At 70.9% G+C, this 459,804-nt stretch carries 403 protein-coding genes, 6 tRNA genes, 1 pseudogene and 2 riboswitches (2 of these 412 only partly in view); of the genes and pseudogenes, 257 read left to right on the forward strand and 153 right to left on the reverse strand.

Translation table 11 applies throughout. From position 1 onward, the window contains the following. From DEJ49_RS24740 to DEJ49_RS24760, 5 genes are all read left to right on the forward strand, one after another. Positions 1-7,118, forward strand: the 3' portion of a protein-coding gene (locus tag DEJ49_RS24740; protein ID WP_411757250.1) for an HAD-IIIC family phosphatase. It extends 1,111 nt beyond the left edge of the window; the window shows 7,118 of its 8,229 coding nt (coding positions 1,112-8,229); its start codon lies off the left edge, out of view; it ends in the stop codon at positions 7,116-7,118. A 328-nt stretch (positions 7,119-7,446) separates the two neighbouring features. Beyond that, the gene (locus DEJ49_RS24745) at positions 7,447-9,795 is read left to right on the forward strand and encodes a thioester reductase domain-containing protein (protein WP_223832981.1); all 2,349 of its coding nucleotides are present in this window, start codon (positions 7,447-7,449) and stop codon (positions 9,793-9,795) included. Continuing rightward, the gene (locus tag DEJ49_RS24750) at positions 9,792-10,895 is read left to right on the forward strand and encodes an alpha/beta fold hydrolase (protein ID WP_150186161.1); all 1,104 of its coding nucleotides are present in this window, start codon (positions 9,792-9,794) and stop codon (positions 10,893-10,895) included. Before DEJ49_RS24745 ends, DEJ49_RS24750 begins: the two co-directional genes overlap by 4 nt. Then, positions 10,879-12,321, forward strand: a complete 1,443-nt coding sequence (locus DEJ49_RS24755; protein ID WP_150186162.1) for an MFS transporter — start codon at positions 10,879-10,881, stop codon at positions 12,319-12,321. Before DEJ49_RS24750 ends, DEJ49_RS24755 begins: the two co-directional genes overlap by 17 nt. Positions 12,322-12,341: 20 nt before the next feature. Further along, complete coding sequence (locus DEJ49_RS24760) at positions 12,342-13,274, forward strand: sigma-70 family RNA polymerase sigma factor (RefSeq protein WP_150186163.1); 933 nt, start codon at positions 12,342-12,344, stop codon at positions 13,272-13,274. Positions 13,275-13,277: 3 nt separating this feature from the next. On the opposite strand, the gene DEJ49_RS24765 is transcribed toward DEJ49_RS24760, so the two are convergent. Both DEJ49_RS24765 and DEJ49_RS24770 read right to left on the reverse strand, forming a co-directional pair. Further along, positions 13,278-15,320 (reverse strand): elongation factor G, encoded by a 2,043-nt coding sequence (locus DEJ49_RS24765; RefSeq protein WP_223832982.1) that lies wholly within the window; start codon positions 15,318-15,320, stop codon positions 13,278-13,280. Then, on the reverse strand, positions 15,259-16,389 hold the full coding sequence (locus DEJ49_RS24770) for a CPBP family intramembrane glutamic endopeptidase (RefSeq protein WP_150186165.1): 1,131 nt from the start codon (positions 16,387-16,389) through the stop codon (positions 15,259-15,261). Before DEJ49_RS24770 ends, DEJ49_RS24765 begins: the two co-directional genes overlap by 62 nt. Before the next feature lie 106 nt (positions 16,390-16,495). On the opposite strand from DEJ49_RS24770, the gene DEJ49_RS24775 reads away from it, so the two are divergent. After that, positions 16,496-18,517: a histidine kinase gene (locus DEJ49_RS24775; RefSeq protein WP_190329440.1), complete on the forward strand. Its 2,022-nt coding sequence runs from the start codon at positions 16,496-16,498 to the stop codon at positions 18,515-18,517. After that, positions 18,514-19,206: a response regulator gene (locus tag DEJ49_RS24780; protein WP_150186167.1), complete on the forward strand. Its 693-nt coding sequence runs from the start codon at positions 18,514-18,516 to the stop codon at positions 19,204-19,206. The genes DEJ49_RS24775 and DEJ49_RS24780 overlap by 4 nt, the downstream gene beginning before the upstream one ends. Positions 19,207-19,276: 70 nt before the next feature. Here the strand turns inward: DEJ49_RS24780 and sodN are convergent, their stop codons facing one another. Then, a complete protein-coding gene (gene sodN / locus DEJ49_RS24785) occupies positions 19,277-19,672 on the reverse strand; it encodes a superoxide dismutase, Ni (RefSeq protein ID WP_055564736.1) in 396 nt (131 codons plus the stop codon). Positions 19,673-19,816: 144 nt separating this feature from the next. Between sodN and sodX the strand changes: the two genes are divergently transcribed. Then, complete coding sequence (gene sodX, locus DEJ49_RS24790) at positions 19,817-20,251, forward strand: nickel-type superoxide dismutase maturation protease (RefSeq protein ID WP_190329642.1); 435 nt, start codon at positions 19,817-19,819, stop codon at positions 20,249-20,251. On the opposite strand, the gene DEJ49_RS24795 is transcribed toward sodX, so the two are convergent. Next, the gene (locus tag DEJ49_RS24795; RefSeq protein ID WP_150186168.1) at positions 20,134-20,784 is read right to left on the reverse strand and encodes a CGNR zinc finger domain-containing protein; all 651 of its coding nucleotides are present in this window, start codon (positions 20,782-20,784) and stop codon (positions 20,134-20,136) included. The genes sodX and DEJ49_RS24795 overlap by 118 nt on opposite strands. 91 nt (positions 20,785-20,875) lie before the next feature. On the opposite strand from DEJ49_RS24795, the gene DEJ49_RS24800 reads away from it, so the two are divergent. Continuing rightward, entirely contained in the window at positions 20,876-21,661 is a 786-nt protein-coding gene (locus DEJ49_RS24800; protein WP_150186169.1) for a class I SAM-dependent methyltransferase, read from the forward strand. Positions 21,662-21,786: 125 nt separating this feature from the next. Here the strand turns inward: DEJ49_RS24800 and DEJ49_RS24805 are convergent, their stop codons facing one another. From DEJ49_RS24805 to DEJ49_RS24815, 3 genes are read right to left on the reverse strand one after another with little or no spacing between them, the layout of a single operon-like run. Then, a complete protein-coding gene (locus tag DEJ49_RS24805) occupies positions 21,787-22,548 on the reverse strand; it encodes an amino acid ABC transporter ATP-binding protein (RefSeq protein WP_150172160.1) in 762 nt (253 codons plus the stop codon). Beyond that, positions 22,548-23,489 (reverse strand): amino acid ABC transporter permease, encoded by a 942-nt coding sequence (locus tag DEJ49_RS24810; RefSeq protein ID WP_150186170.1) that lies wholly within the window; start codon positions 23,487-23,489, stop codon positions 22,548-22,550. The genes DEJ49_RS24805 and DEJ49_RS24810 overlap by 1 nt, the downstream gene beginning before the upstream one ends. A 40-nt stretch (positions 23,490-23,529) precedes the next feature. After that, on the reverse strand, positions 23,530-24,486 hold the full coding sequence (locus DEJ49_RS24815; RefSeq protein WP_150186171.1) for an ABC transporter substrate-binding protein: 957 nt from the start codon (positions 24,484-24,486) through the stop codon (positions 23,530-23,532). Positions 24,487-24,959: 473 nt separating this feature from the next. Here DEJ49_RS24815 and DEJ49_RS24820 point away from each other — a divergent pair, with 473 nt between their 5' ends. Together DEJ49_RS24820 and DEJ49_RS24825 are read left to right on the forward strand one after the other, a co-directional pair. Beyond that, positions 24,960-26,174 carry an NADP-dependent malic enzyme gene (locus tag DEJ49_RS24820; RefSeq protein ID WP_150186172.1) on the forward strand — a complete coding sequence of 405 codons (1,215 nt, stop codon included), beginning with the start codon at positions 24,960-24,962 and terminating at the stop codon, positions 26,172-26,174. Positions 26,175-26,294: 120 nt separating this feature from the next. Further along, on the forward strand, positions 26,295-27,257 hold the full coding sequence (locus DEJ49_RS24825; protein WP_150186173.1) for a zinc-binding dehydrogenase: 963 nt from the start codon (positions 26,295-26,297) through the stop codon (positions 27,255-27,257). A 14-nt stretch (positions 27,258-27,271) separates the two neighbouring features. Here DEJ49_RS24825 and DEJ49_RS24830 read toward each other — a convergent pair whose 3' ends face one another. Both DEJ49_RS24830 and DEJ49_RS24835 read right to left on the reverse strand, forming a co-directional pair. Then, positions 27,272-28,336 (reverse strand): PadR family transcriptional regulator, encoded by a 1,065-nt coding sequence (locus tag DEJ49_RS24830; RefSeq protein ID WP_150186174.1) that lies wholly within the window; start codon positions 28,334-28,336, stop codon positions 27,272-27,274. Position 28,337: 1 nt separating this feature from the next. Further along, positions 28,338-29,216: a DUF4097 family beta strand repeat-containing protein gene (locus DEJ49_RS24835; RefSeq protein WP_150186175.1), complete on the reverse strand. Its 879-nt coding sequence runs from the start codon at positions 29,214-29,216 to the stop codon at positions 28,338-28,340. A 157-nt stretch (positions 29,217-29,373) separates the two neighbouring features. Between DEJ49_RS24835 and DEJ49_RS24840 the strand changes: the two genes are divergently transcribed. Continuing rightward, positions 29,374-30,183 (forward strand): hypothetical protein, encoded by an 810-nt coding sequence (locus DEJ49_RS24840; protein WP_150186176.1) that lies wholly within the window; start codon positions 29,374-29,376, stop codon positions 30,181-30,183. Between the two features lie 29 nt (positions 30,184-30,212). Here DEJ49_RS24840 and DEJ49_RS24845 read toward each other — a convergent pair whose 3' ends face one another. The 5 genes from DEJ49_RS24845 to DEJ49_RS24865 form a co-directional block, all read right to left on the reverse strand. Continuing rightward, complete coding sequence (locus DEJ49_RS24845; RefSeq protein ID WP_003961784.1) at positions 30,213-30,395, reverse strand: DUF6104 family protein; 183 nt, start codon at positions 30,393-30,395, stop codon at positions 30,213-30,215. A gap of 132 nt (positions 30,396-30,527) precedes the next feature. Continuing rightward, positions 30,528-34,352, reverse strand: coding sequence for a multifunctional oxoglutarate decarboxylase/oxoglutarate dehydrogenase thiamine pyrophosphate-binding subunit/dihydrolipoyllysine-residue succinyltransferase subunit (locus DEJ49_RS24850; RefSeq protein WP_150186177.1), 3,825 nt, complete (start codon positions 34,350-34,352; stop codon positions 30,528-30,530). Between the two features lie 275 nt (positions 34,353-34,627). Beyond that, complete coding sequence (locus tag DEJ49_RS24855; protein ID WP_150175870.1) at positions 34,628-35,707, reverse strand: sensor histidine kinase; 1,080 nt, start codon at positions 35,705-35,707, stop codon at positions 34,628-34,630. A gap of 19 nt (positions 35,708-35,726) precedes the next feature. Beyond that, positions 35,727-36,464: a response regulator transcription factor gene (locus tag DEJ49_RS24860; RefSeq protein WP_055568825.1), complete on the reverse strand. Its 738-nt coding sequence runs from the start codon at positions 36,462-36,464 to the stop codon at positions 35,727-35,729. A gap of 65 nt (positions 36,465-36,529) precedes the next feature. Further along, positions 36,530-37,207 (reverse strand): spermidine synthase, encoded by a 678-nt coding sequence (locus DEJ49_RS24865; protein WP_150186178.1) that lies wholly within the window; start codon positions 37,205-37,207, stop codon positions 36,530-36,532. A gap of 155 nt (positions 37,208-37,362) precedes the next feature. Here DEJ49_RS24865 and DEJ49_RS24870 point away from each other — a divergent pair, with 155 nt between their 5' ends. Both DEJ49_RS24870 and lon read left to right on the forward strand, forming a co-directional pair. Next, positions 37,363-38,238 carry a rhomboid-like protein gene (locus tag DEJ49_RS24870; protein ID WP_411757195.1) on the forward strand — a complete coding sequence of 292 codons (876 nt, stop codon included), beginning with the start codon at positions 37,363-37,365 and terminating at the stop codon, positions 38,236-38,238. A gap of 89 nt (positions 38,239-38,327) precedes the next feature. Further along, positions 38,328-40,742, forward strand: a complete 2,415-nt coding sequence (lon, locus tag DEJ49_RS24875; protein ID WP_150186180.1) for an endopeptidase La — start codon at positions 38,328-38,330, stop codon at positions 40,740-40,742. A 59-nt stretch (positions 40,743-40,801) separates the two neighbouring features. Here the strand turns inward: lon and DEJ49_RS24880 are convergent, their stop codons facing one another. Next, a complete protein-coding gene (locus tag DEJ49_RS24880; RefSeq protein ID WP_150186181.1) occupies positions 40,802-41,635 on the reverse strand; it encodes a lysozyme in 834 nt (277 codons plus the stop codon). 257 nt (positions 41,636-41,892) lie between these two features. Here DEJ49_RS24880 and DEJ49_RS24885 point away from each other — a divergent pair, with 257 nt between their 5' ends. Continuing rightward, positions 41,893-42,402, forward strand: coding sequence for a MarR family winged helix-turn-helix transcriptional regulator (locus DEJ49_RS24885; RefSeq protein ID WP_150186182.1), 510 nt, complete (start codon positions 41,893-41,895; stop codon positions 42,400-42,402). Positions 42,403-42,465: 63 nt separating this feature from the next. Here the strand turns inward: DEJ49_RS24885 and DEJ49_RS24890 are convergent, their stop codons facing one another. Next, a complete protein-coding gene (locus DEJ49_RS24890; RefSeq protein WP_190329441.1) occupies positions 42,466-43,311 on the reverse strand; it encodes a protein phosphatase 2C domain-containing protein in 846 nt (281 codons plus the stop codon). 356 nt (positions 43,312-43,667) lie between these two features. On the opposite strand from DEJ49_RS24890, the gene DEJ49_RS24895 reads away from it, so the two are divergent. From DEJ49_RS24895 to DEJ49_RS24915, 5 genes are read left to right on the forward strand one after another with little or no spacing between them, the layout of a single operon-like run. Next, positions 43,668-46,526, forward strand: coding sequence for a nitrate- and nitrite sensing domain-containing protein (locus tag DEJ49_RS24895; RefSeq protein WP_150186183.1), 2,859 nt, complete (start codon positions 43,668-43,670; stop codon positions 46,524-46,526). 8 nt (positions 46,527-46,534) lie between these two features. Further along, on the forward strand, positions 46,535-47,032 hold the full coding sequence (locus DEJ49_RS24900; protein WP_150186184.1) for a roadblock/LC7 domain-containing protein: 498 nt from the start codon (positions 46,535-46,537) through the stop codon (positions 47,030-47,032). Beyond that, positions 47,029-47,463, forward strand: coding sequence for a DUF742 domain-containing protein (locus DEJ49_RS24905; RefSeq protein WP_150186185.1), 435 nt, complete (start codon positions 47,029-47,031; stop codon positions 47,461-47,463). Before DEJ49_RS24900 ends, DEJ49_RS24905 begins: the two co-directional genes overlap by 4 nt. Next, positions 47,444-48,067, forward strand: coding sequence for a GTP-binding protein (locus DEJ49_RS24910; RefSeq protein WP_150186186.1), 624 nt, complete (start codon positions 47,444-47,446; stop codon positions 48,065-48,067). The genes DEJ49_RS24905 and DEJ49_RS24910 overlap by 20 nt, the downstream gene beginning before the upstream one ends. A gap of 13 nt (positions 48,068-48,080) precedes the next feature. Next, positions 48,081-49,319 carry a styrene monooxygenase/indole monooxygenase family protein gene (locus DEJ49_RS24915; protein ID WP_150186187.1) on the forward strand — a complete coding sequence of 413 codons (1,239 nt, stop codon included), beginning with the start codon at positions 48,081-48,083 and terminating at the stop codon, positions 49,317-49,319. Here DEJ49_RS24915 and DEJ49_RS24920 read toward each other — a convergent pair. From DEJ49_RS24920 to DEJ49_RS24935, 4 genes are all read right to left on the reverse strand, one after another. Then, the gene (locus tag DEJ49_RS24920) at positions 49,289-50,440 is read right to left on the reverse strand and encodes an NlpC/P60 family protein (RefSeq protein WP_411757196.1); all 1,152 of its coding nucleotides are present in this window, start codon (positions 50,438-50,440) and stop codon (positions 49,289-49,291) included. The genes DEJ49_RS24915 and DEJ49_RS24920 overlap by 31 nt on opposite strands. A 364-nt stretch (positions 50,441-50,804) precedes the next feature. Continuing rightward, positions 50,805-51,077 (reverse strand): hypothetical protein, encoded by a 273-nt coding sequence (locus tag DEJ49_RS24925; RefSeq protein WP_150186188.1) that lies wholly within the window; start codon positions 51,075-51,077, stop codon positions 50,805-50,807. A gap of 24 nt (positions 51,078-51,101) precedes the next feature. Then, the gene (locus DEJ49_RS24930; protein WP_150186189.1) at positions 51,102-51,830 is read right to left on the reverse strand and encodes a TetR/AcrR family transcriptional regulator; all 729 of its coding nucleotides are present in this window, start codon (positions 51,828-51,830) and stop codon (positions 51,102-51,104) included. Between the two features lie 47 nt (positions 51,831-51,877). Continuing rightward, complete coding sequence (locus tag DEJ49_RS24935; RefSeq protein WP_150186190.1) at positions 51,878-52,816, reverse strand: AurF N-oxygenase family protein; 939 nt, start codon at positions 52,814-52,816, stop codon at positions 51,878-51,880. Between the two features lie 125 nt (positions 52,817-52,941). Between DEJ49_RS24935 and DEJ49_RS24940 the strand changes: the two genes are divergently transcribed. After that, positions 52,942-54,048: a ferritin-like domain-containing protein gene (locus tag DEJ49_RS24940; protein WP_150186191.1), complete on the forward strand. Its 1,107-nt coding sequence runs from the start codon at positions 52,942-52,944 to the stop codon at positions 54,046-54,048. Between the two features lie 15 nt (positions 54,049-54,063). Here DEJ49_RS24940 and DEJ49_RS24945 read toward each other — a convergent pair whose 3' ends face one another. The 7 genes from DEJ49_RS24945 to DEJ49_RS24975 form a co-directional block, all read right to left on the reverse strand. Continuing rightward, on the reverse strand, positions 54,064-55,524 hold the full coding sequence (locus tag DEJ49_RS24945) for a peptidoglycan D,D-transpeptidase FtsI family protein (RefSeq protein WP_150186192.1): 1,461 nt from the start codon (positions 55,522-55,524) through the stop codon (positions 54,064-54,066). A gap of 1 nt (position 55,525) precedes the next feature. Further along, a complete protein-coding gene (locus tag DEJ49_RS24950; protein WP_150186193.1) occupies positions 55,526-56,890 on the reverse strand; it encodes an FtsW/RodA/SpoVE family cell cycle protein in 1,365 nt (454 codons plus the stop codon). A gap of 75 nt (positions 56,891-56,965) precedes the next feature. Further along, entirely contained in the window at positions 56,966-57,325 is a 360-nt protein-coding gene (locus DEJ49_RS24955; protein WP_150186194.1) for an SH3 domain-containing protein, read from the reverse strand. 94 nt (positions 57,326-57,419) lie between these two features. Beyond that, the gene (locus DEJ49_RS24960; protein ID WP_150186195.1) at positions 57,420-58,748 is read right to left on the reverse strand and encodes a sensor histidine kinase; all 1,329 of its coding nucleotides are present in this window, start codon (positions 58,746-58,748) and stop codon (positions 57,420-57,422) included. Beyond that, positions 58,748-59,491, reverse strand: a complete 744-nt coding sequence (locus DEJ49_RS24965; protein WP_150186196.1) for a hypothetical protein — start codon at positions 59,489-59,491, stop codon at positions 58,748-58,750. Before DEJ49_RS24965 ends, DEJ49_RS24960 begins: the two co-directional genes overlap by 1 nt. A 66-nt stretch (positions 59,492-59,557) precedes the next feature. Next, on the reverse strand, positions 59,558-60,217 hold the full coding sequence (locus tag DEJ49_RS24970; RefSeq protein WP_223832983.1) for a class F sortase: 660 nt from the start codon (positions 60,215-60,217) through the stop codon (positions 59,558-59,560). Between the two features lie 48 nt (positions 60,218-60,265). Next, positions 60,266-60,832, reverse strand: coding sequence for a hypothetical protein (locus tag DEJ49_RS24975; RefSeq protein ID WP_150186197.1), 567 nt, complete (start codon positions 60,830-60,832; stop codon positions 60,266-60,268). A 264-nt stretch (positions 60,833-61,096) separates the two neighbouring features. Between DEJ49_RS24975 and DEJ49_RS24980 the strand changes: the two genes are divergently transcribed. Next, positions 61,097-61,906, forward strand: coding sequence for a nuclease-related domain-containing protein (locus DEJ49_RS24980; RefSeq protein WP_150186198.1), 810 nt, complete (start codon positions 61,097-61,099; stop codon positions 61,904-61,906). Positions 61,907-61,919: 13 nt separating this feature from the next. Here the strand turns inward: DEJ49_RS24980 and DEJ49_RS24985 are convergent, their stop codons facing one another. Then, positions 61,920-62,354, reverse strand: coding sequence for a DUF4440 domain-containing protein (locus DEJ49_RS24985; RefSeq protein ID WP_150186199.1), 435 nt, complete (start codon positions 62,352-62,354; stop codon positions 61,920-61,922). 180 nt (positions 62,355-62,534) lie between these two features. Between DEJ49_RS24985 and DEJ49_RS24990 the strand changes: the two genes are divergently transcribed. Beyond that, entirely contained in the window at positions 62,535-63,296 is a 762-nt protein-coding gene (locus DEJ49_RS24990; RefSeq protein WP_150186200.1) for an alpha/beta hydrolase, read from the forward strand. A gap of 47 nt (positions 63,297-63,343) precedes the next feature. Here the strand turns inward: DEJ49_RS24990 and ligD are convergent, their stop codons facing one another. Continuing rightward, on the reverse strand, positions 63,344-64,234 hold the full coding sequence (ligD, locus tag DEJ49_RS24995) for a non-homologous end-joining DNA ligase (RefSeq protein WP_150186201.1): 891 nt from the start codon (positions 64,232-64,234) through the stop codon (positions 63,344-63,346). A 62-nt stretch (positions 64,235-64,296) separates the two neighbouring features. Between ligD and DEJ49_RS25000 the strand changes: the two genes are divergently transcribed. Further along, the gene (locus DEJ49_RS25000) at positions 64,297-65,364 is read left to right on the forward strand and encodes a Ku protein (RefSeq protein ID WP_150186202.1); all 1,068 of its coding nucleotides are present in this window, start codon (positions 64,297-64,299) and stop codon (positions 65,362-65,364) included. A 34-nt stretch (positions 65,365-65,398) separates the two neighbouring features. Here DEJ49_RS25000 and DEJ49_RS25005 read toward each other — a convergent pair whose 3' ends face one another. Then, entirely contained in the window at positions 65,399-66,238 is an 840-nt protein-coding gene (locus DEJ49_RS25005; RefSeq protein WP_190329695.1) for a thioesterase II family protein, read from the reverse strand. A 94-nt stretch (positions 66,239-66,332) separates the two neighbouring features. On the opposite strand from DEJ49_RS25005, the gene DEJ49_RS25010 reads away from it, so the two are divergent. From DEJ49_RS25010 to tatA, 3 genes are read left to right on the forward strand one after another with little or no spacing between them, the layout of a single operon-like run. Next, positions 66,333-66,731 (forward strand): ArsR/SmtB family transcription factor, encoded by a 399-nt coding sequence (locus DEJ49_RS25010; protein WP_223832984.1) that lies wholly within the window; start codon positions 66,333-66,335, stop codon positions 66,729-66,731. Next, positions 66,724-69,360 carry a magnesium-translocating P-type ATPase gene (gene mgtA, locus DEJ49_RS25015; RefSeq protein ID WP_411757197.1) on the forward strand — a complete coding sequence of 879 codons (2,637 nt, stop codon included), beginning with the start codon at positions 66,724-66,726 and terminating at the stop codon, positions 69,358-69,360. Before DEJ49_RS25010 ends, mgtA begins: the two co-directional genes overlap by 8 nt. After that, positions 69,357-69,587, forward strand: coding sequence for a Sec-independent protein translocase subunit TatA (gene tatA, locus DEJ49_RS25020; protein WP_150186206.1), 231 nt, complete (start codon positions 69,357-69,359; stop codon positions 69,585-69,587). Before mgtA ends, tatA begins: the two co-directional genes overlap by 4 nt. On the opposite strand, the gene DEJ49_RS25025 is transcribed toward tatA, so the two are convergent. Both DEJ49_RS25025 and DEJ49_RS25030 read right to left on the reverse strand, forming a co-directional pair. Beyond that, positions 69,582-70,238: a YceI family protein gene (locus DEJ49_RS25025; protein ID WP_150186207.1), complete on the reverse strand. Its 657-nt coding sequence runs from the start codon at positions 70,236-70,238 to the stop codon at positions 69,582-69,584. The genes tatA and DEJ49_RS25025 overlap by 6 nt on opposite strands. Before the next feature lie 426 nt (positions 70,239-70,664). After that, positions 70,665-71,705, reverse strand: coding sequence for a helix-turn-helix domain-containing protein (locus DEJ49_RS25030; RefSeq protein WP_150186208.1), 1,041 nt, complete (start codon positions 71,703-71,705; stop codon positions 70,665-70,667). 165 nt (positions 71,706-71,870) lie between these two features. Here DEJ49_RS25030 and DEJ49_RS25035 point away from each other — a divergent pair, with 165 nt between their 5' ends. Continuing rightward, entirely contained in the window at positions 71,871-72,365 is a 495-nt protein-coding gene (locus tag DEJ49_RS25035; protein ID WP_150186209.1) for an NUDIX hydrolase, read from the forward strand. Between the two features lie 9 nt (positions 72,366-72,374). Here DEJ49_RS25035 and DEJ49_RS25040 read toward each other — a convergent pair whose 3' ends face one another. From DEJ49_RS25040 to DEJ49_RS25050, 3 genes are all read right to left on the reverse strand, one after another. Continuing rightward, complete coding sequence (locus DEJ49_RS25040; RefSeq protein ID WP_223832985.1) at positions 72,375-73,220, reverse strand: SLATT domain-containing protein; 846 nt, start codon at positions 73,218-73,220, stop codon at positions 72,375-72,377. 346 nt (positions 73,221-73,566) lie between these two features. Further along, a complete protein-coding gene (locus DEJ49_RS25045) occupies positions 73,567-74,136 on the reverse strand; it encodes a GNAT family N-acetyltransferase (protein WP_150186210.1) in 570 nt (189 codons plus the stop codon). Further along, positions 74,133-74,906 carry a GntR family transcriptional regulator gene (locus DEJ49_RS25050; protein WP_150188454.1) on the reverse strand — a complete coding sequence of 258 codons (774 nt, stop codon included), beginning with the start codon at positions 74,904-74,906 and terminating at the stop codon, positions 74,133-74,135. Before DEJ49_RS25050 ends, DEJ49_RS25045 begins: the two co-directional genes overlap by 4 nt. A gap of 506 nt (positions 74,907-75,412) precedes the next feature. Here DEJ49_RS25050 and DEJ49_RS25055 point away from each other — a divergent pair. From DEJ49_RS25055 to DEJ49_RS25120, 14 genes are all read left to right on the forward strand, one after another. Then, positions 75,413-75,598, forward strand: a complete 186-nt coding sequence (locus DEJ49_RS25055; RefSeq protein WP_150186211.1) for a hypothetical protein — start codon at positions 75,413-75,415, stop codon at positions 75,596-75,598. A gap of 176 nt (positions 75,599-75,774) precedes the next feature. After that, positions 75,775-76,038, forward strand: coding sequence for a DUF6284 family protein (locus tag DEJ49_RS25060; RefSeq protein WP_150186212.1), 264 nt, complete (start codon positions 75,775-75,777; stop codon positions 76,036-76,038). Next, a complete protein-coding gene (locus DEJ49_RS25065; protein WP_150186213.1) occupies positions 76,035-76,928 on the forward strand; it encodes a DUF2637 domain-containing protein in 894 nt (297 codons plus the stop codon). Before DEJ49_RS25060 ends, DEJ49_RS25065 begins: the two co-directional genes overlap by 4 nt. Then, positions 76,925-77,749 carry a phosphoadenosine phosphosulfate reductase gene (locus DEJ49_RS25070; RefSeq protein WP_150186214.1) on the forward strand — a complete coding sequence of 275 codons (825 nt, stop codon included), beginning with the start codon at positions 76,925-76,927 and terminating at the stop codon, positions 77,747-77,749. The genes DEJ49_RS25065 and DEJ49_RS25070 overlap by 4 nt, the downstream gene beginning before the upstream one ends. A gap of 75 nt (positions 77,750-77,824) precedes the next feature. Beyond that, positions 77,825-78,151: a hypothetical protein gene (locus DEJ49_RS25075; RefSeq protein ID WP_150186215.1), complete on the forward strand. Its 327-nt coding sequence runs from the start codon at positions 77,825-77,827 to the stop codon at positions 78,149-78,151. A 2-nt stretch (positions 78,152-78,153) separates the two neighbouring features. Beyond that, positions 78,154-78,321 (forward strand): pRL2-8, encoded by a 168-nt coding sequence (locus DEJ49_RS25080; RefSeq protein ID WP_411757198.1) that lies wholly within the window; start codon positions 78,154-78,156, stop codon positions 78,319-78,321. 67 nt (positions 78,322-78,388) lie between these two features. After that, positions 78,389-80,527, forward strand: coding sequence for an FtsK/SpoIIIE domain-containing protein (locus DEJ49_RS25085; protein WP_150186216.1), 2,139 nt, complete (start codon positions 78,389-78,391; stop codon positions 80,525-80,527). Between the two features lie 202 nt (positions 80,528-80,729). After that, positions 80,730-81,164 (forward strand): hypothetical protein, encoded by a 435-nt coding sequence (locus DEJ49_RS25090; RefSeq protein ID WP_150186217.1) that lies wholly within the window; start codon positions 80,730-80,732, stop codon positions 81,162-81,164. 24 nt (positions 81,165-81,188) lie between these two features. Further along, on the forward strand, positions 81,189-81,596 hold the full coding sequence (locus DEJ49_RS25095) for a hypothetical protein (RefSeq protein WP_150186218.1): 408 nt from the start codon (positions 81,189-81,191) through the stop codon (positions 81,594-81,596). 85 nt (positions 81,597-81,681) lie between these two features. Beyond that, on the forward strand, positions 81,682-82,596 hold the full coding sequence (locus DEJ49_RS25100) for a bifunctional DNA primase/polymerase (RefSeq protein ID WP_150186219.1): 915 nt from the start codon (positions 81,682-81,684) through the stop codon (positions 82,594-82,596). Then, entirely contained in the window at positions 82,593-82,946 is a 354-nt protein-coding gene (locus tag DEJ49_RS36495) for a hypothetical protein (RefSeq protein ID WP_223832986.1), read from the forward strand. Before DEJ49_RS25100 ends, DEJ49_RS36495 begins: the two co-directional genes overlap by 4 nt. Next, positions 82,943-84,091: a DUF3631 domain-containing protein gene (locus DEJ49_RS25110; RefSeq protein ID WP_150186220.1), complete on the forward strand. Its 1,149-nt coding sequence runs from the start codon at positions 82,943-82,945 to the stop codon at positions 84,089-84,091. The genes DEJ49_RS36495 and DEJ49_RS25110 overlap by 4 nt, the downstream gene beginning before the upstream one ends. Before the next feature lie 196 nt (positions 84,092-84,287). Continuing rightward, entirely contained in the window at positions 84,288-84,482 is a 195-nt protein-coding gene (locus DEJ49_RS25115) for a helix-turn-helix transcriptional regulator (protein ID WP_150186221.1), read from the forward strand. Further along, positions 84,479-85,954, forward strand: coding sequence for a tyrosine-type recombinase/integrase (locus tag DEJ49_RS25120; protein ID WP_150186222.1), 1,476 nt, complete (start codon positions 84,479-84,481; stop codon positions 85,952-85,954). The genes DEJ49_RS25115 and DEJ49_RS25120 overlap by 4 nt, the downstream gene beginning before the upstream one ends. Before the next feature lie 133 nt (positions 85,955-86,087). Here the strand turns inward: DEJ49_RS25120 and DEJ49_RS25125 are convergent. Continuing rightward, positions 86,088-86,159 (reverse strand) — tRNA-Arg (locus DEJ49_RS25125). A 200-nt stretch (positions 86,160-86,359) separates the two neighbouring features. On the opposite strand from DEJ49_RS25125, the gene DEJ49_RS25130 reads away from it, so the two are divergent. The 25 genes from DEJ49_RS25130 (at position 86,360) to DEJ49_RS25255 (ending at position 112,694) form a co-directional block, all read left to right on the forward strand. Continuing rightward, on the forward strand, positions 86,360-86,899 hold the full coding sequence (locus DEJ49_RS25130) for a response regulator (RefSeq protein WP_223832987.1): 540 nt from the start codon (positions 86,360-86,362) through the stop codon (positions 86,897-86,899). Between the two features lie 343 nt (positions 86,900-87,242). After that, a complete protein-coding gene (nrtL, locus tag DEJ49_RS25140; protein WP_150186223.1) occupies positions 87,243-88,358 on the forward strand; it encodes an ArgS-related anticodon-binding protein NrtL in 1,116 nt (371 codons plus the stop codon). A gap of 151 nt (positions 88,359-88,509) precedes the next feature. Continuing rightward, positions 88,510-89,901, forward strand: a complete 1,392-nt coding sequence (gene lysA, locus DEJ49_RS25145; protein ID WP_150186224.1) for a diaminopimelate decarboxylase — start codon at positions 88,510-88,512, stop codon at positions 89,899-89,901. Positions 89,902-90,004: 103 nt separating this feature from the next. Continuing rightward, complete coding sequence (locus tag DEJ49_RS25150; RefSeq protein ID WP_190329442.1) at positions 90,005-91,297, forward strand: homoserine dehydrogenase; 1,293 nt, start codon at positions 90,005-90,007, stop codon at positions 91,295-91,297. A gap of 6 nt (positions 91,298-91,303) precedes the next feature. Continuing rightward, positions 91,304-92,362 carry a threonine synthase gene (gene thrC, locus DEJ49_RS25155; RefSeq protein ID WP_150186225.1) on the forward strand — a complete coding sequence of 353 codons (1,059 nt, stop codon included), beginning with the start codon at positions 91,304-91,306 and terminating at the stop codon, positions 92,360-92,362. Positions 92,363-92,644: 282 nt separating this feature from the next. After that, positions 92,645-93,562: a homoserine kinase gene (gene thrB / locus DEJ49_RS25160; RefSeq protein ID WP_150186226.1), complete on the forward strand. Its 918-nt coding sequence runs from the start codon at positions 92,645-92,647 to the stop codon at positions 93,560-93,562. Positions 93,563-93,955: 393 nt separating this feature from the next. Next, a complete protein-coding gene (gene rho, locus DEJ49_RS25165) occupies positions 93,956-96,037 on the forward strand; it encodes a transcription termination factor Rho (protein ID WP_150186227.1) in 2,082 nt (693 codons plus the stop codon). Positions 96,038-96,355: 318 nt separating this feature from the next. Further along, entirely contained in the window at positions 96,356-97,468 is a 1,113-nt protein-coding gene (locus DEJ49_RS25170; RefSeq protein WP_150186228.1) for an LCP family protein, read from the forward strand. Positions 97,469-97,610: 142 nt separating this feature from the next. Beyond that, positions 97,611-97,832, forward strand: a complete 222-nt coding sequence (rpmE, locus tag DEJ49_RS25175; RefSeq protein ID WP_150186229.1) for a 50S ribosomal protein L31 — start codon at positions 97,611-97,613, stop codon at positions 97,830-97,832. Positions 97,833-97,947: 115 nt separating this feature from the next. Then, positions 97,948-99,024 (forward strand): peptide chain release factor 1, encoded by a 1,077-nt coding sequence (prfA, locus tag DEJ49_RS25180; protein WP_150172249.1) that lies wholly within the window; start codon positions 97,948-97,950, stop codon positions 99,022-99,024. A 37-nt stretch (positions 99,025-99,061) separates the two neighbouring features. After that, entirely contained in the window at positions 99,062-99,907 is an 846-nt protein-coding gene (gene prmC / locus DEJ49_RS25185) for a peptide chain release factor N(5)-glutamine methyltransferase (protein WP_150186230.1), read from the forward strand. Positions 99,908-99,965: 58 nt separating this feature from the next. Then, positions 99,966-100,613, forward strand: a complete 648-nt coding sequence (locus DEJ49_RS25190; RefSeq protein ID WP_150172252.1) for an L-threonylcarbamoyladenylate synthase — start codon at positions 99,966-99,968, stop codon at positions 100,611-100,613. Next, positions 100,610-101,260, forward strand: a complete 651-nt coding sequence (locus tag DEJ49_RS25195; protein WP_150186231.1) for a protein-tyrosine-phosphatase — start codon at positions 100,610-100,612, stop codon at positions 101,258-101,260. The genes DEJ49_RS25190 and DEJ49_RS25195 overlap by 4 nt, the downstream gene beginning before the upstream one ends. Before the next feature lie 50 nt (positions 101,261-101,310). Then, positions 101,311-102,570, forward strand: coding sequence for a serine hydroxymethyltransferase (gene glyA, locus DEJ49_RS25200; protein WP_150186232.1), 1,260 nt, complete (start codon positions 101,311-101,313; stop codon positions 102,568-102,570). A gap of 130 nt (positions 102,571-102,700) precedes the next feature. After that, entirely contained in the window at positions 102,701-104,014 is a 1,314-nt protein-coding gene (locus DEJ49_RS25205) for an MraY family glycosyltransferase (RefSeq protein ID WP_150186233.1), read from the forward strand. Between the two features lie 260 nt (positions 104,015-104,274). Continuing rightward, positions 104,275-104,724, forward strand: coding sequence for a hypothetical protein (locus DEJ49_RS25210; RefSeq protein ID WP_150186234.1), 450 nt, complete (start codon positions 104,275-104,277; stop codon positions 104,722-104,724). Positions 104,725-105,000: 276 nt separating this feature from the next. Continuing rightward, positions 105,001-105,771, forward strand: coding sequence for a F0F1 ATP synthase subunit A (atpB, locus tag DEJ49_RS25215; protein ID WP_150188459.1), 771 nt, complete (start codon positions 105,001-105,003; stop codon positions 105,769-105,771). A gap of 73 nt (positions 105,772-105,844) precedes the next feature. Further along, positions 105,845-106,090, forward strand: coding sequence for an ATP synthase F0 subunit C (gene atpE / locus DEJ49_RS25220; protein ID WP_016643250.1), 246 nt, complete (start codon positions 105,845-105,847; stop codon positions 106,088-106,090). A gap of 41 nt (positions 106,091-106,131) precedes the next feature. Further along, complete coding sequence (locus DEJ49_RS25225) at positions 106,132-106,686, forward strand: F0F1 ATP synthase subunit B (protein ID WP_150186235.1); 555 nt, start codon at positions 106,132-106,134, stop codon at positions 106,684-106,686. Beyond that, positions 106,683-107,507: a F0F1 ATP synthase subunit delta gene (locus tag DEJ49_RS25230; RefSeq protein ID WP_150186236.1), complete on the forward strand. Its 825-nt coding sequence runs from the start codon at positions 106,683-106,685 to the stop codon at positions 107,505-107,507. The genes DEJ49_RS25225 and DEJ49_RS25230 overlap by 4 nt, the downstream gene beginning before the upstream one ends. A 112-nt stretch (positions 107,508-107,619) precedes the next feature. After that, entirely contained in the window at positions 107,620-109,209 is a 1,590-nt protein-coding gene (atpA, locus tag DEJ49_RS25235) for a F0F1 ATP synthase subunit alpha (RefSeq protein ID WP_150186237.1), read from the forward strand. A 21-nt stretch (positions 109,210-109,230) separates the two neighbouring features. Further along, entirely contained in the window at positions 109,231-110,151 is a 921-nt protein-coding gene (locus tag DEJ49_RS25240) for a F0F1 ATP synthase subunit gamma (RefSeq protein WP_150186238.1), read from the forward strand. Beyond that, the gene (atpD, locus tag DEJ49_RS25245; RefSeq protein ID WP_150186239.1) at positions 110,151-111,593 is read left to right on the forward strand and encodes a F0F1 ATP synthase subunit beta; all 1,443 of its coding nucleotides are present in this window, start codon (positions 110,151-110,153) and stop codon (positions 111,591-111,593) included. Before DEJ49_RS25240 ends, atpD begins: the two co-directional genes overlap by 1 nt. Before the next feature lie 132 nt (positions 111,594-111,725). After that, a complete protein-coding gene (locus DEJ49_RS25250; protein ID WP_150186240.1) occupies positions 111,726-112,100 on the forward strand; it encodes a F0F1 ATP synthase subunit epsilon in 375 nt (124 codons plus the stop codon). Positions 112,101-112,244: 144 nt separating this feature from the next. After that, positions 112,245-112,694 (forward strand): DUF2550 domain-containing protein, encoded by a 450-nt coding sequence (locus DEJ49_RS25255; RefSeq protein ID WP_150186241.1) that lies wholly within the window; start codon positions 112,245-112,247, stop codon positions 112,692-112,694. A gap of 83 nt (positions 112,695-112,777) precedes the next feature. Here the strand turns inward: DEJ49_RS25255 and DEJ49_RS25260 are convergent, their stop codons facing one another. The 3 genes from DEJ49_RS25260 to DEJ49_RS25270 all read right to left on the reverse strand — a co-directional run bounded on the left by DEJ49_RS25260 (position 112,778) and on the right by DEJ49_RS25270 (position 116,664). Beyond that, positions 112,778-114,592, reverse strand: coding sequence for a glycoside hydrolase family 18 chitinase (locus DEJ49_RS25260; RefSeq protein WP_223832988.1), 1,815 nt, complete (start codon positions 114,590-114,592; stop codon positions 112,778-112,780). Positions 114,593-114,826: 234 nt separating this feature from the next. Further along, positions 114,827-115,477: a response regulator gene (locus DEJ49_RS25265; RefSeq protein WP_150186243.1), complete on the reverse strand. Its 651-nt coding sequence runs from the start codon at positions 115,475-115,477 to the stop codon at positions 114,827-114,829. Then, positions 115,474-116,664, reverse strand: coding sequence for a sensor histidine kinase (locus DEJ49_RS25270; RefSeq protein ID WP_150186244.1), 1,191 nt, complete (start codon positions 116,662-116,664; stop codon positions 115,474-115,476). The genes DEJ49_RS25265 and DEJ49_RS25270 overlap by 4 nt, the downstream gene beginning before the upstream one ends. Positions 116,665-116,830: 166 nt before the next feature. Between DEJ49_RS25270 and DEJ49_RS25275 the strand changes: the two genes are divergently transcribed. Beyond that, a complete protein-coding gene (locus tag DEJ49_RS25275; protein ID WP_150186245.1) occupies positions 116,831-117,364 on the forward strand; it encodes a hypothetical protein in 534 nt (177 codons plus the stop codon). A gap of 16 nt (positions 117,365-117,380) precedes the next feature. Here the strand turns inward: DEJ49_RS25275 and DEJ49_RS25280 are convergent, their stop codons facing one another. The 3 genes from DEJ49_RS25280 to DEJ49_RS25290 are packed head-to-tail and all read right to left on the reverse strand — an operon-like array spanning position 117,381 to position 119,550. Next, the gene (locus DEJ49_RS25280) at positions 117,381-117,953 is read right to left on the reverse strand and encodes a cob(I)yrinic acid a,c-diamide adenosyltransferase (protein ID WP_150186246.1); all 573 of its coding nucleotides are present in this window, start codon (positions 117,951-117,953) and stop codon (positions 117,381-117,383) included. 34 nt (positions 117,954-117,987) lie between these two features. Next, on the reverse strand, positions 117,988-118,743 hold the full coding sequence (locus DEJ49_RS25285) for an ABC transporter permease (protein WP_150186247.1): 756 nt from the start codon (positions 118,741-118,743) through the stop codon (positions 117,988-117,990). Between the two features lie 24 nt (positions 118,744-118,767). Continuing rightward, positions 118,768-119,550, reverse strand: a complete 783-nt coding sequence (locus DEJ49_RS25290) for an ABC transporter ATP-binding protein (RefSeq protein WP_150186248.1) — start codon at positions 119,548-119,550, stop codon at positions 118,768-118,770. Between the two features lie 108 nt (positions 119,551-119,658). Between DEJ49_RS25290 and DEJ49_RS25295 the strand changes: the two genes are divergently transcribed. The 4 genes from DEJ49_RS25295 (at position 119,659) to DEJ49_RS25310 (ending at position 124,514) form a co-directional block, all read left to right on the forward strand. Beyond that, positions 119,659-120,300: a TetR/AcrR family transcriptional regulator gene (locus DEJ49_RS25295; protein WP_150186249.1), complete on the forward strand. Its 642-nt coding sequence runs from the start codon at positions 119,659-119,661 to the stop codon at positions 120,298-120,300. 147 nt (positions 120,301-120,447) lie between these two features. Further along, positions 120,448-121,296: a 3-hydroxyacyl-CoA dehydrogenase family protein gene (locus tag DEJ49_RS25300; protein WP_150186250.1), complete on the forward strand. Its 849-nt coding sequence runs from the start codon at positions 120,448-120,450 to the stop codon at positions 121,294-121,296. 196 nt (positions 121,297-121,492) lie between these two features. Beyond that, a complete protein-coding gene (locus tag DEJ49_RS25305) occupies positions 121,493-121,816 on the forward strand; it encodes an STAS domain-containing protein (RefSeq protein WP_150172293.1) in 324 nt (107 codons plus the stop codon). Between the two features lie 205 nt (positions 121,817-122,021). Beyond that, entirely contained in the window at positions 122,022-124,514 is a 2,493-nt protein-coding gene (locus DEJ49_RS25310; protein ID WP_190329444.1) for an ATP-binding protein, read from the forward strand. A gap of 9 nt (positions 124,515-124,523) precedes the next feature. Here the strand turns inward: DEJ49_RS25310 and nucS are convergent, their stop codons facing one another. Beyond that, positions 124,524-125,195, reverse strand: coding sequence for an endonuclease NucS (nucS, locus tag DEJ49_RS25315; protein ID WP_150172295.1), 672 nt, complete (start codon positions 125,193-125,195; stop codon positions 124,524-124,526). 254 nt (positions 125,196-125,449) lie between these two features. Here nucS and DEJ49_RS25320 point away from each other — a divergent pair, with 254 nt between their 5' ends. Then, positions 125,450-125,842 carry an SCO5389 family protein gene (locus DEJ49_RS25320; protein WP_150172297.1) on the forward strand — a complete coding sequence of 131 codons (393 nt, stop codon included), beginning with the start codon at positions 125,450-125,452 and terminating at the stop codon, positions 125,840-125,842. Positions 125,843-125,915: 73 nt separating this feature from the next. Here the strand turns inward: DEJ49_RS25320 and DEJ49_RS25325 are convergent, their stop codons facing one another. After that, complete coding sequence (locus tag DEJ49_RS25325; protein ID WP_150186252.1) at positions 125,916-126,950, reverse strand: LLM class flavin-dependent oxidoreductase; 1,035 nt, start codon at positions 126,948-126,950, stop codon at positions 125,916-125,918. A gap of 209 nt (positions 126,951-127,159) precedes the next feature. On the opposite strand from DEJ49_RS25325, the gene DEJ49_RS25330 reads away from it, so the two are divergent. Continuing rightward, positions 127,160-127,498, forward strand: a complete 339-nt coding sequence (locus DEJ49_RS25330) for an ATP/GTP-binding protein (protein ID WP_150186253.1) — start codon at positions 127,160-127,162, stop codon at positions 127,496-127,498. Positions 127,499-127,525: 27 nt separating this feature from the next. Here DEJ49_RS25330 and DEJ49_RS25335 read toward each other — a convergent pair whose 3' ends face one another. The 8 genes from DEJ49_RS25335 to mce form a co-directional block, all read right to left on the reverse strand. Next, the gene (locus DEJ49_RS25335; RefSeq protein ID WP_409238910.1) at positions 127,526-128,395 is read right to left on the reverse strand and encodes an ABC transporter permease; all 870 of its coding nucleotides are present in this window, start codon (positions 128,393-128,395) and stop codon (positions 127,526-127,528) included. An 83-nt stretch (positions 128,396-128,478) separates the two neighbouring features. After that, on the reverse strand, positions 128,479-129,693 hold the full coding sequence (locus DEJ49_RS25340; protein WP_150186254.1) for an ABC transporter ATP-binding protein: 1,215 nt from the start codon (positions 129,691-129,693) through the stop codon (positions 128,479-128,481). A 150-nt stretch (positions 129,694-129,843) separates the two neighbouring features. Further along, a complete protein-coding gene (locus DEJ49_RS25345) occupies positions 129,844-130,656 on the reverse strand; it encodes a hypothetical protein (RefSeq protein WP_223832990.1) in 813 nt (270 codons plus the stop codon). A gap of 25 nt (positions 130,657-130,681) precedes the next feature. Next, positions 130,682-131,452 (reverse strand): ABC transporter permease, encoded by a 771-nt coding sequence (locus DEJ49_RS25350; protein WP_150186255.1) that lies wholly within the window; start codon positions 131,450-131,452, stop codon positions 130,682-130,684. Positions 131,453-131,455: 3 nt separating this feature from the next. Then, positions 131,456-132,436 carry an ABC transporter ATP-binding protein gene (locus tag DEJ49_RS25355; RefSeq protein ID WP_150186256.1) on the reverse strand — a complete coding sequence of 327 codons (981 nt, stop codon included), beginning with the start codon at positions 132,434-132,436 and terminating at the stop codon, positions 131,456-131,458. Between the two features lie 75 nt (positions 132,437-132,511). Continuing rightward, positions 132,512-133,447, reverse strand: coding sequence for a hypothetical protein (locus DEJ49_RS25360; RefSeq protein WP_055700062.1), 936 nt, complete (start codon positions 133,445-133,447; stop codon positions 132,512-132,514). 182 nt (positions 133,448-133,629) lie between these two features. Next, positions 133,630-137,601: a polarized growth protein Scy gene (gene scy, locus DEJ49_RS25365; protein ID WP_150186257.1), complete on the reverse strand. Its 3,972-nt coding sequence runs from the start codon at positions 137,599-137,601 to the stop codon at positions 133,630-133,632. Positions 137,602-137,839: 238 nt separating this feature from the next. Beyond that, positions 137,840-138,280: a methylmalonyl-CoA epimerase gene (mce, locus tag DEJ49_RS25370; protein WP_150186258.1), complete on the reverse strand. Its 441-nt coding sequence runs from the start codon at positions 138,278-138,280 to the stop codon at positions 137,840-137,842. Positions 138,281-138,418: 138 nt separating this feature from the next. On the opposite strand from mce, the gene DEJ49_RS25375 reads away from it, so the two are divergent. Together DEJ49_RS25375 and meaB are read left to right on the forward strand one after the other, a co-directional pair. Next, on the forward strand, positions 138,419-139,621 hold the full coding sequence (locus DEJ49_RS25375; protein WP_150186259.1) for an acetyl-CoA C-acetyltransferase: 1,203 nt from the start codon (positions 138,419-138,421) through the stop codon (positions 139,619-139,621). A 57-nt stretch (positions 139,622-139,678) separates the two neighbouring features. Further along, complete coding sequence (gene meaB / locus DEJ49_RS25380) at positions 139,679-140,638, forward strand: methylmalonyl Co-A mutase-associated GTPase MeaB (RefSeq protein WP_150186260.1); 960 nt, start codon at positions 139,679-139,681, stop codon at positions 140,636-140,638. Positions 140,639-140,707: 69 nt separating this feature from the next. On the opposite strand, the gene DEJ49_RS25385 is transcribed toward meaB, so the two are convergent. Beyond that, positions 140,708-141,391: a PepSY domain-containing protein gene (locus DEJ49_RS25385; RefSeq protein WP_150186261.1), complete on the reverse strand. Its 684-nt coding sequence runs from the start codon at positions 141,389-141,391 to the stop codon at positions 140,708-140,710. A gap of 150 nt (positions 141,392-141,541) precedes the next feature. Here DEJ49_RS25385 and DEJ49_RS25390 point away from each other — a divergent pair, with 150 nt between their 5' ends. Both DEJ49_RS25390 and DEJ49_RS25395 read left to right on the forward strand, forming a co-directional pair. Next, the gene (locus DEJ49_RS25390; RefSeq protein ID WP_150172321.1) at positions 141,542-142,207 is read left to right on the forward strand and encodes a response regulator transcription factor; all 666 of its coding nucleotides are present in this window, start codon (positions 141,542-141,544) and stop codon (positions 142,205-142,207) included. Between the two features lie 5 nt (positions 142,208-142,212). After that, positions 142,213-143,661, forward strand: coding sequence for a sensor histidine kinase (locus DEJ49_RS25395; protein WP_150188462.1), 1,449 nt, complete (start codon positions 142,213-142,215; stop codon positions 143,659-143,661). A gap of 31 nt (positions 143,662-143,692) precedes the next feature. On the opposite strand, the gene DEJ49_RS25400 is transcribed toward DEJ49_RS25395, so the two are convergent. The 4 genes from DEJ49_RS25400 to DEJ49_RS25415 form a co-directional block, all read right to left on the reverse strand. Then, positions 143,693-144,169 carry a MarR family winged helix-turn-helix transcriptional regulator gene (locus tag DEJ49_RS25400; RefSeq protein ID WP_150172322.1) on the reverse strand — a complete coding sequence of 159 codons (477 nt, stop codon included), beginning with the start codon at positions 144,167-144,169 and terminating at the stop codon, positions 143,693-143,695. Between the two features lie 118 nt (positions 144,170-144,287). Next, complete coding sequence (locus tag DEJ49_RS25405; protein ID WP_150188463.1) at positions 144,288-145,043, reverse strand: AIM24 family protein; 756 nt, start codon at positions 145,041-145,043, stop codon at positions 144,288-144,290. 56 nt (positions 145,044-145,099) lie between these two features. Further along, positions 145,100-145,750, reverse strand: a complete 651-nt coding sequence (locus DEJ49_RS25410) for an AIM24 family protein (RefSeq protein WP_150186262.1) — start codon at positions 145,748-145,750, stop codon at positions 145,100-145,102. Position 145,751: 1 nt separating this feature from the next. After that, complete coding sequence (locus tag DEJ49_RS25415) at positions 145,752-146,390, reverse strand: AIM24 family protein (RefSeq protein ID WP_150186263.1); 639 nt, start codon at positions 146,388-146,390, stop codon at positions 145,752-145,754. A gap of 167 nt (positions 146,391-146,557) precedes the next feature. Between DEJ49_RS25415 and DEJ49_RS25420 the strand changes: the two genes are divergently transcribed. The 7 genes from DEJ49_RS25420 to DEJ49_RS25450 all read left to right on the forward strand — a co-directional run bounded on the left by DEJ49_RS25420 (position 146,558) and on the right by DEJ49_RS25450 (position 153,779). Continuing rightward, a complete protein-coding gene (locus DEJ49_RS25420) occupies positions 146,558-146,908 on the forward strand; it encodes a DUF3817 domain-containing protein (protein ID WP_150186264.1) in 351 nt (116 codons plus the stop codon). Further along, positions 146,905-147,198 carry an MTH1187 family thiamine-binding protein gene (locus DEJ49_RS25425; RefSeq protein ID WP_150186265.1) on the forward strand — a complete coding sequence of 98 codons (294 nt, stop codon included), beginning with the start codon at positions 146,905-146,907 and terminating at the stop codon, positions 147,196-147,198. The genes DEJ49_RS25420 and DEJ49_RS25425 overlap by 4 nt, the downstream gene beginning before the upstream one ends. A gap of 146 nt (positions 147,199-147,344) precedes the next feature. Further along, a complete protein-coding gene (locus tag DEJ49_RS25430; protein ID WP_150186266.1) occupies positions 147,345-148,082 on the forward strand; it encodes a hypothetical protein in 738 nt (245 codons plus the stop codon). A gap of 29 nt (positions 148,083-148,111) precedes the next feature. Continuing rightward, on the forward strand, positions 148,112-148,768 hold the full coding sequence (locus DEJ49_RS25435) for a DUF4166 domain-containing protein (protein ID WP_150188464.1): 657 nt from the start codon (positions 148,112-148,114) through the stop codon (positions 148,766-148,768). After that, the gene (locus DEJ49_RS25440; RefSeq protein ID WP_150186267.1) at positions 148,765-149,415 is read left to right on the forward strand and encodes a TetR/AcrR family transcriptional regulator; all 651 of its coding nucleotides are present in this window, start codon (positions 148,765-148,767) and stop codon (positions 149,413-149,415) included. The genes DEJ49_RS25435 and DEJ49_RS25440 overlap by 4 nt, the downstream gene beginning before the upstream one ends. 536 nt (positions 149,416-149,951) lie before the next feature. Next, a complete protein-coding gene (locus DEJ49_RS25445; protein WP_223832991.1) occupies positions 149,952-151,799 on the forward strand; it encodes a glycosyltransferase family 2 protein in 1,848 nt (615 codons plus the stop codon). A 12-nt stretch (positions 151,800-151,811) separates the two neighbouring features. Further along, positions 151,812-153,779 (forward strand): kelch motif-containing protein, encoded by a 1,968-nt coding sequence (locus DEJ49_RS25450; protein WP_150188466.1) that lies wholly within the window; start codon positions 151,812-151,814, stop codon positions 153,777-153,779. Positions 153,780-153,833: 54 nt separating this feature from the next. Here the strand turns inward: DEJ49_RS25450 and DEJ49_RS25455 are convergent, their stop codons facing one another. Next, positions 153,834-154,859, reverse strand: a complete 1,026-nt coding sequence (locus tag DEJ49_RS25455) for a glycoside hydrolase family 6 protein (RefSeq protein WP_150186268.1) — start codon at positions 154,857-154,859, stop codon at positions 153,834-153,836. A gap of 150 nt (positions 154,860-155,009) precedes the next feature. Here DEJ49_RS25455 and DEJ49_RS25460 point away from each other — a divergent pair, with 150 nt between their 5' ends. The 4 genes from DEJ49_RS25460 (at position 155,010) to DEJ49_RS25475 (ending at position 159,121) form a co-directional block, all read left to right on the forward strand. Continuing rightward, positions 155,010-155,519, forward strand: coding sequence for a MarR family winged helix-turn-helix transcriptional regulator (locus tag DEJ49_RS25460; protein ID WP_055564582.1), 510 nt, complete (start codon positions 155,010-155,012; stop codon positions 155,517-155,519). A gap of 93 nt (positions 155,520-155,612) precedes the next feature. Continuing rightward, entirely contained in the window at positions 155,613-155,945 is a 333-nt protein-coding gene (locus DEJ49_RS25465) for a DUF3817 domain-containing protein (protein ID WP_150186269.1), read from the forward strand. An 84-nt stretch (positions 155,946-156,029) separates the two neighbouring features. Continuing rightward, on the forward strand, positions 156,030-157,730 hold the full coding sequence (locus DEJ49_RS25470) for a methylmalonyl-CoA mutase (protein WP_150186270.1): 1,701 nt from the start codon (positions 156,030-156,032) through the stop codon (positions 157,728-157,730). Between the two features lie 296 nt (positions 157,731-158,026). Then, on the forward strand, positions 158,027-159,121 hold the full coding sequence (locus tag DEJ49_RS25475) for an alpha/beta hydrolase (RefSeq protein ID WP_317850466.1): 1,095 nt from the start codon (positions 158,027-158,029) through the stop codon (positions 159,119-159,121). Between the two features lie 15 nt (positions 159,122-159,136). On the opposite strand, the gene DEJ49_RS25480 is transcribed toward DEJ49_RS25475, so the two are convergent. After that, on the reverse strand, positions 159,137-160,537 hold the full coding sequence (locus tag DEJ49_RS25480; RefSeq protein ID WP_150186271.1) for a sensor histidine kinase: 1,401 nt from the start codon (positions 160,535-160,537) through the stop codon (positions 159,137-159,139). Beyond that, positions 160,534-161,274, reverse strand: coding sequence for a response regulator transcription factor (locus DEJ49_RS25485; RefSeq protein ID WP_150186272.1), 741 nt, complete (start codon positions 161,272-161,274; stop codon positions 160,534-160,536). The genes DEJ49_RS25480 and DEJ49_RS25485 overlap by 4 nt, the downstream gene beginning before the upstream one ends. A gap of 64 nt (positions 161,275-161,338) precedes the next feature. Here DEJ49_RS25485 and DEJ49_RS25490 point away from each other — a divergent pair, with 64 nt between their 5' ends. Beyond that, a complete protein-coding gene (locus DEJ49_RS25490) occupies positions 161,339-162,487 on the forward strand; it encodes a UDP-N-acetylglucosamine--N-acetylmuramyl-(pentapeptide) pyrophosphoryl-undecaprenol N-acetylglucosamine transferase (protein ID WP_150186273.1) in 1,149 nt (382 codons plus the stop codon). Continuing rightward, positions 162,484-163,479, forward strand: a complete 996-nt coding sequence (locus DEJ49_RS25495) for an SDR family NAD(P)-dependent oxidoreductase (protein WP_150186274.1) — start codon at positions 162,484-162,486, stop codon at positions 163,477-163,479. The genes DEJ49_RS25490 and DEJ49_RS25495 overlap by 4 nt, the downstream gene beginning before the upstream one ends. 107 nt (positions 163,480-163,586) lie before the next feature. Here the strand turns inward: DEJ49_RS25495 and DEJ49_RS25500 are convergent, their stop codons facing one another. Next, the gene (locus DEJ49_RS25500) at positions 163,587-164,228 is read right to left on the reverse strand and encodes a TetR/AcrR family transcriptional regulator (RefSeq protein ID WP_150186275.1); all 642 of its coding nucleotides are present in this window, start codon (positions 164,226-164,228) and stop codon (positions 163,587-163,589) included. Positions 164,229-164,520: 292 nt separating this feature from the next. Between DEJ49_RS25500 and DEJ49_RS25505 the strand changes: the two genes are divergently transcribed. The 4 genes from DEJ49_RS25505 (at position 164,521) to DEJ49_RS25525 (ending at position 168,861) form a co-directional block, all read left to right on the forward strand. Beyond that, positions 164,521-165,504, forward strand: a complete 984-nt coding sequence (locus tag DEJ49_RS25505; protein ID WP_150186276.1) for a tetratricopeptide repeat protein — start codon at positions 164,521-164,523, stop codon at positions 165,502-165,504. 643 nt (positions 165,505-166,147) lie between these two features. Next, a complete protein-coding gene (locus DEJ49_RS25515) occupies positions 166,148-166,780 on the forward strand; it encodes a DUF6230 family protein (protein WP_150186277.1) in 633 nt (210 codons plus the stop codon). Positions 166,781-166,931: 151 nt separating this feature from the next. Beyond that, the gene (locus DEJ49_RS25520; protein WP_150186278.1) at positions 166,932-167,501 is read left to right on the forward strand and encodes a DUF6114 domain-containing protein; all 570 of its coding nucleotides are present in this window, start codon (positions 166,932-166,934) and stop codon (positions 167,499-167,501) included. Continuing rightward, positions 167,491-168,861, forward strand: coding sequence for a hypothetical protein (locus DEJ49_RS25525; RefSeq protein WP_150186279.1), 1,371 nt, complete (start codon positions 167,491-167,493; stop codon positions 168,859-168,861). The genes DEJ49_RS25520 and DEJ49_RS25525 overlap by 11 nt, the downstream gene beginning before the upstream one ends. A gap of 85 nt (positions 168,862-168,946) precedes the next feature. Here the strand turns inward: DEJ49_RS25525 and pyk are convergent, their stop codons facing one another. The 3 genes from pyk to pta all read right to left on the reverse strand — a co-directional run bounded on the left by pyk (position 168,947) and on the right by pta (position 173,782). After that, a complete protein-coding gene (gene pyk, locus DEJ49_RS25530; protein WP_150186280.1) occupies positions 168,947-170,377 on the reverse strand; it encodes a pyruvate kinase in 1,431 nt (476 codons plus the stop codon). Between the two features lie 74 nt (positions 170,378-170,451). Then, on the reverse strand, positions 170,452-171,666 hold the full coding sequence (locus tag DEJ49_RS25535) for an acetate kinase (RefSeq protein ID WP_150186281.1): 1,215 nt from the start codon (positions 171,664-171,666) through the stop codon (positions 170,452-170,454). 34 nt (positions 171,667-171,700) lie between these two features. Beyond that, entirely contained in the window at positions 171,701-173,782 is a 2,082-nt protein-coding gene (gene pta, locus DEJ49_RS25540) for a phosphate acetyltransferase (RefSeq protein ID WP_150186282.1), read from the reverse strand. A 312-nt stretch (positions 173,783-174,094) separates the two neighbouring features. On the opposite strand from pta, the gene DEJ49_RS25545 reads away from it, so the two are divergent. Continuing rightward, a complete protein-coding gene (locus tag DEJ49_RS25545) occupies positions 174,095-175,120 on the forward strand; it encodes a 6-phosphofructokinase (RefSeq protein ID WP_150186283.1) in 1,026 nt (341 codons plus the stop codon). A gap of 40 nt (positions 175,121-175,160) precedes the next feature. On the opposite strand, the gene DEJ49_RS25550 is transcribed toward DEJ49_RS25545, so the two are convergent. From DEJ49_RS25550 to DEJ49_RS25600, 11 genes are all read right to left on the reverse strand, one after another. Beyond that, on the reverse strand, positions 175,161-175,790 hold the full coding sequence (locus DEJ49_RS25550) for an XRE family transcriptional regulator (protein ID WP_411757251.1): 630 nt from the start codon (positions 175,788-175,790) through the stop codon (positions 175,161-175,163). Positions 175,791-175,930: 140 nt separating this feature from the next. Beyond that, positions 175,931-176,344 carry a DUF5959 family protein gene (locus DEJ49_RS25555; RefSeq protein WP_150186285.1) on the reverse strand — a complete coding sequence of 138 codons (414 nt, stop codon included), beginning with the start codon at positions 176,342-176,344 and terminating at the stop codon, positions 175,931-175,933. Then, a complete protein-coding gene (locus DEJ49_RS25560) occupies positions 176,341-177,018 on the reverse strand; it encodes a hypothetical protein (protein ID WP_150186286.1) in 678 nt (225 codons plus the stop codon). Before DEJ49_RS25560 ends, DEJ49_RS25555 begins: the two co-directional genes overlap by 4 nt. Next, a complete protein-coding gene (locus tag DEJ49_RS25565; RefSeq protein WP_150186287.1) occupies positions 177,015-179,195 on the reverse strand; it encodes a bifunctional serine/threonine-protein kinase/ABC transporter substrate-binding protein in 2,181 nt (726 codons plus the stop codon). The genes DEJ49_RS25560 and DEJ49_RS25565 overlap by 4 nt, the downstream gene beginning before the upstream one ends. 30 nt (positions 179,196-179,225) lie before the next feature. Beyond that, positions 179,226-180,269: a hypothetical protein gene (locus DEJ49_RS25570; RefSeq protein ID WP_411757199.1), complete on the reverse strand. Its 1,044-nt coding sequence runs from the start codon at positions 180,267-180,269 to the stop codon at positions 179,226-179,228. Next, positions 180,257-180,919 (reverse strand): hypothetical protein, encoded by a 663-nt coding sequence (locus DEJ49_RS25575; RefSeq protein WP_223832992.1) that lies wholly within the window; start codon positions 180,917-180,919, stop codon positions 180,257-180,259. The genes DEJ49_RS25570 and DEJ49_RS25575 overlap by 13 nt, the downstream gene beginning before the upstream one ends. 187 nt (positions 180,920-181,106) lie before the next feature. Next, positions 181,107-181,985 (reverse strand): carbohydrate ABC transporter permease, encoded by an 879-nt coding sequence (locus tag DEJ49_RS25580; protein ID WP_150186288.1) that lies wholly within the window; start codon positions 181,983-181,985, stop codon positions 181,107-181,109. Continuing rightward, a complete protein-coding gene (locus DEJ49_RS25585) occupies positions 181,986-182,975 on the reverse strand; it encodes a carbohydrate ABC transporter permease (RefSeq protein ID WP_150186289.1) in 990 nt (329 codons plus the stop codon). A 116-nt stretch (positions 182,976-183,091) separates the two neighbouring features. Beyond that, on the reverse strand, positions 183,092-184,459 hold the full coding sequence (locus DEJ49_RS25590; RefSeq protein ID WP_190329445.1) for an extracellular solute-binding protein: 1,368 nt from the start codon (positions 184,457-184,459) through the stop codon (positions 183,092-183,094). A gap of 211 nt (positions 184,460-184,670) precedes the next feature. After that, the gene (locus tag DEJ49_RS25595; RefSeq protein WP_223832993.1) at positions 184,671-185,354 is read right to left on the reverse strand and encodes a response regulator; all 684 of its coding nucleotides are present in this window, start codon (positions 185,352-185,354) and stop codon (positions 184,671-184,673) included. Continuing rightward, entirely contained in the window at positions 185,351-186,997 is a 1,647-nt protein-coding gene (locus tag DEJ49_RS25600; protein ID WP_223832994.1) for a sensor histidine kinase, read from the reverse strand. The genes DEJ49_RS25595 and DEJ49_RS25600 overlap by 4 nt, the downstream gene beginning before the upstream one ends. Before the next feature lie 200 nt (positions 186,998-187,197). Here DEJ49_RS25600 and DEJ49_RS25605 point away from each other — a divergent pair, with 200 nt between their 5' ends. Further along, positions 187,198-188,613, forward strand: coding sequence for a cation:dicarboxylate symporter family transporter (locus tag DEJ49_RS25605; protein ID WP_150186291.1), 1,416 nt, complete (start codon positions 187,198-187,200; stop codon positions 188,611-188,613). 142 nt (positions 188,614-188,755) lie between these two features. Here the strand turns inward: DEJ49_RS25605 and DEJ49_RS25610 are convergent, their stop codons facing one another. Next, a complete protein-coding gene (locus DEJ49_RS25610) occupies positions 188,756-189,355 on the reverse strand; it encodes a TetR/AcrR family transcriptional regulator (RefSeq protein ID WP_150186292.1) in 600 nt (199 codons plus the stop codon). Between the two features lie 159 nt (positions 189,356-189,514). On the opposite strand from DEJ49_RS25610, the gene DEJ49_RS25615 reads away from it, so the two are divergent. Then, on the forward strand, positions 189,515-191,206 hold the full coding sequence (locus tag DEJ49_RS25615; protein ID WP_150186293.1) for an MFS transporter: 1,692 nt from the start codon (positions 189,515-189,517) through the stop codon (positions 191,204-191,206). A 79-nt stretch (positions 191,207-191,285) separates the two neighbouring features. On the opposite strand, the gene DEJ49_RS25620 is transcribed toward DEJ49_RS25615, so the two are convergent. The 3 genes from DEJ49_RS25620 to DEJ49_RS25635 all read right to left on the reverse strand — a co-directional run bounded on the left by DEJ49_RS25620 (position 191,286) and on the right by DEJ49_RS25635 (position 192,809). Further along, the gene (locus tag DEJ49_RS25620) at positions 191,286-191,525 is read right to left on the reverse strand and encodes a DUF397 domain-containing protein (RefSeq protein WP_150186294.1); all 240 of its coding nucleotides are present in this window, start codon (positions 191,523-191,525) and stop codon (positions 191,286-191,288) included. Positions 191,526-191,686: 161 nt separating this feature from the next. After that, positions 191,687-191,905 carry a DUF397 domain-containing protein gene (locus DEJ49_RS25630; RefSeq protein ID WP_223832996.1) on the reverse strand — a complete coding sequence of 73 codons (219 nt, stop codon included), beginning with the start codon at positions 191,903-191,905 and terminating at the stop codon, positions 191,687-191,689. A gap of 22 nt (positions 191,906-191,927) precedes the next feature. Continuing rightward, positions 191,928-192,809 (reverse strand): helix-turn-helix domain-containing protein, encoded by an 882-nt coding sequence (locus tag DEJ49_RS25635; RefSeq protein WP_150186296.1) that lies wholly within the window; start codon positions 192,807-192,809, stop codon positions 191,928-191,930. Between the two features lie 233 nt (positions 192,810-193,042). Between DEJ49_RS25635 and DEJ49_RS25640 the strand changes: the two genes are divergently transcribed. From DEJ49_RS25640 to DEJ49_RS25650, 3 genes are all read left to right on the forward strand, one after another. Next, on the forward strand, positions 193,043-193,471 hold the full coding sequence (locus tag DEJ49_RS25640) for an ATP-binding protein (RefSeq protein ID WP_150186297.1): 429 nt from the start codon (positions 193,043-193,045) through the stop codon (positions 193,469-193,471). 57 nt (positions 193,472-193,528) lie between these two features. After that, complete coding sequence (locus tag DEJ49_RS25645) at positions 193,529-195,946, forward strand: NACHT domain-containing protein (protein ID WP_150186298.1); 2,418 nt, start codon at positions 193,529-193,531, stop codon at positions 195,944-195,946. Between the two features lie 94 nt (positions 195,947-196,040). Beyond that, positions 196,041-196,634 (forward strand): dihydrofolate reductase family protein, encoded by a 594-nt coding sequence (locus tag DEJ49_RS25650; RefSeq protein WP_150186299.1) that lies wholly within the window; start codon positions 196,041-196,043, stop codon positions 196,632-196,634. Positions 196,635-196,661: 27 nt separating this feature from the next. On the opposite strand, the gene DEJ49_RS25655 is transcribed toward DEJ49_RS25650, so the two are convergent. After that, complete coding sequence (locus DEJ49_RS25655) at positions 196,662-197,492, reverse strand: alpha/beta fold hydrolase (protein ID WP_150186300.1); 831 nt, start codon at positions 197,490-197,492, stop codon at positions 196,662-196,664. A gap of 86 nt (positions 197,493-197,578) precedes the next feature. On the opposite strand from DEJ49_RS25655, the gene DEJ49_RS25660 reads away from it, so the two are divergent. From DEJ49_RS25660 to DEJ49_RS25680, 5 genes are all read left to right on the forward strand, one after another. Then, positions 197,579-198,574 carry a MerR family transcriptional regulator gene (locus DEJ49_RS25660; protein ID WP_223832997.1) on the forward strand — a complete coding sequence of 332 codons (996 nt, stop codon included), beginning with the start codon at positions 197,579-197,581 and terminating at the stop codon, positions 198,572-198,574. A 16-nt stretch (positions 198,575-198,590) separates the two neighbouring features. After that, positions 198,591-199,196 carry a DsbA family protein gene (locus DEJ49_RS25665; protein ID WP_150186301.1) on the forward strand — a complete coding sequence of 202 codons (606 nt, stop codon included), beginning with the start codon at positions 198,591-198,593 and terminating at the stop codon, positions 199,194-199,196. A 75-nt stretch (positions 199,197-199,271) separates the two neighbouring features. Next, on the forward strand, positions 199,272-199,664 hold the full coding sequence (locus tag DEJ49_RS25670; RefSeq protein WP_150186302.1) for a MerR family transcriptional regulator: 393 nt from the start codon (positions 199,272-199,274) through the stop codon (positions 199,662-199,664). A gap of 37 nt (positions 199,665-199,701) precedes the next feature. Next, the gene (locus tag DEJ49_RS25675; protein ID WP_317850467.1) at positions 199,702-200,034 is read left to right on the forward strand and encodes a thioredoxin family protein; all 333 of its coding nucleotides are present in this window, start codon (positions 199,702-199,704) and stop codon (positions 200,032-200,034) included. A gap of 151 nt (positions 200,035-200,185) precedes the next feature. Beyond that, positions 200,186-202,432 carry a HelD family protein gene (locus tag DEJ49_RS25680; RefSeq protein WP_150186303.1) on the forward strand — a complete coding sequence of 749 codons (2,247 nt, stop codon included), beginning with the start codon at positions 200,186-200,188 and terminating at the stop codon, positions 202,430-202,432. On the opposite strand, the gene glgB is transcribed toward DEJ49_RS25680, so the two are convergent. The 4 genes from glgB to DEJ49_RS25700 all read right to left on the reverse strand — a co-directional run bounded on the left by glgB (position 202,407) and on the right by DEJ49_RS25700 (position 210,245). Then, the gene (gene glgB, locus DEJ49_RS25685) at positions 202,407-204,797 is read right to left on the reverse strand and encodes a 1,4-alpha-glucan branching enzyme (protein ID WP_150188474.1); all 2,391 of its coding nucleotides are present in this window, start codon (positions 204,795-204,797) and stop codon (positions 202,407-202,409) included. The two genes, DEJ49_RS25680 and glgB, sit on opposite strands and share 26 nt — an antisense overlap. A gap of 71 nt (positions 204,798-204,868) precedes the next feature. Further along, entirely contained in the window at positions 204,869-206,308 is a 1,440-nt protein-coding gene (locus DEJ49_RS25690) for a maltokinase N-terminal cap-like domain-containing protein (RefSeq protein WP_150186304.1), read from the reverse strand. 140 nt (positions 206,309-206,448) lie between these two features. Beyond that, a complete protein-coding gene (gene treS, locus DEJ49_RS25695; protein ID WP_150186305.1) occupies positions 206,449-208,176 on the reverse strand; it encodes a maltose alpha-D-glucosyltransferase in 1,728 nt (575 codons plus the stop codon). Continuing rightward, positions 208,173-210,245 carry an alpha-1,4-glucan--maltose-1-phosphate maltosyltransferase gene (locus tag DEJ49_RS25700; RefSeq protein ID WP_150186306.1) on the reverse strand — a complete coding sequence of 691 codons (2,073 nt, stop codon included), beginning with the start codon at positions 210,243-210,245 and terminating at the stop codon, positions 208,173-208,175. The genes treS and DEJ49_RS25700 overlap by 4 nt, the downstream gene beginning before the upstream one ends. Before the next feature lie 350 nt (positions 210,246-210,595). Between DEJ49_RS25700 and DEJ49_RS25705 the strand changes: the two genes are divergently transcribed. The 7 genes from DEJ49_RS25705 (at position 210,596) to DEJ49_RS25735 (ending at position 221,649) form a co-directional block, all read left to right on the forward strand. Further along, on the forward strand, positions 210,596-211,051 hold the full coding sequence (locus DEJ49_RS25705; protein ID WP_150186307.1) for a nuclear transport factor 2 family protein: 456 nt from the start codon (positions 210,596-210,598) through the stop codon (positions 211,049-211,051). A gap of 52 nt (positions 211,052-211,103) precedes the next feature. After that, a complete protein-coding gene (locus tag DEJ49_RS25710) occupies positions 211,104-211,874 on the forward strand; it encodes a hypothetical protein (RefSeq protein WP_150186308.1) in 771 nt (256 codons plus the stop codon). Between the two features lie 72 nt (positions 211,875-211,946). Next, positions 211,947-213,227, forward strand: coding sequence for a carboxylesterase/lipase family protein (locus DEJ49_RS25715; RefSeq protein ID WP_150186309.1), 1,281 nt, complete (start codon positions 211,947-211,949; stop codon positions 213,225-213,227). A gap of 132 nt (positions 213,228-213,359) precedes the next feature. Continuing rightward, positions 213,360-215,990 (forward strand): alpha-glucan family phosphorylase, encoded by a 2,631-nt coding sequence (gene glgP, locus DEJ49_RS25720; protein WP_150186310.1) that lies wholly within the window; start codon positions 213,360-213,362, stop codon positions 215,988-215,990. A gap of 169 nt (positions 215,991-216,159) precedes the next feature. Further along, the gene (locus DEJ49_RS25725; protein WP_150186311.1) at positions 216,160-220,680 is read left to right on the forward strand and encodes a DUF6531 domain-containing protein; all 4,521 of its coding nucleotides are present in this window, start codon (positions 216,160-216,162) and stop codon (positions 220,678-220,680) included. Between the two features lie 7 nt (positions 220,681-220,687). After that, on the forward strand, positions 220,688-221,239 hold the full coding sequence (locus DEJ49_RS25730; RefSeq protein ID WP_150186312.1) for a barstar family protein: 552 nt from the start codon (positions 220,688-220,690) through the stop codon (positions 221,237-221,239). Between the two features lie 17 nt (positions 221,240-221,256). Then, entirely contained in the window at positions 221,257-221,649 is a 393-nt protein-coding gene (locus tag DEJ49_RS25735; RefSeq protein WP_150186313.1) for a hypothetical protein, read from the forward strand. Positions 221,650-221,711: 62 nt separating this feature from the next. On the opposite strand, the gene DEJ49_RS25740 is transcribed toward DEJ49_RS25735, so the two are convergent. The 5 genes from DEJ49_RS25740 to DEJ49_RS25760 form a co-directional block, all read right to left on the reverse strand. Beyond that, complete coding sequence (locus DEJ49_RS25740; protein ID WP_150186314.1) at positions 221,712-223,331, reverse strand: M4 family metallopeptidase; 1,620 nt, start codon at positions 223,329-223,331, stop codon at positions 221,712-221,714. 319 nt (positions 223,332-223,650) lie between these two features. Next, a complete protein-coding gene (locus tag DEJ49_RS25745) occupies positions 223,651-225,723 on the reverse strand; it encodes a M4 family metallopeptidase (protein ID WP_150186315.1) in 2,073 nt (690 codons plus the stop codon). A 484-nt stretch (positions 225,724-226,207) separates the two neighbouring features. Continuing rightward, positions 226,208-227,011 (reverse strand): PaaI family thioesterase, encoded by an 804-nt coding sequence (locus DEJ49_RS25750; protein ID WP_223832998.1) that lies wholly within the window; start codon positions 227,009-227,011, stop codon positions 226,208-226,210. Between the two features lie 4 nt (positions 227,012-227,015). After that, positions 227,016-228,905, reverse strand: a complete 1,890-nt coding sequence (locus DEJ49_RS25755; RefSeq protein WP_150186316.1) for an ABC transporter ATP-binding protein — start codon at positions 228,903-228,905, stop codon at positions 227,016-227,018. Continuing rightward, the gene (locus DEJ49_RS25760) at positions 228,902-230,797 is read right to left on the reverse strand and encodes an ABC transporter ATP-binding protein (RefSeq protein WP_150186317.1); all 1,896 of its coding nucleotides are present in this window, start codon (positions 230,795-230,797) and stop codon (positions 228,902-228,904) included. The genes DEJ49_RS25755 and DEJ49_RS25760 overlap by 4 nt, the downstream gene beginning before the upstream one ends. 299 nt (positions 230,798-231,096) lie before the next feature. Between DEJ49_RS25760 and DEJ49_RS25765 the strand changes: the two genes are divergently transcribed. The 5 genes from DEJ49_RS25765 (at position 231,097) to DEJ49_RS25785 (ending at position 236,226) form a co-directional block, all read left to right on the forward strand. Then, on the forward strand, positions 231,097-232,557 hold the full coding sequence (locus DEJ49_RS25765; protein ID WP_150186318.1) for a glycosyltransferase family 39 protein: 1,461 nt from the start codon (positions 231,097-231,099) through the stop codon (positions 232,555-232,557). Between the two features lie 82 nt (positions 232,558-232,639). Further along, a complete protein-coding gene (locus tag DEJ49_RS25770; RefSeq protein ID WP_190329447.1) occupies positions 232,640-233,542 on the forward strand; it encodes an ABC transporter ATP-binding protein in 903 nt (300 codons plus the stop codon). Continuing rightward, positions 233,539-234,315 (forward strand): ABC transporter permease, encoded by a 777-nt coding sequence (locus DEJ49_RS25775; protein WP_150186319.1) that lies wholly within the window; start codon positions 233,539-233,541, stop codon positions 234,313-234,315. Before DEJ49_RS25770 ends, DEJ49_RS25775 begins: the two co-directional genes overlap by 4 nt. A gap of 68 nt (positions 234,316-234,383) precedes the next feature. Then, positions 234,384-235,601: a sensor histidine kinase gene (locus DEJ49_RS25780; protein ID WP_150188477.1), complete on the forward strand. Its 1,218-nt coding sequence runs from the start codon at positions 234,384-234,386 to the stop codon at positions 235,599-235,601. Then, entirely contained in the window at positions 235,591-236,226 is a 636-nt protein-coding gene (locus DEJ49_RS25785) for a response regulator (RefSeq protein WP_150186320.1), read from the forward strand. The genes DEJ49_RS25780 and DEJ49_RS25785 overlap by 11 nt, the downstream gene beginning before the upstream one ends. Positions 236,227-236,243: 17 nt before the next feature. Here the strand turns inward: DEJ49_RS25785 and DEJ49_RS25790 are convergent, their stop codons facing one another. The 3 genes from DEJ49_RS25790 to glgX all read right to left on the reverse strand — a co-directional run bounded on the left by DEJ49_RS25790 (position 236,244) and on the right by glgX (position 241,100). Next, positions 236,244-237,635 (reverse strand): alpha-lytic protease prodomain-containing protein, encoded by a 1,392-nt coding sequence (locus DEJ49_RS25790; RefSeq protein ID WP_150186321.1) that lies wholly within the window; start codon positions 237,633-237,635, stop codon positions 236,244-236,246. 126 nt (positions 237,636-237,761) lie between these two features. Then, complete coding sequence (locus DEJ49_RS25795; protein WP_150186322.1) at positions 237,762-238,715, reverse strand: LysR family transcriptional regulator; 954 nt, start codon at positions 238,713-238,715, stop codon at positions 237,762-237,764. A gap of 90 nt (positions 238,716-238,805) precedes the next feature. After that, entirely contained in the window at positions 238,806-241,100 is a 2,295-nt protein-coding gene (gene glgX, locus DEJ49_RS25800) for a glycogen debranching protein GlgX (RefSeq protein ID WP_150186323.1), read from the reverse strand. A gap of 154 nt (positions 241,101-241,254) precedes the next feature. Here glgX and DEJ49_RS25805 point away from each other — a divergent pair, with 154 nt between their 5' ends. The 7 genes from DEJ49_RS25805 (at position 241,255) to DEJ49_RS25835 (ending at position 248,587) form a co-directional block, all read left to right on the forward strand. After that, complete coding sequence (locus DEJ49_RS25805) at positions 241,255-242,457, forward strand: Ig-like domain-containing protein (RefSeq protein ID WP_223832999.1); 1,203 nt, start codon at positions 241,255-241,257, stop codon at positions 242,455-242,457. 211 nt (positions 242,458-242,668) lie between these two features. Further along, the gene (locus DEJ49_RS25810; protein WP_150186324.1) at positions 242,669-243,907 is read left to right on the forward strand and encodes an Ig-like domain-containing protein; all 1,239 of its coding nucleotides are present in this window, start codon (positions 242,669-242,671) and stop codon (positions 243,905-243,907) included. A 101-nt stretch (positions 243,908-244,008) separates the two neighbouring features. Beyond that, positions 244,009-244,776 (forward strand): enoyl-CoA hydratase/isomerase family protein, encoded by a 768-nt coding sequence (locus DEJ49_RS25815; protein WP_150186325.1) that lies wholly within the window; start codon positions 244,009-244,011, stop codon positions 244,774-244,776. A 273-nt stretch (positions 244,777-245,049) separates the two neighbouring features. Beyond that, on the forward strand, positions 245,050-245,553 hold the full coding sequence (locus DEJ49_RS25820; RefSeq protein WP_150186326.1) for an ATP-binding protein: 504 nt from the start codon (positions 245,050-245,052) through the stop codon (positions 245,551-245,553). 393 nt (positions 245,554-245,946) lie between these two features. Next, positions 245,947-246,732, forward strand: a complete 786-nt coding sequence (locus DEJ49_RS25825) for a polysaccharide deacetylase family protein (protein WP_223833000.1) — start codon at positions 245,947-245,949, stop codon at positions 246,730-246,732. Between the two features lie 20 nt (positions 246,733-246,752). Further along, the gene (locus DEJ49_RS25830) at positions 246,753-247,946 is read left to right on the forward strand and encodes a YncE family protein (RefSeq protein ID WP_150188479.1); all 1,194 of its coding nucleotides are present in this window, start codon (positions 246,753-246,755) and stop codon (positions 247,944-247,946) included. Positions 247,947-248,035: 89 nt separating this feature from the next. After that, complete coding sequence (locus DEJ49_RS25835) at positions 248,036-248,587, forward strand: glycoside hydrolase family 25 protein (RefSeq protein WP_150186328.1); 552 nt, start codon at positions 248,036-248,038, stop codon at positions 248,585-248,587. A 25-nt stretch (positions 248,588-248,612) separates the two neighbouring features. Here DEJ49_RS25835 and DEJ49_RS25840 read toward each other — a convergent pair whose 3' ends face one another. Further along, positions 248,613-249,557, reverse strand: a complete 945-nt coding sequence (locus DEJ49_RS25840) for an NADPH-dependent F420 reductase (RefSeq protein ID WP_317850468.1) — start codon at positions 249,555-249,557, stop codon at positions 248,613-248,615. On the opposite strand from DEJ49_RS25840, the gene DEJ49_RS25845 reads away from it, so the two are divergent. Continuing rightward, positions 249,546-250,100 (forward strand): DUF1062 domain-containing protein, encoded by a 555-nt coding sequence (locus DEJ49_RS25845; RefSeq protein ID WP_150186329.1) that lies wholly within the window; start codon positions 249,546-249,548, stop codon positions 250,098-250,100. The genes DEJ49_RS25840 and DEJ49_RS25845 overlap by 12 nt on opposite strands. Positions 250,101-250,179: 79 nt before the next feature. On the opposite strand, the gene DEJ49_RS25850 is transcribed toward DEJ49_RS25845, so the two are convergent. Continuing rightward, positions 250,180-250,392: an EF-hand domain-containing protein gene (locus DEJ49_RS25850; RefSeq protein WP_150172461.1), complete on the reverse strand. Its 213-nt coding sequence runs from the start codon at positions 250,390-250,392 to the stop codon at positions 250,180-250,182. Between the two features lie 238 nt (positions 250,393-250,630). Here DEJ49_RS25850 and DEJ49_RS25855 point away from each other — a divergent pair, with 238 nt between their 5' ends. Beyond that, positions 250,631-253,612, forward strand: a complete 2,982-nt coding sequence (locus tag DEJ49_RS25855; protein WP_150188481.1) for a helix-turn-helix transcriptional regulator — start codon at positions 250,631-250,633, stop codon at positions 253,610-253,612. Here DEJ49_RS25855 and DEJ49_RS25860 read toward each other — a convergent pair. From DEJ49_RS25860 to DEJ49_RS25885, 6 genes are all read right to left on the reverse strand, one after another. After that, positions 253,556-255,736 (reverse strand): hypothetical protein, encoded by a 2,181-nt coding sequence (locus DEJ49_RS25860; protein ID WP_150186330.1) that lies wholly within the window; start codon positions 255,734-255,736, stop codon positions 253,556-253,558. The genes DEJ49_RS25855 and DEJ49_RS25860 overlap by 57 nt on opposite strands. Before the next feature lie 144 nt (positions 255,737-255,880). Next, the gene (locus DEJ49_RS25865; RefSeq protein ID WP_150186331.1) at positions 255,881-256,504 is read right to left on the reverse strand and encodes an SUKH-4 family immunity protein; all 624 of its coding nucleotides are present in this window, start codon (positions 256,502-256,504) and stop codon (positions 255,881-255,883) included. Between the two features lie 92 nt (positions 256,505-256,596). Beyond that, a complete protein-coding gene (locus DEJ49_RS25870; RefSeq protein ID WP_150186332.1) occupies positions 256,597-258,159 on the reverse strand; it encodes a glycoside hydrolase family 13 protein in 1,563 nt (520 codons plus the stop codon). 57 nt (positions 258,160-258,216) lie between these two features. Further along, positions 258,217-259,098, reverse strand: a complete 882-nt coding sequence (locus DEJ49_RS25875) for a carbohydrate ABC transporter permease (RefSeq protein ID WP_150186333.1) — start codon at positions 259,096-259,098, stop codon at positions 258,217-258,219. A gap of 3 nt (positions 259,099-259,101) precedes the next feature. Next, a complete protein-coding gene (locus tag DEJ49_RS25880) occupies positions 259,102-260,055 on the reverse strand; it encodes a carbohydrate ABC transporter permease (protein WP_150186334.1) in 954 nt (317 codons plus the stop codon). Continuing rightward, positions 260,055-261,440, reverse strand: a complete 1,386-nt coding sequence (locus tag DEJ49_RS25885; RefSeq protein WP_150186335.1) for an ABC transporter substrate-binding protein — start codon at positions 261,438-261,440, stop codon at positions 260,055-260,057. The genes DEJ49_RS25880 and DEJ49_RS25885 overlap by 1 nt, the downstream gene beginning before the upstream one ends. 259 nt (positions 261,441-261,699) lie before the next feature. Here DEJ49_RS25885 and DEJ49_RS25890 point away from each other — a divergent pair, with 259 nt between their 5' ends. Together DEJ49_RS25890 and DEJ49_RS25895 are read left to right on the forward strand one after the other, a co-directional pair. After that, a complete protein-coding gene (locus DEJ49_RS25890; protein WP_150186336.1) occupies positions 261,700-265,977 on the forward strand; it encodes a discoidin domain-containing protein in 4,278 nt (1,425 codons plus the stop codon). A 92-nt stretch (positions 265,978-266,069) separates the two neighbouring features. Continuing rightward, the gene (locus tag DEJ49_RS25895; RefSeq protein WP_150186337.1) at positions 266,070-267,083 is read left to right on the forward strand and encodes a LacI family DNA-binding transcriptional regulator; all 1,014 of its coding nucleotides are present in this window, start codon (positions 266,070-266,072) and stop codon (positions 267,081-267,083) included. Between the two features lie 16 nt (positions 267,084-267,099). On the opposite strand, the gene DEJ49_RS25900 is transcribed toward DEJ49_RS25895, so the two are convergent. The 4 genes from DEJ49_RS25900 to gcvT all read right to left on the reverse strand — a co-directional run bounded on the left by DEJ49_RS25900 (position 267,100) and on the right by gcvT (position 271,500). Continuing rightward, entirely contained in the window at positions 267,100-268,470 is a 1,371-nt protein-coding gene (locus tag DEJ49_RS25900; protein WP_150186338.1) for an L-serine ammonia-lyase, read from the reverse strand. 183 nt (positions 268,471-268,653) lie between these two features. Then, a complete protein-coding gene (gene glyA, locus DEJ49_RS25905; protein ID WP_150186339.1) occupies positions 268,654-269,916 on the reverse strand; it encodes a serine hydroxymethyltransferase in 1,263 nt (420 codons plus the stop codon). A gap of 23 nt (positions 269,917-269,939) precedes the next feature. Then, positions 269,940-270,317 (reverse strand): glycine cleavage system protein GcvH, encoded by a 378-nt coding sequence (gene gcvH, locus DEJ49_RS25910; protein WP_150186340.1) that lies wholly within the window; start codon positions 270,315-270,317, stop codon positions 269,940-269,942. Between the two features lie 58 nt (positions 270,318-270,375). Then, positions 270,376-271,500 (reverse strand): glycine cleavage system aminomethyltransferase GcvT, encoded by a 1,125-nt coding sequence (gene gcvT / locus DEJ49_RS25915; RefSeq protein WP_150186341.1) that lies wholly within the window; start codon positions 271,498-271,500, stop codon positions 270,376-270,378. Positions 271,501-271,648: 148 nt separating this feature from the next. Continuing rightward, positions 271,649-271,759, reverse strand: a riboswitch (glycine riboswitch). A 172-nt stretch (positions 271,760-271,931) separates the two neighbouring features. On the opposite strand from gcvT, the gene DEJ49_RS25920 reads away from it, so the two are divergent. From DEJ49_RS25920 to DEJ49_RS25970, 11 genes are all read left to right on the forward strand, one after another. After that, entirely contained in the window at positions 271,932-272,645 is a 714-nt protein-coding gene (locus DEJ49_RS25920) for an AAA family ATPase (RefSeq protein ID WP_190329648.1), read from the forward strand. A 60-nt stretch (positions 272,646-272,705) separates the two neighbouring features. Further along, positions 272,706-273,488: an enhanced serine sensitivity protein SseB gene (locus DEJ49_RS25925; RefSeq protein ID WP_150186342.1), complete on the forward strand. Its 783-nt coding sequence runs from the start codon at positions 272,706-272,708 to the stop codon at positions 273,486-273,488. 72 nt (positions 273,489-273,560) lie between these two features. Next, positions 273,561-274,337 carry an enhanced serine sensitivity protein SseB C-terminal domain-containing protein gene (locus tag DEJ49_RS25930; RefSeq protein ID WP_150186343.1) on the forward strand — a complete coding sequence of 259 codons (777 nt, stop codon included), beginning with the start codon at positions 273,561-273,563 and terminating at the stop codon, positions 274,335-274,337. A 319-nt stretch (positions 274,338-274,656) separates the two neighbouring features. Next, the gene (locus DEJ49_RS25935; protein ID WP_150186344.1) at positions 274,657-275,661 is read left to right on the forward strand and encodes an ABC transporter permease; all 1,005 of its coding nucleotides are present in this window, start codon (positions 274,657-274,659) and stop codon (positions 275,659-275,661) included. 101 nt (positions 275,662-275,762) lie between these two features. Beyond that, a complete protein-coding gene (locus DEJ49_RS25940) occupies positions 275,763-277,517 on the forward strand; it encodes an ABC transporter substrate-binding protein (RefSeq protein WP_150186345.1) in 1,755 nt (584 codons plus the stop codon). 135 nt (positions 277,518-277,652) lie between these two features. Beyond that, the gene (locus DEJ49_RS25945; protein ID WP_150186346.1) at positions 277,653-278,654 is read left to right on the forward strand and encodes an ABC transporter permease; all 1,002 of its coding nucleotides are present in this window, start codon (positions 277,653-277,655) and stop codon (positions 278,652-278,654) included. Then, positions 278,651-279,748: an ABC transporter ATP-binding protein gene (locus DEJ49_RS25950; protein ID WP_150186347.1), complete on the forward strand. Its 1,098-nt coding sequence runs from the start codon at positions 278,651-278,653 to the stop codon at positions 279,746-279,748. Before DEJ49_RS25945 ends, DEJ49_RS25950 begins: the two co-directional genes overlap by 4 nt. Before the next feature lie 23 nt (positions 279,749-279,771). Next, positions 279,772-280,977, forward strand: a complete 1,206-nt coding sequence (locus tag DEJ49_RS25955; RefSeq protein ID WP_150188483.1) for an ABC transporter ATP-binding protein — start codon at positions 279,772-279,774, stop codon at positions 280,975-280,977. Positions 280,978-281,104: 127 nt separating this feature from the next. After that, complete coding sequence (locus tag DEJ49_RS25960; RefSeq protein ID WP_150186348.1) at positions 281,105-282,505, forward strand: M1 family metallopeptidase; 1,401 nt, start codon at positions 281,105-281,107, stop codon at positions 282,503-282,505. Between the two features lie 9 nt (positions 282,506-282,514). Next, a complete protein-coding gene (locus DEJ49_RS25965; protein WP_150186349.1) occupies positions 282,515-283,189 on the forward strand; it encodes a trimeric intracellular cation channel family protein in 675 nt (224 codons plus the stop codon). 65 nt (positions 283,190-283,254) lie between these two features. Further along, positions 283,255-284,142, forward strand: a complete 888-nt coding sequence (locus tag DEJ49_RS25970; RefSeq protein WP_150186350.1) for a thioesterase family protein — start codon at positions 283,255-283,257, stop codon at positions 284,140-284,142. Positions 284,143-284,149: 7 nt separating this feature from the next. Here the strand turns inward: DEJ49_RS25970 and DEJ49_RS25975 are convergent, their stop codons facing one another. Both DEJ49_RS25975 and DEJ49_RS25980 read right to left on the reverse strand, forming a co-directional pair. Further along, a complete protein-coding gene (locus DEJ49_RS25975) occupies positions 284,150-285,007 on the reverse strand; it encodes an alpha/beta fold hydrolase (protein ID WP_150186351.1) in 858 nt (285 codons plus the stop codon). Positions 285,008-285,060: 53 nt separating this feature from the next. Next, positions 285,061-285,699, reverse strand: a complete 639-nt coding sequence (locus DEJ49_RS25980; RefSeq protein ID WP_150186352.1) for a TetR family transcriptional regulator — start codon at positions 285,697-285,699, stop codon at positions 285,061-285,063. Positions 285,700-285,818: 119 nt separating this feature from the next. Here DEJ49_RS25980 and DEJ49_RS36040 point away from each other — a divergent pair, with 119 nt between their 5' ends. The 3 genes from DEJ49_RS36040 (at position 285,819) to DEJ49_RS25990 (ending at position 287,616) form a co-directional block, all read left to right on the forward strand. Next, positions 285,819-285,971: a hypothetical protein gene (locus tag DEJ49_RS36040; protein ID WP_190329448.1), complete on the forward strand. Its 153-nt coding sequence runs from the start codon at positions 285,819-285,821 to the stop codon at positions 285,969-285,971. Positions 285,972-286,179: 208 nt separating this feature from the next. Then, positions 286,180-286,398 carry a DUF4190 domain-containing protein gene (locus DEJ49_RS37010; RefSeq protein WP_150175892.1) on the forward strand — a complete coding sequence of 73 codons (219 nt, stop codon included), beginning with the start codon at positions 286,180-286,182 and terminating at the stop codon, positions 286,396-286,398. A gap of 48 nt (positions 286,399-286,446) precedes the next feature. Further along, positions 286,447-287,616: a cysteine desulfurase family protein gene (locus DEJ49_RS25990; protein ID WP_150186353.1), complete on the forward strand. Its 1,170-nt coding sequence runs from the start codon at positions 286,447-286,449 to the stop codon at positions 287,614-287,616. Here DEJ49_RS25990 and DEJ49_RS25995 read toward each other — a convergent pair. Continuing rightward, positions 287,613-288,311 carry an N-acetylmuramoyl-L-alanine amidase gene (locus tag DEJ49_RS25995; RefSeq protein ID WP_150186354.1) on the reverse strand — a complete coding sequence of 233 codons (699 nt, stop codon included), beginning with the start codon at positions 288,309-288,311 and terminating at the stop codon, positions 287,613-287,615. The genes DEJ49_RS25990 and DEJ49_RS25995 overlap by 4 nt on opposite strands. A 61-nt stretch (positions 288,312-288,372) precedes the next feature. Between DEJ49_RS25995 and mnmA the strand changes: the two genes are divergently transcribed. Next, entirely contained in the window at positions 288,373-289,518 is a 1,146-nt protein-coding gene (mnmA, locus tag DEJ49_RS26000; protein WP_411757200.1) for a tRNA 2-thiouridine(34) synthase MnmA, read from the forward strand. Between the two features lie 15 nt (positions 289,519-289,533). Here the strand turns inward: mnmA and DEJ49_RS26005 are convergent, their stop codons facing one another. Further along, complete coding sequence (locus tag DEJ49_RS26005) at positions 289,534-290,469, reverse strand: NADP-dependent oxidoreductase (protein WP_150188485.1); 936 nt, start codon at positions 290,467-290,469, stop codon at positions 289,534-289,536. A gap of 117 nt (positions 290,470-290,586) precedes the next feature. Here DEJ49_RS26005 and DEJ49_RS26010 point away from each other — a divergent pair, with 117 nt between their 5' ends. After that, complete coding sequence (locus DEJ49_RS26010) at positions 290,587-291,582, forward strand: GlxA family transcriptional regulator (RefSeq protein WP_150186355.1); 996 nt, start codon at positions 290,587-290,589, stop codon at positions 291,580-291,582. Positions 291,583-291,588: 6 nt separating this feature from the next. Here DEJ49_RS26010 and DEJ49_RS26015 read toward each other — a convergent pair whose 3' ends face one another. Continuing rightward, complete coding sequence (locus DEJ49_RS26015; RefSeq protein ID WP_150186356.1) at positions 291,589-291,918, reverse strand: DUF427 domain-containing protein; 330 nt, start codon at positions 291,916-291,918, stop codon at positions 291,589-291,591. A 59-nt stretch (positions 291,919-291,977) separates the two neighbouring features. Here DEJ49_RS26015 and DEJ49_RS26020 point away from each other — a divergent pair, with 59 nt between their 5' ends. From DEJ49_RS26020 to gatB, 9 genes are all read left to right on the forward strand, one after another. Further along, positions 291,978-292,523 carry a TIGR00730 family Rossman fold protein gene (locus DEJ49_RS26020; protein WP_150172513.1) on the forward strand — a complete coding sequence of 182 codons (546 nt, stop codon included), beginning with the start codon at positions 291,978-291,980 and terminating at the stop codon, positions 292,521-292,523. Positions 292,524-292,530: 7 nt separating this feature from the next. After that, positions 292,531-293,229 (forward strand): SDR family oxidoreductase, encoded by a 699-nt coding sequence (locus DEJ49_RS26025; protein ID WP_150186357.1) that lies wholly within the window; start codon positions 292,531-292,533, stop codon positions 293,227-293,229. Continuing rightward, entirely contained in the window at positions 293,226-294,248 is a 1,023-nt protein-coding gene (locus DEJ49_RS26030; RefSeq protein ID WP_150186358.1) for a methionine synthase, read from the forward strand. Before DEJ49_RS26025 ends, DEJ49_RS26030 begins: the two co-directional genes overlap by 4 nt. A gap of 31 nt (positions 294,249-294,279) precedes the next feature. After that, entirely contained in the window at positions 294,280-296,463 is a 2,184-nt protein-coding gene (gene ligA / locus DEJ49_RS26035) for an NAD-dependent DNA ligase LigA (protein WP_150186359.1), read from the forward strand. 314 nt (positions 296,464-296,777) lie between these two features. Next, complete coding sequence (locus tag DEJ49_RS26040) at positions 296,778-299,105, forward strand: putative bifunctional diguanylate cyclase/phosphodiesterase (RefSeq protein WP_150186360.1); 2,328 nt, start codon at positions 296,778-296,780, stop codon at positions 299,103-299,105. Between the two features lie 381 nt (positions 299,106-299,486). After that, complete coding sequence (gatC, locus tag DEJ49_RS26045; protein WP_010984178.1) at positions 299,487-299,783, forward strand: Asp-tRNA(Asn)/Glu-tRNA(Gln) amidotransferase subunit GatC; 297 nt, start codon at positions 299,487-299,489, stop codon at positions 299,781-299,783. A gap of 5 nt (positions 299,784-299,788) precedes the next feature. Next, a complete protein-coding gene (gene gatA / locus DEJ49_RS26050; protein ID WP_150186361.1) occupies positions 299,789-301,282 on the forward strand; it encodes an Asp-tRNA(Asn)/Glu-tRNA(Gln) amidotransferase subunit GatA in 1,494 nt (497 codons plus the stop codon). Next, complete coding sequence (locus DEJ49_RS26055; protein ID WP_150172525.1) at positions 301,279-301,518, forward strand: hypothetical protein; 240 nt, start codon at positions 301,279-301,281, stop codon at positions 301,516-301,518. Before gatA ends, DEJ49_RS26055 begins: the two co-directional genes overlap by 4 nt. A gap of 16 nt (positions 301,519-301,534) precedes the next feature. Beyond that, positions 301,535-303,049, forward strand: coding sequence for an Asp-tRNA(Asn)/Glu-tRNA(Gln) amidotransferase subunit GatB (gene gatB / locus DEJ49_RS26060; protein WP_150186362.1), 1,515 nt, complete (start codon positions 301,535-301,537; stop codon positions 303,047-303,049). A 92-nt stretch (positions 303,050-303,141) separates the two neighbouring features. Here gatB and DEJ49_RS26065 read toward each other — a convergent pair whose 3' ends face one another. Further along, on the reverse strand, positions 303,142-304,359 hold the full coding sequence (locus tag DEJ49_RS26065; RefSeq protein WP_223833003.1) for an SMI1/KNR4 family protein: 1,218 nt from the start codon (positions 304,357-304,359) through the stop codon (positions 303,142-303,144). 229 nt (positions 304,360-304,588) lie between these two features. Here DEJ49_RS26065 and DEJ49_RS26070 point away from each other — a divergent pair, with 229 nt between their 5' ends. The 7 genes from DEJ49_RS26070 to DEJ49_RS26100 all read left to right on the forward strand — a co-directional run bounded on the left by DEJ49_RS26070 (position 304,589) and on the right by DEJ49_RS26100 (position 314,227). Continuing rightward, positions 304,589-306,691 (forward strand): phosphocholine-specific phospholipase C, encoded by a 2,103-nt coding sequence (locus DEJ49_RS26070; RefSeq protein ID WP_150186364.1) that lies wholly within the window; start codon positions 304,589-304,591, stop codon positions 306,689-306,691. Positions 306,692-306,905: 214 nt separating this feature from the next. Then, on the forward strand, positions 306,906-309,167 hold the full coding sequence (locus DEJ49_RS26075) for an MMPL family transporter (RefSeq protein ID WP_150186365.1): 2,262 nt from the start codon (positions 306,906-306,908) through the stop codon (positions 309,165-309,167). Beyond that, positions 309,136-309,720, forward strand: a complete 585-nt coding sequence (locus DEJ49_RS26080) for a GNAT family N-acetyltransferase (protein WP_150186366.1) — start codon at positions 309,136-309,138, stop codon at positions 309,718-309,720. Before DEJ49_RS26075 ends, DEJ49_RS26080 begins: the two co-directional genes overlap by 32 nt. A 35-nt stretch (positions 309,721-309,755) precedes the next feature. Continuing rightward, on the forward strand, positions 309,756-310,403 hold the full coding sequence (locus DEJ49_RS26085; RefSeq protein ID WP_150186367.1) for a hypothetical protein: 648 nt from the start codon (positions 309,756-309,758) through the stop codon (positions 310,401-310,403). A gap of 217 nt (positions 310,404-310,620) precedes the next feature. After that, the gene (locus tag DEJ49_RS26090) at positions 310,621-310,800 is read left to right on the forward strand and encodes a hypothetical protein (RefSeq protein WP_150186368.1); all 180 of its coding nucleotides are present in this window, start codon (positions 310,621-310,623) and stop codon (positions 310,798-310,800) included. A 67-nt stretch (positions 310,801-310,867) separates the two neighbouring features. Next, positions 310,868-313,948, forward strand: coding sequence for a helix-turn-helix transcriptional regulator (locus tag DEJ49_RS26095; protein ID WP_150188486.1), 3,081 nt, complete (start codon positions 310,868-310,870; stop codon positions 313,946-313,948). Positions 313,949-314,029: 81 nt separating this feature from the next. After that, positions 314,030-314,227: a DUF6191 domain-containing protein gene (locus tag DEJ49_RS26100; RefSeq protein WP_150186369.1), complete on the forward strand. Its 198-nt coding sequence runs from the start codon at positions 314,030-314,032 to the stop codon at positions 314,225-314,227. A 1-nt stretch (position 314,228) separates the two neighbouring features. Here DEJ49_RS26100 and DEJ49_RS26105 read toward each other — a convergent pair whose 3' ends face one another. Both DEJ49_RS26105 and DEJ49_RS26110 read right to left on the reverse strand, forming a co-directional pair. After that, on the reverse strand, positions 314,229-315,392 hold the full coding sequence (locus DEJ49_RS26105) for a PQQ-dependent sugar dehydrogenase (RefSeq protein WP_190329649.1): 1,164 nt from the start codon (positions 315,390-315,392) through the stop codon (positions 314,229-314,231). A gap of 90 nt (positions 315,393-315,482) precedes the next feature. Then, positions 315,483-316,517: an aldo/keto reductase gene (locus DEJ49_RS26110; RefSeq protein WP_150188487.1), complete on the reverse strand. Its 1,035-nt coding sequence runs from the start codon at positions 316,515-316,517 to the stop codon at positions 315,483-315,485. Positions 316,518-316,635: 118 nt separating this feature from the next. On the opposite strand from DEJ49_RS26110, the gene DEJ49_RS26115 reads away from it, so the two are divergent. From DEJ49_RS26115 to serA, 6 genes are all read left to right on the forward strand, one after another. After that, entirely contained in the window at positions 316,636-317,589 is a 954-nt protein-coding gene (locus DEJ49_RS26115) for a 2-hydroxyacid dehydrogenase (RefSeq protein WP_150186371.1), read from the forward strand. Between the two features lie 205 nt (positions 317,590-317,794). Continuing rightward, positions 317,795-321,010 carry a putative bifunctional diguanylate cyclase/phosphodiesterase gene (locus tag DEJ49_RS26125; protein ID WP_150186372.1) on the forward strand — a complete coding sequence of 1,072 codons (3,216 nt, stop codon included), beginning with the start codon at positions 317,795-317,797 and terminating at the stop codon, positions 321,008-321,010. Between the two features lie 234 nt (positions 321,011-321,244). Next, a complete protein-coding gene (locus DEJ49_RS26130) occupies positions 321,245-323,092 on the forward strand; it encodes an acetolactate synthase large subunit (protein ID WP_190329449.1) in 1,848 nt (615 codons plus the stop codon). A gap of 29 nt (positions 323,093-323,121) precedes the next feature. Continuing rightward, positions 323,122-323,649 carry an acetolactate synthase small subunit gene (gene ilvN / locus DEJ49_RS26135; protein ID WP_055568881.1) on the forward strand — a complete coding sequence of 176 codons (528 nt, stop codon included), beginning with the start codon at positions 323,122-323,124 and terminating at the stop codon, positions 323,647-323,649. Positions 323,650-323,742: 93 nt separating this feature from the next. Next, positions 323,743-324,744, forward strand: a complete 1,002-nt coding sequence (gene ilvC, locus DEJ49_RS26140; protein ID WP_150186374.1) for a ketol-acid reductoisomerase — start codon at positions 323,743-323,745, stop codon at positions 324,742-324,744. 224 nt (positions 324,745-324,968) lie between these two features. Beyond that, on the forward strand, positions 324,969-326,573 hold the full coding sequence (gene serA, locus DEJ49_RS26145) for a phosphoglycerate dehydrogenase (RefSeq protein ID WP_150186375.1): 1,605 nt from the start codon (positions 324,969-324,971) through the stop codon (positions 326,571-326,573). A 50-nt stretch (positions 326,574-326,623) separates the two neighbouring features. Here the strand turns inward: serA and DEJ49_RS26150 are convergent, their stop codons facing one another. Next, a complete protein-coding gene (locus DEJ49_RS26150; RefSeq protein ID WP_150186376.1) occupies positions 326,624-328,144 on the reverse strand; it encodes an MFS transporter in 1,521 nt (506 codons plus the stop codon). A gap of 85 nt (positions 328,145-328,229) precedes the next feature. Between DEJ49_RS26150 and DEJ49_RS26155 the strand changes: the two genes are divergently transcribed. Continuing rightward, entirely contained in the window at positions 328,230-328,814 is a 585-nt protein-coding gene (locus DEJ49_RS26155; protein WP_150186377.1) for a TetR/AcrR family transcriptional regulator, read from the forward strand. Positions 328,815-328,886: 72 nt separating this feature from the next. Here the strand turns inward: DEJ49_RS26155 and DEJ49_RS26160 are convergent, their stop codons facing one another. Both DEJ49_RS26160 and DEJ49_RS26165 read right to left on the reverse strand, forming a co-directional pair. Further along, positions 328,887-329,237, reverse strand: coding sequence for a hypothetical protein (locus tag DEJ49_RS26160; protein WP_150186378.1), 351 nt, complete (start codon positions 329,235-329,237; stop codon positions 328,887-328,889). Positions 329,238-329,332: 95 nt separating this feature from the next. Then, positions 329,333-330,490: a PucR family transcriptional regulator gene (locus tag DEJ49_RS26165; protein WP_223833004.1), complete on the reverse strand. Its 1,158-nt coding sequence runs from the start codon at positions 330,488-330,490 to the stop codon at positions 329,333-329,335. Between the two features lie 201 nt (positions 330,491-330,691). Here DEJ49_RS26165 and DEJ49_RS26170 point away from each other — a divergent pair, with 201 nt between their 5' ends. Then, complete coding sequence (locus tag DEJ49_RS26170; RefSeq protein ID WP_150186380.1) at positions 330,692-331,618, forward strand: proline dehydrogenase family protein; 927 nt, start codon at positions 330,692-330,694, stop codon at positions 331,616-331,618. Positions 331,619-331,675: 57 nt separating this feature from the next. Further along, positions 331,676-333,316, forward strand: a complete 1,641-nt coding sequence (gene pruA, locus DEJ49_RS26175) for an L-glutamate gamma-semialdehyde dehydrogenase (RefSeq protein WP_150186381.1) — start codon at positions 331,676-331,678, stop codon at positions 333,314-333,316. Positions 333,317-333,415: 99 nt separating this feature from the next. Here the strand turns inward: pruA and bla are convergent, their stop codons facing one another. Next, a complete protein-coding gene (gene bla / locus DEJ49_RS26180) occupies positions 333,416-334,321 on the reverse strand; it encodes a class A beta-lactamase (protein ID WP_150186382.1) in 906 nt (301 codons plus the stop codon). Then, the gene (locus DEJ49_RS26185) at positions 334,318-334,701 is read right to left on the reverse strand and encodes a MerR family transcriptional regulator (protein WP_150186383.1); all 384 of its coding nucleotides are present in this window, start codon (positions 334,699-334,701) and stop codon (positions 334,318-334,320) included. The genes bla and DEJ49_RS26185 overlap by 4 nt, the downstream gene beginning before the upstream one ends. 55 nt (positions 334,702-334,756) lie before the next feature. On the opposite strand from DEJ49_RS26185, the gene DEJ49_RS26190 reads away from it, so the two are divergent. Next, complete coding sequence (locus DEJ49_RS26190; RefSeq protein WP_150186384.1) at positions 334,757-335,875, forward strand: alkene reductase; 1,119 nt, start codon at positions 334,757-334,759, stop codon at positions 335,873-335,875. Here DEJ49_RS26190 and DEJ49_RS26195 read toward each other — a convergent pair. The 4 genes from DEJ49_RS26195 to DEJ49_RS26210 are packed head-to-tail and all read right to left on the reverse strand — an operon-like array spanning position 335,854 to position 339,282. Continuing rightward, on the reverse strand, positions 335,854-336,561 hold the full coding sequence (locus DEJ49_RS26195; RefSeq protein ID WP_150186385.1) for a nitroreductase family protein: 708 nt from the start codon (positions 336,559-336,561) through the stop codon (positions 335,854-335,856). The two genes, DEJ49_RS26190 and DEJ49_RS26195, sit on opposite strands and share 22 nt — an antisense overlap. A 56-nt stretch (positions 336,562-336,617) precedes the next feature. After that, positions 336,618-337,829: a lysophospholipid acyltransferase family protein gene (locus DEJ49_RS26200; protein ID WP_150186386.1), complete on the reverse strand. Its 1,212-nt coding sequence runs from the start codon at positions 337,827-337,829 to the stop codon at positions 336,618-336,620. After that, positions 337,826-338,701: a phosphatidate cytidylyltransferase gene (locus tag DEJ49_RS26205; protein ID WP_150186387.1), complete on the reverse strand. Its 876-nt coding sequence runs from the start codon at positions 338,699-338,701 to the stop codon at positions 337,826-337,828. The genes DEJ49_RS26200 and DEJ49_RS26205 overlap by 4 nt, the downstream gene beginning before the upstream one ends. Further along, positions 338,698-339,282, reverse strand: a complete 585-nt coding sequence (locus DEJ49_RS26210) for a CDP-alcohol phosphatidyltransferase family protein (protein WP_150186388.1) — start codon at positions 339,280-339,282, stop codon at positions 338,698-338,700. Before DEJ49_RS26210 ends, DEJ49_RS26205 begins: the two co-directional genes overlap by 4 nt. 76 nt (positions 339,283-339,358) lie before the next feature. Between DEJ49_RS26210 and DEJ49_RS26215 the strand changes: the two genes are divergently transcribed. Continuing rightward, positions 339,359-339,886, forward strand: coding sequence for a GNAT family N-acetyltransferase (locus DEJ49_RS26215; protein WP_223833005.1), 528 nt, complete (start codon positions 339,359-339,361; stop codon positions 339,884-339,886). On the opposite strand, the gene DEJ49_RS26220 is transcribed toward DEJ49_RS26215, so the two are convergent. Further along, positions 339,883-340,893, reverse strand: coding sequence for an NADP-dependent oxidoreductase (locus DEJ49_RS26220; RefSeq protein ID WP_150186390.1), 1,011 nt, complete (start codon positions 340,891-340,893; stop codon positions 339,883-339,885). The two genes, DEJ49_RS26215 and DEJ49_RS26220, sit on opposite strands and share 4 nt — an antisense overlap. 99 nt (positions 340,894-340,992) lie before the next feature. Here DEJ49_RS26220 and DEJ49_RS26225 point away from each other — a divergent pair, with 99 nt between their 5' ends. Both DEJ49_RS26225 and DEJ49_RS36780 read left to right on the forward strand, forming a co-directional pair. Continuing rightward, positions 340,993-341,901 carry a LysR family transcriptional regulator gene (locus DEJ49_RS26225; protein ID WP_150186391.1) on the forward strand — a complete coding sequence of 303 codons (909 nt, stop codon included), beginning with the start codon at positions 340,993-340,995 and terminating at the stop codon, positions 341,899-341,901. 209 nt (positions 341,902-342,110) lie between these two features. Then, complete coding sequence (locus DEJ49_RS36780) at positions 342,111-342,239, forward strand: hypothetical protein (RefSeq protein ID WP_263398816.1); 129 nt, start codon at positions 342,111-342,113, stop codon at positions 342,237-342,239. Between the two features lie 11 nt (positions 342,240-342,250). Here the strand turns inward: DEJ49_RS36780 and DEJ49_RS26230 are convergent, their stop codons facing one another. Further along, a complete protein-coding gene (locus DEJ49_RS26230; protein ID WP_150186392.1) occupies positions 342,251-343,843 on the reverse strand; it encodes a purple acid phosphatase family protein in 1,593 nt (530 codons plus the stop codon). A 128-nt stretch (positions 343,844-343,971) separates the two neighbouring features. Between DEJ49_RS26230 and DEJ49_RS26235 the strand changes: the two genes are divergently transcribed. Together DEJ49_RS26235 and DEJ49_RS26240 are read left to right on the forward strand one after the other, a co-directional pair. Next, a complete protein-coding gene (locus tag DEJ49_RS26235; RefSeq protein WP_150186393.1) occupies positions 343,972-345,021 on the forward strand; it encodes a 3-isopropylmalate dehydrogenase in 1,050 nt (349 codons plus the stop codon). Positions 345,022-345,267: 246 nt separating this feature from the next. Further along, positions 345,268-346,362: a branched-chain amino acid aminotransferase gene (locus tag DEJ49_RS26240; RefSeq protein WP_150186394.1), complete on the forward strand. Its 1,095-nt coding sequence runs from the start codon at positions 345,268-345,270 to the stop codon at positions 346,360-346,362. A gap of 216 nt (positions 346,363-346,578) precedes the next feature. Here the strand turns inward: DEJ49_RS26240 and DEJ49_RS26245 are convergent, their stop codons facing one another. Continuing rightward, the gene (locus tag DEJ49_RS26245; RefSeq protein ID WP_150186395.1) at positions 346,579-348,033 is read right to left on the reverse strand and encodes a cytosine permease; all 1,455 of its coding nucleotides are present in this window, start codon (positions 348,031-348,033) and stop codon (positions 346,579-346,581) included. A gap of 160 nt (positions 348,034-348,193) precedes the next feature. Between DEJ49_RS26245 and DEJ49_RS26250 the strand changes: the two genes are divergently transcribed. The 6 genes from DEJ49_RS26250 to DEJ49_RS26275 all read left to right on the forward strand — a co-directional run bounded on the left by DEJ49_RS26250 (position 348,194) and on the right by DEJ49_RS26275 (position 355,675). Then, positions 348,194-349,231 (forward strand): agmatine/peptidylarginine deiminase, encoded by a 1,038-nt coding sequence (locus DEJ49_RS26250; protein ID WP_150186396.1) that lies wholly within the window; start codon positions 348,194-348,196, stop codon positions 349,229-349,231. A gap of 14 nt (positions 349,232-349,245) precedes the next feature. Next, on the forward strand, positions 349,246-349,854 hold the full coding sequence (locus DEJ49_RS26255; RefSeq protein ID WP_150186397.1) for a TetR/AcrR family transcriptional regulator: 609 nt from the start codon (positions 349,246-349,248) through the stop codon (positions 349,852-349,854). Between the two features lie 114 nt (positions 349,855-349,968). Then, positions 349,969-351,231, forward strand: a complete 1,263-nt coding sequence (locus DEJ49_RS26260) for a TolB family protein (protein WP_150186398.1) — start codon at positions 349,969-349,971, stop codon at positions 351,229-351,231. 352 nt (positions 351,232-351,583) lie between these two features. Further along, the gene (cimA, locus tag DEJ49_RS26265; RefSeq protein WP_150186399.1) at positions 351,584-353,188 is read left to right on the forward strand and encodes a citramalate synthase; all 1,605 of its coding nucleotides are present in this window, start codon (positions 351,584-351,586) and stop codon (positions 353,186-353,188) included. 72 nt (positions 353,189-353,260) lie between these two features. Then, positions 353,261-354,664, forward strand: a complete 1,404-nt coding sequence (locus tag DEJ49_RS26270) for a hypothetical protein (protein ID WP_150186400.1) — start codon at positions 353,261-353,263, stop codon at positions 354,662-354,664. A 93-nt stretch (positions 354,665-354,757) separates the two neighbouring features. Continuing rightward, positions 354,758-355,675 (forward strand): alpha/beta fold hydrolase, encoded by a 918-nt coding sequence (locus DEJ49_RS26275; RefSeq protein ID WP_150186401.1) that lies wholly within the window; start codon positions 354,758-354,760, stop codon positions 355,673-355,675. 22 nt (positions 355,676-355,697) lie between these two features. Here DEJ49_RS26275 and DEJ49_RS26280 read toward each other — a convergent pair whose 3' ends face one another. Next, positions 355,698-356,315 carry a YceI family protein gene (locus tag DEJ49_RS26280; protein ID WP_150186402.1) on the reverse strand — a complete coding sequence of 206 codons (618 nt, stop codon included), beginning with the start codon at positions 356,313-356,315 and terminating at the stop codon, positions 355,698-355,700. Positions 356,316-356,627: 312 nt separating this feature from the next. Between DEJ49_RS26280 and DEJ49_RS26285 the strand changes: the two genes are divergently transcribed. From DEJ49_RS26285 to DEJ49_RS26315, 7 genes are all read left to right on the forward strand, one after another. After that, complete coding sequence (locus DEJ49_RS26285) at positions 356,628-357,191, forward strand: hypothetical protein (RefSeq protein ID WP_150186403.1); 564 nt, start codon at positions 356,628-356,630, stop codon at positions 357,189-357,191. 201 nt (positions 357,192-357,392) lie between these two features. After that, on the forward strand, positions 357,393-358,238 hold the full coding sequence (locus tag DEJ49_RS26290; protein ID WP_150186404.1) for a DUF4097 family beta strand repeat-containing protein: 846 nt from the start codon (positions 357,393-357,395) through the stop codon (positions 358,236-358,238). A gap of 1,333 nt (positions 358,239-359,571) precedes the next feature. Beyond that, positions 359,572-360,588, forward strand: coding sequence for an ATP-binding cassette domain-containing protein (locus DEJ49_RS26295; protein WP_150186405.1), 1,017 nt, complete (start codon positions 359,572-359,574; stop codon positions 360,586-360,588). Next, positions 360,585-361,433: an ABC transporter permease gene (locus DEJ49_RS26300; RefSeq protein ID WP_150186406.1), complete on the forward strand. Its 849-nt coding sequence runs from the start codon at positions 360,585-360,587 to the stop codon at positions 361,431-361,433. Before DEJ49_RS26295 ends, DEJ49_RS26300 begins: the two co-directional genes overlap by 4 nt. 166 nt (positions 361,434-361,599) lie before the next feature. After that, a complete protein-coding gene (locus DEJ49_RS26305) occupies positions 361,600-363,936 on the forward strand; it encodes a polysaccharide lyase 8 family protein (protein ID WP_190329450.1) in 2,337 nt (778 codons plus the stop codon). 184 nt (positions 363,937-364,120) lie between these two features. Continuing rightward, on the forward strand, positions 364,121-365,713 hold the full coding sequence (locus DEJ49_RS26310) for an acyl-CoA carboxylase subunit beta (protein WP_055564439.1): 1,593 nt from the start codon (positions 364,121-364,123) through the stop codon (positions 365,711-365,713). 21 nt (positions 365,714-365,734) lie between these two features. Next, a complete protein-coding gene (locus DEJ49_RS26315) occupies positions 365,735-365,929 on the forward strand; it encodes an acyl-CoA carboxylase subunit epsilon (RefSeq protein WP_150186408.1) in 195 nt (64 codons plus the stop codon). A gap of 122 nt (positions 365,930-366,051) precedes the next feature. Here the strand turns inward: DEJ49_RS26315 and DEJ49_RS26320 are convergent, their stop codons facing one another. Continuing rightward, entirely contained in the window at positions 366,052-366,936 is an 885-nt protein-coding gene (locus DEJ49_RS26320; protein ID WP_150186409.1) for a LysR family transcriptional regulator, read from the reverse strand. A gap of 115 nt (positions 366,937-367,051) precedes the next feature. On the opposite strand from DEJ49_RS26320, the gene DEJ49_RS26325 reads away from it, so the two are divergent. Then, positions 367,052-367,447 carry a tautomerase family protein gene (locus DEJ49_RS26325; RefSeq protein ID WP_150186410.1) on the forward strand — a complete coding sequence of 132 codons (396 nt, stop codon included), beginning with the start codon at positions 367,052-367,054 and terminating at the stop codon, positions 367,445-367,447. A gap of 86 nt (positions 367,448-367,533) precedes the next feature. Here the strand turns inward: DEJ49_RS26325 and DEJ49_RS26330 are convergent, their stop codons facing one another. The 8 genes from DEJ49_RS26330 to DEJ49_RS26365 all read right to left on the reverse strand — a co-directional run bounded on the left by DEJ49_RS26330 (position 367,534) and on the right by DEJ49_RS26365 (position 378,153). Continuing rightward, complete coding sequence (locus DEJ49_RS26330; RefSeq protein ID WP_030361923.1) at positions 367,534-368,118, reverse strand: GTP-binding protein; 585 nt, start codon at positions 368,116-368,118, stop codon at positions 367,534-367,536. Next, a complete protein-coding gene (locus DEJ49_RS26335; protein WP_150186411.1) occupies positions 368,099-368,689 on the reverse strand; it encodes a DUF742 domain-containing protein in 591 nt (196 codons plus the stop codon). Before DEJ49_RS26335 ends, DEJ49_RS26330 begins: the two co-directional genes overlap by 20 nt. A 94-nt stretch (positions 368,690-368,783) precedes the next feature. After that, positions 368,784-369,197: a roadblock/LC7 domain-containing protein gene (locus DEJ49_RS26340; RefSeq protein WP_055564496.1), complete on the reverse strand. Its 414-nt coding sequence runs from the start codon at positions 369,195-369,197 to the stop codon at positions 368,784-368,786. Positions 369,198-369,207: 10 nt separating this feature from the next. Then, entirely contained in the window at positions 369,208-372,318 is a 3,111-nt protein-coding gene (locus tag DEJ49_RS26345) for a nitrate- and nitrite sensing domain-containing protein (RefSeq protein ID WP_150186412.1), read from the reverse strand. Between the two features lie 339 nt (positions 372,319-372,657). After that, on the reverse strand, positions 372,658-373,248 hold the full coding sequence (locus tag DEJ49_RS26350) for a GTP-binding protein (protein WP_150186413.1): 591 nt from the start codon (positions 373,246-373,248) through the stop codon (positions 372,658-372,660). Further along, complete coding sequence (locus DEJ49_RS26355) at positions 373,229-373,630, reverse strand: DUF742 domain-containing protein (protein ID WP_150172620.1); 402 nt, start codon at positions 373,628-373,630, stop codon at positions 373,229-373,231. The genes DEJ49_RS26350 and DEJ49_RS26355 overlap by 20 nt, the downstream gene beginning before the upstream one ends. A gap of 140 nt (positions 373,631-373,770) precedes the next feature. Further along, positions 373,771-374,184, reverse strand: a complete 414-nt coding sequence (locus DEJ49_RS26360) for a roadblock/LC7 domain-containing protein (protein WP_030787430.1) — start codon at positions 374,182-374,184, stop codon at positions 373,771-373,773. Positions 374,185-374,193: 9 nt separating this feature from the next. After that, the gene (locus DEJ49_RS26365; RefSeq protein ID WP_150186414.1) at positions 374,194-378,153 is read right to left on the reverse strand and encodes a nitrate- and nitrite sensing domain-containing protein; all 3,960 of its coding nucleotides are present in this window, start codon (positions 378,151-378,153) and stop codon (positions 374,194-374,196) included. 575 nt (positions 378,154-378,728) lie between these two features. Here DEJ49_RS26365 and DEJ49_RS26370 point away from each other — a divergent pair. From DEJ49_RS26370 to DEJ49_RS26410, 9 genes are all read left to right on the forward strand, one after another. Then, positions 378,729-378,929: a hypothetical protein gene (locus DEJ49_RS26370; RefSeq protein WP_150186415.1), complete on the forward strand. Its 201-nt coding sequence runs from the start codon at positions 378,729-378,731 to the stop codon at positions 378,927-378,929. Positions 378,930-379,008: 79 nt separating this feature from the next. Further along, complete coding sequence (locus DEJ49_RS26375) at positions 379,009-379,797, forward strand: fumarylacetoacetate hydrolase family protein (protein WP_150186416.1); 789 nt, start codon at positions 379,009-379,011, stop codon at positions 379,795-379,797. Next, entirely contained in the window at positions 379,790-381,268 is a 1,479-nt protein-coding gene (gene gltX, locus DEJ49_RS26380; RefSeq protein ID WP_150186417.1) for a glutamate--tRNA ligase, read from the forward strand. Before DEJ49_RS26375 ends, gltX begins: the two co-directional genes overlap by 8 nt. 78 nt (positions 381,269-381,346) lie before the next feature. Then, entirely contained in the window at positions 381,347-382,075 is a 729-nt protein-coding gene (locus DEJ49_RS26385; RefSeq protein ID WP_150186418.1) for an HAD family hydrolase, read from the forward strand. A gap of 87 nt (positions 382,076-382,162) precedes the next feature. Further along, positions 382,163-382,234: transfer RNA gene (locus DEJ49_RS26390), tRNA-Gln, on the forward strand. Positions 382,235-382,275: 41 nt separating this feature from the next. After that, positions 382,276-382,348 (forward strand) — tRNA-Glu (locus DEJ49_RS26395). A 62-nt stretch (positions 382,349-382,410) separates the two neighbouring features. Further along, positions 382,411-382,483 (forward strand) — tRNA-Glu (locus tag DEJ49_RS26400). Between the two features lie 31 nt (positions 382,484-382,514). Beyond that, positions 382,515-382,586 (forward strand) — tRNA-Gln (locus tag DEJ49_RS26405). Between the two features lie 28 nt (positions 382,587-382,614). Then, positions 382,615-382,687 (forward strand) — tRNA-Glu (locus tag DEJ49_RS26410). Positions 382,688-382,729: 42 nt separating this feature from the next. Here DEJ49_RS26410 and DEJ49_RS26415 read toward each other — a convergent pair. Beyond that, the gene (locus tag DEJ49_RS26415; RefSeq protein WP_190329451.1) at positions 382,730-383,386 is read right to left on the reverse strand and encodes a MerR family transcriptional regulator; all 657 of its coding nucleotides are present in this window, start codon (positions 383,384-383,386) and stop codon (positions 382,730-382,732) included. A 107-nt stretch (positions 383,387-383,493) separates the two neighbouring features. On the opposite strand from DEJ49_RS26415, the gene DEJ49_RS26420 reads away from it, so the two are divergent. Next, entirely contained in the window at positions 383,494-383,979 is a 486-nt protein-coding gene (locus DEJ49_RS26420) for a DUF4188 domain-containing protein (RefSeq protein ID WP_190329452.1), read from the forward strand. Positions 383,980-384,095: 116 nt separating this feature from the next. Here DEJ49_RS26420 and ndgR read toward each other — a convergent pair whose 3' ends face one another. Next, a complete protein-coding gene (ndgR, locus tag DEJ49_RS26425) occupies positions 384,096-384,815 on the reverse strand; it encodes an IclR family transcriptional regulator NdgR (RefSeq protein ID WP_055564460.1) in 720 nt (239 codons plus the stop codon). Positions 384,816-384,995: 180 nt separating this feature from the next. Between ndgR and leuC the strand changes: the two genes are divergently transcribed. The 4 genes from leuC to DEJ49_RS26445 all read left to right on the forward strand — a co-directional run bounded on the left by leuC (position 384,996) and on the right by DEJ49_RS26445 (position 388,366). Next, positions 384,996-386,423 (forward strand): 3-isopropylmalate dehydratase large subunit, encoded by a 1,428-nt coding sequence (leuC, locus tag DEJ49_RS26430; protein ID WP_150186420.1) that lies wholly within the window; start codon positions 384,996-384,998, stop codon positions 386,421-386,423. 2 nt (positions 386,424-386,425) lie between these two features. Continuing rightward, on the forward strand, positions 386,426-387,019 hold the full coding sequence (gene leuD, locus DEJ49_RS26435) for a 3-isopropylmalate dehydratase small subunit (protein ID WP_150186421.1): 594 nt from the start codon (positions 386,426-386,428) through the stop codon (positions 387,017-387,019). A 247-nt stretch (positions 387,020-387,266) separates the two neighbouring features. Then, positions 387,267-387,503 carry a hypothetical protein gene (locus tag DEJ49_RS26440; protein ID WP_055564463.1) on the forward strand — a complete coding sequence of 79 codons (237 nt, stop codon included), beginning with the start codon at positions 387,267-387,269 and terminating at the stop codon, positions 387,501-387,503. Between the two features lie 161 nt (positions 387,504-387,664). Further along, a complete protein-coding gene (locus tag DEJ49_RS26445) occupies positions 387,665-388,366 on the forward strand; it encodes an HU family DNA-binding protein (protein ID WP_150186422.1) in 702 nt (233 codons plus the stop codon). A gap of 96 nt (positions 388,367-388,462) precedes the next feature. On the opposite strand, the gene DEJ49_RS36510 is transcribed toward DEJ49_RS26445, so the two are convergent. After that, positions 388,463-388,666: a hypothetical protein gene (locus tag DEJ49_RS36510; RefSeq protein WP_030787468.1), complete on the reverse strand. Its 204-nt coding sequence runs from the start codon at positions 388,664-388,666 to the stop codon at positions 388,463-388,465. Positions 388,667-388,680: 14 nt separating this feature from the next. Beyond that, positions 388,681-389,316, reverse strand: coding sequence for a 2-phospho-L-lactate guanylyltransferase (gene cofC, locus DEJ49_RS26450; RefSeq protein WP_223833006.1), 636 nt, complete (start codon positions 389,314-389,316; stop codon positions 388,681-388,683). A 155-nt stretch (positions 389,317-389,471) separates the two neighbouring features. Between cofC and DEJ49_RS26455 the strand changes: the two genes are divergently transcribed. From DEJ49_RS26455 to DEJ49_RS26465, 3 genes are all read left to right on the forward strand, one after another. Then, positions 389,472-390,251 (forward strand): lysophospholipid acyltransferase family protein, encoded by a 780-nt coding sequence (locus tag DEJ49_RS26455; RefSeq protein WP_150186423.1) that lies wholly within the window; start codon positions 389,472-389,474, stop codon positions 390,249-390,251. Positions 390,252-390,325: 74 nt separating this feature from the next. After that, positions 390,326-391,276, forward strand: a complete 951-nt coding sequence (locus DEJ49_RS26460) for an NAD(P)H-dependent glycerol-3-phosphate dehydrogenase (protein ID WP_411757252.1) — start codon at positions 390,326-390,328, stop codon at positions 391,274-391,276. A 45-nt stretch (positions 391,277-391,321) separates the two neighbouring features. Continuing rightward, positions 391,322-392,479: a D-alanine--D-alanine ligase family protein gene (locus tag DEJ49_RS26465; RefSeq protein ID WP_150186424.1), complete on the forward strand. Its 1,158-nt coding sequence runs from the start codon at positions 391,322-391,324 to the stop codon at positions 392,477-392,479. A gap of 27 nt (positions 392,480-392,506) precedes the next feature. Here the strand turns inward: DEJ49_RS26465 and DEJ49_RS26470 are convergent, their stop codons facing one another. Both DEJ49_RS26470 and DEJ49_RS26475 read right to left on the reverse strand, forming a co-directional pair. Continuing rightward, positions 392,507-392,974, reverse strand: a complete 468-nt coding sequence (locus DEJ49_RS26470) for a DUF3515 domain-containing protein (RefSeq protein WP_150188490.1) — start codon at positions 392,972-392,974, stop codon at positions 392,507-392,509. Between the two features lie 59 nt (positions 392,975-393,033). Continuing rightward, a complete protein-coding gene (locus DEJ49_RS26475; protein WP_016642988.1) occupies positions 393,034-393,267 on the reverse strand; it encodes an Lrp/AsnC family transcriptional regulator in 234 nt (77 codons plus the stop codon). 212 nt (positions 393,268-393,479) lie between these two features. Here DEJ49_RS26475 and DEJ49_RS26480 point away from each other — a divergent pair, with 212 nt between their 5' ends. Next, a complete protein-coding gene (locus DEJ49_RS26480) occupies positions 393,480-394,448 on the forward strand; it encodes a thiamine-phosphate kinase (RefSeq protein WP_150186425.1) in 969 nt (322 codons plus the stop codon). Next, positions 394,445-395,254: a bifunctional hydroxymethylpyrimidine kinase/phosphomethylpyrimidine kinase gene (gene thiD / locus DEJ49_RS26485; RefSeq protein WP_150186426.1), complete on the forward strand. Its 810-nt coding sequence runs from the start codon at positions 394,445-394,447 to the stop codon at positions 395,252-395,254. Before DEJ49_RS26480 ends, thiD begins: the two co-directional genes overlap by 4 nt. Before the next feature lie 79 nt (positions 395,255-395,333). On the opposite strand, the gene rpmB is transcribed toward thiD, so the two are convergent. Next, positions 395,334-395,519, reverse strand: coding sequence for a 50S ribosomal protein L28 (gene rpmB, locus DEJ49_RS26490; RefSeq protein WP_150186427.1), 186 nt, complete (start codon positions 395,517-395,519; stop codon positions 395,334-395,336). A 239-nt stretch (positions 395,520-395,758) separates the two neighbouring features. On the opposite strand from rpmB, the gene DEJ49_RS26495 reads away from it, so the two are divergent. The 9 genes from DEJ49_RS26495 to mutM all read left to right on the forward strand — a co-directional run bounded on the left by DEJ49_RS26495 (position 395,759) and on the right by mutM (position 404,868). Continuing rightward, on the forward strand, positions 395,759-397,441 hold the full coding sequence (locus DEJ49_RS26495; RefSeq protein ID WP_150186428.1) for a DAK2 domain-containing protein: 1,683 nt from the start codon (positions 395,759-395,761) through the stop codon (positions 397,439-397,441). Between the two features lie 74 nt (positions 397,442-397,515). Continuing rightward, complete coding sequence (recG, locus tag DEJ49_RS26500) at positions 397,516-399,726, forward strand: ATP-dependent DNA helicase RecG (RefSeq protein ID WP_150186429.1); 2,211 nt, start codon at positions 397,516-397,518, stop codon at positions 399,724-399,726. A gap of 53 nt (positions 399,727-399,779) precedes the next feature. Beyond that, positions 399,780-400,373, forward strand: a complete 594-nt coding sequence (gene rsmD / locus DEJ49_RS26505) for a 16S rRNA (guanine(966)-N(2))-methyltransferase RsmD (protein WP_150186430.1) — start codon at positions 399,780-399,782, stop codon at positions 400,371-400,373. A gap of 26 nt (positions 400,374-400,399) precedes the next feature. Next, positions 400,400-400,879 (forward strand): pantetheine-phosphate adenylyltransferase, encoded by a 480-nt coding sequence (coaD, locus tag DEJ49_RS26510; RefSeq protein ID WP_190329651.1) that lies wholly within the window; start codon positions 400,400-400,402, stop codon positions 400,877-400,879. A gap of 111 nt (positions 400,880-400,990) precedes the next feature. Continuing rightward, positions 400,991-402,097: a cell division initiation protein gene (locus tag DEJ49_RS26515; RefSeq protein ID WP_150186431.1), complete on the forward strand. Its 1,107-nt coding sequence runs from the start codon at positions 400,991-400,993 to the stop codon at positions 402,095-402,097. Between the two features lie 133 nt (positions 402,098-402,230). Further along, positions 402,231-402,914, forward strand: coding sequence for a YceD family protein (locus tag DEJ49_RS26520; protein ID WP_150186432.1), 684 nt, complete (start codon positions 402,231-402,233; stop codon positions 402,912-402,914). Positions 402,915-402,916: 2 nt separating this feature from the next. Further along, the gene (rpmF, locus tag DEJ49_RS26525; protein ID WP_026165248.1) at positions 402,917-403,090 is read left to right on the forward strand and encodes a 50S ribosomal protein L32; all 174 of its coding nucleotides are present in this window, start codon (positions 402,917-402,919) and stop codon (positions 403,088-403,090) included. A 7-nt stretch (positions 403,091-403,097) separates the two neighbouring features. Continuing rightward, the gene (gene rnc, locus DEJ49_RS26530; protein ID WP_190329453.1) at positions 403,098-403,916 is read left to right on the forward strand and encodes a ribonuclease III; all 819 of its coding nucleotides are present in this window, start codon (positions 403,098-403,100) and stop codon (positions 403,914-403,916) included. A gap of 91 nt (positions 403,917-404,007) precedes the next feature. Then, positions 404,008-404,868, forward strand: coding sequence for a bifunctional DNA-formamidopyrimidine glycosylase/DNA-(apurinic or apyrimidinic site) lyase (gene mutM / locus DEJ49_RS26535; protein ID WP_150186434.1), 861 nt, complete (start codon positions 404,008-404,010; stop codon positions 404,866-404,868). Here mutM and DEJ49_RS26540 read toward each other — a convergent pair. Both DEJ49_RS26540 and DEJ49_RS26545 read right to left on the reverse strand, forming a co-directional pair. Then, positions 404,841-405,239 carry a winged helix-turn-helix transcriptional regulator gene (locus DEJ49_RS26540; protein WP_150186435.1) on the reverse strand — a complete coding sequence of 133 codons (399 nt, stop codon included), beginning with the start codon at positions 405,237-405,239 and terminating at the stop codon, positions 404,841-404,843. The two genes, mutM and DEJ49_RS26540, sit on opposite strands and share 28 nt — an antisense overlap. A 76-nt stretch (positions 405,240-405,315) precedes the next feature. Further along, complete coding sequence (locus tag DEJ49_RS26545) at positions 405,316-406,203, reverse strand: CAP domain-containing protein (protein WP_150186436.1); 888 nt, start codon at positions 406,201-406,203, stop codon at positions 405,316-405,318. Positions 406,204-406,331: 128 nt separating this feature from the next. Between DEJ49_RS26545 and DEJ49_RS26550 the strand changes: the two genes are divergently transcribed. The 4 genes from DEJ49_RS26550 (at position 406,332) to DEJ49_RS26565 (ending at position 412,678) form a co-directional block, all read left to right on the forward strand. Then, complete coding sequence (locus tag DEJ49_RS26550) at positions 406,332-406,613, forward strand: acylphosphatase (RefSeq protein WP_150172673.1); 282 nt, start codon at positions 406,332-406,334, stop codon at positions 406,611-406,613. Positions 406,614-407,015: 402 nt separating this feature from the next. Continuing rightward, positions 407,016-407,219, forward strand: a complete 204-nt coding sequence (locus DEJ49_RS26555; RefSeq protein WP_055551056.1) for a hypothetical protein — start codon at positions 407,016-407,018, stop codon at positions 407,217-407,219. 246 nt (positions 407,220-407,465) lie between these two features. Next, positions 407,466-411,026, forward strand: a complete 3,561-nt coding sequence (gene smc, locus DEJ49_RS26560) for a chromosome segregation protein SMC (RefSeq protein WP_150186437.1) — start codon at positions 407,466-407,468, stop codon at positions 411,024-411,026. Between the two features lie 227 nt (positions 411,027-411,253). Continuing rightward, on the forward strand, positions 411,254-412,678 hold the full coding sequence (locus DEJ49_RS26565; RefSeq protein ID WP_150186438.1) for a sugar porter family MFS transporter: 1,425 nt from the start codon (positions 411,254-411,256) through the stop codon (positions 412,676-412,678). 52 nt (positions 412,679-412,730) lie between these two features. Here the strand turns inward: DEJ49_RS26565 and DEJ49_RS26570 are convergent, their stop codons facing one another. Then, the gene (locus DEJ49_RS26570; RefSeq protein WP_150186439.1) at positions 412,731-413,714 is read right to left on the reverse strand and encodes an LLM class flavin-dependent oxidoreductase; all 984 of its coding nucleotides are present in this window, start codon (positions 413,712-413,714) and stop codon (positions 412,731-412,733) included. Between the two features lie 115 nt (positions 413,715-413,829). Next, a complete protein-coding gene (locus tag DEJ49_RS26575) occupies positions 413,830-415,278 on the reverse strand; it encodes a purine-cytosine permease family protein (protein ID WP_150186440.1) in 1,449 nt (482 codons plus the stop codon). 198 nt (positions 415,279-415,476) lie between these two features. Here DEJ49_RS26575 and ftsY point away from each other — a divergent pair, with 198 nt between their 5' ends. Then, positions 415,477-416,697 carry a signal recognition particle-docking protein FtsY gene (ftsY, locus tag DEJ49_RS26580; RefSeq protein WP_150186441.1) on the forward strand — a complete coding sequence of 407 codons (1,221 nt, stop codon included), beginning with the start codon at positions 415,477-415,479 and terminating at the stop codon, positions 416,695-416,697. A 97-nt stretch (positions 416,698-416,794) separates the two neighbouring features. On the opposite strand, the gene DEJ49_RS26585 is transcribed toward ftsY, so the two are convergent. After that, complete coding sequence (locus DEJ49_RS26585; protein ID WP_150186442.1) at positions 416,795-417,457, reverse strand: bifunctional DNA primase/polymerase; 663 nt, start codon at positions 417,455-417,457, stop codon at positions 416,795-416,797. Between the two features lie 420 nt (positions 417,458-417,877). Here DEJ49_RS26585 and DEJ49_RS26590 point away from each other — a divergent pair, with 420 nt between their 5' ends. From DEJ49_RS26590 to ftsH, 6 genes are all read left to right on the forward strand, one after another. Beyond that, positions 417,878-419,350 (forward strand): hypothetical protein, encoded by a 1,473-nt coding sequence (locus DEJ49_RS26590; protein WP_150186443.1) that lies wholly within the window; start codon positions 417,878-417,880, stop codon positions 419,348-419,350. Positions 419,351-419,617: 267 nt separating this feature from the next. Further along, a complete protein-coding gene (locus DEJ49_RS26595) occupies positions 419,618-421,018 on the forward strand; it encodes an ammonium transporter (protein ID WP_150186444.1) in 1,401 nt (466 codons plus the stop codon). Beyond that, positions 421,015-421,353, forward strand: coding sequence for a P-II family nitrogen regulator (locus tag DEJ49_RS26600; protein ID WP_150172692.1), 339 nt, complete (start codon positions 421,015-421,017; stop codon positions 421,351-421,353). Before DEJ49_RS26595 ends, DEJ49_RS26600 begins: the two co-directional genes overlap by 4 nt. Positions 421,354-421,418: 65 nt before the next feature. Then, positions 421,419-423,989: a [protein-PII] uridylyltransferase gene (locus tag DEJ49_RS26605; protein WP_150186445.1), complete on the forward strand. Its 2,571-nt coding sequence runs from the start codon at positions 421,419-421,421 to the stop codon at positions 423,987-423,989. A gap of 295 nt (positions 423,990-424,284) precedes the next feature. Next, the gene (ffh, locus tag DEJ49_RS26610) at positions 424,285-425,838 is read left to right on the forward strand and encodes a signal recognition particle protein (RefSeq protein WP_150186446.1); all 1,554 of its coding nucleotides are present in this window, start codon (positions 424,285-424,287) and stop codon (positions 425,836-425,838) included. Between the two features lie 117 nt (positions 425,839-425,955). Further along, positions 425,956-427,890, forward strand: a complete 1,935-nt coding sequence (gene ftsH / locus DEJ49_RS26615; protein ID WP_150186447.1) for an ATP-dependent zinc metalloprotease FtsH — start codon at positions 425,956-425,958, stop codon at positions 427,888-427,890. Between the two features lie 80 nt (positions 427,891-427,970). On the opposite strand, the gene DEJ49_RS26620 is transcribed toward ftsH, so the two are convergent. Continuing rightward, on the reverse strand, positions 427,971-428,831 hold the full coding sequence (locus DEJ49_RS26620; RefSeq protein WP_150186448.1) for an SAM-dependent methyltransferase: 861 nt from the start codon (positions 428,829-428,831) through the stop codon (positions 427,971-427,973). 217 nt (positions 428,832-429,048) lie between these two features. Between DEJ49_RS26620 and proS the strand changes: the two genes are divergently transcribed. The 18 genes from proS (at position 429,049) to DEJ49_RS26710 (ending at position 443,782) form a co-directional block, all read left to right on the forward strand. Further along, positions 429,049-430,479 carry a proline--tRNA ligase gene (gene proS / locus DEJ49_RS26625; protein WP_150186449.1) on the forward strand — a complete coding sequence of 477 codons (1,431 nt, stop codon included), beginning with the start codon at positions 429,049-429,051 and terminating at the stop codon, positions 430,477-430,479. Between the two features lie 261 nt (positions 430,480-430,740). Next, positions 430,741-431,337 carry a hypothetical protein gene (locus DEJ49_RS26630; protein WP_150172704.1) on the forward strand — a complete coding sequence of 199 codons (597 nt, stop codon included), beginning with the start codon at positions 430,741-430,743 and terminating at the stop codon, positions 431,335-431,337. A 190-nt stretch (positions 431,338-431,527) separates the two neighbouring features. Next, positions 431,528-431,965, forward strand: coding sequence for a 30S ribosomal protein S16 (rpsP, locus tag DEJ49_RS26635; protein WP_150186450.1), 438 nt, complete (start codon positions 431,528-431,530; stop codon positions 431,963-431,965). A gap of 2 nt (positions 431,966-431,967) precedes the next feature. Further along, positions 431,968-432,207 carry an RNA-binding protein gene (locus DEJ49_RS26640; RefSeq protein WP_014176063.1) on the forward strand — a complete coding sequence of 80 codons (240 nt, stop codon included), beginning with the start codon at positions 431,968-431,970 and terminating at the stop codon, positions 432,205-432,207. 111 nt (positions 432,208-432,318) lie between these two features. After that, positions 432,319-432,861: a ribosome maturation factor RimM gene (gene rimM / locus DEJ49_RS26645; RefSeq protein ID WP_150186451.1), complete on the forward strand. Its 543-nt coding sequence runs from the start codon at positions 432,319-432,321 to the stop codon at positions 432,859-432,861. Continuing rightward, the gene (trmD, locus tag DEJ49_RS26650; protein WP_150186452.1) at positions 432,861-433,682 is read left to right on the forward strand and encodes a tRNA (guanosine(37)-N1)-methyltransferase TrmD; all 822 of its coding nucleotides are present in this window, start codon (positions 432,861-432,863) and stop codon (positions 433,680-433,682) included. The genes rimM and trmD overlap by 1 nt, the downstream gene beginning before the upstream one ends. Positions 433,683-433,813: 131 nt before the next feature. Beyond that, positions 433,814-434,164 (forward strand): 50S ribosomal protein L19, encoded by a 351-nt coding sequence (gene rplS, locus DEJ49_RS26655; protein ID WP_150172712.1) that lies wholly within the window; start codon positions 433,814-433,816, stop codon positions 434,162-434,164. Positions 434,165-434,209: 45 nt separating this feature from the next. Beyond that, complete coding sequence (gene lepB, locus DEJ49_RS26660; protein WP_150186453.1) at positions 434,210-434,932, forward strand: signal peptidase I; 723 nt, start codon at positions 434,210-434,212, stop codon at positions 434,930-434,932. Then, positions 434,925-436,007, forward strand: a complete 1,083-nt coding sequence (gene lepB, locus DEJ49_RS26665) for a signal peptidase I (protein ID WP_150186454.1) — start codon at positions 434,925-434,927, stop codon at positions 436,005-436,007. Before lepB (DEJ49_RS26660) ends, lepB (DEJ49_RS26665) begins: the two co-directional genes overlap by 8 nt. Then, entirely contained in the window at positions 435,892-436,866 is a 975-nt protein-coding gene (gene lepB / locus DEJ49_RS26670; protein WP_150186455.1) for a signal peptidase I, read from the forward strand. The genes lepB (DEJ49_RS26665) and lepB (DEJ49_RS26670) overlap by 116 nt, the downstream gene beginning before the upstream one ends. Before the next feature lie 80 nt (positions 436,867-436,946). Continuing rightward, positions 436,947-437,705: a signal peptidase I gene (gene lepB, locus DEJ49_RS26675; protein ID WP_150186456.1), complete on the forward strand. Its 759-nt coding sequence runs from the start codon at positions 436,947-436,949 to the stop codon at positions 437,703-437,705. Then, positions 437,695-438,183, forward strand: coding sequence for an NUDIX hydrolase (locus DEJ49_RS26680; RefSeq protein WP_223833008.1), 489 nt, complete (start codon positions 437,695-437,697; stop codon positions 438,181-438,183). The genes lepB (DEJ49_RS26675) and DEJ49_RS26680 overlap by 11 nt, the downstream gene beginning before the upstream one ends. 55 nt (positions 438,184-438,238) lie before the next feature. Then, a complete protein-coding gene (locus DEJ49_RS26685) occupies positions 438,239-438,547 on the forward strand; it encodes a DUF2469 domain-containing protein (RefSeq protein WP_005311352.1) in 309 nt (102 codons plus the stop codon). 108 nt (positions 438,548-438,655) lie between these two features. After that, positions 438,656-439,063, forward strand: a complete 408-nt coding sequence (locus tag DEJ49_RS26690; protein ID WP_150186458.1) for a YraN family protein — start codon at positions 438,656-438,658, stop codon at positions 439,061-439,063. Next, positions 439,063-440,682 carry a YifB family Mg chelatase-like AAA ATPase gene (locus DEJ49_RS26695; protein WP_150186459.1) on the forward strand — a complete coding sequence of 540 codons (1,620 nt, stop codon included), beginning with the start codon at positions 439,063-439,065 and terminating at the stop codon, positions 440,680-440,682. Before DEJ49_RS26690 ends, DEJ49_RS26695 begins: the two co-directional genes overlap by 1 nt. Before the next feature lie 89 nt (positions 440,683-440,771). Continuing rightward, a complete protein-coding gene (gene dprA, locus DEJ49_RS26700) occupies positions 440,772-441,905 on the forward strand; it encodes a DNA-processing protein DprA (protein ID WP_223833229.1) in 1,134 nt (377 codons plus the stop codon). Between the two features lie 370 nt (positions 441,906-442,275). After that, positions 442,276-443,118: an RNA polymerase sigma factor WhiG gene (gene whiG, locus DEJ49_RS26705; protein ID WP_150186460.1), complete on the forward strand. Its 843-nt coding sequence runs from the start codon at positions 442,276-442,278 to the stop codon at positions 443,116-443,118. Between the two features lie 106 nt (positions 443,119-443,224). Then, positions 443,225-443,782 (forward strand): TetR/AcrR family transcriptional regulator, encoded by a 558-nt coding sequence (locus DEJ49_RS26710; protein WP_150188492.1) that lies wholly within the window; start codon positions 443,225-443,227, stop codon positions 443,780-443,782. On the opposite strand, the gene DEJ49_RS26715 is transcribed toward DEJ49_RS26710, so the two are convergent. Continuing rightward, complete coding sequence (locus DEJ49_RS26715) at positions 443,736-444,371, reverse strand: M23 family metallopeptidase (protein ID WP_150186461.1); 636 nt, start codon at positions 444,369-444,371, stop codon at positions 443,736-443,738. The two genes, DEJ49_RS26710 and DEJ49_RS26715, sit on opposite strands and share 47 nt — an antisense overlap. A 314-nt stretch (positions 444,372-444,685) precedes the next feature. Here DEJ49_RS26715 and rpsB point away from each other — a divergent pair, with 314 nt between their 5' ends. From rpsB to DEJ49_RS26765, 10 genes are all read left to right on the forward strand, one after another. Further along, on the forward strand, positions 444,686-445,597 hold the full coding sequence (gene rpsB / locus DEJ49_RS26720; RefSeq protein WP_150186462.1) for a 30S ribosomal protein S2: 912 nt from the start codon (positions 444,686-444,688) through the stop codon (positions 445,595-445,597). Positions 445,598-445,698: 101 nt separating this feature from the next. Beyond that, positions 445,699-446,535 (forward strand): translation elongation factor Ts, encoded by an 837-nt coding sequence (gene tsf, locus DEJ49_RS26725; RefSeq protein WP_150186463.1) that lies wholly within the window; start codon positions 445,699-445,701, stop codon positions 446,533-446,535. Positions 446,536-446,721: 186 nt separating this feature from the next. Next, positions 446,722-447,483, forward strand: a complete 762-nt coding sequence (gene pyrH / locus DEJ49_RS26730) for a UMP kinase (RefSeq protein WP_150186464.1) — start codon at positions 446,722-446,724, stop codon at positions 447,481-447,483. Between the two features lie 156 nt (positions 447,484-447,639). After that, complete coding sequence (gene frr / locus DEJ49_RS26735; RefSeq protein WP_150186465.1) at positions 447,640-448,197, forward strand: ribosome recycling factor; 558 nt, start codon at positions 447,640-447,642, stop codon at positions 448,195-448,197. A gap of 37 nt (positions 448,198-448,234) precedes the next feature. Beyond that, positions 448,235-449,344: a phosphatidate cytidylyltransferase gene (locus tag DEJ49_RS26740; protein ID WP_150186466.1), complete on the forward strand. Its 1,110-nt coding sequence runs from the start codon at positions 448,235-448,237 to the stop codon at positions 449,342-449,344. A gap of 109 nt (positions 449,345-449,453) precedes the next feature. Further along, positions 449,454-450,560 (forward strand): 23S rRNA (adenine(2503)-C(2))-methyltransferase RlmN, encoded by a 1,107-nt coding sequence (gene rlmN / locus DEJ49_RS26745; protein ID WP_055567284.1) that lies wholly within the window; start codon positions 449,454-449,456, stop codon positions 450,558-450,560. Between the two features lie 58 nt (positions 450,561-450,618). Then, a riboswitch (TPP riboswitch) is annotated at positions 450,619-450,736 on the forward strand. Between the two features lie 77 nt (positions 450,737-450,813). Further along, positions 450,814-451,914, forward strand: coding sequence for a thiamine ABC transporter substrate binding subunit (locus DEJ49_RS26750; RefSeq protein ID WP_150186467.1), 1,101 nt, complete (start codon positions 450,814-450,816; stop codon positions 451,912-451,914). Continuing rightward, positions 451,890-453,590: an ABC transporter permease gene (locus tag DEJ49_RS26755; protein ID WP_150186468.1), complete on the forward strand. Its 1,701-nt coding sequence runs from the start codon at positions 451,890-451,892 to the stop codon at positions 453,588-453,590. Before DEJ49_RS26750 ends, DEJ49_RS26755 begins: the two co-directional genes overlap by 25 nt. Then, a complete protein-coding gene (locus tag DEJ49_RS26760; protein WP_150186469.1) occupies positions 453,590-454,618 on the forward strand; it encodes an ABC transporter ATP-binding protein in 1,029 nt (342 codons plus the stop codon). The genes DEJ49_RS26755 and DEJ49_RS26760 overlap by 1 nt, the downstream gene beginning before the upstream one ends. 54 nt (positions 454,619-454,672) lie before the next feature. Beyond that, positions 454,673-455,500, forward strand: coding sequence for a maleylpyruvate isomerase family mycothiol-dependent enzyme (locus DEJ49_RS26765; RefSeq protein ID WP_150186470.1), 828 nt, complete (start codon positions 454,673-454,675; stop codon positions 455,498-455,500). A 25-nt stretch (positions 455,501-455,525) separates the two neighbouring features. Here the strand turns inward: DEJ49_RS26765 and DEJ49_RS26770 are convergent, their stop codons facing one another. The 5 genes and pseudogenes from DEJ49_RS26770 to DEJ49_RS26790 all read right to left on the reverse strand — a co-directional run. Beyond that, the gene (locus DEJ49_RS26770) at positions 455,526-456,671 is read right to left on the reverse strand and encodes an LOG family protein (protein WP_150186471.1); all 1,146 of its coding nucleotides are present in this window, start codon (positions 456,669-456,671) and stop codon (positions 455,526-455,528) included. A gap of 70 nt (positions 456,672-456,741) precedes the next feature. Next, entirely contained in the window at positions 456,742-457,146 is a 405-nt protein-coding gene (locus DEJ49_RS26775) for a VOC family protein (RefSeq protein WP_150186472.1), read from the reverse strand. Between the two features lie 100 nt (positions 457,147-457,246). Beyond that, positions 457,247-458,512 (reverse strand): hypothetical protein, encoded by a 1,266-nt coding sequence (locus tag DEJ49_RS26780; protein ID WP_150186473.1) that lies wholly within the window; start codon positions 458,510-458,512, stop codon positions 457,247-457,249. A 173-nt stretch (positions 458,513-458,685) separates the two neighbouring features. Next, positions 458,686-459,396: pseudogene (locus tag DEJ49_RS26785) on the reverse strand (ABC transporter ATP-binding protein); the annotation flags it as partial. Positions 459,397-459,574: 178 nt separating this feature from the next. Next, positions 459,575-459,804, reverse strand: partial view of an aspartate aminotransferase family protein gene (locus DEJ49_RS26790; RefSeq protein WP_150186474.1) — the end only. Its footprint extends 1,150 nt past the window's final position; the window shows 230 of its 1,380 coding nt (coding positions 1,151-1,380); its start codon lies beyond the right edge, outside the window; it ends in the stop codon at positions 459,575-459,577.

The raw sequence follows: 459,804 nt of genomic DNA on the forward strand, positions 1-459,804 counted from the left end.
GCATCATGCCCAGCACGCTGCACGTCGACGAGCCCTCGCGCCACGTCGACTGGACCGAGGGCCAGGTCAGGCTCCTCACGGAGAACCGCCCGTGGCCCGAGGGCGACCGCCCGCGCCGGGCCGGTGTCTCGTCGTTCGGCTACAGCGGCACGAACGCCCACGTGATCGTGGAGGCCGCTCCAGCACCACAGTCCTCGCCGCGCGTCGCCGAGTTGGAGCCGTCGGACGACGGTTCCCTGGTGCTGCCGTGGGTGCTGTCGGCGAGGAGCGAGGCCGCGCTCGCCGAGCAGGCCGAGAGGCTGCTGGCCCGGCTCGACGAGGGCGGGCTGCCGGGGCTGCGGGACGTGGGCCACACGCTGGCGGAGGGGCGTGCGGTGCTGGAGCGCCGGGCGGTCGTGCTGGGCAGCGACATCGACGAACTCACCGCCGCCTTGACCGAGTTGGCGGCAGGACGTGCGGCCCCCGGTGTCGTATCCGGGCGTGCCGTGACGAACGCCTCCAGTGGTGCGGTGTTCGTGTTCCCGGGGCAGGGTTCGCAGTGGGTCGGGATGGCTCGGGAGCTGTTGGAGTTCTCGCCGGTGTTCGCGTCGCGGATGGCGGAGTGTGGTGCTGCGCTTGAGCCGTTTGTGGATGGCTGGTCGCTGCTTGATGTGGTGCGGGAGGGCGACGAGGAGGCGCTGCGTCGGGTTGATGTGGTGCAGCCGGTGTTGTTCGCGGTGATGGTGTCGCTGGCGGAGTTGTGGCGTTCGCTGGGGGTGCGGCCTGCTGCGGTGGTGGGGCATTCGCAGGGTGAGATTGCTGCGGCGTGCGTAGCCGGTGCGCTGTCGTTGGGTGATGCGGCGCGAGTCGTCGCGTTGCGGTCGCGGGCGATCGTGCGGCTGGCGGGTAGGGGCGGGATGGTGTCCGTTCTGGCGCCGGAGGCTCAGGTTGTGGGGCGGTTGAGTTCCGGGCTGCAGGTGGCTGTGGTGAACGGGCCTGAGCAGGTCGTGGTGTCGGGTTCGCCTGGCGAGCTGGATGCGTTCATGGCCGTGTGTGAGGCCGATGGGGTGCAGGTGCGGCGGATCGCCGTGGACTATGCCTCGCATTCGCCGCAGGTCGAGGAGCTGCGGGATGAGCTGCTGGATGTGCTCGCGGAGATCCAGCCGCAGGCCGGGCAGGTCCCGCTGTTCTCCACGGTCACCGGTGACGTGATCGACACGGCGGTGATGGATGCGGAGTACTGGTTCACGAATCTTCGGCAGACCGTCCGGTTCGACGCCGCGCTGAAGAACCTGATGGGCGCCGGGCATCGCGTCTTCGTCGAGTCCAGCCCGCATCCCGTGCTCCTCGGCGCCGTCGTGCAGTACGCCGATCACCTCCGTACGAAGGGTGTGACCGCCGTGGGCACGCTCCGGCGGAACGAGGACGAGAAGGCTCAGCTGCTCCGTGGTCTGGCCGAGGTGTTCGTCGCCGGTGCCGACGTGAACTGGTCGCTGTGGCTCGCGGGCGGCGAGCTCGTCGAGCTGCCGACGTACGCCTTCCAGCGCCGCCGGTACTGGCAGCCCGCCGCGGCCGCCTCCGCCGACGTCGGCTCCGCGGGCCTGGAAGCCGTACGGCACCCGCTGCTCGGCGCGTCCGTGCCTCTCGCCGACAGCGACGACGTCGTCCTCACCGGGCGCCTGTCCCGCGCCGCGCAGCCCTGGCTGGCGGACCACGCGGTCTTCGGCACGGTCATCCTGCCCGGCACCGCCTTCGTCGAGCTGGCCCTGCGCGCCGCCGACGAGGTGGGCTGCGACACGGTGCGGGACCTGACCCTCACCGCGCCGCTGCGCCTGCCCGAACAGGGCGAGGTCGACGTACAGGTGCAGATCGGCGGCGCGCACGGCACGGACGGTGCGGATGGCGCGGGGCGTCCCCTCGACGTCTACGCCCGGCCCCGCACGTCCGACGGTTCCGGGACGTGGACCCGCCACGCGTCCGCGCTCCTGACGACCGGTGGCACGGCGACGGACACTTCCGGCGACAACCCGCTGTACGGCGCCGCCTGGCCGCCCGCGGGCGCCGAACGCCTGGACGCCGCCGCGCACTACGACACGATGGCGGACGCGGGCCTGGAGTACGGGCCCGCGTTCCAGGGCCTCTCCGACGTGTGGCGGCTCGACGGCGAGATCCTCGCGCAGGTCGCCCTGCCCGGCCGGCAGGCGGAGGAGGCGCGGCGCTTCGGCGCCCACCCCGCCCTCCTCGACGCCGCGCTGCAGGCCGCCGCCGTCGACAGCCTCGACGGCGCCACGCCGCTGCCGTTCTCCTTCGGCTCGGTCACCCTGCACAGCCGGGGCGCGAACGAGGTGCGGGTACGCATCGTGCCCACCGGCGACGACACGTTCACGGTCGAGGCGGCCGACCCGTCCGGTACACCGGTCGCGCGCATCGACTCCCTCCTCGTACGCCCGGTGGCCGCAGGCGATCTCGCCGCTCCGGACAGCAGCACGCGGTCGCTGCTCTCCCTCGCCTGGACGCCGCACGCGGCGGGCGACGGCGGGACGGGTGCGGGGACGGACACCTCGGACGTCACGGTCCTCGACGTCGCCGCGGCCGTCGGTGACACCGGCACTGGCACCAACACCGACGCCGCCCGTGCGCGGGCCGTTCTCCAGGACACCCTGGTCCGGGTGCAGGAGTGGCTCGCTCAGGACCGGCCCGCGTCGGCCCGCCTGGTCGTGCTGACCCGGCACGCCGTGCTCACGGGGGCCGAGGCGCCAGGCGCCCCGCTCGACCTGGCCCAGGCCTCCGTATGGGGCCTCGCCAGGGCCGCCCGCGCGGAGAACCCAGGCCGCGTGATCCTCGTGGACACGGATACCGCTACCGGCGCTGACGGGCTCGACCAGGACGCTTTCACCGGTGTACTGCGTTCCGGCGCACCCGAACTTGCCCTGCGGGACGGCAAGTTGTACGTACCGTCCCTCCGCCCCGAAGACACGCAAGCCACCCAGACCACCCGAGCCACCCCCCGTACCTCTCCCGCCGCCGCTCTCGGCACCGGCACCGTCCTCATCACGGGCGGCACCAGCGGCCTCGGCGCGCAGGTCGCCCGGCACGCCGCCCGGCTCGGTGCCCGGCACCTTCTCCTGCTGTCGCGGCGCGGCCCCGAGAGCGAGGGCGTGGCGGCCCTGAGGGACGAACTCACCGCCTCCGGAGCCCGGGTCACCGTCGTCGCGTGTGACGCGGCCGACCGTGAGCAACTGGCCCGTGTCCTGCGCCAGTTGCCGCCGGAGTATCCGCTGACCGCCGTCGTCCACGCCGCGGGCATACTCCGTGACGCCGTCGTCGAGTCCATCGACGCGGACAGCCTGAACGCCGTGCTGCGGCCGAAGTCCGACGCCGTCTGGAACCTCCACACGCTGACCGAGGGCACCGAGCTCTCCGCCTTCGTCGTCTTCTCCTCCCTCGCCGGCGTCCTCGGCGGTGCGGGACAGGGCAGTTACGCCGCCGCCAACGCGTTCCTCGACGCGCTGATGCAGCAGCGCTGCCGTACCGGACTGCCCGGACTCTCCCTGGCCTGGGGCCTGTGGGCCGAGGCGACCGGCATGACCGGGCACCTCGGCGACGACGATCTGGAGCGGATCAACCGCGGCGGCATCGCCGCGCTCACCACCGAGCAGGGGCTCGCGCTCCTCGACGCGGCGCTCACCCGGGACGCGGACGACGCGCTGCTCCTGGCGGCCGCCCTCAACGAACCCGTCCTGCGCACCACCGAACCGGCGCTGCTGCCCCCGCTCCTCGCGGGCCTGTACCCACCGCGCCGCCGCCTCGCGGGATCCCGCGAGGGACGCCCGGCGGACGCCGGCGGGCGGCTCTCCCTCGACTCGCGGGACGCGGTCGTCGAACGGCTGCGGTACCGGTTCGCCGCGACGATGGGCTTCGGCACCGACGAGCTCGACGCCGGCGCGGCACTCGTCGGGCAGGGCCTCGACTCCGTGATGGCCATGCAGATCCGCAGCCTGATCGAGGCGGACTTCGGCCAGTCCCTGCCGATCGCCTCGCTGTTCAACGGAGCGAGTGTCGACTCGATCGCCGACCAGCTGATCGCGGGCGCGGGGGCCGTCGAGGCGGCGCCCGAGGGTGCGGCCGCCTCGGAGCACGCCGAGGGTGCCGAGATCGTCCACGACGTCGTACGCCACCCGGCCACCCGCGACGTCGTACGCCTCCTCCGCGCCGAACAGCACGGCACGCCCGGCGTCACCCACCACATCGGACTCGCCGTGCGCCTCACCGCGCCGACGACCCCGGAGCGGCTCGCCGAGGTCGTCGCCTCGCTCGCCGCCCGGCACGCCGCGCTGCGCACCGCGATCGTCCAGGACGCCGACGGCGTACAGCAGTTGGAGGTACGCCGCACGCTCGACGGCGACCTGGTGCGGTGGTCGGACGTCGCCGAGGACACCGACGTCGACGAGCGGCTGTGCGCGCTGATGGAGCCGCCGTTCGACCTGGCCGCGGCGCCGCTGTGGCGGTTCGAGCTGCTCGCGCGCCCGTCCGGCGAGCAGGTCCTCGTGTTCGGCGCGCACCACGCGGTCTCCGACCTGGCGTCGCTGATGCTCGTGGCGCACGGTCTGGGCGCCGGGCTCGCGGGGGCGCAGCCGCCCGCCGAGGTCACCAACCGCGACATCGACCTGCTGCTGCGCGCACAGAGTGCACAAAGTGCTCAGAGCGGGTCCGCCGCGCCCTCCGGGGCGCCGTCGGACGCGGGGGACTGGCGTGCGGACTTCGCGGGCGCGGGACGGCTCGACCTGGAGCTGGCCGCGCCGCGTCCCGCGCAGCGGTCGTACCGCTCGGCCATGCACCTCGCCGAGCTGCCGCGCGAGCTCCAGGAGCGGGTGGAGAGCCGGGCCAGGGGCCTCGGCATCACGCCCGCCGCGTTCTGGCTCGGCGCGCTGACCGCGCACCTCGCGCGGCTGCGCGACCGGGACCGGTTCGTCCTCGCCGTCCCCGTGGACACCCGCATGCACGTGGGGGCGCTCGACGCCGTCGGCTACTTCGGGCTGCCGATCCCGTACGCCGCCCAGGTCGACGCCGACGACACCGCCGAGGACGTCCTGCGGCGCACCGACGGCCGGCTCAGCCGGGTCCTGGAGCGCGGCGTCACGTTCTTCGACGCGATGTCGGCGCTCGTCCAGGAGGGCCTGTACCGCAAGGACGCGCCGCTCGTCGAGGTCTACTTCAACTACATGCCGCCGCAGGCCGGGGCGGCGGAGGGCCTTCACATCGTCCCCGCGGGCACCGGCTACTCCGACCTCGACCTGATGGTCACGGTCATGCCGGGCCTCGGGAAGGTCGGCCTGGAGTACAACACGGACGTACTCGACGACGCGTCGTGTGCGTCGCTCGCGGAGGACTTCCTGCGGCTCGCCGAGGAGTTCGCGGCGGACGCGACGACACCGGCGCGACGGGCGGCCGCGCCCGCGCCCACAGCGCCCCTCGCCACCCCCGACCCCACACCCCGACTCGCTGTGGCCGCGACCTTCGCCCTCGGCAACCTCCCGGCCATGCTGTCCTTCGCCGTACGGGAAGGCGGGGTCGAGGGAGGGCCGTTCGACGTGGTGGAGGCGCCGTACCACCAGGTCCTCGCGAGCCTGCACGATCCGGGCAGCGTGTTCGTGCAGGGGGCGACGGCCGCCGGGCTCGTCCTGCTGCGCCCCGGCGACCTCACCCGCTTCACGGACGAAGCGAGCGGACCCGAGCACGCCCTGCTCGACCAGCTCGCCGACGAGTACCCGGCCGCGCTGCGCTCCCTCGCCGAGCGCACCCGTAAGCCGCTCGTCGTCGCCTTCCTGCCCGAGAGCTTCCTGCCCGAGAGCGCGGACGACGGACGCCTGTGCGACTGGGAACGGCGGGTGACGGGGCGCCTCGCGGACGTCCCCGGCATCGCCGTCCTGCCCTCCGACACGTGGACCGGCGACGACTATCCGGTGGCGGACGTGTTCGACGCCCACACCGACGCGATGGCCCACCTGCCGTTCCAGGACGAGTTCCAGGCACTGGTGGCGCTGCGCCTCGCCGACGTCCTCCAGCAGGTGTGCCGGCGGGCGCCCAAGGTGATCGTCGTCGACGGCGACGAGACGCTGTGGAGCGGTGTCGCGGGCGAGGTCGGCCCGGAGAACGTCGACTTCACCGGGGCGCGTGCGCTGCTCGCGGCGCGGCTCCTCCAGTGGCGGGAGGCGGGCGTCCTGCTCGCCATGGTCTCCAACAACGACGAGGAGACCGTGCACCGCATCCTCGACCGGCCCGACAGTCCGCTGCGTCGCGAACACTTCGCGGCGATCTCCGCGGCCTGGGAACCCAAGTGGACCCGGATCACGCGGATCGCCGACGACCTCCGTCTCGGCCTCGACAGCTTCCTCTTCCTCGACGACAACCCGGTCGAGATCGCCGGTGTACGCGCCCAGTTGCCTGAGGTGCTCTGCCTCACGTGCCCGAGCGCGGACGAACTCGCGGAGTTCGTGGCGCGGTTGTGGCCGATGGTGCCGCGGGCGGCGACGGCGGAGGACTCGGCGCGGGCCGACTTCTACCGCCAGGAGCAGGTGCGCGACGAGGCGAGGGCCCAGCTCGGCTTCGCCGAGTTCCTGGCGAACCTCCGGCTCGAACTCGACATCGAGCCGGTGAACGAGGAGACCGCCGAGCGCACGGTGCAGCTCAGCAGGCGCACCAACCAGTTCAACCTGCGGCCCCGCCCGCTGGACGACGCGGAGCTGGCGCGGCTGCGGCAGAGCGGGGAGGTGTGGACGGCGACCGCGCGGGACCGCTTCGGCGCGTACGGGCAGATCGGCGTCCTCGCCGTCACCGTCGACGGCGACGCGCTCGAAGTCGTCGCCTGGATGATGAGCTGCCGCGTGCTCGGCCGGGGCGTCGAGGACCGGCTCCTGCAGTGGCTCGCGGACCGGGCCGAGGCACACGGCTGCACCGCGGTGCGGCTGATCGCCGAGAACACGCCCCGCAACATCCCCGCCCGACGCCTCGTGTCCCGCCTCGGCGGCGGCGACGTCGACGCGCCACGCCTGGAGGCGGCGGTGGGGCTCGCACACCTTCGGGAGTTCCGTTCCTGGGACCCCGCATCGGATCACGCAGCGGAGGACAGCAATGCCTGAGGCGGCCGGCGGCACGAGTCGCAACCGCAGTGTCAACCGGCGACCGGAAGAGGAGGCAATAGAACGAGGCGCCCCCGCGCGAACCGCGGCGGCAAACCTCCTGACCCACTTCCGCAAACCCAAGCCCACGTCCGCGGCGCCGCAGGGGGCTGCCGGGACGACGGGGTCCGCGGGCCCTGCGAGCCCGGCGGGTCCCACGCAGGCCGCGACACCCGCCGCTGTCTCCGCGCGGCAGTCCGCCGGGTCGACGCAGCCCGCGGCTTCTGCGGGGCTGGTGAGCCCGGCGGGGCCCGCGCGGGTCGCCCCCGGCGAGCAAACCGCACCCGCCGTGCAGGTCGCACCGGCCGCACCTGCCGACGGTCCCGCCGACGGCCGTCCCGCGCGGACCGTCGCGGATGTTGCCGCGGACATCGCGGCCCGCGCCGCCCGCTTCCTGCCCGGTGGCGTGCCCGACCCCGAGACGGACCTGTTCGACGCGGGGCTGTCCTCCGTCGACGCCGTCGAGCTCGTCGCGCTGATGGCGCGGGAGCTCGACGTACAGCTGACCCTGGACGACGTCTTCGCCGACGCCCGCCCGCGACGCCTGGCCCAACGCTGGGCCAAGGCCCTGGGCCTCCCCACGACGGCCTCGGCCGCGTCCACGACAGCCCCCGCGGCCCCCGTGGCCGTGCCCTCCGAAGCCGCCCCCGCGGCCCCGGTGGCAACGACCTCCGAAGCCGCCCCCGCGACCGTGACCCCCACGGCCGTCCCCACCCCCTCCATCGCCCCCGTCGTCATCCCCGCCCCGGCCGGCGACGCCGCCGTCCACGAGGATCTGGAGGTCATCCTCGAAGACCTCGCCCTCGCCGACCGGCTGCCGTTCAGTCGGCAGGCCGAACCCGTGGCGCCGCGGCGGATTCTGCTCACCGGGGCCACCGGGTATCTCGGGAGTCACCTGTTGCTCGATCTGTTGCGGCAGGGCGACGCGCATGTGGTGTGTCTCGTGCGCGGCGCCGACGACTCCGCCGCGGAGCGGCGGCTCGCCGACGCGCTCGCGAGTTTCGACCAGCCCTGGACCGCCGAGGTCCGCCGCCGCGTCACCGTGCTCGCCGCCGACCTCCGGCAGCCGTTCCTCGGGTTGGCGAAGGACGTGTGGGAGGGGCTTGCCCAAGAGCTCGATTCCATCGTCAACGTCGCCGCCGCCGTCGACTTCCTGCGCGGCTACCCCTCCCTGCGCCAGACCAACGTGCTGGGCCCGCTCGCCCTCGCCGAGCTGGCGATGACGGGTCGTCCCAAGCCGCTGCACCACATTTCCTCGGTCGCCGTCTTCAACGAGGTCGGCATCGAGAAGATGGGCGAGGACGACCCGGTCGCCCACATCGACCGGCTCTTCGCCGGGTACGACAAGTCGAAGTGGGCCGCGGAAGCCGTGCTGCGACGCGCCCGCGAGCACGGGCTCACCGTCACGTTCCTGCGGCCCGGCGCCATCGGCGGGCACACCCGCACCGGTGTGTACAACCCGCGTGACCTCAGCACCGGCCTGATCGGCGCGTTCTCCCGGTACCGGACCGTGCCCGCCTTCAAGTTCATGAACCTCGCGCCGGTCGACTGGATCAGCAAGGTGACCGCCGCCGTCGTCTTCGACCCCGCCGCGTGGGGCCAGAACTACAACGTCACCGGCCGCGCCGAGACCCTGCCCCAGCTGGTCAAGGACATGAAGCTGGCCGGGATGAACGTCCGTGTCGCCAACTGGCGCGAGTGGCGGGACGATCTCATCGCGCGGCATGCCGCCGACCCCGTGCCCGAGCTCGACTTCCTGATCCGCATCCTGCGCAGCCCCACCGCGATGAAGCTCTTCGAGGCGCTGATGTTCGGCCCGGAGGCGGGCTCGGAGCGCACCGACCGGTTCGTCGCGCGCAAGCGGCTGCCCGAGGCCGAACGGTACGGGTCACAGGCCCAGTTGAAGGCGTTCGAGCGGATGGCGAAGGACGGCGTCGCCCGGCTCCCCAGCCGCGAGGACCCGCCCTATCTGCAGTTCCGCGAGCGGACCAAGGGGCGGATCGGCCCTGTCGGAGCGGAGCGTGACGCCAAGTGCAGGATGGCGCTGACTCTTTCGATCGCCAGCATGTACCAGGTCGTACGCCACCGGAGGATCGACGTCCGCGGCGAGGTGTTCTGTGAGCGGCTGCACGCGGAGCCGCTGACCGTCGAGGCGGGCGAGATCTGGGTGCGCCCGGACGAGGGCGTGCCGCTGCGGCACGGGAGCGACCACCCGCTGCTGCGCTACCGGCTGGTCCTCGTGGACCGCGACGGCGGCCGCTGGTGGCTGGAGGGCTGGAAGACGGCCCGCGCGAGCCGCGACTTCTGGAAGCAGACCCGCACCATCGACGTCACCATCGGCCGCGAGAACGAACCCGCGAGCCTTGAAGGCGTCGTCAAGGTCCCCGGCAAGAGCTACGTGCCCGATCAGATCGACGGCATCGAGGTAGACCCGCGGCTCACGTCGCAGGAGCAGCGCCTCGCCAAGCTCGCCTGGCTCTCCTGGTTCTTCGTACAGGTCGGCATGGGCCTCGCCGAACCGTCCCTGCGCGCCGTCGCGGAACTCCTCGACCTGCGCAAGGACGCCATCGACCGCGACCAGGACAAGCTGCAACGCAAGATCAGGAAGCTGATGATCAAAAGGGAGCAGACCCGATGACGACGCTGAGGCCCCTCCACCACGCACTCGGCGCCCGCGTCGAGGACATCCCCTTCACCGCGTCCGACGGCACCCGGCTCGGTCTCACCCGCGTCGCCCCCGAGGACGGCTCCACCGACCGCCCGGTCGTCCTGATCCTGCACGGACTGACCGCGTCGGCCGACATGTTCACGCTCCCCGAGACCCGCAACCTCGTGGACGTCCTGCTCGACGCGGGCTACGAACCGTGGCTCCTGGACTGGCGGGGCAGCTGCCGGCTGCCGTACAACGAGGGCCGGGTCCGCTACACCTTCGACGACGTCGCGCTCTACGACATCCCGGAGGCGGTGGCGCTGATCAAGGAACGTATCGACGGGCGCGAACTCCTCGTCGTCGCGCACTGCATCGGCGCGATGTGCCTGTCGCTCAGCATGGCCGCGGGGCTCGTGCCGGGCCTGTCCGGCGTCGTCGCGCAGGGCGTGTTCCTCACCCCGAAGATGTCCTGGAAGACGCGTGCCCGCCTGCACTTCGGCGGCGAGCTGCTGCGCTCCCGCTTCGTCAACATCCCCACCGACTTCAAGAAGGTCGGCCTGTGGTCGAAGCACTCGCTGATCTTCGCGGAGGTGTCGCTCGGCGCCGAGTGCAAGGACCCCAACTGCCAGATCCTCCACAACGACTCGTGGGGCGTCGGCGGCTCGCTCTTCGAGCACGACAACCTCGACGAGGTCACCCACGACCGCCTCGCCGACCTGTACGGCACGGTGCCGATGTGGATCCTGCCGCACCTGCGCAGCATCGAACTGGCGCACACGATGATGCGGTACAACGACGGCGACGGCCGCTACGACGCGCTGCCGAAGAACGCCCTCGACGAGGCGGGCTCGTTCGACACCCCGCTGATGCTGCTCTCCGGCAGCGACAACCGCTTCTGGTACGACTCGAACGAGATCTGCCACGACGTGCTGAAGCGCCGCCACCCCGAGATGGACGTCCGGTACGTGGAGGTGCCCGGCTACGGCCACCTCGACGCGTTCATCGGCCGCAACGCCGCACTCGACGTGTTCGGCCACATCGTCGACTTCCTCGACGGGTGCCGGGTCTCCGATGACGTCCGCGCCTGACCGCCCTGCCGCCCCGGCGCCCGGCACGCGGCTGCTCATGCCCGTCATCCTGCTCGCCATCTTCACGGTCCCGCTGTCGGTCTCCGGCACCGCCGTGTCCCTGGGCGACATCGCCGACGACCTGGGCAGCTCGTCGGTGGGGGAGCAGTGGGTCCTCAACGGCTACAACCTGACGTTCGCCTGCTCGACCCTCGTCTGGGGATCGGTCGCCGACATCATCGGGCGCTGGCAGGCGCTGTTCTTCGGGCTGCTCACGTTCGGCGCGGGCTCCGCGCTCAGCCTCTTCGCCGGCGACTACTGGGTCCTCGACGGGGCCCGGCTGCTGGCCGGTGCGGGGGCCGGGGCGGTCTTCTCGGTGGGCACGGCCGTCGTGTCGTCCCACTTCGAGGGCGAACGGCGCACCCGCGCCTTCGCGCTCCTCGGGTCGGTCGCGGGCCTCTCCCTCGCGTTCGGCCCGTCCCTGTGCGGCCTGCTCACCCAGCTCTCCGGCTGGCGGCTCGTCTACGGCTTCCAGCTGGCCTGCCTGGTCGTCGCCTGCGCGGGCATGCCGCTGATCCGCCGCGCCGCCGCCCACGAGAAGCGGCACGCGGCCCGCATCGACTGGCCGGGAGCGGCGCTGTTCTGCACGGCGACCACCGTCACGCTCGGCGGCCTCGCCCTCGGCTCCGCGACGGGCTGGGCCTCGCCGCCCTTCCTGCTCTGCACGGCCCTCGGCATCGGCTGCTACGGCCTGTTCGCCTGGCGCGAGTCCACCGCGCCCAACCCGCTCCTGAGCCTGCGCACCCTGCGCAGCAGGCGCTTCTCCGGCATCACGCTGGTGGTCGCGGTGGCGTCGTTCACCTTCACCAACGCGGTCGCCTACCTCCCGGTCTTCTTCCAGGGCGCGTACGGCGCGTCGGCCGGTGCCAGCGGCGCGTACCTGATGTTCCTGACGCTGCCCGTCCTGGTCGCCCCGCTGATCGCCGCCCGCCTGACCGCGCGCGGCACACCGGCCCACACGATCTTCACGTGGAGCATCGGCCTGCTGGTCGTGGGTCTCGTCCTCGCGGGCGCGACCGCCGCTCCCGGACTCGTCTGGATGATGCTCCCGATGGTCGTCGTGGGCATCGGGTTCGGGCTGCAGGCGGGCCTCGTCGACGGCGAGGCGCTCGCGCACGTGCCGGCGGACGAGGCGGGCATGGGGGCGGGCTGGATCAACACGGTCAGGCTCGGCAGCGAGGCGATCGCGGTGTCGCTCTTCGGCTCGCTGTTCGCCAGCTTCGCGGGCGACGCCGACGACGCGTCGCGCGGCGGTTTCGCCGCCATCACGATCGGCTCCACGCTGTGCGCGGCGGTTCTGGGGATCGTCTCCGTCCTCCTCATGCGACGGCGCCCCGGTCCGGCGGCCCCGGCCGGGGAACCGAGGGCGGCGGACCACGTCGCCTGAGCCTCCTGTTCAATGACGGCATGATCGAGAACGGTTCGGCCCAAGTCGCCCTCGCGGCACGCTTCGAGGAGCACAGGCCCCGCCTGAACGCGGTCGCGTACCGCATGCTCGGCTCGCTGAGCGAGTCCGAGGACGCGGTGCAGGAGGCGTGGTTCCGGCTGAGCCGCACCGAGGCGGACCCCGGGGCGGAGGAGGTGCACAATCTGGGCGGCTGGCTGACCACCGTCGTCGGCCGCATCTGCCTCGACCTGCTGCGCACCCGGCAGTCCCGGCGCGAGGACTCCCTGGACGCGTCCGTGCAGGCGCACGGCGAGACCCACGTCCCGGACCCGGTCGTGTCCCGCGCCGACGTCGCCGACCCCGAACAGGAAGTGCTGCTCGCCGACTCGGTGGGCCTCGCGCTCCTCGTCGTACTGGAGACGCTGGCGCCCGCCGAGCGCCTCGCGTTCGTGCTGCACGACATGTTCGGCGTGCCCTTCGACGACATCGCGCCCATCGTGGAGCGCTCACCGGCCACGACCCGGCAGCTGGCCAGCCGGGCCCGCCGCCGCGTGCAGGGTTCCACGCCCGCGGCGGAGACCGACGTCGCCAAGCAGCGCGAGGTCGTGGAGGCGTGGATGGCCGCCACGCGCGCCGGTGACTTCGACGCGCTCCTCGAACTCCTCGACCCGGACGTCGTGCTGCGCGCCGACACGGGCGAACTGTCCTCCGGCCTCTCCAAGGTGGTGCGCGGCGCCGCGGCGGTGGCCGGGCAGGCCGCGATGTTCGCGTCGGTCGCCGCGGACCAGCACCTGGTGTTCATCAACGGCATGCCGGGCCTGGTCGCGCTCCCCGGCGGCGAGCCGGTCTCCCTCGGCGCCCTCACGGTGGTGGACGGCCGCATCGTGGAGATCAACATCATCGCGGACCGCGAGCGCCTCGAGTTCCTGACGCGCCCGCTGAGGGATGCCTGAGGGTCACCGGTCGGCGGTGGCAGCGGCGCCCTCCCGTCCGCTGCCGCCGGTCCGGCGCACCACGCGCAGCAGGTAGTCCTTGCGGTGGAGCGGGTCGTGGTCGGTCCGCTCACGCGTCGGCGTCGTGCCGCCGCGCACGGGCTCGTAGTGGTCGAAGGCGGACTCCAACTCGCCCTCGCCCCGGGTGAGTCCGGGCAGCAGCTGCTCCAGCGCGTGCACCCGCTGTGCGGGGATGTCCCCCTCCAGCCGGTACGACGCCCCGGCCCCGCCCGTCGTCTGCGTGTGCGGGACGGCGCGCAGCCGGGCGAGCGCGGGCAGGACCGCGCCGACCGTGTCGGCGGGCACGTCGAGCCGGAAGCGGTGCATCGGCTCGTGCACCTCCGTGCCCGCCGCCCGCAGCGCGTCCATCAGGACCAGCGGCGTCAGGTGCCGGAAGTCGCCCGCGGTGCTCGACATGCTTTTGTCGAACGTGCCGTGGGCGTGGCTCTGCCGCGGCCAGTAGCCCGCGTGCGTCATCGTGACCGTGCAGTCGGGGACGCGCCAGCCGTGCACGCCCTGGTGGAGCGTCTCCCTGACGGTCTCCTCGACGGCACGGAAGAACGCGTACGGCATCGACCCGAGCTCCACCCCGAGCCGGAACTCCACCCCCGCCCCGACCGGCGCGGGCTCCACCCGCAGCCCGACCGTGGCCAGGAACGGGTTGGGGCCGGTGTCGATGATCTCGTACGCCGCACCGGTGCCGACGACCCGCTCCACGCAGATCGTCGTGGTCTCCCGGAACGTCACGTCGAGCCCGTACTCCTCGGCGAGCGTCGCCTGGATGACCTCCTTCTGGACCTCTCCGTAGAGCGACACGGAGACCTCCTGGCGGACGTCGTCCTGCCGCAGGTCGATCAGCGGGTCCTGCTCGGCGAGCTGGCCGAGCGCGAGGTGCAGGGCGCCGCGGTCGGCGGCGCGCAGCGGGCTGACGACGGTCTCCAGGGTGGGCGGCGCGAAATGCCGCGCACCGGCTCGGACGCCCTCTCGCGGTACGCCGATGACGTCCCCGATCCGTACGCCCGCGAGCCCCCGCACCTTCGCGATCTGCCCCGCGCGCACCTCGTCGCGCGGTACGTCGGCGCCCTGCTCGAAGACGCTGACGCCGGTGACCTTGCCTTCCGGGAATCGGTCGCGGGTGCGGACGGTGCCCGAGAACATGCGCACGTAGGCGATCTTCTCCCCGGCGGCACCGCGCTCGACCTTGAAGACGCTGCCGGAGACGGGGGCGTCCGCGTCACCGCGCCGAGCGGGCAGCAACTCGCGGATGCCACGCATCAGTTCGGGCACCCCAACGCCGGTGACGGCCGACCCGAAGAACACGGGGTGCACAAGGGCGCGGTGGGTCTGCCGGGCGAGTTCGGCGCGGAGCCGGTCGTACGGGAGGGACGCCGGGTCGTCGACGTACGCGGCGAGGAGCGCGTCGTCGTGCTCGGCCAGCAGCTCGGTCAGCCGGGCGGTGAAAGCCTCGTCCCTGCCGGTGAACGGGACGAAGCGCGCGCCGCGCGCGCCGATGCCGGGGACGGACCCCATCGGGACGACGTCAGCGGTCAGACGCTCGGCGATGTGCCGCAGCACGCCCTCGTAGCGCGCGCCGCGCCGGTCGGTCTTGTTCACGAAGATCAGCGTGGGGATGCGGAGCCGCCGCAGCGTCCGCAGCAGGACGCGGGTCTGCGCCTGCACGCCCTCGACGGCGGAGACCACGAGTACCGCCCCGTCGAGCACGCTGAGCACGCGCTCCACCTCGGCGATGAAGTCCGGGTGGCCGGGGGTGTCGATCAGGTTGACGGCCGTACCGTCGACGGCGAAGGAGACGACGGCGGACTTGATGGTGATGCCGCGCCGCCGCTCCAGGGCGAGCGAATCGGTCTGCGTGTTCCCGTCGTCGACGCGGCCGATCTCGTCGATGACACCGGCGGCGTGCAGCAGCCGCTCGGTCAGGCTGGTCTTACCGGCGTCGATGTGGGCCAGAATGCCCAGGTTCAGAGTGTGCGGAAGGGTTGATTCCACGTACGTCCATGTCCTTTGGGGGAGTGGGGATTCCATTCGCGTGGGACATGCACGAACGCCGCATTTCCTTCTCCTCCATGGACGACGCCGGCCTTCCGCCGACACCCCCCAGTCCAGCAACAGCGGCCTCTTCCGGCAACTGATTAACGCCGACTCCGCGGCGGTTCGCGAGGCGGAGCACGAGGGCGGCGTACCCGCAGAGCATCACCACGTCCACGCCCACCGCCAGCCAGTCCATGTCCGCCGCCGTCTCGTCGGAGGCCAGCGCGCCGGCGATCGCCGCGGAGACGCCCATCGCCAGCAGGTTGTTGACCACGTGCAGGCCGATCGCCGCCTCCAGCCCACCCGTACGGACCGTCAACACCCCCGCCACCAGGCCGAACACCACGAGGTCCGCGAAGCCCCACGGCGTGCCCCAGCCGTGCGCCGCCGCGAACAGCAGCGCCTGCGGCACGAGCGCGGGCCACGGCGTACGGCACCACGCCCCGACCGCCTGGACGAGCCAGCCCCGGAACACGTACTCCTCCGCCGACGCCTGGAACGGCACCAGCACGCACACCATCGCGAGGCCGAGCAGGAAGTCCGGCCACCCCGCCCACTCCGTGCCGCCACCGCTGCCGTCCACGCCCCCGCCCGCGGACTCGGGCAGCAGCATCATGACCCCGAGCGACGCGACGACCAACGGCAGCGCGACGACGAGGCACCGCCCCAGCCAGTCCCACCGCAGCCTGCCCGCGACCGACGACAGCGTGCCCGCCGGACGCCGCTGCGCCCAGCGCGCGGCGAGGAAGACCACGGGCGTGAGCAGGGCGAGCGAGAGCAGCGCGCTGCCGGTCTCCCCGATACCGCCCCAGACGTGAAACCCGTCCTTGTCGACGGGCCGGTCCAGGAACGCTCCCGCGATCTCACCGCCCAGCAGCACGGCGACCGCCGCGACGAGCGCACCGGCCAGCACGAGAGCGGTCCCCACCAGGGGCCTCCACCAGCGGTGACGGCCGGTGGAGCGGGCGAGACGGTGGTAGGGGAGCGGTGGGGGAAGCGGAGCGTCGGGGAACGGCGTAGCGGTCATGGACACCAGCATTCCGGCGGCACCGGCTCCACGCGTCGGCCGCCCGCACGATCACGCCCTCCAACCAGAGATAGAGAGATCCGGCCTCCGTATCATCGAGCCCGATATGGAGCGAATACGTCATTGGCTGCTGCCCGTCCTGCTGACGGCCCTGCAGCTGGCCTACTGGCCGGGCCGCGCCCTGCGCGAGGACGATCCGGCGGTCGGTGCGGTCCAGTCGGCGGCGGCGCTCGCCGCTGCGGCCGCGCTCACCGCGGGGCTCGCCGTACGCCGCCGTCGCCCCGTCGCCGCGGCGCTCACCGTCGAGGCCGTCCTGCTCGCCTGCCTGCCGCTCCCGCAGGACGCGACGCTCGTGCACGCGCTGGGCGTGCTGATCGCCCTGTACTCGGTCGCCGTGCGGTGTCCCGGGCGGACGGTGGCCGTCGTCGGACCCGTCCTCGCGCTCTGTGAGGCGGGCCGGTCGGTGCTGGTGCTCGATTCGGGGACCGAAGCGGCGGGCGAGGCCGTGGTCAACTGCGTGTTGTTCCTGACCGTCGTGGGTCTCGGCCGCAGCCGCCGCCGCTGGCTCGCGGGCCGACGCAGCGCGGCGCGGGAGCTGGCGCGGGCCGAGTCCGAACGCGCCCGCGCCGCGCTCACCGAACGCGAGCGGCTCGCCCGCGAACTGCACGACGTGAGCGCCCACCACCTCACGTCGGTGGTCGTCACCGCGGACGCGGCACTGCGGCTCGGCGACCGCAAGCCGGAACTGACGGCCCAAGCGCTGGAGTTCGCGGCGGACACGGGCCGTGAGACGACGGCGGCGCTGCACCGCCTGGTCGCCCTGATGCGGACGTCGGCGGCGGACGAGGAGAGCCCTCTCGGCGAACGCGTCGCCGAGCTCTCCGCAGGCTTCGCCCGGCTCGGCCTGCGCCCCGGCGTGCATGTCGCACCGGAGGCGGCGCCCCTGACGGGTCCGACGGCGGAAGCGGCCTTCGCCATCGTCCGCGAGGCCCTCACGAACGCCCTGCGCTACGCCCCGGGTTCGACGGTACGCATCCACGTCCTGTCCAAGGCCGCCGACGGCACGGTGGACGTCACCGTGGAGGACGACGGGGCGGCGGGCGGGGTGCCCGGCGGCGTTCCCGCCGCGCGACAGCGGCTCGGGGGCGGGCGGGGAACCGTCGGGATGCGCGAGCGTGCCACCGCGCTCGGCGGCACGTTCACGGCCGGGCCGCGTACGGACGGCGCCGGGTGGGCGGTCCACGCCCACCTGCCGGGCGCGACGAGAGCCCAGCGCCAACGGGCCGTCGGCCACCGCGCGCTGCGCGGCCTCGACCTGTCCGACGGGGCCGTCGCGCTCGCCGTCGCCACGCTGCCCGTCTTCGCGGTCGTCGTCGAGGAGCCCACTGCCGCCGCCCTGGCCTGCGGTCCCGCCGTCGCGCACGCGCTTCCGCTGCTGTGGCGGCGCCGCGCGCCCTGGGCGGTGCTCTGCGCGGTCCTCGCCACGGCCTGGCTCGCGCCGCTCGGCCTGGCGTTCGGGCTGCTCTCGCCCGATGTGGCGCTCTGTCTGGCGACGGCGGGTGCCGTCGCGGAGTGCGTCGCCGTGTACGCCGTGGGGGCGTTCGCGGGCCCGGCGCGGGGCACATGGCCCGTCATGGCCGTGGCGGCCGCCGGCCTGTGCCTGTCCTTCCTCGCCCTCGCCGTGGCCGACGGCATGACGCAACTTGAAGAGGACGGCGGCGTCGGGCTGCTGCTGTTCCTGAACGTCATCGTCGGCGCCGCGTTCCTGCCGCCGATGGCCGCGTTCTGGGGCCTCGGTGCCGCCGTACGGTCCCGGCGCGAACGCGTCAGGGCCTGGGAGGACCACGCGCTGACGGCCACGGTGTGGTCGGCGGTCGCCGAGGCGCACGAGGAGCGGCGCCGCATCGCCGTGGAACTGCGCGGCCAAGTCCTGCGGCACGCCGACGCCGTGGTCGCGCGGGCCGAGGCGGGCGACCTGAGCGGCGTCGCCGCTGAGGCGCGGGCGGGCCTCGCCGCGATGCGCGAGCTGCTGGCCGCGCTGCGCGAGGTGACGGCACCCGGTGACACCGAAGCCGCGCGCGCCGCCACGACGGAGCGGAAGACGTCCCCTCAAGGAGCCCTCACATGATCGGTCCCGCCCCCACCCCCATCCGGGTGATGGTCGTCGACGACCAGGCCGTCGTCCGTGCCGGCTTCGCCGCGATCGTCGACGCGGAACCGGACCTCCAGGTGGTGGCCGAGGCGGCGGACGGCGCCCACGCCGTGCAGCTCGCCTCCGAGCTCGCCACGGACGTCGTCCTCATGGACATCCGCATGCCCGGCATGGACGGACTCACGGCGACCCGCCTGCTGACGGCGGACCCCGTCGCCGGCACCCCCCGCGTCCTCGTCCTGACCACCTTCGACCAGGACGCGTACGTCCACGACGCCCTGCGCGCGGGCGCCTCCGGGTTCCTCCTGAAGGACGCGCTGCCCGAGGAACTCCTCGCGGGCATCCGCATCGTGGCCTCGGGCGAGGCGATGCTCGCCCCCACCGTCACACGCCGCCTCATCGACGCCTTCGCGGGCACGGTCCCGGCGCCGACGACCGCCCAGGACCCCGAAGTCCTGGAGTCCCTGACGCCCCGAGAGCGCGAGGTCCTGACCCTGGTGGCCGCGGGCCACACGAACGCGGAGATCGCCGACGCGCTGGGCGTGACGACCGGCACGGTGAAGTCCCACGTCAACGCGGTCCTCGGCAAACTGGGCCTGCGCGACCGGGTACAGGCCACGATCCTCGCGTACGACCTGGGCCTGGCCAGACCACGGACGAGGTGAAACGCCGACAGCACCCGGCTCCGCGCGGATGCCGGGTGCTGTCAGTGAACGCGAAAGCGACGCGAGTGCGTCAGGCCTTCTTCGTCTCCCAGAAGATCTTGTCGATCTGGGCGATGTAGTCGAGCGCCTTCTGGCCCGTGGCCGGGTCGGTCGAACCCTTGGCGGCCGAGAGGGCCTTCAGGGTGTCGTTGACCAGCTGGTGCAGCTCCGGGTACTTCTCGAAGTGCGGGGGCTTGAAGTAGTCGCTCCACAGCACCGAGACGTGGTGCTTGGCGAGCTCGGCACGCTGCTCCTTGATGACCACGGCGCGCGCCTGGAAGTGCGCGTCGTCGTTGGCGGCCATCTTCTCCTGCACGGCCTTGACCGACTCCGCCTCGATGCGGGCCTGGGCCGGGTCGTACACGCCGCAGGGCAGGTCGCAGTGCGCGCTGACCTTCACCTTGGGGGCAAACAGGCGGGTGAGCATGTTGCTGTCCTCCTCGTGATCGTCTTCTCAGGTGGGACATTACTCCGTGAGAGACGGGTTTTCGCGAGGGCCCCCATGGGCTTAGGACAAAAGTCCAGGGTCAGACTGGGACTGGTGGAGGATAGGACCGGGGAGGTGCCGGTGATGCCGGAGCTGTCGCAGGAGAGCGAGCGCGGGAGGGCCCTCGTGCCGTGGGGCGCCGCGGAGGTGACGGGCCCTTCGATGGTGCCGACGCTGCACCACGGGGACCGGCTGCTCGTGCAGTGGGGGGCGCGGGTGCGTCCGGGTGACGTGGTGGTCCTCCGCCACCCCTTCCAGCAGGACCTCCTCGTGGTCAAACGGGCCAAGGAGCGGCGCGCGGGCGGCTGGTGGGTGCTCGGCGACAACCCGTTCGCGGGCGGGGACAGCACGGACTACGGAGTCGTTCCCGAGGAACTCGTCCTCGGGAAGGTCCGGTTCCGCTACCGTCCGCCGGCGCCGGGCCGCCGTTCGGCGTTCGCGCTGGCGCGCTGGGCGGTGGGCGCGGTGCGGCCGGTGCTCGCGGAACGTTCCGTCTCCAGGCGCTTGCGGGCGCGGTAGGCGGCGACGTTGGCGCGGGTCGCGCAGCGGTCCGAGCAGTAGCGCCGGGAGCGGTTCGTCGACGTGTCGAGGTAGGCGTTGCGGCACGGCGCCGCCTCGCACAGGCCGAGGCGGTCCACGCCGTGCTCGGTGAGGTGGAAGGCGAGGCCCATCGCGGCGATCGCGGCGTACCCGGCGGTCGCGTTGGAGGGGTGGTCCGCCAGGTGCAGGTGCCACAGCGGGCGGCCGTCGTCGTCCCGGTGGTCGTGGCCCGAGATCTGCGGGCTGACGGGGAACTCCAGGAGCAGTGAGTTCAGCAGGTCGACCGCGAGGGTCTCGTCGCCGCCGTCGGCCGCCTCGAAGACGGCCCGGAGCCTGGCCCGCACGGACCGGAAGCGCGTCACGTCGGAGTCCGTGGCGCGGCGGGCCATCTGCGTGCTCGGTCCGAAGAGCTCCCTGATCGCCTCGACGGACGTCAGCGTGTCCTTGTTGCGGCCCGGCTCCTCGCTGTTGACCAGGCGTACGGCGTAGTCCGAGTAATAGGCCAGTTCCACTTGTAGTCCTTACGAGGGCGGGCTAGGGTCATCTCGTCGGCCGGTAATGGCCGATTGCGGTACCAGGGTATTACGTAGTGGAGGGGTTCTGATGACGGAAACGGGGACCGGAACAGAAGCCGGCGCCGCGCGCGGCACCGACTGGCGCGCCTGGCAGGACAGCTGGGACCGGCAGCAGCAGTGGTACCTGCCCGACCGCGAGGAGCGGTTCCGGATCATGCTCGACATGGTCGAGGCCGTGGTCGGGACCGCGCCGCGCATCCTCGATCTGGCGTGCGGTACGGGAAGTATTACGGACCGGCTGCTCAAGAGGTTCCCGGACGCGACGAGCGTCGGCGTCGACCTCGACCCCGCACTGCTCACCATCGCCGAGGGCACGTTCGCCGGGGACGACCGGGTCACCTTCGTCACCGCCGACCTGAAGGACCCGGACTGGACGGCGGCGCTGCCGCACGACTCGTACGACGCCGTGCTGACCGCCACCGCGCTGCACTGGCTCTTCAGCGAGCCCCTGGCCGCGCTCTACGGCCAGGTCGCCGGGCTCGTCCGCGACGGCGGCGTCTTCATGAACGCCGACCACATGCCGGACCCGGCGACCCCGCGCCTGAACGAGGCCGACCGCGCCCAGCGCCACGCCCGTATGGACCGCGCCAAGGCCGAGGGCGCCGTGGACTGGAAGGAGTGGTGGCAGCTCGCAGCCAAGGACCCGGTGCTGGCCGAGCCCACCGCCAGGCGGTTCGAGATCTACGGCGAGCACGCGGACGGCGACACGCCGTCGCCCGAGTGGCACGCGCGAACGCTGCGCGAGGCGGGCTTCGGCGAGGCGCGGACGGTGTGGGCGTCGCCCTCCGATGCGATGGTTCTTGGTCTCAAGTAGCGGAACCCCGGCTGCGGGCCGGTGGGGGCTTGTCGCGCAGTTCCCCGCGCCCCTGACGGGGCACGCCGGAGGGGCCGGTACGGAATCCGTACCGGCCCCTCCGTGATCGCCCGATCAGCGAAGCGCTACAACACCTTCGACAGGAACGACTGCGTACGCTCCTGCTGCGGGTTCGTCAGGACGTCGCGGGGGTTGCCGGACTCGACCACCACGCCGCCGTCCATGAAGACGAGGCTGTCGCCGACCTCGCGGGCGAAGCCCATCTCGTGCGTGACGACGACCATCGTCATGCCGGTCTCGGCGAGGTCGCGCATCACGTCGAGGACGTCGCCGACCAGCTCGGGGTCGAGCGCCGACGTCGGCTCGTCGAACAGCATCAGCTTCGGGTCCATCGCGAGCGCACGGGCGATCGCGACGCGCTGCTGCTGGCCGCCGGAGAGCTGCGAGGGGTAGTTGCCCGCCTTGTCGGCGAGGCCGACCCGCTCCAAAAGCTGGCCCGCGCGCTCCCGCGCCTCGGCCTTCGCGACGCCCTTGACCTGCACCGGCGCCTCCATGACGTTCTCAAGGGCCGTCATGTGCGGGAAGAGGTTGAAGCGCTGGAAGACCATGCCGATGTCACGGCGCTTCAGGGCGACTTCGCTGTCCTTGAGCTCGTACAGCTTGTCCCCCTTCTGCCGGTAGCCGACCAGCTCCCCGTCGACGTACAGCCGACCCGCGTTGATCTTCTCCAGGTGGTTGATGCAGCGCAGGAACGTCGACTTGCCGGAACCGGACGGGCCGATCAGGCAGAAGACCTCGCCCGTCTTGACCTCGAGGTCGATGCCCTTGAGGACCTCTACGTTGCCGAAGGACTTGTGGACGCCCTCGGACTTCACCATGGCGGTCATCAGCGGACACCTCCCGCGCGGTTGCCCAGCGACAGCATGTTGGCCTTGATCTTCTGGAAGGGGGTGTCCGGCAGGGTGCGGGACGAGCCGCGGGCGTAGTACCGCTCGAGGTAGTACTGCCCGACGCTGAGGATCGACGTCATGATCAGGTACCAGCAGGCGGCGAGCAGCAGCGTCTCGACGGTCGCGCCGGACGACGTGCCGATGTCCTGCGCGTACTTGAGGAGCTCGTAGTACTGCACGGCGGCCACCAGGGACGTCGTCTTCAGCATGTTGATGAACTCGTTGCCCGTCGGCGGCACCACGACGCGCATCGCCTGCGGCAGCACCACGCGGCGCAGCGTCTTGTTGTGGCTCATGCCGAGAGCGTGCGCCGCCTCGGTCTGGCCCTCGTCGACCGAGAGCAGACCGGCGCGGCAGATCTCGGCCATGTACGCCGCCTCGTTGAGGCCGAGGCCGAGCAGCGCCGTCAGGAACGGCGTCATGAAGTCCGACCACTCGTCCTTGTAGACGGGCCCGAGGTTGATGTAGTCGAAGACGAAGCCGAGGTTGAACCAGACGAAGAGCTGGACCAGGACCGGCGTGCCGCGGAAGAACCAGATGTAGAACCAGGCGATCGACGAGGTCACCGGGTTCTTCGACAGGCGCATCACCGAGAGCAGCACACCGCCGACGACGCCGATGAGCATCGAGAGGAAGGTGAGGATCAGCGTCTCGCGGACACCCTTGAGGATGCGCTCGTCGAAGAAATTGTCGGGGATCGCGCCCCAGTTGATGTCGCCCTGCGAGAAGGCGTAGACGATCGCGGCGAGCACGCCGATCGCGAGGACCGCGGCGACGTAGCGGCCGAAGTGCCGGACCGGGATGGCCTTGATGGCCTCCGCCGGGCGGGCCGCGGGGACGTCGTCCTCCGGGCCCTTCTTGGAGATGTCGGTGGTCACGTGAGTGGCCTTTCAGCGACTGGGAGGGAGGGGGAGGGGGTCACTTGCCGCCGTTGATGACGGCCTTCTCGACCGCGCCGTCCTCGACGCCCCACTTCTTGATGATCTTTTCGTAGTCGCCGTTCTTGATGATCGCGTCGAGGGCCGCCTGGATCGCGTCGCGCAGCTCGGGGTTCTTCTTGGAGACGGCGATGCCGTACGGGGCCGCCTCGACCTGCTCGCCGACCAGCTCGAAGTCCTTGCCGCCGCCCGAGGTCTTCACCGCGTACGCGGCGACCGGGAAGTCGGACGAACCCGCGTCGGCGCCGCCGGAGCGCAGCCGGGTCTGGGCCTGCTGGTCGTTGTCGAACTGCTCGATCGCGATCTTCTTGCCGCCCTTGCACTTCTTCGACTCGGCCTTCGCCAGGTCGTGCGAGACGGTGCCGCGCTGGACGACGATCTTCTTGCCGCAGAGGTCCGCCCAGGTCTTGATTCCCTGGTCGTCGCCCTTCTTGGTGTAGATCGAGACGCCCGCCGTGAAGTAGTCGATGAAGTCGACGCCGTCGCCGACCTTCTTCCCGGTCTCCTCGTCGACGCCCTCCTGGCGGTTCTTCGTGTCGGTCATGGCCGACATCGCGACCTGGTAGCGCTTGGAGCGCAGGCCGCCGAGGAGGGTGTCGAAGGTGCCGTTCTCGAACTCGAACCGCACGCCGAGCTGCTTGCCCAGCGCCTCGCCCAGGTCCGGGTCGATGCCGACCGTGTCGCCGGACTTGTCCTTGAACTCGACCGGCGGATAGGCGATGTCGGACCCGACCTTGATGACGCCCGCGTCGCGGATGTCCTTGGGCAGCTTGTCGGCGAGCGGGGCGTTGCTGACCGAGTCGCTTCCCTTGTCGTTGGTCTGGTCGCCGCAGCCGGAGAGCAGCAGCGAGCCGACGACCGCGATCGTGCCGACCGCGGCAATCCGGGACTTCGCGGACTTGCCGACGGTCCTACGACAAATGGAGCTTGCGGTCATGGTGGGTCCTCCGGCGGATGAGGGAGTTGCCGAACGGTCGGGCACACACCTTCGGGTGTCGCGACCTCGTGTGATGAGCGCATCTTGCCATTCGGACCGTCCGATTCTGGGTGCCGGAGATATCAAAATCGGATAACGGGAGAGCCTCGAAACGCGACATTGGTGGCTGAGTGGGCCGCAAAATGCCCTATTCGGGGAATCTGGAGGAATCGGGCATTCCCCAGTGACACTCGTCCCGGCCTCCAGGGACTTCTGCTGAGCATGCTGCAACCAATGTCACTCGCCCGTGCCCACCGCCTTCAGGTACAAAGGTTGGCTACACCCCTCATCCGGGGCCCAGGGCGCGTGTGCGGCGCGCTCGCGTGTCCGTACCTCCCTCCGCCGACAGGCGGGGAACGGACGCGGTGCCCGCCCACTTCCCAACCGGGAGTGGACACCCTCAACTGATGAATAAGACTTAAGGGGTCAGACAAGTGGCAGCGGAGATCGTCAATCCTCGCAGCGACAGCAGTACGGATCACGAAGGCGCCGACGAGCCCTTCGATCCGGCGTTTGCGCTGCACCGCGGCGGCAAGATGGCCGTGCAGGCCACCGTGCCGGTCCGCGACAAGGACGACCTGTCCCTGGCGTACACGCCCGGCGTCGCGAAAGTGTGCAGCGCGATCGCGGAGCGTCCGGAGCTCGTCCACGACTACACGTGGAAATCGAATGTCGTCGCCGTGGTGACCGACGGGACCGCCGTGCTCGGTCTCGGCGACATCGGCGCCGAGGCCTCCCTCCCCGTGATGGAGGGCAAGGCCATCCTGTTCAAGCAGTTCGGCGGCGTCGACGCGGTGCCGATCGCGCTCGCGACGACGGACGCCGACGAGATCGTCGAGACGGTGGTGCGCCTCGCCCCGTCCTTCGGCGGCGTCAACCTGGAGGACATCTCGGCGCCGCGGTGCTTCGAGATCGAGCGCAAGCTCCAGGAGCGGCTCGACATCCCCGTCTTCCACGACGACCAGCACGGCACGGCCGTCGTGACGCTGGCGGCGCTGCGCAACGCGGCGAAGCTGACCGGGCGCACCCTCGGCGACCTGCGGGCCGTCATCTCCGGCGCCGGCGCGGCCGGTGTCGCCATCGCCAAGTTCCTCCTGGAGGCGGGGCTCGGCGACGTGGCGGTCGCGGACCGCAAGGGCATCGTGAGCCGCGACCGGGACGACCTCACCCCGGTCAAGCGCGAGCTCGCCGAGCTGACGAACAAGGCCGGCATCAGCGGCTCGCTGGAGGCGGCCCTGAAGGGCGCCGACGTGTTCATCGGCGTCTCGGGCGGCACCGTCCCGGAGCCCGCCGTCGCGTCGATGGCGCCGAACGCGTTCGTGTTCGCCATGGCCAACCCGAACCCCGAGGTCCACCCCGACGTCGCGCACAAGTACGCGGCCGTGGTGGCGACCGGCCGTTCGGACTACCCGAACCAGATCAACAACGTGCTGGCCTTCCCCGGCATTTTCGCGGGCGCGCTCCAGGTGCGGGCCTCCCGCATCACCGAGGGCATGAAGATCGCCGCTGCCGACGCCCTCGCGGACGTCGTCGGCGACGAGCTCTCCGCGGACTACGTGATCCCCTCGCCGTTCGACGAGCGCGTCGCACCGGCCGTGACCGCGGCGGTCGCCGCCGCGGCCCGCGCGGAGGGCGTCGCCCGCAGCTGACGTCCCCTCTCCGAGGCCGGTCGCGCCCCCTGCCCCGCCACACCGTGCGGCAGGGGGCGCGGTGCGTGTCACAGCCGTACGTGGTTCCGCCGGGGCACCCCGCCCGCCTAGGGTCGCCTCATGTTCGCTGCCTACGCTGCTCGTATCGACCGTGACCAGCCGCTCGACGGCCTTGAGTTGGGGGAGCGGCCCGCCCCCGAGGCACGCCCCGGCTGGTCGACCGTGAACGTCAAGGCCGCCTCCCTCAACCACCACGACCTGTGGTCGCTGCGCGGCGTCGGCCTGGCCGAGGACAAGCTGCCCATGATCCTCGGCTGCGACGCGGCGGGGATCGACGAGGACGGGAACGAGGTCGTTCTCCACTCCGTCATCGGACAGTCCGGCCACGGCGTCGGGCCGCACGAGGGCCGCTCCATCCTCACCGAGAAGTACCAGGGCACCTTCGCCGAGCGCGTCGCCGTCCCCACCTGGAACGTGCTGCCCAAGCCGAAGGAGCTCTCCTTCGCGGAGGCGGCCTGCCTGCCCACCGCGTGGCTGACCGCGTACCGCATGCTCTTCACCAACGCCGGTGTCCGGCCCGGCGACTCGGTCCTCGTGCAGGGCGCGGGCGGCGGCGTCGCCACGGCGGCGATCGTCCTCGGCAAGGCGGCCGGCCTGCGGGTCTTCGCGACCAGCCGCGACGAGGCCAAGCGCAAGCGGGCGCTGGAGCTGGGCGCCGTGGAGGCCGTCGAGGCGGGCGCGCGCCTCCCGCAGCGCGTCGACGCGGTCATCGAGACCGTCGGCGCGGCGACCTGGTCCCACTCGGTCAAGTCGCTGAAGCCGGGCGGCTCGCTGGTCATCTCCGGAGCGACCAGCGGCGACCGCCCCTCGCACGCGGAGCTCACCCGCATCTTCTTCCTCGAACTCAAGGTCGTCGGCTCGACCATGGGCACCAAGGACGAGCTGGAGGACCTGCTGGCCTTCTGCGCGACCACCGGCGTGCGGCCCGTGGTCGACGAGATCCTGCCCCTGGACCGGGCCAAGGAGGGCTTCCGGCGCCTGGAGTCGGGCGAGCAGTTCGGGAAGATCGTGCTGGCGGTCTGACCTCGCCGACCTCCTCAGCTCTCGGGGGTGGGAGCGCGGAGGGCCGCGCCGATGTGTGCCGCCGCCTCCGACAGGTGGCGGCGCGCCTCCCGGAGCTGGGACTCCGACACGCCGTGGTCGCGGGCCGCGTCGCGGATGTCGTCCCGGAAGCGGTCCAGGAGACGGTCGAGGTCACGGCCGGGGTCGCCGGTGGTGTCCTCCTTGGCCCAGTCGGGTGCGTACTCCACGGGGAGGTCCTCACGGGCGACGCTGAACGTGGGCCCCTTCCCGGCGGCGGCGGTCCCGGGGTCGGCGGTCCCGGGCTCGGCGGTCCCGGAGTCGGCGGTCCCGGAGTCGGTCCGGGTGCCGAACCCCTTGCCGAAGTCCTTGCCGAGCCGCGTCCCGAAGTCGCCGAACTCCTTGGCCAGTTCCGTCAGCCCCTCCCGCACGCCCGTCGGCCAGTCGCCCCGCGCGAAGTGGTCCTGCACCTGCTCCTGTACGTGCCTGACGATGCGCTGCGCCTCCGCCTGGGCCTGCCGCGCCTGGGCGTGGGCCTGCTCCTGGGCGTCCTTCGCCTGGCGCCGGGCACGCTGAGCCTCCTCGCGGGCACGGCGGCTCTCGTCCTTCGCGCGCCGGGCCTGCTCCTTCCACCCCTGCTTGGCGCGCTTGAACTCCTCCTTCGTCTGGTGCCAGCCCTCCGTACCCTCCGAGCTGAGCGCCTCCTTGGCGGCGGCCCGCATCTCGCGGCGCAGGTCGCCCGCGGCGCCCTGCACCCCGTCGCGGATCTCGGCGGCGAGCTCGGCGACCGACTCGCGGATCTCCAGCTCCAGGTCGGCCAGCTCACCGCTGCGGCCCGCCAGTTCGGCGCGGCCGGCGTCCGTGATGGCGTAGACCTTCCGGCCGCCCTCCGTGGTGTGCGTGACGAGACCCTCGGCCTCCAGCTTCGCGAGGCGGGGGTACACGGTGCCCGCGGAGGGTGCGTACAGCCCGTGGAAGCGCTCCTCCAGGAGCCTGATCACCTCGTAGCCGTGGCGGGGGGCCTCGTCGAGCAGCTTGAGCAGGTACAGGCGCAGGCGGCCGTGGGCGAACACGGGGGGCATGTCAGAGAACCTTCTTGTCGGTCGAGCCGTCGTTCTTGTGTTCGTTCCCGGCGTCGTCGTACGGATCCTCCTCCATCTGTGGCCTGCGCAGGAGCGCGATGGAGCCGGAGACCGTCGTCGCCCTGAGCCGCCCGCGGCCCGCGCCGAGGCGCCCGGTGATCCGCTTGGCGCCCCACTGACCCCCGACCCGCAGGTCCTCGAAGGCGTTGGACACGGAGCCGCTCGCCGTGTCGACCTCGACCTCCGCGTCCGCGGGGTGGGGGAGCCGGATCGCCATCTCGCCGGAAACGCTCGTGAGGGCGACGTCGGTCGGGGTGCCCGCCGGGTCGAGGTCCACGATCATCGAGCCGCTCACGGAGTCGGCCCGGACGGAGTGGCCCGCCGCCTCGACGACCGTGAGGCCGCCGGAGACGGAGTTGAAGCGGAGGTCGCCGGTGACGCCCTGTGCCTCCACGTTGCCGGACACGGTGTCCGCGCGGACCTGCCCCGCGAGACCGAGCAGGGTCGTGTCGCCGGTGACGCCCTTCACCTCGGTGCGGCCCTCGATGCCGGAGACCACGGCGCCGGCGCCGACCACGCCCACCTCGACGCGGGTGGCGGCGGGCACGGCCAGGGAGACGAGCGCGCTGCGGCGCCAGCCCTTGCGGTCGAGCCACTTGAGGAAGCCCTTCCAGGGCAGGTCCTCGTACGCGACGGTCAGCGTGCCGTCCTCGTGGGTCACCTTGAGGGGTGGCCCTTCTATCTCCGTGACCTCCAGGCGGGCGGCGCCCTCGTCCGTGCCCACCACGTTCACCGTCCCGTTGACGACACGGACGTGGAGTGCGGTCACGGGGGCGTCGAACGTGAGCTTCATCGGCTCGGCGACGGACCACTCCGACATGAGCTGACCTCCTGGGCGGCGGGCCGGATGCGACGCGCCATATCGCGTCTTCTGCTATTCACGATATATCGCGGTGCCGGGAAGTCAAGAACTCGTACGAGTGAGTGGGTTATGAGCCGTATAAGCCTATTAAGCCGTTCTGCCCTAGCGTGGGATCATGTCGTCCGATGCTGTTTCCCCAGGTGCGCTGCTGCTCTGCCGGGCCGAGCCCGACGTCGTGGAGATCGCGGCCCAGCTGCTCCGCGAGCGGATGCTGCTCGCGGAGGCCGGCCGTGACTGGAGCGTGCTCGTGCCCGAGGGCAAGCCGTGGCTGCACGGCGAGGAGCCCGTCGACCGCGTGCTGACCGGTTGGGCCACCGCGCTCGCCGTCGGCTCGGCATGGCCCGTGCTCGCCCTGTGGTGGGACGGCGACCGCTCCGGCTACACCCTCGCCTCGGGGTTCCGGCGGACGGTCGGGTACGAATGGCTGGCCAACGGGACGCCCGTGGGGGAGGACGAGGCGATGCGCACGTTCGCCGCGCGGCTCGGCCTCGACCCCGTCCTGGACATGCAGTCACTGGAGGCGCTGGCCCGCCCCGACACGGAGGCGGACGCGCGGGCCAGGATGCTCGGACTCCTCGCCGTCCTCACGCGCGCGGGCCTCACCCTCCCGCCGGGCCTCGGCCCCGGCGAACCGGCGGACCGGCTGCGCGAGGCGGCCCGCGTCCAGCAGGGCGTGCGCCAGGTCGAGTGGCCCGGATGGCGGGACGCGGTCAGAGCGGAGTTCGGAGCGGTCGAGAAGGGCCCCCTGGGCCCCTGGGTGCGTGGACCCCGCGCAAGGGCCCTGGCGGCCGCTCAGCTCGCCGCGGGCCTCCCGTTGGCGGTATGGGCCGTACGGCGCCGCAGCGGAGGCTGGGGCGCGGCGGCGGCCCTCCTGATGGCGCAGGGGGCGGCGGGGCTCGCGTACGACCGCGTGCGGAGCGCCTGAGGCCCCGGCGTCCCGCGCCTACGACGCGACTACTCGTCCTCGTCCTCGTCGTCCAGCCGCGCCAGCCACGTCGCCAGGCGCTCGACCGGGACCTCGAAGTCCGGGTTGAGGTCCACGAACGTGCGGAGCTGCTCGGCGAGCCACTCGAAGGTGACCTCTTCCTCGCCGCGCCGCTTCTCCAGCTCCTCGATGCCACGGTCGGTGAAGTACAACTCATGCTCCTGATGCGGACGGATCGTTCCACCTCAGGATAGGCGCCGGGCGGGCCCGGGAACGCCGGAGGGCCCGGCCTCCGAGTCCTGGAACTCGGGGGGCCGGGCCCGCCTGCGTACGAGCGTCGAGGGTTACGCCTCGAAGACCTCGCTGATGAGCTGCTCCTGCTCGGCCTGGTGACGCTTGGCCGAACCGACCGCCGGGGACGAGCTGTGCGGCCGCGAGATGCGGCGCAGGCGCTCGCCGTGCGGGATGTCCGCGCCGACCGCCAGGTCCAGGTGGTCGATGAGGTTGAGGGCGATGAACGGCCACGCGCCCTGGTTCGCCGGCTCCTCCTGCGCCCACAGGTACTTCTCGGCGTTCGGGTACTTGGCGATCTCCGCCTGGAGCTCGGCACCCGGCAGCGGGTACAGACGCTCGATGCGGATGATGGCCGTGTCGTCGGCGCCGCGCTTCTGGCGGGCGGCCTCCAGGTCGTAGTACAGCTTGCCGGCGCAGAAGACGACCTTGCGGACCGCCGACGGGTCGACGTGGCTGTCGCCGATGACCGGGCGGAAGCCGCCCGTCGTGAACTCCTCCGTCTTCGAGGCCGCCGCCTTCAGGCGCAGCATCGACTTCGGGGTGAAGACCACCAGCGGCTTGTGGTGCGGGTTGTGCACCTGCCACCGCAGGAGGTGGAAGTAGTTCGACGGGAGGGTCGGCATCGCGACCGTCATGTTGTTCTGCGCGCACAGCTGGAGGAAGCGCTCGATGCGGGCGGACGAGTGGTCCGGGCCCTGGCCCTCGTAGCCGTGGGGCAGGAGCAGCGTGACACCGGAGTGCTGGTTCCACTTCTGCTCGGCGGCGGAGATGTACTCGTCCACCACCGTCTGCGCGCCGTTGACGAAGTCACCGAACTGCGCTTCCCACATGACGAGCGACTCGGGGCGGGCCAGCGAGTAGCCGTACTCGAAGCCCATCACCGCGTACTCGGAGAGCAGCGAGTCGTAGACGTTGTAGCGCGCCTGGTCCTCGGAGAGGTACATCAGGGGCGTGTAGTCCTCGCCCGTCGCGCGGTCGATGAGGACCGCGTGGCGCTGGCCGAACGTGCCGCGGCGGGAGTCCTGGCCCGACAGGCGGACCGGGGTGCCCTCCAGGAGCAGCGAGCCGATGGCGAGGGTCTCGCCCATGCCCCAGTCGATCGTGCCCTCTTCGACCATCGTCGCGCGGCGCTGCAGCTGCGGCAGCAGACGCGGGTGGACGGTGACCCGGTCGGGGATGTTGACCTGGGACTCGGCGATCCGCTTGACGACCTCCTGGGAGATCGCGGTCTCGACGTGCACGGGGAACTCGGCCTGCGGCGCCGGCACGTCGGCCTGCGCGGGCTGCGAGACGGCCTCGCGGACCTCGGTGAAGACCTTCTCCAGCTGGCCCTGGAAGTCCTGCAGCGCCTGCTCGGCCTCTTCCAGGGTGATGTCGCCGCGACCGATGAGGGACTCGGTGTAGAGCTTGCGCACCGAGCGCTTCTTGTCGATCAGGTCGTACATCAGCGGCTGCGTGAACGCCGGGTTGTCCGACTCGTTGTGCCCGCGGCGGCGGTAGCAGATGAGGTCGATGACCACGTCCTTGTTGAACGCCTGGCGGAACTCGAAGGCGAGACGGGCGACGCGGACGACGGCCTCGGGGTCGTCGCCGTTCACGTGGAAGATCGGCGCCTCGATCATGCGGGCCACGTCGGTGGCGTACATGGAGGAGCGCGACGACTCCGGGGCGGCGGTGAAGCCGACCTGGTTGTTGATGACGATGTGGACCGTGCCGCCCGTGCGGTAGCCGCGCAGCTGCGACATGTTGAGCGTCTCGGCGACCACACCCTGGCCCGCGAAGGCCGCGTCACCGTGCAGGGCGACGGGCAGGACCGTGAAGTCCGTGCCGCCCTTGTTGATGATGTCCTGCTTGGCGCGGACGATGCCCTCGATGACCGGGTCGACCGTCTCCAGGTGGGACGGGTTGGCGGCCAGCGAGACCTTGATCTGCTCGCCGTCCAGGCCGGTGAAGGTGCCCTCGGCGCCCAGGTGGTACTTCACGTCGCCGGAGCCGTGCATGGACTTGGGGTCCATGTTGCCCTCGAACTCGCGGAAGATCTGGGCGTACGACTTGCCGACGATGTTGGCGAGGACGTTCAGGCGGCCGCGGTGGGCCATGCCGATGACGACCTCGTCCAGGCGCGACTCGGCGGCGCTGTCGAGCACGGCGTCGAGCAGCGGGATGACGGACTCGCCGCCCTCCAGGGAGAAGCGCTTCTGGCCGACGTACTTCGTCTGCAGGAAGGTCTCGAAGGCCTCCGCGGAGTTCAGGCGGCGCAGGATGCGCAGCTGCTCCTCGCGCTCGGGCTTGGTGGCGTGGGTCCGCTCGATGCGGTCCTGCAGCCACTTGCGCTGCTTCGGGTCCTGGATGTGCATGAACTCGACGCCGGTGGTCCGGCAGTACGAGTCGCGCAGCACGCCGAGGACGTCGCGCAGCTTCATCATCGACTTGCCGGCGAAGCCGCCGACCGCGAACTCCCGCTCCAGGTCCCACAGGGTGAGGCCGTGCTCGGTGATGTCCAGGTCGGGGTGCTTGCGCTGCTTGTACTCCAGCGGGTCCGTGTCGGCCATGACGTGGCCGCGGACGCGGTAGGAGTGGATCAGCTCGAAGACGCGGGCGGCCTTCGTGACGTCGTCGTCGTGCGAGGCGTCGATGTCCTTGAGCCAGCGGACCGGCTCGTAGGGGATCCGGAGCGCCTTGAAGATCTCGTCGTAGAACTCGTTCTCGCCGAGGAGGAGGTTCGCGACGATGCGCAGGAATTCGCCGGAGGCGGCGCCCTGGATGACCCGGTGGTCGTAGGTCGACGTGAGCGTCATGACCTTCGAGATGCCGAGCTTGTTCAGGGTGTCCTGCGAGGTGCCCTGGAACTCCGCCGGGTAGTCCATGGAGCCGACGCCCATGATGACCGACTGGCCGGGCATCAGGCGCGGGACCGAGTGGACGGTGCCGAGGCCGCCGGGGTTGGTCAGGGAGACCGTCACGCCGGTGAAGTCGTCCATGCCCAGCTTGCCGTCGCGGGCGCGGCGGACGATGTCCTCGTAGGCCTGCCAGAACTCGAAGAAGTTCAGGGTCTCGGCCTTCTTGATGCCCGCGACGACCAGCTGGCGGTCGCCGTTGGGCTTCACCAGGTCGATGGCGAGGCCGAAGTTGACGTGCTCCGGCTTGACCAGGGTGGGCTTGCCGTCCTTCTCCACGAAGGAGTAGTTCATCGACGGCATGGCCTTGATGGCCTGCACCATCGCGTACCCGATGAGGTGCGTGAAGGAGATCTTCCCGCCGCGGGCGCGCTTGAGGTGGTTGTTGATGACGATGCGGTTGTCGAAGAGCAGCTTCACCGGGACCGCGCGCACCGACGTGGCGGTGGGGACCTCGATGGAGGCGTTCATGTTCTTCGCGACCGCGGCGCTCGGGCCGCGCAGCGTCACGTACTCGGGGCCGGCCGGAGCCTCGGCCGCGGGCTCCGCCTTCGCGGCGGGCTTGGCAGCATCGGGCTTGGCGGCGGGCTTCGCGGCGGGCGCCGGAGCGGCGGCCGCGGGCTTCGCGGGAGCGGCCGGTGCCTGCGCCTGGGGAGCGGCGGGGGCGGCCTGGGCCTGGGCCGCGGGCTTCGCCGGGGCGGCGGGCGCGGCAGGGGCGGGAGCAGTGGTGGACGCGGCCCCCGCGGCCGTGTCACCCGCCGGCTTCGCCGGGGCGGCGGCTGCAGAGGCGGCCGTTCCTGGCTTGTAGTCGGCGAAGAAGTCCCACCAGGCTCGGTCGACCGAGTTCGGGTCCTGGAGGTACTGCTGGTAGATCTCGTCGACGAGCCACTCGTTGGGACCGAAGGCAGCAGCAGGGTCCTTGCCCTGACCGTCTTGGTCGGTCGAGATGCTCGAGCTACTGGGGGACTGTGACGACACGGCGGTAACCGCCCTCTTCCGCTTCACAAGGTGATGGACAGCGGAAATAAAGGCTACGCCTCCCGGAGCGTGAGGTGCAGACCGGGCCCGGCATCCGTCGCGTAAGTCACACTGGATCCGTGGTTTCGGCGCTGTAAATGGCGGGAAACAAGCGAGGTTCTGCAACGCCAGATGGCCGCGCGGGTACGTCGGTACGACGTCTACGCGCGGCGGCGCCCACCGGGTGCCCCGAAGTGGCCCCCGTGAATCGCTTCCACTCGAACCCTACGTCAACTTCACGCCTCGGGCAGGCCCGGAAGAGTGACCTGGATCCGGCAGCCGCGAGGGGATTCGGCCACCCCGATGTGACCCCCGTGGAGATCGACCGCCCAGCGCGCGATGGCCAGGCCGAGGCCCGTCCCGCCGTCGTTGCCGGAGCCCTTGACGGGGGCTCCGGCGTGGCTGCCGCGGTTGAAGCGCTCGAAGACGCGGTGCCACTCCGACTCCGGGATGCCGGGGCCCTCGTCGAGCACCTCCAGGTCCAGGGACTCGGGGTAGGGGCCGCGCCGGGCCCGCACCGTCACGCGCCCGTGCGGCGGGCTGTGCTTGACCGCGTTGTCGATGAGGTTCGCCACGACCTGGTGGAGCCGCTCCGCGTCCGCGTGGGCCGTCAGTTCAGGGGGTGACACGTCGAGGTGCAGGTGGACGTCCGTACGCGTGTGGCTGCCGGAGCCCGACGCGATGCCCGCGCGCGCGGAGGCCACCATGTTGGCCTCCTTCAGGACGCCCGACAGATACGGCCACACCTCGAAGCGGCGGGCCTTCAGCGGCACGACGCCGTTGTCCAGGCGGGAGAGGTCGAGCAGCGTCTCGACGAGCCGCCCCAGGCGCTCGGTCTGCTTCAGGGCCGTGCGCATCGTCTCGGGGTCGGCGGCCGACACCCCGTCGACGACGTTCTCCAGGACGGCACGGAGCGCCGCGATGGGGGTGCGCAGCTCGTGCGAGACGTTGGCGACGAGCTCCTTGCGCTGCGTGTCCTGGGCCTCCAGGTCGTCCGCCATGGCGTTGATGGTGGCGGCCACGTCGCCCAGTTCGTCGCGCCGGTCGGCGCCACGGGCGCGGCGCGTGTAGTCGCCGTGCGAGACGGCGCGGGCCACCGCGTTCATCTCGTCCAGCGGGGCGGTGAGGCTGTGCGCCACGAACTGCGTGATGAGGAGCGTGGCGATCACCGAGAAGACGGTGATGAAGCGCAGCTCGGTCTGGGTCTTCATGGCCACGAGGAGCAGGCCTGTGGTGATGAACACCGAGACGACGACCAGGGCGCCGAGCTTGGTCTTGATGGAGAACGGCCGCAGTCCCCCGAAGGGCCCGTACATCACGTCACGCGCCTCCGCCTCACGGGGTGGGGGTCTCCAGCGCGTATCCCACGCCGTGCACCGTGCGGATCCGCTCGGCCCCGATCTTGCGGCGCAGCGCCTTGATGTGGCTGTCGACGGTGCGGGTGCCGGACGCGTCGGCCCAGTCCCACACCTCGGCGAGCAGCTGCTCGCGCGACAGGACCGCGCGCGGGGTGTTGGCCAGGCAGACCAGCAGGTCGAACTCGGTGGGCGTCAGGTGGACGTCCTCGCTGCGCACCCGGACCCGCCGCTGGGCGTGGTCGATCTCCAGCTCGCCGAGGCGCAGGATGCCGCTGCGCGGCGTCGTCGCGGCCAGGGCGGCCCGCTCGACCCGGCGCAGCAGGACGTGCACGCGGGCCGCGAGCTCGCGCATCGAGAACGGCTTGGTCATGTAGTCGTCCGCGCCGACGCCGAGCCCGACCAGCATGTCCGTCTCGTCGTCACGCGCGGTGAGCATGAGGACCGGGACGGGCCGCTGGGCCTGGACCCGGCGGCACACCTCCAGGCCGTCGAAGCCCGGCAGCATGATGTCGAGAATCAGCAGGTCGGGCTGCCACGCCTGGGCGGTGTCGACCGCCGAAGGGCCGTCTCCGGCCGTTTGCACGACGAAACCCTCGGCGCGCAGCCGGGCCGCGATGGCATCGACGATCGTCGGGTCGTCCTCGACCACCAGCACCCGGCGCTGGGCGCCCGGCATCGCCGTGGCGCCGTTGTGGGAGGTGTGTGTCTGCTCCATCGCCCGCCCCTGACACTGATCGCTTGTGTTCGGTCAGCAGAGTACGGGTCGCGAAGGCACCTCGGCTACGCAGCCCGGACGCCGAGGTGGACCACGTCAGGGACGCCTCGGGCAACGGGGATCTCTTCGGTTCGTACCCTCTGGAATCCGGCATTCCGTAGAGCGTCGTCGAAAGCGGACGAGGGCTGTGCGGACCACACGGCAAGCACTCCGCCGGGGTTCAGACGGGCTTTGCAGGCGGCCAGACCGGCAGGCGAGTAAAGGGAGTTGTTGCCCTCCGTCACCGTCCAGCCGGGGCCGTTGTCGATGTCGAGACAGAGCGCGTCGTAGGACTCCGTGGCTCCGGATACGTAGGAGACGAGGTCGGTGTGAAGAATCTGCGCACGTGTGTCGCGGAGTGCCGCTCCGGAGAGCTCGGCGAGGGGTCCGCCGTGGTGCCAGTCGATGATCGCCTGCTCGCGCTCGACGACGGCGATGCGTCCCCAGCGGGGGTCCGCGGCGGCGTGCGCGAGGGAGAAGCCGACGCCGAGGCCGCCGATGAGGAGGGCGGGGGCGGGACGGTCGTCGAGGGCGTCGCGGGCCGCGTCGACGAGCAGGCGCTCGGAGCGGCCGTCGGAGGTGTCCATCAGGAAACAGCCGTTGGCGATGATCTGCAGCAGCTCACCGTGGCGCCGCAGCACGACCTCGCCGTACGGGCCCTCGCGCCGGTCGAGGACGACGGGGGCGGTGGTGTCGGTGCGCATGGCGCACAGATTATTTCCGGGAGGTGCCCGAAGTCCGGTGGTTTTCGGTGCTGTCGCGGGCGTACGTGCGACGCAGGAGTCACCCGGCGGGTTGACGTGTGAGACGCACCTCACGTGGCGCCCGTCATAGACAGCGCCCGAAAAAAGGGCAAAGGGTGGAGTGGGACGGAAGGAGCGCCACCCCCGTGAACCAGAGCGTGCGGCCCGCCGGGGCCGTGTCCGACGCCGGGACGCCGGCTGTGTCCGACGTCGAGACGCCGGGCACCCTGAACGGAATACCGCGGCAGCCGACGCCCCGGCCACCCCGAACGGGGGAGCGCCCCACGTCGGATACGGCGGACCGTGCGGCAGGTGCCTCAAGTGTGTCCGGTGCGCCCGGAACCTCCGCGCGGCGCCCGCGCCTGTGGCGGATCCTGCCGACGCCCACCGGCACCCCTTTCACCTTTGGGTACGCGGTGATCCTGGCCGCCACCTCGCTCCTGACCCAGTACGCGAACCCGGACCTCGTCGACTCGCTGCTCCACGGGTCGAGCACCGACGTCGCGCACCTCACGAAGAGTCCCCTCCTCGTCCTGGTCGCCAGCGCCCTGTGGATCGCGGGCGGCATCACGTCCCCGTACGCGATCGTCTTCCTGCTGGTGCTGACCGCGCTGGAGCGGCGCATCGGAGGGCTGCGCGCCGCCGGTGTCTTCCTCCTCGGGCACGTCGTCGCCACGCTCGCGACGGAGGTCCCGGTCGGCTTCTCCGTCCTCGCGGGCCATCTGCCCGACAGCTCGCTGCACCGGCTCGACTACGGCATCAGCTTCGGTGTCGCCGCGAGCGTCGGCGCGCTCGCGGGACTCCTCACACCGTGGCTCCGGTGGACCGTGCTGGTCTGCTTCGGCGGGATGCTGGTCGACGACCTCATCGCGTTCGCCGACCCCATGACGAACTGGGGACACCTGCTCGCCCTCACGATCGGCGTCCTCACCTGGCCCTTGCTTCGGCGCGTGCCCGTGCCCGCGCGGGGTCTACGGAACGGCGTCTCCTGATCGCTCACAGCGAACACGCGTGAGGGAACATCTCGGCACTCACAAGCATTGAGTCGGTACAGCTCAACTTGAATGCCGAAAGGGAGATCATGGCTACTGAGTCCGCCTCGTACACTTCGCTCACTCTGCCTGTGCTGCCGCTCGACGACGAGGTGGTCCTGCCCGGCATGGTGGTTCCGTTCGACCTGTCGGACGCCGATGTACGGGCCGCGGTGGAGGCCGCGCAGGCCGCCGCCCGGTCCAGTGGCGACAGCAAGCCGAAGGTGCTGCTTGTTCCGCGCATCGACGGGACGTACGCCGCGACCGGCGTCCTCGGCACCGTCGAGCAGGTCGGCCGGCTCTCCGACGGCGACCCCGGCGCCCTCATCCGCGGCCGCAGCCGCGTGCGCATCGGCGCGGGCACGACCGGCCCCGGCGCGGCCCTGTGGGTCGAGGGCACGAAGGTCGACGACGCCGTGCCGGAGCCCCTGCCGGGCGCCGTCACCGAGCTCGTCAAGGAGTACAAGGCGCTCGCCACCAGCTGGCTGAAGAAGCGCGGTGCCTGGCAGGTCGTGGACCGCGTCACGCAGATCGACGACGTCGCCGCGCTCGCCGACAACTCCGGATACTCCCCGTTCCTGACCACCCAGCAGAAGATCCAGCTCCTGGAGACCGAGGACGCGGTCGCCCGCCTCAAGCTCGCCACCGCGCAGCTGCGCGAGCACCTCGCCGAGCAGGACGTCGCGGAGACCATCGCCAAGGACGTACAGGAAGGCGTGGACAAGCAGCAGCGCGAGTTCCTGCTGCGGCGCCAGCTCGACGCCGTCCGCAAGGAGCTGCGCGAGATCAACGGTGAGCAGGAGGGCGAGGAGTCCGACGACTACCGCGCCCGCGTCGAGGCCGCCGACCTCCCCGAGAAGGTCCGCGAGGCCGCCCTCAAGGAGGTCGACAAGCTGGAGCGCGCCAGCGACCAGTCGCCCGAGGGCTCCTGGATCCGCACCTGGCTCGACACGGTCCTCGAACTGCCCTGGAACGAGCGCACCGAGGACGAGTACGACATCAAGGGCGCCCAGGAGATCCTGGACGCCGAGCACTCCGGGCTCCAGGACGTGAAGGAGCGCATCACCGAGTACCTCGCGGTGCGCAAGCGCCGCGCCGACCGCGGCCTCGGTGTCGTCGGCGGCCGGCGCGGGGGTGCCGTGCTCGCCCTGGTGGGTCCTCCGGGAGTGGGCAAGACGAGTCTCGGCGAGTCCGTCGCGCACGCCATGGGCCGCAAGTTCGTGCGGGTCGCGCTCGGCGGCGTACGCGACGAGGCGGAGATCCGCGGCCACCGGCGTACGTACGTGGGGGCGCTGCCCGGACGCATCGTGCGGGCCATCAAGGAGGCCGGGTCCATGAACCCGGTGGTGCTCCTCGACGAGATCGACAAGGTCGGCTCGGACTTCCGGGGCGACCCGGCCGCCGCCCTCCTCGAAGTCCTCGACCCGGCCCAGAACCACACCTTCCGCGACCACTACCTGGAGGTCGAGCTCGACCTCAGCGACGTCGTCTTCCTCGCCACCGCCAACGTCCTCGAAGCCATCCCCGAGGCGCTCCTCGACCGCATGGAGCTCGTCCGCCTCGACGGGTACACCGAGGACGAGAAGGTCGTCATCGCCCGTGACCACCTGCTCCCGCGCCAGCTGGAGCGCGCGGGCCTCGACAAGGACGAGGTGGTCCTGGACGAGAGCGCGCTGCGCAAGCTCGCCGGCGAGTACACGCGCGAGGCGGGCGTGCGCAACCTGGAGCGGTCCGTCGCACGGCTGCTCCGCAAGGTCGCGGCCCAGCACGAACTGGGCGACCGCGAGCTGCCCTTCACCGTCACGGACGCCGACCTGCGCGGCCTGATCGGGCGCCCGCGCCACGTGCCGGAGTCCGCGCAGGACCCGGCGGAGCGACGCACGTCGGTGCCGGGCGTGGCGACCGGGCTCGCGGTCACCGGGGCGGGCGGCGACGTCCTGTTCGTGGAGGCGTCGCTCGCGGACCCGGAGACGGGGGCCTCCGGGCTCACGCTCACCGGCCAGCTCGGCGAGGTCATGAAGGAGTCGGCGCAGATCGCGCTGAGCTTCCTGCGCTCGCACGGCGCCGAACTGGAGCTGCCCGTCGGCGACCTGAAGGAACGGGGCGTGCACGTCCACTTCCCGGCGGGCGCCGTGCCGAAGGACGGCCCGAGCGCGGGCGTCACCCTGACGACCGCCCTCGCGTCGCTGCTCAGCGGCCGTCTCGTCCGTACGGACGTGGCGATGACCGGTGAGATCTCGCTGACCGGCCGCGTCCTGCCGATCGGCGGGGTGAAGCAGAAGCTGCTCGCCGCGCACCGCGCCGGGATCACCACGGTGATCATCCCGAAGCGGAACGAGCCGGACCTCGACGACGTCCCGGCCGAGGTCCTGGAGAAGCTCGACGTGCACGCGGTCACCGACGTGCGCCAGGTGCTCGAACTGGCCCTGACGGCGGCCGAGGTGAAGATCCCGGCCGCGGCGTAGGACCCGGGCAGGGGAAGGCGGCCACCCCCGCATCGGGGGTGGCCGCCTTCCGTGCGCGCTCAGCCGTTGGCGAGCGCCACCACCCGGTCGAGGGCGCCGTTGAACTTGTTGTGGTCACCGACCGTCGGGCCCGACGAGGTGTACTGCCACATCGTCTGGAAGCCCCAGCCGGCCGGGAGTTCGCCCGGGCTCGTGTTGTAGCGGGCGATCCAGAGCGGGTTGCTCGCGCCGAAGCCGCTGTAGTTGCCGGTGCACTGCTTCCACCAGCTGGTCGCGGTGTAGATGACGGCGTCGCGTCCGGTGCGGGCCTTGTAGGTGTTCAGGAAGTCACGGATCCAGCTGACCATCCCGGACTGCGTCTTGCCGAAGCAGGCCGCCCCGTACGGGTTCCACTCGATGTCCAGTGCGCCCGGCAGCGTCCTGCCGTCGCGCGACCAGCCGCCGCCGTTGTCCACGAAGTAGTTCGCCTGTGCGGCACCGCTCGCGGTGTCCGGCGTCGCGAAGTGGTACGCGCCGCGGATCATGCCGACGTTGTACGAGCCGTTGTACTGCTGGGCGAAGTAGGGGTTCTTGTAGTACGTGCCCTCGGTGGCCTTGGTGTAGGCCCACTTCACTCCGCTGTTCCAGAGCGTCGACCAGGCGACGTTGCCCTGGTGGCTGCTGACGTCGACGCCCTCGGTCTGGGTCGCGTCACCGCCGGAGGGGCGGCCGCCCTGGCCGTCGTGTTCGATGACGCCCTGGCCGAGGCGGGCGGTGCCGCGCTCGGGGACGTCATCGGCCCTGGCCGCCGTGGGGAGCGTCAGGAGGAGGGAGAGTGCGGACAGTGCTGCGAGGAGAACCCCCGCCGGCGACAAGCGCGAGCGGCGGGCCGGTCCGGGTCTGTGCACGGGCATGGCGTGCCTCCGAAGGCCTCAGTGGTGCTCGGTGGGGACCTGCCGACATGTAGTGGTGTGAACATGTCAGAAGAAACGCTACGCACGTAGACCGCTGCTAGGGAAGAGGTCCAGAGTTCTGCCGTTGGTCCACTCCAGTGGCGGTGGCACGGGAGCGGCACCGCCCGGACCTTGCGAAATACTGGTCAGACCGCTGCCGCCACGGCCGCGGCGCGAGGGCCTTCCGGCGATAACTTTCAGAATCGGGAAAGCGGGACATGGGTGCTGCAGAAGAGGGCGTGACGCCCGGCGCGCAGGACGACGACGGCGGACAGGAGACGCAGGAGGCACGGGGAGAGGACCGCGAGTTCCTCTCCTTGGAGCGGGAGTTGTCGCTCCTGCTGCGCCGCGCGCGGGCCTCCTCGGGCGAGATGGCCCGGCAGGTCCACCCCGACCTTGAGCCCGCCGCGTACGGGCTGCTCGTCTGCCTGGACGACTCGGGTCCGCAGCGGGCCACCGACCTCGCCGCCTTCATCGGCGTCGGCAAGGCCACGATGAGCCGCCAGCTGCGCGCCCTCGAAGAGCTCGGTCTGGTCGCGCGCGAGCCCGACCCGGCCGACGGCCGCGCCTGGCTCATCCGGCTCACGCCCGAGGGCCGCACCCGCTTCCGCACGGTGCGCGCCGCCCGCCGCGCCCGGTACGTACGGCGGCTCGCGAGCTGGGACCGCGCCGAGGTCGCCGAACTCGCCCGACTGCTCGGCCGCCTGAACGCGAGCGCGGAGAACTGACCCGCGGCCGCCGAGAAGTGAACGCGGGCGCGGAGAGCCGAGCACGTACCCCGCTCGCGTACGTCACCACTCCGCGTAGACGACCGCCGCGTCGTCGTGGCGCTTGCCGCGCGGAAAGGCCAGGCGGTCCGGGTCCGCGCGCTCCAATTCCCGCACCCGGTCCACCAGATGCCGCGGCCCCTGCTTGCGCAGCAGCGCGAAGCAGTCCGTCCAGTCGCCCTCGCGGAACGTCTCGACCCACCGCCCGGCCCCGTCGGTGAGCGCCGCCACCGCCGTGACGTCCGCACGCGGCAGCTCACCGGTGACCGCGCGCCCGGCGGCCGACGGGTCGGACGCGGCCGTGAAGAAGCCGTCCTCGGCGTTGCGCAGTGCCTCGACCGCCGTTCCGTAGGCGCGGGCCGCCACGTCCCGCTCCGCGGAGCCGCGGGGCAGGGCGCGCACCTGGTCGCGCAGGGCCTGCACGGCGGGCGGCAGTTCGGCGAGGCGCCGGTCGAGGACGGCCGTCACCTCCCCGTCGTGGCCCGCTATGAGGAGCGCCGAGTCGGACAGGACGAGGTGCTCGACGCGCTCGTCGTCCCAGCGCACGAGCACCACGGTTGCCTGTGGGGTGCGTGGGTGAGAAAGGTCACAGGTTGAACCATGTGCCTCGGCGGTACGCGTGATGCCGGCCGCCAGGACCTCAGTGAGCGTCATATCCCGGCGTGAAACGGACAGTTCCCCCAGCGCGCCGCCCAGTCGCGCAGTGAACCAAGGGACGGAATGCGGACAGCCCACCGACCCCTCCGGCGGGGTCACGCCGTCGAGCAGGACGAGCGATCCGCCCTGTCCGGACGCGGGAAGCGCGACCGACGCGTAGTCCTCGTTGGGACGTGCGGGGTCACCGGGCTCGGTGGCGAGTTCGATACGCATCCGGCCAGTCTGCACGACCCCTTCACAGGGCCACCAGAAGCCGCGATGCGCCCCAGGGGAGTCGCGTACGGGCGGCGCGGGCGCCGGAATTCGGCCGGAATGATCACCTCCGGCAGGGGTGTGGCGGCGCATCCTGCCAAAGCCGGTCGGAGACGTCCAACCGGCGCTCCGCGGAGGCCCTCCGACGGCCGAGCCGGGACTTGCCCGCCAACTCCCCGCCGATGTTCACTCCTTCGGGTGGCCAGGCTGGCGATGCACGACCGCCACCAACCGGCACTGGAAAGGTCAGGTGCCGTACCGGGGGAGCGCCCGTGTTGACAGGTCGTCACCCGGGTCAAGGGCAGACGAAAACAGGAATGCGAGCACCGGTGCAGAAGATGCGGCCTCGGCGCAAAGGCAAGCAGACGGCCCCGGAAGGGGCCACGCCGGGCGCGACGACTCCAACCGAGCATGTGCCGGAGCGCACGGCCGCGGACGCCTCCGCGCCCGACGCCGCGCCGCCGCCGGTCAACAAGGCGCCCACCGCACGCGTACGCAATCGGCTGATCGTCGCCGTCGCGGTCGTGGCCGCCGCCATCGCGGGCGCGGGCGCACCCGCCGTCCTCGCGGCGTCCGCCGACCTGAACGACACGCAGAACCTGGTCACCCTCGCCGAACAGACCCAGCAGGCGGTCTCCCTCGGCCACTCGCTCGCCGACGAGCGGGACGAGGTCACCACCTTCATCGCCGCCGGGCGGCCGCAGGACAAGGGGCTCTCCCAGAGCCGCAGCGCCCGCGTGGACCGGCAGATCGACGAGCTCCGCGGCGCCGACGCGCCCGCCGGACTGCGCGGCGACCTCGCCGACATCGCCGCCGTGCGCAGAGCGGCGCTCACCGGCAAGAGCACCGCTCTCGAAGCCCACGAGGCGTACACGAAGGTCATCGCCGAACTGCACGGCCTCACCCGCGACCTGGCCGAGAAGCTGCCCCCCGAGGCCAACCAGGGCGCCCTCGCCCTCTCCGACCTCGACCACGCCGTCGAACAGGCCGCCGCCGCCCGCGGCCTCCTCCTCGCCGCCCTCGCCCTGCCCCGCCCCACCGGCACCTCCACCGTCGACCCGGTCACCGGCCTGCCGACCACCGTCACCGAGGAGTCGCCCACCGACGCCAAGCGGCGCGACGAGCTCAGCTCCGCCGCCCAGCAGGCCCGCGTCCGCGAGCTGGCCGCACTCGCCGACTTCCGTGACGCGGCGAGCGACCCGGCCCGCGCCACGTACGAGTCGACCGTCACCGGCTCCGAGGTCGGCGCCGCCGAGAAGTACCTGGAGCGCCTCACCGACCAGCCGAAGCTCTCCGCGGCCGAGCGGCGCTACGACCGGAAGAAGGTCGACGCCGCGCTCTCCGCCCGCATCGAGACGATGCGCGGCGCCGAGTCCGCGCTCGCCGTCGAGCGGACCAAGCACCTGGCCCAGCTGCGCGACGACGACGTCACGGCACTGGAGATCCGGATCGCCCTCGTCGGCGTCTGCCTGCTCGTCGCCGTCGGCGTCGCCATGGGCGCGGCCCGCTCGCTGACCCGCCCGCTCGCCGTCCTGCGCCTCGGCTCGGCCCGCCTCGCCACCGACCCCGCGCCCCAGGAGCCGATCCGCTTCACCGGCCGCGACGACGAGTTCGCCCAGGTCGTACGCTCCGTCAACGCCCTGCACGGCCACGCGGCCGCCCTCACCGAGCGCCTCGCCACCCTCGAATCGGACCGCAAGCACCTCATCGGGCAGCGGCAGTCCATGGCCGACGAGCGTGCCGCGCTGCGCGAGGAGCTCGCCGAGGCCTCCGCGCACCTGGAGCGGGTGCGCCAGTCCATCCACGGCACCTTCGTCAACCTCGCCCTGCGCACGCTCGGCCTGGTCGAGCGCCAGCTCGCCGTCATCGAGCACCTGGAGGACCGCGAGCAGGACCCGGACCGCCTCGCCACGCTCTTCAAGCTCGACCACCTCGCCACCGTCATGCGGCGCCACAGCGAGAACCTTCTCGTCCTCGCCGGCGCGGAACACGGCCACCAGCACCCCGGCGCCGTCCCGCTCGTCGACGTGGTGCGCGCCGCCGTCTCCGAGATCGAGCGGTACGAACGCGTCCGCATCGCCACGCTGCCGCCGCACACGCACGTGGCGGGCTTCGCGGCGGACGACATCAGCCATCTCACCGCCGAACTCCTGGAGAACGCGACCTCGTTCTCGCCGCCGGACTCCTCCGTCGAGGTCTCCGGCTGGCTCCTGGAGAACGGCGAGGTCATGCTCTCCGTCCAGGACGAGGGCATCGGCGTCACGCAGGACCGCATGCGGGAGCTCAACGCCCGCCTCGCCGACTTCGACCCCGACGACGCGTACGACCAGGAGAGCGGGGACGGCCTCGGGCTCGGCCTGTACGTCGTCGCGCGGCTCGCCGCCCGGCACGGGGCGCGGGTGCGGCTGCGGGACCAGAAGCAGGGCGGGGTCGCGGCGGTCGTGGTGCTGCCCGAGGGCATCCTCGCGGACGCGCCCTCGCAGGCCCCGGTGGTCACGCCGCCGCGCGCGGGCGAGCCGCTGACCCATCTGCCGGGGTCGGAGGCGGAGGCCAACTCCAACGTGCTTCCGGGGCGGCTGGCCGGCGCGCCCGGCGAGGACCCGCTGATCGCGGCGGCGGAGCGGACCCTGGAGACGGAGCGGCCTTCGCCGTCGCCGGAACCGGGCCCCGGCCCGGGCCCAGACGCCGGCCCCGAGCCGGACACCGACCCGACCCCCGAGCCGGGCCCGGACCCGGACACCGGGCCGTCCCCGTCGCCGGAGACGACCATGGAGCTGGCGGTCCCCCCGGTACCGGAGGAGACCGCAGAGGAGCTCGCCCCGGAGCCGCAGCCGCAGCCGCAGCCGGAGACGGAGCAGGAATCGGCGCCGCAGCCCGAGCCCGACTCCACCCGGCCCGCGCCCCCCAAGTGGGAGCGCGTCACCGACAAGGGCCTGCCCAAGCGCACCCCGAAGATCACCGCCCCGGCAGCCGCCGCGCCCACGCCGCGCACCGGCTCCGTGGACGCCGAATCGCTCCGGCGCCGCCTCGGCAACTTCCACCAGGGCGCGATCAGCGGCCGACGGGACGTGGAGGCCGAGATCGCGGGTGATGGCTCAGGTGACGACTCGGGTGACGAAAAGAACGAACGAGCCGCAGACGTAATGGGGGACCCAGTCGAGGAGGCAAGCAGTTGACTGCGCCCATGCGCACGCCCAGTTCTTCCGCCGAACCCGCCACGTACGGCCTGAGCAGGGAAGCACGCAACCTGCACTGGCTTCTGACGAACCTGGTGGAGGAGGTGCCCGGGCTCCTCTCCGTCGCGGTCGTCTCGTCCGACGGGCTGCTCCTGCTCTCCTCCGACCCCGGGCGGAACGCCGAGCAGCCCGCGGAGAAGCCCACGGGACCCAAGGGGTCGAGCGCCGACCTCGCGACCATCGTGTCCGGGCTCGGCTCCCTCACCATCGGTGCCGCGAAGCTCATGGACGGCGGCGGGGTCAAGCAGACCGTCGTCGCGATGGAAGAGGGCAGCCTCTTCGTCACGGTGATCAGCGACGGCTCGTTGCTCGGCGTGCACGCCACCCCGGACTGCGACATGAGCGTCGTCGCGTACCATATGGCCCTCTTCGTCGGCCGCGCCGGGCACGTGCTCACCCCCGAACTCCGCAGCGAACTGCGCCAGTCGATGGAGAGTGCCCGATGAGCAGCAGCAGCCGCAGCACCGGCCGCAACAAGACGCCGAAGCTGCCGCAGCGCGGCGGCGACCGAAAACCCGCCCGCGTCCGCCCCTACTCGCTGACCGGCGGCAGGACCAGGTTCGGTCACGTCCTGCTCGTCGAGACGTTCGTGGCGAGCAACGCCGCGATCGAGGCGCCCGACGAGCGCCTGGAACTGCCCAAGGGCACGCTGTCGAAGGTCATGCCGGAGATGCGGGCGATCGTCGAGATCTGCCGTCGCATGCGCACGGTGGCGGAGATCGCCGCGCTCCTCAAGATGCCGCTCGGTGTCGTCCGCGTCCTGCTCAGCGACCTCGCCGACCAGGGAAAGATCCGCGTGTACGGAACGGGCCACGGCCCGGGACAGCCCGACCGCGCACTGCTGGAAAGGGTGCTGAGTGGACTCCGCCGTCTCTGAACTCCTCGAGAACGAGAACGAGGGTCAGTTGCAGGCCTGGCAGACGGACAGGTCACGCGCCCCGATCGCCACGAAGATAGTGGTGGCGGGCGGTTTCGGTGTCGGCAAGACGACGCTGGTGACCGCCGTCTCCGAGATCACGCCCCTCCAGACGGAGGCGCTGATGACGCAGGCGAGCGCCGACACCGACGATCTGACCGGGACCCCCGAGAAGACGACCACGACGGTCGCCATGGACTTCGGCCGCATCACGCTCGACGACGACCTGGTGCTCTACCTCTTCGGTACGCCGGGCCAGCAGCGGTTCTGGTTCATGTGGGACGACCTGGTGCGCGGCGCGATCGGCGCCGTCGTGCTCGCCGACACCCGCCGCCTGTCCGACTGCTTCCCGGCGCTCGACTACTTCGAGAGCTGCGGCCTGCCGTACGTCGTCGCCGTCAACCACTTCGACGGCAGCGAGAAGTTCGAGGTGGCGGACGTGCGCGAGGCCCTGACGGTGCCGCCGCACATACCGGTGCTGATCATGGACGCCAGGCAGCGGATCTCGGTCGTCGAGTCGCTCCTCGCCCTGGTCGGCCACGCGCTCGACGTAACCCCTGAGTAAGAGAAGGACCCTCATGCGGAAGATACTTGTCGTCGGAGCCGGGCAGTCCGGGCTCCAGATCGCTCTCGGGCTCCAGGCGCAGGGGTACGAGGTCACCCTGATGTCCAACCGCACCGCGGACGAGATCCGGTCCGGCCGGGTCATGTCCACGCAGTGCATGTTCCACACGGCGCTCCAGCACGAGCGCGACATCCAGGCGAACTTCTGGGAGTCGCAGGCCCCGAAGATCGAGGGCGTCGGCATCTCCGTCGCGGGGCCCGACGGCTCGCGGGTCATCGACTGGGTCGGCAAGCTCGACGGGTACGCGCAATCCGTCGACCAGCGCGTGAAGATGGCCGGCTGGATGGACACGTTCGCGCAGCGCGGCGGCCAGCTGGTCATCCACGGCGCGGCCGTCGGCGACCTCGACTACTTCTCGCGCACCTACGACCTGGTGCTCGTCTCCGCCGGCAAGGGCGAGCTGGTGTCCATGTTCGAGCGCGACGCGTCCCGCTCGCCGTTCGACACCCCGCAGCGCGCGCTCGCGGTGGCGTACGTGCACGGCCTCGGCCCGCGCCCGGAGCACCCCGAGTTCGACGCGGTCCGCTGCAACATGGTGCCCGGCGTGGGCGAGCTCTTCGTCATGCCGACGCTCACCACGTCAGGACGCGCGGACATCCTCTTCTGGGAGGGCATCCCCGGCGGCCCGCTCGACGTCTTCCAGGGCATCAAGGACCCCAGCGAGCACCTGGCGCTCACCCTCGAACTCCTGGAGAAGTTCCTGCCCTGGGAGTACGCGCGCGCCACGAAGGTCGAGCTGACCGACGCGGGCGGCACGCTGGCCGGGCGGTACGCCCCTACCGTGCGCAAGCCGATCGGGCACCTGCCCAGCGGCGGGCTCGTCCTCGGGGTCGCCGACGTCGTCGTCGCCAACGACCCGATCACCGGCCAGGGCTCCAACTCGGCGTCCAAGTGCGCCGCGTCATACATCTCCTCCATCGTCGAGCACGGCGACAAGCCCTTCGACGCGGAGTGGATGCAGTCGGCCTTCGACCGCTACTGGCAGACGGCGCAGCACGTCACCAAGTGGACGAACGCGATGCTGGGCCCCCCGCCGGAGCACGTCCTGAACCTCCTCGGCGCGGCCGGTCAGCTCCAGCCGGTCGCCGACCGGTTCGTCAATGGCTTCGACGACCCGGCGGACCTCGAGAACTTCTTCTTCGACCCGGAGAAGACGGCCGCCTACCTGGAGTCCGTCGCGCCCGGCGCCTGACTCCTGCCGTACCCGAGGTCGCTGCCCGAGCCGGCGCCCGCGGGCAGCTTCGGCGGCGTGTAGCCGCGCATGGCCCGGCCCCCGGGGTCGGGCCGCACGGCTCCGAGGACCGGGTTCGCCGCGATGGGGGAGACCTTGACGCGGGCGCCGGGACGCGGTGCCTGGACGACCTTGCCGTCGCCCAGGTACAGCGCCACGTGTGTGGCCTTCGGGAAGTAGACGACCAGGTCACCCGGGCGGAGCTTGGACAGGGGGATACGGCGCAGCTCCTTCCACTGCTCCTGGCTGGTCCGCGGGATCTTGCGGCCCGCGTGCGCCCAGGCGCGCTGGGTCAGCCCCGAGCAGTCGAACGCCTTCGGTCCCTCGGCGCCCCACTTGTAGGGCCGGCCGATCTGCCGTACGGCGTAGTCGACGGCCGTGTCGCCCTGCCGTGACGGAGCCCGGCGCGCCGGGCTGCCGCCGAGGGCGCGGGACGCCATGAACTTCTCCTGCGCCTCGGCCGTGTGGGCCTCCTCGGCCCGCCGCAGCGCGGCCAGCTGCTCGACGCTCAGCGAGGACAGCAGCTCCTCCACGTCCCGCAGCTGCCCGTCGACGCGGTCCCGCTGCTTCTTCTGCCGGGCGGCCAGGGCGGTCTGCGCGGTGAGGGCCCGCTTCGCGGCCCCCGCGAGATCACCTGCCTCCTTCTCCCCGCCGGTCAGCCGCCGCACGGTGGCGGCGCGGCCCGCGGCTGCCCGCTGCAGCACGTGGCCCTGGTCGAGGGCGCGCTGGGGGTCGCGGGCGAGCAGCAGACGCATGTACGGGGAGAGGTTGCTCGTGCCCTGGTACTGCTGGCGCACGAACCGTCCTGCGTCGCTCCGGCTGTCGCGCACGGAGGCGCGCGCCTTCGCCAGCTTCCGGTCGAGGTCGGCGGCTCGGGCCCGCTGCTCCTTCAGCTTCTCCGCGGTGGCGTTGTACGTCTCGGCGGTCTCCTCCGCGGATCGGTACAGCCGCTGAAGATCCGTCAGGAGCTGTCCGACGGACCGTTCTTCCGGCCCTGGGGCCGCGTGGGCGTTGGGTGCGGTTGTGCACAGGGCGCCGAGGGCGGCCCCGGTGCAGACCCACCGCAGCAGTGTGCCTGACACGTCATCACCTCCGGTGCGCGGAGGGCTCTCCTGCGCGCAGGGCGAGCATCCGGCCCGCCTGCCTGGTCCGCCTCCCGACGGGGGCGGTCGGCCCAACCCTGGTCACCCTTGCAGGGGGCGTCGGCGTGGCGGGTTGCGTCCCACGGTCGTTCGCCTGCGGGCGGGTGGGGGCTGGTCGCGCAGTTCCCCGCGCCCCTGAAGCGCCCCTGCGGGGCGCCCCAGGGGTGGCGCGTGACTGGTCACGGGGTCGCTTTCCGGGGGGCGGGGCGAAGGTACGGGTTTAGGGGCGCGGGGAACTGCGCGACAAGCCCCCACACAGCCGCAGGGGTGTGGCCAGCCCGCGCTCGCCCGCAGGGGCGGATCCTCAGCGGGGGCCCGGTTTGGACCACGGCCACTTCAGGCCCGTGGACTTCGCGCCGTCCGGGTCGTACTCGTACTGCCACCTCGCCCCCAGCGAGACCCGGCTGCCGCCCGCCGCGGGGACACGGCGGTAGACGAGGACCGTCGGAGGGCCGCCCGCGTCGTCGGGGACGGGGACGCGGTAGACCTTCGGGGGGTGTCCGGTCGGGCCGAGGAGGACCGGGAGGACCCGGCCGTCCAGGGGGCCGTCCACGAACGGAGTCTCTTCGCTCTTCACCGCTCCAGTGTCACACCGCCGAGGTCAGAGCAGGTGCGCCGCGTCCGCGACCACCGGCAGGACGCGGCGGGCGAGCGCGCCCACGGGGCCCTCCGGCGTCTCCAGGGTCAGCGCCCACCGGACGACCTCCGCGGTCTGCGGATCCCGCCCCGCCGTCGCCACGAGCACCGCCATGAACTGCTCCACGAGCATGTCCCGCAAGTCGTCGAGCGGCGGCTGCTTCTCCTCGTCGAGCCAGATCAGGGACGCCGCCTCGACCGCCGTGATCCACATGCGGACGGTCATCCGGAGCCGCGGCCCCGGCTCCGGCACGTCCAGGTGGCTGAGGATGTGCTCCGCGGCGGCCCTGCGCACGCCGTCCACGATCGCGGACGTCCGCGACGTCTCGACCACGCTGCCGCCCTGCAGCAGCGCGCTGAACCCCGTGTCGTGCTGGTCGACGAAGGCGAGGTAGCGGTCGAGGGCGCGGGAGAGCCGCCGGCTGAGCGGGCCCTCCGGCGGCTCGGCGAAGCACTGCTCCAGGTCGTCCGCGGCGGACCGCAGCGCGGCCTCGTACAACTGCTGCTTGCCGCCGGGGAAGTAGCGGTACACGAGGGGCCGCGAGACACCGGCCGCCTCGGCGACGTCGTCGAGGTTGACCTCCTCGGGCGCGCGGTGCGCGAAGAGCGTGAGCGCGGAGTCGAGGAGCTGCCGCCGCCGTGCCTCGACGCTCAGGCGGCGGTACGCGGGCGTGGTGGCGGCAGGCGAGGTCATGCCTCGCAGCGTAACCCGGGGTGCGCCCCCGCAGGGGTGCGGGGAACTCAGGCCAGCAATCCCGAAGACCTCCAGAGCCGTCGCCCGACCCCCCGCATCACACCGATGTCGTCCAGGAAGTCCGTCAGTCGCTTCGCACCGGTCTGCATGACCTCCCTGCGGTGCCCGCTCGCCTTCACCTGCGCGACGGCCTCCCTGCGGTCGAGGCCCACGTTCGTGTAGACCTTGGGGTTCACGAAGGCGAGGGAGAAGACGCGGGCGGCCTCGCCGCAGCTGAGGCGGGTCAGCTGGCGCTCCCACGCGGGGGCGGTCACCATCTGGCGCCGCAGCTCCTCACGCGCGTACCGGACGTGCCGGGCCTCCTCGACGACGTGGATGCGGGTCACCCCGCGCACCAGTGTCTGGACGCGCTCGTCGGGGAACGTGAGGCGCTGCATCCAGTCGAGGATCTCCTCGCCGAGCAGCGTGCAGGCGAACGAACCGGGGGTCGTGGAGACCGTCTTCAGGACGCGCGCGAGGTTGTGGTTGAGGCGCGTGACGGGGTACGTCGGGGCGCCGCCCTTCTGGATCACCCGGGCGAACATCATGGAGTGCCGGCACTCGTCGGCGATCTCGGTGAGCGCGTACCGCACGTGGTTGCTGGTCACCGACTTGTCGTAGATGTGCCGCACGAGCAGCTGCATCAGGATGATCTCGAACCAGATGCCGAGCGAGGTGAGGGAAGCGGCCTCGTGGCGGGCCAGGTCGAACCGCTGCTCCTCGGACATCCGCTTCCACATCGGCGTGCCGTAGAGGGAGACGAGCTCCGGCGGCCAGAACCACTTGCCCTCTTCGAGCGGCGCGTCCCAGTCGAGTTCCTTGTCGGGGTCGAAGGAGTGCTTGGCGGAGGACTCCAGGAGCCGCAGGGCCACCTGCTCCCGGTCCTTGAGCAGTCCCAGCGCGTCCCGCAGGCCCTCGAGCGAAGCGTCTTCCGTCACGGTCGTCATGACTGTTCCTGACTTGTCGCGGGTTACCGGCGGTCAACTCTTATGAGACTGCCTGTCAGCAAGGCCGTCAATCCCTTGCGCACGACTTGTTGACCGCTTGTCCAGTAGCGTGTGAGCCTGCCGTCATGGCGACGCACGAGCTTTACACCAGTCCACCGGACGGGCTCAACTGGCGCGTACCGTCCGCCAGTTCGGCCCGCTTCAGCTGGGAGTACGACGAAGGGCGCGACCGACTCCTCGCTCTCTACCAGAAGGGCAAGGACAAGCAGTGGGACGGCGCCAGGCGCATCGCATGGGACCTGGAGGTCGACCCGCTCGACCCCCTTGGCACCCCCGACGAGTCGATGACGCTCTATGGCACACCGCACTGGGCGAAGATGACCGACCGCGACAAGGGTGAGCTGCGCAAGCACTACGCCTCCTGGCAGTTCAGCCAGTTCCTCCATGGCGAGCAGGGCGCGATGGTGTGCGCGGCCCGCATCGTCGAGTCGGTCCCCGACCTGGACGCGAAGTTCTACTCCGCGACCCAGACCATGGACGAGGCACGGCACGCCGAGATCTACAGCCGCTTCCTGCACGACAAGATCGGCATGCTCTACCCGATCAACGACAACCTCCAGGCGCTGCTCGGCGACACGCTCCGCGACTCCCGCTGGGACATGCCCTACCTCGGCATGCAGGTCCTCATCGAGGGCCTCGCGCTCGCCGCGTTCGGCATGATCCGCGACACCACGGACAAGCCGCTGCCCAAGCAGATCCTCGCGTACGTGATGCAGGACGAGGCCCGGCACGTGGCCTTCGGCAGGATGGCGCTGCGCGACTACTACAAGCAGCTCACCGACGCCGAACTCCGCGAGCGCGAGGAGTTCGTCATCGAGGGCTGCTACCTGATGCGCGACCGGCTGCGCGGCGTCGAGGTCCTGGAGAACTTCGGCATCCCCAGAGCGCAGGCCCAGGAGTACAGCGAGCAGTCCGAATTCCTCGCCATCTTCCGCCAGTTGCTGTTCTCCCGCATCGTGCCCTGCGTCAAGGACATCGGCCTGTGGGGCAAGCGCCTCCAGGAGGCCTACCTCGACATGGGCGTCTTCGAGATGGGCGACGCCAACCTCGACCTGCTCATGGCCCAGGACGAGGAGATCGCCGAGAAGCTGGACGCCGAGCGGTTCGCGGCCGAGGAGCGCGAGCGGGTGGCGGAGGTGCGGGACGCGATCGCGGCGGGCGAGGCGGGCTGACACCACACAGGAAAGTCAGTGCGCGCCGATCGCCGCCTCCATCACCGCCTTCGCGATCGGTGCCGCGCTGCCGCCCCCGCTGATGTCCCCGCGGTCCGCCGCCGCGTCCTCCACGACGACGGCGACCGCCACCGACGGCTCCGGGTCGTCGGGCGCCTGCGCCCAGGAGATGAACCAGGCGTACGGCGTACCGGAGTTGTCGATGCCGTGCTGAGCAGTGCCCGTCTTGCCGCCGACCGTCACACCCGGGATCGCCGCGTTCGTGCCCGTGCCCTCGTCGACGACCTGCGTCATCATCTCGCGCAGCTGCGCCGCCGTGCCCGGATTCATCGCCTGCCGCAGCGTCTTGGCGCCCGTCGCGTCGACGACGTCCCCGTCCTCCGTCGTCGTACGGTCCACCAGGTGCGGCGCCTTCACCGAGCCGCCGTTGGCCACCGCCGCCGACACCATCGCCATCTGCAGCGGCGTCGCCCGCGTGTCGTACTGCCCGATCGCGGAGAGCCCGAGCTGCGCCCGGTCCATGGAGGTGTCGAAGTTGCTGGCCGCGACGGAAGACGGGATCCGCAGACCGCTGTCGTTGAAGCCGAAGTTCCGGGCCGTGCCGACCATCGGGGCGAGGCCCGTGTCCACGCCGAGCTTCGCGAAGACCGTGTTGCAGGACCACCGGAAGGCGTAGCGCAGGCTGGCGTTCGTGCAGCCGTCGACCTCGTTGGTCAGCTGGGTGCTCGTGCCCGGCAGCGTGTACGGGTTCGGGGACTTCGTCGGCGCGTCCGGGTCCGTCACCTCTCCCGAGTCGAGCGCCGCCGCGGCCGTCACCACCTTGAACGTCGAGCCGGGCGGATAGGTCTGCCGGATCGCCCGGTTCAGCATCGGCTTGGTCGCGCCGCCGTTCAGCTCCGCCCAGGTGTCGGCCACCGCCCGGTCCGTCCCCGAGAGCCGCTCGGGATCGTACGAAGGGGTGCTGACCAGCGCGAGGATCTTCCCGGTCGACGGTTCGAGCGCGGCGACCGCGCCCCGCTTGCCGCCCAGGCCCGCGTACGCCGCCTGCTGCACCGCCGCCTTGATGGTGGTCTCGACCTTGCCGCCGGGGTTCTGGGCGCGCGTGATGTCGTTCCACAGGGGGAGCGGGGCGAGCATCGGGTCGGTGCCGGAGAGGATGTCGTCCTCGGCGTGCTCCAGGAACGTCGTGCCGTACACCTGTGAGGCGTAGCCGGTCACGGGCGCGTACAACGGCCCGTTCTTGTAGGTCCGTTCGTAGCGGAGCTGCTCGCCGGTGTCGCGCGAGCCGGTCACGGGCCGCCCGTCGACGAGGATGTCGCCGCGCGGCTGCTCGAAGCGGACGATGGCGTTGCGGCGATTGGCCTCGTCGGCGTCGAGGGCGTCGGCCTGGAAGACCTGGACGCGGGTGGCGTTGACGAGCAGGGCGATGAGCAGCAGCGCGCAGAACGCGGCGGCGTGCCGGATGTACCTGGTCATGTCACGCCGCCTCCACGGGGACGGGCTGACCGCGGGCCGAGTCGCTGACCCGGATCAGCAGCGCCACGATGATCCAGTTGGTGACGACGGACGAGCCGCCCTGTGCGAGGAACGGCATGGCCATGCCGGTGAGCGGGATGAGCCCCATGACGCCGCCCGCGATCACGAACACCTGGAGCGCGAGGATCGAGGCGAGCCCGATCGCGAGCAGCCGCCCGAAGGCGTCGCGCAGGGCGAGCCCGGCGCGGAAGCCGCGCTCCACGAGCAGGGCGTAGAGCAGGAAGATCGCACAGAGCCCCGAGAGGCCGAGCTCCTCGCCCGCGGTCGCCAGGATGAAGTCGGACTTCGCGGCGAAGCCGATGAGGATGGAGTGCCCGAGCCCGAGCCCGGTGCCGAGCATCCCGCCGGCCGCGAACGCGAAGAGCGACTGCGCGAGTTGGTTCGGGCCGCGGCCCGCTTCGATCGAGGCGAAGGGGTGCAGCCAGTCCTCCACACGGCTGTGGACGTGCGGCTCCAGGGAGCCGACGGCGAACGCGCCGAGCGCGGCGAGGAGCAGGCCCACCGCGATCCAGCCGATGCGGCCCGTGGCGACGTACAGCAGGATCACGAAGAGCCCGAAGAACAGGAGCGATGTGCCGAGGTCGCGCTCCAGGACGAGGACGCCGACGCTGAGCAGCCAGATCGCCACGATGGGGCCGAGGACGCGCCCGGTGGGCAGCTGGAGCCGCCGGAACCGCCACAGGGTGCGGCCGGTGTAGGCGAGGGCGTTGCGGTTGGCCGCGAGGTAGCTGGCGAAGAAGACGGCGAGCAGGATCTTCGCGAACTCGCCGGGCTGGATGGAGAAGCCGCCGAACCTGATCCAGATGCGGGCGCCGTTCACGGCGGGGAAGAAGATCGGCACGATCATCAGGACCAGCGCGGTGACAACGGAGAGATAGGCGTAGCGCTGCAGCACGCGGTGGTCGCGCAGGAAGAGGACGACGGCGATGAACAGGCCCACGCCGACCGTCGACCAGATCAGCTGCGCGGGCGCCGCCTCGTCGCGCGGGGTCTCCAGGTCGAGCCGGTAGATGAGGACCAGGCCCAGGCCGTTGAGCAGGACCGCGATGGGCAGCAGCAGCGGATCGGCGTAGGGGGCGCGCAGCCGGACGGCGAGGTGCGCGACGAGGGCGAGCACGCCGAGCCCGGCGCCGTAACCGGCGGCGCCGGGCGGGACGGTGTCGTTCTTGGCGAGGCCGACGGCGCAGTAGCCGTACACGGAGAGCAGGACGGCGACGACGAGCAGGGTGAGTTCGGTGCCGCGGCGGCGCGGGACGCGGACAGCCGGGACCGCGGGGGGTGCGGTGCCCGCGCTGGTTCCGGCCATGCCGGGAACGTAGCAAGCAATTCACCCTGAAGTCCGCTTATGTCGATTATGTCGGCCGGGCGAAGAGGGCTGCCGTCAGCACCAGCGCGGGACCTTGCCGATGTTGGCGATGTAGTGCGCGGCGCCCCAGGCCCAGGTGCCGTCGGTGAGCAGGTACCAGATGTTGTTGTTGACGACGCGGTCGCCTCTGGTCTTGCAGAAGATGGTGACGACCTTGCCGCGCGGCACCGTGCGGATCACCTTGCTGCCGCGGGTCGGGGAGGTGTGGAGCAGCAGTCCGCTCTTGGCGGTGACGCGGCCCTTGTAGACGGGCGGGTGGTTGTTCGTGTCGCCTGCGCTGTCCAGGGCGACGGCCGGTCCTGCGGCGGCGAGCGCCGCGAGGGCGCTGCCGGCGGCGAATATGCCGAGCCGGACGGTGGTGGTCCGCGGGGACATGGGGCCTCCTCGGGGGAAGGGGAGCGGGGCGGCCGATGCGGATGCCCGCAAGCCGCAATTCACACTAAAAGCGGCACCTCGCACCCGCGCAAGCTCACGCTCCGTCGTGCGGAGCGCCCGTCTCCTCGCCGTCCCCGGCCGTCTCGTACGGCAGCCGCAGCGTCGCCACCGCCCCGCCGTCCGCCGCGTTCGAGAAGGTCAGCCGCGCACCGAGCACCGCCGCCTGGCCCAGCGCGATGGTCAGCCCGAGCCCGTGCCCCTTGCTCGTCCCCTTGCTGGTGCCCTCGGTCCTGAAGCGCTGCGGCCCGTGCTCCACGAGGTACTCCGGATAGCCGTCGCCGTGGTCCCGCACGGAGACGACGGGACCGTCCACGGTCACGACCACCGGCGACCGCCCGTGCTTGTGCGCGTTGGCCACGAGATTGCCGAGCACCCGCTCCAGGCGCCGCCGGTCGGTGTCCACACAGACATCGCGTACGACGACGAGCTCGGTGCCCTCCCCGGAAGAACGCACCACGCGCTCCGCCAGTGGAGCGAGTTGATGGGCGTCCAGGTCCACCGCCTCGCTCTTCGCGTCGAGCCGCGAGATCTCGAGGAGATCCTCCGTCAGCGTGCGCAGCGCGGCGACCCGGTCCCGCACCAGCTCGGTCGGCCGCCCCGGCGGCAGCAGCTCCGCCGCCGCGTGCAGCCCGGTCAGCGGCGTGCGCAGCTCGTGCGCCACGTCCGCGGTGAACCGCTGCTCGCTCAGCAGCTTGCCCTGGAGCGTGGACGCCATCGTGTCCAGGGCCCCGGCGACCGCGGCCACCTCGTCCTGGTGGCGCGGGAAACCCGTGTCGTCCGGCCGCGCGTGCGGGTCCCTGACGCGCGCGTCCAGGTCGCCCGCGCTGATCCGCCGGGCCACCTGCGCGGTCTGGTGCAGCCGCCGCGTCACCCGCGTCACCGCGAACGCGCCGACCAGCAGCGTCGCCCCGATCGCGAGGACCGACGAGCCGAGGATCGCCCGGTCGAGCCCGTCGATAGTGCGGGCACCCTGCGCGTAGTCGACCTGGACGGCGATGGCGCGGCCCCCGTCGGCGGGCCCCGCCGCCCACATCGTCGGCCGCGCGTCGTGGGCGGCGACCATCGTGCCGCGCTGCCCGCTCACCGCGAGGTCCCGCAGCCGCGAGGGCAGGCCCACCGGGTCGACGCCCGCGCCGGGGCCGAGCCGGTCGCCCGCCTCGTACCGCTCGGTGGCCTCGTCGAGGCGGGAGAGGGCACGGTCACGGGCCTGGCCCACGGTCTGGTTGGTCACCGAGACGTGCACGAGCGCGCCGAGCAGCGCGGCCAGCGCACAGCACATCACGGTGATGAAGACGGCGGCCTTCCAGGTGAGGGTCGCCGTCCAGGCGGGGAGCCGCGGCCCGCGCGGCTGACGGCGGCTCATCACCCGCCGCTCCCCGAGGGCGAGGGCTGCGTGGAGGGCCGGGGGGTCGACGACTTCGGCGCCTTCTTCCTCGGCCCCTTCGCGGAGCGGACGATCTCGTCGCTGGTCGGCAGCATCGCCTTCTGGTGCGAGTCCCAGGACCACACCGTGTGGTACTCGTACCCGGCGAGGCTGGAGATGGCGCGGATGATGAGATCACGCCCGGCGAGCTCGACGCCGAGCACGGCATCGCTCATCTCCATGATCTGCGTCAGCTGCCGCTTCTCCTCGGCGTAGACGCGGATGTCGAGGTTGTCGTCGGGCGTGGAGACGCCGACGATCAGGTCGTCCCTGCCGTCGCCGGTCAGGTCGCGGTAGTACGCCTTGAGGACCGGACACCGCCCCTGCTCGCCCGAGCCGTCCTCGGCGCAGTCCTTCAGCCGTTCGACGGTTTCCTTGTACGCCCGGTCGGTGGGCTCGTACGTCCCCGGGTTCTCCGTGAAGTCCGCGCGCACGACGTCGACCGGGTCCACCTTGCGCAGGTCGCCCTTCGGCACCTCGACGCCCTTGACCTTGACGGCTTCTATGGCGCCGTAGTCCTCGGCGGGCACCGAAGGTGACGGAAGATCCGGCCAGAGGTGCGTGGGCCCCTCGGCGGTCGGCGTCGGGCCGGCGCCGCGCAGCCCGCCGGGGTCGCCGCAGCCACCGGCCAGCAGGACGGCGAGGACGGCGAAGGCGGCGGGCGCGAGCCGGCTGCGTTGCACTGCACTCCTGCCTGCCGCGGACGCGCGGCCTGTCGTGGCACCAGGCCTGTCGTTACGTCACCATTGTTACGTCACGAGGTCGGCGTAGAGAATGATGTTGTCCGAGCGGTGACCGCCCACGATGGGCCCGCCGCAGGTCAGCAGGCGCAACTCGGGTCGGTCGGTCGCCCCGTACACCTTATTGGTGGGGAAGTCCCTCTTGTCGACCTGCTGGATCTCCCGCACCTCGAACGTCGCCGTGCTGCCGTCCGCGCGGGGCACCTCCACAGTGTCGCCGACCTCGACCTTCGCGACGTTCTTCATCAGCGCCGGACCGTTCGCCGTGTCGTAGTGCGCGACGATCACGGCGGGCCCCTTCTCGCCGGGCGTGACCCCGCCGGTCCACCAGCCGGGCTCGTCCGCCTTGTCCACGGGCGGCACTTCCAGCTCCTGGTCCGCGCCCACGCCGAGGTCGAGCATCGACGTGGTGTCGACGCCCGCGGCGGGGATGCGCAGCCCGGTCGGCTTCGACGCCTTCAGCGGCGCGACGGTCTGGTGGGCCCGCGCGGTCGCGGCGTTGTGGACCTTCACGTCGGGCGCCGGGTCGCCGTTGCCGCCGCCGCTCTGCCCGCAGGCGATCATGCCGATGCCGAGGGCGGCGGTGAGGGCTCCGGCGGCGGCGATGCGGCCGGTGCGCCGGGGGCGGACGGCGGGCGCCTCGGGGGCGTCGGGCGTGCGGGGGGTCATGGGGGACTCCTGGGGTGGAGGGGAGGGCTGGGGGCGGTGCGGCCGGGGTCAGCCGTCCGAGCGGCCGCGGCGCAGCATCGCGAACCCGAGACCGGCCGCCCCGGCCGCCGCCATGCCGCCCCCGGCCACGAGGAACGCGGGGCTCCCGGCGTCCCGCACGCCCTCGGCACCGGCCTTCACCCCGCCCTTGGGGGCGCCGGCCGTGTCACCGGTGCGCGGGGCGGGCCGCTGCTTCTGGTCGTTCTTGCCGCCGTCCGTCCGGTCCTTGCCGTCGAGGTACGCGATGCCGATGTGCCCGTTCGAGGGGTGCAGCTCGTACTCCACACCGCCCTGGGTGACCGTCCGGTGCGTGGCGGAGAGGGTGGCGATCTCCTTGCCCTTCAGGGAGATCGTCGCCACGTACGCACCGCCGCGGTTCTGGATCCTCGCCTTCGCGCCGTTGCCGAGGACGACTTCGTAGACCTCGCCCTTCGCATGCGGCTTGAACGCCGTCGCCGTGGGCGTGGGAGCGGGTGAGTCCGCGAAGGCACCGGCGGCCGGCAGGAGCAGCGACCCGCCGACGAGGGCGGAGACGGCGGCGGTACGGAGGAGGGTGGGGCGGCGAGTGAGGCTCACGGGACGTTCCTTACGGTCGGTCGGCTGATCGCTCCGGCGTGATCGGGGGGACTCGTAAGAAGTTAGATGTCCGCTATTGCGGCAATTCGGCGGATATGTAACAACAGCCCATAACTGCGTGGGCAGTGCCGTTACGGGGTGGGTGGGACTTCACACCCGGACCGGGCGCACTCGGCGCAAAGACGCCCCCGCTCCTCCCGGCCGCGACCTGGTTCTTGCCGGGGAGCGTGTGGGCTGTTCCCATGGTCGAGGGGGTGAGGGCTCATGACCGGACTGCGTGTCGTACCGGCCTGGAGGCACGGCCAGGAGCGTTTGTACGTGTACCTCGCGGACGGCAGGAACGTGGCCTGGTACGACCGTGAGGCGTCCCGCGTCAACCTGCTCAGCGAGGAGAGCGAGGAGGACGTCCTCGACGTCCTGGCGCCTTTCCTTACCGGCCAGGTCACCGTGGGTCCGCCGCCCGTGCCGACCCCCGCCGAACTGGCCAGGCTCGCCCTCCACCCGGACGACGACCTCGCCCCCAACCGCCCCGGCGAGGCCCTGCGGATCTCCCTCGACCGCGACCCGGCGCCCGCCCGCAGGCTCCGCGCCGACCCCCGGCACCGCGCGCTCGCCGCCGAACAGGCGGTGGGCGAGGCGCTCGACGCCCTGGAGGGCGCGGGCTGGCGGGTCCTGCACTCCTTGCCGCTGCCCGGCGACGCCCGGATCCACCACCTGCTGATCGGCCCCGGTGGCCTGTTCTGCGTGGCCACCCTCGCCGTCCGCAAGCAGCGGGTGCGCATCGCCGACCCGATGGTGACGGTCGGCCGCGCCGAGCCGTTCCCCCTCCTGCGCTCCCTCCGCTCGGACGCGGGCCGGGCGTCCTTCGCGCTGACGGCGGAGGTCCGCCCGGTCCTCGTCCTCGCCGGGTCGGGCGCCGCCGACCTGGACGTGGCGGCGCCGCCACGCGATGTCCGGGTGCTGCGCGAGGCGGACCTGCCGGGCCTGGCCCGCCTCGGCGGGGTGCTGAAACCGGCCGATGTGGAGGCGCTGCACGCGCTGGCCAGGGACCGTAGGACGTGGGAACGGGTCTGACGGTCGGGCTGACCTACAGGTTGTCGCCCCAGCCGCCCTGGATCATGGTCTGGAAGGCCCAGGAGCCGCCGCGCCTGATCAGGATGTCGGCGTAACGCAGCCGCTGCGTCTCGCCGTTCGCCGTCATCACCGAGTCCGTGAAGACGACGGCCATCGCGGGGGAGAGGAAGACGGGCGTGCGCGTGGACTCGAACGAGATGTCCTCGCCGCCGTCCCCCATGACGTGCGTCATGGTCCCGACGAACTGCTCCCGGTCCCACTGCGCCGCCCGCCCGTCACCGGCGGAGTCGTCGCTGACCAGGTTGAGCGGGAAGACGGCCAGGTCCGCCATCCGCTCGACATCGCGCTTCGCGCTGTGCGCGTCGTACTCGGCGAACCAGGCGTCCAGGCTCGCGCGGTCCTCGTCGGTCGGGACGTATCCGGTGTCGGTGTCGGGAAGACGGGTCACGCGGGCTCCTCTGTGTCTCTAATCAACTTTGACTACGTGTCTCGGTGGGAAAGGTATGCCACGGAGGAGGAGTAGTCAAACTTGATTAACGAAAAAACCTATGGATGTCCGCGGCGGCCGTTGCTACGTTTCCTGCGCCGCCCGGGAGCGCCGTACCGCGCATTCCCGAAAGGCACGACCATGCACTTCACTTCCGACAAGCACCTCGACACCGAGGTCCCAGGCCGCAGCGTCCGAGAGCGAGAGTTCACGCTCGGCGAGGTCCAGGTCCCCGGCATCCTGTGGACGCCCGCCTCCGAGCCGTCCACCGAGGCACCGCTGATCCTGCTGGGGCTCCCGCCGCTCGGGCTGGACAAGATGTATCCCAGGCTGGCGGCGAGGGCCCGGCACGTCGTGGCGGACGGTTTCGCCGCCGCCACCATCGAGCTCCCCGGCAGCGGAGCCCGTCCGCGTATGCCCGTCGTCGACGAGGCCCGTGCCGAGCTGCGCCGGGCCCTGGCGGCCGGCGAGCCCGTCGGCGACGACATCGTGGACCGGCTCGTCCTCCCGCTGGTGGAACAGGCGGTCCCGGAATGGCAGGCGGCGCTGGACGCCCTCCTGACACTGCCCGGAATCGGTGGCCCGGTCGGATACTCGGGCGGTGTGATCTCCGTCGGGGTCCGCCTTGCGGCGGTCGAGCCGCGCGTCGCGGCCGCGGTCCTGTTCGCGGGGAGTCTCGTACCGCGCGCGGTGTTCGAGGAGGCCCGGCGGGTCACCATCCCGCTGCACGTCCTGTTGCAGTGGGACGACGAGGGCAACGACCGACAGGCCTCCCTGGACCTGTTCGACGCCTTCGGCTCCGAGGAGAAGTCCCTGCACGCGAACATGGGCGGGCACACGGGGGTCCCGGAGTCGGCGGGGGAGGAGGCGGGACGGTTCCTCGCGCGGCATCTGAAGTCCTGAAGTGAGGTCCGGCCGCCGGGTCCGACGCGGGGGCGGCCGAATGGCCGTCAGGACGGCAGCGGGCGCGCCCGGCCGGGGTCGTCGAGGGGCTCGATCAGGTCCCCGTACTCCTCGAGCCGCGGCGCGATGTCGTCCGCGGCGAAGACCAGCCGGCCGGGCTCGTCACAGGCCTCGACCTCGTCCCAGGTCACGGGGGCGGAGACGGTCGGCTCCCGCCGCGCCCGCAGGGTGTAGGGCGCGGCGGTGGTCTTCGCGGCCGCGTTCTGGCTGAAGTCGACGAAGACCTTGCCGGGGCGCAGGCTCCGCGTCATGCGGTGCACGACGAGTTCGGGCAGCTCGCGCTCGGCCGCGACAGCCAGTGATTTGGCGTACGCCGTGACCCGTTCGGAGGGGGTCGGCTCCAGCGGTACGAGGAGATGCAGTCCCTTGCTGCCCGACGTCTTCGCGTACACGTGGAAACCGTCGGCCGCCAGCCGCTCCCGCAGCCAGAGCGCCGCCCGGCAGCACTCCACGACCGTGGCGGGCGGCCCCGGATCCAGGTCGAAGACCATCCGGTCGGCCTGCGCGGGCGCGTCCGCCCGCCACTGCGGCACGTGGAACTCGGTGACCAGGTTGGCCGCCCACATCAGCGTCGGCAGGTCCTGTACGAGGACCTGCCGCGCGGTCCCCTCGGAGCGGGAGCGCGGCACCTCGGCGGTATGCACCCAGTCGGGGGTGCCCGGCGGCACGTTCTTGGAGAAGAACTGCTGGCCGTCGGGGCCGTCCGGATAGCGCAGGAAGGAGACGGGTCGGTCGCGGAGGTGGGGGAGGAGGGCGTCGGCCGTGGAGGCGTAGTAGTGCAGGACCTCGGCCTTGGTGAAGCCGCTCGCGGGATACAGGACCTTGTCCAGGTTCCTGAGCGCGAGCCGCCGCCCCTCCACCTCTGTGATCGGCGTCATAGGATGAGAGTCCCATATAACGCCCAAAGCGTCACAAATCAGCTCTCAGTGAGGTGCCGGACGTGCGATCCATATGGAACGGTGCGATCTCCTTCGGGCTGGTCAGCATCCCGATCAAGCTCGTGAACGCGACCGAGAACCACGCGGTCTCCTTCCGCCAGATCCACACGGAGGACGGCGGCCGCATCCGCTACCGCAAGGTGTGCGAGCTGGAGGAGCGCGAGGTGCCGACGGCGGAGATCGGCAAGGGGTACGAGGACGCGGACGGCTCGATCATCCCCATCACCGACCAGGACCTGGCCACGCTGCCCATCCCCACCGCCAAGACGATCGAGATCGTCGCCTTCGTCCCGGCCGACCGCATCGACCCGCTCCAGATGGGCGCCGCGTACTACCTGGCGGCGAGCGGAACCCCGGCCGCCAAGCCGTACACGCTGCTGCGCGAGGCGCTGAAGCGGAGCCAGAAGGTGGCCATCGCGAAGTTCGCGCTGCGGGGCCGGGAGCGGCTCGGCATGCTGCGCGTCGTCGACGACGTGATCGCCATGCACGGACTGCTCTGGCCGGACGAGATCCGTGCGCCCGAAGGGGTGGCCCCGGACGCGGACGTCACCGTGCGCGAGGCCGAGCTCGACCTGGCGGACGCGCTGATGGACACCCTCGGCGAGGTCGACATCAACACCCTCCACGACGACTACCGCGAGGCGGTCGAGGAACTGGTCGCCGCCAAGGTCGACGGCGTGACCCCGGCGGAGAGGGCCCCGGCCGGGGACGGCGGCGGCAAGGTCATCGACCTGCTCGCGGCCCTGGAGAACAGTGTCCGCGAGGCGCGGACGGCGCGGGGCGAGGACCAGGACCCGGAGGCGGTGGCCGAGGTGACGCCGCTCGCCCGCAAGTCGTCGCGGGCGACGCCCAAGCAGGTGGGAGGGAAGAAGTCGACGTCGACCGCGGCGAAGAAGAAGGCCGCCCCCGCCGCGAAGAAGGCGTCGGCCAAGTCGACCGCGCGCAAGACGACCACGGCGAAGCAGACAGGGTCGGCGAAGAGCGGGGCGGCCAAGAAGACGGCGTCCAAGAAGACAGCGGCGAAGAAGACGACGGGGACGGGGACGGGAAGGCGCAGGGCTTCCGCCTGAACGTAGGGGTCCGGGCTCGCGTCCGTGTACGCGCCTACGCCGTCGCGCCCCGGCCCGCCGGTGAGGAGGCGATGACCTCGGCGACGTACGGCAGGTGATCGTCGAGGAAGAAGTGGCCCCCGGGCAGTACGTGGCAGGAGAAGTCGCCGCGCGTCTCGCTTTCCCAGGCCCGCGCGCCCTCGACGGTGACGCGCGGGTCCGCGTCTCCGGTCAGCGCGACGACCGGGCAGCCGAGCGGGGGACCGGCGCGGTGGACGTGGGAGTCGAGGAGCCGGTAGTCGGCGCGCACGGGCGGAAGGATGAGCGGCAGCAGGTCGGGGGAGGAGAGGAGCTCGTTCGCGGTGCCGGACAGCTTGCGCATCTCGTCCACGAGTTCGCCGTCGGACATCTCGTGCACGGGCCGCTCGGCCGCGGCGGGGCGCCAGGGCAGCGAGGGGGCCTGCCGTCCGGAGACGAAGAGGGTGACGGGGGGCCGCCCCTCGGCCGTCATGCGCCGCGCGGTCTCGAAGGCGAGGACCGCGCCCATGCTGTGCCCGAACAGGGCGGTGGGCCTGATGTCGGACGGCCCGGAGAGCGCGGCGAGCACCGCGTCGACGACGTCGTCCGCGCGCTCGGCGAACGGCTCGCCGTACCGCTCCTGGCGCCCCGGGTACTGCACGACCATCGGGTCGACGGTGCCGGAGACGGCGGCGGACAGCGCGTGGAAGGCGCTGGCGGAGCCGCCCGCGTGCGGGAAGCAGACGAGGCGGGTCCCGGCGGCGGGCGCGGGGTGGAAGCTGCGTATCCAGTCGCCCACGAGCGCGACCTTCCTTTCGCTGCCGCGCGGGGCGGCGATGTGCTGGGTGACGAGTGCTGAGGTGCTGTGTCCGTCCAACCTAGACTGACGGCGGACGCCGATGACGAGGCGGTGGACGAGAAGGGCGAGGGTTGTGAGAGCGGGAGGCCGACGGACGGCGCCGGACGGCGCGGTGGCTCCCGCGGAGGCTGTCGCCGGCGGCCACGACGGCCACGACGGCCACGACGGCCACGACGACCCGTCCCCGGAACTGCTCACGGAAGCGGCCGCAGCCTTCGGTCTGCTCGCGTCGTCCGCGCGGCTGCACATCGTGTGGGCCCTGGCGCAGGGCGAGAGCGACGTGAGCGGCCTCGCGGAGCGGGTGGGCGGCGCGCTGCCCGCCGTGAGCCAGCACCTCACCAAGCTGAAACTGGCCGGGCTCGTCGGGTCGCGCCGCGAGGGCCGCCGCATGGTGTACTTCGTCGCCGACCCCGACGTGGTGACGGTCGTACGTCTCATGGTCACCCAGCTCGCGTCGCGGGCCGAGGCGTCCACCGCCCCGGCCCGCCGTTTCCGCGGAACCGGTGCCTGAGGGTCCTCCGATGTCCGGACCGACCACGCACCAAGTCCTGCGCTCGCTGGAGACGGGACCGCGCGGCCTCACGGACGAGGAGGCCGACGCGCGCCTGGCCCGGTACGGCCCGAACGTGCCGCCGACCCGGGGCAGGGTGTCCTGGCCGCTCCGTTTCGTACGAGGGCTGCGCGACCCGTTCACCGCGGTCCTGTTCTGCCTGGGGCTCGTCTCGGCCGCCACGGCGGCCTGGGGCACGGCCTCCGTGATCACGGTCCTGGTGGCGGTGAGCTGTGCGCTTCGCGCGACCGGTGAGCACCGGGCCGACCGCGCGATGACGGCGCTGCGCGACCTGGTGCCGACGACGGCGACGGTCGTGCGCCGCCCGACGCCCGGGCAGGGGGCGACGTCCCGCGAAGTCCCCGCCGAGGAACTGGTCCCCGGCGACGTCATCCGGCTCGCCGCCGGGGACGTGATCCCGGCGGACGTGCAGGTGCTCACGGCGACGGGGCTGTCCGTGAACGAGGCACCGCTGACGGGCGAGTCGTCCCCGACGCCCAAAGAACCGTGGACGTGGACGGCGGCCGGGCCGGGGGAGCGGACGGAACACCTCTGCTTCCAGGGCGGCAGCGTCACCGCGGGCATCGGCACGGCGGTGGTGACGGCGACGGGCGGGCACACGCGGTTCGCCGGTACGACGTACGAGGCGACCGGCGCGACCGGCGGCGAGCGGTCAGGTGGAGTCGGCGCCTTCGACCGCTCCGTGTCCGGCATCTCCTGGACCCTCGTCCGCTTCATGCTGCTCACGCCCCCGCTGGTGCTCGTGGCGGACGCGGTGCTGCGCGGCCGGGGCCTGGAGACGCTGCCGTTCGCCGTGGCCGTGGCGGTGGGACTGACCCCGGAGATGCTGCCGGTCGTGGTGACGACGTGCCTGGCCCGGGGCGCCGCCCACCTGGCCCGCGCCCACGGCGTGATCGTCGGACGCCTGCCCGCGCTGCACGACCTCGGCGCCATGGACGTCCTGTGCGTGGACAAGACCGGCACGCTCACGCAGGACCGCCCCGTGGTCGACCGCAGCCTCGACGCGGCGGGCCGCGACACCCCCGAGGCGCTGCACTGGGCGGCGGTGAACGCGTGGTGGACCCTGCAGCTGGCCGACCCGCCCACGCCGGACGCGCTGGACGAGGCGATCCTGACCGCGCGGGAGCACTACGAGGGGTACGAGGCGTACGAGGCGTACGAAGGCATCGCGGCCCTGCCCTTCGACCCCGTACGCCGCCTCGCCACCGCAGTGGTCACCCGTCCCGGCGCGGACCTGGGAGTCCACACGCTGGTGGTCAAGGGCGCCGTGGAGAACGTACTGGAACTCTGCGCCCTGCCCGAGGAGGAGCGAGCACGCCTCCAAGCCCTGGCAGCCCACCAGGCGGCGGAGGGCCTGCGCGTCCTGGCCGTGGCGACGAAAGACCACGACCGCCCGGCACGGCGCCGACACAACGCGCCCCGACCCCCACCGGACCCGCACGGGCTCACCCTCATCGGCTTCGTCACCTTCCACGATGCCCCGGACCCGGCAGCGGGCCCGGCCCTGCGCGCGCTCGCCGACCGAGGCGTCACCGTCAAGATCCTCACCGGCGACCACCCCGGCACGGCCGCCCGCATCTGCCGAGACCTGGCCATGCCGCCCATGGCCCCCGACGCCACCCGCACGGCCGAGGACATGGACGCCGTGCCTCCCACCGACGTCGCGGCCTTGGCGGATCTAGCTGACCGCACCACGGTCTTCGCCGGCTGCACCCCCGCCCACAAAGCCCGCGTCGTGGCGGCCCTGCGCGCCAACGGCCGCACCGTGGGCTTCCTCGGCGACGGCGTCAACGACCTGCCGGCCCTGCTCGCGGCCGACGTGGGCGTGGCCCCGCACGACGCGGTGCCGGTGGCGAGGGAGGCGGCGGATGTGCTGCTGCCTCAGGCGGGCGGCCTGGCAGCCATCGACCACGCCGTCACCGCGGGCCGGAGCAGCGGCACGAACATAGCCACGTATCTGCGCATCACACTCTCCTCGAACCTCGGCAATGTGATCGCGATGCTCACCGCGGCGCTGCTCCTGCCCTTCCTGCCGATGCTCCCGGCCCAGGTACTGGTCCAGAACCTCTGCTTCGACGTGGCCCAACTCGCCTTCGCCCACGAACGCCCCGCCCCCACCGCCCTGCGCCGCCCCACCACGCTCCGCCCCCGCGCCTTCCTCCGCGTCATCACGGGCTTCGGCGTGCTCAACGCGGTGGCGGACCTGGCGACCTTCGCGGTCCTCGCGCTCGCGGCACCGGGCCCGACGGGAACGGAGGACGAGTCCCTGTTCCACGCGGGCTGGTTCACGGAGAACCTGCTCACGCAGGCACTCGCCATGCTGCTCCTGCGCGGCGCGGCCTACGCGACGACCGCCCCGGCCGGAACAGCCACCACCACCCCTGTCACCCGCGCGGCACTGGCCCTGGCGGCCGCAGGCATCCTCGTCCCCCTCTCCCCACTGGGCCCACCGCTGGGCATGACGCCCCTGCCACCCCTCTACTACGCACTGCTGACCGTGGTCCTGACGCTCTACGCGACGACAGTTGTACAGTTGCGCAACAAGGCAACTATAGGAGGGCCCAAATGATCCGCAACGCCCTGCAGCCCTGGCACCTACTGGTCGTGCTGCTCGTGGTCGTCGTGCTGTTCGGCAGCAAAAAACTCCCGGACGCCGCCCGCTCGGTGGGCAAGTCCCTGCGCATCCTCAAGAGCGAGACGAAGGCGCTGAGGGAAGAGGACGCCCAGCGGGAGCAGGAGTGGGAGCAGGAGCGGGGGCAGACCGGACGGCGAACCGGTGCGGACGTCACCTCATGACGTGGCGCGAATCGCCGAGATGTCGAACTGCAGCCGCACCTTCTCGCTGACCATCGTGCCGCCCGCGGCGAGGCGCTGGTTGTAGACGAGTCCCCAGTCGGTGCGGTCGATGGTGGTGGTGCCGTCGAACCCGACGCGCTCGAACCCGAAGGGGTCCACGACCGACCCCAGGTAGTCGAGTTGCAGCTCGACGGGCCGCGTGACGTCGCGGATGGTCAGATCCCCGGTCATACGGAAGGTCTCACCGCCTTCGTGGACGGTGGACGTGCTGCGGAACACCATCTCCGGGAAGCGGCGCGCGTCGAAGAAGTCGGTGCCGACGAGGTGCGCGTCCCGCTGCTCCACGCCCGTGTCGACGCTGCCGACCCGGATGACGATCTCGGCCCGCGACGCGGAGGGCCGGTCGCCGTCGAAGTGCAACGTGCTGTCGTAGTCGGCGAAGGCGCCCCGGACGGTCGTCACCATCGCGTGCCGCACGGAGAATCCGACGCGGCTGTGCGGCCGGTCGATGGTCCACTGCCCGGTGAGCCCGCGCAGCGCGGAGTCGAGCGCGACACCGCCACCGGTCGAGGGGTACGCGCCGGACGCGCCGGAGCCCCCGGCCGACGTCGGCTCGATGGTGGCGGTCTGACGACGGCTGAAGATGCCCACGGGTTTCGTACCCTCCCTCGACGATGATCGCTCCGTGCTATCACGCGGCCCACGCCCACCACCTCGCAAGATGGGCGGCCTCGTCCGGGTTCCATGGTGCCGACGGCAAAGCTGCACAGGATCGACATGATGTGGATGCACGGTCGGACGCCGTACGTGACGCACGGTTACGACACGGAGTGCCGGGGCGGGGGAGGGCGCCGACGCCCCGAGTTGCCCCCCGGCCGGGCCCGGCGCCCCCGGGCGGCGTGCCGGAGCCACCGACACGCACGCACCGCACGCACCGGGACATCGTCGGCCGACACACCGCCCCATCCCTCACCAGGTGTACGCGCCCCTACGCCCTCCCCCGTTCCTTCGGGCGCAGTGGCGGACACAGGCGGCGAACCCCCGACCTCGCCGCCGCCCCAAAGTCTTCCGGCCCGTTCACTCGACGTCGTTGACCATGGGCGCACTCTTGTTGACCGCCAGCGCACTCCCGTCGCTCAGCAACGTGCGCGCGCGGACCTCGCTGGGCGTGAGCCCGTACGCGGCACGGAACGCGCGGGTGAAGACGGCGGGCCGGGTGAACCCCCACCGGGCCGCGATGGCGCCGACGGGCACGGCGGCGAGGGCGGGATTGGCGAGCGCCCGCCGACACCGCTCGAGCCGCAGCTGCCGTATCCAGGAGGACACGGTCAACCCTTGCTCCTGGAAGAGCCGATGCAAATACCGCGTAGAAATATGATGAGCAGCAGCAATGCTGTCAGGATTCAATCCTGGATCACGCAGATGCCGCCGCACATGACTCTGTACCCGCAACAACAGGGCGCGCGTACGGCTCTCGGCCGGTAACGAGAGGTCGTTGTCGAGGTGCTGGGCGGCAAGATGTCCCACGAGGTCGACGAGCGTATGAGTGAGCCGATCAGCGGCAGCGGCCGTATCCCCGAACTGCCCCGGATCGCCCACCACTTGGCACATGAAATGAGAAAGCAGTGCCCCGAACCCGTCCTGCCCGGACAGGGGCCGGGAGACGAGATCGGGAAGACGGTCGACGGGAAACGGCAACAGATGCATGGGCAGGGTGGCCACGATGCTCCGCGTCGGAGCACCACTCTCGTCCATCCGCCGCATCCACCCCGCAAAGGGCGAGGAGGACTCGTAGAACAGAAAATTCCCGGCCCCGAACTCCACATTCCGCCCACCCTGCTCAAACCCGCTGAGCCCCTGCAGGGTAAGAGAAACCTGCAGACTCCCAGGATCCCCTCTCCGAATATGCCGAGCGGTCCGCCGCACCTCGGCCGACGGATAGGACATGGTGGTCAACGTAGCGGCACCGAGGTCCACATGATCGACGGCCACAGGAAAGTCATCGGTGAAGTCACTGCGCAAGGTAGTCGCGATCGGCGAAGCGGACTTCAACCCGAACCACCAGTCAAACCGCTCCGCCGGGGGCACACCCTCACTGGACAGACCCGCTCGAATCATGACCCAACCCTCTCGCTAGCACACGCCCCCTCAGGCCCCCACCCCCCACCCAAGCCTGCAACCCCCACCCCCGAACGGGGAAGCCTCCACTACGCCTGCCCGGCACACCTACAAGACCGGCACAGACGTTGGTCAACAACCCAACGCCCGCATAGCGTCCCGAAGATGGACTCACCAACGCCGCGCTCCGCAGCCCGAATCCTCTGCCTGGACGCCTCCCACCGCCTGCTCCTCATGCGCTGGCAGGACCCGTTCGACGGTTCATGGCTCTGGGAGCCGCCCGGCGGCGGCATGGAGCCGGGCGAGACCCCACTGGCGGCAGCAAGACGCGAACTGACCGAGGAAACGGGCCTGGACCCGGCCGCCGTCCTGAACGAGTCGATACTCGTAGACCGAGATTTGTACTGGAACGGCAAGCGGCACACAGGAACGGAACACTTCTTCCTCGCCCGCTACACGGAAGACGAACCACCCCTGACCCGGACGGGCCTGCTCCCCGCCGAAAAAGCCAGCCTGGACAGGCACATTTGGATCGCCCGGCCGAACTTGCACGCCCTGGAGGACCCGGTCGAACCCCCACAACTGCTGACCCTGCTCGCGACATTGGCCCCGGCCGGCCCGTGGCGCGACCGCGCCCGCGACGGGCGTGCAACGCCGTAAACGGGTCGGCTAGATGACCTCCTGCCGGCCCTGGTGGGGCTGGTCCAGTTGCTGTTCCCGTTTGCGCTGTTCATCCCGCAGGGATTCCACGGTCTCGGCGAACCGCGCCAGGTTCTGCTTTTCGTCGCTGTCGCCGTACGGGGGAATCGCGAGATCCAGGGCAGTGAGGTGCTGTTCGATGGAGTCCGCGGTCTGCTGCAAGTTGAAACTGCGCTCACGGAACTTGTAGTAGCCCATCGTGGACGTGATGACCGATACGCCGGCTCCGAGGCCGATGAGCAGGCCTTTGCCGGGCTGCGGCGGATCGTATAGGGCGGCGACGGCGGGAATGGCGGCGGAAGAGAGGATCAGCAGCCACTGCAGACCGTTGTGCCAGCGGCTGTACCGCCGCCCCTCGGAACGGAGCCGCCCGACCTCCGCCGGGATGGCGTCCCGATAGGAGTACCGGCGCTCGTACGCGGGACGAGCGACGTACGCGGCTACGAGGACACGCTGTTCCTCGGCCAGCTCGAGATCGAGCCGCAGGTCAGGCACGGACTTCGACGCCTTGGCGCCGTTCTCGCCGACGACCTGCAACGAAGAGGACCGAACAACGAGCAGAACCCCTGCCGCAGTCAGGCCACCGACCGCGATCAGCCCGAGGAAATTGACCATGCCCATGTCGTAGCGGCCCCAGGTACGGGCGGTGACGACGATCAGAGTCGCCAGCAACGCCATGGCCAAGCCCACCACGAGCACCCCGGCCAGAGTCCCTCTGCGCATGCGGGAAATGTCCCGCTTGAGCTGAGCCACCTCCCGCTTGTGCGCGATCAGGGTCCGTATCTGGTCGTCGAAGGCAGGGGCAAGCTGAGTCATGTACGGGGGTCCCTCGTGCTCGTACGACGCCTGATGACTGGTCAGGCGGTCTCGGGAGGGTACCGGGCGCGTCGGACTGATCCGCCCGCACATACGCGAAGACCCCGGCCTCAGCGTTTCCGCTGGTGACGGGGTCTTTGGGCACCTAATACAAGGTGCCCCCGGCAGGATTCGAACCTGCGCACACGGCTCCGGAGAGAGCGCGCCGATCACTATCAACACCCCTTCTGACCTGCGGTGGAGCCCCACCCGGGCACGGCTGGCAGTGTGGCGTGTCGGGCGTGTGTCGCAGGGGCCTCTGCACGCTGTCGGGGGAGCGTGCAGAGGGTTGGTTCCGGCCCTCGTCTCAGGCCGCGAAGGGGAGCCGTGCCGGAGCTGGCGTGAGGTCGTGGAAGTCGTGAACCGAAGGACGCGCTTCGCGCTGCGCGAGCCATCCGGAAACGCGAGGGCCGCCGTTCACCGCAGTGCCCTCACTGACCGTGCGCACATGCGTGAACCCCTGCGCGAGGTAGTAGCGCTGCAACGCCTCGTTCGCAGTCCACGCGTCCAGACGCAGCCATTTCGCCCCGGCGCGGTGAGCCCGGTCACCGGCCCAGTCGAGAAGGCGGCCGCCGATGTTCTGTCCGCCGTACTCGCGTCCCACAGTGAGCTTGTTGACGAACATGCAGGGTTCCCGCAGCTCGTCTTCAGTCCAGAGACCTTCTTCGGCATCCGGGGTCAGCGTGATCGTGGCGGCAGTCATGTGTCCGTCCTGGAGCATGAAGACGTGCCCGGATTCGATCGTGGCGAGCAGCTTGTCAGCCGGGTACGGGCGCTGCCACTGGTCCGTTCCGAGCTGAGACAGCCAAGCCGCCGCCTCCTCTCGGAAGGCAAGCAGCTTGGCCACGTCATGCGGTTCCGCAGGGCAAATCTTCACTGGGGTTCGTTCTCTTCCCGTCCGGCCAGATTGCCGATCTCGTAGTTCATCTGGTTCAGGTCGCCGCGGAAGGTCGTGACTGTGCAGCGAATCGGCCGGTCCTCCGAGTAACCGGTACGGGTCCACAGGAGCACAGGCACCCCGGCGCCGATCTCCAAGAGCCGCGCCTCTTCGGGCGTCGGCATTCGCGCGGCGATCTCGTCGAAGTAGCCGATCTGCTCGATGCCGTACGACGCGAGGTAGCGGGTGGTGCCTTCCTCGATATCGCCGGGCTGAGCGAGCCGGGGAGACTGCTCTGCGAGCCACCCCGGGTACCAGGTGGCTTGTGTGGACCACGGCACGTCATCGACGTACCGGTGGCAGAACCGCAGGACCGTAGTCGAACCAGCATCGACCTTGAGTCGTTCGGCGACGTCCGGGGACGCGGGGGTCATCTCCACTCGGAAGGTCTGATGCGGGCGGCGGCCGGCGTTCGTGACGTCGGTTCTGTACGCGTCCCCGTTCTGAGGGAAGCTCAGGTTCTCGAACCGCGACGCGTTCAGCTTGAAGACCTCGTGGGACCGAACCTCGTACCCCAACCCCTGGCTCGACGAGACGAGCCCTTGGGTCACCAGGAGGCTCAGCCCGTTCCGGACCGTGTTCCGCGAAGCGTCAAAACGCTTCATCAGCTCGCTTTCAGAGGGCAACCGCGCACCCGGCGCGTACGTGCCGCTGTCGATCTCTCGGCGCAGGGCGTCGGCCACCTGTTGGTACTTCGGTTGCTTACTCATGCGCCCATCATGACGCACTCGGTCAACTTGTTGGTACATGTGGGCCCCAATCCCTTGACGACTCACCGTCCGTGGGTGCAACATCACTGCATCAGCTTGTACCAACAAGTTGAGCAAGCGGTGCAATTCCTTTGAGTTGCCGTCGTCTGCACTGAACGCGCTCGGTGAGCCCCGTGAAGACGGGAGCCCCTGACCTGGGGGTTACCGCGCTCATCGAAAGCGATCGTGGCGCCCTCGCGGCGTCTTGAGAACTCAACAGAGTGCTGAGGATTCCCGCCCCACCTCGCAGCAAGAGGGCGGACGCGCACCGGTCCTCTCCGGTGCGCGGTACAGCACAACCCGACCCCTCCGCAGTGCTGCGTGTGCTGCGGCCGGTTGCCTCCGCTGCTCGTCTCGCACGAGCAGCGCTGAGGGGAGCCGGAATTACCGACTTCAACGGCGCGCGACCCCGGTGCTGAACACCGGGGTCGCTGCTCATGCCGTTGCGTCCACGAGAGGACCTCGTCATGTTCGGCAAGCGCAAGGCCGCGACCACTCCCACCGCACAGACCGACCAGTACCGTCTCAAGGCCACCGGCCGACGGGTCACCGTCCTTGAGCACCTCAGCGGCGGTGAGGTCCGTATCGCCATGGACAGCGGCCACATCACGCGGGACGACATCGTCAGTGCCCGCGACATCACCCCCGCCTGACCCGACATTCAGTCCCGTCCCGGCACCGGATCGGCGCCGGGGCATTCAGGTCGCTGTCAGCGGCCGTGCCGCGCATAGTTCGCGGCCATTCAACCGATAACGGTGCGAGCCCCCGGAGCTGGAACTCCGGGGGCTCTGTTGGGGCCGTTGCTACCTGCTAGGGAGAACTCCGACCCATGATGCACATCGCTGCACTTCAGGCGGCCGTTACCGCCGACGGAATCGAGGGCGAGCCGACGGCCGCTGAGCTGGACGCCATCGAACACGAGCTGCCCGCGATCCTCGCCGACGTCGAGTTGCTGGACGCACAGATCATTACCCTGGACCGGGTTCCGAACGAGGTCGACGCCCGACGTCTCCGTCGGGCCCACCGCAAGGTGCTCGCCGCCCGACGCGCCCTCACCAACACGCCCCACGGCATGGCGGGGGGCGCGGCATGAACCGCAAGGGCAAGACCCTGCTGGTGCTCGCGCTGGTCGGCGTGGTCGGCATGGCCTTTCGGGTCTCGTGGAACGCATTGCGGGACATCGCGAACGCGGTCGGTGCCGACGAGCGGGCCGCGACGCTGTACCCGTTCGTGGTCGACGGTCTGATGGCGCTGGCCCTGGTCGCCACCCTCGTCCTGGTCGGCGACGACCGCAGGTTCGCGCTGCGGGTGCTGGGCACCTACACCGTCGCCTCGCTGGTCCTGAACTACGTGCATGGTCTGGTGCCGGAACTGCACGACCAGACCGTGGCCTGGGGTCGACTGGCCGACTGGGACCTGGCCAACTGGGTGCTGGTGCTGCTGGCCACGTCGCTGCCGGTCGGGTCGATCTACTTCGGATCGGATCTGGTCGCCAAGGTGCTCCACCACCGCCCCGCCCCGATCGACCCGCCGATGATGAATGCGGAGGAATCTACTGAGACTGTCGTAAAACGGTCTACGGCTGACCTGCCGGTATCGACTCCGGCGCCGATCAACGCCAGCGCGATGACGCTGCCCCGACCTGTGCCTGTCGGCTTTGTGAAGTCGGCCCTTCCGGCCAAGCCGCCCCGCTCGATCGCTCCGGCTCCGGTCGTGCCGATCGAGCGGGGCGTGGTGGCTGCCGAGTCAGCCCGACCGCGTCGCGCCACCGGCCGCGTGCCAGACGCGGCGAAGCCGCGACAGCCCAAGCGCACGCCGGAACAACTGCTCGCCGAAGCACGGGCGGCGACGGCTGCTTGGCCGGACGCGAAGGTGACCGGCGAGGGCATCCGCCGCGCGATCCGCACCTCCCCGGCCAACGCCCGGGTGCTGCGGGACACGCTCCTTGCGGAGCGGGCCCGCATGGCGGGGGTGGCCACATGAGCACGCCCACCACCGCGGCGGTGAAGTCGTTCAGCTTCGGCGGGGGCTGGCAGTCCATGGCCGCCCTGGTCCTCGCCGCCCGTGGGGAGCTGGACTATCGCACGTTCTTGATGGCGAACGTCGGGGACGACTCCGAGCACCCCGGCACCCTCGCTTACCTCAAGCAGTACGCCCTCCCCTACGCCAAGGCCCACGGCCTTGAGCTGGTCGTCCTGGATCGGGTGATGAAGCGCTCGGGTGAGGTCCGCACCCTGTTCCAGGACCTCACCCGCGAGGGCTCGCGGTCGCTGAAGATCCCGGTACGGATGTCGAACGGGGCCCCCGGCACCCGCTCGTGCACGGCTCAGTTCAAAATCAAGGTCGTTGGCGACGAACTCAAGCGCCGCGGTGCCACCAAGGACGCCCCGGCCACGGTCGGGATCGGCATCAGCCTCGATGAGATTCACCGGGCGAACAAACGGCGCTGCGAGCCGCACGAGATCATCGAATACCCGCTGCTCGAACGCGGTATCCGCCGCATCGACTGTGCCCGGATCATCCGCAGCGCGGGCCTACCGGTGCCGCCGAAGTCCTCGTGCTGGTTCTGCCCCTTCAAGCGGCCGGAAGCCTGGCACGACATGCGCCGCGACGAGCCGGAGCTGTTCGAGCGGGCGTGCCAGCTCGAAGAGCTCTTGAACCGCCGCCGAGATGAACTCGGCAAGGACCATGTCTGGCTGACCCGGTTCAACCGGCCGCTACGGGCCGCGATCCCGGACGGCGTGGACACGCTGCCGTTCGACGAATTCGACTCCGGCTGTGACTCCGGCTGGTGCATGACCTGACCTCCGCTTCATCCCCTCGTGCGGGGCCTTTGCGCGCCCCGCACCTCCTCTCTCTGCCTCTCCTAGGAGTGAGTGATGGGCAAGCCCGACACGCGCCACCTCGACCGCCAGATTCGCGAGACGACCCGCAAGCTCGACGCGGCCCGGCAGCGCCAGATGTGGCCGCTGAACGGACGTGAACGCCGCGCCATCCTCGCCGCTATGACCAGCGTTTCCGTCAAGGTGGCGCGGCACAAGAGCACCGATCGCGACGTCACGAAGGCCGACCAGGCGTGGGAGTCGGCCGCGACGCGGCTTCAGGCGGAGATCACCGCCCTGGAGACGGAGCGGCAGAACGTCGTGAACGCGGCGGCTGCTGAGAAGGCGGCCAAGACCGCGAAGAAGTCTTCGGGGTGGTGGTGACCGTGGCTGCCAAACCGGCGCCTCCCGGTGAGTGCCCGCAGTGCTGGGCGCACGCGCACGACAAGAGCATCCACAGGGCCCTCAAGGGCGAGCAGTGCCTGCCGTGCCTGGACCACATGAACAACGGCCACCCCGTCCTGGTGCCCAAGAAGCCGTCCAGCTGGTGGTGACCACCCCCGCCCCTGCTCTTCCCCTCGCCTTCCCGCCCCGTCTGGGGCAGTCAGGAGTGATGCCGTCATGAGCGGCAACGTCGTACCCCTGCACAAGACCCCCGCCCCGCCCGACATCGCGCCCAGCAGCGAGCAGGGCCCGAACCTGACCGTGGTGCCCGAGCCCGCCCCGGCGCCGGTCGCTCCGCTGTGGGTGCGCTCCGGGCGTGCCGTGCGGCATGCGGTCACCCACGAACGCACTGTTGAGGTCGGCCGGTTGGCCGTGCGGCACAGCATGTACGTAGTCGGTGGCACGAGGATCGTGACCCGTCGGGCTTGGGATGGCCGTACCGGTGCCCGCTACGAACGCCTCCTCCGCGCTGCTGAAGCCACCGGGAACTATGAGGTGGCCGCGGAGTGGGAGGAGCGGCTGCAGCGCTTCCGCGAAGCCCGTCACCGCCGCCGCATGGACCTCCTGAAGTCCCCCGTGGACGTGGCCAAGGGACTCGCGGTCGGGACCGGCGCCGGCATCGGCACGCTCGTCGGGCTCGGGGTCGTGCTGGCCATCGCGAACGAGGACATCACTGACGTCCTCACGCCGTTGCTGGCGGTCATCGAGTTCATCCGCCTGCTCATCACCATCGTGTCCGTCGTCTGGGGCCCCGCGCTGAAGATCGGACCGCTGCTGGTGCTGCTCGCGCTGTGGAGCGTGGGCCGCAAGCAGCAAGCCGCACCGAACTGGGTGCTCCCCGCCAACGCACGCTCCGGCGAGGGCGAACCCATCACCCCATCCATCGTCGTCAAGGCCCTGGGCGACCTCGGCGTGCCCGCGCTGCGCAACGCCATCAAAGAGATGGGCGATGCGGGCGCGGCGATGCTGGGACCGATCCGGATCGCCGGATGCGGCGTCGAAGTCGACGTCACCCTCCCGTCCGGAGTGTCCACGGTTGAGGTGCAGCAGCGGCGGCGCAAGCTCGCCGAGAACCTGACCCGGCACGAGCACGAGGTGTTCATCACCATCCCCGAAGCCGCCCGAACGGTGCGCCTGTGGGTCGCCGACTCCGGTGCGCTGGACGAGCCGATCGGTCCGTCTCCGCTGGTCACCGACGAGACGATGACCGCGGACTACTGCAAGGGCAAGGCGCCGTGGGGTCAGGACCTGCGCGGCGATGCCGCCGCGCTCAGCCTCTACCAACGCCACCTGCTCATCACCGGCCTGTCCAACCAGGGCAAGACCGTCGCCCTGCGCTCCCTGGCCCTGTGGCTGGCCCTGGACAAGTCGGTGCAGTTCCTCATGGGCGACCTCAAGGGCGTGGGCGACTGGGCCATGTTCGACGGCCTCGCCACGACGCTCATCCAGGGGCCGACCGACGAGCACGTCATCGAGGTCACCGAGATGGTCGAGGCCGCGGTCGAGGAGATGAACCGTCGCATCCAAGCCCCGCCCGGCACCACCTTCCCGCCCCTGATCGTCCTCGTCGACGAGGCGCAGGTGGCGTTCATGTGCCCCGCCAAGGACGAGGACCGGCGCCCCTACGGCGGCTCGAAGGCCAACTCCCGCTACTTCATGGCCGTCCGCAAGATTCACAACCAGGGCCGTGCGGTGAACGTCCTGATGTGGCAGGGCACCCAGGACCCGACAAACGAGAACCTGCCCAAGCTCGTGCGCGAGGGCGCCCACACCCGCGCCTCCCTCGCGCTGGGCACGGAGTCGCAGGCGCGGATGGCGCTCGGCGATAAGGCGGTGGATGGGGGCGCGGCCCCGAACCTGCTCCGTCCCGGCTTGGATCAGGGAACCCTGATCCTGGCATCCAGCGGCATCGACATCCCACAGGGCCAGTCGTCCATCACGGTGCGCACGCACTACATCAACGACGACGACGCCAAGGCCATCACCGAGCGCGCGAAGGCCCTGCGGGACGGGGTCACCACCTTGCACGCCATCGACCGGAGTGAGCAGCGCGACCCGCTCACGGACATTCTCTCCGTGCTCGGGGACGCGCCCCGCGTGCGGACCAAGGACGTGCTTGCGCGGCTCGCCACGCTCGACGCGGGCACGTACGGCGAGTGGTCGTTCATCAACCTCAAGCGGGTTCTCGACAACGCGGGGGCGGAGCCGTACAAGTCCGATGGCGTCATGGTCGTCTCCCGTGACCGGGTCGCCCGCGCCCTCGCCAACCGCCCCGAGGACGAGGGTCCGGACGCTTCCATTTCGCACATCGACTAGAGGGAGCCGAGCCGCTTCGGGGCAGGGAGGCAGGGAGAACTCCCTGACCGCCTCCCTGCCCCGCCTCCCTGCCCCTGACCTGCACAAATGATCGTTCAGGGAGGCAGGGAGGCACCACAGGTCACCCCCCTGAAACCCCCTCCTGAGAGCCCCCGGAAGGGGGTGTCTCTGCCTCCCTGAACGCTTGATGAAGGGATTCCGCATGCATTCCGACACCACCCCCGAGGCGGCCGTCACGGGCGCCGATCTGAGCGAGGCGCAGGCCGACGTTGAGGCACGCCGGATCATCGCCGACGCCTACCGCGACACCACGCCCGTCGCTCAGCCCGGACGGCCCCCGATGAGTCAGGGCGCCACCGATGCCAGCGTGCTCCTGCTCGCCGGGGGCGCCACCACCGTCATGGTCGGCGGCACCGCGAGCGCGCTCATGTATGTCTCGCAGTTCGCCGACCCGATCGTCTGCGGCCTCGTCTTCGGCGCCCCGAGCTTCCTCGTGCTCGCCCTGGCCCGCCTCGCCCGACGGGCCAAGCCCGCCCCGGACATCCACCACCACTACGCCGGTCCGGTCCATCAGGACCAGCGCACCGTCCACAGCCGCACCAGCGGCGTGTGGGCCAAGACCACCAACCAGCACTGACCAGCCCGGGGAAGGAAATCCACTGTGAGCAGCGGACAACACTGCAAGACCATCCGCTACATCGCCCCGACGGAGGCGTACGCGCTGGCCCCGAGCATCCTCAGCGAGATCGGTTGGACGACACGCACCGTCGCCGACGCGGAGTGCTTCGACGAGTTGGAGCGGGAGTACTACCTGCGCAAAGCCGCGCTGCTCGACCGCATCGCGCTGCTGGATGAGCCCGACCTGTTCAGTGACGATGACGTCACGGAGACCGCGCTCGCCGCGGCCCTGATGCTGCTGGACATCGACCGGCCGCACCTCGCCGCGCACCTCGCGGCAGAGGGCGAGAAGGACCCGCGCGGCTACGTCCGCCAGCAGTACGACCGGCAAGCCGTCTGTGTCTGCGACGACCCCGGCGAAGGCCCCTGCTTCCTGCACCCCGACCGCTAGCTACGCCAAGGGCGGCCCCCGCATCTCGCCAAAGAACCGGGGCCGCCCTTGTCACCAGCACCTATCAGAACTGGAGACATCCAGCATGACGCAACCGACCGACATCCGGCGAGAGAGCCTGCTCACCGCCGCTTTGAACGCTGCGGAACGGGGCTGGCACGTCTTCCCGCTCCGTCCCGGCACCAAGCGGCCCGCGCTGCACGGCGAAGCCGCCTGCCCGCGCACCGGCCCGTGCGTCGACGGGCACCGTAAGTGGGAGCAGCGGGCCACGACCGACGTGGACCGTATCCGCGCCACCTGGTCGCACGCCCCGTACAACGTCGGCATCGCCACCGGCCCCTCCCGACTGCTCGTCGTCGACCTGGACATGCCCAAGGACAACGGCAGTACGGACGCGCCTTGCGGCGCGACGACCTTCACGGCGCTCTGCGAGCGCGCCGGGCATGCCGTCCCCGACACCTACCGCATCCGGACTGCGAGCGGTGGGCAGCACCTGTACTTCACCGCCCCGAGCAGCGTCCGGCTGGCCAACACGGCTGGCACGCTCGCCCGGTTGGTGGACACCCGGGCGTGGGGTGGCTACGTCGTCGCTGCGGGCAGCGTCACCCCGTCCGGAAGCTACGAAGCTCTCAGCGGCCCTCTGGCGGCCCCGGTGCCGTCCTGGCTGCTGAGCATTCTCAAGCCATCCCCTAAGCCCGCACAGGCCCCTTCTGTGGCTGTAACGGCACAATCCCGCCGATACGCCGACACTGCGCTCGCCAACGAGACGCGCACCGTCAGTGGGGCCCAACGCGGGGAGCGCGAGGCGAAGTTGTTCGCGGCGGCGCGAGCCCTGGGGCGGTTCATCGCGTGGGGCGACCTCCCCCGAGCACGGGTGGAGGCTGCTCTTCAGGAGGCGGGGGAGGCCACGGGACTGCCGGCGTCACAGTGCCGCTCGACTCTGCGCAGCGCGCTGAACTGGTCCATCGCCCACAACCCGCAGCGCCGGACGACCGCATGAGTACCCCCAACCGCCCCCGCCTGAAGAGCATTCCGCCCACCACGACCGACCCGCGCCCCGCCGAACAGCGTGGGCCGCGCCCGACCGTGGGCGCCCCGAAGGGCGTCGCCGAAGGCGTCCCCACTGCTGTTCGCCCTGACTCGCAGGCTGGCGACGGGCGGTACGCCATCGCGTGGCTGCACATCTGCGCCCCGCGCGGCGCGATGCCCACCGCCACCTCGCGATGCGAGTGCGGCCGCGACCGCAGCGCGGTCGGCCTCCTGAAGGTGCTCACCCTCATCACCGACCACAAGAACCACCGCGACGCATGCCCCCTGCGCAACCCCCAGGAAGGAAGGGCCGCCGCATGAACGAGACCATCGACGGCGCGGCACTGCTCGACGAGGTGGAGACCTTCCACCGGCGCTTCAACGTCTTCCCCCACGAAGCCGCCTACGTCGCCGTGGTGCTGTGGGACGCGCATGCCCACCTCATCGACTGCTTCGAGTCCACCCCGCGCCTCGCCTTCCTCTCCCCGGAACCGGGGTCCGGCAAGTCCCGCGCACTGGAGATCGTGGAAACCCTGGTGCCCAATCCGATGGCCGCGGTCGACGCGTCCGCCGCAGCCCTCTTCCGCGCCGTGTCCGGAGTCGAAGGGAGTCGGCCCACGATCCTCTTCGACGAGATCGACACCATCTTCGGCCCCAAGGCGGGGGAGAACGAACAGCTGCGCGGGTTCATCAACGCAGGCCACCGCCGCAACCGGCCGATGTTCCGGTGTGTGGGCGACGGTGCGAACCAGACGGTGCAGGCCTTCCACTCCTACACCGCTGTCGCCGTGGCGGGACTGGGGCACCTGCCCGCCACGATCCGGGACCGCTCCGTCAGCATCCGCATGCGCCGCAGGGCCCGCAACGAGCAGATCGAGCCCTACCGGACCCGCATCCACGAGAAGGAAGGGTTCGCGCTGCGCGACCTGCTTGCCGCGTGGGCGACGCAGGTCACCGAACGCGTCGCGAATGCCTGGCCGCAGATGCCCGACGACGTCACGGACCGGCCCGCGGACGTGTGGGAACCGCTCCTCGCCGTCGCGGACGCGGCAGGCGGAGCCTGGCCCGAGCGGGCCCGCACCGCGTGTGTGTCCCTGGTGACCGCCTCGCGTTCCGACGACAAGGGCAGCATCGGCGTGCGCCTGCTCACCGACCTGCGCGACCACGTCATGGCAGGCACCGACCGCCTGCCCACCGTCGCCATCCTGGACCGGCTCAACTCCCTGGATGACGCACCCTGGGCCGATTTGGGCGGCAAGCCGCTGGACAACCGGCGCCTGTCCAAGATGCTCGCCGAGTACATGACGGCCGACATCGAGCCCATCACCTCCCGCAACATCAAGACCGGCGCGAGCGTCCTCAAGGGCTACTACGCCGCTGATCTCCACGACGCGTGGCAGCGCTACTGCCCCCCACCCCCTGAAAGTCCGCTACCTCCGCTACCGGGCACCGAAAACCTGGCCTGACCAGCAGCGATGCGGTAGCGGCAAGCCATCGTGCTTGCCGCTACCCATCCGCTACCGCTACCTCAGCCGCTACCGTCCGCACCCCCTCTGACCTGCGAGGTAGCGGAGGTAGCGGGAGTAGCGGCCCTGGGAGACCGGGGTCGGGCATCCAGGCCCCCGACGCACCCTCGACCACAACAGAAGAGAGGACCGCGGCATGAGCGTCCGCGCGAGGGACGAGAAACTGACGATCAAGGAAGTGCTGGCCGACCTCAAGGTTGCCCCGGCAACCTTCTACCGGTGGCGCCAACTCGGCAAGGCTCCCCGTTCCATCAAACTCCCGAACGGCGATATCCGAATCCGGAAGTCCGAGTATGAGCGCTGGCTCTCGGAGCGGGAGGACGCTGCGTGAGCACCAAGAGCAACAGCACGGCCGGGCGCCCGCGTGGGTCAGCCCGGCCGGGCTACACCTTTGATGTCAAGCTGTGGGTGATTTCGAAAACGGGACGCAAATCCCGTCCATGGCGCGTCCGTTGGGTGGTATCCGGTCGAGTATGGGGCGGGACCTTCGCTACGTACCCGCTCGCTGAGAGTCGCCGAAATGAGCTGTGGAACGCGATGAACAGGCGGGGCGAAGCGTTCGAGATTGCTTCGGGACTCCCCGAGTCTGAAGTCCGGAACGCGGAATCCGTTGAAGCGGAAAAGGCCAAGGCGAAGAACGACCCCAACTGGTGGCTTTTCGCTCGGGAGTTCATGAAGCGCCGTTGGCGTACGGCAGCGGCTAAGACGCGTGAAGGATTCGCTGACAGTCTGGCGTCCGCAGCCTTGGGGATGATGGCGGAGAGGAGTGACGCCCCGGACGCTCTAACCGTGCGACGTGCTGTGAGGTGGGCCGTTGTCCCGTCCCACGCAGACGAGGAGCCGCCGCCTGGTCTGGAGAAGGCATGTGCCTGGCTTGCTGAAAACGCTCTGCCGCTCTCGGCGCTCACAACCTCCGACACGGCAGAGGATGTGCACTACCGGCTCGCTTACAAGCTGGACGGAAAGCTCGCAGCGAAGGACACGTACAAGCGTCGCCGCAGAGGATTCAACGCCGCGATGAATTATGCGGTCCAGCGTGGATACCTCGAATCGAACCCCATTGCCGAGTTGGAGCGGTATGCCACAGCGGGGCGTGGAGCGATTGACCCGCGCGTCCTCATGAATGCTCGCCAGGGGCGCGATTTCCTCACCGCCGTTTCGTACATCGGGTCAGTGCACCGGAACCGGGGGAGGCGACTGGTCGCATTCTTCGGATGTATTTTGTACGCCGCGATGCGTCCGGCGGAAGTCGTTGCCTTGAGGCTTGAGGACTGCCATCTACCCGAAACCGGATGGGGTGTGCTCACCCTTCGGGAGACCCGTCCCGTATCCGGCAAGACGTGGACCGACTCAGGCGAGCGCCACGACAAGCGCGGGTTGAAAATGCGGGACCCCGACACCGACCGTCCCGTTCCCATCCCGCCTGTACTCGTGGCGATGCTCCGGGCCCACGTGAAGGAGTTCGGTACGGCGGCGGATGGACGGCTGTTCCAGAACGAGCGGGGCGGTCTGGTGGGCACGTCCAGCTACTGGCGTGTCTGGCAGGAAGCCCGCCCGTTCGCGTTCCCGCCGCACAAGGTCGCGTCACCGCTCGCCGGGAAGCCATACGACGCTCGCGCCACATGCATCACGGACTGGCTTCGCTCCGGGCTCCCCGTGGCGGAGGTGGCCCGCCGCGCAGGCACGTCCCCAGAGGTCATCGACCGGCACTACGCGGGCTGCATCGACAACAGCGAAGCGGAGGACAACAAAAAGATCGAAAGAACCATGGGGTGGTCGGAGGACGACGCCGACGCGGCCTAGAAACTGTGTCGGAGGTGTGTCGCGAACACTGAGAGACAACGAGAAAGAGCGGGAATCAGTGAGACTGACTCCCGCTCTCTCGTGTCGGCATCCGCCCAGCTCAGCGCATGATTTCCGCTGGCTGTGTGGCGAGTGCCCCCGGCAGGATTCGAACCTGCGCACACGGCTCCGGAGGCCGTTGCTCTATCCCCTGAGCTACGGGGGCGTATCAGCACGCTTGCGCGGTGACGGGTAGAACCCTACCAGCTCTCCAGGGCTCGCCATGAACAGGTATTTCCGTGCCTCCGGGGCGGGCCGGGAGCGGGGTCCTCCCGAGGGGGAGGGGAGCGGTGGCCGGGCGCGCCGCACGGGGCGGAAGTAGGGAAAACCGGGACGCGGTGGTGGGCGCGGACCTACTCTCGAGTTGTGCCAGGCGTGCCCGGCCGCGTGCTTGTTGTGGACGACAACAAGGTCATCCGGCAGCTGATCAGGGTCAACCTCGAGCTGGAGGGCTTCGAGGTCGTGACCGCGGCCGATGGTGTCGAGTGCCTGGACGTCGTGCAGCAGGTCCAGCCCGACGTGGTCACCCTCGACGTCGTGATGCCCCGGCTCGACGGGCTCCGGACCGCGGCGCGGCTGCGGTCCGACGCACGCACCCGTGATCTCCCCATCGTCGTCATCAGTGCGTGCACGCAGTACGAGGTCGAGAGCGGCCTCGATGTCGGTGTCGACGCGTTCCTCGCCAAGCCCTTCGAGCCGAACGAACTGGTCGGCATCGTCCGCCAGTTGATCTCGGCCGAGGGGAAGCGGAGAGGGAAACGGGACGGTGTGGGGGAGGGGGAGCCGGAGCCCGAGTCCGAGGGGGAAGGTGAGCCCGACTCCGGTGGGGAAAGAGTGCCGGAAGGCGTCACGGTCGGGCGTGATCTCGGTCGCGGTGGCGCGGGGTGTGAGTCCTCGGAGCAGTAGCGGGCGTGGCTGCGGTGCCGGGGCCGGGGCCGCAGCCGGTGAGTCGGTGCTCATGGCGGGGGCGGTGAGTCGCTGCCGGTGCGCCGGTGACGTTCGCGGAGCCGGTGTCGGTGTCGGTGCCGGTGTCGGTGTCGGTGCCGGTCGCGCAGTCGGTGCCGCTGCCCGTCGCGGAGACGGTGTCGGTGTCGAGGCGGCCGAGTCGACGTGGCCCGTGTCGACGTGGCCCGTGTCCGGGGCGCCTGACCCGTCACGCAGGTCGGTGGTCGCGTCGGCCCGTCCACATCCCGGACCATCCCCGAAACCGAGTCGCCTACCCACCCCCCTCCTCCCATACGCTGGACCCGTGACCCCCGTCGAGCTCTCCCGCACCGTGCTGCGCGCCATGCGCCAGGCCGTCGATGCCGGGGAGCTCGGCGTGGCCGTCACCGCGTCCGCCGACGCGGGAAACGTGCGGGTCGAGCGGCCCCGGCCAGGGGGACGCGGGGACTTCGCCACGAACGTCGCCCTCCAGATCGCCCGCGCCGCCGGACGCGCACCACGCGACGTCGCCGAGGTGCTCTCGTCGCGACTCGCCGCCGAGGCCGGTATCGCGAGCGTCGACATCACCGGACCCGGGTTCCTCAACATCACCCTCACGGACGCCCGTGCCCGCGCCGACGCCCTCGTGCGCGAGATCCGCGAGCGCGGCCGCTGCTACGGCCACGTCCACCCCGACACCGGCGGCATCGCCCAGATCCACGTCCCCCGCGAGCTACGGGCCGCCGTCCTCGCCGACAGCGCCCGCCGCATCCTGCGCTCACAGGGCGTCCTCGTCCGGGTGACGTGCGACGACGAGCCCGACCCGGCCCTGGCGGACGCCCTCGGCGCCCTCGGCGTACGCATCGACGCGTACGGTCGGCCCCCCGAGCCCCTCCCCACCCTCCGCCCCGTACCGGTCGCCGCCCCCGTTCCCGCCGACGCCGTCCTCCGCCTCGGCCGCGACGCCGCACGCTGGGCCCTGCTCCACCCCGCCCCGCACGACCACCCCCGCGTCACCCCGGAGCAGGGCGGCGACGACCACCTCGTACAGCGCGAGAGCAATCCGCTGTTCCGCGTCAGGTACGCGTACGCCCGCACCCGCGCCCTCACCCGCAACGCGGCCGCCCTCGGCTTCACCGCCCAGCCGGACGGCGCCCCGGATGCCACCGCCCAGGCCCTGGTCGACGCCCTCGGCGACTACCCCGCCACCCTCGCCTCCGCAGGGCGCCACCGCGCCCCGGACCGACTCGCCCGGCAGCTCGTCGTCATCGCCGACGCGTTCCTGGCCTTTCAGAGCGCCCAGCAGGGAGCCGTCCTGCCGCGCGGTGACGAGAAACCCTCGGCCGCCCACCGCGCCCGGCTGGCCCTCGCCGAAGCCGCCGGGACGGTGCTCGCCGGTGGCCTGTCCCTGCTCGGCATCGACGCACCCGAATTCCTGTGACACCCGTGAGTGAGCAGCAGAGCGACAGGCGGCATCCCGTGCACCGCGTGCGGTACGTGTCTTGCGAGAAACACGTACCGCGCCCCGCACCCGCCCCGCCCGCCCCGCTTCCTCACCTCCGTCACCCCGCAAGAGACGAGACACCACACCCATGAGCCGTTCCGCCCACCCCGCAGGCCCCCGTCACGCCGACGTGCTCCCCGAAGGGCACTACAGCGCGCCGCCCGCCGATCTCAACGCGCTGGACCCCAAGGTCTGGTCCCGGACCGTCACCCGTGACCCCGACGGGGTCGTGACCGCCGGCGGCATCACGGTGACCCGGCTCGCCGAGGAGTTCGGTACGCCCGCCTACTTCATCGACGAGGCCGACTTCCGTGCCCGGTGCCAGGCCTGGCGGGACGCCTTCGGCAGCGAGGCCGACGTGTTCTACGCCGGGAAGGCGTTCCTGTCGCGTGCCGTCGTGCGGTGGCTGCACGAAGAAGGGCTCAACCTCGACGTGTGCAGCGGGGGCGAGCTCGCCACCGCCCTCGGCGCCGGGATGCCCGCCGAGCGCATCGCGTTCCACGGGAACAACAAGACCCCGGACGAGATCGAGCGCGCCATCGCCGCCGGCGTCGGCCGCATCGTGCTCGACTCCTTCCAGGAGATCGTCCGCGTCGCGCACATCGCCGAGCGGCTCGGCACGCGGCAGCGCGTGCAGATCCGCGTGACCGTGGGTGTGGAAGCGCACACTCATGAGTTCATCGCCACCGCGCACGAAGACCAGAAGTTCGGCATCGCGCTCGCGGGCGGGCAGGCCGCCGAGGCCGTGCGGCGCGTGCTGAAGCTCGATTCGCTGGAACTCATCGGGATCCACTCCCACATCGGGTCGCAGATCTTCGACATGGCCGGGTTCGAGGTCTCCGCCCGCCGCGTCGTGCAGCTGCTCGCCGAGGTGCGCGACGAGCACGGCGTCGAGCTGCCCGAGATCGACCTCGGCGGCGGGCTCGGCATCGCCTACACCTCCGACGACGACCCCCGCGAGCCGCACGAGATCGCCGCGGCGCTCAACGAGATCGTTTCGCGGGAGTGTGCCGCGGCGCAGCTCCAGGTCCCCCGCATCTCCGTCGAGCCGGGGCGCGCCATCGTCGGACCCACCGCCTTCACCCTTTATGAAGTCGGCACCGTCAAGCCCCTCGAAGGGCTGCGGACGTACGTGTCCGTGGACGGCGGCATGTCCGACAACATCCGCACCGCGCTGTACGACGCCGAATACACCGTCGCCCTCGTCTCCCGCTCCTCCGACGCCGAGCCCGTCCTGGTGCGTGTCGTGGGCAAGCACTGCGAGAGTGGTGACATCGTCGTACGAGATGCTTTCCTTCCGGCGGATCTCGCGCCCGGTGACCTGATCGCCGTGCCCGCGACCGGCGCGTACTGCCGCTCGATGGCGAGCAACTACAACCACGCACTTCGCCCGCCCGTCGTCGCCGTGCGCGACGGCGAGGCGCGGGTGATCGTCCGGCGTGAGACGGAGGAAGATCTCCTGCGTCTCGACGTCGGATGACGCAAAAGATGAAATAGATGTCTCAGGATCCGGACGATGGACAGAAAGTCCGTTCCGGTGGGTGAGACTGGTCCCACCGTAGATGTATGAGAAGTGAGGTCGGATGATGCGTACGCGTCCGCTGAAGGTGGCGCTGCTGGGCTGTGGGGTTGTCGGCTCAGAGGTGGCGCGCATCATGACGACGCACGCCGACGACCTCACAGCCAGGATCGGCGCCCCGGTGGAGCTCGCCGGGGTCGCCGTCCGCCGCCCCTCCAAGGTGCGTGAGGGAATCGATCCGTCACTGATCACCACCGACGCGACCGCACTGGTCAAGCGTGGGGACATCGACGTCATCGTCGAGGTCATCGGGGGGATCGAGCCCGCTCGGACCCTCATCACCACCGCTTTCGAGCACGGTGCCTCCGTCGTCTCCGCCAACAAGGCGCTCATCGCCCAGGACGGGGCCGCGCTGCACGCCGCCGCCGTGGAGCACGGGCGGGATCTCTACTACGAGGCCGCCGTCGCCGGGGCCATTCCGCTGATCCGGCCGCTGCGCGAGTCCCTCGCCGGTGACAAGGTCAACCGCGTGCTGGGGATCGTGAACGGGACGACCAATTTCATCCTCGATGCGATGGACACGACGGGGGCCGGCTATCAGGAAGCCCTCGACGAGGCCACCGCGCTCGGGTATGCCGAGGCCGACCCCACCGCCGATGTCGAAGGCTTCGACGCCGCCGCCAAGGCCGCCATCCTCGCCGGGATCGCCTTCCACACGCGCGTGCGTCTCGACGACGTGTACCGCGAGGGCATGACCGAGGTCACCGCCGCCGACTTCGCCTCCGCGAAACGGATGGGCTGCACCATCAAGCTGCTCGCCATCTGCGAGCGGGCCGCCGACGGTGAATCCGTCACCGCGCGCGTGCATCCCGCGATGATTCCGCTCAGCCACCCGCTGGCGTCGGTGCGAGGGGCGTACAACGCCGTCTTCGTCGAGGCGGAGGCCGCGGGGCAGCTCATGTTCTATGGGCCCGGCGCCGGTGGCTCGCCCACCGCGTCCGCCGTCCTCGGCGACCTCGTCGCCGTCTGCCGCAACAAGCTCGCCGAGGCCACCGGACCCGGCGACTCCGCGTACACCCAGCTGCCCGTGAGCTCCATGGGCGAGGTCGTCACGCGCTACCACATCAGCCTCGACGTGGCCGACAAGCCGGGCGTGCTCGCCCAGGTCGCGACGGTCTTCGCCGAACACGGCGTATCGATCGATACGGTCCGTCAGACGGGCAAGGACGGCGAGGCCTCCCTCGTCGTCGTCACCCACCGCGCGCCCGACGCCGCCCTCAGCGGCACCGTCGAGGCGCTGCGCAATCTCGACACCGTGCGTGGTGTCGCCAGCATCATGCGGGTTGAAGGGGAGTAAGCAGCAATGACCCACCAGTGGCGCGGAATCATCGAGGAGTACCGGGACCGTCTTCCGGTCTCCGGCACCACGCCGGTCGTGACGCTCCGGGAGGGCGGCACGCCGCTCGTGCCCGCGCAGGTGCTCTCCGAGCGCACCGGCTGCGAGGTCCACCTCAAGGTCGAGGGCGCCAACCCCACGGGGTCCTTCAAGGACCGCGGCATGACCATGGCGATCACCAAGGCCAAGGAGGAGGGCGCGAAGGCCGTCATCTGCGCCTCCACCGGCAACACGTCGGCGTCCGCGGCGGCCTATGCCGTACGCGCCGGAATGGTCTGCGCGGTCCTCGTGCCGCAGGGCAAGATCGCGCTCGGCAAGATGGGCCAGGCGCTCGTCTACGGCTCGAAGATCCTCCAGGTCGACGGCAACTTCGACGACTGCTTGAACCTCGCTCGAGGTCTGTCGGAGAACTACCCGGTGGCACTGGTCAATTCGGTGAACCCGTTCCGCATCGAGGGCCAGAAGACCGCCTCGTTCGAGATCGTCGACGCGCTCGGCGACGCGCCGGACATCCACGTCCTTCCCGTCGGCAACGCCGGCAACATCACCGCCTACTGGAAGGGCTACAAGGAGTACGCGGCCGACGCGGTGTCGACCCGTACCCCACGGATGTGGGGCTTCCAGGCCTCCGGCTCCGCGCCCATCGTGCGCGGCGAGATCGTCAAGGACCCCTCGACGATCGCCACCGCGATTCGCATCGGCAACCCCGCGTCGTGGCAGCACGCGCTCGCCGCGCGCGACGAGTCGGACGGCTTCATCGACGAGGTGACGGACCGTGAGATCCTGCGCGCCTACAAGCTGTTGGCGTCCCAGGAGGGCGTCTTCGTGGAGCCCGCGTCGGCCGCCTCGGTCGCCGGCCTCCTGAAGGCCGCCGAGCAGGGCAAGGTCGACAAGGGGCAGCGGATCGTCTGCACGGTCACGGGCAACGGGCTGAAGGACCCCGATTGGGCCGTCGCCGGTGCTCCGCAGCCGGTCACCGTCCCGGTCGACGCGGCCGCCGCGGCTGAGCGTCTCGGTCTCGCGTAACGCCGAGCGCCACGGTCTCGCGTCACCACGCGGGCCGACCGGGCCGACGAAACCCGCGACCCTGTACAGGGGGTGGCACAGGGGGCTTACGACACGCATCGTGCGCCTCCTGTGCGCCCTATGTCGCCACAGAACCTTCCTTCGATAGGCTGTACCGAACCCGCCCGCCGCATATGCCGCGGTGCCGCCGTTGTCCGCGGCCTTCGGGTGTTCCGTACATGTGGCACGTACCGAAAATACGCAGCCTCAAAAAACACGCAGCTCAAGGAGAGTCATCGAGCGATGGCCGGTCCCGCGTTCCGCGCCGCCGCCGTCCGGGTGCGCGTCCCCGCCACCAGCGCCAACCTCGGTCCGGGCTTCGACGCCCTGGGCCTGTCGCTGGGTCTGTACGACGACGTCGTCGTCCGGGTGGCCGACTCCGGCCTGAACATCGACATCGCCGGCGAGGGCAGTGAAACCCTCCCGCGCGACGAGTCGCATCTGCTGGTGCGCTCCCTGCGCACCGCCTTCGACCTGCTCGGCGGACAGCCGCGCGGCCTCGAGATCGTCTGCGCCAACCGCATTCCGCACGGCCGTGGTCTCGGCTCGTCGTCCGCCGCCATCTGCGCCGGCATCGTCGCCGCCCGCGCCGTGACGATAGGCGGCGAAGCCCGGCTCGACGACGCCGCGCTTCTTGAGCTGGCCACCGAGATCGAGGGCCACCCCGACAACGTCGCCGCCTGTCTGCTCGGCGGCTTCACGCTCTCCTGGATGGACGGGGGCACCGCCCGCGCGATCAGGATGGAGCCCGTCGATTCCATCGTTCCGGTGGTTTTCGTCCCCGGAAAGCCCGTCCTCACCGAGACGGCCCGCGGCCTGCTGCCGCGCACCGTCCCGCACGTCGACGCGGCCGCCAACGCGGGCCGTGCGGCCCTGCTCGTCGAGGCCCTGACCAGGCGCCCCGAGCTGCTGCTGCCCGCCACCGAGGACCGTCTCCACCAGGAGTACCGCTCGCCCGCCATGCCGGAGAGCGCCGCCCTCGTGGAGCGGCTGCGCGCCGACGGCGTGCCCGCGGTGATCTCCGGCGCGGGACCCACGGTCCTCGCGCTGGCCGAAGACAGTGCGGCCGACAAGGTCGCACGACTGGCGGGAGAGGGCTGGGCGGCCAACCGCCTGGAGCTCGACGCCTCGGGCGCGAGCGTGCTGCCGCTCGCACCCTGACGGAGTGGACGAAGGGATTCGGGGTGTCCCGATCCTGAGAGGGGGAATGTTTGTTGGATCCGGTAGTGTTAATCTCAAGTCTGCACCCGACCTCACCATGGCGAGGTGCTTTGTGTCCCCGTCCGGGACAACCATTCTTCCGGGAGCCTCCCAAACTGCTTCGTGCCCCGCACTGAGCAGTCCTGAGCACGCTCCGGAACCGGCGTGACCGAGCCGCGTGACACCGCACTTCAGTGGCACCGCACCGGGAATCGCCATCACCAATGAATTCTTCCGCCGCGTTGGCGGACCACCGCCCCGGCACGGTCCACAGAATGCAAGGACCGACCGCCGGACAGCACAACCGGTCGCCGAGCCAGACAGGCCGACGTCCGCTCCAGGGAAGGACCCTTCGTGAGCGACACCACCGATCTGATGGGCGTGACTGCCGACACGCCCGCCACGGACGCCTCCGCGGCGCCTGCCACCGGTGCTTCGGCCGGGTCGAGGCGGCGCCGCGGCACCGGCCTCGAGGGCATGGTGCTGGCGGAACTGCAGCAGGTCGCATCGGGCCTTGGGATCAAGGGCACCGGGCGCATGCGCAAGAGCCAGCTGATCGAGGTCATCAAGGAGGCGCAGGCAGGGGGCGGAGCCCCGGCGAAGAGCGCCGCCTCCTCGGGGGACACCACCGAGACCAAGCCCAAGCGCCGCGCCACCTCGAAGGCCCGCACGGGTGAGGACGCCGAGCCCGCCGCCAAGGCGAGCGCCCCGGCGAAGGCCGCGAGCGGCAAGTCCGACGCCAAGGCCGACAAGTCCGCGGCCCAGCAGCAGATCGACATCCCCGGTCAGCCCGCCGCCCGCGCGAACGAGGGCGAGCGCGGCGGAGAGGACCAGCAGCCGGCCGAGCGCCGTCGCCGCCGGGCCACCGCCGACGCGGGCAGCCCGGAGACGGTCGCCGCCGAGGCGAAGGGCGACGCCTCGGGCGACGCGTCCGACGACAAGGGTGCCAAGGGCGACAAGGGCAACGACGCCTCCGGCGACAACGGCGAGGGCCGTCGCGAGCGCCGTGACCGGCAGGGCCGCGGCCGTGACCGTGACCGCGACCGCCGCGGCAACAAGGGCGACGACCAGCAGGGCGGTGGCCGTCAGGACCGCTCGGACCGCCAGGACCGTCAGCAGCAGGGCGGCGGGCGGCAGGACCGCCAGGACCGCCAGCAGCGGGACAACGGTCCGCAGGATGACGACGACTTCGAGGGCGGGCGCCGCGGACGCCGCGGGCGCTACCGCGACCGCCGTGGCCGTCGCGGCCGCGACGAGCAGGGCTTCGGCAACGAGCCGCAGGTCTCCGAGGACGACGTCCTGATCCCCGTCGCGGGCATCCTGGACATCCTCGACAACTACGCGTTCATCCGTACGTCGGGCTACCTCCCCGGCCCCAACGACGTCTACGTCTCGCTGGCCCAGGTCCGCAAGAACGGTCTGCGCAAGGGCGACCACGTCACCGGCGCGGTCCGGCAGCCCAAGGACGGCGAGCGCCGCGAGAAGTTCAACGCGCTCGTGCGCCTCGACTCCGTCAACGGCATGGCACCCGAATCCGGGCGCGGGCGGCCGGAGTTCAACAAGCTGACGCCCCTTTACCCGCAGGACCGGCTCCGCCTGGAGACCGACCCGGGCGTGCTGACGACCCGCATCATCGACCTCGTCGCGCCCATCGGCAAGGGCCAGCGCGGTCTGATCGTGGCCCCGCCGAAGACCGGCAAGACCATGATCATGCAGGCGATCGCCAACGCGATCACGCACAACAACCCCGAGTGCCACCTGATGGTCGTCCTGGTCGACGAGCGTCCGGAAGAGGTCACCGACATGCAGCGGTCGGTGAAGGGCGAGGTCATCTCCTCGACCTTCGACCGCCCCGCCGAGGACCACACCACGGTCGCCGAGCTCGCCATCGAGCGCGCCAAGCGCCTCGTGGAGCTGGGCCACGACGTCGTCGTGCTGCTCGACTCGATCACGCGTCTGGGCCGTGCGTACAACCTCGCCGCCCCGGCCTCCGGCCGCATCCTGTCCGGTGGTGTCGACTCGACCGCCCTCTACCCGCCGAAGCGCTTCTTCGGTGCCGCGCGCAACATCGAGGACGGCGGCTCGCTGACCATCCTCGCCACGGCGCTCGTGGACACCGGCTCGCGCATGGACGAGGTCATCTTCGAGGAGTTCAAGGGCACCGGCAACGCCGAGCTCAAGCTCGACCGGAAGCTCGCCGACAAGCGCATCTTCCCGGCGGTGGACGTCGACGCGTCCGGCACCCGCAAGGAAGAGATCCTGCTCGGCTCCGACGAGCTCGCGATCACCTGGAAGCTGCGCCGCGTGCTGCACGCGCTCGACCAGCAGCAGGCGATCGAGCTGCTCCTGGACAAGATGAAGCAGACGAAGTCGAACGCCGAGTTCCTGCTGCAGATCCAGAAGACGACGCCGACGCCGGGCAACGGCAACGACTAGTCGTCCTCAGCAGTCCGCAGGGCCGCCCCGTCACAGCTGTGACGGGGCGGCCCTTTTGGTGCGCGATGCGACCAGGGAGAGACCTTGGCCACACACCTAAGAGATTCTCACGGTCACGTGCAGTAGTCCTGTGGCGGAAAAAGCCGCAGGTGAGGCCTGAAATCGTGGGCCGGGGGTACACGGGCGGTCACTGCCGGTGTCGGGGGCGCTCACAAAGCCCTGTGCAACCCTTCAAGCGGTTTTGCCGTCTGACTAGTGACGACACACCGATCCGACCCTGAAAGCAGGGGGTAGCCGAGCGACGGGACTGAGGAGCGCATGACCGACGAGAGCAGGACCGCCGACGCGCCGAAGCGCGGCAAGCGGGGCCGCCGCCGCAAGCCGCGGAGTACGCGCAAGAAGGTGCTCGTCGTCACGGCCTGGACCGCCGCGGGTGTGGCCGTCCTCGGAGGCACCGGCCTCGGTTACGTGTATTTCAAGCTCAACGGCAACATCAAGGGCGTCGACATCAACGCCGCTCTCGGCACGGACCGCCCCCTGGACGTCGACAACGGCTCCCAGGACATCCTCGTCCTCGGCTCCGACTCGCGCTCCGGCGACAACGCCAAGTACGGCAAGGACGAGGGCGCCGCCCGCTCGGACACGGCGATGATCGTCCACGTCTACAAGGGCCATAAGAAGGCCAGCGTCGTCTCCATACCCCGCGACACCCTCATATCCAGGCCGGACTGCACGTCCGAGGACGGGAAGACGGAGCCCGGCGGGCAGCGGCAGATGTTCAACACGGCGTACGAGGTCGGGGGCCCCGCCTGCGCCGTCAAGACGGTCGAGAAGATGTCCGGCATCCGGATGGACCACTACGTAGAGGTTGATTTCACGGGCTTCAAGAAGCTCATAGACACCCTCGGCGGCGTCGACATCACCACGAAGAAGGCCATCCACGACAAGGACAGCCACCTCGACCTGGATGCCGGCACCCACACCCTCGACGGCGAGCAGGCCCTCGGTCTGGTCCGCACCCGGCACGGCGTCGGCGACGGCAGCGACCTCGGCCGCATCCAGCTCCAGCAGGCCTTCATCAAGGCCCTCCTCGACCAGGTCAAGGACGTCGGCGTCTTCAGCAACCCGAAGAAGCTGTTCGACCTCGCGGACGACGCGACCAGCGCGATCACCACCGACTCCGACCTGAACGACGTCAAGTCCCTCGCGGGCTTCGCCAACGGACTCAAGGGCATCGGCGCGGGCGACATGAAGATGGTCACGCTGCCCATCCAGTACGACCCGAACGATCCCAACCGCGTGCTTCCCCTGGAGAAGGCCGACCAGCAGGTCTGGGACGCCCTCCGGGCCGACCGGTCCATACCCAGGTCCGCCACGGAGAAGTCCGCCGGCGACAAGGGCGACGCGGGCGACGTGGTGGCGAGCCACTGATCCGGAGCGGTCCGGAATAGATCGGCCTCTACCCCGGTTTTGGGAGATACGGCCTGTCCTGGCAGACTGGTACGTCGGCCCCGGTTCACGTACGAGCAATCCGCGCGTACGACCCGGCGCCCTCCCGAAACTAGGAGACACCTTGAAGCGCGACATCCACCCCGAGTACGTCGAGACCCAGGTCAGCTGCACCTGCGGCGCCGAATTCACCACCCGCAGCACGATCTCCAGCGGCACCGTCCGTGCCGAGGTCTGCTCCGAGTGCCACCCGTTCTACACGGGCAAGCAGAAGATCCTCGACACCGGTGGCCGTGTGGCCCGCTTCGAGGCCCGCTTCGGCAAGGCCGGCTCCGCCAAGAAGTAGCGAGCCACTGCGCCGGTCGTCGGCCGCCCTCACGAGGGGGTGGCCGGGACCGGCGCTTTTGCCGTCCCGCAGCCAATTCGCGGAGAACCACCGCGCAGAAGACCAGGAGCCCCCGATGTTCGAGGCGGTCGAGGAACTGATCGGCGAGCACGCCGATCTCGAACGGAAGCTCGCGGACCCGTCGGTCCACGCCGACCAGGCCAACGCGCGCAAGCTCAACAAGCGCTACGCCGAGCTGACCCCGATCGTCGCGACGTACCGCTCCTGGAAGCAGACCGGGGATGACATCGAGACCGCGCGCGAGTTCGCGGCCGACGACCCGGACTTCGCCGCCGAGGTCAAGGACCTGGAGCGGCAGCGCGAGGAGATCACCGAGAAGCTGCGGCTGCTGCTCGTGCCGCGGGACCCGTCCGACGACAAGGACGTCATCCTGGAGATCAAGGCGGGCGCGGGCGGCGACGAGTCCGCCCTGTTCGCCGGTGACCTCCTGCGCATGTACCTGCGGTACGCGGAGCGCGTCGGCTGGAAGACCGAGATCATCGACTCCACCGAGTCCGAGCTCGGCGGCTACAAGGACGTCCAGGTCGCCGTGAAGACCAAGGGCGGCCAGGGCGCGACCGAGCCCGGCCAGGGCGTCTGGGCGCGCCTGAAGTACGAGGGCGGCGTGCACCGCGTGCAGCGCGTGCCCTCCACCGAGTCCCAGGGGCGCATCCACACCTCCGCGGCCGGTGTCCTCGTGACGCCCGAGGCCGAGGAGATCGACGTCGAGATCCACGCCAACGACCTGCGCATCGACGTGTACCGCTCCTCCGGGCCCGGCGGCCAGTCCGTCAACACCACGGACTCCGCCGTCCGCATCACGCACCTCCCCACCGGCGTCGTCGCCTCCTGCCAGAACGAGAAGAGCCAGCTCCAGAACAAGGAGCAGGCCATGCGTATTCTGCGCTCCAGGCTCCTCGCGGCGGCCCAGGAAGAGGCGGAGAGCAAGGCCGCGGACGCCCGCCGCAGCCAGGTCCGCACGGTCGACCGCTCCGAGAAGATCCGCACGTACAACTTCCCGGAAAACCGGATCTCGGACCACCGCGTCGGCTTCAAGGCGTACAACTTGGACCAGGTGCTCGACGGCGAACTCGACCCGGTCATCCAGGCCTGCGTCGACGCCGACTCGGCCGCCAAGCTCGCTGCCGCGTAAGCACACCCGCTCGTACGACCGTCCACGGAGGACCAGCGTGAACCTGCTGCTCGCGGAAGTGGCCCAGGCCACCCAGCGGCTGGCCGACGCCGGCGTGCCCTCGCCGCGCAACGACGCGGAGGAGCTCGCCGCCTTCGTGCACGGCGTGAAGCGGGGCGAGCTGCACTCCGTCAAGGACTCCGACTTCGACGCCCGCTACTGGGAGACCGTCGCGCGCCGCGAGGCCCGCGAACCGCTGCAGCACATCACGGGCCGGGCCTTCTTCCGGTACCTGGAGCTGCAGGTCGGTCCCGGTGTCTTCGTGCCGCGCCCGGAGACCGAGTCCGTCGTCGGCTGGGCCATAGACGCCGTCCGCGCGATGGACGTCGTCGAGCCGCTCATCGTCGACCTGTGCACCGGCTCGGGCGCCATCGCCCTCGCCATGGCGCAGGAGGTCCCGCGCTCGCGGGTGCACGCCGTGGAGCTGTCCGAGGACGCCCTGAAATGGACGCGGAAGAACGTCGAGGGGTCCAGGGTCGAGCTCGTGCGGGGCGACGCCAGGGAGGCCTTCCCCGAGCTCGACGGGCAGGTCGACCTCGTGATCTCCAACCCGCCGTACATCCCGCTCACCGAGTGGGAGTACGTCGCGCCGGAAGCCCGTGACTACGACCCCGAGCTCGCCCTCTTCTCCGGCGAGGACGGCCTGGAACTGATCCGCGGCATCGAGCGCACCGCGCACCGCCTGCTCAGGCCCGGGGGAGTCGTCGTCATTGAGCACGCGGACACCCAGGGCGGCCAGGTCCCGTGGATCTTCACCGAGGAACGCGGCTGGGCCGACGCGGCCGACCACCCCGATCTCAACAACCGCCCGCGCTTCGCCACCGCCCGCAAGGCGATGCCGTGACGACAGCCCTGACGACCCAGATCATCAGTGTCAGCTTTTCAGTGAGGAGTCCGGACTAATGGCACGGCGATACGACACCAACGACGCGACCGACCGTACGACCGGTCTGCGCGAGGCCGCGTCCGCCGTCCGCCGCGGCGAACTGGTCGTGCTGCCCACCGACACGGTCTACGGCATCGGCGCCGACGCCTTCTCCCCGGAGGCGTGCGCCGACCTGCTGGACGCCAAGGGCCGCGGCCGCAACATGCCCACGCCCGTCCTGATCGGCTCACCGAACACGCTGCACGGCCTGGTCACCGACTTCTCCGAGATGGCCTGGGAGCTCGTCGACGCCTTCTGGCCGGGCGCCCTGACCCTCATCGCCAAGCAGCAGCCGTCCCTCCAGTGGGACCTCGGCGACACCCGCGGCACGGTCGCCATCCGCATGCCGCTGCACCCCGTCGCCATCGAGCTGCTCACCGAGGTCGGCCCGATGGCCGTCTCCTCGGCCAACCTCACGGGACACCCCGCCCCCGAGGACTGCGACGCCGCGCAGGAGATGCTCGGCGACTCCGTCTCCGTCTACCTGGACGGCGGCCCGACCCCCGGCATCGTCCCGTCGTCGATCGTCGACGTCACGGGCAAGGTGCCGGTGCTGCTGCGCGCCGGCGCACTCGACGCGGACGAGCTGCGCAAGGTGGTACCCGACCTCGAGGTGGCGAATTGACAGCCCCTGAGACGGGGCGTGGCATAGCGGGCTTCCCGGGCTCTGCGGACTCCTTCCGCATCCTCCACGTCAGTACCGGCAACGTGTGCCGCTCACCCATCACCGAGCGGCTGACCAGACATGCCCTGGCCGACCGCCTCGGCGACCCCCTCACCGGCGGTCTCATCGTGGAGAGCGCGGGCACCTGGGGCCATGAGGGCGCGCCCATGGAGACCAACGCCGAGACGGTCCTCGCCGACTTCGGCGCGGACCCCACCGGCTTCATGGGCCGCGAGCTCCTCGACGACCACGTCATCCGCGCCGACCTGGTGCTGACCGCGACCCGCGACCACCGGGCGCAGGTCATCTCCATGGGCCACTCGGCGGGCCTGCGCACGTTCACGCTCAAGGAGTTCACGCGGCTCGTACGGGCCATAGACATGACGACGCTGCCGGACCCGGACGGCGGAGTGGTGGAGCGGGCCCGCGCCCTGGTGCGGGCCGCCGCCGCGCTGCGCGGCTGGCTCCTCGCGCCGAACGTGGAGGCCGACGAGGTGTACGACCCGTACGGGGCGCCCCTGCCGTTCTTCCGGTCGGTGGGCGACGAGATCAACCAGGCCCTCGACCCCGTGGTGACGGCGCTGACCGGGGTGCCCGCGCACATGTAGCGGCCTACATTGGATCTGAGGTCACCCCTGCACAGGCCCCGGAGCCCACGATGTCGCTCAGCACGGTCAGCACCGCACCGCTCGCACCCACCTCCTACACGGACCTCGAAGGGCTGCGCAGGCAGGACCCCGAGCTGGCCGAGATCCTCGCCGCGGAGGCCGCCCGGCAGGCCGACGCGCTGCAGCTGATCGCCGCCGAGAACTTCACCTCGCCCGCCGTCCTCACCGCGCTCGGCTCGCCGCTCGCCAACAAGTACGCGGAGGGCTATCCGGGCGCCCGGCACCACGGCGGCTGCGAGCTCGTCGACATCGCCGAGCGGATCGCCGTCGACCGGGCCAAGGCCCTGTTCGGCGCGGAGCACGCCAACGTACAGCCGCACTCCGGCTCGTCCGCCGTCCTCGCCGCGTACGCCGCGCTGCTGCGTCCCGGCGACACGGTCCTGGCGATGGGCCTGCCGTACGGCGGTCACCTCACGCACGGTTCGCCCGCGAACTTCTCCGGACGGTGGTTCGACTTCGTCGGGTACGGAGTGGACCCCGAGAGCGGCCTCATCGACTACGACCAGGTGCACGCCCTCGCCCGCTCGCACCGGCCCAAGGCCATCGTCTGCGGTTCGATCTCCTATCCCCGGCACATCGACTACGCGGCCTTCCGAGAGATCGCCGACGACGTGGGCGCGTACCTCATCGCCGACGCCGCGCACCCCATGGGCCTGATCGCCGGGGGAGCGGCGCCGAACCCGGTGCCGCACGCGGACGTCGTCTGCGCGACGACACACAAGGTCCTGCGCGGCCCGCGAGGCGGCCTCCTGCTGTGCGGGACGGATCTTGCGGAACGGATCGACCGGGCCGTCTTCCCGTTCACGCAGGGCGGCGCACAGATGCACACGATCGCCGCCAAGGCCGTGGCGTTCGGCGAGGCGGCCACGCCGGCGTTCACGGGGTACGCCCATCAGGTGGTCCGCAACGCACGCGTTCTGGCCGAAGCGCTGGCTGCCGCGGGCTTCGCCGTCACGACCGGCGGCACGGACACGCATCTGATCCTGGCCGATCCGACCCCCTTGGGGGTGGACGCCCACACGGCCCGCGGCCGCCTCGCCGCGTCCGGGATCTTCCTCGACACCTGCGCCCTGCCCCACGACGACACCCGCGGCCTGCGCCTCGGCACGGCGGCGGCCACGACCCAGGGGATGGGCCCCGCGGAACAGGCGCGCATCGCGGGACTGCTGGTGGAAGCGGTGCGCGAGGACACGAACGTACGAGACGAGGTACGCGCGCTGGTGGGAGAATTTCCGCCGTATCCGTCCTAGCCAGGGGCGGTCGGGTCAGAGGGCGACGGAGAGTCGTGCAACCATCGTCGCTACCCGTAAGTCCCCAACCGTATGCGCGCAAAGCTAGGGTGTGGGGCTGAGATGGCCAGCGAGACCTGTGGGGAAGCCCGTGCGTGAATACCTCCTGACGCTCTGCATCACGGCCGCGGTGACCTACCTGCTGACCGGCCCGGTGCGGAAGTTCGCGATCGTGGCCGGCGCCATGCCGGAGATCCGCGCTCGTGACGTGCACCGGGAGCCCACACCGCGGCTCGGCGGGATCGCGATGTTCTTCGGTCTGTGCGCCGGGCTCCTCGTCGCCGACCACCTGCCGAACCTCAACGCGGTCTTCGAGAACTCCAACGAGCCGCGCGCGCTGCTCTCCGGGGCGGCGCTGATCTGGCTGATCGGCGTCCTGGACGACAAGTTCGAGATCGACGCGCTCATCAAGCTCGGCGCCCAGATGATCGCCGCGGGCGTCATGGTCATGCAGGGTCTGACGATCCTGTGGATCCCGGTGCCCGGCGTCGGCACGGTCTCGCTCACGTCCGGCCAGGGCACGCTCCTGACGGTCGCGCTGGTCGTCATCACGATCAACGCCGTCAACTTCGTCGACGGGCTCGACGGTCTCGCCGCGGGCATGGTGTGCATCGCGTCCGCCGCGTCCTTCATGTACGCCTACCGCATCTGGTACGGCTACGGCATCGAGGCAGCCGCGCCCGCCACGCTCTTCGCCGCCATCCTCATGGGCATGTGCCTCGGCTTCCTGCCGCACAACATGCACCCCGCCCGCATCTTCATGGGCGACTCCGGTTCGATGCTCATCGGGCTCATCCTCGCGGCGGGTGCGATCTCCGTCACCGGACAGGTCGACCCCGCGACGATGAAGCTGAACTTCGGCACCGGGCGTGACGCGACGCACGCGATGCTCCCCGTCTTCATCCCGCTCCTGATGCCGCTCACGATCATCGCGATCCCCTTCGCGGACCTGGTCCTCGCGATCGTGCGGCGCACCTGGAACGGCAAGTCGCCGTTCGCCGCCGACCGCGGCCACCTCCACCACCGGCTCCTGGAGATCGGCCACTCGCACAGCCGCGCGGTGCTGATCATGTACTTCTGGTCGGCGCTCATCGCCTTCGGCACCGTCGCGTACTCGGTCCACTCGACGAGCATGTGGATCCTGCTGCTGATCGTCGCGCTCAGCGCGCTGGGCCTCGTCCTGCTCCTGCTGCCGCGGTTCACCCCGCGCACCCCGCGGTGGGCCGAGGCGTTCGTGCCGCCGCGCTACCGCCGCCGCCGTGCCGCTGCCGCCGCGGAACTGGCCGCCCAGGACGCGACGCCGGTGGAAGAGGAGGTTCCGGTGCCCGCGGGCGTCAACGGAGCGACCGCGATCGGCGCCCGTTCGCGCTTCCAGGAGAGGCGAGAGGCCGAGTCGTCACGTTGACGCGCACCTCGAAATCGCTCCATTACCAGACAAATTGGCGCTCTGGATGCACAGACGCGCAGATTGCTTCTCATGTGTGACAGTCGGCACACCCAAGAGGTAAAGACCTCATCAAATAGTTTGTGATACGGTTCACGAGATCCCGGGATAGAGCCGAAGGACCGTAGTGCGACGGTCCATTGGCCCGAGGGACCCTCTCGACCCGGGTCTACGCTCGTCCATGACGACACCCTGCCCCCATCAGTAAGCGGAGCGCCGCCATGCCGTCTCAAGACGCCCGAAATCTCCTTCAGTCCGCCGTGCCCACGGCTGCCGTCGGCGCGATCGTCGCCGTCGTCAGCGGTGTCGTCGCCGGTGGCAAGGGGGCGATCGGAGCGGTCGTCGGCACCGCGGTCGTCATTGCCTTCATGGGGCTCGGTCTGTTCGTCCTGCAGAAGACGGCGAAATCGCTTCCACAGCTTTTTCAGGCGATGGGCATGATGCTCTACGTCGCCCAACTCTTGCTGCTCCTCGTCTTCATGGGTCTGTTCAAGGACACCACGCTCTTCAATCCGAGGGCCTTCGCCGCCGCACTGGTCGCGGCGACCATCGTGTGGATGGCCGCACAGGCGCGTGCGCACATGAAGGCGAAGATCCTTTACGTCGAACCCGACTCCGAAAGCGACTCCTCCAAGAAGGACAAGCCGGAGAAGTCGGGGTCGTCGACGTGAAGGGTAGGGGCGGGATAAATGGCCGTTCGAGATGCTGCTATCGTCCGGTGCCAACTGCGGCACTGCGGGCGCGGGCATCTGAGCTGACGCCTGCACAATCGCGAGGCTCGATGCCTGAATGCCGCTCACACTTCCGAAACACCAGTCCGGTGCCGACCCGCGGCCGCGCGCCGCGCCGACACGACAACGAGGTTGCCGTACCTATGCGTCACGCCGAAGGAGCCCGCGGTGAGTGCTGACCAAACTGAGCTCGCCTTTGACTGGAGCTGTCGGATCATGTCCGACAACGGCTGTGGCTTCCCGGCTCCGGGCCTGCACTCGTTCCTTTTCAAGCCGATGTTCACTGTCGGCGGGTTCGAGTTCAACAAGGTCATGCTGCTCGCCCTGATGACCACGCTCGTCGTCGTCACCTTCTTCTACGTGGCGTTCGGCAAGGCCAAGGTCGTTCCGGGCAAGCTGCAGATGATGGGCGAGGCCGGCTACGACTTCGTACGCCGCGGGATCGTCTACGAGACGATGGGCAAGAAGGACGGCGAGAAGTACGTCCCGCTCATGGTCTCGCTGTTCTTCTTCATCTGGATCATGAACATCTGGTCCGTGATCCCGCTGACCCAGTTCCCGGTCTCGTCGATCATCGCCTACCCGGCGGTGCTCGCGGCGGTCGTCTACCTGGTCTGGGTGCCCCTCACCTTCAAGAAGCACGGCTTCGTGGGCGGCTGGAAGAACATCACCGGGTTCGACAACTCCCTCGGCCCGATCAAGTGGCTCGTGTCGTTCATCGAGTTCTTCTCGAACCTGCTGGTGCGCCCCTTCACGCACGCCGTGCGACTCTTCGCCAACATGTTCGCCGGTCACCTGATGCTGGTGATGTTCACCGTCGCCTCCTGGTACCTCCTGAACAGCTGGATGATCCCGGCCGCCGGTGTCTCCTTCGTGATGACCATGGCGATGATCCTCTTCGAGCTTTTCGTGCAGGCCGTCCAGGCGTACGTCTTCGTGCTCCTTGCCTGCTCGTACATCCAGGGCGCTCTGGCCGAGCACCACTGATCGCCCTCACGCAACCCCCTAAGCGCCCGGTGGCCAACCCCCACCGGTCCATGAAAGAGAAGGAAGTAACGGCATGTCCGCGACTCTCGAGCTCGCCGCCCTCCAGGGTGACATCAAGGCCCTCGGCTCCATCGGCTACGGCCTCGCGGCCATCGGCCCCGGCATCGGTGTCGGCATTGTCTTCGGCAAGGGCACCGAGGCTCTCGCCCGTCAGCCCGAAGCTGCCGGCCTGATCCGTGCCAACCAGATCCTCGGTTTCGCCTTCTGTGAGGCGCTCGCCCTCATCGGCATCGTCATGCCGTTCGTCTACGGCTCCTGATCGCCCGAGACGATTAGTCCCGTTCGACGAAAGGCAATGATGTGATCGCCAACCTGGTACAGCTGGCGGCCGAGCACGCGGAGGAGCAGAACCCGCTCGTTCCGCCCGGTCCTGAGCTGCTCGTCGGCGCCATCGCCTTCGCCATCGTCTTCTTCTTCTTCTGGAAGAAGCTCCTCCCGAACATCAACAAGGTTCTGGAAGAGCGCCGGGAGGCGATCGAAGGCGGTATCGAGAAGGCCGAGGCCGCTCAGACCGAGGCCCAGAGCGTTCTTGAGCAGTACAAGGCTCAGCTCGCCGAGGCCCGGCACGAGGCCGCGCGTCTGCGCCAGGAGGCGCAGGAGCAGGGCGCCACGCTCATCGCCGAGATGCGGGCCGAGGGCCAGCGTCAGCGCGAGGAGATCGTCGCCGCCGGTCACGCGCAGATCGAGGCCGACCGCAAGGCCGCCGCGCAGTCGCTGCGCCAGGACGTGGGCCAGCTGGCCACCGACCTGGCCGGCAAGCTGGTCGGCGAGTCCCTCGAGGACCACGCCCGGCAGAGCCGCACGATCGACCGTTTCCTCGATGAGCTCGAGGAGAAGGCCGAGGCCGCTCGATGACAGCGCACGGAGCTAGCCGCGAGGCCCTGGCCGCCGCGCGCGAGCGCCTCGACGCGCTGACGGACAGCACCTCGGTCGACCCGAAGCAGCTCGCCGACGAGCTCGCCGCGGTCACCGCGCTGTTCAGCCGCGAGGTCTCGCTGCGTCGGGTCCTGACCGACCCGGCGCAGTCCGGCGAGGCCAAGGCCGAGCTCGCGGGACGCCTGCTCTCCGGACAGGTGGGCGGCGAGACCGCCGACCTGGTGGCCGGCATGGTGCGCTCACGCTGGTCGCAGTCGCGTGACCTGGTGGACGCCCTCGAGGAGCTCGCCGACCTCGCCGACCTGACCGGTGCGCAGAAGACCGGCGGCCTGGACAACGTCGAGGACGAGCTCTTCCGGTTCAGCCGGATCGTCTCGTCCAACACCGCGCTGCGTGCCGCGCTGACCGACCGCGCCGCGAGCGGCACGGCCAAGAGCGAGCTGCTGCGCAGCCTGCTCGGCGGCCGCGCCGAGGTCGTCACGGAGCGTCTCGTCGAGCGCCTCGTGACCGCGCCGCGTGGACGTAGCCTGGAAGAGGGCATCGAGTCCCTCTCCAAGCTGGCCGCCGACCGCCGCAACCGGATGGTCGCCGTCGTCACTTCCGCCGTTCCGCTCTCGGACCGGCAGAAGGAGCGTCTCGGCGCCGCCCTGGCCAAGGTGTACGGACGCCCGATGCACCTGAACCTCGACGTGGACCCCGCGGTCCTCGGCGGGATCACGGTCCAGGTGGGCGACGAGGTCATCAACGGCTCCATCGCGGACCGCATCGAGGAAGTCGGCCGCCGCGTGGCCGGCCAGTAAAGCAACAAAGCACGACCTACGGCCCTAGTTGGGCCGTGCAGAGGATTCCTGGGGGCTGACCCCAGACCCCCCAAGAAAACTTCGGGCCCAACAAGGAGAGCAGGGAACCCAGATGGCGGAGCTCACGATCCGGCCGGAGGAGATCCGGGACGCGCTGGAGAACTTTGTCCAGGCGTACAAGCCGGACGCGGCCTCGCGCGAGGAGGTCGGTACGGTCACCCTTGCCGGCGACGGCATCGCGAAGGTCGAGGGCCTGCCCTCGGCCATGGCCAACGAGCTGCTGAAGTTCGAGGACGGGACCCTCGGTCTCGCGCTGAACCTGGAAGAGCGCGAGATCGGTTCGATCGTCCTCGGTGAGTTCAGCGGTATCGAGGAAGGCCAGTCGGTCACCCGTACCGGCGAGGTGCTGTCGGTCGCCGTGGGCGAGGGCTACCTCGGCCGCGTCGTCGACCCGCTCGGCAACCCGATCGACGGCCTCGGCGAGATCGAGACCAGCGGACGTCGTGCCCTTGAGCTGCAGGCCCCCACGGTCATGCAGCGCAAGTCGGTGCACGAGCCGATGGAGACCGGCTACAAGGCCGTCGACGCGATGACCCCGATCGGCCGTGGCCAGCGTCAGCTGATCATCGGTGACCGCCAGACGGGCAAGACCGCCCTGGCCGTCGACACGATCATCAACCAGCGCGACAACTGGCGCACGGGCGACGTGAACAAGCAGGTGCGCTGCATCTACGTCGCCATCGGTCAGAAGGGCTCCACCATCGCCTCCGTGCGCGGTGCCCTCGAAGAGGCCGGCGCGCTGGAGTACACGACCATCGTCGCCGCCCCGGCGTCCGACCCGGCGGGCTTCAAGTACCTGGCGCCCTACACCGGCTCGGCCATCGGCCAGCAGTGGATGTACGAGGGCAAGCACGTCCTCATCATCTTCGACGACCTCTCGAAGCAGGCCGACGCCTACCGCGCCGTGTCCCTGCTGCTCCGCCGCCCGCCGGGGCGCGAGGCCTACCCGGGTGACGTCTTCTACGTCCACTCGCGTCTGCTCGAGCGCTGCGCGAAGCTCTCGGACGAGCTGGGCAAGGGCTCGATGACCGGTCTGCCGATCGTCGAGACCAAGGCGAACGACGTGTCGGCGTTCATCCCGACCAACGTCATCTCCATCACCGACGGCCAGTGCTTCCTGGAGTCGGACCTCTTCAACGCCGGTCAGCGCCCCGCGCTGAACGTCGGTATCTCCGTCTCCCGTGTCGGTGGTTCCGCCCAGCACAAGGCGATGAAGCAGGTCTCCGGCCGTCTCCGCGTGGACCTCGCCCAGTTCCGTGAGCTGGAGGCGTTCGCCGCCTTCGGTTCCGACCTGGACGCCGCGTCGAAGGCCCAGCTCGAGCGCGGCCAGCGCATGGTCGAGCTGCTCAAGCAGCCGCAGTACGAGCCGATGGCGACCGAGAACCAGGTCGTGTCCGTGTGGGCCGGTACCACCGGTCGCATGGACGACGTGCCGGTCGTCGACATCCGCCGCTTCGAGAGCGAGCTCCTCTCGTACCTGCACCAGAGCGAGAAGGGCCTCATGACCTCCATCAAGGAGGGCGGCAAGATGTCGGACGACACCCTGCAGGCCGTCGGCGACGCCATCGAGAAGTTCAAGAAGCAGTTCAAGACTTCGGACGGCAAGCTTCTCGGCGACGACGCCCCCGCCGCTGCCAAGTGACGTAAGGAAGGGACCTGACTCATGGGAGCCCAGCTCCGGGTCTACAAGCGTCGCATCCGATCCGTCACCGCGACCAAGAAGATCACCAAGGCGATGGAGATGATCGCCGCCTCGCGTGTCGTCAAGGCGCAGCGCAAGGTGGCGGCGTCCACGCCGTACGCGACCGAGCTCACCCGGGCGGTCACGGCGGTCGGCACTGGTTCGAACACGAAGCACCCGCTGACCACCGAGCCGGAGACGGCGACCCGTTCCGCGGTGCTGCTCCTCACGAGCGACCGCGGACTGGCCGGCGCCTTCAACTCCAACGCCATCAAGGCCGCGGAGCAGCTCACCGCGCGCCTCGAGAGCGAGGGCAAGGAGGTCGACATGTACATCGTCGGCCGCCGTGGTCTGGCCCACTACAACTTCCGCGAGCGCAAGGTCGTGGAGTCGTGGTCGGGCTTCACCGATGAGCCCACGTACGCGGACGCCAAGAAGGTCGCGGTGCCGCTGATCGAGGCCATCGAGAAGGAGACGGCGGAGGGCGGCGTGGACGAGCTCCACATCGTCTACACCGAGTTCGTCTCGATGATGACGCAGACGGCCATCGACGGCCGCCTGCTGCCGCTCAGCCTCGAAGCAGTGGCGGAGGAGTCGAAGTCCGGCAAGGACGAGATTCTCCCGCTGTACGACTTCGAGCCGTCGGCGGAGGACGTCCTCGACGCCCTGCTGCCGCGCTACGTCGAGAGCCGTATCTACAACGCGATGCTCCAGTCGGCTGCCTCCAAGCACGCCGCCACGCGCCGCGCGATGAAGTCGGCGACCGACAACGCCGGGGATCTGATCAACAGCCTCTCCCGGCTTGCCAACGCGGCCCGCCAGGCCGAAATCACCCAGGAAATCAGCGAGATCGTCGGCGGCACAGCAGCCCTGGCCGACGCGACCGCGGGGAGTGACAAGTAATGACGACCACTGTTGAGACGGCCGTTGCCACGGGCCGCGTCGCCCGGGTCATCGGCCCGGTCGTCGACGTGGAGTTCCCCGTCGACGCGATGCCGGAGATCTACAACGCCCTGCACGTCCAGGTCGACGACCCGTCGACCGCGGGCGCGAAGAAGACGCTGACCCTCGAGGTCGCCCAGCACCTGGGTGACGGCGTGGTCCGCGCGATCTCGATGCAGCCCACCGACGGCCTGGTCCGCCAGGCCCCGGTCACCAACACCGGCAAGGGCATCTCGGTGCCGGTCGGCGACGTGACCAAGGGCCGCGTGTTCAACACCCTCGGCGAGGTCCTGAACGACGACCCGTCCACGGTCGCCGACGCCGAGCGCTGGACGATCCACCGCAAGGCCCCGGCCTTCGACCAGCTCGAGTCCAAGACCGAGATGTTCGAGACCGGCCTGAAGGTCGTCGACCTCCTCACCCCGTACGTCAAGGGTGGAAAGATCGGTCTGTTCGGTGGTGCCGGTGTCGGCAAGACCGTTCTGATCCAGGAAATGATCGTCCGTGTGGCCAAGCTGCACGACGGTGTCTCCGTCTTCGCCGGTGTCGGCGAGCGCACCCGTGAGGGCAACGACCTCATGGTCGAGATGGAGGAAGCCGGCGTTCTGGACAAGACCGCGCTGGTCTTCGGCCAGATGGACGAGCCGCCGGGCACGCGTCTGCGCGTCGCCCTGGCCGGTCTGACCATGGCGGAGTACTTCCGCGATGTGCAGAAGCAGGACGTGCTGTTCTTCATCGACAACATCTTCCGCTTCACGCAGGCCGGTTCCGAGGTCTCGACGCTGCTCGGCCGCATGCCCTCCGCGGTGGGTTACCAGCCGAACCTGGCCGACGAGATGGGTCTCCTCCAGGAGCGCATCACGTCGACCCGTGGTCACTCGATCACCTCGATGCAGGCGATCTACGTCCCCGCGGACGACCTGACCGACCCGGCCCCGGCCACCACGTTCGCCCACCTCGACGCGACGACGGTGCTCTCCCGTCCGATCTCCGAGAAGGGCATCTACCCGGCCGTGGACCCGCTGGACTCCACGTCCCGCATCCTGGACCCGCGCTACATCGCGCAGGACCACTACGACTGCGCCATGCGCGTCAAGGGGATCCTGCAGAAGTACAAGGACCTCCAGGACATCATCGCGATCCTCGGTATCGACGAGCTCAGCGAGGAAGACAAGCTCGTCGTCGCCCGTGCCCGTCGCGTGGAGCGCTTCCTGTCGCAGAACACCCACGCCGCCAAGCAGTTCACCGGCGTGGACGGCTCGGACGTGTCCCTCGAGGAGTCGATCGCGGCGTTCAACGCGATCTGCGACGGTGAGTACGACCACTTCCCCGAGCAGGCCTTCTTCATGTGCGGTGGTCTCGAGGACCTCAAGAAGAACGCCAAGGAGCTCGGCGTCTCCTGAGCTCGGTAGCTCGATCCGGAGAGGGGCGGGGGCACCCCGCGCAGGGGCCGTGTCCCGCCCCTCTTCGTACGCCCACTAGAATTTGACCCAACACCCGGCTGAACCGCCGGGTGGTGACCCGAGGAGCCACCCTTGGCTGCTGAGCTGCATGTCGAGCTGGTCGCAGCGGACCGCAGTGTCTGGTCCGGTGAGGCCACCCTGGTCGTCGCGCGCACCACGTCCGGCGACATCGGCGTCATGCCCGGTCACCAGCCGCTGCTCGGTGTGCTGGAATCGGGCCCGGTGACCATTCGTACGAGTGACGGCGGCACGGTCGTGGCCGCTGTCCACGGAGGATTCATCTCCTTCGCGGACGACAAGCTGTCGCTGCTGGCCGAGATCGCGGAGCTGTCCGACGAGATCGACGTCCAGCGTGCGGAGCGGGCGCTGGAGCGCGCGAAGGGCGAGGCCGACGCCTCGGCCGAGCGTCGCGCCGACGTCCGACTGCGTGCGGTGGCGACGCGCTGACCCCAGCGCGCGGCGTAACGTGACTCAGCCGCGGCCAGGTCCGGGAACATTCCGGACCGGGTCGCGGCTGAGGCAATGCGGGTGCAATGTATTGGTCCGTTGTCGGCCCTTCGGCCGACGGTAGAGGCGAGGAGGTCGGTGCCGATGATCCTCACTCTGCTCGTGTGCGGACTTGCTTTGATCGTGCTGGTGTTGGTGGGGCTCTTCGTCTTCGGCCTCCGGCGCCGGCTCATCCAGCGCTCCGGCGGTACGTTCGACTGCAGTCTGCGGTGGAACGCCCCGGACAAGGGCGACACGTCCGGCAAGGGCTGGGGGTACGGGGTCGCCCGCTACAACGGTGACCGCGTCGAGTGGTTCCGCGTCTTCTCCTACGCTCCCCGGCCCCGCCGGGTCCTCGAGCGCTCCGCCATCGAGGTCGTGGACCGCCGCGCCCCGGACGGCGAGGAGGAGCTGGCCCTGCTCTCCGACGCGATCGTCCTCGGCTGCCTGCACCGCGGCACGCGCCTGGAACTGGCGATGAGCGAGGACGCCCTGACGGGTTTCCTGGCGTGGCTGGAGGCAGCACCGCCGGGCCAGAGAGTAAATGTGGCCTAGTACATCTCGTACGGCATGAAGAAGCCGGGAAGACAAGGGGCGTTCTTGTCTTCCCGGCTTCGTTCGTGGGACAGCCCCGAAGGCTACTTCAGGCCGTCATTGATAGCGCTGACCAACTCCCCGTTGGCCGTATCACCGCTGAACTCCCAGAAGAACGCACCGCCGAGCTTCTGGTCCTTCGCCCAGGCCATCTTGGACTTGACGGTCGCGGGCGTGTCGTAGGACCACCAGTTCGTGCCGCAGTGGGCATACGCCGTACCGGCGATCGTGCCGTTGGACGGGCAGGAGTTCTTGAGGATCTTGTAGTCCTCGATGCCCTGCTCGTACGCACCGGGAGCCGGCCCCGTCGCCGTGCCGCCCGGCTCCTTCTGTGTGACGCCGGTCCAGCCGCGGCCGTAGAAGCCGATGCCGAGCAGCAGCTTGGCCGACGGCACGCCCTTCGCCTTGAGCTTGGCGATCGCGTCCGCGGAGTTGAAGCCGTCCTGCGGTATGCCCGGGTAGGACGTGAGCGGGGAGTGCGGGGCCGTCGGGCCCTTCGCCGCCCATGCGCCGAAGAAGTCGTACGTCATCACGTTGTACCAGTCGGCGTACTGCGAGGCGCCGCCGTAGTCGGCCGCGTCGATCTTGCCGCCGTTGGAGCCGTCCGCGGTGATCGCGGCCGTGACGAGGTTCTTGGAACCGAACTCGTTGCGGAACGCCTGCATCATGTTCTTGAAGACGGCGGGACCGCTGGTGTCACAGGACAGACCGCAGGCGTTCGGGTACTCCCAGTCCAGGTCGATGCCGTCGAAGACGTCGGCCCAGCGCGGGTCCTCGACCAGGTCGTGACAGGACTTGGCGAAGGCCGCCGGGTTCTTCATGGCGTCGGTGAAGCCGCCGGACCAGGTCCAGCCGCCGAAGGACCAGAGGATCTTGATGTTCGGGTACTTGGCCTTGAGCTTGCGCAGCTGGTTGAAGTTGCCGCGCAGCGGCTGGTCCCACGTGTCGGCGACACCGTCCACCGACTGGTCGGCGGTGTACGCCTTGTCGATCGCCGCGTACGAGTCGCCCATGGTGCACTTGCCGCCCTGGACGTTGCCGAAGCTGTAGTTGATGTGCGTGATCTTGCCGGCCGAGCCGGAGGTCGCGATGTTCTTCGCGTGGTAGTTGCGCTGGTAGACGCCCCACTCGGTGAAGTAGCCGAGCTTGACCTTGTCGCCGGGCTCGGGGTCGGGGCCGCCGCCACCGGTCGTGCGGACCTTGACGGCGTCGCTGGCCGGTCCCGTCTGGTCGGCGGTGTCACGGGCCTGGACGCTGTACGAGTAGTCCGTGCCGGCGGTCAGGCCGCTGTCGGTGTACGAGGTGCCGGTGACCGTGGCGACCTTCGCGCCGTCGCGCAGGACGTCGTAGTTCTTGACGCCCTTGTCGTCGGTCGCGGCCTTCCAGTCCAGCTTCACGCCGGTGTCGGTGATGCCGGACGCGGTCGGGGTGCCGGGGGCGCTCGGCGGGTTGTCGCCGGGGACGCTGCCGCCGTCGCAGCTGCCGCCGTTCAGGGTGCACTTGGAGGGGGCGCCGGGTCCGGTGCCGTTGAACCCGAAGGAGACCGAGGCGCCGGGGGCGAGCGTCCCGTTCCATCCGAGGTTCTTGGCGGTCCAGCGGGTGCCGGAGTTGGTGACGGTGGCGTCCCAGGCCGAGGTCACCTTGGTGTCCGAGGGGAAGTCCCACTGGACGTTCCAGGAGCTGAGCGTGGTGGTGCCGGTGTTCTTGATCGTCCACTTGCCCTCGAAGCCGTTGCCCCAGTCCTGGGTCTTGGCGTACGTGGCGGTGGCCTCGGGGGCGGCGTCGGGCGCCGCGTCGGCGGGGCCGCCGAGGGCGACGAGGGTGGCGAGAGGGAGGAACAGCGTCGTCACTCCCGCCACGGCTTTGTGTCTGAATCTGACTCTCGGGCGTGTGCTGTTCGTCGTGAAGCGCACGAGTGCTCCTCGGGTGAGTTCCGGGGCCGTTAGGGGCTTGGACCCTGCGCCGCCCGTGAGCACGTGGACACGTGGGGGAGTGCTCACCGCAGTGCGGCGAGAATAGAAAGGTCTGGACCATCGGTCAAGAGGTCTGAACCATTGGCCGGATCGCGACGGTCCGGTGCCCCCCGTTCCGCTTCAGACGCCCAACTCCTGCGCCAGTACGGCGGCTTGCACCCGGCTGCGCAGTTCCAGCTTGCCCAGCATCCGGCTGACGTGCGTCTTCACCGTTGCCTCCGCCATCGCCAGACGGGCCGCGATCTCCGCGTTCGACAGACCCTCACCGATGCAGGAGAGCACCTCGCGCTCGCGCCGCGTCAGGCTGTCCAGGATCGCGGGGTCCGGCGCGTTCTCGTCGCGTACGACCCTCCCGGGAGCGGCGAACTCGGCGATCAGCCGACGGGTGACGGCGGGCGCGATGAGGCCCTCGCCACGCGCGACCGTGCGGACACCCTCGATGAGATCCTTCGCCTCCGTGTTCTTCAGGAGGAACCCGGACGCGCCCGCCCGCAGCGCCCCGAACACGTACTCGTCGAGGTCGAAGGTGGTCAGGACGAGCACGTCCGCGAGCTGCTCGGCGACGACCTGCCGCGTCGCCGACACCCCGTCAAGGCGCGGCATCTGTACGTCCATCAGGACCAGGTCGGGACGGAGCTCGCGGGCGAGCGCGACGGCCTCCTCGCCGTCCGCCGCCTCGCCGACGACCTCGATGTCGGGCGCGCTGCGCAGGATCAGGACGAGTCCCGCGCGCACGGCCGACTGGTCCTCGGCGACCAGTACCCGGATCATTCCTTGGCTCCTTCGTCGGCTGGGTCGACGGGCAGGGTCGCGAAGACGCTCCAGACCTTGCCGTCAGGGGTGCTCTCGGGGCCCGCTTCGAAGGTGCCGCCGAGCAGGTCGGTGCGCTCGCGCATGCCGACGAGGCCGGCACCGGAGCCGGGGGCGCGCGGCCCCGCGGGGTCCCCGTAGGGGGAGGTCACGCGGACGGTGAGGGCGCGCGGCTGCTGGGTGAGGGTCACGGTGACGAGGCCGGGGGAGGCGTGCTTCAGGGCGTTCGTCAGGGATTCCTGCACGATGCGGTAGGCGGCCAGCTCGACCGGAGCGGGCAGCTTCGCACCGTCCGCGGGGCGTGCGTCGTCGAGCGTGACGTCGAGTCCGTTGGTGCGGGCGCCCGCGACGAGGGCGGCGAGGCCGTCCAGGGTGGGTGCGGCCGCGGGTTCGAGGTCGCCGGTCTGGTCGCGCAGGATGCCGATGAGGCGGCGCATCTCGGCGAGGCCCTCGACGCTGTTCTCGCGGATGACGGCGAGGGCGTCCTGACTGGTCTTCGGGTCGTCGAGGGAGAGCGCGGCCGTCGAGTGGATGGCGATCGCCGAGAGGTGGTTGGCGACCATGTCGTGCAGCTCCCTGGCCATCCTGGCGCGCTCGGCGCCGACGGCCTGCACCCGGTCCATCTCGGCGAGCAGCGCGGTCTGCTCGGCCCGCAGCTTCGCCGCGGCGGTGGCTTCGCGGTGGTTGCGCACGAGAACTCCGGTGGCGGCGGGCGTAAAGGCCACGATGGCGGTCGCGACGCCGAGGAGGACGGCCTGCGGGTCCTGCCACCAGGCGAGGAAGGCCACGGTCATGGCCACCGTGATGACGCCCGACGTGATCGGGATGCGTCGCGCGGCGGCCGGGGTCCCGTACACGACGGCCGCGTACATGATGTCCGTGAACATCAGGATCGAGGCGAGGTTGCCCGCCGTGAACTGGTCGGCCACCAGCGCGAACGTGGCCATCACCAGGGCGAACTGAGGCTTGGTGCTGCGCAGCAGTTCGAGCCCCGCGAGGACGAAGAGGGGGACCAGCGCCCAGTGGTCGCCGAGCGGCCGGTCCGTCTGCGACTTCAGCCCGAGCGCCCACAGCGCCAGCCCGCAGAGCAGGCTGGCCGCGGCGATCTGTACGTCGACGCGTTGCGGGCGGGGCAGGGACGGGGCCATGCCCCCATCCAACACGGTGGACCGGGCATCCTGCCTGGTCCTGGGGGAGGAACCGGGCGCTACATCGAAGGATGCAGTCCCACTTCCTCACTGCCGACGATGATCCTCCGCGGACGGCGGGTGAGCCTTGAGGGGTGAACGGGGGAGCGAACGTGAGGAGAGCGCTGTGATCGTCGCGCTGATCATCATCTGCGAGGTCGGCTTCTGGGTCCTGCTGGCCGCCGGGCTCGCCACCCGCTATCTGCTGCGCATGCCGCGCCTCGGCATCGCGATCCTGCTGTGCGAACCGGTGCTCGAACTCGTGCTCCTCGTGGTGACCGCGCTCGACCTGAAGAACGGCGCCGACCCCAGCTGGAAGCACGGCCTCGCGGCGCTGTACATCGGCTACACCGTGGGCCACGGCCACCGCACCGTGAAATGGCTCGATGGCCACGCGGCACACCGCTTCAACGGCACGCCGGTGCCGCGCCCGCCGCGCTACGGCAAGGCCCGCGCCCTGCACGAGGCGAAGGTCTGGCTCGGCTCCGTCGTCGGCGCGGCCGTCGCGAGCGGGCTGCTGCTGCTCGCCATGTGGTACGTCGACGACCCCGACCGCACCACGTCGCTGCAGAGCTGGATGTACACGGCGTGGCGCACGGCGGGCATCCACGGTCTGATCGCGCTCAGCTACACGCTTTTCCCGAAGAAGGCCCCGGCCTGAGGGGCTGTGGGGAGCGCTACCGCTCGCCGCCCGGCACCCACAGCACGTCCCCGACCGCCTTGTTCGCCGTACGGGCGAGGATGAACAGGAGGTCGGAGAGGCGGTTGAGGTAGGTCGCGGTCAGCGGGTTCATCGTGTCGCCGTGGGTCTCGAAGGCCGCCCACGTCGACCGTTCGGCGCGCCGCACCACGGTGCACGCCTGGTGCAGGAGCGCCGCGCCCGGCGTACCCCCCGGCAGGATGAAGCTGCGGAGCTTCTCCAGCTCCTCGAGGAAGCGGTCGCAGTCCGCCTCCAGCTTGTCGATGTAGGACTGCTCGACGCGCAGCGGCGGGTACTTCGGGTCCTCCACGACCGGCGTGGAGAGGTCGGCGCCCACGTCGAAGAGGTCGTTCTGGACGCGTACGAGGACCTTCACCACGTCCGCGTCGAGCTGACCGAGCGCGATCGCCGTCCCGATGGCCGCGTTGGCCTCGTTGGCGTCGGCGTACGCCGAGATCCGCGGATCGGTCTTGGCGGTGCGGCTCATGTCCCCGAGGGCCGTCGTGCCCTGGTCGCCGGTCCTGGTGTAGATGCGCGTCAGATTGACCATGCGGCCAGCCTAGGACCTCCGGCACACGCCCTGGTCACGCTCCGGCCTTCCTGAAGACACGTGTGCCGACCGTCACGGAGAGCAGGACGAAGGCGAGGGCCATCAGGGCGCCGTACAGCATCGTCGTGGTCGCGTAGTCGCCGACGTAGCCCGCGCGGACCGCGTCGACGAGGTAGCGGAACGGCATGAAGTGGGAGAGGACGTCGAGCCAGGCCGGGGCGAGCGCCATCGGCAGCATCAGGCCGGAGAGCAGCATCGACGGCATGCTCACCGCGTTGACGGCGGGGCCGAACTCGTGCGGCTTGTCGACCTTCATGGCCAGCGCGTACGAGAGCGACGCGAGTCCGGCCGTCAGGAGCCCCACGAACGCGAACCCGATGAGGATGCCCGCGAGCGGCGCCCTGAGCCCCATCGCCAGCGAGGCGAGCACGAGCAGCACGGCCTGGAAGACGAAGAGCGCGGCGTCGCGGAGGATCCGCCCGAGGAGCAGCGCGAGACGGCTCACGGGTGTCACCCGCATCCTTTCCACCACGCCGAACTGCTTCTCGATGATGAGCGCGAACCCGCTGAACGTGGCGCCGAACAGGCCGAGTTGCAGCAGCAGTCCCGGTACGAGGACCTGCCAGGAGTCGCCGTCGGAGCCGAGCGGCAGGTCGGTGAGGAGCGGGCCGAAGAAGAGGAGGTAGAGCAGCGGGGTGAGGACGCCGAACAGGATCTGGAACGTGGAGCGCAGGGTCTGCCGGGCGTACCGCCCGAAGATCAGGGCGGTGTCGGCGAGCAGTGCAGGCATGGTGGGGGTCCCGGGTGGTGAGGGTCAGACGGCGACGGGGGTCGTGTTCGCGGGCGCGATGTCGCGCCCGGTGATGGCGAGGAAGGTGTCCTGGAGGGTGGCGTCGATCGAGCCGCCGTACTGGAGCTTCAGCGCGCTCGGCGTGCCTTCGGCGACGACGACGCCCTTGTCGACGACGACCAGGCGGTCGGAGAGGGCGTCGGCCTCGTCGAGGTAGTGCGTGGTGAGGAAGACGGTCGTGCCGTGCTCGTCGCGCAGCCCGCGCACCAGCTGCCACAGGTCGGCGCGGCTGCCCGGGTCGAGTCCGGTGGTCGGCTCGTCGAGGAAGAGGACCTCGGGGCGGTGGGTGAGCCCGAGGGCGATGTCGAGCCGCCTGCGCTGGCCGCCGGAGAGCGCGGCGCAGGGCCGCTCCATCAGCTCGGTCAGGCCGAGGTCGCGCGCCAGTTCCTCCGCGCGGGCCGCCGCCTGAGACTTCGTCAGGCGGTAGAGGCGGCCCTGGGTGACGAGTTCCTCGCGTACGGAGATGCTCAGGTCGACGCCGCCCGACTGGGCCACGTACCCGATCCTCTCGCGCACGCCGGCGGGGTCCTTCGCGAGGTCGCGGCCCGCGACGGTGGCGGCGCCGCCGGTGGGCGGGAGCAGCGTGGTCAGCATGCGCAGGGTCGTGGTCTTTCCCGCGCCGTTCGGCCCGAGGAAGCCGAGGATCTCGCCGGGCTCGACGCGCAGGTCGATGCCGCGCACGGCCTCGACGGGGCCGGCCTTGGTCTGGAAGGTCCGGGTGAGCCCGGAGGTGCTGATGATGGCCATGACGTCCACAAAAACAGAGGCACTGAAATTTTGCAACGCCTCCAAAAACCAAACAAGCCCTAACTTTCAGGGTGACGCCAAAATTTCAGGGTCCCTAGGATGGGAGGCATGAGTGAGGGCCTGCGGGAGCGCAAGAAGAGGCAGACGAAGCAGCGGATCTCGGACGTCGCGACCGGGCTCTTCCTGGAACACGGGTTCGTCGCCGTGACCATCGCCGAGATCGCGGACGCCGCGGACGTCTCGGTCAACACGGTCTACAACTACTTCCCGGCCAAGGAGGACCTGTTCCTCGACCGGGGCGACGACGTCGTCGACCGCCTCTCCCGTCACGTGCGCGGCCGGCGCGCCGGGGAGTCCGCCGCCGACGCGGTCCTGCGCGAGCTCCGCGCCGACGTGGAAGGCGTCTCGCCGGCCGTCGGGCTCTTCCCCGGCTGGGCCGACTTCATGAAGGTCATCACCGAGGCGCACGCCCTGCGCTCCCGGCTCTGGGCGATCCAGCAGGAGGCCCACGACCGGCTCACCCGCACCCTCGCCGAGGAGACCGGCGCCGACGGGGGCGACCCGCTTCCCGGCCTCGTCGCCGGTCAGCTCTCCTGGGTCCACAGCACCCTCATGGCGTGGATCGGCGACGAGATGTCCAAGGGGCGCGAGCCCGCCGAGGTCTCCCGCGAAGCCCTCGCGCTGCTCGACGAGATGGAGGACCTGCTGAGCGACAAGGTCCTCAACTACGCGCCGCGGGCCGCCGAATGACGCGTACCAGTGTGATGTCCGTCATTTGAGACGTGACGCGCATCTCCTTACCACCACAGGCGCGCCCACGGCCGCTAACGTGCGCCGGGAAGGCATACGTGAACAGCGTGCAAGCCAAGCGTGACAAGCGGTAGGGGAGTCGGAACAGTGGCACGGAAGCTCGCCGTCATCGGAGCCGGACTCATGGGGTCCGGCATCGCTCAGGTCTCCGCCCAGGCGGGCTGGGACGTCGTCCTGCGCGACGTCACCGATGAGGCCCTGACCCGCGGCACCGACGGGATCAAGGCGTCGTACGACAAGTTCGTGAGCAAGGGCAAGCTCGCGGCCAAGGACGCGGAGGCCGCGCTCGGACGCATCACGACCACCACCGACCTGGACGCCGTCGCCGACGCGGACATCGTCGTCGAGGCCGTCTTCGAGAAGCTCGAGGTCAAGCACGAGATCTTCCGTACGCTCGACAAGCTCGTGCGCGACGACGCCGTGCTCGCCTCCAACACCTCCGCCATCCCGATCACCAAGATCGCGGCCGTGACGGAGCGCCCGGAGCGCGTCGTCGGCGCCCACTTCTTCTCGCCCGTCCCGATGATGCAGCTCTGCGAGCTCGTACGCGGCTACAAGACCAGCGACGAAACGCTCGCCCGCACCCGTGAGTTCGCCGAGTCCGTCGGCAAGACCTGCATCGTCGTCAACCGCGACGTCGCCGGCTTCGTGACGACCCGTCTGATCTCCGCGCTCGTCGTCGAGGCCGCCAAGCTCCACGAGTCGGGCGTCGCCACCGCCGAGGACATCGACATCGCCTGCAAGCTCGGCTTCGGCCACGCCATGGGCCCGCTCGCGACCGCCGACCTCACCGGCGTCGACATCCTGCTGCACGCCACCCAGAACATCTACACGGAATCGCAGGACGAGAAGTTCGCGCCGCCGGAGTCGATGCGCCGGATGGTTGACGCCGGTGACATCGGGCGCAAGAGCGGGCAAGGGTTCTACAAGCACTGAACCAGCACTGACGTACGCCGTCTGACGCCCCGTCGGACGCTTCGGCGCCCGGCGGGTCACCCCTCGGAGTGAATTCGGTATCGGTTCGCTTACAGACGGCAACTTCCTCGCCCACGCGGCAGTCAGTTGCAGTGACATACGCAGACGCCTTACGTATCGGGCGTCACAGCAGACACAGCACTCTCGGGGAGCGCATATGCACATCAGGGGCGACCAGGCCCAGCTGGTCGTCGGGGGACGCCTCGACGTACGCAGCGCGGCGGACGCCCGCACGGTCCTGCACTCGGCCGTCGACGACGGCGTCGGCGATCTGGTGCTCGACCTCTCCGAACTCGACTCGTGGGACGCCACGGGCCTCGGCGTCATCATGGGCGCCCACCGCCGCGCGGGACGCTGCGGACGCCGACTCGTCCTCCGCCACGTACCGCCGCAGATGCAGCGCCTCCTCGTCGCGACCCGACTGCACCGGATCCTCGCCATCGAGGGCGGCATCGGAGTCGAATCCCTCCCCAGAGTCTGAAGGATCCGACCGCACAATCCTCACGAACCTGTGACGTCTCGGACGGGGCGGTACCCCGCCCTCCCGTAGATACTGAGCAAAGGTCTAGGGTTCGGTGGCCACCGATATACGGACCCGCACGGGGGCGCCGGACCAGAAGCGACAGCGCAGTGTGCACGAAGGCCGGAGGGGGCTCTGCACACCACGCATCTGGGGGGCTAGGACCATGGACCCGATGAACCGGGGACCCGAAGAGTACGGCCACGACGGCATCGACGACTTCGACGGCGGCATCGACGACGACGGCTCGGCGCGCCCCGGACGGCCGCCCCGCGACGCTCTGACACCGGACTTCGGGCAGCCCGCACCCGCTCTCGCCCGCACGGTCCGGCTGGTCTCGGGCGACTTCCTGCTCACCGTGAACCCCGTCGACGGCAGCGAGATCGAACCCTGCCCGCCCGGCGAACGGCCCCCGCGCCCCGGCAAGCGCTCCGCAGCCGACCGCGCCGAACTGCGCCGCGCCTCGATGCCGCCCGTGCCGCCGGGGCCCGCACTGCCCAGGCTGCCGCTCCTGGAGCGCCAGGAAGAGCGTGAGCGGCTCGTACGGCTCCTCGCACGCGGCCGCTCCGTCCGGCTGACCGGACCCGCCGGTTCGGGCCGCACAGCGCTCCTCAACGCCGTCGCCGACGACTGCGCGGACCTCGCCCCCGACGGCGTCGTCCGCCTCTCCGGCTACCGCAGGACACCCGGCGAACTGCTCCACGACCTCTTCGCCGCCGTCCACGAAGCGCCGCTGCACCGCCCCGAACGCGCCCAGCTCCTCGAACACGTCCACGAGATCGGCGCCGTCGTCGTCCTCGACGACCTCGAATTCGGCGGCGCCGCCCTCGACGAGCTGCTCGACGCGACACCCGAATGCGCCTTCCTCGTCGCCACCACACCCGACGTGGCCGCGCCCTCCGCCGACTCCCACCTCGAAGAGGTCTTCCTCGGCGGCCTCGGCCGCGGCGGCGGCCTCGAACTCCTGGAGCGCGCCGTCGGCCGCGTCCTCGACGACGAGGAGGCCAACTGGGCGGGCGACCTGTGGTTCGAGTCCGAGGGCCTGCCGCTGCGCTTCGTCCAGGCCGGCGCCCTGCTCCGCCAGCGCGACCAGCTCCGCGCCGACCCGCACGCCTTCGAGGAGCACGGCTACTACGTCGACACCCCCGTCATCCCCGTCGACGCGCCCTTCGACTCGGGTGCCGACGAGCACGACGTACCGCTGCCCTCCCTCGCCGACGGCGCCGCGCCCGCCGCCCTGCTCGCCTCGCGGCTCAGCCCGTCCGCCCGCGCCACACTGAAGTTCGCCGTCGCCCTCGGCGGCGAGCTCCCGCACCAGGCCCACCTGCCCGCCCTCGTGGGCGACACCCACGCCGACGCGGCCCTCGCCGAGCTCGTCGGCTGCGCCCTGGTCACCCCGGTCGGCGCGCACTACCGCCTGGCCGCCGGTGTCCGCACCCAGCTGGAGGCCGCCGGGTACGCGGAGGAGGCCGCCGAGTACGCGCTGGGCGCCGCCCAGCACTACGCCTGGTGGTCCGGGCACCCCTCCGTCACCCCGGAGCGGGTCGCCGCCGAGGCCGACGCCGTGCAGGCCGCCCTCGCCGCGCTGGTCGCCACCGAGAGCGGCGCGGCCGTGCTGCTCGCCCGCACCGCCGCGCCCGCCTTCGCGGGCGGACTCGACTGGGGCGCCTGGGAGCGTGCCCTGCGCTCCGGCCAGGAGGCGGCGCGGAACGCGGGCGAGGTCGCCGAAGAGGCGTACTTCCACCACGAGTTGGGCATCCTCGCGCTCTGCGGCGGACAGCTCGACCGGGCCCGCGCCGAACTGGAGGCGTCCATAGGCCTGCGCGGCGCGCTCGCCGACAAGCGCGGCATGATCTCCGGGCGCAGGGCCCTCGCGCTGGTCGCCGACCGGTCGGGCGGCGCGCTGCCCGGCGGGCGCACGGCCGCGGGCGAAGAGGTGCCCGACGCGCGCTACGAGGAATCGGCGTCGCCGCCCGGCGGCATCCCCGCCACGTTCACGCCGTCCGCCGCCGCGTTCGCCCTGCCCACGCCGCCCCCGGAGCCGGAGACGCTCGTCACCAGCAAGGCGACGCCGGTGTCCGGGGCGGGCCCCGCGCCGAGCCGCCGCTCCATCATCAGCGGCACCCGCCGCAACCTCGTCGCGGCGGGCGCGGGAGCCCTGCTGGTCGCCGTTCTCGGCACCGTCGTCACCCTCGGTGCCACGTCCGACAACAACGACCCGCCGAACGACAAGGTCACGACCGAGCAGTCGGCGAAGGAGGACCGCGACGAGGGCGGCCTCACCGCCGACGAGCCGCGCAAGGACTCCACGAGCCGCTCCGACACACCCGGCGAGGACGGCGTCGCCGGAACGTCCGACGATCCGGCGCCGAGCGCCAGCGACGAGCCGTCGGACACGCCGAGCAAGAGCGCCAAGCCGTCCGACACCCCGTCGAAGCCCTCGGACAAGCCGACCAAGCCGACCGACAAGCCGACGAAGCCCACGGACAAGCCCACGAAGCCGACCGACAAGCCGGACCCGCCGACCACGCCTCCGACGACCCCGCCGACCACCCCGCCCACGACCCCGCCGACGACGCCTCCCGACGAGGAGTCGCCGCCCACCTCGCCCGACAACTCGAACTCGGCGAGCGGCCCCGGGGCCGAGGACAGGATCTGACGCGGAGCGTCAGAACAGCCGGAGCTTGTCGTCCTCGATGCCGCGCAGCGCGTTGTAGTCGAGGACGGTGCAGCCGATGCCGCGGTCCGTGGCGAGGACGCGTGCCTGCGGCTTGATCTCCTGGGCGGCGAAGATGCCCCGGACGGGCGCCAGGTGCGGGTCGCGGTTCAACAGCTCGAGGTAGCGCGTGAGTTGCTCGACACCGTCGATCTCGCCGCGGCGCTTGATCTCGACGGCGACGGTCTGCCCGTCGGCGTCGCGGCAGAGGATGTCCACCGGGCCGATCGCCGTCATGTACTCGCGGCGGATGAGCGTATATCCCTCACCGAGCGTCTCGATCCGGTCGGCGAGCAGCTCCTGAAGGTGTGCTTCCACGCCGTCCTTGATGAGGCCGGGGTCCACACCCAGTTCGTGCGAGGAGTCGTGCAGGACTTCCTCCATCGTGATGATGAGCTTCTCGCCCGCCTTGTTCACGACGGTCCACACGCCGGCGTCGTCCCCGGTCCCCTCCTTCAAGGTGCAGGGCGGCGACATCCAGTTGAGCGGTTTGTAGGCCCTGTCGTCCGCGTGGATGGAGACGCTGCCGTCCGCCTTCACGAGGATCAGACGGGGCGCCGACGGGAGATGGGCGGTGAGCCGGCCCGCGTAGTCCACGGAGCATCGGGCAATGACGAGACGCATGGGGCGCAACGCTACTCGACTCGGGGCGGTGTACGCGATTCGCCCGTCCCGCTCCCGTCACCCCCGCGCTGAAGAGGCGACTTGTCCGTCGATGGACCTGTTCGATCCTGGCCGGTTATGCGCCCAATCTCCTGGTGCCCACACCGCCCGGTGCCTACCGTAGAAGCTAGAGGTCGTCATCCGTGCACGCTGCGTAGGCGGACTCCATCCCTGTCCGTAGGCCCCCGCTCCCCGGGGGTGCGAGAGGAGAACCCATGTCGCTCGACGTCTCACCGGCACTGTTGGAACAGGCCGAGCGAGGCGAGGTGGACGAAGCAGAATTCGTCGACTGCGTCCGGACCTCCCTGCCTTACGCATGGGAGATGATCAGCTCCCTGGTGGCCCAGCTGAAGGTCGACGGCGGCGAGTTCGCCGACAACCAGACCCCGCCGCCGGACGAGCAGGCGCGTGGCCAGCTGCTGCGCGCGCTCGCGAGTGACGCGATCCGCGGTGCTCTGCAAAGGCATTTCGGGGTGCGCCTGGCATTCCAGAACTGTCACCGCGTGGCAGTGTTCCCGCTTGACCCGGCGGTGGACGACCGGCTCGCCCGCTTCACCTCGATCCGGGGCCAGCTGCTCAACCAGTCGCCGGAACTCCGGGACTGCTGACGCCTGTTGCTGCCGCTCCGTACGCGGGAGGTGTGTCAGTCCGGAGCGGCAGCTCCCCAGGCGGAACAGGCGCTCAGCGGAGCTGGGGCAGCACCTCGGCGCCCAGCCTCCGTACGTTCTCCTCCGTGGCCGCGAGGTCGCCGGAGCCCTCCACCAGCAGCGCGAAGCGCGTGATGCCGGTGCGCTCGGCGGTGGCGGCGAGACGGTCGGCGCAGACCTGCGGGGTGCCCACGGGGTGCAGCTTGCACAGCAACTCCGTGTACGCCACCGGGTCACGCATGGCGCGGTGCCTGTCGTCCACGGTCACATGGGCGTCCAGCCCCTGCTTCAACCACCCCGGCATCGCCTTCTGTAACGCCTCCGCCGCGTCGAGGCGGCGGTCCGCGACCTGTGCGACACCGGCGGATACGTGGGGCGCCGCGGAAACCCTCTCCGGCGGGTGCCCCGCAGCACGTGCGTGGCGATTCCACAAGGCCACCATTTCGGCCTTCTCGTCGTCGCCCACGTGCATCCCGAGCAGCATCGGCAGACAGCGCTGCGCGGCGAGCCGCACGCTGGACGGCGAGGTGCACGCGACGACCACTTCGGGACCTTCGGCGCCCTGCCCGTTCAGCGCTTCCTGCGGGCGCGGCACCACGGCGACCTCACGGAACGCGAACCGCTCGCCGTTGCCCGCGACGCGCGGCTCCCGCAGCCACCGCAGCAGCAGGTCGAGGGATTCGGGGAACCCCTTCTCGTACGCCTCCAGGCCCGCGCCGAACACTTCCAGGTCCACCCAGGGACCGCCGCGTCCGACGCCGAGCGAGAACCGGCCGCCGGTCGTCACGTGCAGCAGCGCAGCCTGCTCGCCGAGCGCCACGGGGTGGGCGGTCGGGAGCACGCTCACAGCCGTGCCGACGTGGATCCGCCGCGTCCGCCCGAGGATCAGTGCCGCGAGGGTCACCGCCGACGGACAGGTGCCGTACGGCACGAAGTGGTGCTCGGCGAGCCAGACCGAGTCGAGCCCCGCCTCCTCGGCCACCTCGGCGGACCGCACCGCGCGGTGCAGTGCCTCCCCCTGCCCCTGTCCGGGGAACTGGGCGGCCAGAACAAAACTACCTACTCGCATCGAACTCCTGCCTCCTTGGCGCCGACGCAGGCACTCCCCCTACGGGCAACAACGCGTGACACGTGCCAAAGGCACGGCTTGGCAAGAAGATTGTTTGATTTTCCGTGCAGGGGACGGGATCCGGCCCTTCGGTCCGGGCCGGGTACCCCGCGGCGCGGCGCGTAGGCTGGTCGCACCCCTGACCGCCGTACAGCCCGTGAGGTGTTTCCGTGTCCCCGCGTCGCAACCGCCCCAAGGGCGCCGGAGAGCCGAGCCAAGCCACCGCTACGGGCGCGGAGCCCTCCGGTCGGTACGGCGGCTTCCAGAGCACCGAGAGCTGGCAGGGCGAGGAGTGGAGCGTGCGCCATGTCGCGGGCGCGAGCGCGGCGGGCAAGCGGTACCGCTGCCCCGGCTGCGACCAGGAGATCCCCTCGGGCCTCGCGCACGTGGTGGCCTGGCCCGAGCACTCCGGTGTCGACGAGCGCAGGCACTGGCACAAGGCGTGCTGGAACGCGAAGGACCGCCGCACCACGCGGGTGCAGCGGTCCCGTAACGCACCGAGGTACTAGGTCCTCGTACGTCTCGTGTCCGTACGGCTATACGTCGCGCTTCTCCAGGAGTGCGAACGCGCCGGCGACGGCGGCCAGGGTGATGACGACGAGCAGTGTCAGCTGCGAGCCGCCGCTGGCGCCCGTGTCGTCCGCGCCGAAGATCTTGGCGAGGGCCGTGATGGCGTTGTAGTCGTTCATCTTCTCGCCGAGCGGCTGCGTGCTCTCCCAGATCATCAGGAACCCGCCGAGGATGGCGGGCAGCAGCACCACGCCGAGCATCGCCGTGATGGCGCCCGCGGAGTGCCGCAGCATCGAGCCGACGGCGAGCGCGAGGACGCCGAGCAGCGAGACGTACAGGCCGCCCTTGAAGACCGTCCCCGCCCAGGGGACGTCGCCCGCCTCCGGGCCGCTGTTGGCGGCCGACGCCGCGAGGCCCACCAGGAGGATGGAGCCCGCGGACACCACGAAGGCGACCACGAAGAAGATGATGATCTTCGCGGTGAGGACGCGGTGGCGCTGCGGCGACGCGGTGAACGTCGTACGGATCATGCCCGTGCCGTACTCGGACGAGGTGACCAGCACGCCCAGCGTGATCAGGCAGATCTGGCCCAGCATCAGGCCGAAGAAGGCCGGGACCGTGAACGGCATGGTCGCGTAGTCGACCGGGTCGGTGTTGGCCACGGCGAGCAGGCCGATGCCGATGACCAGGAGCAGGAAGATGCCCAGGGTCCACATCGTGGAGCGGACCGACTTGATCTTCGTCCACTCCGAGGAGAGGGCGTTGCCGAGGTGGGTCTTCTTGACCGGGATCGGCGAGGTGTAGGCGTTCGCCATCGCCTGCTGCCAGGCGGAGGGCGGCGCGGGGGCGGCGGGCGCGGGGGCCGCGGGGGCGCCCTGCGGGGGAGCTCCCTGCATGGGGACGCCCGCCTGTGCGTACGCCTGCTGGGGCTGCGCCTGGGGCTGCGCCTGCGGCTGCTGCGGCGGAGTCGGAGGCGTGGTCATCGCTTGTCCTCGCTGTCGCGCTTGGTCATGTCGGGGGCGGGGGCGGGGGCGGGGGAAGGCGCGGCGGCGGGGGCCGCGGGCGCCGCTGCCGGGGCCTGCTGCGGGGGAGCGGCGGCGTACGGGTTCGGCGTGCCGGGCGCGCCCTGCGGCTGCGGCATCGCGAAGGGCTGACCGCCCGGCTGGGGCGGCGGCGGGGCGTACCAGCCGGGCTGGCCCTGGCCGGGCACCGGCGGCTGCTGGCCGGGCGGCAGGGCGCCGGGCGGCATCTCCTGCTGGAACCCGGCGCGCTGGTCGACGGTGGAGCGGTAGTCGACGGCGCCCTGCGTCATCCGCATGTACGCCTCTTCCAGCGAGGCCTGGTGCGGGGAGAGCTCCCACAGGCGGACGTCCGCGCCGTGCGCGAGGTCGCTGATGCGGGGGAGCGGCAGGCCCGTGACGCGGAGCGCGCCGTCCTGCTCGGGCAGCACCTGGCCGCCGGCCTCGGTCAGCGCTGCCGTCAGCTTCTCGCGGGCGGTGGCCTCGCCGTCCGGCGTCCGCACCCGCGCGAAGTCCGCGGAGTTGTGCGAGATGAAGTCCCGGACGCTCATGTCGGCGAGCAGCTGGCCGCGGCCGATCACGACGAGGTGCTCGGCGGTGAGGGCCATCTCGCTCATCAGGTGGGACGACACGAAGACCGTGCGCCCCTCGGCCGCGAGCGACTTCATCAGGTTGCGGACCCAGAGGATGCCCTCGGGGTCGAGGCCGTTGACCGGCTCGTCGAAGAGCAGCACCTGCGGGTCGCCGAGGAGCGCCGCCGCGATGCCGAGGCGCTGGCCCATGCCGAGCGAGAAGCCCTTGGAGCGCTTCTTCGCCACGTCCTGGAGGCCCACGACGCCGAGCACCTCGTCGACCCGGCGGGCCGGGATGCCGGAGAGCTGCGCGAGGCAGAGCAGGTGGTTGCGGGCGTGCCGGCCGCCGTGGACGGCCTTGGCGTCGAGGAGCGCACCGACCTGGCGCGGCGCGTTCGGCAGCTTCCGGTACGGATAGCCGCCGATCGTCACCTGCCCGCTGGTGGGCGCGTCGAGCCCCAGGATCATGCGCATCGTCGTCGACTTGCCGGAGCCGTTCGGCCCGAGGAAGCCGGTGACGGTTCCGGGCCGCACCTGGAAGGAAAGGTTGTACACGGCTGTCTTGGCGCCATAGCGCTTCGTCAGGCCGACTGCCTCGATCATTCTCCGCACCCATCGAATGGTTCAGGACGTCGGGGCACACGCCCCCGTAAGGGTTAGGAGGATAACGGTGGGCTGACGGTTCCAGCCAAGAGCAAGTAAAACCGGCGCTTCACACGGACGGGTGGGGTAGCTCGTCCACGCCCGCTGTGTCTACGGCAGATCCGTCCAGGGCAGCACCCAGCCCTCCTCCGCGAAGAGCAGCGTGCCCCGGGCGCGCAGCTCCGGGTCCGCGGCCGCCCTGCGCACCCATGTGGCCGCGTCCGGGCCGAGCAGCTCGCGCAGCGGCGCGGACGCGTCGAGCAGAGCGTCGAGGAGCGCGGCCTGGTCGCCGCCCCCTGGCCGCGGCAGGCCGGTGAGCGGGTCGGCGAGGACACCGCGCGCGCTGACGTAGACGGACGCGCCGGTGAGCGGCTCGCCCGACGGCAGGGTCATCCCGTACGCCTCCCCGGACAGCGGGACGCGCCGGTAGTTGGGGAGCTCGGTGGCGTCGATCGCGGGCAGCTGCGCGGGGTCCAGCCACGAGACGACGAGCGTGCGCCGCTCCCCGGCGCGCGCGTAGGGCGCGGTCGCCACGTATCCGGCGCGGCCGATGTGCGCCGAGCAGCCGATGCCGAGACCGCGCAGCCGCACGGGCACCATCGGCACCGTGTTGGGGATGCCGAGCCTGCCGAGCTTGTGGGCGAGCTGGCCGGGGGAGGCGTTCGAGCCGACGGCGAGCACGGGGTGACGTCCGGCGACGGGCGCCTGCCCGAGGGCGCCGAGGACGTCGTCCAGCGTGCGCCGGGCCCCGGCGGCTTCGACGCCCCACGTGCCGAGGCCGCCCGGCCGCGCCCGCAACGGCAGCAGCTCGGTCCCGGTCAGCAGGGCGGGGGCGGTGACGGGCAGGCCCGGGTAGGTCAGGGGCTGCAGCATGGGCACCCCGTCGAGGCCGAGCGCCGCGAGCCCGCGGTCCTGTGCCGTCACACGCCCCCCTGAGGTACCGCTGCCGCTACGCGTCCCGCTTCTTCAGCAGTACGTACCCACCGATCAGCGCGAGCACCACCCACGCCAGCATGATCGCGAGACCGCCCCACGGCCCGTACGGGGTGTCGTCGTCGAACGGCGACTTGACCTGCATGATCTTGCTCCCGGCCTGGTCCGGCAGGAAGCGGCCGATCTTCTTCGTCGCCGATACGTTGCCGAGGATGCTGGAGATCAGGAAGAAGAAGGGCATCAGGATGCCGAGGGAGAGCATCGGGCTGCGCAGCATCGCCGCGACGCCCATCGAGAACACCGCGATCAGCGTCATGTAGAGCGCGCCGCCGATCACGGCACGCAGCACACCGGGGTCACCGAGGTGCGCCTTGTACGGGCCGAGCATCGCCTGCCCCACGAAGAACGTGACGAAGCTGGTGGCCAGGCCCACCACGAACGCGAGCAGCGTCGCCACGGCGATCTTGCCGAACAGGAACGTGGCGCGCTGCGGGACCGCGGCGAGCGAGGTGCGGATCATGCCGGTGCTGTACTCGTTCGCGACGACGAGCACACCGAAGACGATCATCGCGAGCTGGCCGAGGGACATCCCGGCGAAGCTGATGTACGTCGGGTCGAAGGTCAGCCTGTCCTTGGCGTCGAGCCCGTCGTAGTCGTTCTTGGACAGGATGCTGATCAACGTGCCGAGCGCGATCGTGACGACGAAGGCGAGGCCGAGCGTCCAGATGGTCGACGAGACCGAGCGGATCTTGGTCCACTCGGATTGCAGTATTTGTGTCGCGGCCATCGCTCAGGCCCCCTTTCGCTGCTGCTGCTGCCAGCCGTCGCCCCAGCCGCCGGGCGGGGGCGGTTGTGCGGCTGTGTCGCCCGTGTGCGCGTGGTACTCGACCGACTCCGCGGTGAGCTGCATGAAGGCTTCTTCCAGGGAGGCCTGCTGGGGACTCAGTTCATGGAGGACCAGCTGACGGCTCGCGGCGAGCTCGCCGAGCTCCTCGGCCGGCGTCCCGTCCACTTCGAGGGCGCCGTTGCCCGCCTCGACCGCGGTGATGCCCGCCTCGTGCAGGACGTCGAGGAGGCGTTCGCGCTGTGGGGAGCGGAGTCTGACGTACGACCGCGAGTTCCGCCGGATGAAGTCGGACATCGACATGTCGGCGAGGAGGCGGCCCTGTCCGATGACGACGAGGTGGTCGGCGGTGAGCGCCATCTCGCTCATCAGGTGCGAGGAGACGAAGACCGTACGCCCTTGTGCGGCAAGGGACTTCATCAGGTTGCGGATCCAGTGGATGCCCTCGGGGTCGAGGCCGTTGACGGGCTCGTCGAACATCAGGATCTCGGGGTCGCCGAGGAGCGCCCCCGCGATGCCGAGGCGCTGGCCCATGCCGAGCGAGAAGCCCTTGGCCTTCTTCTTCGCGACGGCGGTCAGGCCGACGGTGTCCAGGACCTCGGCGACGCGGGCGCGCGGGATGCCGTTGCTCTGCGCGAGGCACAGGAGGTGGTTGTAGGCGCTGCGGCCGCCGTGCATCGCTTTGGCGTCGAGCAGGGCGCCGATGTACTTGAGGGGGTCCTTCAGCTGCGCGTAGTGCCGGCCGTCGATGCGGACGGAGCCGGCCGACGGGTTGTCGAGGCCGAGCAGCATGCGCATGGTCGTGGACTTCCCCGCCCCGTTCGGCCCGAGAAAGCCGGTGACCATGCCAGGCCGGACGGTGAAGGTCAGGTTGTTGACGGCCATTTTCTCGCCGTACCGCTTGGTCAGCCCCTCGAGCTCAATCATGCGGCAACGCTAAAACGGGACAAAGCCCCCTGCCACCGGAGTGGCGGGGGGGCTTCGCTGTCCTGACGGAGCGCTTCAGCGGGTCTGCTGCGCAGGGACCCCACGGGAGATCGGCTCGTCCTCGGCAGGCGTCCCGGCGGCAGCCACAGCCGCACCCGTGAGCGTCGCCAGCATCTCGCGCACGTTCGTCAGCTGCGCGTTGATGGAGTCGCGACGGTTCGTCAGAGCGGCGAGCTCGCGCTCGGACTCCGAACGGATGCGGTCCGCCTTCGCGTTCGCGTCGGCCACGATGTCCTCGGCCTGGCGCTGCGCGGTCTCCACCGTCTGACGGGCGCGGCGCTCCGCGTCCGTACGCAGCTTCTCGGCCTCCAGACGCAGCTGCTCCGCGCGGTGCTCGATCTCCGCGAGGCGCTTCTCCGCCTTGGCCTGACGCGAGGCCAGATCACGCTCGGACTGCTCACGGCGCTTGGCGAGGTTCGTCTCGAAGTCCGCGGCGGCCTGGGCGGCCTTGGCGCGGGTCTCCTCGAAGAGGGCGTCGGCCTCCTCACGCTTGGACTGCGCGTCCTTCTGGGCCTCGGCCCGCAGCGCGCTCGCCTCGCCCTTGGCCTTCTCGACGATCCGGACGCCCTCGTCCTCGGCCTTGGCCTTGCGCTCGGCCGCGAACGACTCGGCGTCGTTGCGCACCTGCTGGGCTGCGGACTCGGCGAGCTCGCGGTGCTGCTCGGCGGCGCGCCGGGCCTCCTCGCGCAGGTCCTTCGCCTCCTCCTCCGCGAGGCGGAGGATCTTCTCGACGCGGGCACCGAGACCGGCGTACGACGGCTCGGCGTCGGCGACCTGGGCCTGGGCGTTCTGCGTCTCGAGGTGCAGTTCCTCGATGCGCTTTTCCAGAGCAGTGATGCGGGCAAGAGCGCTGTCACGGTCGGAGACGAGCTTGGAGATACGTTCGTCCACCTGAGCGCGGTCGTACCCACGCCGCACAAGCTCGAAGCCGTAGGGGGAAGTGTCGCTCATGGGGTTCCTGTCGAATGAGACCGGTGAGGTGATAGAGGGAATCCTAGGGGTCCAAGCGGCGTGTCATCGAGCAGATGCCCGTTTGATCTGGAGAATGACACCCCTTTTGAGTGGTCAACCGCGGGAGTGCTTGCCAGGGACAGGGCCAAAGGTCCTTTCAGAGCACGGGCAATGCTCCTTGGCTACCCATCCGACTGCTTCCCACTCGAACGTGTAGACCCTGCCGCGGCTCCGGCCTTGACGCCACCCGCGGCCGAGCCGCTGCCGGGCCCGGTCTTCGCACCGCCTGACGGGGCCTCGAAAGACTCCAACGCCTCCAGCACGTCCTGGACACGGGAGATCTCCGCATTGATGTCGGCGCGACGGCGGACGAGGACCTCCAGCTCCTGCTTGCCCTCCTCGACCATGCGCGTCGCCTCGGCCTCGGCCTCGGCCTTGATGCGCTCCGCCTCGCGCGTCAGCTCGCTCTTCTTCGCCTCGGCCTCCTTCAGGAGACCCTCGGCCTTCTTCACGGCCGAGATACGGACCTTGCTCGCCTCGGAGTTGGCGTCCGAGACGAGTTCCTTCGCCTTCGCCTCGGCCTCGGCCAGCTGCTCCTCCGCCGCCTTGACCAGCGCGTCGCAGCGCTCGCCCGCCGTCTTCATCGCCTCCGCGGACTCCCGGCGCGCCCGCTCGTGCATCTCCTCGATCTCGGCCGTCAGACGGTCGCGCTGCTCCTCCGCGCGCTCCCTTATGGCGGTCGCGTCGCCACGGGCACCGACCAGCAGCTCGTCCGCGTCCGTACGCGCCTTCTCCACCAGCGAGTTGCCCTCGACCGTCGCCGCCGCGACCAGCCGCTCGGCCTCCTTGCGGGCCGCGCCCACCATCGTGTCGGCCTGCGCCTCGGCGTCCGTCGTCGCCTTGAGCGCCTTCTCCTGCGCGTCCGCCGTCAGCTTCTCCGCCTCTGCGGCCGCCTCCGTGATGAGCGTGTCGACCTGCTCGGCCGCTTCCTGACGGCGCTTGTTGGCGGCCTGACGGGCCTCGTCGAGGGTCCGCTCCGCCTCCTCGCGCGCCTCGGACGTGAGCCGCTCGGCCTCCCGCGCCGCCTCCGCCTTGACCCGCTCGGACTCGTTGCGGATCCGCTCGGAGTGCTGCTGCGCGGAGTTGACCGTCTCCGCGGCCTCGGCGCGCAGCCGCTCCGCGTCGCCCGACGCGTCCGCGATGAGCTTCTCGGCCTTCGCCACCGACTCCGCGCGGACCCGCTCCGCCTCGGTCGTCGTCTCGGCCTTGAGGCGCTCCGCCTCCGCGGTGGACTCGGCACGCAGCCGCTCCGCCTGCTCCAGCGCTTCCGTACGGACCCGCTCGGCCTCCGCGGCCGTGTCGGACTGCAGCTTCTCGGCCTCGCTGCGGGCCTCGCCGATCAGCGTGTCGGCCTGGCTCGCGGCGTCGTTGCGGATGCGGTTGGCGTCCTCGCGGGCGTCGGCGCGCGTACGGGACGCGTCCTGCTCGGCCTGCGCGATGGTGTCCGACGCCTCCGTGCGCACCCGCTGGGCGTGCTCCGAGGCGTCCGAACGCATCCGCTCGGCCTCCGCGATGGCGTCCGAGACGGTGCGCTCGGCAAGGGCCTTCGCGGCCTCCGACGCCTCCGTCGCCTCGCGCCGGGTGCGGTTGGCGTCCTCGGTGGCGCGCTCCCGCTCCGCGTAGGCGTCGGAGCGGACGCGGTCGGCCTCCTCCTGCGCCTCCGTCCTCGTGCGCTCGGCGGCGTGCTCGGCGGCCGAACGCAGGCCCGCGACCTCCTCCTGCGCCGCCTCGTGCAGACCGGCGACGGAGTCCCGTACCGACTGGGCGTGCTGCTCGGCGGCCGAGACCATCTCGGTCGCGCGCCGGTCGGCCTCCTCGACCAGCCGGATCGCCTCGGCCTGCGCCTCCTCGACGCGCTTGCGGGCGGAGGCGAGGAGCTCCTCGCTCTGCTCGCGGGCCCGCTCGCGCTCCTGATCGGCCTCCGCGCGGGCGGAGCCCAGCGTCTCCTCGGCCTCGCGGCGACGGCGCGCCGCCTCCTCCTGCGCGGCGGCCAGCTCCTCGGCGGCCTCCGCGCCCACGCGCTCGGCGGCGGCAGCGGCCTCCGCGCGCACGCGGTCGGCGGACTCCTGCGCCTCGGTCTTCAGTCGCTCGGCCTCGGCGGCGGCCTCCGAACGCAGGCGCACGGCGATGTTCTCGCCCTCCGCGCGGGCCTGTGACGCGTCGGCGGCGGCCTCCGTGCGCAGCCGCTCCGCCTCCGTCTCGGCCTGCGACTGGAGCGTACGGATCCGCTCGGCGGCCTCCGTGCGCAGCCGGTCCGTCTCGTCCGCGGCCTCCTTGCGGATGCGCTCGGCCTCCGCGCGGGCGTCGGTCAGCGCCTGCTCGGCGGCCGAAAGACGCTCCTCGGCCTCCGTGTGCAGCCGCGTCAGCTCTTCGGCGGCCTCGGCCTGCCGGGCCGCTATGGCCTGCTCGGTCTCCTCGCGCAGCGCCCGCGCGGCCTCCTCGGCCCCCGACTTCGTGGCCTCGGCCTGCTCGGCGGCCTCCTCGCGGTGCCGCTCGGCCTCCGCGCGGGTGCGCTCCAGGGTCTCCTCGGCCTGCGTGCGCAGCGTCGTGGCACGCTCGACGGCCTCGGCGCGGACCCGCTCGCTCTCGGTGGTCGCGGCCGTACGCAGCTCATCCGCGTCGGCCTTCGCCTTGGCGAGGAGCTCCTCGGCGGACTTGGCCGCCTCCTCGATCTGCTGGACGGCCTCGCGCCGCGCCTCGCTGCGGATGCGGTCGCCCTCGGCGGCCGCGTCGGCCCGCAGCTGCTCGGCCTCGCCGCGCAGCCTGCGCGCCTCCTCCTGCAGCTCGACGGTCTTGGCGCGGTACTCCTTGGTGTCGTCCTTCGCCGCGCCCTTGAGCTCCTCGGCGATGTCGTGCGCCTCCGCGCGCAGCCGGTCCGCTTCGGCCTCCGCCTCGGAGCGGATCCGCTCGGCCTGCTCGGTGGCGGCCTTCGTGGTCTCCTTGGCGTTCTTGGACGCCTTGTCGAGGACTTCCTCGGCGGTCCGCGCCGCCTTCGCGAGCTGGCCCGCGGTCTCCTCGGCGGTGATCGTGCGCGCCTTCTCGGCGGCCTCCGCGATCAGCTTCTCGGCCTCCGCGCGGGCGTCGGCGACCAGCTGCTCGGCCTCGGACCTGGTGGCCTCCGCCTCCTTGGTGGCCTCGCCGACCAGGCGTGCGACCTGCTCCTTCGCGGTGCGCGTGCGCTGTTCGTTGGCGCCCTCGGCGGCCTGGAGCTGCTTGGTCGCGGTCTCCTTGGCCTCGGCGAGCACCTTCTCGGCCTCGGCGCGCGCCTCGCGCAGCGCCGTCTCGGCCTCGGCCATGCGCTGCTCGGCGGCGCGGCTCGCCTCGGCGGCCTGGCGGCGCGCCTGCTCCGTCTCGGCCGCCGTGCTGGACCGCAGCTGCTCGGCGTGGTCGGTGGCCTCCTGGGCCTGCGTCGACGCGGCGTTCAGGAGACGCTCGGCGTCCGAACGGGCACGGCGCAGGATGGCCTCGGCCTCGGCGCGGGCGGCCTCGGCGTCACCGGCGAGGCGCTGGCGCGCCTCCTCGGCGACGCGGGCGGCCTCCGCGCGGGCGGCGGCCAGGGCCTGGTCGGCCTCGGCGCGCGACTCGTCGAGGAGACGGCGGGCCTGCTGCTCGGTGCGGGCCCTGAGCTGCTCGGCCCAGGCCACGTTCTCGTTGACGTGCGACTCGACGGTCTGCCGGCGCTCGTTCAGCTCCTGGTCGAGCTGCTGGCGCCGCGTCACGGCCTCGGTGTGCAGCTCGGACTGGAGCCTGGCCTGCTGCTCGGCGTGCTCCTGGAGGATGCGCTGGGTCTGCGCCCTGGCGTCCCGCAGCTCGCGCTCGGCATCGGCGCGCAGCTGTTCGGCCTGGATCTGGGCATTGCGGAGCAACTGCTCGGCCTGATACCCGATGTCCGCGCTGTCGTAGGCAGGGCGGGACGCGAGGTTGCGGCGCGCCTCGTGCAGCTTGGCGCGCAACACCTCGACCTGGTAGCCGAGGTCCTCGGCGTGCTGGACGGCCTTCTCCCGCTCGGTCTTCAGCCGGTCCATCTCGGCCTCGAACCGGGACAGACTGTCGGTCTCAGCCCGCGAGTTCTCTTGGCGTTCGTAGCCCCGCACTGCGCGGTCCCATCCTTCCCCAAGCTCGTCGAGCAGGGGATACCCCAACCCTGGTCGCACGTCTCTCCAACGAGCCCCGTCCATCCGCCGAACGAGGCCCCCGGGGGAATGGTGTCAGATCAACAGCGGAGCATGGGCTGCTGCCCCGACGCTCGTCCCCCGAAACCCGGACCCCGGCATGTGGCCGCCCCGACTTCGGACGGCCGCCCCTCACCCTACCGGCCCGGATATGGGGAGGTCAGTGCTCCAGGGAGTCGGAGGGCGCCGAAGTGACAAGTTCCGTCAGGACGCCGTGACAGTCCTTCGGGTGCAGGAAGGTGATGCGCGAGCCCATGGAGCCGATGCGGGGCTCGTCGTAGAGGACGCGTACGCCCTTGTCCTTGATGGCCGCGGCGTCGCCGTCGACGTCCGCGGTGCCGAAGGCGATGTGGTGCACGCCCTCGCCGTTCTTGGCCAGCCACTTGCCGACCGCGGAGTCGTCGCGGGTCGGTTCCAGAAGCTGCAGGTAGGAGGCGCCTCCGTCGCCGGTGTCGTTGATCTTCAGCATGGCCTCGCGCACGCCCTGCTCTTCGTTGACCTCGGAGTGGGTCACCTCGAATCCGTACGTCGCGCGGTAGAACTCGACGGTCTTGTCGAGGTCGAAACAGGCGATCCCGATGTGATCGATTCGCGTCAGCATGCTTCAAGTGCAGCGCTTGATGCAGTGATTACGCAACGTGCGCGCGATCACAGTCGCCGCCCGGTGACGGCGGGGGTACTGCTCAGTACATTCAGATAAACCCTCGTTAACTCCTCTCCTCCCAAGGGGTCGTCGCACATGGCAGGAACGACCGGCACCACCTCAGTGATCGTCTCGGGCGCACGCACGCCCATGGGCCGTCTCCTCGGCTCCCTGAAGTCCTTCTCGGGTGCGGATCTGGGGGGATTCGCGATCAAGGCCGCGCTGGAGCGCGCGGGCATCGGAGGCGACCAGGTCCAGTACGTGATCATGGGCCAGGTGCTCCAGGCCGGGACAGGGCAGATCCCGGCACGCCAGGCCGCCGTCAAGGCGGGCATCCCCATGAACGTCCCCGCGCTGACCATCAACAAGGTCTGTCTGTCGGGCCTCGACTCCATCGCGCTCGCCGACCAGCTCATCCGCGCCGGCGAGTTCGACATCGTGGTGGCCGGCGGTCAGGAGTCCATGACCAACGCCCCGCACCTGCTCCCCAAGTCCCGTGAGGGCCACAAGTACGGCGCGATCGAAATGATCGACTCCATGGCGTACGACGGCCTGACCGACTCCTTCGACGGCGTCGCGATGGGCGAGTCCACGGAGAAGCACAACACCCGCCTGGGCATCGGCCGCCCGGAGCAGGACGAAGTGGCCGCCCTGTCCCACCAGCGGGCCGCCGCCGCGCAGAAGAACGGCCTGTTCGAGGCCGAGATCACCCCCGTCGAGATCCCGCAGCGCAAGGGCGACCCGGTCCTCTTCGCCCAGGACGAGGGCATCCGCGGCGAGACCACCGTGGAGACCCTCGCCAAGCTGCGCCCGGCCTTCGCCAAGGACGGCACGATCACGGCGGGCACGTCCTCGCAGATCTCCGACGGCGCCGCCGCCGTCGTGGTGATGTCCAAGGCCAAGGCGGAGGAGCTCGGCCTCGCCTGGCTCGCCGAGATCGGCGCGCACGGCAACGTGGCGGGCCCCGACAGCTCACTCCAGTCGCAGCCCTCCAACGCCATCCAGCACGCCCTGAAGAAGGAGGGCCTGGCGGTCGCGGACCTCGACCTCATCGAGATCAACGAGGCCTTCGCCGCCGTCGCCGTGCAGTCAATGAAGGACCTCGGGGTGTCCTCGGAAAAGGTGAACGTCAACGGCGGAGCGATCGCGCTGGGTCACCCGATCGGGATGTCCGGCGCGCGGCTCGTGCTGCACCTCGCCCTGGAGCTGAAGCGCCGGGGCGGCGGCGTGGGCGCGGCCGCGCTGTGCGGTGGCGGCGGCCAGGGCGACGCCCTGATCGTCAAGGTGGCCAAGGCCTAGGCCCCCCTCGGCCGGCCGCTGTCGTCTCGTACGTAGTACGTAGTGAACGGAGCTGTGATGCAGGACGTCCCCTCCCTGGTGGCGCAGGCCCGCGAGGGCAGGCCGCGGGCCGTGGCCCGGCTGATCTCACTGGTCGAGGGGGCGTCACCGCAGCTGCGTGAAGTGATGGCGGCGCTGGCGCCGCTCGCCGGCCACGCGTACGTGGTCGGCCTCACGGGATCCCCCGGTGTCGGCAAGTCGACATCGACGTCCGCGCTCGTGAGCGCCTACCGGCGTACGGGGAAGCGGGTCGGTGTCCTCGCCGTCGACCCGTCGTCCCCCTTCTCCGGCGGCGCGCTTCTCGGCGACCGCGTGCGGATGTCCGACCACGCGTCCGACCCGGGCGTCTACATCCGCTCCATGGCCACCCGCGGTCACCTCGGCGGGCTCGCCTGGGCCGCGCCGCAGGCCATCCGTGTGCTCGACGCGGCGGGCTGCGACGTGATCCTCGTCGAGACCGTCGGCGTCGGACAGTCCGAGGTGGAGATCGCCTCCCAGGCGGACACCTCCGTCGTGCTCCTCGCGCCCGGCATGGGCGACGGCATCCAGGCGGCGAAGGCCGGAATCCTGGAGATCGGCGACGTGTACGTCGTCAACAAGGCGGACCGCGACGGCGCCGACGCGACCGCGCGCGAACTGAACCACATGCTGGGCCTCGGCGAGTCCCGCGGCCCCGGCGACTGGCGCCCGCCCATCGTGAAGACGGTCGCGGCGCGCGGCGAGGGCGTCGACGAGGTCGTCGAGGCGCTGGAGAAGCACCGGGCGTGGATGGAGGAGCGGGGGGTCCTCGGCGAGCGCCGGGTCGCCCGCGCCTCCCGCGAGGTCGAGACGATCGCCGTCACGGCCCTGCGCGAGCGCATCGGCTCGCTCCACGGCGACCTGCGGCTCTCCGCGCTCGCGGAGCGGATCGTGGCGGGGGAGCTGGATCCGTACACGGCGGCGGACGAGCTCGTCGAAGGCCTGACGGAGAGCGTCTGACGGAGAGCTGAGACATGCCGCAGGGGCGGCGTCGGTGACGCCGCCCCTGCGGTGGTGCTCCTGTGGGCGTCAGTCGTCGTCCTGACCGTCGTGGTCGCCGTGGTCGTCGTCGTGCGTGTCCGTGCGGTCGGCCGTGACCTTGCCGGTCTTCAGGTCGACGTCGTACTCGGACTCGGCGCCCTTCGCGTCGGTCGTCTCCACGTTCCAGGCGGTCGCCGTGCCGTCGTCGTCCAGGTCCACGGAGGTCACCGTGCCCTTGTCGGCGCCGGCCTTCGCGGCGTCCGCGGCGCTGACGGAGGCGCCCTTCAGGGCGGAGTTGATGCGGGCGGCGTCGGCGGCGTCCTCGGCGGCGTCGTCCTTGTCGTCGTCCTTGTCGACCCAGGAGCCCAGGACCTTGCCCGTGCCCGGGTCGACCTCGACGCTGTGCCAGGTCTTGCCCTTCAGGATGTCGACGTCCCAGACCAGGCCGCCGTCCTCGTCGTCGAGCTCGGCGGAGACCGCGGTGCCGGACGTGTCCGCGAGGGCCGCCTTGATGGCGTCGGCGGCGGTCACCTTGGCTGCCTTCGCCTCCGCGGTGTTCTCGGCGGCGTCGTCGCGGTCGTCGTCCCGGTCGTCCTTGCGGTCGCTGTCCTTCAGCTGGACGCTCGACTTGCTCGCGGCGCTGTCGTCGTCACCGCCGGTCGCGAAGGCTGCGGTGCCGCCTCCGATCAGGGCCGCGGCGGCGACGGTGGCGATGACGATGTTGCGCTTCATGAGGGTCCTCCCGAGAAGTGGGCGGTGTGAGCGGCGGCCCGGGGGCCGCCGCCGTTCGCTTTCGACACGGACCAATCTGGCGGAGCGATCCTGAACGCACGCTGAAGCCGCCTGAAGAACTCTTCAGCTTCGCTCTGCCACCCTGAACGCATGCGCCTGTTGATCGTGGAGGACGAGAAGCGACTGGCCCTGTCGCTGGCCAAGGGCCTGACGGCCGAGGGCTTCGCCGTGGACGTCGTCCACGACGGCGTCGACGGGCTCCACCGCGCGAGCGAGGGCACGTACGACCTGGTGATCCTCGACATCATGCTGCCCGGCATGAACGGCTACCGCGTCTGCTCCACGCTCCGAGCCGCGGGACACGACGTGCCGATCCTCATGCTCACGGCCAAGGACGGCGAGTACGACGAGGCCGAGGGCCTCGACACCGGCGCGGACGACTACCTCACCAAGCCCTTCTCGTACGTCGTGCTGGTCGCCCGCGTGAAGGCGCTGCTGCGCCGCCGCGGCACCGCGGGCCCCTCGCCGGTCCACACCCTGGGCGACCTCAGGATCGACACGGCGGCGCGCCGCGTCTTCCGCGGCGAGGACGAAGTGACGCTCACGGCCAAGGAGTTCGCGGTCCTGGAACAGCTGGTGCTGCGGAGCGGCGAGGTCGTCTCCAAAGGCGACATCCTGGACCACGTCTGGGACTTCGCGTACGAGGGCGATCCCAACATCGTCGAGGTGTACGTGAGCACGCTGCGGCGCAAGCTCGGCGCGGCCCTCATCAAGACGGTGCGCGGTGCCGGTTACCGCCTGGAGGCCCCGCGATGAGCAGGATGAGCCGCCTGTTCGGATCGGTGCGGGCCCGGGCCACGCTCGGCGCGAGCCTCGTCGTCGCCCTCGCCCTGGTCGCGGCGGGCGCCGCCGTGCTGCTCTCGCTGCGGGGCAACCTCACCGACCAGGCGGGCTCCCGGGCCGACTCGGCCGCCCGCAAGGTCGCCTCACAGCTCCTCACGGTCCGGTCGTTCGGCGACCTGGACCTGCCGGACGACGAGGACCAGCCCGTCCAGGTCGTCGACGGCGACGGCAGGCTGGTCGCGGCCAACGACGACCTGCAGCGGATCAGCGGCACGGGCGTCGACCAGGTGAAGCCGGGCCGTGGGGGAGCGGGGGCGAAGGAGGACGGCGGCGACGTCGAGGACCGCGGGGACCGTGAGGACCGCGGGGACCGCGAGGACGGGGAGATCGACGACGAGACCAAGTACACCGACGGCTCCGCCACCATCGACGGCGAGAGCGCCCAGTACCGCTTCGCCGCCGTCGAGGTGAGCTCGCCGAAGGGTGACTTCACCGTCTACGCGGGCGGTTCGCTCGCCAGTGAGAAGAGCGCGGTGTCCACGGCGCTGACGGCGATGCTGATCGGTTTCCCGCTGCTCCTCGCGGTCGTCGCCGGCGTCACCTGGCTGGTGACACGGCGCGCCCTGCGCCCGGTCGCCGCGATCACCGCGGAGATGTCCGCGATCACCGCGTCGGAGGACCTCGCGCGCCGCGTGCCCGAACCGGACACGCACGACGAGATCGCCCGCCTCGCCCGCACCACGAACGAGACGCTGACCGCGCTGCAGACCTCCGTGGAGCGCCAGCGTCGGTTCGTGGCGGACGCCTCGCACGAGCTGCGCAGCCCCATCGCCTCGCTGCGCACCCAGCTCGAAGTGGGCGCCGCGCACCCGGAGCTGCTGGACGTCGACGGCGCCGTCGAGGACACCGTGCGGCTCCAGGAACTCGCCGCCGACCTGCTGCTCCTGGCCCGTCTGGACGCGGGGGAGAAGCCGGGGGCGGGCCGCGTCGACCTGGCGGCCTTCGTGCGCGAGGAGCTCTCGCAGCGCACCCGGGACCGCGTCGAGGTGCACGCGGAGCTGAAGAGCGCCGAAGTCGCGGGCTCCCGGAGCCAGTTGGCGCGGGTGCTCGGCAACCTCCTGAACAACGCGCAGCGGCACGCACGCTCCCGCGTCACGGTCACCACCCGGAGCGACGGGGCCTGGGCGGTCCTTGAGGTGGCCGATGACGGCAGCGGCGTGCCGGAGGGTGAGCGGGAGCGGATCTTCGAGCGGTTCGTACGCCTCGACGACGCGCGGACCCGCGACGAGGGCGGGGCCGGTCTGGGCCTCGCCATCGCGCGGGACGTCGCGGCGCGGCACGGCGGCACGCTCGTGGTGCGGGAGGCGCCGTCCGGTGGTGCGCTGTTCGAGCTGCGGCTGCCGGGCCCTCAGTCGTCGGCGGAATGAGGGGTGCGCCAGGCCGTGGTGGCGGTGCGGATCAGGGCTTGCCGCGCTGGGAGCGCAGGTGTTCCGCGATCGGGGTCAGGGCCTTGCGCAGGTCTTCGAGTGCCTCGTCGGAGATGAGGTCGACGAAGTGCCGCCGCACGGAGGCGACGTGGTGCGGGGCCACCTTCCGCATGGTCTCCATGCCCTCCTCGGTGAGGACGGTGTAGAGCCCCCGGCGGTCGGACTCGCAGTTCTCACGGCGCACCAGACCCGCGTTCTCCATGCGGGTGATCTGGTGGGACAGGCGGCTCTTGGACTGCAGGGTGGCGGCGGCAAGGTCGCTCATCCGCATCCGGAGCTCTTCCGACTCGGAGAGATACACGAGAATGTCGTAGTCGTTCATGGTCAGGTTGAACGGCTGAAGGTCCTTTTCGAGCTGATACGTCAGCATCCTGTTGACCTCCACGTGGGTGCGCCAGGCGCACTGTTCCTCGTCGGTCAGCCACTGCGGGGCCGTCTCGGTCTCCATGGAATCGATTCTACCTAAGAAGTTGAAAGGTGAACGAATGGTGGGATGTGACACGCCTCGCACCACCTGCCTCCAGGAGGGGCACAGGCGTTCGCCGTCACACTCCGCAGACTACCGCTCACAGCCCGAAGCGACGCTGGAGGTCCCCCAGTTGTCCGGGAAGGCGCGGTGCACCCGGCTGCTGACCCGGTTGGCCCGGAGTGCCCCGTCCGCCTGGTACGCCCCCCTGATGAGGCACCTCTCCCGATGCCCGTTCGGGCATCAGCGCCTCGCTGGACTGGAGCAGGACCGTGCCGGCGCCCACGAACTCGAACTGGTGCTCCTCGCCGGACGTCCCGCCGATGCCGGTCAGTGCCCGCACGCCTCCGATCACGCCCGTGAGGTACCCGTGGTCGTAGTGATGGCAGGGTGACGGGCAGTCCGCCCACCCCACGAGTGCCTGTGGATCCACGCGAATCGGAGGCTCCATGAAGACCACGGGGCCGTTCGACGCGGCGACGAACTTGCCCGTGCCGATGAGGGTCAGAAAGCCCGGAACGATCGACTGCTTCAGCGCGAGAGTTGGCTGAAAAGCGAGGAGGTTGCCGGAGCGAATGGTCAGGTTGCCCTCTTCGAGATCGTACGAATTCACGTCGAAGGCCCGGTCGGCGAGGAGCATCTTGCCCTGGCCGTCCGCCACGACCCAGTCGCTCGCGTGCAGCGGCGAATGAAAGCTGGTCCGGACCAGACGGTCCAGGCGGCCGTGCCCGATGCCGTTGAACTCGATCCGCCCGTAGTAGGCGATCATCTTCCCCTTCTGCAGGAACCACTGGTTCCCCTTGAGCTCCACGCAGAAGGTGTATGGATTCACGCTGTCGTCGCTCGGCAGCGTCATCGGGTCGAAGACGGGGGGCGCGCCCGCGGGCGTCGAGACGTTGGGGACGTTGGGGTTCACAGCTTCTCCTCCGAAGCCTGGACGTACACCGCGCCGGTCCCCGACAGCTCCAGCTGGAAGGCCTCACCGGAGCCGCGGCCCACCATGTCGCGCCAGCCGAGCGCCGTGGACAGCTTGTTGCGCACGTCGCCGTGGTGCGCGACATATGCCTGCGGGTCCACGTGCACCGGGCGCTGCGGGGTGATCGGCACCTCGATGACGCCGCCGTGCGCCATGACGGCGACCGCGCCGTGGCCCTTCAGGGTCGTGGTGAACAGGCCCTGGCCGCTCACCTGACCGCGCACCATGCCCATCACGCCGCCCTGGGAGCCCAGGAACATCGTGCCCTGCTGGAGCGTGCCGTCGAAGGCGAGCAGGCGGTCCGCCTCCACGTACAGCGTGTCTCCGGAGAGGCCGATCACCTGGATGTGGTGCCCGCCGTGCCCGAACAGGACGGTGCCGCTGCCCTCGACGGTCATCAAGGGAGTGGCCTCGCCCGCGACCCGGCGCCCGATCATGGAGGCGAGGCCGCCCTGGCCGCCCTGGAGGTTGGGGGTGAAGGAGACCTCCCCCTGATAGGCGAGCATCGCGCCGCGCTGGCTGAAGATCTTGGTGCCGGGGTGCACGGTGGCCTCGATCATCTTCGAGTTGATCTCACGGAAGGGCATGTCACACATCCCCCGCGATCGTCGCCCGCTCGCTGGGCTGGACATAGACCAGCCCCTCGCCCTCGAAGCGGACCTGGAAGGCCTCGCCACCGCCCTCGCCCATGAACGTGCGGAACGTGACCCCGGACTGGAAGCTCTGCCGCACATCGCCCTGATGCGCGATGTACGCCCCCGGGTCCACCGTCAGCGGATACTCCCGCGAGACGCGCAGCGCCACCGCCGGGCCGTCGGAGACGATCGCCGCCTGGCCGGTGCCCTCGACGGTCGTCGTGAACAGGCCGTTCCCCTGCGTCGCGCCGCGCATGCCGGTGAAGCTGGTGCCGGTGCGCAGGCCGGCGTCGGTGCAGAGCAGGTTGCTCGCCTCGACGTACAGCTTCTCGCCGTTCAGCCGCACCAGATTGATCTCGGTGGCGCGGTCGGCGAACCAGCAGGTGCCGTGCCCCTTCACCTCCATCACCGTCATCTGCTCGCCGGTGACGCGGCGGGTCACCATGCCCCGGATGCCCTCGCCGCCGCCGGTCATCTTCTTGAAGGCCATCTGGCCGTCGTACGCCACCATCGAGCCGTTCTTCGCCTTCACGGCGTCGCCCGTCATGTCGACGGCGAGCACTCTGCTCCCTTGGAGCCGGAACGTAGCCACGAATCGACGGTAGCCGCCGCGTACCCACCCAGAACAGGGTGAAGGGCCCTGAGCGAACCCGGAGAACACCCCGATGTCACAATGGGGGTCGCTTGTGCGTCCGTTCACAAGATCGGCGCCGCCGAGCCCCGCCCCCTGCCTGTCGTCCGTCCCACCGAAGGTGACCCGTGGACATCAAAACCGCTTCCGCACTCCGCCGCCTCCGTCTGGTCTCCGTGCCCGAGGGCATTTCCTGGATCGTGCTGTTGGTCTGCACGATCATCAAGTACACGGTCTCCGAGGACTTCAACGTGGCGCCGGTGCTCGGCCCGATCCACGGCGTGCTCTTCGTCCTGTACGTGGTCTTCTGGCTCGACGCCTGGAACCGCGCCAAGTGGGACTTCGGGACCGGCGCGCTGTACTTCGCGTTCTCGTTCATCCCCGGCGGCGGCTTCATGGCCGAGCGCAAGCTGAAGCGTGAGGCCGAGGCCGCGGTGATCGCGTCGCGCGCCCGCAAGGAAGGCGTCGTGAACGCATGATCGTCGCCTTCTCCGTGACCCCGCTCGGGGTCGGCGAGGACGTCGGCGAGTACGTCGCCGACGCGGTCCGTGTGGTCCGCGAGTCCGGCCTCCCGAACCGGACCGACGCCATGTTCACGTCCGTCGAGGGCGAGTGGGACGAGGTGATGGACGTCGTCAAGCGTGCCGTCGCCGCCGTGGAGGCGCGGTCGCCCCGGGTCTCGGTCGTCATGAAGGCGGACATCCGCCCCGGCGTGACGGACGGTCTCACGTCGAAGGTCGAGACGGTGGAGCGGCACCTGTCCGCGTAGACGGCCGGCCTCAAGGTGCACGGAAAGCCCCCGCCCATCACAGGGCGGGGGCTTTTCTCCGCCCACCGACTTGAGCGACTGCTCAAACAGGGGCTACCTTGTGTTTTGAGCGGTCGCTCAAAAAGCCGTCGACGTGGGGGTTTGCCGTGAGTCTGTACATCGAGGCGCGCATACGCGCCGATCTCGACGACCTCTGGGCGCACACCCAGGAACCCGCTCAGCATCGGCGCTGGGACCTCAGGTTCGGCGAGATCGACTACCTCCCGTGCGAGGAGGGCGAGCCGCAGCGTTTCCGGTACGCCACGCGCGTGCTGCCCTTCCTGACCGTCGCCGGCACCGGGGTCTCCGCGGGCGAGAAGCGGCGCCCGGACGGCACCAGGACCTCGGCTCTGCGCTTCGCGTCCCCGCACCCGCTCTCCCTCCTCGAAGAGGGCAGCGGTTACTGGCGCTACGTACCCGCGGAGGACGGCGACGGGGTCCGCTTCCTCACCGGGTACGACTACCGCCCGCGCTGGGGCCGATTCGGGCGGATCACCGACCGGCTGGTCTTCCGCCCCCTCATGGGGTGGGCGACCGCCTGGTCGTTCGACCGGCTCAGGCTGTGGCTGGAGCGGGGGATCACTCCGGAGCGGGCGCTGCTTCACGCGGCGGTGGAGCTGGCCGTTCGCCTGCTGTGCGTGGCCGCCGCGGTCCTCTTCGTACCCATGGTGGCTCTGGCGGTTGCGGCGACGATGCTGATGCTGCCGCCGCTGCCCACGACTCCGGCCGCCCGCCGCTGCCTGCGCAAGGCGCCGGCACGCGCGCGTGCGCCGCGAATTCTCGCCGGCCTCGGCCCGATGACGCCGCGCGCTCCGCGCACCAGGACCGAGGGGCAGTACTCGTGACGCAGCCCTCTTCGATCTTCCGCACCGTCATGGGAGCCGACTTCCACCGCCTGCACCCGCGGATCCAGCGGCGCTTCTCCGTCGGGCTCGCGGGCGGCGAGGCCTGTACGGGGCGGGGCGTCATGGACCGCATCTGGCACGGGCGCGGCTTCGTGAAGCCGTTCCTCGCGCTCGGCGGCACCCGCAACATCCTCGTCCCGCGCCAGGGCAGGAACGTTCCCTTCGTCATCGAGAACGTGCCGTACACCGATACGTACGGCCGTGAGACGGTGACCTTCGTGCGCACCTTCGACTTGCCCGGCGGCCCCCGCCGCTTCGACGCCCACATGGTCCTGAGCCCCAAGGGCGACCGCGTGCTCGACTACCTCGGCACGCACCAGCACCTCGCCAGCGACCTCCACTTCCGTGCGGAGCCCGACGGCTCGCTCCTCATCCGCTCCGGAGAGCACCGGTTCCGGGAGGGGCCCGTCGACTGCCGCGTGCCCTCCCTCATCGGGGGCGACGCGGAGGTCCGCGAATCCTGGGACGAGGCCGCGGGCCGCTTCCGCATCAAGGTCAGCGTCACCAACCCCCGCTTCGGGCCACTGTTCGGCTACGAGGGGTCCTTCACGGCGACGTACACCGACGTCCGCACGTGCGGAGTCCGCCCGGGCCTCCGGCCGGTCCGCGAGGAGGCACGCGCGTGAGTGCGGCCAAGGACCCGGCCAAGAGCCTGGAGACCCGGACCAAGCTCCTCGAGGGCGCGTTGCGTACGTTGACGGAGCAGGGCATCGCCAAGACGTCCGCGCGGAACATCGCGGCGACGGCGGGGGTCAATCAGGCGCTCGTCTTCTACCACTTCGGTTCCGTCGACGAGTTGCTCGCGGCGGCGTGCCGGCACGGGACGGAGCAGCGGGTCTCCCGGTACCGGGAGCGTCTCTCCGGGATCGACTCCCTCGCCGGGCTGCTCGCCTTCGGGCGGGAGATGCACGAGGAGGAGCGCGAGGCGGGGCACGTCGCCGTGCTCGGCCAGCTGCTCGCCGGGTCCCAGACGCAGCCGCGGCTCGCCGTGGCCACGGCGGCGGGGCTCGCCCTCTGGATCGAGGAGATCGAGAAGGTCCTGACGCGGGTGCTTTCGGCGTCCCCGCTCGGGGAGTTCGTGGACGCGGTGGGGCTGGCGCGGGCGGTGGGGGCGTCGTTCGTGGGCATGGAGCTGTACGAAGGGGTGGACGCGGCGGGGGCCGAGCGGGCGCTCGACTCCCTGGAGTCGCTCTCCCTCCTCGTCTCCGCCGTCGAGGACCTCGGGCCGCTGGCCCAGCGGGCGGTCCGGCACCGGCTGCGGCGCCTGCGGTAACCCTGCGGTGGCTGCGGGGTGGGACCGACCTCTGCGACGTCCTGCCGGGCCAGGAGCACCGACCCCGCCGCTGCGCGGCGGATCCTCCCCACCCACCCACCCGTTCACCCCGCAACGTCGAGCGGGAGTAGGGGCGGGTGGCTGGGTGGGGAGGATCCGCCGAGTGGAGTGGTGAGGGCCCTCCCCCCTCCGGGCCGCAGGCGCGAGCGGGCCGGAGGGGACGTGGGGGTATGTGCGCACGGAGCACCGAGCCCACCACGACGGTCGGGCGCATTCCGCGTGGCGCAGGGATGGCGAGTACGCACATACCCCCGCGGCCCCGCACCCACAGACGGGCCCTGGGCGCCCCAGCCCCAGCGCACCCGCACCCTCCGCGCACCCGCCCCCTCCGCGCACCCGCACCACCCACCGACCCCCGACACACCCCACCCCCCACCGCAACCCCACCCAAACCGTCCACCGTAAAACCGCTCGCACGGGGGAACCCCGTTCGACACGCCCGGGGAAGTCCACTTTTGTGAGGGTATCGGCGGAACTTGGACCACCAGAACCTGGAGGGCGCTGTGCGGCAGCCGGAGGGCTACGACTACGAGACCCACAGCACGCTCGCCGGCCCGCTCACCGAGCCGGACGGCGAAGACGGAGGCGGCAAGGGCACGTATCGCGTGCAGTACCGCTCGCTGCTCTCCGGCGAACCGCACCGAATACGCGCCGTCCTGCTCATGAGCCTCGCCCCCGTCCTCACGGGACTCCTGCTCGTCTACCTCGTGTGGCCCACCCACTGGACCGAACGCGAGGGCGGCGACCGCTGGCTGATCGGGCTCGACATCACGATGCTCGTGGCGATCGGACTGATCGAGCTCTTCATGCTCGTCAACGTCGTATCGATCGCCCACGCGACGATGGTCGCGAGGGACCCGATACCCGTACGGCCGGAGAAAGGCACGCGCGTCGCGTTCCTGACCACGTACGTTCCCGGCAAGGAACCCCTCAGTATGGTGCGGGCCACGCTCGAAGGTGCGGTTCGGATACACCACACCGGGCCCCTCGACGTATGGCTCCTCGACGAAGGGGACGATCCCGAGGCCAAGGCACTCTGCGAAGAGCTCGGCGTGCGGCACTTCACGCGTAAGGGAGTGCCCGAGTGGAATCGGAAGAAGGGGGCCCACAAGGCGCGTACCAAGCACGGCAACTACAACGCCTGGCTGGCCCTGCACCACGCGGAGTACGACTTCTTCGCCTCCGTCGACACGGACCACGTACCGCTCCCGAATTTCCTGGAGCGGATGATGGGGTACTTCCGGGACCCGGATGTCGCCTTCGTCGTAGGACCGCAGGTGTACGGGAATTACACCGCACCCGTCACCAAGGCCGCGGAGTCGCAGCAGTTCCTCTTCCACGCGCTGATCCAGCGCGCGGGCAACCGCTACCGCGCCCCGATGTTCGTGGGTACGAACAACGTCGTGCGGATCAGCGCGCTCACGCAGATCGGCGGGCTCTACGACTCGATCACCGAGGACATGGCCACCGGCTTCGAACTGCACCGGCGCCGCAATCCGGTCACGAAGAAGCACTGGCGGTCGGTGTATACCCCCGACGTGCTGGCCGTGGGGGAAGGGCCCGCTTCCTGGACGGACTTCTTCACGCAGCAGATGCGGTGGTCGCGCGGCACGTACGAGACGCTGTTCAAGCAGTACTGGAAGGCACCGTTCACGATGCCGCCCGGACGGCTCTTCTCGTACTCCCTGATGCTCGTGTACTACCCCATGACCGCTGTGAACTGGCTGCTCGGGATTCTGAGTTGTGTGCTGTTCCTGTGGTTCGGGGCCTCCGGGACGCAGGTCGCCGCCTCCGTCTGGCTGATGCTCTACAGCGACGCGGCCGCCCTGCAGATCGGGCTCTATCTGTGGAATCGCCGGCACAACGTGTCCCCGCACGAGCCCCAGGGGTCCGGCGGGCTCGCCGGAATGGCGATGTCCGCGCTCTCCGCGCCCATCTACGCCAAGTCGCTCGGCGCCGCCGTCGTGCGCAGGCCCAGCCGCTTCGTCGTCACCCCGAAGGGCGGCGACGCCAGCCCGGACCGGCTCCTCACCTTCCGGATCCACCTGTTCTGGGCCTTCGTGCTCGTGAGTTCGCTGACCGCGTCGTTCGTCCTCGGCCACACCCACGTGGCGATGCGCACCTGGGCCGTCCTCGCCATGGTCATCTCCCTGGCACCGGTGACCATCTGGGCGTACGGCCTCGTCAGGGAGCGCCGGGCCCAGCCGCACCCGCACACGCAGACGCAGACGCAGACGCAGCGGGCCGCCCTGCGCGGCGAGGCCGCCCCCGAAGGCGAGCCGGAGCCCGCGTTCGCCACCGGCACGTCGACAGGAGGGAATTGATTCATGGCCCCCATGGCCTACCGGCCTTCCAAGCGCACCAGGAAGACGCTCCTCGGAGTCGGCGCGGGCGCCCTGCTCGTCGGACTGAACGCGCCCGCCGCGCTCTCCTTCGCCGAGGAGAAGTACTACGCCTACAAGATCGCCCAGCCCGGCTACAAGAAGAAGTACGGCTCCTGGAAACAGGTCAGCATTCCGGAGGAGTTCCGCACCAACGCCATTCACGCCGCGCTGCTCCACACGGGCAAGGTGCTGATCGTCGCGGGGTCGGGCAACGAACAGAAGAAGTTCGACGCGGGGTCCTTCGACACCGTGCTGTGGGATCCGAAGAACGACACGTTCAAGAAGATTCCGACGCCCGAGGACTTCTTCTGCTCCGGGCACGCGCAACTTCCCGACGGACGGCTTCTGGTGGCCGGCGGCACCGCCCGTTACGAGCTGCTCGACGGTGAGGTCGAGCGGGCCGGTGGCGGTATGCGGGTCAAGAACGAGAACCCCGACAAACCCGTGGTCCTGAAGAAGGGCACGAAGTTCCGGTCGCCATCGGGCGTCGAGTACGTCAGCAAATTCGATGTCGAAGTGCCGAAGGCCAAGCGCGACTTCGAGATCACCTACTCCAAGTCCGGCGTGATGCAGCCCTGGAAGACCAAGGTCAAGGCGAGCGAGGCGCGGGTCTTCGTCGAGGCGGTCCAGGACGGCGAGCAGTCGGTCACCGAGAAGTCCGCGCAGTACGAGATCGAGGGACTGACCGGTGAGGAGGCCGACAACACGTACGGCATCGCCGAGAAGATCGACATGGAGAAGCAGGACTTCCAGGGGATCAAGGCGGCGTACGAGTTCGACCCGAAGGCCGAGAAGTACATTCCCGTGGAGCCGATGGAGAAGGCCCGCTGGTATCCGACGCTCGTCGGTCTGGAGGACGGCAAGGTGCTCGCGGTCTCCGGACTCGACGACGTGGGTGTCGTCGACCCGGGCGACAACGAGATCTACGACCCGAAGACGAAGAAGTGGACGGACGGGCCCAAGCGGTACTTCCCGACGTACCCCGCGCTCTTCCTCACCAAGGGTGGCAAGCTCTTCTACCCCGCGTCGAACGCCGGTTACGGACCCGCGGAGAAGGGCCGTGAACCGGGTCTGTGGGACCTCGACACGAACAAGTTCGAGAAGGTCCCCGGTCTGGAGGACCTCGACCAGACCGAGACGTCGGCGTCCGTGCTGCTGCCGCCCGCCCAGGACCAGAAGGTGATGATCCTCGGTGGCGGGGGAGTGGGCGAGTCGGAGAAGGCGACCCGACGGACGGCCGTCATCGACTTGAAGGAGGACAACCCGTCCTTCAAGACCGGGCCGCAGCTCCCGCAGGGCACGCGCTATCTGAACAGCGTCCTCATGCCGAACGACTCCGTGTTCACGACGAACGGCGCGTCGGACTACCGCGGACGCAGCGCGAGCAACATCCACAAGGCGCAGTTCTACGATCCCAGGACCAACGCCTTCCAGGAGGCCGCGGCGCCGGAGGTCGGCCGCAACTACCACTCCGAGGCGCTGCTGCTGCCCGACGGCCGGGTCGCCACGTTCGGCTCCGACCCGCTCTACGACAACGAGCAGAACACCAAGCTCGGCCACTTCGAGCAGCGCATGGAGATCTTCACGCCGCCGTCGCTGCACCGGGGCGGCGAGACGCGCCCGGTGCTCGGCGAGGGCCCCGAGGAGCTGGCGGCCGACGGCCGCGCGACGTTCCGGATCGACCGCCCCGAGACCATCGCGTCGGCCCGTCTGATGCGGCCGAGCGCGGTGACGCACACGACGGACGTCGAGCAGCGGTCGATCGCGCTGGGGGTCAGCAAGGGCCAGGGCACGGTGACGGTGGACGTGCCGCGTGAGGACGCGGCGCTCGTACCGCCGGGCTGGTACATGCTGTTCGTGACGGACAAGGACGGCACGTCGTCCGAGGCGAAGTGGATCCACGTCGGCACGGAGCGATGACCGGACCGTCGGCCGGAGGGCCGACCGCTGGGCCGCCCGAGCGGAGCGGAATGCTCAGGCGGCCTTCGCGTTGCGCGCGAGGCCCAGCGCGTAGTCCGGCCACCACTGGCCCGCCGCCGGGCCGCCCCGGCACGGTCCGTCCGAGTCGCCGGGCCGCTTGATCCACAGCACGGCGTCGACCAGCGGGTCGCCCGTGCGGTCGGTCGGCGGCGTGCCGAGGCCACGTCCCGGCGGGTTGCACCAGGCGTCCTGGCGGTCACCCGCCAGCGGGCCCCTGCCGTTGCGGCTGGTGTCCATGACGAAGTGCTTGCCGCCGACCGCGGCCGACAGCGTGCGGCCGTACGCCTTGATCGTCCCGTCGCTCTGGAAGTTGGAGACGTTCAGGGAGAAGCCGTCGGCCTGCGCGACGCCCGCCTTCTGCAGAGGCTCGGTGAGCTTGCCGGGCTCGGAGATCCAGCCGGGGTTCCCCGCGTCGAGGTACACCTTGACCTCCGGCTGCCGCTTCAGCCGCTGGATCGCCTCGGAAAGCAGCTGGTAGCGGTCCTCGTGGTACTCGGCCGGGGTGCAGCCGTCCACGATGTGCGGGATCGCGTCGGGTTCGAGGACGACCAGCGCGGGCGCGTCGCCGATCGCGCCGGCGAACGTGTCCACCCAGCTCCGGTACTGGTCCGCGCTGCCCGCGCCGCCCGCGGAGTGCTGGCCGCAGTCGCGGTGCGGGATGTTGTACGCGACGAGCACGGCGGTGCGGTTCTCCTTCGCCGCGCCCCGCGTGGCCTGCGCGATGTCGGGCGCCGGGTCGTCGCCCGCGGGCCACACGGCCATGGGCTGCTCGGAGATGCGCCGCAGGGCCTCGGCGTCACGCGTGCGGCCCTGCTGCCGCCACTGCTCGACCTGGCGTGCGGCGGGGCTGTCCGGGTCGACCCAGAAGGCGCTCTCCGGCGGCCCCGCGGACCCGGTGGCGGCCTCGCGCACGGTGGCCTCCTCCTTCGCGCCTGACGCGGAGTCGGAGGAGCAGCCCGCCGGGAGCCCGAGGGCGGCGAACGCCGCCAGTGCCGTGAACGTACGGAGCAGCCGGTGCATCCAGCCCCCTTGGGCGGTGGTGACGGTGACGGTGACGGGCAGTCAGGGCGACAATCGTTACATAAAGGACGCCTCCCTTGGCGGAGGTGCGGTCGACCGAATTGCGAGACGGGGCTGACCAGCATGTGACCGACCGGTAAGGTCGATGGCGTGCCGAAGCCGCTCAGCCTCCCCTTCGATCCCATCGCCCGCGCCGACGAGCTCTGGAAGCAGCGCTGGGGATCGGTCCCGGCCATGGGCGCGATCACCTCGATCATGCGGGCGCACCAGATCCTGCTCGCCGAGGTCGACGCGGTCGTGAAGCCGTACGGACTGACCTTCGCGCGCTACGAGGCGCTGGTGCTGCTCACCTTCTCGCAGGCCGGCGAGTTGCCGATGTCGAAGATCGGCGAGCGGCTCATGGTGCACCCGACGTCGGTCACGAACACGGTGGACCGGCTGGTCAAGTCCGGCCTGGTCGACAAGCGCCCGAACCCCAACGACGGCCGCGGCACACTCGCCTCCATCACGGAGAAGGGCCGCGAGGTCGTCGAGGCGGCGACGCGCGAGCTGATGGCGATGGACTTCGGGCTCGGGGTGTACGACGCGGAGGAGTGCGGGGAGATCTTCGCGATGCTCAGGCCGCTGCGGGTGGCGGCGGAGGACTTCGAGGAGAAGTAGGGCCCGGGGGGCGGTGCCCGGGGCGGGACCGGCTCGTTCCGGTCGGGCGGGGGCGGCGAAGATCGCGCAAATCAGGCGGTTACGCTCGTAGCCATGAAATCCAGCGTGCTGACCCGCTACCGGGTGATGGCTTACGTCACCGCCGTCATGCTCCTCATCCTGTGCGCCTGCATGGTGGCGAAGTACGGCTTCGAGAAGGGCGAGGGGCTGACCCTGGTGGTCTCCCAGGTCCACGGAGTCCTCTACATCATCTACCTGATCTTCGCCTTCGACCTGGGCTCCAAGGCGAAGTGGCCGTTCGGGAAGCTGCTGTGGGTGCTGGTCTCGGGCACGATTCCGACCGCCGCGTTCTTCGTGGAGCGCAAGGTCGTCCGTGAGGTCCAGCCGCTGGTCGACAACGGCTCGCCGGTCATCGCGAAGGCGTAACGCGCGTAACACTTCCCCGCCGTACGGGAACGTACGGCGGTTGGCCATCGACTTTTACTAGGACGTCCTAGTAAATTCGAAGGTATGGACGCTGACGCGATCGAGGAAGGCCGCCGGCGCTGGCAGGCCCGTTACGACAAGGCCCGCAAGCGCGACGCGGACTTCACCACGCTCTCCGGGGACCCGGTCGACCCCGTCTACGGGCCGCGGCCCGGCGACACGTACGACGGGTTCGAGCGGATCGGCTGGCCGGGGGAGTACCCCTTCACGCGCGGGCTCTACCCGACCGGGTACCGCGGCCGGACCTGGACCATCCGCCAGTTCGCGGGCTTCGGCAACGCCGAGCAGACGAACGAGCGCTACAAGATGATCCTCGCCAACGGAGGCGGCGGCCTCTCCGTCGCCTTCGACATGCCGACCCTCATGGGCCGCGACTCCGACGACCCGCGCTCGCTGGGCGAGGTCGGCCACTGCGGTGTCGCCATCGACTCCGCCGCCGACATGGAGGTCCTCTTCAAGGACATCCCGCTCGGCGACGTGACGACGTCGATGACCATCAGCGGCCCCGCCGTGCCCGTCTTCTGCATGTACCTGGTCGCCGCCGAGCGCCAGGGCGTCGACCCGGGCGTCCTCAACGGCACGCTCCAGACGGACATCTTCAAGGAGTACATCGCGCAGAAGGAGTGGCTCTTCCAGCCCGAGCCGCACCTGCGCCTCATCGGCGACCTGATGGAGCACTGCGCGCGCGACATCCCCGCGTACAAGCCGCTCTCCGTCTCCGGCTACCACATCCGCGAGGCCGGGGCGACGGCCGCGCAGGAGCTGGCGTACACGCTCGCGGACGGCTTCGGGTACGTGGAGCTGGGCCTCAGCCGCGGGCTCGACGTCGACGTCTTCGCCCCCGGCCTCTCCTTCTTCTTCGACGCGCACGTCGACTTCTTCGAGGAGATCGCGAAGTTCCGGGCGGCGCGGCGCATCTGGGCGCGGTGGCTGCGGGACGAGTACGGCGCGCAGACCGACAAGGCGCAGTGGCTCCGCTTCCACACGCAGACGGCGGGTGTCTCGCTGACAGCCCAGCAGCCGTACAACAACGTGGTCCGTACGGCGGTGGAGGCCCTGGCGGCCGTCCTCGGCGGCACGAACTCCCTCCACACCAACGCGCTGGACGAGACGCTCGCGCTGCCCAGCGAGCAGGCGGCGGAGATCGCGCTCCGTACGCAGCAGGTGCTCATGGAGGAGACGGGGGTCGCGAACGTCGCCGACCCGCTGGGCGGCTCCTGGTACATCGAGCAGCTCACCGACCGCATCGAGGCCGACGCGGAGAAGATCTTCGAGCAGATCAAGGAGCGGGGGCGGAGGGCCTGCCCGGACGGGCAGCACCCCATCGGCCCGATCACCTCGGGCATTCTCCGTGGCATCGAGGACGGCTGGTTCACCGGCGAGATCGCCGAGTCCGCGTTCCAGTACCAGCGGTCCCTGGAGAAGGGCGACAAGCGGGTCGTCGGCGTCAACTGCCTCGAAGGCTCCGTCACGGGTGACCTGGAGATCCTGCGGGTCAGCCATGAGGTGGAGCGGGAGCAGGTGCGTGAGCTGGGTGGGCGGAAGGCGCGTCGTGACGACGCGCGGGTCCGCTCCTCCCTGGACGCGATGCTCGCGGCGGCGCGCGATGGCTCGAACATGATCGCGCCCATGCTGGAGGCGGTTCGGGCGGAGGCGACGCTCGGGGAGATCTGCGGGGTGCTTCGGGATGAGTGGGGCGTATACGTGGAGCCCCCGGGCTTCTAGCCCGGTTCCCCGCGCCCCTGGGGGGGGGGCTGCCCTGAGCGCTGTTTTCTGCAGGCCGGTGGGGGTTGCTCGCGCAGTTCCCCGCGCCCCTGAGCTACCCGGGGCGGGCTCGTCGAAGGCGTGCCCCGTCAGGGGCGCGGGGAACTGCGCGGCCCGCCCCCACCGGGCCGCAGGCAGGTGCGAGGCGGGTGCCCAGGGCGGTGCCCGCCGGGCGCGGGGCTGGAATTTGTGGGTTTAGGGCCCAGGGGCCTGGGCAGGCGCAGGCCGGCCAGCGACCCCCCGCCCCAGGAGAACCCGTGAGCTCGACCGGTCACGCCCGCACCGCCGCCCTCGCCATCGGTGCCGCCACCTGCACCGTCCTCGGCGCGCTGCTCGTGGGCGGCTCCGGGGAAGTGAGCGCGAGCCCGCCGCCCGAGCCCAAGGTGCAGGACGACTTCGACTCCCTCGGCCCCGAGGTACGCGCCGCGAAGCTCTCCGACGGGCGGACCGCCCACTACTCCGACACCGGCGAGAAGGACGGCAAGCCCGTCCTCTTCATCGGCGGCACCGGCACCAGCGCCCGCGCCTCGCACATGACGGACTTCTTCCGCACCACCCGCGAGGACCTGGGCCTGCGCCTCATCTCCGTGGAGCGGAACGGTTTCGGTGACACCGAGTTCGATGAGGAGCTCGGCAAGGGGGACTTCGCGAAGGACGCCCTCGAAGTTCTCGACAAGCTCGGTGTCGACGACGTGTCCGTCGTCGCGATATCCGGCGGCGGCCCCTACGCCGCCGAGCTCGCCGCCCGCGCCCCCGAGCGCGTCTCGCAGCTGCACCTCGCCGCCGCCCTGCCCCCGTACGGCGCCAAGCCCGAGTACTGCGGTCTCTCGGACGACGCGCTCTCCGACGCCGTCAAGGACCAGATCAAGGACCCCCGCACGTGGTGGGCCTTCCCCGACGACAGCCCCGTCAAGTCCATTCCCGGCTTCGCCGACACGGCGTACGAGGAAGGGGCGCGCACGTACAACCAGCGCGGCCAGCAGGCCGACCCCGCGCCCCAGGTCCACGAGCAGAGGCTCTACTGCGGGCGCCCCGGCCCCGACCTGTCGAAGCTCGACGCCCCCGTCTACCTCTACGGCGGCAAGAAGGACACCACCGTGCCGCCCGCGACGCTGAAGACGTGGCAGCGGGAGCTGCCCGGCACCGCGAAGGTGCGCTCGTACGCCGACTCCGGGCACGACGTGCAGTACCGCCACTGGGACCAGATCCTCGTCGACCTCGCCGGGCACGGCGACCGCACCGTGGTCTGCAAGGGCGACCACACCCGCGTACTCGTCGCCCGCGAGGCCGACCGCCTCGTCGCCAAGGGCAAGGCCACCCTCGGCAGCTGCGCCTGGGAGAAGGGCGAGTAGACCGTCCCCGGGCCTTCAGGGCGTCGGCAGCGTGACGCGGAACAGTGCGCCTCCTCCCGGCGCCCGCTCCGCCGTCAGCTCAGCCCCGTGCGCATGCGCGATCTGGCGCGCCATCGCCAGGCCCAGTCCCGAGCCCGGCAGGGCGCGCGCCTTCTCCGCGCGGTAGAAGCGGTCGAAGACGTACGGCAGGTCCTCCTCCGTGATGCCGGGGCCGTGGTCGCGCACGGTCAGCTCCGTGCGGGTCAACGTGACCTCCACCGGCCCGCCCGGCGGGCTGAACTTGGCCGCGTTGTCGACGAGGTTGGTGAGCAGGCGGGACAGGCGTGCCGGTACGCCGGGCACGCTGAGGTCGGCCGCCTCCTGGGCCACGTGGAGCTCGAAGGAGACCGCCGGCCAGTGGCCTCGGGCCGCGTCGACCGTGTGCGCGGCGAGCGGAGCGAGCCGTACCGCTTCCAACAGCGGCTGCGGCTCCGCCTCCCTCGCCAGCTCGATCAAGTCGTTGACCAGACCCGTGACCTCGCGCAGCTGACGGGCCAGCGCCCCGGAGGCCCGGTCCCGCTGGGTGTCCGTCAGCCGGTCCGCGCGTGCCAGGAGTTCCGCGTTCGTGCGCAGCGCGGTCAGCGGCGTGCGCAGCTCGTGCGAGGCGTCGGCGACCAGTCGGCGGCGGGCCGCGACGGACTCCTCCAGTTCGGCCAGCATCGTGTTGAAGGTGGTGGCGAGGCGGGTCACCTCGTCCTCGTGGCCCGGGCGGGCCGGTCGGCCCGGGGGGAGTTCGATGCGGTGGCGGGCGTCGCGGGTCGCGGCGATGCGCTCGGCGGTGGCCGTGAGGCGGGTGATCGGCGCCAGGCCGGTGCGGGAGACCCAGTAGCCCCCGAGGGCCGAGAGCAGGACGCCCGCGCCGCCCACCGCGGCCAGCAGCGACGCGGCCTGGCTGACGCCGCGCTCGGCGATGTCCGCGCGCAGGGCGACCTGCACCGCCTCGCCCTCCTTGCCGAATGTCGTGGTGTACATGCGGCCCGGCTTGCCGCCGGGGAGCGTGATGTTCGCGTAGTAAGGGGGACGGTGGCCGGCGGCGACCGCGCGCGTCCGGTCCGACACCGGCAGCAGGTACGGCTTCGACGGGTCGTCCGCCGCGTCCGCCGGGACGATCTGCGAGCAGGCGGGCGCGCCGAGGAACCGGCACTCGCCCGTCATGACGCCGAGCCCCTCGGAGCGGTGCTGCTGCGCGATGAGCGTCGCCGACTGGGCGAGGTTCTGGTCCAGCTGCTGGTACAGCTTGTAGCGGATCACGAAGAACGCGGCGGCGCACACCCCGATCGCCACCACCGCCACGGCGGCCGCCGCGACCACCGCGAGCCGGGTCCGCAGCGGCCTGCGCCGCCGCCAGCGCGCGCCGAGCCTGCGCCGCGCGCTCACGGGGAGCCCAGCCGGTAGCCGACGCCGTGCACGGTGTGGACGAGACGCGGCTCGCCGCCCGATTCCAGCTTCCGGCGCAGATAACCCACGTACACGGCGAGCGAGTTGGAGTCCGGGCCGAAGTCGCGGCCCCACACCGCCTGCTGGATCAGGTCGCGCGGCAGGACCTGCCCCGCGTTGCGCAGCAGCAGTTCGAGCAGGACGGCCTCCGTGCGGCTGAACTCGACCCGCCGCCCGCCGCGCCGACCGGTGCGCGTCGCGGGGTCCAGGACCAGATCGCCGTACGAGAGGTCGTCGCCGTCGTCCGCGGCACGCTCCGGCGTCGCGCGCCGCAGCAGCGCCCGCACCCGCGCCACCAGCTCGTCGAGCGCGAACGGCTTGACCAGGTAGTCGTCGGCGCCCGCGTCCAGGCCGTCGACGCGCTCGCTCACCGAGTCCAGGGCCGTGAGCACCAGGACCGGCGTGCGGTCGCCCGCGGCGCGCAGCTGACGGCAGACCGCGAGGCCGTCCATGACCGGCATCATCACGTCGAGGACCAGCAGGTCCGGCTGCCAGCGCGCCACCGCCGTGAGCGCGCGGTGGCCGTCCGCCGCGCCCCGCACCTGGTGACCCTCGACCGTCAGGGCGTCCTCGACGGCGGCGCGGACCTCGGGGTCGTCGTCGACGACGAGGATGCGGTGCGCCGTCCCGCCCGCGCCCGGCGGGCCACCCTTGTTGGTCACGCTCGTGAGACTCATGGTCCAAAGGTGCCAAACGCGGCTCTTAAAACCCTCTTAGACCTGCGCGTGAGGCTCCACTGCCATGCGAACCTCTCTCTCCGTCGTGATCGGCGCGGGCGGCACCGGCGGGCACATCTATCCCGGCCTCGCCCTCGCCGACGCGCTGCGCAGGGCCGTACCGGACGCGGTGATCTCCTTCGTCGGCACCGAACGGGGCCTGGAGACCCGGCTGATACCCGACGCCGGGTACCGGCTCCACACCGTCGACATGATCCCCTTCGATCCGTCGCTCGGCGCCCGCCGCTACCTGCTCCCCGCCGCCCTCCTGAAGTCCGGCGCCCAGTGCCGGGCCATCCTGCGCGAGCAGGGCGCACAGGTCGCCGTCGGCATGGGCGGCTACCCCAGCGCCCCCGTCATCGTCGGCGCCCGCATGGCGGGGCTGCCCAGCCTCATCCACGAGTCCAACGCCGTACCGGGCCGCGCCAACCGGTTCGCCGCCCGGCTCACCCCGAACATCGCCGTCGCCTTCGACCGCAGCCGCGCCCACCTGCCCGGCGGCGACCGCGCGCACACCACCGGCATGCCGATCGCGGCGCCGCTCGCCGCGCTCGACCGCGCCGCGCTGCGCCCGGAGGCCCGGCGCGAGCTCGGCGTGCCGCCCGGCGCCCGCCTGATCCTCTTCAACGGCGGCAGCCTCGGCGCGGCCCGCCTCACGGCGGCGGCGGTCGGCCTCGCGGCGCGGTGGCGGGAGCGCGGGGACGTACACCTCCTCATCAAGACCGGGCCCGCGGCCCTTGCGGAGACGCGGGCGCGGCTCGCCGCCGAGGGCGGTGACGCGGTCGCCCGCGCCGTTCCCTACCTCGACCGCATGGACCTCTCCTATGCCGCCGCCGACCTCGTCGTGTGCCGTGCGGGCTCGGCGACCGTCGCCGAACTCGCCGCCACCGGCGTCCCCGCCGTCCTCGTGCCCTACCCGCACGCGCCCGGCGACCACCAGACCCACAACGCGCGGGTCCTCTCCGACGCCGGGGCGGGCCTCCTGCTGCCCGACGCCGAGACCACCGCGGACCGGCTCGCGCGGCTCGTCGGCCCGCTCCTCGCGGACCCGGTGCGGCTCGCCGCGATGAGCGGCGCCGCCGACCCCGGACCGCACGCCCGCGCCGCCGACCTGCTCGCCGAGCGGGTCCTCGGCCTCACCCACCCCACGTCCCACCTGGAGCACGCAGCATGAGCACCTTTTCCTGGCAGAACCGCACCGTCCTCGTCACCGGCGCCGAGGGCTTCATCGGCTCGACGCTCGTCGACCAGCTCCTCGAAGCGGGCGCGAAGGTCCGCGCGTTCGTGCACTACAAGCCGTACGCGGAGAAGGGGCACCTGGCGCATCTCCTCGGTGACCCGCGGGTCGAGATGATCGCGGGCGACGTACGGGACGCCGGGCGCGTGATGGACGCGGTCGCCGGGTGCGACACGGTCTTCCACCTCGCCGCGCTGATCGGCATCCCGTACTCGTACGATTCCCCGGGCGCGTACGTCCAGACGAACGTCGTCGGCACGGAGAACGTCGCGGAGGCGTGCCGACGGCACTCCGTGCGACGCATGGTGCATACGTCCACGAGCGAGGTGTACGGGACTGCCCTGACGGCGCCGATCAGTGAGGCGCACCCGCTCCAGCCGCAGTCGCCGTACTCCGCGTCGAAGATCGGCGCCGACATGATGGCGCTCTCGCACTGGCACGCGTTCGAGCTGCCGGTGACGGTGGTGCGGCCCTTCAACACGTACGGTCCGCGCCAGTCGGCCCGTGCCGTCATCCCGACGATCCTCGCCCAACTGCACGCCGGTGCGCGCGAGATCAAGCTGGGGTCGCTGACGCCCACGCGGGACTTCACGTATGTGACGGACACGGCGCGCGGGTTCATGGCGATGGCGGTCGCCGACCGGGTGCTCGGCCACGTGGTCAACCTCGGCGTGGGCCGGGAGATCTCGATCGGTGACCTCGCGGAGGCGTTGATCGCGGCGTCGGGGCGGGAGGCGTCCGTGGTCGTCGACCCGGCGCGGCTTCGGCCCTCGGGGAGTGAGGTGGAGCGGTTGCTGTCGGACAACTCCCGGGCGCGGGAGTGGGCGGGGTGGGTTCCTGAGGTCTCCCTCGCGGACGGGCTCAAGCACACGTCGGCCTGGGTCGCCGAGAACCTGGCGTTGTTTGCTCCTGGGCGGTATCAGGTCTGACCTCGGCCGCGGGCCGGTGGGGCGGAACCTGTACCGCCGCTTCGCGGCGGATCACTCCCACCCGCCCACCCGTTTACCCCGCACCGCAACCTCCGCGTAGGAGCGCCTCAGGACTGGGCCGCTGCCGCCGCCAAGCCGCCCAGGAGGAGCAGGGTGAAGCGGCGGGCCCATTCCTCGTCTACCGGTTCCGCGCTGACCAGGGCGCGGTGGACCACCGCGCCCGCGATCACGTCGAAGATGAGGTCGGCGGTGCGGGACGCCGAGACCGCGTCGGGTTCGGCGGGGAGTTCGCCGCGCTCCTGGGCCCGCTTGCGGCCCGCGAGGACGAGCCGCTTCTGGCGGTCGACGATGGAGGCGCGGATGCGGTCCCGCAGCGGCTCGTCCGTCGTGGACTCCGCGACCACCGCCATGAGTGCCGTCTTCGTCTCGGGCCGGCCGAGCAGCACCGCGAACTGGAGGACGACGCCCTCGATGTCGGCGGCGAGGCTGCCCCGGTCGGGCAGCTCCAGCTCGTCGAAGAGCTCCGCCACCGCGTCGACGACGAGCTCGCTCTTGCCCGCCCAGCGTCGGTAGAGGGTCGTCTTGGCGACGCCCGCGCGCGTGGCGACGGCGCCCAGCGTCAGCTTGGACCAGCCGAGTTCGACGAGGCCCTGCCGGGTCGCCTCCAGGATCGCGGCGTCGGCGGCCGCGCTGCGCGGGCGGCCGCCGGTGCGGGCGGGCGGCGTGGAGGACGACGTACGGCTCTGCATGGCGGCGACCATACCGGTCAGTACGTAGCCGTTCGGGGTGCCGAGTGAGGGAGATCACCGGAAGGGGGCTCCCCAGGCCCGGCGGGCGACAGTTACGCTACGACCCGTAGCGAAAGCCACGAGCGACAGACCACGCAATACCGGCCAGGGGTGGGGACCCCGGGCCATCGAACGTCATCGACCGGTCCGCCGGTCTCCACAGGGACCTGAACCGTGCCGCCCCTGACCCCGCATTCCGGCGGAGGGTCACGGACGGGCGCGGTTCCCGCACGGCTTGGGGGAGGATGTACTCATGCAGCCACGGAACATGTCCATGAGCGGAGTCGTCGACCTCGCCGCGGTGAAGGCGGCCCAGGAGGCCAAGGCGAAGGCGGAGCAGGCGCGCGCCGAAGCGGCCCGGCAGGGCGGGGGCGCGGCGGGTGCCGCGATCTCCCCGGCCTCCCTCGTCATCGAGGTCGACGAGGCGGGCTTCGAGCGCGACGTCCTGCAGCGCTCCACCGAGGTCCCGGTCGTCATCGACTTCTGGGCCGAGTGGTGCGAGCCGTGCAAGCAGCTGGGCCCCCTCCTTGAGCGGCTCGCGCAGGAATACAACGGCCGTTTCCTTCTTGCCAAGATCGATGTCGACGCGAACCAGATGCTGATGCAGCAGTTCGGGGTCCAGGGGATCCCGGCTGTCTTCGCGGTGGTGGCCGGACAGGCCCTGCCCCTTTTCCAGGGTGCCGCCCCCGAGGGGCAGATCCGCCAGACCCTGGACCAGCTCATCCAGGTCGGCGAGGAGCGCTTCGGCCTGACCGGTCTGGTCGTCGACGCGGACGCGCAGGGCGAGCAGGCCGTCGCGGCGCCCGAGGTGCCGGCAGGTCCGTACGACGCCCTGCTCGAAGCGGCCGTGCAGGCGCTGGACGCGGGCGATCTCGCCGGTGCCGTGCAGGCGTACAGGAACGTGCTCAGCGACGATCCCGCCAACACCGAGGCCAAGCTCGGCCTCGCCCAGGCCGAACTGCTCCAGCGCGTCCAGGGCCTGGACGCCCAGGTGGTCCGCAAGGACGCGGCCGACCGTCCCACCGATGTGCAGGCGCAGATCGCCGCGGCCGACCTGGACCTGGTGGGCGGCCACGTCGAGGACGCCTTCGGGCGGCTCGTCGACACCGTCCAGCGCACCGCGGGCGACGACAGGGACGCGGCGCGGGTGCGGCTCCTCGAACTCTTCGAGGTCGTGGGCGGCGAGGACCCGCGCGTGACGTCGGCGCGCACGGCACTCGCCCGGGTCCTTTTCTGACCCGGATCCCGCACCCCCGGCTGACCAGTCCCTAAACGCGGGGCACTGTGATGCCGGAGTGAAAAGTCTGTTCCCAGGCGTCACAGTGGCCGCACTTTGCCAAAACTTGGCAAATGCGGCCACTGTTACTGCGAGTAAGACATCGGCTTCCCTCTGCGTGGATACGTCCGATGATGCCCCGTTCTGCGACGCCGTTCGGGGCCACCGTCCGTGCCCGACCGATACCGCCCGGTCGCGCTTCGGTTATCCGGCCGTTACTAGCCAGTAACGAACCCCCTTGTGCGGGGGCCGAGAATGCACCACGATCGGCCACGCTCGGTCCGTTGACCCGCAGCCCGAAAGCCAGTCGGGAGCGGGCCTTTCGGGTCCCCACCGAGCAGGCCGGTGACGCCGTCGCCGGTCTGGACAGGGGGGTCTCTGCCGTCACCGGCAGGGCCTGTCCGCGAGGTTGTGCGTGATGCGTCAGGCGCGACCAGTGGTTGTCGCTCGGGGGTGATCGCCGGTGAACGTGGTGCGGTTGCGCGCCTCCGATGCGGGCGCTCTCCTTCCCGAGGACGTAGCACTTCTCCCATCCCTGCCCGGCTGAGCCGCCCGAAAGGGAGCAGTCAGGGCCGGAGATGTACGTCCGAGAAGGAGGAAAGTCATGGAATCTGTGGCTCGTGGCGGAACCAGATGGAAGCGGTTCGCCGTAGTCATGGTGCCGAGCGTCGCGGCTACCGCCGCGATAGGTGTCGCCCTCTCGCAGGGCGCGCTCGCGGCATCGTTCAGTGTGTCCGGCCAGTCGTTCAAGGTGTCGGCCGACAAGCTCGACGGCCGCGGAATGGTTCAGTACGGCGGCGTTGACGTCGGTGTCGACATGGAGGGCAAGAAGGCCGCCCACCCCGTGTCGGTCTCCGCCTTCAAGAAGGCCAAGATCACCAACATGTGTCAGTCCGTCGTGACGCACATCCCGGTGCTCGGCGACGTCACGCTCCAGCTGAACGCGGGTGGCGGCAAGAAGCCCGTCGAGGCCAAGAACCTGTACATCGACGTGGCGCAGCTCGATGCCGACGCCGAGTTCAGGGACATCAACATCGGTGTCGCGGCCGGGTCCTCCACCAAGGGCCCCGGCATGAAGGGCGGCAAGGAGCAGGCGAACCCCAACGGTTTCGCCCAGGAAGCCGACCGCGCCATCCTGAAGGACATCGAGCAGACGGCCTGGGCCACCAGCGCCGGAACCTTCAAGCTGAGCGGCCTCAACATGAAGCTGCACAAGGGCAAGAAGGAGTGCTTCTAAGCACTCGCTGAGCCCTTGACCCGCCGGTCCTTTTCGCAGGGCGGGCCCGGGGCAGCGGCCGGCCGGGCGGGCGGGGAGATCCACTCTCCCGCCCGCCACCGCAGAGCTACACCGAATTCACGTACCGCCGGTTCCAAGGAGCTGTTTTCCCATGAGCGCCAAGTCACCGGGGCCGAACGACCACTTCCTCACCGTCTACCGCAGGAAGTTCCGGGCCTGGCGGGGCTCCCGCCCGTTCTGGGCAGGCCTCCTGACCATGCTTGGCGGCGTGCCGATCGCCTACCTGCCCTACGGCAACATCAAGCTCGGCAACCTGACGCTCGCCCTCGCCACGACGGCGGGAGCGGGTTCGCTGATCATCGGCGTACTCCTGATGGTGCTCGGCCTGACCATGTGGTTCCAGGTGCACACGCGCGTCTTCGCGGGTGTCGCGGCGATCCTGCTCGCCCTGGTCTCCCTGGTCGTCTCCAACATCGGCGGCTTCCTCGTCGGCTTCCTGCTCGCACTGATCGGCGGCGCCCTCGGCATCGCCTGGGGCGAGCCCGGAAGCGTGCCCGCCAAGGGCGCGAAGGGCGCGAAGGCCGCGAAGGGGCGTACGGAGAAGGAGTCCGAGCCCGCCGTCGCGGGCGCCCCGAACGGTGTGGACGGTGCGAGCGCCAACGACGATCTGTCAGCAACGAGCCCGGTGGACGGGACGAACGGGAGGCACCGTGCAGGCTGACGAGGTGCACCACGACGACTCCGCGGGGGAGTCCCGTGCGAGATCCGGGCCGCGTCACGCGGCCCCCAGGAAGCCGCTGCTCACCCGTCTGCAGATGCCCGCGGGCAAGGCGATAGCCCTCGCGGCCATGCCGAGTGCGGTGCTCATGGGAATGGGCCTGACGCCCACGCTCGCGCAGGCGAAGCCGGGCGTCCCCAAGAACCCCTTCCGGGACGGCCCGTGCGTGACGGCGCCGGACGACGCTTCCAAGGACCTGGAAAAGGAAGCGAAGGACGCCAAGGACGCGAAGGACGCGAAGGACGCCAAGGACGCCGAGGACGCCGAGAAGAAGGCGGAGCAGGACGAGGCGGCCAAGGACGAGGCGGCCAAGGACCGGGCGGGCAAGGGCTCCACCGAGCCGACGCCCCCCTCCTCGGGCGACAAGCCCTCCTCCTCGGGCGACAAGGCCGCGGAGGACAAGGCCGGGACCGGTTCCGGCGACGGGGACAAGGGCACCACCGAGGAGCCCGCCCCGGACCCCACGCCCTCCAAGACCAAGAACCCCTGGGACCCGCTGGGCGTGGGCGACGCGCTCAAGGACGTCTTCACGCCCGACAAGCCCGCCGACAAGCCCGCCGACGAGCCCGCCGACGAGAAGTCCCCCGACGCGACGCCGTCCCCCTCCGCCTCGGAGGAGACCAAGTCGCCGGAGGACAAGCCCGAGGACAAGGCCGAGGACCCCGTCAAGGACACGACGGACAAGGTCACCGAGCCGGTCGAGGACGGCGTCGACGACCTCAAGGACAAGGCGGACGAGCTCAAGGACAAGGCCGAGGGCGACGCGTCCGACGAGGCCGAGGAGTCCGCGGACCCCATGGCCCCGGACGCGGACGGCAAGAAGCCGTTCCCGTGCGTGGTCGAGAAGAAGGTCGACGGCGACGCCGAGACGACGCCCGCGCCGATCCCGGACGACCCGTGGGAGCTGGAGGCCAGCTCCCTGCTCCTGAAGGGCCTCGACTACAAGGGCGTCGTGAACCTGACGACGGCCGGCGGCAAGAAGAAGCAGGCGCTGAAGTTCACGGTCGACAACGGCACGGACATCGGCGACCTGCACCAGATCGCCCCGGGCCCCGACGGCTCGAAGTACCACATCAGGGCGGACGAGGGCTCCACGTCCACGATCCGCGACGGGCAGACGATCATGTACACGGAGCGGCTGCAGGGCAACCTGTTCGGCCTGATCCCGATCGTCTTCGACCCCGAGCACCCGCCGCCGCTGAACGTCCCCATCGCGTACTTCACCAAGGTGAAGGTCGTGCAGGCCGCTCAGTTCGGCGGCACCCTGACGGTGCCGGGCCTGGAGCAGACGATCGACCGCTGAACCCCGTTCGTGACCGACGCCGAGGGCGCCCCCTTTCGCAGGGGGCGCCCTCGGCGTCGTACAGCGTCGTACGGGGGAGCGGCGGTCAGTCGCGCTCGCCGCCGCCCAGGTGGTGCACCCGGACCATGTTGGTGGTGCCGGGGACGCCGGGGGGCGAGCCCGCGGTGATGACGACCGTGTCGCCGTCGTTGAAGCGGTTGAGCTTGATCAGCTCGGCGTCGACGAGCTCGACCATCGCGTCGGTGTTGTCGACGTGCGGCACGACGTACGTGTCGACGCCCCAGCTCAGCGTGAGCTGGTTGCGGGTCGACTCGTCCGTGGTGAACGCCAGGATCGGCTGGGCCGCGCGGTAGCGCGAGAGACGGCGGGCCGTGTCGCCGGACTGCGTGAAGGCGATCAGCGCCTCGCCGCCGAGGAAGTCCGCGATCTCGCACGCGGCACGGGCCACCGAACCACCCTGCGTGCGGGGCTTCTTGCCCGGCACCAGCGGCTGCAGGCCCTTGGAGAGCAGCTCGCCCTCGGCGGCCTGCACGATCTTCGACATCGTCTTGACGGTCTCGATCGGGTACGCGCCGACGCTCGACTCGGCCGACAGCATGACCGCGTCGGCGCCGTCCAGGATCGCGTTGGCGACGTCGGACGCCTCGGCGCGCGTGGGGCGCGAGTTGGTGATCATCGACTCCATCATCTGGGTCGCGACGATCACCGGCTTGGCGTTGCGGCGGCACATCTCCACGAGGCGCTTCTGCACCATCGGGACCTTCTCGAGCGGGTACTCGACGGCGAGGTCGCCACGGGCCACCATCACGGCGTCGAACGCCGCGACGACGCCCTCCATGTTGGCGACGGCCTGCGGCTTCTCCACCTTGGCGATGACGGGGACCCGGCGGCCCTCCTCGTCCATCACCTTGTGGACGTCCTTGACGTCGTTGGCGTCGCGCACGAAGGACAGGGCGACCATGTCGCAGCCCATCTTCAGGGCGAAGCGGAGGTCCTCGATGTCCTTCTCCGACAGGGCGGGCACGTTCACGGCCGCGCCGGGCAGGTTGATGCCCTTGTGGTCGGAGATGACACCGCCCTCGACGACGATCGTCTTCACGCGCGGGCCGTCCACCTCGACGACGCGCAGCTCGACGTTGCCGTCGTTGATGAGGATCTGGTCGCCCTTGGAGACGTCGCCGGGCAGACCCTTGTAGGTCGTGCCGCAGATGGACTTGTCGCCGGGGACGTCCTCGGTGGTGATGGTGAACTCGTCACCGCGCACCAGCTCGACGGGACCCTCGGCGAAGGTCTCCAGACGGATCTTCGGGCCCTGGAGGTCGGCGAGGACGCCGATGGCACGGCCGGTCTTCCCGGCGGCCGCACGGACGCGGTCGTACCGCCCCTGGTGCTCGGCGTGCGTGCCGTGGCTGAAGTTGAATCGGGCCACGTTCATGCCGGCCTCGATCAGCGAGACGAGCTGCTCTTCGGAGTCGACGGCGGGGCCCAGCGTGCAGACGATTTTGGAACGGCGCATGGGGGCGATCCTATCGGTTTGTTTCGCTACGGAATATTCCGTCTGGTGGAATCTACAAATGGGCGGACGGGCGCTCAGGCGTTGCGGTCACTGACCAATGCATACGTCTGATCGGCGATCTCCAGTTCTTCGTCGGTGGGCACCACGGCGACGGCCACGCGCGCGTACTCCGGCGAAATGAGACGGGCTTCGTCGGAACGTACGGAATTGAGAGCGCCGTCCACCGCGAGACCCAGCTCCTCCAGGCCCGCCACCGCCGCTTCCCGCACCGGAGCGGCGTTCTCGCCGACCCCGGCGGTGAACGCGATGGCGTCCACCCGGCCGAGCACCGCGTAATAGGCGCCGATGTACTTCTTCAAACGGTGGATGTAGATCTCGAAGGCGAGAGCCGCCTCTTCGTCACCGGCGTCTATACGGCGCCTGATCTCCCGCATGTCGTTGTCGCCGCAGAGACCGATCAGACCGCTCTTCTTGTTGACCAGAATGTCGATCTCGTCGATGGACATTCCGCCGACCCGGGCGAGATGGAAGATCACCGCCGGATCCATGTCACCGGTACGGGTACCCATCACGAGCCCCTCCAGTGGCGTGAGCCCCATCGAGGTGTCGACGCAACGACCGCCCCGCACCGCGCTCGCCGAAGCGCCGTTGCCCAGGTGCAGCACGATCACGTTGACGTCCTCGGGCGCCCTGCCCAGCAGCTGCGCGGTCTTGCGCGAGACGTACGCGTGGGACGTGCCGTGGAAGCCGTAGCGCCGCACGCGGTGCTCGTCGGCGGTCTTCACGTCCAGCGCGTAGCGCGCCGCGGACTCCGGCATCGTCGTGTGGAACGCCGTGTCGAAGACGGCGACCTGCGGCAGGTCGGGGCGGAGCGCCTGCGCGGTGCGGATGCCGGTGATGTTCGCCGGGTTGTGCAGCGGAGCCACCGGCACCAGCCGCTCGATCTCCTTCATGACCGCGTCGTCGATCACGGTCGGCTCGGTGAACTTCAGACCGCCGTGCACCACGCGGTGGCCGATCGCGGCGAGCTCGGGGGAGTCCAGGCCGAGCCCGTCCGCGGCCAGCTCGTCGGCGACGGCACGCAGCGCCTGCTCGTGGTCGGCCATCGGCTCCTCGCGCTCACGCGGCTCGCCGCCGCCGGTCAGCGGGGTGTGCTTGAGCCGGGAGATCTCCTCGCCGATCCGCTCGACCAGGCCCACGGCGAGCCGCGAGCTGTCCCGCATGTCGAGGAGCTGGTACTTCACCGACGACGAGCCGGAGTTGAGGACGAGTACGCGCGTGGCGGTCACTGATCGAGACACCTTCTGTGGGGGCTGCGGGGGGTTACTGGGTCGGCGGCTGGGGCTGGGACTGGATCGCCGTGATGGCGACGGTGTTGACGATGTCCTGGACGAGCGCGCCACGGGACAGGTCGTTGACCGGCTTGCGCAGGCCCTGGAGGACCGGGCCGACGGCGATCGCGCCGGCCGAGCGCTGCACGGCCTTGTACGTGTTGTTGCCGGTGTTCAGGTCGGGGAAGATCAGCACGCTGGCCTGGCCCGCGACGTCCGAGTCCGGCAGCTTGGTCGCCGCGACCGACGGCTCGACGGCGGCGTCGTACTGGATCGGCCCCTCGATCTTCAGGTCGGAGCGCTGGGCCCGCACCAGCTCGGTGGCCTCGCGCACCTTGTCGACGTCGGCGCCCGAACCGGACGTGCCCGTCGAGTACGACAGCATCGCGATCCGCGGCTCCACCCCGAACTGCTCGGCGGTGGTCGCCGACTGCACGGCGATGTCCGCGAGCTGCGGGGCGTTCGGGTCCGGGTTGACCGCGCAGTCGCCGTACACGAGGACCTTGTCGGCCAGGCACATGAAGAACACGGAGCTCACGATGGAGGCGTCCGGCTTGGTCTTGATGATCTCGAAGGCGGGGCGGATGGTCGCCGCCGTCGAGTGGACGGAGCCCGACACCATGCCGTCGGCGAGACCCTCCTGCACCATCAGCGTGCCGAAGTAGTTCACGTCGGCCACCACGTCGTACGCGAGCTCGACGGTGACGCCCTTGTGGGCGCGCAGCTCGGCGTAGGCGGCGGCGAAGCGGTCCCGCAGCTCGGAGGTCTGCGGGTCGATGAGCTCGGAGTCGGCGAGGTCCACGCCGAGGTCGGCGGCCTTCTTCCGGATCTGCTCGACCGGGCCGAGCAGCGTCAGGTCACAGACCCGGCGGCGCAGCAGCACGTCGGCGGCGCGCAGCACCCGCTCCTCGGTGCCCTCGGGCAGCACGACGCGGCGCCGGTCGGCGCGCGCCCGCTCCAGGAGCTTGTGCTCGAACATCATCGGCGTGAGGCGGTCGCTGCTGGGCGCCGAGACGCGCTTGAGCAGGTCTGCGCTGTCGACGTACCGCTCGAAGAGACCGAGGGCCGTCTCCGCCTTGCGGGGCGTCGCCGCGTTGAGCTTCCCCTCCAGCGCGAAGAGCTCCGCCGCGGTGGGGAAGGAGCCGCCGGAGACCGCGACGACCGGGGTGCCGGGGGCGAGCCGGTCGGCGAGGGTGAGTATCTCCTGGCCCGGCTGCTCGTTCAGGGTCAGCAGGACGCCCGCGATGGGCGGGGTGCCCGCGCTGTGCGCGGCGAGCGAGCCCACGACGAGGTCGGCGCGATCGCCGGGGGTGACGACCAGGCAGCCCGGGGTCAGGGCGTTCAGGAAGTTGGGCAGCATGGCGCCGCCGAACACGAAGTCCAGGGCGTCGCGCGCGAGCCCCGAGTCGTCGCCGAGCAGCACGCGGCCGCCCAGCGCGTGGGTGATCTGCGCGACCGTCGGCGCGGAGAGCGCGGGCTCGTCCGGCAGGACGTAGCAGGGCACGGGGAGGCGGGCGTCGAGGCGCTCGTGGATCTCGTCCCGGTCGGCGGGGGCGACCCGGTTGGTGACCATCGCGAGGACGTCGCAGCCGAGCGAGTCGTACGCGCGGTAGGCGTTGCGGGTCTCGGCGCGCACGGACTCGGCGGTCTGGTTCTTGCCGCCGACCACGGGCAGCACGGAGGCGCCGAACTCGTTGGCGAGCCGAGCGTTCAGCGCGAGCTCGTCGGGCAGCTGGGTGTCGGCGAAATCCGTACCAAGCACGAGAACGACTTCATAGTCCCTCGCGACCCGGTGGAACCGGTCGACGAGCCGCGAGACCAGTTCGTCGGTGCCCTGCTCCGCCTGGAGCGCGGACGCCTCGTGGTAGTCCATGCCGTACACGGTCGCGGCGTCCTGCGAGAGCCGGTACCGGGCGCGCAGCAGGTCGAAGAGGCGGTCCGGGCCGTCGTGGACCAGTGGCCGGAAGACGCCCACCCGGTCGACCTGCCGGGTGAGAAGCTCCATGACTCCCAGTTCGACGACCTGGCGGCCGTCGCCCCGGTCGATGCCGGTCACGTACACGCTGCGCGTCACGCGTGCTCTCTCCTTCTACGAGGTCGGTGGACTTCATGGGGGCCAGGAGGACCCGTCGGCGCCCCGAGTCGGACAAAGTACCCGATATCGCGGCTGTGTCCCCTTGACAATACCTCTGCGGCTGAGTAGGCCGCCCGCCGGACGAAAGGCCCGGCGCCCGGGGTGCGAAGGTCCCTGCCCACCCCTTCCCCAAGTCCCCGCCCGGCCGTCGGACACACATCCGTCGGACATGTGTGAGCGGCGACCCCCCTTCGGCCGTGGAACAATCGGACCGGCTCACAAGTACCAGCAGCGAGCAGGAGACACAGCGCGATGCGTATCGGAATTCTCACCGCGGGCGGCGACTGCCCGGGCCTCAACGCAGTGATCCGGTCGGTCGTGCACCGCGCCGTGACGCACCACGGCGACGAGGTCATCGGCTTCGAGGACGGCTACGCGGGCCTGCTCGACGGGCGGTACCGCGCCCTCGACCTGAATGCCGTCAGCGGCATCCTGGCCCGCGGCGGCACCATCCTCGGCTCCTCCCGCCTGGAGCGCGCACGCTTCCGCGCGGCCTGCGACAACGCCAAGGAGCTCATCGAGCGCAGCGGCTTCGACGCGCTCATCCCGATCGGCGGCGAGGGCACCCTGACGGCGGCGCGGATGCTGTCCGACGCGGGCGTGCCGGTCGTCGGCGTACCGAAGACCATCGACAACGACATCTCCTCCACGGACCGCACCTTCGGCTTCGACACGGCGGTCGGCGTGGCGACCGAGGCGATGGACCGCCTGAAGACCACGGCGGAGTCCCACCAGCGCGTGATGGTCGTCGAGGTCATGGGCCGCCACGCGGGCTGGATCGCCCTGGAGTCCGGCATGGCCGGCGGCGCGCACGGCATCTGTCTGCCCGAGCGGCCCTTCGACCCCGCCGACCTGGTCGCGATGGTCGAGGAGCGGTTCTCGCGCGGCAAGAAGTTCGCGGTGATCTGCGTCGCCGAGGGCGCGCACCCGCAGGACGGCACGATGAACTACGGCAAGGGCGCGATCGACCAGTTCGGCCACGAGCGCTTCCAGGGCATCGGCACGGCGCTCGCGTACGAGCTGGAGTCCCGCCTCGGCAAGGAGGCCAAGCCGGTCATCCTGGGCCACGTCCAGCGCGGCGGCACCCCCACGGCGTACGACCGCGTCCTCGCGACCCGCTTCGGCTGGCACGCGGTGGAGGCGGTGCACCGCGGCGACTACGGGCGGATGACGGCGCTGCGGGGCACGGACATCACGATGGTGCCGCTGGCGGAGGCGACCACGGAGCTCAAGACGGTCCCCAAGGACCGGATGGACGAGGCGGAGTCGGTCTTCTGACCTGCCCCGGCAGGTCACGGGACCCGTCGGGGCCGGGCCCTCAGCCCCGCCCACCCCGGACCAACGCCCAGAAATGCTCGAGAACCCGCTCCAGATAGTCCCGCCCGGCTTCCCCGGACGCGTCCGACCCGGCGCCGCCGCCCCAGCTCAGGGTCCGCGCCATGCGTGACTGGTAGTCCTCGTGCATCTGCCGCAGCACGTCCTCGACGTGCCGCTTCTCCAGGGGCAGCAGCTTGCTGACCGGCCGCACGTACCCCTGCCAGCGAGTACTGACGGCGCTGCGCAGCAGCTCGGCGAGCCGGTCCGCCCGCCCCGTCACGGTCACGAAGTCGGGCGTCGACAGCTGGAGCACCTCGGCGAGGGCGGCGGACTGCCGTTCGTTGCCCCGCCACGTGTCGGTCTCCTCCATCCGCAGATACGCCTGGATCTCCACGCCCGACCCGCGCGCGACGTCCTCCGGCGCGAGCCCGCGCGCGATCCGGTGCTCGCGCAGGGTCCGCGCGGCCCCCATCAGCTCCCCCGGTGAACACCACAGCGTCGCGGCGAGCGCGGTCAGCTCGGCGGACGTGGGCGAGGAGAGCCCGCGCTCCCAGGCGGCGACGGTGTCGGCGGTGACGTAGGCGAGCCCGTAACTGGCCCGCATCCCATAGGCGACATGCCCGTGCGCCATCCCCAGCGCCTCCCGAAGGCGCCGGGCGGCAGGGAAGTCGAAGGGAGGGGTGGGCTGCGTGGGCTGCTGGGGGCGGTGCGGCGGCTGGCCGGCTTGGCTCGGTTGCACGGGCACACCGTAGGCGCCCGTGGGGGTGGTGACTACGGTGTGTTTCTACGAGGTTGCGGATTGGTGGGAAGGTACGGCACCGAATCCTCGCGGGCGTCGAGCAGCGCGGCGAGGCGTTCCCGGTGCCGTGCGATCCAGTCGTGGGGCAGGGACACGGGTACGCGGACGGTCACCATGGAGACGGTGACGTCCTCGACGACCACTTCCGGGCAGCCGCGCTCGCCGACGAGCCGAACCGCCAGCGAGGGCCCCCTCCCCGCCGTCATCCACCCGGCGTCCTCACCCGCCTCCAGCCGGTCCAGGACACGCCCCCACTCTTCGAGCCGCGAGGCCCACAGGACGAGATCGACCCGGCCGCGGACGAAGGGCGTTGTAACGCTGATCTCCGCGGCGAGCATGCCCGTGCCGGGGTCGGTGCCGGTCGAGCTCGGGTGGCGTCCGGTCACCGTGACGCGGACGCTGTTGCCCTCTTCGTCGGCAGTGCCTCCAGGGCGTGTCCGTACTGCCTGAAGAGGGGGCGGGCCTCCGGATGGGCTGCGGAGGTCGGTAGGAGCAGGTCGGTCAGGAACGTGGTGCGCCAGATTCTGAACGCCGTTCTCTGCGCGGTGAGCGGATCCTCGTCTTCCAGTGCGCCCGCGAGCAGGCCCACCGCGATGCCCAGCGCCTCGGCGATCAGCCTCACGTCGTGCGTGACGTCCGGACCGCGAGTGATCGCCGCCTCCATCAGTCCCTGGAGTAGGCGGGCGAGTTGCAGGTCGGCGCCGGTGCGGCTCATCCGCCGCACGGCTTCGGGGGTGTCGAGCGGGGACGACACGTCCTCGTACGCCGACGACCACATGAGGAGGGACGAGGCCTGTACGGAGTGTTCGCGGAGGTGGCCGAGGTCGTCGAAGACCGCCATCGTCTCGCGGCTGAACTCGCCCAAGCGGCGGACGATTTCGAGGAGGCGGCTCAGCTCGCGCCTGTGTGAGGCTGCGAAGTCCGCCGTCGAGGCGTCCGCAGGCGACCACGTTCCGGTCGTGGCCACCGCGCCGATCTCCACGATGCCGCCCAGCGGTCCGAAGACCGAGCGGGCGAGCAGGTGTTCCGGGATGTCCCACTTGGGGTGCGGGAAGGTCATGCGGGTGGCTGTTGGGGGGTCTTGGCGTACTTCTTGGTCACCTTGCCGATCTCCGTCCAGCGGTTTCCGTCGCGGCGGTCGAACCATACGGGGCGGCCCCTCGCCGAGCGTCGCTTCTCGAAGCCGACCTCGGCCTGGACACCGTTGACGGTGACTTGCTGGAGCTCGCGGTCCAGGGTGTGGCGGAGGGATGCGGGGGAGGTGTCGTCCGCGGGGAGGGTGGACAGTGCCTTGGCCAGGGCCAAAGCGCCGTCGTACAGCTCCTCGTTGCCCCGTGCGGGGAGGTTGTCGTCGGGTTCCGCCGAGTAGTTGCGTACGCGGATGACACCGTCGGGGAGTGTTCTGTCCCTCTTCTCCTCGGCCGACCGTTCCTCCGAGTCCGCGCAGGTGCCCTCCTGGTCGCCCTGGCCGAGCACCGGGCCCTTGAAGCCGCCGGCCCGGAGCTCCTTCGCCCATACGTCGACCGGAGTGCCGGTCGGCACTACGACCGCGTCCGCCCGTGCCTCGGTGATCAGGGAAGGGATCTGGGATGTCTTCACCTTGTCGGGTGTCACGTCCAGCGCCTCGACGGTGACACCGTTCCTGCGGAGTGCCGTGCCTATGCCGTCCTCGCGGTTCACCCAGAGCTTGTCCTCGGCGACGAGCACGCGGCGTGCCTCGGTCTCGGAGCGGAGGTAGCGGGCGATCGCCTCGCCCTGCCGGGCGTCGTCCGCGGGGATCGCGAACGCGCCCCCGGCGTGGGCGTACTCGTGGCAGGTGCTGATCTCCGGCAGAAACGCCTCGTCCGTGTCGTGCACCCAGGAGAAGTCGACGGTGTCGCCGATGACGGCCAGCATGTCCGGGTGCTGAGCCAGCAGCTTGCGGCTGCTCACGTCCGGGTCCGCGGCCACGGGGACGAAGCGGAAGCGGCTTCCGCCGTGTTCGTCGCCGAGCACCTCCGCGAAAGCCGACTCGACCGTGCGCAGCTGCTGCGTCGTGAACTGCTTGTACTCCGACTTCGCGTACGTGTCCGGGGCGCCGCCGTCCGCCGACGGTTCGCCCACGTGCCGGTAGCTGTGGGCCACGCCGATCTTGAAGGTGGCCTTCCCAGGGCCCGGGTCGGGCGCCGCGAGGGCGCGTATGCCGAGGCCCGCCGGGATGCCGAGGGCGAGGACCAGCGCGGCGGGGAGGAGCAGGCGGCGGCGGGCGCGGCGGGTGCGGTGGGCGGGGGCCGGGCTGACGGACACGGCGGTCGTGGCCGTGGCCATGCTCGTGGTCGTGGTCGAGCAGTGCTTTGTGATCTCGTCCTGGATGGGCGGCGGGGTGTCGTCCTTCTGGATGTGCGGACGCGCGGGGAGCGGGCTCGTTGCCGTCGCCAGGCGGGCGAGTGTCGTCGCCGCGTCCGGCGGGCGGTCCGCCGGGTCCTTGGCCAGGAGGTCCAGGATCAGGCGTTCCAGCGGCCGCGGCACCTCGGGGCGCGCCGCGCTCGGGCGCAGCGGCGCGTCGTTGATGTGGTGGTGCATGATGCCCGCCGCGGAGCCCGTGAACGGGGGCCTGCCGACGAGGAGTTCGTACAGGACGCAGCCCAGCGCGTACAGGTCCGTGCGGCCGTCGCCCGGCTCCTGGCGGAACCGTTCCGGTGCCAGATACGGCACGCTCCCGAACGGCAGCTGCCCGCTCCGCGTGAGGCGCGCGTCCCCGGCCGCGCGCTCCACGAACGTCGCGATGCCGAAGTCGACGACCTTCGCCGTGCCGTCCGGCGCGACCATCACGTTGCCGGGCTTGATGTCGCGGTGCACGATGCCCGCCGCGTGCGCCACGTCCAGGGCGCGGCAGATGTCCGCCGCCCAGCGCAGCGCGTCCGCCACGGGCACCCGTACGCTCTCGCGCAGCACCTCGTCCAGCGAGCGGCCCCGCACGAGAGCCATCACCAGGTACGGGGTGCCGTCGTCCTCGCCGTGGTCGTGGACGGCGACGATGTACGGGCTGTCCAGGGAGGCGGCCGCGCGGGCCTCCTGGCGGAAGCGGGCCAGGAGTTCCCGGCGCTCGTCCTCGGACGTCGTCGGCCCCGGCACCAGGAGTTTGACCGCTGCCTCGCGGCCGAGGCGCGTGTCGCGTGCGCGCCAGACCTCTCCCATGCCGCCCGCGCCGATCGGCGCGAGCAGCTCGTAACGGCCGTTGAGCAACCGCCCCCGCACCGGGCCGCCTTCCCTCGTGGAACCGTGTCGTCAGCGGTTGATGGACTGGATCTCGTCCACCACCACGTCCTGCTCCGCACCGAACTCGCCGTCGGGCAGGCGCTGTTCGTCGGTCACGCCCGTGCCCGTCCAGTGGATCTTCCACGTGACCGTGGCCTTCAGCGGGTACGAGCCGTCGCCGGACGAGCGGAGGTACTTCACGCCGCAGGGCGGAGTCTCCTTCGACTTGCCCTTCGCGTAGGGCGTGCCGATCTTGTCGCCGACCAGGTCGCAGACGCCGTTCGCGGGGTACGTCTCCGCGTCCGCCGTGCCCGGGTCGATCTTCAGGGAGACGGGTGTGGCGGTCGTCGTGGCCTCGATGCCGAGCACGTCGACCCTGGCGGTCACGGACACGGGTTTGAACTCCGCGCCGTCCAGCCACGCCCACGTCGGCAGGTTGACCTTCGTGCCGCCCTCGGGAGCGAGGGACACCTTCGTGCCGGGGACGCGGATCTCGGCGTACGCGAGCTTCGCGAGGATCTCCGCATCGATCGCCTCGGGGACGTCGGCGGGCGGCGGGTCGCCTATGTCGACCCAGAACGTCTCCTTCGTGCACTTGTCCCAGCCCGGCGGGTACGACTTGTTGGGGAACGACGTCCACCAGTAGCCCTTGCCGGCCTTGTCCAGGTTGAAGTTCTTGTACGGCTTGCCCTTGACGTAGCGCTCCTGCTGTTCCAGGTCCCACTGGTGCCCCGTGGAGTCGACGGCCCAGACGGCCTCGCGCTCCTTCTTGAACTGGGCGGGGGTGTAGGTCGGGCCGTACCAGCAGGGGGGCGGGCTGTACGTGCCGGTGGGGGCGATGGCGCCGGCCTTGGGACCCGAGCCGTTCTTGGAACGGTCGAAAGAGATGCCGCCGGCGGAGGCGATCAGGGTGCCGTCGCCCCCGTCCTCGGTGGGGCCCTTGGCGTCGCCGTTGGTGCTCCCGCCGTGGCCGGTTCCCGCCGAGGCGGGCCCGGGCAGGAGCAGCACGGCGGCCATCGCCACCGCCCCGGCTGCGATCAGTGGTGTCCTGCTCTTCCTCGTCATGGCTGACATGTGGCGTTCCCCCGGTCTGATGTGGTCGTCTCGGTGACCCAGACGCCCTGCTTGTTCACGTGCAGTCGGCTGCTGTACAGCACGAAGTCGTCCTTGGACGGGGCCGGCGCCTTCGCCGTCCTCCCCGTCTTCAGGCTCTTGTTGTGCGCCTTCCGCTGGTCCTCGCAGTAGACGAGGGCCGCCGTCTTGCCGCCCGTGACGTCCACCCGTGCGTTGAAGTACCGCTTGACGCCGGTGATGCGGTCCTTGTAGTCGACGTACTCCTGTACGAACTTCTGGCTCCCGGCCGCCGCGTCGCCCTCGGAGTAGAAGCGGTACGCCTTGTGCAGCGGGTCCTGCTCGGCGATGGCCATGTCGACGGCCTGCACGTACTGCTCGGTGTCGGCCAGGACCGCGTCCTTGGTCTTGTCACCCGTCTTCGACCAGTCGAACTTGTACGTCAGGTCCGACGGCAGCTCGATCTTCGGGCGCCGTACCTCCGCCCCCGCCTCCCCTGACTCGTCCGCCGATGGCGACTTCTCGTCGCCCTGGTCCGCGCCGGCGATCTTGTCGTCGGCCTTCGGGCTGTCGTCGTCGCTGCCGCAGGACGTCATGAGCAGCGCGGCGGAGACCGCGAGTGCGGCCGTCGCGAGGCGGAGAGGGCGGGTCACTGTTCGGCTCCTGGCAGGTGGGGACAGGTGGGGGAGGGCGCGAGCTCAGCACGCTAGTGCGGTCCCGGGCCCGATACCAGGGAGATGTGTGACCACGAAAGGGGCGAGGAGGAACGTATCGCCGCGAACTCATGTCACAGTTTCGTGTCCGCCGTAAGGCCGGATCCCGTCAGCCCACGGCGCGTCCTCACCCCTTCACCGCGCCCCCCAGCGCGAACCCGCCCCCCAGCTTCCGCGAGACGAGGACGTACAGCAGGATCACCGGCGTCGAGTAGAGGATCGAGAACGCGGCGAGCTGGCCGTACACCACCGTCCCCTTGTTGCCGAAGAAGTCGTTGATGCTGACCGACGCCGGCATCTGCTCCGGCGTGAGCAGCAGCATGAAGGGGACGAAGAAGTTGCCCCACATCATGACGAACGAGAAGACCGTCACCACGGCCACCCCTGGACCCATCAGGGGCAGCACGATCCGCAGCAGGGACTGGAAGGACGACGCGCCGTCCGTCCACGCGGCCTCCTCCAGCTCCTTCGGCACGCCGTCCATGAAGTTCTTCATCAGCCAGATGGCGAACGGGAGTTGGGACGCCGCGAAGAAGAAGATCGTGCCCTGCATCGTGTCGATGAGGTCGACCTGCACGAACAGCGCGTACACCGGAACCATGATCGCCGTGATCGGCAGGCTCGTCGCGAAGAGGATCGTCAGCATGAAGGGGCGGTTCAGGCGGGAGCGGTAGCGGGAGAGCGGGTAGGCCGCGAGGGCCGCGCAGACCACCGTGAGGAGCGTGCCGCCGCCGCAGAGCAGCAGGCTGTTGAGGAGCGGGGTGAACGTGATCTCGGGCGTGAGGACCTGGTCGTAGTTGTCGAGGGTGAGGCTGTCGGGGAGCCGCACCCTCAGGTCCGCCTTCGGGTCGAGGGAGGAGAGGACCACCCACGCGAGGGGGAGGATGAACGCCGCCGCCACGAACAGGAGGCCCGCGTCGGCGGCGACGCGGTGCGACGCGCGGCGCGAACGCGGTGTACGGGAAGGTGTACGAGACGGCGTACGGGAAGGTGACTTGAGCGGCACTCAGACCTCCGTGCGGAGCAGGCGCATGTAGACGACGGAGAAGAGCGAGCCGACGAGGAGCAGCAGCAGGGCCACGGCCGTGCCGTAGCCGATCATGCTCTTCTGGAAGGCCTGCTCGTACATGAAGAGCGGGAGCGTCTGGCTGTCGTTTCCCGGGCCGCCGCGCGTCATCACCCAGATCAGACCGAAGACGGAGAGCGTCTGCAGGGTGTTGAGCATGAGGTTCGTGCCGATGGAGCGGCGGATCATCGGCAGCGTGATGTGCCACATGCGGCGCCAGCCGCCCGCGCCGTCGACCTCCGCGGCCTCGGTGATCTCCTTGGGGATCTCGTTGAGGGCGGCGGAGTAGACGAGCATCGAGAACGCCGTGCCCCGCCAGACGTTCGCGAACGACACCGCGAGGATCGGCAGCGTGAACAGCCAGTTCTGGGACGGGAGATGGAGGAAGTCGAGGACGGCGTTGAGGGTGCCCTCGCGGCGGAAGAACGCGTAGAGGAGGAAGCCCGCGACGACCTCGGGCAGCACCCACGCCGTGACGACGATCGCGCCCGTGAGGGTGCGGACCGGCTTCGAGGCGCGCTGCATGAGGGTGGCGAGGGCCAGCCCCAGCGTGTTCTGGCCGATGATCGAGGAGAGGAACGTGAAGACGAGGGTCAGCCAGACCGCGTTGAGGAACCGCTCGTCGCCGAACGCCTCGCGGAAGTTGTCGAGCCCCACGAAGCTCGACTCGGCCTGGCCGGTGAGCTGGAGGTCGGTGAAGGCGATGTACGCGCAGTAGCCGATCGGGCCCGCGAGGAAGAGGGCGAGCAGGACGACGGCGGGGGAGACGGGCAGGGCCCGGAGCAGGCCGCGGCGGACGCGGGCGGGGGCGCGGGACCGGGTGCCGGGGGGGCCGGCGGTCGGGGGTGCGGAGTGCGGGGGGCCCGGCGGCGACGGCGTCTTGGCGACGCCGCCGGGGCCCGCGGAGGGTGCGGGGGATGCGGAAGTCACGTGCGGGCGCTCACTCTCCGGTGCGGGCAGGCACCAATTCCTCGGTCGTGCGGGCGCTCACTGTCCGGCGTGGGCGGGCGGGCAGTCCATGCGGCGGTACCGGCGCGCCACTCGCGCTACTTCTCGATGACCTGGCCGTCCGTGGCCGAGTCGACCTCTTCGTCGTACCCGTTCGCGGCGTCCTCCACCGAGCTGTCGCCCGTCGTGACCGACTCCATCGCCTCCTGGATCGCCGTGGAGACCTTCGGGTACTCGGGGTACGCGGGCCGGTAGTACGTCGAGGCGACCAGGTCCGTGAAGAACTTGATGCCGGGCTGCGCCTTCACGTACGTCGGGTCGGCGGCGACGTCCTTGCGGACCGCGATGCCGGAGTTGGCGATGTACCACTTCTTGGCGTTGGCCTTGGTCTGCATCGTCTCGATGAACTTGAAGGCGAGGTCGGGGTTGTCGGCCTTGGCGGGGATCGCCCAGGTCCAGCCGCCGGACATGCTCACCTTGCCGGGCGCCTGGCCGTGCTGGGTCGGCATCGCGGCGAGGCCCAGCTCCTGCGACCACTCGGGCCACTCGTGTCCCGCGCCCTTGCCCCAGTCCTGCGGCAGCCACGAACCGTCGAGGTTGATCGCCAGCTTGCCCTCGGGCAGCAGCTCGCCGCGGACGCGCGTGGCGAAGTTCGGGTCGAGGGCGTCCGAGACGTCCGGGCCGAGCTTCTCCTTGTAGACGGTCTCCACGAACTTCAGGGAGTCCTTGAACCCCTTGCTGCCCGTGACCCACTTCTTCGCCGCGGGGTCGTAGAGGGGGTCCTTGCCCGTGCCGTACGCGAGCATCTCGAAGCCCTGCATCGTGGCCGCCTCACCGGCCGGTTTGCCCGTGTACACGTTGAGGGGCGTGACGTCGGGGACCTTCTTCTTCACGGTGCGGGCCGCTTCCAGGACGTCGTCCCACGTCTTGGGCCGCCAGTCGGCGGGCAGGCCGGCCTTCTTGAAGATCGCCTTGCTGAACCAGAGGCCGCGGGTGTCCGTGCCGTCCGGCACGCCGTACGTCTTGCCGTCGGCCGCCTTCGCCGCCGTCTTGGCCGTGCCGATGAACTGGTCCCAGTCCTTCCACTTGGCCAGATAGGTGTCGAGGGGTTTCAAGTACCCGCTGGTGATGTCCGAGTTGATGAGGAACGTGTCCTCGTAGACCAGGTCGGGGGCGGTCTTGGGGGAGCGCAGCATCTGCTGCAGCTTCGTGTAGTACTCGGAGTCCGGCGCCTTGATCGGCACCAGCTTCACCTTCTTGCCCGGGTTCTCCTTCTCGAACTGCTTCTTGATGTCCTCCAGGTAGGTGTCCATGACTCTGATCTGGTTGTCGGTGGACTGCTTGAAGGAGATCTTCACGGTGTCGGGGTCGTCGCCTGAGCCGCCGCCGCACGCGGTGAGGGTGCCGGCGGCGAGCAGGGTGGTGGCGGCGAGGAGCAGTGGGGTGGTGGTGGGGCGCACGGGCACGACCTCCTACTGGCCGACGCGGCGGGGCCGCCACGTGGGTTGCCCGGTGAACGTAAGGGCGTGTTCGGAGCAAGGTCAATGCCTCTGCGGGCGCTGTGCGTTGTTGCCTGTCACCACCGTGACAACGTTGTTATCGGGCGTACGTCGGTGAGGCCTCCGGGGCGGGAAGTGCGGGGGGCCGCGGCGGGCCGGGGCAGGGCCGCGGAGAGTTTCAGTCGTTCGGCGTAAGCCAGCGATAGACCAGCTCGGGGCGGCCGACGTGGCCGTACTGCGGGCTGCGGGCCGCGCGGACCGTGTCGACCAGGTGTTCCAGGTAGCGGCGGGCGGTGATGCGGGAGAGGCCCGCGGACTGGGCGGCGGCGGTGGCGGTGAGGCCGTCGGGGGCGTCGCGCAGGGTGCGGATGACGCGTTCGAGGGTGGGGCCGCTGAGTCCCTTCGGCAGGGCGGCGGGGCCCGGGGCGCGCAGGGTGGCGAGCGCGCGGTCCACCTCGTCCTGACCGGTGGCCTCGCCCTCCGCGGCGGCGGTGCGGAACTCCGCGTACCGGGTGAGGCGGTCGCGGAGCGTCGCGAAGGTGAACGGCTTCAGGACGTACTGGACGACGCCGAGGGAGACGCCCTCGCGGACGACCGCGAGGTCCCGGGCCGACGTCACCGCGATGACGTCCGTCGGGTGTCCCGCGGCGCGCAGGGAACGGGCCAGCTGCAGCCCGTGGCCGTCGGGCAGGTGCAGGTCCAGGAGGATCAGGTCGACCTGGGTGCGGTCGAGGGTGCGGCGGGCCTCGGCGGCGGAGTGGGCGGGGCGGGCGATGGCTTCGAAGCCGGGAACTCTGTTCACGTAGAGGACGTGGGCGTCCGCCGCGACGGGGTCGTCCTCGACTACGAGTACGCGGATCACTGGGCGCCTCCCGGGATGGTCTCGGCGGTGGCCGTCGTCAGGGTCACCTCGAACTCCGCGCCGCCCTCCGGGGATTCCCGGACCGTCAGGGTGCCCGCGTTGCGGGTGACCGTCTGGTGGACCAGGGACAGGCCGAGGCCGCGGCCCGTGGTCGCCTTGGTGGACCAGCCGCGTTCGAAGACCGCCTCGCGCTGCGCGGGGTCGACGCCGGGCCCCGTGTCGGAGACGCGCAGGAGGAGTCCCGCCGCGTCGGCCCGCGCCGTCACCGTGACGCGCGCGGCAGGGGACCCCTGCGCCGCGTCGACCGCGTTGTCGATGAGGTTGCCGAGGACCGTCACCAGGTCGCGGGCGGGCAGGGACGCCGGGAGCATGCCGTCGTCGATGCTGCTGTCGTCGGAGACGACGAGCTCCACCCCGTGCTCGTTGGCCTGCGCCGCCTTGCCGAGGAGGAGGGCGGCGAGGACGGGTTCGCTGACCGCGGCGACCACCTGGTCGGTCAGCGCCTGCGCCAGCTCCAGCTCGGCCGTGGCGAAGTCGACCGCCTCGTCCGCGCGGCCGAGCTCGATGAGGGACACCACCGTGTGGAGCCGGTTCGCCGCCTCGTGGGCCTGCGAGCGCAGCGCCCGCGTGAACCCGCGCTCGGAGTCCAGCTCCCCGGTGAGCGCCTGCAGCTCGGTGTGGTCGCGCAGGGTCACCACCGTGCCGCGGCGCTCGCCGCCCGACACCGGCGAGGTGTTGACGACGACCACGCGGTCGGCGGTCAGATGCAGCTCGTCGACGCGCGGCTCGGCCGCGAGCAGCGCGCCCGTGAGCGGGGCGGGAAGCCCGAGCTCGGAGACGTTCCGGCCGATCACCGGCTCGTCCCGCACCCCGAGCAGCTCGCGCCCGCCGTCGTTGATGAGGGCGACGCGCCGCTGCCCGTCCAGCATCAGCAGCCCCTCGCGCACCGCGTGCAGCGCCGCCTCGTGGTAGTCGTGCATGCGGCTGAGCTCGCCCGCGTTCATGCCGTGCGTACTGCGGCGCAGGCGCGCGTTGATGACGTACGTGCCGATCCCGCCGAGCACGATCGCCGCGGCCGCCACCCCGATCAGCGCGACGAGCTGGCCGCGCGCCTTCTCGGTGATCTCCTCGACGGTGATGCCGGCGCTGACCAGGCCGACGATGCGGCCGTCCCCGGCGGTCGGACCGTCCCAGATGGGGGTGACGACGCGCACCGAGGGGCCGAGCGTGCCGGTGTACGTCTCCGCGAAGGTCCGGCCGCGGAGCGCGTCGGCCCGGTGGCCGAGGAAACGCTCGCCGATGCGGCGCTCGTCGGGGTGCGTCCAGCGGATCCCGCGCGGGTCCATGATCGTCACGAAGTCGACGCCCGTGTCGCGCTGCACGCGCGCCGCGTACGGCTGGAGTTCCTTCGACGGGTCGCTGCCGCGGATGGCCTCCCGTACGGAGGGGGAGTCCGCGACCGCCCGCGCCGCCGCGGTCGCCTGACGGCGCGCGCCGTCCTCGGCCTGGTGCTTGTCGCTGATGTACGTGAAGAGGGCGCACCCGGCGACCACCGCCGTGACCAGCACGATCTGCATCGCGAAGAGCTGGCCCGCCAGGCTGCGCGGGAGCCTGCGCGGACGGGAGGTGCGGGTGCGGGACATGGTGCAAGTCTGCCTCCTCGTACACGTGGTCGTTTCGGCGCGAACTAAATGAACGCAAGGGTGACCGCCCTCACAGGCCGGGAGATAGTCACCGGGATCCCCGGGACGCGAGCCGCACGTACCGAAGGCACAAGAGGCACCAGAGGGTGCCGGAGCACCCAGGCACCACAACGCCGACGACGTCGTTCAAGGAGGGCCCCGTGACCACCACGGCCGACCCACAAACGCAGCCCGCCGCCAAGCGGGACCGCACGCACTACCTCTACATCGCCGTCATCGGCGCCGTGCTGCTCGGCATCGCCGTCGGCTTCATCTGGCCGGACTTCGCCAAGGAGCTGAAGCCGGTCGGTAGCGGCTTCGTCGACCTGATCAAGATGATGATCTCGCCGATCATCTTCTGCACGATCGTTCTCGGCGTCGGTTCCGTCCGCAAGGCCGCGAAGGTCGGCAAGGTCGGCGGCCTCGCGCTCGGCTACTTCATCGCGATGTCCGCCGTCGCGCTCGCCATCGGCCTCGTCGTCGGCAACATCCTGCACCCGGGCTCGGGCATGGACATCACCGAGTCCGAGAAGGGCGCGGGCCACAAGGCGGCCGACGAGGCGGACAAGGGTCTCGTCGACTTCGTGCTCGGCATCATCCCCAAGACCTTCGTCTCCGCCTTCACCCAGGGCGAGGTGCTCCAGACGCTGCTCGTGGCGCTGCTCGTGGGTTTCGCGCTGCAGGCGATGGGCCGCTCCGGCGAACCCGTGCTGCGCGGCGTCGAGCACATCCAGAAGCTGGTCTTCCGGGTCCTCGGCATGATCATGTGGGCCGCCCCCGTCGGCGCGTTCGGCGCGATGGCCGCCGTCATCGGCGAGACCGGCCTCGACGCGCTCAAGGCGCTCGCCACGATCATGATCGGGTTCTACGTCACCTGCGTCCTGTTCGTCGTCGTCGTGCTCGGCACGCTCGTCCGGCTCGTGACCGGCGTCAACCTGTTCAAGCTGCTCAAGTACCTGGGCCGCGAGTTCCTGCTGATCCTCTCCACGTCGTCCTCCGAGTCCGCGCTGCCGCGGCTCATCGCGAAGATGGAGCACCTGGGGGTCAGCCGTCCCGTCGTCGGCATCACGGTCCCGACGGGCTACTCCTTCAACCTCGACGGCACGATGATCTACCTGACCATGGCCTCGCTCTTCATCGCCGACGCCATGGACCAGCCGCTCGGCATCGGTGAGCAGATCTCGCTGCTCCTCTTCATGATGATCGCGTCCAAGGGCGCGGCGGGCGTCTCCGGCTCCGGCATCGCGGTCCTCGCGAGCGGCCTCCAGTCGCACAAGCCCGCGCTGGTCGACGGCGTCGGCCTGATCATCGGCGTCGACCGCTTCATGAGCGAGGCCCGCGCCCTCACCAACTTCGCGGGCAACGCGGTCGCCACGCTCCTCATCGGCACCTGGACCAAGGAGGTCGACAAGGAGCGGGTCACGGCGGTGCTCGCCGGACAACTCCCCTTCGACGAGCGTACGTTGGTGGACGACGGCGGGCATGGGGCGCCCGCCGTGGAGGACGACAGCCGCAGCCGTGACACGGACGCCGTGCCGGAAGCGCGGGACGACGGCAAGGAGCCGGTGAAGGTGTAGTTCACCGGCCCGGCCGTGCGAAGGGGCCCCCACCCCTCCTCCAAGGGGGCCGCCGGCGCCGCCCGCGACGTACGAGAGCTTCCTCCTCGTACGCCGCGGGCGGCGCTTTTCGCTGTCCGGTACGGGGGTGTCCGTGCGGGGATCAGCCCAGCCCCGCGATGATCTCCCGAGCCCGCTCCGCGGGAACCCCCGCCGACATGAGTGCCGTCGATGCCGCGGCGCGGCCCGCGTCCTTCGGGTCGAGGAGGCCGTCGTTGACTGCCTCCATCAGGCCGAAGAGCTGCTGTTCGTGGACGTACGCGAGCGCGGCGGGCGGCAGGGAGGACGTGAACGCGCCCTGGGCGAGGCCGAGTCGCAGGACGTTGACGCACTCGTCGCGGACCGGGGCGAGGCGCTGTCTGATGCCCTCCATGGCGACGCTGCGCTGGGCGAGGCCGACGAGCAGGCGGTAACCGTCGGCGATCTCCCAGACGGCGACCATCGAGTGGGCGAGCGACTCGGCGGGGTCGTCCGAGCGGGCGCGTCCGGAGGCGTGGGCCGCAGCGACCGCCTCGACCGCGCCGTCGATGAGGGCGCCGACCAGGGCCTCCCGGCTGGGGAAGTGGCCGTACACCGTCCTGCGCACGACGCCGGCCGCGCGGGCGATCTGGTCCATCGAGGCGTCCGGATCGCGCAGCAGCTCGGCTAGTGCCACCTCCAGGATGCGGCGGCGGTTGGCGTCGGCTCGGCTCATGGGCTCCATTGTGCACGCGCCTCCAGGAGGGGAGTTCCCACCCGTTTTGCACAGTCCTGTGCAGTGGCGTAAGTTGCACACTCGTGTGTAATTGCACAGTGCTGTGCAAGGTCACCGGACAAGTACGTATAAGAACCATGGAAGGGTGAGGCTTCGGTGGCTCTACTCATGAACCGACCGGTCGAGGAGATGAAGCAGCCGTACGCGCGCCGCTGGTGGGCGCTGCTCGTGCTCTGCCTGAGTCTCCTGATCATCGTGATGGCGAACACGGCGCTGACCGTCGCCGCCCCCGACATGACCAAGGACCTCGGGCTCTCCAGCTCCGACCTCCAGTGGGTCATCGACGGCTACACCGTCCCGTACGCCGCGCTGATGCTGCTGCTCGGCGCGATCGGCGACAAGTACAGCCGGCGCGGCGCGCTCGTGCTCGGCCTCGTCGTCTTCGGCGCAGGATCGGTCGCCGGCTCGCTCGTCGACAGCTCGGGCGGCGTCATCGCGGCCCGCGCGGTGATGGGCTTCGGCGCGGCCATGATCATGCCCGCCACTCTGTCGCTGCTCGCCGCGACGTTCCCGCGCGCGGAGCGCGCCAAGGCGATCGTGCTGTGGACCGCCACGGCGGGCCTCGCGATCGCGGCGGGCCCGCTGGTCGCGGGCGCGCTCCTTGAGGACCACGGCTGGGCGTCGACCTTCCTGATCAACGTGCCGATCGCCGCGATCGCCATCGTCGGCGCGCTGCTCCTCGTGCCGCCGTCCAAGGCGGGCCACTCGAACCGCATCGACTACGTCGGCGGCCTGCTCTCGGTCATCTGGACCGGCGCGCTCGTCTACATGATCATCCAGGGTCCGCACTTCGGCTGGGACGCCAAGGCGATTTCGGCGGCCGTCGTCGCGGGCGTGGGCCTGGTGGCCTTCGTGGCCTGGGAGCTCCGCCACCCCCACCCCATCCTGAACGTCCGCCGCTTCCTCGACCGCCGCTTCTCCGGCTCGAACCTCGCGGTCGCGCTGTTCTTCCTCGCGGTCTTCGGCGCGTTCTACTACCTCACGCAGCACCTGCAGTTCGTCCTCGGCTACAACCCGCTGGAGACGGGCGTGCGCATGCTGCCGCTCGCGGGCGCGGTCTTCGTCGGTTCGGCACTCACGGGCTACCTGACCCCGCGTATCGGCATGAAGATCACGGTGTCGGCGGGCATGGTCGCGGGCACGGTGGCGCTCGCGCTCCTGACGCGCGTCGACGCGTCCTCGTCATACGGGGACTTCGTCGCCCCCCTGATCATCCTGGGCCTCGCCATCGGCCTCGCCCTGTCGCCCTGCACCGACGCGATCATGGGCGCGTTCCCCGAGTCCGAGCTCGGCGTCGGCGGCGCGGTCAACGACACGTCGCTGGAGCTCGGCGGCTCGCTCGGCATCGCCATCCTCGGCTCGGTGCTCGCCAGTTCGTACTCCTCGAAGCTGGCGGACGCCGCCGCGGCGTCCGGCGCCAAGCTGCCCGACGGCACGCTGGACACCGCGCAGGACTCCGTCGGCGCGGGCTACGCGGTGGCGCAGGGCATCGGCGACAAGGCGCACGAGGTCGCGGGCCAGGCCGCGAAGGCGACCTCGCCGGAGCAGGCCGCTCAGCTGAAGGGCCAGGCCGAGCAGCTCGCGCAGGGCGCGGGCAAGATGGCCGACGCGGTCGGCTCCGCGTTCTCGGATTCCGTGGCACACACGAGCCTCGTCGGCGCGGTGATCCTCGGAGTCGGCACGGTTCTCGTGGCGGTGCTGCTGCCGAGGAAGTCGGCGTCGGTCGGGGATGCGGATGCGGATACGGCTGCGGCTGTTCCGGGGGACGCGGGCGTACGGGAGCGGGAGCCTCAGCGGTAGGAGCTGCGCGGAGGTTTCAGCGGTGACACCGCCCCCGGGCGCCATGGCGGCGGCGTCGGGGGCGGTGTCGTATGTCCTGCTACTGGCCGTTCGGCGCGTACGTACGGCTGGCGTGTGCCACGAACGCGGACCAGGACGACGGGCGGAGGAGCAGGGCGGGCCCGTGGGGGTTCTTGGAGTCTCGGACGGCTATGCCGGTGCCGGGGGGTGCGGTCAGGTAGGCGACCTCCAGGCAGTTCTGCCCGGTGCCGTCGCTGTACGACGACTTGAACCAGGCCCGGTCCGGGGCGAGGTCGGGTGCTGTGTGGCGAGGTTTCATGGTCTATAGCTCTCGTTCTAGTCGGTTCAGGAACTCAGGCGTGTCCTCGGGTGACAGGGCCGAAGCGGCCATGGCTTCGAACCGGCGCATGAACCGGTCGACTTCGCGGCGCTTACCCGAGGTTTGCGTCGTCCCCCCCCGCGCTCTCAGTTGCTCTCTCACTAATGGCCGTTCGGCATGCCTGTGTGGCTCGCATGTGCCACGAATGCGGACCAGGATGACGGGTTGAGGAGCAGGGCGGGGCCCTGGGGGTTTTTGGAGTCTCGTATGGCTATGCCGGTGCTGGGGGTTGCCGTCAGGTCGGCGACCTCCAGGCAGTTCTGGCCGGGGTCGCTGTAGGACGACTTGAACCAAGCGTCGTCGCTGATCAGTTCAGCCATGGTGCGGTGAGTCCTCATGGATTTACAGCTCTCGTTCTAGTCGGTGCAGGAAATCCGGTGTCTCCTCGGGCGGCAAGGCAGATGCTGTCATGGCGTCGAACCGGCGGCTGAAGCGATCGACTTCGCGTGGTTTGTCCGAGGTGGAGACAGAGCCCCAAGCGCTGTCGGTCTGGACTCGCGGAGGCAGTGCGTTGCCGAAGTCGAGGAGTACGAAGTCGTTGGTGGAGCGGTAGTTCCTGCGGAAGGGCAGCACCTGGACGGTGACATGGCCCCAGCCCGACAACTCCTCAATCCTTCCGTATTGTTCGCGCATCACATCGGCATCACCCGCAACGTGGCGCAGGGCTGCCTCGCCGAGGATGACGTGCAGCTTTACCGGGTACTCCCGTGTGAGCACTTCCTGACGTCTCATCCGCAGTTCCACGCTACTTCGGATGAACTCGGTCGTGTACTCCTCGATCGGCTTGTGCGCCTCGTGCGTGGCGCGTGCGTAACGCTCGGTCTGGAGCAGGCCGTAGACCACTGTCGGGTGGTACGCCTTCATGGCGCGCGCCTCTGGTTCAAGACCGACGAAGCCAGGCATACCCGCGGGCATGAGGCCTCGGTACTGCGTCAACCAGTCCTGGTTGCTTGATTCCCGGTTGAGGTTGATCAGAGACTCGACGACGGCCTCGTCCGTGACGTTGTACCTCTCCAACAGCTTTCGCAGGTCTCCTACGTTGCGGAAGTTCAAGGCGCCCGCCTCGATGCGCTGGAGCGAGGCCTCGGAGATGCGCAGGCCCTGCGCCGCTTGGCGGCGTGTGAGGCCACCGCCTCGATCGCCGAGCCCACAGTTCTCACGCAGCTGCCGCAGCTGTAGCCCGAGTTCGAGCCGCTGTGCTGTCCGCCCGCGTTTGGCCGCCATGTGCACCGTCCATGTTTCGTCGTGCGAGTCACTGGGTGACGTGCGTCGAGTCTGGCAGCAACTGTGCTGCTCATACGGCCCTTTGTGTAGATCCGCGCATAGTTCAATCTCGACCCGGCTGATTAATCAGCTGGGTTTCGATTGAAACCTATCGGAGGGACCGGTCACGGTGGTTGGGCAACGCTCGCACCGGCCGGGGGCCCACCCCGTGCCGCCGAACAAGGGTTCCGCTCATGCCCGAACTCAAGGCTCCGCCCGCCCGCGATTGGGTCATGGGCTACCCCATGGCGCTCGCCACCGTCCGCCTCGCCCGCCGGCACGTCCGCCGACGGCTCACGACGTGGGCGTGGACCGGCAACATCGACGACGCCGTCCTCGTCGTCTCCGAACTGCTCGCCAACGCCGTGCGCCACGGCAAAGTCCCCGGCCACCACGTGTGGCTGCGCCTTGCCATGGAGGAAGGGGTGCGGCTCGTCGTCGATGTCTCGGATCCGGTGCCCGTGTTCCCGGCGTTCGACGGGGGCGTCGGTGCGGCCGTCGACGGGGGAGAGGGTGGGCGCGGCCTGCTCGTGGTGCGGCAGCTCACCGTCGAGTTCGATTGGTTTCCGCGTACGGGAGTCGGCAAGACCGTACGCGCCAGGGTTGGCGTCGGGGCCCGGTAGCTGCGGCTCGGTGCTTCTGTCTGGTCCGGGCGGGGGCGCTCGGGCATGCTGCGGGGCATGGGGGCACGGCAGGTGCGGGGGCCCGCGCGGTGGCTGTTCTTGGGTGGGGCGGCGACGCTGGCGGTCAGTGGGGCGTGGGCGGTCTGGGCGGTGCGCCGGGATGGCATGCAGCCGCAGGATGTGGCGGGGGTGCTCGGGCTGCCGCTCGGGGTGCTGGGGCTTCTCGTCGGTACGGCCATCAGTCTGAGTGCCTTGCGCTTGCAGCGGGCGAGTGATGGTCTGGGTGTCGCCCTGGACCGGCTGGCGGGGTCTGTCGAGGATGTCGAGGTCGCCGAGCGTACGCACATGCTCGGTACGGGGGCGCATCTCATCGACCTGCACGTCGACGTCGAGCCACGTGGTGGCGGTGCGGCGCCGCGGGGGCGGCAGCGGTTGTCCGACGTCGCGCGGTGGTACTGCGATGCGCCGGACCGCCTCGTCGTCACCGGGCCGCCGGGGGCGGGCAAGACGGTGCTCGCGGTACATCTCGTGGTGCGGTTGCTGGAGGCGCGGGCGGCCGGTTCACCGGTGCCGGTGCGGCTGTCGATCCGGGATCTGACGCCGGTGGGCCGGCGCCGGTGGTGGGGGCTGCGGAGGGCGCGGGGCGGGCTTGAGCAGTGGCTCGTCTCCAGCCTCGTCAAGTCGTACGACGTTGATGGCGTCGCGGCCGTGGAGCTCGTGGCGCGGCGGCTCGTCATTCCGGTGCTGGACGGGCTCGACGAGATGGACACGGAGGGCGACTCGGGGCGCGCGCGGCAGGCTCTGAGCGAGCTCAACGGTTACCAGGGGCTCGGTGGCAGCGCCCCGCTCGTGCTCACCTGCCGTGAGGAGCGGTACACCGAACTCGCGGAGCGACAGGCCTGGTTGCGGGAGGCGACGCTGCTGCGCATCGCGGGGGTCGACGCGGATCAGGCGGGCGCGTACGTGGAGTTGCGGTCCGACGGGCGGTCGTCGCCGGTGGGTGCGGTGGCCCCCGCCATGCGGCGGGACGCGGCGGGGCCGGTGGCCGTGGTGCTGAGCTCGCCGTTCTACCTGGGGCTCGCCGTCGCCGTGTACGGCGGATCTCCGGACGGGCTGCGTCCCTTGCCGGACTTCGGTTCCGAGGACGACCTGCGCTACTACCTCCTCGCACGCTGTGTCCCCACCGCGACGGCCGCGGCCAACGCCGCCGCGCGGCAGGCCAGGGCGAGCGTCATGGGGTCACGCACGCCATGGATCCGACAGCCGGATCACGACCCGGGAGCGGTGCACCGGTGGCTTCACCACATGGCGGGGGCGGAGGGCGGGATCGCCTCGGCGGGACGGGTGCTGGGAAGGGGCTGCACAACAGTCCTGGCGCTGATCGCGGCTCTGGTTCCTGTCGTGTTCGTCCTGCTGGCCCTTCCGGACGCGGTGGCGCAGTACTTCCCGGAATCCTGGTGGCAGCACCGGGTGGGTTCCGGCGAGTCCTGGGCCTATGCGGTGCTGTTCGTTTCCGTCACGGCCCTCGTATGGTCTGAGGGACAACGCGAGCGGAGACCTTCGCGGCCGTCGGAGCAGGTGCGTCAGCGGCCCGGCGGAGTCGGCAACACGGCCGCCCGGGTGGCGCGGCGGGCGGGGGTGGTCGTCGCCCTGGCGTGCGCGCCTGTGATCGCTGTGGGTTCGGAAGCCATGATCCCGTTCACCGACTGGTACGCGGAGATTCCGTCCCCGGTCTGGTACGCGAGTGGATTGGTGACCGTCCTTGTCGTGGCCGGTGCAATCGCGGTGGACGAGGACGTTGTCGCCCACTCCGACGTGCGCGAAGGCATCGGTTGCGCAGCACTGCCGACGGTCTGCGGTCTCGCGGCGTTCGTGATCCGTGAAGTCGACTCTCCCGCGGGGGACTTCGCCTGCACGGCCTCGCTGCTCGGTGCCGTCATTCTCCTCCGACGGTTCGGTTGCCTGCGGGCCTACTCCCTCATCGGTGGATTACTGGGGTGGGCCCTCACATGGGAACCGGTCTATCTGGGGCCTGCCGGCAGCTTCTCGGCCGGTGGAGCGGCGGGCATTCTCACCTCGTACGCCCTGGGGTGCGCACTGCTCGGGTCGGGGTCGGCGGAACGCACTCGTGAAGCGGCGCGGGGCGTGGCGCGGAGCGTTCGGTGGCTGCTGCCGCTCGGCATTGTCGTCGGGCCACTCCTGATCGGCATGGGAGCGACCGTGTACATCGGTTTCGCCGGGGTCGTCTTCCTTGCCATCGCCTGGATGACGCTGATCCTGATCGAGCCACTGGCCCACGCACTCCTCACCCTCACCGCCCACCTCCTCGGCCGCACCCCCCTCACCCCCGACACCTTCCTCGCCTGGGCCTACCACGCAGGCCTCCTCCGCATAGTCGGCGGCGCCTACCAGTTCCGCCACAGCGAGCTCCAGGAATGGCTGCACCGAAACCCGGTCCCACCCGCCAACCGTTGACACCACTCCACCTGAAGTACTACGGTCTGACCACTTCACTCGGAGTACAACGAACAACGTGGCTCGCCGCCACGGCCCAGGCCAGGGAGCCCGTATGCGAAAGCTCGTCTACTTCATCGCCGTCAGCCTCGACGGATTCATCGCAGGTCCCGACGGCGCCGACCCCACCGGCCCCGACGGTTTCTGGCCCGTCGCGCAGGATTACGTCCAGCACCTCGCCACGACCTACCCCGAGACCCTCCCCGCCCCCGCCAGGGACGCCCTCGGCATCACCGCCGAGGGGACCCACTTCGACACCGTTCTCGAAGGCCGCAGGACCTACGGGATCGGCCTCGACGCCGGGCTGACCAACGCCTACCCCCACCTCCGCCACTACGTCTTCAGCCGCACCCTCACCGAGAGCCCCGACCCGGGCGTCGAAGTCGTCGCCACCGACCCCGTCGAGAAGGTGCGGGAGCTCAAGAGGGAGGACGGCAAGGACATTTGGCTGTGCGGTGGCGGCGAGCTCGCCGGAGTGTTGCGCGGTGAGATCGATCGGCTCGTCGTCAAGATCGGTCCGCTCACGCTCGGTTCGGGCACGCCTCTGTTCGCGCAGAAGACCGCGTTCGACCCGGTCCTGTACGAGCGGAGCGACGCCGTGCTCCTCGACAGCGGCACGATCTTCCTGACGTACGACAAGAAGGCCTAAGTCGGACCCACGGCGGGAGCCGCACTCCTAAGCCGGGCCCACGGCGGGAGCCGCACTCCTCAGCCGGTGCCCCTCACCCGCCGCCGCCCGCAACAGCACCTCCACCAGCTCATCAGGGACCGAGAGCATCGGCCAGTGACCCGTCGCCATGTCGAAGAACGTGGCGCGCGGGTCGGCCAGGTGCTGGACGAGCGGCAGGCCCGACACCACCAGGGCCTCCAGCGACGCGATGTCCATCGTGCCGCCGGTCGTACAGAACACGCCGGTCGTGGGAAGGGCCGCGACCGTCTCCGAGATGCGGAGCTTCTGCGCGTACGGGCCCGCCGGCGCGGGGGAGGCGAGGCGTGCCAGTCGGGTCAGCGCTTCGTCGGACACCCCCGCCAGGTTTCCGTGCGCCCGCCACTCCTCCACCGACGGCGCCGGGATCCGCCAGCCGTCCTCCGCCCGCTCCTGCTGGGCCAGAGTCCGATCCCTGGCCGGGCCGTCCGGCATCTGCTCCCGCACCTGGTCGATCATGGAGTAGCCGTCCTGCGGCATGGGGGAGTCCAGGTAGACAAGGCGCGAGACGCGGTCCGCGCGGCGGTCGGCGGCGCCCACGGACGGATAGATGCCGTAGCAGTAGCCGACGAGGACGACCTCGGGCGAATCGGCGGCGTCGATGTGGTCGAGCAGTTGCGTCACGTCCTCGATGTGCGTGTCGAGGTCGACCTCCGGGCCTGCCAAGTGGCGGCGGTCGCCGAGCCCCGTGAGCGTCGCCGCATGCACCTCCGCCCCCGCCGCCCGCAGCCCCGCGGCCACGTCCCGCCAGAGCCAGCCACCCGTGTATCCGCCCGACACCAGCACGAACGACGCGGTCATGGTTCCTCCTCGTACGGTCAGCCGAGCCCGGGACCGCCCCGCGCTCGCCGGTACGGTAGGAACTCCCCCTGAGGGAGGTTCAAGCCGTGACGCCCGCCGAGAATCGACACCTGCCGGCCGACGACCTGTGGAGCATCGGACAGCTCGCCGAACGCGCCGGTGTCTCCGTCAAGACGGTCCGGTTCTACTCCGACCGCGGCCTGCTCCCCGAAGCCGCCCGCAGCGGAGGCGGCCACCGCCGCTACGGCCCCGACGCCCTCGACCGGCTCCGCCTCATCCGCTCCCTGCGCACGCTCGACCTTTCCGTCCCCGACGTGAGCCGCGTCCTGGACGGGGACGGGCGGGAGGACGTATTGGAGGACGTACTGGAGGATGTCATCGCCGGGCAGCTGGAGGCGGTCGGGTCGCGGCTCGCCGCGCTGCGCTGGCGGGAGGCGGCGCTGCAGCTCCTCACCGACTGCGCGACGCCCCAGGAACGCGCCGAACGACTGCGGTTGGTGGGAGCCGTGTCCACGCCGCCCGGGACAGCCGCGCTCGCCCGGTTCTGGCGGTGCTGGCTGCCCGCGCGGCTCCCGTCCCGCGTCGTCACGGCCGTCGTCGACCGGGCCGTACCCGTACCGCCCGACGCCCCGGCCCCCGCCCAAGTCCTCGCCTTCGCGCGGCTCCAGGACTTCGTCACCGCCCCGTGCTTCGTCTCGGGGCCGCGCGCGGGAACCGATTACGGTCAGCCCGAAGTGCATTCGTCCGGCAAGGGGTACCGGCCCGCCGTGCTCTACGAAGGACTCCCCGAGGCCTTCGAACTGGCCGGCCCCGACGTGCGCGCCGGCCGCGCCCCGCGCGAGGGCGAGGCCCTGGACTGCTTCGTCGCCGTCCACGCCGCCGCACTCAACCGCCGCGACACCCCGGACTTCCGCCGCACCCTGCACCGAATGCTCGCGGCCGAGCCCCGCATCGACCGCTACTGGCAGCTGGCGTCCGAGGTGGCGACCCCGCCCGCCGAGACAGCGCAGCCGACGCCCGGCAGCATCGACAACTGGCTGCGTGCGGCGCTGAGTTCGTCGAACCCGCCGATGGCTCACTGAGTCGTACGGTAGTCGCGTGAAAACTGCCGTGACCGTCGACTTCTGGTTCGACCCCGTGTGCCCGTACACCTGGATCACCTCGCGCTGGCTCCGTGAGGTGGAGCGCATGCGGGACATCGACGTGCGATGGCGGGTGATGAGCCTGGCCGTGCTCAATGAGCATCTTGACGTCGACCCGGAGGATCCCGAGGGGCTGTACAAGGAGTACATGAAGGCGCCGGGGCGGATCTGCGCGGCCGTCCGCGAGCGGTACGGCAACGAGGCGCTCGGGCGGTACTTCGACGCGCTCGGCGCGCGGATCCACGGGCAGCAGGACTGGTCGGGCACGGCCGCCGCGCTCGCCGACGCGGGGCTGCCCGCGGAGCTCGACTCGGTCGCGATGACCACCGAGTACGACGACGCGGTGCGCTCCTCGCAGGAGGCGGCCGTCGCGCTCGTGGGCGACGACGTCGGCACCCCCGTGCTCTCCGTCGAGGGCGCGGGCGCGCTGTTCGGGCCGGTCGTGTCCCCGGCGCCGCGGGGCGAGCGGGCGGGGCGGCTGTGGGACGGCGTGGTGCTGATGGCCGGGGTGGAGGGCTTCCATGAGTTCCGGCGGGCGTACGGGGCACTGGACTTCGGCTGAGCTCCCCCGCCTCACCGCTCCATACGGGCAGAAACCTCTGGCCTTGACGCCCACGTCAAGGATTACCGTCGACGCATGCGAATCGGCGAGCTCGCGGCGCGCGCGGGGACGACCACGCGGACGCTGCGCTACTACGAGTCCCGCGGGCTGCTCCCCGCACGGCGGACCGGCAACAACTACCGCACGTACGACGAGGACGACGTGCGGCTCCTGGAGCAGATCAGGACGCTCCAGGACTTCGGGTTCGACCTGGAGGAGACCAGGCCGTTCGTGGAGTGTCTGCGCTCCGGCCATCCGGAGGGCGACTCCTGCCCGGCGTCGCTCGCCGTCTACCGCCGCAAGCTCGCCGAACTCGACGCGCTGATCGGCGAGTTGAGCGCGGTGCGTGACCAGGTCGGGGCGCAGCTCGTGCGCGCCGAGGCGGCACTCGACGGCGGGCCCGAGCCGCGGTGCGAACTGTCGGGATGACGGGATGACGGGATGACGGGATGGGGAGTGTGAGGCAGTGAAGGCAGCAGGCGTGGCCGAGGTGACGGACGCGGATTTCGAGGGGGAGGTGCTGCGGGAGGCGGACCGGCCCGTGCTCGTGGAGTTCACGGCGGACTGGTGCGGGCCGTGCCGGCAGCTGGCGCCGGTGCTCAGTGAGCTGGCGCGCGAGGAGGCGGACCGCCTGAAGATCGTGCAGCTGGACGTGGACCGCAGCCCGGAGACGGCGATCGCGTACAAGGTGCTCTCGGCGCCGACGATGATCGTGTTCCGTGGCGGTGAGCCGGTCCTGCAGATGGTGGGCGCGCGGGCGAAGCGCAAGCTCCTCGCGGAGCTGGCCGACGTGATCTGAGGCCTCGGCCTCGAAAAGAAATGCCCCGGACGAATTGACGTCCGGGGCATTTCTCTGCGTATATTGGTTTCTTTCGCGACGCCTCGCGCATTTGCACAGCGCAGCGCCACGAGAAGTTCAATAAGAGCACTGTAACTGGCGAGGGGCTGAATTGTCAACCGAGGAATTGCGTGAAGAGCAGCAATTCGTCTCCGGGCTGTACGCGCGCCTGGACGCGCTGCGCGAGGAGGCCGAGTCCGCCGTGCAGGCGTCGTTGTCGCAGGTCGGCAACGGTCTCCAGGCGCGCCTTGAGCGGGACGTCCTGGTCGCGGAGCGCTCCGGGCTGCTCGCCGCCTTCGACGCGGGGGAGAACGGTCTGTGCTTCGGGAGGCTCGAATTCCGGGACGGCCGTGATCACCACATCGGACGCATCGGAATCCGCGCGTCCGACACGGAACGCACCCCACTCGTGATCGATTGGCGTGCCGATGTGGCGCGCCCCTTCTATCTCGCGACGGGCCACACCCCGATGGGCCTGCGCAGGCGCCGGCACATCACCACCGAGGGCCGTGAGGTCACCGCCCTGCACGACGAGCTCCTCGACCTGAGCGACACGACCCGCACCGGCCACGAGGGCGCCGACGCCGACGAGGTGCTGCTCGCTGCCCTCGACTCGGCCCGCACCGGCCGCATGCACGACATCGTGCAGACCATCCAGGCCGAGCAGGACCGCATCATCCGCGCCCCGCACCGCGGCGTCCTCGTCGTCGAGGGCGGCCCGGGAACGGGCAAGACCGTCGTGGCCCTGCACCGGGCGGCGTTCCTCCTCTACGCCCACCGCGAGCTGCTCGCCAAGCGGGCCGTCCTCATCGTCGGCCCCAATCCGGCGTTCCTCGGCTACATCGGCGAGGTCCTGCCCGCACTCGGCGAGACCGGCGTGCTGCTCTCGACGGTCGGCGAGCTCTTCCCCGGTGTGACCGCGACCGGCACGGACACCCCCGAGGCGGCCGAGGTCAAGGGCCGCGCGGAGATGGCGGACGTCCTCGCCGCGGCCGTGCGGGACCGGCAGCGGACCCCCGAGCCGGGCGAGCCGATCGTCATCGAGCACGACGACGGCGACCTGATCCTGGACTGGACGATCGCCGACCAGGCCCGCGAGGCGGCCCGCGCCGCCGACGTGCCGCACAACCCCGGCCGCCCGCACTTCGCCTTCCGCGTCATCGACGAGCTGACCGCGCAGCTCGCCGAGCGCATCGGCCACGACCCGTACGGCGGCCCGAACTTCCTCGGCCCCGACGACATCGCCCAGCTCGGCAAGGGCGTCGCGGCCAGCGCCGAGGTGCACGCCGCCATCGAGGAGCTGTGGCCGACGCTCACCCCGCAGCGCTTCCTCGCCGAATTCCTGGAGGACCCGACGGGGCTCTCCGAGCGGGACGCGGACGCCGTCCGCAGGGCGTACGACGCGCCCTGGACCGCCGCCGACGTCCCGCTCCTCGACGAGGCCGCCGAACTGCTCGGCCACGACGACAGCGCCGTACGGGCGGCGGCCGAGGCGGAGCGGGCCAAGCAGATCGCCTACGCGCAGGGCGTCCTCGACGTGTCGCGGGCCTCCCGGACGTACGAGTTCGAGGACAAGGACGAGGACGACGCCGAGGTCCTTCTCGCGCACAACATCATCGACGCGGAGCGCATGGCCGAACGCCAGGAGGAGGCCGACCACCGCAGTGCCGCCGAGCGCGCGGCCGCCGACCGCACCTGGGCGTTCGGGCACATCATCGTCGACGAGGCGCAGGAGCTCTCCGCGATGGCGTGGCGGCTGCTCATGCGGCGCTGCCCGACCCGCTCCATGACGCTCGTCGGCGACCCCGCGCAGACCGCCGAGGCGGGCGGCTGCGGCTCGTGGGACAGCATCCTCGGCCCCTACGTCGAGGACCGCTGGGAGTACACCCGGCTCGGTGTGAACTACCGCACGCCCGTGGAGATCATGGACGTGGCGGCGGAGGTGCCGCGCCAGGAGCGGCCCGACTTCATGCCGCCGAGCTCGGTGCGGTCCACGGGCGTACGTCCCTGGGCGCGCCGCACCGGTGACCTCGCCGCCTCCGTGGCCGAGGCGGTCGCCGCCGAGGCCAGGGACGAGGGCCGCCTCGCGGTGATCGCGCCCCGCGAGCTCCACGCGGAGCTCGCCGCAGAGCTGCCCGGGGTGACGGCCGGGCAGGTCCCGGACCTGACGCGGCCGGTCGTCCTGATCGACCCGCGTCAGGCGAAGGGCCTGGAGTTCGACACGGTCCTGGTCGTGGAGCCCGCGCGGTACGGGACGAGCGACCTGTACGTGGCCCTGACCCGGGCCACGCAGCGCCTCGGCGTTCTGTACACGGACGAGCTGCCCGTCGCTCTCAAGCAGGTCGAAGCCACACCGTAGCCAGCGGCGGCAGGGTCAGGTGCAGGGACACGGGACGGCCGTGGGACGGGGTCGGGGCCGGCTTGAGCGGGTCGGGGTTGATGACGTCCCCGCCGCCGAAGCGGGCCTCGTCCGTGTTCAGCACCTCCTGCCACGCGGCGAACTCGTCCGGCACGCCCAGGCGGTAGCCGTGCCGGACGACCGGTGAGAAGTTCGAGACGGCGAGCAGCGGCCGGCTCTCGGACCCCGTGCCGTTCTCGGCGGGGTACCGGAGGAACGCGAAGACGTTGTCCTCGGCCGCGTCGCCGTCCACCCAGGCGAAGCCGCCCGGGTCCGTGTCGCGCTGCCACAGGGCGCCCTCGCGCCGGTAGACCGTGTTCAGCTCGCGGACCAGGTCCCGCATGCCCCGGTGGTCGGGCTCCGCGCCGTACGCCGGATCGAGCAGCCACCAGTCCGGGCCGTGGCTCTCCGACCACTCGGCGCCCTGCGCGAACTCCTGCCCCATGAAAAGGAGTTGCTTGCCGGGGTGGGCCCACATGAAGCCGAGGTAGGCGCGTTGCGTGGCCCGCTGCTGCCACCAGTCGCCCGGCATCTTCGACACCAGCGACCGCTTGCCGTGGACGACCTCGTCGTGCGAGATCGGCAGGACGTAGTTCTCGCTGTACGCGTACACCATCGAGAACGTCATCTCGTTGTGGTGGTATTTGCGGTGCACCGGCTCCTTGGAGACGTAGCCGAGGGAGTCGTGCATCCAGCCCATGTTCCACTTCAGGCCGAAGCCGAGGCCTCCGAACCCGCCGGGGCCCTGGTGGTGGGTCGCCCGGGTGACGCCGTCCCAGGCCGTGGACTCCTCGGCGATGGTGACGACACCGGGGGAGCGGCGGTAGACGGTGGCGTTCATCTCCTGGAGGAAGGCGACGGCGTCGAGGTTCTCGCGCCCGCCGTGCGCGTTCGGCGTCCACTGGCCGTCCTCGCGCGAGTAGTCGAGGTAGAGCATGGAGGCCACGGCGTCGACGCGCAGGCCGTCGATGTGGAACTCCTCGCACCAGTAACTGGCGTTGGCGACCAGGAAGTTGCGCACCTCCCTGCGGCCGTAGTCGAACTCCAGCGTCCCCCAGTCGGGGTGCGCGGACCGCGCGGGGTCCTCGTGCTCGTACAGCGGGCGGCCGTCGAACTCGGCGAGCGCCCAGTCGTCGCGCGGGAAGTGCGCGGGCACCCAGTCCATCAGGACACCGATGCCCGCCCGGTGCAGCGCGTCGACGAGGAACTTGAAGTCGTCGGGCGTGCCGAGGCGTGCGGTCGGCGCGTAGAAGCCGGTGACCTGGTAGCCCCAGGACCCGCCGAAGGGGTGCTCGGCGACCGGCATCAGCTCCACGTGCGTGAACCCGAGGTCCGCGACGTACGCGGGCAGCTGCTCCGCGAGCTGGCGGTACGTCAGACCGGGCCGCCAGGACGCGAGATGGACCTCGTACACCGAGAAGGGTGCCTCGTGGACGGGCACCTCCGCCCGCCTGTCCAGCCACTCCTGGTCGTGCCACTCGTGGCGCGACTCGTGCACCACCGAGGAGTTCGCGGGCGGTGCCTCCGTGCGGCGGGCCAGCGGGTCGGCGCGCTGCGTCATCGAGCCGTCGGGCCGGGTGATCTCGAACTTGTACAGCTCGCCCTCGCCGACCGAGGGCACGAAGAGCTCCCACACGCCGCTGCCGCCCAGCGAACGCATCGGGAACCCGAGGCCGTCCCAGTAGTTGAAGCCGCCGACGATCCGCACCCCGCGGGCGTTGGGCGCCCACACCGTGAACCGCGTCCCGGTGGCGCCCTGATGTGTCATGAGCCGCGCGCCGAGCGCCTCCCACAGCCGCTCGTGCCGTCCCTCCCCGATCAGGTGCAGGTCGAACTCGCCGAGCGAGGGCAGGAAGGAGTACGCGTCGTGGATCTCCAGTTCCGCGTCCTCGTACGTGACGTGGAGGCGGTAGTCCTCGGGCACGGTCCGCAGCGGGAGGACGGCGGAGAAGAAGCCGTCGCCGTCGTCGCGCAGCTCGGCGCGGAGCCCGTCGGCGACGACGGCGACTCCCTTCGCGTACGGGCGCAGCGCGCGGAAGGCCGTGCCGCCCGGCACGGAGTGCGCGCCCAGGACACCGTGCGGGTCGTGGTGCGTCCCGCTCAGGAGCCGGACGCGGTCGTCCTCGGGGACGGGGGATTCGGTGACGGCGGGTGCGGCGGGTGCGGCGGGTGCGGTGACCGGGGGTTTCGCCGGGGGTTTCTTCGCGCTCCTGGTGGTCTTGGCGGCCTTCACAGTCTTCGCGGCCTTGGCGGGCTTCGCCGCCTTCGGGGTCTTCCCGGTCGTCGCACGCTTGGGGGCCGGAGTGGCGGGCGTGGCCGGTGGGATGGGGGCGGCGGCTTCGTCGGACGGTTTGCGGGGGCGCGGGGACACGGGGGAGGCCTCCTCCGGAGGAGTGGTCAGTGGGCTTCGGCGGCGGGGCCGTCCTCGGCGAGGCGGCGGACCGCGGCCAGCGGGACCGGCAGCCAGTCGGGGCGGTGGCGGGCCTCGTACAGGACTTCGTAGACCGCCTTGTCGGTCTCGTGCGCGCGCAGCAGCACGGGGTCCGTGCGCGGGTCGCGGCCCGCCACCTCCGCGTACCCCGAGCAGTAGGCGGCCCGGCACTCCTCGGCCCACTCGGGCGACCAGGTGCCGTGGGACGCGGCGTAGTCGAAGGAGCGCAGCATGCCCGCGACGTCGCGGGCGGTCGGCTGGGGGAGGCGGCGCTCGGCGAGGGGCCGCGCGGGTTCGCCCTCGAAGTCTATGAGCGTCCACTCGCCGTCCGGGGAGCGCAGGCACTGCCCGAGGTGCAGGTCGCCGTGGACGCGCTGGGCCGTCCACGCCTGCCCCTCGCCGCCGAGGTCGGCGAGCGCCTCGAAGGCGGTGAGCAGCCCGGGGGCGTAGGGCCGCAGCGCGGGGACCGCCTGTGCCGCCGCGGTGAGGCGCTCCGCCATGGCGTCGGCGACCGTCTCCACCTGGGCCCGGCCCAGCGTGACGGTCGGCAGCGCCGTCGCGAGGGCCGCGTGGACCTCCGCGGTGGCGCGGCCGAGCGCTCGTGCCTCGCCGGTGAAGGACTCGCCCTTGTCGCGCATCCGCAGGGCGAGCTCCCAGCCGTCCTCGGCCCCGGCCAGATACGGCTGGAGCACCCCGAGGCCGTAGCTCTCCTCGGGCGTGGACGCATGCGTCTCCAGGTCGGCGAGGAACCACGCGGCGGGTGCGGGCACCCGTGCGCAGCCCTCGGCGGCGAGCCGCAGCGGCAGTTCGAGGTCGGGGTTGAGGCCGGGCTGGACGCGGCGGAACAGCTTCAGGATGAACGTATCGCCGTACACGAGCGAGGAGTTGGACTGTTCGGACGCGAGCAGGCGCGGGCTGAGACCCGAGGGGATCTCGACGCCCGCGTCGCGCTCGAAGCGGAGGACTCCGTGGCGTCCCGGTATGCGGAGCCGTTCCAGGAGGAGCCCGGTGAGCCGCGGGTCGTGCAGCGCGTCGTACACGGTGTGGCCGGTGAGCGGGCCCTCGGTGACGTGCCCGATCAGGGCGGGAGCCAGGTGCGGCGGCAGCGTGCGGCGCACGCCGAGCAGCAACTGGTAACAGTCGGTGGGGCGTTCGGCGGGCGATCCGTCGAGTCCCGCGTCCTGTGGGGGCAGCATCGGCTGGCGGACCCGCAGGAGGACGTGGAGCAGGCCGGAGGGTGAGCTGCGCGGCAGGAGCTCGGTCACCGCCACCGCTTCCAGTGCGGTGACGGGGCGGCCCTTTCCGGCGAACCACCGCTGCCGGGGCAACCATGCGCGCAGCAGCGGGTCGAGCGAGGTGAGCAGCGCAGAGGCGTGCACACCGGGGCGTATGGCGGCTTCCGACATGGCGTCGCGTCCTTTCCGCGTCGCGGACAAGGCAGGGTGCGGGAGTGCCGGTGGTGCGGATGGGAGTGCCGGTCGTTGCGTAGGAGTGCCCAGGGCGGGGCGGTGGAAACCGCCCCGCGAGGCGGTCGCGCTGCCGGAGCCTACGCCGGTTCCTTGCGCAACCGGAACCAGTAGAACCCGTGTCCCGCGAGGGTCAGGAGGTACGGGAGCTCACCGATGGCCGGAAAGCGCACCCCGCCGATGAGCTCGACGGGATGGCGACCCGCGAAGGTCTGGAGATCCAGTTCGGTGGGCTGGGCGAAGCGCGAGAAGTTGTGCACGCACAGCACCAGGTCGTCGCCCTCGTCCTCGTCGGTCTCGCTCGACGGCGCCTCTCGGAGGAAGGCGAGCACCGCCGGGTTGGACGACGGGAGTTCGGTGTATGAGCCGAGTCCGAACGCCGGGTTCTGTTTGCGGATCTCGATCATGCGGCGCGTCCAGTGGAGCAGGGAGGACGGCGAGGACATGGACGCTTCGACGTTGGTGACCTGGTAGCCGTAGACCGGGTCCATGATCGTGGGGAGGTAGAGCCGCCCGGGATCGGAGGACGAGAAGCCCGCGTTGCGGTCCGGGGTCCACTGCATGGGGGTGCGCACCGCGTCGCGGTCGCCGAGCCAGATGTTGTCGCCCATGCCGATCTCGTCGCCGTAGTACAGGATCGGCGAGCCGGGCAAAGAGAGCAGGAGCGCGGTGAAGAGTTCGATCTGGTTGCGGTCGTTGTCCAGGAGCGGGGCCAGGCGCCGGCGGATGCCGATGTTGGCGCGCATGCGCGGGTCCTTGGCGTACTCCGCGTACATGTAGTCGCGCTCTTCGTCGGTGACCATTTCCAGGGTCAGCTCGTCGTGGTTGCGCAGGAAGATGCCCCACTGACAGCCCGAGGGGATGGCGGGGGTCTTCGCGAGGATTTCCGAGACGGGGTAGCGGGATTCACGGCGTACGGCCATGAAGATGCGGGGCATGACGGGGAAGTGGAACGCCATGTGGCATTCGTCGCCGCCCTTTTCGAAGTCGCCGAAGTAGTCGACGACGTCCTCGGGCCACTGATTGGCCTCGGCAAGCAGAACGGTGTCCGGATAGTGGGCGTCGATCTCGGCGCGGACGCGTTGCAGGAAGGCGTGGGAGCGGGGCAGGTTCTCGCAGTTGGTGCCCTCTTCGGCGAAGAGGTAGGGGACGGCGTCGAGGCGGAAGCCGTCGATGCCGAGGTCGAGCCAGAAGCGCAGGGCGGAGATGATCTCTTCCTGGACCGCGGGGTTTTCGTAGTTGAGGTCGGGTTGGTGGGAGAAGAAGCGGTGCCAGAAGTACTGCTTGCGGACGGGGTCGAAGGTCCAGTTGGAGGCTTCGGTGTCGACGAAGATGATGCGGGCGTCCTGGTACTGCTTGTCGTCGTCGGCCCAGACGTAGTAGTCGCCGTAGGGGCCTTCGGGGTCGGTGCGCGAGGCCTGGAACCACGGGTGCTGGTCGCTGGTGTGGTTCATGACGAAGTCGATGATGACGCGCATGCCGCGCTGGTGGGCGGAGTCGACGAATTCCACGAAGTCGGCGAGGTCGCCGAATTCGGGGAGGACGGCGGTGTAGTCGGAGACGTCGTAGCCGCCGTCGCGCAGGGGGGATTTGAAGAAGGGCGGCAGCCAGAGGCAGTCGACGCCGAGCCATTGGAGGTAGTCGAGTTTGGCGGTGATGCCTTTGAGGTCGCCGATGCCGTCGCCGTTGCTGTCCTGGAAGGAGCGGACGAGGACTTCGTAGAAGACGGCGCGTTTGAACCATTCGGGGTCGCGGTCCTTGGCCGGTGTGTCCTCGAAGGTGTCCTGGACGGGCTCGTTGACGATCATGGTGTGGGTGACCCTCCGATCAACGGTGAGGACGGTCGCAGGACCGTGAAGAGGTGCGCGGGCGCGCGGCCGGGTTCCAGGCGCACGTAGTTGGCCCTGCCCCAGTGGTAGGTCTCGCCGGTGAGCTCGTCGCGCACCGGCACCGACTCGTGCCAGTCGAGGCCGAGTTGCGGCATGTCCAACGAGACCGTGGCCTCCTGGGTGTGGTGAGGGTCGAGGTTGACGACCACCAGAACAATGTTCGAACCGTGCTCGTCGACGGCCCGTTTCGAGTACGCGATCACCGCCTCCTGATCGGTCTCGTGGAAGTGCAGGTCGCGGAGTTGTTGGAGGGCGGGGCTCGCGCGCCGGACGCGGTTGAGCGCGGTGATCAGCGGGGCGATCGTGTCACCCCTCCGCGCGGCCGACGCCCAGTCGCGGGGCCTCAGTTGGTACTTCTCCGAGTCCAGATACTCCTCGCTTCCGGGCCGGACGGCCGTTTTTTCGCACAACTCGAATCCGCTGTAGACACCCCACGTCGGCGACAGCGTGGCGGCCAGCACGGCCCGTACCTCGAAGGCGGGGCGGCCACCCTCCTGGAGGTAGGCGTGCAGGATGTCGGGGGTGTTCACGAAGAGATTGGGACGCAGGAAGTGCGCGGTCTCCCGCGACAACTCGGTGAGGTAGTCGGTGAGTTCGTCCTTTCCGTTACGCCAGGTGAAGTACGTGTAGGACTGCTGGAAGCCGATGGCCGCGAGGGTCTGCATCATCGCGGGCCGCGTGAACGCCTCGGCGAGGAAGATGACGTCGGGGTCGGTGCCGTTGATGTCCGCGAGCACCTGCTCCCAGAACACGACGGGCTTCGTGTGCGGGTTGTCGACGCGGAAGATCCGTACGCCGTGCCCCATCCAGAACCGCAGCAGCCGCACGGTCTCCGCGACGAGCCCCGGCAGGTCCTTGTCGAAGGCGAGCGGATAGATGTCCTGGTACTTCTTCGGCGGATTCTCGGCGTACGCGATGGTGCCGTCCGCCCTGCGGCGGAACCAGTCGGGATGCTTCTCCACCCACGGGTGGTCGGGGGAGCACTGCAACGCGAAGTCCAGCGCGACTTCGAGACCGAGGTCCTCGGCGCGGCGCACGAACGCGTCGAAGTCGTCGAGCGTGCCCAGATCCGGGTGGACGGCGTCGTGACCGCCCTCCGGTGAACCGATCGCCCACGGCACGCCCACGTCGTCCGGGCCCACGGACAGGGAGTTGTTCGGCCCCTTCCGGTAGGTCGTGCCGATGGGATGGATCGGCGGCAGGTAGACGACGTCGAAACCCATCTCGGCGATGGCGGGCAGCCGGGCGGCGGCCGTGCGGAAGGTTCCCGACACGGGCGGCGCGCCCTCCTCGACGACGGCGCCCTCCGAGCGCGGGAAGAACTCGTACCAGGACCCGAAGAGGGCCCGGCGCCGCTCGACGAGGAGCGGCAACTCCTCGGAGGGCGTGACGAGTTCGCGCAGCGGATGGCGGTCGAGGACGCCCCGCACCTCCGGGGTGAGGGCCGCAGCAAGACGGGCCGCTGGTGAGCGGCCCGTGTCGCGCAGTGCGTCGGCGGCGCCGAGGACGGCGTCCCGCTCGCCGCGGGGTATGCCGGTGGCGGCCCGCTCGTGGAGCCGGGCGCCCTCCTCGAGCACCAGATCGGTGTCGATGCCCGCGGGTATCTTGATCTGCGCGTGGTGGCGCCAGGTCGTCACCGGGTCGCCCCACGCCTCCACGGCGAAGGTCCAGCGCCCTTCGGTGTCCGGCGTCACGTCGGCGCCCCACCGGTCGGTGCCCGGCGCGAGCTCCCGCATGGGGGTCCACGGGCCGGCGCGCCCCTCGGGGTCGCGCAGGACGACGTTGGCGGCGACCGCCTCGTGTCCTTCCCGGAAGACGGTGGCGGTGACCTGGAACGTCTCGCCCGGCACCGCCTTCGCCGGTTTTCGCCCGCCGTGGACGGCGGGACGCACGTCCAGGACGGGAATGGTGGGTTGCGCGGGGGGCGTGGCGTGCGTGGGATGCCTGGAATGCGTGGGCGAGCTTGGCGGGGTTGAGCCTAGAGGCATGTCTGACCGCTCCTGTCCGCTGCACGGATACGGGTGCTGGAGAAAGTTCCGCGGTGCGTGCCGGCCGGTGGGGCCGAGTGCGTACCGAATGAGCCTTCCCACACCCTTCGGGTGGGCAATCCGGCGCTTTGTTAACTACTAGTGCGTAAGGGCGCATGCAAGACCGGCCCCGCCATGAATGGCAAGAGCGGACCCAATTCGCATATGCCGTGTGGCTTGTTGAACCGTCCGCGTACGCTCTGCGGTACGAGAGCGCGCGGCGCGACGGGGCGGTATGCGGGCCGCCGCCGACCGAGGCAGAGGTCCGAAAACCGCCGGTGTGCGACGCGCCCACGCGGTCGGATGGGGGTATGACCACTCATTCGGACACGACGACCATGACGGATTCCGTGCGGGTACTGACCGGCATGTACGCGGCGGAGGAGGAGTACCTGGCGGCGGGCGGCCCCGGCCGCGCCTCGTTCGCTCCGCTCGCGCCGTACTTCTCGCCGGAGGTCGTCCTCCACCAGGCCGAGGGCCTGCCCTACGGCGGGACGTGGCGCGGCCACGGCGGCATGGCGCGGTTCTTCCTCGCGATGAGCGAGACGTGGGAGGCCTTCGCCGTCAGCGGCCAGGAGTTCCTCGCCACGGGGACGACGGCGGTCGTCCGCAGCGACATCCGCGCCCGCGCCCGCGCGACGGGCCGCGAACTCGCCTTCCCCCTCCTGCAGACGATCACGGTACGGGCCTGCCGGATCACCGAGGTGCGGCCCTTCTACTGGGATACGGCGGCGATCGCGGAGGCGTGCCGGGGACGCGTCGGGTAAGGTCGCGATCTTCGGCAGGCGGCAGCCGCCGGAGTACTCGAAGGCAGACGTCATGACGAACGTCGACCCCGGCCCACCGGCGCGACGGCGGCTCGATGCCGCCCTGGAGCGCCTCGCCGTCACCCTCCGCGGAGAGACCGCCCACCCCGACGAGGCCCAGTGCGACTGCCACTGGGGACCCGACGAGGACGTCGAGCTGCTGCGCGTGCCGGGCGTGGAGCTCGACCCCGAACTCCTGGCCCGCACCTGGCAGGTCTGCGACTGGTCCGACAAGCCCGCGATGACGCGCCGCATCCTGCCCCAGCTCGCCGTGCACCTCGTGTACGGCCTGGTCGTACCGCCCATGTACGGAATGGCGGAGGTCGGGCACTTCCTGGCGAACGGCGCGTGGCAGGAGTGGCCCGCCGAGCAGGCCGCGGCCGTGGAGGAGTTCCTGCGCGCCTGGTGGACGTGGACCCTCACGCAGCCGGACCCGCCCGAGCCCGCGCACGAGATCTTCGCGCTGTGCACCGAGGCGTCCGGCACGCCCGAGCCGTGGCTCGGCATATGGGAGCGGTCCACGGGACCCGTCCCCGACCGCCATCTGGCCCTCGCCGTCACGGAGTGGGAGTACGAACTGCTCGGCGACAACAACCCTTGGACGGAGAGGGAGGAGGACGAGAGGAAACGGCAGAAGCTCTCCGCCTGGCTCGTCCGCCACGCCCCGGCCCGCCTGCGCGCCCACGGGGCGTCCGACGACCTCCTGCACCGCGTACGGATCCTCGGCCTGGACCTCCATTCCCGGTGGGACGACCCGCACTGGCCGGGACACCGCTACGCCTGACCGCCGAAGCCACGGGGGCCCGGAACGTCGCGGGCGTTGCCCGGCGGGCCGAATGTGGTGTCGAGTGGCGGCATGGCCGCCGACGCAGACCGCTCGCACCCGACCGCCATGACAGTCCATGGCCCCGTCCGCGGCGAACGCCGGGCCACCGGGGCCCGGTTCCTCGGCATCCCCTACGCCGCGCCGCCCGTCGGCGACCTCCGCTTCGCGGCACCCGCCCCGCCCCACCCATGGACCGCGCCGCTGGACGCCACCGCGTACGGGCCGACCGCGCAACGCCGCGGATTCGGCGACGGAGCGACCATCCCGGAACCGTCGGTCCCCGGCGCGGACATCCTCAACCTGAACGTCTTCACCCCCGATCCGGCCCCGGACGCGTCGCTGCCCGTCCTGTTCTGGATCCACGGCGGCGGCTACGTCGCGGGGTCCGCGGCGAGCCCCTGGTACGACGGCGCCGCGTTCAACCGGGACGGCGTCGTCCTCGTGTCGGTCGGCTACCGACTGGGCATCGAGGGCTTCCTGCACCTGCGCGACGCCCCGGACAACCGCGGCGTACGCGACTGGATCGCCGCCCTGGAATGGGTGCGCGACAACATCGCGGGGTTCGGCGGCGACCCCGCGAAGGTCACGCTAACCGGGCAGTCGGCGGGCGGCGGGGCCGTCCAGACGCTGCTCGCGGCACCCTCCGCCCGCGGTCTGTTCCGCGCGGCGATATCCATGTCAGGCTCGCTCATCGAGCCGCAGGAGCGCTGGGTCGGCCCGGCCGTGGCCGACCTGTTCACCCGGCGCACGGGTCTGCCCGCCGAGGCGGCGGCCCTCCGCGACCTGTCCGACGACCGGCTCCTCGAACTCCAGGACGCGCTGACCGGGCCCGGCCCCGACCGGGAACGGCTGCCCGGGCCCCTGCTCGGACCGGTCGCCGACGGGCGGCTCGTCCCGCGGCCGGTCCTCACCGAGCTCACCGAGGGCGACCTGGCCGCCGATGTGCCGCTGCTCCTCGGGTACACCCGGCACGAGTTCCACGAGTTCGGCGGCCAGGAGCTGACCGACCTCGTCTTCCGGCGCCCGGCCCTCGCGGTGGCGCGGGCCCGTGCGGCACGCCGACAGCCCACCTGGCGCTACGAGTTCGTGTGGCCCTCACCCGTGCCGGGCCCCCGGCACGGCCTCGCCTTCCACTGTCTCGACCTGCCCTTCGCGTTCGACCTGCTCCACGCCGAAGGGGTCACCGCCGCCGCGGGCGCCGCCCCGCCCCAGGCCCTCGCCGACACGATGCACGGCGCCTGGACGGCGTTCGTCCGCGACCTCGACCCGGGCGCCGCCACGTTCCCGGGCGGCCTCCACTGGCAGAACTGACGCGGGCGGCGCCTGTCTCGATGTCCCGCCGCTCGCGCGCCCGTCCGCGCGCCGTGGTTCCCGGGGCCCGCTCACCGCTACCGTCGACGCGTAGGTCGATCTGTACGCATTCCCCGTAGAGGTGGAGTCGCTGTGAAGGCCATCCGTCGATTCACCGTACGTCCCGTCCTTCCCGAGCCTCTCGGCCGGCTCTCCGAGCTGGCCCGCAATCTGCGCTGGTCGTGGCATCCGCGCACCCGTGACCTGTTCAAGTCCGTCGACCCCCGGCTGTGGGAGGCCTCCGGCTGCGACCCCGTGCGGCTCCTCGGGGAGGTGCCGCCCGCCCGGCTCGACGAGCTCGCCCGCGACGAGGACTTCCTGCGGCGCCTCGACGAGGCCGCCGACGACCTCCGCGCTTACGTGGAAGGGGAGCGCTGGTACCAGGAGCGGGGCGGCGGCGAAGGGTCGCTGCCGCGCGCCGTCGCCTACTTCTCGCCCGAGTTCGGCATCACCGCCGCGCTGCCGCAGTACTCCGGCGGCCTCGGCATCCTCGCCGGAGACCACCTGAAGGCCGCGAGCGACCTCGGCGTGCCGCTCATCGGCGTCGGACTGCTCTACCGGCACGGCTACTTCCGCCAGTCGCTGTCCCACGACGCCTGGCAGCAGGAGCACTACCCCGTCCTCGACCCCAACGAGCTGCCCCTCGTCCTGCTGCGCGAGACCGACGGCACCCCCGCCATCGTGGCGCTCGCGCTGCCCGGCGGCCGGTCGCTGCGCGCCCACGTCTGGCAGGCGCAGGTCGGCCGCGTCCCGCTGCTGCTGCTCGACTCCGACGTCGAGGAGAACGACCCCGGCGAGCGCGACGTCACCGACCGCCTCTACGGCGGCGGCAGCGAGCACCGGCTGCTCCAGGAGATGCTGCTCGGCATCGGCGGGGTCCGGGCGGTCCGCGCGTACTGCCGACTCACCGGACACCCGGAACCCGAGGTCTTCCACACCAACGAGGGCCACGCCGGCTTCCTCGGCCTCGAACGCATCCACGAACTCGCCCACCAGGGCGTCGGCTTCGACGCCGCGCTGGAGAGCGTGCGCGCCGGGACCGTCTTCACCACCCACACGCCCGTGCCCGCCGGCATCGACCGCTTCGACCGCGAGCTGGTCGCCCACCACTTCGGACCCGGCGCCGAGCTGCCCCGCATCGACGCGGGCGACGTCCTGCGGCTCGGCATGGAGACGTACCCGGGAGGCGAGCCCAACCTCTTCAACATGGCCGTCATGGGCCTGCGGCTCGGCAGCCGCGCCAACGGCGTCAGCACCCTGCACGGCTCGGTGAGCCGCGAGATGTTCGCGGGCCTGTGGCCGGGCTTCGACGCCCAGGAAGTGCCGATCGCCTCCATCACGAACGGCGTGCACGCCCCGACCTGGGTGGCCCCCGAGGTGTTCCGGCTCGGCGCCCGCCAGATCGGTGAACGGCGCACCGAGGACGCGCTGTCCGTCGGCGGCTCCGACCGGTGGGACGCGGTGGCGGACATCCAGGACGCCGACATCTGGGACCTCCGCCGCACCCTTCGCGAGCAGCTCGTGGAGGAGGTCAGGCGGCGCCTGTACGACTCGTGGCGCCAGCGCGGCGCCGCCACCGCCGAGCTGGGCTGGATCGACGGCGTCCTCGACCCGGGCGCCCTCACCGTCGGCTTCGCCCGCCGCGTCCCCTCGTACAAACGTCTCACGCTGATGCTGCGCGACCGCGACCGGCTGATGGAACTGCTCCGCCATCCGGAGCGGCCCGTGCAGATCGTCGTCGCGGGCAAGGCGCACCCGGCGGACGACGGCGGCAAGCGGCTCATCCAGGAGCTGGTCAGGTTCACCGACGACCCGCGGGTGCGCCGCCACATCGTGTTCCTGCCGGACTACGGCATGGCGATGGCGCAGAAGCTCTACCCGGGCTGCGACGTGTGGCTGAACAACCCGCTGCGGCCGCTGGAGGCGTGCGGGACGTCCGGGATGAAGGCGGCCCTGAACGGCTGCCTCAACCTCTCGGTCCTCGACGGCTGGTGGGACGAATGGTTCGAGCCGGACTTCGGCTGGGCCATCCCGACCGCTGACGGGGCGGCCACGGACGAGGACCGCCGCGACGACCTGGAGGCCGCCGCGCTCTACGACCTCCTGGAGCGCCGCATCGCGCCCCGCTTCTACGAACAGGGCCCCGGCGGGCTGCCCGACCGCTGGATCGAGATGGTCCGCAGGACCCTGACCCGGCTCGGCCCGAAGGTCCTCGCGGGCCGCATGGTGCGCGAGTACGTCGAGCAGCTGTACGCGCCCGCCGCACGGGCCCACCGCGCGCTCGGCGTCACCGCCGCGGGCGAACTCGCCGCCTGGAAGGCGCGGGTGCGGGCGGCCTGGCCGCGGGTCGCCGTCGACCACGTCGAGGCGTCGGCGAGCGGCGCCACCGCCGAACTGGGCACGACGCTCTCCCTGCGGGTCCGGGTGCACCTCGGCGAACTGACCCCGGACGACGTGGAGGTGCAGGCCGTCGCGGGCCGCGTCGACCCGGAGGACCACCTCGCCGACCCGTCCCCGATGCCGCTGAAGCCGGTCAGCGGTCCTGACGTGGAGGGGCGGCGGGTGTACGAGGGCCCGCTCGCCCTGGACCGCACGGGACCGTTCGGTTACACGGTGCGCATTCTGCCCGCGCACCGGCTGCTGGCGGGCGGGGCCGCGGAGCTGGGGCTCGTGGCGGTTCCCTCGGAGGCGACGGGGGAGGAGGCGGGAGTGTTGATGCGGTGAGAGGCTCCGGTGGAAGGTGGGGAGGTCTCCGGCGGTAGGGGCCGAGAACGCGCTCGGGTGAAACCGGTGGGCGCTGAGGTGCGTCACGTCTCCCAGGAAGCACACGCACCACCGGGAGCCGACGGTTCGCCCGCGGCGCGCGGCCTTTACCAGCACGGGGGAATCAGCAGTGGCGCACCGTCCAGCCGATTGGCATGTACTCGACCTGGACAAGGATCCGACGCCGGGTGATCCGCATCGGGTGCGGTCGCTGGCCAAGAGCCTGCACGACTTCGCCGACGACGTGGGCAGGGTCCTCCGTGACATCAAGGGGATGGCGGGCGACGAGGCCATCCTGAAGTGGGTGGGCAAGACCGCCGACGCGTTCACGGAGAAGTTCGAGGACGCCCCGGACAAGCTGAAGAAGCTCAAGAAGAGCTACGAGATGGCGGGCGACGCGCTGTCCGCGTACTGGCCCGAGCTGGAGCGCGCCCAGACCCTGGCCGACAAGGCGCTGGTCAAGGGCCGCGAGGCCCAGGCCGACCTGAGCAGCGCCAAGTCCCGGCTCTCCTCGGCCGATTCCTGGGTGGAGCGGGCGGGCAAGGAAGCGGACAAGTACAAGGACAAGCCGGGCGGCGGCAAGGACGTGCCCAAGCCGGACGAGGACAAGGTCCGCGCCGCGACCCGCAACGCGAACTCGGCGGAGAAGGCGCAGAAGTCCGCTCAAGGCGATGTCGACTCGGCGAAGAGTGCGCTGGAGGCGGCGAAGAAGATGGCGGCCGACGCGCGCAAGATGCGCGAGGAGGCCGCGGGCACCGCGAAGAAGAAGATCGACGAGGCCTCCGACGCGGGCATCAGGAACCGCAAGTGGTGGGAGGAGATCGGCGACTGGGTCTCCGACAACTGGGACACCATCGTCGCCGTCTGCAAGGTCGTCGTCGCGGTCGTCGGGATCATCGCGATGATCGTCGGCGGCCCCATCCTCGCCGCGATCGTGATCGTCGCGGGCGCCATCGTGCTGGCCGACACCTTGAGCAAATACGCGAAAGGCCAGGCCACCCTCATGGACGTGGCCTTCGCCGCCATGGACTGCGTCCCCGGCATGAAGGGCCTCACCACCGCCGCCAAACTCGGCAAGGGGCTAAAGGGCCTCAAGGGTGGGCTCAAAGGATTCAAGTCCGCGCGCACGGCCCTCAAGGACGGGGCGAAGGGCGCGTACAACCGCGCCAAGAGCAAGATCAAGGGCTGCGGCGACCCGGTCGACGCGGCCACCGGGCAGATGTTCCTGGACGAGACCGACGTCTCCCTGCCGGGCACGCTGCCCTTGTCCTTCACCCGTCGGGTCGCCTCGGGTTACCGGTCCGGCGGCTGGTTCGGCCCGAGCTGGACGTCCACGATCGACCAGCGCCTGGAGATCGACGAGGACGGCGTCGTCTTCGTCACCGCGGACGGCATGCTCCTCACGTACCCGCATCCGGAGGAGCCGGGCACCCCCGTCCTGCCGGAGTCGGGACCGCGCTGGCCGCTGACCCGCCTCGACGGCGGCGGCTACCGCGTCAGCGAGCCGCTCACCGGTCACGACCGCCACTTTGCCGAGCCCACCGACGACTACCCCGACGTGGCGCCTCTGCACCGGATCAGCGACCGCAACAACAACACGGTCGACTTCGACCACGACGCCGACGGCACGCCGCTCGCCCTGCGTCACTCCGGCGGCTACCACCTCAGACTGTCCGTCGAGGACGACCGCGTCACCGCCCTCGCCCTGGTGGACCCCGCGGGCGGCGACGACATCCTCGTCAAGCGGTACGGCTACACCGACGGCAACCTCACCACCGTCACCAACTCCTCCGGCCTGCCCCTGCGATTCACCTACGACGACGGGCTGCGCATCACCTCGTGGGAGGACACCAACAACAGCCGCTACCACTACACCTATGACGACCAGGACCGGTGCGTCGCGCAGTGGGGCATGGCCGGCCACCAGGCATTCACCTTCGCCTACGACGTACTGGACCCAGCCTGGCCGGACTGCCGCGTCACGGAGGTCACCACGGCCGAGGGAGCCGTCTCCCGTGTCGTCGTCGACGACGACTGCCTGGTGGTCGCCGAGACCGACCCGCTCGGTGCCACGGTCACCACCACATACGACTCCCACCAGCACGTCACGGCCACCACGGACCAGCTCGGGCACCGCACGGCTTTCGTGAACAACGAGCAGGGACAGCCCGTCCAGGTGACACGGCCCGACGGAAGCGTCGTGCGCATCGCCTACGACGACCTGTACCTGCCCACGGAACTGGCTCTGCCGGACGGCACGTTCTGGAGGTACACCAACGACGAGCGCGGCAACGTCACGGCCGTCACGGACCCCGTCGGTGCGACCACGCAATTCCTCCGCGGCCCGGACGGAAGCGTCGTCGAGGCGCGGGACGCGACGGGCCGCACCGCCGCCTATGTGAACGACGCCGCTGGTCTGCCGCTTTCCGCGACGGACAGTCGGGGCAGCACCACGCACTACACGTACAACCCCTTTGGACTGACCAGCGAGGTGACCGACCCGCTCGGCAACCGCACCCGCATCGACTGGACCGTCGAAGGCCTGCCGTCCCGGCGCACCGACCCCGACGGAACGTACGAGACCTGGGAGTACGACGGTGAGGGCAACTGTGTCCGTCATCTCGACGCCCTGGGCCGGGCCAGCACCTTCGAGTACACGCACTTCGACCGGTTGAGCGCGCGCATCGAACCGGGAGGCGAGCGGTACTCCTTCACGCACGACGCCGCGCTCCGCCTCACCCGGGTGACCAATCCGCTGGGAATGACCTGGGACTACTCCTACGATGCGGCGGGCCGACTGCTCTGCGAGACCGACTTCGACGGACGCCTCGCCCGCTACTCCTACGACGCGGCGGGCCGGCTCTCTGAGCGGACGAACGGGCTCGGGCAGCGGATCCGCTACCACCGGGACCCACTGGGGCAGATCACGGCCAAGGACGCGGACGGCAGGGTCACCACCTACACGTACTCGGTGAACGGTTCCCTGACCGGTGCCGTCGCCCCGGACAGCAGCCTGCAGGTGGAACTCGACGCGGTCGGCCGCCGCGTCACGGAGACGGTGGACGGCCGGACCATGCGCTTCGCCTACGACCCCGCGGGCAACCGGACCCTGCGCACCACGCCCTCCGGCACCCGTAGCACCTGGGACTACGACGCCGCGGGACGCGCCGTCCGGCTCTCCACAGCCGGGCACACCATCGACTTCACCCACGACGCGGCCGACCGTGAGGTCCACCGCCACATCGACCGGGCCCTCACCTTCACCCACGACTACGACAGCCTCGGCAGGCTCGTCACGCAGGAGAGCACGGCTCCCGGGGACCGGCGGATCGCGCGGCGCTCCTACACCTATCGGCCCGACGGCCACCTCACCGGCATCGAGGACTCCAGCACCGGCAGCCGGCGCTTCGACCTCGACGGGCCGGGCCGGGTGACGGCCGTGCGGGCGGCGGGGTGGAGCGAGCGTTATGCCTACGACTCCATGGGCAACCAGACCGAGGCGGAGTGGCCCGCCCGCCACCCCGGCCACGAGGCCACAGGGCCGCGCACGTACGCGGGTACACGGCTGACCCGGGCGGGAAGTGTGCATTACGAGCATGACGCCCAAGGGCGTGTGGTCGTGCGCCGCAAGACCCGGCTCTCCCGCAAGCCCGACATCTGGAGTTACGAATGGGACGCCGAGGACCGTCTCACCGCGGTCACCACTCCGGACGGCAGCCGCTGGCGTTACACCTACGACCCCTTGGGCAGGCGGACCGCCAAGCTCCGTCTCGGCGCCGACGGGGAGACCGTTCTGGAACGGGTCGTCTTCTCCTGGGACGGCAACACGCTCTGCGAGCAGACCACCGAGCTGGAAAAACCGGGCCGGTACACCACGCTCACCTGGGATCACGACGGGCTCTCGCCGCTGAGCCAGGCCGAACGAATATGGGCTGCCGACGCACCTCAAGAGGTCATCGACGAGCGCTTCTTCGCCATCGTCACCGATCTGGTCGGCACTCCGACCCAGCTGCTCACTCCGGACGGCGAGACAGCCTGGCACACCCGGTCCACGCTCTGGGGCAGCACCGTCTGGAACCGAGACGCGACGGCGTACACCCCACTGCGCTTCCCCGGCCAGTACCACGACCCAGAGACGGGCCTCCACTACAACCACCACCGGCACTACGATCCGGAGACCGGGCGCTACACCAGCCCCGACCCCCTGGGCCTGCTCCCGGCGCCGAACCCCGTCGCCTACGTCCACAACCCCCACACCTGGTCCGACCCCCTGGGTCTCGCGCCGCTGTGCCACAAGCACGGCGGAGACACCGGCAGCCCCGACGGCCCCGGACTGCTGCCCGGCCCCGCGCCGCAGCGGGCCACGGACATGTTGAACAAGGTCAACGCCCGGCCCGACGGAATCGGAAAGGTCGACGGATACCATGGCAACAAGAACTGGGGTAACAACAAATCCCAACTGCCCGGGGGCAAGTACAAGGAATGGGACGTCAACGCGAAGACCGATCTCCCGCACTGCAGTGCACCGGGCTGCGGAGACGAAATCAGGGGCACCGAACGCCTTCTGACCCCGAAGGACGGTCCCGGCCCCGCGTATTACACCCCGGACCACTATGGAACGTTCTACTACGTCGGCGAATTCACGGGATGATGCGAAAATGACCGGCTTCGACATCACAGGGACGTCTGCCCCCTGGGCCCTCTTCGTACCTCAAGGCGCACCCGAAGCGGAGGGGCAGCTGGCCGCGCTGGAGGCGAAGGGCGGTCACGTCTATCACTTCGCCGCGGCGGACCTGATGACTGAGCAGGGCATCCACAGTGCGTTCGCGCGCACACTCCAGTTTCCCAACTATTACGGCAGGAACTGGGATGCCTTGGTGGACTGTCTGGACGACTTGTGCGGCGCGGTCACGAGCCGGGTGGGCATCGCGTGCGTCATTCACGATGCGTATGCCCTGGTGGGAACGGAACACTTCCCCCTGTTCGTCTCCGTGCTCTGCCAAGGGGCGGACCGTGCGAACTCGGCGGTGGATCTGGACGGATTCCCTCTGGACAGGGCTGCCATCGCCGAGCATTTCGTCTTCGAGTGCGGCGAGTTCGATCGGGAGATGCAGGAGAAGGTCGCTCGCAGAGTGGAGCAGCCCGACCTGATCGTCACGAGGGGCGACGGCTTCGTCGGAGCCGCTCTCGATCCCGACGAGTGGCACTGAGTTCCGGGCACGCGCGCGTGTCCGCATACCTGCGCGACCCCGACGAGGTGGCGGCCAAGACGGCGGTGGTCGCCCTTGTGGACAAGATCGCGTCTGAAGCGAGCGGTCCCGACGAGTTCCGGCAGTGGGCGGACGAGGTGCTGCCGGAGATCGAACGGCTCCCGGCCGGGGGGAACCGCGACTTCATCCGCCGCCGCATCGACGACTGGCTGCTCTACCTGACCGTCAAGGACGGCCACGTACCGACACCGGACGAGCTCGGCGGGGTCACCGACTGGATGCAGCGCGAGCTCGCCGAGTGGTCGAGGTCGCCGGCCGTGCTCGCCGTGGTCGCCGAGTCGGCCCGTACCAAAAAGACGCGGAACATCGCGAAGAACCGGGCCAACAGCCGGGAGCTCAAGGGGGAGTGAACGGAAAAGCGGCACCCGGGGGGAGGAAGGAACCCCCGGGTGCCGCCCGTCGCGGTGACCGCTTACTTGACCGCGACGCCCGTCCAGGCCGCGCCCACGGCCTTGACCTCGGCCGAGTCCGCGCCGTACAGGTCCGTCGCCGCCTTCAGCGTGCCCTCGCGGGCCGCCTTGTAGTCGGTCGTCGACGTGAAGTAAGCCGTCAGGGCCTTGAACCAGATCTTCTCGGCCTTGTCACGGCCGATGCCCTCGACCTTGGAGCCGTCGGCGGTCGGCGAGTCGTACTTGACGCCGTTGATCTCCTTCGCGCCGCTGCCCTCGGACAGGAGGTAGAAGAAGTGGTTGGCGATGCCCGAGGAGTAGTGGACGTCGACGTTGCCCGCGTCGGTGCTCCAGCTGTCCAGGGACTGGCCGTCCTTGGAGGGCTTGTCCATGTAGCGCAGCGGGGAGCCGTCGCCGTTGATGTCGATCTCTTCGCCGATGAGGTAGTCGCCGATGTCCTCGGGGCTCTTGGCGTTGAACTCGACGGAGGAGCCGAAGATGTCGGAGGTGGCCTCGTTCAGGCCGCCCGACTCACCGCTGTACTCCATGTTGCCGGTCGCCGAGGTGACGCCGTGCGACATCTCGTGGGCCGCGACGTCGATCGAGGTGAGGGGCTTCTTGTTGCCCTCGCCGTCGCCGTACGTCATGCAGAAGCAGCTGTCGTCCCAGAAGGCGTTGACGTACGAGTCGCCGTAGTGGACGCGGGAGGTCGCGCCCTTGCCGTCGCCCTTGATGCCCTCGCGGCCGTGGACGTTCTTGTAGTAGTCCCAGGTGACCTGGGCGCCGTAGGCGGCGTCGACGGCGGCGGTCTGGGCGTCGTCCGGCTTGCCGTTGCCCCACGTGTCGTCGTCGTCCGTGAAGAGCTTGCCCTCGCCCTGGCCGTTCTCCAGGTTGAACGTGGAGTGGCCGCCGCGCGAGTCGTCGGTCAGGTCGAAGCCGTTGCTGCCCTTCTTGGAGCCGATCTCGACCTTGCCGCTGTACTGGCTGTTGCCGGTGCCGTTCTCGATGGCCTGACGCTCGAAGAGCTTCTTGCCGGTCGTGGCGTCGGTGATGACGTGCAGTCTGCTCGGCGTGCCGTCCTTCTGCACACCGGTGACGACGGTTTCGTACGCGAGGACGGGCTTGCCGGAGGCGGCCCAGATCACCTTGCGCGGCGACTGCGCGTCGGCCTTGCCGGTCTTGGCCTTGGCGGCGGTCGACTCGGCCGACTTGGCCACGGCGGACTTGCCGAGCTTCGCGTCGGTGGACGCGACCTTCACCGAGGCCTTGGTGGCCTTGGTGACGCTCTTCACCTTGCCGCTCTTGGCGGTGTGCACGACGAGGTCGCCGCCGAGGACGGGCAGGCCGTCGTAGGTGCGCTCGTAGCGGGTGTGCGTGGTGCCATTGGCGTCCTTGACGACGTCGCGGACGACCAGCTTCTCCTTGGCGCCGAGGCCGATCCTGTCGGCGGTGGCTGCCGTGTCCGCGCTCGCGTCCTGCAGCAGGTCCGCGCGGGCCGTCGACGAGAGGGCGACGGGTGTGCCGGACGCGGAGACGGGCTGCGCGGAGGCGCCGGTGGTGAGACCGGCGGCGAGCAGCGCTCCGGCGGCGACCGCGGTCGAGATCGCCAGCATCGAACGCTTACGGGATATGTGGGGGGTCACGCAGGCTCCTTCTGTGGGGGGCCCGGATGGTGTGGGTGTCCGTCCGGGCATGAAAGATGCGGTGCGGGTGTGACTCATGTGTGGTGCGAGGGAAGAGTGTCATTCGAGCCAGGTACATGTCATCCCTTGATCGCATGTTGGCCGGAAATAGTTCGTTGAGCGGGAGACGAAGTACGCATTGCGAACAGTGTGTGAACGGCACGCGGGCAGCAAAAAGCGCGCCGCCCCGGGGAGTTGAGTCACCCGGGGCGGCGCCGTCTGCAATGGCCTTGAGTGGCCGTACGTGGCCCTACATGGGCTCACGTGGGCTCACGTGGGCTTACGGGAAGGTGACCTTCCAGCTGTTGATGTAGCCCGTGTCCTGCCGCGCCACGTCCTGGACGCGCAGCTTCCAGGTGCCGTTGGCCACCTCGGACGAGGCGTTGACCGTGTAGGTCTCCTTGACGTTGTCCGCCGAGTCGGAGGAACTGGCCGGCTTCAGCGGGTAGACCGTCCCGTCGGGGGCGAGCAGGTCGACCTTCAGGTCACCGCGCCACGTGTGCACGATGTCGACGCCGACCTTGAGGGCGCTCGGCGCGTTGCCGGTGCGGCCGGTGACGTTGATGGACGAGGTCACCGCGGCGCCGGCGTCCGGAATGGCGACGTCCGTGGTGTTCTCGAAGGACGTCCCGGGGGGCTCCTCGCCGCCCGGCCGGCTGCCGACGTTCACGGCCGCCCAGGCGTGGGCGACGGCCTTGTACTCGGTGCTGGTGGTGCCGTACAGCTCACCGGCCGCCGCGAGCGTCCCGGTGCGGGCCGCCGCGTAGTTGGTGGTCGTGGTGAACTTCGTGGTGAGCGCCTTGAACCAGATCAGCGAGGCCTTGTCGCGGCCGATGCCGGTCACCGGCAGGCCGTCGGAGGTCGGCGAGTCGTACTGGACGCCGTTGATCTCCTTCTTGCCGCTGCCCTCGCTCAGCAGGTAGTAGAAGTGGTTGGCGACGCCCGACGAGTAGTGCACGTCGATGTTGCCGATGCCCGAGTACCACGAGTCCTTGGACCCGCCGTCCTTGGAGGGCTTGTCCATGTAGCGCAGCGGGGTGCCGTCGCCGTTGATGTCGATCTTCTCGCCGACGAGGTAGTCGCCCTTGTCCTGCGCGTTGTTGGCGTTGAACTCCACGGCCGCCGCGAAGATGTCGGAGGTGGCCTCGTTCAGGCCGCCGGACTCGCCGCTGTACGTCATGTTGCCGGTCGCGGCCGTCACGCCGTGCGTCATCTCGTGGGCGGCGACGTCGATGGACGTCAGCGGCTTGGAGTTGCCGGAGCCGTCGCCGTACGTCATGCAGAAGCAGGAGTCCTGCCAGAAGGCGTTGACGTAGTTGTTGCCGTAGTGGACGCGGGAGGACGCACCGACACCGTCGCCGCGGATGCCGCTGCGGCCGTGCACGTTCTTGTAGTAGTCCCAGGTGAGCTGCGCGCCGTAGGCGGCGTCCGCGCCCGCGGTCTCCAGGTTCGAGGCCTGCCCGTTGCCCCAGATGTCGTCGGGACCGGAGAAGAGCGTGCCGGTGCCCGACGTGGCGCGGTTCAGGTTGTACGTCTTGTGGTTGCCGCGGCCCGAGTCGGTCAGGTTGTACGTGGAGCCCGACTGGACCGAGCCGACCGTCACCTGGCCGCTGTACTGCGTGTTGCCCGTGCCGTTCTCGACGCCCTGCCACTGGAAGAGCTTCTTGCCGGTGGCGGCGTCCGTGATGACGTGCAGCTCGTTCGGGGTGCCGTCGTGCTGCAGCCCGCCGACCACGGTCTCGTACGCGAGGGTCGGCGTGCCCTTGGCCATCCACACGACCTTGCGCGGCGCCCGGTCCGCGTCGGTCTTCTTCGAGCCCGCGGCCTTCGCCGCGCCGAGCGCCTGCTTCTCGGCGGCCGACGCCTTGATGTCGGCGCTGGTGTCGACGCCCTTGAGCTGCGCCTTCGACGCCTTGGTGACGCTCTCGGTCTTCCCGGACTTCGCGGTGTCGACCACGAGGTCGCCGCCGAGGACGGGCAGGCCGTCGTAGGTGCGCTCGTAGCGGGTGTGGACGGTGCCGTCACGGTCCTTGGAGACGTCGCGGACGACCAGCTTCTCCTTGGCGCCGAGGTTCAGGTCCTCGGCGGTCTCCGCCTTGGTGGCGTTGGCGTCGCGGATGAGCTCCGCGCGCTGGGCGGGGGAGAGCTTGGCGGCCAGGGCGCCGGGGTCGACCTTGCCGAGCTTCTGGGCCGCCGCGGGGCTCGCCTTGACGGCCGGGTCGTCGGCCGAAGCGGGGCCCGCCTGGACGGCCACGGCCAGGAGCGCGGCGACGGCGGAGAGGGCACCGGCGGCGGTCGCACGGGTGCGGACCGAACGAGTGCGGGGGGTGTGTCTGTGGGAGGTGTTTCTCAACACGGACTCCTTCTGCGCGGCCGCGGGGATGCGCGGCCAGAGCTACCGGGCGGTTGGGTCGCCGTCCGGGCAGAGCAAGGCGGAACGCAGAACTGGGCGGTGCACAACGGGTATTGCGTGAAGAGAAACCGTCGCCTTGTTGAAAGTCGTGCGGCGGTCGAGGGGAAGAGTGGCACCAGAGAGCGCCTGTTGTCAGGTGCGCATCAGTAGTTGGCCGGAATCAGTCCGTTGGCCGGTGGCACGCGTTCGCTATCCGGAGTCACGGCCGACAGCCGTCGACGGGCGTCCGAGGAGCGTACGGCGGCTGTAAGTCCGCACGTCATGCTCGCGCCGCGGGACCGTGCGGAACCCTGTTCGAGAGCGGTGCGCGCCACGCCGACCTGCGGCGCATGGCCGTATTTCGTCGGTGGTCCAGTCCTGTGGGCCGCGGGGCGGAGAACGGGAGATATCCCCATCGCCGCCCATTGATCCCCACGGCGGACCGTCAGGTGCCGCGGGTCCCGGGCTCCCGCCGCGGGTCGATCCACAGCGCCTCGCCCACCGCGCACAGCTCGCCCCGGGCCGTCGTCACCGCCGCGCCCATCGTGTGCTTGCGGCCCGCCGACGACATCCGCCACGCGTACGTGATGTGGTCCTCGCCCGCCGCCACGGGCCGCAGCAGGGTCGCCGTGAGCGAGGCCGTGACCGCGCCGGGGCGGAGGCTCCCCGCGTGCACGCCCGCCCAGGCCGTCGGGCAGTCGAGGACGGCCCACAGCATTTCGGCGCGCATCAGTCCCCGCGCGTCCGCGAAGGCGGGGTGCGCCGTCCACGCCGTCGCCACCACGTCACGGCCCGGCACCGGCATGCAGCACTGCCGCAGGCCGCGGCCCGGCGGGCGCGGCCCGCAGCCGAAGCAGTCGACCACGGTTCCGTCCGCGGCGAGCCCCGTCGGCCCCGCCGTGCGGAACGCCTCGGCCGCCGCCGCTGCCCGGTCCCAGGACGGCGGGGCCGGGACGGCGGAGGCGGACAGGTCGGGGACGGGCGTCGCGGTCGCGAGCACGGCGCCTGACCTGCCGCTCAACTTCGCTCCCCCATCCGGGAGTTCGGTCAGCCGAACCGGTTCGGACACCGGCGTCGCCGCCCGGAAGTCCACTCGGACCGTGCCGGCCGGCGCGCGTGCGGCGAGCAGCCCGGCGACGTACCCGCCGAAGGCGACGCCCGGATACCCCTGGTGGCTCGCCGGGACGGTGACCACCTCGCCGGCCCCCGCCGCGCCCGCCCGCATGTCCGTGCTCGTCCCGTCGCTCATGCCGTCAGCCCACCACACTCTCGCGCCACGCCCGGTGCAGCTCCGCGAAGGCACCCGTACCCGCGATGAGTTCCTCGGGCGTGCCGTCCTCCACGATGCGGCCGTGCTCCATGACCAGTACCCGGTCGGCGATCTCCACCGTGGACAGGCGGTGGGCGATGACCACGGCCGTGCGGCCGCGCAGCACCGTGTGCATGGCGCGCTGCACCGCACGCTCGCCGGGGATGTCCAGGGAGCTCGTCGCCTCGTCGAGGATCAGCACCGCCGGGTCGGCGAGCAGGGCGCGGGCGAAGGCGACCAGCTGGCGCTGGCCCGCGGAGATCCGGCCGCCCCGCTTGCGTACGTCCGTGTCGTAGCCGTCCGGGAGCGACACGATGAAGTCGTGGGCGCCGATGGCCTTCGCCGCGCGCTCGATGTCCTCGCGGGTGGCCTCCGGACGGCCGATCGCGATGTTCTCCGCGACGGTCCCGGAGAACAGGAACGCCTCCTGCGTCACCATGACGACCCCGCGCCGCAGCTCGGCGAGGGCGAGTTCGCGCAGGTCGACGCCGTCCAGGAGGACGCCGCCCTCCGTCGGGTCGTAGAAGCGGGCGAGGAGTTTCGCCAGCGTCGACTTGCCCGCGCCCGTGGAGCCGACCACCGCCACGGTCTGCCCGGCGGGCAGCGTGAGGTCGAAGCGGGGCAGGATCTCGCCGCCCGTGCGGTAGGCGAACCGGACGCCCTCGAAGCGGACTTCGCGACCGGGGTGGTCGGTCTCGAGGACCGGCAGCGGGCGGGCGACGGACGGGTCCGGCTCGGGCACGGTCGGGGTCTGGGCGAGCAGTCCCGCGACCTTCTCCAGGGACGCGGCCGCCGACTGGTAGGAGTTGAGGAACATGCCGAGCCGGTCGATCGGGTCGTAAAGGCGCCGCAGATACAGCACGGCAGCGGCCAGCACGCCGAGCGCGAGCCCGCCGTCCGCGACCCGGTGGGCGCCCCACAGCACGATCGCGGCCACCGCGGTGTTGGCGACGAGCCGCGAGCCGACGACATAGCGGGCCATCTCCAGCATCGCGTCGCCGTTGGTCCGCTCGTGCCGGTGGTTGAGCACCCGGAACTCCGCGTCGTTGGCCTGCTCCCTGCGGAAGGCCCGCACCGGCCGGATGCCGTTCATGGTCTCCGCGAACTTCACGATGACGGCGGCGATCGCCGTCGACCGGTTGCGGAACATGACCCCGGCGCGCCGTTGGTAGAGACGGATGAGCAGATACAGCGGGATGAAGGAGGCGACCGCCACCGCACCGAGGCCCAGGTCGAGCCAGAGCAGCATCGCGGAGATGTAGACGAAGGACAGGATGACCGTGAGGAGTTCCTGCAGCCCCTCGCTGAGCAGCTCGCGCAGCGACTCGACGTCGGTGGTGGAGCGGGAGATCAGCCGCCCCGAGGTGTACCGCTCGTGGAAGTCGACGCTGAGCGCCTGCGCGTGCCGGAAGATGCGGCCGCGCAGATCGAGCAGGACGTCCTGGTTGACGCGGGCGGAGGCGATGATGAACGCGTACTGGAGAGCGCCGGACGCGCCCGCGCAGCACAGGTAGCCGACGGCGACGGCGATCAGCGGGCCGTAGTCGTCGGCGCGCACGGCGGGCGCGCCGCGGTCGATGGCATACGCGACGAGCAGCGGTCCCGCCTGCACGACGGCCTGCTGTACGAGGAGCAGCACGGCGGCGAGCACGACGCGGCGGCGCAGCGGTGAGAGCAGCGAGAGCAGCAGGGCGCGGGTGGCGCCCGGCGGAGCGGGCAGCTCGTCCTTGTCGAACGGGTCGTCGGGCTCGGCGGGCGACGCGCCGGGCAGGCCGGGCTCGTCGTCGCCCTCGGGGTCGAAGGGCTTCTCCCGTACGGATGCGGGCACGGTCATCGAGCGGCCTCCTCGGCGGGGGCGGCGGGCGTGGTGGGGGCGGCGGGCGTGCCGGGTGCCGGCGCGGGCGGCGGGTCCGTCGCGTTCTCGGTGCCCGACATCAGCCACGCGTACTCCGCGTTGTCCCGCAGGAGTTCCTGGTGCGTGCCGACCGCGGCGACACGGCCGCCCGAGAGCAGGGCTACCCGGTCGGCGAGCAGCACCGTGGACGGGCGGTGAGCGACGATGAGCGCGGTCGTGTCCGCGAGGACCCTCCGCAGCGCCGCCTCCACGAGCGCCTCCGTGTGGACGTCGAGCGCGGACAGCGGGTCGTCGAGGACGAGGAAGCGGGGGCGGCCCACCACCGCGCGGGCCAGGGCGAGGCGCTGGCGCTGGCCGCCGGAGAGGCTCAGGCCCTGCTCCCCGACCTGCGTGCCGGTGCCCTGCGGCAGGGCGTGCGCGAAGCCGGCCTGCGCCACGTCGAGGGCGCGGGCCAGCGCCGCGTCGCCCGCTTCCTCGTCGGCGCCCATCAGGACGTTCTCGCCGACCGTGGCGGAGAACAGGGTGGGCTCCTCGAAGGCGACGGCCACGAGGGTCCGCAGGTGCGCGCGGTCCATCGCGGTGATGTCCTCGCCGTCGAGGGTGATGCGGCCGCCGGTCACCTCGTGCAGCCGGGGCACCAGCGCGGTGAGCGTGGTCTTGCCGCTGCCGGTCGCGCCGACGAGCGCCATGGTCTCGCCGCGGCGTACGTGGAGATCGACGTGGGAGAGGACGGCGGGGGCGTCGGCCGCGGCGTCCGGATACCTGAACTCGACGTCGTGGAAACGGAGTCCGTCGTGCGAGGAAGAAGAGTCGTCGTCCGACGCGCCCGCGGAGAGTTCCTTCCGGGCAACGGCCCCCGTCCCGCTCTCCGGCTCCGCGTCCATCACCTCGAAGTACCGCTCCGTGGCCGTCGCCGACTCCTGGCTCATCGCGAGAAGGAACCCGATCGACTCCACGGGCCACCGCAACGCGAGCGCCGTCGACAGGAAGGCGACCAGCGTGCCGGCCGAGAGCCCGCCGTCGGCGACCCGCACCGTGCCGAGCACCAGCGCCGCCCCGATGGCGATCTCGGGCAGCGTCACGATCACGGCCCAGATCGCGGCGAGCAGCCGCGCCTTGACCATCTCGGTGCCGCGCAGGGTGTGCGAGAGTTCGCGGAACGCCCGCGCCTGGCTGCGGTGGCGGCCGAAGCCCTTGATGATGCGGATGCCGAGCACGCTCTCCTCGACGACCGTCGTCAGGTCGCCGACCTGGTCCTGCGCCTGCCGCGCCACCGCGGCGTACCGCCCCTCGAAGTACGCCGTCGCGATGACCATCGGCACCACGGGGGCGAGCAGCACGAGCCCGAGCGCGAAGTCCTGCCCCAGCAGGATGATCACGCCGACCACGATCGTCGCCCCGTTGACCAGCAGGAACGTCAGCGGGAAGGCGAGGAACATGCGCAGCAGCATCAGGTCGGTCGTGCCGCGTGAAAGGAGTTGGCCGGACGCCCACCGGTCGTGGAAGGCCACCGGGAGCCGCTGCAGATGGCGGAACAGATCCGCCCGCATCGCCGCCTCCACGCTCGCGAGCGGCCGGGCGACCAGCCACCGCCGCAGCCCGAACAGCAGCGCCTCGGTGACCCCGAGCAGAAGCAGCAGCAGGGCCCCCAGCCACACTCCCGTCGGATCCCGGTCGGCCACCGGGCCGTCCACCATCCACTTCAGCACGAGGGGGAAGACGAGCCCCGTGCAGGAGGCGACGATCGCGACAACCGCCGCGATGATCAGGCGAGTTCGCACCGGGCGCACGTACGGCCAGAGGCGCAGCAATATCCGTACGGCGGACCGATCCTTGGCAGGTTCCTTGGCAGGGGCATCTGATTTCGGCATCAGGAGCGAGCCTACGGATCGCCACTGACAGAGCCCACCGAGTTTTGGACGGTAGGCAGTACTGCGCTGGACCTAGGGCCTGTGTCCAGGTTCGCGGGCACGCCAGGCGGTACGCAAGTGCTACTCCCCGCGGCCGACGCCGGCCCGAAGTCACTCCCGGGACGGAGTCGGTACCTCGTCGCCGCAGGTGACGTCCTTGATCGTGCCGTTGCCTAGCGTGAGAACCGTGATCGCGACCGTCCGGCGGCAGCCCGGTGTCCCGGTCGCCCGCACCCCTTCACGCCGCCCGGAGCTCCGTCATGCCCACGCCCAGATCAGCACTCGGCACGCTCGGGCCCGCCGCCCTCACCCTCCTCCTCGGCTCATGGGGCATCACGCGCGAGGACAGCATGTGGCGCGACGAGGCGGCCACGTGGGAGGCCGCCCACCGGACGCTCCCCGATCTCGCGCACCTCCTTGACCGGATCGATGTCGTGCACGGCGCCTACTACCTGTTCATGCACGGCGTCTTCGCCGTCCTCGGAGACGGCCTCGTCACCCTGCGCCTGCCCTCCGTCCTCGCCATGGCCGGTGCGGCCGCCGCGCTCGCCGCGACCGCCCGCCGACTGGCCGGACCCCGCGCGGGCGTCGCGGCCGGCGTCGCCTTCGCGCTCGTGCCGAGCACCCAGCACTACGCACAGGAGGGACGCCCGTACGCCCTGGTGGTGGCCGCCGTGGCGGTGGCGACGCTGCTCCTCGTGACCCTCGTGGACGGGCGCGGAAAGCCGGGCCCGTCCGGCCACCGCTGGACCGCGTACGCGGCCGCCCTGCTGGTCGCCGCGCTGCTCAACTGGTTCTCGCTGCTCGTACTCCCGGCCCACGCGGCGACCGTCCTCGTCGCGCGCCGTCGCGGCGCCCCCCTGCTGCTTCTGACCCGCTGGCTCACGGCGGCCGCGGTGGTCGTCGCCGGTGCGCTGCCGATCGTCCTCGCCAGCCGCTCCCAGGCCCAACAGATCGCCTGGATACGCCCCTTGACCTGGTCGACCGCACTCGTGCCCCTGCTCCTGCTGGCTGCGGGCGCGCTGTGCGCGGGTCTGCTGAAGCGGCATCCGGCCGCGCGGACCGCAGCGCCCGGCCCCACCGCCGTCTCCCTCGGCCTGCCCCTCCTCGCGGTCCCCCTCGCCGCCTTGCTCCTCGTCTCCCTGGTCAAACCGCTCTACATAGACCGCTACGTCCTCTACACCAACCTCGGCCTCGCCCTGCTCGTCGGCACCGCGCTCGCCGCCCTCGTACGCTCCTGGCGTCCCCTCACCGCGCTCGTCCTGGCCGTCTTCGCCGCCCTGCTGCCGTTCCAGCTCGACCTGCGCACCCCGCAGAGCCGTGTCGACGACGTCCTCGCCCCCGCCGAGACGGTGGCCGGGACCTCGCGGCCGGGCGACGGCGTGCTCTTCATCCCGGCCTGGCGCCGCGACACCGCCGAGGTGTCGCCCGGCTCCTTCGCCGACCTCGACGACCTGGCGCTGGCCGAGAGCCCCGCCGCCTCCGGCTCGCTCCAGGGCACGGAGAAGTCACCCTCGTACATACGCGAAGCGATGCTCCGCAAGCACCGCATCCTGGTCGTCGCGGACGCCGACGACCAACCCGGCGGCGGGCGCGACACCGTCAAGCGCCGGGTCCTGGTCGAGCACTTCACGCGCTGCACGGACATCGAGGTGCGCGGCCGCCGCGTCCAGGGCTACGAGCGGGGCGCGCGCTGCACCGCACCGCCGCCGGGGTCGTAGCCCGGCATCAACCGATCGGCTGATGCCGCTTCGAGCGCGATGGGCGATGCCCGCGCCCCCGCCCACCGGCGATTCTCGACGCATGCCCCTCATCGAAGTGCACGGACTCAGCAAGGCCTACGGCGGACGCACCGTCGTCGACGGTGTCTCCTTCGGCGTCGAGGAGGGCGAGATCTTCGGGATACTCGGGCCGAACGGCGCGGGCAAGACCACCACCGTGGAGTGCGTGGAGGGCCTGCGCGTCCCCGACTCCGGTGTCGTGCGCGTCGCGGGGCTCGACCCCGTCGCCGACCACCAGCGGCTCACGCACGTCCTCGGCGCGCAGCTCCAGCAGAGCGAGCTGCAGCCGAAGCTCACCGTGCGCGAGGCCCTCGAGCTGTACGCCGCGTTCTATGCGGACCCCGCCGACTGGCGGCCCCTCGCCGAACGGCTGCGGCTGACCGACAAGCTCGACAGCCGCTTCGGCAGGCTCTCGGGCGGCCAGAAGCAGCGGCTGTTCATCGCGCTCGCCCTGATCGGGAACCCGAAGGTCGTCGTCCTCGACGAGCTGACCACCGGGCTCGACCCGCGCGCCCGCCGCGACACCTGGGAGCTCATCGAGGACGTGCGCGACCGGGGCGTCACCGTCCTCCTCGTCACCCACTTCATGGAGGAGGCGCAGCGCCTCTGCGACCGCATCGCGGTCATCGACAAGGGCCGCGTCGCCGCCCTCGACTCCCCGGCGGGCCTGATCAGCCGGTCCGCGAGCTCCACCGTCATGTCGTTCACGCCGTCCGCGCCGCTCGACGAGCGCGCCCTCGCGGCCCTGCCCGCCGTCACCTCCGTCCAGGAGCGCGACGGCCGCTACACCCTGAACGGCACCGACGAGACCGTCGACGCCGCCATCACCCTGCTCGCCCGTCGGCACATCACCGCCCACCAACTCCGCGTCGCCGACGCCACCCTGGACGACGCCTTCCTCGACCTGACGGGAGCATCGGCATGACCGCCGTCGCCGCACCGCACACCACCTCCGGCGGAAGCGGCGGATCCGCCGTCCTCAGGGCGGAGTTCCGGCTCTTCCGGCGCGAACCCGGCGCCCTGTTCTGGATCATGGCGTTCCCCACGGTCCTCCTCGTGATCCTCGGCTCCATCCCCTCTTTCCGTGAGCCCGCCGACTCGCTCGGCGGCAGCAGGATGGTCGACGCGTACGTACCCGTCACGGTGCTCCTCGGCCTGATCATGGCGGGGCTGCAGGCCATGCCGCCGCTCATCACCGGCTACCGCGAGCGCGGCATCCTGCGCCGGATGTCCACGACCCCGGTGCGGCCCTCCGCCGTCCTCGGCGCGCAGATGAGCATCCACGGCACGGCCGCCCTCGTCTCCGCGCTGCTCTCCCTGACCGTCGGGCGCCTCGCCTTCGACGTGACCCTGCCGCGCCAGGCCTTCGGATACGTCCTCGCGCTCGTCCTCGCCGTCCTGTGCGGGCTCGCCCTGGGCGCCCTCGTCTCCGCGCTCGCCCGCACCACGAAGGCCGCGACGGCGATCGGCTCCGCCGTCTTCTTCCCGATGATGTTCAGTGCCGGCGTCTGGCTGCCGGTGCAGGCGATGCCCGGCACGCTCGCCCGCGTCGTCGAGTTCGCCCCGCTCGGCGCCGCCTCCCAGGCCCTCGCCGAGGCCGCGGCGGGCGACTGGCCCGGCTGGAGCCACCTGGGCGTACTCGCCCTGTGGACCGCGCTCCTGTCGGCGGGGGCCTCGCGTTGGTTCCGGTGGGAGTGACGGACCACACTGGGCCCGTGAGCAGGAGCACGGCGGACGCGGCGGAACTGATCGAACAGCGCTGGAGCATGTTCCACCGCTGGGGGCCCTACACACTGCTCGCCTTCGGGCTCCTGATGGCCGTCGCCACGAGCGGTGTCGTCGGCATGGACCGCCGCCAGTGGTACGTGGCCGGGGCGCTGGTCGCGGCGGGCGCCGCGCTCCAGCTGTGGTGGGACGCGAAGGTCCGCACCCGCCCAGGACCCTCGTCCGCCTCCGTCCTCTACTACGTCCTGCGCTGGGCCGTCGCCTTCGTCCTCACCTGGCTCAACCCGTTCTTCGCGTTCTACGCCGTCGTCGGCTACTTCGGCACCGAGCGGCTGCTGCCCCCGCGCCTGGTCAAGCTCGGCCTCTTCGCCACCGCCGTCATCATGTCCGGCTCCCAGTCCGGCGGGCTGCCGCCGCGGGGCGAGCTCGGCTGGGTCGTCTTCGGCGGGCTGCTCGCGGTGAACATCGCCCTGCTCATCGTCTTCGCCCACCTCGCCGACCAGGAGGACCGGCGCGCCCGCGACGCCGCCGCCACCATCACCGAGCTGGAACGCACCAACACCGCGCTCCAGCAGGCCATGGACGAGAACGCCGCGCTTCACGCCCAGCTCCTCGTGCAGGCGCGGGAGGCCGGCGTCGCCGACGAGCGGCGCAGGCTCGCCGCCGAGATCCACGACACCATCGCGCAGGGCCTCACCGGGATCATCGCCCAGCTCCAGGTCGTCTCCGGCGCCGACGACGAGAAGCTGGCCCGCGAACACCTGGACCGCGCCGCCGCCCTCGCCCGGCACAGCCTCGGCGAGGCCCGCCGCTCCGTGCACAACCTGTCACCCGCGCCCCTGGAGCACGACCGGCTCCCCGAAGCGCTCGACAAGACGGTCGCCCAGTGGGCCGAACGCACCGGCGTGCGCGCCCATTTCACCGTCACCGGCACCGCCGAACCGCTGCACGAGGAGATCGAGGCGACCCTCCTGCGCATCGTCCAGGAAGCCCTCTCCAACACCGCACGGCACGCGGCAGCGGCCCGCCTCGGAGTGACCCTCTCCTTCATGGACGACGAGGTCACCCTCGACGTACGCGACGACGGCCGCGGCTTCGACCCCCTCGCCCCCGTGGAGCGCACCGGCACCGGCGGGTTCGGCCTCGACGGCATGCGGGCCCGCGCCGAACGCATCGCCGGATCGCTCACCGTGGAGTCGGAGGCGGGCGGCGGCACCGCCGTCTCCGCTCGCGTACCGTTGGTCCGCCATGAGCACTGAAGTGATCACTCTCATCGTCGTGGACGACCATCCCGTCGTCCGCGACGGCCTGCGTGGGATGTTCCGGTCGGCCCCGGGATTCGAGGTGCTCGGCGAGGCGTCGAACGGCGTGGAGGCGGTCGCCCTGACCGCCGAACTCGACCCCGACGTCGTCCTCATGGACCTGCGCATGCCGGGCGGCGGCGGTGTCGACGCGATCACCGAGCTCACCCGTCGCGGCGCCCGCGCCCGCGTCCTGGTCCTCACCACGTACGACACCGACTCCGACACGCTCCCCGCGATCGAGGCGGGCGCCACCGGCTACCTGCTCAAGGACGCGCCGCGCGACGAGCTGTTCACCGCGGTCCGCGCCGCCGCCGAAGGCCACACCGTCCTGTCGCCCGCCGTCGCGTCCCGCCTCGTCTCACGCGTGCGTGCCCCCGGCAACGAACCGCTGAGCTCCCGTGAGAGGGAAGTGCTCGCGCTCGTCGCCAGGGGCAGGTCGAACCGTGAGATCGCCGCGGAACTCTTCATCAGCGAGGCCACGGTCAAGACGCATCTCACCCACATCTACGGCAAGCTCGGCGTCAAGGACCGTGCCGCGGCCGTCGCGACGGCGTACGACCGCGGCATCCTCGGCGCCTGACCGGCAGGCCCGCGGAGCTACGCCTGCTGCCAGAGCGCCGGCGTGCTCGGCGGCTCCCAGCCCTGCTGCGCCTGGTGGCCCTGGAGGCAGCGGTACGTGGCGCCGCCGTAGGTCACCGTGTCGCCCGCGGCGTACACCTTGCCCGCCGCCCAGGTACCGCCCGGCTCCGGCTCACCGGGACCCGGGTCCTCACCGCCGCCGGTGGTCTTCAGCGTCAGGCCGAACCGCTGCAGCAGCGGGTTGATCGGCTGGTGGTACGTCGTACCGCCGCTGGAGCAGTTGCCCGAGCCGCCCGAGGTGACACCCTGCGCCTGGCTGCCCGATATGTAGGAGCCGCCCGAGTCGCCCGGCTCGGCGCAGACCGTCGTCCGCGTCACGCCGCTGATGGTGCCCTCGGGGTAGGTGACGCTCGTGTTGTGCTGCGAGACGGTGCCGCAGTGCCACCCCGTAGTGGAGCCCGACCGGCAGATCGACGCACCCACCGGGGACTGTGTCGAGCCCCCGACGCCGACCCGCTGGCCGCCCTGGCCCTTCACGTACGGGGTGGCGGTCCACTGCGTGTTCGTGGCGACCCAGGCCATGTCGTTCCCGGGGAACACGGACGCCTGGAACGAGCCCTGGGCCACCTGGTTGTAGCCGGTGGTCGCGGTGCCCGCGCGCCCGCAGTGACCGGCCGTGGCGAAGCCCTGCTGAGTGCCCTTGGTGACCGGGAAGCCGATGGAGCAGCGGCCGCCGCCCATGTAGTACGCCTCGCCGCCCACCAGGTCGTACAGCGGCCGCGGCCGCTCCGTGGTCCGCTCCACGCGTACGAGGGAGGCGTCCACGCCCGCCGCCTCGACGAGGGACTTCGCGGCGGACGTCTTCACGGCCCGCACGACGACCGCGTTGGAGCGCACGTCGACGTACCAGACCGGCGCGTCACGCGTCGCCGTCTTCTTCGCCGCGCGGTCCAGGCGTGCCTTGGCCGCGTCCAGCTGCGCGACCGAGTGGCCGACGACCTCGGCCCGCGCGCCCCGCGCCTCGATCCTGGAGACGTCGGCGGCGTCGGTGGTCGCCACGGTGAGCTTCGCGGAGGTGGCGCCGTGCACCCAGGCGCCCGCGAAATCACGGCCGAGCGCGTTCCGCAGGGCTCCCGCGACGGCGCCGGCCTCGGCCTCGTTGACCAGACGGGCCTCGGCCTGCGCCGACGTGAGGCCGAGGTCGCGCTGCATGGCCTTCAAGACTCCGGGAGAGGTCTTGCCGACGGCGGCGCTCTCGGCGGGGGAGAGCCGGGAGGAGGGGGAAGCGGGGGAAGCGGAGGAGGAGGGGGAGGCGGACGCGGCGCCGGGCAGACCGGCGAGGACCAGCGCACCGGCCGCGGTGACGGCGGCACACGCGGCGGCGACACGTCTGTGATGGGTGGGGAGCATACGAGGTCTCCTCGATGTGCAAGGACGAGCGGGGATCGCCCACACGGTAGAACTCTCAACAGCCCCCGAGGAGCTGTCATCCGACCCCGTACGCCGACGTTATGGACCGCCGGGGAACGCGTCGTGTCACGGAGACGGCGGCGACGGCGCCGACAGCCACGCCGTATAGCTCTCGCTGCGCGCCGCCGCCTCCGCGTGCGCCGCCCGCGCCTGCGCGAAGACCGCCGCCGCCGTGTCGTGGGCGGGCGCCGCGGGATGCCAGCCCAGCAGGTGCCGCCAGAACAGCGGCGCCCCCACCAGCGGCCTGGTCACGAGCCCCGGCGTCGGCGGGAACGTCGCCCGGCAGAGCCCCACCGCCCGCCCCACCTGCACCAGATGCACGCACGAGGCGACATCCGTCTCGTACACCCGCGACGGCGTGAACCCCGCCCGCGCGCACGCCGCCGAGAAACAGTCGGCGAAACAGCCGTCGCCCGGCACGTCCGTCCACGCCTCGTCCGCGAGCCGCGCCAGGTCGATCTCCTGGACGTCGGCCAGCGGATGGGAGGTCGGCAGCATCACGAAGACGGGGTCACGGGCCACCTCGCGCCACACGAGGAGTTCGTTCTCCGGCGGCGCGCTCGCCCCGCACGTACCGACCAGCGCGAAGTCCAGTCGGCCCGCCGCCGTACGGGACGCGATCTCCCGCTCCGACCACGACGTGTGCGTCGACACCGGCACCCCCGGGTACGCCGCGGCGAGCCGGTCCACCAGCGCCCCGAGCAGCGGCCCGTGGATGCCGCCGAGCCTGAACCCCGCCCCGCCCTCCCACGCCCGCACGAACCGCTGGGCCTCCTCGCGCAGCCCGCTCACCGCGGGCAGGACCACCCGGGCCCGCGCGAGCACGAACTCGCCGAGCGCCGTGGCCCGCACCCCGTACTGCCCGCGCTCGAAGAGCGGGCCGCCCAGGGCGCGCTCGATCCTCTTCAACTGCGCGCTCAGGGCGGGCTGGGCGAGCCCGAGCGCGGTGGCGGCCTTGGTCAGGCTGCCCGCGTCGGCGATCGCCCGGATCGTCTTGAGGTGCCGCAACTCCAGGTCCATAAGGCGAGCTTGGGGTCACCCAAGAGCAGGGGCAAGACTCAGGTCCGGACCAAGCGCGCGCATATGCGCGCACCCGCGACGGGACCGGCGTCAGGTCGTCACCCGCAGCAGCATCACCGACCTCCCCGGCACCGTCACCGTCTCGCCCGCCCGGTGCACCGTGCCGGGCGGCGCGTCCTGCTCCTCCAGGGACGTGTCCACCACGACCTCGTACGCCTCCGCCCACGGCGGACCCGGCAGCACGAACGCCGTCGGCTCCCCGTCCGCGTGCAGCACCGCCAGGAAACTCTCGTCGACGACCGGCGCGCCCCGCGCGTCCCGGCCCGGTATGTCGCGCCCCGACAGGTACATGCCGAGCGTCGCCCTCGGCGCGTACCAGTCCGCCTCCGTCATCTCCCCGCCGCCCGCCGTGAACCACGCCAGGTCCCGCAGCCCGTCCGCGGAGTGCGCGCGCCCCGAGAAGAACGCCCGCCTGCGCAGCACCGGATGGCGGTGCCGCAGCGCGATGAGGCGGGACGTCAGCGCGAACAGCTCCCGCCAGCCCGGCTCCTCCCTGAGCTTCCAGTCGACCCAGCTGATCTCGTTGTCCTGGCAGTACGCGTTGTTCGAGCCGCCCTGCGTGCGGCCCATCTCGTCGCCCGCCACCAGCATCGGCACCCCGGTGGACAGCAGCAGCGTCGTCATCAGGTTGCGCAGCTGACGCCGGCGCAGCGCCGTGATGTCCGCGTCGTCGGTCTCGCCCTCGGCGCCGCAGTTCCACGCCCGGTTGTCGTCGGACCCGTCCCGGTTGCCCTCGCCGTTGGCCTCGTTGTGCTTGCGCTCGTAACTCACCAGGTCCCGCAGCGTGAAACCGTCGTGCGCCGTCACGAAGTTCACCGACGCGTACGGCCTGCGCCCGCCCCACGCGTACAGATCGCTCGACCCCGACAGCCGGTACCCCAGATCCCGTACGTCCGGCAGTGCACCCCGCCAGAAGTCCCGCACCGCACCCCGGTAGCGGTCGTTCCACTCCGTCCACAGCGGCGGGAACGCCCCCACCTGATAACCGCCGGACCCCACGTCCCACGGCTCGGCGATCAGCTTCACGCGCCGCAGCACCGGATCCTGCGCGATCACCGCGAGGAACGGCGACAGCATGTCGACGTCGTGGAAGGAGCGCGCCAGCGCCGCCGCCAGATCGAACCGGAACCCGTCCACCCCCATCTCCGACACCCAGTACCGCAGCGAGTCGGTGATCAGGCGCAGCACGTGCGGCTGGACGACCTGCAGCGTGTTCCCGCAGCCCGTGTAGTCCGCGTACCTGCGCGCGTCGTTCTGCTGCAGCCGGTAGTAGCCGCGGTTGTCGATGCCCTTGAGGGACAGCATCGGGCCGAGCTCCCCGGCCTCCGCCGTGTGGTTGTAGACCACGTCGAGGATCACCTCGATCCCGGCCTCGTGCAGCGCCCGCACCATCCGCCGGAACTCGCCGACCTGCTCGCCGCGCGTCCCGGACGCCGCGTAGGCCGCGTGCGGCGCGAAGTAGCCGATCGAGTTGTAGCCCCAGTAGTTGCGCAGACCCCGCCGCAGCAGATGGTCCTCGTGCGCGAACTGGTGCACGGGAAGCAGCTCGACCGCCGTCACCCCGAGCCGTACGAGATGGTCGAGCGCGGCCGGGTGCGCCAACCCCGCGTACGTACCGCGCAGTTCCTCCGGCACCCCTGGATGGAGCTTCGTGAAGCCGCGCACGTGCAGTTCGTAGATGACCGAGTCCGCCCACGGCGTCTTCGGCCTGCGGTCGTCGGTCCACTCGTCGTCCGGCGCGTCGTCGTGCACGACCACGCCCTTGGGGACGTACGGCGCCGAGTCGCGGTCGTCGCGGACCGTGTCCGCCACATGCTGCTGCGGCCAGTCCCGCACATGCCCGTACACCTCGGCGGGCAGCGATCCGTAGTCGAGACCGGGGCCGCCGTCCACCGCCCGCGCATACGGATCCAGAAGCAGCTTCGCCGGGTTCCAGCGGGCGCCCGTCCACGGGTCCCAGCGGCCGTGCACGCGGTAGCCGTACCGCTGCCCCGGCCGCACGCCCGGCACGAAGCCGTGCCATATCTCGTGCGTCAGCTCGGTCAGCGGACAGCGCGTCTCCACCTGCCCGTCGTCGAACAGACAGAGCTCCACCGCCTCCGCCCCGCCCGCCCACAGCGCGAAGTTGGTGCCCGCGACCCCGTCGGGCCCGACCCGGAAGCGCGCCCCGAGCGGCGTCGGCGCCCCCGGCCACACGGGCCGCGTCGGCGCGGCACGCGGCGCCGCCCTTCTGCTCCCGTTCACCGTCGGCGCGGGCCGCTCCGTCGTGCCGCGCCCCACCGCCCGCGCCTGCTGCACTGCGTCCTGCTCGGGTGCGCTCGCCACCTGTCGGCCTCCCGCGGCTCCGTCGGGCGACGCGCGAAGAAGGGCGTGCGGCGTCCCGGCCGCGGCTCCCCATACGTCGTCCTCCCCATGGTTCTGCCCACCGCACGCGTCGCACTCACGTTTCCCCGGCAGGGGGACGGTCGTTGGGACCCACGTGAGACAGGATGCGAGGCGCGCACGGCGCGCAGGGGCCGCACTGGCCGCGGTACTGACATGGGCGGGGCTGCTGGCGGGCTGCTCCTCCGACGGGGTCGACGGGCTGATGGGGAAGCCCCGCTCCCCGGCGGACGCGATCCGGGTGTCACCCGACGACGACAGCAAGGGGGTCAAGGCGGACGAACGCCTGGAGGTGACGGTCCCCGACGGCCGCCTGGAGTCGGTGAAGGTCGTCCGGACGCAGGACGCGCAGGAGTTCGATGTACCCGGCCGCATCGACGAGGACGGCATGACGTGGCGCCCCCTCGACCGCGGACCGCTCGCGCTCGCCGCCACGTACGAGGTCGACGCCGTCGCCATGGACGGCCACGGCCGCCGCTCCGCCCGGCACACCACCTTCCGCACGTACGTCCCCGACGAGCGCTTCATCGGATACGTGGCGCCGGAGAACCGCGCCACCGTCGGCACCGGCATGATCGTCTCCCTGGAGTTCAACCGGGAGGTCGAGAACCGCGAGGCCGTCCAGCGCGCCATCCACGTCACCGCGCACCCGGACGTCGACATCCGCCCGCACTGGTTCGGCAAGAGCCGCGTGGACTTCCGCCCGGAGAAGTACTGGAAGCCCGGCACGAAGGTCACCGTCGGCCTGCGCCTGCGCGACGTGCAGGCCGCCCCCGGCGTCTACGGCCTCCAGGACAAGAGCTTCACGTTCACCGTCGGCCGCGACCAGCAGTCCCTGGTCGACGCCGCCGAGCACACCATGGAGGTGCGCAGGGACGGCGAGCTGGTCTCCACCGTGCCGATCACCGCGGGCGCCCCCAAGACCACCACGTACAACGGGAAGATGGTGGTGACGGAGATGCTGGAGGTGACCCGCATGAACAGCCGCACCGTCGGCTTCGGCGGCGAGTACGACATCCCCGACGTCCCGCACGCCATGCGCCTCACGACCTCCGGCACCTTCCTGCACGGCAACTACTGGTCCCCGGACGCTCCCGGCAACACCAATGTCAGCCACGGCTGCGTGGGCCTGCGCGATGTGAAGGGCGGCAGCTCACGGACGCCGGCGGGCTGGTTCTTCGACCGGAGCCTCATCGGGGACGTCGTCGAAGTGATCAACAGCAATGACAAAAAAGTCGCTCCTGACAACGGCCTCGGCGGCTGGAACATGGAATGGAAGGACTGGGTGAAGAACGCCTGATCCGCCGGGTGATCGCCAGGTGTCCGGCTCGGAACCACCAGGTGATCTTGGTCTGCCCGCACCCTCGGCGCAGTTGGAACTGAACGGTGACATTGGCGGGGACTTTTCGCCGGGAACCGTGTGGTTATCTATCGCTGGCGCGTGTCCGAAACGCGCAGGTGCACTGGGGTGCGGGCCTGGGGGATCAGGCCGTGCGAGGGGAGACGAGATCGTGAACGGGCGACCGATATCGGGGACGTCGGTTGGCGCGCGCGTGCGCGTGCGGCGGCGGGGCGCCAGAACTCTGACGGCGGCGGTGTCCGGGGCGACGCTGCTGTTCGTCGCGGCCTGCGGCGGGGGTTCGGACGCGGGCGACGGCGACGGCAAGGCCGGGGCGGACAAGAACGCCCCTTCGGCGGCGGTCGTCACCATAGCCCCCAAGGACGGCGCGGACGCGGTGGCCACCAGCGGCGCCCTGAAGATAGCCGCCGCCAAGGGCAAGTTGTCCGAGGTCAAGGTGGAGGACAACAAGGGGAATCCGGTCCCCGGCAAGATCACGTCGGGCGGGACCAGCTGGACGCCGGCCCACCACCTCGCGGCCGCCACCAAGTACAAGGTCCACGCCGTGGCCAAGGACTCCGAGGGCAGGGCCTCCGCCAAGGACACCGTCTTCACGACGCTGACCCCGAAGAACACCTTCATCGGCCAGTTCACTCCGGAGGACGGCTCGAAGGTCGGCGTCGGAATGCCGTTCTCGGTCAACTTCACGCGCGGCATCACCGACCCGGACGCGGTCGAGAAGGCCATCCAGATCAAGACCGAGCCGTCCGTGCCGGTCGAGGGCCACTGGTTCGGCAACGACCGCCTGGACTTCCGCCCTGAGAAGTACTGGAAGGCCGGCACGAAGGTCACCGTCAAGCTCAACCTCGACGGCGTCGAGGGCCGCCCGGGGGTCTACGGCAAGCAGAACAAGACGCTGGACTTCACCATCGGCCGCAGCCAGGTCTCCACCGTCGACGCCAAGACGCACCACATGAAGGTCGTCCGCGACGGCAAGCAGATCAAGAAGATCCCGATCACGGCGGGCGCCCCCGGCACCACCACGTACAACGGCGAGATGGTCATCAGTGAGAAGCTGCAGGTGACCCGGATGAACGGCGAGACCGTCGGCTTCGGCGGCGAGTACGACATCAAGGACGTCCCGCACGCCATGCGCCTGTCCACCTCCGGCACGTTCCTGCACGGCAACTACTGGTCGGGCGGCGCCTTCGGCAACACCAACGCCAGCCACGGCTGCATAGGCCTGAGCGACGTGCGCGGCGGCTACAGCAAGAAGACGCCCGCCGGATGGTTCTTCGACAACTCGCTCATCGGTGATGTCGTCATCGTGAAGAACTCCGCGGACAAGAAGATCCAGCCCGACAACGGCCTCAACGGCTGGAACATGTCGTGGGAGGAGTGGAAGGCGTAAGCCTCCCCGCGGGCGCGAGCCCGCCTCCTCCGTACCGGGCCCGGCGCACTGTGACCAAGTGCACCGGGCCCGGTCCCGTTAGTCCCCGTTAACCTGCTGCCATGACTGCAACCCTCGAAGTCGCCGAAGGCGTCGGCACGATCCGGCTCGACCGTCCCCCGATGAACGCCCTGGACATCGCGACCCAGGACCGCCTCAAGGAACTCGCCGAAGAGGCGACGCGCCGCGACGACGTGCGCGCCGTGGTGCTCTACGGCGGCGAGAAGGTGTTCGCGGCGGGCGCGGACATCAAGGAGATGCAGGACATGGACCACGCGGCCATGGTCGTACGCTCCGGGGCGCTGCAGGAGTCCTTCACCGCCGTCGCCCGCATCCCCAAGCCCGTCGTCGCCGCCGTCACCGGTTACGCGCTGGGCGGCGGCTGCGAGCTCGCCCTCTGCGCCGACTTCCGCATCGCCGCGGACAACGCCAAGCTCGGCCAGCCCGAAATCCTGCTCGGCGTCATCCCCGGCGCGGGCGGCACCCAGCGACTGGCCCGGCTCGTCGGCCCGTCCAAGGCCAAGGACCTCATCTTCACCGGCCGCCACGTGAAGGCCGACGAGGCGCTCACCATGGGCCTGGTGGACCGTGTCGTGCCCGCCGCCGAGGTGTACGAGCAGGCGCACGCGTGGGCCGCACGGCTCGCGCGGGGCCCGGCCATCGCGCTGCGCGCCGCCAAGGAGTCGATCGACGCGGGCCTGGAGACGGACATCGACACGGGGCTCGCCATCGAACGGACGTGGTTCGCAGGCCTGTTCGCGACCGAGGACCGTGAGCGGGGCATGCGCAGCTTCGTCGAGGAGGGCCCGGGCAAGGCCAAGTTCGCCTGAACTGGACCACGCGTGCGCCAAGTTGAACGGGCGTCAGCGAAGGTGTCCCTCGATGGGGCGGATTATGGACGACTTAACAGAGCCTTAAATCAAGTGGCCGCAAAGCTGTAAGTGATCATGTGTAAGCGACAAGTCACCGCAGGTCAGCCCAGCTACAACCGCTGTTGACTGCCGCTGGCATATGTCAAACCGGCCCCCCGGAATGGATGGTTCCGGGGGGCTTATTCCGCCGGAACGGCCACGGAGAGCGCTCTGGGCGGCCATGATGGGGGCATGGCGGGGCTGGAGGGTGACGAACGGCCGCGGCGGCACGGCAGTGCGACCGCGGCGCGCTGGTCGCCGGCGGTTGAGGACGAACACGCGCTGAAGGCGCTCGAGTTGTTCGGCAATCCCACGGACGCGGAGGTCCCGCTGCCGTCGCGCCCGGAGTCCGCCGCCATCGCGCGCCGCCTCGCCCAGGTCGTGGTCCTGCGCCACTGGGGCCTCTCCCCGAAACTCACCGAGGATGTCGTCCTCCTCGTCTCCGAACTCGTCGGGAACGCCGTGCGGCACACCGGCGCCCGCGTCTTCGGCCTGCGCATGCAGCGGCGGCGCGGCTGGATCCGCGTGGAGGTCCGCGACCCCTCGCGCGGGCTGCCCTGTCTGCTGCCCGTCCACGAGATGGACCTGAGCGGCCGCGGCCTGTTCCTCGTCGACAAGCTCTCCGACCGGTGGGGCGTGGACCTGCTGCCCCGCGGCAAGACCACGTGGTTCGAGATGCGCGCCGCCGACCGCTGACCGGGCGTGGATACGCGAAAGCCCCCGGTCGCCGTGGTCGGCGCGAGGGGGCCTTCGTGAAGCGGCGCGGATATTGGGGTGTGATCCGCAGCCGCCGAGACGACCTGAGCCCGGGTCAATGGGGGTCGTGTCTCCGACTATGGCAGAAGGGCCTGACGGATCCAAAAGCCCAGGGGTGTACAAAACCGGGCAAACGGTAACAGTTTAGAGGTGAATCCTTGGTGAGATGGGACACCTGCCTGGTAAACGCTGGTTAAGCGGCGGCTGTGACAGGCGATAAGCAAGGGGCGAGAGCCGGTCCGCGGGTCCGGGGCGGCGGTCCGTGCTGCCCGCGCAACGCTGCCGAAGCGGGCAATCAGCATCTTTTCCATGTTTTTCCCATTAAATGGTCCGGTGATCGAGACCGACCGCCGCAGAGCCCTGCGCGCGGGCGCCGGCCTGGTCGCCGCGGGCGCGCTCACCACCGGGTGCGCCGCGACCGGCCCCGCCGCCCCCGCACGCGACCGCCCGCCCGCAACCACCCGCCGCCCGGCCGGGCCCGCCCCGGCCGCCGCCCCCGCACCCCGCCGCTTCCCCGGCCTCCCCGCCCAGATCAGCCACGGCCCCCGCACCCGCCCCCAGGTCGCCCTCACCTTCCACGGCCAGGGTGACCCCGCCACCGCGAAGGCGCTGCTCGCCCAGGCGGAGGGAGCCGGCGCGAAAATCACCGTGCTCGCCGTCGGCAGCTGGCTCGACGCCCACCCCGACCTGGCACGCCGCATCCTCGACGGCGGCCACGACCTGGGCAACCACACCCACCACCACCTCGACATCAACACCATGTCCGAGGCCGACGCCCGCGCCGAGATCACCGGCTGCGCGGACCGCCTGCGCCGCCTCACCGGCTCCATCGGCACCTGGTTCCGCCCCTCGCGCACACAGACGGCGACGCCCCTCGTCGAACGCCTCGCCCGCCGCGCGGGCTACCCGCACGTCCTCTCGTACGACGTCGACTCCCTCGACTTCACGTCACCGGGCGCCCCGGCCGTGACCCGCGCCGTCGCGGGCGGGATCCGCGAGGGGTCCGTCGTGAGCCTGCACTTCGGGTACGCGGACACGGTCGCCGCCCTGCCCGCCGTCCTGGAAGAACTGGAACGCCGCGGCCTGCGCGCGGTCACGACCACGGAGCTGCTGACCTGATGCACCCGAACCCGAACGAGATGCTGCCCGACGCCCCGCGGCTCAGGGCCACCCGACGCACCGCGGCCGTGCTCGCCGCCGGCGCCGTCCTCGCCGCCCTCGCGGGCTGCGGCGCCGGCAAGGGCGACTCCGAGGCCCTCGGCACCGAAGGCGTCCGCAAGCCCGCCAAGCCGAAGGTCGCGCCCGGCCTGCCCGGCATGCCGCCCGTGCTCGACCCCAAGGACGCGTACGCCGCCGACCGCCCCAACGCGCTCCAGCCGGTGGCCAAGAAGTTCCTCCAGCGCATCTATGTCCCCAACACCGAGTCCAACACGGTGTCGGTGATCGACCCCAAGAAGTTCGAGGTCATCGAGACCATCAAGGTCGGCAATCAGCCGCAGCACGTCGTCCCCTCCTGGGACATGAAGACGCTCTGGGTCAACAACGACCTCGGCGACAGCCTCACCGCGATCGACCCCGTCACCGGCAAGACGGGCCGTACGGTCGAGGTCTCCGACCCGTACAACCTCTACTTCACGCCGAACGGCAAGCACGCCGTCGTCATGGCCTCCATGGACCGCGAACTCGTCTTCCGCGACCCGAAGACCATGAACCGCAACAAGACCGTCCCCGTCACCTGCGCGGGCGTCAACCACGCCGACTTCTCCATGGACGGCCGCTACTTCATCGTGTCCTGCGAGTTCTCCGGCGAACTCCTCAAGGTCGACACGGAGAAGATGGAGGTCGTCGGCCAGCAGAAGATCCCCTTCAAGGGCGCCATGCCGCAGGACGTGAAGATGTCGCCCGACGGCAAGACGTTCTACATCGCCGACATGATGGCGCACGGCATGTGGGTCCTGGACGGCGACAAGTTCACGGAACCGAAGCTGATGCGCACGGGCAAGGGCTGCCACGGCCTGTATGTCAGCCGCGACTCCAAGGAGATGTACATCTCCAACCGGGGCGAGGGAACGATCTCCGTCTTCGACTTCCCGAAGAACAGGCTCACCAAGAAGTGGAAGCTCCCGGACGGCGGCAGCCCCGACATGGGCGGCGTCTCGGCGGACGGCAACACCCTCTGGCTGTCCGGGCGTTACGACTCCGAGGTGTACGCCATCGACACCCGAACCGGAGTGCAGCTGGCCCGCATCCCGGTCGGTAAGGGGCCGCACGGCCTCGCGGTGTACCCGCAGCCGGGCCGCTACTCGCTCGGGCACACGGGGATCTTCCGTTGAACAGTTGATGGTTGACGGTTGACCGTAGCCAACAGCGGGCACAAAACGGGCAGTTCAGGTACTGCCTAGCGCCCAATCTGGAGGCGCCCGTGATCCGTGGCATCGACGTCAGCTCCCACCAGACGACCTTCGACACGGACGGTTTCTCCTTCGTCTTCATAAAGGCGACGGAGGGCCGTTCGTACGTCAACCCGAAGCTGTCCGCCCAGACGAAGCGCGCCCGCGACGCGGGCTGCGTGGTCGGCTACTACCACTTCCTCTGGCCGGGCAACATCAAGGCGCAGGCGGAGTATTTCGTGAGCAAGGCCCCCGAGAAGGAGGGGGACCTGCTGGCGGCGGACTGGGAGTGGACGGGGGACCATACGCGCGCGAGCAACGGCGAGAAGGACCGCTTCATCCGGGAGGTGAAGCGGCTGCGGCCCGACCACCGCGTCCTCCTGTACTGCAACCGCGACTTTTGGTTGAACCACGACACCACTTCGTACGCGGGCGACGGACTGTGGATCGCCGACTACGTCCGCGCGGGCAAGCCCCGCATCCAGGCGAAGTGGAAGATCCACCAGTACACGTCGACACCGCTGGACAAGAACGTGGCCGATTTCGAGGACGACGACGCACTGCGGGAGTGGGCCACGCCCTGAGTGTCGTCCCAGGAGGGCGCGTCGGTCAGGCGCGCCACTCCGCCGTACGCTCCGGGGACGCCGCGTCCAGCGCCTTGCGGATCTCGTCCGTCCCGCCGGTGTTGCCGTACACGGGGGTTCCGGGCTGCTGACGCCAGGACTCGTCCTGCCCGCCGTTGTCCACGGTGTCGAAACCGAGCTCGTCGATCAGGTCGCGCACGACCTTCTTGGCGGCCTCGTCGTCGCCGGACACGGGCAGCGCGACCCGGCCGGGGGCGCCCTTCGGCAGGGGCTTGTCGAGGATGTCCTGGGCGTACGTGCCGTTGAAGGCCTTGATGACGGGGTGGCCGATCTGCCGCTCGGTCCAGCGGCTCTCGGTGAGGCCCTCCTCGATCTCGGCGATCCTCCCGTCGCGCTGCTGCGGGTAGTAGTTGCCGGTGTCGATGACGGCGACGTCCTCGGCCGCGCCGTCGAGGAAGCCGGCGGGCAGGTCGGGGACGGCCTTGAGCGGGACGGTCACGACGACGACCTGCGCGCCGCGCGCGGCCTCGCCGACGGCGACGGGCTTCGCGCCGGTCTCCTCGGCCAGGGCGGTCAGGGTGTGCGGGCCGCGCGAGTTGGCGACGGACACGTCGTGGCCGAGGGCGGTGAGGCGACGGGTGAGGTTGCCGCCGATGTTGCCCGCGCCGATGATGCCGATCTTCATGACTGACTGCCTTTCCGAGGCGAGGCGGCGGGGTGCCGCGGTCGTAACGGAGGGAACCTCCGGATCGGCGGGAGTATTCCGCGTTCGTCCTCGGAAAACGGGTGGAGCCGTGCCGACGGAGCCCATTACCGTGCTGCCGGACCACATCGCCCAGGCTAAGGACGTGCCGTTGTACACCGTGTGAGACACCCCGAGCGCTGATCGGTCGCGCGTCGCGCCTGCGCGCCGCGCTGCTTCTTGCTGCGGTCTTCTCACTGAAATCGGTGTACTTCTGTGCTCACCCATTGGGTCGTCATGCCCACCTGCCTGCCTCAGGTTCTCCGTCGCTGTCACACCTGCGCGTCCGGGCGCTTCCGTGCCGACGGGAAATTCCGGGTCAACGCGAACCACAAGCTGATCGACGCCTGGCTCCTCGCGCTCTGCACGACGTGCGGGGCGACCACGAAGCTCACGGTCCTGGAGCGGCGGAACGTCCGTTCCGTACGGCCCGCGCTGCTGGACCGCATGCACGCCAACGACCCGGCTCTGGCAGCGGAGTTGCTGCAGGATCCGGCGCTGCTGCGGCGCAATCGCGTGTCCGTCGACTGGGACGGGGCCTGGCGCCTCGACACGGGCGCCGGGGCGCCGGACCGCCCCGACGGCGACGTGCTCGACGTCTCGGTCCGCTTCGCGGCCCGGATCCCGGTCCGGCCGGTGCGGCTGATCGCCGAAGGGTGCGGTCTGTCGCGGGGCGAGGTGGAGCGGCTGATCGTGGAGGGGAAGGTCGTCTCGGCGGTCCGCCTCGGCGGCAGGACCTCCGGGGACTTCACCTTCCTGCTGAAGCGCTGACACGGGCGGGGAACGACGAAGGGCCCGGCACCTGGTGTGCCGGGCCCTTCCGTCGCGTCGGCCGGTGCCGACCCGCCGACTACTTGTTCAGGCTCGCCCAGAACTCGTCGAAGGAGAGACGCTTGTCCGCGTCGGTGTCCTTCGTGCCGATCACGGCCTCGGCCACCGCCTCGGTCTGGTAGAAGTCGCCCATCCTGGCCATGGCGCTCTTCCACTCCGCCGCCGTGATGAAGCCGTCGCCGTCCGCGTCGAACTGCTCGAACGTCTTGCGCGCTTCCTCGATGTCCGCCACCGGATCCACCCCTTCTTGGTGCACTACTGACGGGGGTCAGGGTAACGGTCGCGCCGGGGCCCGATGACAAGGAGTAGGGCCCATGGCCAGCACTTCCGTCCGTGATCACATCGTGACCTTTCTCCATATCTTGTGCACGAACCGATATCCCGGCCCGCGTCGCGCGCGAGGCGGGTGCGGTACAACGTCACCGAGGGGGCCCGCGCGCCTCCGTGAAGGGGCGTGGGCTGTGGTGGAGATGGTCGGAGGCGCGAAGGGGCCCGCGGGGCGGGCGCCGTTCGTGGGCAGGGGTGCGGAGCTCGGCCGCCTCGAAGCGCTGCTGGACGAGGTCGGGGCGGGGGGAACGACCGCGGGCGTCGTCGACGTGGTCGGGGACCCGGGGATCGGCAAGAGCAGGCTGCTGACGGAGTTCGCGGCGCTGGCCAGGGACCGGGGCGTGACCGTGCTGCGGGGCAGGGGGTCGGAGAGGGGCAGGGCGCTTCCGCTGCGGCCGTTCACGGACGCCTTCACCGAACTCGACCCGCGCGCACGCCGCGCGTTCCCCTCGCTCGGCGGACTGCCCGCGATGGTGCGGGGGGACGGTGACGGCGCGCTTCCGGGCGCGGTGTCCGTCGGGGTCTCGGGCGCGGTGTCGGGCATGGACCTCTTCGGCCTGTGCCGGGTCACCGCCGCCGCGCTCGGCGGCGTCGGCGGGCGCGGTCTCCTCGTCGTCCTCGACGATCTGCACTGGGCGGACGAGGCGACGGTCGAGCTCGTCGACCATCTCGTACGCCACCCCGTGCGCGCCCCGTTCCTGCTGGCCGTCGCCCGGCGTGAACGCCAGTCCCCGTCCGCGCTGTCCGCCGCCCTCACGCGCGGCCTCGACTCCGGTGTCGTCCTGCGGACCGCCCTCGGGCCGCTGAGCGGGGACGAGCTGATCCCCGCGTTCGCCGCGGGGGTGCCGCGGGAGCGGGCCGCGGAGATGTACGAGGCGAGCCAGGGCAGTCCGCTGTACTTCCTCGCTCTCCTCCACGGCGACCACTCGGCGGCGTTCCTCGACGAACTCGCCGGTCTTTCCGCGCTGGAGCGGGCCGCCCTGGACGCCGTCGCGGTGCTCGGCGAGCACGCGCACACGGACCTGATCGCCGCCGTGACGGGCGCCGACCGCTTCGACCTCATCGCCGCGCTGCGGGAGCTCATCGACCGCGACCTCCTCAGGCCGGACCGGCGCGCCGGCTGCCTCGCGCCCCGCCACCCGCTCCTGCGCGCCTGGATGCGCGAGGCCGTCGACCCCTGGCGGCGCCTCGAACTGCACCGCGCGGCCGCCGTCGAACTCACCCGGACCGGCGCACCCCTCAACGACCGCGCCCACCACGTCGAGGAGTCCCTCTCCCGCTGGGACCCCAAGGCGGCCGCGATCCTGACGGAAGCGGCGGAGCAGGCCGCCGCCACGGCACCCGCCGACAGCGCACGGCTCCTCGGCGTCGTCCTCCGCGTCCTGCCCGACACGCCCGAACACCACGCCACCCGCAGCGAGTTGATGCTCAAGCAGGCCACCGCGCTCGGCATGACCGGAGCCGTCAAGGAGAGCAGGGACCTCCTCCACCGGCTCATCGCGACACACCGCCCCGCCCCTGAGGGGCCCGAGGGCGGGGACGCGCTGCGGACGGCCGCCGTCGTGCAGTGCGCCTTCATGGAGCGCACCCTCGGGCGGTACGCGGCGGCCGGCGCCCTGCTCCGCCGCGAACTCGACCGCCGCCCCGGCCCGCCGCCCGCCCAGCGCACCGGCCTGGTCGTCGAGTGGGGCAACCGCGCCCTGTTCGCCACGCGCTACCTCGACGTGCGCGACGACGTGGCCAGGGCCCTGGCCGACGCCCGGCTCCGCGGCGACGAACTCGGCGCCGCGGAGACCCTGACGCTCGCCGCGCTCGGCGAGGCGTACCAAGGGGAGACCGAGGCGGCCCGCAGATATGCCGCCGACGCCGCCGCGCTCACCGACGTCACGACCGACGCCGACCTCGCCGGGCAGTGCGAGTCGCTCGTACGCCTGGCCTGGAGCGAGGTGTTCCTCGACGACTGCGCCGCCGCGCGACGCCACTCCGAACGCGGCGTCGACATCGCCCGGCGCACCGGCCGCCCCTTCGCCCTGGCGCAACTGCTGCTCACCGGCGCGTACGCCCGCCTCACCACGGGCCGCCTGCACGAAGCGCTGGAGTGGGCCGACGAGTCCGTCGCGGTCGCCGGAGCACTGGGCGGCGCCGAACTCCTCGGCATCAGCCGGGCCATCCGCGCCCTCATCCTCATGCAGGTGCGCCCGGCCGGGGACCCGGAGGTGCTGGCCGCGGCCGAGGAGGCGGCGGCGACGGTGGGCGCGGTCGAGGGCTGGTGGGCGACGGTGTCCCGGTGCCTGCTCGCGTACGCCGCGCTGGGCGCGGGTGACCCGTACCGGGTGCGGGACATCCTCATGGACGCGGGCGGTGACAGCGACCTGTCCCGCGTACAGCCCTCGATGCGGCCCAACTTCTTCGAGCTGCTCGTCACCGCGTCGCTGGCCACGGATGACGTGGCGGACGCGGAACGCTGGGCGTCCCACGCGCTGGCCCTGGCGGACCGCCTCGGCCTGCCCGTCCAGCGGGGCGCGGCCCTGCGCGCGGTCGGTCTCGTCGCGGCGCGGCGGGGTGAACTGGCCGCGGCGGACGAGGCGTTCACGGAGTCCGCGCGTGAATGCGCGCGGGCCGGCGCGGTTCTGCGGGAGGCCCAGAGCCTCCTGCTCGGCGCCCCCTTCGCGGCCGCCACCGGCGACACGGCCCGCGCCGCCACCATGTCCCGCCGCGGCCTGCGCCTCGCCGAGGAGAGCGGAGCGCGCCTGCTCCTGGACATGGCGGCACGGGGGCGGGCGGAAAGCGGGAGCGCGGGCCGGGACCCCGGCGGTGCGGACGTGCCCGCGGCCCCGCCCGCGTCCGGCCCCGCACTCGACCCGGCGGCGACCGCGCCACCGGTTCCCCACGCCGACGTCCCCCCACTGCCGTCCGGACCGTTCGCCTCGCTGACACCGCGCGAGCGCGAGATAGCCGCGCTGGTGGCCGAGGGCCTCACCAACCAGGCGGTCGCCGACCGGCTCTGCCTCAGCACGCGCACGGTCGAGAGCCATGTGGGCCGGGTGTACCGCAAAACGGGCGTCACCTCACGCGCGGCCCTGGCGTCGCTGGTGACGCGGTGCGCGGCCCGGCCCGGCGAGTAGGTCGCACTCCTCCGCGAGGTGCGCCAACGTGCCGTCCGGGTCCGGGCGTTCGCGTACCGCTGCCGCCAGTGCGCTCGCTCGGGCTGCCGCCCTGTCGTGGTGGCCGAGGGCGAACTCCAGGCGCGTGGCGAGGAGTTCGGTCGGGTGCAGGTCCGCCAGGCCCGGGCCGCCGCACGTGCGTAAGGTCTCGATCGCCCGTTCCGTGTGGGCCAGTGCGGTCTCGAAGGCGCGTGTGTTGGCCGTGTACTGCTCAGGGGTGCCCCAGTCGGCCAGCGGAGGGCCGTCGGCGTGTTCCATCGCCAGGCGGGCCAACTGGACGTGCGTGCGGCCCAGTTCCACGTACAGCTCCGTGCGTTCCGGGTCCTGTTCCGCCGCCTCCGCGTGGTGTCGGTTCGTGCGCAGGGCCTCCGCCATGGCCGTGTCGGCGGCGGCGAGTCCGTGTGCGGCCAGGGTCTCCCACGCGCGGGCCCGCTGCGCGCGGACCAGGGCGCCGTCTTCGCCGAGGGCGCGCCACAGTTCCTCGGCCCGCGCGTAGGCCCGGCACGCCTGCGCCGGCTGTCCGGCCAGGCCCAGCGCCTGCGCCGCCCGCTGGGTCAGGGAGGCTTCCTCGTGCCGGCCGTCGGGCGAGGTGCGCGCGAGTGCGGCGGCCAGCGTGAACTGGGCCGCTGCCAGAGCCGGTTGGTGCGTGTGGAGGTAGCCGCGGGCCAGCCAGGTGTGTGCCTGGGTGCGGTCGTCCGGCTCGTGGGTCTCGTCGAGGTCGGGCAGTACGGACTCCAGGACCGCCACGGCCTCGTCGTGACGGCCCGCCTCGCAGTGCAGCCCGCCGAGCCGCAGCCGGGCCAGGGTGCCGAGGTGCCGGCTGCCCCCGGGAAGCCCCGCGAAGTACGCGGCGTCGGCCAGGAGCCGTTCCGCTTGCGGGCCCGTCCCGTCGTCGGACGAGGCGAGGGACTGCGCGAGGGCCAGGGACAGGCGGGCCCGGTCCACCGGGGACAGCGACGACTCCGGGCCGGGACCGGGGTCGGGGCGGGAGCCGGGGGTGCGGGAGTGCGGTGCCGGGCCGGGCGGCCCGGCGGACAGACGCAGGTCTTCCCGCAGCGGTTCCGCGGCCATACGGGACCGTACGCCGTCCGAGACGGCGGTCGTACCGTTTCGGCGGTCGAAGCGGGACGCCAGGCCGAGCGCCGCCTCCCTGGCGTGGTCCAGCAGCGTCGCCGCCGTCCACGCGCCGCCCGGCGGCCCCGGCACCGGCCGCTTCCCGTGGCCCGTCTCCACCGCACGGCGCAACAGCAGCGCCGCGCCGGCCAGCCACTCCAGATGGTCGAGCGGATCGCCCGTGTCCGCCCAGCGCCGGCTCTGCTCGGCGAGGATCCGCAGGCCGCGCGGTTCGTTGCCGGTGAGCGCGCAGAACTCGACGTGCCGTCCGACGACGGAGCCGAACGCCTCCTCGGCGCGGACCATCCCGTAGCCGCGCAGATGGTGGTCGCGGGCCTGGTCGGTGCGGCCCGTGCGGACCAGGGGCAGCAGCGACCGGGCGAGGGTCTCGTGCGGCTCGCGGTGGCAGCTGTGGGTGCCGTTCAGGACCGGCTCCCACCCGTCGAGGGCCGCCCGGTCGTCGCCCAGGTCCAGCTGCCGCAGGCCCTCCGTCGCGTACTCGCAGGCCAGGCAGTCGGCCATGTCGTCCCGCGCGGCCGCCGTCCACGCGGTGTACGCGCGCGTGGCGCGGGCCGCGTCGCCCAGATGCCGGGCGAGCCTGAACTCGGCGCCGTGCACGGCCCGTTCGGAGTACCCCGCCGCGCTGTAGCGGCGTCGCATCCGGGCCAGCCACGCCTCGACCTCGGTGAGCGGGACGCCGGGCTGCCGCCGTGCGTCGGTCACCACCCACTTGAACATCCAGTGCAGCCGCCGGACGTCGTCCTCGCCGAAGTCCGCCGGGTGCTCGTCGTACAGGCGCAGCAGCCGCCGGAACGGCACGAACGTCCGCGCGCACTCGCCGCCGAAGCTGTACGACTGGACGAGGAGCGTCAGCGCCGCCACGAGCCGCGGGCGGTCGTCGGTGGCAGCCGCCTCGTCGGCGAGCTCTCCGGCGCGGGCGTGGAGGTTCCTGGTCGCGCCCTGCGGGCCCATGTGCGTTCCTAGTTCGGCTGGTCCGGGGCGGGTGCGGACACGGCACGGCTCCCCCTGGACGCACAGCCTTTCAGGACGCGACCGGTCCCGGCATCCGTAGAACTACGCAAACGACTACGCAAAGAGTCGGCAAAACGGCAACGGTCACCCGTACAGCGAGCGCCCCGCCGGACTGTCCCCCGTAAAGCGCTGACCTGCGGCGATCTCGTCGCCGATCACCCACCAGGCCGTCTCGTCGTCCCGGAACGGGAGAGGGTCGACGCGGCTCGTCTCCTCGCGGACGCGCCCGACCTCGCGCTCCAGCCGCTCGAAGCCGGCCTCCTCGCCGTCGTCGCCGAACGCGAACTCGTCCAGCAGGCGCTGGAACCGGAGAGTGACGTGCACGAGGGAGGATACGTCCGCGTGGAGTGCCCGCGCGGTCTCCTCGTCGGGGTCGAAGGCGTACACCTTCCCGGAAACGGGGTCGAGGACCAGGTGCGCGTTGAGCAGCCAGCCGACGACGGGCCATGCCCCCGCGTCCTCCGCCGCCCCCTCCTCAAGGCCTTCGAGGTCCTCGACGTCGACGACGTCCCCGGCGAGGGGCAGCAGTCCGGAGTCCTCGTCGGGCACCCGCAGATGAAGCGTCCCGGTGGGAACGCCGACGGTCTGGAGGAGACGGGCACCCGGCGTGTCCGCGGCCGGGGCGGGAAACGCGGACGCGGGCAGCGTCGCGAGCCGGCCCTCGCCGAAGATGCCGGTGACCGCGGAGCGGGTGACGTCGAAAAGCACTGCCGGAACTCCGTCTGGATCATGGGGGAGGGGCGGTTGCGCCCTCCTCCTCATGGTCCCCGAACCCCCGCCCGGCCGACAAACGACGCCTCTCAGGCCCGCAGCCAGACCGCGGTGTCCCGCGGCAACCGCCCCCGCGGGGACAAGGGACCGCTGGCCAGCAGCAGTTCGGTGTCCGCGGGCAGCGCCGCGTCGCCGGGCCCGAAGTTGACCAGGCAGATCAGCGTGGCGCCGTCCCGCTCGCAGGTGCGTGCGAAGGACAGCACGCCGGGCTCGTCGGCGCGCAGCCTGCGCAGCGGTCCCGCGTCGGAGAAGGAGCGCCGCAGCCGCAGCGCCGTCCGGTACAGGGAGAGCATCGAGTCCGGGTCGCGGTCCTGGGAGTCGGCCGCGTACGCGGACCAGTCCGGCGGCACGGGCAGCCAGCTCCGCTCCGGGGCGCCGTCCCACGGCAGCGGCACCCGGCAGCCGTCCCTGCCCGGGTCGACGCCGCCCGACCGCGCGTGCATCGGGTCCTGGACGCGGTCCCGCGGGATGTCCGCCTCCGGCAGTCCGAGCTCCTCGCCCTGGTAGAGGTAGAGCGAGCCGGGGAGCGCCAGGGTGAGGAGCGCCGCGGCCCGCGCCCTGCGCGTGCCGAGGGCCAGGTCGGTGGGGACGCCGAACCGTTTGCGTTCGAAGGCGAAGCCGGTGTCCTCGGCCCGCCCGTAGCGCGTGACCGTGCGGGTCACGTCGTGGTTGGCGAGGACCCAGGTGGCGGGGGCGCCGACCGGGGCGTGCGTGGTCAGGGTCAGGTCGATGGACTCCCAGAGCTGCGTCGGGTCCCATGGCCGGGACAGGAAGTCGAAGTTGAAGGCGGTGTGCAGCTCGTCCGGGCGCAGGTAGCGGGCGAAGCGCTCCGCGTCCGGCAGCCAGATCTCGCCGATGAGCGCGGCGCCGTACTCGTCGGCGATCCGCCGCCAGGAGCGGTAGATGTCGTGCAGTTCGGGCCGGTCGTGGAAGGGGTGCGGGCGGGCCGGATCCATGGAGGGCAGTCCGTCCGCCTTGGCGAGGAGCGCCGCCGAGTCGATGCGTACGCCCGCCGCGCCGCGCTCGAACCAGAAGCGCAGCACGTCCTCGTGTTCCTGCCGGACTCTCGGGTGGGCCCAGTTGAGGTCGGGCTGTTCGGGTGCGAACAGGTGGAGGTACCACTCGCCGTCCTCCGTGCGGGACCACGGCACCCCGCCGAACTCGCCGACCCAGTCGTTGGGCGGCTCCGGCGAGTGCGGCCGGAAGTGGAACAGCTCCCGTTCCGGGGACCCCGGCCCGGCCGCCAGCGCCGCCTTGAACCATTCGTGCTGGTCGGACACGTGGTTCGGCACGATGTCCACGATGCAGCGCAGGCCGAGCTCCCGGGCCTCGGCGATCAGCTTCTCGGCCTCGCCGAGGCTGCCGAACGCCGGGTCGATGGTGCGGTAGTCCGCGACGTCGTAGCCGCCGTCGGCCATGGGTGACAGGTACCAGGGGGTGAACCACAGGGCGTCCACGCCCAGTTCGGCCAGATAGGGGAGACGGGCCCGGACTCCGGCGAGGTCGCCGGTGCCGTCGCCGTTCCCGTCCGCGAAGGAACGGACGTACACCTGATAGATGGCAGCGCTGCGCCACCACTCCGTGCTGGGCAAGGGGAGTCCTTTCGTACGTGCTCCGAAGACGTGCTGCGGGGAGCTGCTGCGGAGAGCTCAGCCCTTGAGGCTGCCGGCGCCGAGCCCGGCGATGATGTGGCGCTGGAAGACGAGGAAGAGGGCGACCAGCGGCAGGGAGGCCATGACGAGCCCGGCCACCAGGCTGTTGAGCGGGGTGTCCTGGGCGACGCGCTGGAGGAACACGCTCAGCGGTTGCCGTGCCGGGTCGGGCAGCACGAGCAGCGGCCAGAGGAAGTCCTTCCACGCCGTGACGATGGAGAGGATGGAGACCACGGCGATGATCGGTCGGGCCAGTGGGAGCACCACGCGCCACATGGTCGTCACGGGCCCCGCGCCGTCGACCTTCGCCGCGTCGAGGAGCTCGTCGGGGATCCGGTCGAAGAAGTTCTTCAGGATGTAGATGTTGAACGCGTTGGCGGCCGCGGGCAGCCACACCGCGCTGGGGCTGTTGATCAGGTTGCGGTTGAACAGCGGGACGTCGACGACGGTGAGGTAGACCGGCACGAGGAGCGCGGTGGCGGGCATCATCAGCGTCACGAGCATCAGGCCGAGCACCACGTTGCCGAACCGGGGGCGCAGCTTCGACAGGGCGTACGCGGCCGGGATCTGCACCGCGAGTTGCACCAGCCAGGCCCCGCCGGCCAGGACGACCGTGTTGAGGAAGTAGCGGGAGAGGTCCATCTCCCGCCACGCCTTCGCGTAGTTCTCGGGGTGCCAGCTCTCGGGGACGTACGTGGGCGGGTTCCGCGCCAGCTCGGTGGAGGACTTCATGGCGCCGGTCGCCGCCCAGTACAGGGGCACGATGAAGGCGACCGTGAAGAGGAGGAGCGCGAGGGCGAGGACCGACCAGTAGATCAGCCGTCCCTTGCGCGTCTTCAGGACGGCGGGGCGGACGAGGGTGCGCGTCGAGGCGGACATCGCTCACTCCTTGGCGGCGCGGGTGACCCGCAGATAGAGGGCGGAGAAGACGCCCAGGGCGATCAGGAGCAGCAGGCTCAGTGCGCTGGCGGTGCCGAAGTCGTTGTAGACGAAGGCGTACCGGTAGACGAGGAACATTACGGTCACCGTGGAGTCCTCGGGGCCGCCGCCCGTCATGACGTACGGCTCGGTGAAGACCTGCATCGTCGCGACGATCTGGAGCAGCAGCAGGACGAGCAGCACGAACCGGGTCTGCGGGATCGTGACGTGGCGCAGCCGCTGCCACACGTTGGCACCGTCCAGCTCCGCCGCTTCGTACAGCTCGCCGGGGATGGTCTGGAGCGCGGCCAGGTAGATCAGGGTGGTGGTGCCCATGTTGGCCCAGGTGGAGACGATGACCAGGGAGATCAGCGAGGTGGACGACGAGTCCAGCCATGCCGATGTCGGCAGGTGGAGCGTGCGGAGGATCTCGTTGAAGAGGCCGGGGCCGGGGTCGTAGAACCACTTCCACATCAGCGCGACCACGACCGGGGGCAGCATGACGGGCAGATAGACGAGGACCCGGAAGTACGCGCGCGCGTGCCGGAACTCGTTGAGGAGGACCGCGGTCAGGAACGGCACGGCGAAGCCGAGGACCAGCGCGTACAGGGTGAACAGGCCGGTGTTCTTCCAGGCGGTGAGGAACAGCGGGTCGTCGAAGAGCTTCGCGAAGTTGCTCGTGCCGTTCCACGTGTTGCCGGTGGCGAAGTTGACGTCCTGGAAGCCGAGGAGGACGTTGCGGACGATCGGCCACCAGGAGAACAGCGCGAAGATCACCACGGCCGCGCTCAGGAATCCGTACGCCGTCACGTTCTCGCGCAGCGCGCGGCGGCGGGCCGCGCGTGGTCTGCGGGGTGCGGGGGAGGGGGCCGGCGCGACGGCCGTGTCCCGGGCCGGTGTCTTCAGGGACGTGCTCATCAGGAGGCGTCGTAGATCGCGTTGACCTTGTCCTCGGCGGTGTCGAGCAGGGCGTCGATGTCGGCGTCCTTCTTGGTGAGGACGGACTGCATCGCCGAGTCGAGGACCGCGTAGACCTCCTGGGCCCTGGGCGGTTCGATCACGCCGGGCACCTTCGGGGCGGAGTCCATGAACGCCTGGTAGTTGCCGGTCGGCATGTTGGCGTTGTCCTTCTTGACCTTCTCGATCCGGTCGCGGACGGCGCCTTCGAAGACGTCGGGCACGGTGGGCATCGGGATGCCGACGGGGAGCTCGGCGTCGGCGTAGTCGGCGACGTTCTTCTCGATGACGTCGGGGTTGAGGTAGCGCCACTGGATCCACTTGACGCCGGCCTTGATCTTCGCCGGGGACGCCTTGGGGTTGAACATGTAGCCCTCGCCGCCGAGCAGCGTGGCCTTCGCGTCGGGTACGGGGGCGAGTGCGTAGTCCTCGTACTTCCCGCCGAACTGCTTGGCGATGACGGTGATGTTGTCGGCGGCGGCGACGTACATGCCGAGCTTGCCGGAGCCCATCATCCGCTGGACGTCCTCGACCTGGAGCAGCTGCTTGCTGCCCATCGATCCGTCCTTCCAGCGCATGTCGTGGAGGTCCTGGAAGGTGGCCTTGCCCTCGGGCGTGTTGAACGCGGCCTTCCACTTGCCGTCGCTCTCGGCCGCGATCCGGCCGCCGCGGGAGTACAGCTCCGCGGTGTAGTGCCAGCCGCCCTGGTTGTTCTTGGAGAAGTCGGCGTAGCCCACGGTGTTGTCGCCGAGCGCGGCGATCTTCTTGGCCGCCTTGCGGACGTCCGCCCACGTCTTCGGCGGCTGGTCGGGATCGAGGCCGGCCTTCTCGAACAGGGCGCGGTTGTAGATGAGGCCCATCGAGTAGTTCGACGTCGGCAGGCCGTACTGGTGGCCCTCCTCGTCCTGGAAGATCTTCATCAGCGGGTCCTGGAGGTCGCCGCGGCGCGGCATGTCCTTGACGGCGTCCGTGATGTCCGCTGCCTGTTTCTTCTCGATCAGGGACCGGGTGTCGGTGAAGTAGACGTAGAAGACGTCCTCCAGCTTGCCGCCCGCGAGCTTCGCGTTGAACGTCTTCGGGTCCATGAAGCCCTCGTGGGGCACGATGTCGATGTCCGGGTTGGCCTTCTCGAACTGCTGCACGTGCTTGTCGTAGAGCTTGCGCTCGAAGGCCTGGGTCTTGGGCGGCTGTCCGTTGACGTCGAGCGTCACCTTGCCGCCGGAATCCGATTCGGCGCCGTCGCTGCTCGTGCCGCACGCGGTGAGCGCGATCAACGCGAGGACGGTCGCGGTGGCGAGCGGGAGCGTGCGGCCGCTGCGGCCGCGTGGGCTGCTCGTGGATGACATCGGGAGACCCCCTCCGGGTCGTGCTGTACGTCCGTGCTGTGGGTGCCGGGCCGTGCGGCGCATACATAACCACCGACGCAACCGGGCACGCAATAACTTGAGCAGAGATTGAAAAAAGTTGATTGATGTGTGGAGGGCAGCGCGATGCGCGGTGTCACGACTTCCGCTTCGGCTGTAGTCAACTCGACAGTTCTCTGCAATTCTCCCACTGCTTCACGCCAGAAGTTGCGTGCTCGACCGTGAGGGAGACACACACGTCATGAAACGCATCAGAGACGCACGGGCCCGAAGACCACACAGGTGGTGGCGGCCCTTCGCCGCCGCTCTCACCGCGGCGCTGCTGCTCCTCGGCCTGCCCGCCCTGCCCGCGGTCGCGGCGGGCGGTCCCGACCTGGCCGCGGGCAAGCCGGCCAGGGCGAGCAGCGCCAAGGCGGAGTACGGCGCCGCGCACATCACCGACGGCAACGCGGGCACGTACTGGGAGAGTGCGTCGTCCGACCTGCCGCAGTGGGTCCAGGTCGACCTCGGCCGCGGCACCCGCGTCGACGAGGTCGTCCTCAAGCTGCCCCCGGCCTGGGAGGCCCGCAAGCAGACCCTGTCCGTGCAGGGCAGCGCCGACGGCAGCGGCTTCGGCACCCTCGCCGCGTCCGAGGCCCGCTCCTTCGAGCCCGGCTCCGGCAACACGGTGACGATCCGCTTCCCGTCCGCGCAGACCCGTTACGTACGGGTGCACATCACCGCCAACACCGGCTGGCCCGCCGCCCAGCTCTCCGAACTGCGGGTGCACGCGGCCGCCGACGCCTCGGTGAACCTGGCGCTCGGCAAGACCCTCAAGGCGAGCAGCCACACGCAGGACTACGCCGCCGCCCACGCCAACGACGGCAACCGCGCCACGTACTGGGAGAGCGAGAACAGCAAGCTCCCGCAGTGGATCCAGGCCGACCTCGGCAGCTCGGCGCGGATCGACGAGGTGGTCCTGCGCGTGCCCGACGCCTGGGGCGACCGCAGCCAGACCCTCAAGGTCCAGGGCAGCACGGACGGCTCGGACTTCACCGACCTGACCGCGTCGAAGGAGTACGCCTTCACCAAGGCCTCGGAACACTCCGCGACCCTCGCCCTCGACACCGTCACCACCCGCTACGTCCGCGTCCTGATCACCGCGAACACCGCGCAGCCCGCGGGCCAGCTGTCCGAGCTGGAGATCTACGGCCCGGCGGGCGGCGACATGCAGGCGCCCACCGCGCCGAAGAACCTCGCCCTCACCGAGCCGGAGCCCGGCCGGATCAGGCTCGCCTGGGACGCCTCCGACGACGACAAGGGCGTGACCGCGTACGACGTCTACGCCAACGGGGAGCTGCTCACCAGCCTCGCCGGCGACGTGCGCACGTACACCGACACGCGCCCCGTCAGCGCCACCGTCACGTACTACGTGCGCGCCCGCGACGCGGCGGGGAATGCCTCCGCCAACAGCAACTCCGTGACCCGCAAGGGCGATTCCGGCGACACCCAGGCACCGACCGCGCCCACGCATCTCACGTTCAGCCAGCCCTCAAGCGGTGAGATCAAGCTGACGTGGGGCGCGTCGAACGACAACGTGAAGGTCACGGCGTACGACGTGTACGCGGACGGCAAGCTCCTGAAGTCCGTGGCCGGTGACGTGACGACGTACACCGACACCCGTCCCGCGAACGTCACCGTCTCCTACACGGTCCGCGCCCGTGACGCGGCGGGGAACGTCTCGGCGCACAGCAACACCGTGACGCGCCCCGGCGGCGGCAACAAGAACCTGGCCGAGGGCAAGCCGATCGCCGCTTCCTCGGTGATCCACACCTTCGTCGCCGAGAACGCCAACGACGGACAGACGTCCACCTACTGGGAGGGCGCCGCGGGCAGCTACCCCAACACCCTGACCGTCAAGCTCGGCGCCAACGCCGACGTCGACGCGGTCGTCGTCAAGCTCAACCCCGACGCCGGATGGGGCGCCCGCACCCAGAAGGTGCAGGTCCTCGGCCGGGAGCAGAAGGCCGCCGACGTCACCTCGCTGGTGGCGGAGAAGGAGTACTCCTTCAGTCCGTCCGGCAACCAGAACACCGTCACCATCCCCGTCTCCGCCAAGGTCGCCGACGTACGCCTGCGGTTCACCGCGAACAGCGGCGCCACGGCAGGACAGGTCGCCGAGTTCCAGGTCATGGGCGCCCCCGCGGCCAACCCCGACCTGGAGATCACCAAGCTGTCGTACGCCCCCGCGGCGCCGACCGAGACCGACGAGCTGACCCTGACCGCGACCGTGCGCAACCGCGGCACCGAGGCGTCGACGGCCACGGACGCCGTCTTCCGGCTCGGCGGCGCCAAGGCGGGCACGGCGTCCGTGGGCGCGCTCGGCGCGGGCGAGTCGACGACGGTGAGCGCCAAGACGGGCGCGCGCGACGCGGGCTCGTACCCCTTCAGCGCGGAGGTGGACACCAAGAACGAGGTGATCGAACAGGACGAGGGAAACAACACCTACACCGGTACCAGTCCGCTGGTGGTCAAGCCGGTCGACTCCTCCGACCTGGTGGCGTCGCCGGTCAGCTGGACGCCGTCCGCGCCCTCCAAGGGCAAAGAGGTCACCTTCAGTGTCGCCCTCAAGAACCAGGGCACCAAGGCGTCAGCGTCCGGCGCGCACGGCATCAAGCTCATCCTCCAGGATGACAAGGGCGCCACAGTGAAGACCCTCACCGGCGAGCACAACGGCGTGATCGGCGCGGGTGACACCACGGCGCCGGTCAAGCTCGGCACCTGGACCGCGGGGGACGGCCGCTTCACGATCAGAACCGTCATCGCCGACGACGCCAACGAACTGCCGGTCAAGCGCGAGAACAACACCACCACGCACTCGCTGTTCGTCGGCCGCGGCGCCGACATGCCCTACGACACCTACGAGGCGGAGGACGGCGTCCTCGCGGGCGGTGCGAAGACCGTCGGCCCCAACCGCACCGTCGGCGACCTGGCCGGCGAGGCCTCCGGCCGCAAGGCCGTCACGCTGAACTCGACCGGCGAGTCCGTGGAGTTCACCGCCAAGCAGGACACCAACACCCTGGTCACCCGCTTCTCCATCCCGGACGCCCCGGGCGGCGGAGGCACCCAGGCCACCCTGAACGTCTACGTGGACGGCGTCTTCCGCAAGGCCATCGACCTCACCTCCAAGTACGCCTGGCTGTACGGGGACGAGGCCTCGCCCGGCAACTCGCCGGGAGCCGGCCCCGCCCGGCACATCTACGACGAGGCCCACGTCATGCTCGACGGCACGGTCAAGGCGGGCAGCAGGATCAAGCTGCAGAAGGACAGCGCCAACACCTCCCGCTACGCCATCGACTTCGTCGACCTGGAGCAGGTCACGGCGAAGCCCAATCCCGACCCGGCCGCGTACACCGTGCCCGCAGGATTCACCCACCAGGACGTGCAGAACGCCCTGGACAAGGTCCGCATGGACACCACCGGCAAGCTGACGGGCGTCTACCTGCCGCCCGGCGACTACGAGACGAGCAACAAGTTCCAGGTCTACGGAAAGGCCGTCCAGGTCGTCGGCGCCGGACCCTGGTTCACCCGGTTCCACGCGCCGCGCAGCCAGGACAACACGGACGTCGGATTCCGTGCCGAGGCGAGCGCCAAGGGCTCCTCCTTCTCCGGCTTCGCCTACTTCGGCAACTACACGTCCCGAATCGACGGCCCCGGCAAGGTCTTCGACTTCCAGAACGTCTCCGACATCACCATCGACGACATCTGGAACGAGCACATGGTGTGCCTCTACTGGGGCGCCAACACGGACCGCATGACCATCAAGAACTCGCGGATCCGCGACATGTTCGCCGACGGCATCAACATGACCAACGGCAGCACCGACAACCTGGTCGCCAACAACGAGGCGCGGGCCACGGGCGACGACAGCTTCGCCCTCTTCTCCGCCATCGACGCGGGCGGCGCGGACATGAAGAACAACGTCTACGAGAACCTGACCTCGCTCCTGACCTGGCGCGCGGCGGGCTTCGCGGTCTACGGCGGCTACAACAACACCTTCCGCAACAGCCGCATCGCCGACACCCTCGTCTACTCCGGGATCACCATCTCGTCGCTGGACTTCGGCTACCCGATGAACGGCTTCGGGAAGGATCCGACCACGTTCGAGAACATCACGGTCGAACGGGCCGGCGGCACCTTCTGGAAGGGCCAGGACTTCCCGGCCATCTGGGCGTTCTCCGCGTCGAAGGTCTTCCAGGGGATCCGTGTGAACAACGTCGACATCGTCGACCCGACGTTCCACGGGGTGATGTTCCAGACGAAGTACACGGGCAGCCAGCCCGAGTTCCCGGTCAAGGACACGATTTTCACCGACGTGTCCATCAAGGGCGCGCCGATCGGCATCTACGTCAACGAGATGCCGGAGGCGGGCCAGGGCCCTGCCGTCGGTGAAGCGACGTTCATCCGGCCCAAGTTGAGCGGCAACGGACAGGACATCAAGAACGACACGTCGACATTCAAGCTCACGCTGCAGCCCTGACCCGCGGAGGTGACATCCACGTACGCGGCCGTCCGGATTCCGGGCGGCCGTTTACGTAACTGGCTTGCAGGCCTTGCGCTATTCTTGCGGCCATGACGCGACGACTTGCTCAAGTTGCGAAGAAGGTGGGGGTCAGCGAGGCGACGGTCAGCCGTGTCCTCAACGACAAGCCCGGCGTCTCCGCCGCGACCCGACAGTCCGTGCTGACGGCGCTCGACGTCCTCGGCTACGAGCGGCCGACCCAGCTGCGCGGCGAGCGGGCCCGCCTCGTCGGTCTCGTCCTTCCCGAGCTGCAGAACCCGATCTTCCCCGCGTTCGCCGAGGTCATCGGTGGCGCCCTCGCCCAGCAGGGCCTCACGCCCGTGCTGTGCACGCAGACCAGGGGCGGCGTCTCCGAGGCCGACTACGTGGACCTGCTGCTCCAGCAGCACGTCTCCGGCGTCGTCTTCGCGGGCGGCCTCTTCGCGGAGGCCGACGCGCCGCACGACCACTACCGGCGCCTCGCCGAGCGCAACATCCCCGTCGTCCTGATCAACGCGTCGATCGAGGGCCTCGACTTCCCGTGCGTCGCGTGCGACGACGCCGTCGCCGTCGAGCAGGCGTGGCGCCACCTCGCCTCGCTCGGCCACGAGCGCATCGGCCTCGTCCTCGGCCCGGCCGACCACGTGCCCTCGCGCCGCAAGCTCGTGGCGGCCCGCGACATCGCCGCGGCCGCGGGCATGGAGCTGCCCGACGCGTTCGTCGAGCGGTCGATCTTCTCCCTGGAGGGCGGCCAGGCCGCCGCCGCGCGCCTCATGGAGCGCGGCGTCACCGGCATCGTCTGCGCCAGCGACCCGCTCGCCCTCGGCGCCGTCAGGGCCGCCCGCCGCAAGGGCCTCTCCGTCCCCGCCGACGTCTCCGTCGTCGGCTACGACGACTCGGCCTTCATGACCTGCACCGAGCCGCCCCTGTCCACCGTGCGCCAGCCCATCGAGGCGATGGGCCGCGCGGCGGTCGACCTGCTGTGCGCGCAGATCCGGGGCACCCAGACGCACCCCGGCGAGCTGCTCTTCGAGCCGGAACTCGTCGTCCGCGGCTCGACGGCCCAGCTGCTCGGCACTCGTTGATTCAGCGCTCGTCGGTTCAGCACTCGATGATGTTGACCGCGAGCCCGCCGCGCGCGGTCTCCTTGTACTTGACGCTCATGTCGGCGCCCGTCTCCTTCATCGTCTTGATGACCTTGTCGAGGGACACCTTGTGGGAGCCGTCGCCGCGCATCGCCATCTTCGCGGCGGTGACGGCCTTGACCGCCGCCATGCCGTTGCGCTCGATGCACGGGATCTGAACGAGGCCGCCGACCGGGTCGCAGGTCAGGCCGAGGTTGTGCTCCATGCCGATCTCGGCGGCGTTCTCGACCTTGGACGGGGAGCCGCCCATGACCTCGGCGAGCGCGCCCGCCGCCATCGAGCAGGCGGAGCCGACCTCGCCCTGGCAGCCGACCTCGGCGCCGGAGATCGAGGCGTTCTCCTTGAAGAGCATGCCGATCGCGCCGGCCGCGAGCAGGAAGCGGACCACGCCGTCCTCGTCGGCGCCGGGCACGAAGTTCATGTAGTAGTGCAGGACGGCCGGGATGATGCCCGCCGCGCCGTTCGTGGGCGCGGTGACCACGCGGCCGCCCGCGGCGTTCTCCTCGTTCACCGCCATGGCGTAGAGCGTGATCCACTCCATGGCGCGGGCCTGCGGCTCGCCCTCGGCGCGCAGCTGCCTGGCCGAGTTCGCGGCGCGGCGGCGCACCTTGAGGCCGCCCGGCAGGATGCCCTCGCGGGTCATGCCGCGTGAGACGCAGGACTGCATGACGCCCCAGATGTCGAGCAGACCCGCGCGGATCTCCTCCTCGGTGCGCCACGCCTTCTCGTTCTCCAGCATCAGCGCGGAGATGGAGAGGCCCGTCTCCTCCGTGAGGCGGAGCAGCTCGTCGCCGGTGCGGAAGGGGTGCCGCAGGACGGTGTCGTCCGGCACGATCGGGTTCTCGCCCGCGACGGCGTCTTCGTCCACCACGAAACCGCCGCCTACGGAGTAGTACGTCTTCTCCAGGACGAGGCCGCCCTCACGGTCGTACGCGAAGATCGTCATGCCGTTGGCGTGGTACGGCAGGGCCTTGCGGCGGTGCAGGATCAGGTCCTCGTCGAAATCGAAGTCGATCTCGTGCATGCCGAGGAGGTTGATGCGGCCGCCGCTCTTGATCTCCTCGACGCGGTCGTCGGCGCTCTCCACGTTCACCGTGCGCGGCGACTCGCCCTCCAGGCCGAGCAGGACGGCCTTCGGGGTGCCGTGCCCGTGGCCGGTCGCGCCGAGCGAGCCGTACAGCTCCGCCCGTATCGCCGTCGTGTGGGCCATGAGGCCCTCGTTCTTGAGGCGGCTCGCGAACATGCGGGCCGCGCGCATGGGACCGACCGTGTGGGAGCTGGACGGGCCGATGCCGATCGAGAACAGGTCGAAGACCGAGATGGCCACGGAACACTCCAAGGGTGGTTGGTAGACGCCGTTGTCTGCCGGGTGATGCAGAAGTACAAGGCGGTGCGGGAACTGCGGGGCGGTGCGGGACGTGGTGCGGGGCACCTCGCTCACTCTCCAGTGTGCGGGGTGCCCCGATGTTTCGTACGTACGAACAAAAGCGTACAAACAGAGGGTACGAAACTACTTCAGGCCGGGGTACAAGGGGTGCTTGTCGGCCAGAGCGGTCACGCGGGTCTTGAGGGACGCCGCGTCGAAGCCCGGCTTGAGGGCCTCGGCGATGATGTCGGCGACCTCGCGGAAGTCCTCCTCGCCGAACCCGCGGGTCGCGAGCGCGGGCGTGCCGATCCGCAGGCCCGAGGTGACCATCGGGGGGCGCGGGTCGTTCGGGACGGCGTTGCGGTTGACCGTGATGCCGACCTCGTGGAGGCGGTCCTCGGCCTGCTGGCCGTCCAGCTCGGAGTTGCGCAGGTCCACCAGGACCAGGTGCACGTCCGTGCCGCCCGACAGGACGTCGACGCCGACGGCCTTCGCGTCGTCCTGCACCAGGCGCTCGGCCAGGATGCGGGCGCCGTCCAGGGTGCGCTGCTGGCGCTCCTTGAAGTCGTCCGACGCGGCGACCTTGAAGGAGACGGCCTTGGCCGCGATCACGTGCTCCAGCGGGCCGCCCTGGAAGCCGGGGAAGACCGCGGAGTTCAGCTTCTTCGCGAACTCCTTGCTGCGGGCCAGGATGATGCCGCCGCGCGGGCCGCCGAGCGTCTTGTGCGTGGTGGAGGTCACCACGTCCGCGTAGGGCACCGGGTTCGGGTGCAGGCCCGCGGCGACGAGACCGGCGAAGTGCGCCATGTCGACCCACAGGTACGCGCCGACCTCGTCGGCGATCCGGCGGAACTCGGCGAAGTCCAGGTGGCGCGGGTAGGCCGACCAGCCCGCGATGATCACCTTCGGGCTGTTCTCCTTGGCGAGGCGCTCGACCTCGGCCATGTCGACCAGACCGGCCTCGTCGACGTGGTAGGCGACCACGTTGAACTGCTTGCCGGAGAAGTTCAGGCGCATGCCGTGCGTGAGGTGGCCGCCGTGCGCCAGGTCCAGGCCGAGGATCGTGTCGCCGGGCTGGGCGATCGCGAAGAGGGCGGCCTGGTTGGCGGAGGCGCCGGAGTGCGGCTGCACGTTCGCGTACTCGGCGCCGAACAGGTCCTTGACCCGGTCGATCGCGATCTGCTCGGCGACGTCGACGTGCTCGCAGCCGCCGTAGTAGCGGCGGCCGGGGTAGCCCTCGGCGTACTTGTTGGTCAGGACCGAGCCCTGGGCCTCCATGACCGCGACCGGAGCGAAGTTCTCCGAGGCGATCATTTCCAGGGTCGACTGCTGACGGTGGACCTCGGCGTCGACGGCGGCGGCGACGTCCGGGTCCAGCTCGTGGAGGGGGGTGTTCAGAAGCGACATCACACGATCCCTATCGGTATGGGTCAGCCGGCGGTGAAGGCGGTGTACTCATCGGCGGAGAGCAGGTCGTCCGGCTCGCCGGTGATGCGCACCTTGAACAGCCAACCGCCCTCGAACGGGGCGGAGTTGACCAGCGACGGGTCGTCCACGACGTCCTGGTTGGCGGCGACGATCTCGCCGGTCACCGGGGCGTAGAGGTCGCTGACCGACTTGGTCGACTCCAGCTCGCCGCAGGACTCGCCCGCGGTCACCGTGTCACCGACCTCGGGAAGCTGGGCGAAGACGACGTCACCGAGCGCGTTGGCCGCGTGCTCGGTGATGCCGACGGTCGCCACGCCGTCCTCGGTGGCCGAGAGCCACTCGTGCTCCTTGCTGTAGCGAAGCTGCTGGGGGTTGCTCATGACCTGAATTCTCCTGTACGCGGGTGGGTGCTGCGGAACGGGAAGGATGTGCGGGGGGTCACTTCTGGCGCTTGTAGAACGGCAGCGCCACGACCTCGTAGGGCTCGTGGGTGCCGCGGATGTCCACGCCCACGCCCTCGGTGCCGGGAGCGGCGTGCTCCGCGTCGACGTACGCCATCGCGATCGGCTTGCCCAGCGTCGGCGACGGGGCGCCCGAGGTGACCTCGCCGATCACCTTGCCGTCCGCGACCACCGGGAAACCGGCGCGCGGGACCCGGCGGCCCTCGGCGACCAGGCCGACGAGCTTGCGCGGCGGGGCGGTCTCGGCGCGCTCGGCGGCGGCCGCGAGCGCGCCGCGCCCCACGAAGGAGTCCGACTGACTGGTCTTCTCGAACTTCACGACCCGGCCGAGACCCGCGTCGAACGGCGTCAGCTCCGCGGTCAGCTCGTGCCCGTACAGCGGCATGCCCGCCTCCAGGCGCAGCGTGTCACGGCAGGAGAGACCGGCCGGGACCATGCCGACGGGCGTGCCCGCCTCCATCAGCGCGCCCCACAGCTTCTCCGCGTCGGCGGGGGAGACGAACAGCTCGAAACCGTCCTCGCCCGTGTAGCCCGTGCGGGCGATCAGGGCGGAGACGCCCGCGACGGTGCCGGGCAGGCCCGCGTAGTACTTCAGGCCGTCCAGGTCCGCGTCCGTGAGGGACTTCAGGATGCCGGGGGACTCGGGGCCCTGGACGGCGAGCAGCGCGTACGCGTCACGGTCGTCGCGGACCTCGGCGTCGAAGCCCTCGGCGCGGGCGGTGAGCGCGTCGAGGACGACCTGCGCGTTCGAGGCGTTGGCGACGACCATGTACTCCGTCTCGCCCAAGCGGTAGACGATCAAATCGTCCAGGATGCCGCCGTCCTCGGCGACGATCATGGTGTAGCGGGCGCGGCCGACACCGACCGAGCCGATGTTGCCGACCAGCGCGAAGTTCAGGAAGTCCGCGGCGGCGGGTCCGGTGACGGTGATCTCGCCCATGTGCGACAGGTCGAAGAGGCCGGCCTTGGTGCGCACGGCGTTGTGCTCGTCGCGCTCGCTGGCGTACCGCAGCGGCATGTCCCAGCCCGCGAAGTCGGTCATGGTGGCGCCAAGGGACCGGTGCACGGCGTCGAGGGCGGTCAGACGGGGGGCAGTGCTCATGAAGGGAACTCCCAGGGCATGACGGGCGAGGTCGATCCTCCCCATCTGTCATCGGAACCTGAGAGGTTCGCCGGAAGTGTCTCGTCCAGTGAGACGCCGGCTTGCACCTTGGGTGGGACCGCCGGGGCGGCCCGCTTTTCAGATGTGCCTCGCCCGCGCGGTACGGGGCCTGAGAGATTCAAGGGAGGGGCTTGCTCCTTCGGCGCTCCGGGTACCCAGCACAGCAAGCTGGTTCCGGAGACTCTCCCGCGCGGATTCGAACGGCCTGTATGGAGTTGGCGCGCACATCATTGCACGCGACTCTGTCCAGGGGGAGCGGTGCCCGGCAGCGGGTTCCGTCATGGGTCCGGCACGGGGCCCGTCACTCCGGAATGCTCTTGTGCCGCATTACCTTCTCTTTACACTTGGTGGGGAAGCAGTACGTGACCGCTATGGGGAGGCCGATCACGGTGCGCAGCAGGACGAGTCTCTACGCCACTTCCACGGGGGTGGCGCTGCCCAAGGCACTGTCCGGGGCGCTGCCCGAACAGGCCTCCGTCCCGGCCGCGGAGAGCTGCGGCCGGGACGCCGCGGCCGTCGTCCGCGACCTGCGGCAGCGCGCAGGCCACAGCCCGCGCCGCCTCACGTTCGGCGAGGGCGACCTGGTCGTCGTCTCCGGGCTGCCCGGCGGCGGAAAATCGACCCTCATGCGCCAAGCCGTCACCGGCCCGCGCATCGACTCCCAGGACACCCGCGACCGCTGGTCGCGCCGCATGCCGCGCCTGCTGCCCTACGCGGTGTACCGCCCCCTGGTCCGCCTCGCGCACTACGCGACGCTGCGCCGCACGCTCCGCTCAGGGGCGAGCGTCGTCGTGCACGACTGCGGCACCCAGGCGTGGGTGCGCCGCTGGCTCGCCCGCGAGGCCGCACGCCGCGGCACGGCCCTGCACCTCCTGATGCTCGACGTCCCCGTGGACACCGCGCTGCGCGGCCAGCACGAGCGCGGCCGCGGCGTCTCGCGGTACGCGTTCGCACGCCACCGCAGGACGGTCGGACGGCTCGTCGCCGCCACCGAGCGGGGCGACCTGCCGCGCGGCTGCCGCTCCGCGGTGCTGCTCGACCGCGCGGCCGCGCAGGTCCTGCGGGTGATCGCCTTCGACCGCTGAGCGGGCCCGGCGTTAGGGTTCGAGCCGCAGGCAGAGCGGTCGCGAGCAGGGGTTGGACAGATGGACTTTCCGGCGCAGGCACATGCCCATCCGTACGGCGGATGGCCGGGCAACGAACTCGAGGAGGTCCTCGCGGCCTCCCTCGGCGCCCCCGAATCGGCGGGCGCCCGCATCGTCGAGGTGCTCGGCCGCAGCCACCTGTGGATACCGCTGCCGAACGGCGGCGGTCCCGACAGCGGCACGCTGGACCTGCCGACCCTGGAGATCGAAGGACAGGCGTACGTCCCCGTCTTCACCTCCGAGCAGCAGTTCCGCCAGGCGCTCGGCGACGCGGCGGACCGGATGGGCGTCACCGTGGCGCCCGCCGTGGAGTTCGCCCGCGGGCTGCCCCCGCAGCTGGGCATCGCGCTGAACCCGGACGGCACCGTCGGCGCCCCGCTGCCCCCGCCGGCCGTCGCCGAGCTCTGCCGCGTCGGCCGCACCGAGCTGGACGGCCCGACCACCGGCGGCCGGGTCCGCCTCTTCGAGCCGGACTGGCAGGAGGACCCGGTCGACTTCCTCGCCACCGCGGGACGTGAGTTCGAGGCGGCGGGCGTCGTCCTCACCGCGCGCCGCTGTCTGGCCGCCGTGGAGACGGACGACCCGACCCTCTTCGTCGGCGTCGAGCTGTCCACCTGGGACGGCAACGCACGCGACCTGCCCATGGAGGCGCTCGGCCGCGCACTCGGACAGGTCCCGGTCCCGTGGCCGGTGAACCTGGTCCTCCTCGACGTGGCACAGGACCCGGTCGGCGACTGGCTGCGCGCGAAGGTACGGCCCTTCTACCACCGCATCGACGCTTAAGCTGGTTGCATTCTTACGCCCTCCACTGTCTCCCGTGGGGGCACCGAGTTCGTCGCGAAGGGGCGGTTACGGGTGAGTGCGTCGGGCACGGCCGCGGCCGGGCAGCAGGTCGAGCAGGTGCTGCGCCAGGTGACGCCGGGGCGTTACGACGCGTACGAGGCACTGCTGCGCGCGCTCGCCGCCGACCAGGTGTGGATGCTGCTCTGGCACGGCCAGGCCGGCTCCCCCGACGCCCAGTACGGGAACATGGAAGTGGAGGGGCTCGGCTACGCACCGTGCGTGACCTCCGCCCAGGAGCTGTCCGCCAGTGGCTGGAACCGTAGCTACGAAGTGGTGCGCGGCATCGACATCGCCCGCACCCTCTACCCCGACCACTACGGCATCTGGCTCAACCCGCACGCGCCCGGCGGCGGCGTCGGCATCCCCTGGCTCGACCTGCGCCGCATCGCCACGGGCCTGGACCTTCTCCCCGCGGGCCCGCTCCGGCTCACCGAGCCCAGCATCGAAATTCCCCAGTTCTACGCCCTGTTGACGCAGAACGCCCACCGCACCCCCGTGGTCCGCTCGCTGCGCCGCGCCTGGGTGCAGCCCGCCCTCGGGGCGCCTTATCTGGCCATCGGCCTCGACGTGTACGACACGTCGCCGCCGTCCGTCGACGCGGTGCGCACGATGATGCGCCAGTCCATCCCCGCCGTCCCCGAGGGCCTGCCCGTCTCGACGGTCGCGATGTCCGACGATTACGACCCGGTCGCGATGTGGCTACGAGCCAACGCCAGGCCGTTCTACGACCGCGAGGCCCACGCGGCCCCGGCCCCCGCGGGCGGATACGGCTACCCCGCGCAGTACTGAGGGGCTGGAACCGGCCACCGAGCAGCCACGACGGACGTGATGTCCGTTGTGGTGCAGGTGGGGCCCTATGGGGGCCCGTGCCGCCTTGCGACCCAACTGCCCCGTGTTCGGCCCTCGTTCACTCGCGTCCGGATAACGGAACACCTCGATCAGCATCACGGTTGCGCATCCTTTCCCCGTCAAGTCTGGTAACAGATCGCGACGTGGATGAAGACTCCCGCTCCAGGGGCCTGATGCCCCTGTGTACGACGGACTGATCACGTCGCTACAGCGGCAAGTGCGGGCCGGTCACCACCGGTTGAGAGGGGTCCCTGCCACGATGACGGCACCATTGCATGACACACCTGCGGATGCGGACCCGACCCAGGACGTCGCCCCCGCAGTTGATGCAGGGGTGAAGAAGGTCGAGGGTCGGTCCCTCAAGCAGATCGCCTGGAACCGCCTGAAGCGGGACAAGGTCGCCCTGGCCGGCGGCATCACCGTGCTGCTCCTGGTGCTTGTCGCCATCCTCGCGCCCCTGATCGTGAACCTGCTGGGCCACGACCCGAACGGCTTCCACCAGGACGAGCTCGATGAGCTGACCGGCCTCCCCAAGGGCGCCCTCGGCGGCGTGAGCGGCGACTTCCTCTTCGGGGTCGAGCCCAACAAGGGCCGCGACGTCTTCAGCCGGATCGTCTACGGCGCGCGGATCTCGCTCCTCGTGGCGTTCCTCGCGGCCATCGTGGCCGTGGCGCTCGGCACCCTCTTCGGGATCATCGCCGGTTACTTCGGCGGCTGGGTCGACGCCCTGATCAGCCGCGTGATGGACGTGCTGCTCTCGTTCCCGCAGCTGCTCTTCATCATCTCGCTGGTCTCCGTGCTCCCCGACGACCTGCTCGGTCTCCAGGGCACCAGCGTGCGCGTCGCGATCCTCGTCATGGTCATCGGCTTCTTCGGCTGGCCGTACGTCGGCCGCATCGTCCGCGGCCAGACGCTCTCGCTCCGTGAGCGCGAGTACGTGGAGGCGGCCCGCAGCCTCGGCGGCGGCAAGCGGCACATCCTGTTCCGCGAACTGCTGCCCAACCTGGTCGCCCCCATCACCGTCTACGCGACGCTGATGATCCCGACCAACATCCTCACGGAGGCGGCACTCAGCTTCCTCGGCGCCGGCGTCAAGCCGCCGACGGCCTCGTGGGGCGGCATGCTGCGCGACGCCCTCAAGACGTACGAGCACGACCCGATGTTCATGGTCTTCCCGGGCGTCACGATCTTCATCACCGTCCTGGCCTTCAACCTCTTCGGCGACGGGCTGCGTGACGCACTCGACCCGAAGGGGACGCGCTAGAAGGTCCCAACTGGCTTGCCCCTGCCGCATGTCAGGTGGCTTTAACCATGGTTCTCCGGCAGCAGATGGCCAGGGACCGCGATCTCGGAGGTTACGAGAAAATGCCCACAGGTTCCACGAAACGACGGCTCACCAGCGGTGCGGCCCTCGTCGTCGCGGCGCTGGTGACCACCACGGCGTGCGGCGGCGGTGACGGTGACGACAGCGACTCCAAGGGTGCCGGTTACAACGCGGCGCTGAACAAGATCGCCAACCCTTCCAAGAAGAAGGGAGGCACGCTGAAGATGGTCGGCAAGCAGGACCTGGACTCCGCCGACCCGCAGCGCGCCTACTACGGCATGTCGTGGGACTTCATGCGCTTCTACACCCGGCAGCTGGTGACCTACGACACCAAGCCGGGCAAGGCGGGCACGAAGCTGGTCCCGGACCTCGCCACCTCCACGGCGAAGATCTCCGACGACGGCAAGACCTACACGTACAAGCTGCGTGACGGCCTCACCTGGGAGGACGGCTCCAAGCTGACCTCCAAGGACGTCAAGTACGGCATCGAGCGCACCTGGGCGACGGACACCATCACCGGCGGCCCCGGCTACATCCGCCAGACGCTCGACCCCAAGACGAAGTACAAGGGTCCCTACAAGGACAAGGGCGGCCTCGACGCGATCGAGACCCCCGACGACCAGACGATCATCTTCAAGCTGCCCAAGCGCAACGGTGACTTCGAGCAGTTCCTGGCCATGCCCACCGGTTCGGCGGTGAAGGAGTCCAAGGACACGAAGGCCAAGTACACGCAGCGGCCGTTCTCCTCGGGCCCGTACAAGTTCGAGACGTACAAGTCGAACAAGAAGATCGTTCTGGTCCGCAACGACAAGTGGAAGAAGTCCTCGGACCCGATCCGCGCCGCGCTGCCCGACAAGATCGACGTGACGATCTCCGCCAACCAGGAGGAGAACGACAAGAAGCTGATGGAGGGCGACTTCGACCTCGACCTCAACGGCACGGGCATGACCCAGTCCGGCCGCGTCAGCGCCGTCACGGACCACCGCGACAACGTCGACAACATGCACACGTCCTTCGTGCGCTACGTCGCGCTCATCCACACCGCCAAGCCGTTCGACAACGAGCACTGCCGCAAGGCCGTGTTCTACGCGACCGACTTCGCGAGCATCCAGCAGACCCGCGGCGGCAAGGTCGCGGCCGGCGACATCGCCAACAGCACCTTCCCCGTCGCGATCCCCGGCCACAGCGACTACGACCCGTACGGCGTGCTGAAGCGCAAGGGCAAGCCCGACGTCGCCAAGGCCAAGGACGAGCTGAAGCAGTGCGGCAAGCCGTCCGGCTTCACCACCAAGCTCACCGCCCGCAGCAACAACCCGGGTGAGGTCGACGCCGCCGAGGCCCTCCAGCAGGCCCTCGACAAGGTCGGCATCAAGGTCCAGGTCGACTCCCTCGACGGCGCCGACACCTCCAGCATCACCGGCTCGCCCTCCGTCGTGAAGAAGCGCGGCTACGGCATGACGATGAGCGGCTGGGGCCCGGACTTCCCGTCCGGCCAGGGCTACGCGCAGCCGCTGTTCGACAGCCGCTTCCTGAACCCGACCGGTAACTACAACGAGTCGCAGATCAAGGACAAGAAGGTCGACGCGCTCTTCGACAAGGCGATCGCGGAGACCGACCCGGCCGCGGCGGGCGAGATCTACAAGGAACTCGACAAGAAGATCCTCGACCAGGCCGACTGGATGCCCTTCCTCTACGAGAAGAACATCACCTGGCGCGGGTCGCGGCTGACCAACGCCTACATGTCCGACGGCTACAACGGCCGTTACGACTACGCCTCGCTCGGCGTCGTCAAGTAACACCCGTTGACGTCACACCAGTAGTTGTTCGTTCCACCGCCGCCGAATCCCGCCAGTCCGAAGGGCAGGTGATGGCCCCGGGCGGTGGCCGGGACTCCTCACAAGGGGGTCCCGGCCACCGCCGGGCCGCGCACAGTGCTTGCTTATCTCATCCGGCGCCTGATCGCCGTAATCATCATGGTGCTGGTCGTACTGCTCGCGACCTTCACCGTCTTCTTCATGCTGCCCAAGTGGGCGGGACAGGACATCGCCGTCCTCTTCGCCGGCAAGGCCACCGGAGCCGAGCAGATCGAAGGCATCCGGACCAAACTGGGACTCGACGACCCCCTGCTCGTCCAGTTCTGGGACTTCGTCAAGGGCATCCCGATGGGGCGCGACTACGTCAACGGCAGTGACGTCACGCACTGCCCGGCGCCCTGCTTCGGCTACTCCTTCCGTACCGAGGCCCCCGTCTGGGAGACCCTCAAGGAAGCCCTGCCCGTCACCATCGCGCTCGCCGCCGGCGCCTGTGTCCTCTGGCTCGCCGCCGGTGTCGCCACCGGTGTCGTCTCCGCGCTCAAGCGGGGCACGATCTGGGACCGCTCCGCGATGACCATCGCCCTCGGCGGTGTCTCGCTCCCCGTCTTCTTCACCGGCATGATCGCGATGGGCATCTTCGTCCACCAGCTCGGCTGGGTGAAGATCGCGGACAGCCTCAGTACCGACGACTCGATCGACGTCTGGCTGCAGACGATGATCCTGCCGTGGATCGTCCTCGCCTTCCTGAACGCGGCGATGTACGCCCGCCTCACCAGAGCGACCATGCTCGAAGTGCTCGGCGAGGACTACATCCGCACCGCCCGCGCCAAGGGCCTCGGCGAGGCCACCGTCATCCGCAAGCACGCGCTGCGCTCCGCGATGACCCCGATCCTCACCGTCTTCGGGCTCGACCTCGGCGTGCTCCTCGGCGGCGCCGTGCTCACCGAGTCCACGTTCAACCTGCCGGGGCTCGGCCTCGAAGCGGTCAGGGCCATCAGCAGCAAGGACCTGCCCGTCATTCTCGGCGTCACCCTGTTTGCGGCGCTCGCGATCGCCGTGGCCAACCTCGTCGTCGACCTTCTGTACGCCGTCATCGACCCGCGAGTGAGGCTGGGATGACCGAACTGTCCAAGAGCGGAGCAGCGGTGGGCGAGCCCGTCGCCGGATCCGCCGCTCCCACCGCCTTCCTCGAGGTGCGCGACCTCAAGGTGCACTTCCCGACCGACGACGGCCTGGTCAAGTCCGTCGACGGGCTCAGCTTCCAGCTGGAGAAGGGCAAGACCCTCGGCATCGTGGGCGAGTCGGGCTCCGGCAAGTCGGTCACCTCGCTCGGCATCCTCGGCCTGCACACCGCCGGTCAGTACGGCTCCCGCAGGGCGCAGCTCTCCGGCGAGATCTGGCTGGACGGCACCGAGCTGCTGAGCGCACCGGCCGACGAGGTGCGCAAGCTGCGCGGCCGCGAGATGGCGATGATCTTCCAGGACCCGCTGTCCGCGCTGCACCCGTACTACACCATCGGCAAGCAGATCACCGAGGCGTACCGGGTCCACAACGACGTCGACAAGAAGACCGCCCGCAAGCGGGCGATCGAGATGCTCGACCGGGTCGGTATCCCGCAGCCGGACAAGCGCGTCGACTCCTACCCGCACGAGTTCTCGGGCGGCATGCGCCAGCGCGCGATGATCGCCATGGCGCTGGTGAACAACCCCGAGCTGCTCATCGCGGACGAGCCGACGACCGCCCTGGACGTGACCGTCCAGGCGCAGATCCTCGACCTCATCCGGGATCTGCAGAAGGAGTTCGGCTCCGCCGTCATCATGATCACGCACGACCTGGGCGTGGTCGCCGAGATGGCGGACGAGCTCCTGGTCATGTACGGCGGCCGGTGCGTCGAGCGCGGCAGCGCCGAGAAGGTCTTCTACGAACCGCAGCACCCCTACACCTGGGGTCTGCTCGGCTCGATGCCCCGCATCGACCGCGAGGAGACCGACCGGCTCATCCCGGTCAAGGGCTCCCCGCCCAGCCTGATCAACCTGCCGAGCGGCTGCGCCTTCAACCCGCGCTGCCCCTACGCGGACATCCCCAAGGGCCAGATCACCCGCACCGAACGTCCCGAACTGCGTCTGGTGGCCGACGGACACTGGTCCGCCTGCCACATGTCGCAGGAGGAGCGCACCCGGATCTGGACCGAAGAGATTGCGCCGAAGCTGTGAACGATGACGTGAAGGGCCAGGAGATGACGATCCCGGCGCAGACGCAGAGCTCGCCCGAGCCGCTGCTCAAGGTCGACGGCCTGGTGAAGCACTTCCCCATCAAGAAGGGGCTGCTCCAGCGCCAGGTGGCGGCCGTCCAGGCGGTCGACGGGCTCACCTTCGACGTACGCCCCGGGGAAACCCTCGGCGTCGTCGGCGAGTCCGGCTGCGGCAAGTCGACGATGGGACGCCTCATCACGCGTCTGCTCGAACCGACCGGCGGGCGCGTCGAGTTCCAGGGCAAGGACATCACGCACCTGGGTACGGGCGGCATGCGCCCGTACCGCCGCGACGTGCAGATGATCTTCCAGGACCCGTACTCGTCGCTGAACCCGCGGCACACCATCGGCACGATCGTCGGCGCGCCCTTCAAGCTCCAGGGCGTCAAGCCCGAGGGCGGCGTGAAGAAGACCGTGCAGGAGATGCTGGAGCGCGTCGGGCTCAACCCCGAGCACTACAACCGCTACCCGCACGAATTCTCCGGCGGCCAGCGGCAGCGCATCGGCATCGCGCGGGCGCTCGCCCTGCGGCCCAAGCTGGTCGTGGCGGACGAGCCGGTCTCGGCGCTCGACGTCTCCATCCAGGCCCAGGTGGTCAACCTCCTGGACGACCTGCAGGACGAGCTCGGCCTCACGTACGTGATCATCGCGCACGACCTGTCGGTCATCCGGCACGTCTCGGACCGCATCGCGGTGATGTACCTCGGCAAGATCGTGGAGCTGGCGGACCGCAAGGACCTCTACTCCACGCCGATGCACCCGTACACCAAGGCGCTGCTCTCCGCGGTGCCGGTGCCCGACCCCAAGCGGCGCGGCGTCAAGAGCGAGCGCATCCTGCTCCGCGGCGATGTCCCCTCGCCGATCGACCCGCCCACCGGCTGCCGTTTCCACACGCGGTGCTGGAAGGCGACGGAGATCTGCAAGACGAAGGAACCGCCGCTGCTCACGCTCGGCACCGGACACCAGGTGGCGTGCCACCACCCGGAGAACGCCGAGGACCAGGCGCCCGAGGACACCAAGCTCCTCTCGGCGGCCAAGGAGGCGATCGAGGTCGTGTCGGTGGTCTCCAAGGCGGAGGAGTCCGACGTAGCGGCTTCCAAGGCCGAGGTCTCCAAGGCCGAGGTCTCCAAGACCGAGGTTTCGAAGGACGAGGCTGCGAAGACCAAGGGTCAGAAGTCGACTGACGCGTAAGGCAAGTTGACCCGGACCAAGTACGCGTATCGGGTCATGTACATGCCGTAGCGGGAGAGTGCAGAGTCTGCGTGTCCGTGTCTGTTTCAACGGACACCCCATCGAAACGCGTTCGAAGGGAAGACTCATGGCACTCTCCCGTTCGGCACGTCTGGGCGCGCTCGCGACCGCGGCGCTCTCCTTCTGTCTGATCGCCGCCGCACCCGCGCCCCACCCCGGTTCCGAGGGCGTCGGCGACCCGTACTTCCCCCAGCTCGGCAACGGCGGCTTCGACGTACACCACTACGGCCTGGACATCGCCTACAACCCCGACACCGACCGCCTCGACGGCCGCACCACGATCACCGCCCGCGCCACCCAGAACCTGTCGTCCTTCGACCTCGACCTGCAGAAGCTGACGGTCACGAGAATCGAGGTGAACGGCAGACGCGCCCCGTTCACGCGCACCGGCGACGAAATACGCGTCACGCCGCGTGACGCCCTGCACAAGAACAAGAACTTCACGGTGACCGTCACCTACGGAGGAGTGCCCGAACCGCTCAGCGGGCCCATCGTCTTCGGCTCCGACTACGGCTGGATGAAGACCACCGACGGCGTCTTCGTCGCCTGCGAGCCGAACGCCGCGTCCACCTGGTTCCCGTCCAGCGACCACCCCTCCGACAAGGCTGCCTTCGACATCCGCATCAAGGCTCCCAAGGGTCTGACCGGCGTCTCCAACGGCCGTCTCGTCGGCACGTACGACAAGGGCGGGCAGACCGTCGCCCACTGGCGCGAGTCCAAGCCCATGGCGACCTATCTCGCGACGGCCACCATCGGCAAGTTCGACGTGAAGAAGGGCACGACGCCGGGCGGCACCCCGATCTACGTCGCCATCGACCCCGTCCTGGAGAACAGCAACAACGTCGACGTGTACGGCGTCACGGCCGAGGTCACCGACCACTGGTCGAAGCTCTTCGGCCCCTACCCGTTCGAGGAGACCGGCGCGATCGTCGACGACATGCCGCAGGCGGGCTTCTCCCTGGAGACCCAGACCAAGCCGGTGTACTCGGCGATCCGCAGCGAGTCGACCATCGCCCACGAGCTGGCCCACCAGTGGTTCGGCGACTCCGTCTCGCCCGCGAAGTGGAACCACATCTGGCTCAACGAGGGCTTCGCGACCTACTCGCAGTGGCTGTGGAGCGAGCACAAGGGCACCCAGACCGCCCATGACGCCTTCCTCGCGGGCTACAACGCGCGCCCCGCCGACTCCGCCTTCTGGCAGATCACCGTCGGCGACCCGCAGCGCGACACGATGTTCGCGTCCGCCGTCTACCAGCGCGGCGCGATGACGCTCCAGGTGCTGAGGGAGCGCATCGGCGACAAGGACTTCTTCGCGCTGCTGCGGAGCTGGGTGAAGCAGCACCGGTACGGCAACGTGACCACCGCCGACTTCGTGCGGCTCGCCGAGAAGGTCTCCGGCGAACAGCTCGACGACCTCTTCACCACCTGGCTCTTCACGAAGGGCAAGCCGGCGCTTCCCCACAGGTAAGAATGGCGCGTGCTCCTGGATCTCTTCACTCCCTCCGTCCAGCATTCGCTCGACATCGTGGGGATCTTCGTCTTCGCGATCTCCGGCGCCCTGCTCGCGGTGCGCAAGAACTTCGACGTCTTCGGCATCGCCGTCCTCGCCGAGATCACCGCGCTGGGCGGAGGGCTCTTCCGCGACCTGGTCATCGGGGCGGTGCCGCCGGCCGCCTTCACCGACCTCGGCTACTTCATCACCCCGCTGTTCGCGGCCGCCCTGGTCTTCTTCCTGCACCCGGAGGTGGAGCGCACCCAGCTCGCCGTGAACGTCTTCGACGCGGCGGGCCTCGGCCTGTTCTGCGTGACGGGCACGGTCAAGGCGTATGACTACGGGCTCGGCCTCACCGCGTCCGCGACGCTCGGCCTGATGACCGCGGTGGGCGGCGGTGTCCTGCGGGACATCGTCGCCAACGAAGTGCCCTCGCTGGTCCGCTGGGACCGCGACCTGTACGCGGTCCCCGCCATCGTGGGCGCCACGATGGTGGCCCTGTGCATTCACCTCGAACGGCTGACGGCCGTCACCAGCAGCATCGCGGTCGTGACGGCGTTCACGCTGCGGCTGCTCGCGCTGCGGTACCACTGGCGGGCACCCCGCGCGTGGAACCGGCGGTCGACGGCGGTGGAGGCGGAGGTGGAGGAGACGCCGTAGGGATCGTGGAGTTGCCGAGCGAGGAAAAGCTACCGCTCAGTAGTTTCCTGTTGTACGTTGCTGGCATGGCAACGGCAGCATCGGCGGCATCCACGGCCCCAACCTCCGCGGCAGCGCCCGCGCGCATCGGCGACAGCGAGTTCGACCGCGACACCGCGGTCACCCGGCGCGAACCCGGCGTCTACGACACCGAACTCTCCGCCGGCTGGACGATCATCAGCGCCGTCAACGGCGGCTATCTCCTCGCCGTCATCGGCCGCGCCCTCGCGGACGCCCTCCCGCACGCCGACCCCTTCACCGTCTCGGCCCACTACCTCACCGCGTCGAGCCCCGGCCCCGCCGTCATCCGCACGGACGTGGTGCGCGGCGGCCGTTCGCTCTCCACCGGACAGGCCTCGCTCTTCCAGTACGACGAGGAGGGGCGCGAGGTCGAGCGGATCCGTGTGCTCGCCTCGTACGGCGACCTCGACGCGCTCCCCGACGACGTGCGCACCACGGCCGAACCGCCGGCCATCCCGCCGCTCGACCAGTGCTTCGGCGCCCAAGACGCGCCCGACCACCGTCCGGTGCCCGGCAGTTCGGCCATCGCCGACCGCCTCTTCCTCAAGCTCGACCCCGCCACCCTCGGCTGGGCGCTCGGGCAGCCGTCCGGCAAGGGCGAGATGCGGGCCTGGTTCGGCCTCGCGGACGGCCGCGACGCGGACCCGCTCTCGCTCCTCCTCGCCGTCGACGCGCTGCCGCCGACCGCCTTCGAGATGGGCCTGACCGGCTGGGTCCCGACCGTGGAGCTCACGGTCCACGTCCGCCACCGCCCGGCCCCGGGCCCGCTGCGCGTCTCCATCACCACCCGCAACCTCGCGGGCGGCTTCCTGGAGGAGGACGCCGAGGTCTGGGACAGCGAGGACCGCCTGGTCGCCCAGTCGCGGCAGCTGGCACGGGCCCGGCTGAGCTGACCAGGTCTCAGGTCTGGAGGAAGCAGATGAGCTCGCCCGCGAGCTCCGCGGGGGCGTCCTCCTGTACGAGGTGTCCCGCACCCTCGATCAGGCGCAGCTCGGCGCCGGGGACGAGGTCCGCGAGCTCCTTGGCCTTCGCCACGGGGATCCAGGGGTCCTCCGTGCCCCAGCAGATGAGGACGGGCAGGTCCAGTTCGCCGTACCGGCCCTGGATCTCGTCGGTGAACCGCTGGTCGTTCTGGGCGATCTGCCGGTAGAAGGCGGCCTGGCCCTCCTCCGTGCACCAGGGCTCCACGAGACGGTCGAGGGCGGCGGGGTGCAGTCCGCGCGGGCTCGTCGAGGCGACATACTCGCGGATCATGGCCCGGTGCAGCGCGGGCGGGAGCTGCGCGAATACCTCGGCGTTCTCGCCGAGCAGCCGGTAGGACGGGGAGCCCCAGGGGGCGAGGGCCACCGGGTCGACGAGGGCGAGGCGTTCGTAGCGGGCGCCGTGGAGCAGGTGCGCGCGCAGGGCCACGCAGCCGCCGAAGTCGTGGGCCACGACGGCGGGCCGCTCCAGGCCCCAGTGTTCGAGGAGTTCGGCGAAGACGCCGCCCTGCGCGGCGAGCGACACGTCCTGTCCGGGCCGCATCTCCGAGGCGCCGTACCCCGGCAGGTCCCAGACGTACACGCGGTGTCCGCCGCTCGCCAGGGAGCGGGCGATGCCGCGCCAGACGTACGACGAGAACGGCGTGCCGTGGACGAGGACGACGGGCGGGGCGTCGGCCGGGCCGAGGGCGGCCCAGCGCACGGTGCCGGTGGGGCCGGCGTAGGTCCGGTCGAGGTCCCAGGGGTCCCGGGTGTCGCTTGCGCGTGCGGCCGTCATGACCGTAAGGCTAGTAGCTCCTTACGGGCCCGTCGAGCGTTCCGAGTGAAGTGCTAAGCCTGATGCTCGTCCGTCCAGTGGTCGCGGCCCAGGCCCACCAGGCGCAGCTGTCTGCGGGCCACGTCCGCCACCCGTGCCTCCTCCGCCGAGCCGGGGCCCGCGTCGAGGAAGGCGGACGCGGTCATGACCATGTGGTCGACGTACATGCCCGCCAGCATCAGCAGATCGTCCTCGGGCCACCGCGACGTCGGCGGCTCGTGGGCGAACTGGTCCGCCACCTCCTCGGCGAACAGGGCGAGCTGGGCGCCGATCGCGTCCCGCACCGCCCGCACGCCCCCGTGCCGCTCGCGGGCGATGAAGCGGACGTGCGCGGGGTGGGCGCGGACGTATCCGGCTATCAACTCGACCGTGCCCGCGATGCGCTGCTCGCTGTCGCCCTTCTCCGACGCGAGCATCGCGGTGAGCGTCGTGTGCAGGCTGCCGAGGGTCTCCTCGACCAGGGTCACGCCCAGGTCGGCGGTGTCGCGGAAGTGCCGGTAGAAGGCGGTGGGGGCGACGCCCACGGCGCGGGTGACCTCGCGCAGGCCCAGGCTGCTGAGGCTCTGCTCCTCAAGCAGTTGAAGGGCTGCGTCGAGGATTGCCTGCCGGGTCTTCTGCTTCTGGGCCTGCCGGACGCCGAGGGTGTGACTCATGCCATGCAGTTAACAACTGTTCTCCGAGTTTTGAAAGCCGGAGAAGGAGTACTCTCTAAGTCAGTGAACAACTGTAACCACAAGCGTTCACCGAACCGAGAACCGAGAGAGGGATCTCCGTGCTGTTCATCGTCGCCGCCCTGATGCTGCTGGGCGTCGCCATGGGTTCCGTGGCACACGCCCCGCTGCCGGTCAGCCTCGTCGCCGCCGCCGTGATCGGCGTGTGGCTCGCGGTCTTCGCCGTGCGCGAGCGCCGCGCGCGCCACCGCTGACCCGCTCCGGCGTACGGCATCTCTCCGTACTTCACTCCGTACTCCTCTCTGTACGACACCTCCACCTGCCAGGAGTCGCACCATGGGAAGCACCGCAACGCACCCCCGTCCTCGGACCGACACGACCCCCGGGGCCGCCCCCGCGAACGACACGGCCCCCGCCGAGGAGCCCCGCCCCCGTCCCGTCGGGCGGCGCGACACCGACGGCATGGCCGTCGCCTCCTTCATCCTCGGCCTGGTCGGACTGCTCGTCCTGAACCTCGTCCTCGGCCCCATCGCGATCGTCCTCGCGAGCGTCGCCCTGTGGCGCGGTACCGCCCGCAGGGGCCGTGCGCTGCTCGGACTCGGCCTCGGCGTGGCCGACCTCGTCGTGCTCGCCGCGCTCGTCTCGGTGGACAACACCGTGTCCTGGGGTCTCGCAGGCTGATACCGCCGGGGCAAAGGGCCCCGCACGGCTCGTAGAATCGTGCGCACCATGGCCTACCTCGACCACGCAGCGACCACTCCGATGCTCCCGGAGGCGATCGCGGCGATGACCGCGCAGATCGCCGTCACCGGCAACGCCTCCTCGCTGCACGCGGCGGGACGGCGGGCGCGACGCACCGTCGAGGAGGCCCGCGAGACACTCGCCGAGTCGCTCGGCGCCCGACCCAGCGAAACCGTCTTCACCTCCGGCGGCACCGAGGCGGACAACCTCGCCGTCAAGGGGCTCTACTGGGCGCGGCGCGACGCCGAACCGGCCCGCACCCGGATCCTCGCGAGCCCCGTCGAGCACCACGCCGTCCTCGACGCCGTGCACTGGCTCGGCGAGCACGAGGGCGCCACCGTCGAGTACCTCCCCGTCGACACGCACGGCCGCGTGCACCCCGAGGCGCTGCGCGAAGCCATCGCCCGCAACCCCGACGACGTCGCCCTGGCCACCGTCATGTGGGCCAACAACGAGATCGGCACGATCCAGCCGATCCGTGAACTGGCCGACGTCGCCCAGGAGTTCGGCGTCCCGCTGCACGCCGACGCCGTCCAGGCCTACGGTCAGATCCCCGTCGACTTCGCCGCCTCCGGGCTCGCCGCCATGACCGTTTCCAGCCACAAGATCGGCGGGCCCTACGGCATCGGCGCGCTGCTCCTCGGCCGTGAGTACAGCCCCGTGCCCGTGCTGCACGGCGGGGGCCAGGAGCGGCACGTGCGCTCCGGGACGCTGGACGTGCCCGCCATCGCGGCGTTCGCCGTCGCGGGGGAGCACGCCGCGGCCCACCGCGAGCGGTTCGCCGCCGAGATCGGCGCGCTCCGCGACGATCTCGTGACCGCCGTCCGTGCGGCGGTCCCCGAGGCGATCCTCGGCGGCGACCCGTACCCGGAGGGGAGGTTGCCCGCCAACGCGCACTTCACGTTCCCGGGCTGCGAGGGCGACTCCCTCCTCCTGCTCCTCGACGCACAGGGCATCGAGTGCTCCACCGGCTCCGCGTGCACGGCGGGCATCGCCCAGCCCAGCCACGTCCTGCTCGCCACCGGCACCGACCCCGATCTGGCCCGTGGCACGCTGCGCTTCTCGCTCGGCCATACGTCGACGAAGGCGGACGTGGACGCGGTGGCGGCGGCGATCGGCCCGGCGGTGGACCGGGCGCGGACGGCGGGTCTGAGCTAGGCCTTTTTCGTGGGGTCGGCGGTGCTCTTGGGTGCCGGTTTGTCCCGCTCCTCCCGCACCAGACGCAGATACCGGTCCCAGTCCCAGTAGGGCCCCGGGTCCGTGTGGTCCGTGCCCGGCACCTCCACGTGGCCGACGATGTGCTCCCGGTCCACGGGGATGTCGTACCGCCGGCAGATCCCGGCGGTGAGCCGAGCGGACGCCGCGTACATCGGACCGGTGAACGAGGACGCCTTGTCGACGAAGCCTTCGTGCTCGATGCCGATGCTGCGTTCGTTCCAGCTCTTGTTGCCCGCGTGGAACGCCACGTCCAGCTCGCGGATCATCTGGGCTATGTGACCGTCCTTGCGCACCACGTAGTGCGCGGCGGCGCCGTGGCCCGGGTCCTTGAAGACGCGCAGCGCCGTCTGGTACCCGCCCTGGACGACGTGGATGACGACGCGGTCGATCTCGTAGTCGTCGGGACGGTCCGCGCGGCGCCAGTTGTAATCGGACGCGGCGATCCACTGCACACCGGGAGCGTCGACCTCGCCCTCTTTCCGCTTCTTGACCACACCGGGCATCCGCCACCACAGCCTGCCGAGCTCGTCCCGCGCGAGCACGACGGTTCCGGCGGCCGCGGCCGCGCCGCCGATCAGCAAGGTGCGCCGGTTGATCCCCCGGTGCCCCTGCCCGCCCTGCTGAGGTTCCCCCATGTGATCGTCAACGCTTACTCACGGGCGTCCGGTTCCCGCCGCCCCGTACTCTGTTAGAGCTATGACTTTGACCGAGACCCCGCAGACCCCGCAGCGTGCCCAGCGCCCCCTCCGTGTCCTGGCCGCCATGTCCGGCGGTGTGGACTCCGCCGTCGCCGCCGCCCGCGCCGCCGAAGCCGGCCACGACGTGACGGGAGTGCACCTCGCGCTCTCGGCGAACCCCCAGTCGTTCCGCACGGGCGCGCGGGGCTGTTGCACCATCGAGGACTCCCGCGACGCCCGCCGCGCCGCCGACGTCATCGGCATCCCGTTCTACGTGTGGGACCTCGCCGAGCGGTTCCGCGAGGACGTGGTGGAGGACTTCATCGCGGAGTACGAGGCCGGGCGCACCCCGAACCCGTGCCTGCGGTGCAACGAGAAGATCAAGTTCGCCGCGCTCCTCGACAAGGCGCTCGCCCTCGGCTTCGACGCGGTCGTGACGGGCCACTACGCGCAAGTGATCGTCCGCGAGGACGGCACCCGCGAGCTGCACCGCGCCTCCGACATGGCCAAGGACCAGAGCTACGTCCTCGGGGTCCTGGACGACCGCCAGCTCGCCCACGCGATGTTCCCTCTCGGCGACACGGTCACCACCAAGGAGGAGATCCGCGCGGAGGCGGAGCGCCGGGGTCTGGCCGTCGCCAAAAAGCCGGACAGCCACGACATCTGCTTCATCGCCGACGGCGACACGCAGGGCTTCCTGGCCTCCCGCCTGGGCAAGGCGGAGGGCGACATCGTGGACGAGTCCGGCTCGGTCCTGGGCACACACGAGGGCGCCTACGGCTACACGATCGGCCAGCGCAAGGGCCTCCGCATCGGCACCCCCGCCCCCGACGGCAAGCCGCGCTACGTCCTGGACATCTCGCCGGTGAACAACACGGTGACGGTCGGCCCGGCGGCAGCCCTGGACGTCACGTCCCTGACGGCCATCAAGCCCCGCTGGTGCGGCGCCGCTCCCACCGGTCCCGGCACGTACACGGCGCAGCTCCGGGCCCACGGCGGGGAGACGTCCGTCGCGGCGGAGGTGGTCGAGGGGGAGCTGCGAGTCACCTTCACCGAGCCCGTCCGCGGCGTCGCCCCCGGCCAGGCGATCGTGCTGTACGACGGCACGCGCGTGGTGGGCTCGGCGACGATCGCTACTACGGAGCGGGCGACGGCGACGGTCTAGCCAGGAGGACGTGTATCACGCGACCTTCAACACGATCTTGCCCTGCGTGCGGCCCTGTTCGCCGTACGCGTGCGCCTTGGCGGCCTCCTCCAGGGGCAGCACCGTGTCCACCTCGACGCGGAGTTTGCCCTCGTCGACGAGGCGGGCGATCTCCAGGAGGCCCAGGCGGTCGGGCTCGACGATCGTCCACCCGGCGTGCACGCCGAGCTCCGCCGCCCGCTGAGGATCCGGCAGGCCGCCCGGGTCGGGCAGCGTCACCAGGTGGCCGCCGCGCCGCAGGACGGGCAGGGAGCGGTCTCCGTAGGCGCCGCCCACACCGTCCAGGACCACGTCCACGTCGCGCACCGCTTCGGAGAAGTCCGTCACCGTGTAGTCGATCAGCTCGTCCGCGCCGAGCGAGCGCAGGAAGTCGTGCTTGTCCGCGCGCGCGGTGCCGATGACGTTCGCGCCGTGCGCCTTGGCGATCTGCACGGCGAGGTGGCCGACGCCGCCGGCGGCCGCGTGGATCAGCACGCGCTGCCCGGCGCGGAGCCCCGCCGTCTCGATCAGGCCCTGCCAGGCGGTGAGCGCGGCGAGGGGGAGCGCGGCGGCCTCCACGTGGGAGAGGCTTGCCGGCTTGGGTGCGAAGCGGCGGGCGGGGGCCGCGACGAACTCCGCGTAGCCGCCCGTCTGTTCGGGGAAACGGGGCATGCCGAACACGGCGTCGCCGGGCTGGTACAGGGTTACTCCGGGGCCTACCTCCTCGACGACGCCCGAGACGTCGTAGCCGAGGATCGGGGTGTCGCCCCAGGTGCCGAACGCGCCCTCCGCGCGGGTCTTCCAGTCGACGGGGTTGACGCCCGCCGCGTGGACGCGGACCAGGATCTCGGTCAGTCCGGGCTCGGGGCGGTCCACCTCCACCGGAACGAGGTTCTCGGGGGCGCCCCAGGCGCGGGGGCTGACGGCACGCATCTTCATGGTCCTGGTCTTTCTGTCGCAGAGCAGCAAAAGGGCTGGTCAGGACAAGAGTGCGGCGGCGCGGGGCCGCGCGGTGCTGGCAGTTTGGCCAGTATGTGACAGGATTCGGCCATGAACCTCAGTGGCCTCGGCGACCGCGACGGCGCGCACCGCGTGGTCGTCATCGCGCTGGACGGCGCGTACGCCTTCGAGCTCGGCATCCCCTCCCGCGTCTTCGGCAACGCGCTGAACGACCGCGGAGAGGCGCTCTACGACGTCGTCGTCTGCACGGTGGACGGACGCCCCGTGCGCACGGACTCCGGGTTCACGGTCGCGGCCGAGCACGGGCCCGAGGCCCTCGACACCGCGGACACCGTGGTGATCACGCCGACCCGCAGCTTCGACCGGGGCATGGCGGGCGAGGAACTGCCCGAGCCGGTCGCCGCGGCCCTGCGAAGGATCAGGCCCGGCACCCGCATCGTGTCCTTCTGCAACGCCTCGTACGTCCTCGCGGCCGTCGGTCTCCTCGACGGGCGCCCCGCGACGACGCACTGGCACGTCGCCCGCGACTTCCAGCGGTCCTTCCCCAGGATCAAGGTCGACGCGGACGTGCTCTTCGTGGACGACGGCGACGTGCTGACCGCTGCGGGCGTCGCCGCCGGCATCGACCTCTGCCTGCACGTCGTGCGGCGGGACCACGGCGCCGCCGTCGCCAACCACGTCGCGCGCGTGTGCGTCGTGCCGCCCTGGCGCGACGGCGGCCAGGCCCAGTACATCGAGCGGCCCGTCCCCGAGCCCACGCTCGCCACGACGGCCGCCACGCGCGCGTGGGCACTCGAACGGCTCCATGAGCCGCTGCCCCTCGGCGAACTGGCCGCCCACGCGCGCATGAGCCTGCGCACCTTCACCCGCCGCTTCCAGGAAGAGGTCGGCATGCCGCCCGGCCGGTGGCTCACCGCCCAGCGCATCGAACTCGCCCGCCAGCTCCTGGAGTCCAGCGACCTGCCGGTGGACGTGGTCGCCCACCGGTCCGGCTTCGGCACCGGCAACTCGCTGCGCCAGCACATGCGGGCCGTGCTCGGCGTCTCGCCGGTCGCCTACCGGCGGACGTTCACTGCTGCGTCGTGACCCGACCTACGCTTCCGTGACTTCTGCTTCGTAGAAGCAGAAGTGGTCCTTGATCCCGGCCACCGCGTCCTTCGGCTCCGGATACGCCCACACCGTGTCCGCCGCCCCCGGCAGCGACCAGTAGGAGGCCGTGCCCTTGAAGGGGCAGTACGTGGTGGTCTTCGACGGGGTCAGCAGGTCCGTGCGGACGTCCTCCGGCGGGAGGTAGTGCCGGACGGGGTAGCCCGTCTCGCGCAGCAGCACGGGGCGGCTGCTCTCCGCCACGACCTGCCCGTCGTGCACCACGCGCACGTGGTCCGTGCCCTGCTCGACGGTGATCCGGTGCCCGTTGGTCATGTCGTGCCCTCCTCGGATGCCCAGTGAATGTCCTGTGGGACGGAACGTACCGTGGGCGCATGAACATCTGCGTCTTCCTCTCCGCCGCCGACCTCGACGACCGCTACACCCGCCCGGCCCGCGAGTTCGCGGAACTGCTCGGCAAGGGCGGCCACACGCTGGTCTGGGGCGGCTCCGAGAGCGGCCTGATGAAGGTCGTGGCGGACGGCGTGCACGCGGCGGGAGGGCGGCTCGTGGGCGTCTCCGTGGACTTCCTCGCCGCCAAGGCCCGGCAGGTCGTGGAGCCCCACGAGATGGTCATCGCGCGCGACCTCGCCGAGCGCAAGGCGCTGCTCCTGGAGAAGGCCGACGCGATCGTGATCATGGTGGGCGGCACCGGCACGCTCGACGAGGCCACCGAGATCCTGGAGCTCAAGAAGCACGGGAAGCACGCCAAGCCGGTGGTGCTGCTCAACTCGGCGGGGTTCTACGACGGCCTCAAGGAGCAGTTCCAGCGCATGGAGGACGAGGGTTTCCTGCCCCTCCCGCTCACCGACCTGGTCTTCTTCGCCGAGGAGCCCGTCGGCGCGCTCGCCTACCTGGAGGAGTCCGCGGGCACCCGGTGATGCGAGCATGGCGGGTATGGCAACACATGTGATCACCGGGGCCGGCTCCGGCATCGGCGCGGCCGTGGCCCGCCGCCTCCACACCCGCGGCGACGACCTCGTCCTGCACGCGCGGGACGCGGGCCGCGCCAAAGAGCTCGCCGCCGAGTTCCCCGGCGCGAGCACCCTCGTCGGAGACCTCTCCGACCCCGACAAGCTGTCCTGGGCGTTCGGGCACCAGTCGCTGCCCTCGCGCGTGGACTCCCTGCTGCACATCGCGGGCGTCGTCGACCTCGGCCCGGTCGGCGAGCTCACCCCCAAGGCCTGGCGCCACCAGCTCAACGTCAACCTCATCGCCCCCGCCGAGCTGACCCGCCACTTCCTGCCCCAACTCCGGGCCGCCCAGGGGCACGTGGTCTTCGTCAACTCGGGCTCCGGGCTGCGGGCCGGCCCGGAGTGGTCCGCCTACGCGGCCTCCAAGCACGGCCTGAAGGCCCTCGCCGACTCCCTCCGCCAGGAGGAGCACGACAACGGCGTCCGGGTCACCTCGGTCTACCCCGGCCGCACGGCGAGCGCCATGCAGGTCAAGGTCCACCAGCAGGAGGGCAAGGAGTACGACGCGTCCCGCTGGATCGACCCCGAGTCGGTCGCCACGACGATCATCATGGCCCTGGACCTGCCGCGCGACGCGGAGGTCAACGACCTGACGGTGCGGCCGGGACGATGAGCGACGCGTTCACCTGGGGCCCGGCCACCGGCATCGGGTCCATGCCCGGCGGGGATGCCCGCGAGGCCGCCAAGACCGTCACCGGCAGCTTCGAGGGGCCCGAGCAGGGCATGCCCTACCTCGCCGAGCTGCCCGCCCGCGGCCCCGGCGCCGACATGATCGGCCGCACCGCCGGGCTCCTCGTCGACCTGTACGCGCGCGTGGAGCCCAGCGGCTGGCGCGTCGGCGACCGCCCGGGACGCGACACCCGCCGCGCCAGGGCGTGGCTCGGCGAGGACCTCGACGCCCTGGAGGAGTTCACCCAGGGGTACGAGGGCCCGCTGAAGGTCCAGGCCGTCGGCCCCTGGACCCTCGCCGCCGCCCTGGAGCTCAGGAACGGCGAGGCCGCGCTCTCCGACCCCGGCGCCTGCCGCGACCTCGCGGGATCCCTCGCCGAAGGCCTGCGCGAGCACCTCGCGGATGTCCGCCGCAGGGTGCCCGGCGCCCAGGTCGTCCTGCAGCTCGACGAACCCTCGCTGATCGCCGTGCTGCGCGGGCAGGTCAAGACCGCGAGCGGGTACCGCACCCACCGCGCCGTGGACCGGCAGCTCGTCGAGAGCACGCTGCGGGACGTTCTCGCCGTCCGGGGTGACGGCGGCGACGGCGCCACGGTCGTGCACTCCTGCGCGCCCGACGTACCGTTCGCGCTCCTGCGCCGCGCCGGGGCCGACGCGGTCTCCTTCGACTTCGACCTGCTCACCGAGCGTGACGACGAGACGATCGGTGAGGCGGTCGAGGGCGGTACGCGGCTCTTCGCCGGTGTCGTGCCGGGCGTGGACGGCCGATTGTCAGACCCTGCCGGTAGCGTCATGGGTGTCAGGACGTTGTGGCGCAGGCTGGGGCTGAATCCGGGATCACTCGCGGAGTCGGTCGTGGTCACTCCGTCGTGCGGGCTCGCGGGCGCATCACCCGCGTACGCGCGCGCGGCGCTCGCCCACTGCGCCAGAGCGGCGAGATCGCTCGCAGACAACCCTGAGTAATTGGGTATGACGTAAACGGGAGGACGAAACGGTGGCTGTCGAACAGCAAGGCTCTGTGCCCGCCGAGGCACGGGATCAGCACGCCCAGCTGGCCGAGCAGATCGAGGAGCACCGCTTCCGGTATTACGTGAAGGACCAGCCGGTCGTCAGCGATGCCGAGTTCGACAAGCTCCTGCGCTCCCTCGAAGCACTGGAGGACGAGCACCCCGAGCTCCGGACCCCCGACTCGCCGACCCAGAAGGTCTCGGGTTCGTACGAGACGGAGTTCACCGCCGTCGAGCACCGCGAGCGCATGCTGTCCCTGGACAACGCGTTCGACGACGCCGAGCTCGCCGCCTGGGCCGACCGCGTCGCCAAGGAGGCCGGCACCCCGGACTTCCACCTCCTCTGCGAGCTGAAGGTGGACGGCCTCGCGGTCAACCTCACGTACGAGGACGGGAAGCTGACCCGCGCCGCGACCAGGGGCGACGGCCGCACCGGCGAGGACATCACGCCGAACGTCCGCACGATCGCGGACATCCCGCAGCGCCTCGCGGGCGACCGCGTCCCCGCCCTCGTCGAGATCCGCGGCGAGGTCTTCTTCCCCATGGAGAAGTTCGAGGAGCTCAACGCCCGCCTCGTCGAGGCGGGCGACAAGCCCTTCGCCAACCCCCGCAACGCGGCGGCCGGTTCACTGCGCCAGAAGGACCCGCGCGTCACCGCGACCCGGCCGCTGCACATGGTGGTGCACGGCATCGGTGCCCGCGAGGGCTTCGACATCGACTGCCTCAGCCACGCCTATGAGCTGCTGCACGAGTGGGGCCTGCCCACCGCCAAGCACAACAAGGTCGTCGAGGGCCTGGAGGGCGTCCGGGACTTCATCACGTACTTCGGGGAGAACCGCCACTCCGTGGAGCACGAGATCGACGGAGTCGTCGTCAAGCTCGACGAGATCCCGTTGCAGGGCCGCCTCGGCTCCACCTCGCGCGCCCCGCGCTGGGCCATCGCCTGGAAGTACGCGCCCGAGGAGGTCAACACCAAACTCATCAACATCCGCGTCGGCGTCGGCCGCACCGGCCGCGTCACGCCGTACGCGCAGGTGGAACCCGTCACCGTCGCGGGATCCGAGGTCGAGTTCGCCACCCTCCACAACCAGGACGTGGTGAAGAAGAAGGGCGTCCTCATCGGGGACACCGTCGTCATCCGCAAGGCCGGAGACGTCATCCCGGAGATCCTCGGCCCCGTCGTCGACCTGCGGGACGGCACCGAGCGGGAGTTCGTGATGCCCGCCGAGTGCCCCGAGTGCGGCACGGCTCTGCGCCCCATGAAGGAGGGCGACATCGACCTCCGCTGCCCCAACGCCCAGTCCTGCCCCGCCCAGTTGCGTGAACGTCTCTTCTACCTCGCGGGCCGCAAGTCCCTGGACATCGAGAACTTCGGGTACGTCGCCGCGGCCGCCCTCACCAGGCCGCTGGAGCCCGCCGAACCGCCGATCCTCGACGAGGGCGACATCTTCGACCTCAAGGTCGACGAGCTCCTGCCCATCAAGTCCTACGTACTGGACCAGGACTCCGGACTTCCCAAGCGCGACCCCAAGACCGGCGAGGAGAAGGTCGTCACCTTCTTCGCCAACCAGAAGGGCGAGGCGAAGAAGAACACCCTGGCCATGCTGGAGAACATCGCGGCGGCCAAGGAGCGCCCCCTCGCCCGCGTCCTCACGGGCCTCTCGATCCGGCACGTCGGCCCGGTGGCCGCCGAGGCACTGGCCCGCGAGTTCCGTTCCATCGACCGCATCGATCAGGCCACCGAGGAGGAGCTGGCCGCGGTGGAGGGCGTCGGCTCGACCATCGCCGCCTCCCTCAAACAGTGGTTCGCCGAGGACTGGCACCGGGAGATCCTGCGCAAGTGGCGGGAGGCCGGCGTGCGCATGGAGGAGGAGGCGAGCGGCGAGGACGAGGGACCGCGGCCGCTCGCGGGCCTCACGGTCGTCGTCACCGGAACGCTCGAACACCACACCCGGGATGGCGCAAAAGAAGCGCTGCAGAGCCGCGGAGCCAAGGTGACCGGTTCCGTTTCCAAGAAGACATCGTTCGTGGTCGTCGGCGACAACCCCGGGTCGAAGTACGACAAGGCCATGCAGGTGAAGGTTCCGGTTCTCAACGAGGAAGGCTTCGCTGTCCTGCTCGAACAAGGACCGGACGCAGCGCGGGAAGTCGCGCTTCCGACCGAGGAGTAGCGGTTGAAGGCCACCCGTTCGGCGCATACCAGAGGCATACGGGTGGCCGGGTCGCATTCGGGCAACCGTAGTCGACCGCTGCCCGTGGAAGCCTTCTGCGGCCTACTGTTGAGGTGTGCGCCTGCCGTGCCCCGCTGCGAACGGGGTATCACCTGCTCATCAAGAGCTTGGAAGGGGGCATCCCCTGCTCGGCGCGAGTGCGGGAGAACCGCATCTCCTCGCTCGAGCGGAGTGCGGGGACGGATTCATGGGCGCGGCCGCATCAGGGCCGAGTCCGCATGGCGTGGGCACCGCCGGCTGTGAGAGGGACGGGAATGGAACCGACCGAGAGCGCCGCCCCGGACTCACGGCTGCGCGCGCGCCTGTGGCGCGCGCCGGGAGCCTGGCTGCGCGGCCGCCGGACCGCGACGAACACCGACCCGGGCGGCATGCCGCAGCCCGCCCCCGGTTCCGGACCCTGCACGCTGAGCACCGCCGTCGAACCACGCGAACGGGCCTGGACCGCCGCACCGCAGCACGACACCGACAGCCCCGCGACCCTCGCCGGACCGGGCGCGCCCGCCGTGCAGGACAGCCGTGACCCCTGGCCGCTGCTGCCGCTCCTCACCGTCGCCGCGGCCGCCGTGCTGCTCGGCACGGGCTTCTTCCAGGCCTTCACGGGCCGCCACGCCCTGTTCCCCACCGGCGCCGCGGGCTGGTCCCTCGCCGTCCTCACCGGCCTCATCGTCGGGCACCTCGTCGCCCTCGGCCGCAACCGGTGGTGGGGCGGCACGGGCTCCGGCGGCGCCCTCACCGTCGCCGTCCTGCTCCTCTACGGCTGGGTGCCCGCCGGCATGGTCAGCCTCACCGTCGTCGTCCTCGTCGGCGTCGCCCGCAGGCACCGCTGGCGCCAAGGCCTGCTGCACGGCGCGGTCGACATCCTCGGCATCGGCGCGGGCGCACTCACCCTGGCCGCGTTCGGCACGGCGCCCAGCGCGGAAACGCCCTGGCTCCCCGAGACCTGGGACCTCTACACCGCGCCCCAAGTGGCCCTCGTCGCCGTCGCATACCTCGCCGTCACCCGCGTCCTGCTCTGGTACGTCCACGCGCCGCGCACCGAGGCCCTGCCCACCGTCACCCGCACCGCCCTCGTCCGGCAGGGCCTCCTCGGCATCGCGCTGCTCGGCATCGCCCCGCTGATCTGCGTCGTCGCGATCTCCCTGCCGATCCTGCTGCCCCTCTTCGCGATCCCGCTCGTCGCCCTCGACTCCACCCTCTGGATCGCCCGCGCCCGCGCCGAGGAACAGCTCCGCGACCCCCTCACCGGGCTGCCCAACCGGCAGTGGCTCCTCGAACGGACCTGGACCGCGCTCGACGACGCCGAGCGGATCGGCGCGCGGTCCGCGTTAATGCTCATCGACATGGACCGCTTCCGGTCCGTCAACGACACCCTCGGTCACCTCGCCGGTGACCGGCTGCTCCTCCAGATCGCGGACCGGCTGCGCCTCGCACTGCCCAGCGGGGCGGAGGCGGCGCGCCTCGGCGGCGACGAGTTCGCCGTCCTGTTGCCGGTCGCCGACTCCACGACGTCGGCCACGCGCGTGGCCCGCCAGCTCGTCGCCGCGCTCGGCTCCCCGCTCGACCTCGACGGCCTCACCCTCGTCCTGGAGGCCAGCGCGGGCCTCGCGGTCTTCCCCGACCACGCACTCGACGCGGAAGGCCTCCTGCGGCGCGCGGACGTCGCGATGTACCAGGCCAAGCGGGACCGCACGGGCGTCGAGGTCTACGAATCCAAGCGGGACTCCAACACTCCCGACCGGCTCGGCCTCCTCGGCGACCTGCGCCGCGCCCTCGACGCGGGCGACGTCGAGCTCCACTACCAGCCGAAGGTCCAGTTCGACGGACAGGTCGCGGGCCTGGAGGCGCTGGTGCGCTGGGTGCACCCCGAACGGGGGAAGGTGCCGCCCGACGAGTTCATCGCCATCGCCGAGTCGTCCGGCCTCATGCCGCACCTCACCGAGTACGTCCTGGAGACCGCGCTCGGCCAGGTCGCGAAGTGGCAGGCGCAGGGCCTGAAGGTGCCCGTCGCGGTCAACGTCTCCCCGCGCGACGTCCACACGCCGGGCTTCGCCGGAGCGGTCGCGGCACGGCTCGCCCGCCACGGGGTCCCCGCGGGAGCCCTGCAACTGGAGATAACCGAGCACGTCCTGTTGGAGGACCCACAGCGCGCCGCGGACACCCTGGCGGGTCTCACCGGCCACGGCGTCAAGATGTCCCTGGACGACTTCGGCACGGGGTACTCCTCCCTGGTCCACCTGCGCCGCCTCCCGGTCAGCGAACTCAAGATCGACCGCTCCTTCGTGGCCCGCCTCGCCGTCGACAACGAGGACGCGGAGATCGTCCGCTGCACCGTCGACCTCGCCCACTCCCTCGGCCTGCTCGTCGTCGCCGAGGGCGTCGAGGACGACGAGACGTGGGAGCGGCTGCGGGACCTCGGATGCGACGCGGTCCAGGGCTGGCTCGTCGCCGCCGCGATGCCGGCCGAGGAGACCACGGCCTGGCTCCGCGCCCGCGGCTCCCGCGGCTGGCGCCGCCCCGCAGACGTAGCAGCAGAAGCGGCCAACGCCTCAGCGGAACAGTCCCCGGGCCACGTGGTCCAGTAGCCCCAATCCCCCCGTACCCGACGCCGACGGTGCCGTCGCGGAGCGACGGGGGTGGAGGCCCGCGGGTAGTGCGGGGTGCTTCCCACCCACCCCCGCCGACGGTGCCGTCGCGGAGCGACGGGGTGTGGGCCCGCGGTGGTGCGGGGTGCCGGGTGGGCGGGTGGGAAAGTCGTCGCGGAGCGACGAGGTTGTCCGGCGCGGAGCGGCGTGGTGTCCGGCGCGGAGCGGCGGGGGGAGGTCGCCGCGGAGCGGCGTGGAAGCCGTCGCGGAGCGACGGGGAGCGGTGGCCGGGGACCCGGCGAGGAAACCGTTTCACGGGCACGGGTCGGGGACCCATAGGATTGGGGCACAAACCACACACTCACCCCTGAGGATCGCCGCATGCCTGGCATCACGCGCGAGGAGGTCGCCCACCTCGCCCGCCTTGCACGTCTGGAGCTGAAGGCCGAGGAGCTCGACCACTTCGCCGGACAGCTCGACGACATCATCGGCGCGGTCGCCCGCGTCTCGGAGGTCGCCGACCAAGACGTACCGCCGACCTCGCACCCGCTGCCGCTGACCAACGTCATGCGCGCGGACGAGGTCCGCCCGTCGCTCACCCCCGAGCAGGCGCTCTCGGGCGCCCCCGCCCAGGAGCAGCAGCGTTTCAAGGTGCCGCAGATCCTGGGGGAGGACTGAAAGTCATGACGGACATCATCAAGCTCACCGCAGCAGAGATCGCGTCGAGGATCGCCTCCGGCGAGCTCACCGCGGTCGAGGTCACCGAGGCCCACCTGGCCCGCATCGACGCCGTCGACGAGAAGGTCCACGCCTTCCTGCACGTCGACCGCGAGGGCGCCCTCGCGCAGGCCCGCGCCGTCGACGAGAAGCGTGCCCGGGGCGAGAAGCTCGGCCCGCTGGCCGGCGTCCCCGTCGCGCTCAAGGACATCTTCACCACCGAAGGCGTGCCGACCACCGTCGGCTCGAAGATCCTCGAGGGCTGGATCCCGCCGTACGACGCGACCGTCACCAAGCGCCTGAAGGCCGCCGACGTCGTCATCCTCGGCAAGACCAACATGGACGAGTTCGCCATGGGGTCCTCCACGGAGAACAGCGCGTACGGCCCCACCGGCAACCCCTGGGACCTCACCCGCATCCCCGGCGGCTCCGGCGGCGGCTCCTCCGCGGCCCTCGCCTCGTACGAGAGTCCCCTCGCCCTCGGCACGGACACCGGCGGCTCGATCCGCCAGCCCGCGGCCGTCACCGGCACGGTCGGCGTCAAGCCGACCTACGGCGGCGTGTCCCGCTACGGCATGGTCGCGTTCAGCTCCAGCCTCGACCAGGGCGGCCCCTGCGCCCGCACCGTGCTCGACGCCGCGCTGCTGCACGAGGTCATCGCCGGTCACGACGAGCTCGACTCGACGTCCATCGACGCCCCGGTCCCGCCGGTCGTCGAGGCCGCCCGCAACGGCTCCGTCCAGGGCATGCGCGTCGGCGTCGTCAAGCAGTTCCGCGGCGAGGGCTACCAGGCCGGTGTCGTGCAGCGCTTCGACGAGTCGGTGGAGCTGCTCAAGGAGCTCGGCGCCGAGATCGTCGAGCTGGACTGCCCGACGTTCGACCTGGCGCTCTCCGCGTACTACCTGATCGCGCCCTCCGAGTGCTCCTCGAACCTCGCCCGCTTCGACGCCATGCGCTACGGCCTGCGCGTCGGCGACGACGGCACCCGTTCCGCGGAGGAGGTCACCGCGCTCACCCGTGAGGCCGGCTTCGGCGACGAGGTCAAGCGCCGCGTCATCCTCGGCACGTACGCGCTCAGCTCCGGCTACTACGACGCGTACTACGGCAGCGCCCAGAAGGTCCGTACGCTCATCACCCGCGAGTTCGAAGCGGCGTTCGAGCAGGTCGACGTGATCGTCTCCCCGACGACGCCGACCACCGCGTTCCCGATCGGCGAGCGCGCCGACGACCCGATGGCGATGTACCTCGCCGACCTGTGCACCATCCCGACCAACCTGGCGGGCAACGCCGCCATGTCGCTGCCCTGCGGCCTCGCGCCGGAGGACGGCCTGCCCGTCGGACTGCAGATCATCGCCCCCGCCATGAAGGACGACCGGCTGTACAAGGTCGGCGCTGCCGTCGAGGCCGCCTTCGTGGAAAGGTGGGGTCACCCGCTGCTTGAGGAGGCACCGTCGCTGTGAGTGCACTGAACAAGGCCAAGGGCTTCAAGAAGTCCAAGACCGGCACGTACCTGTCGATCGGCACCACCGCGTTCGGCGCGGTCAGCGTGCTCAAGCAGGCCAGGATGGCCCGCTCCGAACACGACACGCTCCGCCTCGTGGACGCCGTCGTCTCCGCTGCCGCCATCGTCACCGGCGTCGCGCTGCTCGTACGCGAGCTCAAGCGCCTCGGCGACGACGACGTCCTGCTGGGCTGAGAGGGAAAGTTTCACCGTGACTGTCACTTCTGACCTGGTGTCGTACGAGGAAGCCCTCGCGACGTACGACCCCGTCATGGGCCTTGAGGTCCATGTCGAGCTCGGCACCAAGACCAAGATGTTCTGCGGCTGCTCGACCGCGCTCAAGCAGGACGCCAACAGCCAGACCTGCCCGACCTGTCTCGGCCTGCCCGGCGCCCTGCCGGTCGTCAACGAGATCGGTGTCGAGTCCGCGATCAAGATCGGCCTCGCGCTGAACTGCGAGATCGCCGAGTGGTGCCGCTTCGCCCGGAAGAACTACTTCTATCCGGACATGCCGAAGAACTTCCAGACCTCCCAGTACGACGAGCCGATCGCCTTCAACGGCTATCTGGACGTCCAGCTGGAGGACGGCGAGATCTTCCGCGTCGAGATCGAGCGCGCCCACATGGAGGAGGACACCGGCAAGTCCACGCACGTGGGCGGCGCGACGGGCCGTATCCACGGCGCCTCGCACTCCCTCCTGGACTACAACCGCGCCGGCATCCCGCTCATCGAGATCGTCACCAAGCCGATCGAGGGCGCGGGCGAGCGTGCCCCCGAGGTCGCCAAGGCGTACGTCGCCGAGCTGCGCGAGCTCATCAAGGCGCTCGACGTCTCCGAGGCCCGGATGGACAAGGGCCAGATGCGCTGCGACGTGAACCTCTCGCTGCGCCCGAAGGGTCAGCAGGAGTTCGGCACGCGCAGCGAGACGAAGAACGTCAACTCGCTGCGCTCCGTGGAGCGCGCGGCGCGCTTCGAGATCCAGCGCCACGCGGCGGTCCTGAACTCCGGCGGCACCATCGTGCAGGAGACCCGTCACTTCCACGAGGACGACGGGTCCACCACCTCCGGCCGCATCAAGGACAACGCCGAGGACTACCGGTACTTCCCGGAGCCCGACCTCGTCCCCGTCGCCCCGGCCCGCGAGTGGGTCGAGAAGCTGCGGGCGGGTCTCCCCGAGATGCCGCGCGTGCGCCGCAACCGCCTCCGCGAGGAATGGGGCATCAGCGAGCACGACATGCAGTCGATCCTCAACGCGGGCGCGGTCGAGCCGATCGTCGCCACCATCGAGGCGGGCGCCGACGCGGGGTCGGCCCGCAAGTGGTGGATGGGCGAGCTGGCCCGAAACGCCAACGAGTCGGGTGTCGCCCTCGAGGAGCTTCCGATCACTCCGGCGCACGTCGCCCGGGTGACCGCGCTCGTCTCCGCGGGCGACCTGAACGACAAGCTGGCCCGCCAGGTCATCGAGGGTGTCCTGAAGGGCGAGGGCACGCCGGACGAGGTCGTGGAGAAGCGCGGCCTGAAGGTCGTCTCGGACGAGGGCGCCTTGACGGCCGCCGTCGACGAGGCCATCGCCGGCAACCCGGGTGTCGCGGACAAGATCCGCGGCGGCAAGGTCGCGGCCGCCGGTGCGCTGGTCGGCGCGGTCATGAAGGCCACCCGTGGCCAGGCCGACGCGGCCCGCGTCAAGGAGCTGATCCTGGAGAAGCTGGGCGTCAGCGAAGGCTGAGGCTCGGAGACAGGCTCCATGCGAGGGCGGTGCGTTCCCCGGAACGCGCCGCCCTTTCGCGTACCTGTCCTCTCGGGCAGCGGAAAGACCGGCTACGGCTCCTCCCGCGGCTCCCCGAACGGCTCGAAGAACATGTGCTCCAGCGGGTCCTGGTCCTTGCGCAGCCAGTAGAAGCCGTCGCCGACGGGGCGGCCGCCGCGCAGCCAGTTCAGCAGCGTCTCCGTGAAGTTCGTCTCCAGGGGCGGCCCTTGGTCCGCGTGCCGCGGGTTGACCGCGACGCGCCACCGGTCGGGGTCGTCGCCCTCGGCGCACCAGCCGATCTGGTCGCCGTCGATCGTCGAGGCGACGGGCAGGAAGCCGCCGGGCTCGGGCCAGGCGGGCATCGGGTAGTACTGGGGGAAGCTCTCGCGCAGGCTGCGGTACCCCTCCAGCATCTCCTCCGTGCCCCGCGCGAGGCCGAGCCGGTGGTCGAGGTCGAGCGGCGCCGGCATGTCGAGCCACCAGCTCCAGTTCCCCGCGCCGTACGCCTCCGACAGCGCCACGAAGTCCGCGGGAAGCCGCGTCCCGAGCCGTTCGAAGAGCGCCTCCCAACTGCCCTTGCCCAGGTGGGGGGTGAGCGGCGGCGGTATCAGCGCGGTGATCGCCGCCAGGCCCTCGCCCTCGGTGAGCGCGGCGTGCTGGCGTGCGTCGACGTACGTCCCCCGGGGCGGGGGCGACCACGGCGCGGCACCGGCCAGCGGCGCCCAGGTGCGCGTCGCGGGCGGCAGCGGGCCGAGGAGGCCGCCGGGCTCGCCGGGGACGGGCACGCCGTCGTGGAGCGCGGTGTGCAGGAACTCCAGGAGCGGCATCTCGTACGTCACCCAGGGGGCGGCGCCGCCGACCGCGACGGACGTGGTCAGGAGCACCACGGGCCACGCGTCGGGGTCCTTCGAGACCGAGGTGTCCCAGAACAGGTGGTCGCCCGCCGACGTCGTGGCGAAGGCGAGGAGGCCGCCCTCGTCGGGCAGGAACCGGCGCCGTTCCTGGGTGAACATGCCCGGCCTGATGGCCGAGTGCCGGTGGGTCTCGACCACCCACGCCCCGTACGCATACCGCCCGTCGGCGCTCACACAGGGCGTGTGCAGCCGTATGGAAGCCGTGCCGGGGTGGCCTATTTCCACCGGGCCGTACGCCGTCACCAGCGACTTGTAGTCCCCGGGGAGCGGGACTTCGAGCCAGGCCTCCACCGAGGCCCAGTCGACGGCGGGCGCGGCGTCGGCGGGCGGTCCGAGCAGCTCCGTGAAGGTGGCGATGCGGTTGGCGTGTTCCATGTGTCCGAGAATGACACCCGCCACTGACATCGCCGCCCGCCGCATGCCCCACGCGGCTGCAGACGGCGCCGTCCGCCATGGACTGCCGTGGTGAACTTTTGGACGTTCACCGCGACTTCGTCCCGCAGCCTTCACAAGGAAACCGGGCGTCACTAGCGTCCCCGCCGTACAGGTCAATGGATCAGCCGAGAACCATTGGATGTCGGCCAGGACTACTGGGAGGTCCCACGTGACTCCGGAGATTTCGCGCAGACGCCTGATGGCGATCGGCGGCGGTGCGCTCGGCGTCGCCGCCGTCGGCTCGTTCCTGCCGCCCTCGCTGCAGGAGGCACTCGCGCACGAGCCGCCGGCCCACGGCGGTCTCGACAAGATCGAGCACGTGGTCATCCTGATGCAGGAGAACCGGTCGTTCGACCACTACTTCGGTTCCCTGCGCGGCGTGCGCGGCTTCGGCGACCGCAACGCGATACGCCTCCCCGGCGGCACCTCGGTCTTCGAGCAGCCGGGCGCCCTGCGCACCATCCTGCCGTTCCCCGTGCGGCAGGCCGCCGAGACGCAGAAGAAGGACCTCCAGTACATCGGCGCCCTCGACCACTCCTGGAGCGGCGGCGCGAAGGCCTGGCACGACGGCTGGATGGACGGCTGGGTCACCGCCAAGACGGCGGCCACCATGGCGTACTACACGCGCGAGGACATCCCGCTGCACTACGAACTCGCCGACACCTTCACCGTCTGCGACGCCTACCACTCCTCCATCCACACCTCCACCAGCCCCAACCGCAACCACCTGTGGAGCGGCAGGACGGGCTACGAACCGAACGGCAAGCGGGCCGTCGGCAACGACGCGTACGCCGAGGACACGCACCCGGGGTACGGCTGGGGCACGTACGCCGAGCGCCTGGAGAAGTCGGGCATCAGCTGGCAGACGTACACCGAGTGGGAGAACTTCACCGACAACCAGATCGAGTTCTTCACGACCTTCAAGGCCATCGCCCGCAAGGCCCTCGTCAAGACGGGCCTCACCTACATGGAGGCCTTCTACGCCAAGGTGCGCGACGCGAAGGACGAGGCCGAGCGCGCCAAGCTGCTCGCCACCCTGGAGGAGGGCGTCGCCACGCTGAACAAGCGTGAACGGTCCCTCTTCGAGCGCGGACTGCGGCGCGTGCCCACCGGCAGGCTGGCCGAGGAGTTCGCCGACGACGTCGCGCGCGGCAGGCTGGCCAAGGTCAGCTACCTGGTGCCGTCCGCCCTCGACTCCGAGCACCCCAGCGTCTCCTCGCCGATCCACAGCGCGACCATCGTCTACAAGGTGCTCGACGCCCTCGCCTCGCACCCGGACGTCTGGCGCCGCACCGCCGTCTTCATCAACTACGACGAGAACGACGGCTTCTTCGACCACGTCCCGCCGCCCGTGCCCGGCGGCGACTCCGCCGAGGAGCGCGAGGAGCGCTGGGAGGGCAGGCCGACGGGGCTCGGCGCGCGCGTGCCGATGCTCGTCGTCTCGCCGTGGACCGTCGGCGGTTACGTCTGCTCCGAGGTCTTCGACCACACCTCCGTCGTGCGCTTCCTGGAGAAGTGGACCGGCGTGCGCGAGCCCAACATCAGCGCCTGGCGCCGCAAGGTCACCGGCGACCTCACCGGCGCCTTCGACTTCCGGCGCGGCCACCGGCGGCCCGACGTCGAGCAGCCGGGCGCCATCCCCCCGTTCAGCGGCCGCTGGAACCCGCAGCCGCCCCTGAAGCAGTCCATGCCGGTCCAGGAACCGGGCGTCCGCCGCGCCCGCCCGCTGCCCTACCAGCCCGACGCCGACGTCAGGCCGGGCGACGCGGACGGCACGCTCGAGGTGCGGCTGCGCAACGGCGGCAGCTCCAGCGCCCACTTCGCGCTCTACCCGTACGCGGGTGAGTTCGCGGTCCCGCAGCATCAGGACGTCGTCCGCAAGGGTTCCTGGACCGTGCCGGTGCCGGGGGACACGTACTCCTTCACCGTCACAGGACCGAACGGCTTCCGGCGCGAGTTCGCGGGGGCCGCGGCCGACGGGGCGCGGGTCGCCTCCGCGATCACCCGACGGGAGATCCACCTCACGCTGGCCAACCGCGGCCGCCGCGACCTCGTCTTCACGGTCAAGCCGCTCGGCTACGTGGACGAATCGGACGTCCGGTCGCGGACGCGGACCGTCCGCGTCAAGGCCCGCAGCAGCCGTACGGTCGCCTGGCACACCGCCGACGAGCACGGCTGGTACGACGTCGAGGTGACCGCCGACGGCGACGCCGCCTTCCGGCGCAGGCTCATGGGACACATCGAGAACGGGCGCGCGAGCGTCTCGGGCTGAGGCGCGAAGCGCGCAGGGGGCGCGAGGGGCTCACGATGAGCCCCCGCGCTCCTTGTGCTCTTGTGAGTAAGGCCACGAAGCGGACCAATGATCTCCAACGGCTGTCAAAGTGACTGCGGCGCACATGTCGCCACTCATGCGTTCTTTGCGGGCCGTTCAGTTCGTCGACTGCCGCTCCCGGTGAAGATCCACGAAACAACCAGGGAGCCGGTCCGTGGCAGCACTTGCCCGCTGGTGCGTCAGGCACCGCCTCGTCGTCGTCCTGCTGTGGCTCCTCGCTCTCGGCGGCGCCGCGACCGCCGCGGCCGTCGCCGGATCCGCGTACTCGAACGACTACGAAGTACCGGGCACCGAGTCGGGCCGTGCGACCCAGCTCCTGAACGAGAACTTCCACGGCCTCGGCGGTGACAGCGACACCGTCGTCTGGCACACCGGGCCCGGCACCTCCGTCCGCGCCGCCGACGTCGAGCAGACGATGTCCGACGCCCTCGGCAAGATCGCCGACCAGCCCGCCGTGGCTTCCGTTTCCGGCCCCTACGACCACGGGGGCGCGAGCCGGATCAGCGCCGACGGCCGCACGGCGTACGCCACCGTCACCTTCCGCGAACAGGCCGACGACATCGACAAGGCCGACGCCCAGGCCGTCGTCGACACCGCCAAGGCCGCCGCGTCCGACCGCCTCCAGGTCGAGCTCGGCGGCACCGCCATCGGGCTCACCGAGTCCAAGAGCGCCCAGGTCGCCGAGGTCGTCGGCGTGGCCGTCGCCGCCGTCGTCCTCTTCCTCGCCTTCGGCTCCCTCGCCGCGTCCGCCCTGCCCATCGCCACCGCCCTGGTGTCCGTCGGCACCGCGTACGCGGGCATCGTGCTGCTCGGCCACCTGATGACCGTCGCCGACTTCGCACCGATGCTCGGCACCCTCATCGGGCTCGGCGTCGGCATCGACTACGCCCTCTTCATCGTCACCAGACACCGCAAGGGCCTCAAACGCGGCCTGCCCGTCGCCGTCGCCGCCGAGCGCGCCGTCGCCACCACCGGACGCGCCGTCGTCTTCGCGGGCGCCACCGTGTGCATCGCCCTCCTCGGCATGCTCATCCTGCGGCTCGGCTTCCTCAACGGCGTCGCCATCGCCGCGTCGCTGACCGTCGTCCTCACCGTCGCCGCGTCCGTCACCCTGCTGCCCGCCCTCCTCGGCTGGATCGGCCCGCGCGCGCTCAGCCGCCGCGAGCGCCGCAGGATCGCCGCGCACGGCCCCGAACCCGAGCTGCCGACCGGGCTCGCCGCCCGCTGGGCCGCCTTCGTGGAGCGCCACCCCAAGCTGCTCGGCGCCGTCGCGGTCCTCGTCATGGCCGTGCTCGCACTGCCCACGCTCGGCCTGCACCTGGGCACGTCCGACCAGGGCAACAACCCGGCGAAGGCCACGACACGGCAGGCGTACGACCTGCTCGCCGACGGCTTCGGGCCCGGCGTGAACGGCCCCCTGACCCTAGTGGGCGACGTCTACGGAGCGGGCGGCCGGGTGGCCCTCGACGACCTCGTCACGACGCTGAGGTCGACCGAGGGCATCGCCTCCGTCGGCCCGGTGACGTACGACGACGGCGGCCGCGCCGCGTTCCTCACCGTCGTCCCCGACTCGGCACCGCAGTCCGAGGCGACCAGCGCGCTCGTCGACCGGCTGCGCGAGGACGTCCTGCCGCGGGCCGAGGCCGACCGCTCCCTGGACCTGCGCGTCGGCGGCGTCACCGCGAGCTACGACGACTTCGCCGAGGTCATCGTCGGCAAACTGCCGCTCTTCGTGGGCGTGGTCATCGGGCTCGGCTGCGTCCTGCTCCTGCTGGCCTTCCGCTCCGTCGGCATCCCCCTCAAGGCCGCCGCGATGAACGTCGCCGCCGTCGCCTCCGCCTTCGGCGTCGTCGTCGCGATCTTCCAGTGGGGGTGGGGGAGCGAACTGCTCGGACTCGGCAGAGCGGGCCCCATCGAACCCTTCCTCCCCGTGATCATGGTGTCCGTGCTCTTCGGGCTCTCCATGGACTACCAGGTCTTCCTGGTCAGCCGGATGTACGAGGAATGGCTGGAGACCGGCGACAACCGGCGGGCCGTCCGCGTCGGGCTCGCCGAGACGAGCCGCGTCATCAACTCCGCCGCCGTCATCATGATCTCGGTCTTCCTCGCCTTCGTCCTCAGCGGCGACCGCGTCATCGCGATGTTCGGCATCGCGCTCGCGGCGGCCGTCGCGCTCGACGCCTTCGTGCTGCGTACGTTGCTCGTGCCGGCCCTCATGCATCTGCTCGGCGGCGCCAACTGGTGGCTGCCGCGCCGCCTGGACCGCCTCCTGCCGCGCATCAGCATCGAGCCGCCCGAATGTCGTTCGAACGCGGGCGGCACATCTGCGAAGATCCCGGAACAGCGGGACACAGCCGAAGACATGACAGGGCCGAAGGAGCAGGATGTTCGCGATATCGCTGGGCGAGGGCGCTGAGCTGCGGCCGATCGAGCCGTGGCAGGCGCAGGAGTTCCTCGAACACGTCGAGCGGGCGCGGGAGTACGCGGCGCCGTACGTGCCCTTCACCGCGAAGGTGAAGGACCTGGAGTCCGCGCGGGAGCTCCTCCAGACCTTCGCCGACCGGCAGGCCGCGGACACCGGCCGCTTCTACGGCATCTGGCTGGACGGCACGCTCGTCGGCGGCGTCCTCTTCCGGATCTTCGACACCAGCGTGGACGGCTGCGAGGTCGGCGTCTGGCTGGAGCCCTCGGCCGCCGGGCGCGGTCTGGTGAACAAGGCGTCCAAGGTCCTCATCGACTGGGCCGTCGACGAGCGCGGCATGCACCGCGTGGAGTGGCTCGTCTCCTCGCGCAACGACCGCAGCAAGGCGGCCGCCAAGCGGCTCGGCTTCACCAAGGACGGCGTGCTGCGGGAGAGCTTCCCCTGGCAGGGGATCCGGCACGACATGGAGGTCTGGTCCGTCCTGGCGCCGGAGTGGCGGGCGCTGCGCGGCGAGGGCGACGCGGGCGCGGTTGGCGACGCGCGTTAAGAGAGCTCTCAGACTCCGTCCGTACGGTGCGGAGCATGGGTACTAAGACAGATGACGCGGCCGCCGCCAAGGGCGCGGCCGGGACCGGGGCCGACGCCGAGGCCGACGAGGTGACCGCGGCCGGAGAGCCGGAGACGGTCGACGTCACGAAGTCCGACGCGGCCGACGCTGCCGACGCAAAGACGGACGTGGACGCGGACGCGGACACGAATACGGACACGGACACGGACGACGAGGCGCTGGACGAGCCCGACGCCGAACCCGTCGCCGCCGCCAAGTCCACCGACGTCGGCATGGGCGCCGCGGCCGTCGTCTCCGCCGCGCTCGGCGTGATCGGCCTCTCCGGCGGCTGGCTCGGCACGATCGCCGGGGCGCGCTCGAACATCATGGGACAGCTGGACACCAAGGCCCGGCAGTCCGCCAGCGTCTCCGACCAGCTCCAGGCGATGTACGGCGACTCCTGGCAGGCCACCGCGCTGGTCGCCGGGCTCTTCGCGCTCTCCGCGCTCGTCATCGGCTTCCTGGTCCTCGTCCGGCCCGCGTTCGGCGCTCCCGGCAAGGAGCCCGCGCCGTGGATCAAGTCCGTCGCGTGGGCGGGCTTCGTGCTCGGCGTGATCGGGCTCGTCCTCGCCATCGCCAAGTACTCCGACCTGCTGCTCGGACTGCCCTCGGCACCCTCGTAGGCGGCTCGTCGCCTTCGTGGGCGGCACGTCGCGGGACGCCTAAGGCACGGGCGGGGCAGGGGCTAAGGCCCCCGCCCCGCCCTCCGTCACGTCTAAGGACCCCCACGCCCCGGAGATGCGGCAGCCGCCCGATGTGGGCGACCCCCCTGGGAGACGAAAGTGGAGACATCGCAGGGAACGACACCGGCGATACCACCCACCACCCGAGGGGCACGAGATGTTCGAGTACGAGATGCACCAGATGCGCGCCGCCGAGCTGGCCCGTCAGGCCGACCACCAGCGTCTGGTCGGCGAGGCCCGCAAGCACCGCGCCGCCGCCCGCCGATCGGCCCGCGACGAAGCCGAGGGGCCGGTGAGTACGCCCTTCCGGAAGATCCGCTTCATGCGGGCCGCCTGACATGACGACCTCCGCACCTCTGTCCGCTGTGCGGATAACGGGTGCCGTGGTGTCCTCGCACTGTGCGATGCTCGCGGCTGTGGAGACCAGGTCCGTCAGCCCGGTGTTCGTCGGCCGCACCGATGAACTGGGCGTACTGAACGAAGCGCTCGCCCGCGCCACGGGCACCCCCCTCGAAGGAGCCGGGGGCCCGGGCCCGGGCGAGCCCCAGGCGTTGCTGCTCGGCGGCGAGGCGGGAGTCGGCAAGACCCGCCTCGTCGAGGAGTTCACCGCGGCCGCCCGGGAACAGGGCGCCGTCGTCGCGGTCGGCGGCTGCGTCGAGATCGGCGCCGACGGCCTGCCGTTCGCCCCCTTCTCCACCGCGCTGCGCGCCCTGCGCCGCCTGCTCCCCGACGAACTGGCCGCCGCGGCCGAGGGCCAGGAGGAGGAGCTCGCCAGACTCCTGCCCGAACTGGCGGGACCCGCCCCGCACGGACACACCCCCGGCGGCCGCTCCGACGAGGGCACGGCGCGCCTCTTCGAACTCACCGCACGCCTCCTGGAACGCGTCTCGCGCGACCGCACCGTCGTCGTCGCCCTGGAGGACCTGCACTGGGCCGACGCCTCGACCCGCCACCTCCTCGCGTATCTCTTCCGCACCCTGCGCGGCGGCCGCCTCGTCCTCCTCGCCACCTACCGCGCCGACGACATCCACCGCCGCCACCCCCTGCGCCCCCTCCTCGCCGAACTCGACAGGCTGCGCACCGTGCGCCGCCTCGAACTGGGCCGCCTCACCAAGGACGAGGTCGCCCGCCAGATGGCCGGGATCCTCGCCACCGAACCCGAACCGTCCCTGGTGGACGACGTGTTCGACCGCTCCGACGGCAACGCGTTCTTCGTCGAGGAGCTCGCCGTCGCCTCCCACGGCGGCGACAGCTGCGCCGGCCTGACGGACTCCCTGCGCGACCTGCTCCTCGTCCGCGTGGAGGAGTTGCCCGAGGACACCCAGCGGGTGGCGCGGATCGTCGCCGAGGGCGGCTCCACCGTCGAGTACGAACTGCTCGCCGAGGTCGCCGGGCTCGGCGAGGACGACCTGATCGAGGCGTTGCGGGCCGCGGTCGGCGCCAACATCCTGCTCGCGTCCCCGGACGGCGACGGCTACCGCTTCCGGCACTCCCTGGTCCGCGAGGCCGTCAGCGACGACCTGCTGCCCGGCGAGCGCTCCCGCATCAACCGCCGCTTCGCCGAAGCCCTGGAGGCCGACCCCTCGCTCGTCGCCGCCGACCAGCGCGCCGCCCGCCTCGCCACGTACTGGTACCACGCGCACGACGCGGCCAAGGCCCTGCCCGCCGTCCTCGGCGCCTCCGTCGAGGCCCGCCACCGGCACGCCTACAGCGAGCAACTCCGCCTCCTCGAACGCGCGATGGAGCTCTGGGACGACGCCCCGGACGCCGTCCGCCGAGAACTCCGCCCCGCCGACTACGTAGAGGGTTATCCGCCCTGCGGCTGCGACCCCGCCACCACGCCCCTCGACTACCTGGACCTGATGGCCGAGGCCACGGTCGCGGGCCGCCTCTGCGGCGAACGCGAACGCGCCCTGAAGATCACCAAGCGTGCCCTGCGCACCCTCGACGACGGCCACGACCCCCACCGCGCCGCCTGGTTCTGGATAGCCCGCTCCCGCCTCGTCTCCACCCTGGGCCGCAGTGACGGCTGGGACGAGATAGCCAAGGCCGAGGAGCTGATGCGCGGCCTGCCGCCGTCCGAGGTGCACGCCGAGGTCCTGGTCCACCGCGCCTCCTGGGGCATGCTCCACGCCCCGGGGCCCGAGACCCTCGCCGCCGCCGAACGCGCCGTCGAGTACGCCCGCATGGTCAAGGCCGACGTCATCGAGCTCAACGCCCGCCTCACCCGCGGCGCCCTCCTCGTCGAGGCCGGCGACCCCGAGGCCGGCCTCGCCGAGATGTACGAGATCAGGGACCGCGTCGTCCGCGACGCCCTGGTCACCAACCTGAGCCGCGTCCACATCAACCTGCCCTCCTCCCTGGAAGGCGTCGGCCGCTCCGCCGAAGCCGTCCGCGTCGGCATGGAGGGCATCGAGTTCTGCCGCAAGTACGGCCTGGTCGACACCGAGGGCTGGGTCTGGGCCAACGTCGCCGAGTCCCTCATCTCCCTCGGCCGCTGGGACGAGGCCGCCGAGGCCGTCGCCCACACCCAGCGCTGCGTCCAGAGTTCAAAACCCCGCGTCTCGGCCTCCGAACGCCTGGCCCGCATGGCCCTGCACCGCGGTGAGTACGCCGCCGCCCTCCGGCACATGCAGACCGCCCACCACCACCTCGGCACCCACGACCCCCAGCCCCAGTACACCCTCGTCCTCCTCCGTATCGCCCTGGGTGTCGCCGCCGCCGAGGGCCGCATCCTCGACGCCCGCGCCGCACTCGAACGCGGCGTCGCCCCCGGCCTCCCCTTCGGCACCTACAAGTACGGCTGGCCGCTCCTGCTCGCCGCCGCCCGGATGGAGGCCGACGCCCGCGGCCTGCCCGCCGCCGAACCCGGCCGCCCCGCCGCCCTCGCCCGCATCCGCGCCGCCACCAAGTCCCTCGCCACCCCCATCCCGCTCTGGCGGGCCTACGACGAATGGACCCGCGCCGAACTCCTCCGCTCCGAGGGCCGCGACACCCTCGCCGACTGGACCACCGTGGTCGCCGCCGTCGAACCCCTCGACCGCCCCTTCGACCTGGCCCGTGTCCGCCTGCGCCTCGCCGAGTCCCTGCTCGGCCCGGACACCACCGACCGCGAGCGCGCCGCGGACCTCCTGCGGCAGGCGGCGGAGGTCGCCGACCGGCTCGGCGCCCGCCCGCTCTCCGACGCGATCACCGGACTCGCCCAGCGCGCCCGCCTCACCCTGAACCCCGCCGAGACCGCCCGCGCCCCCGAGGCACCGGCCGACCCCGCCGAGGCGCTCGGTCTCACCAGCAGGGAGCGGGACGTCCTGCGGCTGGTCGCCGTGGGCCGCAGCAACCGGCAGATCGCCGAGGAGCTCTTCATCTCCCCGAAGACGGCGAGCGTCCATGTCTCCAACATCCTCGCCAAGCTGTCCGTCACCGGCCGCGGCGAGGCCGCTGCCCTCGCCCACCGCCTGCGACTCTTCCCCCCGGCGGTGCGCTGACCTGTACGTTCCCGCTCCCCAGCAGGACTGTGGCGGCCTCGCCTACGCTGGACTGCGGAATCACGGCTCCTGGGAGGCGCAGTGTTCAACGCGATCGAGGCCCTGTTCGCGCCGGGCCGCAGGCACACCGACGACGAGAAGAAGCGCCTGGAACTGAGCCGCGTCGACGTCGCCGACGGCGACCCGGGGCGCGGGCCGATAGACCTGACCTCGGGCAAGGTGGTCGTACGCCCGCCCGTGCCGTCCCCGCGCGAGGACGGCGACGAGCCGGAGAGCTGAGCTACTTCACCCGCACCTCCAGGATCTTGTCGTCCCCCTTCTCCGGGGTGCCCCGCGAGTCCGTCTCACTGGTGACCAGCCACAGCTTGTCGCCGCCCGCCGCGAGCACCGTGCGCAGGCGGCCGTACTCGCCCTTCAGGAACGCCTGCGGCTCCGGCTCGCCCTCCACGCCCCGCACCGGGATACGCCACAACCGCTCGCCCCGCAGTCCCGCCATCCACACCGAGCCCTCGGCGTAGGCGACCCCGCTCGGTGAGGCCTCGGAGGTCTTCCACTGCGCGACCGGATCGCGGAAACCCTCCTTGTCCTCCTTGCCCTCCACTTCAGGCCAGCCGTAGTTCCCGCCGGACTCGATCTCGTTCAGCTCGTCCCAGGTGTCCTGGCCGAACTCCGAGGCCCACAGCCGCTTCTGCTCGTCCCAGGCCAGGCCCTGCACGTTCCGGTGCCCGAACGAGTACACGGGGGAGTCGCCGAAGGGGTTGCCGGGGGCGGGCTCGCCGTCCGGGGTGAGGCGGAGGATCTTGCCGCCCAGGGACTTCTTGTCCTGCGCGAGGTCCGTGTCCCCCGTCTCACCCGCGCCCGCGTACAGCATCTTGTCCGGGCCGAAAGCGATCCGGCCGCCGTTGTGGATCTGGCCCTTCGGGATGCCCTTGAAGACGGTGTCGGGCGCGCCCAACTGCTCACCCTCCGGCTTCTTCTCGTCGTACAACATCCGGGCGATGCGGTTGTCGGACTCCGTCGTGAAGTACGCGTACACGAAGTGGTCCGAAGCGTACGTCGGGGAGAGCGCGAGGCCCATCAGGCCGCCCTCGCCACCGGGGGAGACGCCCGGCACCGAGCCGAGCTCCGTCTTCTTGCCCGACTTCCCGTCGATCCGGGTGATCGTCCCCTCGTCGCGCGAGGACACCAGCAGGTCGCCGTCGGGCAGCGCGGCGAGGCCCCAGGGGGACTTGAGGCCCGTGGTGAGGGTGCGGGTGACCTTCGCCGAGCCCTTCTCCGGCGGGGCGTCGGCGCCCGCCCTGCCCGTGGGGGACTGGCTGGTCCCGTCCCGCTTCGGCGGGCTCTCGGCGCGGTCCGGTTCGTCGTCGCCGGACGAGCAGCCGGCCGCGAACACGAGGGCAGCGGCGGCCAGCACGGCCGTGACAGCAGGTCGATGCACGATCAGGATCCCTTCGACGCAGCGCTTCCCCTGTTCATACACCGCCCGCGGCCCGCAGGTTCCCGATCCGCCGCCACGGGATCACCCAGTCATGGCTCAGTCCCACGACCCCAGCGCCGGCGGCAGCGCCGCGAGCTCCGCCAGGTCACGCTCCGTGAGCCGGATCGACGCCGCCCCGGCGTTCTCGACCGCCCACCGCTCCCGCTTGGCCCCCGGTATCGGCACCACGTGCCGCCCCTGCGCGAGCACCCACGCCAGCGCCGCCTGCGCCGGAGTCGCCCCGTGCCGTTCCGCCACCCTGCGCAACCCCACCACCAGCGGCTGGTTCGCCGCCATCATCTCCGCGGTGAACCGGGGATGCCGGGCCCGCAGGTCGTCGGGCTCGAAGCCCATGCCGGGCTTCAGCGTCCCCGTGAGGAAACCATTCCCCAGCGGCATCGCCGCGAGGAACCCGACACCGCGCGCCACACACCACGGCAGCAGCGCGTCCAGCGCCTCCGGCGACCACACCGACAGCTCGGCCTGCACCGCGCTCACCGGAAACACCTGCTGCACCCGCTCCAGCTGCCGGATCGTCAGATCGTGCAGCCCCCGACCCGGGCGCCCCGGCGCAGAACGCCGCTGGGCGCGCGCCCCCACGGCGCACAGCCCCAGAGCCCGCACCTTCCCCGCGGCGACGAGTTCGGCCATCGCGCCCCACGTCTCCTCGATGGGGACCTCGGGGTCGGCGCGGTGCAGTTGGTACAGGTCGATGGTGTCCGTCTGGAGCCGTCGCAGCGACGCGTCGCAGGCCCGCTTCACATAGCCGGGACGGCCGTTGGCGACGATGTGCTGCTCGCCCACCAGCAGCCCGCACTTCGTCGAGACGAACGCCTCCGCGCGCCGTTCCTTCAGGACCCGGCCGATCAACAGCTCGTTGGTGAAGGGCCCGTACATGTCCGCCGTGTCGAGGAGCATCCCCCCGCCGCGGCCCCCGTCGGCGCCACCCGCCGCGTCCAGCGCCGCGTGCACGGTGCGCATCGACGCGTCGCCCCGCTGCCGCGAGCCGGTGTACGCCCAGCTCATCGGCATGCAGCCGAGTCCGACGGCGCCCACTTCGAGCGCCCCCGCGCCGATCGTCCTGCGCTCCACCTGGTCGTGCCCTCCCGCCCCTCGTTCGGAGATCATCCAAACTAACCTTTCGCCCCGGTGGCCTCGACCGTTGCCCTCCCGCCGACGGCGCACTCCGGCGCGCATTAGCCTCCAGGCCATGACGACAGATGTATGGCTTCCGTTCGAGGCGCACGAGATCCAGGGCCTGCCCGCGGCCGCCGACGCCGGGCTCACCTACCGTTACTGGGACGGCGGCCCCGACTTCCCCGCGGACCCGGCCGACTGCGTCTTCTATGTGGTGCCCTACATGAAGGGCACGGAGACCGCGGTACGTCCCCTGTCCGCCATGACGTCCGTGCGCGTCGTACAGACACTGACCGCGGGCATCGATCACGTGGAGCCGGGGATCAAGTTCCTCGCGCCGGGCGTGGAGTTGTGCAACGCCCGCGGCGTCCACGAGGCGAGCACCGCCGAGCTCGCGCTCACCCTCGTCCTCGCCTCGCTGCGCGGCATCCCGCGCTTCGTGGAGGGGCAGCGGCAGGAGGAGTGGCGGTCCGGTTTCTACCCGGCGCTCGCCGACAAATCCGTGCTCATCGTGGGATACGGATCGATCGGTTCCGCCATCGAGGACCGGCTCACCGCTTTCGAATGCGCGCGGGTGGCGCGCGTCGCGCGCTCTGCCCGTGCCACGGAGCGCGGCCCCGTGCACCCGCTCGCCGAGCTGCCTTCCCTGCTGCCCCAGGCGGACGTCGTCATCCTTTCGACACCGCTCACCGAGGCCACGCGCGGGCTGGTGGGAGCCGACTTCCTGGCCCGCATGAAGGACGGCGCGCTCCTCGTGAACGTGGCCCGCGGACCCGTCGTCGACACCAAGGCGCTCCTCGCCGAACTGGAGTCCGGCCGCATCACCGCCGCCCTCGACGTGACCGACCCCGAACCGCTGCCCGCAGGTCACCCGCTGTGGCACGCTCCAGGAACACTGGTCAGCCCGCACGTGGGCGGCTCGTCCTCGGCGTACCTGCCCCGCGCCAAACGCCTGCTGGCCGCGCAACTGACCAAGTACGTGGCCGGACAGTCACTGGACAACGTGGTGCTGACAACGGGCAGTTGATCGCCCGGCGGTCATTTGTGCACGCTACGCGTCGGTCCGTGTGCGCCCCGTGTCCGCTCCTCCCTCCGTAGTCACGGAGCGTAGAGGAGCTATGTCCCTGAGTGACGACTCTGGTGTATCGTCCCGACAGGGGATGCGCCGTGAACCGTTCGGCGCGGGGACGAGACATCAGACTGCGAGGGGGGCGACGGGCGATGCACGGCCTATGGGTGAACGATCCGACGCGGCGGAACCTCAGCCGACGACTCCGGCGCACACCGACCCGCAGACGCAGGCGGACCGCGAGCCGCACCACCGGACGCCGCCGCACACCACAGCGCCCCTGTCGGCCCGGCCGACGCGCGAGCCGGACGGACACGGGGGCGGCACGGACCGGGGCGGCCCGGTGAACGCCCGCGCGACCTCCACCCCCGTCCTCGACGGGGGAGTGGCGGCGCTGCCGCCCAGGATCCCACTGGCCCGGCGCCCGCTGCCCGGAGGCCGCGGCGTCGTCTCCCAGCTGGCCCTGCTGCTGGTCTGCGGGGCGTACGCCACAGGATCGGCCCTCGGCTGGGGGTCCGAGCGACTGGCCCTGATCATGGGCGACTTCGGCCTGAGCGTCGCCGCGGCCGCCGCCGCGGTCTCCTGCTTCCGCTACTCGCGCACCCGCCGAAGCCGCTTTCGACCCGCATGGCTGCTCTTCGCGCTCTCCTCCGCGATGGCAGCCTTCGGCAACGGCGTATGGGGATGGTACGAGGTCGTCCTCGACCGCCCCGTCCCCAGTCCGGGCTTCGCCGACCTCTTCTTCCTCTGCTTCGCGCCGCCCGCCATCATCGGACTCCTCGTGCTCGCCAAGCGCCCGGTGACCAAGGCGGGTTGGGGGTGCCTGGCCCTCGACTCGTGGCTGATCGGGGGGTCGCTCCTCACCCTCTCCTGGAGCCTCGCGCTCGCGCACACCGCGCAGTTCGAGGGCCAGAGCGTCGCGTACGCCGCGCTCTCCCTGGCGTACCCCCTCCTGGACATCGCGCTGGTCAGCATGGTCCTGGCGCTGCACTTCAGGAGGTCGTCCGCCAACCGCTCCGCGGTGAACACCGCGATCGGCGCGCTCGCCCTGACCGTGATGTGCGACGCGCTGTTCACCTCGCCGCTGCTGCACACCAGTTACCGCTCCGGCCAGATGCTGGACGCCGGATGGTTCGCGGGCTCGCTCCTCCTGGCGTACGCCCCGTGGGCCGCGCCCTGGCACGCGCGCGACGGACTCGGACCGGGTCGCACGCGCGTGCCGTACGACAGCGAGCCCGAGGACCCGGCCCCCGCGACCCGTCCGATCGCCGGATCGCTGGCCGCCCTCACGCCGTATCTGGCCGCCGCCGTCTGCACGTTGGGGATCCTCTACAACGTGCTGAACGGCCGCAGTGTGGACCGCGTCGTGCTCTTCACCGCGGGCACCGTCGTCCTCGCACTCGTGGTGCGCCAGGGCATCATGCTCCTGGACAACATCACGCTCACCCAGGAACTGGCCCAGAAGGAGAACCACTTCAGGTCCCTGGTCCAGGGCTCCAGCGACGTCATCATGATCGCCGCGCCGAACGGCATCCTGCACTACGTGTCCCCGGCCGCCTCCGGGGTCTACGGCAGGGACGCCGAAGAGCTCGTGGGCTCCGAACTGGCCTCCCTCATGCACCCCGAGGACCTTGGCCGTGTCGTCCACGAAGTGCGCAGATTCCTCGCCGCCAACCCCGTCGAGGAACCCACCACCCGCATCGAGTGCCGCTTCAAGTCCGGCGACGGCGACTGGCTCAACGTGGAGTCCACCGTCAACCGCCACCAGGGCGGGCTCATCTTCAACAGCAGAGACGTCACCGAACGGGTCAGGCTCCAGGCGCAGTTGCAGCACAACGCCGAGCACGACCCGCTCACCGACCTGCCCAACCGCGCCCTGTTCACCCGGCGCGTGAGCCAGGCGCTGACCGGCCGCAGAGTCACCGACCGCGGCACGGCCGTGCTCTTCATCGACCTCGACGGCTTCAAGGCCGTCAACGACACCATCGGACACCAGGCCGGGGACGAGCTGCTCATCCAGGCCGCGCGCAGACTCCAGGAGGCGGTGCGTTCGGGCGACACCGCCTCCCGGCTCGGCGGCGATGAGTTCGCGGCTCTCATCGTCGGCGACGGAACCAGGGACCAGGCCGCGAGAGAACAGCACATCTACGAACTCGCCGACCGGCTCAGAATCACCCTGTCCCAGCCCTACGCCATCGACGGCAACGACGTGCGCGTGGCGGCGTCCATCGGCGTGGCCTTCGCCGAACCCGGCATCGGCGCCGGCGAACTGCTCCGCAACGCCGACCTCGCGATGTACCGCGCCAAGGCCGCGGGCAAGGGGCGCGTCGAGCTGTACGCACCCCAGATGCAGGCCGACGTCGTCCGCAAGGCGGAGCTCGCCACCCGGCTGCGCGCCGCGCTGCACGACGGCGAGTTCGCGCTGCTCCACCAGCCCGTCGTCTCCCTGGACGACGGCCGGATCACGGCGGTCGCCGCGCAGGCCCGCTGGCGCTCGGCGCAGGGCATCCTCTTCACGCCCGCCGAGTTCCTGCGGGTCGCCGACTCCAAGGCGGCGCAGGACAAGCGGGCGGCCGAGCTGGGCCGCTGGACGTTCGAGAACGCCGTGGAGCAGGCAGCCGAACGCGGCAGGACCGGGCACGCCGTGCCCGTCGCCGTCCGCATGAGCGCCCGCCGCCTCCTGGACCGCTCCCTGCCACTGGGCTCCATCGAGGCGCTCCTGACCCGCCACGGACTGCCCTCCGGCGCGCTCGTCATCGAGCTCGCCGAGACCGACCCCCGGGTCTCCCTCGACGACCTGGAGCGCCGGCTGGCCGCCCTGCGCAGGCTCGGGGTGCGCATCGCGCTCGACGGCTTCGGCAGCGGGTACGCGGCGATCACGGCCCTGCGGCGGCTCCCCATCGACGTCCTGAAGCTGGACCGCGGCCTCGTCGAGGGCGTAGTCGAGTCCGCGCGGCTGCACAAGATCACTTCCGGACTCCTCCGCATCGCGAACGACCTGGGCCTGGACTCCGTGGCCGACGGTGTCGACCTGCCCGAGCAGGTGGTGGCCCTGCGCGCGATGGGCTGCACCCACGGGCAGGGCATGGCGTTCGCCGGGCCACTCGACGAGTACCGGCTGCGGCGGGCGCTCACGATGGGCGAGTACCCGGTGCCGCGCGGCCCGGCCGAACCGGTGCTGGCGGGCGGCCGCCCCGCGACGTACACGGGCGGCTCCGCGGCGGCGTACGGAGGCCCGGCCGCGGCGTTCGCGGGCGGCGCGCCCCCGTATGCGGTCGGGCCTCCGGGAACGTACGCGGGCGGCCCTCCGGGGACGCTCACGGGCGGCCCCGCGACCTATGCGCGTTCACATAATGAGACCCCCGTCCCACCTACTTGACAGGTACTGCGTGCCGGGGGGAGGGTCAATGCCATGCGCACCCGAATTCTCGTACTTGGAAAGCGCGTCGGCTGAAGCTGGGACGGACCGGTCCGAACACCGGACCCCCAGCGACCGCACCCGGCGCGCTCCCCTCGCTTGCCTCACGGCACGAGGGGTTTTTTGTTGCACTGGCACCTGCCAAAACCCCGCAAACACCCCGCAAAAACCCTCAGCTTCGAGAAGAGAATGCCGATGACCGAGCAGGCCACCGGGGCCCACCATCCGCAGCCGCGGCCCCGATCCTCAGGACAGCAGTCCGCCCCCGTCGAGCACGTGACGGGTGCGCAGTCCCTCATTCGTTCTCTCGAGGAAGTCGGGGCCGACACGGTGTTCGGCATTCCGGGCGGCGCCATCCTCCCCGCGTACGACCCGATGATGGACTCCACCCGCGTGCGGCACGTCCTGGTCCGGCACGAGCAGGGCGCGGGCCACGCCGCGACCGGCTACGCGCAGGCCACCGGCAAGGTCGGCGTCTGCATGGCGACGAGCGGCCCCGGCGCCACCAACCTGGTCACCCCGATCGCCGACGCCCACATGGACTCCGTCCCGATGGTGGCGATCACCGGCCAGGTGGCCTCCAAGGCCATCGGCACGGACGCCTTCCAGGAGGCGGACATCGTCGGCATCACGATGCCGATCACCAAGCACAACTTCCTGGTCACCAAGGCCGAGGACATCCCGCGCACCATCGCCGAGGCCTTCCACATCGCCTCGACCGGACGCCCGGGCCCCGTCCTCGTGGACATCGCCAAGGACGCCCTCCAGGCGCAGACGACGTTCTCCTGGCCGCCGCAGCAGGACCTGCCCGGCTACCGCCCGGTGACCAAGCCGCACGCCAAGCAGATCCGCGAGGCGGCCAAGCTGATCACCGCCGCCAAGCGGCCGGTGCTCTACGTCGGCGGCGGCGTCATCAAGGCCGGGGCCACCGCCGAACTGAAGGTCCTGGCAGAGCTCACCGGAGCGCCCGTCACCACCACACTGATGGCGCTCGGCGCATTCCCCGACAGCCACCCGCTGCACGTGGGAATGCCGGGCATGCACGGTGCGGTCACCGCCGTCACCGCGCTGCAGAAGGCCGACCTGATCGTCGCCCTCGGAGCCCGCTTCGACGACCGCGTCACCGGCAAGCTGGACAGCTTCGCGCCGTACGCGAAGATCGTCCACGCCGACATCGACCCGGCCGAGATCGGCAAGAACCGTGCCGCCGACGTGCCGATCGTCGGCGACGCCCGCGAGGTCATCGCCGACCTCGTCCAGGCCGTCCAGGCCGAGCACACCGAGGGCCACACGGGTGACTACACCGCCTGGTGGACCGACCTCAACCGCTGGCGCGACACCTACCCCCTCGGCTACACCCAGCCCGAGGACGGTTCGCTCTCGCCGCAGCACGTCATCGAGCGCGTCGGGCAGCTCGCCCCGGAGGGCACGATCTTCGCGGCGGGCGTCGGCCAGCACCAGATGTGGGCCGCGCACTTCATCGAGTACGAGAAGCCCGCCACCTGGCTCAACTCCGGCGGCGCCGGGACGATGGGGTACGCGGTCCCGGCCGCGATGGGCGCCAAGGCCGGCCGCCCGGACCGCACGGTCTGGGCCATCGACGGCGACGGCTGCTTCCAGATGACCAATCAGGAGCTCACCACCTGCGCCCTGAACAACATCCCGATCAAGGTCGCCATCATCAACAACGGCGCCCTCGGGATGGTCCGCCAGTGGCAGACGCTGTTCTACAACCAGCGGTACTCCAACACGGTGCTGCACAGCGGTCCCGAGGACATCGGCCCCAACAAGGGCACCCGCGTCCCGGACTTCGTGAAGCTGTCGGAGGCCATGGGCTGCGTGGCGCTGCGCTGCGAGCGCCCCGAGGACCTCGACAAGGTCATCGCCGAGGCCAACGCCATCAACGACCGGCCCGTCGTCGTCGACTTCATCGTCCACGAGGACGCCCAGGTCTGGCCGATGGTCGCCGCGGGCACCTCGAACGACGAGGTCATGGCCGCCCGGGGCGTCCGCCCCGACTTCGGCGACAACGAAGACGACTGAGACCGAGAGCGAAAGAGAGACCAAGAGTCATGTCCACCAAGCACACGCTCTCCGTCCTGGTCGAGAACACCCCCGGCATCCTCGCCCGGATCGCCGCCCTGTTCTCCCGCCGCGGCTTCAACATCGACTCGCTCGCCGTGGGCGTCACCGAGCACCCCGACATCTCGCGCATCACCATCGTCGTGAACGTCGAGGACCTGCCGCTCGAACAGGTCACGAAGCAGCTCAACAAGCTCGTCAACGTCCTGAAGATCGTCGAACTGGAGCCGGGCGCCGCGGTCGCCCGTGAACTCGTCCTCGCGAAGGTCCGCGCCGACAACGAGACCCGCTCCCAGATCGTCGAGATCGTCCAGCTGTTCCGCGCCAAGACCGTCGACGTCTCCCCGGAGGCCGTCACCATCGAGGCGACCGGCAGCAGCGACAAGCTGGAGGCCATGCTCAAGATGCTGGAGCCCTTCGGCATCAAGGAGCTCGTCCAGTCCGGCACGATCGCCATCGGCCGCGGCTCACGCTCCATCACCGACCGCAGCCTGCGGGCGCTCGACCGCAGCGCATAGCAATATCCGGCCCGCATGGCGAGACCGGCAGACTTCCCTTCCCCCGCCCGCCGTACGGTGGGACGCAACACCAGCACACATAGGAGATTCCCAGTGGCCGAGCTGTTCTACGACGCCGACGCCGACCTGTCCATCATCCAGGGCCGCAAGGTCGCGGTCATCGGTTACGGCAGCCAGGGCCACGCCCACGCGCTGTCGCTCCGTGACTCGGGTGTCGACGTGCGCGTCGGTCTGCACGAGGGCTCCAAGTCGAAGACGAAGGCCGAGGAGCAGGGCCTGCGCGTCGTCACCCCCGCCGAGGCGGCGGCCGAGGCCGACGTCATCATGATCCTGGTGCCGGACCCGATCCAGGCCAAGGTCTACGAGGAGTCCATCAAGGACAACCTCAAGGACGGCGACGCCCTGTTCTTCGGCCACGGCCTGAACATCCGCTACGGCTTCATCAAGGCCCCCGAGGGCGTCGACGTCTGCATGGTCGCCCCGAAGGGCCCGGGCCACCTGGTCCGCCGCCAGTACGAGGAGGGCCGCGGCGTTCCGTGTATCGCGGCCGTCGAGCAGGACGCGACCGGCAAGGGCTTCGAGCTGGCGCTCTCGTACGCCAAGGGCATCGGCGGCACGCGTGCGGGCGTCATCAAGACGACCTTCACCGAGGAGACCGAGACCGACCTGTTCGGCGAGCAGGCCGTGCTCTGCGGCGGCACCGCCGCGCTGGTCAAGGCGGGCTTCGAGACCCTGACCGAGGCGGGCTACCAGCCGGAGATCGCGTACTTCGAGTGCCTCCACGAGCTGAAGCTGATCGTGGACCTCATGTACGAGGGCGGCCTGGAGAAGATGCGCTGGTCCGTCTCGGAGACCGCCGAGTGGGGCGACTACATCACCGGCCCGCGGATCATCACGGACGCCACCAAGGCCGAGATGAAGAAGGTCCTCGCCGAGATCCAGGACGGCACGTTCGCCAAGAACTGGATGGACGAGTACCACGGCGGTCTGAAGAAGTACAACGAGTACAAGACCCAGGACGAGAACCACCTCCTGGAGACCACGGGCAAGGAGCTGCGCAAGCTCATGAGCTGGGTCAACGACGACGACGCGTAGGTCGTGACGACAAGGGCCGGGGCGGCTGCCCCGGCCCTTGTCCATCGTGTCCAGCCACGGACGGGTGATCCTTCCACCGAGGAGCACGACGACGTCCATGGCGCCACTACACTTCTGTTCAACATTCGCGTCGGGCCCACAGCGTCGTGCGTCTTCCACGCGGCTAAGCGACTCCGCCTGCGGCCGTCGGGACGGCCGTCCGCAAGGGACTTGTGAGGACTCACGTGAGCACTGCTGCAACCGGCAAACCGGTCGTACTCATCGCCGAAGAGCTGTCGCCCGCCACCGTCGACGCGCTGGGGCCGGACTTCGAGATCCGGCAGTGCAACGGCGCGGACCGCGCCGAGCTGCTGCCCGCCATCGCCGACGTCGACGCGATCCTGGTCCGCTCCGCGACCAAGGTCGACGCGGAGGCCATCGCCGCCGCCAAGAAGCTGAAGGTCGTCGCCCGCGCGGGCGTCGGTCTGGACAACGTCGACGTGTCCGCCGCCACCAAGGCCGGCGTGATGGTCGTGAACGCACCGACCTCCAACATCGTCACCGCCGCCGAGCTCGCCTGCGGCCTGCTCCTCGCCACCGCGCGCAACATCCCGCAGGCCAACACCGCCCTGAAGAACGGCGAGTGGAAGCGCTCCAAGTACACGGGCGTCGAGCTGGCCGAGAAGACCCTCGGCGTCGTCGGCCTCGGCCGCATCGGCGCGCTCGTCGCGCAGCGCATGAGCGCCTTCGGCATGAAGGTCGTCGCGTACGACCCGTACGTGCAGCCCGCGCGCGCCGCCCAGATGGGCGTCAAGGTGCTCTCCCTCGACGAGCTGCTCGAGGTCTCCGACTTCATCACCGTGCACCTCCCCAAGACGCCCGAGACCCTCGGTCTCATCGGCGACGAGGCGCTGCACAAGGTCAAGCCGTCCGTCCGCATCGTCAACGCCGCGCGCGGCGGGATCGTCGACGAGGAGGCGCTGCACTCCGCACTCAAGGAGGGCCGCGTCGCCGGCGCCGGCCTCGACGTGTACGCGAAGGAGCCCTGCACGGACTCCCCGCTCTTCCAGTTCGACCAGGTCGTCTGCACCCCGCACCTCGGCGCCTCCACGGACGAGGCGCAGGAGAAGGCGGGCATCGCCGTCGCCAAGTCGGTGCGCCTCGCCCTCGCCGGTGAGCTCGTGCCGGACGCGGTGAACGTGCAGGGCGGCGTCATCGCCGAGGACGTCCGTCCCGGCCTGCCGCTCGCCGAGAAGCTCGGCCGGATCTTCACCGCGCTCGCCCAGGAGGTCGCGGCCCGCCTCGACGTCGAGGTGTACGGCGAGATCACCCAGCACGACGTGAAGGTGCTCGAACTGTCCGCGCTGAAGGGCGTGTTCGAGGACGTCGTCGACGAGACGGTGTCGTACGTGAACGCGCCGCTGTTCGCGCAGGAGCGGGGTGTCGAGGTCCGGCTGACCACGAGCTCCGAGTCGCCCGACCACCGCAACGTGGTCACCGTGCGCGGCACGCTCTCCGGCGGCGAGGAGATCGCCGTCTCCGGCACGCTCGCCGGACCGAAGCACCTGCAGAAGATCGTCTCCATCGGTGAGTACGACGTGGACCTGGCGCTCGCCGACCACATGGTCGTCCTCCGGTACGCCGACCGTCCGGGCGTCGTCGGCACGGTCGGCCGTGTCCTCGGCGAGGCGGGCATCAACATCGCGGGCATGCAGGTCGCTCGCGCTGACGTGGGCGGGGAGGCGCTGGCCGTTCTCACCGTGGACGACAACGTGCCGCAGCCGGTGCTGAACGAGCTCTCCGCGGAGATCGGCGCGGAGTCCGCGCGCGCGGTCGACCTGACCGACTAGTACTCCGCGGCTTCGGTTGCCGTAGATCACCGGCTTCGCCGGGTTCGTCCTCAAACGCCGGACGGGCTGGAAATTCCAGCCCGTCCGGCGTTCGTGCGTAGCGCCACCGCCGCCAGCCCCGCCGCCGCGAGCAGCAGTACCGCTCCTGTCGCCGCCGCCACGTGCATGCCGGTGGTGAAGGCCTCGCGGGCCGTGGCCAGGAGGGCGTCGCCCGTGTGGGTGGGGAGGTGGGGGGCCGTCGCCACCGCGCCCGTCAGGGTTTCGCGGGCCTCGGCCGGGGCCGTGTCCGGGATGTGGTTCCGGTAGACCGTGTTGCCGATGGAGCCGAGCAGGGCCATGCCCATCGCGCCGCCGAACTCCTGCCCCGTCTCCAGGAGCGAGGACGCCGTGCCGGCCTTCTCCGGCGGGGCCGCGCCGAGTGCCAGGTCGGTGAGTTGCGAGCCGACGATGACCGCGCCGCAGGCCAGCACGCCCACCCCGGCGAGCACGAGCCAGAGCGATGACGTGCCGGTCAGGGCGAGGAGGCCGTAGCCACCGGCGGAGACGGCGAAGCCGGTGGCGACGACGTGGGCGCGGTCCATGCCGCGCTGCACGAGCACCGTGGCGACCGGGGCGGCGAAGCCGATGAGGACCGAGGGCAGCAGCGCCCACAGCGCCGCCTCCATCGCGCTCTTGCCGAGCACGGACTGCAGGTACTGCGTGGTGAAGTACGCCGAACCCATCATCGCGAGCGAGGAGATGAGGTTCAGGGAGACGGCGGCGCCGAAGGCGCGGCCCCGGCCGCGGAACAGGTCCGGCGAGATCATCGGCGACGCGGCGGTGCGCTGGCGGCGCACGAACAGGGCGGCGAAGACGAGGCCGACGGCGACGGACGCGACGTAGGGGAGTTCGACGCCCTCGGCGGGCATCTCCTTGAGGCCCCACACGAGCGGCAGCACGGCGGCCATCGACAGCGGCACGCTCAGCAGGTCGAAGCGGCCGGGGTGCGGGTCCTTCGACTCCGGGATCAGCAGCGGGGCGAGGGCCAGGAGCAGCACCATCGCGGGCAGGTTGACCAGGAAGACCGAGCCCCACCAGAAGTACTCGACGAGGGCACCGCTCAGCACCGAGCCGAGCGCGATGCCGGCCACCATGACGCCCTGCCACATGCCGATCGCCTTCGCGCGCTGACCGGCGTCGCGGAACAGGTCGCGCACGATCGCCAGCGTGGACGGCATCAGGGTCGCGCCGCCGATGCCGAGGACCGCGCGGGCCCCGATGAGGGTTTCGGCGCTGTTCGCGTATGCGGCGACGAGCGACGCGGCGCCGAAGGCGGTGGCGCCGAACAGGAGGAGCCTGCGGCGGCCGATGCGGTCGCCGACCGCGCCCATCGTCATGAGGAGGCCGGCGAGGACGAAGGCGTAGATGTCGAAGATCCACAGCTGTTGGGTGCCGCTGGGTTCCAGGTCGGCGCTGATCTCCGGGATCGCGAAGTAGAGGACGGAGACGTCCATCGAGACCAGGAGCAACGGGAGCATCAGGACGGCGAAGGCGGTCCATTCCTTGCGGGTGGCGCGCGGGTTCGTCTGCATGGAAGAGGACTGTACGGGCGTCTTATACGTCTGTCTAGTACGAACGTTTAGGACGTGCGTATGGGGTCGGCGTAAAGTGCTTCGCATGGGACACCGCGAAGATCTGCTCGAAGGCGCGAAGCGCTGCCTGCTGGAGAAGGGGTTCGTGCGTACGACGGCCCGCGACATCGTGAAGGAGTCGGGGACGAACCTCGGGTCCATCGGCTACCACTACGGATCCAAGGACGCGCTGCTCGTGGAGGCGTACATCGCGCTCGTCGAGCCGATGGGGACCGACTTCGACGGGGCGCGGGCCGGGGCCGGTGCCGGGGAGAGCAGCCTGGAGCGCTTCCGTCGGGTGTGGGAGCACGTCATCCGCTCGGTGCCCGAGATGCGGCCCATCTGGATGATGACGCTGGAGGTCATCACGCAGCGCGAACGCCTCGCGGGCATCCGCGAGTTGCTGATCGGGGCGCAGAAGGAGGGGACGGCCGGGATGGCGGCGCTGTTCACCGGCATCGAGGAGAGCGAGCTCCCCGACGACGTCATCGAGAGCGAGGGCCGCTTCTACACCACGCTCCTCAACGGGCTGATGGTGCAGTGGCTCTTCGACCCGGAATCGGCGACGACCGCCGAGCAGCTCACCGAGGGGCTGCGGCGCGTCATGGACCGGGCGGCCGAAACGGGCTGAGGGCGGCCGGAAACGGCCGAGGCCGGCCCGCGGTGCGGACCGGCCTCGGAACAGTGGTGCCTGCAGTGGTGGTTACGACCACTTGATGCAGGCGGCGGGGACCCAGCCCCGCTTCTTGTTGAACTCGCTGCCGTACAGCCACTTGGTGCTGGTCTTGCCGCACAGCTTGTACTTCTGGCCCGTGTAGAAGTGGCCGTCGCTGCAGAGGTAGCCCTTCTTGCCCTTGTTCCACTGGCTGACGGCGGTGGCGTTCACCTTGGCGTGGGTGCGCACCTTGACCGCCTCCTTGGCGGGGACGTTGACGATGCCGCGGGAGCAGTCGGGCTTCGACGCGGCGACGGCGGTACCGCTCGTGGCGACGGTGCCGCCGACGAGGGCGAGGGCGGAGAAGGCGACCGCGGGGGCCAACAGCCTGAACTTCATGAGATGTGGGTTCTCCGATGGGGAGGGGTGGATCTTCGGACGCGGAGAACCGTATCGCCCCACGATCATGTGCATGGCGGTCCGTTGCGTGGCTCTTACAGTCGTGACGACTTCAGGACCATGTGCAGCAGCAGACGGTCCTCGCCCTCGTCCAGATCGAGTCCCGTGAGCTGTTCGACACGGGACAGGCGGTAGTAGAGGGTCTGGCGGTGGATGCCCAGTTCGGCGGCGGCGCGGCCCGCCTGGCCCGCGCAGTCGAGGAACACCTCGGCGGTGCGGGCGAGTTCGCGGTGGGCGGGGCCGAGGAGCTCCGTGCCCACGGGGTCGTGGGCCGCCTCCGGGGGCAGCGCGGTAAGCAGGCGGTAGGGGCCCACGTCCGACCACTGCGCCACCGGCCCGAACCGCCGCTCCGCCAGCGCGGCGCGCGCCGCCCCCGACGCCTCCCACCAGGCCGCGCCCAGATCCTCCAGGCCGTGCCGGGCCCCCGCGATGCCGGCCGCCGCGCCCGGCGCCGCGTCCAGGAGGCGCGACGCCGCCGTGTGCGCGGGCGCGAGCGCGTCGGCCGAGCGCAGCCGCACCAGGGCCGCGAGGGACTGCGCGGTCGTGCCCCACGGCACCGTGCACACCGCAGCCGCGCCCGGCACCGTACGGGCCGCCGGGGCGTCGTCCGGGTCCGCCGAGCGCCACGGGGCCACGCACACCACGGCGTGCAGGCCCTCGCCGCGCGCGCCGAGCGCCGTGCGCAGGGCGGCCACCGCCATGTCGCGCTGCCAGCCGCGCTCGGCCGTCAGGACCGCGCGGAACTCCCGGGTCAGGTCGGCGCCCGCCTGCGCCTCGTCGGCGAGCAGCGCGCCGATCCGGGTGGCCACCTCCATGGCGGCGGTCAGCTGCTGATCGCTCGGCCCCGGCTCCCCGTCCAGCAGCCATACGTATCCGAGGGCGAACCCCCGGTGGCGTACGGGAAGGCAGATGCGGCCGCGGTGGACGCCGGCCTCCGGGGTGGGCGGGATGCGGACCGGGGCCGTGGCGCGGGTGATGCCGAAGCTCTCGAACCAGGAGCGGACCTCGGCCGTGGAGCGCCGGGTCAGGATCGAACGGGTCCTGACCGGGTCGAGGACGGCCGCGTCGAAGCCGCTCTCGCCGCCGTCGTGCGCGCCGAAGGCGATCAGCTCGAAATCCCGGTTCTCCAGGGTCGCGGGGGCGCCGAGCAGCGCCGAGATCTCGTCGACCAGTTCTTGGTAATCGCCCTTCATGGCCCCATTCTCGCGCGGCTCTGGACATTCTTCATACATCTGTCTGAGATCCAGGGCACGAACGCGTGACAGCTGTCGATGGCCCGCGTTCCGGTGGATCCTTAAATTTCACGGTGGTTCTCCGTGCCGTACCACCGCATTCCCTTCACGTAGGGCTATGTCGGTATGGCCCCCGTTTTCGTACACCCGTGGAGGTGCCCCGTGCTGGGTCCCGTGATCCTCGCCGCGTCGCGCAGCGACAAGATGCGCCGTTTTGTATCGGCGGCCCCCGGCACCAAGCAGGTCGTGGCCCGGTTCATCGCCGGTGAGGGGGTCGACCAGGTCGTCCCGATCGTCGCCGACGCCGCCGACAAGGGCCTCGAGGTCACCCTCGACGTGGTGGGCGAGGACATCACCACCGTCGAGCAGTCCCACGCCGCCCGCGACGCCTACCTCGAGCTCATCGAGCGCCTGAAGGACCTCGGGCTCGGCACCAGGGCCGAGATGTCCGTGAAGCTGTCGATGTTCGGCCAGGCGCTGGAGGGCGGCCACGAGCTCGCCCTCGCCAACGTGCGCCCCGTCGTCGAGGCCGCCGCCGCGATCGGCACCACGGTCACCCTGGACGCCGAGGACCACACCACCCTCGACTCGATGTTCGCCATCCACGAGGAGCTGCGGAAGGACTTCCCGCAGACCGGCTGCGTCATCCAGTCCTACCTGTTCCGCACGGAGGCCGACGCCCGCCGCCTGGCCGCCGCCGGCAGCCGCGTCCGCATCGTGAAGGGCGCCTACAAGGAGCCCGCCGAGGTCGCGTACCAGGACAAGGCGGAGATCGACAAGGCGTACGTGCGGATCATGCGCATCCTCATGGAGGGCGACGGGTACCCGATGATCGGGTCCCACGACCCGCGCCTGATCTCCATCGCGCAGGAGCTCGGACGCCGAGCGGGGCGCAAACTGGACGAGTACGAATTCCAGATGCTGTACGGCATCCGCAGCGACGAGCACCTGCGGCTCGCCGCCGAGGGCCACCGCATGCGGGTGTACACCGCCTACGGCACCGACTGGTACGGCTACTTCATGCGCCGTCTCGCGGAGAAGCCGGCGAACCTCCTCTTCTTCGGCCGCTCCATCCTCACCAAGGGCTGACCTCACCAAGGGCTGAGCTCCCTTTCCCCCGACCCCCCTTAAGGAGATACGGAACTCATGGACGCTGTGACCCAGGTCCCCGCGCCGGTCAACGAGCCGGTGCACGGCTACGCCCCCGGCTCCCCGGAGCGTGCCCGCCTCGAGACCAAGCTCAAGGAGCTCGCCGAGAACCCCATCGAGCTGCCGATGACCATCGGCGGCGAGAAGCGCCTCGGCGGCGGCGAGCCCTTCAAGGTCGTGCAGCCGCACAACCACCAGGCCGTCATCGGCACCGGCCGCGGCGCCACCCAGCAGGACGCCCAGGACGCGATCGACGCCGCCCTGGCCGCCGCCCCCGCGTGGCGCGCGATGTCCTTCGACGACCGTGCCGCGATCATCCTGCGCGCCGCCGAGCTGCTCTCCACGACGTGGCGCGAGACCCTGGCCGCCTCCACGATGCTCGGCCAGTCGAAGACCGCCCAGCAGGCCGAGATCGACACCCCGTGTGAGCTCGTCGACTTCTGGCGCTTCAACGTCAAGTACGCCCGTGACCTGCTCGCCGAGCAGCCCCCGGCCAACGCGACCGGCGTCTGGAACCGTCTGGACCACCGCCCGCTCGAGGGCTTCGTCTACGCGATCACGCCGTTCAACTTCACCGCCATCGCGGGCAACCTCCCCACCGCCCCCGCCCTGATGGGCAACGTGGTCGTGTGGAAGCCGTCCCCGACGCAGACGCACGCCGCCGTGCTGCTCATGCAGCTCCTGGAGGAGGCGGGCCTGCCCAAGGGCGTCATCAACCTCGTCACCGGTGACGGCATCGCCGTCTCCGAGGTCGCCCTGAACCACCGCGACCTGGCCGGCATCCACTTCACCGGCTCGACGCCGACCTTCCAGCACCTGTGGAAGACGGTCGGCGAGAACATCGCGAAGTACCGCACGTACCCGCGTCTCGTCGGCGAGACCGGCGGCAAGGACTTCGTCGTCGCCCACCCGAGCGCCGACCGCGCGATCCTGAAGACCGCGCTGACCCGCGGCTCCTTCGAGTTCCAGGGCCAGAAGTGCTCCGCGACCTCGCGCGCCTACATCCCGGCCTCCATCTGGAACGACGGGTTCAAGGAGGAGTTCGCGGCCGAGGTCGACGGCATCAAGATGGGTGACGTCACCGACCTGTCGAACTTCATCGGCGCCGTCATCGACGACCGCGCGTTCGCCAAGAACAAGGCGGCCATCGACCGCGCCAAGGCCGACGACACCTGCACGATCGTCGCGGGCGGCACCTACGACGACTCGGTCGGCTACTTCGTGCGCCCGACCGTCGTCGAGTGCACTGACCCGGCCAACGAGGTCTTCACGACCGAGTACTTCGGCCCGTTCCTCGCCGTGTACGTGTACGACGACAGCAAGGCCGACGCGTACGACGAGATGCTGACCCAGATGGAGTCGGTGTCCGACTACGCGCTCACCGGCTCGGTCATCGCCAACGACCGCGCCGCGGCCGCGTACACGATGGAGAAGCTCCGCTACGCCGCGGGCAACTTCTACATCAACGACAAGTCGACCGGCGCCGTCGTCGGCCAGCAGCCCTTCGGCGGCGGCCGCGCCTCCGGCACCAACGACAAGGCCGGTGCCCCGCAGAACCTGCAGCGGTGGACGCTGACCCGCGCCATCAAGGAGACGCTGGTCCCGCCGACCGAGTACGGCTACCCGCACATGGGCTGACGCCCACCAGGCCCTGACGGGCCCCCTGAACCCCGCCTCCGATCCGGGCCCCACCCCGATCGGAGGCGGTGTCTTTTTCCGGCTCGTCCGGACCGCGGGTCAGGTGAGGGCTTCGACGGCGATGCGGGTGATGTCCTCCGCGATCCGGTCCTCGCCGGGCGTGTCCGGGTCGAGCCGGGTCGTGTACACGGAGATGACCAGCGGCGCCTGCTTCGGCGGCCAGGCCACGGCGACGTCGTTGACGCCTCCGTAGGCGGGCGAGCCCGTCTTGTCGCCGACCCGCCACTCCTTCGGGACCCCGGCCCTGATCCGCTTGTCGCCGGTGGTGTTCTCCACCAGCCAGCGGGTCAACTGGCCGCGGTCGAGCGGGTGGAGGGCCTTGCCGAGGACGAGCTTGCGCAGGTTCGCGGTCATCGCCGCCGGGGTCGTCGTGTCCCGCCGGTCACCGGGGATGTTGGTGTTGAGGTCGGTCTCCCACCGGTCGAGCCGGGTGCGGGAGTCGCCGAGGGAGCGCGCGAACTCGGTGACACCGGCGGGCCCGCCGATGCGCCGCATCAGCAGATTGGCCGCGGAGTTGTCGCTGTAGGTGATGGTGGCGTCGCACAACTCCCGTACGGTCATGCCCGTTTCGAGGTGCATCTCGGTGCGCGGCGAGTACGTGATGAGGTCGTCGCGCCCATATCTGATGAGTACGTCGAGCAGACCGGGTTCCTGTTCGCGTGCCCGGCGCAGGATCGCCGCGGCCGCCAGGACCTTGAACGTCGAGGCGATGGCGAAGCGTTCGTCCGCGCGGTAAGCGACGACGGCGCCGGTGCCGGTGTGCAGGGCGTGGACGCCTATGCGGCCCGGATAGCTCTCTTCCAGGGCGCGCAGGCGGCGGGCGGCGTCGGAGGGGGTGGCGGAGGCGACGGGGGCCGCGGCGCTCGCGGTGCCGGAGACCGAGAGGAGCACGGGGGCGGCGGCCGCGGTGCCGAGGACGGCGCGGCGGGATGCGGATGGCGTCATGATCCAGACGGTACCGGCAGCGGGTTCCTGGACGCCGCGGTGATCACCTCGTCCAGGACGTCGCGGGCCCGCAGCAACTCGGCGACCTGGCGGTCGATCCTGGCCCGCTCCTCCGTCAGCTCGTCCACCAGCCAGGGGGTCGCGGACGCGGAAGGGCCGCCGTCCTTGTCCCGCATGCACGGAAGCAGCTGCACGATCTTCGCGCTGCACAGGCCCGCCGCGAACAGCTCCTGGATGTGGACGACACGGTCCACGGCGGCCTCCGGGTAGTCGCGGTGACCGCCCGGGGTGCGGTCCGCGTACAGCAGGCCCTGCTCCTCGTAGTAGCGCAGGGACCGCTCGCTCACAGCGGTACGCTTCGCCAGCTCGCCGATCCTCACGCCGTGCTCCTTCGCACTTGAATCTCACACCGGTGTCAGCTTCTACCGTTCCGGCATGACGAACACCGCGCTTCTCTCGCCCTATTCCGCAGGCCCCCTCGGCCTCCTCCGCAACCGCATGGTGATGGCCCCCATGACCCGCGCACGCGCCGCGGAGGACGGCACCCCGCTGCCCGTCGTCGCCGACCACTACGCCCAGCGTGCGGGCGCCGGGCTCATCGTCACCGAGGGCATCTGGCCCAGCAGCCGCGGCCAGAGCGGCTGGCGCTACCCGGGGCTGCAGACCGCCGCCCACGTCGAGGGATGGCGGCGGGTCACCGACGCCGTGCACGCCAAGGGCGGCCGCATCTACGCGCAGCTGATGCACGGCGGCCGCAACGGTCACCCCCTGGCCCGCATCGACGGGGACCTGCCGCTCGCGCCGTCCGCCGTCACGCCGCCCGGCCACGCGCACGGCCCGGACGGCACCAAGCCCGACTACGTCGCCCCGCGCGAGATGACCCGCGACGACATCCGCACGGCGGTACGGGACTTCGTGGACGCCGCCCGCAACGCCGTCGCGGCCGGCTTCGACGGCGTCGAACTGCACGGCGCCAACAGCTACTTGATCCACCAGTTCCTCGCCGACAACACCAACCTGCGCGACGACGAGTACGGGCGGGGCTCCGTCGCCGACCGCATCCGCTTCGCCGTCGAGGTGGTCCGCGCCGTCGCCGACGCCATCGGGGCCGCACGGCTCGGGCTGCGGCTCTCGCCGGGCAACCCGCAGTTCGGCATGGCGGAGGCCGACCCCGGGCCCGTCTACCGCGCGCTGCTCGACGAGCTCGACGGGCTCGGCCTCGCCTACCTCCACCTCACCGACAACGACCGCTACCCGGCCCTCGCCGACCTGCGGCCCCGCTGGCACGGCGTCCTCATCGGCAACGTCGGCGAGAACGGCGACCCGACGACTCGTGAGGCGGGCGAGGCCGTCCTCGCGACCGGCCTCGCCGACCTCGTGTCGTACGGGCGGGGGTTCATCTCCAACCCGGATCTGCCCGAACGGTTCGCCGCGGGAGCACCTCTCCAGGAGATCGACGAGGCCCACCTCTACACGCACGGCGCGGAGGGCTACACCGACTACCCGGCCCTCGCGGACCTCCTGGTCTCCGCTCAGACCTCCACGAGCACCTGATCCAGCGACTTCCGTACGAGATCGGGGACCCGGCAGTCCGCCGCCGGATACCCCACCGGGATCACCGCGAACGCCTTCTCGTTCTCGGGGCGGCCCAGCACCTCCCGCAGGAACCGCATCGGGCTCGGCGTGTGGATGAGCGCGGCGAGGCCCGACAGGTGCAGGGCGGACAGCAGCATCCCCACCGCGATGCCGACCGACTCGTCCACGTAGTAGTGCTTGTGCTTGGTGCCGTCCTCGCCCAGCCAGTACCGCTGCTGGAAGACGACGATCAGGGCGGGCGCGTCCGTCAGATGCGGCTTCACCTCGTCCGTGCCGAGGGGGCGCAGGGCCGCGAGCCACTCCTCGCCGAGGCGCCCGTCGTACGAGATCTGCTCCTCGTGCTCCGCCGCCTCGCGGATGCGGCGGCGGACCTCCGGGTCCTGGACGAGGACGAACGTCCACGGCTGCTGGTGCGCGCCGGACGGCGCGGTCGCCGCGCACGCGATGGCGTCCCGCACGACCTGCTCGGGCACGGGGTCCGGAGCGAACTGCCGCACGGTGCGGCGCTCCTGCATCCGCTCCCTCAACTCGGCCGCGTGCGCCAGGGATTCGGCCACGGGCATGCGGTCCGGGCGGTAGGGGACGGAGCTGTAGGGCTCGCCGTGGATGGGGGTCCACTCTCGCTGCTGCTCGGTGTCAGACATGCTCCGATTCTGGGGTGAGGGACGGTGTCCGCGCCATGGTGCAGACCAATGTGTGATCAGCTCCAGCCACGCACGATCAGGGCCAGACCCACGGCGAACCCGGTGCCGAGCAGGGCCAGATAGAGGGGATAGCGGCGGCGGAGGCGGTGGGCGAGGAAGCCGAGGGCGCCGAAGGCGAGTCCCACGGCGAGGGTGCGGGAGCCGCGCGAGAGGGCCGAGCGGGCCAGCCAGTCGGCCGGGGTGATGTCGGCGCGGCCCGCCTCACGTGCGTACACCTTGAAGGGGATGCCGTTCCAGGGCTGGTGGCGGACGGCCGCCGCGGATGCGACGGCGAGCTCGTGGCGGACCTCGGCGCGCATCCGGTCCGTGGTGAGGGGCTGCGGCAACTGCACGCCGGAGGCCGAGAGTTGAAGGGCGAGCAGGCCTCCGGCGAGGCTGCCCGCGAGCGCCGCCAGCGACAGCTTGAGGGCCCTGCGCGGCGCCGCGACGCACACGATCGCGAGGAACAGCTCCGGCATCAGCGGCCAGCTCAGCGCCTCCGCGCCCGCCCACAGGAAACCGGCGAGCAGCCCCCAGCGGGAGCCCGCGGCCGCGGCGACCCGCTTGCGCGCCGCCGAGTCCGCCAAGGGCTCCTGCGTCGTACGCCGGTGCAGCGCCGCCACCGCGTCGCGGGCCTCGGCCGGAGTGGCCGACGCGGGCAGCGGGGCGCCGACGGCGACGCGGACCAGGGCGGGGCGGAGCCTGCCGTGCTTGGGCAGCAGGCGGTCCGTGCCCGCGATGGCCACCGGCACGACGGGCACGCCCGCGTGCTCCGCGAGGACGAGAGCGCCGCGGTGGAACGACCCCAGTGCGCCGTCCCGGCCGCGCGTGCCCTCGGGGAAGAGGACCACGGCGCGGCCCGCGCGCAGGGCGTCGGTCCTGGTCAGGAGGTCGTCCATGCCGCCACCCGTGCGGCGCACCGGGAAGCCCGCGGCGAGGCGGCTGCAGATCCGGCGCCGCCAGGGGGAGGCGAACCAGTAGTCGGCGGCCGCGCCGATCGCGGGGGAGTGGCGGGCGTCGAGGGCGGCGAGCAGGGCGGCGGTGTCGGCGTGCGAGGAGTGGTTGGCGACGACGACGCAGCCGCCGCGCGGCAGGCGCCCGCGCCGCTCCACGCCTCCGGTGAGGGTGAGCAGGGTCCACCACAGGGCACGGCGCAGGACGGCGGGGAGGGCAAGCCCCTGTGGCGTAACGGCCTTGCAGGTCGGTCGAGTTGGGGAGGGTGTCCTCACAGCGTCACCGCCATCGTCAGCAACAGCGCCACCAGCAGCGAGTCGATCCGGTCGAGCAGGCCGCCGAAGCCGGGCAGCCAGGTGCCCGCGTCCTTCACGCCCGCCTCACGCTTGACCATCGACTCCATGAGGTCGCCGAGGACGCAGCCGACGAGGACGGCGGCCCACAGGACGGGGGTGAAGGCGCCGACCGCAGCCAGGGCGGCGGCGGTTGCCGCGGCCGCGCCCGCGACGCCTGCCCACGTCTTGTCGGGGGAGAGCGGGGAGAGCGCGCGGGCGAGCGGGCCGGTGCGGCCGAGCGCGGTGCCGCCGCACCACGCGCCCACGTCACCGAAGGCCACGGCGACGCCGACGGCCACCGCGGTGTCGCCCAGCAGGACGAGGCCGCACAGCGGGAGCGGGATCCACAGGAGCCCGAAGAGCGTGCGGCACGCGCGCGTGAAGCCTTCGTCCGCGTCCCCGGAGAACAGCGCCACCGCGGCGGCGGCGATCAGGAGAGCGGCGACCGCCCGCAGGTCGAGGGCGTCGGGCGCGGCCCACGCGATGCCGGGCACGGCCACGGCCGCCACCCCGAGCACCGCCCGCTCACCGCGGGGCAGCGCGGCCATCCGCGCGTACTCGCCGACCGCGACCACCCCGAGCCCGGCCGCGAGCGCGAACGCCCCCGCCCGCCCCACGAAGAACGCCCCGAGGAACAGCGGCGCGGCAAGTGCCCAGGTCCGCCACCGCTTGCGCAGCTCGGCCCGCATCCGCACCCGCGAGGGCAGCGCGGCGACGGCGACACCGCCGGCGCCGAGCACCCCGGCGACGACGGGCACGGCCCGCCCCACCGCCTCCCCCGCGACTCCACCCACGACGAGCGCCGCACTCATCGCGCACCGCCGTCCAGCTCGCGCCACAGGCGCCCGAGCCGCAGCGCCGCCGTCAGCGCCGAGCCCGCCGCGAGGACCGCGAGGACCGGCACCGTCCAGCCGGACGCCGCCGCGACCACGACCAGCGCGCAGCGTTCCGTCTTGCCGACCGGGCCGCCGTTGAGGCGGTCCGCGCCCGCCGCCACGCCGGCCAGGGAGACCCACGACGGGAGGGTCGCCGCGAGGCCCGCCGTCGCCACCAGCCACAGCGGGGCCAGCGGCAGGAAACCCGCGAGGACGACCAAGTCGGCCGCGCGGTCGCCGAGTTCGTTGAGGAGCGCGCCCCTGCGCGTCGTACGGCCCGTGGCACGGGCGAGCGCGCCGTCCAGGTTCGCGAAGGCCAGGCGCGCGGCGAGCAGGAGGGCCACCAGTGGCGCCGCGTACCCGGAGGGAACGATGGCGAGGGTCAGCGCTGCGCCCGCGGCGCACACGACACCCGCCAGCGTGAGGGTGTCCGGTGACACCTCGCGGCGGGCCAGCGCCGCGCGCACGCCGGACAACTTGTCCGCGTACCAGGGCTTGAGAGCGTAGAGGCCGTTCATGGCACCGACTCTGCCGCCGTCCGGGCGCGCGCAAATCGGGGTGCGTACTCAGCTGCGGCCTGAGTACCGTAGGGACGTGACCACCCTGCGCAGAGCCCACACCAGTGACCTGACGGCGGCCGAACTCCGGGACGCGCGCGCCCTGATGGACGCCGCCTTCGACGACGACTTCAGCGACCACGACTGGGAGCACGGACTCGGTGGCGTCCACGCCCTCATCCACGACGAGACCGGCGCGCTGCTCGCCCACGGTGCCGTGGTGCAGCGGCGCATCCTGCACGACGGACGCTCCCTGCGGATCGGATACGTCGAAGCGGTCGCCGTCCGGCCCGACCGCCAGCGGCAGGGCCTCGGCGGACAGATCATGGGCGCCCTGGAACAGGTCATCGACGCGGCGTACGAACTCGGCGCGCTCTCCGCGTCCGACGACGGCGCGCGGCTCTACCTCTCGCGCGGCTGGCAGGAGTGGAAGGGCGCGGTCGGCACGCTCGGGCCGACGGGCGTGATCCACATGCCTGATGAGGAGCCCCCGCTGCTCTGGGGTGCGGACCTCGACCCGGCGCACGAGATCCTCATCGACTGGCGTGACGGGGACGTGTACTAGCGGCCGCCATCGGCTGTTCCCGCGCGGACGATCATCTTTCCGCGGTTCTCGCCGCGCAGCATCCCCAGGAACGCGTCCACGATCCCGTCGAACCCCTCGACCACCGTCTCGTCGAGACCGACCCGCCCGCTCTGCAGGTGCGGCACCACGAACTCGTAGAGTTCCTCCTGCAGTTCGTAGTAATCGCGCACGAGGAAGCCCTCCATGCGCAGGCTCTTCTCGACGATGTCGGGGAGGTTGCGCAGCGCGTAGGGCGCGCCCGTCGCGTTGTACTGCGCGATCGTGCCGACCCGTACGATCCGTCCGCGCTCGCGCAGCGTGGAGATCGCGGCCTCCAGGTGCTCGCCGCCCACATTGTCGACGTACACGTCGATGCCGTCGGGCGCCGCCTTCGCGAGGAGGTCGGCGGCCGGCCCCGCGTGGTAGTCGAAGACCTCGTCGTAGCCGACGTGCTCGGTGAGGTACGCCGCCTTCGCCGCCGTGCCCGCGCTGCCCACCAGGCGTCCCGCGCCCATGAGCCGGGCCAGGCGGCCGGTGGCCGTGCCGACTCCGCCCGCCGCCGCGGACACGAACAGGTCCTGGCCCGCGCGGAGTTCGGCGACGCGGGTGAGGCCGACGTAGGCGGTGAGACCCGTGCCGCCGAGGATGCCCAGGTGCGCGGAGAGGGGCACGCCGTCGAAGCGGGGGAGGACGCGCACCTCGTCCGGGGTCACCACGGCGTGCGTGCGCCAGCCCTGACGGTGGGCCACGATGTCGCCCTCGGCGAGGGCGGGGTCGCGGGACTCGACGACGCGGCCGATGGTGCGGCCCTCCAGCGGGGCGTGGAGCGCGAAGTCGCCGTCCATCATTTCGCGGTGGTACGGGTCGACGGACCAGTAGAGGCCTTCGACCAGGGCGGTGCCGGGCGTGGGGCGGGGGAGCGGGGACTCCACGAAGGCGAAGTGGTCGGCGGTGGGGAAGCCGTGGGGGCGGGACGTCTGGTGCACGGTGAGCGCGGTGTCGGTCATGTCCGTGACCGTAGGCAGGAATGCGGCCGCCGGGGAGCGGGTTGCGCTCATGGAACGGCCCGGACCATGAAGGGCCCTCATAGAAGCAGGTGAGCCCCGGTGTCCCGGACGACGACGCCCGCCGATCTCGCGCCGCACGAGCTCCGCATCCTGGTCGCGGTCGACCGCGAGCGCGGGTTCTCGGCCGCCGCGCAGGCCCTGGGCCTGACCCAGTCCGCGGTCTCGCACTCCATCCGCGGCACGGAACGCAAGGTCGGTGCCGTGCTGTTCGAACGCGGCAGGAAGGGGGCGACGCCCACCCCTGCGGGGGCCGCGGCGGCCGCGCACGCCCGGCGCGTGCTGCGGCTCCTCGACACACTGGTCGCGGAGGCGCGGGGGGCCGCCCGGGGCGACGGGGGTGCCGAGGGGAGTGCGACGGAGGGGACGCTGCGCATCGCCGCGTTCCGCAGCGCCGCGCTGCACCTGCTGCCGGCCGCTCTGGCACGGCTCGCCGTGAGCCATCCCGGGATCAGGCCGGAGGTGCGGGTGGTGCGCGAGCTGGGCGCGGGCACGGCGGGGGAGGTCGCCGAGGGGCGCGCCGACGTGGGGATCGCGACGCTCGGGGGCAGCTCACCGGTGCCGCCCGGACTCATCGGCGACGTACTCCTCGAAGAGCCCTACGCGCTGGTGCATCCGGCGGGCCACCCCGACCCGCGCTCGCTGCCGCTGGTGGACTGGCACGAGAACTGCGGCTCGTACACGCGGGAGTGGTGGCGTCGGCAGGACTGGATTCCCTCGGCGACCGTCCTGACCGAGGACGACGGAGCAGTGCTCTCGATGGTGAGCAACGGTCACGGAATGGCGATCATGCCCGCCCTCTCCCTCACCGGAGCACCGGACACCGTTGAGATCACCGATCTCGGAACGGAGCGCCCGACCCGCTCCGTGGGCTATGTCACCACCCCTGAGCTGGCCGTTTCCGTAGCCGTACGCGCCCTGATCCGCGAGCTCAGGGCGGCACGCGCGTGAAGCCCGTCTCAGATAGTAGGAAGTCCGAGTAATCGTGGAGACAGACGCTCCGTCCTCCCTTAGCTTGGAAGAAGCCGAACGTCTCGCTCGATCAAGCGAATGGCGGTCGTGAGCCGGAGCCGCGCGCAGGCGAACCCTGCCGCTCCGTCGCTCCCCGCCCCTCCGGCGTCTCGAACGAATACACCCTTCCCTCAAGGAGTGGATCCCCCATGGCCGAGACGACCGCCCGCCGAGTCCGTCACACCTCCCGCACCAGCGACGCCGAGCGCAGGAACGCCGCCGCCGCCCTCCAGCGAGCCCTCGACCGCCGGGACAACGGCGGCGAGACGGGGCACTGAGTCCGCCGGGCTCACCGAGTCCCGCGCACGACCTCGAAGTGGTCGACGCGTTCGCCGTTCTCGGCGAGCGCGGAGACCGAGAGCCTGGGGCGCGCACCTGCTGTGACCTCGACCGCGAGGAACGAGAAGCCGGTGTAGCGCACCCGCGACCACGCCACGGTGTCGGGGTCGTGACGGCGTGACGTCGTCCAGTGGAAGGTCGCGATGCTCTCGCGATCGTGGACGTTGCCCTCGTAGCTGTCCCGCACCCCCGGACCGAAGCCGTACAGGTCCTTGCCCGCGCCGCCCGCGGTGACATACACGATGCCGTCGCGCGTCGGATCGGTCGACGCGCCGACCGGCACGGGCTTGCCGACCTCGCCGTTCTTGATGGCGTCCGTGCGTTCGTACACGTGGTTGTGGCCGTTGACGACCAAATCCACCTGGTGCCTGGTGAACAGCTCAAGCCACGCGTCGCGCACCCCGCCGTCGGAGGCGTGCGTCGACGTCGAGTACATGCAGTGGTGGAAGAAGACCACCACGAAGTCGACGGTGTCGTCCGCGCGCAGCTCGCGCAGGCGCCGGTCGAGCCAGGCGGTCTGTTTTCCGTCCGTGTAGCCCTTGTTGGCGGGGATCTCGTACGAGACGTCGTTGGCGTCGAGTGCGACGACGCCGACATTCCCGTACCGGAAGGAGTAGACGCCCGGCGCGTTCTCCGGGTCGGGGCCGTTCTCCGGCAGCGACCAGCGGGCGCGCTGCCCGCCGTAGCCGTTCGGCGAGTACCACGCCTCCATGTCGTGGTTGCCGGTGGTCACCATCCACGGCACCGACTTCGCGACGGACTCCGTCTGCGCGAGGAAGGTGTCCCAGACGCGCGCGTCGTACGTGTCCGTCTCCTTGCCGTGCCCCGTGGTGTCCGCGTAACAGATGTCGCCCGCGTGCAGGTGGAACGACGGGTTCTGGCCCAGGATCACCTGGTCGTTGGCGAGCGCGTGGTAGCTGACGCCCTGGTCGCCGAAGGCCGTGAAGACGAACTTCTCCGGGTGCGCGGGCGCGGTCCTGAACGTGCCGAGCGTCGCCATCCGCTCGGGCGACGCCGGGTCGAAGCCGTCGTGGCCGACGCCGTAGTAGTACGTCGTGCCGGGCCGCAGGCCGTCGAGCGCCGCGTGCAGGTAGTACTGCTCGACAGCGGGCAGTTTCTTCGACAGCGACGGGGTGCGCAGGTCGCGCACCTCCGCCTCGACCTTCCGGTCGAGCTCCCAGGGCTTCGTCCCCACGCGTACGTAAGGGGACTTGACGGCGAGCGGCACCTGCCAGGAGATCCGCATCTGCGTCTTCGGGTCGGCGCCGAAGGCGAGGTGCCGGCCGAACGGGGCGACGTACCGGCCGTCGACGCGTACGGGTGCGGGCGTGCCGCTCGTGCCCACGGCGGCGGCCGCGGGCGACCCGTCGGCAGTGCCCGAACTGCCCGCCAGCAGGCCGACCCCGCCCACCGCACCCGCCGTCGCGAACGAACTGGCGAGGACCTTGCGGCGGGAGAACTTCGCGCGCAGGTACTCGTGCTGCTCCGGCATGCTCAGCCGCGCCGCGAGCCGCTCCGGGATGCCGACATCGGGAGTGTCCATGGCAGGGAATTTCCCAGTGGGCCCCAACCCCAGCCCTACGCCCGGGTGAACAGAAGCGGTCCGCCAAGCGGCTGTCCGCATGCCGGACACGTCATGTCATCCCGTGGGACGAAGAGTACGGTGCTTGCATGTCGGCCAGTTCTCGCAGCATCAATCTCGCAGTCATCCCCGGAGACGGCATCGGCCAAGAGGTCGTGGCCCAGGGGCTCAAGGTCCTCAACGCCGTGCTTCCGCAGGATGTGAAGCTCGAGACGAAGGAATTCGACTTCGGTGCCAAGCGGTACCACGCGACCGGTGAGACCCTCACCGACGCCGACGTCGAAGAGCTCAAGCAGCACGACGCGATTCTGCTCGGCGCCATCGGCGACCCCTCGGTCCCGTCCGGTGTCCTGGAGCGCGGCTTCCTGCTGAAGCTCCGCTTCCTCTTCGACCACCACGTCAACCTGCGGCCCTCGAAGCTGCTCCCCGGTGTCGCGACGCCCCTCAAGGGCCAGCCCGAGATCGACTTCGTCGTCGTGCGCGAGGGCACCGAGGGTCCGTACACCGGCAACGGCGGCTCGATCCGCACCGGGACGCCGCACGAGGTGGCCACCGAGGTCTCCGTGAACACCGCGTTCGGTGTGGAGCGCGTGGTCCGCGACGCCTTCGCCCGCGCGCAGGCCCGCCCCCGCAAGAAGCTGACGCTGGTCCACAAGAACAACGTCCTCGCGTACGCCGGGCACCTCTGGACCAACGTCTTCAACCGGGTGGCCAAGGAGTTCCCCGAGGTCACCACCGACTACATCCACGTCGACGCCGCGACGATCTACCTCGTCACCGACCCCGGCCGCTTCGACGTGATCGTCACCGACAACCTCTTCGGCGACATCATCACCGACCTCGCCGCGGCCGTCTCCGGCGGCATCGGCGTCGCGGCCTCCGGGAACATCAACCCGAGCCGCGAGTTCCCGTCCATGTTCGAGCCGGTGCACGGCTCGGCCCCGGACATCGCGGGTCAGGGCAAGGCGGACCCGTCCGCCACGGTCCTCTCCGTCGGTCTCCTCCTGCGCCACCTCGGGTTCGAGGCCGAGGCCGCGCGCATCGAGGAGGCGGTCTCCGCCGACCTCGCGGAGCGCGGCGAGACGGTCCGCACCACCGAGCAGATCGGCGACGCGCTCGCCGTACGGGTGGCGCGCTGACCCGGTAGCTCGAAGATCGAGGAGAAGCCGCCGGGCCACGCAGGACACCCGGCGGCTTCTCGTACGCACCGTCCGGGTGTCACCATCGACCCCCGGGCCGCAAACATGCCGTTTCTCCCACGGGACCCCACGAGCGATAATCGAACGAGGGGCCGTGAAAGCAACAGGGAAACTCGGACGTCCTAGTACTGGGCGTGCGGATGTGAGCGCGGTCCGTCACCATCACACGTGAAGGACGAAGTACTCATGACGACGACCCCGAGCATCGAGCTCAAGCCCTCATCGACGCCGCTGGCCACCGCCGAGCGCGAGGCGATCCTGGCGAACCCCGGGTTCGGCCGCCACTTCACCGATCACATGGTGACGATCAAGTGGACGGAGGGCCGCGGCTGGCACGACGGGCAGCTCGTGCCGTACGGCCCGCTCTCCCTCGACCCGGCCACGAACGTCCTGCACTACGCGCAGGAGATCTTCGAGGGCCTCAAGGCCTACCGGCAGCCCGACGGCACGGTGGCCACGTTCCGGCCGGACGCCAACGCCCGCCGCTTCCAGTCCTCCGCGCGCCGCCTCGGCATGCCCGAGCTGCCCGTCGAGACGTTCATCGAGGCGTGCGACCTGCTCGTGAAGCAGGACATCGACTGGGTGCCGGCGCACGGCGGCGAGGAGTCCCTCTACCTCCGCCCCTTCATGATCGCCACGGAGGTCGGCCTGGGCGTGAAGCCCGCCAACGAGTACCTCTTCGTCGTCATCGCCTCGCCCGCCGGCGCGTACTTCCCCGGCGGCGTGAAGCCCGTCTCCATCTGGCTCTCCGAGGACCGCGTGCGGGCCGTGCCCGGGGGCATGGGCGACGCCAAGACCGGCGGCAACTACGCGGCGTCGCTGCTCGCGCAGGCGGAGGCGGCGGCGAAGGGCTGCGACCAGGTCGCCTACCTCGACGCCGTCGAGCACAAGTGGGTCGAGGAACTGGGCGGCATGAACCTGTACTTCGTGTACGGCAACAAGATCGTCACCCCCACCCTGACGGGCTCGCTGCTCGCGGGCGTCACCCGCGACTCTTTGCTGTCGGTCGCCCGTGACCTCGGCTACGAGTCGGAGGAGGCGCGGGTCTCCATCGACCAGTGGAAGACGGACTCCGAGAACGGCACGCTCACGGAGGTCTTCGCCTGCGGCACGGCGGCGGTCATCACGCCCGTCGGCACGGTGAAGTGCAATGCGGGGGAGTGGCAGCAGAGCGGGGGGCAGCCGGGTGAGGTCACGCTGAAGCTGCGTGAGGCGCTGCTCGACATCCAGCGGGGCAAGGCGGCGGACCAGCACGGCTGGATGCACGGGCTCGGGGGCTGAGGGCCTTGGCGGTGTGACTGCAGCCCCGCGGCTTGCGCCTGCGGGGCTGTTGCCTGTCCGCCGTCGTCCGCGGGCCGGTGGGGGCTGATCGCGCAGTTCCCCGCGCCCCTTAAGAACGCCGGCCCGGCTGTGGCTGATCGCGCAGTTCCCCGCGCCCCTAAAGATGCGCAGTTCCCCGCGTCCCTGAAACCCCCGCCCCTGGGCGGCGGAGCCGCTTCAGGGGCGCGGGGAACTGCGCGACCAGCCCCCACCGGGCTGCAGGTGAAGAGCCGAGGGGTCGGCGGGGGGCTGGACGGCGCGGGGCGTCAGGGAGAGGTAGGCCGCCGCGCCCACCACCCCCGAGAGCAGGAAGCTGCAGTCGACCCCGCCGGTCAGGGCGAGGAGCGGGCCCTCGTACGAGGGGAGGGAGACGGCCAGGACGCCCACCCCGGCGCCCAGCGCCCACGCCGTCGTCGCCCGCGCGTTCCAGCCGCCGCGGAACCAGTAGACGCCGCCCCGCGCGCGGCGGTTGAAGACCTGGAGGGCGTCCGCGTCGTACTCCCCGCGGCAGCGCGCGAAGCCGATGAGGGTGATCACGGCCCACGGCGTGCCGATCGCCGTGAGGAGCAGCACGAAGGACGTCATCGCGTCCTGCGCCTCCCACGCGTAGTGGCCGACGAAGACGCAGGCCGTGGCGACGACGGCGACCGTGTACGTGGCGCGGGCGCGGGACGCGCGGGGCAGGATCGCGTCCAGGTCGAGGCCCATGGAGTAGAGCATCAGGCCCGCGTTGCCGACCGATCCCGCGGACGCGGCGAGGAGGAGCGGAACCAGGTACCAGGCGGGGGACGCGTCGACGAGTCCGCCCGCGTAGTCGAGCGCCGCCCGCGCCGCGTACGCCGTGAACGTGCCGAAGAGCTGGGGGAGCAGGAGCCCGGCGAGCAGGCCGAGCCACGCCGCGCCGAGGACCGCGCGGGAGCTGTGGCGGGCCGGGGAGATGTAGCGGGTGTAGTCGCCGAGCAGGGTGATGAAGGCGATCGGGCCGGAGAGGCCCGCCGCGACCAGCGCCAGCAGCCACGTCGGCCAGAACGAGCCGAGCGCGTAGCCCCCCGCGCCGGGCAGCGCGGTGGTCGTGAAGTCGGGGGCGTAGGCCACGACGCCGAGCGCGAGCAGCGCCGTCATGCCGACGGCGAGGACGCGGGAGAGGCGCAGCAGGACGCGGTAGCCGTAGACCGCGCCGGTCACCGTGGCCGCCGCGAGCAGGGCGTAGATCAGGGAGTACGCGAATCCGTCGGCGGGCACGCCGAGGAGGCGGTGCAGCGTGCCGACCATCACGTCGCCGCCGATCCAGATCGTCAGCGCGGTGTAGCCGAGGGACAGGAGCAGGCCGACGACCGAGCCGACGAGCCGGCCGCGGACCCCGAACTGGGCGCCGGACGACGTCGAGAGGTTCGTGCCGGTGCGCAGGGAGACCAGCGCGAGCGGCGCGGTCAGCGCCGTGCCGATCACCGTGCCCGCCACGACCGCGCTCACCGATTGCCACCAGCCGAGGCCGAACGACACCGGCAGCCAGCCGAAGACGATCACCCCCAGGCAGAGGTTCGAGCCGATGAGGATCGAGACGAGATCGCGGGGGCCGCTGGTGCGCTCCCCGTCCGGGATGGTGTCGACTCCGCGCTGTTCTATCGGCATGAGGGTGCCCCTGACGCTCGCTTGGTCCCAATGGTTGCCCCACTTTTGAGCAGCGCTCAATGTGACGTGTAATTGGTCCCGCCGTCAATGCTTCCCGCATGCGGATCTCGTAGTTAGAGTGTTGCTCTAATCAGCTCCTCCCTTCGTGAAGGTGTACGCCATGACCGCTGCCGCCGACGGCTTCCGCATGCCCGCCGAGTGGGCCCCGCACGAGCGCACCTGGATGGCGTGGCCGTGCCCCAACCCGACGTTCGACGACCCGGAAGGCCTCGACGCGTCGCGTCTCGCGTGGGCGAACGTCGCCCGTGCCGTACGCCGCTTCGAACCCGTCACCGTCGTGTGCGGCCCCGCGCAGTCCACGTACGCCGCGGAGCTGCTCGGCCCGGACATCGAGGTGACCGAGCGGGAGCTCGACGACGCGTGGATGCGGGACATCGGGCCGACGTTCCTCACCGACGGCAAGGGCGGCCTCGCCGCCGTCGACTGGACGTTCAACGGCTGGGGCGCCCAGGAGTGGGCCCGCTGGGACCACGACTCCAAGGTCGGGGCGTACGTCGCCGACCTCGCCGGAGCGCGGACGTACGCCTCGAAGCTCGTCAACGAGGGCGGCGGCCTACACGTCGACGGCGAGGGCACCGTGCTGCTCACCGAGACCGTGCAGCTCGGCCCCGAGCGCAACCCCGGCTGGACGAAGGAGCAGGTCGAGGCGGAGATCCACGCCCACCTCGGCACCACCAAGGCGATCTGGCTGCCGCGCGGCCTCACCGCCGACTACCCGGGCCACGGCTACGGCACCCTCGGCCACGTCGACATCGTCGCCGCCTTCGCCGCGCCCGGCGTCGTCGTCGTGCACTCCCAGCGCGACCCCGCCCACCCCGACTTCGAGGTCAGCAAGGAGGTCGTCGCGGCCCTCACCGGGCAGACGGACGCCCGCGGCCGCACCCTGCGGATCGTCGAGGTGCCCGCGCCGACCGTCCTGAAGGACGACGAGGGCTGGGTCGACTACTCGTACATCAACCACTACCTCTGCAACGGCGGCGTCGTCCTGTGCGCCTTCGGCGACCCCAACGACGAGATCGCGGCGGGCATCTTCCGCTCTCTCTTCCCCGACCGGACCGTGACGCTCGTCGACGCCCGTACGATCTTCGCGGGGGGCGGTGGCATCCACTGCATCACCCAGCAGCAGCCGAAGGTGTGATCAAGGAGTACGGAATGGCCGGTCAGGCCCGCGCGCGGAAGAACGCCCCGCCGCGTGAGGACGTGTTGGCGGCCGCCATGGAGATGATCGCCGAGCGCGGCCTGGAGAAACTGACCATGGCCGCGCTCGGCCGTGCGGTCGGCATGAGCTCCGGCCATCTCCTCTACTACTTCCGCACCAAGGACGAGCTGCTCCTGCGCACCCTGGAGTGGAGCGAGGGCCGCCTCGGCGCCGAGCGCGGCCGCCTCCTCGCACGGCGCGGCACGGCGCGCGAGCGCCTCGACGCGTACGTCGAGCTGTACGTCCCCGACACCGTCGGCGACCCGCACTGGACGCTCTGGCTGGAGGTCTGGAACCGGTCCCTCAACGCCGACGAGGAGGGCCGCGACCGGCAGGCCGCGATCGAGGGGGCCTGGCACCGCGACCTGGTGGCGCTGCTCGCCGAGGGGGTCTCGCGCGGCGAGTTCGGCACGGTCGACCCCGACCGCTTCGCGACCCGGCTGCGGGCGCTGCTCGACGGGTTCTCCATCCATGTGGCGATCGGGCTGCGGGGGACGGGCCGGGACCAAGTCCTCGCACATGTGGGGGAGTTCCTGGACGCCGGGCTCGCCACGGACTCCTAGCGGCCCGTCGAGGTTGTACGCACTCCGGCTGATTGCCCGGCGCCCTGCCGGTGCGCTTGTATCCCGGTGGGTATCGCTCGACGGCGAGCGAAGGGAACATCGGGGGACTCGATCATGTACTGCACCCATCGCAAGCGCATCGCGCTGGCCGCCGCCGCGGGCGTCGTCGCGGCCACCGTCACCGCCCTGCCGGCCGCCTTCGCCGCCGACCCGGCCGTGGCGCCCCGCACCGAGGGCATCAGCGTCACCGCGGGGGGCCACGCCGCGAACGGCCGGTCCGCGGGGGCCGTGATCAGCCGCGACGGCAGGTTCGCGGCCTTCGACTCCGAGGCCACCGACCTGGTGCCCGGCGACACGAACGGGGCGCGCGACATCTTCGTACGCGATCTGCGCACCGGGAAGACGGAGCGCATAGCCGTCGCGGGACGCCAGGTCGGCGGGCCGTCCCTGAGCGCCGACGGCCGCTACGTCGCGTTCGTCTCCAGCCCCGCGGACTCCTACTCCGACCGGGATGTGCGCCTGCACGACCGCAGGACGGGGAAGACCGAGCGCCTCGACGTCGAGCTGCCCGACGGGTACCCCGGCGACAGCGCGGGCAGCGTCTCCCTCAGCGCGAACGCGCGCTACGCCGTCTTCGACACGGACGGACCGCGGTTCGACGGCACGGCCGTCTTCCTGCGCGACCGCAGGACCGGCACCACCGAGAGGATCAGCCACCCCTATGCGGGCGGCGACGGTGAGCGCAACGCCCACTCGGCGACCGTCAGCGACAACGGCCGGTACGTCGTCTACGCCAGCTCCTTCGTCAACGGGCCGCGCGGCGACGACTGGAGCGACCTGTGGCTGCGTGACCGCAAGACGGGCGGCCTCTCCCAGATCGACCGCTCCCACGACGGCGCCAAGACGGAGAAGGAGTCCCTGCGGCCGTCCCTCAGCGGCGACGGCCGCACCGTCGTCTTCGAGTCACGGGACACCCACCTCGTGCCCGACGACAACGACGCCTCCTGGAACGTGTTCGTGCACGACGTGGCCTCCGGCCGCAACCAGCGCATCCACGGCACCCAGGGCGGCCCCGGCGAGGTGTACACCCGCTCGCCCGCGATCAGCGCCGACGGCCGGTATCTGACGTACATGTCGGAACTCGCCGAGACGGGCAGCGCGTACGGCAAGGAGTGGCCGACCTACCTCCGGGACCTGCGGAAGGGCACCACCACGCTCGTCTCCCCGGACACGAGCGGCGGCGCCGCGACGGCCGACGTCCTGCCCGGCGGCATCGCGCGGAACGGCGCCCGCGTCACCTTCACGTCGTCGGACGCGACCCTTCTTCCGGGTGACACGAACGACGGCGACGACGTCTTCGTACGCCACCTGCGCTGACGCCTCAGCTGTGCGGGTCCGTGCGGGTCCGTCCTGCGGGCGGCGCGTCCCACGTGTCGCCCGCATCGTGAGACAGGGCCCCCGCGGCGCGGCAAAGCGTGGCAAGCTGCCTCCGTGCTCTCGTTCGCCATGATTATTGGCAGCAGGCGCGCCGGTCCGCAGTGACCGCCTCGTATCCATCACGTACGGGCGGACACCGTCGCCTCGACCCGCGCGCAGACCTCTCGCACCCGCGAGGGGTTTTTTCGTTTCCCGGCCCAACTGCAGCCGGACACGGAGCGCGCGGGATCATGGGGGGTGGTGGAGCCGGTCATTCCGGTAGACCGAGATCCGACACAGGAGCCAGATCAGCATGACGGAAACCAGCACACCCGACGATTCCTTCCACGTCTTCGACACGACGCTGCGCGACGGCGCGCAGCGCGAAGGCATCAACCTCACCGTCGCGGACAAGCTGACCATCGCGCGGCACCTGGACGACTTCGGCGTCGGCTTCATCGAGGGCGGCTGGCCGGGCGCCAACCCGCGCGACACCGAGTTCTTCGCGCGGGCCAAGGACGAGATCACCTTCCGGCACGCGCAGCTCGTCGCCTTCGGCGCGACCCGCCGCGCGGGCGCCAAGGCCGCCGACGACCCGCAGGTCAACGCGCTCCTCGCGTCCGGCGCGCCCGTCATCACCCTCGTCGCCAAGGCCCACGACCGGCACGTCGAGCTGGCCCTGCGCACCACCCTCGACGAGAACGTGGAGATGGTCCGCGACACGGTCTCCTACCTCGTCGCGCAGGGCCGCAGGGTCTTCGTCGACTGCGAGCACTTCTTCGACGGCTACCGCGCCAACCCCGAGTACGCCAAGGCCGTCGTCCGCGCCGCCTCCGAGGCCGGCGCCGACGTCGTCATCCTGTGCGACACCAACGGCGGCATGCTGCCCGCCCAGGTCCAGGCCGTCGTCTCCACCGTCGTCGCCGACACCGGTGCCCGGCTCGGTATCCACGCCCAGGACGACACCGGCTGCGCCGTCGCCAACACCCTCGCCGCCGTCGACGCGGGCGCCACCCACGTCCAGTGCACCGCCAACGGCTACGGCGAACGCGTCGGCAACGCCAACCTCTTCCCCGTCGTCGCCGCCCTGGAGCTCAAGTACGGCAAGCAGGTCCTGCCCGAGGGCTCGCTGCGCGAGATGACGCGCGTCTCGCACGCCATCGCCGAGGTCGTGAACCTCACCCCCTCCACGCACCAGCCCTACGTCGGCGTCTCCGCCTTCGCGCACAAGGCCGGACTGCACGCCTCCGCCATCAAGGTCGACCCGGACCTCTACCAGCACATCGACCCGGACCTCGTCGGCAACCGCATCCGCATGCTGGTCTCCGACATGGCGGGCCGCGCCTCCATCGAGCTCAAGGGCAAGGAGCTCGGCGTCGACCTCGGCGACGACCGCGAGCTGATCGGCCGCGTCGTGGACCGCGTCAAGGAGCGCGAACTCCAGGGCTACACGTACGAGGCCGCCGACGCCTCCTTCGAACTGCTGCTCCGCGAGGAGGCCGAGGGCCGCGCCCGCCGCTACTTCCGCGTCGAGTCCTGGCGGGCCATCGTCGAGGACCGCCCCGACGGCACGCACGCCAACGAAGCCACCGTGAAGCTGTGGGCCAAGGGCGAGCGCATCGTCGCCACCGCGGAGGGCAACGGCCCGGTCAACGCCCTCGACCGGGCGCTGCGGGTCGGCCTCGAACGCATCTACCCGCAGCTCGCCAAGTTGGAGCTCGTCGACTACAAGGTCCGCATCCTGGAGGGCAAGCACGGCACGTCCTCCACCACGCGCGTCCTGATCTCCACGACCGACGGCGTCGGCGAGTGGTCGACGGTCGGCGTCGCCGAGAACGTCATCGCCGCGTCGTGGGGCGCCCTTGAGGACGCCTACACCTACGGACTGCTGCGGGCCGGGGTCGAGCCCGTGGAGTAGTCCGCGGGAGGAGGGGTACGCCGGTGGGGTCCGCGCCCCCCGTCGGGGGTCCGTCTGGGTTACGTTCGAAGTATGAGGAATCGGACGAAGCGGATCACGGTGGGACTCTCCGGACTGCTGCTCACCCTGGGTGCCGTGTCGTTCACGGCGGCGCCCGGGGTCGCGGCGGCTCCTGCGGCTTCGGCGGCATCCGGGACGCAGGACGCCTCCAGCGTGTCGGTCGTGGCCGACGCCTGGAAGAAGAGTCCGGTCTACGTCGATCCCGCGGCGTCGGACCAGCTCTCCGGGGAGCAGGCCGACGCCCTCGCCGAGAAGATCAAGAAGGCCGACAAGCCGGTCTTCGTCGCCGTGCTGCCGGACGACTTCCCGCAGCAGGCCCTCTTCCGCCAGCTGCGCACCGAGACCGGCGTGACCGGTCTCTACGCGGTCCGGCTCGGCGACGGCTTCGACGCGAAGGCCGACCGGTCCGTGCTGACCGGCAACGCCGTCGCCAACCTCGTCTCCCTGGTCCAGGGCGAGAACGCCCCGCAGCAGCTCGACCGCTTCGTCGGCCAGGCCCTCGTCCAGGCCCGCGGCAGGGCCCCCGAGTCCTGGGGCGGCGGCACGGACAACAGCGTCTCGCCGGGCGCCCTGATCGGGGTCGGCGTGGTCGTCGTGGCGGGCGCGGGAGGCGCGTACGCGATCGTCCGGCGCAAGAAGCGGCGCCACGAGGAGATGCAGCGCGAATCGCTGCGCAAGCTGTCCGTCGTCGTCGACGAGGACATCACCGCGTTCGGCGAGGAGCTCGACCGGCTCGACTTCCACCCCGCGGAGGCCGGCGCGGACGACGCGATGCGCGCGGACTACGAGCGCGCGCTCGACTCGTACGAGAAGGCGAAGTCGTACATGGCGGCCGCGACGCGCCCCGAGGACGTACGGGCCGTCACCCAGGCGCTGGAGGACGGCCGCTTCTCGCTGGCCCTGCTCGCCGCGCGCCGGGAAGGGCGCGAGCTGCCCGAGCGGCGGGCCCCCTGCTTCTTCGACCCCCGGCACGGCCCCTCGGTCGAGGACGCGACGTGGGCGCCCGCGAACGGCGCGGAGCGCTCGGTCCCGGTGTGCGCGGCGGACGCGGCACGTCTGGCGGACGGCGAGGACCCGATGGTGCGGACCGTCGCCACGGAGTCCGGGGAGCGGCGCCCCTACTGGGAGGCCGGACCCGCGTACGGGCCGTGGGCGGGCGGGTACTTCGGCGGCGGCATCCTGCCGGGGCTCCTCGTCGGCACGATGCTCGGCGGCATGATGTCGAGCCCCGCGTACGCGGCGGACCACGGCGCCGGATACGGGGACTTCGGTGGCGGCTACGAAGGCGGCGACTACTCGGGAGCGGACTTCGACCCGTCGGACTTCGGGGGCGGGGACTTCGGCGGTGGCGGGGGTTTCGGGGGCGGCGGCGACTTCGGCGGCGGTGGGGACTTCGGGGGCGGGGGCGGGTTCTGAGCCCCGACGGTTGACGCCACACTTAACGAGACGATACGGTCCGTCTTGTTGTCAGTCGTTGAGTGCGCGTCGTTCGAGTGCGGGGAGGCCGTCGTGAGCCAGGTCCAGGTCCATGAGCAGTACGTCGAGGTCGCGCCGGGGGTCCGCGTATGGACGGAACGGCGCGGTGCGCCCGACGCCCCCGCGCTGCTGCTTGTCATGGGCGCCCAGGCTTCCGGGCTCGGCTGGCCCGAACCTCTGGTCGAGGCACTGGCGGCGCACCACCACGTCATCCGCTACGACCACCGCGACACGGGCCGCTCGGACCGCCCCTTCGACGAGAACCCCTACGCCGTCACCGACTTGGCGCGGGACCCGATCGCGGTCCTTGACGCCCTCGGCGTCGAGCGGGCCCACATCGTCGGGTTGTCGCTGGGCGGCATGCTCTGCCAGCTGGTGCTCGCCGATCACCCCGAGCGGGTGCTGAGCGCGACCCTGATGGGGACATGCGCGCTGAGCGAGACACCGTATGTACGCCCGGACGGTGTGCGCGTTCCCGTCGCGGAGCTGCCCGGCATCGCGCCCGAGATCCTGGAGATGTGGTCGCGTCCCGTGGAGGACCACGGCCGGGAGGCGGAGCTGGACCGGCGTGTCGAGCACTGGCGCCTGCTGAGCGGCGACCAACTCCCGTTCGATGCCGCCTACTTCAGGGACCTCGAGCGGGGCATCATCGACCACGCGGGCCGATATCTGGAGTCGTCGGCCCACGCTCTCGCCGACAGCTCCGGCATGGTCCGCACGGCCGAACTCGCCGCGAACCGGGTGCCGGTGCTCGTCGTCTCCGCCACGGCGGAGCCCGTTTTCCCCGTCCCGCACCCGCAGCACATCGCTCAGGTCGTCGCGGGTGCGCGACTGGTGGAGATACCCGGCATGGGGCACGCACTGCCGCCGGCGGTGCACGGATCGCTGGTGAAGGCGATCCTGGAGCACACGGCGGGAGACGCGGTCGAGGGCGTGCGGGCCGGTCGCTGACTCATGACGTCCGTGGAGGCGTTCAGGAACCGGCCTTGATCGCCGAGATGTCGAAGTTCAGCTTGATCTTGTCGGAGACGAGCATGCCGCCGGTCTCCAGCGCGGCGTTCCAGGTGAGGCCCCAGTCCGAGCGCAGGATCTCCGCCTTGCCCTCGAAGCCGACGCGCTCGTTGCCGAACGGGTCCTTGGCCGAGCCGTTGAACTCCAGGTCGATCGTGACCGGCTTCGTGGTGCCCAGGATCGTCAGGTCACCGGTGACGCGGTAGTCGTCGCCGCCCAGCGCCTCCGTCCTGGTGGAACGGAAGGTCATCTCCGGGAACTCGTCGGTCTTGAAGAAGTCCGCGCTCTTCAGGTGACCGTCGCGGTCGGCGTTGCCCGTGTCGATGCTCTCCATCTTGATGTCGAGGGAGGCGGTCGAGCGGGCCGGCTCCGAGCCGTCGAGGTGCAGGGTGCCGGTGAAGTCGAGGAAGGAGCCCTTGACGTTCGTGACCATGGCGTGGCGGGCGACGAAACCGATCGTCGTGTGGGTCGGGTCGATCGTGTACTCACCCGTCAGCGCGGCGAGCTCGGGGCTGACCGCGACGGGCGCGGTGGCGGCGGGGGCGGTGACGGTGTCGTTCTTGCGGCCGAAGATTCCCATGACGTGCTCCTTGGGGGACGAGCTCCGGTGGGGAGCTGCTGGCGGAAGCTGCTGTTGAATGTTCAACGAGATCGAAGGTAGCGCGATTCTGTTCAATATTCAACCTCTGGGATGGGGTGAGTTTTGCGGTGGTGGGCGGCGGAGGTCGTGGTGTCACTGAAGGGCTGCTCGGCGCCGCGGTGATGTCGTGATGGCGTCATCGAGTGACGCCAGGCGGCTGACCTGCGGGAATGGGGGTGTGGGGTGCGGGTCGGGGCGTGGGTAGCGCTATTGGTGCTTGCGGTGGCGCCATTGTGGTGCCATGATGGCGTCATGAACCTCACGCAGTACGTCGATCAGCTCCGGCAGGAACTCGCCGTGGCCGCCGAGGCCGGCGGGGATGAGGCGCGGGCCCTGGCCGAGCGGCTCACCGCCCCGCTCGAGTCGGCCGCCCGGCTCACCCTGCTGAACGCGCTCTCCGCCGCGGCCGACGAGATCACCGTCGACCTCGCGCCCGGCTCGGTGGACGTACGACTGCGAGGCCTGGACCCGGAGTTCGTGGTGACGCCGCCGCCCGCGGGCGAGCCGTTCGACGCCCAGGCCGAGTACGCGGCGCTCATGTCGGCCCAGCCGTCGCCGCCGCCTCCGCCGCCGGCCGCGCCCGACGCCGTGGACGACGGCGGTACCGCCCGGGTCAACCTCCGTCTTCCTGCGCACATCAAGTCGCGGGTGGAGGAGGCGGCGAACCGGGACAGTCTCTCCGTCAACGCGTGGCTCGTCCGCGCGGTGTCCGGCGCGTTGGACCGGCCCGACGGCCGGAGTGGCCGGGCGGGTGCGGGGGGCGGTCGCCGCGAGGCCTGGAACTCCGGGACGGGGTTCACGGGCTGGGTGCGGTAGGGCGGACGCGCTTTCCGCGGGCGCCCGCACTCTTCTTGCTTCCCGTGCGTACGGCCACCGTTCCGTACGGCCCCTCCGTGCTCCCATCTGTACTGCTCTCCGTACTCGCCCAGTACTCACCCTGTACTCACCTCGTACTTCCCAACACCCTTCGCCGACCGAGCCCTTGAGGGCTCGGCGAGCCCTTAGGACGGGACAGCCATGCCTTCTTTCGACAGCCCGAAGCCCATCAGCGCCACCGTCACCCTCAGGGTCGGGACGCTCCGGATCACCGCCGGGGACCGTACGAACACGGTCGTCGACGTACGGCCCAGCAGCGCGACGCAGGACGCGGACGTCAAGGCGGCCGAGCGCACCCGCGTCGAGTTCGCCAACGGCAAGCTCCTGGTCAAGGGGCCCAAGGACCGGCCCATGTTCGGCAAGGGCCCGTCCGTCGACGTGGACATCGTGCTGCCGACGGGGTCCGGGGTGCACGCCACGACCGTCATGGCGCACGTCTCCGCCGAGGGCGGGCTCGGCGACTGCGAGATCAAGACCTCGGCGGGTGACATCCAGGTCGAGCGGACCGCGGCCGCGAGGCTGACCACGGGGTACGGGGACATCTCCCTGGGCCGCGCGGACGGTCAGGTCGACGTCTCCACGTCCTCCGGCGAGGTCCGTGTCGGTGAGGCCAAGGGGACGGTCGACATCAAGAACTCCAACGGCATCATCGTGCTGGGCGACATCGAGGGCGACGTCAAGGTGAAGGCGTCCAACGGCTCCGTCACCGTCGACCGCGCGGCCGCCGACGTCAGCGTCAAGACGGCCAACGGGGCGGTGCGGCTGGGGGAGGTGGCCCGGGGCGAGACCGTCGTCGAGGCGGCGGCGGGCAGGATCGAGATCGGCATCCGCGAGGGTACGGCGGCGTGGCTCGACGTACGCACGAAGGCGGGAACGGTCAGCCAGGCGCTGGAGGAGTCCGGCCCTTCGGCGCCGGACGAGCCGGCCGACACGCTGAAGGTCCACGCCCGCACGGGAATCGGCGACATCAAGATCCACCGAGCGTGATCCGCGCGGCGGGCGTATGGGGCCGATCCGCTCGGCGGGCGTATGGAGCGGATCCGCTCGGCGGGCGTATGGAGCGGATCCGCGCGGTGGGCGTACGGAGCTGATCCGTGCGGCGGCCGTACGGAGCTGATCCGCTCGACGGGCGTATGGAGCTGATCCGTGCGGCGGCTGTACGGAGCTGATCCGCTCGACGGGCGTATGGAGCTGATCCGCGTGACGGCCGTACGGTTCCGGTCCGCTTCCGGAACGGTTGCCGGCGCCTCCCGGGCCCACGGCGCCCCTCCGACCCGCGGCGCCTCACCCGGGCCCCACTCGCACCTGCCCTGGTCCGCCCAGGGTGCCCTCGGCGCGCGGCTGCCGGACCTACCCGGCCTACCCGGGCTTACCCGACCTACCGGGACCTGGTCCCGACCCCAGCCTGAACGGCCACCCGTGACGCCCCCCCAGTGCCTCCCCGGCCCAGCGGCTTCCCCCGCTCGGGGCCGCGTTCTGAACCCGGACCGAACCGCACGGCACCTCGCCTGAACGGCACCGGCGGCCGAACGGCACGGCCTGAAGGACAGCGACCTCCGCCTGACGGGCAGTGGCCTCGGGCTGAACGGCTCCCGGCTTCGCCTGAACGGCAGCGGCCTCGGGGCGAATGACTCTGGCCTTCGCCTGACGGGCAGTGGCCTCGGGCTGAACGGCTCCGGGCTTCGCCTGGCGGGCAGTGGCCTCGGGCTGAACGGCTCCGGGCTTCGCCTGACGGGCAGTGGCCTCCGGCCGGACCGCACCGGCCTCCGCCTGAACGGCAGCGGCCTCCGGCCGGACCGCACCGGACCGGCCTCCAGCCGAACGGCACCGGCCTCCGGCCGAACCGCACCGGACCGGCCTCCGGCCGAACCGCGCCAGGCCTCGCCTGAACCGAACCGGCCCCTCCGAGAGCGCACCAGCCCCCGCCGAACCGCACCGACCCCCTCCGAAAGCGCACCCCGCCCAGAAGCCCCACCCGGCCCGGGAGCCGGAAGCCCCACCCCGCCCGGAAGCCCACCCGCACCTCCAATCCCGGCGCCGCGCCGCTCCCAGTCGTGCCCGCAAACCGCAGGCCCCAGGCCGTCAAGCCCCCAGGCCCCAAGCCCCAGCCCCCAGGCCCCAGGCCTCAAGCCCCCAAGCCCCAAGCCCCCAAGCCCCAAGCCCCAGCCCCCAGGCCCCAAGCCCCAGCCCCCAGGCCCCTAGCCCCTAGCCCCAATCCCTAGCCCCAACCCCTCAAGCCGCGACTCCCCGGCGACACCCCCGCGCTCCCGCGCACCCCAAATCCGCCCGGCGCATCCCCGACCCCCGAAAAGGACCGGACATGCCAACGCCCCGCGACTTCCGCGACACCCACCACACCCACCCCCACACCCACCACCCCCACCACTCCCACCGCCCCTCAGCCATCACGGCAACTAACCTCCGCAAGGCCTACGGCCAGAAAACCGTGTTGGACGGGATCGACCTCGACATCCCGCAAGGCACGATCTTCTCCCTCCTCGGCCCCAACGGCGCGGGCAAGACGACCGCCGTGCAGATCCTCTCCACGCTCATCTCCGCCGACGCCGGCGAAGCCCGTGTCGCGGGGCACGACCTGGCCCGCGAACCCGACGCCGTGCGTGCCGCGATCGGGGTCACCGGGCAGTTCTCCGCCGTCGACAACCTCCTCACCGGCGAGGAGAACCTGACGCTCATGGCGGACCTGTACGGCTTCGGGCGGCGCCAGGGCCGGCACCTCGCCGCCGAACTCGTCGAGCGGTTCGACCTCGTCGAAGCCGCACGGAAGCCCGCCGCGACGTACTCAGGCGGCATGCGGCGGCGGCTCGACATCGCGATGACCCTCGTCGGCAGCCCGCGTGTGATCTTCCTGGACGAGCCGACCACCGGTCTCGACCCGCGCAGCCGGCACGGCATGTGGGAGATCGTCCGGCAGCTCGTCGCCGACGGCGTGACCATCTTCCTGACCACGCAGTACCTGGAGGAGGCCGACCAACTCGCCGACCGCATCGCCGTGTTGAGCGGCGGCAAGCTCGTCGCCGAGGGCACCCCCGGCGAGCTGAAGCGGCTCGTCCCCGGCGGCCACGTCCAGCTCCGCTTCGCCGGCCCCGCCGACCTGGACGACGCCGCGCGGCTGCTCGGCCTCGGCAGCAGGGGCGGGGACGACCTGACCCTGCACATTCCCAGCGACGGCAGTCTGAAGTCCGTCAAGGCGGTGCTCGACCGCGTCGAGGCCACCGGCATCGAGGTCGAGGGGCTCACGATCGACACCCCCGACCTGGACGACGTCTTCTTCGCCGTGACCGGCCGCCCCGACCAGGAGAAAGCGACGACCCGATGAGCACCGTCACCACCACCCCCGCGCCCGGCGCCACGTCGGCGGTCACGCGGACCCACGTCCCCGCCCCCACCTCCGCGCTGCAGAACTCCCTCACCATGCTGCGCCGCAACCTCCGGCACGCCCGCCGCTACCCGGCCATGACGATCAGCCTGGTCAGCATGCCCATCGCCATGCTGCTGCTGTTCAACTACGTCTTCGGCGGCACGATGTCCGCCGGCATGGGTGCCCAGGGATCCGGCGACTACATCGACTACCTCGTCCCCGGCATCCTGCTGATGGCCGTCGGCTCCGGCGTCCTGCCCACCACGGTCGGCGTCTGCACCGACATGACCGAGGGCATCGTGGCCCGGTTCCGGACGATGCCGATCAGCGGCGCGTCGATCCTCACCGGCCGGGCCGTCGGCGCCGTCATCCAGACGATGGTCACCATCGTCTTCGTCACCGGGGTCGCCTTCCTGATCGGCTTCCGCTCCGGCGCCGAGCCCGTCGAGTGGCTCGCCGCGGCCGGTCTGCTCATCCTCATGAGCACCGCCCTCACCTGGCTCGCCGTCGCACTCGGCCAGCTCGTCAAGGCACCGGAGGCGGCCAGCAGTGTCGCTCTGCCCTTCTCCTTCCTGCTGCCCTTCCTCAGCAGCGTGTTCGTGCCGCTCGACTCGATGCCGGGCTGGCTGCGCCACTTCGCCGAGTGGCAGCCCTACACCGCCTTCACCGAGACCCTGCGCGGGCTGCTGACCGGCACGGAGATCGGCAAGTTCGGTCCGCTCGCGGTGGGCTGGGGCTTCGCCATCGCCCTGCTCGGCTTCCTCTGGGCGCGCTCACTGTTCAAGCGCGACGCCACGCGCTGACCCGTAGAGCCGAAGAACCCCACAGACCCCGCGGAGCCACGGGGGTGTCTCGCGGGACGGGCCGTGCGACGGAGACGTCGCGCGGCCTTCCGCGTCGTACCCCAGCAGCATCGGACGTGTCAGAGGTCTAGACAGCGCTTTCTGTACGCTGATACACCCCTGTCGCATGACGCCCACCCGCCGTACATTCCTCCTCGCCGCAACCGCTTTCACCGCAGGCGCGGCAGCTTCGGTCCCAACGACCGCAGCCGCCGCCGACGACGAGTTCGCCACCCTCCGTGCCCGCTGGCTCCAGATCTCCCTCGGCACCGGCTACGACCCCGCCACCGAGCCGTACGCCTCCCGCCTGAAGGAGACCGGCGACCTCGCCCGGACCTTCCGTGCCGCCATGGCCCCGGCCGCCACGTCCCTCTGGCCCGACGCCCCGTTCGACCCGCCCGCCGGCATCACCCTCAGCCACAGCAGGCTCTGGACGATGACCCAGGCGTACGTCTGTGAAGGCACGGGGTCCACCGGTGACGCCGGGCTCCTCGCCGACATCCTGCGCGGCCTCGACCACGTCGCCGCCACCGTCTACAACGCCTCCACCACCCGCTACGGCAACTGGTGGGAGTGGCAGATAGGCAGCCCCCGGCTGCTCATGGACATCGTGGCCGCCCTGTACGACGAACTCGGCGCCGCACGCAGGGAGAAGGCCTTCGCCGCCGTCGACCACTTCGTCCCCGACTCCGCGCTCGCCGACTACACCGGCACCTCCACCGGCGCCAACCGTGTCGACCTGTGCCGCTCCGTCGCCCTGCGCGGCGTCCTCGGCAGGAGTCCGGCCAAGGTGGCCCTCGCCCGCGACGCGCTCTCCCCGGTCTTCCCCTACGTCACCAAGGGCGACGGCCTCTACGAGGACGGGTCGTTCGTGCAGCACACCTGGGTCGCCTACTCGGGAACGTACGGGCAGGTCATGCTCGACGGTCTCGGACGGCTCTTCGCGCTGCTCGCCGGGTCGACCTGGGCCGTCACCGACCCCAAGAAGCAGATCATCCTCGACAGCGTCGAGCGGGCGTACGCGCCCTTGATCCACGACGGACTCATGATGGACAGCGTCAACGGGCGTGCCATCAGCCGGGGTTACCTGAAAGGCGACGACCGGAAGATCATGCGGAGCGACCACTTCCACGGTCAGGGGCTCATCGCCACCATGGCGATGCTCGCGGGCGGTGCGAGCGCCGCCGAGCGGGAACGGTGGCACGCGCGGATCAAGGGGTGGATCGAGCGGGACACCGTCACCCCGCTGCTCACCGCCCGGCAGCTGGGCGTCGCCGACCTCGCGCGGCTGCACGCCGTGGCGGACTCCGACGTGCGGGCGGCGCCCGAACCGGTGGAGCACCGGTTGTTCCCGGCCATGGACCGCGCCGTGCACCGGCGGCCCGGATTCGCGGTCAACCTCTCGATGGCGTCGGACCGGATCGCGTACTACGAATGCGGCAACGGCGAGAACCCGCGCGGCTGGCACACCGGTGCCGGAATGGTCTATTGGTGGGCCGGCGGTGCCCACGGCGATCAGTACACCGACTGGTTCTGGCCGACCGTCGACCCGTACCGGCTGCCCGGCACGACCGTGTCCACCAAGCGGCTCCCCGACCGGGCCGGCGGCGATTGGGGCGCCGCGCGGCCCGCGGTGAAGTGGGTGGGCGGCGCGACCGACGGCGAGTTCGCCGCCGTCGGCCAGCACCTGAAGGGGCTCGGCTCCACACTCGACGCCCGCAAGTCCTGGTTCTGCGCCGCGGACGCCGTGATCTGCCTGGGCGCCGGGATCACCGCCGCCGACGGCACCCCCGTCGAGACGGTCGTCGACAACCGCAGCCTCGGCGAGTCCGGCACCGCGGCCCTCACCGTCGACGACCGCCCGCGCCCGCAGTGGGCCCACCTCGACGGGCACGGCGGCTGGCTCTTCCCCGGCGGCACGTCCCGGCTCAGGACGGCCCGCGAGGACCGCACCGGAGCCTGGTCCGACATCAACACCGGCAGCTCCACCGAGCGGCGCACCAGGCGCTGGCAGACGCTCTGGCTGGACCACGGCACCGACCCCGCGGACGCTACGTACGCCTATGTCCTGATGCCCGGAGCCTCCCGCCGCACCCTGCGGGCCCGCGCCGCCGACCACCACTGGTTGTCGGTCCTCGCCAACTCGGCGAAGGTGCAGGCCGTGGCCGTGGACGGGCTCGGCCTGACCGCCGCCAACTTCTGGCAGGCGGGCGAGGCGGGACGGCTCGTCGTGACCGCGCCCGCCAGTGTGCTCGTACGCCAGCGGGGGAGAGGCGCTACGGTGCATGTGAGCGAGCCGCCGCGCACCGGAGAATCCCTCGAATTCACCTGGAACCGACCCGTGTCCCGAGTGGTCGCCAAGGACCCCTCCGTCGAGGTTCTCGCCACGGGCCGCTCGCTGCGGCTGCGGATCACGCCGGGCAAGGCCTGCGCGAGTCACCGCTGTGAGGTGACTCTCAGCTGACGGAGGGCGCCGACGGGCCGGGATCCGCGGAGTGTTTTGTAGGAACCCCATAACTTCAGGCGGTCTGAGCCGTCACTTCTTCATGGGGGCGGCCCGCTTCTGTCCGGGGGTGCCAGGAAAACGGCCCGGAGACTGTTCATAGTCGACGGTCCGTTTCCCCGGGCGCCCTCCGTAAGGTCGCTACATGACCGTTTTGGACGAGACCGCTTCCTCTGGTGGCGAGCCCACCGACTCACGCGGCCGCGTGGCCGAGCTGCACGAGATCCGTGCGGAGGCACTGCGCGGGCCGAGCGAGAAGGCGACCGAGGCCCAGCACGCCAAGGGCAAGCTGACCGCCCGCGAGCGGATCGAGCTGCTCCTCGACCCGGACTCGTTCAACGAGGTCGAGCAGCTGCGCCGGCACCGGGCCACGGGCTTCGGCCTGGAGGCCAAGAAGCCGTACACGGACGGTGTCATCACCGGCTGGGGCACGGTGGAGGGCCGCACGGTCTTCGTCTACGCCCACGACTTCCGCATCTTCGGCGGCGCGCTCGGCGAGGCGCACGCCACGAAGATCCACAAGATCATGGACATGGCCATCGCGGCCGGTGCCCCGCTGGTCTCGCTGAACGACGGCGCGGGCGCCCGTATCCAGGAGGGCGTCTCGGCGCTCGCCGGTTACGGCGGCATCTTCCAGCGCAACACCAAGGCATCGGGTGTCATCCCGCAGATCTCCGTGATGCTCGGCCCGTGCGCGGGCGGCGCGGCGTACTCGCCCGCCCTCACCGACTTCGTGTTCATGGTCCGCGAGACCTCGCAGATGTTCATCACCGGGCCGGACGTGGTCCGCGCGGTGACCGGCGAGGAGATCACGCAGAACGGCCTCGGCGGCGCGGACGTGCACGCCGAGACCTCGGGCGTCTGCCACTTCGCGTACGACGACGAAGAGACCTGCCTGGCCGAGGTCCGCTACCTGATCTCGATGCTCCCCTCCAACAACCGGGAGAACCCGCCGGTCCACGAGTCGGAGGACCCGGCCGAGCGCCGCTCGGACGTCCTCCTCGACCTGGTCCCCGCGGACGGCAACCGGCCGTACGACATGGCGAAGGTCATCGAGGAGCTCGTCGACGACGGCGACTACCTCGAGGTCCACGAGCGCTGGGCGCGCAACATCATCTGCGCCCTGGCCCGCCTCGACGGCCAGGTCGTCGGCATCGTCGCCAACCAGCCCCAGGCGCTGGCCGGTGTCCTCGACATCGAGGCCTCGGAGAAGGCCGCCCGCTTCGTCCAGATGTGCGACGCGTTCAACATCCCGATCCTCACCCTGCTGGACGTGCCCGGCTTCCTGCCCGGCGTCGACCAGGAGCACGGCGGCATCATCCGCCACGGCGCCAAGCTCCTCTACGCGTACTGCAACGCCACCGTCCCGCGGATCTCGCTGATCCTGCGCAAGGCGTACGGCGGCGCGTACATCGTCATGGACAGCCAGTCGATCGGCGCGGACCTCACGTACGCGTGGCCGACCAACGAGATCGCGGTCATGGGCGCCGAGGGCGCCGCGAACGTGATCTTCCGGCGTCAGATCGCGGCCGCCGAGGACCCCGAGGCGATGCGCGCGCGCATGGTCAAGGAGTACAAGGCCGAGCTGATGCACCCCTACTACGCAGCGGAGCGCGGTCTGGTCGACGACGTCATCGACCCGGCCGAGACCCGCGAGGTCCTCATCAAGTCCCTCGCGATGCTCCGCAACAAGCACGCCGACCTGCCCTCGCGCAAGCACGGCAACCCCCCGCAGTAGCCCACAAGGAGAACGCTGCAGATGACTACCCCCGACATCCGCGTCGAGAAGGGCCACGCCGAGCCCGAGGAGGTCGCGGCCATCACCGCGATCCTGCTGGCCCGCGCCGCCGCCCAGCCCGCCGCCGCCCCCGCGCGCCGCGGCCGCGACAGGGCCGGCTGGCGCCGCCTGGAGCGCACCCCGGGCTTCCGCGCCCCGCACAGCTGGCAGGGCTGACGCCCACGCGTCGGCGAGGCCCCCGCTCTCCTTCGGGAGGGCGGGGGCTCTGCTGTGTCGCAGGGGCGCCCCGTCAGAGGCGCGGGGAACCGCGCGACCAGCCCCCTGGGCCCGCAGACAGGTCACCGACCCGCAGGGGCGCCCTCCGCCGGGAGCCCGACGGCGGACTCCGCCAACGCACGCACGGCGGGATGCCAGGCCCGCCCCCGAGGCCCGCTCAGGACCAGCCTCCGCGACACCCGCGGAGACACCGGCACCAGCACCAGATCCGCCGACAGCAACGGCCGCGACGCCTCCGACAGGACCGTCACGCCGATGCCCGCCTGCACCATGCTGATCAGCGTCGCCAGGTCGCGGACCCGCTGCGCCGGGCTGAACCGCAGCCCCGCCAGGTCGTGGAGCGCGCGCACGCGGTCCTCGCAGCCGCCCGGCGAGATCAGGAAGTCGTCGTCCTCCAGGTCGCGCACGTCGACGACCGGCTCGGCCGCCAGCGGGTGGTCGCGGGGGAGCAGGGCACGGTAGCCGTCCAGGGCGAGCAGGACACCGGGGCCCGGCGGCGGATCGACCAGGACAGCCGCGTCCGCCGTGCCGTTCTCCAGCCAGCCCGCGATCTCCGCGCTGTCGCCCTCGAAGACCCGTACCGTGACGTGCGGACAGCTCTCCCGCCAGTGCGCCGTCAGAACGGGCAGCAGGCCCTGGCAGACCGTGGGCGTCGCGGCCAGCCGCACCGTGCCGGTCAGAGTGCCCGCCGCGTCCGCCGCCACCTCCTCGATACCCCGCACCGCCGACAGCGCACCCCGTGCGTACGGCAGGACGCGCTCCCCGAGCACCGTCGTGCGGACCCGCCCGGCACGGACGAGCAGCGGCCCCGCCAACTCCCGCTCCAGGGACGCCACCGCGTGCGAGACCGCCGACTGGCTCACGCCCAGCTCGTCGGCGGCCGCGCCGAAGCCGCCCGCGTCGACCACGGCGACGAAGGCCCTGAGCTGCGGAAAGTTCACGGTCATGAGGCGGCCTCATAGGGCGGTGAGGGGGCTGAGTTGGCCCCATCGTGCCAGGCGGGGTGAGGGTGGCCGCATCGAACCCGATGACCGAACCCGACGACCGCACCCGAGGAGAACCGTGCCCCACATCAGAGCCACCGTCACCGGCCCCGGCCTGCCCGCGAACGTCACCCGCGGCCTCGCCGAGGGCCTGACGGAGCTGGCCGTCACCGCACTCGGCAAGTCCGCTGAGCGCACCATCGTCCACCTCGACCCGGTCCCCGCCGACCGCTACTACGTGGCCGGAAAACCCCTGGCGGAGGGCGCCCGCGACGTGCACCTGGAGGTCAGCATCACCGCGGGCACCAACAGCGCGGCGGAGAAAGCCGCGTTCGTCTCCGGGGCCGCCGCGTTCCTGGCGGAGCTCATCGGCCCGCTCGCCCGCGGCGGCGTCGCCCTCCACGAACTCCACCCCGAGAGCTACGGCTACCAGGGCGTGACCCAATTCGAGCACTACCGCGGAAGCGGGAACTGAGGGAACCGACAGAGGCCCGCACGCCGAAGCGTGCGGGCCCTCGGAGTCTGTCTCGTCCGCGTACGGGAAAAAGGTGGGACGGACCGCTATCGGAGTCGCGCCATCAGCGCGTGCTCGACCAGCGTGATGAGCGCGCTCTTCGCGTCCGCGCGGTGCCGTGCGTCGGTCGTGATGATGGGAGTGTCCGGTCCGATCTGGAGCGCTTCGCGCACCTCGTCGGGGGTGTAGGGCTGGTGGCCGTCGAAGCCGTTGAGGGCGATGACGAAGGGCAGCCCGGAGTTCTCGAAGTAGTCGACGGCGGGGAAGCAGTCGGCGAGGCGGCGGGTGTCGACGAGGACGACCGCGCCGATCGCGCCACGCACGAGGTCGTCCCACATGAACCAGAAGCGGTCCTGTCCGGGCGTGCCGAAGAGGTACAGGATCAGGTCCTGGTCCAGGGTGATGCGGCCGAAGTCCATGGCGACGGTGGTCGTCGTCTTGTCTCCGGTGTGGGTCAGGTCGTCGATGCCCGCGGACGCGGACGTCATGACGGCCTCGGTGCGCAGCGGGTTGATCTCAGAGACCGCCCCGACGAACGTGGTCTTGCCCACGCCGAAGCCGCCCGCCACCACGATTTTCGCGCTGGTGGTGGAGCGGGCTGTTGCTCCGCCGCTAGAGCTTGCGAAGTCCACTGAGCACCCTTTCGAGCAGTGTCACGTCTGGCTGGCCGCCGGCGGTCTCGTCGCCGCCGGGCTGATGGATGGCGACAAGTCCGGCCTCCGCCAGGTCGGCTACGAGGATCCGGGCGACGCCGAGGGGGATGGAGAGGAGCGCCGAGATCTCGGCGACCGACTTGATCTCCCGGCACAGGTTGCAGATGCGCTGATGCTCGGGCAACTGGCCCTGCAACTGATGCGGTTGTGCGGTGGTGTGCACCAGCGCCTCGATGGCGAGCTGGTAACGGGGCCTGGTGCGGCCACCCGTCATGGCGTACGGGCGCACCAGGGGGTTGTTCGCCGACCCCGCGGGCGCCGGTTCGGGGGCGCGCCGCTGGGGTTGCACGGGCTGGATGCGGGGTGCGCGCCCCGGATTGCCCTGGTCGTACGGACGCGGCCCGGGCTGCTGGGGCTGCGCGTACGGCTGGCGGCGGTGGCTCGGAGCGGAGGGGAAGTTGTACCTGTTCGGACCGCCGTCGTGCTGGCCGCCCTGGCCGTGACCAGGGGACCAGTTCGCCGATGACGAGCCGTCTGGGGGTGTTGCCACGTTGCTTCCTCCTCCAACTGTGCCGGGCACCATCACTGTGGAGCCGCGTCCCGAACCTTACGGCCACGAGGCGCGAAAACGCACCGTCTGTCTGTTAGTTGAGAAGGCTCCCCTGGAGCTCCGCGCGGAGGTCCGGAGTGAGAACCGTGCCCGCACGATCGACAAGAAGTGCCATTTCGTACCCAACGAGACCGATGTCCGCATCCGGGTGGGCGAGAACGGCGAGCGAGGAGCCGTCGGAGATGGACATGATGAAGAGAAATCCTCGCTCCATCTCCACAACGGTCTGGGTCACGGAGCCGCCCTCGAAGATCCGGGACGCCCCGGCGGTCAGCGAGGTCAGGCCCGAGGCGACGGCCGCGAGCTGGTCCGCACGGTCGCGGGGGAAGCCTTCGGACATCGCGAGGAGGAGTCCGTCGGCGGAGACCACCACCGTGTGGGACACCCCGGGGGTGTTGTCCACGAAGTTGGTGATCAACCAGTTCAGGTTCTGCGCCGCCTGGCTCATCGGGCTCACACTAACGCTCCTGGTTGTAGGTGCTATCAGGGCTGAAGCCCTGGCCATTCGTGTCACTTCCTGCGGTGCGGCCCCGCTGGACGCCGCGGCGCAGGTTGCTCAGCCTGCCCCGTACGTCCTCGGGGTCGCGGGAGACCTGGGGGCCGCCCTGTGGGGTCTGTTCCGCGGTGCCCTCGACCAGATTGGCCTTGGGCACCCGCCGCGGGAGCCCGGACGAGGTGACCCCGCCCGCCTTCGGCTCCTTGAGGCGCTCGGCGCGCTGCCAGCGCTCGTCGTTGGACGAACGCCAGTCGTCCTGGCCCTCGCTCGCGGCGGGAGAACTGCCGCTTCCGCTGCCGTTCGCGCCGGAGGAACCCCTGCGGGGGAGGCCCGCGTCGGTCATGTCGTGGACGACGGACGGCGCCGGACCCGGCCGGTCGAAGCCTACGCGCTCGGCGTCGGCCGTGTGGCCCGCCTGCACAGATTCCGTTTCCTGGCCGTACTCCGGCTGGTAGCCGTCGGCGGAGGGCCAGTCGTCCTGACCGGAGCGCTCCGGATAGGAGATCTGCTGGTCCTGGTAGTACTGCTGCTGCTCCGCCGTGTACTGCTGCTCGGCCGGGTACTGCTCCGGCTGGTACTGCTCCTCGCGGTAACCGTCCTCGGCGTACTGCGCGGTCGGGTACTGCCCGGTGGCGTACTGCTCGTTGTCGTACCGCACGCCCTGGTCGTACGCGGCCTGCTGCTGCTCCTCGTACGCCGGGGCCTGCTGCTCGTAACCGCCCTGCTGCGGCTCGACCTCGTCGCGGAAGAGCGGACGGTGGCCGTCGGGCTGCTGGGCCTGCGCCTCCAGCGCCGCACGGCGCTCCTCACGCATCAGGGAGCGGCCGACCGGGTCGAGCTCGTGCTGCGCCTCGGAGCCGTCACCGGGGTAGCGGCTGTCGTCGAAGCCCAGCTCCGCGGCGGTGCGCATCGGCTCGGGCGCCAGCGCCTGCTGCTCCGGGATGATCGAGGAGACCGTGAACTCGGGGTCCTGCGAGGCGTGCTCGCCACCGCCACCGTGCGTGATCGCGTCCGGCAGCATGACCAGCGACGTCGTGCCCGCCTGCTCGCCCGAGGGGCGCAGCTGCACGCGGATGCCGTGCCGGTCGGAGAGCCGGCCGACCACGAACAGGCCCATGCGCTGCGAGATCGCGGCGTCCACGGTCGGCGGGTTGGCCAGCTTGTGGTTGATGTCCGCGAAGTCCTCGGCGGTGAGGCCGATGCCCTTGTCGTGGATCTCGACCATGACGCGGCCGTCGGGGAGACGGGTCGCGGTGACCCGCACCTTGGTCTGCGGCGAGGAGAACGTCGTCGCGTTCTCCAGGAGCTCGGCGAGCAGGTGCACGAGGTCGGTCACGGCGAGGCCGTGGATCTCGGCCTCCGGCACGCCCTCCAGCTCGATGCGCTCGTACTGCTCCACCTCGGAGGAGGCGGCACGCAACACGTCGACCAGCGGGACCGGCTGGTCCCAGCGGCGGCCCGGCTCCTCGCCGGAGAGGACGAGGAGGTTCTCGCCGTTGCGGCGCATACGGGTCGCCAGGTGGTCCAGGCGGAAGAGGTTCTCCAGCTGGTCCGGGTCGGCCTCGTTGTTCTCCAGGTCGGTGATGAGGGTCAGCTGGCCCTCGATCAGCGACTGGTTGCGGCGCGACAGGTTGGTGAAGATCGCGTTGATGTTGCCGCGGAGCAGCGCCTGCTCGGCGGCGAGCCGCACGGCCTCGCGGTGCACCTGGTCGAAGGCGCGGGCGACCTCGCCGATCTCGTCCGTGGAGTTGATCGGGATGGGCTGCACGCGGGTGTCGACGCGGCCCGGGTCGGTGCGCGACAGCTGGTCGACCAGCATCGGCAGGCGCTGCTCGGCGATGCCGAACGCGGCGGTGCGCAGCCGGCGCATCGACTTGGACATCTGGCGGGCCATGAGCCCGGCGAGGATGAACGCGGCGAGCAGCGCGAGGACGACGATGGCGCCGGTGATGTAGGCGTTGCGCTGCGCGTTGGCCGCGATGTCGGACGCCTCGTCCACGGCCTTGTCGGCGAGGTCCGACTCGATGGTGCGGTACGCGTCGAACTTGGCGGTGGTCGTGGCCCACCAGGCCTCACGCGTGATGCCCTTGCCGGCCAGCGCGACGCGGGCACTGGGCTGGGTGTTCGGCATGGTGGCGATGGCCGCGACCATCTTGTCCTGCGAGAGGGCCGGGCCGTCCTGCTTCTTGGCGTCGGCCGCCAGCTCCTTCTTGGCCTCCTCCAGCTTGGCGACGTCCTCGGGGGTGCCGCCGCCGGTGTACTCCTCGATGGCGATGCGCTCCAGGTAGGCGTACGAGGAGAACGAGGTGCGCTGGAGCGTGAACGAACCGGTGCCGGGGCCCGGCTCGACCAGGAGGTGCGTACCGATGGACCGCTGCAGGGAGAGCGCTGCCTTGGAGAGCGAGATCGCGTAGACGGTCCGGCCGTAGCTGGTGATGTTTCCGGTGCCCAGACCGAGCTCGTTGGCGAACTCCATCAGCGGGTGCTGGATGGCGACGTAGCCCTCTTCGGTCTGCACCCCGGGAAGCTTGGTGGTGTACGCGGCCTGACGCAGCGGGCCGAGCTTCGGCTCGACCTTGCGGAAGGCGTCGAGACGACGGTTGAGGCCTTCCTTGTCCGGCATGCTGTCGGTCGCGGACTTGAACTCGGCGGCGGCCTTGTCGGTGGCCTTGCGGGCCTTGACGACGGTCGGGTCGTTCCGCTTGCCGCGCAGCAGGGGAGCGGCGGTGATGTCGCGCTCCTCGATGAGACGGTTGCCGTAGTTCAGCGACGCCCGCACGAGGCGGGCGGTGTTCTCGGCGTCCTGGGCCTCGCTCCAGGTGTCGATGGAGCCCTTGACCTGGAAACCGCCCATGACCAGGCCCACGAGCACGGGTATGAGCAGGATCGCGTTCAGGCGGGTCGGCACACGCCAGTTGCGGGGGGACATCCGTCCGCCGGAAGGCGCGGGAGGCTCATTGCCCGGCCCGGCGGCCACGTCGGCGGGGGACGCCGCTGTGCGCGGCGGCGGGGTGAAGTTGCCCCGCATGTCCCCGGTGGGGGACGCCGCGGGGCTCGGCTTGCTTCGCCTCACTCGACCAACAACCTCTCGGCGGCGGCACTCACGTCGTGCCGCTGTCGTCTCCAAGGCCCGTGCTACTGGGCAGTTCAGCGCATTCCAGCACGTCAGGGGCTGCTCTTCCAAACAGTGGGAAGCGCAACCCCGGAGTGGTGTAAGCCTCAGATAAAACGGTCATAAAGAGCGAGCCCCGCCAAAAGGCGGGGCTCTTGTGAGCACAGCGACACCAGGTGACCGCGACGCGTGTCTGTCACCGGGCAATTCTCTGTCGAAACGTTATGAACACCGCGACCGGCCGTGTCAAAGGACACAGAACGCTCCAGGTGGACTACGGCAACTGCCGTACGGACCTGCCTACTTGAGACGTGCCATAAGTGCGTGCTCGACCAGCGTGATCAAGCCACTCTTTGCGTCCGCACGGTGTCGCGCGTCGGTCGTGATGATCGGCGTACCGGGTCCGATTTGGAGCGCTTCGCGCACCTCGTCGGGGGTGTAGGGCTGGTGGCCGTCGAAGCCGTTGAGGGCGATGACGAAGGGCAGCCCGGAGTTCTCGAAGTAGTCGACGGCGGGGAAGCAGTCGGCGAGGCGGCGGGTGTCGACGAGGACGACCGCGCCGATCGCGCCACGGACGAGGTCGTCCCACATGAACCAGAAGCGGTCCTGTCCGGGCGTGCCGAAGAGGTACAGGATCAGGTCCTGGTCCAGGGTGATGCGGCCGAAGTCCATGGCCACCGTCGTGGTGGTCTTGTCTCCGGTGTGGGTCAGGTCGTCGATGCCCGCGGACGCGGACGTCATGACGGCCTCGGTGCGCAGCGGGTTGATCTCAGAGACCGCCCCGACGAACGTGGTCTTGCCCACGCCGAAGCCGCCCGCCACCACGATCTTCGCGGAGGTGGTGGAACGGGCCGCGTCCGAGCCCGAACCGCTAGAGCTTGCGAAGTCCACTGAGCACCCTTTCGAGCAGTGTCACGTCAGGCTGGCCACCGGCGTTCTCGTCGCCGCCGGGCTGGTGGATGGCGACGAGCCCGGCCTCGGCCAGGTCCGCCACGAGGATCCTGGCCACGCCGAGCGGCATCGCGAGCAGGGCCGAGACCTCGGCCACCGACTTGACCTCACGGCACAGGTGGCAGATCCGCTGGTGCTCGGGGAGCAGCCCCATCAGCTGGGCCGGGTCGGCCGTGGTGCTCACCAGCGCCTCGATCGCGAGCTGGTAGCGGGGCCGGGTCCGGCCGCCGGTCATCGCGTAAGGACGCACCAGCGGCTGGTCGCCCTCCATTCCGTACGAGGCATCGCCGTACGGGTTGTGAGAGGCGGTGGGCGGGGTCATGGATCCTCCGGGCGGGACAGCAGGTCATCTGCGTGTGCCGTCTGACAGAGCCGGTGGGGGCAGTGTGGCGGCCGGACGGTTGGTCAGTACGTTCGGTCGGTGGGGCGGCCGAAGGGTGAGGCTTCGGAGCGTGCTCCGGGCTAGTGGAGCAGGCTGCCCTGCAGCTCGGCGCGGAGGTCCGGGGTGAGGACGGCGCCCGCGCGGTCGACGAGGAGGGCCATCTCGTACCCGACGAGGCCGATGTCGCACTCGGGGTGCGCGAGCACGGCCAGGGACGAGCCGTCCGAGACGGACATGATGAAGAGGAACCCCCGTTCCATCTCCACCACGGTCTGCGTGACGGTGCCGCCCTCGAAGATCCGGGAGGCGCCCGCCGTCAGCGAGGTCAGCCCCGAGGCGACCGCGGCGAGCTGGTCGGCGCGGTCACGCGGGAACCCTTCGGACATGGCCAGAAGGAGGCCGTCGGCGGAGACCACGACCGTGTGGGACACCCCTGGGGTGTTGTCCACGAAGTTGGTGATCAACCAGTTCAGATTCTGTGCCGCCTGGCTCATCGGACTCAACTAACGCTCCTGCTGGTGAGTGGGGCGAGGGAAACTACCGGTCTGGCCGGTGCCGGCCTGGCGACCCTGCTGGATGCCCCGACGGAGATTCGTCAGCCGGCCGCGTACTTCTTCGGGTGCACGCGAAACCTGCGGACCTGTGCTGTCCTGCTGCTGCTGTGCCGTGCCCGCGACCAGGTTGGCCCGCGGGACGCGACGCGGCAGTCCGGATGTGGTGACGCCGCCCGCGGAGGGCTGCCGGACGCGCTCGGCCTGCCGGCCCAGCTCGTCGTTGGGGGAGGAGCGCCAGCCGCCGGGCATTCCGGCACCGTTGGTGCCGTTGGCGCCGCCCGGGTTCGCGGGTGCGGCGGCCGGGTCCTGGCGCTGGGGGCGCGAGGGAAGCGGACGCTGCGGCATCTCGGGAGCCTGGCGCGGACCGGCGTCGGCGGCGGGGCCGCCCTGCTGCTGGTCCTGCTGTGCGGGCTGCCGGTTCCGGTGCTCCTGCTGCTCCTGCGGCGCGGACTGCTGCTGCGCCGCGTGCTGGCTCTGCTGCTGGTTCTGCTGCTGGAACCAGTTGGTCTCCAGCGTGTCGAACAGCGGCGTGCGCCCGTCGTCCGGGCCGCCCGGCGGCAGGGGTTGCTGCGGGTTCAGCGGGTCCTCGTGCTGCGTCAGCGGGTCCTGCGGCTGGTACGGCTGCTGCTGGTCCTGCTGCGGCGCCTGGCCCGCGCCCTGGCCCTGGTTCTGGCCCTGCTGCTGCGGGAAGCCCTGGTGCGGGTCGCCGTGGCCGCGGCGGGGGGCCGGCGGACGCGGCACGGTGTAGTCGGGGTTCTCCCGACCGCCCTGCTGCGGCGCGAAGCCGTTGCCCTGGTCCTGCTGCTGGTTCTGCTGTTGCTGCTGGTTCTGGTTCTGGTGCTGCGGCGCGGCCGGGCGGCCGGGCTGCTGGCCGCGCCGGGGCGCGCCCGTGCCGCCGAAGACGTCCGAGCGGACGAACTGGCCGGTCGAGCCCGCGTCCTGCGGCGCGGCGGTGCCGGGCGGCGGTCCGTCGAAGTCCGGACGGGCGAACTCCGCGGTGGAGCCGGGGCCCTGTCGGTCGTCGGGGGCGGCCGTGGGCTGCGGGAACTGACCGCTGGTCTCGTGCTCCTCGTGACCCCGGGGGGTGTCGAAGGGCTCGCGCGACACCTGCGGCTGCGCGTTCTCGTCGCTCCAGCTGGGCACGCGCGGCTGCGGGTTGCCCCCGGGCAGCTCGGCGCGCGGACCCCCGCGGGGCGGCAGCTGAGGCCTGCGGCCCTGGTCACCGGTGTCCGACGGCGGGTTCATGGCGTTCGTACGCTGCTGGGGCACCGGAGGCTGCGGCGCGTTGCCGCCACGGCCGCCCTGCGGCTGACCGGGCTGACCGCCCTGCGGCTGGTTGCCCTGCCCGCCCTGCCCGCGCACCGGCTGGTTGCCCAGCGGAGCCATCGGCTGACCGCTCTGCGGGCCACCGGCCTGCGGACCACCGGGCTGACGCTGCTGTCCGGTGTCACGCGAGGGCAGCGCGGCGCGCGGACCCGTGCCCGCGACCTGCTGGCGCGGCGCACCGGCACCGAGCAGTCCGGGACCGCCCTGGCCGGCACCGGGCCCACCGGGACCGCCGCCGAGCACGGGACCACCGCGGCCGGGGCCACCGCCCTGGCCGGGACCGCCGTTGCCGCCCGGGCCGCCGGGACCGACACCGCGGCGCGCGGCCGCCGCACCCGCGGCGGCCTGAGCCGCGGCGGGACCGCCGGTCGCACCGGGCGCACCGGGCTTGCCCGGCATCTTCTTGCCCTGGGCGACGTCGACGGGGAGCATGACCAGCGCGGTCGTGCCGCCGGAGTCGGACGGGCGGAGCTGGATGCGGATGCCGTGGCGCTGCGACAGACGGCCGACCACGAACAGACCCATGCGGCGCGAGACCGAGACATCCACGGTGGGCGGCGACGCGAGCCGCTCGTTGATCGCCGCGAGGTCCTCGGGCGAGAGGCCGATGCCGGTGTCGTGGATCTCGATGAGCACGCGGCCGTCGGGCAGCGCGTGACCCGTGACCTTGACCTTGGTCTGCGGCGAGGAGAACGAGGTCGCGTTCTCCAGCAGCTCGGCGAGGAGGTGCACGAGGTCGTTGACGACGCGTCCGGCGACCTCGGTCGCGGGGACCGAGGAGAGCTCGATGCGCTCGTACTGCTCCACCTCGGACGCGGCGGCACGCAGCACGTCGACGAGCGGGACGGGCCGGGTCCACCGGCGGCCGGGCTCTTCACCGGCGAGAACCAGCAGGTTCTCACCGTTACGGCGCATGCGGGTCGCGAGGTGGTCGAGCTTGAAGAGCGAGGACAGCTGGTCCGGGTCGGCCTCGCGCGACTCCAGCTCGGAGATGAGCGAGAGCTGGCGCTGGATGAGGCCCTGCGAACGGCGCGAGAGGTTGGTGAACATCGCGTTGACGTTGCCCCGCAGAAGGGCCTGCTCGGCGGCGAGGCGGACGGCCTCGCGGTGCACGTCGTCGAAGGCCGCGGCCACCTGGCCGATCTCGTCGCGCGAGTGCACACCCACGGACTCCACCGACGTGTCCACGTCCTGCGGGTCCGACTCCGAGAGCTGCTTGACCAGCTCGGGCAGGCGGTCCTGGGCGACCTTGGTCGCGGTGTCCTGGAGGCGGCGCAGCGAGCGGATCATGGACCGGGCCACGACGAACGCGCCGACGAGTGAGACGCCGAGCACGAGCAGGATCAGCGCACCGTTGAGGATGGCCGACTGCTCCGACTCGTTGCGCAGCTCGCGAGCCTTCTGCTCCATCTCGCCGAGGAGCGTCAGCTCGATCTTCGACATCGCGTCGATCTTGGTCGTGTCGTTGTCGATCCAGTCCTTGTAGGACCGCTTGTCCTGGAGCTTGATGCCGCCCTCCTGCTCGAGGACGCGCTTCGCGTACTCGTTGGCGGCCTTGACCGCGGGGTTGCCGCCGTCGATGGGCTTGGTCAGCTCACCGGCGTTGCCCGCGTAGATCTTGCTGAACGTCTGGAGCTCCGAGCGCTCCTTCTCGTTGGCGCTGAGGCCGAAGGTGCGGTCGGTCTCGGAGATCTTGCCGTAGTCGCTGTCGTTGGCCGGCAGGGCCGCGGCGATGATCGCGCGCTGGACGGACGCGTACTCCTTGGCGGAGGAGAAGGCGGCCAGCGAACGCGTCCGCTGGATCATGTCCGGGTTGCTCGTCGCCTGCGCCATGTCCTGCGAGAGCTTCAGGAGCTGCTCGACGAGCTGGCTGTAGGCCTCGACGGTCTGCGAGGTGGACTTCTCGTCCTGGAAGGCCTTCTTGCGGACGTCGTTGATGCCCTGGAGCTGCTGGGTGATCTGGACCGCGCTGTGCCGGACGCCGAGAAGGCCCTTCTCGCCGTCGGTGTCGTTGAGGTCCTGGGTGCCCTGCAGGAAGTTCCGGTAGACGCGGTCGGTCTTGTCCCGCGCGCCCTTGACCGTGTAGTCGGAGGCGCTCGCGCCGTGCGCGAGGGGACCCGCCGACTTGTCGCGCTCCTCCTGGAGCGCGGCGGCCAGCTCCGTGGCCTGCTTGGTCATCTCGGTGAGCAGCTTCATGTTGTCGAGCTGCTCGATCTCGTCCAGGGACGAGTTGATGCGGAGTGCGCCGAGCGAGGTCGCGGTGATCACGGGGAGCGCGAGCAGCGAGACCAGACGGGTGGAGATGCGCCAGTTGCGCAGGGCTATTCGGGAGCCGGGGCCGGGGGGCGTCGCGGCTCCGGACGTGGTCTTGCCCTTGTTCTTGCCCTTGGCCGGGGCGGCCGTCGAGCCGCTGCCGACGGCACCTTGGCGCGCGGCGCCGGGGCCGCTGTCGCCGGGCGAGCCCGGGCCGGGGTTCTGGGCGTGCTGGGGCGAGGAGCCGCGCTCCGGCTCCGCCGGAGCATCCCCTCGGCCGCGGTCGGCCTGGGGAGACCCCTTGCCATCCCTCTTGAAACGTCCCTGCACTAGCGTCGCAACCTCTGGACCAGGCGTCCTGCCGGGTAACGGCGGGACGGTGTCGGCGTCGTGGGGCGGCAGCGCCCCATGGGTGGTCGTGAGTGACCGGCGCTTGCTCCCCCTCCCCGCCGCCACTCGGCGCTGCGTTGCGCCCCTGCGCGCCGGTTCGATCCCGCGGCGGTCCCGGGAATTCCAGCACAGTGCAGGATCTCCAACAAGGCCCGTGTGTCGCGCCGTGAGCTACGTGACACGTTGTGAGTGCGGAGTCACGAGACGTAGAAAGTGATCTAGTAAAAAACGGACTCATCCCCGCAAAGCTCCTACCGGTGGGGGGTGTCCCAGTCTTCATGATCAGGAGCGGAATGGTGCCTTCAGTGGCGCAATGTCCGTTTCCAAGTGGTCGTCTCTGGGCCTGGATTGACCCTTTTGTCCGCTACCTCGTGAGCAAACTCACACGAAGATCATGGCGTCTTCCGGACTTTGGCCGGGAATTGGATGTTTAGCCTGACGCTTTACAGGGATGGCGAATCCGACAAGCCGCGTCTCGCTCGCGCGACGCACAACCGACAAGGTCCGAACAGCAGATGAAGACTGTGAAGTCGACGATGTTCCGCAACATAGCCAACCCGCGCCGCACCACTCTCGCGCACCTCACCGACGCGGACGAGCTCCAGACCGCGGCAGACCGCCCGGAACACGCCGTCGAACTCCCGACGCAGACCGCCAACCCCAAGCGCACCATCCTCATGGACGCCCCCGAGCAGCCCACCCCCGTGGCGAGCTGATCACGGGAGGTCGGACCCCCTTGCCGCGTTAGCCTGGAGCGTCAGACTCCACCCATTCCAGCAAGGGGCCGAGGCACACGTGCGCATCGCCAGGTTCTCCATCGACGGCAACGTCGCCTTCGGCGCGGTCGAGGGCGAAAGTCCCCCCGGAACGACCGACGGACTCGTCCTCGACATCATCAAGGGCATCCCGTTCGCGGACTTCGAGCTCTCCGGCACGAAGGTCCCGCTGAGCAAGGTCAGGCTGCTGCCGCCGGTGCTCCCCAACAAGGTCGTGGGCATCGGCCGCAACTACGCGGAACACGCGGCGGAGCTCGGCAACGAGGTCCCCGACGTCCCGGTCGCCTTCTTCAAGCCCTCCACCTCCGTGGCGGGCCCCGGCGACGCCATCGTGTACCCCTCCTTCTCGCAGGAGGTGCACCACGAGGCCGAGCTCGCCGTCGTCATCGGCCGCATGTGCCGCGAGGTCCCGCGCGAGCGCGCCCGGGACGTCATCCTCGGCTACACCTGCGCGAACGACGTCACCGCGCGTGACGTGCAGAAGCGCGAGAAGCAGTGGGCCAGGGCCAAGGGCTTCGACACCTCCTGCCCGCTCGGCCCCTGGGTGGAGACCGACCTCGACCCGTCCGACCTCACCATCCAGTGCACGGTCAACGGCGAACAGCGCCAGCTGGGACGGACGACCGAGATGGTCCGCTCCGTCGAGGACCTGATCGTGCACATCTCCGAGGCCATGACGCTGCTCCCCGGCGACGTCATCCTCACGGGCACCCCGGCAGGGGTGGGCCCGCTCAACGTCGGCGACGAGGTCGCCGTCACCATCGAAGGCATCGGCACTCTCACCAACAGGGTGATCAAGCGTGGCTAACGCGACCCCCGTACGCGTACGGTTCTGTCCCTCGCCGACCGGCAACCCCCACGTGGGCCTGGTCCGCACCGCCCTCTTCAACTGGGCCTACGCCCGGCACAACGAGGGCACCCTGGTCTTCCGCATCGAGGACACCGACGCGGCCCGCGACTCCGAGGAGTCGTACGAGCAGCTCCTCGACTCGATGCGCTGGCTGGGCTTCGACTGGGACGAGGGCCCCGAGGTCGGCGGCCCGCACGCGCCGTACCGCCAGTCGCAGCGCATGGACGTCTACAAGGACGTCGCCGCCAAGCTGATCGACGGCGGCTACGCGTACCCCTGCTACTGCACCACCGAGGAGCTGGACGCCCGCCGCGAGGCCGCCCGCGCCGCCGGCAAGCCGTCCGGGTACGACGGGCACTGCCGCGACCTCACCGCCGAGCAGATCCAGGCGTACGAGGCCGAGGGCCGCAAGCACATCATCCGCTTCCGGATGCCCGACGAGGCCACCACCTTCACCGACCTGGTCCGCGGCGAGATCACCGTCCAGGCGGAGAACGTGACGGACTACGGCATCGTCCGCGCGAACGGCGCCCCGCTGTACACGCTGGTCAACCCGGTCGACGACGCGCTGATGGAGATCACCCACGTCCTGCGCGGCGAGGACCTGCTCTCCTCCACGCCCCGCCAGATCGCCCTCTACAAAGCGCTGATCGAGCTGGGCATCGCCAAGGGCATCCCCGAGTTCGGCCACCTCCCGTACGTCATGGGCGAGGGCAACAAGAAGCTGAGCAAGCGCGACCCCCAGGCGTCGCTCAACCTCTACCGCGAGCGCGGCTTCCTGCCCGAGGGCCTCCTGAACTACCTGTCCCTCCTCGGCTGGTCGTTCTCGGCGGACCAGGACGTCTTCTCGATCCCCGACATGGTCGCCAAGTTCGACCTCGCGGACGTGAACGCGAACCCGGCCCGCTTCGACCTGAAGAAGGCCGAGGCGATCAACGCCGACCACATCCGCATGCTGGACGTGAAGACCTTCGCCGAGGCGTGCGAGCCCTGGCTGAGGGCCCCGCACGCCAACTGGGCGCCCGAGGAGTTCGACGAGGCCGCCTGGCAGGCCATCGCGCCGCACGCGCAGACCCGCCTCAAGGTCCTCTCCGAGATCACGGACAACGTCGACTTCCTGTTCCGCGCGGAGCCGGTCTTCGACGAGCCGTCCTGGACGAAGGCGATGAAGGAGGGCTCCGACGCGCTCCTGCGCACCGCCCGCGCCAAGCTGGACGCGGCCGACTGGACCTCCCCCGAGTCCCTCAAGGAGGCCGTCCTGGCCGCCGGCGAGGAGCACGGCCTCAAGCTCGGCAAGGCCCAGGCCCCGGTCCGCGTCGCCGTCACCGGCCGCACCATCGGCCTGCCCCTCTTCGAGTCCCTGGAGATCCTGGGCAAGGAGAAGGCGCTCACCCGCATCGACGCGGCGCTGGCGAAGCTGACCGCGTAAGCGCGTAAGCAGGGCGTACGTAAACGAAGGACCCGGAAGCCTCCACGGCTCCCGGGTCCTTCCCATACGGTCGTAGACATGCCGATCAAAGCCGTGGTCTGGGACATCGACGACACGATCTTCGACTACGCGCGTGCCGACAGCACCGGTATGCACGCGCACCTCACGGCCGAGGGGCTCCTGGAGCGGTACGAGTCGGCGGAGCGGGCGCTCGACCGGTGGCGGGAGCTCACCGAGCGCCACTGGGCCCGCTTCGGCGCCGGGGGAGTGACCTTCCAGGAGCAGCGCCGCGACCGCGTGCGGGACTTCATGGATGCCCCGGACCTCTCCGACGAGGCCGCCGACGCCTGGTTCGAGCGTTACGTCGGTCACTACGAATCGGCCTGGTCCCTCTTCCCCGACACCCTCCCCACCCTGGACGCGCTCGCCGGCGAGTACCGCCACGCGGTGCTCTCCAACTCCGCGCTGGTCGTCCAGGACCGCAAGCTGACCGTCCTCGGCGTACGCGACCGCTTCGAGGCCGTGCTGTGCGCCGCCGACCTGGGCGTCTCCAAGCCCGCCCCCGAGGCGTTCCGCGCCGTCTGCGCCCACCTCGGCCTCCCGCCCGCCGAGATCGCCTACGTCGGCGACCAGCCGGAGATCGACGCCAGGGGCGCGAGGGACGCGGGCCTGCTCGGGATCTGGCTCGACCGCAACGGCTCGGCGGGGGACGGACCATCGGGCGTGCACCGCATCAGGGAGCTCTCCGAGCTGCCCGCGCTGCTGCGGGCGGATACCCGTTTTGGAGCGCCGTCCACCTTCGGGTAATGTTCTTCCTGCGCCGCCCGAGAGGGCCGAAAGGTCCGGCCGGGAAGCGCAAGTCAAACAAAACCCCATCAAGGGGTGGCGCTTTGATGGCCTATGGTGTAATTGGCAGCACGACGGTTTCTGGTTCCGTTAGTCTAGGTTCGAGTCCTGGTAGGCCAGCTCGCAGAGCTCATCTGCAAAATGTGGATCTCATCCACAATGCCCCCGTTGTGTAGCGGCCTAGCACGCCGCCCTCTCAAGGCGGTAGCGCCGGTTCGAATCCGGTCGGGGGTACAGATCCTTCCCGCGGGGACAGATCGGGTCGCACCCACTGTCACTGATGCAGGATCGCTAGGGCCCCCGTTGTGTAGCGGCCTAGCACGCCGCCCTCTCAAGGCGGTAGCGCCGGTTCGAATCCGGTCGGGGGTACTGTAGGTACTAGACATGGTCTAGACCACATTGGGCTATGGTGTAATTGGCAGCACGACGGTTTCTGGTTCCGTTAGTTTAGGTTCGAGTCCTGGTAGCCCAGCTGGATCGTGTGGCGACACAAGATCCTCGCCCCCGTTGTGTAGCGGCCTAGCACGCCGCCCTCTCAAGGCGGTAGCGCCGGTTCGAATCCGGTCGGGGGTACAAGAACGACAGAGGGCCTTCCCGCGAGGGAGGGCCCTTTCGTCATTCCTGCGGCGCGTCCTGCCCGTAGCGACGGCGGGACTCCTCGGCCTGCGCCATGCGACGCAGACTCAGCAGGACCGGCTCGTAGAGCACCGTCAGCGCGACCGCCGCCTCCAACTGCTCGTCCGGCGACTCGTACCGCTCGATCAAGTCCAGATCCGCGACGGCCAGTTGCCGCCCCGAGCGCGCGTACGGCGCCAAGTCCGCCACGCCGCACGGGTATCCGAGCCGGGCCAGCGTCCCCACGGCCGTCACCAGCATCCGGTAGGCCGGCGACTCGGCTCCGTACCCCTGGGCGTTCCGCCAGCCGAGGCGTTCCAGGAGAGCGTCCACCGTGTCGCGCGCCACCTCCTCGGGCGGGTCGTCCGCGGTGGACTCCGGCCCGTGCGGCAGGGCCCATACCGCCGTGCCCAGACGGGAGTTGTGGTCAAGGGAGTCGTCCTCCAGCGCGGTGAGCACCTCGCGCGCCGACGCGATCGGCACCCGGCCCACCTGGACCAGCGCCCGCACGAGCCGGAGCCGCTGCAGATGGGCGTCGTCGTACTCGGCCTGCGTCGCCGTCACGCGACGGCCCGGCGGAAGCAGCCCCTCGCGCAGGTAGTACTTGATCGTGGCCGTGGGGACCCCGCTGCGCCGGCTCAGCTCCGCCAGTCTCATCGGTTCGTGCCTCCTCTTGCGCTCCTCTTTGGAGAGTGCCACTATCCAAGCATGGATAGCGGGACTATCCAACGTCGGCCGAGGCTTCGTAGCGAGGGGAAACCGTCATGAGCGGCAAGCCGATCGAAGGGCGGATGACCGCCGAGGCGGAGGGCGACGTCGTCGTCCTCCACATCGGGATGCGCATCAACGCCTTCCGTGCCGTCCGCAGCTGGTGGCCCGTCTTCACGGCGATGTCGCGCATGCTGAAGGAGCTGGCGCGGGACCCGGAGAGCGGAATGCTGGGGCACCGGCTGCTGCTCGGCGGGCCGCGCCTGGTGTACGTGGTCCAGTACTGGGAGTCGCAGGAGAAGCTCCTCGCGTATGCGACCGCGTCGGACAAGAAGCACCGGCCCGAGTGGGCGGCCTTCCACCGTCGTCTCAGAGAAGGCCGGGGCAAGGTCGGCCTCTGGCACGAGACGTTCGTGGTGCGGGCCGGGGCCCATGAGCAGGTGTACGTGAACATGCCGCCGTTCGGCCTGGGCGCGGCCACCGGTGTGATCCCGGTCGGACGGCGCGGGGAGCGGGCCGCCGACCGCCTGCGCGCGGCCTGACCGGCTCCGGTTGAGGGGGCGGGGGACACAGAAAAGCGCCGGAAGGGGCTGCCGCGGCGTTGAGGCAGCCCCTTCCGGCGCTGTGCGTGGATCGGCGCTCCCGGCGCCGGGCGTCGTCAGCCGCCCGAGCGGCGCAGGGCCTCCGAGAGGCGTCCGGCGGCGTCGATGACCGCCTGGGCGTGCATACGGCCGGGGTGGCGGGTCAGGCGCTCGATCGGTCCGGAGACCGAGACGGCGGCGACCACGCGGTTCGAGGGGCCGCGCACCGGCGCGGAGACCGACGCGACACCCGGCTCGCGCTCGCCGATCGACTGGGCCCAGCCCCGGCGGCGTACGCCCGAAAGGGCCGTGGCGGTGAAGCGGGCGCCCTGGAGGCCGCGGTGCAGACGCTCCGGCTCCTCCCACGCCATCAGGATCTGGGCCGACGAGCCCGCCTTCATCGTCAGCGTCGAGCCGACGGGGACGGTGTCCCTGAGGCCTGAGAGGCGCTCGGCCGCGGCCACGCAGATGCGCATGTCGCCCTGGCGGCGGTAGAGCTGCGCGCTCTCGCCCGTGACATCGCGCAGGTGGGTCAGGACCGGGCCCGCCGTGGCGAGCAGCCGGTCCTCGCCCGCCGCCGCCGCGAGCTCCGAGAGGCGGGGGCCGAGAATGAAACGGCCCTGCATGTCCCGGGCCACCATCCGGTGGTGTTCCAGTGCCACGGCCAGTCGGTGGGCCGTGGGTCGTGCGAGCCCGGTGGCCGCGACCAAGCCCGCGAGGGTGGCCGGACCGGACTCCAGAGCGCTCAAGACGAGGGCCGCCTTGTCGAGAACGCCGACGCCGCTAGAGTTGTCCATGCGTCGATACTCCCGTCTCACTCTGTGAAACGCAAGTTCAATTTTCTGCGAGACGCGCCACTCTGTACGAGCGATCCGCGGACCAACGGATCGGCGGCCGACGCGCGGCACGAGGGGTACGCGCGTCGGCGAACGGATTCTCTAGTTGGGCCGGCGAACAGGCCGGTCGGAGGGAAAGCGATGGGTAGGACACTCGCGGAGAAGGTCTGGGACGACCATGTCGTCCGGCGCGCCGAGGGCGAGCCCGACCTCCTCTTCATCGATCTGCACCTGCTGCACGAGGTGACCAGCCCCCAGGCCTTCGACGGCCTCCGTCAGGCCGGCCGGCCGGTGCGGCGGCTCGACCTCACCATCGCGACCGAGGATCACAACACCCCGACCCTCGACATCGACAAGCCGATCGCCGACCCGGTCTCGCGGGCGCAGCTGGAGACGCTGCGCAAGAACTGCGCCGAGTTCGGCGTACGCCTGCACCCGCTGGGCGACGTCGAGCAGGGCGTCGTCCACGTGGTGGGACCGCAGCTGGGACTGACGCAGCCCGGCACCACGGTGGTCTGCGGCGACTCGCACACCTCCACCCACGGCGCCTTCGGCGCGCTGGCGTTCGGCATCGGCACCTCCCAGGTCGAGCACGTCCTGGCCACCCAGACGCTGCCGATGGCCCGCCCCAAGACCATGGCCATCACCGTGGACGGCGAACTGCCCGAGGACGTCACGGCCAAGGACCTGATCCTCGCCATCATCGCGAAGATCGGCACCGGCGGCGGCCAGGGCTACGTCCTGGAGTACCGCGGCTCCGCCATCGAGAAGCTCTCGATGGAGGCGCGGATGACCATCTGCAACATGTCCATCGAGGCGGGCGCCCGCGCCGGGATGATCGCCCCCGACCAGACGACCTTCGACTACATCGAGGGTCGTGCCCACGCCCCGCAGGGCGAGGACTGGGACGCCGCCGTCGCGTACTGGAAGACCCTGAAGACCGACGACGACGCCGTCTTCGACGCCGAGGTCTACATCGACGCCGCCTCGCTGGCGCCGTTCGTCACCTGGGGCACCAACCCGGGCCAGGGAGCGCCGCTTTCGGCGAGCGTCCCCGACCCGGCTTCGTACGAAGACGCTTCGGAGCGCTACGCCGCCGAAAAGGCCCTGGAATACATGGGGTTGACCGCCGGGCAGCCGCTGCGCGACATCAAGGTCGACACCGTCTTCGTAGGCTCGTGCACCAATGGCCGTATCGAGGACCTGCGCGCTGCCGCCTCCATCGTCGAGGGCCGCAAAGTCGCCGACGGCGTACGGATGCTGGTCGTCCCCGGCTCCGTCCGGGTCGCCCTGCAGGCCGTGGAGGAGGGCCTGGACAAGGTCTTCACCGGCGCCGGCGCCGAATGGCGGCACGCGGGCTGCTCGATGTGTCTGGGCATGAACCCCGACCAACTGGCTCCCGGCGAGCGCTCGGCGTCCACGTCGAACCGTAACTTCGAGGGCAGGCAGGGCAAGGGCGGGCGCACCCACCTGGTGTCCCCGCAGGTCGCCGCGGCCACCGCCGTCACCGGCCACCTCGCCTCGCCCGCCGACCTGTCCGACGCCCCCGTGACCGCCGGAGTCCGATAACCATGGAAGCATTCACCAAGCACACCGGGCGGGCCGTTCCGCTGCGCCGCAGCAACGTCGACACCGACCAGATCATCCCTGCTCACTGGCTCAAGAAGGTCACCAGGGACGGCTTCGAGGACGGGCTCTTCGAGGCCTGGCGCAAGGACTCCGAGTTCGTCCTCAACCGCCCCGAGCGACAGGGCTCCACGGTCCTGGTCGCGGGACCCGACTTCGGTACGGGTTCCTCTCGTGAGCACGCCGTGTGGGCGCTGCAGAACTTCGGCTTCAAGGCCGTCATCAGCTCCCGCTTCGCCGACATCTTCCGGGGCAACTCGCTGAAGAACGGCCTGCTCACCGTGGTGCTCGACCAGAAGGTCGTCGACGCGCTCTGGGAGCTGACGGAGCGGGACCCGCAGGCCGAGGTCACCGTCGACCTGGAGGACCGCCAGGTCCGCGCGCAGGGCATCACCGCCGACTTCGAACTCGACGAGAACGCCCGCTGGCGCCTGCTCAACGGCCTGGACGACATCAGCATCACCCTGCAGAACGAGCCGGACATCGCCGCGTACGAGTCCGGGCGTCCCTCGTACAAGCCGCGGACCGTGCAGGTCTGACACCCCGCAACACCCCGCAACACCCCGACGTACCCCCAATCGTGAACGGTTGGGGGTACGTCTGTGTGCGGCACTTCTGGGTACCGGCTGACCTGAACGGGTGGTCTCAACTCCCGTGCCCGTGAAGGAAGAAGAGGCTGGAAATCCCCTTGTACTCGGCACGACGGGGTACCCTCAGGAAGGCGGCGGACGGCGGCAGTTACCCCCTGCGGAGGCGACAACTCGCCCCAGATGGCACAATCGGTGCATGGGACGTGACAGCCAACTCGAGCTCTACGGGCTCGTCGCGGACCAACTGAAGGAAGCGCACTCACGAGTGCGCGCACTGCAAGTCCCGGAGGGCGTACGGATGGCGCTGACCCGGAAGCTGCTGGTCATTACGGCCGCGGCCAAACACGATCTCGCCGATGCGGCAAGGCGTCTGGAGCGATTGATGGCGTCCCTCGACGAAGCAGACGAGGGCCGATTCCCCCAAGACGGCTGAGCCGCAGCCTCAACGGGCCTTCGAGGAACTCCGAGATGGGCCACTTCGTTGCGGCACAAGGGTGATTAGCCCGTTTCGTGTTTGATTTGCGGTATATATCTGCCTAACGTGCGAAAAAGCCGGAGTATTTCGCTCCCGGCAATGTCTCCGAAGGGGAAGACGTGAACAAGGCGCAGCTCGTAGAAGCGATTGCCGACAAGGTAGGCGGCCGTCAGAACGCCGCCGACGCCGTCGACGCGGTCCTGGACGCCGTCGTCCGTGCCGTGGTCAGCGGGGACCGGGTTTCGGTCACCGGCTTCGGCTCGTTCGAGAAGGTCGACCGCCCGGCCCGTTACGCCCGCAACCCGCAGACCGGGGAGCGCGTGCGGGTCAAGAAGACCTCCGTTCCGCGCTTCCGTGCCGGACAGGGCTTCAAGGACCTGGTGAGCGGCTCCAAGAAGCTCCCCAAGAACGATGTCGCGGTGAAGAAGGCCCCCAAGGGCAGCCTGTCCGGCGGCGCTTCGGCGACGGTCAAGAAGGCCGCGGCCAAGAAGGCCACCGCCAAGAAGGCCACGCCCACGAAGGCCACCGCCAAGAAGACCACGGCGAAGAAGACCACCGCCAAGAAGACCACGGCGACGGCGACGAAGGCGGCCGCGAAGAAGGCCACCGCCAAGAAGACCGCCACGAAGGCCACGGCCAAGAAGGCGACCCCGGCGGCGAAGAAGACCACCACCACCGCCAAGAAGGCCACCCCGGCGGCGAAGAAGGCCACGGCCAAGAAGACCGCTCCGGCGAAGAAGGCCACCGCCAAGAAGGCGCCCGCCAAGAAGTCCACGGCGCGCAAGACGACCGCCAAGAAGACCACGGCCCGCAAGAAGTAGGGGCACGAGGGCACTCACGCGCCGGGCCGGACTCCCACGGGGGAGCCCGGCCCGCGTCGTGTGCCCGGAGTTCTCGGAAGGCCTACAGGGGCGGGATCAGAACGTCTGCAGGGTCACCAGGGTGATGCGGCGCGCCTCGCCCTCGCCGTCGACCTCGATGCGCACCCGCTGCCCCGGCCGCAGCAGCCGCAGGCCGCCCGCGTCGAAAGCGGGGGCCTCGAAGGGCACCGGAGTCCCGTCGTCGAGCAGCACACTGCCGCTGCGGGTCTCGGAGTCGTACGTATACGCGGTCGCCTGCATGGAAGGCAGCGTACTCAGTCGGAGATGAGCAGGCCCGCCGCGGTATCGGCGGTTCGGGGCCCCACACCGAGCACGAGAGCGGCGCGCAGGTCCTCTCCGGTGTCCACGTCCCGGCGTACGGAATCGACGCCGTCGAGCGAGAGTTCCGCGGCCCCCGACGCGGCGTGCCGTGACCGGGATGCCGTACCGAATGCGGGACGCAATTCCGAACCGGCTCCCGCGCACAGCAACGTCGTACCGATTCCTTCGGCATCAGGAAGGAATGCGCGGGGAAATGGGACGGCGCCGTCGAGGGCTCGCGCCAATTCCGCGGGGCGCAACGCCGGCAGATCGGCGTTCAGGGCCGCCACGGGCGCTTTCGGCCGTTCGGCGCGCACGAAGGCCGCTCCGTGCGCCAGAGCGGCGTTCAGGCCCTCTCCCGGCTCGTCCGGCACGATCCGGGCGCCCAGCGCCGCCAGCTCACGACCCGCCAGGGCGTCGTCCGTGACGACCACCACATCCCGTACCGCGCGGCAGGCCACCGCGGCGGCCACGGTGTCCTGCGCGAACGCCAGGGCCAGACCGGGCCGCAGGCCGTCCCCGGAGGCCGCGGCGAGCCTGCTCTTGGCGCGCGCCAGCGGTTTCAGGGGAATCACCAGGGTCCACTGCACGAGAGCTCCGTCCTTCGCCTCGCGCCCATTGTGACCTGCTGGAGGGCCGGTGCACGGGGTGGCCGGGAAGGGGTGGGCGTACGGTGTTCTCGACAGACAGGCAGCCTGGGGCGACACTTGTGCGGCCGACCAGGTTCATGGAGGAAGGTGTCCGAGTGTCCCGCCGCAGAATCGGCTTCTGGTACCGCCTGGCGGCGGTCATTGCTAAACCGCCGCTCTTGGTTCTGTTCAAGCGGGACTGGCGTGGAATGGAACACATTCCGGCCGACGGAGGATTCATCACGGCGGTGAATCACAACTCGCATATCGACCCGTTCTCCTACGCGCACTACCAGTACAACACCGGACGAGTGCCGCGTTTCCTGGCTAAGGACGGCCTTTTCAAGGGCGGCTTCGTCGCCAAGGTCATGAAGGGCACGGGCCAGATCCCGGTCTACCGCGAGACCACGAACGCGCTCGACGCCTTCCGTGCCGCCGTCGACGCCATCGACCGGGGCGAGTGCGTCGCCTTCTACCCCGAGGGCACCCTCACCAGGGACCCCGACATGTGGCCGATGACGGCCAAGTCCGGTGCCGCGCGGGTCGCCCTGAAGACCAAGTGCCCGGTGATCCCCGTCGCCCAGTGGGGCGCCAACCTCGCCCTGCCGCCGTACAGCAAGAAGCCCGCCTTCTTCCCGCGCAAGACCCTTCAGGTGAAGGCGGGACCGCCGGTCGACCTGTCGCGCTTCTACGACAAGGAGCCGACGCCCGACGTGCTGCGCGAGGTGACCGAGACCATCATGGCCGCGATCACCGAACTCCTGGAGGAGGTCCGGGGCGAGAAGGCCCCCGATACGCCGTACGACCCGCGCAGGGCACGGCTGGAACAACGACGCAAGGCGGACCGCGGAACCACGCGTGGCTCCACGGACAGCTCCTCGGAGGACAGCAAGTGACGAACCCCGTGAACCCGGCGCGCCCCGTGAAGGCCGCCGTCTTCGGAACGGGCTCCTGGGGTACGGCCTTCGGCATGGTGCTCGCCGACGCGGGCTGCGACGTCACCCTGTGGGGCCGCCGCGCCGAACTCGCCGACGCCGTCAACTCCACGCGGACGAACCCGGACTACCTTCCCGGCGTGCGGCTCCCCGAGAACCTCCGGGCGACCTCCGACCCCGCCGAGGCCGCCGCCGACGCCGACTTCACCGTCCTCGCGGTGCCCTCGCAGACGCTGCGCGGCAACCTCGCGGAGTGGGCGCCGCTGCTGGCCCCCGAGACCGTCCTCGTCTCCCTCATGAAGGGCGTCGAACTCGGCTCCGCCATGCGGATGAGCGAGGTGATCGAGGACGTCACGAAGGTCGCATCGGACCGCGTCGCCGTCGTCACGGGGCCCAACCTCGCCCGCGAGATCGCCGCACGGCAGCCCGCCGCCGCCGTCGTCGCCTGCCGGGACGAAGCCGTCGCCCAGCGCCTCCAGACGGCCTGCCACACGCCGTACTTCCGCCCGTACACGAACACCGACGTCGTCGGCTGCGAACTCGGCGGCGCCGTGAAGAACGTCATCGGCCTCGCCGTCGGCATCGCCGACGGCATGGGCCTCGGGGACAACGCCAAGGGATCGCTGATCACGCGCGGCCTCGCCGAGACCACCCGGCTCGGCCTCGCCATGGGCGCCGAGCCGCTGACGTTCTCCGGACTCGCGGGCCTGGGCGACCTGGTGGCCACCTGCTCCTCGCCGCTGTCGCGCAACCACACCTTCGGCACCAACCTCGGCAAGGGCATGACCCTGGAGGAGACCATCGCGGTCACCAAGCAGACCGCCGAGGGCGTCAAGTCCTGCGAATCCGTGCTCGATCTGGCCCGCAGGCACGGCGTCGACATGCCGATCACGGAGACGGTCGTGGGCATCGTGCACGAGGGCACACCCCCGATGGTCGCCCTCAAGGACCTCATGTCGCGCAGCGCCAAGCCCGAGCGCCGCTGAGGCACGCCTGACTACTCAGGGACCAACGGGTACTCTCAACGCGATATGAGCAGCGAGAACCTCCCCCAGAGCCCTGAGCAGCCGCCCCGCAAGCCGCGTGTGGCCGTCGTGTTCGGCGGCCGCAGCTCGGAGCACGGCATCTCCGTCGTCACGGCCGGTGCCGTGCTGCGCGCCATCGACCGCACCAAGTACGACGTCCTGCCGATCGGCATCACCACGGACGGCCGGTGGGCGCTCACCGCCGACGAGCCCGAGCGGATGGCCATCGCCGACCGCACGATGCCGAACGTCTCCGACCTCGCCGACTCCGTGGAGGGCGGCGTCGTCCTGCCCCTGGACCCCGGCAACCGCGAGGTCGTCTACAGCGAGCCCGGCTCCGTGCCCAAGGCCCTCGGCGAGGTCGACGTCGTCTTCCCGATGCTGCACGGTCCCTATGGAGAGGACGGCACCCTCCAGGGCCTGCTCGAACTCTCCGGAGTGCCCTACGTCGGCTCCGGGGTCCTCGCCTCGGCCGTCGGCCAGGACAAGGACTACATGAAGCGGGTGTTCTCCTCCTTCGGGCTGAACGTCGGCCCGTACCTGGTGATCCGCCCCCGCGAGTGGCAGCAGGACGAGGAAGGCGCCCGCCGGCGCATCGCGGACTTCGTGGGCGAACACGGCTGGCCGCTGTTCATCAAGCCCGCGCGCGCGGGCTCCTCCATCGGCATCACGAAGGTCGACTCCTTCGACGGCCTCGACGAGGCCATCGCCGAGGCCCAGCACCACGACCCGAAGATCCTGATCGAGGCGCTGCTGCGCGGCCGCGAGATCGAGTGCGGCGTCCTGGAGTTCGAGGACGGGCCGCGCGCGAGCGTCCCGGCCGAGATCCCGCCCGTGCAGGCGCACGACTACTACGACTTCGACGCGAAGTACATCGACTCGGCGCCCGGCATCGTGCCCGCCCCGCTGACGCCCGAGGAGACCGCGGAGATCCAGCGGCTCGCCGTCGAGGCGTTCGAGGCGGCGTCCTGCGAGGGCCTGGTGCGCGCGGACTTCTTCCTCACCGAGGACGGCCGCTTCGTGATCAACGAGATCAACACGATGCCCGGCTTCACGCCCATCTCGATGTACCCGCAGATGTGGGAGAAGAGCGGCGTCAGCTACCCCGAGCTGGTGGACCGCCTCATCCAGGCGGCCCTGAACCGCTCCACGGGCCTGCGCTGACGCGCGCCCCGCACGCCGCCGCCCCCGTCAGGACGACGCGCCGATCCCCTTCGGGATCGTCTTCTTGATGGGGTCGGCGAAGTCCGTGAGCGGGCCCAGGCCGTCCGCCGTCCGCTCCTCGGGCAGCGTCACCTCCACGTACGCGAGGCGCGCACCGGTCGTGAAGGTGTACGACCCGTCGTCCCGCTTCTCCAGGAGCCAGGCCACGCCGTTCACCTTCACGCCGTTCTTCGGTGCGTAGGAGAGGTCGATCATCTTGGGGGGCCGCGGCACACCGCAGCGCAGTATGATCGCCGGGTCTCCCCACCCCGCGGTCAGCTCGGACTTCGGCCCGGGGTCGGTGCGCCCCAGCCCGTCGACCTTTTCCGGCAGCTGTCCGTGCAGGTCCCGGCAGAGACTCGCGGCCTTCGCGTCCGGGGACGGAACCACCACTGACGCCTCGTCGTCCGTACCTGAACAGGCAGCTGTCGTGATCGACAGGGCGAGGGCGGACATTCCTGTGAGGCAGCGGCGCCGGAGGTGGGGGATGTTCACCGGGCCAGGGTAGACGGGGGCTACAAGTGCACGACCGGGCAGGTCAGAGTTCTTGTGATGCCGTCCACCTGCTGGACCTTGGCGACCACCATGCGGCCGAGTTCGTCCACCGTGTCCGCCTGGGCGCGCACGATGACATCGTAGGGTCCGGTCACGTCCTCGGCCTGGATCACTCCCGGGATCTTGCCGATCAGCTCGGCGACGGTCGACGCCTTGCCGACCTCTGTTTGGATCAGGATGTACGCCTGTACCACGGAACCTCCAGGGCGGCCACGAGGATCATGTGGGGGGAGAAAGGGACGCCACGGTACCGCGTCGCCGCTCGCCGCGGGGAGACCCGGGTGACCTGTGGCGCGCACATCGCGGTGGACGGACAGCAGAAGTTGACGGTCACGTCGACCGTACCGACGACAGAGACGGCTCGCGACCGGGGGCCGGGCAGCTTGAAAGGGCATGGTGAGACTCGGTGAAGGGATCCGTGGGCGAGTTGGGGGAGTTCGGGCTCATCAGAGAGCTCACTTCACGGCTCACCTCCACGCCGGCCGTACGGCTCGGCCCCGGTGACGACGCGGCGGTCGTGACCGCCCCGGACCGCAGGGTCGTGGCGAGCACCGACATCCTCCTCGAAGGGCGGCACTTCCGCCGCGACTGGTCGACCGCGTACGACGTGGGCCGCAAGGCGGCCGCGCAGAACCTCGCCGACATCGCGGCCATGGGCGCCGTGCCGACCGCGCTGCTGCTCGGCCTGGTCGTGCCCGCCGAACTCCCGGCGAGCTGGCCCACCGAGCTGATGGACGGCCTCAGGGACGAGTGCCAGGTGGCGGGCGCGGCCGTCGTCGGCGGCGACGTGGTGCGCGGCGACACGATCACCGTCGCCATCACCGCTCTCGGCGATCTGCGCAACCACGACCCCGTCACGCGCGCGGGCGCCCAGCCCGGCGACGTCGTCGCCGTCACGGGCTGGCTCGGCTGGTCCGCGGCCGGGCACGCGGTGCTCTCCCGCGGCTTCCGCTCCCCGCGCGCCTTCGTGGAGGCCCACCGCAGGCCGGAACCGCCGTACCACGCGGGCCCCGCGGCCGCCGGTCTCGGCGCGACCTCCATGACGGACGTCAGCGACGGCCTCATCGCCGACCTCGGGCACATCGCCGACGCCAGCAAGGTGCGGATCGACATCCGCTCAGGAGACGTCGACGTGCCCTCCCAGATGAACGACATCGGCCAGGCCGTCGGTGTCGACCCGCTCCAGTGGGTGCTCAACGGCGGCGAGGACCACGCCATCGTGGCGACGTTCCCTCCGGACGTGAAACTGCCCGCCCGCTGGAAGGTCATCGGCGAGGTCCTCAACCCCTCCGCGCTGCCCCAGGTGACCGTGGACGGCGCCCCGTGGACCAGTAAGGGCTGGGACCACTTCGGGGACAACGGGGACGCCGAGTGACCGCCCCGCCGCGTGTCCTGACCGTCGCCGGATCCGACTCCGGCGGCGGCGCGGGCATCCAGGCCGACCTCAAGACGATGCTCGCCCTCGGCACGCACGGCATGAGCGTCGTCACGGCTGTCACCGCGCAGAACTCCCTGGGCGTGCAGGGCTTCTGGGAGCTTCCGGTGGAGGCGGTGCGGGCCCAGTACCGCAGCGTCGTCGACGACATCGGCGTACAGGCAGTGAAGACCGGCATGCTCGCCTCGGCGGCGCTGGTCGAGACGGTCGCCGAGCTCATAGCGGGCACGGACGCACCGTCCGTCGTCGACCCGGTCGGCGTCTCCAAGCACGGCGACTCACTGCTCGCCGCGTCCGCGCTGGACTCGGTCCGCACGAAACTGCTGCCCGCCGCCACGGTCGCGACCCCCAACCTCGACGAGGTCGCACAGCTCACCGGCATCGAGGTGGACTCCGAGGACGGCCTGCGGCGCGCGGCGGACGCAGTCCTCGCGTACGGGCCGCGGTGGGTCCTCATCAAGGGCGGCCACCTCCGCGGCGACGCCGTGGACCTGCTCACCGACGGCTCGGAGGAGCACGTCCTGCGCGCCCCCCGGCACGACAACCGCCACACGCACGGCACGGGCTGCACCCTGGCCAGCGCGATCGCGTCGCAGCTGGCGAAGGGGCAGAGCGTGCCGGAGGCCGTGACGGCGGCCAAGGAGTACGTCACCGGGGCGATCGCCGAGGGGTTCGCGCTCGGCGGCGGGATCGGCCCGGTGGACCACGGCTGGCGGTTCCGGGCGGGCCCGCGCGACGGCCGATAGGTCACGGACAGACGAAAGAGCCGGTCCCCCCGAAGGGGAACCGGCTCTTTCGGCAACCAGCTAGGTGGCCGCGCTGGCGTCAGCGCGAGACCTTGCCGGCCTTGATGCACGAGGTGCAGGCGTTGAGGCGCTTCGGCGTCCCGCTCACCATGGCACGCACACGCTGGATGTTCGGGTTCCAGCGACGAGGCGTACGGCGGTGCGAGTGCGAGATGTTGTTGCCGAAGCCCGGCCCCTTGCCACAGACGTCGCAGTTGGCAGCCACGGGTCACTCCAAAGACTTCAGATGCACTTACGGTTAAACCCGGCATGCCGGGATCAGTGCAATGATCGAAGTGGCGTTGCCAGGAGGAATGGCCCGATGCGTATCGGGCAACCGAAGCAGCATACAACGACTGCTTCGGTACAACGAAACTACCACGGACGGCCCGGCCCCCGCCCCGGGCCCTCCGTTCACGCTGGGTCTACGCTGCGTCCATTCCGGATGGTCAAGGAGGCGAACAGGTGCCGCAGAACCTCGACGCGGTCGCGGTGCGCGCCTGGTGCCGACTGGCTCTGGACGCCCTCGGCAGGGCCCGTGAGGAGATCGACTCGATCAACGTCTATCCGGTCGCCGACGGGGACACCGGGACGAACCTCTATCTGACCGCGGAGTCCGCCTCCCAGGCGGTCGACGCGGCGTTCACGGGCCACGAACCCGCCCTTCCCTCGCTGGCCGAGACGGTGCGCGCGATGGCGCACGGCGCGCTCATAGGCGCCCGCGGGAACTCGGGCACGATCCTTTCGCAGCTGCTGCGGGGGATGGCGCAGGTCATCGCCGCCGAGGGGGAGCCGGGCGGTGAGACAGATCACGTCGAGGGGCCGGTGCTGGCGCGCGCGCTGCGGCAGGCCGCCGAATCCGCGTACCAGGCGGTCGCCCACCCCGTGGAGGGCACCGTCCTGACGGTGGCCACCGCGGCGGCCGACGCGGCGACCGGCACCGGCGGCGACTGCGGGGCCGTGGCCAGGGCGGCGTACGACGGAGCCTGCGCGGCGCTCGACGCGACGCCGGGACAGCTCGCGGTGCTCGGCCGCGCGGGAGTCGTGGACGCCGGAGGGCGCGGGCTCGTGGCGGTCCTGGGGGCGCTGACGGGCGCCCTGTCGGGCGAGAGCCTCACTCCGAGGAGCACGGCACACCTCAAGGGCTCGGCCCACGCGCGCGTGGACGCCGACGAAGGCGAGGCCGTCGAGTGCGATGACGTACCCGGCGAGGAGGGCGCCCCCGCCTTCGAGGTGATCTACCTCCTGGAGGCGGACGACGACGCCGTCACCCGACTGCGGGCCCGCCTCGACCGGCTCGGCGACTCCCTCGTCGTGGTCGGCGGCGACGGGCTCTGGAACGTCCACGTCCATGTCGACGACGCGGGAGCGGCCGTCGAGGCCGGCGTGGAGGCGGGCCGCCCCCACCGCATCCGCATCACCCACTTCGGGGCGGACGACGCGCACACCGCGTCCCAGCGCTCCACCGCCCCGCCCAGGGAACGCGCACAGCGTGCCGTCGTCGCCGTCGTGCCCGGCGAGGGCCTCGCGGGCCTGTACTCCGAGGCCGGGGCGACCACCGTGCCCGCGCGCGTGGGGGAGCCGCCCGCCAGCGGCGAGCTCGTCGACGCGATCCGGCGGGCCCACGCCCGCGAGGTCGTGCTCCTGCCCAACGACGCCGAGCTGCGGCACACCGCGGCCGCCGCCGCGGAACAGGCCCGCACCGAAGGCGTACGCGTCGCGCTCATCCCCACCCGCTCCGCCGTCCAGGGCATCGCGGCCCTCGCCGTGCACGAGCCGGACCGCCGCTTCGACGAGGACGTCGTCGCCATGACCTCGGCGGCCGGCGCGACCCGCTACGGCGAACTGGCCGTCGCCGAGCGGCAGTCCTGGACCATGGCGGGCATCTGCCAGAGCGGCGACGTGCTCGGTCTGATCGACGGCGACGTCGCCGTGATCGGCTCCGAGGTGGCCCGCACCGCCGTCTCCGTCCTCGACCGCATGCTGTCGGCGGGCGGCGAGATGGTCACGCTCGTGCTCGGCGAATCGGTGCCCGACAGCGTCGCGGAACACCTGGAGAAGCACGTGCGCGAGGCGTACCTGGCCGTCGACACCGTCGTCTACCGCGGCGGCCGCCAGTCGGCGCTCATGCTCATCGGCGTGGAGTAGCGCCGCCGCGGGCCGGGGGCAGGAGGCCGCGGATCCGGGGGACCTGCACCGCGATGTCAGTGCCGTGGTGTGCAATGGATCTCGTGCCCGCGCTCGAAGAACCCCTGAAGAAAGTGGTCGGTCCCGCCACCGCGAAGGTGATGGCCGAGCACCTCGACCTGCACACGGTCGGCGACCTCCTGCACCACTATCCGCGGCGGTACGCCGAGCGCGGTGAGCTCACCCGCCTCGCCGACCTCCCCCTGGACGAGCACGTCACGGTGGTCGCCCAGGTCGCGACCGCGCGCATCCTGAAGTTCAACGGCGGCCGCGGCCAGCGCCTGGAAGTCACGATCACCGACGGCAGCGGCCAGGTCCAGCTCGTCTTCTTCGGCCGCGGCATCCACAAGCCGCACAAGGACCTGCTGCCCGGCACCCGCGCGATGTTCGCGGGCAAGGTGTCGGTCTTCAACCGCAAGATGCAGCTCGCCCACCCGGCGTACGAACTGCTGCGGGGCGACGGCGACGAGGCGGGCGAGACCGTCGGCTCCTGGGCCGGCGCCCAGCTGCCGATCTACCCGGCCACCGCCAAGCTGGAGTCCTGGAAGATCGCCAAGTCGGTCGACATGGTCCTGCCCAGCGCCCAGGAGGCCCAGGACCCGCTGCCGCCCTCCCTGCGCGACGGACGCGGCCTGATCCCGCTCCCCGAAGCCCTCCTGAAGATCCACCGGCCGCACTCCAAGGCGGACATCGCCGCCGCCCGCGACCGCCTCAAGTGGGACGAGGCCTTCGTCCTCCAGGTCGCCCTGGCCCGCCGGCGGTACGCGGACGCCCAGCTCCCCGCCGTGGCCCGCAGACCGAAGCCCGACGGTCTCCTCGACGCGTTCGACGCCAAGCTGCCCTTCACCCTCACCGAAGGCCAGGAGAAGGTCTCCAAGGAGATCTTCGACGACCTCGCGACCGAACACCCCATGCACCGCCTCCTCCAGGGAGAGGTCGGCTCGGGTAAGACGATGGTCGCGCTGCGCGCCATGCTCGCCGTCGTGGACGCGGGCGGGCAGGCCGCGATGCTCGCGCCCACCGAGGTCCTCGCGCAGCAGCACCACCGCTCCATCGTCGAGATGATGGGCGAGCTGGCCGAGGGCGGCATGCTGGGCGGCGCCGAGCACGCCACGAAGGTCACGCTGCTCACCGGCTCCATGGGCGCGGCCGCCCGCCGCCAGGCCCTGCTCGACCTGGTCACCGGCGACGCGGGGATCGTCATCGGCACGCACGCGCTGATCGAGGACAAGGTCCAGTTCCACGACCTGGGCCTCGTCGTCGTCGACGAGCAGCACCGCTTCGGCGTGGAGCAGCGCGACGCCCTGCGCGGCAAGGGCAAGCAGCCCCCGCACCTCCTGGTCATGACGGCCACGCCCATCCCGCGCACGGTGGCGATGACCGTCTTCGGCGACCTGGAGACGTCCGTCCTGGACCAGCTCCCCGCCGGACGCTCGCCGATCGCCAGCCACGTCGTCCCCGCCGAGGACAAGCCGCACTTCCTGGCCCGCGCGTGGGAGCGCGTGCGCGAGGAGGTCGAGAACGGCCACCAGGCGTACGTGGTCTGCCCGCGCATCGGCGACGACGCCGACGAAGCCGCGGACCCCAAGAAGGCCAAGAAGAAGGCCGAGGACGAGGCCACCGCCGAGAAGCGGCCCCCGCTCGCCGTCGTCGAGGTCGCCGAACAGCTCGCCCGCGGCCCGCTGAGCGGCCTGAAGGTCGAGGTCCTGCACGGCCGTATGCAGCCCGACGACAAGGACGCCGTGATGCGCCGCTTCGCCGCGGGCGAGACACAGGTCCTCGTCGCGACGACGGTCATCGAGGTCGGCGTGAACGTACCGAACGCCACCGCCATGGTGATCATGGACGCGGACCGCTTCGGCGTCTCCCAGCTGCACCAGCTCCGCGGCCGCGTCGGCCGCGGCTCCGCCCCAGGACTCTGCCTCCTGGTCACCGACATGCCCGAGGCCAGCCCCGCCCGCGGCCGCCTCGCCGCCGTCGCCTCCACGCTCGACGGGTTCGAGCTGTCCCGCATCGACCTGGAGCAGCGCCGCGAGGGCGACGTCCTCGGCCAGGCCCAGTCAGGCGTCCGCTCCAGCCTGCGCATGCTCGCCGTCATCGACGACGAGGAGATCATCGCAGCCGCCCGCGAGGAAGCGGTCTCCGTGGTCGCCGACGACCCGGAGCTTGAGCGGCTGCCCGCGCTGCGCACCGCGCTGGACGCCCTCCTCGACGCGGAGCGCGAGCAGTACCTCGACAAGGGCTGACCGGGGAGTACGCCATATCGTGGGATGACCACCGTCCAGCCAGAAGGAATCAGATGACCCGCGTGATCGCCGGCACGGCCGGCGGACGCCGCCTGGCCGTCCCGCCGGGCAACGGCACCCGCCCCACGTCCGACCGCGCGCGCGAAGGCCTCTTCTCCACCTGGCAGGCCCTCCAGGGCGCGCTCGACGGGGCCCGCGTCCTCGACCTGTACGCGGGCTCGGGCGCCGTCGGCCTGGAGGCGCTGTCCCGCGGCGCCGCCCACACCCTGCTCGTCGAGGCCGACGCGCGGGCCGCCCGCACCATCCGCGAGAACGTGAAGGCGGTCGGCCTGCCCGGCGCCGAGGTGCGGGCGGGCAAAGCCGCCCAGATCGTCCAGGGCGGGGCCCCCACCAGCCCGTACGACCTGGTGTTCCTCGACCCGCCGTACGCCGTCACGGATGACGATCTTCGGGAGATCCTCCTCACACTCCGTTCGGAGGGCTGGCTCACGGAGGACGCGCTCGTCACCGTTGAACGCAGTACAAGAGGCGGTGTCTTCGGCTGGCCGGAGGGTTTCGAGGCCCTCAGGTCCCGTCGCTACGGCGAAGGGACGTTTTGGTACGGTCGCGCCGCCTCTGCGTGCGACGACTCAGTGATCGCGCCATGACCGGACCGGAGAGCGAGGGACTCACGTTGCGCCGCGCCGTCTGTCCGGGGTCATTCGACCCCATCACCAATGGACACCTCGACATCATCGCCCGCGCCTCCAAGCTGTACGACGTGGTGCACGTCGCGGTGATGATCAATCAGTCGAAGAAGGGCCTGTTCGAGATCGAGGAGCGGATCGAGATGATCCGCCAGGTCACCGCCGACTTCGGCAACGTCGAGGTGGAGTCCTTCCACGGCCTCCTCGTCGACTTCTGCAAGCAGCGCGACATCCCGGCCATCGTCAAGGGTCTGCGCGCGGTCAGCGACTTCGACTACGAACTCCAGATGGCCCAGATGAACAACGGCCTCTCGGGCGTCGAGACCCTGTTCGTGCCGACGAACCCCACCTACAGCTTCCTCTCCTCCTCGCTGGTCAAGGAGGTCGCGGCCTGGGGCGGCGACGTCGCGCACCTGCTGCCCCCGCTGGTCCACGAGGCCCTCGTCGAACGCCTGGGCAAGAAGTGACCCGTCGGCGGGATCGCTGACAGTTCGTCACCCGGTGTCGGGCGGGCGGCCACTGGCCTTACAGTCGTCCCGTCCGTCTCACAACCAGCTGTAGAGAGTGGCGAGCACACGGTGGACGTGCAGAAGAAGATCGACGAGATCGTCCAGGCGGTCGGCAGCGCCCGCTCCATGCCGATGTCGGCCTCGTGCGTGGTCAACCGAGCCGATCTGCTCTCGATGCTCGAAGAGGTGCGCCAGGCCCTGCCGGGCTCCCTCGCCCAGGCCCAGGAGCTCATCGGCGGCCGCGAGCAGCTCGTCGAGCAGGCCCGCCAGGAGGCCGAGCGGATCATCGAGTCCGCGCACGCCGAGCGCGGCTCCCTGATCTCCGACACCGAGGTCGCCCGCAACTCGCAGAGCGAGGCCGACCGCATCCTCGCGGAGGCCCGCCAGGCCGCCGAAGAGGTCCGCGTCGAGGCCGACGACTACGTGGACAGCAAGCTCGCCAACTTCGAGGTCGTCCTCACCAAGACCCTCGGCTCGGTCGGCCGCGGCCGCGAGAAGCTCCTCGGCACCGGACCCGGCCTCGACGAGAACGGCTACGACGACCCGGACGCCCCCGAGCGCAGCCACGACCCCGAGACGCTGCGCCGCAACGCCGACGCGTACGTCGACGCCAAGCTCGGCGCCTTCGAGGCGGTCCTCGCCAAGACCCTGGAGGCGGTCGGCAAGGGCCGCCAGACCCTGCACGGCCGGGCCCCCGCCGACGAGCTCGGCACCCTGGGCGAGGGCACCGCCACCCAGGGCCACACCACCGACGCCGAATACCTCGCGGACCTCGCGGGCCCGTCGCCCGCCGCGCGGCCGGCACCCGCCACGGAGCCCGCCCCGCCGCAGCCCGCCCAGGCGCCGCCGATCCCGGCCCAGCAGCCCTACGCGCCGCCGCAGCAGCAGCCCGACCCGTACGGCTACCCGCAGCACGACGGGTACCAGCAGCAGGACCAGTACGCGTACCAGCAGCCCTACGGCCAGCAGGACCCGTACGCGTACCAGCAGCAGCACCAGCAGCACGATCAGTACGGCTACCAGCAGCAGGGTTACGAACAGCCCCACTACGAGACGCCGGCCGCGACGCCCACCCCGACTCCGGGCGCGACGCTCGAAGAGGCCAGCCTCTTCGACACGACCATGATCAGCGCCGAGCAGCTGCGCCAGTACGAGCAGGGGCGCCGACAGCCCTGAGAGCCTGTCTTTCGGCCGGATTGGGCCGAGAGCGAAAGGTCAAGTATCCTGGCTCTTCGGTCGCGCATACGTCCGCGACTTCGGCTGCCCGCCCAGGCCTCGTCTCCGAGGCGTCAGTGCGGCGGCCTCTCCTATGGACCTCCAGGATTCGAAAGCAGGAAAAGCCCTGAGCACGCGCCTCGACCACCGGAACCCCCTCGTGTTCGACACACACGAGCTGGGGCGGCGTCCTGGTGCCATGCAGCGGCTGACCCGCGAGATCGAGGCGCCCGGTCCGCCGAGCGCCTTCGGCATCGAAGGGGTCATCGGAGTGCCGCAGGGCGCCCCGGTCGAGCTGGAGATCCGCCTTGAGTCGGTCATGGAAGGGGTGCTTGTCACAGGCACCGCCCGTGCATCGGCCGAGGGGGAGTGCGTAAGGTGTCTGGAGCCGCTCGAGCTGGAGCTCGACGCGGACTTCCAGGAGATGTTCTCGTACCCTGACGCCGACGACCGGGGCCGCACCGCGGAACCGGCCGACGACGCCGAGGAAGACGAGAGCAGGCTCTACCTCGAGGACGGCATGTTCGACCTCGAGCCCGTGCTGCGTGATGCGGTGGTGCTCGCACTGCCGATGCAGCCGGTGTGCCAGGACGACTGCCCGGGCCTGTGCTCCCAGTGCGGAGTGCGGCTCGCGGACGACCCGGACCACCACCATGACGCCGTCGACATCCGTTGGGCGGCTTTGCAGGGACTCGCTGGCACCATCCAGGACGGCGAGAAGGACGAGATGAGCGGCGCCGAAGCGGAAGCGGGCGTCGACGAGAAGCAGGAGAAGTAGCCGTGGCTGTTCCGAAGCGGAAGATGTCGCGCAGCAACACGCGCCACCGCCGGTCGCAGTGGAAGGCTGCGGTCCCCACCCTGGTTTCGTGTGAGCGTTGCCAGGAGCCCAAGCAGCAGCACATCGCGTGCCCGAGCTGCGGCACCTACAACAAGCGCCAGGTCCTCGAGGTCTGAGCGGCTGGTGAGAGGCACCGTGTCTAGCCCCAAGAAGGCGGAAGACGCCAAGAAAACGGCGGAGACAACGGCCTCGTCCCACACGCTTCTGGAAGGGCGGCTCGGGTACAAGCTCGAGTCCGCCCTTCTGGTGCGTGCGCTGACCCACCGTTCGTACGCGTACGAGAACGGCGGCCTGCCGACGAATGAGCGTCTGGAGTTCCTCGGGGACTCGGTGCTCGGCCTCGTCGTCACGGACACGCTGTACCGCACCCACCCCGACCTGCCCGAAGGCCAGCTGGCCAAGTTGCGGGCCGCGGTGGTCAATTCGCGTGCGCTGGCGGAGGTCGGTCGTGGCCTCGAACTCGGCTCCTTCATCCGGCTCGGCCGGGGCGAAGAGGGCACGGGTGGCCGGGACAAGGCATCCATCCTCGCCGACACCCTCGAAGCGGTGATCGGCGCGGTCTATCTGGACCAGGGTCTGGACGCCGCGGGAGAGCTGGTGCACCGGCTCTTCGACCCGTTGATCGAAAAGTCCTCGAACCTGGGCGCGGGCCTGGACTGGAAGACCAGTCTCCAGGAGCTCACCGCGACGGAGAGCCTCGGCGTGCCCGAGTATCTCGTCACGGAGAGCGGCCCCGACCACGAGAAGACTTTCACTGCTGCCGCCCGCGTCGGAGGCGTCTCGTACGGCACCGGCACCGGCCGCAGCAAGAAGGAAGCGGAGCAGCAGGCCGCCGAGTCCGCGTGGCGTGCGATCCGCGCCGCCGCGGACGAGCGGATCAAGGCGGCCGAGGCCGCCGCTGCCGCCCGGTCCGAGGGGACCGCCGACACCCCCTCGGTCTGACCACCGCCCGTCCTTCGTTGCCGGTCGTTCCCTTCGGGGGGCGGCCGGCATCGTGCTGCAGGACAGTCTCGACAGTCTCTGAAGGAGACCCATGCCCGAGTTGCCCGAAGTCGAAGTCGTCCGGCGCGGTCTTGAGCGCTGGGTCAGCGGGCGCGTCGTCGCCGACGTGCAGGTGCTGCATCCGCGCGCGGTGCGGCGGCACGTGGCGGGCGGTGCGGACTTCGGGGACCGGCTGACCGGGCACCGGATCGGTCTCGCGCAGCGGCGCGGCAAGTATCTGTGGCTGCCGCTCGCCGACTCCGCGCAGTCCGTCCTGGCCCACCTGGGGATGAGCGGGCAGCTGCTCGTGCAGCCCCACGAGGCGCCGGACGAGAAGCACCTGCGGATCCGGGTGCGCTTCGCGGACGCGCAGGGCACCGAGCTCCGCTTCGTCGACCAGCGCACCTTCGGCGGCCTCTCGCTCCACGACAACACCCCCGACGGGCTGCCCGACGTCATCGCGCACATCGCCCGCGACCCGCTCGACGACGCGTTCGACGACGACGCCTTCCACTCCGCGCTGCGCCGCAGGCGTACGACGATCAAGCGGGCGCTGCTCGACCAGTCGCTGATCAGCGGGGTCGGCAACATCTACGCGGACGAGGCGCTGTGGCGCTCGAAGCTGCACTACGAACGGCCCACCGGCACGTTCACGCGCCCGCGCACGGCCGAACTCCTCGGTCACGTACGGGACGTGATGAACGCGGCCCTGGCCGTCGGCGGCACCAGCTTCGACAGTCTCTACGTCAACGTGAACGGCGAGTCGGGCTACTTCGACCGGTCGCTCGACGCGTACGGCAGGGAGAACGAGCCGTGCCGCCGCTGCGGCGCCGCGATCCGCAGGCGCCCCTGGATGAACAGGTCCAGCTACTTCTGCCCGCGCTGTCAGCGGCCGCCGCGCGTCGCGTCGTAACGCTCCTGCGCCCGCACCACGTCGTCCTGCCGGCTCTCCACGAAGCGGATCAGGCCCAGCAGGCGCTCGGCGACCTCCCGCCCCAGCGGGGTGAGCGCGTAGTCCACGCGCGGCGGGTTGGTCGGCTGCGCGTCGCGGTGCACCAGGCCGTCGCGCTCCAGGGCGTGCAGGGTCTGGGAGAGCATCTTCTCGCTCACGCCGTCGACCCGGCGGCGCAGTTCGTTGAAGCGGAACGTGCCCTCGTGCAGCGCTCCCAGTGTGAGCCCGCCCCAGCGTCCCGTGATGTGCTCCAGCGTGCCCCGCGAGGGGCACTGGCGGGAGAACACGTCGTACGCCAGGTCAGCCGGTTCCCCACCGGCAGTCGGTTCCATGGAGACAGCCTACTCGCGCACAGCGCTTTCGAATAGTTAGTGCAGCTGATTGGTGCGGGAGCGGGTGGAGACCGGCTCAGAAGCCGAAGTCCTGCGTCCACCACGGGCCGCCCGGCGCGAAGTGCGCCCCGACGCCCAGCGTCTTGTAGTCGCAGTTGAGGATGTTGGCGCGGTGGCCCGCGCTGTTCATCCAGGCGTCCATCACCGACTGCGCGTTCGCCTGGCCGCGGGCGATGTTCTCGCCGCCCAGATCCTTTATCCCGGCCTTCTCGGCGCGGTCCCACGGCGTCGCGCCGTCCGGGTCGGTGTGGTCGAAGAAGTCACGCTCGGCCATGTCCGCGCTGAAGTCGCCGGCCAGCGCGGCGAGGCGGTCGTCGGCCCGCACCGGCCGGCAGCCCGCCTGGGCCCGCTCCTGGTTGACCAGGGTGAGCACCGCGGCCTCGGCCGTGCTCTCGTCGGAGGACGACTCGGAGCGGCCCGGCGGCGGAGTCTCCGGCTTCTTCTCGGGCTTGTGGGACGGAGCGGGCTTCGGCTCGCCGCCCTTGTCGGTGTCCCGCTCGGGCGCCTTGGACGACGGCTTCTCGGACGGCTTCTTCGAGGGCTTCGGCTCGGCCTTGGAGGGAGTGGGCTTCGGGGCCTCGGAGCGGCCGGTGCCGCGGCTCGGCGACGGTTCGCCGCGACCGGCCTCGCCGCTCTTGCCGCCCTGGGCGTCCACCTCGGTGGGGACGGCCGCGGAGCGTACCTCGCCGGGGTCGGTCCCGCCGCCGAGCCGGTAGCCGTCACTGCCCGGGAGCACGCCCGCGGCGACCGCGACGGCGCCCATCGCGACGGCGGCGGAGACACCGAGCAGGCCCGTGCGGACGGGGGCGGAGGCACGGCCCTTGCGGCGGTGCGACACCGTTCCCGGGTGGTTCTCAGGGGTGGCGGCGGCGCGGCCGGCGCCGGAGCGTCGGTGGCGTCCCATCTCCTGACCTTTCGTCCTAAGATCAACGTGACTCACCCATATGAGTGAGGCTCATCGATTCGCGACTGTACGCGATGGCGCATGGGGACGAAGTGCTCACAGAGCAATTGGCCGGTTAGCGTGCACCCATGAACGAAGACGTACGACTCACCGCCTGGGTGCGCGGACGCGTGCAGGCCGTGGGATTCCGCTGGTTCACACGGGCCAAGGCCCTGGAGATCGGCGGGCTGAGTGGTTTTGCTCTCAATTTGGAGGACGGCCGCGTCCAGGTCGTCGCCGAAGGGCCCCGGATCGGCTGTCAGGCGCTGCTCGACTGGCTGCGCGAGGGCGACACACCCGGCCGTGTCGACGGAGTCACCGAGATCTGGGACACACCGCGTGGCATATACGAGACCTTCGCCATTCGGTGAGCCTGACCCGGGCGAACGCGGTGGGACGGGCGCGGCGCGGTGCCCGACGAGTGTCCGGGGCAACTGCCTGAGGCAGAAAAAGCCTGGTGGTTGCCAAGAACGGCTTGCCGTGGCAGGCTCCGCAGGTAAGGATGATCTCCACGCCCCCAGGGCCCCGAAGGAGTAGCAGCGCCGCCGGTTTCCAGGCCGCGCGCCCCCGGGTCGCCCGCCAATACGGGGTGTGATCGTGTTGACCGTCAAACTTTTTGGTGAGACTCTGGAAGCCCCGCGCACCTTAGCTGTTTGGCATGTGAGAACGGCCAGCAAGACCCAGCGAAACAATGAGTGCCAAGCACCGCGGGTGCGATTCCCTCACGACCCACACCGCTTCGGTCGGTCACTCAGTGTGGAGGACCATCCATCATGGCAAAGGCGCTTCTCGGTTACGTCGGCGGCAGCGACCCGCGACTCCTCGCCGAGATGCGACGGCTCCAGCAGCGCGTCCAGGATCTCGAATCCGAGCTCGGCCGTATCCAGGCCGAGAACGACGCGCTCGCGGCTGCCGCTTCTCACGAATCGCTCCTGGAGAGCATCGACGTACCCCAGGCGGAGCCTGCGCTCACCTGACCCCTATCCGATCACTGGCACCAGGGCCTTGAGCAGATGAACAAGCGCCCTTAGTACCTCTCGAGTACCCGACAAGTGGTCAGACCGTCAGTGTCGCCCGGCCGCTTGTCCTCAGGTATGCAAGACATTCAAGGGACGCTTCGGCGTCCCTTCTTTCTTGTCCCCCCGTACGCTGCTCCCTTTACCGTCTGATGTGCCCTGCACCTTCATCGGTGAAACGGTCAGTGAAAGGTAGAGTCCGACGGCGTGCATCTCAAGGCCCTGACCCTGCGCGGCTTCAAGTCCTTCGCCTCGGCGACGACACTGAAGTTCGAGCCGGGCATCACCTGCGTCGTCGGACCCAACGGCTCCGGCAAGTCCAACGTCGTGGACGCGCTCAGCTGGGTCATGGGAGAACAGGGCGCCAAATCCCTGCGCGGCGGCAAGATGGAGGACGTCATCTTCGCCGGCACCACCGGGCGGCCCCCGCTCGGACGCGCCGAGGTGTCCCTCACCATCGACAACTCCGACGGCGCGCTGCCCATCGAGTACGCCGAAGTCACCATCACGCGGATCATGTTCCGCAACGGCGGCAGCGAGTACCAGATCAACGGCGACACCTGCCGTCTCCTCGACATCCAGGAACTCCTCTCCGACTCCGGCATCGGCCGCGAGATGCACGTCATCGTCGGGCAGGGGCAGCTCGACGGAGTGCTGCACGCCGACCCGATGGGGCGCCGCGCGTTCATCGAGGAGGCCGCCGGCGTCCTCAAGCACCGCAAGCGCAAGGAGAAGGCGCTGCGCAAGCTGGACGCGATGCAGGCCAACCTCGCCCGCGTCCAGGACCTCACCGACGAACTGCGCCGCCAGCTCAAGCCGCTGGGCCGGCAGGCCGCCGTCGCCCGCAGGGCCGCCGTCATCCAGGCCGACCTGCGCGACGCCCGCCTGCGCCTCCTCGCCGACGACCTCGTCCGCATGCGCGACGCGCTCAACGCCGAGGTCGCCGACGAAGCCGCCCTCAAGGAGCGCAAGGAGAGCGCCGAGGCCGAGCTGAAGGCCGCCCTGCAGCGCGAGGCGCAGCTGGAGGAAGAGGTGCGCCGCCTCACGCCGAGGCTGCAGCGCGCCCAGCAGACCTGGTACGAGCTGTCGCAGCTGGCCGAGCGGGTCCGGGGCACCGTCTCGCTGGCCGACGCCCGGGTCAAGAGCGCCACCGCCGCACCGCCCGAGGAACGGCGCGGCCGCGACCCCGAGGACATGGAGCGGGAGGCCGCCCGGATCCGCGAACAGGAGGCCGAGCTCGAAGCCGCCCTGGAAGCCGCCGAGCACGCCCTGGACGACACCGTCGCCCACCGCTCCGACCTCGAACAGCGGCTGGCCGTCGAGGAGCGCAGGCTCAAGGACGTGGCGCGGGCCATCGCCGACCGCCGCGAGGGGCTCGCGCGGCTGCACGGACAGGTCAACGCCGCCCGGTCGCGGGCCGCGTCCGCCCAGGCCGAGATCGACCGGCTCGCCGTCGCACGCGACGAGGCCGCGGAGCGGGCGGTCGTGGCGCAGGAGGCGTACGAGCAGCTGAAGGCCGAGGTCGACGGGCTCGACGCGGACGACGCCGAGCTCGGCGAGCGGCACGACGCGGCGAAGCGGGAGCTCGCCGACGCCGAGGCCGCGCTCACCGCCGCCCGCGAGGCCGCCACCGCCGCCGAACGCAAACGCGCCGCGGTCGCCGCCCGCCGCGAGGCGCTCGCGCTCGGCCTGCGGCGCAAGGACGGCACGGGCGCGCTGCTCGCCGCCAAGGAGCAGCTCACCGGGGTGCTCGGCCCGGCCGCCGCGCTGCTCACCGTCGCCCCCGGCCACGAAGTGGCCGTCGCCGCCGCACTCGGCGCCGCGGCCGACGCCGTCGCCGTCAGCGGCCCGAGCACCGCCGCCGAGGCCATCCGCCTGCTGCGCAAGCAGGACGCGGGGCGTGCGGCGATGCTCCTCGGCGGCGTCCCCGACGACGTACGGAAGGAACGTCCCGGCGGGCCCCCGTACGCCGCCGACCTCGTGCGGGGACCTGACGAGCTGATGCCCGCGGTGCGGCGGCTGCTGCGCGGGATCGTCGCCGTCGGCACGCTGGAGGACGCCGAGGATGTCGTCTACGCGCACCCCGAACTGACCGCCGTCACCGCCGAAGGGGACCTGCTCGGGGCGCACTTCGCGCAGGGCGGGTCCGCGGGCGCGCCGAGCCTGCTCGAAGTGCAGGCATCCGTCGATGAGGCCGCCGCCGAGCTGGAGCAACTCGACGCTCAGTGCGAGGAGTTGGCGCTGGCTCAGGAGCGCGCGGGGGAGCGGCGCAAGGAGTGCGCGGCGCTCGTCGAGGAGTTGGGGGAGCGGCGCAAGGCCGCCGACCGCGAGAAGTCCTCCGTGGCACAGCAGTTGGGGGCGCTCGCCGGGCAGGCGCGGGGCGCCGCGGGCGAGGCCGAGCGCAGCACCGCCGCCGCGGCCAAGGCGCAGGACGCCCTGGACAAGGCGGTCGAGGAGGCCGAGGAGCTCGCCGAGCGGCTCGCCGTCGCCGAGGAGGCGTCCCAGGGCGGCGAGGACGAGGAGCCCGACACCTCCGTGCGCGACCGGCTCGCCGCCGACGGGGCCAACGCCCGGCAGACCGAGATGGAGGCCAGGCTCCAGGCGCGTACGCACGAGGAGCGGGTGAAGGCCCTCGCGGGCCGCGCCGACTCCCTCGACCGGGCCGCCCGCGCCGAACGCGAGGCACGCGCGCGTGCCGAGCAGCGCAAGGCGCGGCTGCGCCACGAGGCGGCGGTCGCCGAGGCCGTCGCGTCCGGCGGGCGTCAGCTGCTCGCCCACGTCGAGGTCTCCCTCGTACGGGCGGACGACGAGCGCACCGCGGCCGAGCGCGCCAAGGAGGTGCGGGAGCGGGAGCTGCACGCCGCGCGGGGCCGGGGCCGCGATCTCAAGGCCGAGCTCGACAAATTGACTGATTCAGTTCACCGGGGCGAGGTACTAGGAGCCGAGAAGAGGCTGCGGATCGAGCAGCTGGAGACCAAGGCACTGGAGGAGCTCGGTGTGGAGCCCGCGGGACTCGTGGCCGACTACGGCCCCGATCAGCCCGTGCCGCCCTCGCCCGCCGCCGAGGGCGAGGAGCTGCCCGACGACCCGAGCCATCCGCGCAACCTGCCGGTGCCGTTCGTCCGGGGAGAGCAGGAGAAGCGGCTCAAGTCCGCCGAACGGGCGTATCAGCAGCTCGGGAAGGTGAACCCGCTGGCCCTTGAGGAGTTCGCGGCGCTGGAAGAGCGCCACAAGTTCCTCAGCGAGCAGCTCGAAGACCTGAAGAAGACACGGAGCGACCTCCTCCAGGTGGTGAAGGAGGTCGACGAACGCGTCGAGCAGGTCTTCACCGAGGCCTACTACGACACGGCCCGGGAGTTCGAGGGCGTCTTCTCGCGGCTGTTCCCCGGCGGTGAGGGACGGCTGATCCTGACCGATCCCGACAACATGCTCGCCACCGGCGTGGACGTGGAGGCCCGGCCGCCCGGCAAGAAGGTCAAGCGTCTCTCGCTGCTCTCCGGCGGCGAACGGTCGCTGACCGCCGTGGCGCTGCTCGTCTCGATCTTCAAGGCACGGCCCAGCCCGTTCTACGTGATGGACGAGGTGGAGGCGGCGCTCGACGACACCAACCTGCAGCGGCTCATCCGCATCATGCAGGAGCTGCAGGAGGCCTCGCAGCTCATCGTGATCACGCACCAGAAGCGCACGATGGAGGTCGCGGACGCGCTGTACGGCGTCTCGATGCAGGGCGACGGCGTCTCGAAGGTCATCAGCCAGCGCCTTCGCTAGGTGTTGCGGCGGATCACTCACCCCCCTTCATGGCTTCAAGGCTTGAATCCAAGCGGCCTCAGTGTGCTCATAAAGTCACAGCAGCCGACCTATTGACTTCGAAACTTGAAGGCATAGTCTCTGCAACGTTGCTTTTACCTTCAGGTGGTGGGCGGCGTGAAGTTGTGCGCCACTTGAAGAGCTCGCCCCCACCCCCGGCAGCGCTGCCGGTGGCCCGAGGAGTACACGTGACCAGCACATCGCAGGCGCCCCAGTCCGGAGCCAGAGAGGCCCACCCGGACCATCTCGGCCATGTCATCTTCATTACGGCGGCCGCCGCGATGGGTGGCTTCCTCTTCGGCTACGACAGTTCGGTGATCAATGGCGCGACCGTCGCCATCCAGCACCGCTTCGACGTCGACGCCAACATGCTCGGCTGGATCATCGCCACCGCGCTCCTCGGCTGTGCCGTCGGCGCCGCCGTGGCCGGACGCATCGCCGACCGCATCGGCCGCATCCGCTGCATGCAGATCGCCGCCGTCCTCTTCGCGGCCAGCGCCGTCGGCTCGGCCCTGCCCTTCGCGGCCTGGGACCTCACGGTGTGGCGCCTCATCGGCGGCATCGGCATCGGCATGGCCTCGGTGATCGGCCCGGCCTACATCGCCGAGGTCGCGCCGCCCGCGTACCGCGGCCGTCTCGCCTCGTTCCAGCAGGCCGCGATCGTCATCGGCATCGCCGTCTCCCAGCTGGTCAACTGGGGCATCCTGAACATGGCCGACGGCGACCAGCGCGGCAAGATCGGCGGGCTCGAGGCCTGGCAGTGGATGCTCGGCGTCATGGTCATCCCGGCGCTGCTCTACGGGCTGCTGTCCTTCATCATCCCGGAGTCGCCGCGCTTCCTGATCTCGGCGGGACGCCACTCCGAGGCCAAGAAGGTGCTCGGCGAGGTCGAGGGCACCTCCATCGACCTGGACGCGCGCGTCGACGAGATCGAGCGGGGCCTGCACCGCGAGCACAAGCCGTCCTTCAAGGACCTGCTCGGCAAGGTCGGCTTCCTGCCGATCGTGTGGATCGGCATCGGGCTCTCGGTCTTCCAGCAGCTCGTCGGCATCAACGTGATCTTCTACTACTCGAACCAGCTGTGGCAGTCGATCGGCAAGGACCCGAGCAGCTCGTTCCTGTACTCGTTCGAGACGTCGATCGTGAACATCATCGGTACGGTCATCGCGATGATCTTCGTCGACCGCATCGGCCGCAAGCCCCTCGCCATCATCGGCTCCGCGGGCATGGCGGCGGCCCTGTTCACCATGGCGTGGGCGTTCTCGTACAAGACCGGCTCCGGCGACACCGTCTCGCTGCCGAACGCGCAGGGCCTGACCGCGATCATCGCCGCCAACGCCTTCGTGCTCTTCTTCGCCCTGTCCTGGGGTGTGGTCGTCTGGGTGCTGCTCGGCGAGATCTTCCCGAACCGCATCCGCGCCGCCGCGCTCGGTGTGGCCGCCTCCGCCCAGTGGCTCGCCAACTTCGCGATCACCAAGACGTTCCCGAGCATGTCCGAGTGGTCCCTGACCGGCTCGTACATCATCTACGGCGCGTTCGCCGCCATCTCGATCCCCTTCGTCATGAAGTTCGTCAAGGAGACGAAGGGCAAGGCCCTGGAGGAGATGGGCTAACCCCCGCTGCCCCCTCCTCTTCAGGAAGCTGCCCCGGCCGAAGGACTCGTGCTCACTTGTCCTTCAGCCGGGGCAGTACGTTTTCGCAGAAGTGGTGCAGGCTGCGCCAGCCCTCGTCGATCGGCATGCCGCCGGAGAGCGGGTGCAGGACGAGGCTGTCCGCGCCGCTCTTCGCGTACCGCACGCACGCGTCGGGCGTCAGGACGCGGTACACGCCCTCGGCGCGCAGCTCCTCCACCGTCGTGGCCGTCGACTTCACGGCAGAGCGGATGTCCTTGTTCTGCCAGGAGGCGTACGTGCGTGCCTCGTGCAGGAAGTGCTCGCCGTGCTTGGCCCAGGTGAGGTCCGGGTCGTCCGCGATGTGCAGCAGCGGGGTCTCGGCGGCCGGCATCATCGTCCAGCCCTCCGTGCCGTGCTCCCTGAGCTGCTCCCGGTAGTACGCCTCCAAGTCGGGCAGGTGGGCGCTGGGGAAGAACGGCAGGCCGAGCCGGGCCGCGCGCCGGGCCGCCGCCTTCGAGGAGCCGCCGACGAGGAGCAGCGGGTGCGGGCGGGTGAAGGGGCGCGGCGTGATCCGCACGGTGCGGCCGCGGAAGGTGAAGGGCTCGCCCGTCCAGGCTTCGAGCAGCGTCTCCAGGAGTTCGTCCTGGAGCTTGCCGCGGCTCTTCCAGTCGACGCCCGACTGCTCGTACTCCTCGGGCCGGTACCCGATCCCCGCCACCGTCACCAGACGGCCCGCGCTCAGCAGGTCGAGGACGGCGATGTCCTCGGCGAGCCGCAGCGGGTCGTGCAGCGGGCCGATGATCGCGGAGACCGTCACCGCGATCCGCCGGCTCGCCCCGAACACCGCGCCCGCGAACGTGAAGGGCGAGGAGATCCAGTTGTTCTCCGCGCCGTGGTGCTCCTCGGTCTGGATCGTGGAGATGCCGCGGTCGTCCGCGTACGTGGCCATCTCCAGGGCGGCACGGTAGCGCTCGCTCAACGAGGCGGGTGTGGCGGCGGGATCGACGAGGTTGAACCGTACGACTGTGGTGGGCATGGACAACGTCCCCCTTCACCGTGCGTGGGCGGCGAAGGGGGACGCTAGTTGACCGGGGGTCAGATGGGTAGCCTCGTACGGAAGTTGAGGATATCCGTCGTGATATCGGCGGGGGTCAGGCGGAGACCAGCTCGGTCTCGCCGTTGTCCTTGCCGGAGGGGTCCTTCTCGGGCAGCGGGGTCTTCGGCAGGACCGCGTACAGCACGGCCGCGATGACGATCGTGGTCAGCCAGCCGAGACCGTGGCGGCCGATCCAGGACGTGGCGAGCGGGCCGCTGAACCAGTCGACCTTGGTGAAGAGCAGACCCACGATCAGGGCGAGGGCCCACGCCGTCATGGCCTGCCAGGCGAAGCCCGCCTTGTACCAGTAGGCGCTGGTGCGCTTGGTGTCCATCAGCGCCTCGCCGTCGTACGTCTTGCGGCGCAGCATGTCGACGCCGAAGACGCCGATCCAGGCGGAGAAGGCGACCGCGAGGAGGGTGAGGAAGGAGATGAACGAGCCCATGAAGCTCGTCGCCACGTTCATCAGGATGTAGCCGAAGATCAGGCTGATGATCGCGTTCACGCTGACCGCCCACGCGCGCGGGACCTTGATGCCGAGCGTCATGGCGGTGAAGCCCGCGGAGTACATCGACATCGAGTTGATCAGCAGCATGCCGATCAGGGCCATCAGCAGGTACGGCACCGCGATCCACATCGGGAGCAGCTCGCCGAGGAAGGAGACCGGGTCCTGCGCCGAGGACAGCTTCGGGTCGGAGACCGCCATGACCGCGCCCATCAGGACCATCGGGACGACGACGATGCCGGCGCCGCCGATGGCGTGGCCGATGAGCGGCTTGTTGGAGGCCGTGCGCGGCAGGTAGCGGGTGAAGTCCGGTCCGGTGGGGACCCAGCTGATGCCGCCCGCGGCGATCGTGCCGACGCCCGCGACCATCATCGCGGTGGAGCCCGCGGGCTTGTCGAAGACGGCCGACCAGTCGGTCTCGGCGATGAGGTAGACCAGCACGAGCACGCTGAACGCGCCGAAGGCGTACGTCGACCAGGTGCTGCAGACGTGCAGGATCTTCCGGCCGAGGCCGCTGATCAGGAACGTGCAGGCGACGAAGGCGACCAGCGTGACGACCGTCAGCCAGGTGCTCGACTCGACGCCGAAGCAGATGTTCAGGACGGTGATGATCGCGTACGCGCCCGTGACCGCGTTGATCGTCTCCCAGCCCCAGCGGGCGACCCAGATCAGGGCGCCCGGGAAGAGGTTGCCGCGCTGGCCGAAGACCGCGCGGGAGAGCGTCATGCCCGGTGAGCCGCCGCGCTTGCCGGCGATGGAGATCAACCCCACCATTCCGTAGCTCAACAGGGGTGAGACGAGGGCGACGACCAGGACCTGCCAGATGTTCAGGCGGTTGGAGACGATCAGGCCCGCGCCCATGGTGAGCAGCAGAACGCTGATGTTGGCCGCTACCCAGGTGGGGAAGAGTTCACGGGTACGGCCCGTGCGCTCGGCGTCCGGAACGGGCTCGAGGCCACGTGTCTCGAGGGCGCCTTCGGTTTCGGCGGTGGTGCTCATGGGGGTGGGTCCGTGCCTCTCGCTCGGCTCGCAACGCTGCGACCCGTCGGTGGGGGTGATCGCGATGGACTCTACGCGCGTTGATGCGGAGACCTCCATCGTACTTTAGTCCGAGTAGTGCCCTCGCAAGGCATATGTTCTTTGGAGGAAACCACAATCTGGGCCTCTTACGGGGCCATGGCCGATACTGGACGGGTTATGGAAATCGTCATCCTTGCTGTAGTCATCGCCGTGGTCGTGATCGGCGCGCTCGGCGGGCTCGTGATCGGCAGCCGCAAGAAGAAGCAGCTGCCCCCGCAGGCCCCCTCCGGCACGCCCACCATCACCGCTCCTCCCGCCGAACCGAAGGTCGGCGACGAGGCCGAGACGCCGCGCGACGAACCGCGCCGCACGATCGAGGAGGTGGAACTCCCGCTCGCCGAGCCGACCGCGTCGGCACCGGTCGTCGAGGAGCCGGTCGTCACCGAACCGGCCGCGCCGGAGATCGAGACCCCCGAGCCCACCGCCGGCCGCATGGTCCGGCTGCGCGCCCGGCTCTCCCGCTCGCAGAACGCACTCGGCAAGGGACTGCTCACGCTGCTGTCCCGCGAGCACCTCGACGAGGACACCTGGGAGGAGATCGAGGACACGCTGCTCACGGCGGACGTGGGCGTCGCGCCCACCCAGGAGCTCGTGGAGCGGCTGCGCGAGCGCGTCCGCGTCCTCGGCACCCGCACCCCGGACGAGCTGCGCACGCTGCTCCGCGAGGAGCTGCTCACGCTCGTCGGCGCGGACCTCGACCGCACCGTGAAGACCGAGTCCGGCCTGGAGACCCCGGGCATCGTGATGGTCGTCGGCGTGAACGGCACCGGCAAGACCACCACCACCGGCAAGCTGGCCCGCGTCCTCGTGGCCGACGGCCGCACCGTCGTCCTCGGCGCCGCGGACACGTTCCGCGCGGCCGCCGCCGACCAGCTGCAGACCTGGGGCGAGCGCGTCGGCGCCCGCACGGTCCGCGGCCCCGAGGGCGGCGACCCCGCGTCGATCGCCTTCGACTCCGTCAAGGAGGGCATCGCGGACGGCGCGGACGTCGTCCTCATCGACACCGCGGGCCGGCTGCACACCAAGACCGGTCTCATGGACGAGCTCGGCAAGGTCAAGCGCGTCGTCGAGAAGCACGCCCCGCTCGACGAGGTGCTGCTCGTCCTCGACGCCACGACCGGGCAGAACGGCCTCATCCAGGCCCGCGTCTTCGCCGAGGTCGTCGACATCACGGGCATCGTCCTCACGAAGCTGGACGGCACCGCCAAGGGCGGCATCGTCGTCGCCGTGCAGCGCGAGCTGGGCGTGCCGGTCAAGTTGGTGGGTCTCGGTGAGGGCGCGGACGACCTGGCGCCGTTCGAGCCCGAGGCGTTCGTGGACGCGCTCATCGGCGACTGAGAGCGACTCTCGTACAGCGACTCTCGTACGCGGAGAAGGGCCCCCTCGCACGGTGCAGATGCGAGGGGGCCCTTCCGTCTGTGGCGGCCCGTGCGGGCTACGCGGGCGAGCGGTGCGCGACGTACGCCAGGGTGCCGAGCAGGAGGCGGGCCTGCGGCGGGTTCGTCGCCGAGTCGAGGGCGGGGGAGCGGAGCCAGTGGACCGGGCCGAGGCCGCCGCGGTCGGACGGGGGCGCGGTGATGTGGGTGCCCCGGCCCAGACCGTGCAGGTCCAGGGCGGCGTCGTCCCAGCCCATCCGGTAGAGCAGCTGGGGGAGTTCGGTCGCGGCGCCGGGGGCGACGAAGAACTGCGCCCGGCCGTCCGGCGTGACCGCCACGGGTCCCAGGGGCAGGCCCATCCGCTCCAGCCGGACCAGCGCGCGCCGTCCGGCGGCCTCCGCCACCTCGATCACGTCGAACGCGCGTCCCACCGGCAGCATGACCGCAGCGCCCGGGAACTCGGCCCAGGCGTCCGCCACTTCGTCGAGCGTGGCCCCGGCAGGGACCTCGGGGGCGAACCCCAGCGGGTGGGCGCCGGGCGCCGCGCAGTCGGCCGCCCCGCACGAGCAGACGCCGTCCAGCGCGCGGGCGCCGGGCACCGCGGCCCAGCCCCAGAGTCCGGTGTACTCCGCCACCGCCGTGCAGTCCGATGTGCGGCCGCGCCGCCGTGATCCGGTCCGGGGCCGGTCGGTTCCCCGGATGCCGCCGATCGTGAAGCCCATGCCCCCTCCAACGGGTCGAGCGTGCCTCGGTTACGTGACGGAATCGGATCGTGACCCTCTGTTCTTGACGGCGCCTTGGAGCTCGACGGGTGGTGCGCCCGGTGTCATACGCCCCGGCGCACATCGCTGCGCCCACTTTCATCCGTCCTATGTCAAGTGAATCGCTTGTGGGGGCAAGGGAGTTCATTCGAAGGGGTGGCGAATGGTGGCGTTTCCGCGATCGCCCTCGCCGGACGGGTGATCGTAGGATTACTTTCAGTACACGGCCCTGGAAGTTCGAGCACTCGTGGGTATGCCGGAGGCAAGTCGGTTTCCTGTTCGATGGGTGACATTCTCCGGACGGACAGCGGCGAGTGGCGGCATTCTGTTAGGGCTAGCCGTGTACAGCGCGCAGATGTCTTGAGGGATGGGGGCGTTCCAGTGAGCGGCAATGGCGGAGGCGGCGCGAACGCGGAGAAGCGCCCCAACGAGATGCTCACGTCGTGGTTCGTGCGCAGCGGTTGGTCGAAGGGCGAGCTGGCCCGGCAAGTCAACCGACGGGCACGGCAGTTGGGTGCACATCACATTTCCACGGACACCTCTCGGGTGCGCCGCTGGCTGGACGGCGAGAATCCGCGCGAGCCGATTCCCCGCATCCTTTCCGAGCTGTTCTCCGAGCGGTTCGGCTGCGTCGTCGCCGTCGAGGACCTCGGCCTGCGCGCCGCGCACCGCACGCCCGCGTCCTCCGGGGTCGACCTGCCCTGGACCGGACCGCAGACGGTCGCGCTCATCAGTGAGTTCTCGCGCAGCGACCTGATGCTCGCCCGCCGCGGCTTCCTCGGCACCTCGCTCGCGCTCTCCGCGGGCCCCGCCCTCATCGAGCCCATGCAGCGCTGGCTGGTGCCCTCGCCGGCGACGCCGCGCGAGGACCCCGAGCCCGCCGCGTCGCGCCGCCCGGCGCGGCTCTCCAAGCCGGAGCTGGACCTCCTGGAGTCCACGACGGTGATGTTCCGCCAGTGGGACGCCCAGTGCGGGGGAGGGCTCCGGCGCAAGGCCGTCGTCGGGCAGCTGCACGAAGTGACGGACCTGCTGCAGGAGCCCCAGCCCGAGGCGACCTCGAAGCGCCTGTTCAAGGTCGCGGGCGAACTGGCCGAACTCGCGGGCTGGATGAGCTACGACGTGGGGCTCCAGCCCACCGCCCAGAAGTACTTCGTCCTCGCCCTGCACGCCGCCAAGGAAGCGGGCGAGAAGCCCCTCGGGTCGTACATCTTGTCGAGCATGAGCCGTCAGATGATCCACCTCAACCGGCCCGACGACGCGCTTGAACTCATCCACCTCGCGCAGTACGGAAGCCGGGACTGCGCGGGGCCGCGCACCCAGGCCATGCTGTATGCGATGGAGGCCAGGGCGTACGCGAGCATGGGCCAGCCCGGCAAGTGCAAGCGCGCCGTGCGGATGGCCGAGGACACCTTCGCCGACGCCGAGGACTTCGGCGAGCCCGAGCCGGACTGGATCCGCTTCTTCTCCGAGGCCGAGCTGAACGGCGAGAACGCCCACTCGTTCCGCGACCTGGCGTACGTGGCGGGCCGCAGCCCCACGTACGCCTCGCTGGCCGAACCCGTCATGGACCGCGCCGTGGAACTCTTCGAGAAGGACCTCGAACACCAGCGTTCGTACGCGCTGAACCTCATCGGCAAGGCAACCGTCCACCTGCTCCAACGCGAGCCCGAGCAGAGCACCGTCCTCGCCGGACAGGCGCTCGGCATCGCCAAGAAAGTGCGCTCCGAGCGGGTCAACACCCGCCTGCGCAAGACCGTCGACACCGCCGTGCGGGACTTCGGGGACGTCGCCGAAGTCGTCGAGCTCACCGAACGGCTCGCCATCGAGATGCCGGAGACCGTGGAGGCGGTCTGACGTCCGGCACGACCTGCCCCGGCCGCGGCAGGACCATCCCTAACAGCCCGACTCGGCTCCCCCATGCCAGGTCAGCCGGATGGCCGCCGCGGCCGGTTCCAGTACCGCGCACAAGGGTGCGGCGCGCACCCCGCGCGACCCGCGAGTTCATGGGCACGTAACACGCACGACCTCTTCGTCACTGCGGCGAAACACCGAGGGGCCCCCGCCGAAACGGCGCTCGGCCAGTCTCTGGCGCACAACCGGCCCCACAGCGAGGAGACGCCGATGCCCCCAGGCATCACGATCGCCGCAGACGCCCCCGAGCTGTCTGCCGCCAACACAGGCTTCATGCTCATCTGCTCCGCCCTGGTGATGCTCATGACCCCGGGCCTGGCCTTCTTCTACGGAGGCATGGTCCGCGTCAAGAGCACCCTCAACATGCTGATGATGAGCTTCATCAGCCTGGGCATCGTCACGATCCTCTGGGTGCTGTACGGCTTCTCCGTCGCGTTCGGCACCGACCACGGCAGCCTCTTCGGCTGGGAGGGCGACTACGTAGGGCTCAGCGGCCTCGGCATCAACCAGCTCTGGGACGGCTACACCATCCCGGTCTACGTCTTCGCGGTCTTCCAGCTGATGTTCGCCGTCATCACGCCCGCGCTGATCAGCGGCGCCCTCGCGGACCGCGTGAAGTTCACGGCCTGGGCGCTCTTCATCGCCCTCTGGGCCACGATCGTGTACTTCCCCGTGGCGCACTGGGTGTGGGGCACGGGCGGCTGGGCCTTCGAGCTCGGCGTCATCGACTTCGCGGGCGGCACCGCCGTCCACATCAACGCGGGAGCCGCCGCCCTCGGCGTCATCCTCGTCATCGGCAAGCGCGTCGGCTTCAAGAAGGACCCGATGCGCCCGCACTCCCTGCCGCTCGTGATGCTCGGCGCGGCCCTGCTGTGGTTCGGCTGGTTCGGCTTCAACGCCGGCTCGTGGCTCGGCAACGACGACGGCGTCGGCGCGCTCATGTTCGTCAACACGCAGGTCGCGACCGCCGCCGCCATGCTCGCCTGGCTCCTCTACGAGAAGCTCCGCCACGGTGCGTGCACCACCCTCGGCGCCGCGTCCGGCGCGGTCGCGGGCCTCGTCGCCATCACCCCGTCCGGCGGCTCCTGCTCGCCGCTCGGCGCCATCGCCATCGGCGCCATCGCGGGTGTGCTGTGCGCCATGGCGGTCGGGCTCAAGTTCCGGTTCGGGTACGACGACTCCCTCGACGTCGTCGGGGTCCACCTGGTCGGCGGCATCGCGGGGTCGATCCTCGTCGGCTTCTTCGCCACCGGCGGCGGGCAGTCCAAGGCGCAGGGCCTGTTCTACGGAGGCGGCCTCGACCAGCTGTGGAAGCAGCTCGCGGGCGTCGGAGCGGTCCTCGCGTACTCCCTGATCGCCTCGGCGGTCCTCGCCCTCCTCATCGACAAGACCATCGGCATGCGGGTCTCCGAGGACGACGAGGTCGCGGGCATCGACCAGGTCGAGCACGCCGAGACCGCGTACGACTTCAGCGGGGCGGGCGGGGGCAGGGCTCCTCGTACGGCGGCGGTACCTGCGCCCGGCGCTGATGGCGCTGATGGCGCCGATGGCGCTGACGGCGGCGCGCAGGACACGGCTCAGGTTCAGCGGAACAAGAAGGTGGACGCATGAAGCTCATCACCGCGGTCGTCAAGCCGCACCGGCTCGACGAGATCAAGGAGGCGCTGCAGGCCTTCGGCGTGCACGGCCTGACCGTCACCGAGGCCAGCGGCTACGGACGGCAGCGCGGCCACACGGAGGTCTACCGAGGAGCCGAGTACACCGTCGACCTCGTGCCGAAGATCCGCATCGAGGTCCTCGTCGACGACGACGACGCCGAGCAGCTCATCGAGGTCGTGGTGAAGGCCGCCCGCACCGGCAAGATCGGCGACGGCAAGGTCTGGAGCGTCCCGGTCGACACGGCGGTGCGGGTGCGGACCGGGGAGCGCGGACCCGACGCGCTGTGAGCTGGGCAAGGGGGCGGAACGGGACGACTGAGCAGGACTGAACGGGACCGAACGGGAGCTGCCGGGTGACGAGTATGGACGTACGGACCGAGACGGAAGCGGAAGACTCCGGCCCCAGCGGCTACGCGGCGGCCCGGCTGCGGCTCCTCCACGAGGAGGCGCGGTCCGGGCCGCCGCGCCGTTCCGCCCTCGCCGAGCTGACGGACGACTGGCTGGCCGGCCTCTTCCGGGCAGGGCCCTCGGGCACCCCGGGAGGCACCCCGAAAGGCGCCGCGCTCATCGCTGTGGGCGGGTACGGACGAGGCGAACTGTCGCCGCGCAGCGACCTGGACCTCCTCCTGCTGCACGACGGGAGCGCGGGACCCAAGGAGCTCGCCGCGCTCGCCGACCGCCTCTGGTACCCCGTGTGGGACCTCGGGATCGCCCTCGACCACTCCGTGCGCACGCCCGCCGAAGCGCGGAAGACCGCGGGCGAGGACCTCAAGGCGCACCTCGGGCTGCTCGACGCGCGGCACGTCGCCGGTGACCTCGGCATGACCACCGCGCTGCGCACCGCCGTCCTCGCCGACTGGCGCAACCAGGCCCCCAAACGCCTGCCCGAACTGCGCGAGCTCTGCGACGAACGGGCCGAACGCCACGGCGAGTTGGGTCACCTGCTCGAACCCGACCTCAAGGAGGCGCGGGGCGGACTCCGCGACGCCACCGCGCTGCGCGCCGTCGCCGCGTCCTGGCTCGCCGACGCGCCCCGCGAAGGCCTCGACGAGGCCCGCCGACGCCTCCTCGACGTACGTGACGCCCTGCATCTGGCGACCGGCCGCGCCACCGATCGGCTCGCCCTCCAGGAACAGGACCAGGTCGCCGCCGGGCTCGGCCTCCTCGACGCGGACACGCTGCTGCGCCAGGTGTACGAGGCCGCGCGCGTCGTCGCCTACGCGGGCGACGTCACCTGGCGCGAGGTCGGGCGCGTGCTGCGGGCACGGGCCGGGCGGCCGCGGCTGCGGTCGATGCTCGGTGGCCGGAGCGGCGTCCGGAGCGGTGGCCCGACGGGCGGCCGGGGCGGGAGCCGGGCGCCGGTGGCCGAGCGGTCGCCGCTCGCCGACGGGGTCGTGGAGCAGGACGGAGAGGCCGTGCTCGCCCGCGCGGCGCGCCCCGAACGGGACGCGGTGCTGCCGCTGCGCGCCGCGGCCGCCGCCGCGCAGGCGGGCCTCCCGCTGTCCCTGCACGCCGTGCGTCACCTCGCCGCCACCGCGCGGCCCCTCGCCACGCCGTGGCCCGCCGAGGCGCGCGAGCAGCTCGTGACGCTGCTCGGGGCGGGGCGGCCGACCGTGCAGGTGTGGGAGGCGCTGGAGGCCGAAGGGCTCATCACCCGGTTCCTGCCCGACTGGGAGCGGGTGCGGTGCCGTCCGCAGCGCAACGCCGTCCACACCTGGACGGTCGACCGGCACCTCGTCGAGACGGCGGTGCGGGCCTCGGCGCTCACGCGGCGCGTGGGGCGGCCCGATCTGCTGCTCGTGGCCGCGCTGCTGCACGACATCGGAAAGGGGTGGCCCGGGGACCACTCCATGGCGGGGGAGACCATCGCCCGCGACATCGCGGCGCGGATCGGCTTCGAGGCGGGGGACGTGGCGGTCGTCGCGCGCCTGGTCCGGCACCATCTGCTGCTCGTGGAGACGGCCACGCGCCGGGACCTCGACGACCCCGCGACGGTACGGGGTGTCGCCGAGGCGGTCGGCTCCGTGGGCACGCTGGAGCTGTTGCACGCGTTGACGGAGGCGGACGCGTTGGCCACCGGGCCCGCGGCCTGGTCGACGTGGCGCGGGGCGCTCGTCGCCGATCTGGTGAAGCGGGTGACGGCGGTGCTGTCCGGGGAGGCGCCCGAGGAGCGGGCCACGGAGGACGCGGCGCCGACGGCGGAGCAGGAGCGGCTCGCGGTGGAGGCGTACCGGACGGGTGGTCCGGTGCTGTCGATGCGGGCGGACTCGGGGGTTCCGTCTGAGGAGGGTGGGCCGGAGCCGCTCGGGGTGGAGCTCGTGGTCGCGGTACCGGAGCGGGCGGGGGTGCTGTCGTCGGTCGCCGGGGTGCTCGCGTTGCATCGGCTCGCCGTGCGGACCGCGGAGTTGGGGGTGGTGACGTTGCCGTTCGGCATGGGGTCCGGTGCGGGTGGCCTTGGGTCTGGTTCGGTCGGCGTCGGGTCCGGTTCGGGGGGCTCGGTGTTGTTGTTGAGCTGGCGGGTCGCGGCTGAGTACGGCTCCATGCCGCAGGCCGCGCGGTTGCGGGCGGATCTGGTGCGGGTGCTCGACGGGTCGCTGGACGTCGAGGCGCGGCTCGCCGAGAGGGAGGCGGCGTATCCGCGTCGCAGGGGCACGGTGGCGCCTCCGGCGCGGGTGACGGTGGCTCCGGCGGCTTCGCGGCTCGCCACGGTGATCGAGGTGCGGGCCCAGGACGCCCCGGGGCTGCTGCATCGCATCGGGCGGGCGCTCGAGGCGGCGGGGGTCGCCGTGCGCAGCGCCCATGTGTCGACGCTGGGGGCGAACGCGGTGGACGCGTTCTATGTGACGGGGGTGGACGGGGGGCCGTTGGAGGGGGATGTCGCGGTGGGGGTGGCCCGGGAGGTGGAGGGGGTTTTGCGGGGGTAGGGGGGCTTGGTTCGAGGCGCCTGTTGTGCGTTGTAGGGGCGGGGCCGCGGGGGTATGTGCGTACTCGCCATCCCTGCGGCGGGGTCCGATGTTTCTGGGCGCCTCCGTGTGCTCGGTGCTCCGTGCGCACATACCCCCACGTCCCCTCGTGTCTCGTACGCGGGTGCCGCGCGGCGGGGGCTGCCAGGTGTGGCCTCGTGCGAGAACGTATGGGGCTGGGCAGGGACCCTGTCCGGACAGATACTCTGGAAGGCGACCTGTCCCCCTTTCCCCGACCCGAGGATTCGCGACCGCCGTGTTCGATACTCTCTCCGACCGCCTCGCAGCGACATTCAAGAACCTCCGGGGCAAGGGCCGCCTGTCCGAGGCGGACATCGACGCCACGGCGCGCGAGATCCGCATCGCCCTGCTCGAGGCTGACGTGGCCCTGCCCGTCGTCCGCGCCTTCATCAAGCAGGTCAAGGAGCGTGCGGCCGGCGCCGAGGTCTCCCAGGCCCTCAACCCCGCCCAGCAGGTCATCAAGATCGTCAACGAGGAGCTCATCGGCATCCTCGGTGGCGAGACGCGCCGCCTCCGGTTCGCCAAGACCGCGCCGACCGTCATCATGCTGGCGGGTCTGCAGGGTGCCGGTAAGACGACCCTCGCCGGAAAGCTCGGCCTCTGGCTGAAGGGGCAGGGGCACTCGCCGCTCCTCGTGGCGTGCGACCTGCAGCGTCCCAACGCCGTCAACCAGCTGAGCGTCGTCGCCGAGCGCGCCGGTGTCGGTGTGTACGCCCCGCAGCCGGGCAACGGCGTCGGCGACCCGGTTCAGGTCGCCAAGGACTCCATCGAGTTCGCGCGGACCAAGCAGTACGACGTCGTGATCGTCGACACCGCCGGACGCCTCGGCATCGACCAGGAGCTGATGCAGCAGGCCGCGGACATCCGCGACGCCGTCAGCCCGGACGAGGTCCTCTTCGTCGTCGACGCGATGATCGGTCAGGACGCGGTCAACACGGCCGAGGCGTTCCGTGACGGCGTCGGCTTCGACGGTGTCGTGCTCTCCAAGCTCGATGGTGACGCGCGCGGTGGTGCCGCGCTGTCGATCGCGCAGGTCACCGGGCGCCAGATCATGTTCGCCTCCAACGGCGAGAAGCTGGACGAGTTCGACGCGTTCCACCCGGACCGCATGGCGTCCCGCATCCTCGGCATGGGCGACATGCTCACGCTGATCGAGAAGGCCGAGCAGACCTTCTCGCAGCAAGAGGCCGAGAAGATGGCCTCGAAGCTGGCGTCCAAGAAGGGCCAGGACTTCACCCTGGACGACTTCCTGGCCCAGATGGAGCAGGTCAGGAAGATGGGCAGCATCAGCAAGCTGCTCGGGATGATGCCCGGCATGGGGCAGATCAAGGACCAGATCAACAACCTCGACGAGCGCGACGTCGACCGCACGGCCGCCATCATCAAGTCGATGACGCCTGCCGAGCGGCAGGAGCCGACGCTCATCAACGGCTCGCGCCGTGCCCGTATCGCCAAGGGTTCCGGTGTCGACGTCAGCGCGGTGAAGAACCTCGTCGAGCGGTTCTTCGAGGCGCGGAAGATGATGTCCCGCATGGCTCAGGGCGGCGGCATGCCGGGTATGCCCGGGCTGCCGGGCATGGGCGGTGGCGCCGGCAAGCAGAAGAAGAAGCAGAAGCAGGCCAAGGGCAAGCGGAAGTCGGGCAACCCGATGAAGCGCAAGCAGGAGGAGCAGGAGGCCGCCGCGCGCCGCGAGGCCGCGAACCAGGCCGGCTCCGCCTTCGGGATGCCGGGCGCGCAGCCGGGCAAGGACTTCGAGCTGCCGGACGAGTTCAAGAAGTTCATGGGCTGAGGATGTGGCGCGTACGTTGCGTGCGTGCGCGTGTGTGAGGGCGTCCCCGGTTACGGGGGCGCCCTCGGGCGTTTGTGAGCGGGTGCTAGGCTGTTGTTTGTGTCGTAACGTCCGGATATGAGCAACCCCGTGCCGCCGGACCGGGCGCCCGACAAGCCGTGGCGCTCCGAGGGCGCGCCCTCGCCCGACCCCGCGCCGCCGCCGAAGAAGAAGATGCCGGGCGGCTGGGGCGGATTGGTCCTGACGGCTCTGATCGTCTACCTCATCGCCAACCTCGTGCTGTCGTTCTTCAACGACGGGGACGAGCCGACCATCTCGTACACCGAGTTCAGCAAGCAGGTCGACTCCGGCAACGTCACGAAGATCTACTCCAAGGGCGACGCGATCCAGGGGCAGCTCAAGAAGGAGCAGCCGCGGCCGGACGGCGACAAGGGGAAGTACACCAAGTTCACCACCCAGCGGCCCGCCTTCGCCGACGACAAGCTCTGGGACGACCTGACCAAGCACAAGGTCACCGTCACCGCCGAGCCCGTCGTGCAGGAGCGCAGCTTCCTGTCGAACCTCCTCATCTCGCTCGCGCCGATGCTCCTGCTCGTCGTGCTGTGGATCTTCATCGCGCGGCGCATGAGCACGGGCATGGGCGGCGGTGGCGGCATGCTCGGCCGCAAGACGCCGCCCAAGCCCGTCGAGCTGGAGCCCGGGGCGAAGCGGACCACCTTCGAGGACGTGGCGGGCATCGACGAGGTCGAGGGCGAGCTCAACGACGTCGTCGACTTCCTGAAGAACCCCGGCGTCTACCGGGACATGGGCGCCAAGATGCCGCGCGGCGTGCTCCTCGCGGGGCCGCCCGGCACCGGCAAGACCCTGCTCGCGCGCGCCGTCGCCGGTGAGGCGGGCGTGCCCTTCTTCTCGGCGTCCGCATCGGAGTTCATCGAGATGATCGTGGGCGTCGGCGCCTCGCGCGTACGGGAACTCTTCACCGAGGCCCGCAAGGTCGCGCCGTCCATCATCTTCATCGACGAGATCGACACCATCGGACGTGCCCGGGGCGGCGGCAGCGGCATGGGCGGGCACGACGAGCGCGAGCAGACGCTCAACCAGATCCTCACCGAGATGGACGGCTTCTCGGGCGCGGAAGGGGTGATCGTGCTCGCCGCCACCAACCGCGCCGACATCCTCGACCCCGCTCTCACCAGGCCGGGCCGGTTCGACCGGGTCGTCAACGTCTCGCCTCCCGACCGCGGCGGACGCGAGGCCATCCTCCGGATCCACACCCGGCCCATCCCGCTCTCCGACGACGTCGACCTCGCCCAGGTCGCCCGTACGACACCGGGCATGACGGGCGCCGAACTCGCCAACCTCGCCAACGAAGCGGCCCTCATCGCCGTCAAGCGCAAGCAGCGCACGGTCACCCAGGCCGACCTCTCCGAAGCCATGGAGAAGGTGCAGCTCGGCGCCGAACGGCCGCTGGTGATGCCCGAGGACGAGCGCAGGCGTACCGCCTACCACGAGAGCGGGCACGCCCTGCTCGGCATGCTCCAGCCCGGCGCCGACCCCGTCCGCAAGATCACGATCGTGCCGCGCGGGCGTGCGCTTGGCGTGACGCTCTCGACCCCGGACTCCGACAAGTACGCCTACACGGAGGAGTACCTCCGAGGGCGCATCATCGGCGCCCTGGGAGGCATGGCCGCCGAACACGTCGTCTACGGAGTCGTCACCACCGGCGCGGAGAACGACCTGGAGCAGGTCACCAACATCGCCCGCGGCATGGTCGCCCGCTGGGGCATGAGCGAGCGCGTAGGCCGCCTCTCCGCCCTGCCGAACGACGCCCAGCAGGCGTACGGTCTCGCGGCCGCCCCGCAGACCCTCGACACGATCGACGGCGAGATGCGCCGCATCGTGGACGAGTGCTACGAAAGCGCTTGCCGTCAGCTGCGCGACCACCGAGGGCAACTGGACGCCCTGTCCGCCGCGCTCCTGGAGAACGAGACGCTGGAGGAGGCGGAGGCGTACCGGATCGCGGGCATCACGCGGCTGGCCAAGGGCGGCTGACGTAGGGCTCCGCTACGGAGTGGGCTCTTCTACGGAGAGCGCTCTTCCACGGAGAGGGGTTCGTCTACGGAGAGGGCTCTTCAGGGCGTACGCGCGATCAAGTAGCGGAAGACGTTCGGCATCCACACCGTTCCGTCCGCGCGCCGGTGCGGATGCAGCGCCTCCGTCAGCTCCTTGTCGACCTGCGCCTGATCCGTCGCCCGCGCCGCCGCGTCGAACAGCCCCGTCGAGAGCAGTCCGCGTGCCGCGCTCTCCACGTCCGCGTACCCGAAGGGGCACGCGACCCGGCCCGACCCGTCCGGCTTGAGGCCCGCCCGGTGGGCGACCACCTCCAGGTCGTCGCGGAGCGCGGGGCGCCAGCTGCCCGCGCTCCGGAGCGGGTCCGCGAGCTTCGTCGCCACCTTCAGGACGGACGAGGTCGCGCAACGCTCCGGCGGGCCCCAGCCGGCGAGTACCACGGGGGTGCCGTGCCCGGCCAGCGGAGTCGCCGCCGCCAGGAGGTCGGAAAGCCCTTCGGAGTCGCCCGCCATACAGCCGATCGGCTGGAAGGCCGTGACGAGGTTGTACGTGGGCAGGCCCGGGTCCGCCGCGTCCGCGGGACCGCCTTCCACCAGCCGGGTGGCGGCACGCGCGCGTGCGTCACCCGTCGACTCCGGCAGCAGACGTTCACGCGCGAGAGCAAGACGTTCGGGCTGCGAGGGGTCGACGCCGGTGACCGCGGCACCCCGAGAGGCCGCCATCAGCAGAGCCAGTCCGGAACCGCAGCCGAGGCCGAGCAGCCGGGTACCGTTCCCCACGTCGAGCCGTTCGTACACCGCTTCATAGAGCGGGACCAGCATCCGTTCCTGGATCTCCGCCCAGTCACGCGCGCGTGCACCCAGGTCCACACGGGGCGCCGCGCCCGCGTGGGGAAGGTGCGACTGCACGAGTGTTGGTGTCATCGAATGCGCCCCAATCAGCCGAGAGTTAGTGCCGTGACGTAATCCAACGGTTCGTCCACCCCCGTGCAGTGCGCTCGCACTCCCCCCGTATGCCAGAGAACTCCGCATCCGTCGTGGAGTCCAGAGGTTGTGGGCCAATGCTTGCGTTCCACCGTCGTGCGCCCCCTCGGCGATAAACCCGCGCACTCACCGCAGGCCCGCCCCTACCATGCGCGCCATGGCCAAAACACCCGTGCTCACGCCCCAGGCGGACGACTTTCCGCGCTGGTACCAGGACCTGATCAACAAGGCCGAACTGGCCGACAACGGCCCGGTGCGCGGCACCATGGTGATCCGACCGTACGGCTACGGGCTGTGGGAACGGATGCAGCAGGAGATGGACGCACGCATCAAGGAGACAGGCACGCAGAACGCGTACTTCCCCCTCCTCATCCCGCAGTCGTACCTCACCCGGGAGGCGGAGCACGTCGAAGGCTTCGCCCCGGAACTCGCCGTCGTCACGCACGGCGGCGGCAAGGAGCTTGAGGAGCCGGTCGTCGTCCGCCCCACGTCGGAGACGATCGTCAACGAGTACTTCTCCAAGTGGGTGCAGAGCTACCGCGACCTGCCGCTGCTCATCAACCAGTGGGCCAACGTGGTCCGCTGGGAGATGCGCCCGCGCCTGTTCCTGCGGACGTCGGAGTTCCTCTGGCAGGAGGGCCACACCGCCCACGCGACGTACGAGGAGGCCCGCGACTTCGCCGCCCGCATCCATAGGCACGTCTACGGAGACTTCATGCGCGACGTCCTCGCCATGGACTTCGTGCTGGGCCGCAAGACCGCCAAGGAGCGCTTCGCCGGCGCCATCAACACCCTCACCCTCGAAGGCATGATGGCCGACGGCAAGGCCCTCCAGCTCGGCACGAGCCACGAGCTCGGCCAGAACTTCGCCAAGGCCTTCGACACCCGCTACCTGTCCAAGGACGGCACCCAGGAGCTCGTCTGGCAGACCTCCTGGGGCAGCACGACCCGCATGATCGGCGCACTGGCGATGATGCACGGCGACGACGACGGGCTGCGCGTACCGCCCCGCCTGGCCCCCGTCCAGGTCGTCGTCCTCGCCATCAAGGGCGACGACGCCGTACTCGCCAAGGTCCACGAGATCGGCGACACCCTGCGGGCCGCCGGCATCCGCGTCCAGGTCGACGACCGCACGGACACCCCCTTCGGCAGACGCGCCGTCGACTGGGAGCTCAAGGGCGTCCCCGCGCGCGTGGAGGTCGGCCCGCGCGACCTGGAGAACGGCACCGCCATGCTGGTCCGCCGCATTCCGGGCAAGCACAGCCCCGGCGGCAAGGAGCCGGTCGCCGTCGACGCCCTCGTCGGCCTGCTGCCCACGGTCCTCGAAGAGGACCAGGCACTGCTCCTGACGCAGGCCCGCGCCCGCCGCGAGTCCCGCACCTCCGACGTCCGCACGGTCGACGAGGCCGTGGAGGCGACGGCCGCCGGCGGCTGGGCGCGCGTCCCGTGGGCCGCGCTCGGCGAAGAAGGCGAGGCCAGGCTGGCCGAGCACTCCGTGACCGTACGGTGTCTGGTCACGGAGGACGGGGCGGTGCCGGACGCCGAGGAGACCCCGGGTAACGTCGCTCTCGTCGCTCGCTCCTACTGAGGAGGGCGCCTCCGGTACACCCGCGCTCGATCTCGGCTCGCACGCCTGCCCAGGCAACATGAGCCCCGGCGCGAGGAGTCGATCTACACGCCGGGGCGTACGCGCCGCTACGTACCGGCTTGATGCGAGCTGTGAGGCTTCTCCGCAGATCAGCGCACCCGCCCTCGTCCGGACGCATCAACGGCAACTGACGGGTACGTGCAAATTATTTGGGATGCCCCGGAATGGAACCCCCGGGGCTCCCGGCTCGTTGTTCACGACGTGAGCACGACACCACCTGTTCTCGCCGCAGAGCTGGCACAGGCGTGGGCCGACATTCAGCGGCACCACCCCGAGCTGCCCGACCTTGCCGCGCCCGAATCCCTGATCGGAGAGTCGTCGTCCGCCTGTGGCGCCGAGCTCTCCTTCGAGCGACTGCTTCACGAGGCAGTCCATGGCATCGCCGCCTCGCGCGGCGTACGCGACACCTCACGTGCCGGCCGATATCACAACCGCAGATTCCTCGCGATCGCCGAGGAGCTGGGCCTGGACCATCCGGAAGAGCCACATCCCAGCAGCGGCTTCTCACTGGTCACGCTCAACCCCGAGGCCAAGAAGCGCTATCGCCCGACCATCGAGCGACTCCAGCGCGCCCTGAAGGCGCACACCGCGGCGACGACGGCGGACACCGCGCGCAGCTTCCGGGGGCCGGCCGCCCGGCACGGCTCCTCCGGCGGAGGCGTCCGCGTCAAGGCCGTCTGCGACTGCGGGCGCAACGTCCGCGTCGTGCCCTCCGTGCTCGCCCAGGCGCCGATCATGTGCGGCGGCTGCGGCAAGCCCTTCCGGATCCCGGAAGGGGTCGCGGTGGGCGTGGGCTGAGCTGGACCGGGGCGCCCGGACCGGGTGCGGGCGCCCCGCCGACGTATGGCACAATGGCTAGCTGTACTCGACAGTCGCACAGGACCCCTCTCTCCTCCGGCTGACGCGTCCATCGGGCACTCGAGTACCGCAACCCCACGCGGCATCCACGTTGTGCCCACCCACGTCAAGACCAGGAGACACCACTCCCGTGGCAGTCAAGATCAAGCTGAAGCGTCTGGGCAAGATCCGTTCGCCTCACTACCGCATCGTCGTCGCCGACTCCCGTACCCGCCGTGACGGCCGGGCCATCGAGGAGATCGGTCTGTACCACCCGGTGCAGAACCCGTCGCGCATCGAGGTCAACTCGGAGCGTGCCCAGTACTGGCTGTCCGTCGGCGCCCAGCCGACCGAGCCGGTCATGGCCATCCTGAAGCTCACCGGCGACTGGCAGAAGCACAAGGGCCTGCCGGCCCCGGCGCCGCTGAAGGTTGCCGAGCCCAAGGACAAGCGCGCCGCGTTCGAGGCCTTCACCAAGGGTCTCGAGGGCGACGACGCCAAGGGCGAGGCCATCACGCAGAAGGCCAAGAAGTCGGACAAGAAGGCGGACGAGGCCGAGGCCGCGTCCACCGAGTCCACCGAGGCCTGAGCATGCTCGAGGAGGCTCTCGAGCACCTCGTGAAGGGCATCGTCGACAACCCCGACGACGTGCAGGTCGCCTCGCGCAACCTGCGCCGCGGGCGCGTCCTCGAGGTCAGGGTTCACCCCGACGACCTCGGCAAGGTGATCGGCCGCAACGGCCGCACCGCGCGCGCTCTGCGCACCGTCGTGGGCGCCATCGGCGGCCGTGGTGTCCGCGTCGACCTCGTCGACGTGGACCAGGTTCGCTGAACCGGGTTCCCAGGACCGATGGGTTCGTAGAACCACAGCAGCACCGGCTCGGGCCGGGGAGGGCTCCAGGGCCTTCCCCGGCCCGTAGTCGTTGGATGAGGAGAAACGCTAGTGCAGTTGGTAGTCGCCCGTATCGGCCGTGCCCACGGCATCAAGGGTGAGGTCACCGTCGAGGTCCGCACCGACGAGCCCGAGCTGCGGCTCGGCCCCGGCGCCGTGCTCGCCACCGACCCCGCCGCCACGGGGCCGCTGACCATCGAGTCCGGCCGGGTGCACAGCGGCCGCCTTCTCCTGCGCTTCGAGGGCGTGCGCGACCGCACGGGCGCCGAGGCCCTGCGCAACACCCTCCTCATCGCCGAGGTGGATCCCGAAGAGCTCCCCGAGGAAGAGGACGAGTTCTACGACCACCAGCTCATGGACCTCGACGTCGTCACCGAGGACGGCGAGGAGGTCGGCCGGATCACCGAGATCTCGCACCTGCCCTCGCAGGACCTCTTCATCGTGGAGCGGCCCGACGGCAGCGAGGTCATGATCCCATTCGTCCAGGAGATCGTCGTCGAGATCGACCTGGAGGAGCAGAAGGCCGTCATCGCCCCGCCGCCCGGCCTGATCGACGACCGCGCGGAGATCGCGTCCACCCGGGACGAGGCGTAATGCGGCTCGACGTCGTCACGATCTTCCCCGAGTACCTGGACCCCCTGAACGTCTCCCTCGTGGGCAAGGCACGCGCGCGTGGGCAGCTCGACGTCCAGGTGCACGACCTCAGGGAGTGGACGTACGACCGGCACAACACGGTCGACGACACCCCCTACGGCGGCGGCCCGGGCATGGTCATGAAGACCGATCCCTGGGGCGCGGCCCTCGACGACGTGCTCGCCGACGGGTACGAGAGCGGGGCCCACGGGCCCGTCCTGGTCGTCCCCACGCCCAGCGGCCGCCCCTTCACCCAGGAGCTCGCCGTGGAGCTCTCCGAGCGCCCCTGGCTGGTCTTCACGCCCGCGCGCTACGAAGGCATCGACCGCCGCGTCACGGACGAGTACGCGACCCGCATGCCCGTCTACGAAGTCTCCATCGGCGACTACGTCCTCGCGGGCGGCGAAGCCGCCGTCCTCGTCATCACTGAGGCCGTGGCCCGGCTCCTGCCCGGCGTCCTCGGCAACGCCGAATCGCACCAGGACGACTCCTTCGCCCCCGGAGCCATGGCCAACCTCCTGGAAGGCCCGGTGTACACGAAGCCTCCCCAGTGGCGCGGGCACGGCATTCCCGACGTCCTCCTTAGCGGACACCACGGCAAGATCGCCCGCTGGCGGCGGGACGAGGCGCTCCGGCGCACGACCCGCAACAGGCCCGATCTCATCGAGCGTTGCGATCCCGAGGCCTTCGACAAGAAAGACCGCGAGATGCTCTCGATCCTGGGGTGGCGCCCGGGGCCCGACGGCCGATTTGGGCGTAACCCCGAGGCCGTGGAAGAATAGAACGCTGCTGTACGTCCAGCGTGCGCCCCTGCCACAGGGGGAACGACGCCCGCCCGACGCGATCAGCTACCGAAACCTCATCACCACGTTCCGCTGATGACCTGTGGCATCAGTGAAGAAAGCAGACGATCATGGCTAACCTGCTCGACTCCGTCGACAGCGCGTCGCTGCGCAGCGACATCCCGGCCTTCCGCCCGGGTGACACCGTCAACGTCCACGTCCGCGTCATCGAGGGCAACCGCTCCCGTGTGCAGCAGTTCAAGGGCGTAGTCATCCGCCGCCAGGGTGCCGGCGTGCGCGAGACCTTCACGGTCCGCAAGGTCTCCTTCTCCGTCGGCGTCGAGCGCACCTTCCCGGTGCACACCCCGATCGTCGAGAAGATCGAGCTCATCACCCGCGGTGACGTGCGTCGCGCGAAGCTGTACTACCTCCGTGACCTGCGCGGCAAGGCCGCGAAGATCAAGGAGAAGCGCGAGAGCTGAGCTCCCGCGCGGGTCCACAGCGGGGCCGGATAGCATCTGGCCCCGATGGACACCGAAGCACAGCACACGGAGCGCGACCGCTCCTCCCCACCCTCCGATACCGGAGACGTCCCCGACGTCGCCGAAGCATCCGAGGAGACGGAGGAACGGTCGCGCTCCGTTTTTGCGTCCCTCGTCGACCGCGTGCCCGGCGGCGGGTTCACGCTGTCGTTCCTGCTGTGTGTAGGGGCCCTGCTCCTGGTCAGCGCCTTCGTGGTGCAGCCCTTCCAAATCCCGAGCGGCTCCATGGAGCCCGCGTTCCGCTCCGGGGACCGGGTACTCGTCAACAAGTTGGCGTACCGTTTCGGTTCCGAGCCCCGACGGGGTGACGCGGTCGTCTTCGACGGAAGCGGCTACTTCGGAGAAGCCGACTACATCAAGCGAGTCGTGGGCACCGGGGGAGACCGGGTGGTCTGCTGCGACAAGCGGGGGAGGGTCCAGGTGAACGGCGAGCCGATCGACGAGCCGTACCTGTACCCGGGGGACGCCGCTTCCAAGGTGCCCTTCGACGTCGTCGTCCCCGAGGGCAGCCTCTTCCTCCTCGGCGATCACCGCGGTGACTCCCGTGACTCCCGTGACCACCTCGGAGAGCCCGGCGGCGGCATGATCCCCGTCGACGCGGTCATCGGCAGAGCCGACTGGATCGCCTGGCCCATCGGCCGCTGGACGTCCCTGGAGCGCCCCGACAGCTACGCGCGCGTGCCCACACCCGGCGGCGCCCATGGGTAGCCGCGGACGGGCCCGCGCCGGCCACGGCGTCGACACCCGGCTGCCCACGGGGTCCCGGCCGACCGACGGCCCCTCCCTGCCCGGCCGGGCCGAGCGGCGCAAGCTGGCCCGGAAGGTCAAGCGGCGCAGGCGGCGTTCGGCGATCAAGGAGATACCCCTCCTCATAGGGGTGGCCCTGCTCATAGCCCTCGTCCTGAAGACCTTCCTGGTGCAGGCCTTCGTGATCCCTTCGGGCTCCATGGAGCAGACGATCCGGATCGGCGACCGTGTCCTCGTCGACAAGCTCACCCCCTGGTTCGGCTCGAAGCCGGAGCGCGGTGACGTCGTCGTCTTCAAGGACCCCGGCAGCTGGCTGGAAGAGGAACAGGGCAAGAAGAAGGACGACCCCGTGGTCGTCAAGCAGGTCAAGGAAGGCCTGACCCAGATCGGCCTGCTGCCCTCCGACAGCGAACGCGACCTCATCAAGAGGGTCATCGGCGTCGGCGGCGACACCGTGAAGTGCTGCGACAAGAACGACAAGGTCACCGTCAACGGCGTGCCCCTGGACGAGCCCTACATCAACCCCGGGGACAAGCCCTCCGCCTTCGAGTTCGAGGTGAAGGTCCCCGAAGGCCGCCTCTTCATGATGGGCGACCACAGGAGCGACTCGGCCGACTCCCGCTTCCACCGCACCGAGAAGTTCAGCGGCACGATCGCCGAGGACCAGGTCGTCGGGCGCGCCATCGTCATCGCATGGCCCTTCGGGCACTGGCGCAAGCTGGAGGCGCCGGACACATACGCGTCAGTTCCCGACGCGCGTGCGGGATCGGACATCGCCACAGGAGCGTCGCATAGGCTGACCCCTGACGATCGATACGGATTGATCCGGCTCCCGACCCCTGCGGAACTCCCGCTCGTTATGGGAGTGGTGGGCCTGCATCGCATCTGGGGCAGGCGGCGGCACGGACTGAGGAGTGGATGTGGGGGATTTGGCGGTCGGCGCACGATCCGGACACGAGGGGCCCGAAGATCGGCCGGGACGATCCGACGAGCCGGGCGTCGACCCCGTCGCGGACGGTGCGACCCCCGGGAGTGACGCCGTGGGCGACGACGGCGACGGTGGCGCGACGCGCGAGCGGGATCCCGAGCAGCCGAAGAAGAAGCCCCGATCCTTCTGGAAGGAGCTGCCGCTCCTCATCGGTATCGCTCTGGTCCTGGCGCTGCTCATCAAGACGTTCCTGGTCCAGGCGTTCTCGATCCCGTCGGACTCGATGCAGAACACGCTGCAGCAGGGCGACCGCGTTCTCGTCGACAAGCTGACTCCGTGGTTCGGCTCCGAGCCCGAGCGCGGCGAGGTCGTCGTGTTCAGGGACCCCGGCCACTGGCTGGACGGCGAGCCCACGCCGGACCCGAACGCGATCCAGCGGGTCCTCGGCTGGGTCGGCCTGATGCCGTCCGCCGACGAGAAGGACCTCATCAAGCGCGTCATCGGCGTCGAGGGCGACACGGTGGAGTGCAAGGGCACGGGGCCGGTGAAGGTCAACGGCAAGGCGCTGAACGAGCCGTACGTCTTCGCGGGCAACACCCCGTGCAGCGTCGACGACCAGGGCGGCCAGTTCAAGATCAAGGTTCCCAAGGGCAAAATCTGGGTCATGGGTGACCACCGGCAGAACTCGCTGGACTCCCGCTACCACCAGAAGCAGCCGGGCGGCGGCGCCGTCCCCGTGGACAACGTCGTGGGCCGCGCGATCGTGATCGCCTGGCCGCCCACCCGCTGGGCGACGCTGCCCAAGCCGGACACCTTCGACCAGCCGGGCATCAACGCGCTCTCCAGCGCGGCGCCGGGCGTCCTCGGACTCGCGGGTGCCGTGCCGCTCGTGCTGTGGCGCAGGCGCCGTCTCACGGTGGCTGCCGCGCGCGGCGCGAGGGTTTCTGGCGGCAGTACCGCCGGGTAGGGTGCCGTCCCAGATCGCCGATCTTCCGCCGCCCGTACGCACGGGCGGCGAGGTCGTCTCCGAGATGGGGGAGCACTGGGATGAGCAGGACACAACGTACGAACGAGGGCCGCGGACGGCTCGGCAGCGTGCTGTCGGGCATCGCCGTGGCCCTCGGCTGTGTGCTCTTCCTCGGAGGGTTCGTCTGGGGCGCGATCCAGTACCAGCCGTACACGGTCCCGACCGGCTCGATGGCCCCGACGATCGGCTCGGGCGACCGGGTGCTGGCGCAGCGGATCGACGGCGACGAGGTGCGCCGCGGCGACATCGTCGTCTTCGAGCAGTCCACGTGGGGCGACCTGCCCATGGTCAAGCGCGTCGTCGGCATAGGCGGGGACAGGATTTCCTGCTGCCAGGACGGCAAGCTGACCGTCAACGGCAAGGACATCGCAGAACCGTATCTCCTCGATCAGGGCGAGGCGGCCGTGGCCACCCGCATCCCCGCCACGACGGTCCCCAAGGGGCGCCTGTTCCTGCTCGGTGACGAGCGCAGCGGATCCCTGGACTCCACCGCGCACCTGACCGACGGGGAGAACGGCACGGTGTCGCGGAAGGCCGTGAAGGCGCGGGTCGACGCGGTGGCGTGGCCGATGGAGAGGTTCGGCATGCTGGAGCGGCCCGACGGGTTCTCGGCCCTGCCGGGCGGCACCTCCGAGCCGGGCCCGCTGCGCCTGATGGTGATCGCCGTCGTGGCGGGCATGGTGCTCGTCCTGGGCGGCGCGGCCTACGGTCCTGTGGCCAGGCGCGCGGGCCGCCGCCGCGCGGGCAGCGGTGCCCAGGAGACCGCCGGTGTCGGCTGACCTGCGCAGGGTCGCCCGGGTGATCCTGCTCGACCCGAGCGACCGCATCCTGCTCATGCACGGCTTCGAGCCGGGGAACGCGTCGGACGACTGGTGGTTCACACCGGGCGGCGGGGTGGAGGGCGACGAGACGCGGGAGCAGGCGGCCCTGCGCGAGTTGCGGGAGGAGACCGGCATCACGGAGGTCGAGCTCGGCCCGGTCCTGTGGCGGCGCGTCTGTTCGTTCCCCTTCGCGGGGCGGCGCTGGGACCAGGACGAGTGGTACTTCCTGGCCCGTACGTCGCAGACCGCGATCGCCGCGGAGGGCCTCACGGAGCTGGAAAGACGCAGCGTCGACGGAGCACGTTGGTGGACGTGCCGAGAACTGACCGAGGCTCATGAGACGGTGTACCCGACCAGGCTCGCCGAGCTGCTTCGCAGACTGCTCGACGAGGGGCCCCCGGAAAGGCCCGAGATCCTCGACACGGAAATCGTGTAGGGGTTCGCGGGGCTGACGCACAATAGGGGGACGCACGGCTGAAGGGGAACATGCCATGAGCGCCGAGGACCTCGAGAAGTACGAGACCGAGATGGAGCTGAAGCTCTACCGGGAGTACCGCGATGTCGTCGGGCTGTTCAAATACGTGATCGAGACCGAACGTCGTTTCTACCTCACAAATGACTACGAGATGCAGGTGCACTCGGTCCAGGGTGAGGTGTTCTTCGAGGTCTCCATGGCGGACGCCTGGGTGTGGGACATGTACCGGCCCGCCCGGTTCGTCAAGCAGGTGCGGGTGCTCACGTTCAAGGACGTGAACATCGAGGAGCTCAACAAGAGCGATCTGGAGCTGCCGGGCAGCTGAGCGCAGCTGCCTTCGCCCGCCGATTCCGGCTGATTCACTCGGCGGGGTGGCGTGGTTTTCCACAACCGGCGAGTAATGCACCAAGATCCAATAGGTGCGGGCTGAACCGTGACCGTGGGTGTCGGAGGTGGTGCCGACATGAACGCACGGGGAGCACTCGGCAGGTACGGCGAGGATCTGGCCGCACGACGGCTGATCGACGCGGGGATGACGGTCCTGGAGCGCAACTGGCGCGCGGGCAGGACCGGTGAGATCGACATCGTGGCCATGGACGGCGAGGCTCTCGTCGTCTGCGAGGTCAAGACGCGCAGAGGGGGCCCGGGCGGCTCCCCTCCCTTCGAACATCCGATGGCGGGCGTCGGCCGGACCAAGGCGGAGCGCCTGCGCAGGCTCGCCGAGCGCTGGGTCGAGGAACGCGGCGGCCCACCGCCGGGCGGTGTCCGCATCGACCTGGTCGGCGTCCTGATCCCGCGACGCGGTGTCCCCGTGGTCGAGCATGCGCGGGGGGTGGCCTGATGGGATTCGCGCGTACGTGTTCGGTGGCGCTGGTCGGCGTCGAGGGCGTGGTCGTCGAGGTGCAGGCCGACCTGGAGCCCGGAGTCGCGGCCTTCACGCTGGTGGGGCTGCCGGACAAGAGCCTCACCGAGAGCCGCGACCGGGTCAGGGCGGCCGTCGTCAACTCCGGCGGCGAGTGGCCGCAGAAGAAGCTCACGGTCGGGCTGAGCCCGGCGTCGGTGCCGAAGGGCGGCAGCGGTTTCGATCTGGCCGTCGCCTGCGCCGTCCTCGGGGCGGCCGAGCGGATCGACCCCCGGGTCCTCGCCGACATCGTGATGATCGGGGAACTCGGACTCGACGGCCGGGTGCGCCCGGTTCTCGGGGTGCTGCCCGCGGTCCTCGCGGCGGCCGACGCGGGGTACGAACAGGTGGTCGTCCCCGAGTGCACCGCCGCCGAGGCCTCCCTGGTCCCGGGCATCTCCGTCCTCGGGGTGCGCAGCCTGCGACAACTCATCGCCGTCCTCACCGACGAGCCTGTGCCGGAGGAGGAGCCGGACGAGCCCGGACGGCCCGATCCGCTGCTCGCCGGGCTGTGTGTGCCGGGCACTGGGGTCGGTTCCGGGCTCAGCGGCAGCCTGGACGACGCCCACGCGCTCGACCTGGCCGATGTCGTGGGGCAGGTGGCGGCCAGGACGGCCGTCGAAGTCGCCGCGGCCGGCGCGCACCACCTCTTCCTGCAAGGTCCACCCGGTGCGGGGAAGACCATGCTGGCGGAGCGGCTCCCGGCGGTCCTGCCCCGGCTGACGCGGGAGGAGTCCCTGGAAGTGACGGCGGTCCACTCCGTGGCGGGCATGCTGCCTCCGGGCAGGCCGTTGGTGGACATCGCGCCGTACTGCGCCCCGCACCACTCGGCGACCATGCAGTCGCTGGTGGGCGGCGGCAAGGGGATCGCACGGCCGGGCGCGGTCTCGCTGGCTCATCGCGGGGTGCTTTTTCTGGACGAGGCGCCCGAGTTCAGCGGCAAGACGCTGGACTCGCTGCGGCAGCCCCTGGAGTCGGGGCACGTGGTCATCGCGCGCAGCGCCGGCGTGGTGCGACTGCCCGCCAAGTTTCTGATGGTGCTTGCGGCGAACCCCTGCCCGTGCGGGCGGCACACGTTGCTGGGCGACGGCTGTGAATGCCCCGCTTCCCTCATCCGGCGCTATCAGGCCCGCCTCTCGGGACCGCTGCTCGACCGGGTCGACCTGAAGGTGGAGGTGGAGGCCGTCACCCGCTCCGAGCTGGCCGGGTACGGCACGCCGGGGGAGTCCACCCGGACCGTCGCCGACCGGGTGCGGGCTGCGCGCGAGCGAGCGGCCGCCCGCCTGGCCGGCACCGGATGGCGGACCAACAGCGAGGTCGCGGGGCACGCCCTGCGCACGCGCTGGCCCGCGGCGCCCGGCGCGCTGGAGGCGGCCGAACTGGACCTGGAGCGGGGTTTCCTGACCGCCCGGGGACTGGACCGCGTGCTGCGGGTCGCCTGGACCGTCGCCGACCTCGCGGGGCACGACCGGCCCCTCGCGCAGGACGTCGCCCTCGCGCTGCAACTGCGTACAGGGATCGCGCGGGGCGTGCCCATGGTCATCGGGGCGTCATCGTGAGCGCCGATGTGCCGCCGGGGCTGCCGTCGGATTCCTCGTGGAAGCCGTCGTCGGATCCGCCGTCGAGTCCGCCGCCGGACGGCGAGCGGCTGGCCCGCGTCGCGTTGACGCGGGTCCTCGAGCCGGGGGACGCGGTCGGCGGGCGGTGGCTGCGCGAGGTCGGGGCGGCGGAGGTGCTGCGGTGCCTCACGGGACCGGAGGGAGAGGCACGGCTGCCCGGGGTGACGGCGCGGCGGTGGGACGGGCTGAGGGTGCGGGCCGCCGCGGTGCGTCCGGAGCGGGATCTCGCGGCGGTGCGGGATGTCGGGGGGAGGTTCGTGTGTCCGGGGGACGCGGAGTGGCCGGTCACCCTGGACGACCTGGGGGACGCGCGGCCGCTCGGGCTCTGGGTGCGGGGACGGCCGTCCCTGCGGATATGGGGGCTGCGGTCGGTGGCCGTCGTCGGCTCACGGGCCTGTTCGGGGTACGGCGCGCACATGGCGGCCGAGCTCGCCGCGGGGCTCGCGGAGCGCGGCTGGGTCGTGATCTCCGGAGGGGCGTACGGCGTGGACGGTGCCGCACACCGAGGGGCGCTCGGCGCCGGAGGTGCAACCGTGGCCGTCCTGGCCTGCGGGGTCGACCGGCCCTATCCGCGCGGGCACGCCGGGCTGATCGGACGCATCGCGGAACAGGGGCTCGTGGTGGGTGAGTTGCCGCCGGGGGACCATCCGACGCCGAGCCGGTTCATCCTGCGGAACAGGGTGATCGCGGCGCTGACCAGGGGAACGGTGGTGGTCGAGGCCGCGTACCGCAGCGGGGCGCTCGCCACGGCGCGCGGTGCCCAGGAGCTGGGACGCTTCGTCATGGGGGTGCCGGGACCCGCGACCAGCGGCCTTTCGGCCGGGGTGCACGAACTGCTGCGGGGTGACGGAGTCCTCGTCACGGACGCCTCCGAAGTCGTCGAGCTGGTCGGTGACATGGGGGAGCTCGCCCCGGCCAGGCGGGGGCCCGTCGTGCCGCGTGACCTGCTCGCTTCCGGAGTGCGGCGCGTCCTCGCCGCCCTGCCGGCGCGGGGGCTCGCCGCGGTGCGGGACATCGCGATCGGGGCAGGGACCACCGAGGACGATGCGGTCGGGCGGCTGTACGAACTTCAGTCGTTGGGGTTCGTCGAACGACACGGCGACGGCTGGCAGTTGACACGCCAGGCGATTCTGTCCGTGTTCGCCAATGGGGAGGAATCGTGACCGAGCGTGTTCCGCCGGACGGATGACCCCCGACGACCTTGGGAAATCGTGCAGTTGGCGCGTCGGAGTCATTACACAGGGCGACGACGCTGACTCCTGAAGGGGGCAAGCGGAACGTATCTGCGCACGCGCGATCCCATACTCTTCGCTCACTGCGACACTTCAGTCACGCTACGCTCACACAGATTCCGACGCGGACAGGCAACAGACGGACGACCTCATTCACTCCACGCACGCTCTCCACCACTCCGGCGCGAGCGACACCGGTGCTTCCACCGGCTCGCGCGACCTCACCGACCCACGCGACCTCCCCAGTTCAGGCGACCCCACCGACCTCCCCGGTTCACGGCAGAACGGCTCAAGGCGACGAATGCCCCAGCACACCTCAGGGTCCGATCGGGCAGCGGTTCCCCCCGCCGCCCGTAGCGGCGAGCAGGAGCGGCCCCCCGCGCCCTCGTCGCTGGACGAGCTGTGGCGCTCGTACAAGGAGACGGGGGACGGGCGGCTGCGGGAGCAGCTGATCCTGCACTACTCGCCGCTGGTGAAGTACGTCGCGGGCCGGGTCAGCGTGGGGCTGCCGCCCAATGTCGAGCAGGCCGACTTCGTGTCGTCCGGCGTGTTCGGGCTCATCGACGCGATCGAGAAGTTCGACATCGAGCGGTCCATCAAGTTCGAGACGTACGCGATCACCCGCATCCGCGGGGCCATGATCGACGAACTGCGTGCGCTCGACTGGATCCCGCGGTCGGTGCGGCAGAAGGCGCGCAACGTCGAGCGTGCGTACGCCACGCTCGAGGCGCAGTTGAGGCGCACTCCCTCGGAGGGCGAGGTCGCCGCCGAGATGGGGATCGCGCTGGAGGAACTGCACGCGGTTTTCAGCCAGTTGTCGCTGGCGAACGTCGTGGCCCTCGAAGAGCTGCTCCACGCGGGCAGCGACGGCGGCGACCGGCTCAGCCTGATGGACACACTCGAGGACCACGCGGCCGACAACCCCGTCGAGGTCGCCGAGGACCGCGAGCTCCGCAGGCTGCTAGCGCGGGCCATCAACACGCTGCCGGAGCGTGAGAAGACCGTCGTCACGCTCTACTACTACGAAGGGCTCACGCTCGCCGAGATCGGCAACGTCCTCGGGGTGACCGAGAGCCGGGTGAGTCAGATCCACACCAAATCCGTGCTGCAGCTGCGTGCGAAGCTGGCGAGTTTTGGGCGCTGAGTGTCGCTGAATCGTCCCTGCCCGAGGACGTCGCGCGAGGGAGCGGCTCCCGCGCGCGGCATCCCGTCCGTAAAGTGGAGCTGTGCCAAGGATTCGAGCGGCCTCCGTGGCCGAGCACCGGTCGATGCAGCGCGGCGCCCTGCTGGACGCCGCGCGTTCCCTGCTGTCCGAAGGCGGTACGGAGGCGCTGACCTTCCCCGCACTCGCCGAGCGCACCGGCCTCGCCCGGTCGTCCGTGTACGAGTACTTCCGCTCGCGGGCAGCCGTGGTCGAGGAGCTGTGCGAGGTCGACTTCCCCGTCTGGGCGGCGGAGGTCTCGGCGGCGATGGAGTGCGAGGAATCGGCCGAGGGCAAGGTCGAGGCGTACGTACGACGACAGCTGGCGCTGGTCGGTGACCGGCGGCACCGCGCCGTGGTCGCCATCTCGGCGAGCGAGCTGGACGCCGGTGCGCGCGAGAAGATCCGCGCCGCGCACGGTGGCCTCATCGCGATGATCGTCGAGGCGCTCGAAGAGCTGGGGCACGAGCAGCCCCGCATGGCGGCGATGCTGCTCCAGGGCATCGTGGACGCCGCGGTGCGGCGCATCGAGCTCGGGGTGGCGGAGCAGCCGGAGGCCATCACGGAGGCGGCCGTGGCGATGGCTCTGCGAGGCGTCCGGGGCTGAGCCCAGGCCCCACCGGCCCTGGCGGTTCCCGTAGTGAGAGCAGCGTCGGGGGCGGGCCCTGCAGGGGCAGCAGGCGGGACGGGCCGTGGTGCAGCAGCCACGGTGGCAGGAGCGTCAGCGGGTTCAGGTAGGTCCGCGCTCTGAGCAGGCCCCAGTGGAGGCAGCTCGTCGGGCAGTGGCCCGTCGGGCGCTCCAGGACGCCCACGGAAGCGCCCGCCGCGACCGTGTCGCCCTTTTTCACCGTCGCCCGCACCGGTTCGTACGTCGTGCGCAGCGGCGGGTCCCCCGTGCCGTCCAGCTCCACCGCGACCACGCCCCGGCCCGCCACCCGGCCCGCGAACGAGACGCGGCCCGGCGCGACGGCGCGCACCGCGGCGCCCGGAGCGGCGGTCAGGTCCACGCCCCGGTGACCCGCGCCGTACACGGTCGCCGGGGGACTCCAGCCGCGTACGACCGTCGGCCGGGAGCCGACCGGCCAGGTCGAGGCCGGAGCCGGGACCGGCGCAGCGATCGGAGCCGGGGCCGGGGCCGGGGCAAGGAAGGTCACGAGCAGGGCCGCCAGCGTGGGCAGCAGCAGTTCCAGGCGCATGCGAGAACCGTCCCGCGACGGGCCCGTCCGCAGGGATCATGGACCATTTCTGTGGACGGCCCGCTGCTTGTGGATAACCGCGTCACCCGGTCAAGGGAAGCGGCGTCACCTGCCACCCCGCGGGTCCCGTACACTTCTTTTGGCGATCCGGGTCACCGGGTCGACTTCGCACGCCCCGACACCAGGCCATGAACAAGCCGGTGTCAGCGCCCCTCGGTCCCTAGTGGCAACTAGTGGCAAGGCGCACAGCGGGCGTCAGGCGCGAGTGCCGTCCGGCACACGCGGCACAACCGAGAATCTCAAGGAGAACGGCCATGGCCGTCGTCACGATGCGGGAGCTGCTGGAGAGCGGCGTCCACTTCGGTCACCAGACCCGTCGTTGGAACCCGAAGATGAAGCGCTTCATCTTCACGGAGCGCAACGGCATCTACATCATCGACCTGCTCCAGTCGCTGTCGTACATCGACCGCGCCTACGAGTTCGTCAAGGAGACCGTCGCCCACGGCGGCACGGTCATGTTCGTCGGCACGAAGAAGCAGGCGCAGGAGGCCATCGCGGAGCAGGCCACCCGCGTCGGCATGCCCTACGTCAACCAGCGCTGGCTGGGCGGCATGCTCACCAACTTCTCGACCGTCTACAAGCGTCTGCAGCGCCTCAAGGAGCTCGAGCAGATCGACTTCGAGGACGTCGCCGCTTCCGGTCTGACCAAGAAGGAGCTTCTCGTGCTCTCGCGCGAGAAGGCCAAGCTGGAGAAGACCCTCGGTGGTATCCGCGAGATGCAGAAGGTGCCCAGCGCCGTCTGGATCGTGGACACCAAGAAGGAGCACATCGCGGTCGGCGAGGCCCGGAAGCTCAACATCCCGGTCGTCGCCATCCTCGACACCAACTGTGACCCCGACGAGGTCGACTACAAGATCCCGGGCAACGACGACGCGATCCGCTCCGTCACCCTGCTCACCCGCGTGATCGCCGACGCCGTCGCCGAGGGCCTCATTGCCCGCTCCGGCGTTGCCGCCGGTGACTCGAAGCCGGGCGAGAAGGCCCAGGGCGAGCCGCTCGCCGAGTGGGAGCGCGACCTGCTCGAGGGCGAGAAGAAGGCCGAGGAGCCGAAGGCCCCCGAGGCCGAGGCCGAGGCCGAGGTTCAGAAGTCCGCCGAGACGGAGAAGGCTGCCGACGCCGAGCAGGCCGACGCCCCCGCCGCGGCCGCGGACGCCGAGCAGGCCTGACCTCACAGGTTCGGTTGTTGATGGCGGGGGCCCGATCGGCCCCCGCCGTTCACCCGTAGACCTCCGTAGATCTTTCAGACTTCGAGAGAGAATTTTCGATCATGGCGAACTACACCGCCGCTGACGTCAAGAAGCTCCGTGAGCTCACGGGCGCCGGCATGATGGACTGCAAGAAGGCGCTCGACGAGGCCGAGGGCAACGTCGACAAGGCCGTCGAGGCGCTCCGCATCAAGGGCCAGAAGGGCGTCGCCAAGCGCGAGGGCCGTTCCGCCGAGAACGGCGCCGTGGTCTCCCTCATCGCCGACGACAACACCTCCGGTGTCATCGTCGAGCTGAAGTGCGAGACGGACTTCGTCGCCAAGGGCGAGAAGTTCCAGGCCGTCGCGAACAACCTCGCCGCCCACATCGCCAAGACGTCCCCGGCCGACCTCGACGCGCTGCTCGCGTCCGAGATCGAGGCCGGCAAGACCGTCCAGGCGTACGTCGACGAGGCCAACGCCAACCTCGGCGAGAAGATCGTCCTGGACCGCTTCGCGCAGTTCTCGGGCGCCTACGTCTCCGCGTACATGCACCGCACGATGCCCGACCTGCCCCCGCAGATCGGTGTCCTCGTCGAGCTGGACAAGGCCGACGCCGACGTCGCCAAGGGCATCGCCCAGCACATCGCCGCCTTCGCGCCGAAGTACCTCTCCCGCGAGGACGTCCCGGCCGAGGTCGTCGAGTCGGAGCGCCGCGTCGCCGAGGAGACCACCCGCGCCGAGGGCAAGCCCGAGGCCGCCCTGCCGAAGATCGTCGAGGGTCGCGTCAACGGCTTCTTCAAGGAGGCCACCCTCCTCGGCCAGCCCTACGCGCTGGACAACAAGAAGTCGGTCGAGAAGGTTCTCGCCGAGGCCGGTGTCACCCTGAAGCGCTTCTCGCGCATCAAGGTCGGCATCTGAGTCCGTACCGCGATCGACGGTAGACCCGTATAGGGTCGACAGCGGTCGCCCGCGTACGGTCCTCGTACGCGACGTACGACCGCAGGATCTGACGAGGAGGCCACTGCCGAGCATGGGTTGCGAACGACACCCCACCGGCAGTGGCCTTCTTCGTATGTTGTGCCGAGTAAGAGAAGCGAGAAGCACATGACCACCCAGGCCGACTCGAAGAGTGATGACGGCAAAGTTGCCGGGCGCTTCCTGCTGAAGCTCTCCGGCGAAGCGTTCGCCGGTGGGGGCGGCCTCGGGGTCGACCCCGACGTGGTGCACGCCATCGCGCGGGAGATCGCCGCCGTCGTCCGTGACGGCGCCCAGATCGCCGCCGTCATCGGCGGAGGCAACTTCTTCCGCGGCGCCGAGCTCCAGCAGCGCGGCATGGACCGGGCGCGCTCCGACTACATGGGCATGCTCGGCACCGTCATGAACTGCCTCGCGCTGCAGGACTTCCTGGAGAAGGAAGGCATCGACTGCCGCGTCCAGACCGCCATCACGATGGGGCAGGTCGCGGAGCCGTACATCCCGCTGCGCGCCGTGCGCCACCTGGAGAAGGGCCGTGTGGTCATCTTCGGTGCCGGCATGGGCATGCCGTACTTCTCCACCGACACCACCGCCGCGCAGCGCGCCCTCGAGATCGATGCCGAGGCGCTGCTCATGGGCAAGAACGGCGTGGACGGTGTCTACGACTCCGACCCGAAGACCAACCCCGACGCGGTGAAGTTCGACTCCCTCGGCTACGGCGAGGTCATCACCCGCGACCTCAAGGTCGCCGACATGACCGCGATCACGCTGTGCCGGGACAACAAGCTGCCCATCCTGGTCTTCGAGCTGCTCTCCGAGGGCAATATCGCGCGGGCCGTCAAGGGTGAGAAGATCGGCACACTCGTGGGCGACCAGGGAAGCCGGGCCTGACCCCGAGAGACCTGGGCCAGCCTCAAGGAACGTCCTGTGGACGGGCCTTGAGGGGATGGACAAAGCCCTGCCGGTCGGACACCGTGCAGGAAAGAGACGCGACGCAGCCGGCCGCCCCGTGCTAGCCGGGCCACTCAAGACACGCAGGAGCAAGTGGTGATCGAAGAGACCCTCCTCGAGGCCGAGGAGAAGATGGAGAAGGCCGTCGTGGTCGCCAAGGAGGACTTCGCCGCGATCCGCACCGGCCGTGCGCACCCGGCGATGTTCAACAAGATCGTGGCTGACTACTACGGCGCGCTGACGCCGATCAACCAGCTGGCCTCGTTCTCGGTGCCCGAGCCGCGGATGGCCGTGGTGACCCCGTTCGACAAGAGCGCGCTGCGCAACATCGAGCAGGCCATCCGGGACTCCGACCTCGGCGTCAACCCGAGCAACGACGGCAACATCATCCGGGTGACCTTCCCCGAGCTCACCCAGGACCGCCGCAAGGAGTTCATCAAGGTCGCCAAGACCAAGGCCGAGGACTCCAAGATCTCGATCCGGTCGATCCGCCGCAAGGCCAAGGAGGCCTTCGACAAGGCGATCAAGGACGGCGACGTCGGCGAGGACGAGGGGCGCCGCGCCGAGAAGGAGCTCGACGACACCACCGCGAAGTACGTCGCCCAGGTGGACGAGCTGCTCAAGCACAAGGAAGCCGAGCTGCTCGAAGTCTGAGCCGAGGCTCGAGTCCGAGGAATCAGGAAATCGATCCGTGAACGACTCTTCCTGGGGGGCGCCGCCCAGAGCCGGGTATTGGGGGCCGTCCGCCCAGGGCCCCGGCCAGGGGGCGACCCCGCCGGGTCCCGCGTACGATGCGCAGGACGCGCTGTTTCCGTCCGAGACGCAGCCCATGCCCATCGTGCCCGACGTACCCGTGACCGGCGGAGACCAGGACGACGACCGGGGGGCCACTCGGATGGGCGGCCCCCTGTTCCGTGACGAGCCTCCGCAGGAGCCCATGCCCAGCGCACCACAGCCGCAGCCCGCCCCGGCCGCACCGCAGAAGAAGAGCGCGGGCCGCGATCTCGGGGCAGCCATAGGAGTCGGTGTGGGACTCGGCGCGGTGATCATCGCGTCGTTGTTCATCGTGAAGGCCGTCTTCATCGGCGTGATAGCGGTCGCCGTCGTGGTCGGCCTCTGGGAGCTCACCTCCCGCCTGGAGGAGCGCAAGGGCATCAAGGCGCCTCTCGTACCGCTCGCGGTGGGCGGCGCGGCGATGGTCGTCGCCGGGTACGTGCGCGGGACCGAGGGCGCGTGGGTCGCGATGGCGCTCACCGCGCTCGCCGTTCTCGTCTGGCGCATGACCGAGCCGCCCGAGGGCTATCTGAAGGACGTCACGGCGGGGGTCTTCGCGGCCTTCTACGTTCCGTTCCTCGCGACCTTCGTGGCGCTGATGCTCACGGCGGACGACGGTCCGCAGCGGGTCCTCACGTTCCTGCTCCTGACCGTGGTCAGCGACACGGGCGCGTACGCGATCGGCTGGCGCTTCGGCAAGCACAAGCTGGCGCCGCGCATCAGCCCCGGCAAGACCCGCGAGGGCCTGGTCGGCGCGGTCACCTTCGCGATGGCCGCGGGCGCGCTGTGCCTGCACTTCCTCATCGACGACGGTGTGTGGTGGCAGGGCCTGGTGATCGGCTTCGCCGTCGCGGCGAGCGCCACGCTCGGCGACCTCGGCGAGTCCATGATCAAGCGGGACCTCGGCATCAAGGACATGGGCACGCTGCTGCCGGGCCACGGCGGCATCATGGACCGCCTGGACTCCCTGCTGCCGACGGCACCGGTGGTGTGGCTGCTGCTCGTGGCGTTCGTGGGGTCCGGCTGACCGGGTGACGCGGGTCTGACCTGCTCTGACCTGCGTAGATGTGCGTGAGGGGTTCGTTGTCCACAGGGCGGCGGGCCCCTCGTCGTATGTCTGCGACACTGGAAGGACCATGCCTGTACCCGGAGAACTCACCTTTGTCGCGCCCCGCGGTGCCAAGAAGCCCCCGCGGCACCTCGCCGACCTCACGCCCGCCGAGCGCAAGGAAGCCGTCGCCGCCATCGGCGAGAAGCCGTTCCGTGCCAAGCAGCTGTCGCAGCACTACTTCGCGCGGTATGCGCACGACCCGGCCGAGTGGACCGACATCCCGGCCGGGGCGCGCGAGAAGCTGCGGGAGGCGTTGCTGCCCGATCTGATGTCCGTGGTGCGGCACATCAGCTGTGACGACGACACGACCCGCAAGACGCTGTGGCGGCTCTTCGACGGGACGCTCGTCGAGTCCGTGCTGATGCGGTATCCGGACCGGGTCACCATGTGCATCAGCTCCCAGGCGGGCTGCGGCATGAACTGTCCGTTCTGTGCCACGGGGCAGGCCGGTCTCGACCGGAACCTGTCCACCGGTGAGATCGTGCATCAGATCGTTGACGGCATGCGGGCGCTCCGGGACGGCGAGATTCCGGGTGGGCCCGCTCGGCTCTCCAACATCGTCTTCATGGGGATGGGGGAGCCGCTCGCCAACTACAACCGTGTGACGGGGGCCATTCGCCGCCTCACCGACCCCGAGCCCGACGGTCTGGGGCTGTCGCAGCGTGGGATCACCGTGTCGACGGTGGGGCTCGTGCCCGCCATCCACCGGTTCTCCGACGAGGGCTTCAAGTGCCGGCTCGCGATCTCCCTGCACGCGCCGGACGACGAGCTGCGCGACACCCTCGTGCCGGTCAATACGCGGTGGAAGGTGCGGGAGGTGCTGGACGCCGGGTGGGAGTACGCCGCGAAGTCCGGGCGCCGGCTCTCCATCGAGTACGCACTGATCCGCGACATCAACGACCAGGCGTGGCGAGGTGACCGGCTCGGGCGGCTGCTCAAGGGCAAGCCCGTGCACGTCAACCTCATTCCGCTGAACCCGACGCCGGGCTCGAAGTGGACGGCCTCGCGGCCCGAGGACGAGAAGGCCTTCGTCGAGGCCATCGCCGCCCATGGTGTGCCCGTCACGATCCGGGACACCCGGGGCCAGGAGATCGACGGGGCGTGCGGCCAGCTGGCGGCGGCCGAGCGGTAGGCCGAGAGGTAGTCTGGCGGGGCGTGCGGCTCCGTACCGTACGAGTACACACATCTGCATATTCCGACAGGGGAGCGCCACAGCGCTGAGAGTGCGGTCACTTTGGACAGGTGGGCCGCAGACCCTCTGAACCTCGCCCAGGTCATTCTGGGTAGGAAGTTCGGGCATCACTCAAGCTGTAGCGCCCTGCCCGCGTGCCGCCGGTGCGCGGGCGGGGCCGCGTCTTCTCCTGGTCACCCAGGAGGAAAAGTCAGTGAGCACCACCAGGTCAGGGAGCACCAAGAAGGTCACGTTCACCGCCGTGGCGGTGGGCATCGGGCTCGTCGCTGTCTCCGCGTGCGGCAGCTCCGATGGAGGGTCCGGAGCATCCGACTCCAAGAGCGTCACGCTTGTCAGCCACGACTCCTTCAATGTCTCCAAGGACGTGTTGAAGGACTTCGAGAAGCGGTCCGGGTACAAGGTCAAGGTCCTCAAGGACGGTGACGCGGGCGCCGCCGTGAACAAGGCGATCCTGTCCAAGGACAACCCGCAGGGCGACGTCTTCTTCGGCGTCGACAACACGCTGCTCTCCCGGGCGCTCGACAACGGGCTCTTTCAGGCTTATCAGGTCAAGGGCTCGGAGAAGATCAAGGCCGAGTTCCGGGTCGATGAGGGGAAGCACCGGGTCACGCCCGTCGACAGCGGTGACATCTGCGTCAACTACGACAAGAAGTACTTCGCCGACAAGAAGCTGGCGCCGCCGAAGTCCTTCGCCGACCTGACCAAGCCCGCCTACAAGGACCTGCTCGTCACCGAGAACGCCTCGACCTCGTCGCCCGGCCTCGGCTTCCTGCTCGGCACCGCCGCCGAGTACGGCGACGACGGCTGGGAGAGCTACTGGAAGAAGCTCAAGGCCAACGGTGTGAAGGTCGTCGACGGCTGGGAGCAGGCGTACAACGAGGAGTTCTCCGGGTCCGCGGGCGGCAAGAAGGCCAAGGGGGACCGGCCGCTCGTCGTCTCGTATGCCTCCTCGCCGCCCGTCGAGGTGCTGTACGGCAAGCCGCAGCCCAAGCAGGCGCCGACCGGCGTCGCGACCGGTACCTGCTTCCGCCAGGTCGAGTACGCGGGTCTGCTCAGCAACGCCGGCAACGCGAAGGGCGGCAAGGCGCTTCTCGACTTCCTCGCGGGTCAGGAGTTCCAGGAGGACATGCCGCTCAACATGTTCGTGAACCCGGTGCGCGAGGGCACCAAGCTGCCGAAGCTGTTCACCGAGCACGGCGTGACCGTCGACGCGCCGCAGACCATGGACCCGAAGAAGATCGCCGACAACCGCGAGCCGTGGATCAAGTCGTGGACCTCGCTCGTACTGAAGTAGCAGAGGGGGCCAAGTCCCGTCCACGCGCGGGGTCACGGCGCGGCAGCGCGGCGCGGCTCGGTCTGATGGCCTTGCCCGTCGCGTTCTTCGCGCTCTTCTTCGCCTATCCCGTCACGGCGATCGTCGGGCGCGGGCTGCGCATCGACGGCGTGTGGCAGTTCGGGCGGATCACGGATGTGCTGGGGCAGTCCGACATCCGGCACGTGCTGTGGTTCACCACCTGGCAGGCGCTCGCGTCGACGGCGCTCACGCTCCTTGTCGCGCTCCCCGGCGCGTACGTCTTCGCGCGCTTCGAGTTTCCGGGGAAGCGGGTGCTGCGGGCCGTCGTCACCGTGCCGTTCGTGCTCCCGACCGTCGTCGTCGGCACGGCGTTCCTGGCGCTGATCGGGCGGGGCGGGCTCTTCGACGAGCTGTGGGGCGTACGCCTGGACACCACGGTGTGGGCGATCCTGCTCGCACACGTCTTCTTCAACTACGCGGTCGTCGTACGGACCGTCGGCGGCCTCTGGTCACAGCTCGACCCGCGCCAGGAGGAGGCCGCGCGGATGCTCGGCGCCTCCCGGTGGGCGGCGTGGCGGACGGTGACGCTGCCCGCGCTCGCACCCGCCGTCGCGGCCGCCGCGCTCATGGTCTTTCTCTTCACCTTCACCTCCTTCGGTGTGGTGCAGATCCTCGGCGGGCCCGCGTACTCGACGCTCGAAGTGGAGATCTACCGGCAGACCGCGCAACTCCTCGACCTGCCGACGGCCGCCGTCCTGACCCTCGTGCAGTTCGCCGCGGTCGGCCTGATCCTGGCGATCCACGCGTGGACGGTGCGGCGGCGCGAGAGCGCGCTGAAGCTCGTCGACGCCGCCGCCGTCGCGCGCAGGCCGCGCGGCGCCGGGCAGTGGACGTTGCTCGGGTTCGTCATGGCGACCGTCGTGTTGTTGATCCTGTTGCCGCTCGGTGTGCTCGTTCAGCGGTCCTTCGACGGTCCTGACGGCTTCGGGTTCGCGTACTACAAGGAGCTGACCTCCGCGGACGGTGGCGCCTTCCTCGTACCGCCGATCGAGGCCATCGGGAATTCGCTGCAGTACGCGGTGGTGGCCACGGCCATCGCCGTGCTGATCGGCGGGCTCGCGGCCGCCGCCCTCACCCGGCGCGCGGGCCGTCTCGTGCGCGGCTTCGACGCGCTGCTCATGCTGCCGCTCGGCGTCTCCGCGGTGACCGTGGGCTTCGGGTTCCTGATCACGCTCGACAAGCCGCCGCTGGATCTGCGGTCCTCCTGGATCCTCGTGCCGCTGGCCCAGGCCCTGGTCGGTGTGCCGTTCGTCGTACGCACCATGCTGCCCGTCCTGCGCGCGGTGGACGGCAGGCTCCGCGAGGCGGCGGCCGTGCTCGGGGCGTCGCCGCTGCGGGCCTGGCGCGAGGTCGACCTGCCCATGGTGTGGCGGGCGCTGCTGATCGCCGCCGGGTTCGCCTTCGCCGTGTCGCTCGGCGAGTTCGGGGCGACGGTCTTCATCGCACGGCCCGACAACCCGACGCTGCCGGTCGCCGTGGCCCGGCTGCTCGGACGCGCGGGCGACCTCAACTACGGCCAGGCGATGGCCCTCTCGACGATTCTCATGGCGGTGTGCGCGGTGTCCCTGCTGCTCCTGGAACGCGTACGGACCGAGCGCACCACGGGGGAGTTCTGATGACGGACGCGCTGCTGAGCCTGCGGGACGCGACGGTACGTTTCGGAGGGCGGGCCGTGCTCGACGCCGTGGACCTCGATGTCGCCGAGCACGAGATCGTCTGTGTGCTCGGGCCGAGCGGCAGCGGCAAGTCGACGCTGCTGCGGGCGGTCGCCGGGCTTCAGGGGCTCGACTCGGGGCAGGTCGTCCTCGGGGGGCGCGACCAGCGCGGGGTGCCCGCGCACAAGCGGGGCGTCGGCCTCATGTTCCAGGACCACCAGCTCTTCCCGCAGCGGGACGTGGCGGGCAACGTCGCCTTCGGGCTGCGCATGCACGGTGCGTCGCGCGGCGAACAGGCCGACCGGGCCGCCGAGTTGCTGGAACTCGTCGGCCTCCCGAAGGCGCAGCGGCGCGCGGTGGCCGCGCTGTCCGGCGGTGAGCAGCAGCGCGTGGCGCTGGCGCGGGCGCTCGCGCCCCGGCCCCGGCTGTTGATGCTCGACGAGCCCCTCGGTCAGCTCGACCGCTCGCTGCGGGAGCGGCTCGTCGTCGAACTCCGGCAACTCTTCGACGAGTTGGGCACGACCGTCCTCGCGGTCACGCACGACCAGGGCGAGGCCTTCGCGCTCGCCGACCGCGTCGTCGTCATGCGGGACGGGCGGATCGCGCAGTCCGGCACCCCGCTGGAGGTGTGGCAGCACCCGGCCGACGAGTTCGTGGCGCGTTTCCTCGGCTTCGACAACGTGGTGCGGGCGACCGTGGCGGGCGGGGCCGCCGACACGGTGTGGGGCAAGCTCCCGGTCCCCGAGGGCACTTCGGCCGGACCGTGCACGATCCTGGTGCGGCCGGCGGGGGTGCGGCTCGTCTCCGCCGAGGAGGGACTGCCGTGCCTCGTCACGGCGCGGACCTTCCGCGGCACGCACGTCGCCGTCCACCTGCAGCCGGTGGAGGGGCCGCGCCTGGAGGCGGCTTGTGCGCTGCGCAGGGCGCCGGAGGTCGGGGAGACGGTGGGCGTCGGGTTCGACGCGGAGGATGTGGTGGTGCTCGGCTGAGTGCCGCGCGGAAACTCAGATGTCGTGTCGGCGACGTCGCTCTACTGTTCGGCCATGACGACACTCGGCCACGACCGGTGCTGCGACGAAGTCGCCCGCCAACTCGACCTGCTCCGTACGACGCTGACCGGCGCGGACCTCTCGGTGACTGTGCCGACCTGCCCCGACTGGACACTGGCCCAGCTCGTGCGGCACACCGGCAGCGCGGTGCGCTGGAGCGAGCGCCTGGTCGCGACGCGCGCCGAGCAGGACATACCGGATGAGGATATTCCGGAGCTCGAAGGCCCGGAAGGCTCCGAAGGTCCGGAAGGTTCCGAAGGCTCCAAGGCCGACGATCCGGTCGCCCTCGACGCCTGGCTCGCCCGCACCGCGGAGCTCGGCGCGGCCACGTTCCGCGCCGCGGGCGCCGAAGCCGCCGTGTGGTCGTGGGCCGAGGACCACAGCGCCGCGTTCTGGGCGCGCCGCATGACACACGAGCTGGTCATCCACCGCGCGGACGCCGCCATCGCCGTGGGCGTCCCGTACGAGGTCGACCCGGAGGTCGCCGCGGACGCCATCGACGAATGGCTCGACCTCGTCGCCCTCGCCCAGCGCACCGACCCCGACGACGGCGCGGCGGAGCTCAAGGGCGCGGGACGCAGCATCCACCTCCACGCGACCGACGCGCCTGCGGGCCTCGACGCCGAGTGGCTCGTCGAGTTCGGCGAGGACGGGTTCACCTGGCGGCGCGGTCACGCGAAGGCGACGGTCGCGCTGCGCGGGCCGCTCACGGAGGTGCTGCTCGCCTTCTACCGGCGGCGGCCGCTGGACAGCGGACGCGTGGAGGTCGTGGGGGAGCGGGAGCTGCTGGACTTCTGGCTGGAGCGGGCGTCGTTCGGGTGAGCCGACGCGGTTCCCGCGTACGTGCTCAGGCCGTGCGGGACGGCGTCGCGCCGAGCTTTCGCAGGGCTTCCGGGGCGTCCTCCACCCGGTCCACCAGGGCGATCCGGGACTCCATCGAGCGGTCGCGGGCCAGCGACTGGAGCAGTGGCCACACCGGCAGGTGGTCGGTCCAGTGGGCGCGGTCGACCAGGACCATGGGGGTGGGTTCGCCGCGGGACTCGTAGTAGTTGGGGGTGGCGTTGTCGAAGACCTCCTGGACGGTGCCCGCCGCGCCGGGGAGGAAGATGACGCCCGCGTTCGAGCGGGCCAGGAGGCCGTCCTCGCGGGTGGCGTTGGCGAAGTACTTGGCCAGGTGGGAGGCGAACGCGTTCGGGGGCTCGTGGCCGTAGAACCACGTGGGGATGCCCACGGAGGCGCCGCCGTCGGGCCACCGCTCGCGGACCGCGAACGCCGCCCGCGCCCACTCCGTGACCGAGGGCGTGAACGAGGGGGCCTTGGCGAGGAGTTCGAGGGCCTCGTCCAGCGCGGTGTCGTCGAGGGGTGCGGCGTAGGCGCCGAGGTTCGCCGCCTCCATCGCGCCGGGGCCGCCGCCCGTGGCGACCGTGAACCCCGCGCGGGCCAGCGCGCGGCCGAGCCGGGCCGCTCCCGCGTAGGCCTCCGTGCCGCGGGCCATCGCGTGGCCGCCCATGACACCGACGACCTCGGCTCCGACGAGGAGCTCGTCGAGGGCGTCCGAGATGGAGTCGTCGTGTATGGCGCGCAGCATCGACGAGAAGACGTCGCCGTCGGCCTTGGTCCGCTGGAACCAGTCGTACGCGTGTGCGTCCGGCGTCGCGTCGTACCCGCCATCGGCGAGGCCGGCGAACAGGTCGTCGGCGGAGTAGAGCAGGCCGCGGTACGGGTTGAACGGCAGTCCCGGGACGGGCGGGAAGACCAGCGCGCCGCCCGCCCGTACCTTCGCCGCCGCGTCCTCCCGCATGGGGCAGCCGAGGAAGACGGCGCCCGCGACGTCGGCCGCGAGGAGGGCGGAGGTGCGCTCCGTCAGGTCGACGGCCTGGACCCGGCACCCCGCGAGGGCGCCGCGTCCTGAGACCTCGTCGAACTCGGCGAGGGTCTCGATCTCGCGGTCCTCGCCGGGGGGTTGCGGGGCGGACTCGGGTGTCGGATGCATCCGCCCATGCTAAGCAGGGCGGTCACCGGCGCCTCGGTCAGCCCTGGACCTTGTCGGCCTCGGGCCTCGGTCAGCCCTGGACCTCCGACGGGTCCATCCACATGACCTCCCAGGTGTGGCCGTCCAGGTCGTCGAAGGCGCGGCCGTACATCGTGCCGTAGTCCTGGACCTTGCCCGCCGTGCCGCCCGCGGCGATCGCTCTGTCGACGAGCTCGTCGACCTTCTCGCGGCTCTCGGCGCTCAGACAGATCAGCGTCTCGCTGACCTTCGTGGCGTCCGCGATCTCCTTCTGCGTGAAGTTCGCGTAGTGCTCCTTGCTCAGCATCATCGCGACGATGGTGTCGCTGATCGTCACGCACGCGCAATCGTCGCTCGAGAACTGCGGGTTGATCGTGTACCCGAGCTCCGTGAAGAACTTCTTCGACGCGGCGACGTCGGACACGGCCAGGTTCACGAAGATCATCTGCTGGTACATGGGTGTCTCTCCCGGTGTGTGTGCGCAGTCAGCGCGTGTGCTTACGGAGGGATAGACATGCGTTCGACCCGGAACTCATCGCTCGACGCGCACTTTTTTCTCAGGGGGCCAGCGGCAGCGCTGCCAGCTGTGCGACGACCCAGGTCAGCGGGCCGAACACGGCGAGCAGCGCGCCCGCGCGGAGCACCGCCGAACCGCGCAGCATCGTCGCGGGCGCACCGAGCCGCAGCAGCGCGGACGTCGTGTCCGAACGGGCCTGCCGTGCCTCCACGGAGGCCGTGGCCAGCGTCAGCACCGCACAGCCCCCGACGAGCAGCGCGCCGAGCGTGGTCAGCGGACCGGCTTCCGGGCGCGGACCCGCGTACAGCACGATCGACGCGTACGCGCCCGACGCCACCGCGCACAGCACGCCGAGCGGCCGCCCGATGCGCCGCGCCTCCTCCTGCAGCACGCGGCCCGCGAGCAGGCGCAGCGCGCCGGGCCTGACCGCCTGGAGCAGCCGTCCGCAGAGGTAGGTGAGGCCGGGTCCCGCGAGGACGAGGCCGAGCGCGGTCAGCGCCCATCCCGCGAGCACGCCCGCGGGGCTGCCGTCGGCGCTGCCGGGCAGGGGGAGGCCGGTGCGGGGGGTGGCGCCGGAGCGGCTCGTGTACGTCTCCACGGCGAGGCCGGCGGCGAGCAGGGCGACGCCCCAGGGGAGGCCGCTCGGGGGTGGCGTGGGTGCGGCGGGTTCGGTGCCGGGCTCGGCGCGGGCCGGGGGTGCGGACTCGGACTGCGGCTCGGTGCCGGGCCGGGACGCGGTCGCGGTCACGGGACCGGTCTTGGCCCCGCGCGTGATGCCCCCGGCCCTGGCCGTGGTCTTCGTGGAGCGCGGTCGCAGTACGAAGGCGCTCGCCGCGGACGCGGCGATCGGCACCAGCGCGAGCAGCGTGAGCGCGGCGGCGACCGGGAGCGGTTGGTCGGCGGCGAGCAGGTCGGCGGCCGCCCCGTCGAAGGGGAGGCCGGAGACGTCGCCGCGCAGGTGCAGGAAGAAGAGCAGCGCGAGCAGGGAGCCGAGCGTGCAGGCGACGGCCGTGGAGATGGTGCCGAGCACCATCAGGCGGGCGGGCCCGAGGCCCACGGCGGAGAGCCCGCCGCGGGGGCGGGTGCCGGGGTCGGTACGGGCGACGGCGACGGCGAAGTAGACGGTGGCGGCGATCGGCGCGGCACACCACGCGAGGCGCAGCCCGGCGCCCGCTCCGGGGTGCTCCATCGCGTACGTCAGGGTGCAGAGCAGCAGGAAGCCGGTGCCGGCGGACGCGGCGGCGACGAGGAGCCGACGGAGCTGGACGACGGGGTGGGCGCCCCGGGCTAGACGGAAAGCGAGCACGCGGCCCCTTCCGTCCGGGCAGGGGCGGTGACGCCGCCGGAACGATTGGCCGTGGCGGTGGTGCTCGGCGTGGTCGTCGCGGGAGTGGTGCTTGTGGTGGTCGTGGTGCCTGCGGGGTCCGCAGGAGCCGGGGGCTCCGTCGCGTCCGTCTTCCCGGCCGCCGCGCCCCCACCCCCCTCGGCCCCGTCCGCCCCCGGCAGGTGCACCGTGCTGACGCGGCGGCCGTCCAGGAGGTTGATCGTGCGGTCGGCCAGGGTGGCGACGGTCTGGTCGTTCGTGGCCAGGACGACCGTGATGCCGTGGGAGCGGGCCGCCGTCGTCAGGGTGCGGAGGGCGAGGGTGTGGTCGGCGCGGTGCAGGGGAGCGGTGGGCTCGTCGGCGAAGAGCACGGACGGCGTGGTGACCAGGGCGCGGGCGATGGCGACGCGCTGCCGCTCCGACTGAAGGAGCGCGTGCGGCCGCTTCCGCGCGCAGCCCCCGATGTCGAGACGGTCCAGCCACTCCTGGGCGGCGGGCTTGGAGACCCGGTGCGAGGCGCCGCGCAGCATCAGCGGCAGGGCGACGTTCTCCCAGGCGGTGAGCTCGGGGACGAGGTGCGGCTCGGGGTCGATCCAGCCGAAGCGGTCGCGGCGCAGCCGTTCGCGTACGAGCGGACCCATCGTGTGGACGGGCGTGCTGTTGAACCACACCTCGCCCTGCTGGGGCAGGAGTTGGCCGGAGAGACACCGCAGGAGGGTCGTCTTGCCGCTGCCCCGGGGGCCGTTGACGGCGAGGATCTCGCCCTCGCGGACACCGAGCGAGACGCCGGTGAGGGCGGGGGAGCCGTTGTGTGTGACATGTAGGGCGCGTGCCCACAGCACGTCGTTGTCCGGCGGGGCCACCATGGCGTACACCTCGGTTCAGATCAGCTCGACTCCCCCGTACGGGGGAACGAAGGCGGGGCCGATCGGTCACTGGGCACGGTAGGGACAGGGGCGGACCGGGCCGGAAACGACGCGGCCCGGGGGCCGCCGTTCTCACTCGAACGGCGGCCCCCGGGCCGATGTTGATCACACCAATCGCTTAAAGCTTCGTCCACGCCTCCGTGAGCACCTGGCGCAGGATGCCCTCGATCTCGTCGAAGGTCTCCTGCGTGGAGATCAGCGGCGGGGCGAGCTGGACGACCGGGTCGCCGCGGTCGTCGGCACGGCAGTACAGGCCGTTGTCGTACAGCGCCTTGGAGAGGAAGCCGTACAGGACGCGCTCGGTCTCCTCGTCGTTGAACGTCTCCTTGGTGGCCTTGTCCTTCACGA

Origin of the sequence: Streptomyces venezuelae (assembly GCF_008642335.1) — a bacterium.
Lineage (GTDB): Bacteria > Actinomycetota > Actinomycetes > Streptomycetales > Streptomycetaceae > Streptomyces > Streptomyces venezuelae_F.

Bases quoted from the DNA above. Each gene is read 5' to 3' on its own strand.
- DEJ49_RS24750 (WP_150186161.1), top strand. From the start codon at position 9,792: ATGACGACGCTGAGGCCCCTCCACCACGCACTCGGCGCCCGCGTCGAG.
- DEJ49_RS24755 (WP_150186162.1), top strand. From the start codon at position 10,879: ATGACGTCCGCGCCTGACCGCCCTGCCGCCCCGGCGCCCGGCACGCGG.
- DEJ49_RS24760 (WP_150186163.1), top strand. From the start codon at position 12,342: ATGATCGAGAACGGTTCGGCCCAAGTCGCCCTCGCGGCACGCTTCGAG.
- DEJ49_RS24770 (WP_150186165.1), bottom strand. From the start codon at position 16,389: ATGACCGCTACGCCGTTCCCCGACGCTCCGCTTCCCCCACCGCTCCCC.
- DEJ49_RS24775 (WP_190329440.1), top strand. From the start codon at position 16,496: ATGGAGCGAATACGTCATTGGCTGCTGCCCGTCCTGCTGACGGCCCTG.
- DEJ49_RS24780 (WP_150186167.1), top strand. From the start codon at position 18,514: ATGATCGGTCCCGCCCCCACCCCCATCCGGGTGATGGTCGTCGACGAC.
- sodN (WP_055564736.1), bottom strand. From the start codon at position 19,672: ATGCTCACCCGCCTGTTTGCCCCCAAGGTGAAGGTCAGCGCGCACTGC.
- sodX (WP_190329642.1), top strand. From the start codon at position 19,817: ATGCCGGAGCTGTCGCAGGAGAGCGAGCGCGGGAGGGCCCTCGTGCCG.
- DEJ49_RS24800 (WP_150186169.1), top strand. From the start codon at position 20,876: ATGACGGAAACGGGGACCGGAACAGAAGCCGGCGCCGCGCGCGGCACC.
- DEJ49_RS24805 (WP_150172160.1), bottom strand. From the start codon at position 22,548: ATGACCGCCATGGTGAAGTCCGAGGGCGTCCACAAGTCCTTCGGCAAC.
- DEJ49_RS24815 (WP_150186171.1), bottom strand. From the start codon at position 24,486: ATGACCGCAAGCTCCATTTGTCGTAGGACCGTCGGCAAGTCCGCGAAG.
- DEJ49_RS24825 (WP_150186173.1), top strand. From the start codon at position 26,295: ATGTTCGCTGCCTACGCTGCTCGTATCGACCGTGACCAGCCGCTCGAC.
- DEJ49_RS24830 (WP_150186174.1), bottom strand. From the start codon at position 28,336: ATGCCCCCCGTGTTCGCCCACGGCCGCCTGCGCCTGTACCTGCTCAAG.
- DEJ49_RS24835 (WP_150186175.1), bottom strand. From the start codon at position 29,216: ATGTCGGAGTGGTCCGTCGCCGAGCCGATGAAGCTCACGTTCGACGCC.
- DEJ49_RS24840 (WP_150186176.1), top strand. From the start codon at position 29,374: ATGTCGTCCGATGCTGTTTCCCCAGGTGCGCTGCTGCTCTGCCGGGCC.
- DEJ49_RS24855 (WP_150175870.1), bottom strand. From the start codon at position 35,707: ATGTACGGGCCCTTCGGGGGACTGCGGCCGTTCTCCATCAAGACCAAG.
- DEJ49_RS24860 (WP_055568825.1), bottom strand. From the start codon at position 36,464: ATGGAGCAGACACACACCTCCCACAACGGCGCCACGGCGATGCCGGGC.
- DEJ49_RS24865 (WP_150186178.1), bottom strand. From the start codon at position 37,207: ATGCGCACCGACACCACCGCCCCCGTCGTCCTCGACCGGCGCGAGGGC.
- lon (WP_150186180.1), top strand. From the start codon at position 38,328: ATGGCTACTGAGTCCGCCTCGTACACTTCGCTCACTCTGCCTGTGCTG.
- DEJ49_RS24880 (WP_150186181.1), bottom strand. From the start codon at position 41,635: ATGCCCGTGCACAGACCCGGACCGGCCCGCCGCTCGCGCTTGTCGCCG.
- DEJ49_RS24885 (WP_150186182.1), top strand. From the start codon at position 41,893: ATGGGTGCTGCAGAAGAGGGCGTGACGCCCGGCGCGCAGGACGACGAC.
- DEJ49_RS24890 (WP_190329441.1), bottom strand. From the start codon at position 43,311: ATGCGTATCGAACTCGCCACCGAGCCCGGTGACCCCGCACGTCCCAAC.
- DEJ49_RS24895 (WP_150186183.1), top strand. From the start codon at position 43,668: ATGCGAGCACCGGTGCAGAAGATGCGGCCTCGGCGCAAAGGCAAGCAG.
- DEJ49_RS24900 (WP_150186184.1), top strand. From the start codon at position 46,535: ATGCGCACGCCCAGTTCTTCCGCCGAACCCGCCACGTACGGCCTGAGC.
- DEJ49_RS24905 (WP_150186185.1), top strand. From the start codon at position 47,029: ATGAGCAGCAGCAGCCGCAGCACCGGCCGCAACAAGACGCCGAAGCTG.
- DEJ49_RS24915 (WP_150186187.1), top strand. From the start codon at position 48,081: ATGCGGAAGATACTTGTCGTCGGAGCCGGGCAGTCCGGGCTCCAGATC.
- DEJ49_RS24930 (WP_150186189.1), bottom strand. From the start codon at position 51,830: ATGACCTCGCCTGCCGCCACCACGCCCGCGTACCGCCGCCTGAGCGTC.
- DEJ49_RS24935 (WP_150186190.1), bottom strand. From the start codon at position 52,816: ATGACGACCGTGACGGAAGACGCTTCGCTCGAGGGCCTGCGGGACGCG.
- DEJ49_RS24940 (WP_150186191.1), top strand. From the start codon at position 52,942: ATGGCGACGCACGAGCTTTACACCAGTCCACCGGACGGGCTCAACTGG.
- DEJ49_RS24945 (WP_150186192.1), bottom strand. From the start codon at position 55,524: ATGACCAGGTACATCCGGCACGCCGCCGCGTTCTGCGCGCTGCTGCTC.
- DEJ49_RS24950 (WP_150186193.1), bottom strand. From the start codon at position 56,890: ATGGCCGGAACCAGCGCGGGCACCGCACCCCCCGCGGTCCCGGCTGTC.
- DEJ49_RS24955 (WP_150186194.1), bottom strand. From the start codon at position 57,325: ATGTCCCCGCGGACCACCACCGTCCGGCTCGGCATATTCGCCGCCGGC.
- DEJ49_RS24960 (WP_150186195.1), bottom strand. From the start codon at position 58,748: ATGAGCCGCCGTCAGCCGCGCGGGCCGCGGCTCCCCGCCTGGACGGCG.
- DEJ49_RS24970 (WP_223832983.1), bottom strand. From the start codon at position 60,217: ATGACCCCCCGCACGCCCGACGCCCCCGAGGCGCCCGCCGTCCGCCCC.
- DEJ49_RS24980 (WP_150186198.1), top strand. From the start codon at position 61,097: ATGACCGGACTGCGTGTCGTACCGGCCTGGAGGCACGGCCAGGAGCGT.
- DEJ49_RS24990 (WP_150186200.1), top strand. From the start codon at position 62,535: ATGCACTTCACTTCCGACAAGCACCTCGACACCGAGGTCCCAGGCCGC.
- ligD (WP_150186201.1), bottom strand. From the start codon at position 64,234: ATGACGCCGATCACAGAGGTGGAGGGGCGGCGGCTCGCGCTCAGGAAC.
- tatA (WP_150186206.1), top strand. From the start codon at position 69,357: ATGATCCGCAACGCCCTGCAGCCCTGGCACCTACTGGTCGTGCTGCTC.
- DEJ49_RS25030 (WP_150186208.1), bottom strand. From the start codon at position 71,705: ATGATTCGAGCGGGTCTGTCCAGTGAGGGTGTGCCCCCGGCGGAGCGG.
- DEJ49_RS25035 (WP_150186209.1), top strand. From the start codon at position 71,871: ATGGACTCACCAACGCCGCGCTCCGCAGCCCGAATCCTCTGCCTGGAC.
- DEJ49_RS25040 (WP_223832985.1), bottom strand. From the start codon at position 73,220: ATGACTCAGCTTGCCCCTGCCTTCGACGACCAGATACGGACCCTGATC.
- DEJ49_RS25050 (WP_150188454.1), bottom strand. From the start codon at position 74,906: ATGAGTAAGCAACCGAAGTACCAACAGGTGGCCGACGCCCTGCGCCGA.
- DEJ49_RS25055 (WP_150186211.1), top strand. From the start codon at position 75,413: ATGTTCGGCAAGCGCAAGGCCGCGACCACTCCCACCGCACAGACCGAC.
- DEJ49_RS25060 (WP_150186212.1), top strand. From the start codon at position 75,775: ATGATGCACATCGCTGCACTTCAGGCGGCCGTTACCGCCGACGGAATC.
- DEJ49_RS25065 (WP_150186213.1), top strand. From the start codon at position 76,035: ATGAACCGCAAGGGCAAGACCCTGCTGGTGCTCGCGCTGGTCGGCGTG.
- DEJ49_RS25070 (WP_150186214.1), top strand. From the start codon at position 76,925: ATGAGCACGCCCACCACCGCGGCGGTGAAGTCGTTCAGCTTCGGCGGG.
- DEJ49_RS25075 (WP_150186215.1), top strand. From the start codon at position 77,825: ATGGGCAAGCCCGACACGCGCCACCTCGACCGCCAGATTCGCGAGACG.
- DEJ49_RS25085 (WP_150186216.1), top strand. From the start codon at position 78,389: ATGAGCGGCAACGTCGTACCCCTGCACAAGACCCCCGCCCCGCCCGAC.
- DEJ49_RS25090 (WP_150186217.1), top strand. From the start codon at position 80,730: ATGCATTCCGACACCACCCCCGAGGCGGCCGTCACGGGCGCCGATCTG.
- DEJ49_RS25100 (WP_150186219.1), top strand. From the start codon at position 81,682: ATGACGCAACCGACCGACATCCGGCGAGAGAGCCTGCTCACCGCCGCT.
- DEJ49_RS36495 (WP_223832986.1), top strand. From the start codon at position 82,593: ATGAGTACCCCCAACCGCCCCCGCCTGAAGAGCATTCCGCCCACCACG.
- DEJ49_RS25110 (WP_150186220.1), top strand. From the start codon at position 82,943: ATGAACGAGACCATCGACGGCGCGGCACTGCTCGACGAGGTGGAGACC.
- DEJ49_RS25115 (WP_150186221.1), top strand. From the start codon at position 84,288: ATGAGCGTCCGCGCGAGGGACGAGAAACTGACGATCAAGGAAGTGCTG.
- lysA (WP_150186224.1), top strand. From the start codon at position 88,510: ATGAGCCGTTCCGCCCACCCCGCAGGCCCCCGTCACGCCGACGTGCTC.
- DEJ49_RS25150 (WP_190329442.1), top strand. From the start codon at position 90,005: ATGATGCGTACGCGTCCGCTGAAGGTGGCGCTGCTGGGCTGTGGGGTT.
- thrC (WP_150186225.1), top strand. From the start codon at position 91,304: ATGACCCACCAGTGGCGCGGAATCATCGAGGAGTACCGGGACCGTCTT.
- thrB (WP_150186226.1), top strand. From the start codon at position 92,645: ATGGCCGGTCCCGCGTTCCGCGCCGCCGCCGTCCGGGTGCGCGTCCCC.
- DEJ49_RS25170 (WP_150186228.1), top strand. From the start codon at position 96,356: ATGACCGACGAGAGCAGGACCGCCGACGCGCCGAAGCGCGGCAAGCGG.
- prfA (WP_150172249.1), top strand. From the start codon at position 97,948: ATGTTCGAGGCGGTCGAGGAACTGATCGGCGAGCACGCCGATCTCGAA.
- DEJ49_RS25190 (WP_150172252.1), top strand. From the start codon at position 99,966: ATGGCACGGCGATACGACACCAACGACGCGACCGACCGTACGACCGGT.
- glyA (WP_150186232.1), top strand. From the start codon at position 101,311: ATGTCGCTCAGCACGGTCAGCACCGCACCGCTCGCACCCACCTCCTAC.
- DEJ49_RS25210 (WP_150186234.1), top strand. From the start codon at position 104,275: ATGCCGTCTCAAGACGCCCGAAATCTCCTTCAGTCCGCCGTGCCCACG.
- atpB (WP_150188459.1), top strand. From the start codon at position 105,001: ATGTCCGACAACGGCTGTGGCTTCCCGGCTCCGGGCCTGCACTCGTTC.
- atpE (WP_016643250.1), top strand. From the start codon at position 105,845: ATGTCCGCGACTCTCGAGCTCGCCGCCCTCCAGGGTGACATCAAGGCC.
- DEJ49_RS25230 (WP_150186236.1), top strand. From the start codon at position 106,683: ATGACAGCGCACGGAGCTAGCCGCGAGGCCCTGGCCGCCGCGCGCGAG.
- atpA (WP_150186237.1), top strand. From the start codon at position 107,620: ATGGCGGAGCTCACGATCCGGCCGGAGGAGATCCGGGACGCGCTGGAG.
- DEJ49_RS25240 (WP_150186238.1), top strand. From the start codon at position 109,231: ATGGGAGCCCAGCTCCGGGTCTACAAGCGTCGCATCCGATCCGTCACC.
- atpD (WP_150186239.1), top strand. From the start codon at position 110,151: ATGACGACCACTGTTGAGACGGCCGTTGCCACGGGCCGCGTCGCCCGG.
- DEJ49_RS25255 (WP_150186241.1), top strand. From the start codon at position 112,245: ATGATCCTCACTCTGCTCGTGTGCGGACTTGCTTTGATCGTGCTGGTG.
- DEJ49_RS25265 (WP_150186243.1), bottom strand. From the start codon at position 115,477: ATGATCCGGGTACTGGTCGCCGAGGACCAGTCGGCCGTGCGCGCGGGA.
- DEJ49_RS25270 (WP_150186244.1), bottom strand. From the start codon at position 116,664: ATGGCCCCGTCCCTGCCCCGCCCGCAACGCGTCGACGTACAGATCGCC.
- DEJ49_RS25280 (WP_150186246.1), bottom strand. From the start codon at position 117,953: ATGGTCAATCTGACGCGCATCTACACCAGGACCGGCGACCAGGGCACG.
- DEJ49_RS25285 (WP_150186247.1), bottom strand. From the start codon at position 118,743: ATGCCTGCACTGCTCGCCGACACCGCCCTGATCTTCGGGCGGTACGCC.
- DEJ49_RS25290 (WP_150186248.1), bottom strand. From the start codon at position 119,550: ATGGCCATCATCAGCACCTCCGGGCTCACCCGGACCTTCCAGACCAAG.
- DEJ49_RS25295 (WP_150186249.1), top strand. From the start codon at position 119,659: ATGAGTGAGGGCCTGCGGGAGCGCAAGAAGAGGCAGACGAAGCAGCGG.
- DEJ49_RS25305 (WP_150172293.1), top strand. From the start codon at position 121,493: ATGCACATCAGGGGCGACCAGGCCCAGCTGGTCGTCGGGGGACGCCTC.
- DEJ49_RS25310 (WP_190329444.1), top strand. From the start codon at position 122,022: ATGGACCCGATGAACCGGGGACCCGAAGAGTACGGCCACGACGGCATC.
- nucS (WP_150172295.1), bottom strand. From the start codon at position 125,195: ATGCGTCTCGTCATTGCCCGATGCTCCGTGGACTACGCGGGCCGGCTC.
- DEJ49_RS25320 (WP_150172297.1), top strand. From the start codon at position 125,450: ATGTCGCTCGACGTCTCACCGGCACTGTTGGAACAGGCCGAGCGAGGC.
- DEJ49_RS25325 (WP_150186252.1), bottom strand. From the start codon at position 126,950: ATGCGAGTAGGTAGTTTTGTTCTGGCCGCCCAGTTCCCCGGACAGGGG.
- DEJ49_RS25335 (WP_409238910.1), bottom strand. From the start codon at position 128,395: ATGCAGGGAGCTCCCCCGCAGGGCGCCCCCGCGGCCCCCGCGCCCGCC.
- DEJ49_RS25340 (WP_150186254.1), bottom strand. From the start codon at position 129,693: ATGATCGAGGCAGTCGGCCTGACGAAGCGCTATGGCGCCAAGACAGCC.
- DEJ49_RS25350 (WP_150186255.1), bottom strand. From the start codon at position 131,452: ATGGCCGCGACACAAATACTGCAATCCGAGTGGACCAAGATCCGCTCG.
- DEJ49_RS25355 (WP_150186256.1), bottom strand. From the start codon at position 132,436: ATGATTGAGCTCGAGGGGCTGACCAAGCGGTACGGCGAGAAAATGGCC.
- DEJ49_RS25360 (WP_055700062.1), bottom strand. From the start codon at position 133,447: ATGAGCGACACTTCCCCCTACGGCTTCGAGCTTGTGCGGCGTGGGTAC.
- mce (WP_150186258.1), bottom strand. From the start codon at position 138,280: ATGCTGACGCGAATCGATCACATCGGGATCGCCTGTTTCGACCTCGAC.
- DEJ49_RS25375 (WP_150186259.1), top strand. From the start codon at position 138,419: ATGGCAGGAACGACCGGCACCACCTCAGTGATCGTCTCGGGCGCACGC.
- meaB (WP_150186260.1), top strand. From the start codon at position 139,679: ATGCAGGACGTCCCCTCCCTGGTGGCGCAGGCCCGCGAGGGCAGGCCG.
- DEJ49_RS25385 (WP_150186261.1), bottom strand. From the start codon at position 141,391: ATGAAGCGCAACATCGTCATCGCCACCGTCGCCGCCGCGGCCCTGATC.
- DEJ49_RS25390 (WP_150172321.1), top strand. From the start codon at position 141,542: ATGCGCCTGTTGATCGTGGAGGACGAGAAGCGACTGGCCCTGTCGCTG.
- DEJ49_RS25395 (WP_150188462.1), top strand. From the start codon at position 142,213: ATGAGCCGCCTGTTCGGATCGGTGCGGGCCCGGGCCACGCTCGGCGCG.
- DEJ49_RS25400 (WP_150172322.1), bottom strand. From the start codon at position 144,169: ATGGAGACCGAGACGGCCCCGCAGTGGCTGACCGACGAGGAACAGTGC.
- DEJ49_RS25405 (WP_150188463.1), bottom strand. From the start codon at position 145,043: ATGACGCTGCCGAGCGACGACAGCGTGAATCCATACACCTTCTGCGTG.
- DEJ49_RS25410 (WP_150186262.1), bottom strand. From the start codon at position 145,750: ATGCCCTTCCGTGAGATCAACTCGAAGATGATCGAGGCCACCGTGCAC.
- DEJ49_RS25425 (WP_150186265.1), top strand. From the start codon at position 146,905: ATGATCGTCGCCTTCTCCGTGACCCCGCTCGGGGTCGGCGAGGACGTC.
- DEJ49_RS25435 (WP_150188464.1), top strand. From the start codon at position 148,112: ATGGGAGCCGACTTCCACCGCCTGCACCCGCGGATCCAGCGGCGCTTC.
- DEJ49_RS25450 (WP_150188466.1), top strand. From the start codon at position 151,812: ATGGCCTACCGGCCTTCCAAGCGCACCAGGAAGACGCTCCTCGGAGTC.
- DEJ49_RS25455 (WP_150186268.1), bottom strand. From the start codon at position 154,859: ATGCACCGGCTGCTCCGTACGTTCACGGCACTGGCGGCGTTCGCCGCC.
- DEJ49_RS25465 (WP_150186269.1), top strand. From the start codon at position 155,613: ATGAAATCCAGCGTGCTGACCCGCTACCGGGTGATGGCTTACGTCACC.
- DEJ49_RS25470 (WP_150186270.1), top strand. From the start codon at position 156,030: ATGGACGCTGACGCGATCGAGGAAGGCCGCCGGCGCTGGCAGGCCCGT.
- DEJ49_RS25485 (WP_150186272.1), bottom strand. From the start codon at position 161,274: ATGAGTCTCACGAGCGTGACCAACAAGGGTGGCCCGCCGGGCGCGGGC.
- DEJ49_RS25490 (WP_150186273.1), top strand. From the start codon at position 161,339: ATGCGAACCTCTCTCTCCGTCGTGATCGGCGCGGGCGGCACCGGCGGG.
- DEJ49_RS25495 (WP_150186274.1), top strand. From the start codon at position 162,484: ATGAGCACCTTTTCCTGGCAGAACCGCACCGTCCTCGTCACCGGCGCC.
- DEJ49_RS25500 (WP_150186275.1), bottom strand. From the start codon at position 164,228: ATGCAGAGCCGTACGTCGTCCTCCACGCCGCCCGCCCGCACCGGCGGC.
- DEJ49_RS25505 (WP_150186276.1), top strand. From the start codon at position 164,521: ATGCAGCCACGGAACATGTCCATGAGCGGAGTCGTCGACCTCGCCGCG.
- DEJ49_RS25515 (WP_150186277.1), top strand. From the start codon at position 166,148: ATGGAATCTGTGGCTCGTGGCGGAACCAGATGGAAGCGGTTCGCCGTA.
- DEJ49_RS25520 (WP_150186278.1), top strand. From the start codon at position 166,932: ATGAGCGCCAAGTCACCGGGGCCGAACGACCACTTCCTCACCGTCTAC.
- pyk (WP_150186280.1), bottom strand. From the start codon at position 170,377: ATGCGCCGTTCCAAAATCGTCTGCACGCTGGGCCCCGCCGTCGACTCC.
- DEJ49_RS25545 (WP_150186283.1), top strand. From the start codon at position 174,095: ATGCGTATCGGAATTCTCACCGCGGGCGGCGACTGCCCGGGCCTCAAC.
- DEJ49_RS25550 (WP_411757251.1), bottom strand. From the start codon at position 175,790: ATGGCGCACGGGCATGTCGCCTATGGGATGCGGGCCAGTTACGGGCTC.
- DEJ49_RS25560 (WP_150186286.1), bottom strand. From the start codon at position 177,018: ATGACCTTCCCGCACCCCAAGTGGGACATCCCGGAACACCTGCTCGCC.
- DEJ49_RS25570 (WP_411757199.1), bottom strand. From the start codon at position 180,269: ATGTCAGCCATGACGAGGAAGAGCAGGACACCACTGATCGCAGCCGGG.
- DEJ49_RS25600 (WP_223832994.1), bottom strand. From the start codon at position 186,997: ATGTCCCGCACCCGCACCTCCCGTCCGCGCAGGCTCCCGCGCAGCCTG.
- DEJ49_RS25610 (WP_150186292.1), bottom strand. From the start codon at position 189,355: ATGGAGCCCATGAGCCGAGCCGACGCCAACCGCCGCCGCATCCTGGAG.
- DEJ49_RS25615 (WP_150186293.1), top strand. From the start codon at position 189,515: ATGAACCGACCGGTCGAGGAGATGAAGCAGCCGTACGCGCGCCGCTGG.
- DEJ49_RS25620 (WP_150186294.1), bottom strand. From the start codon at position 191,525: ATGAAACCTCGCCACACAGCACCCGACCTCGCCCCGGACCGGGCCTGG.
- DEJ49_RS25630 (WP_223832996.1), bottom strand. From the start codon at position 191,905: ATGGCTGAACTGATCAGCGACGACGCTTGGTTCAAGTCGTCCTACAGC.
- DEJ49_RS25635 (WP_150186296.1), bottom strand. From the start codon at position 192,809: ATGGCGGCCAAACGCGGGCGGACAGCACAGCGGCTCGAACTCGGGCTA.
- DEJ49_RS25640 (WP_150186297.1), top strand. From the start codon at position 193,043: ATGCCCGAACTCAAGGCTCCGCCCGCCCGCGATTGGGTCATGGGCTAC.
- DEJ49_RS25645 (WP_150186298.1), top strand. From the start codon at position 193,529: ATGGGGGCACGGCAGGTGCGGGGGCCCGCGCGGTGGCTGTTCTTGGGT.
- DEJ49_RS25650 (WP_150186299.1), top strand. From the start codon at position 196,041: ATGCGAAAGCTCGTCTACTTCATCGCCGTCAGCCTCGACGGATTCATC.
- DEJ49_RS25655 (WP_150186300.1), bottom strand. From the start codon at position 197,492: ATGACCGCGTCGTTCGTGCTGGTGTCGGGCGGATACACGGGTGGCTGG.
- DEJ49_RS25670 (WP_150186302.1), top strand. From the start codon at position 199,272: ATGCGAATCGGCGAGCTCGCGGCGCGCGCGGGGACGACCACGCGGACG.
- DEJ49_RS25690 (WP_150186304.1), bottom strand. From the start codon at position 206,308: ATGTCGGAAGCCGCCATACGCCCCGGTGTGCACGCCTCTGCGCTGCTC.
- treS (WP_150186305.1), bottom strand. From the start codon at position 208,176: ATGATCGTCAACGAGCCCGTCCAGGACACCTTCGAGGACACACCGGCC.
- DEJ49_RS25700 (WP_150186306.1), bottom strand. From the start codon at position 210,245: ATGCCTCTAGGCTCAACCCCGCCAAGCTCGCCCACGCATTCCAGGCAT.
- DEJ49_RS25705 (WP_150186307.1), top strand. From the start codon at position 210,596: ATGACCACTCATTCGGACACGACGACCATGACGGATTCCGTGCGGGTA.
- DEJ49_RS25710 (WP_150186308.1), top strand. From the start codon at position 211,104: ATGACGAACGTCGACCCCGGCCCACCGGCGCGACGGCGGCTCGATGCC.
- DEJ49_RS25715 (WP_150186309.1), top strand. From the start codon at position 211,947: ATGGCCGCCGACGCAGACCGCTCGCACCCGACCGCCATGACAGTCCAT.
- DEJ49_RS25730 (WP_150186312.1), top strand. From the start codon at position 220,688: ATGACCGGCTTCGACATCACAGGGACGTCTGCCCCCTGGGCCCTCTTC.
- DEJ49_RS25750 (WP_223832998.1), bottom strand. From the start codon at position 227,011: ATGAGCGACGGGACGAGCACGGACATGCGGGCGGGCGCGGCGGGGGCC.
- DEJ49_RS25755 (WP_150186316.1), bottom strand. From the start codon at position 228,905: ATGACCGTGCCCGCATCCGTACGGGAGAAGCCCTTCGACCCCGAGGGC.
- DEJ49_RS25760 (WP_150186317.1), bottom strand. From the start codon at position 230,797: ATGCCGAAATCAGATGCCCCTGCCAAGGAACCTGCCAAGGATCGGTCC.
- DEJ49_RS25765 (WP_150186318.1), top strand. From the start codon at position 231,097: ATGCCCACGCCCAGATCAGCACTCGGCACGCTCGGGCCCGCCGCCCTC.
- DEJ49_RS25770 (WP_190329447.1), top strand. From the start codon at position 232,640: ATGCCCCTCATCGAAGTGCACGGACTCAGCAAGGCCTACGGCGGACGC.
- DEJ49_RS25775 (WP_150186319.1), top strand. From the start codon at position 233,539: ATGACCGCCGTCGCCGCACCGCACACCACCTCCGGCGGAAGCGGCGGA.
- DEJ49_RS25780 (WP_150188477.1), top strand. From the start codon at position 234,384: ATGTTCCACCGCTGGGGGCCCTACACACTGCTCGCCTTCGGGCTCCTG.
- DEJ49_RS25785 (WP_150186320.1), top strand. From the start codon at position 235,591: ATGAGCACTGAAGTGATCACTCTCATCGTCGTGGACGACCATCCCGTC.
- DEJ49_RS25790 (WP_150186321.1), bottom strand. From the start codon at position 237,635: ATGCTCCCCACCCATCACAGACGTGTCGCCGCCGCGTGTGCCGCCGTC.
- DEJ49_RS25795 (WP_150186322.1), bottom strand. From the start codon at position 238,715: ATGGACCTGGAGTTGCGGCACCTCAAGACGATCCGGGCGATCGCCGAC.
- DEJ49_RS25815 (WP_150186325.1), top strand. From the start codon at position 244,009: ATGACTGCAACCCTCGAAGTCGCCGAAGGCGTCGGCACGATCCGGCTC.
- DEJ49_RS25820 (WP_150186326.1), top strand. From the start codon at position 245,050: ATGGCGGGGCTGGAGGGTGACGAACGGCCGCGGCGGCACGGCAGTGCG.
- DEJ49_RS25830 (WP_150188479.1), top strand. From the start codon at position 246,753: ATGCTGCCCGACGCCCCGCGGCTCAGGGCCACCCGACGCACCGCGGCC.
- DEJ49_RS25840 (WP_317850468.1), bottom strand. From the start codon at position 249,557: ATGGGTGAGCACAGAAGTACACCGATTTCAGTGAGAAGACCGCAGCAA.
- DEJ49_RS25855 (WP_150188481.1), top strand. From the start codon at position 250,631: ATGGTCGGAGGCGCGAAGGGGCCCGCGGGGCGGGCGCCGTTCGTGGGC.
- DEJ49_RS25860 (WP_150186330.1), bottom strand. From the start codon at position 255,736: ATGGGCCCGCAGGGCGCGACCAGGAACCTCCACGCCCGCGCCGGAGAG.
- DEJ49_RS25875 (WP_150186333.1), bottom strand. From the start codon at position 259,098: ATGTCCGCCTCGACGCGCACCCTCGTCCGCCCCGCCGTCCTGAAGACG.
- DEJ49_RS25880 (WP_150186334.1), bottom strand. From the start codon at position 260,055: ATGAGCACGTCCCTGAAGACACCGGCCCGGGACACGGCCGTCGCGCCG.
- DEJ49_RS25885 (WP_150186335.1), bottom strand. From the start codon at position 261,440: ATGTCATCCACGAGCAGCCCACGCGGCCGCAGCGGCCGCACGCTCCCG.
- DEJ49_RS25890 (WP_150186336.1), top strand. From the start codon at position 261,700: ATGAAACGCATCAGAGACGCACGGGCCCGAAGACCACACAGGTGGTGG.
- DEJ49_RS25895 (WP_150186337.1), top strand. From the start codon at position 266,070: ATGACGCGACGACTTGCTCAAGTTGCGAAGAAGGTGGGGGTCAGCGAG.
- glyA (WP_150186339.1), bottom strand. From the start codon at position 269,916: ATGTCGCTTCTGAACACCCCCCTCCACGAGCTGGACCCGGACGTCGCC.
- gcvH (WP_150186340.1), bottom strand. From the start codon at position 270,317: ATGAGCAACCCCCAGCAGCTTCGCTACAGCAAGGAGCACGAGTGGCTC.
- gcvT (WP_150186341.1), bottom strand. From the start codon at position 271,500: ATGAGCACTGCCCCCCGTCTGACCGCCCTCGACGCCGTGCACCGGTCC.
- DEJ49_RS25920 (WP_190329648.1), top strand. From the start codon at position 271,932: ATGGGGAGGCCGATCACGGTGCGCAGCAGGACGAGTCTCTACGCCACT.
- DEJ49_RS25925 (WP_150186342.1), top strand. From the start codon at position 272,706: ATGGACTTTCCGGCGCAGGCACATGCCCATCCGTACGGCGGATGGCCG.
- DEJ49_RS25935 (WP_150186344.1), top strand. From the start codon at position 274,657: ATGACGGCACCATTGCATGACACACCTGCGGATGCGGACCCGACCCAG.
- DEJ49_RS25940 (WP_150186345.1), top strand. From the start codon at position 275,763: ATGCCCACAGGTTCCACGAAACGACGGCTCACCAGCGGTGCGGCCCTC.
- DEJ49_RS25950 (WP_150186347.1), top strand. From the start codon at position 278,651: ATGACCGAACTGTCCAAGAGCGGAGCAGCGGTGGGCGAGCCCGTCGCC.
- DEJ49_RS25955 (WP_150188483.1), top strand. From the start codon at position 279,772: ATGACGATCCCGGCGCAGACGCAGAGCTCGCCCGAGCCGCTGCTCAAG.
- DEJ49_RS25960 (WP_150186348.1), top strand. From the start codon at position 281,105: ATGGCACTCTCCCGTTCGGCACGTCTGGGCGCGCTCGCGACCGCGGCG.
- DEJ49_RS25970 (WP_150186350.1), top strand. From the start codon at position 283,255: ATGGCAACGGCAGCATCGGCGGCATCCACGGCCCCAACCTCCGCGGCA.
- DEJ49_RS25975 (WP_150186351.1), bottom strand. From the start codon at position 285,007: ATGACGGCCGCACGCGCAAGCGACACCCGGGACCCCTGGGACCTCGAC.
- DEJ49_RS25980 (WP_150186352.1), bottom strand. From the start codon at position 285,699: ATGAGTCACACCCTCGGCGTCCGGCAGGCCCAGAAGCAGAAGACCCGG.
- DEJ49_RS37010 (WP_150175892.1), top strand. From the start codon at position 286,180: ATGGCCGTCGCCTCCTTCATCCTCGGCCTGGTCGGACTGCTCGTCCTG.
- DEJ49_RS25990 (WP_150186353.1), top strand. From the start codon at position 286,447: ATGGCCTACCTCGACCACGCAGCGACCACTCCGATGCTCCCGGAGGCG.
- DEJ49_RS25995 (WP_150186354.1), bottom strand. From the start codon at position 288,311: ATGGGGGAACCTCAGCAGGGCGGGCAGGGGCACCGGGGGATCAACCGG.
- mnmA (WP_411757200.1), top strand. From the start codon at position 288,373: ATGACTTTGACCGAGACCCCGCAGACCCCGCAGCGTGCCCAGCGCCCC.
- DEJ49_RS26005 (WP_150188485.1), bottom strand. From the start codon at position 290,469: ATGCGTGCCGTCAGCCCCCGCGCCTGGGGCGCCCCCGAGAACCTCGTT.
- DEJ49_RS26010 (WP_150186355.1), top strand. From the start codon at position 290,587: ATGAACCTCAGTGGCCTCGGCGACCGCGACGGCGCGCACCGCGTGGTC.
- DEJ49_RS26015 (WP_150186356.1), bottom strand. From the start codon at position 291,918: ATGACCAACGGGCACCGGATCACCGTCGAGCAGGGCACGGACCACGTG.
- DEJ49_RS26020 (WP_150172513.1), top strand. From the start codon at position 291,978: ATGAACATCTGCGTCTTCCTCTCCGCCGCCGACCTCGACGACCGCTAC.
- DEJ49_RS26025 (WP_150186357.1), top strand. From the start codon at position 292,531: ATGGCGGGTATGGCAACACATGTGATCACCGGGGCCGGCTCCGGCATC.
- DEJ49_RS26030 (WP_150186358.1), top strand. From the start codon at position 293,226: ATGAGCGACGCGTTCACCTGGGGCCCGGCCACCGGCATCGGGTCCATG.
- DEJ49_RS26040 (WP_150186360.1), top strand. From the start codon at position 296,778: ATGGAACCGACCGAGAGCGCCGCCCCGGACTCACGGCTGCGCGCGCGC.
- gatC (WP_010984178.1), top strand. From the start codon at position 299,487: ATGCCTGGCATCACGCGCGAGGAGGTCGCCCACCTCGCCCGCCTTGCA.
- gatA (WP_150186361.1), top strand. From the start codon at position 299,789: ATGACGGACATCATCAAGCTCACCGCAGCAGAGATCGCGTCGAGGATC.
- DEJ49_RS26065 (WP_223833003.1), bottom strand. From the start codon at position 304,359: ATGGAACACGCCAACCGCATCGCCACCTTCACGGAGCTGCTCGGACCG.
- DEJ49_RS26080 (WP_150186366.1), top strand. From the start codon at position 309,136: ATGTTCGCGATATCGCTGGGCGAGGGCGCTGAGCTGCGGCCGATCGAG.
- DEJ49_RS26085 (WP_150186367.1), top strand. From the start codon at position 309,756: ATGGGTACTAAGACAGATGACGCGGCCGCCGCCAAGGGCGCGGCCGGG.
- DEJ49_RS26090 (WP_150186368.1), top strand. From the start codon at position 310,621: ATGTTCGAGTACGAGATGCACCAGATGCGCGCCGCCGAGCTGGCCCGT.
- DEJ49_RS26095 (WP_150188486.1), top strand. From the start codon at position 310,868: ATGCTCGCGGCTGTGGAGACCAGGTCCGTCAGCCCGGTGTTCGTCGGC.
- DEJ49_RS26115 (WP_150186371.1), top strand. From the start codon at position 316,636: ATGACGACAGATGTATGGCTTCCGTTCGAGGCGCACGAGATCCAGGGC.
- DEJ49_RS26125 (WP_150186372.1), top strand. From the start codon at position 317,795: ATGGGTGAACGATCCGACGCGGCGGAACCTCAGCCGACGACTCCGGCG.
- DEJ49_RS26130 (WP_190329449.1), top strand. From the start codon at position 321,245: ATGACCGAGCAGGCCACCGGGGCCCACCATCCGCAGCCGCGGCCCCGA.
- ilvN (WP_055568881.1), top strand. From the start codon at position 323,122: ATGTCCACCAAGCACACGCTCTCCGTCCTGGTCGAGAACACCCCCGGC.
- DEJ49_RS26150 (WP_150186376.1), bottom strand. From the start codon at position 328,144: ATGCAGACGAACCCGCGCGCCACCCGCAAGGAATGGACCGCCTTCGCC.
- DEJ49_RS26155 (WP_150186377.1), top strand. From the start codon at position 328,230: ATGGGACACCGCGAAGATCTGCTCGAAGGCGCGAAGCGCTGCCTGCTG.
- DEJ49_RS26160 (WP_150186378.1), bottom strand. From the start codon at position 329,237: ATGAAGTTCAGGCTGTTGGCCCCCGCGGTCGCCTTCTCCGCCCTCGCC.
- DEJ49_RS26165 (WP_223833004.1), bottom strand. From the start codon at position 330,490: ATGAAGGGCGATTACCAAGAACTGGTCGACGAGATCTCGGCGCTGCTC.
- pruA (WP_150186381.1), top strand. From the start codon at position 331,676: ATGGACGCTGTGACCCAGGTCCCCGCGCCGGTCAACGAGCCGGTGCAC.
- bla (WP_150186382.1), bottom strand. From the start codon at position 334,321: ATGACGCCATCCGCATCCCGCCGCGCCGTCCTCGGCACCGCGGCCGCC.
- DEJ49_RS26190 (WP_150186384.1), top strand. From the start codon at position 334,757: ATGACGAACACCGCGCTTCTCTCGCCCTATTCCGCAGGCCCCCTCGGC.
- DEJ49_RS26195 (WP_150186385.1), bottom strand. From the start codon at position 336,561: ATGTCTGACACCGAGCAGCAGCGAGAGTGGACCCCCATCCACGGCGAG.
- DEJ49_RS26205 (WP_150186387.1), bottom strand. From the start codon at position 338,701: ATGAGTGCGGCGCTCGTCGTGGGTGGAGTCGCGGGGGAGGCGGTGGGG.
- DEJ49_RS26210 (WP_150186388.1), bottom strand. From the start codon at position 339,282: ATGAACGGCCTCTACGCTCTCAAGCCCTGGTACGCGGACAAGTTGTCC.
- DEJ49_RS26220 (WP_150186390.1), bottom strand. From the start codon at position 340,893: ATGACCGACACCGCGCTCACCGTGCACCAGACGTCCCGCCCCCACGGC.
- DEJ49_RS36780 (WP_263398816.1), top strand. From the start codon at position 342,111: ATGGCCGAGACGACCGCCCGCCGAGTCCGTCACACCTCCCGCACCAGC.
- DEJ49_RS26230 (WP_150186392.1), bottom strand. From the start codon at position 343,843: ATGGACACTCCCGATGTCGGCATCCCGGAGCGGCTCGCGGCGCGGCTG.
- DEJ49_RS26235 (WP_150186393.1), top strand. From the start codon at position 343,972: ATGTCGGCCAGTTCTCGCAGCATCAATCTCGCAGTCATCCCCGGAGAC.
- DEJ49_RS26240 (WP_150186394.1), top strand. From the start codon at position 345,268: ATGACGACGACCCCGAGCATCGAGCTCAAGCCCTCATCGACGCCGCTG.
- DEJ49_RS26245 (WP_150186395.1), bottom strand. From the start codon at position 348,033: ATGCCGATAGAACAGCGCGGAGTCGACACCATCCCGGACGGGGAGCGC.
- DEJ49_RS26250 (WP_150186396.1), top strand. From the start codon at position 348,194: ATGACCGCTGCCGCCGACGGCTTCCGCATGCCCGCCGAGTGGGCCCCG.
- DEJ49_RS26255 (WP_150186397.1), top strand. From the start codon at position 349,246: ATGGCCGGTCAGGCCCGCGCGCGGAAGAACGCCCCGCCGCGTGAGGAC.
- DEJ49_RS26260 (WP_150186398.1), top strand. From the start codon at position 349,969: ATGTACTGCACCCATCGCAAGCGCATCGCGCTGGCCGCCGCCGCGGGC.
- cimA (WP_150186399.1), top strand. From the start codon at position 351,584: ATGACGGAAACCAGCACACCCGACGATTCCTTCCACGTCTTCGACACG.
- DEJ49_RS26270 (WP_150186400.1), top strand. From the start codon at position 353,261: ATGAGGAATCGGACGAAGCGGATCACGGTGGGACTCTCCGGACTGCTG.
- DEJ49_RS26280 (WP_150186402.1), bottom strand. From the start codon at position 356,315: ATGGGAATCTTCGGCCGCAAGAACGACACCGTCACCGCCCCCGCCGCC.
- DEJ49_RS26285 (WP_150186403.1), top strand. From the start codon at position 356,628: ATGAACCTCACGCAGTACGTCGATCAGCTCCGGCAGGAACTCGCCGTG.
- DEJ49_RS26290 (WP_150186404.1), top strand. From the start codon at position 357,393: ATGCCTTCTTTCGACAGCCCGAAGCCCATCAGCGCCACCGTCACCCTC.
- DEJ49_RS26295 (WP_150186405.1), top strand. From the start codon at position 359,572: ATGCCAACGCCCCGCGACTTCCGCGACACCCACCACACCCACCCCCAC.
- DEJ49_RS26300 (WP_150186406.1), top strand. From the start codon at position 360,585: ATGAGCACCGTCACCACCACCCCCGCGCCCGGCGCCACGTCGGCGGTC.
- DEJ49_RS26305 (WP_190329450.1), top strand. From the start codon at position 361,600: ATGACGCCCACCCGCCGTACATTCCTCCTCGCCGCAACCGCTTTCACC.
- DEJ49_RS26310 (WP_055564439.1), top strand. From the start codon at position 364,121: ATGACCGTTTTGGACGAGACCGCTTCCTCTGGTGGCGAGCCCACCGAC.
- DEJ49_RS26315 (WP_150186408.1), top strand. From the start codon at position 365,735: ATGACTACCCCCGACATCCGCGTCGAGAAGGGCCACGCCGAGCCCGAG.
- DEJ49_RS26320 (WP_150186409.1), bottom strand. From the start codon at position 366,936: ATGACCGTGAACTTTCCGCAGCTCAGGGCCTTCGTCGCCGTGGTCGAC.
- DEJ49_RS26340 (WP_055564496.1), bottom strand. From the start codon at position 369,197: ATGAGCCAGGCGGCGCAGAACCTGAACTGGTTGATCACCAACTTCGTG.
- DEJ49_RS26355 (WP_150172620.1), bottom strand. From the start codon at position 373,630: ATGACCCCGCCCACCGCCTCTCACAACCCGTACGGCGATGCCTCGTAC.
- DEJ49_RS26360 (WP_030787430.1), bottom strand. From the start codon at position 374,184: ATGAGCCAGGCGGCACAGAATCTGAACTGGTTGATCACCAACTTCGTG.
- DEJ49_RS26370 (WP_150186415.1), top strand. From the start codon at position 378,729: ATGAAGACTGTGAAGTCGACGATGTTCCGCAACATAGCCAACCCGCGC.
- DEJ49_RS26385 (WP_150186418.1), top strand. From the start codon at position 381,347: ATGCCGATCAAAGCCGTGGTCTGGGACATCGACGACACGATCTTCGAC.
- DEJ49_RS26415 (WP_190329451.1), bottom strand. From the start codon at position 383,386: ATGAGACTGGCGGAGCTGAGCCGGCGCAGCGGGGTCCCCACGGCCACG.
- DEJ49_RS26420 (WP_190329452.1), top strand. From the start codon at position 383,494: ATGAGCGGCAAGCCGATCGAAGGGCGGATGACCGCCGAGGCGGAGGGC.
- ndgR (WP_055564460.1), bottom strand. From the start codon at position 384,815: ATGGACAACTCTAGCGGCGTCGGCGTTCTCGACAAGGCGGCCCTCGTC.
- leuC (WP_150186420.1), top strand. From the start codon at position 384,996: ATGGGTAGGACACTCGCGGAGAAGGTCTGGGACGACCATGTCGTCCGG.
- leuD (WP_150186421.1), top strand. From the start codon at position 386,426: ATGGAAGCATTCACCAAGCACACCGGGCGGGCCGTTCCGCTGCGCCGC.
- DEJ49_RS26440 (WP_055564463.1), top strand. From the start codon at position 387,267: ATGGGACGTGACAGCCAACTCGAGCTCTACGGGCTCGTCGCGGACCAA.
- DEJ49_RS36510 (WP_030787468.1), bottom strand. From the start codon at position 388,666: ATGCAGGCGACCGCGTATACGTACGACTCCGAGACCCGCAGCGGCAGT.
- DEJ49_RS26460 (WP_411757252.1), top strand. From the start codon at position 390,326: ATGGTGCTCGCCGACGCGGGCTGCGACGTCACCCTGTGGGGCCGCCGC.
- DEJ49_RS26465 (WP_150186424.1), top strand. From the start codon at position 391,322: ATGAGCAGCGAGAACCTCCCCCAGAGCCCTGAGCAGCCGCCCCGCAAG.
- DEJ49_RS26470 (WP_150188490.1), bottom strand. From the start codon at position 392,974: ATGTCCGCCCTCGCCCTGTCGATCACGACAGCTGCCTGTTCAGGTACG.
- recG (WP_150186429.1), top strand. From the start codon at position 397,516: ATGGATCTCGTGCCCGCGCTCGAAGAACCCCTGAAGAAAGTGGTCGGT.
- rsmD (WP_150186430.1), top strand. From the start codon at position 399,780: ATGACCCGCGTGATCGCCGGCACGGCCGGCGGACGCCGCCTGGCCGTC.
- DEJ49_RS26520 (WP_150186432.1), top strand. From the start codon at position 402,231: ATGGACCTCCAGGATTCGAAAGCAGGAAAAGCCCTGAGCACGCGCCTC.
- mutM (WP_150186434.1), top strand. From the start codon at position 404,008: ATGCCCGAGTTGCCCGAAGTCGAAGTCGTCCGGCGCGGTCTTGAGCGC.
- DEJ49_RS26540 (WP_150186435.1), bottom strand. From the start codon at position 405,239: ATGGAACCGACTGCCGGTGGGGAACCGGCTGACCTGGCGTACGACGTG.
- DEJ49_RS26545 (WP_150186436.1), bottom strand. From the start codon at position 406,203: ATGGGACGCCACCGACGCTCCGGCGCCGGCCGCGCCGCCGCCACCCCT.
- DEJ49_RS26550 (WP_150172673.1), top strand. From the start codon at position 406,332: ATGAACGAAGACGTACGACTCACCGCCTGGGTGCGCGGACGCGTGCAG.
- DEJ49_RS26555 (WP_055551056.1), top strand. From the start codon at position 407,016: ATGGCAAAGGCGCTTCTCGGTTACGTCGGCGGCAGCGACCCGCGACTC.
- DEJ49_RS26570 (WP_150186439.1), bottom strand. From the start codon at position 413,714: ATGCCCACCACAGTCGTACGGTTCAACCTCGTCGATCCCGCCGCCACA.
- DEJ49_RS26575 (WP_150186440.1), bottom strand. From the start codon at position 415,278: ATGAGCACCACCGCCGAAACCGAAGGCGCCCTCGAGACACGTGGCCTC.
- ftsY (WP_150186441.1), top strand. From the start codon at position 415,477: ATGGAAATCGTCATCCTTGCTGTAGTCATCGCCGTGGTCGTGATCGGC.
- DEJ49_RS26585 (WP_150186442.1), bottom strand. From the start codon at position 417,457: ATGGGCTTCACGATCGGCGGCATCCGGGGAACCGACCGGCCCCGGACC.
- DEJ49_RS26595 (WP_150186444.1), top strand. From the start codon at position 419,618: ATGCCCCCAGGCATCACGATCGCCGCAGACGCCCCCGAGCTGTCTGCC.
- DEJ49_RS26600 (WP_150172692.1), top strand. From the start codon at position 421,015: ATGAAGCTCATCACCGCGGTCGTCAAGCCGCACCGGCTCGACGAGATC.
- ftsH (WP_150186447.1), top strand. From the start codon at position 425,956: ATGAGCAACCCCGTGCCGCCGGACCGGGCGCCCGACAAGCCGTGGCGC.
- DEJ49_RS26620 (WP_150186448.1), bottom strand. From the start codon at position 428,831: ATGACACCAACACTCGTGCAGTCGCACCTTCCCCACGCGGGCGCGGCG.
- proS (WP_150186449.1), top strand. From the start codon at position 429,049: ATGGCCAAAACACCCGTGCTCACGCCCCAGGCGGACGACTTTCCGCGC.
- DEJ49_RS26640 (WP_014176063.1), top strand. From the start codon at position 431,968: ATGCTCGAGGAGGCTCTCGAGCACCTCGTGAAGGGCATCGTCGACAAC.
- trmD (WP_150186452.1), top strand. From the start codon at position 432,861: ATGCGGCTCGACGTCGTCACGATCTTCCCCGAGTACCTGGACCCCCTG.
- rplS (WP_150172712.1), top strand. From the start codon at position 433,814: ATGGCTAACCTGCTCGACTCCGTCGACAGCGCGTCGCTGCGCAGCGAC.
- lepB (WP_150186453.1), top strand. From the start codon at position 434,210: ATGGACACCGAAGCACAGCACACGGAGCGCGACCGCTCCTCCCCACCC.
- lepB (WP_150186454.1), top strand. From the start codon at position 434,925: ATGGGTAGCCGCGGACGGGCCCGCGCCGGCCACGGCGTCGACACCCGG.
- lepB (WP_150186456.1), top strand. From the start codon at position 436,947: ATGAGCAGGACACAACGTACGAACGAGGGCCGCGGACGGCTCGGCAGC.
- DEJ49_RS26685 (WP_005311352.1), top strand. From the start codon at position 438,239: ATGAGCGCCGAGGACCTCGAGAAGTACGAGACCGAGATGGAGCTGAAG.
- DEJ49_RS26695 (WP_150186459.1), top strand. From the start codon at position 439,063: ATGGGATTCGCGCGTACGTGTTCGGTGGCGCTGGTCGGCGTCGAGGGC.
- whiG (WP_150186460.1), top strand. From the start codon at position 442,276: ATGCCCCAGCACACCTCAGGGTCCGATCGGGCAGCGGTTCCCCCCGCC.
- DEJ49_RS26715 (WP_150186461.1), bottom strand. From the start codon at position 444,371: ATGCGCCTGGAACTGCTGCTGCCCACGCTGGCGGCCCTGCTCGTGACC.
- rpsB (WP_150186462.1), top strand. From the start codon at position 444,686: ATGGCCGTCGTCACGATGCGGGAGCTGCTGGAGAGCGGCGTCCACTTC.
- tsf (WP_150186463.1), top strand. From the start codon at position 445,699: ATGGCGAACTACACCGCCGCTGACGTCAAGAAGCTCCGTGAGCTCACG.
- pyrH (WP_150186464.1), top strand. From the start codon at position 446,722: ATGACCACCCAGGCCGACTCGAAGAGTGATGACGGCAAAGTTGCCGGG.
- rlmN (WP_055567284.1), top strand. From the start codon at position 449,454: ATGCCTGTACCCGGAGAACTCACCTTTGTCGCGCCCCGCGGTGCCAAG.
- DEJ49_RS26760 (WP_150186469.1), top strand. From the start codon at position 453,590: ATGACGGACGCGCTGCTGAGCCTGCGGGACGCGACGGTACGTTTCGGA.
- DEJ49_RS26765 (WP_150186470.1), top strand. From the start codon at position 454,673: ATGACGACACTCGGCCACGACCGGTGCTGCGACGAAGTCGCCCGCCAA.
- DEJ49_RS26770 (WP_150186471.1), bottom strand. From the start codon at position 456,671: ATGCATCCGACACCCGAGTCCGCCCCGCAACCCCCCGGCGAGGACCGC.
- DEJ49_RS26775 (WP_150186472.1), bottom strand. From the start codon at position 457,146: ATGTACCAGCAGATGATCTTCGTGAACCTGGCCGTGTCCGACGTCGCC.